Origin of the sequence: Zhengella mangrovi, assembly GCF_002727065.1 — a bacterium.
In the GTDB taxonomy this organism is placed as follows: Bacteria; Pseudomonadota; Alphaproteobacteria; order Rhizobiales; family Rhizobiaceae; genus Zhengella; species Zhengella mangrovi.
In genome coordinates this window covers 111,687-562,613 of sequence record NZ_PDVP01000001.1, presented here as the reverse complement: position 1 = coordinate 562,613, position 450,927 = coordinate 111,687, and the positions used below count along the sequence as shown (strand labels likewise).

Below are 450,927 nucleotides of genomic sequence, written 5' to 3'. Positions count from 1 at the left end.
GCGATGACGATGATGACGAAGAGCGCGAACAGCGAGAGCGTGGCGCCGTAGCCCCACTTGATGAAGCTGAAGGTCTGCTGCCAGGAATAGAGCGAAAGCGTGTAGGTGGACGTTCCCGGGCCGCCGCTCGTCATCACGAAGACGTAGTCGAACATGCGGAAGATATCGATGCCGCGGATCAGCACGGCGACGGCGATGACCTTGCTCATCAGCGGCAAAGTGATGCGGCGGAAGGTCATCCAGGCCGACGCGCCGTCGAGCATGGCCGCCTCGTAGGGCTCCGGCGGCAGCGAGCGCAGGCCGGCGAGGAAGATCAGGACCATGAACGGCGTCCATTGCCAGACATCGGCCAGCATGACGCCCCACAGGGCCGTCGAGGCGGTGGCGAGGATCGGGGTCGACTTGTCGAGGATGCCGAACAGCGAGAGGACATAGGTCAGGACGCCGAACTCGGGATCCTCGATCAGCAGGTACATCATGCCGACGATGGCCGGCGGGACGACCAGGGTCAGCGTCAGGACCGAACGCAGCAGGCCGAAGCCGAACTCGTCCTCGTCCAGCAGCATGGCGATCGCCATGCCCAGCACCAGTTCGATCGACAGGACGACGACGAAATAGAACATGGTGATGCCGAAAGACTCCCACATGCGGGAGTCCCCGAACATGGCCTTCCAGTTTTCCATGCCGACGTAGACGAGCTGGCGCTTGAACGGCGCGTACTCATGGAAGCTGAGCCAGATGTTGTAGAACAGCGGCACGATCGTGAATGCGACCAGCATGAGGATCAGCGGCAACATCCACACCAGGGGTCGATCAGCCGACAGAACGCCGAGCTTCACTGGCTCCTCCCATCATCCAGTTTCTGCTTTTTTCAATTTGTTGCACTCTTCCTACATTTGTGCAACAAATTTTTCAGAGACGAACAAATGTGCAATTCGCTCCCGCCTCCTTCAAGCGGGCAAGACATGACCAGCCGTTCATGGCACAAGGAGGCCACCAGAGAGGGGTCGGGGACATGAACACGCCTTGGAACAGAAGCGCGTTGCGCACCAGTGCCGCCAGCGAAACCATCGCGCGGGTGGCGCATCTCTATTACATTCTCGGCCTGACGCAGAACGAGATCGCCAAGCAGCTCAACATCACGCGGTTCAAGGTGCATCGCATGCTCGCGCAGGCGCGCGAACAGGGCATGGTGCGCATAGCCATCGACGTTCCCTTCGCCGAACGGCTCGACCTGGAAAGCCAGCTGGTACGCCGCTTCGGCCTCGACGCCGCCTTCGTCTGCCCGTCGGACACCAGCGAAGACGTGTCGCTATCCGACGTCATCGGCCATTACGCGGGGTCGATGATCTCGGCGCTGCTGGAGAGCGGCATGACGGTGGCCACGTCCTGGGGATCGACCCTGCGGGCGCTGGCCATGGCCATCGAGCCCAATGCAGCCGATCACCTGTCCGTCGTGTCGATGATCGGTACGCTGGCGACTCGGACCACGCAGGACAAGTACGAGGCTGCCGCGGTGCTGGCCGAGCGCCTGGGGGCGGAGTGCTTCTTCATCCCGGCGCCGATCCTATGCGACACGGAGGAAGCAACCATCGCGATCAATTCGCAGCAGGCCGCGCAGGACGCCATGGAGCGTGCCAGGTCCGCGGACCTCGCGCTGCTGAGCATCGGCGGGCTGGGCATGAGCAGCCTTCGCGAGGCGTCCATGCTGAGCGACGCCGACTACCAGCTGGCGCGCGACGCCGGCGCGATCGGCAATTTCATCGGCCGCTTCATCGGCGCCGACGGCATGCCGCTCGACCACCCGCTCAACGCCCGCTGCGTCGGAATCGGGCCGGAAGGCATCATCGACGTGCCGCGCCGTGTGCTGGCGGCGGGCGGGAAGCAGAAGGTGGAGGCGATGCGGGCGATCCTCGACCGCGGCTTCGCCACCATCCTCGTGACCGACGAACAGACGGCCGGCGCCCTGCTGAAACCCTCCGCCGCGCGCGCGGCATAGCCCAATAGCCAAGAGGTCGGACTGACAGAACCATGACCAGCGAGCAGAAGCGTATCTACGACCTCTTCATCGTCGGCGGCGGGATCAACGGGTGCGGAATTGCACGCGATGCCCAGGGACGCGGCTACTCGGTGGCCCTCGCCGAACGCGACGATCTTGCCTCGGCAACCTCCTCGGCATCCACCAAGCTTTTCCACGGCGGCTTGCGCTACCTCGAATATTTCGAGTTCCGGCTCGTGCGCGAGGCGCTAGTCGAACGCGAGGTCCTGCTGACGAACATGCCGCACATCTCGTGGCCGATGCGGTTCGTCCTGCCGCTTCATTCGGCGATGCGCTTCGAGAGCACGACGCCGACGTCGCGCCTGCTGACCGCCATCATGCCCTGGATGAAAGGACGCCGCCCGGCCTGGCTGATCCGTCTCGGCCTGTTTCTCTACGACCATCTCGGCGGACGCAGGATCCTGCCGGGCACGCGCCGTATCGACCTCGACAAGGACCCCGCCGGACTACCTCTCGATTCGCGCTTCACCCGGGCGTTCGAATATTCCGACTGCTGGGTGGAGGATTCCCGCCTGGTGGTGCTGAATGCACGGGATGCGGCGGCACGCGGCGCGTCCATCATGACCCGCAGCACGGTCGTCTCGGCAGAACCGGAAGACGGCCTGTGGCGCGTCACGGTCGATACGCCGGAGGGCCGCCGGAGCATGCGTGCGCGGATGCTCGTCAACGCGGCCGGTCCGTGGGTGGAAGACGTCGCCCGCGGGCGGCTTCACCTGAACCTGACGGAAAAGGTGCGCCTGGTGCGCGGCAGCCACATCGTCACGCGCAAGCTTTACGATCATGACCGCGCCTATTTCTTCCAGGGTACGGACGGGCGGATCATCTTCGCCATTCCCTACGAGGAAGACTTCACCCTGATCGGCACCACGGACGCGGAACACGACGGCGCGGCCGTGAAACCGGTCTGCTCGGACTCCGAGGCCGATTACCTCTGCGCCTTCGCGTCGCGCTATTTCCGCCAGCCGGTGACGCGCGCCGATATCCTCTGGTCCTATTCCGGCGTGCGTCCGCTTTACGATGACGGCGCCAGTTCCGCGACCGCGGCAACGCGGGACTACGTCCTGAAGAGCGACCGGCTGAACGGCACGCCCTATCTCAATGTCTTCGGCGGCAAGATCACGACCTACCGCAAGCTCGCCGAAAGCGCGCTGGAGAAGATCGACCAGGGGCTGAGCCGCGCCACCCGGCCATGGACCCATGCCGCGCCACTCGCCGGCGGCGACTTCGCGGTCGCGGAGCGGGGCGCGCTGGTGGCGGAGCTCGAAGCCATGCTGCCCTTCATGGATGCGCAGACGGTGCGCCGGCTGTTCCGCCAGTACGGCACCCAGTGCCAGGCCGTTTTCGGCGGCGCGGCGTCGTGGGCGGACCTTGGTGGCGAGATCGCGCCCGGTGTGAGCGCACGGGAACTGGACTGGGCCGCGGAGAACGAATGGGTCCGGACAGCGCAGGATTTCGTCTGGCGGCGCTCGAAGCTGGGGCTGCGGCTGTCAGCGGCGGACGTGGCCGCGATCGACCGCCACCTGGCATCGCGCACGGTCGCGCTCGAAAGCGCCTGACGACGAAAATGCGGTGCGCCCTCCGGCGGACCGGCCCCGCCTATTGCAGCAACGGCAGGTTCGCGCAGATGATCTCGCCGGTCGCCGCATCGAGCGCCAGATAGCCGTCGATGACGCCGTTGTTGAAATTGTCCTTGTTGTCGGTGACCACGACGACATGGAACTCCCAGGTCGGCTTCCTGACATCCTCGCAGACACCGGCAGGGCCTTCGGGATGGAAGGCCTGCTCCCTGATGTTGCCGGCCACCTCGCCTTCCGTCTGGCCGTAGGGATCGCCGATCAGGATGGCGACCGCCTTGGCGAAGGCGTCCGTACGGGACATGAACCCCGACCCTTCGGCGGGCTGCCCCATGCCGGTTGTCCCTGGCGCGTCTCCGGCCTGCGTCATCTTCTGGTAGGTCAGCACGACGAAGCCACGGTCGCCGGCCGCCTTGTTGGTCGCCCATGTTGCCGGATCGGAATCGACGATCTCGTATTTTCCGGGGGGCAGCAGCGCGCCCGGTTCGACGAGCCAGTAGGCATCGCGGACATTGCCCTGCCCGGGCAGGCCGGTCGCCGGCCAGGGGCCGAAAACCTTGCCATCCGCATTCCTGAGCGCGATGGTTCCGGGCTTGCGCCCACGGCCATTGTTCCAGTGATAGGTCCGGATGGAGTGGACGAGGAGGGGGTCGTTCGAGTTGATCGTCACGGCCTTTGTCGGTCCGTTGCGCACTGCGCCGGCATTGTCGATCGCCGCCGTCTGGACGTCGCCGACGGGCGCGTAGTCCGGCGCCGCTGCGTCCTTTGCCGGGGTTTGCGGTGCACCGGGCGGCGGGGCGGGAGCCGGAACGGCCGCGGCCGGGGGCGGCGCTTTCGGCGTCAGGTCGCCGGTGTCGATGTCCTTGAACGGGTCGTATTTCTGCACCAGCCCTTCGACCAGCGCGAGGCGAACAGGCGTATCGGCGCCAGCGGAACCCGTCGCCACGACGGCGAGGCACAGGGCACAGGCTGCGGCGCAAACAGGATTTGCGATGGTCATGATCCTCGACTTCACCCGGAACGATCTCCAGCACGAACCTTGGCCGATCGCCGGGAAAGCACATTGATGTCCGTCAACGGCACCGGCGCGGCGCGATGTTAATCCTTGTCCCCGCCGGCCTGTCTGACAGGCGGCAAGGGCGAGGGGTGACGGTGATGACGATCCGCGTGAGAAGGCAATCACATGCTGCTGCCAGGCCGAGCCTGGCGGGCGGTCTTCTTGCCATCGCGCTTGCCATGGCGGCACCCGGCCCGGCCCAGGCAGCAACAGCGAGCATCAGCCCGCTGCCCGTCACCGCAGCCGGCCTTGCCGACAGGGCGCTGGACGTGCTGAGCGGCGCTTCGCGGAACCGGGAAGACCGGGAGCGCATCCTGTCGATCCTCGCGGAACGGCGCGTGATCGCCTATGACGACCGCGGAATCCTGCGGATCATCGACCGGCCCGCGCTCGACACCTATTTCGAAGCGCTGAAGAGGCAGGGAGCGCTCAGGACCCTGGCCGAGTGTGCCGACGAGAGCCACACGGAAGCCTTCAAGAAATGCAATTCCGGGACCTTCTGGCGCAGCTTCTTCGATGAAAAGAATCACATGGCCAGGGATGATCCGCGGATCGATCCCTTCAGCAATCCCAGGAAGGGCCTGTCCTCGGCCATGCACAAGGCGTTGCTGGGCGACTACGATTCCGCGCAGACCTATGGCGTGACGGCCGGTGAACTCGGGAAACGCGGGATCGACGTCCTTAACGCCGAGGCCCGCAAGGCGCTGGCGGCCGGCGCCGACGCGATGATCCAGTCGTTGAACGCGATGACGGGTGGAACATCGGGGCAGGCCGTGGCCTGGATGGAAGCGGCAGCCGAAATCGCCGACAAGGCCTCGAAGGACCCGGCGGGGGCGGCGAAGACCTACCTCGAATCCCGCGTCCATGCCGAGCTGCAGGCCCAGTTCGAGGACAAGCTCAAGGCGGCGATGGGCGAGAAGACCTACAAGTCCATGATGGACAAGTACAAGGATTACGGCAGCAAGCAGCAGCGCTTCGAGGCCATGATGCGCGACCTCTACACCAAGACCGGCGACAGCCGCTACAAGGCGGTCGCCGAGCTGGCGAAGAAGGCTTCGCCCCAGGCGATCGCGGCCACGCTGGCCGAGAAGACGAAAGCCTCCATGGCCGGCAAGAAGGCAGATGCCAAGGGCGAGACGTCGACAGACGGAAAGGCGGCGGACGAAGCCGGGGCCGAAACAGGGACCGACGAGGACGTGGAGGACGACCGCAACGTCCGTGAAGCGGCGATCATCCTCGATCAGCTGGAAAAGGTGACCGGCGGGCAGCATCCGCAATCGACCGAATGGGAACTGCGGTTCGCCAACCTGGTTCGCCAGAAGCTGCAGGACGACGGCGTTCTGGACCCGCACGACGACCAGCACCTGGCAGCCTTCGCGCGGCTGCTTGCCCTTGCCGTCCGGCATGGCCAGGATTCCGGGATCTACCAGAAGGCTCTCGACGATCTCGTCAAGCTGCGCCGCGACGTGATCACGCAGGCGGAAGACGCGGCCTGCCAACCGGGCACCGATACGGAACGGCTGGCCGCCCAACTCGGCGAGCAAGGCTTTCTGCTCCTCAAGCAGGGCAACCGGGCAGACGCGGTGCGCTACCTGCAACAGAGTTTCGACCTGTGCCAGTCGGTGGAAGTCGCGCAGGCCCTGAAAGCCCTTCGCGAGGTAATCCTCGTCCTCAAGGGCAGCCTGGTCTGGAACCAGTCCGGCCGGACGCGGAACTGGACCGGGTCGATTACACTGAACATCGCCAACGGCCGCGTCTCCGGCTCGCTGTCCGTGCCAAGCGAGGTCGAATCCCGCGATGCCGAGATCACCGGGGAAATCGACGAGAAGGGCAGCATCACCGCGCGCATCAAGGGGGTTTCCAAGCCCCTTCCGGCCCGGAACACCTCGTCAGGGGGCGACGAATGGATGGGCACTGTCTCCTCGCTCATGATCAAGATCGTTGCCGATTTCCCCTTCGAGGGAACGCTGAGCGGCACCGCGTCGGCGGACGGCGGGAGCGGATCGTTCCAGGCGCATTCGACCGACAGCCGAAAAGAGAGCCCGGTGACGATTTCCGGGACGTGGACGGTACACCGCTAACCGTGTTCGTTGAACGGGCCGGGATCAGCCTGTTCCGGAGCCGATTTCGGCCGTGGCCTCGATCTCGACCAGGGCTTCGTCCTCGATCAGGCCGGCGACGACCAGCACCGACATGGCGGGGAAATGACGGCCCATGACACGCCGGTAGGATTCGCCGATTTCCTTCTGGCGGGCGACATATTCGCCCTTGTCGGTGATGAACCAGGTCAGCCGGACGATATCGCCGACCGAGCCACCCGCGGCCTCGACGATGGCGGCGATGTTCCGCAGCGTCTGTTCGAACTGGCCGACGAAATCCCGGGTCTCGAAGACCTGCTCCGCGTTCCAGCCGATCTGGCCGCCGGTGTAGAGGCGCTTTCCATCGACGAGCACGCCGTTCGCATAGCCTTTCGGGCGGGCCCAGCCCGGCGGATTGATCTGGCTCATCATGACGGCTTTCCCCCTGCGCAATGCATGTCAGTTGTCCCCGCGCAGCCGGAAGCGCTGGATCTTTCCGGTCTGCGTCTTGGGCAAGGCGCCGGTGAAGACGACCGAACGCGGATACTTGTAGGGCGCGATTTCCGCCTTGACGTGGTCCTGCAGCGCCTTGACCGTTTCCGGGCCGGCAGCCGCGCCTTCGACGAGAACGACGTGGGCCTCGACGATCTGGCCACGGTCGCTGTCCGGCGCGCCGATGACCGCGCATTCCAGCACGTCCGGGTGCGACAGGAGGGCCGCCTCGACCTCTGGACCGGCGATGTTGTAGCCGGCGGAAATGATCATGTCGTCGCTGCGCGCGGCGAAGTGGAAATAGCCGTCCTCATCCTGCACGAAGGAATCGCCGGTCAGGTTCCAGCCATCGCGGACGTAATCTGCCTGGCGGGCATCGGCAAGATAGCGGCAGCCGGTCGGACCACGGACGGCCAGGCGGCCGATCGTGCCGCGCGGCACCTCGTTCATGTCCCCGTCGACGATCTTCGCCTCGTATCCGGCCACCGGCCTCCCGGTGCAGGCCGGCCGGGAATCGCCGAAGCGGTTGGAGATGAAGATATGCAGCATCTCGGTGGAGCCGATGCCGTCGAGCATCGGCTTGCCGGTCTTCTGCATCCACTGCTCGTAGACAGGCGCCGGAAGGGTTTCACCGGCCGACACGGCCGCGCGCAACGACGACAGGTCCGCGCCTTCCTCCATGACCGCGAGCATGGCGCGGTAGGCCGTCGGCGCCGTGAAGCAGACGGTCGCCTTGTAGGTCTGGATGATCTCGACCATGTTTGGCGGCGTTGCCTGCTCCAGAAGGGTCGCCGTGGCCCCGAAGCGCAGGGGAAACACCGCCAGTCCGCCGAGGCCGAAGGTGAAGGCCAGTGGCGGGGAACCGACGAAGACATCGTCGGGTGTCACGCCGAGAACCTCGCGCGCATAGCCGTCGGCGATGATCATCAGGTCGCGATGAAAATGCATCGTCGCCTTCGGGTCGCCGGTGGTGCCGGACGTGAAGCCGAGCAACGCGACATCGTCGCGCCCGGTCCGGACGCACTCGAAGCGAACCGGCTTGGACAGCGCCGCCCGGTCCAGTTCGGCGTCATGGTTGGCTGTGCCGTCAAAGCCGATGACGCGCTTCAGGTAGCGGCTGGTCTTGGCGCAGGCGACGAGATCGTCCATCAGCCGCGTGTCGCACAGCGCCAGCGCAACCTCGGCCTTGTCGACGATCTTCGCCAGTTCGCCGGCCCGCAGCATGGGCATGGTGTTGACGACGACCGCGCCGGCCTTCGTGGCGGCCAGCCAGGCGGCGACCATGGCCGGATTGTTGGCCGAGCGGATCAGCACCCGGTTGCCGGGCTCCAGCCCGTAATCCTCGACAAGCACATGGGCGATGCGGTTGGTCCAGTCAGCCAGTTCCTTGTAGGTGCGGATACGCCCGTTGCCGATCAGCGCGACATGATCGCCGAAGCCCTTCCCGACCATGGCGTCGGTCAGTTCGTGGCCGACGTTGAGCCAGTCGGGATAGGCGAATTCATCGAGCAGGAAATCGGGCCAGAGGTCCGGCGCCGGCAGGTTGTCGCGGGCGAAACTGTCGGTGTGGCCGCTCGGGCCGAGGGTGTGTGAAGGCATGTTATCCTCCCGCTTCCGCGGCCATGGCCTGGCGCGCGATGATGACCTTCTGGACGTCCGATGCCCCCTCGTAGATGCGCAGCGCCCGGATCTCGCGATAGAGCCGCTCGGTGATGCCGCCCTTGCGCACACCGTCGCCGCCGTGGAGTTGCACCGCCCGGTCGATCACGTCCTGGGCCCGGTCGGTGGCGAACAGCTTCGCCATGGCCGCCTCGCGGCTGACGCGCCTGGCACCGCTGTCCTTGGCCCAGGCCGCGCGGTAGACGAGAAGCGCGGCGGCATCGATGTCGAGCGCCATGCCGGCGACGTGGCCCTGCACCATCTGGAGGTCGACGAGCGGCGCCCCGAACAGTTCCCGCTTCGCCACGCGGACGATGGTCTCGTCCAGCGCGCGGCGGGCAAAACCGAGCGCGGCTGCCGCGACGGTGGAGCGGAAGACATCGAGCACGGACATGGCAATGCGAAAGCCTTCACCGGGTGCGCCGATCATGGCCGCCGCGGGAACGCGGCACTCCTCGAAGGCAAGACGGGCAAGCGGATGCGGCGCAACGACCTCGATGCGCTCGGCGACGGTGAGGCCCGGCGTATCGGCCGGCACGATGAAGGCCGAGAGCCCTTTTGCGCCGGGCGCTTCCCCGGTTCGGGCAAAGACCGTGTAGACGTCGGCAATCCCGCCGTTGGAGATCCACGTCTTCTCGCCGTTCAGAATGTACTCGCTGCCGTCACGGCGTGCCGTCATGGCCAGGTTGGCAACATCGGAACCGGAAGCCGGCTCGCTGAGCGCGAAAGCGGAAACCGCGTTGCCGGACCGCGTGAGCGGCAACCAGTCCCGCTTCTGGCGGTCGGTGCCGAAGAGCGAGATGGCGCCCGTGCCCAGGCCCTGCATGGCGAAGGCGAAATCGGCGAGGCCGTCGTGGCGCGCCAGGGTCTCGCGCATCAGGCAGAGGCTGCGCACGTCCAGACCTGACTGCGGATCCTCCGGGTCGATGGCCGTCAGCTTCAGCCAGCCATCGCGGCCAAGCGCGGCGACGAGCCGGCGGCAGGCGGCGTCGGTGTCACCATGGTCGACGGACTGCAGGTTTGCGGCTGACCAGGCGTCGATGGCCGCGGCCAGATCGCGATGCTTCTGGTCGAGAAACGGCCATTCGAGGAAGCTGCGGTCGCTCATCAGTTGCCCTCGAAAACCGGTTTCGTCTTGCTGGCGAAAGCGTCGTAGGCGCGGCGGAAATCCTGCGTCTGCATGCAGAGGGCCTGGGCCTGGGCTTCGGCCTCGATGGCCTGGTCCAGGCTCATGGTCCATTCCTGGGCCAGCATGGTCTTGGTCATCATGTTGGCGAAGGTGGGGCCTTCGGCGATGCGCGTGGCCAGCGCCCTGGCCTCGGCCTCCAGGCTGCCGGCCTCGACCAGCCGGCTGAAGAAGCCCCAGCGTTCGCCTTCCTCCGCGCTCATGGCGCGGCCGGTGTAAAGCAGTTCGGCGGCCCGGCTCTGGCCGATGATGCGCGGCAGCATGGCGCAGGCGCCCATGTCGCAGCCGGCCAGGCCGACCCGGTTGAACAGGAAGGCCGTTTTCGCCTGCGGCGTGGCGATGCGGATATCGCTTGCCATGGCAATGATGGCGCCTGCCCCGGCCGCGATGCCGTCGACGGCGGCAATCACCGGCTTGCCACAGGCGAGCATGGCCTTGACGAGGTCGCCGGTCATGCGGGTGAATTCCAGCAAACCCTTCATGTCCTTGTCGAGCAGCGGTCCGATGATCTCGAAGACATCGCCACCGGAGCAGAAATTGCCGCCGTTGGGAGCGATGATCACCGCGGCGATGTCATCGCGGTCGCGCAGCGCACGGAACCAGTCGCGCAACTCGGCGTAGGAATCGAAGGTCAGCGGGTTCTTGCGCTCCGGCCGGTTCAGAGACACGCGCGCGACGGCCCCGTCGATCGTCGCCAGGAAATGCCGTGGACTGTCTTCTGCCATCACCGATCCTTCCCTTCCTTGCCAATGGTCTCCATGTGCGCCGCGGCCTCGGCCGAAATCCGGTCGAGCGTGCGTCCAAGGTCGCGTGCCTCCTCCGCGCCGACCGCCCCGAGCAGACCGTCGACCCAGCCTTCATGGACCGCAGCCAGCATGTCGAAGGTCTCGCGGCCCTTGCCGGTCAGGCGGACCGTCATCGCACGGCGGTCGTTGTCGACAGGGACACGGACGACAAGCCCCTCGCCCACCAGCCGGTCGACGATACCGGTCACATTGCCGTTGGACACCTTGAGTTCCATGGACAGCTCGCTCATCCGAAGCCCGTCACGCGACCGGCTGAGCGCGGCCATCACGTCGAAACGGGGCAGCGTCGTGGCATAGCCGGCGCGGAAGCGCTCGCGCAGGTCCGCCTCCACCAGGCGCGCGGCCTTGAGCAGCTTGAGCCACAGGCGCAGGCGCTCCTTCGATGCGGCCGGGTCCTGGCCGCCCTCCAGAGCCGGGAGGGTATCCGGGTCGTGACCGGTCGCGCTCATGCATCTCCTCCGGAAAGAACGAGGCCATGGCCGTTGACCATGGCGGCCCCCGGCGAGGCAAGGTAGAGCACCGCGTCGGCCACTTCTTCCGGCGCGACGATCCGTCCCGCCGGCGTGTTGCCGAAAACCCGGCGTTCCGCCTCCGCGCGATCGATGCCGAAGCGCTTCATCGCGCCTGCCACGGCCCCCTCGGCCATGGGCGTCTGCACCCAGCCGGGACAGACGGCGTTGCAGGTGATGCCGGATTTCGCCACTTCCAGTGCCAGCGAGCGGACGAGGCCCATGACGCCGTGCTTGGCCGCGCTGTAGGCGGCCACGTTTGCCTCGCCGTGCAGCCCGGAAACAGAGGATATCGCGATCAGGCGGCCGCCGGCCGTCATGCCGGCAAGTGCCTCGCGGAAGGTCAGGAACACACCGGTCAGCGTTACAGCCAGCGTCCGGTTCCAGAGATCCAGGCTGGTGCCGGCGACCTTCGCCGCCTCGCCCATGCCGGCATTGGCGACCACCACGTCGAAAGGCCGGTCGAACAGTGCGCGGACCGATGCCTCGTCGGTGACGTCGGCGGTCCGGCATTCCATCCCGAGGCCACCGTCGGTCTCCTGCAGCGCGTCGAGCCGGCGCCCGGCGATCGTCACCGCATTGCCCGCTTTGGCGAAGGCGCGTGCCGTTGCCCTTCCGATGCCCGAGCCGCCACCGGTGACGAGAACGCGCCTCATGCCCGCAGCTCCATTTCCGCGGCGCGCTCGGCAAGCCGCCAGAGCTGGTCGCGGCCCGGCATATACGGATCGGGCCATTTTTCCTCGCGGTCGCCAAGCTGGCTGGCCGCGTGCAGCGTCCAGTAGGGATCAGCGAGATGCGGACGCGCCAGGCAGACGAGGTCGGCACGCCCGGCCATGAGGATGGAATTGACGTGGTCCGGTTCGTAGATGTTGCCGACGGCCATGGTCGCCATCTGCGCCTCGTTGCGGATCCGGTCGGAAAAGGGCGTCTGGAACATCCGTCCGTAAACCGGCCGGGCACGCGGCGTGGTCTGGCCGGCCGAGACGTCGCAGATGTCGACGCCGGCTTGTTTCAGCATCGCCGCGACCGCCACGGCATCCTGCGGCGTCACGCCATCCTCGCCGACCCAGTCATTGGCCGAAATGCGCACCGAGACCGGCTTGTGAGCCGGCCAGGCTTCGCGAACCGCATGGAAGACTTCCAGCGGCCAGCGCATCCGGTTTTCCAGGCTGCCGCCATAGTCATCGGTTCGCCGGTTGGTCAGCGGCGTGATGAAGGACGACAGCAGATAGCCATGGGCCATGTGCAGTTCGATCATGTCGAAGCCCGCCCGTTCGGCCATCGTGGCCGCGGCAACGAACTGGTCGCGCACCCGGTCCATGTCGGCGCGGGTCATGGCCTTCGGTGTCGCGTTGCGGTCCGACCACGGCACGCCGGAAGGCGAGAGCAGGTCCCAGTTGCCGCTCTTCAGCGGCGCGTCCATTTCCTCCCAGCCGCGCTGCGTCGAGCCCTTGGCACCGGAATGGCCGATCTGCAGGCAGATTTTCGCCCCGGTCTCGGCGTGGACGAAATCGACAATGCGTGTCCACGCGGCCTCGTGTTCGGGCGCATAGGTGCCGGGGCAGCCGGGCGTGATCCGCCCTTCCGGCGAGACGCAGGTCATCTCCGTGAAGACGAGACCGGCGCCGCCCTTGGCCCGTTCGCCGTAATGAACCAGGTGCCAGTCCGTCGGGCAGCCATCGACGGCCTTGTACTGCGCCATGGGCGAGACGACGATCCGGTTCTTCAGTTCCATGTCGCGCAGGCGATAGGGCGCGAACATCGGCCGGCGTACCGGCGTATTGTCGGCAACGCCGGCCCTGTGCTGGAACCAGGCCTCGGCGCTTTCCAGCCAGCCTGGATCACGCAGGCGCAGGTTCTCGTGGCTGATGCGCTGGGACCTCGTCAGCAGGGAATAGTTGAACTGGACCGGATCGAGATCGAGATACCGCTCGACCTCCTCGAACCATTCCAGCGAATTGCGCGCCGCCGACTGGAGCCGCAGGACCTCGAGACGCCGCTCGGCCTGGTAGCGCTCGAAGGCACCCTTGAGCGTCGGCTCGGAATGCAGGTAGCCGGCCAGCGCAATGGCGCTGTCGAAGGCGAGCCTCGTACCGGAGCCGATGGAGAAGTGGCCGGTTGCCGCGGCGTCGCCCATCAGCACCACATTGCCGTGATGCCAGCGCTCGCAGATGACGCGCGGGAAATTCATCCACACGGCGGATCCGCGCAGATGGCTGGCATTGGAGATGAGCGGGTGTCCGCCGAGATGCTTGGCGAACACCTTTTCGCAGACGGCGATGCCCTCTTCCTTCGACATGCCTTCGAAGCCCCAGTTGTCCCAGGTCTCCTGCGAGCATTCGACGATCACCGTCGCCATGTCGGCGTCGAACTGGTAGGCGTGAATCCACATCCAGCCATGCTCGGATTTCTCGAAGATGAAGGTGAATGCGTCGTCGAACTTCTGGCGGGTGCCGAGCCAGATGAACTTGCACAGGCGCATGTCGATGTCGGGGCGAAAGACGTCGGCATATTCGCGCCGCACCGCCGAGTTGATGCCATCGCATGCGACAACGAGATCATAGTCCCGGCGATAGTCTTCCGCCGACCGGAACTCGGTCGAGAACCGCATGTCGACACCGAGCTCGCGGGCGCGCGCCTGCAGGATGGTCAGCAGCTTCATGCGGCCGATGCCGGCAAAGCCGTGGCCGCCCGAGACGGTGCGCACGCCGCGGTGGATGACGGCAATGTCATCCCAGTAGGCGAAGTTCCGCTGGATCTCTTCGGCGCTGTCCGGATCGTTGACGCGCAGCTTTCCCATCGCGTCGTCGGAGAGCACCACGCCCCAGCCGAAGGTGTCGTCGGCGCGGTTGCGCTCGAGAACGACGACTTCGTGTGACGGGTCGCGCAGCTTCATCGAGATGGCGAAGTAGAGGCCGGCGGGACCGCCGCCCAGGCACAACACGCGCATTGCTGTCCTCCCTTTCCGACCGTGACGTGGAAAGCAGGATAACGCGCCGTCGATTTATTTCAAGCTTAAAATATTCATGCTTGAAGCATCAAGTTCATCCGCGCCGACGGGGCTCGCCCATCCCCGGGCCGCGATCAATTGATGGAACTTGCCGAAGGAAGGCGTGCCGGTCAGACCAGCCGTGCAGCCGCGTCACCGGCCAGCCAGCCGAAGCCGATGGCGGTCAGGAGGCCATTGCCAGAGAGATAGCCCGAGACATCGGGACCCGAAACGCCGCATGCGGCGCCACCGCCGGCAAACAGGTTTTCGAAGACCCGGCCGTCCGGGCGCAGGACCCGGGCGTATGCGTCGATGACCAGCCCGCCCTGGGTATGGAACAGGGCGCCGGTGACCTTGACCGCGTAAAACGGCGCCGCCAGGGCCGGCTTGCCGGTAAAGTCCCGGCCGAAAGGATCGGCGCCTCCGCCAGCCTGCAGCGAAGCGACCGTCTGCAGGGTTTCATCCAGGGCCTCTCGCGGCAATCCCGTCGCCCCGGCAAGCGCCGCAACGGTTTCGCCCTGCCGGATGGCACCCGCCTCGACGGCTTCGCGGTAGTCCGGGAAGGACAGGGCAAAGTCATGGATGCGCCGGTCATAGATCGCCCAGGCGATACCGTCCGGCTGTGCCAGCACGTGGACTGCCTGTTCCGAATAGCCGCCATGCTCGTTGGAGAAGCGCTGCCCGTCGCGGTTGACCTGGATCCCGCCCTCCATCATCAGCGCCCAGGTGATCAGGATGCCATGCGGATGGGCCAGCGATCCGTGTCCCTGGTAGCCGGACAGGTGATCCAGCGCCGCGCCAAGCTCCTGCCCCCACAGCACGGCGTCGCCGGTGTTGCCGGCATGGCCGTAGTAGAGGCCCGAGGCGATCTGCGGGATGTGGCGGGCGACCAGGTCGCGGTTGCCGCCGTATCCGTTGCAGGCCAGGACGAGGGCGCCGCAGCCGACCACCTCGCTTGCGCCATCGGGCCGTCCGATTTCCACGGCAACCACCCGGCCGTCATCGACGAAAAGCCGGTCGGCGCGCGCACTGGTGACCACGGGGATGTCCGCCGCATCCGCCGCTGCCAGCAGGCGCGCCTCCAGCGCCGCGCCGGTCTTTTCCGGCACGGCATGCATGCGGTGCCTCGAATGGCCCGGATAGAGGAAATCATCGAGCACGATCCACTCGATGCCGGCGTGATCGGCCAGCCACTCCACCGCCGGCCCGATGCTTTTCGACGCCAGCCGTGCGAGGTCTTCGCGCGACTTGCCCTTCGACTTGGCCATGATGTCTGTGAAAAACAGGTCCGGCGTATCGACCGCGATGCCGGCAGCGCGCTGGAACCGCGTCGCCGGCGCCGGCACGAAACCAGACGACATCGAGGTCGAGCCGCTGGGCGAGGCATCGCGCTCCAGGACCAGGACCTCGGCACCGGCCGCCCGTGCGCGCAGCGCCGCTGTCAGGCCGCAGGCGCCGCCGCCGATGACCAGCACGCCGGTTTCGACGTCGATGCGTTCCGGACGCCCGATGACGACACGGCCTGCCATGTCAGTTTCCCCGCACCATGGCCTCGGCCCCGGCACAGGTCATGGGCGTGGCGATCGTCGAGAGGTCGGCAATGGCCGTGTCATGCACCTCCTGCCGGAAGGCCGCGCAGCCATCGGTCAGAAGGATCGTGCGGAAATCGCGGACATGCGCATCGCGCAGCGTCGAGGCGACGCCGCCATTGGTGACGATGCCGCAGATCATCAGCGTGTCGATGCCCGCCTTGCGGAGCACGAACTCCATGCGCGTCATGTAGAAGGCGGAATAGGCGACCTTTTCCACCGTCAGGTCGGCGGGCTGCAACGTGTCGACCAGTTGGTGGCCCCAGGCGCCCGGCGCGAAGTCGCCCTTGCCGAGAAATGGCCGCAGCGCCTTCAGGTGCGGCGAGATGAAGGGTTCACCCCCCTTGCCCGGCACCAGCGTGAACTGGGTGGAGATCACCCAGCCGCCCGCCGCCCGCAGTGCATCGGCCACCGGCTTCACCCGCTCCGGAAGAGCGGCGATGGCCGCGCTTGTCTGCCCGCCGCGTCCGTACGCGCCATCGGAATGTATGAAGTCGTTCTGCAGGTCGACGATCAGCAGGCCCGTGCGGGCCAGGTCAAGCGGCCCGTCAGCCATGGCTCACCTCCATGCGACGGATCACCAGGTTGCCGAAGGCATCGACCACCGCTTCCAGGCCCGGATCGACGAAGATGGTCGTGTCCGCCTGCTCCATCAGTGCCGGTCCCGCGATCCGCTCACCGGCGGCGAGGTCAAGGCGCTCGTAGACGCCGGCCTCATGTGCCGCGCCATCGCACCAGACCGTCCGCGTTCCGGTGCGGCAGGCCTCGGCCGGCTTGCCGTTTTCCGGCGCGAAGACCGCCATGTCGAGGTCCGGACGGCGACCGATGACCGCGACGCGGTAGTTCATCACCCGCATCGCGATACCGTCCAGCAGGCGGCCGTAGGCAGCGCGATAGGCGCGCTCGAAGGCCGTGCGGATGTCGGCTGCCGTCAGGTCCGGTCCCGCACCGTCCAGCGTCACTGACACGGTGTGCGTCTGGCCGAGGTAGAGCATGTCCAGTTCATAGACGGTGTCGATGGCCGCAAAGGCGATGCCGGAGGCTTCGAGTACGCCACGAATGGCGCCGGCTTCCGCTTCCATCTCACGGCCAAGCGCGGCCGTGTCGACCTGGTCCACAAGCCGGTTGACCGTCTGCACGCGGTCATGGCGCATGTCGGCGACCACGCAGCCCAGCGCCGAGGTCACGCCCGGGAAGCGCGGCACAAGGGCTGAGCCGAGGCCCACTTCCTTGATCAGCGCGCCCGTGTGCAGGGCGCCGCCGCCGCCGAAGGGCATGGCCGCGAAACGTGCCGGGTCATGGCCCTTCTCGATGGAGACCAGACGGATCGCGCCGGCCATCTTGGCATTGGCGAGCTTCAGGATCGCTTCCGCGGCATCCTCGACGGAAAGGCCCAGAGGCCCTGCCACCACGCGAGCAATGGCCGCGCGCGCAGCCTCCACATCCAGCCGGTCCAGCTTGCCGCCGATGGGCCGCGCGGCATTGATGCGGCCGAGCACAAGGTTCGCGTCGGTCACCGTCGGGCGATCGTTGCCGAGCCCGTAACAGACCGGCCCCGGATCGGACCCGGCCGATTCCGGCCCCACCTGGAGAAGCCCGCTTTTGTCAACCGACGCGATGGAGCCGCCGCCCGCGCCGATGGTGGTGATCTCGATCATCGGCGTGCGCACGACCATGCCGAAATCGATGGCCGTCTGCGCCGCCAATGCCGCTTCGCCGCCAGCCACCAGCGACACGTCGAAGGACGTGCCGCCCATGTCGCAGGTGATGATGTTGTCGAAGCCGGCGGCGCTGGCGATGGCCGTCGCCGCGATCACGCCGGCCGCCGGCCCGGACAGCGCGGTACGGACCGGATAGCGCTTGGCCGTTTCCACCGACATGACGCCGCCGTTGGACTGTACGATCAGCACGTCGCCGCCGAAGCCGCGACCCTTCAGACCCGTTTCGAGCCGGTCGAGATAGGACGAGACCACCGGTTGCAGGTAGGCGTTCAGCGTCGCCGTCGACAGCCGCTCGAACTCGCGGATTTCCGGCAGGATCTCGGTCGCCGCCGTCACGTGGGCATTCGGCCAGACCGAGCGCACGGCCTCCACCGCCACACGTTCGTTGGTATCATTGGCATAGCCGTTGATGAAGAACACGCAAGCCGCCTCGCAGCCTGCCTCGCGCAGGGCCATCGCCTGTGCCCTGACGGATTCGGGATCGACGGCCAGCCGCACGGTGCCATCGGCCAGCACGCGCTCGTCCACCTCCACGCGGTCCGGGCGCTCCACCACCGGCTCGAAGGATCCTGCCAGGCCCCAGGTCGTCGGGCGGTCGCGGCGGCGCATTTCCAGCACGTCGCGGAAGCCGGCAGTGGTGATGATGCCCGTGCGCGCGCCCTTTCGTTCGAGCAGCGCGTTGGTGCCGACCGTCGTGCCGTGCACCACCGTGCCGATGGCGGAAAAGTCCGGCACCAACCCGCCGATCCCCTCGACGAAGCCCTTCGACTGGTCGCCGCGCGTCGACGGCACCTTACCGGTCTTCACGGTGCCGGCGGCCTCGTCGAGCACGAAAATGTCGGTGAAGGTGCCGCCAACGTCGACACCGATCACGATCCGCCCGCTCATTGGCCGGCCTCCCCGTTGCCGGCTTCAAAGCCGTAATCGCGTTCCGCCGCCTCCGGGCTGACATAGCCCAGCCGCACGTCGCGCGCGATCGCCGCGGCCGGGCGCTTGCCCGGATCGCCGTGGCCGCCGCCGCCGGGCGTTTCGAGGCGCACTTTCTGGCCCTGTTTCAGCTTGATGCCGATCATCTTGGAGACCATGGGCGGCTGGTGTTCGCCGTCGTTCTGCTGGAAGGTGAAGCGGTTGACGGCCGCGTCACCACCGCCGGCCACGCCGCGCGGGGCGAACTTGCCGCGCTCGCCAAAGAGGAACACGTCGGCGGATTTCTCCATCAGTTCGATCTCGTATATCGCGCCGAGGCCGCCGCGATGTTCGCCCGCCCCGCCGGAATCCGGCCGCAGGGCCCATTGCGTGAAGCAGACGGGATAGGCGGCCTCGAGGATTTCCAGCGGCGGAATCGTCGCGGTGGAGATCGGCGCATTGCCGTGGTTCAGCCCGTCGCCGTGGCCATGGGCGCCATGCCCGCCGCCGAAGAAGGAGAACATCACCCAGCGCTGGCCGTTCGCGCGGTGACCGGCCAGCGACAGCGCGTTGATCGTGCCGTAAGCGCAGGCCATGGCATCGTCGGGCGCGATCCGGGCCACGGCCTCGAAGACGACGTCGATCAGGCGCAGGATGGTCTCTGTGTAGCCGCCGACGGGTTTCGGCGCCTTCACCGAGAGCAGCGACTCCTCCGGGATGCGGAAGTCGACGGGTTCCAGCACGCCGGCATTGGCCGGGACGTCGCCGAAGACATGTTTCAGCGCGACGTAGCAGGCGGCGATCGTCGTCGACCGCGAAATATTGACGGGCCCGGCACAGGCCGGTGACGAGCGCGAGAAATCGAGCACCATGCGGTCGCCGTCGATGGTCATGTCGAGCGCGATCTTCAGCGGTTCGTCGACGATGCCGTCGTTGTCGAGGAAATCCTCCGCCGACACCGTGCCGTCCGGCAGCGAGGCGATCTGCGCGCGCATCATCTGCGCCGCCCTCTCCTTCAACTCGCCCAGGCAGTCCGCAACCGTGCCGTCGCCGTAGTCGTCGATCAGCGCGTGGATGCGCCTTTCGCCAAGATCGAGCGCGTTGATCTGGCCGTTGAGGTCGCCGTAGAGCGACAGTGGCAGGCGCGAGTTGGCCGACAGGATGTCGACGATGTCCTGGCGCCACTCGCCCTTGTCGTAGAGCTTGACCGGCGGAATCAGCATGCCCTCCTGGAAGCTCTCGGTGGCGACGGGATTGTAATTGCCCGGCACGTTGCCGCCGACATCGTGCCAGTGGCCGACCGACGCCAGGAAGCAGAACAGGCTGCCATCGCGGAAGACCGGCTTGACCAGCCGGAAATCGGACAGGTGCGTGCCGCCGTCATAGGGATCGTTGAAGATCCAGACGTCGCCCTCGTGGACGCCGCCCGAGGCCGCGGCCTTGTCGATCACGGCCTTGACCGCGAAGGCCATGACGCCGACGAAGATCGGCAGGCCCGACTTGCCCTGCACCAGCGTCTCGCCGGTGACCGCATCGTAGATGCCATGGGAGGCATCGTGGGCCTCGGCGATGATCGGATTGAAGGCCGAACGGAACAGGGTGGCGTCCATCTCGTCGGCGATCTGTTCCAGCCGCCCCTTCAGGATCGCCAGCGTCACGGCGTCGATGCTCATTGCCCCTTGTCTCCATCGTAGCGCTTGCCGGTCGCCAGCATGGCGGGCGTCTCGATCAGGTCGTTCAGGCCGGCGAAGTCGAACATGCGGTTGCGGAAACCGGCATTCGATCCATGGGCCAGCAGGTTGGCGTAGTAGTCGCGCGCAGTGGCCGCGATGGAGCGCACGATGCCGCCGGGAAAGATGACGAAAGATAAGCCGGTCGCTTCCAGTTCGCCGGCGTCGAGCGCCGGCGTCTTGCCGCCTTCCACCATGTTGGCCATCAACGGCACGCGATCCCTGAAACGGTCCACGATGCGGCCGATCTGGTCGAGCGACTGCGGCGCCTCGACAAACAGCATGTCGGCGCCGGCCTCCAGGTATTGCTCCGCCCGCTCGAGCGCGGCATCGAAGCCTTCCACGGCAATGGCGTCGGTCCGCCCGATGATCAGCGTCTCGTCGCTGCTGCGCGCATCGCAGGCGGCGCGGATCTTCCCCGCCATCTCGGAGGCGCTGACCAGCGTCTTGCCGTCAAGGTGGCCGCAGCGCTTTGGCAGCGTCTGGTCTTCCAGCTGGATGGCATTGGCGCCCATGCGCTCGAACACGCGCACCGTGCGCTGGACGTTGAGCGCGTTGCCGAAGCCGTTGTCGCCATCCACGACGATGGGCAGGGCGACGCGGTCGCGCAGGACGGCGATCGTGTCGGCGACCTCGCTCATGGAGACCAGGCCGATGTCCGGGCGCCCGAAGCGGGTGTAGGCAATGGATGCACCCGACAGGTAAATGGCTTCCGCGCCGGCCTGTTCGGCAATCAGCCCGGTCAGCGCGTCATAGACGCCCGGGGCCAGCAGGATCCGGCTTTCGGCAAGCCGTTGTCGCAGGCTCATGGTCATGACCGATTGTCCTCCTTCTCGGCCGCAAAGCGCTTCTTGAGGTGCGGCACCAGCCCGCCATCGGCGAGCAGGGTCTTGAGATTGTCCGGCAGCGGATCGAGCGGAACTGCCCGCGCACGGTCGGGCAGGCGCAGAACACCGGCGTCCACGTCAAGGGTGGCGGCCTCGCCATCCTCGATCCCGGCGAGATCGGGCGCCGTCATCACCGGCAGGCCGAGGTTGATGGCATTGCGGTAGAAGATACCGGCGAAAGAGACCGCCACGACGCCAGCGACGCCCAAGTGTTTCAGCGCTTCCGCCGCCTGCTCGCGCGAGGAGCCCATGCCGAAGTTGCGGCCGGCCACGACCACGTCGCCGGGTTTCACGGAGACCGGGAAATCGGCACGCGCGCCTTCCAGGCAATGGGCGGCCAGCGCCTCGATGCCGCCGCTCATGTATTGCCCCGGCGCCAGCTGGTCGGTGTCGATATCGTCGCCAAACAGAAAGACACGACCGGTCATGCGCCTGTCTCCGCCAGCATGTCACGCGGGTCGGCGAGGTGGCCGGCGACGGCGGATGCCGCCACCGTGTAGGGCGAGGCCAGCCATACCTTCGACGAGGCAGCGCCCATGCGGCCCTTGAAATTGCGGGCCGTCGACGAGATGCAGGTGACATCCTCGCCTAGGCGGTGGGCGCCGTAGCCGGCGCAGATGCCGCAGGCATTCGGCAGAACGCGGGCGCCGGCCGCTTCCAGCACCGCCATGATCCCCTCCGCTTCCGCCCGGTCCTGGTCGGTTTTCGAGGCGGGCGCGACCAGCAGTTCGACGCCGGGCGCCGCCGTCCGGCCCTTCAGGATGGCGGCCGCCGCGCGGAGATCCTCATGCTTGGCGCCGGTACAGGCACCGATGTAGGCCACGTCCACGGCAACCCGTCCCGCATCGCCCACGGGCGCGGCATTGGCCGGCGAATGCGGCGCGGCGGCCTGCGGCTGCAACGCGGACGCATCGAACACGTGCTGCGCCAACAGCGGTGCGTCCCGGTCGGTGACAAGCCCGCGCCAGTCGCCGGCATCGCCGCCGACGCCCGCCAGCCACTGCGCGGTGGTTTCATCGGGCGCGATCAGCCCGGCCTGCGCGCCCAGTTCCGCGGCCATGTTGGAGAGCGTCATGCGTTCCTGCATGGAGAGTGCGCGTACCGCTTCGCCGGCATACTCGACCGCCTGGTACTGGCCGCCATCCATGCCGAGGCGGGCGCAGGTGGCCAGCATCATATCCTTGGCCGTCACGCCGGCGCCGAGCCGCCCGGTCCATTCCAGCAGGATCGTCCCGGGGACGCGGATCCAGATTTCGCCGGTGGCCAGAACGCCCGCCATCTCGGTGGCGCCGACGCCGAACATGTAGGCACCGAAGGCCCCGCCGGTCGGCGAATGACTGTCGCCGCCGACGACGAACATGCCCGGCTTCAGGTGGCCCTTCTCCGGCAGCACGACGTGGCAGATGCCCTGTCCGTCATGGAAGGCGACGCCGCGATCCTTCGCCCATTGCCGGGTCAGCGCCAGGATGCGGGCACCCTCGTCGGTATCGCCCGGCACGTAGTGATCGGAGATCAGCACCACCTTGTCGCGGTCGAACAGCCCGGCGCCGAGGTCTTTCAGGATCGGCTCGACGCGGCGCGGCCCGCCGGAATCATGGATCATGGCCAGGTCGACGGCGGCCGTCACCACCTCGCCCGGCTTGACGGTTTCGCGGCCGGCGGCGCGTGCGATGATCTTCTGTGCTAGTGTCGTTGCCATCATGCCAGCCCCAGGTAGGCGCGCTGCAGGTCCGGGTCATCCATCAGCTCGGACGGTTTTCCCGACAGGCGGATCTGGCCGTTTTCCATCACGAAGGCCCGGTCCGCGATCTCCAGCGACTGCAGCACGTTCTGTTCCACCAGGAGGATCGTCAGTCCTTCCGCCTTGAGCTTTCCGATCAGGTCGAACATTTCCTCCACCAGCAGAGGCGACAGGCCGATGGAAGGTTCGTCGAGGATCAGCAGGTCCGGCTCGGCCATCATGCCGCGGCCGATGGCCAGCATCTGCTGCTCACCGCCGGAAAGGGTTCCGGCCTTCTGGCCGAAGCGCTCCTTCAGGCGCGGAAACACGCCGGCGACATGGTCGATGTTGCGCGCCCGATTGCCTCGTCCGCGGCGATAGGCGCCCAGTTCAAGGTTCTCGCGCACAGTCAGGTTCGGGAAGATGTGACGGCCTTCCGGAACGTGAATCAGGCCGCGGTCGACAATCCGGCCGGCACCGAGACGGGTGATGTCTTCTTCGTTGAAGCGGGTGGTGCCCGACCAGGCCGGCACGAGGCCGGACAGGACGCCGGCAAACGTCGTCTTGCCGACACCGTTCGACCCGAGCAGGGCAACGATCTCGCCCTTCGCGATGTCCAGATCGATGCCGCGCAGCACTTCCACCGCGCCGTAGCCGGCATGCAGGTTCCTGACGTCAAGCATGCGACACCTGCCTTTCGGCCATGCGCCTTGCCATGCCCTTGCCGAGGTAGGCCTCGATCACGTTCGGATCCTTCACGACGTCGGCCGGGGCGCCCTCGGCGATGATCTCGCCCTGGTTCAACACCCAGGTGTGTTCCGACAGGCTCATCACCGCCTGCATGACATGCTCGATCATGAAAATCGTGATGCCGGAATCGCGGATGGCGCGGATGACCGGAATGACGTCGCGGATCTCGGAGGGGTTGAGACCGGCCAGCACCTCGTCGAACAGGATCAGCTTCGGGTCGGTCGCAAGGGCTCGGGCCACTTCGAGGCGCTTGCGCCCGGCCACGGTCAGGGAGCCGGCGTCCATGTCGAGCCGGTCGCCGAGCCCGACGCGGTCCGCCACCGCCTCCGCGTGGGCCAGCGCGGCGCTGCGCGAGGCGCGGTGCAGGTGCGCGCCGACTGCGATGTTCTCGCGTACGGTCTGGCCGGCAAAGGGCTGCACGATCTGGAAGGTCCGCACCATGCCGGCCCGGGCGATGGTCTCCGGCGCGACGCCTGTCACGTCCCGCCCGAGAAAGGCGATGCGCCCGGTATCCGGTTTCAGGAAGCCGGTGATCTGGGCAAACAGCGTCGTCTTGCCGGAACCGTTCGGCCCGATCAGCGAGGTGATGCGCCCTTCCGGCACGGTCAGTGACACGTGATTGGAGGCCTGGAGCCCGCCGAATGCCTTGCAGACGTCCTTCACCTCAAGCATGGCGCGTCTCCGTGCCGGCCGGCTTGTTGCGGCGGGTGAAGCGTGCGGCGATCCCGGCCAGGCCGCGCGGCAGGAACAGCACCATGCCGACCAGCAGGGCGCCGTAGATGGCCAGGCTGATGCCCGGCACGTCGCCGATCAGTTCGCGCGTCAGCTCGGAAACCGTGTGCAGGGCCACGGCGCCAAGCAGCGGGCCGAACAGGGTTCCCATGCCGCCGATGATCGGGACCAGCAGGCTTTCGACAGAGATGGCGGGGCCATAGGCGATGTAGGGATCGAGGTAGAGGAAATACTGCGCGTAGAAGACGCCGGCCAAGCCGCCGAACAGGCCGGACAGGATGATCGCGCCCATCTTGACGCGGAAGGCATTGACGCCCAGCGCGCGCGCCGCTTCCTCGTTGTCGCGCACGGCGGCGAGCGAGGCGCCGAAGCGGGAATGACCGATCCACCAGACGGCCAGGAAGGCAGCCAGCGTGAAGCTCCAGATCAGGAAGAAGAATCCGGTCTTGGTTTCAAACTGCAGGTTCCCCGGTCCGGGCGCGAGCGGGATCAGGATGCCGACGCCGGCGCCGGTGAAATCGACCGAGTTCGACAGGATGCGCAGCACTTCCGCGAAGGCGAGCGTGACCAGTGCGAAATAGGAGCCACGCAGGCCGGTGCGGAAGGTGGCGAAGCCGATGAAGGCCGCCACCGCCATGGCCAGCAAGGCGCCGGCGACCATTCCGATCCACGGGTTGATGCCGAGTTGCACCTGGAGCACGGCGACGGCGTAGGCGCCGGTGCCGAAATAGGCGGCGTGCCCGAAGGAGAACTGGCCGCCGTAGCCGCCGAGGATGTTCCAGGCCTGCCCGAGCAGCGCGGCATAGAGCATCATGATGACGATGTTCAGGCTGAACTCGGAGGTGATGACCGCGGGCAGGACCGCGATGGCGGAAAAGACGGCGAGAAGGACGAGAAGCTGGCGCATCGGGATCACACCTTGTGGCCGAGCAGGCCCTGCGGCCTGAACATCAGCACCAGGATGAAGATGACGAAGATGCCGATCTGGCCGAGGCTCTCGCCGAGGAACAGGCCGCCCATCGCCTCGACGACGCCGATGATCAGCCCGCCGATCAATGCCCCGACGAAGGAGCCCATGCCGCCGAGGACAACAATGGTGAAGGCGATCAGCACGAAGCCGTGGCCGACCTGCGGCGTCACGTAATAACTCGGCAGGAGCAGGCAGGCGGCGACGCCGAGACAGGCGATGCCGAGGCCGAAGCTCATGGCGTAGACATGCTCGGTATTGATGCCGACGAGCTCGGCGCCCTTGCGCTCCTTGGCCAGCGCGCGGATGGCCCGGCCGAGATCGGTGCGCGCCATGAGAAGCCACAGCACGGTGGCGGTGACGAGCGCACCGAAGAAGGCGATGACCTTGGGCAGCGGCAGGAAGGCCCCGAGGAACTCGACCGTTTCGAAGGAATAGGGTGTGTCGACGATCCGCGTGTCGGAACGGAAGACGTAGAGCGCGAGGTTCTCGATGACGATCGACAGGCCGAGCGTGACAAGGAGGATGTTCTCGTCGCGGCCGTGGGACGCCTTGCCGATGATGCCGCGCTGCAGGGCGTAGCCGAGCGCGAACATGGCCGGAGGCACGATCAGCAGCGCCCAGTAGGGGTCGATGCCCAGTTGCACGTTCAGGAACCAGACGGCGTAGAGCCCGACCATCAGCAGCGCGCCGTGTGCGAAGTTGATGATGTGCAGCACGCCGTAGATCAGCGTCAGGCCCAGCGCGATCAGCGCGTAGAGCGAGCCGGTCGTGATCCCGTTGAGAACCGACGGAATGATGATGGCAAGATCGGGCATGGCCGTGTCCAGCGGATGTGACGGAAGGAGGCCGGACGGCATGAACCGTCCGGCCCGGATGTTCCGGCTGGCGTCAGAGCGCCATCGGGAAGATCGGCTTGGCCGAGGCAAACTTGTCCGGATAGATCACCTCGATCGACCCCTTCTGGACCTGCGTATTGACCGGCTGCGCGCCCTCGTTCTGGCCGTTGACCATCTTGGTCGGGCCGTAGGGCATGCCGTGCTTGTCGAAGGTCGAGGACCCCATGGCCGCGATGACGGCTTCCTTGTCCGTCGATCCTGCCCGCTCGATGGCATCGGCCAGGAAGGCCACGGCGTTGTAGGCCAGGAAGACCTCGTAGGTATAGGTCAGGCCCTTGGCCTCGGCCGCCGCCTTGCGCTGCAGCGCCAGGTCGGAGGTCGGGTCGTACCAGTGGTTGCAGTCCATGATCTGCTCGGCCGCCTCGGGGAACTCGGCGACGAATTTCGGGCTGGACGCCGCGCCACCGAGGACCGAGTAGATGCCCTTGGCCTCGACCTTCTGCTGGCGCATGGTGCGGGCCAGCAGCACGTATTCATTGTAGTAGTTGGCCGGGATGATCAGGTCCGGCTTCTTGGACTTGATCTGCAGCACGATGTTGGTGAAATCGCGCGTCGGGTTGGCGTGCTTGATGACATCGATCACCTCGATGCCCTTTTCCGGCAGCGCCTTGGAGAGCAGTTCGGCGGTACCCGTTCCGAACAGCGATTCCTCGTGAATGATCATCGCGGTCTTGGCCGGGGATCCGGCGGCCTTGTTGATCGTGTCGAGGTTGCTGACGGCGAATTCCGCGATCTTGCCGTAGCCGGGCGAGAAGCGGAACGTGTTGGCCAGGCCGCGGTTGACGATCTGGTCGGACACGCCGACATCGACGACGTGCGGCGTGTTCGTCTTTGCCGCCTCCTGCGAGGTCGCCAGCGAGATGGACGAGGCGTAGCCGGCAACGATGCCGTGGATGCCGCCCTCGACCATCTTGGTCACTTCCGCCGCGCCGATCTCCGGCTTGCCCTGGCTGTCTGCCAGCACCGCTTCCAGCTTGGCCCCGCCGAGCGACTTGATGCCGCCGGCAGCATTGATGTCGGCGATCGCCATCAGCGCGCCCTCGCGGCACTGCGTGCCCGAAAACGCGATGAAACCTGTCACCGGGTGGATCAACCCGATCTTGACCGTTTGCTCCTGCGCACGGAGCACGGCCGGAAATCCTGTCACGCTTGCGCCCAGCACCGCGGCGCCCGTGGCCAGGAACTGGCGGCGATCCACGCCTTTCTTCATTGACTGTCCGGTCATCTGAACCTCCTGTCTAACCGTTGTTCTGCCGTTTCCCCGAGTGTTCCCGTTTTTCATGCGCTCCGTTGGGGGCCGGAGACGAAAGCGTGGTCGTCCAGCGCGCGCCGTCCTTTTCGCGCACGCGCCGCATCGACATTTCATAGCGGTAGAGATCGGGGCGGTAGAGCACGCGGATGTACTCCACGGCCCGCCCCGCGGAATCGCGGACGATGCGCCGCACGTCGATCAGCGGGGCGCCCGGATTGATGTTCAGCGTGCTGGCGACATAGTCGTCGGCGAGCGCGGCCGAAATCGTCTGGCGGGCGGAGGCGGCATCGAAGCCGGCGCGCTCCAGCAGGTGCAGAAGCGGCGTCGTCTCCAGGTCCTCCCGCTCGAAATGGCGCCCGACATCCGCCGGCACATAGGTGAGGAGATAAGACATCGGCTCGCCGTCGAGGATGCGGACGCGCTCGGCCCGCTGAACCATGTCGCCGGCGTCCATGTCCAGCGCAGCAGCGATTTCGCCGTTCGCCGGAACATAGGCGAAATCCAGCACGCGGGCTTCCGTCGACAGGCCCATCAGCGAGATGTTCTCGAGCCAGCCCTCGATGGAGGCCGTCACCGCCGGTGTCGGCGGCCGTTGGACGACACGGGTGCCGCGACCGCGCTCGCGCACGACCAGCCCGGCATCGGCCAGTTCGTTCAGCGCCCGCTTGGCGGTGATGCGGGAGACGGCGAATTCACCGCAGAGGTCCTGCTCGCCCGGCACGCGCTCGCCGGGAGCAAGCGCCCCGCTGTAGATGCGGCTTCTGAGGGTCAGGAAGATCTGGTGGTAGAGCGGCACACGGGCATGGGGATCAAGGCGGGCCGGCGCGTTGTCCGCGCGCTCCTTCCTCTGCCCGTTCTCGGTACCGGGAATGTCCATGCCATCTCCCTCTGGATTAAATCTAATGGTATGTCATTATACCATTATGTCAACCAGCTTCCGGGAGAGACCGCCATGCCCGTTGTCCGCACCACCCTGATCGAAGGTTATGACGACGAGACGCGGCAGCGCCTGGCGCAGAGGCTGACCGACGCGGTGCGGGCGACAATCGCCGCGCCACTGGACGGCATCACCGTGGTCCTGGAAGAAGTGAAACCCACAAGCTACATGCGCGGCGGGCAATCGCGGACGCCGGGCAAGCCGGCGCTTTCCGGCACGGCGCTGGTGCGCGAATTCCTGGCGGCCATGGAGGCCCGCAACCTGAACCGCGCCAGGGGCTTCCTCGCTGACAGCTTCACGATGACCTTCCCCGGCGGTGCGCGATTCACGCGGCTGGAAGACCTGGTCGAATGGGGCCGTAGCCGCTACCGCTTCGTGCGCAAGACCTATGACACGTTCGACGAGGCCTTCGACGCCAAGGGCGCGGTCGTCTACTGCTTCGGCACGCTGGCCGGCGAATGGCCTGACGGCACGCCCTTCGAGGGCATCCGCTTCATCGACCGGTTCAGTATCGCCGACGGCAAGCTGGCCGACCAGAAGGTCTGGAACGACCTGGCGGAGACCCGCGCTGCGGGCTGATCGCAGATGCTCATGCGGCCGGGCCTGGCGGGGCGAACCATGGCTGCCTTCCGTTGACGGCTGCCCAGAGTGACCGCCAGAGCGCGTCCATGAACTGCAGGTCCGCAGCCGGCGGTTCCTGTCCGGCACCGAGCGCAGCCAGGGTGATGCGGGCGACCTCGGGGCGACAGTACTCACAGCCGGAAAGAGAACCAGGACGGCTTTCGGCGAAACGGCGGGTTCACCGGAAAAGCGGCGGCGCCAGACCTCGTGACAGGCGCACTGCATCATCGACGGCAGATCGCGCGCTTCCGCGATGATTTCTTCGTCCATGGCGGTCATGCCGGAACCCCGGACAAGAAGCCCGATCGGGCCGCAAGGGCGAAAGCACCAGACGACGCGGCGGATTCCCACATGCAGGACACGGTCCCACTCAGGCCGACGCGAAGCCGGAACGATCGCCGCCGAGAACCGATAATGTCAAGATGTGAAGGAAGTTTGGTGGAGCCAAGCGGGATCGAACCGCTGACCTCCTGCATGCCATGCAGGCGCTCTCCCAGCTGAGCTATGGCCCCACGTGGAACCGTCTGCCGGCTCCGGGACGAAGGCAGAGCTTGGCGCTCCGCTTCGGTGACGGGCTTCTATCCAAGCCCCGGGACAAGATCAAGTGCCTTTCGACACCTGCGCATGTTTTTTTCCGGTCGCGAAAGCCAGGCGCTGCCGCGACCGGTACAGATCAGTCTTCGTCTTCGCTGTTCACGCCGCCGATGATGCCGGAGACGTCTTCGTCATCATCCTCGTCCTCGTCGTCGCCAAGGAACGGATCGTCCTCATCGTCGCCGAGATCGATGTCCTCATCGTCGTCGTCATCGGCGTCGACGTTGTCGGAGGCCGGACCCTTCTTGCTGCCGGTCGAATCATCGTCCTCGGCTTCCTCGAGCGAAACCATTTCGGTCTCGCCTTCTTCCTCGTCCAGTTCCGTCTCGTCGGCCGCTTCTTCCTCCTCTTCCTTGATGGAAGAGACATTGTCCTGGAAGTAGCTCAGCGGATAGGAAACGCCGGTATAGGGGGAGACCACCGGATCCTTGTTCAGGTCGTAGAATTTGCGGCCTGTCTCGGGACAGACCCGCTTGGTGCCAAGTTCAGGTTTCGCCACGGCTTGTCCTCGTCTGTTTGGGCGGGGTGCGCCACCTGCGCCTCAATCGCGTCCGGCCAAGCCGGCGCCTTGCCAACAGGGTTCTTGAAATCGCGGTCCCCATATCGTCTGACGCCTCTCCTGTCAAAAGCTATTTCGGCCCTCTCCGGGTGACAGCAAGGGATGACCCGGTGGCAGCGAAGTGCTAGACAGCCCGCGTTCCGCCGGACAGCCCAGCGCCGGCGTCCCGTCATGCCAATCTACACGGACAGGTCCCATGTCGCATTCCGGCACCGCCCGCCCCGCCCTTTCCCGCAAGAGCAACGCCCTTTCGGGCACGGCCCGCGTGCCGGGCGACAAGTCGATTTCGCACCGTTCCTTCATGTTCGGCGGACTGGCATCCGGCGAGACACGGATCACCGGCCTGCTGGAAGGCGAGGACGTGCTGGCCACGGGCCGGGCGATGAGCGCGATGGGCGCCCGGATTTCGAAGGTCGGGGACACCTGGATCATCCAGGGCGCGGGCAACGGCGCCCTGCTGGAACCGGAAGGCCCGCTCGATTTCGGGAATGCCGGCACCGGCTGCCGCCTGACGATGGGCCTTGCCGGCGTTTACGACATGCAGACGGTTTTCACCGGGGATGCGTCGCTGTCACGCCGGCCGATGGGCCGCGTGCTCGATCCGCTGCGCCTGATGGGCGTGCAGGTCCAGGCGCAGGACGGCGACCGGCTGCCGGTCACGCTGCACGGCCCGAAGACGCCGACGCCGATCACCTACCGGGTGCCGATGGCCTCCGCGCAGGTGAAATCGGCCGTCCTGCTGGCCGGGCTGAACACGCCGGGTGTCACGACGGTCGTCGAACCGGTGATGACGCGCGACCATACCGAGAAAATGCTGGCCGGTTTCGGCGCGCACCTGGAGGTCGAGGAAGACGCGGACGGCGTGCGCACCATCCGCCTCCAGGGCCGGCCGACGCTCACCGGCCGGGTGATCGACGTGCCAGGCGATCCCTCGTCGGCCGCCTTTCCGCTGGTCGCGGCGCTGATCGTGCCCGGATCAGACGTCGTCATCGAGAACGTGCTGATGAACCCGACGCGCAACGGCATCGTCACCACCCTTCAGGAAATGGGCGGACAGATCGACATCATCAACTGGCGCGACGCGGGCGGCGAGGACGTGGCCGACCTGCGCGTACGCGCCTCGGACCTGAAGGGCGTGACCGTTCCGCCCGAGCGGGCACCGTCGATGATCGATGAATACCCGGCGCTGGCCATGGCCGCGGCATTGGCCGACGGCGAGACGGTGATGGAGGGCCTGGACGAGTTGCGGGTCAAGGAAAGCGACCGCCTGTCCGCGGTGACCGACGGCCTGAAGGCCAACGGCGTGGACTGCACCGAGGGCGAGGCCTCGCTCAGCGTGCGTGGCCGGCCGGACGGCAAGGGCCTTGGCGGCGGCACGGTAGCGACCCATCTCGACCACCGCATCGCGATGAGCTTCCTGGTGCTGGGACTGGCAACGGAGAAACCCGTCACGGTGGACGACGCGACGATGATCGCCACGTCCTTCCCGGAATTCTTCGGCCTGATGGGTGGGCTGGGTGCCGCCATCGAGGAGACCGGCGGCGACTGAAGGGACTGCGAGGCATCATGTATCTTCCCGATCATTTCGCCGAAACCGATCCGGATCGCCTGCACGGTCTGATTTGGGCAAACCCGCTCGGGTTGCTCATTTCCGCCTCCGGCGGGGAACCGGTCGCCAATCCCGTGCCGTTCCTGCTGGACACCGAGGGGGCACGGCCGCGACTGCTGGCCCACGTGGCCCGGGCCAATCCGCAGTGGAAGTCCATTCGCGACGGGGCCCATGTCCTCGTCGTCTTCCAGGGCGTCGACAGCTATATCTCGCCGTCGTGGTATGCCTCCAAGCGCGAGCACGGCAAGGTCGTCCCGACGTGGAACTACGCGATGGTCCAGGTCCGCGGCGTGGCGACCGTCCATGACGATCCGGCCTGGCTGCGGCGGCAGGTGGGGCAATTGACCGATCTTCACGAGACGGGACGCCCGGATCCGTGGGCGGTTTCCGATGCGCCCGAGCGGTTCGTCGACGTGCAGATGCGCGGCATTGTCGGGCTGGACATCTCGATCACGGAAATGACCGGCAAGTGGAAGGCCAGCCAGAACCGCAGCGCGGAAGACCGCGCCGGCGTCGTGGACGGCCTGACGGCCGACGGTCGGCACGCCATGGCCGGGCTCGTTTCGGCAAGCGGCGCAAACAAAACGGAGGAGAACCATGACTGACAGCAAGGTAGCCCTTATCGTCGGCGGCGGCTCCGGCATGGGCGCGGCGGCCGCCCGCAAGCTGGCGGCGGACGGATTTTCGATCGCCGTCATGTCGTCTTCCGGCAAGGGCGAAGCGCTTGGCCGGGAGCTTGGCGGACTTGGCTTCACCGGCTCGAACCTCGAACCGGACGACCTGAAGCGTTTCGTCGACCTCTCCATGGAGCGGTTCGGCCGCATCGACGCGGTGGTCAATTCCACCGGACACGGCCCGAAGGGACCGGTACTGGAGATTTCCGACGAGGACTGGTCGAAGGGCATGGACTACTACCTGCTCAACGTCATCCGTATGACGCGTCTGGTGACGCCCGTCATGCAGGCGCAGGGGGCGGGCTCTATCGTCAACATTTCCACCTATGCCGTGTTCGAACCGGAAGAGATGTTCCCGACCTCCGGTGTCTTCCGGGCCGGGCTGGCCGCCTTTACCAAGCTCTTCTGCGACAAGTACGCGGCGGACAACCTGCGCATGAACAATGTCATGCCGGGGTTCATCGACTCGCTGCCGGAAAAGGACGAGCGGCGCGTGCGCATCCCGATGGGGCGCTACGGCACGGCCGCGGAAGTGGCCGAGCTGATCGCCTTCCTTGCGGCCGACACGTCGTCCTACATCACCGGCCAGAACATCCGCATCGACGGCGGGATCACGCGCAGTGTCTGAGGGCATGCCGCTGATCATCGCCATCGACGGCCCGGCAGCATCCGGCAAGGGGACGCTGGCACGGATGCTGGCGGCCCACTACGGGCTTCGCCACCTCGATACCGGCCTGACCTACCGCGCCGTGGCCAAGGCCCTTCTGGACGCCGGCGAACCGCTGGACGACGAGGGCAAGGCCGAAGCGGCGGCAAACCGGCTCGACCTTGGCGCAATGAACCGCGCCGTCCTGTCCGACCACGCGGTCGGCGAGGCGGCGTCCAGGGTGGCCGTGATACCGGCCGTCCGGAGGGCGCTGGTGGACAAGCAGCGGGCATTCGCCTCGCAGCCGCCGGGCGCGGTCCTGGACGGTCGCGACATCGGCACGGTGGTCTGCCGCGATGCCCCAGTGAAGCTCTACGTGACGGCCTCGGCGCCGGTGCGCGCGCGCCGGCGGTTTCACGAGATCCTGTCGAAAGGCGGGGACGCCGACGAGGCACGGATCCTGGCCGATATCGAACAGCGCGACGCGCGTGATATGGGCCGGGCGGACAGCCCGCTGAAGCCGGCGGACGACGCCTACTTGCTAGATACGTCCAACATGGATATAGAGACCGCGTTCGCGCGTGCCCGGGAGCTGATCGACAGCGCCCGCAACGGCGGACATCACTGAACTCGCCTGCCGGCATTCTCCGACGCGCCGGTCCGGCATTTCGCGTTGAAACGACGCGCGGTGCCATGAGGGTCCGCCAAGGGCGGCCCGGGATGCTCGACGCAGGCAAACGCAACGCAAACCCCCGGCGCATAGCAGCCCGCTTTCCCATTTCATGAACCATTGTGCGGGCTCCCAGGAGAAAACATGTCAGAATTCAATCCGTCGCGCGACGATTTCGCGGCAATGCTCGATGAATCCCTGCACGACAGCCCGCTCGCGGAAGGCTCCGTCGTCAAGGGCAAAATCACGGCCATCGAGAAGGACATGGCCATCATCGACGTCGGCCTGAAGGTCGAAGGCCGTGTCGCGCTCAAGGAATTTGGCGCAAGGGCCAAGGACGGCTCGCTCAAGGTCGGCGACGAAGTCGAGGTCTATGTCGAGCGCGTTGAAAATGCGCTGGGCGAAGCCATGCTCAGCCGCGAGAAGGCCCGCCGCGAAGAGGCCTGGGTCAAGCTGGAAGAGAAGTTCAACAACGGCGAAAAGGTCGAAGGCGTGATCTTCAACCAGGTCAAGGGCGGCTTCACGGTCGACCTCGACGGCGCCGTGGCCTTCCTGCCGCGCAGCCAGGTGGACATCCGCCCGATCCGCGACGTCACGCCGCTGATGCACAACCCGCAGCCGTTTGAAATCCTCAAGATGGACAAGCGTCGCGGCAACATCGTCGTGTCGCGCCGCACGGTCCTGGAAGAGAGCCGCGCCGAGCAGCGCTCCGAGATCGTCCAGAACCTCGAAGAGGGCCAGGTGGTCGAAGGCGTGGTCAAGAACATCACCGATTACGGTGCGTTCGTGGACCTCGGCGGCATCGACGGCCTGCTGCACGTCACCGACATGGCATGGCGCCGTGTCAACCATCCGACCGAGATCCTCAACATCGGCCAGACGGTCAAGGTGCAGATCATCCGCATCAACCAGGAAACCCACCGCATCTCGCTGGGCATGAAGCAGCTCGAGGCCGATCCGTGGGACGGCATCGGCGGCCGCTACCCGCTGGGCAAGAAGGTCACCGGCACGGTCACCAACATCACCGACTACGGCGCCTTCGTGGAGCTGGAGCCGGGCATCGAGGGCCTGATCCACGTGTCGGAAATGTCCTGGACGAAGAAGAACGTCCATCCGGGCAAGATCCTTTCGACCACGCAGGAAGTCGACGTCGTCATCCTGGAAGTCGATCCGGTCAAGCGCCGCATCTCGCTGGGCCTCAAGCAGACGCTGGAGAACCCGTGGGAAGCCTTCGCGCGCAACCACCCGGTCGGCTCGATGGTCGAGGGCGAGGTCAAGAACAAGACCGAGTTCGGCCTGTTCATCGGCCTCGACGGCGACGTGGACGGCATGGTCCACCTGTCCGACCTCGACTGGAACCGTCCGGGCGAGCAGGTCATCGAGGAATACGAGAAGGGCATGGTCGTCCAGGCCCAGGTCCTCGACGTGGACATCGAGAAGGAGCGTATCTCGCTCGGCATCAAGCAGCTGTCGCGTGATGCCATCGGCGAGGCCGCCGCTTCCGGCGAACTGCGCAAGAACGCGATCGTCACCTGCGAAGTCACCGACGTGAAGGACGGCGGCATCGAGGTGAAGCTCGTCGATCACGACATCGACGCCTTCATCCGCCGCTCGGACCTGTCGCGCGACCGCGACGAGCAGCGTCCGGAGCGCTTCCAGGTCGGCCAGAAGGTGGACGCCCGCGTCACCCAGTTCGACAAGAAGACCCGCCGCATCCAGGTCTCCATCAAGGCGCTGGAAATCGCCGAGGAGAAGGAAGCCGTGGCTCAGTACGGTTCGTCGGACTCCGGCGCTTCGCTGGGCGACATCCTGGGCGCCGCGCTGAAGAAGCAGGGCGACTGATCGCCCTCGCCCCTCCGGGGTACCTGACAAGCAAAAGGCCCGGCGGATCCCTCCGCCGGGCCTTTTCTCGTTTCGGGGTCCGGATCGTCAGAGCGTGATGCGGAACCGGGCGAAGCCGTTCTCGCCGTCGCCGGCCGGCGCGATGGTCACGCCCTTCACGTCGCCGGCATACTGCTTGCCCTTCGGACCGGTGTCGAAGACGACCGTGGCGCCCTTGACCGGCGCCAGCGACCAGTTGGCATCGGCCGACGGGTTGATCGTGCCCTGGTCGACGATGTAGCGCACGATGACGTCGCGGTTGGTGTCGGGCGCGACGAGGATCACCACGTTCTCGTTGATACCCGGGAAATTGCCGCCGCCGCCGGCACGGTAGTTGTTCGTCGCGACGACGAACTTCTGCGCCGGGTCGACGGGCTTGCCGTCGAACATCAGGTCGGTGATGCGGCTGGCGCCCGGATTGGCGACATCGCCCTTGGAGGTGTATTTCGCCGGCTGCGTGAGGTCGATCTTGTAGGTGACCCCGTCGATCACGTCGAAATTGTAGGACGGGAAGTCGGGGTTGATCAGCGGCTGGTCGGCCTTGCCCGGTTCCACCTGGTTGAAGATGCCGGCCGACATCTCCAGCCATTCCTTCACGGTCGCGCCGTCGACCAGCACGGCCCGCACGGTGTTGGGATAGAGGTAGAGGTCGGCGACATTCTTGATGGCAATCGAGCCGGCCGGAACATCGGTATAGTAGTCCGGGCCGCCACGGCCGCCGGCCTTGAAGGGCGCGGCCGCCGAGAGAACCGGGATATCCTTGTACTCGCCGTCCTTGAGCAGGTCCTTCACGTACCAGGTCTGCGCCTGCGAGACGATCTGCACCGACGGATCGTCAGCCACGAGCGCGAAATAGGAATAGAGCGGCGCGGAGGTCTTGCCGACCGGCGTGCGAACATAGGCCAGCGTCGCATCGTGCTCGGCCTTGACGGCCTCCTCGACAGCCGGCGTGCTTTCGACCAGGGCATTGACCTTGCGCTCGACCCGTTCGTAGATCGGGCGGGTTTCGACCGAGGAATCGATGACCTTCCAGGTGTTGCCGTCGCGCTCGAGAAGCAGGTCGATGAGACCCATGTGCGAGCCCCAGAAACCGGCCTGCACGGCCGGCTTGCCGAAGAGGCGGCCCTTGTCGGCGTCAACGCCTTCCAGACCGGCAAACGCCTTGCCAGGGAAGACCAGGTGCTGGTGGCCGGTGAAGATCGCGTCGATCCCCTCGATCTGGCCGAGGAAGAGCGAGGCGTTTTCCATGCCTTCTGTCCGCTTGGCATCGATGCCCGAGTGCGACAGGGCGATGACGATGTCGGCGCCCTCTTCCTTCATCTGCGGTACCCAGGCCGCGGCGGCCTCGACGATGTCGCGGGTCATCACGTTGCCCGTCAGGTGGCGGGAATCCCAGACCATGATCTGCGGCGGGACGAAGCCGATGAACCCGACACGGATCCGGTGTTCCTTGCCGTCACCGTCAGCGACCATGCGGTCGAGAATGACGTAGGGCTTGAGGTAGAGATCGTCGTCGCGCGGGTTGGGCGCCAGTTGCGTGCCGCGCACGAGATTGGCGCAGACCAGCGGATAGGTGGCGCCGGCGTTGACCTTGTCCATGAAGGAGAGGCCGTAGTTGAACTCGTGGTTGCCCAGCGTGCCGCAGTCGTAGCCGAGGAGGTTCATCGCCTGGATGACGGGGTGCATGTCGCCTTCCTTCATGCCCCGCTCATAGGCGATCCAGTCGCCCATGGGGTTGCCCTGAAGGTAGTCGCCGTTGTCGATCAGCATGGAATTGCCGGCTTCCTTGCGGAACCCGCCGATGATGCTGGCCGTGCGGGCCAGGCCCATCGTGTCGTTCGGCTTGTCGGCATAGTAGTCGTAGGGCATGACCGCGACATGGATGTCGGTCGTTTCCATGATGCGCAGATGCGCCTGGTTGGCGCTCGCGCGGGCGGCGAACGGATGGAGCGCGATCATGGCGGTCGTCGCGGCGGCGCCCGCCATCAAAGACCGTCGGTTCAAGGTAAATGCTGGACCCTGCATGCGGAAAACTCCCTGCTTCGAAGATGATTGCCTACGGCGCACCCCACCTTTTGCCGGCGAACGAGTGTGAAGCCGAAAACCGTCCGAGTCCAGCAGGGCCGTGCGACAACCGCGTGACAAGCGAAAAGGCTGCCCGCGATCACTCGCAGGCAGCCTTTCGGGGCAGGGATTGCCGGGCCTTGAGAGGCCCTCGACCTGAACCGCGCGTCAGTCCAGGATGTCGCGCTTGTCAACGTTCGCGCTGTAGTTCAGTTCCGGGTCCATCCGGTCGTCCGCCATGTTTTTCGCACGGTCATCGCGATCGACCGAAGCGGTCGGCATGCGGTCGAGCATCATCGGGGCCACGTAGGTGCCGCTCTCGGCCGGACCCATGTTGTAGCGCTGCTGCACGTCGCTGGAGTAGTTGCCGTTGATCTGCGGCGGTTCCTCGGCGAAAGCAGCGGTGGAAAGGGCGGTGGCGGCGGCAAAGGCAGCAAGTACGATCTTCTTCATGACGAAACTCCTGTTTTCCTGTCAAAATCCGTATTCAGATCCGGCTTGTCGGCGCCGGTCAGAGCAGAAACGGGAGAGGTCGCCCGGATGTTTCAGGCCGAACGATAAACAGTCGGTCACGAAATGTTTGACGACGGACCGGTGAACCGGAGGCGACCCGGTTCGTAGTGCGCGCCTGCGCGACCGCGGAAAAACCGCTTGTCATTCGACATCAACGCGCCTATTTGTTCGATAATTCTGGAACTATCGAATCATGGACAAGACAGCCGCGCTCACAGCCCTTTCCGCCCTTTCGCAGGACATGCGACTGGACGTGTTCCGCCTTCTCGTGCGCCGCGGCGGCGATGGCATGAGCGCGGGCGAGATCGGGCGCCGTCTCGGCGCGCTACCGAACACGCTGTCGGCCAACCTCAAGATCCTTTCCCAGGCCGGCCTGGTTCGCGCGGAACGGCAAGGGCGGTCCATCGTGTACCATGCCAACTTCACCGGCATGCGCGATCTGCTCGCCTTCCTGATGGAAGATTGCTGCAACGGCGCACCGGAGCTGTGCGCCCCTGTCATCGAAGCCGTGACCTGCGGCTGCCCGGAGTGACCGTCGTGACTGCCACACCCGTCAACATCCTCATCCTCTGCACCGCCAACTCGGCCCGCTCGATCCTGGGCGAGGCCCTGATCCAGCGGATCGGCCAGGGCCGCTTCCAGGCCTATTCGGCCGGCTCCCACCCGCGTGGGGTTCCGAACCCGATCGGCCTCAAGCTGCTCGAAAGCCTCGGTTACGATCCAGCGGCGTTCCGGTCGAAAAGCTGGGACGAGTTCGCCGGGCCGGACGCGCCGCAGATGGACATCGTGATCACGGTCTGCGATTCGGCGGCCGGCGGGTCCTGCCCGTTGTGGCCCGGCGCGCCGGTCAAGGCGCACTGGGGCATTCCGGACCCCGCCGGGAAAGGCGAGACCGAGGACGAGCAACTGGCCGCCTTCCGGCAGGCCTACGACCGTCTCGAAGCCCGGGTGACCGCCCTTGCCGCGCTGCCGGTCGAAGCCATGACGAGCGCAGATCTCAAGGCGGCGCTGGCTGCGATCGGTACGCTGGAAGGCGCGACCGACATGGCGCTTGGCGCCGTCTGAGCCCTCTCTCCATCATTGAATTCCCTGTCGAGGACACATCTTCATGACGCTCTCACGCCCAGCCGCAACCTCGCCCCGCATGCCCTTCTTCGAGCGAAACCTCTCGCTCTGGATCGCACTTGCGATCGGCGCCGGCGTCGCGCTCGGCAAGCTCGTCCCGGATGTCTTCCAGTTTCTGGCCGGACTGGAATATGCCCATATCAACCTGCCGGTCGCGGTGCTGATATGGGCAATGATCTACCCGATGATGATCGGCGTCGAGCCCGCCAGCATCCTGCGCGTGGCAGAGCAGCCCAAGGGCCTGGTGATCACGCTCCTCGTCAACTGGCTCATCAAGCCGTTCACGATGGCTTTTCTCGGCATTGCCTTCTTCAAGGGAATTTATGCAGGGCTGATCGAGCCCGCTTCCGCCGACCAGTACATCGCCGGCCTCATCCTGCTCGGTGCAGCGCCCTGCACGGCCATGGTCTTCGTCTGGTCGAAGCTCACGAACGGCGATCCCAATTACACCCTGGTGCAAGTGACGGTGAACGACATCATCATGATCTTCGCCTATGCGCCTATCGTCGCCTTTCTGCTCGGCGTGACAGCGATCCCCATTCCCTGGGATACGTTGGTCCTCTCGGTTGTCCTTTACGTCGTCATTCCCCTGGCAGTCGGCATTTTCACCCGGCGCCGGCTGCTGAAATCCGGGCCCGCAGCGCTTGAGTCCTTCGTCGGCCACCTCAAGCCCTGGTCGGTCATCGGCCTGCTCGCGACGGTGGTCCTCCTGTTCGGTTTCCAGGGCACGGTGATCCTCGATCAACCCGTCCTTATCCTGCTCATCGCAATCCCGCTGATGCTTCAGTCCTATGCCATTTTCGCCATCGCCTATGCAGCGGCCTATCTCTGGAAGGTTCCGTTCCGCATCGCTGCTCCCTGCGCACTGATCGGCACCTCGAACTTCTTCGAGCTCGCCGTGGCTGTGGCGATCGCGATTTTCGGCCTCTCGTCCGGCGCTGCACTGGCAACCGTCGTCGGGGTGCTTGTCGAGGTTCCCGTCATGCTTTCATTGGTCGCCGTGGCAAACCGGACGGTCCACTGGTTTCCCGCAAACGAAGGGAGCGCGTGCTGAAAGGGCGGCCGGGCCACCGGTTTCCGGCCGAGCGCGGCACGGCAGCGGCCCCGAACCGGGCGTAACATGCCGCAAGGCAGCGCCTGCGCCCAATTGCGGCTTTGACTGGGCGGCAAAAAGGTCTAAACAGCGGTCAATGAGCGCGGTCGGTCGCGGCCGCCTTGCCTAGCGTTTCGAGCCAGACGGACAGGTCATGACCCAGATCACCCCCACCCCGAAACTCGTCACCATCTTCGGCGGATCCGGCTTCGTGGGCCGGCACACGGTGCGGGCGCTCGCCAAGCGCGGCTACCGCATCCGAGTCGCCTGCCGCAGGCCCAACCTGGCCGGCCACCTGCAGCCGCTGGGCAACGTGGGGCAGATCCAGGCCGTGCAGGCCAACCTGCGCAACCGCGCCTCGATCGACCGGGTGATCCAGGGCTCCGATCACGTCATCAACCTCGTCGGCATCCTGCACGAGGGCGGCAAGCAGACCTTCCAGTCCGTGCAGGCCTTCGGCGCGCGCGCCGTGGCGGAATCGGCCCGTGCCGTCGGCGCCAGCCTGACGCATGTCTCGGCCATCGGCGCGGACGAAAATTCGCCCGCCGCCTACGGCCGGACCAAGGCTACCGGCGAAAAGGCCGTCTTCGAGACGCTGCCCGACGCGGTGGTGCTGCGGCCCTCCATCGTGTTCGGCCCGGAAGACGATTTCTTCAACCGCTTCGCCGAAATGGCCCGCTTCTCGCCGGTCCTGCCGCTGATCGGCGGCGGCGAGACGAAGTTCCAGCCGGTCTTCGTCGGCGACCTGGCGGAAGCCATCGCGCAGACCGTCGACGGCAAGGTCGAGGGCGGTCGCATCTACGAGATCGGCGGCCCGGAAGTGCTGACCTTCCGCGAATGCATGGAAGAAATGCTCGCGGCCATCGACCGCAAGCGCGCCCTCGTCTCGGTGCCGTGGTTCATGGCCCGGCTGCAGGGCAAGATCCTCGGCATGCTGCCGAACCCGATGCTGACCGTTGACCAGGTGGAAATGCTGAAGGCCGACAATGTCGTCTCCGAGGCGGCAAAGGCCGAGGGGCGGACGCTGGCTGCCTTCGGTATCGCGCCGCATTCGGTGGACGCCATCGTTCCCGGCTACCTGTGGCGTTACCGGCCGGCCGGACAGTTCACCCGCAAGGGCGCGGCATAAGGGCCGCGCTTGGATCTCGTCGCATCCCTGCTACCTGACACGCTCGGCACCGGCGGCGCCCTGCTGCTGGTGGTGGCCAGCTTCTTCACCTCCGCCCTGACAGCCGCCTTCGGCGTCGGCGGCGGGCTGTTCATGCTGGCGCTGATGGGCGTGATGATCCCGGTGGCCGCCCTCATCCCGGTGCATGGCGCGGTCCAGCTCGGCTCCAACACCGGGCGCGCCTGGCGCCAGCGGGCGCATGTGAACACGACGATCCTGCTGCCCTTCCTGGCCGGCGCCATCGTCGGCTCCATGGCCGGCGGCTATTTCGTCACCGGCATTCCCGACGCCGCGCTGAAGCTGGTGCTCGGCATCTTCATCATCGTGGTGACCTGGGCGCGGATCCCCGGCTTTGAAAGCCTCTCCCGCGCAGGGCTGGCGGCCGGTGGCGGCATCCTCGGTTTCGTGACCATGCTGGTGGGCGCGACCGGGCCGATGATGGCCGCCTTCCTGTCGAAGATCCTGCCATCGGACCGCAAGGCGCTCGTCGCCACCCACGCGTTGCTGATGATGGTGCTGCACGCCCTCAAGATCGCCGTCTTCGGCGTTCTCGGCTTTGCCTTCGCCGACTGGCTGCCGCTGGTCGCGGCCATGATCGCCGTCGGCTACGCAGGCACGCTGTGGGGGACGACGCTGCTGGAGAAAATGCCGGAGGCCCTGTTCCGCAAGGCCTTCCGCATCCTGCTGACGCTCTTGGCGCTCGATCTCGTCCGGCGCGGCCTTCTCGCCTGGGCCGGCTGAGGTCTCAGCCCCAGACCAGCAGCGCGATCATGCCAAGGCCGCCGACCACCAGGCGCCACCAGCCGAACAGGCTGTAGCCGTGCTTCGACACGTAATCGAGCAGGTATCGCACCACGACCACAGCGACGAAAAAGGCGGTGACGAAACCGACCGTGATGATCGGCAGGTCGGAAAAGGTCAGGACGTCGCGGTTCTTGTAGAGGTCGTAGGCAAAGGCGCCGACCATGGTCGGCATGGCCAGGAAGAAGGAGAATTCCGCTGCCGAGCGCTTGTCGGCGCCAAGAAGGAGCGCGCCGACGATGGTCGATCCCGAGCGCGAGGTGCCGGGAATCATGGCCAGGCACTGGAACAGGCCGATGCCGAGGCAGACGTGAACGGGATATTGCATCACGTCGTGGTATTTCGGCTTCAGGTCCCAACGATCGACCCAGAGCAGGATCACGCCGCCGATGATGAGCGTGGAGCAGATCAGCATGGGCGATTCGAACAGGACGGTCTTGATGAAGTCATGCGCCAGCGCACCGATGACGGCGGCGGGCATGAAGGCGACGAGGATGCCGAGAACGAAGCGCTGGGTGGTCCGGTCGCGCGGCAGGTCGAGGAGCATCTTCCACAGCCGGGCGAAATAGACCGAGAGGATGGCCAGGATGGCGCCGAGCTGGATCAGCACCTCGAAGGCCTTGCCGGTCGACTTGAAGCCGAGGAAATGGCCGGCCAACAGGATATGACCTGTGGAAGACACCGGAATGAACTCGGTCAGACCTTCCAGCAAGCCGAGCGCAAAGGCGTCGGCAATCGATTGTTGGGCCATGTAGTGGAACTCCCGTTCGGTTTCAGGCTCCGGACCGCGCCTCGCTTGTCAGCCGCACGCGCAGCCCCTATACCCGGAAACGGTTCACAGATCGTATCGCGAATCGCCCGGCGGAGAGAGCTTTAGCGCCGTGCTGCGTGCAAGACCAGAGCCCGGCGGAGCCCCATGCTGACCCTATTTCACCACCCGATGATCACCGGATGCCGCTACGTGCGACTCATCCTGGGCGAATATGGCGAGGAGATCTCTCTCATCGAGGAAAAGCCGTGGATGCGGCGCAAGGAGTTCCTGCAGATCAACCCGGGCGCCACGCTGCCGCTGCTGCTGGCCGAACACGATGCGCCGATTCCCGGCGCGATGGTCATCTCGGAATATCTCGACGAGACGCGCGGCGCCCTGCTGCGCAACAAGCGGCTGTTTGCCGACGATCCGTTCGAGCGGGCTGAGATCCGCCGGCTGTGCGACTGGTACCTGACCAAGTGCGAGAGCGAAGTGACGCGGCACATGGTGCGGGAACGGGTCTTCAAGCCGATCATGCCGGCCCACCTGGGCGGCGGATCGCCCGAAGCCGCGGCACTGCGGGCGGCGCGGGCCAACGTGCGCCAGCACATGAAATACACCAACTGGCTGGCCGGAAACCGCAACTGGCTGGCGGGAACCAAGATCACCTATGCCGACATGGCCGCCGGCGCAGCCATCTCGATCCTCGACTATCTGGGCGAGATCGAATGGAACGACTACCCGGCAGCGCGTGACTGGTACGCCCGGCTGAAATCGCGGCCGGCCTTCCGTCCGCTGCTCAGCGAGCGCGTCCAGGGACTGCCGCCGGTGTCGCACTACGCCGACCCGGATTTCTGATGGCCGGACGAGGGGCTAACGCGGCCGCGCGGCTTCGTGCCTTCATCCGCGACGAGGCCCGGGCGGCCGGATTCGACGCTGTTGCCATCACGACGCCCGATGCCATTCCGGAGGCATCCGACCGGCTTCAAGGCTTCCTCGACGCCGGTTGGCACGGGACCATGGCGTGGATGGCGGAAACGGCTGACCGGCGCGCCGCCCCGGCCGCGCTCTGGCCGGACGTCCGCTCCGTGATCATGCTGGCCATGAACTACGGGCCGCGGCACGATCCGCTGACCATTCTCGAGCGCCGCGACCGGGCCGCGATCTCCGTCTATGCGCAGCACCGTGACTACCACGACATCATCAAGGGCCGGCTCAAGACCATCGCCGGCAAGCTGGCGGCGCGGACCGGCGCGGACGTCAAGGTGTTCGTGGACACCGCGCCGGTGATGGAAAAGCCGCTGGCGCAGGCCGCCGGGCTTGGCTGGCAGGGCAAGCACACCAACCTCGTCAGCCGGACCTTCGGCTCGTGGATCTTTCTCGGGTCCATCTTCACCACGGCTGTGCTGGAGCCGGACGCGGCTGAGACGGATCATTGCGGCTCCTGCCGGGCCTGCCTCGACATCTGCCCGACCGACGCCTTCCCGGCGCCCTACCGGCTCGATGCACGGCGCTGCATCTCGTACCTGACCATCGAGCACAAGGGCATGATCGACCGCGGCCTGCGCGAGGCCATGGGCAACCGCATCTACGGCTGCGACGATTGCCTGGCCGTGTGTCCGTGGAACAAGTTCGCGCAATCGGCGCGCGAGGCGAAGCTGGTCGCCCGCGACGACCTCACCGCGCCACGGATCGCTGACCTGCTGGTGCTTGACGACGCCGCCTTCCGGGCCATGTTCTCCGGGTCGCCGGTCAAGCGGATCGGCCGCGACCGCTTCGTGCGCAATGTCCTGATCGCGGCGGGCAACAGCGGAGACGGATCGCTGGTTCCGATCGTGACGGGCCTGCTCGATGACGGGTCCGCGACCGTGCGAGCGACGGCGATCTGGGCGCTATCGCGGCTCGGTGCGTCGGACGTGTTGCGCGCCCGGGCTCCGGTCCTGGCGGCGGATGACGATGACGGCGTGCAGGCCGAGTGGGCGCACGCCATGGAGGGCGAGAACTGATGCGGGTTTTCCTGTTCGGCGCCGGCTATTCCGGCAAGGCGATTGCACGGGCATTCGCGCCCGGCTCTCGCTGGATCGTGGGGACGACCCGCTCGGCCGACCATTTCCCGGCGCTGGAAGCGGCGCACATCGAGCCCTTCGTTTTCACCGGCGAAGCCGACGAGGTGGCGCTGCTGCCGCTGGAATACATGACGCAGATGGCCGTGACCATTCCTCCGGACGAGGACGGCTGCCCGGTGCTGCGCGCCGCGGGAAAACTGCTGGAAGAGCACATGCCGGCGCTGTCGTGGGTTGGCTACCTCTCCACCGTCGGCGTTTACGGTAACCACGACGGCGCCTGGATCGACGAGACGGCGGACTGCCGGCCGACATCGGCCCGCTCGACGCGGCGGCTCACGGCGGAAGAACAGTGGCAGGCCTTCGGCGAAAGGACCGGCATCCCGGTCGCCATCCTGCGCCTGCCGGGGATCTACGGCCCCGGCCGCAACGCGCTTGTGAACGTGGCGGAAGGCAAGGCCCGGCGGCTCATCAAGCCGGGACAGGTCTTCAACCGGGTTCACGTCGACGATATCGGCCGGGCCGCCTATTTCCTGGCCCGCCATCGCGCCGGCGGGATCTTCAACGTGACCGACGACGAACCCTGCCCGCCACAGGACGTGGTCGTCCACGCCTGCCATCTCATGGGGGTCGAACCGCCACCGGAGCAGGATTTCGAAACCGCCGACCTGTCGCCCATGGCGCGGTCCTTCTACGGCGAGAACAAGCGCGTCTCCAATGCGAAGCTGAAAGACCTCGGCTTCGAGCTTCAATACCCGGACTACCGGACGGCACTGGACGCGATGTGGGCGGACGGCACGTGGCGCGGGTGACGACCGGAGACCCGGGGGCACGCCTGTTCGCCGGCCCTGCAAATCATGCTAGTGTTCCGATCACATTCCGCTTCGCGTTAACCGCCCGCTAACCATGACGGCCCAGCCTTGCGGATGTTTGCCGGATCACATGCGGAACTGCGACTCATGATCAAGACCCTATTCAGACTAGCCGCGAGCCTGGCCGTGGCCCTCGCGATTTCCCACGGCGCCAGTGCCGAACCGCTGGCCAAGAACCTTTTCGGCCACAAGCGCCTGCCCGCGGCAACGGCGCCGGCCTCCTACGGCTTTTATTCCAAGGGCTGTTTTTCCGGCGGGCTGGCACTGGCGGCCGACGGCGAGTACTGGCAGGCGATGCGGCTTTCGCGCAACCGGCGCTGGGGTCACCCGGCGATGATCGCGCTGCTGGAAAAGCTGTCGCGCGACGGGCACAGGGACGGGTGGAACGGGCTGCTGGTCGGCGACATCTCGCAGCCGCGCGGCGGCCCCATGCTGACCGGCCATGCCTCGCACCAGATCGGGCTCGACGCCGACATCTGGTTCACCCCCATGCCGGACCGTCGATTCAGCAAGGAGGAGCGCGAAAAGGTGAGCGCGGTTTCCATGCTGAAGGGCGATTCGCTGCTGGTGGATGACAGCAAGTGGACCAGGGCACATGAAGCAATCCTCCACCAGGCAGCCAGCTATCCGGAGGTGGAGCGCATCCTCGTTCATCCGGGTATCAAGAAGAAACTCTGCGACACGGTGACGGGCGACCGGTCTTGGCTTTCGAAGATCCGTCCGTTCTGGGGCCACTACTATCACTTCCATGTCCGCATCGGGTGTCCGGCCGGATCGCCCGGCTGCAAGGGTCAGGCAGCGCCGCCGCGTTCCGACGGCTGCGGCAAGCAGCTGGCCTGGTGGTTCACGGACGAACCCTGGCGCCCGGCCAAGCCCGGCGCAAAGAAGAAGCCCAAGGCGCGCGACGTCATGACGATGGCCAACCTGCCGGCGGCATGCCGCGCCGTGCTCAACGCGCCTTCGCCGGTCTCGGAGGCGGCCGTGACGGTCACGGATCGCCGCGGCGTGGCCATGGCAGGCGCGAGCAGCGGCGTTGCCGCGATCATCAACAGCTATGCCCCCCTGCCCGCCGGCCCTTCGGTGCCGGTGCCATCGCCACGACCGGGGCACTGAGCGGGACTGGCCATGGCGGCCGCTTGCGGTTATGAAGGCGCGCCGGCGCACGGGCCGGAAGCTTGAAAAGGTCGCGCGGCACGCATGGCGAAGCAGGACAAACCGCAGAGGCGGCTTCGAGCCGATGACGTGATCGCGGTCATGCGCCGGGTCATCGGCGAGAACGGCCGCGCCTACCTGCGATCCTATATCGTCGCCGTGATCTGCCTGCTTCTCGTGGCGGGCGCGACGGCCTACCTGGCGTGGATCATCCGCGATGTCGTGGACAAGATCTTCTACCAGAACCGCAAGGACATGATCGTGCTGCTGGCGAGCTCGATCTTCGCCGCCTTCCTCGTGCGCGGCCTGTCTTCCTATGCCGCTGCCGTGCTGCTGGCGCGGGTCGGCAACAACATCATCGCCCGCTACCAGGAACGCATCTTCGACAAGCTGATGGCGCTCGGCATGGGCTTCTACGCCAACCAGCGCTCCGGCCAGCTCATCGCGCAGATCAACCAGAACACGACCGGCGTGCGCGACCTGATGACGATCACGCTGACCTCGCTGGCGCGCGACGCCATGACGCTGGTCGGCCTGGTGGCCGTCATGTTCTACCAGGATGTTCTGCTGGCCTCGGCCATTTTCGTCATCGGCCCGCCGCTCGGCCTGGGCGTCAACTACCTGATGAAGAAGCTGAGGCGGGTGACGCGCCAGTCGGTGGAATACAACGCGCGGCTGCTGGGTGCCATGCAGGAGGCCGTGCAGGGCATTTCCATCGTCAAGGCCTTCACCATGGAGGCCCAGCTCCGCGACAAGCTTTCGGACCTGATCTACCAGTCGGAGCGGCGCGCCAACCGCATTGCGGAAGTCTCCGAACGGGTGTCGCCGATCGCGGAAATCCTGGCTGGCGTGCTGGTATCGCTGGCGATTGCCTATACCGGGTTCCGGACGCTGGAAACGGGCGAACTGCCGGGGTCCATGGTCGCCTTCGTCACCGCGATGATGCTGGCCTACGATCCGGCGCGGCGGCTGGCGCGGGTGCAGGTCGGACTCGAGAGAGCCCTGGTGAACGCACGCATGATCTACGAGATCATTGACCTCGACACGCAGCAGCCGGACCGCGATCACGCCGCCCCCCTTTCGGTCGGCCAGGGCGAGATCCGGTTCGAGGACGTGACCTTCGCCTACGGGCCGGACACGCCGGTCATCCGCGACGTCTCGCTGACGGCGGAAGCCGGGCGGACGACGGCCATCGTGGGCAGTTCCGGAGCCGGGAAAACGACCCTGATCGCCCTCATCCAGCGGTTCTGGGACCCGGAGGCCGGTCGTATTCTCATCGACGGGCAGGACATTGCCGGGGTGACCAAGTCGTCGCTGCGCGCCGCCATCGCCTACGTTTCGCAGCAGCCCTACCTTTTCGAAGGCACGATCCGCGACAACATCCGCTACGGCCGGGCCGACGCGACGAACGAGGAAATCGAGGCGGCGGCGCGGGCGGCCCATGCGGAAGAATTCATCCTTGCCCAGCCGGAAGGCTACGACACGCCGGTGGGCGAAAGCGGCTCGACGCTTTCCGGCGGCCAGCGGCAGCGGCTGTCCATCGCGCGCGCCATCGTGCGCAACGCGCCGATCCTGCTGCTTGACGAAGCCACGTCAGCGCTGGACAACCAGTCGGAAAAGAAGGTCCAGCTGGCGCTGGAGGAGGTGATGAAGGGGCGCACGACCATCGTCATCGCCCATCGCCTCTCGACCGTCATCAACGCCGACCGGATCATCGTCATGGACGAGGGCCAGGTGGTCGAGAGCGGCACCCACGCAACGCTGCTGCGGCGCAAGGACGGCGTCTACCGGCGCTTCCACGACGCGCAGATGGCCAAGCCGGTGGATCTCGACCTCAACGAGGCGGAAGCGATGCAGAGCGAAGGAGACATCCGATGAAGGACATGAAACTGGTTGTCGCCGGCGCCGGCGGACGCATGGGCCAGGCGCTGGTCCGCGCCATCGCGGAAATGCCGGGCGCGGTGCTCCACGGCGCCATTGAACGCGACGGCTCACCGGTCATCGGCCGCGACGCCGGCGAACTGGCGGGCGCGGGCCATGCCGATGTCGCCATTACCACCGATCCGCTGGCCGCGATCGCCCACGCCGACGGCCTGCTCGATTTCACGACACCGGCGGTTTCCGCAGACCTGGCCGGCTATGCCGCGCAGGCGCGCATCGCCCACGTGATCGGCACGACCGGTTGCGGCGCGGACGAGGATGCGAAGATCGCGGCAGCCGCGCGCCATGCCACGATCGTCAAGTCGGGCAACATGAGCCTCGGCGTCAACCTGCTGGCCGTGCTGGTGCGCCAGGCGGCCAGGGCGCTGGATGCCGCCGATTTCGACATCGAGGTGCTGGAAATGCACCACCGGCACAAGGTCGACGCGCCGTCGGGTACTGCCCTCCTGCTGGGCGAAGCGGCGGCGGCGGGACGCGAGATCGCACTCGCGGACCATTCCGTGCGGGTGCGCGACGGCCACACCGGTCCGCGCGAAGCCGGCTCGATCGGTTTCGCCACGCTTCGCGGCGGCTCGGTCGTGGGCGACCATTCGGTGATCCTCGCCGGCCAGGGAGAGCGAATCACCCTGTCGCACCACGCCGAGGACCGCTCGATCTTCGCCCGTGGCGCGGTGAAGGCCGCGCTATGGGCGCACGGGCGCAAGCCCGGCCTCTATTCCATGCTCGACGTTCTCGGCCTCTCTGACCGCTGAACGCAGCGCCAACGCAACAGGAGACAAGCAGACATGGCTGGCACGCTGGTTCTCGTCCGTCACGGACAGAGCGAATGGAACCTGAAGAACCTCTTTACCGGCTGGAAGGACCCGGGCCTGACGGAAAAGGGCATCGAGGAGGCCAAGTGGGCCGGCAAGGCGCTCAAGGAGCGCGGCATGACCTTCGATCTCGCCTTCACCTCGGACCTGACGCGGGCGCAGAACACGCTGAAACTGATGCTCGCGGAACTGGGCCAGGAGGGCCTGGAGACGCGGCAAGACCTCGCCCTGAACGAGCGCGATTACGGCGATCTGTCCGGCCTCAACAAGGACGACGCCCGGGAAAAGTGGGGCGAGGAGCAGGTGCATATCTGGCGCCGGTCCTACGACGTGCCCCCGCCCGGCGGCGAAAGCCTGAAGGACACGCTGGCGCGAACCCTGCCCTATTTCGTGACCGACATCCTGCCGGCGGTCATGCAGGGCAAGACCGTTCTGGTGGCCGCGCACGGCAATTCGCTGCGTTCCATCTGCATGGTCCTGGAGCGGCTGAACAAGGACCAGATCGTGGGTTTCGAGATCGCCACCGGCGAGCCGATGATCTACGAACTGGGGCCGGATACACTGGTCACGGAAAAAACAGTGCTGGCGAAATAATTTCCTGACAAACCGCGTTGACACGGGCGGGCAATCCGCCTACATCGGCGCGGCACCTGCCCAGGTGGCGGAATTGGTAGACGCGCACGGTTCAGGTCCGTGTGCCGCGAGGCGTGGAGGTTCGAGTCCTCTCCTGGGCACCAAATTCCCCGGACATGTCCGGACACAAGAGCCCGCGCAAGCGGGCTTTTTTGTTGCCTGCAGGTCCTTTCACGGGGTGACCCGACGTCGTGCATGCGCCTGTGCACCGGCAAGGCTTGCGCAAACGCCGTTACCGGCTTAGCCATGGTCGCTGAAATTTGCCGAAGGGTACGGAATGCAGCGGCTTGCCGATCTGAAGCTGGAAACGATCACGATCGACGTGGGCCTTGCGCAATATCCCGTCGAGGACAGCGAGGCGCGCGCCTTCGGCACCGCCCGGCCGGCCGCTTGGAACCCGCCGCTGTCCAATTTCGCCATTTGCCCGGCCATCCCGCACATGCAGAACATGTCGCCGCTGGATGCCTCCTACGCCGAACCGGTGGTCGCCGGTGTCGTGGGCACGCAGCCGGCCTCCAGGGAACGCCTCGAGGCCTTCGCCGACAAGACCGGTCCGCGGGTGAAGCCGCAATGAGGTACCCATGACGACGGCCGCGGTGAGCCCGCATCAGCAGGGATCCATGACGAAAGCCGCCCTGTGGATGGGCGGCTGGCTGTCCCTGATGGTGACCATGGCGGTGGCCGGGCGCGAGACGGCCAGCCGCCTCGATGTCTTCCAGGTCATGGAACTGCGCGCGTTCATCGGCTTTGTCCTGCTGCAGCCGCTGGTAATGAAGGCCGGCGGATGGGGCGCGATGCGGTCGGCCCGTCCGATGCGCCACCTGACCCGCAACGTGGTGCACTACGCGGCACAATATGCATGGCTGCTCGCGGTGACGCTGATCCCACTGGCGCAGGTGATCTCGATCGAGTTCACCATGCCGCTGTGGACCGCCGTGCTGGCCTATTTCTTCCTCGGCGAGAGCATGAACCGTTTCAAGGCCGCCGCGATCGCGCTCGGCCTCGTCGGCGTCGTGATGATCGTGCGTCCCGTCACCACCGACGTCAGCGCCGGGCAGCTCGTCTCGATGGCGGCGGCGGTCGGTTTCGCCATCTCGGTCGTGCTGGTTAAATCGCTGACGCGCACCGACAGCCCGGTGCGGATCATCTTCTGGATGCTGATCATCCAGGCGGCGATCGGCCTCGTCCCCTCGTTCATGGTCTGGCAGCCGGTGCCTGCGGACCTGTGGCCATGGATCGCGGTCGTCGGCTTCTGCGGAACGTTCTCGCATTTCTGCATGGCCAAGGCCATGACCCATGCCGACGCCACCGTGGTGGTGCCGATGGATTTCCTGCGGGTGCCGCTCACGGCGCTTGCGGGATGGCTAATTTACAAAGAACTGATCGATGTCTGGACCGTTGCCGGAGCGGCGCTGATCCTGACCGGGAACCTGCTGAACCTGAAGAAACCGGCCTCGCGTGGCTGATTTCCCCGGCGAGACGCCCGAGCGGCGGTTGCATCGCCGGGTCTGAAATGCAAGGTTCCGACGAACACCTTGCGCCAAGGCGGCGTTGATAAACCCCCGCGCATTGCTGACTGGTCGTTCCCTCGCGTTCTGGCTTGCAGTTTTGCCAGATTTCTAAGGAGACACATCCGTGAGCACGGCGAAGAACGGCGATACCGTCAAGATCCACTACACCGGCACCCTTTCCGACGGCACCCAGTTCGACAGTTCGGCCGGGCGCGATCCGCTGAGCTTCCAGCTCGGCGCCGGCCAGATCATCCCGGGCCTGGAAAAGGAAATCGCCGGCATGGCGGTCGGCGACCAGAAAACCGTGACCGTGCCGGCGGAGGAGGCCTACGGGCCGCGTGATCCGCAGCAGGTCCAACAGGTGCCACGCAATGCCCTGCCGCCGGAACTGGACCCGCAGGTGGGCATGCAGTTGCAGGCGCAGACGCCCAATGGCACGCCGGTGCAGCTGATCGTGATCGAGGTGACCGACGAGACGATCACCGTCGACGCCAACCACCCGCTCGCCGGGCAGGACCTGATCTTCGCCGTGGAGATGATCGAAATCAGCTGAGCAGGACAGGCCGCGCACCAGCGCTGGCCGGGACGGGTATAACCCGGCCGTTCAGGCCGGGACACGCCTCCAGGCAAACCGCGCGGCCGGACCGGCCGCGTCGACGGCAGGCTGGTAGTGGGCCGCGAAGGCATCCACCGCGCCGGCCTGGAGCCGCGCGATGGCAACGCCGTGCGACACTTCCAGTTCATCGAAGCCGGTCCGCAGCATGTGCGCGACCTGGTCCGGCAACACGTCGCCGGATGCCCGCACAGCGCCGGCAAAACCGTATCTGGATCGCAGCAGCGTCGCCTTCGAATAGGAACGCCCATCGTTGAAGGCCGGGAAGGCCAGGACGATCAGCGGCAGCGCACCCAGGAACGGCAGCAACGGCTCGAGGCTTTCGCCCGGCTGGATTTCGACCGCCAGATAGCCGGCCCTCGCGGTCCGCTCCTCTTCATCGAGCGCCAGGAAGCCGTCCAGCGGCAGGACGAGGTTCTCACCCCGTTCGCGATCCTCGATGCCGCCGGCGCGGATCCAGGTGTCTTCGACGAAGCCGCCGGCCCGGGTCCACAGCCGCGGCGCCGTGTTGTCATTGGTATCGGCCATGATCCTGCTCACAGTTCGGACGACGACAGGGACTGGTCCAGCCCGTCGAGATGGATGCCGCATTCGGTCTTGGCCTGGCCTGCCCAGCGTCCGGCGCGGGCATCCTCGCCGGGCTGAACCGGGCGCGTGCAGGGGAAGCAGCCGATCGACAGGTAGCCGAAGGCCACCAGCGGGTTTTCGCGCAGCTTGTGGCAGACCGCGTAGGCCTTGACCGCATCCGCGTCCAGGTGCGCCAGCGGATTGACGCGAATACGATGGCCGACCGCCTCGAACACCGGCAATGCGGCGCGGGTCGACGCCTGGAAACGCTTGCGCCCGGTAAACCAGGCGTCATAGGGCTCCACGGCGCGCGCCATCGGCTCGACCTTGCGGATGGCACAGCAGCCGTCGGTATCGCTCTTGTGCAGGTCATTGGCCGGATCGCGCAGCGCAAGCTGGCTGGCGTTGGGATGGATGACCTGGAGATTGGCCAGGCCGAGGTCTTCGACCAGGGCATCGCGATAGCCGATCGTTTCCTCGAAATGGTGACCCGTGTCGAGGAAGGCCACCGGCAGATCCGGCGCGGCCGCGGCGATCATGTGAAGCAGAACGGCGGAATCGGCACCGAAGGACGAGACCGCGGTGATCGTTCCCGGGAACAGGGTGCGCGCCGCGATCTCCACGATCAGGGCCGGTGGCAGGTCGGCAAAGCGGGCTTCGTAGTCCGCGGCAAGCAGGGCGGCTTGCGCCGCCGCGTCAGGCTGCCTTTGCGTCGTCGGCATAGAGGGCCTCCTTGAAGGGTGCGGGACCGAGGCGGCGATAGGCGGCAAGGAAGGTTTCCCCGCTGCCGGCGCGCAAGGCCAGGTAAGTATCGATGATGGTTTCAACGGCGCCGGCGATCCGCCCGGGCTCGAAGCCGCGGCCGATGATCTCGCCGATCGACGCATCCTCGGCGCCGGACCCGCCGAGCGTGACCTGATAGAGTTCGGCGCCCTTCTTCTCGACACCGAGGATGCCGATGTGGCCGACATGGTGATGGCCGCAGGCATTGATGCAGCCGGATATCTTGATCTTCAGGTCGCCGATTTCCTCCTGCCGGCTTTCCAGGCGCGTCGCGATCTCCTGGGCAACCGGAATGGAGCGGGCATTGGCCAGGGCGCAATAATCAAGGCCCGGGCAAGCGATGATGTCGGTGACAAGGCCGGCGTTGGCCGTGGCCAGTTCCGCCTCGACCAGGCGGTCATAGACCGCCTTCAGGTCGGCGCGTGCCACGTGGGGCAGGACGAGGTTCTGTTCGTGGCTGACGCGGATCTCGTCAAAGGCAAACTTCTCCGCGATGGCGGCGACGGCCTCCATCTGGGAGGCGGAGGCATCGCCCGGTACCTCGCCGATCCCCTTTAGCGAGATGGTGGCCACCGCGTAGTCGGGGTGACGATGCGCGGTGACATTGCGGCGCAGCCAGGCGGCGAAACCCGGATCGGCCTGCTTCGCGGCGATCTCGGCGACGACGCCCTCGGAGCGGTCAGCCAGCGGCGGCGGCGCGAAATAGGCCGCGATGGCGTCGGTATCGGCCTTCGGCAGCGTCAGGTCGCCATCCTTCAGCGCGGCCCATTCGGTCTCCACCTGGCGGGTGAATTCCTCCGTGCCGGTCTCGTGGACGAGGATCTTGATGCGCGCCTTGTACTTGTTGTCGCGGCGGCCGTGCAGGTTGTAGACGCGCAGGATGGCCGTAACGTAGGAGAGCAGGTGCTCCTCGGGCAGGAAGTCGCGAATCTTCTTGGCGAGGATCGGGGTCCGACCCTGTCCCCCGCCGACCCAGACGGCAAAGCCCGGACGGCCGCTTTCATCCGTCTTCAGGTGCAGACCGATGTCGTGGGTCTGGATCGCGGCCCTGTCGGCCTCTGCTCCGGTCACGGCGATCTTGAATTTGCGCGGAAGGTAGGAAAACTCCGGGTGTACCGTCGACCACTGCCGCAGGATCTCGGCATAGGGGCGCGGGTCGGCCAGCTCGTCGGCGGCAGCGCCGGCGAAGTGGTCCGCCGTGACGTTGCGGATGCAATTGCCGGAGGTCTGGATGGCGTGCATCTCCACCTCGGCCAGTTCCTCCAGGATCTTCGGCGTATCGGCAAGTGCCGGCCAGTTGAACTGGATGTTCTGGCGCGTCGTGAAGTGACCATAGCCCCGGTCATAGGTGCGGGCGACATGCGCCAGCTTGCGCATCTGCCGCGACGACAGCGTGCCGTAGGGGATGGCAATGCGCAGCATGTAGGCGTGCAGCTGCAGATAGACGCCATTCATCAGCCGCAGCGGCTTGAACTGGTCCTCCGTGATCTCGCCATCGAGGCGGCGGCGGACCTGATCGGCATATTCGGCGACCCGCGCCTTCACGAAGGCATGGTCGAATTCGTCGTAGCGGTACATGGCTCTGGTCCAGTGCTTTCGATTGCGGCGCGGCTCAGGCGGCGCGGCGTGCCGGGGCGTCCGGTGCATCGGCGCGAACGGCAATGGTCGGACCGCCGGCGCGGATGCGTTCGCGCAGGCGGCGCGGCACGATCTCGCCGTCGACGAGATCGACATCGATGAGGTTGACGTCGACCACCTCGTTCTTGAGGAAGGCCGCATGGCCGGCGTGGCTCAGCTTTTCCTCGCAGGCGGCATCCGCAGCCACGTCGGCCTCGTCGATGGCGGCTGCCCAGGAGTGATCGGCACGCAGCCAGACGGCGATACCATCGGACAGGCGGTTAGCGGTCAGAATCTTCATGCGGACACTTCCTCGCGGGCTTGCGTTTCTGTCTGGGCGGTCCGGGTCAGCGGCACGGAGCGGGAAAAATCCGCCCCGGCGACCGCCTCGCCGATGATGGTCATGACGGGACCGGTGAGTTCGTCGCGGGCTTCCAGCGCCGGCAGGTCGGCCAGCGTGCCGTGAAACAGGCGGGCATCCGGATAGCTTGCGTTCTCGACCACGGCGACGGGCGTTTCCGCCGGGAGACCGGCCTCGGCCAGCCGCGTGGCAACGGATGCGGCGATGGAGCGGCCCATGTAGACGGCAACGGTTGCGCCGGCCACGGCAAGGCGCGCCCAGTCCGGCAGGGCCTTGCCCTTCAGGTCGTGACCGGTGGTGAAGACCATGGAGGAGGCGACGCCACGCAGGGTAAGCGGCAGCGCGAAATCGGCGGCGGCAGCAAAGGCGGCCGTCACGCCCGGCACCACCTCGTGCGCAATGCCGGCCTCACGCAGGGCCGCCAGCTCCTCGCCGGCGCGGCCGAAAATCAGCGGATCGCCGCATTTCAGGCGCACGACCCGCTGGCCGGCCCGGCCAAGGCGCACCAGCAGCGCGTTGATCTCGTCCTGCGTCCGGGAGTGGCAGCCCTTGCGCTTGCCAGCCGCGACGCGGGCAATGCCGCGGGGCACGAGGTCCAGCACGGCCTGCGGCACGAGGGCATCGTGAACGACGACATCGGCGGCGGCGATAAGGCGCATGGCACGAAGCGTCAGCAGGTCTTCTGCGCCCGGTCCGGCGCCGACAAGCGCGACGTGGCCCGTGGCGGGAACTTCCGGCGATGCAATGGTGTTGGCGTTCATGGGCACGGTCCTTCTAATCGGCCGCAATTGTCGATCAAAGAAGGTCCGCCATGAAGGAACGGCGCAATCGCGCCACATCACCGGGGAAAATCGCTTTTGCGTCGCAATCGCGTGCGACAGAAAATCATTCCCGCACGTGCTGGCGAAGCCCCCTAAAACATGCGAAATTTCTAATACAAAGTCTCATTCGCGATCAGACCAGGAGGACAAGATGACTGCACCGAAACTGGGCCACGGCGATCTGGTGGTGGTGGCCGACGGCGAAAAGGCGCTCTTTCTCTTCAATGACGGCGACGAGGAGTTCCCGTTCCTTAAGCTGGAACGGGAAATCCAGCAGGACAATCCCTCGACCCGCGAGCAGGGGACCAACCGGCCGGGGCGGCTGAGCGATGCCGGTACGCACCACCGCAGCGCCGTCGAGGATACCGACTGGCACCGGCTCGGCAAGGAACGGTTCGCCAAGGAGATCGCGGACCGGCTGTACCGCATGGCGCACCGCGGCGACATCAGGCAACTGGCCGTCATTGCCGCGCCCATGGTGCTGGGCGAGATGCGCAAGGAGTATCACAAGGAAGTGCGGGACAAGCTGATTGCCGAGATCGACAAGGACCTGACCAATCACCCGGTGGATGCCATCGAGAAGCACTTCCATCACCGGGGGTAAACGGCACCCGAATTCCTCGACAAGACCATCAGGTGGCAACCATGATCCGACAGATTCTGATTGCAACCCTCGTGCTGTGCATCGCAGGTCCTCCGGCGCTGGCCGGGGACCTGTCGCTGCTCAGGCAATCAGGCGTGGTCGCGCTGATGCGCCATGCCACGGCGCCCGGTACGGGCGACCCCTACGAGTTCAAGATCGGCGACTGCTCGACCCAGCGCAATCTCTCCGACGCGGGACGGGATGAAGCCCGGCAGGCGGGGCAACGGCTTCGCAAGGCCGGCATCAGCTTTTCCATCGTTGGCAGTTCGCAATGGTGCCGGACACGGGAAACAGCCAGGCTATTGAATGTCGGCGCGGTGAAGGACATGCCGGAGCTTAATTCCTTCTTTGCCGACCCGTCGAACGCCGAAGAGCAGACCCGGCTGACACTGGCCCGGATCGCCGACATGCCGCTCGACGCGCCGGCCATGCTGGTGACGCACCAGGTCAACATCACCGCACTGACCGGGGTGATCCCGCAGCAGGGCGAAATCGTCGTGGCCAGGCCGAACGATCACGGCACGCTGGACGTGGTGGGCAAGATCCCGCCGCCGTGACCGGAGATCAGCCGGCAAGGAAATCCGAGAGAAGGCCGACCTCGCCGTCGCTGGCGAGCGTCGGCGCATGGCCCACATTGGCGAATTCCACCAGTTCAGGCCGGGGACCGCGCCGGGTCATCTCGCCGGCCACCTCGCGGGGGAGCACGTCGGATGTTTCACCGCGCAGCAGCAGCGTTTTCGCCGTCACGGCATCATAGGCCGGCCAGCAATCCAGGTCGCCCTTGTGCAAGGTGAACTGGGTGACGATACGCGGATCGTAATGAACCGTTATGCGGCCGTCGTCAGTGCGGCGGCACGAGGTGTCCGCCATGCGGCGCCAGAAGGCGGCCGTATTCTCGCCAAACGGCGCGTAGTTGGTTCTCAGCCAGACTTCCAGTTCCGCAACCGTATCGAAGACCGGCGGCGCGCCGACATAATCGGCAATGCGCTTCGACGCCGCCTCCGGGATGGCCGGACCGATGTCGTTGACGACCAGGTGAGTGATGCGCCCCTTCAAGCGGCCTCCGGCCAGGGTGACGCCGATCAGGCCGCCCATGGAGGTGCCGATCCAGCGGGTTTCGCCGATACCGTAGTTGTCGAGGATGGCCAGCGCGTGATCGCCAAAGGCAGCATAGGAATAATCGACCGCCTCGTCACGGGCCCAGGAGGAAAGACCGCGGCCCAGCGTGTCGGGGCAAAGGACGAAATAGCGGTCCGACAGGGCAGCGGCGGCCTCGTCGAAATCGCGGCCGGTGCGGGCCAGGCCATGCCACATGACGAGGGGCGGGCGGGCCGGATCACCCCACTCGGTGACATGCAGCTCATGGGTGCCGCACCGGACATAGGACGAGCGGGGCATGGGAGCGTGCGGCATCAGTGGCCTCCCTTTTTCATGAGCGTGCCGGCGATCCCGGCGGGGAAGAAATAGACGAGCAGGATGAAGAGAATGCCGAGCCAGAGCAGCCAACGGTCCGGATCCACCAGGTGGGGAACCAGCGGCAGGCCGGAGGTGGCCTCGGCGGCGGCGGCCATGACATCCTTCAGGTAGAATTGCGCCAGCGTCATGATGACGACGCCGAGCACCGCGCCGACCATGGTGCCCATGCCGCCGATGACCACCATGAGCAGGATGTCGATCATGATGGCGAAGGAGAGCGTTGATTCCGGCCCGGTGTATTTGAGCCAGACCGCCCAGATGACGCCCGCGATGGCCGCAATGATCGCCGCGATCACGAAGACCGCCGTGCGATAGGCGACGACCCGGTAGCCGATGGCCTCGGCACGCAATTCGTTCTCGCGAATGGCTTCCAGAACCGTGCCGAGCGGGGAACGGACGATGCGCACCAGCGCGTAGAAAAGAAGCAGGCAGGAGAGGAAGACGAAGTAATAGGCGGCGACCTTGCCGTTCATCGAGACGCCAAGGATCTTCAGCACCTTGCCATTGTCGTCGGTGAGCAGCTTCGTGGCCGGCGAGAACAGCTTCGGCGCGGAATAGACGATGCCGTCCTCGCCGCCGGTGAAGTCCGACAATTGCGATGCCAGGACCATCATCACCGAGGCTGCGGCCAGGGTGACCATGGCAAAGAAGATCGCCTTGACGCGCAGGCTGAGCACGCCGATGGCGACAGCCAGCAGGGCGGCCAGCGCCACGCCAGCGGCGCCGCCGAGAAAGATGGCGTCGAAGCCTGCCCCCATGGATTTCAGCGCCATGGCGGCGCCATAGGCACCGAAGCCGAAGAACATGGTGTGGGCGAAGGAAACGATGCCGGTGTAGCCGATCAGCAGGTCGTAGCTGGCGGCCAGGACGATGAAGACGCAGATGCGCGCGGCGACCTGCTGGGCGCGGACGTCGGGGAACAGAAAGGGCGCGAACATCAGGCAGAAGGCGATGATGGCGGCCGCCGACCAGACGATGATCCGGCCTGTCCGCACCGCCCGGACATGGGATGCGGCGGCCGGGTTGGCTTGCGTTGTGGCGGTCATGGTTCGCGCTTCCTCACAACTTGACCGCGGGGCGAAGGCCCCAGGGACGCCAGAGCAGGACGGCCATCATCAACAGCATGTTGGAGGCCAGCGAGAGCTTGGGGAACAGGAAGGCGACATAGTTGCCGAGCAGGCCGACCAGCAGCGCGCCAAGCAGGGAACCCTCGATGGAGCCAAGCCCGCCAATGATGACGACGATGAAGACCAGGATCATCATCTCGCCGCCGAGCGCACCGGATATCAGGCCCTGGTAGCCGGCCCACATGGCACCGCCCATGGCTGCCAGTGCCGACCCGGCCATGAAGACGCCGACGAAGATGCGGTCGATGCGAAAGCCCAGCGCCTCGACCATCTCGCGGTTTTCCACGCCGGCACGAATGAGCAGGCCGATGCGGGTGCGGTTGAGCACCAGCGACAGGGCGACGAAAACGGCGAGGCCCAGAAGGCATGCAAAGATGCGGTAGGTCTCGATGGCGACGTCGCCGATGATCACCGATCCCTCCAGGAAGCTCGGCCGCGCCACCGCGATGGGCGCTCCGCCCCAGATGGCGAGGATGAGCTGTTCGGCGACGATCAGCGCGCCGATGGTGATCAGGATCTGGCGCAGGTGATCGCGGTAGACGGGCTGGACGATGACGCGCTCGAAGAACCAGCCGGCGAGCAGGCCGAACAGCGATGCAGCGGCGATGGCGGCGAAGAGGGCCAGCGCGTTGAGGATAACGGAATCGGCGCTCACCCAGGCGGCCAGCGCGGCCAGCACGCTGGCGGCGATGAAGGCGCCGAAGGAGATGAAGGCCGAATGGCCGAAGTTGAGCACATCCATGAGGCCGAAGACGAGGCTGAGGCCCGAGGCCATGAGGAAGATCATCATTCCCATGGCGAGGCCGGCCACGGTCAGCGTCACCCAGGACGAGACCGAACCGATGAGCGGCAGGGCGAGGATCATGAGAATGACCGGCAGGAGATTGACGCCGCCGAACCGGTTGAAGACATCCGATGCAGTCATTGCCCCCTCCCTATTGATGCGCATCGAGCGACAGGCTGAGCAGCTTCGTCTGCAGCGCCTTGTCGGCCACGAGATCGGCCATGGTGCCGCTGTGCACGATCCGGCCATCGTCGATCACTGAAACACCGCGCCCGAGCGCCGAGGCGAACATGAAATTCTGCTCCACAAGCAGGATCGTGGTATCCGCGGCCACCTCGCGGAAGGCGTCGATCATGGCGCGGATGATCGCCGGGGCGAGCCCCTTGGTCGGCTCGTCGATGAGAATAAGCTGGCGCGGCTCGATGATGGCGCGGGAAATGGCCAGCATCTGCTTCTGCCCGCCCGACAGCGCCCAGGCCGGCTTGTCCCAGAAGGTCTTCATGGCTGGGAAAAGGTCCTGGATCCAGGCGAGGCGCCGGGCGTCGAACGTCCCGTCCTTCGAGGCCAGGCGCATGTTCTCCTCGACCGTCAGGCCGCCAAATATGCCCATGTTCTCCGGCACGAAGGCGACGCCGAGGCGAGCGATATCGGATGTGTGGAGGCCGGTGATGTCCCGGCCACGGAACCGGACGGCGCCGGCGCGCGCTTTCCACAGTCCCATGACGGTTCGCAGCGTCGTCGTCTTGCCGGCGCCGTTGCGCCCGAGCAGGACATAGACCCCACCCTCGGGCACCTCCAGGTCGATGCCGTGCAGGATCTGGTACTGGGCGATGTCGGTGCAGACGCCCTGGAGCGAGAGAACCGGCGCGCTCATGCGGCATCCTCCGCCGGGATGCCGAGGTAGATCTCGCGCACGATGGGCAGGGCGATCACCTCGTCGGGCGGGCCATCGGCGACGAGTTCGCCGTTGTGCAGGACGACGATGCGATCGGCGAGCGCGCGCACCACGTCCATCTTGTGCTCGACCAGAAGGATGGTCTTGGACGTGTCCTGCTTGATGGCGGCGATCAGTTCGAGGATGACGGGCGCCTCGTCCACGCTCATGCCGGCAGTCGGCTCGTCGAACATGAAGATGTCCGGTTCCATGGCGAGCAGCAGGGCGACTTCCAGCTTGCGCTGGTCGCCATGCGGCAGGGCAGCGGCGGGCATGTGGGCCACCTTCTCCAGCCGCGCGGCGGCAAGATGCTCCTCCGCCTTGCGCACCAGTTGCGGAAAGGCCGAAACCGGTCGAAACAGCCGCGGGCCGAGTTGTCTGCGCGCCTGAACGGCCAGGCGGATGTTCTCGAGCACCGAGAGCTTGGGAAACAGGTTGGTGAGCTGAAAGGCGCGGCCCATGCCGGCCTTGGCGCGGGCCGAGGGCGCGAGCGCGGTGACGTCGCGGCCGTTCTTGAGGATCGCGCCGCCCGACGGGCGCAACTGCCCGGACATGAGGTTGAACCAGGTCGTCTTGCCGGCCCCGTTGGGGCCGACGATGACCGTCAGCTCTCCCGGATGGAAGGCGCAGGTCACTGCGTTGACCGCGACGTGGCCGCCAAAGCGGATCGTCAGGTCACGGGACTCGAGCGATGGCGTTGTCATGATGGCGGTCTTCGTCGGGTTTCACGCAGGGGGAGACGCCGGCCGGCCAGCGGCCGGCGTCCGGTGGCAGGCTTATTGGTTGTTGCGGCCGACAGGGATGTCCATCTCGTCGGGCGTGATCTCGCGAACCAGTTCCGGGATGGCCCACTTCACATTGTCGTCCACCTTGATCTTGAAGTGATACATGGACTGGAGCGCCTGGTGGTCCTCGGGGCGGAAGGTCATCGAGCCCTTGGGCGTATCCCAGGTCATGCCTTCCATGGTGGAGATCAACGTCTCGGTGTTCCATTCGTCAGCGGTTTCCAGCGCCTTGACGATGGCGAGCGCCGCGGCCATGCCACCGGCGGTGAAGAAGTCCGGCGGCGAGCCGAAACGCTTCTGGTGCTCGGCGACGAGCCACTCGTTGACCGGGTTCTTGGGGATCTCGTAGTAGTAGTAGATCGCCCCTTCCATGCCCGGCACCTGCTTGTAGGCGGCCATGGCCGGCAGGATGTTGCCGCCGGTGGAGATCTCGATGCCGTAGCGGCCCGGATCGGCGGCGACGATCGGCGTCAGGGCATCGATGCCGGCGACGTAGATCACGATGACCTTGCGCCCGTCCTTGTCCTTCAGCGCGTTGAACATGCGCTCGATGGTGGCGGTGAAGTCGGTCGTCTTGATCGGCACGTATTCCTCGGCAACCACGTGGGCGCCGGTGCCGTCGAGGGCCTTCTTGAAGGCAGCGATGCCGTCCTTGCCGAAGGCATAGTCCTGGGCGAGCGTGGCCACGTAAAGCTTGTCGTCCGGCTTCAGCGCCTTGGCCTGGGCCTGCATGTCCATGGACGAGTTGCGCGAGGTCTTGAAGACGAAGCGGTTGGAATCCGGGCCGGTAAGAGAATCCGCGACGGCGGGTTCAACAACCAGGATCTTCTCGTATTCGGCGGCCACCGGCAGCATGGCCGTGGTGACGCCGGAGGATGTGCCGCCGACAGCGATCAGCGCGTCGTCATCGCCATAGGCCTCGGCAAGCGCGGAGCGGGCAACGTCCGGCTTGAACTGGGTGTCCTTCTCGATCACCTCGATCTTGTGGCCCTTGATTTCCATGGAGCCGTTGGTGGCGTATTCCAGTCCGAGCTGGAAGCCGGTCGTGGTCTGCTTGGAAAAGGCCTCCAGCGGCGAGCCGGACAGGCCGTGCACCAGGGCGATCTTTACCGGATCGCCGTCCTGGGCGGAAGCGGTGCCAAATGCGCCGGCAGCGAGCGCCGAGGCCATGGCCAATGCAGTCATCCATTTCTTCATGCGATGTCTCCTCCTGTCAGAAGCGGTTCTTGTGGGCCGGAACACCGGCTCACGATCATTGCGCGGTCCATCCCCCGTCGACGGGGAAGGATGCGCCGGTGATGTTGTGGGCCTGGCGATGGCAGAGCCATGCCGCCAGCGCGCCGATCTCGGCGGGATCGGAGGTGCGCAGGCTCGGCTGTTTTTCCGCCAGCAGGCTGGCGATCCCCGCGGCCCTGTCGCCGCCATGGCCGGCGGCACGCGCAGCCACCTGCGGCTCGATGATGGCCGTCTCCGTCCAGCCCGGGCAGATGCAGTTCACGGTCACGCCGCCGGTCTCGCGGTTGCCGCAGGCGGCATATTCGAGGGCGGCGACCTTGCTCATGCCGACCAGGCCGAATTTCGAGGCGACGTAGGGCGTCTTGTCCTTCGAGGCGACCAGGCCATGAACCGAGGCGATGTTGATGACACGGCCGAAGCCGCGCTCGCCCATGGCCGGAAGGGCATGGCGCATGGTGTGGAAGGCGCCCGACAGGTTGACCGCGATGATGGCGTTCCAGATTTCCGGCGTTACGTCGGCCAGCGACGCCGTCTTCTGGATGCCCGCATTGTTGACCAGGATGTCGACCGGCCCCCAGGCGGCGGCAGCGGCCATCATCGCATCGATGGCAGCCACGTCACGCATGTCGGAGTCGAAGAACCGCGCTTCCGGCGCACCGGCAGCACGGCAAGCCTGCTCGGCGGCCCTCGCCTCGTCCTGCGACGCCAGGCCGTGGACCGCGACCCGCGCGCCCTCGCCTGCCAGCGCCTTGGCGATGGCAAGGCCGATGCCCTGCACCGAGCCCGTCACCAGTGCCGTTTTCCCCGAAAGATATCCCATGGTCAGGCGCCCTCCCGTTCTTCGGCCAGGCGCGTGCGCAACTCGGTCTTGAGCACCTTGCCGTAGTTGTTCTTCGGAAGCGCCTCGATGAACCAGTACCGCTTGGGACGCTTGAAGCGGGCGATCTGGTCGAGGCAGTGGGCGTCCAGCGCCTTCTCGTCGGCTGCCCCGCCCTCGGCCAGCACCACGAAGGCGACGACTTCCTCGCCCCATTCGGGATGCGGCGCCCCGACGACCGACACCTCGGAGACCGACGGATGCGTCAGCAGCGCTTCCTCGACCTCGCGGGGGTAGATATTGGTACCGCCGGAAATGATCAGGTCCTTGGACCGGTCTTTCAGCGTAAGGAACCCGTCTCCGTCCATGGCGCCCATGTCGCCGGTCCAAAGCCAGCCGTCGCGCAGGGTCTTCGCATTGGCGTCGGGGTTGTTCCAGTAGCCCTTCATGACAGAGGCGCCGCGCACCAGCACCTCGCCGGTCTCGCCAAGCGGGAGTTCGGTGCCGTCCTCGCCGGCGATCCGCACCTCGACGCAGGCCTGGGCGATGCCGGTGGATGCCAGCCGTTCGCGCCAGCGCGGGTGGGTGCGGTCGGCGACCATGGCCCGGGTCATGCCGGTGATGCACATCGGGCTTTCACCCTGGCCGTAAAGCTGGGCGAAACGCGGACCCAGGACGTCGACGGCCTCGATGATGTCGGCGAGGTACATCGGGCCGCCCCCGTAGACGATGGTGCGGATCCCCTCGCCCGTGGCGCCGGCCGCCTTCGCATGGGTGACGAGCCGCTTGACCATGGTGGGCGCGGCGAACATGTGGACATCGCCCAGACGGCGGGAGAGATCGAGGATCTCGGCCGGCTCGAACCCGCCCGATGGCGGCACAGCGTGGCGCGCGGCCTTCAGGACATGCTGGACGTTGTAGAGGCCGGCGCCATGGCTGATCGGCGCGGCGTAGAGCGCGCAATCGGACGCGTAGACCTCGTCGATATTGGCGAAATAACCCAGCACCATGGCCTGGATGTTGGCGTGGGTGATCATCACGCCCTTGGGTTTTCCCGTGGTGCCGGAGGTGTAGAACAGCCAGGCGGTCTCGTCCGGCGCACGCTCGGCCGGGGCAGGCATCGGCGCATGGGCGCGCATGGCGGCAAAGCCATCGCCGAGCAGGTCAACCATGGTCTCGAGGCCGTCCGGGCGCACGGTGTCCAGGTTCTCACCGAGGGTGGCCGTCACGAGCGCGAGACGGGCGCCGGAATCCGCGATGATCCAGGCCGCTTCCTTCGGGTGCAGCTTGGCGTTGACCGGCACCACTGCCGCGCCGGCGAACCAGACGCCCCACATGGCTTCGAGGTACTCGGTGCAGTTCCTGGCAAAAATGGCAACGTGGTCGCCCGGCTTCACGCCGTGGGTTTCGACGAGCGCGCCGGCGATGCCGGCCGCGGACCGCGCGAAGGACGCGTAGTCGGCGACAACCGTGTCTCCCTTGAGCAGGGCCGGGTTGCCTGCGGACACGCAAGCGCTTCTGACCAGCCAATGGGCCAGGTTCATGCCGAATTTCCTCCCTGACGGCGTCCAGACGGGCCAGCGCCCGCATTTCTTCTTTGCCGTTCACCGTATAAGCATACTATCAGATGGAGCAGGGCAAACGCGCAAGACCGTAGAAACACGCATGACCGAGGCGCAGAACCACGCAGAACTGGACCGTATCGCCTATGAAATGGCGCCGATCGGGATCGTGATGACCGAAAACCGGATCATCCGCGCCTGCAACCCGGCTTTCGCCGACATGTTCGGCCATTGCCGCGAAACGCTGATCGACCAGTCCTTCGCCATTCTCTATCCCTCCTTCGAGGAGTTCGTGGCGATCCGTGACGTGGGCGTCCAGCCGCTGCGCGAGCGCAACCGCTATTCCGACGAGCGGATCATGGCACGCACCGATGGATCGCTCTTCTGGTGCCGGGTGCGCGGGCGCACGCTCACCGACGACGGCGACCCGCTGGCCAAGGCCGTATGGAGCTTCGCCGACCTGTCGCACGAGCGGCCGGTGGTGCGGCTGACGACACGGGAACGGCAGATCATCATGCATCTCGGCGAAGGCCGCACGTCGAAGGAGATCGCGCGGCTGATCGAGATTTCGCCGCGCACCGTGGAGACCTACCGGGCCAAGCTGCTGAAGAAATTCCAGGCGGCCAACGTGGCCGAATTGCTGTCCCATGTCGGCGGCATGCCGGAAGGGTAAGCCACCGGTCTTTGGCCCTTTTTTCCGATCGAATCCGCAAGGACCGGCGCTGATCTCCGTGACGAGCCGGTTCCCGCGGCTAACTCACGGAATGGAATGCAGCTTTCAGTGGCGCGGAAATCACGGTGTTCCAAGGAAAATCGCGGTGACAAACTGGCGGTAGAGCCCGATCTGCCGTGGCAGGGCTTCCTTCCTGCGAACGGTCTTGGACAGGATGATCGCACCATCGGTCAGCGCGGTCAGCATGTCGGCGAGGGCTTCCAGATCGACGTCGATCCGGGGCGGATAGCGCCCGGCGATCAATCGGAACCGATCATGAAAGCGCTCCCGCCAGCGCAGCAGGTTGCCGGCGGCGATATCGTGGATATCCCGTTCAAACAGGCGCTCCTGGAAACAGCAGGCCGCGATCAGGCAACCCGGATGAACATCCGGAAGCCGTTCCATCTCCTCGCGCAGGATATCCAGGAAGCCGAGGAATTCCTGCAGCGGATCGTCCGACCTCGCCCGCGCGAAGAGGTCCTCGAACCATCCCTCCTCGACTTCGACATGGCGTTCGAGGATCGCCCTGACCAGCGCGCTCTTGTCGGGAAAATGATAGAAGAAGCCGCCCTTGGTGATGCCGACCTCGGCGACGATCTCCTCGATCGACGTGGCAGCGAAGCCTTTCTCCAGGATCGCCATTTCCGCGACGCTCATCAGCCGGTCGCGGTTCGTCTCCATGCTGCGCGGTTTCAGGAATGACATCACGACCTCCGGATTCATGTGCAAGGGCGCTGCACGCCATCGCCCATCCACCAGCAACGGGCGGATGATTGTGGCGCGACACCAACCGTTTTTCAATTTGATCCGAAACACAACGCCGGCGCCACTGTACTGCCGGTACACTAGCCCCGACCTGCCATCTCGGGAACACTGACACCTACACGAACTGATGCTTCCCGATACTTGAATATTGTCGGAGGAACCGATCATGGCAGGCCGTTTTACGCATGAAACCGACAAAACCATCTTCCTGACGGAGGGCGGGACCGAAACGGAGATCATGTTCCGGCACGGCCATGACTTTCCGCACTTCGCGATGTTCGAACTGCTCAAGAACAGGCAGGCCATGGATGACCTTCGCGACATGTACCGGCGATACCTCGATGTCGTCGCCGAGACGGCCTTCGGTGCCTTGATGAGCGGCCTCGACTACCGGGCGAGCCCGGATTGGGGACAGTTGCTCGGATATTCGCCGGAAGGGCTGGCGGACGTGCAGGCGCAGTGCATCACGTTTCTCCGCGAGGTGGCGGCCCCCTATTCCGGGCAGATCAGGGATATTCGGTTTGCAGGCATTATCGGGCCGCGCGGCGATGCCTATTCCCTGAACCGGACGATCACCGCCGACGAGGCCGAGGATTATCACAGCACGCAACTGGAAACGCTCAAGGCACTGGACATCGACCTCGCCTGGGCCGCGACCTTCAACAACGTGCCGGAAGCGGTGGGCGTGGCGCGTGCCGCAGCCAGGATCGGCGTGCCTGTCTGCGTCTCGTTCACCCTGACCGGCGAGCACCGGCTACGGTCCGGCCCCTCGCTGCGCGAGGCGGTGGAGGCGGTCGACAGGGAGACGGGCGACCAGCGCCCGATCGGCTACGGGATCAATTGCTCCCATCCGCTCGAATACGCTCCGGCGCTCGAGCCCGGCGACTGGTTCCGCCGCGTACGCTGCATCCGGCCGAACGCGGCCATGATGGACAAGATCGCGCTGTGCAAGCTGAACCACCTGGAAGATGGCGACCCGGTGGAACTGGGCCAGCAGCTGGGCGACCTGGCGCGCAAGAACCCCCAGATCGACATGTGGGGCGGATGCTGCGGGACATGGGATACGCACCTGCGCGAACTGGCGCGAAACCTCACCGCGGCGAGGACGAACGGATAGCGCCAGGCCCCGGGACGCTGACCACGCCCACTGCGTGACCCTGCCCTGGGCCATTCCCGCACCCGCCTGCATTTGCTATCCTGTCATTAAGGCCCCGACCGATCCCGAGCGGCGTCAGGGCCCTCGTTGCATGGCACAGCTGGGACCGGACATCCCGAGACGATGTCCGTCAGGGGAGGTGTGATGAGCACAGCGGTCGAAAATCACTACAGTGGCCAGGGGCAGCTCGCAGACACGATTGCAGCGGCCTTCGAGCGGGCCGGCAAGAGCCTTTCCGACCTGACGACCGCGGACCTGGCGCCCGTCGACGAGTTCCATGTCCGCGGGCGAAAGGCCACCCTGGAACTCGGAGAGCAGCTCCATCTCGGCTCCGGTACAAGCCTGCTCGATCTTGGCAGTGGCCTGGGCGGCCCAGCCCGGACCATGGCGGAAACCTACGGATGCCGCGTCACCGGGGTGGATCTGACCGAGGAATTCTGCACCGCGGCGAATGCCATATCTTCGTGGCTCGGCCTGCAGGACAAAGTCCACTGCCAGCAGGGTGACGCCACGAACCTGCCCTATCCAGACCGGCATTTCGACGCGGCGATGACCATTCATGTCGCGATGAACATCCCGGCCAAGGACCGTCTCTACGCCGAAGCCCGGCGTGTGCTCAAACCGGGAGGGCGTTTCGCGGTCTACGACATCATCCAGGGCGACGGCGGTGACGTGCACTTCCCGGTTCCATGGGCCCTCGATCCCTCGATCAGTCATCTGGCGACCAGGGATGAGATGACGTTGCTCCTCGGCGGCGCCGGGTTCCGGATCCTGACGACCGACGATTCGAGCGCCGAGAGCCTTCGATGGTTCGAGGCGATGACCGAGCGCATGGCGCGATCAGGGCCGCCTTCGGTGTCGTTCCGTGCCTTTCTCGGCGACGATTTTCCGGCGATGGCGAAGAACCAGGTCCGCAATCTCGCCGAGGACCGGATCAGGACCGTGACCTACATCTGCGAAGGCTAGAACCCTCCCTGCACCGTTCAGGGAAAACGTTTTCCGGCAGGCGTTGCGCGGGTTGGCCGAGGCCAGGCCGCGATCCCTACCGCCCCAGGATCACGTCGAGGATGGAGACGTGACGACCGCGCTGCGTGTCCTCGCCGACACCAACGCTTGGCACCGGGCGCGACACGGATGCCGTCCGGTCGCCATCGCCGCGCGGGCGGGCGGCAGGACGCGGAACGTCATTGCCGCCGACAGACGCCACCGGTCGCGGCGCGGGCGCATCGCCACCGGCCATCGGCAGGTCCCCGCGCGTGCCGACGGGTGCCATCGGCGTGTTGTCATTGCCGGCGCCGGGTCCCCACATGCCGCGCAGGGGCGCCTTCGGCAGGCCCTCGTGGGCCGCTTCCATGAAGGTCTTCCAGGCCTCGGCGGGCAGCGAGCCGCCGGTCACGCCCTTCATGGGCGTGCCGTCGTCATTGCCGAACCAGACGCCGGTGACGAGATTGGCGGTATAGCCAACGAACCAGGCATCCCGCGAGTTCTGCGTCGTGCCGGTCTTGCCGGCTGCCGGCCAGCCGAAGTCGGCACGGCGGGCGGTGCCATCCTCGACGGTGCCCGCCATCATGTAGTTCATCATGGCGACATAGTCCGGCCGCACGACGCGCGGTGCCGCGGCCTTGTGCTCGTACAGGACCTTGCCGCCCGTGGTGGTGACGCGGCGGATGAAATAGACATCGGGACGGTAGCCGCCGTTGGCAAAGGGCACATAGGCCGCCGTCAGTTCGAGCGGCGTGACCTCGGACGTGCCGAGCGCGATGGAGGCATTGACCGAGAGGTCGGATTCGATACCCATGCGATGGGCCACCTCGGCCACGGTCTTCGGGCCCACCTCCTGGGCGAGCTGCGCCGCGACGGAATTGAGCGACTTCTTCAGCGCCGTGGCCAGCGTGACCTTGCCGAAATACTTGCCGTGGTAATTCTCCGGCGTCCACTTGCCGATCCTGACCGGCGCATCGGTGCGCACGCTGTCCGGGCGGCGCCCGGCTTCCAGCGCCGCGAGGTAAACGAAGGGCTTGAAGGTGGAGCCCGGCTGGCGGCGGGCCTCGGAGGCCCGGTCGAACTGGGAATTGGCATAGTCGTAGCCACCGACCATGGCGCGGACCGCGCCGGAGCCGTCGATGGACACGAGTGCACCCTGGCCGACACGCTTGCCCTTGCCGTTCTTCGCGATGAGCTGACGGATGGATTCCTCGCCCAGTTTCTGCAGCGTCAGGTCCACCGTGGTATCGACGATGACATCCTGTTTCACGTCGCCGATGAGGCCGGGAAGCTCCTCCATGATCCGGTCGGCGACATAGTTTTCCGAACCGGTCCAGTAGGCCGCGGCGCGGGTGGCGGGCGCCTTCATGGCATGGGCATACTCGGTGTCGCCGATCATGCCCTGTTCGCGCATGGCAGCGATGACCAGTTTCGCCCGTGCCTCCGCAGCCTTGGGATCGCGCGCCGGCGACAGGCGCGAGGGCGCCTTGAGGAGGCCGGCCAGCAGTGCCGCCTCGGCCAGCGTCACGTCGCGCGCGGACTTGTTGAAGTAGCGCCGGGACGCCGCCTCGACACCATAGGCGCCGGAACCGAAATAGACCCGGTTGAGATACATGGTCAGGATCTGGTCCTTGGTGTGTTCATGCTCCAGCCAGAGGGCGAGCAGCACTTCCTGGACCTTGCGCTCGATGGTGCGGTCCATCGACAGGAACATGTTCTTGGCCAGCTGCTGGGTGAGTGTCGAACCACCTTCGCGCAGATGGCCGCGCATCACGTTCGACGCCATGGCGCGCGCGAGGCCGAGCGGATCGATGCCGAAATGGGAGTAGAAGCGCCTGTCCTCGATGGCGATCACCGCCTGGGGTATGTAGGGCGACATCTCGTGCAGTCCGATGGCCTCGCCACCGGTCATGCCGCGATTGGCCACGAGCTTGCCATCGACGGAAACAATCTTGACGTTCGGCGGACGCGCGGGGACTTCCCAGGTGGTCGCAGAGGGCAGCTTTGCGCCATACCAGGCGACGAGGCCTGCCACGGCGATGCCGCCCCAGATGCCCAGGATCAGCGACCAGTACATGAGGCCGCGCAGAAGCCCGAAAAAGCCGCGGCGCTTGCGGGTGTTCGCCGTCTTGCGGGCCGATCCGGCCTTCTTGCGCTTCGCGGCCGGGGCTTTCGCCTTGCGGCCGGGAACGACGCGGTCGTCGTCGGACACGGAGAGCCCGCGCTTGCGCGTGCCTGCGCCCTCGAAGGTCGGTTCGATCCGCTTGCCCGTCTTGCGTCTTGCCATGAATTCCCGCCTTGCCCTGCCCGTTCCGGTCGCGCCACCGTCTCGACCCTAAATCCGGCGATTTAAGGTGCGGTTAAGCGCATGGTTGATGCGGGGTCAGGAAAATGCGGAAAATCCGCAGGATCGCGGCGCAAACATGGCGCCGCGCGCCGCGAGACAGTGCGCTGCCTCAGCTATGGGCGAAAATGTCGGTCTCGTCCCAGCCGGCAAGATCGAGCTTCGCGCGCATGGGCAGGAAATCGAAGCACTGGCGGGCCATGTCCATGCGGTCCTCCCGCTCGAGGCGCGCCGAAATGGCATCGCGAAGGCGATGGAGATGGAGCACGTCGGAGGCGGCATATTCGAGCTGTGCCTGGCTCAGCGTCGCGGCCGCCCAGTCGGAGGATTGCTGCTGCTTGGAGATCTGCACGTCGAGCAGTTCCGAACACAGGTCCTTCAGGCCGTGACGATCCGTGTAGGTGCGGGTCAGCCGCGAGGCGATCTTGGTGCAGAAGACCGGGTTGGCCCGCACGCCGAAGGCATGTTCGAGCACGGCGATGTCGAAGCGGCCGAAATGAAAGATCTTCTCGATCTTCGGGTCCGCAAGGAGCTTCTCGATGTTGGGCGCACTGGTTTGTCCCCTGGCGATCTGCACCACGTCGGCCGTGCCGTCGCCCGGTGACAGCTGGACGACGCAGAGGCGGTCGCGATGCGGCTTGAGGCCCAGCGTCTCGGTGTCGATCGCCACAGCGTCCACCTGGTAGTTGGAAAGATCGGGCAGGTCGCCCCGGTGCGCGCGGATGGTCATGGCAATCGGTTCCTCGTTCCCGGCCGCCGCCTGCCGGACAGGGCCGACGGTTCCTGGCTTCGTCTGGCGGTATGGCGGAAACCGGCGCACAGGTAAAGGCCCCGCGCGCCGGTCAAGGACCGTCAGCCGTCAGCCGCCAGGGCCGCGAGGATGCGGGCCCAGGAGCGCTGGCCCTTGTGGAAGGAGGTCAGCTCGTATTTCTCGTTGGGCGAATGGATCTGGTCATCGCCGAGGCCGAAGCCGACGAGGAGCGATTCCATGCCGAGCATGCGCTGGAAATCGCCGACGATGGGAATGGAGCCGCCCATGGCGATCATCAGCGCATCGGTGTTCCATTCCTCCGACAGGGCCGAGCGGGCGGTCTGGAGCAGGGGCGAATCGTAGGGAAGCTGGATGGCCGGCGAGCCGCCGTGCTCCTCGAATTCGACCGAACAGTCCGCGGGGATGCGGGCGCGGACAAAATCGCGGAAGGCCGTGCGGATCGCCGCCGGATCCTGGTCATGAACGAGGCGGAAGGAAACCTTGGCGGAGGCCTCGGCGGGGATGACCGTCTTGAACCCCTCGCCGGTGTAGCCGCCCCAGATGCCATTGACCTCTGCCGTCGGCCGCGCCCAGATCATCTCCAGCAGCGTGCGGCCGGTTTCGCCGGCAGGCTCCGACAGGCCGACCTCGCCGAGGAAGGAGGCAGGCGTGCGGTTCAGCCCGTTCCACATCTCCAGGATTTCCGGCGGGGTCTCGTGAACGCCGTCGTAGAAACCGGGGATGTTCACCCGGCCGGCCAGGTCGTGCAGATCGGACAGCACCCGGGTGAGGATGTGGATCGGATTGGCCGCCGCGCCGCCATAGTAGCCCGAATGCAGGTCGCGGCTGGCCGCCTTGACGGTGACCTGCTCGCCGACGAGGCCGCGCAGGCCGGCGGAGATGGCCGGCGTTGCCGGATCCCACATGTTGGTATCGCAGACGAGGGCGAAGTCGGCCTTCAGTTCTTCGGCATTGGCCTGGAGAAAGGGCTTGAGCGACGGCGAGCCGGATTCTTCCTCGCCCTCGAAGAGAATGGTGACCCGACAGGGCAGGCCGCCCTGAACGGCCTTGTAGGCGCGGCATGCCTCGACGAAGGTCATCAACTGGCCCTTGTCGTCTGCCGAACCGCGGCCGGTGATGACCTTGCGGTCATTGCGCAGGGCCACGGAGGGTTCGAACGGGCCGCTGTTCCAGAGCTCGATCGGGTCCACCGGCTGGACATCGTAGTGACCGTAGAACAGGACATGCGGGGCATCCGGCGATGCGCCCTCGTGGTGGGCGACAACCATGGGATGGCCGGTGGTATCGCGCACGGAGGCATCGAAACCGATGGAGCGCAGATCCTCGGCCAGCCAGCCGGCGGCGCGGCGGCACTCGTCCCTGTAGGCAGGGTCGGTCGAAATGGACGGAATGCGGATCAGGTCGAAGAGGTGTTCGACTGACGCATCCAGCCGGGAATCGATCTCGTCAAGAACAGGGGCGATGTCACTCATCAGGGCCTCGCAAATCAATTGGGTTTGCGCGGACGTTAGACCGTGAGAATGGCATTCGGAAGATGCGACCGGGAAATGTCGCCCGGAAATAAACAGGCCGCCGTGGTGGAGGGGGGGACCACGGCGGCCATTTAAAAACAGTGGCAGCCCGGAGAGGGGGATTTGGAGCTGCCACTCTTCATCCGGATCAGGCGGGGGACGGGCCTTTTGTGTCCGGACGCGGCATTATTGATTGCCGATGCCCTGCATTTGGGAAGATGAAAGAGGCAAAACAAGGGCACGAAGATTAAAGGTTTGTAACGTTGGCGTGATCTGCTTGGCTGTACGCGATGTCTACAGGGCGCGTTGCATGTCAAGATCCTGACCCGACTCGAGTTGCCCGGTTCCCTTGCCGGCCAAAGATGCGCGTTCGGCACGGATTGCGCGCGGCTGTGCGATGAGGCGCCAATCATTCAAAAGAAAAAGCCTTGCACAGGCCGCCACCATGGCCTGGCAAGGCTTCTATCCGGACCGGCCCCGTACAAGCCGATCCGGCGGGAGAGAGCGTTCGCTACTGCGCGGCGTGGGCGACGTTGACGCCCAGGGTGTAGACCAGCTGTCCGCCATAGTAGGCGGTCGCAACGACCAGGCCGGCTCCAGCGACTTCAAGCGCGGCGAAACCCCAGCCGGCACCGCCGGAGAAGCGCTTGTCGCGCCACCACACGAAGAGCCGGATTACCGCCCAGACGGCAAGGACGGCGGCCGTGGTTTCACCGAGACCTTCGTGGATCTCGGCGATCTCGCTGGAAAAGCCGTTCGCCTCGGCAAAGCTCAGCGCTGCATCGCCGAACATGGCAGCGAGAACCGCGAAGGCGCCGGCGGCGACGGCAAGGCCCGTCGCCACGTTTCCGGTCGCGGACCGGCCGGTCACCGAGTAGCCCATCGCGACGGCGACGATGTCAAAGACGGCCAGCGACAGGAAGAAGACAATGGGAAAATGGACGACGATGGGATGGATGTGCTGGATCGGAATCATGGAACCCCCTTGGTTCAGTTCGGGCCGGGCCGGCGGAATGGTCGCAAGGACCGCGCGGACAGGGCCAGCGGAAGGACAGGGCAGCAACCTGCTCCCGCCCGGATGACAAAAGGCTGAAAGGCGGCGGCGCTAAAATGTTCGCCGCAACGCGCACCCGGTCCTCTCCTGCCCGAAGGGCGGCTGGCGACGGCGGCTCCTTGCAGCGGGGCTGTTCGAAACCGGTCTTGCCGATAGACCTTTTCCGCGTTTGCGCTTAAGCCTGTTGGCCATGAAAAACGGTGATCATCTCTTCCTCGTCGACGGCTCGGCCTACATCTTCCGGGCCTACCATGCGCTGCCGCCCCTGACCCGCAAATCGGACGGCCTGCCGGTCGGCGCGGTTGCCGGTTTCTGCAACATGCTCTGGAAGCTGCTGAAGCAGGCGCGCGACACCGACGTCGGCGTCACGCCGACGCATTTCGCCGTCATCTTCGACTATTCGTCGAAGACGTTCCGGAACGAGCTCTACGACGACTACAAGGCCAACCGGTCCGCACCGCCGGAAGACCTGGTGCCCCAGTTCGGGCTGATCCGGCAGGCGACACAGGCCTTCGGCCTGCCCTGCATCGAGATGGAAGGCTACGAGGCGGACGACATCATCGCCACCTATGCGCGGCTTGCCGCCGAGGCCGGCGGCGACGCGACGATCATCTCGTCGGACAAGGATTTGATGCAGCTCGTCACCGACCGGGTGTCGATGTACGACCCGATGAAGGACCGGCAGATCGGCGTGGCCGAGGTGGTCGGGAAATGGGGCGTCGCGCCGGACAAGATGATCGACCTGCAGGCCCTGACGGGCGATTCGGTGGACAACATCCCCGGCGTGCCCGGCATCGGCCCTAAAACCGCCGCGCAGTTGCTGGACGAATACGGCGACCTCGACACGCTGCTGGAGCGCGCCGCGGAAATCAAGCAGACCAAGCGGCGCGAGAACATCATCGCCAATGCCGACATGGCGCGGCTTTCACGCGAACTGGTGCGGTTGAAGATCGACGTGCCGGACCTCGACGCGCTGGACTCCCTGGCGCTGGAGGACCCTGACGGGCCGAAACTCATTGCCTTCCTGAAAGCCATGGAATTCACCACGCTGACGCGGCGGGTGGCCGAGGAAACCGGTGCCGATGCCTCGGCCGTGGACCCGGCCCACGTGGAGGTGGAATGGGGCGACTCGGCGCACGGGCCCGACCTCGATGACAAGGTCAGCGCGCCGGAGGCCGGCGAAACGCCTGCCGCCTCGACTGCCGGGGACGATCTGCCGGAAGCTTCCGGAACGCCTGCCGCCCTTGCGGCGGCCCGCGCGAACGATGCGGTGGCCGGCACGATCGACACGGCTGCCTACGAGACCATCCGCGACCTCGACACGCTCATGCAATGGATCGAGACAGCGCGGGAACAGGGGCTGGTGGCGATCGATACCGAGACCACCTCGCTGGACCCGATGCAGGCGGACCTCGTCGGCTTCTCGCTGGCACTGGCGCCGGGCAAGGCAGCCTATGTTCCGCTGAAACATCGCACCGGACAGGATGACCTGCTCGGCGGCGGACTGGCGGACGGGCAGATCGACGAAGCCGCCGCCCTGAAGGCGCTCAAGGATCTGCTTGAGGATGCGTCGGTTCTCAAGATCGCTCAGAATCTCAAATACGACCTCGTCGTGCTGCACCGCCACGGCATGGAGGTTGTCAGCCATGACGACACGATGCTGATCTCCTACGTGCTGGATGCCGGCAAGGGCGGCCACGGCATGGACACGCTGTCGGAGCGCTGGCTCGGGCACACGCCGATCGCCTACAAGGATGTCGCCGGTTCCGGAAAATCCGCCGTCACCTTCGATCACGTGCCCATCGACAAGGCGACGGCCTATGCCGCCGAGGATGCGGACGTGACACTGCGGCTGTGGGGGGTGCTGAAGCCCCGGCTCGCTGCCGAGGGCATGGCCGCGGTCTACGAGCGGCTGGAGCGCCCGCTGGTGCACGTGCTCGCGCGCATGGAAGAGCGGGGCGTCTCGGTCGACCGACAGATCCTGTCGCGGCTGTCCGGCGAACTGGCGCAATCGGCCGCCGCGCTGGAGGACGAGATCCGCGGCATCGCGGGAGAGGATTTCAACCCCGGCTCGCCGAAACAGCTCGGCGAGATCCTGTTTGGCAAGATGGGCCTGCCGGGCGGCAAGAAGACCAAGTCCGGCCAGTGGTCGACCACGGCGCAGGTGCTCGAAGACCTGGCCGCGGAAGGTCACGAACTGCCGCGCAAGATCGTCGACTGGCGCCAGCTGACCAAGCTGAAATCGACTTACACGGATGCGCTGCCGGGTTATATCCACCCCGAGACGAAGCGCGTGCACACGTCCTATGCGCTGGCCTCCACCACGACCGGCCGGCTGTCGTCGTCGGAACCGAACCTGCAGAACATCCCGGTTCGCACCGCCGAGGGCCGCAAGATCCGCACGGCGTTCATCCCGGAAAAGGGCAACGTGCTGGTCTCGGCCGACTACAGCCAGATCGAGCTGCGCGTGCTGGCGCACGTAGCCGACATTCCGCAACTGAAGAAGGCCTTTGACGAGGGCATGGACATCCATGCCATGACGGCCTCGGAGATGTTCGGCGTACCGGTGGAAGGCATGCCGCCGGAAGTCCGCCGGCGGGCGAAGGCGATCAATTTCGGCATCATCTACGGCATTTCCGCCTTCGGCCTTGCCAACCAGCTGGGCATCGAGCGCGGGGAGGCGTCGGACTACATCAGGACCTATTTCGCCCGTTTCCCCGGCATCAAGGACTACATGGACGCGACCAAGGCCTTTGCCCGCGAGCATGGCTACGTGGAAACGATCTTCGGGCGCCGGGCGCATTACCCGGACATCACGGCCTCGAACCCGTCAGTGCGCGCCTTCAACGAACGCGCCGCGATCAACGCTCCGATCCAGGGATCGGCAGCCGACATCATACGGCGCGCCATGGTCCGCATGGAGCCGGCACTGGACAAGGCCAGGTGCCCGGCCCGCATGCTGCTGCAGGTTCATGACGAACTGATCTTCGAAGTGGAGGAAGCCGCCGCCGGCGACACGATCGCCATCGTGAGCGAGGTGATGGAGAGCGCGGCCTTCCCGGCAGTCGACCTGTCCGTGCCCCTGCAAGTGGATGCGCGCGCGGCGAAGAACTGGGACGAGGCCCACTGATCGGCGCCCGATCCCCCGGTCGGGGGATTTCAGGCGCGCGCGCGAATTTCTATTCCTGTCCCCTGCCGCAACGGCAAGCTTGAGGGGACAGATCCATGACGTATCGAATTCTGCTGGCACTCGCGGGTGCCGTGACACTGACAGCCTGCCAGTCGGGGACAACCGGCCAGGCCGGCCTCATGGCGGCATCGACGCCTGCCACAACGGAACGCGAAAAGCCGGCGAAGGCCGAAGCGACCACCGCCACGGCCTATGCGGCGGCACCAAGGGCTTCGGCCGGGCAATGCGCCATCAAGGTCGCGGGCGGACCGCCGCCGAAGCCGGACAAGGGATCGGACTTCGCCAAGAACGCGGTTGGCAAGAACCTGGCCCGCAACGTCGGCCGGAACGCGATTTCCAACATCGCGGGCAGCATCGCCGGGCCGCTCGGCGGCGCCATTGGCAGCGCCGTCGCGGTACAGGCGATCCGCACCGAGCAAGATCTGCACGGCACCTGGACCCTGACGGACGGATCGCCGACCTGCGGCTGCGAGATCGAGATCACAACGGGCGCGGGCCTCGTCCCGGCCGGCTATTTCCGCAGCAGCGGCTACCGTCTGAAGGATGCCAAAGGCGGGCGGGTAAGCAATGTCTCTTGCTCGAACCCGCTTCTCGCCTCCGCCCGGAGCTTCGCGCTCGGCTATTCATTCACCGGCTACGACGCCAAGCTGGCCTTGCAGACCAGCGGCGGATCCGGCGTCGGCCTGCTGAACCGCGACGGGATGAACTATTTCTCGGGGACGCTGGCCGACGGCACCCCGGTCACCATGTGGCGCCGCGAGTGACACCCGGCAGCGCGGCCGGTCAGGACCGGTCGCGCAGGGCTTCGATCAGGCCGGACTTGTTCATGCCGGAGCGGCCCTTGATGCCGAGTTCCTGCGCGCGATCGTAGAGCTGCTCGCGCGTCCAGTCCTCGTAGGGCGGCGCCTTGCCGCCTTTCTTCGAGGGATGCATGGAGGGATTGGCCTGCGCATTGGCAATGGCCGCGGCTTTTGACTTCGAATAGCCGTCATCCCGGAGCGCCTCGTAGGTGTTCTCGTCCTTGATGGAGTGACCTTTCGATCCGGGCATCGATCACTCTTCCCCGCGCTCGGAGCGCAGAAAATCCAGGGCTTCGTCCGCTGCCATGGAGTCGGTGCGGCCGGACGGGTCCATGCCGATGCTTCCGTCGCCCTCGACCGGCGTATCCGCCGACATCAGCTCATCCTCCATCCGCCTGACTTCTTCCAGCAGCGGATCGAACTCATGGCCGCGGTCGGCGTGTTCCCTGGTTTCCAGCGTGCGGCGCACGGCGCCGAGTTCCTCGCGCCTTTCCTCGACGGGGCGGCTCGACAGCGCGATCGCCTGAATGTCATCCAGCGTGATGTCCTGGGTGATCCCCGGCGCATCGCCGTCACCACCGGTCGCGGCGTTTTCGGCCAGGACGGGACCCTTGTCATGAAGCGGCATGGCCTGAACCTCCTTGAATGGCAAAGCCTGTCCGGGTCCAACGTCCGGGGCTTCGATTGGTTCAGGCAAGAAAAAGCCGGCGGAACACGATGGTCCCGCCGGCCGGATGGTTGTTTTCGTGCCCGCGTATCAGGCGATGGCGCGAACCGCGCGGGCCGTCATCACGGCGACGAGATTGGCGCGGTAGTCGGCCGACGCATGGATATCGCTCATCAGGCCGGAGGCATCCGCCTTCAGGCCGGACACGGCGTCGGCAGAGAAGCTGGACGACAGGGCCTGTTCGGCCTCGGTCCAGCGGAACACGCCGTCGGAGCCGGCACCGGTGACCGCCACGCGCACGCCGTTGCTGCCCCTGGCCACGAACACGCCCGTCATGGCGTAGCGCGAGGCCGGGTTCGGGAACTTGGCATAACCGGAGGCGGCACAGGCCGGAACCTTGATGGCGGTGACCAGTTCGCCGTCCTCAAGTGCGGTCTCGAACAGGCCGGTGAAGAAGTCGTCGGCCGCGATCTCGCGCTGGTTGGTGACGATGGTGGCGCCGAGCGCCAGCATGGCGGAGGGGTAATCGGCCGCCGGGTCGTTGTTGGAGATCGAGCCACCGATCGTGCCCATGTGGCGCACGTGCGGATCGCCGATGTGCGAGGCCAGGCTTGCCAGGCCCGGGCAGGCCTTCCTGACCGTGTCGGAACCGGCAACCTCGGCATGGGTGGTCGTGGCGCCGATGGTGAGCATGTCGCCGTCGAGCGAGATGCCCGACATGCCGGCATGCCGCAGGTCGATGAGGTTTTCCGGGGCTGCAAGGCGCGTTTTCATCGCCGGGATGAGCGTCTGGCCGCCGGCCACGAACTTGGCCTCGGAGGCCGATCCGGCAAGCTTCGCCGCATCGTCGGCGGAAGACGCGCGGTGGTAGGTGGTGTTGTACATGGATCTCTTGTCCTTCTGACTTCATCAAGCGGGCGGGCGGTCTCCGCGGTCCGGATCACCGGCGCGGAGACCTGACCTTCACCCGGTCACCCGGCGTTGATCGCGGACCAGACCTTCTGCGGCGTCGCCGGCATGGTCACGTTGTTGTTGCCGATCGCATTGGTGATCGCGTTGATGATCGCCGGCGGCGAACCGATGGCACCTGCCTCGCCACATCCCTTGATGCCGAGCGGGTTGCCCGGGCACGGGGTGATGTGGTGCGACACCTCGTAGGAGGGCACGTCGTCGGCGCGCGGCATGCAGTAGTCCTGGTAGGACGCGGTGAGCAGCTGGCCGCTCTCGTCGTAGACGACGCCTTCCAGGAGTGCCTGGCCGATGCCCTGGGTGAGGCCGCCATGGACCTGGCCCTCGACGATCATCGGGTTGATGATGTTGCCGAAATCGTCGGCGGCCACGAAGCGCAGCACCTCGGTCTTGCCGGTTTCCGGATCGACCTCGACCTCGGCGATATAGCAGCCGCCGGGGAAGGTGAAGTTGGTCGGATCGTAGAAAGCGGTTTCCTTCAGGCCCGGCTCCATGCCTTCCGGCAGGTTGTGCGCGGTGTAGGCGGCCAGCGCCATCTGGAACCACGGAACCGACTTGTCGGTGCCGGCAACCTTCAGTTCGCCGTTCTCGATGACGATATCGCCCTCGTCGGCTTCCAGAAGGTGCGCGGCGATCTTCTTGGCCTTGTTCTCGACCTTGTCGAGGGCCTTGACGATGGCCGACATGCCGACCGCGCCGGAACGCGACCCGTAGGTTCCCATGCCCATCTGCACCTTGTCGGTGTCGCCATGGACGATGGAGACGCTGTCGAGCGGAACGCCGAGGCGCTCGTTGACGAGCTGGGCGAAGGTCGTTTCGTGGCCCTGGCCGTGGCTGTGCGAGCCGGTGAGGACCTCGATGGTGCCGACCGCGTTGACACGCACCTCGGCCGATTCCCAAAGGCCGACGCCGGCGCCGAGCGAACCCACCGCCGCCGACGGCGCGATGCCGCAGGCCTCGATGTAGCAGCTCATGCCGATGCCGCGCAGCTTGCCGTTCTTCGCGCTTTCCGCCTTGCGTGCCTCGAAGCCCTTGTAGTCGATGGCTTCCATGGCCGCGTTGAGCGTCGCCTCGAAGTCGCCGGTGTCATAGTTCATGATGACCGGCGTCTGGTGCGGGAATTCGCGGATGAAGTTGATGCGGCGCAGCTCGGCCGGATCGACGCCCAGTTCGCGTGCCGCCGTTTCCACGGTGCGCTCTAGCAGGTAGGTGGCTTCCGGACGGCCGGCACCGCGATAGGCGTCCACCGGCACGGTGTTGGAATAGGCCGTCTTGACGTTGCAGTGGATGGCAGCGATGTCGTACTGGCCCGACAGCAGCGTGGCGTAGAGATAGGTCGGGACCGAGGACGAGAAGAGCGACATGTAGGCGCCCAGGTTGGCCAGGGTCTCGACCTTCAGGCCGGTGATCCGGTTGTCCTTGTCGAACGCCATCTTGACCTTGGAGACATGGTCGCGGCCATGCGCGTCGGTCATGAAGGCCTCGGTGCGGTCAGCGGTCCACTTGACCGGAACGCCGGTGCGCTTGGACGCCCAGAGGCAGATGATCTCTTCGGGATAGATGTAGATCTTGGCGCCGAAACCGCCGCCGACATCCGGAGCGATGACGCGCAGCTTGTTTTCCGGCGCGACGTTGTAGAAGGCGCTCATCACCAGGCGGGCGACGTGCGGGTTCTGCGAGGTCGTCCAGCAGGTGTAGTGGTCCTCGGCCTTGTCATAGACGCCGAGCGTGGCGCGCGGCTCCATCGGGTTGGGCGACAGGCGGTTGTTGAGAATCTCGATCTCGGTCACGTGGGCCGCCTCGGCAATCGCCTTGTCGGCCGCGCTCTCGTCGCCGATCTCCCAGTCGTAGATCAGGTTGCCCTCGGCTTCCGGGTGGATCTGCGGCGCGCCCGGCTTGAGGGCGTCGACCGCGGTGATGACGGCCGGCAGTTCCTCGTACTCGACGTTCACGGCCTCGGCCGCGTCGCGGGCCTGGCCGCGAGTCTCGGCAACCACGATGGCGACCGCGTCACCGACGTAGCGCACCGTCGAGGTGGCCATCGGTTCCCAGGCGCCCATCTTCATGGGCGTACCGTCCTTCGAATGGATCATCCAGCCGCAGATCAGGTTGCCGATGCCGTCGGCCTTGAGCTGCTTGCCGGTGAGAACGCCGATCACACCCGGCATGCCTTCGGCTGCCGACGAGTCGATCGACGTGATCTTCGCATGGGCGTGCGGGCTGCGGACGAAGGCCGCGTACTTCATGCCCGGAACGCTCATGTCGTCGGTGTAGCGGCCCGCACCCGTGATGAACCGCTTGTCTTCCTTGCGCGCAACGCGTGCGCCGATGCCTTCCATACCCATTATCAAGCTCCTCCGCTTGTCAGAGCGACCAGTGCGTGGCGACGGATGATCCGTGTTGGCTTCCGGCCCGTCGCGCCCTGCCTGCCTCAGTCCGGCAGACCCTGCCCGCTTCCCGCTGTTTCGCTGTGTCGAAAATTATCAGGCCGCTGCCGCGCCCTTGGCCATATCGTCGGAAGCCGCCAGGATGGCCTTGACGATGTTGTGATAGCCGGTGCAGCGGCAGATATTGCCCTCCAGCTCGGCACGAACGGTCTTCTCGTCGAGATTGCCGGCGCCATACCGGTTGATCATGTCGGTGGCGGCCATGATCATGCCGGGCGTGCAGAAACCGCACTGCAGGCCGTGGTGCTCCTTGAAGGCCGCCTGGACCGGGGTCAGATCGCCCTCGGCAGCAAGACCCTCGATCGTGACGACGTCCGAGCCGGACGCCTGGGCCGCAAGCATGGTGCAGGACTTCACGGCCTTGCCATCGACATGAACGACGCAGGCGCCGCACTGCGACGTGTCGCAGCCGACGTGGGTGCCCGTGAGGCCCAGGTTGTCACGCAGAAAATGCACCAGCAGCGTGCGGTCCTCGCACTGGCCGGACACCTTCCGGCCATTCACGGTCATCGTAACTTCAGACATAAAGTCCTCCTCCCAAAGGAACCATGCTTTGAACATGGCCACAATTTACGGAAAACGACAGGCTTTCAAGCCCGCGTCATCGATTCAGGTGGATGGTTGCCGCCCCGGTCCGCAACCCGGCTCGGGCACGAACTCGTCTGCCGGGCCCTCCAAACCCTTCGCAAAAACAATGCCGTCCCGGTCCGCCACGAGCTATTGTACTTTCGGTCGCAATGACATGCGGGAACCCGGGTGCCGGCCTGGCAACGCGGGCTGTTGCCTTGCCGCAGTGCAGACCGCATAATATGAGAAAATGCCGCGTCGAGGCAGAGGACGGCGCCGGCACGGGAGGAAAAGGCCCTGACGCTGACACGCAGCCCCTATTCGTGCGGGATGGTCGCGCTGACCGAAACCGGCGGAAGCGCAGCCGATTTCTGCAAGGCGGTCGCCGGCGAAGCCGCCGCGATGGACGGCGCCTTCGTTTTCATTTTCCATTCTCCGCGGCTCTATTCCGCCCGTGACCTGGCCGCCGCGCTGAGGCGCCATGCTCCCGGGGTGGCGCATGCATGCTGCACCACGGCGGGCGAGATCACGCCGGAAGGCCTGCAGGACGGCCAGGCCATCGCGATGATCCTGCCGGCGAGCCGGTTCACCGTGGTGACAACCCTCATCGAAGACGTGACCAACGCGGGCATGGAGAGCATCACCGGCCGCGTCGAGCTGGCCCGCCACGCGCTGCAACAGGCCGACAAGCCGGCCGGTGCGCGGACCTTCGCCGTGCTGCTGATCGACGGCATGTGCTATGCCGAGGAAGCGGTGACATCGGCGATCCACTGGGGACTGGACGATATCCCGCTGATCGGCGGTTCGGCCGGGGACGATCTCGATTTCAAGGAAACGACGATCATCCATGACGGCCGCGTCCACAATCGCGCCGCGGTGATCGCGCTGGTTTCCACCGATGTGCCCTTCCACATCTTCAAGACCGACAATTTCGTGCCGACGGCCAAGAAGCTCGTCGTCACCGCCTCGGATCCCGATCACCGGATCGTCCACGAGCTGAATGCCGCCCCGGCTGCACTGGAATATGCCGACGCGATCGGCATGGACCCGGCCTCGCTGTCTCCGCTCTCCTTCGCGACGCACCCGGTGGTGGTGCGGGTCGGCGGCGAATACTATTGCCGCTCGATCCAGAAGGTGAACGAGGACGGGTCGCTTTCCTTCTTCTGCGCCATCGACGACGGCGTGGTGCTGACGGTGGCGGAGCCGACCGGCATGGTGGAAACCACGCGCCAGGCCCTGACCGACGTCGCCACGCAGCTCAAGGGGATCGACGTGATCCTCGGCTTCGAATGCACACACCGTCGGCTCGATGCGCAGAACCGGCAGATCATCCGCGACGTCTCGGAACTTTACCGGACCAACAACGTGATCGGGTTTGCCACCTACGGCGAGCAGTTCCGCTCCATGCACCTGAACCAGACCTTCACGGGCGTGGCTTTCGGGCGCGTGCAGGAAGCCGCGGAATAGGATCCCGGCCGGCATGAACATCAGCGAAATCGACGATATCGAACGGCTGCGACGCATCAACCAGGCGCTGATGTCACGCGTCGAGCAGTCGATGGACCAGCAGGGCAACGCGTTTTCGCTGTTCCAGACCGCCATCAACCTGGAAGGGCGGATCCGCGCACGCACCGAGGAACTGCGGTCGACGCTGCGCCGGCTGGAAAAGACCAACCAGGACCTGGTGCAGGCCAAGGAAGCAGCCGAGATCGCCAACCTGTCGAAGACGCGCTTCCTCGCGGCTGCCAGCCACGACGTCCTTCAGCCGCTCAACGCGGCCCGCCTGTCGATCTCGGCGCTTTCCGACCTGCAGACCACGCAGGACGGCCGGACCATGGCACAGCAGGTGGAACGGTCGCTGGAAACGATGGAGGAATTGCTGCGCACGCTGCTCGACATTTCCAAGCTCGATGCGGGAGTGGTGCGGCCGGAAATCACAACGGTTCAACTCGACACGCTGTTCCAGTCGCTGCAATCGGACTTCGCCCCACTCGCCGAGCGCAAGGGGCTGCGATTGCGGTTCCGGCCAACGCGGCTGGCGGTTCTCTCGGACCAGGGCATGTACCGGCGGGTGGTCCAGAACATCGTTTCCAACGCGATCCGCTACACGCGCAGCGGTGGCGTCTTCGTGGCCGCGCGCGCCCGGGGCGACCAGGTACGCGTCGATGTCATCGATACCGGCACCGGGATCCCGGAAGACGAGTTCGACGCGGTGTTCGAGGAGTTCCATCGCGGGCCGGACCTGTCCGACGACGGATCGGGCGGGCTCGGCCTCGGCCTCTCCATCGTCAAGCGCATGGTCGCCGCACTGGACCATCCGCTCAACTTCACCTCCGTCGTCGGCAAGGGCACGGTGTTCCGGCTCAATGCACCGATGGCCGCGCGTCCGCTGGTCGAAGCCGCCAGCATCGGCACGAGCGAGCCGGAACGGCCGCGAACCTACGGCCTCGACGGGGCAAGGGTGCTTCTGGTCGAGAACGACGCGGCCGTGCGCCGCGCCATGTCGATCCTGCTGCAGCGCTGGGGGTGCGACGTGCGCGACGGGGCCTGCCTGGCGGAGACGCTGGCGCATATCGAGGATGGCGGTTTCGAGCCGGACATCATCATCGCCGACCAGCACCTCGACCACGGGGACCTCGGCACGGAAGTCATCACCGAGACCCGCCGCCTGTCACGCAAGGCGATCCCGGCCCTCATCACCACGGCCGATTTCTCCGAGGACCTGGCCCAGGTGGCGCGCAGCGCCCACATGGAAGTGATGCGCAAGCCGGTCAAGCCGGCGCAATTGCGCGCGCTGATGGCGCACATGCTGGCGTGATCCAGAACAGGTCCGGTCAGTAGCCGGGGCGGAAGTCCGTCGGCGCCGGGGCCACGACGTGGGCCTTGCCTTCGCGAATCTCGTAGACGGCATAGCCACGCTCGTTGCGGCCGTCGGAACGCAGGCGGAAGAGGCCCGCATAGCCGTTGAACCCGCCCGGCGATTCCAGTTTCGCGGCATTGAGAGCGGCCGCCCCGCCATTGCGCGCGAGACCGGCCACCAGAGCCAGCGTATCGTAGCCAAGCGCCATGTTGGGAACCGGCTTCTCGCCGTATTTTTGCTGATAGCGTGTGGCGAACTGGCCGAGCCTTGTCTGGTCGACATCGGCATACCAGGCGCCATTGAAGGCCGCATCGCCCAGTTCCGCACCGGACCACTGGCCGGAACCGAGGAAGCGCTTGCCCTGCAGTTCGGCGCCCGCTTCCCGCAACTGGCGGGCAAAGACGCCGGGCGTGTTGCCGCCGTCGGGGAGAAGGATGGCGTCGGCCCGGGCGATCAGCGGCAGGGAGTCGGCGACCGCCTTGGCGACGGAGGAATCGTCATAGGTGTAACGGACGACGCCGACCAGTTCGCCGCCGGAACGGGACAGGGTTTCGCGCGCCGTGCGCTCGACCAGGATGCCGAAGGCGCCATCCGGGACGATGGCCATGATCCGGCGGACTCCCTGCGCGGCGGCATGATCGAGCGTACGCCGGATGATATCGCCGGGCAGGAACGAATTCAGGTAGACGCCGCGGCGCGCGACGCTGGCATCGGACGAAAAGGCGATCATCATGCGGCCGCGCGGTTCCAGGACCCCGCTCACGGCGGAGACGTTGCCGGAAAACAGCGGCCCCAGGACGATCGCCGCACCCTCGTTGAAGGCCTCGCCGGCGGCGTCGGTGGCTGTGTTCGGAACACCGGCCGTATCCTTGACGACCAATTCGACGCTGCCCGCGAAATCATCCACGGCGAGCGCTGCGGCATTGCGAAAGCCCTTGGCGACGACGCCGGCGTTGCCCGGCGCCGTGAGCGGCAGCAGCATGGCCACGCGCACCGGTCCGTTGCCGATGATCTCGCCCTTGGCAGGCGGCAGCGTGGCGGGAACGGGGGTCGGCTGCTCGACCGGCAGGCCGTTGATGCCCGGGGCCGGCAATCCCATCGGCACACCCTGGCAACCGGCCAGCAGGGCGAGGCCTGCAGCCATGGCCCAGCGGCGGGCGTTTCCGAAAATTGCTGCGATCATGCCTGCCCCACCCTGCCCTTGCATGTTACAAGCGCGAAAGCGCCATTGTCGCAATGTCGCAATCCGGGCAGGCTGTTGGCAAGCATTCGTTAAGGTTAGTAACAGGTTATGAGCAAGGCCAGGAGCCAGGATCGCGACGACACAGCCCCGGAGGGAGAAACATCCGGGCACAAGGGCGGCTTCATGATCGGCCAGGCCGCCTTCCCGGCACGGCCGCTGCCAGCCGGGCTTCACCTGGTCGCCACGCCAATCGGCAATCTCTCGGACATCACGGTCCGGGCCCTGGAGGTTCTCGCCGGGGCCGACACCGTGGCCTGCGAGGATACGCGCACGACGCGTGTGCTCCTGAACCGCTACGGCATCCGCGCGCGCACCACGGCCTACCACGAGCACAACGCCGCGTCGGCCGGCCCGAAACTGGTCGGCGCCATGGCGCAGGGCCAGTCCGTGGCACTGGTCAGCGATGCGGGCACGCCTCTGCTTTCCGATCCCGGCTACAGGCTGGTGGAGGAGGTGCTGGCTGCCGGTCTGCCGGTGGTCCCGATCCCGGGCGCCTCGGCCCTGCTGGCCGCATTGACGGCGTCCGGCCTGCCGACCGACGCGTTTTTCTTTGCCGGCTTCCTTCCGGTGAAGGATGGCCAGCGGCGAACGCGGCTGGATGCGCTCAAGGCCATTCCCGGAACGCTGGTCTTCTACGAATCCCCGCGCCGGCTGGCCGCCAGCCTGTCGGCCATGGCGGACGTGTTCGGCGACCGGCCTGCTGCTGTCGCGCGCGAGCTCACCAAGGCTTTCGAGGAGGTGCGCCGGGATACGCTCGACACCCTCCGCGACCACTACGCGGATGCCGGCGCGCCGAAAGGCGAGATCGTCGTCTGCGTTGCACCGCCGTCGGCCGCGGCGGTTCCGGCCGAAGCCGATGTCGACGCGCTGCTGCGGGAACTGGCCGAAACCCTTCCGGCGTCACGCGCGGCAGCCCAGGCGGCCAGGCAGACGGGCCTGGCGAAATCCGACCTGTTCGCGCGCATCGTTGCCCTCAAGGGCAAGGGCGGCAATGGCTGAGCGGTCTGACCGCAAGCAGGCGGCGCTGAAGCGCGGCCGGCGCGGCGAATGGCTGGCGTCCGTGGCACTGCGGCTCAAGGGCTACCGGATCGTCGCGCGCAACTACCGAACGAAGCTCGGCGAGATCGACCTGATCGCCAGACGCGGGACGACCGTCGCCATCGTGGAGGTCAAGGCGCGGGCCAGCGAAGCCGCTGCCCACGACGCCGTCGGCGGGCAGGCCCGCCAGCGCATTGCCAGTGCCGCCGACCTGTGGCTCTCGCGCCAGCCCGATGCCGCCACGCTCTCATTGCGTTTCGACATCGTCGCCGTGGTTCCGGGACGATGGCCCCGTCACGTCGAGAACGCCTGGCAGGGGTGATCCGGCGCGTCAGGCGACGTCGAGTACGATCTTGCCGATGTGGCTGCCTTCCTCCATCCGCTCGTGAGCACGCCAGGCCTCGGCGAGCGGGAAGATCATGTCCATCACCGGGGCAATGTCACGCCTGGCCAGGAGCGGCCAGACCCTGGTCTCGAGCTCGGCGGCAATGGTGGCCTTGAAGTGGACGGAACGCGGGCGCAGCGTCGAGCCGGTATGAACCAGGCGCTTGCGCATCAGCAGCGAGACATCGGCCGTTGCCTTGGCGCCGCCCAGGACCGCGATCTGGACGATGCGCCCCTCTTCCGCGGCGGCACGGTAATTCCGGTCGACGTAATCGCCGCCCACCATGTCGAGAATGACGTTCGCGCCCTTGCCGTCGGTGGCCTCGCGGACGGCGGCGACGAAATCCTCCTCGCGGTAGTTGATGGCCCGGTCGGCACCGAGCGACAGGCAGGCGTCGCATTTCTCCTTCGATCCGGCGGTGGCGATGACATAGGCGCCGATGCTGGAGGCAAGCTGGATCGCGGTTGTGCCGATCCCCGACGTGCCGCCGTGGACGAGCAGCGTCTCGCCTTCGCGCAGGCCGCCGCGCTGGAACACATTGTGCCAGACGGTGAAATAGGTCTCCGGGATCGCGCCGGCCTCGGTGAACGTGTAGCCCGAAGGCAACGGCAGGCAATTGGAGGCAGGCGCAAGGCAGTACTCGGCGTAGCCGCCGCCGGGCGTCAGCGCGCAGACCGAATCACCTTCGCGCCAGCGGGTCACGCCCTCGCCCAACGCGGCAATCTCGCCGGCCACTTCCAGTCCCGGAAGATCGGAGGCGCCGGGCGGCGGCGGGTAGACACCCATGCGCTGAAGGACATCGGGCCGGTTGACGCCGGCAGCGCGGACGCGGATCAGCACCTCTCCCGGGCCGGGTTCCGGAACGGGCCGGCTTTCCGGTTTCAGGACCATCGGGCCGCCGGGAGCGGTGATGGCAATGGCGGTCATCGTAGCGGGCAATTTCATCGGAGCCTCGTTTCTTCCGTGGCATTTGCCTGTTCGGCATGGAACCATGTATTGTCATGGCCCTGATCGCCAAGGCAAGGGAGGTTTGTGATGGCTGTTTTCGACGACGACCCTGTCCGCAAGCCCGTCACCCATGCCATCGGCCAGGACCTGGCCGATCTTTCCGTCGACGAACTGACCCATCGCATCGGCCTGCTGGAGAGCGAGATCAAGCGGCTGAGGGCCGAGGTGGACGCAAAGTCATCGACCCGCAACGCGGCCGAGGCCCTGTTCCGCGGCTGACGCGAAGGCCACCGCCGGCGTCATGAACGCACCATGATTGGCATGGCAAAGCACCACCCGCCAATCCGCCGACCGATTCGAGAGTGTCCGCATGTCCGCCCGCCTCCTTCCCGTTGCCGCCCTGCTTCTCGGAACAGCATTCCTGCTCGCCGGAAGCGGCCTGCATGGGCTGCTGCTTCCGCTGCGCGGCCAGGCGGAAGGATTTTCCGCCTTTTCGCTCGGCCTGCTGGGGACCGGCTGGGCCTCTGGCTTCGTGGCCGGATGCCTCTATGCGCCAAGGCTGGTGCGCAGCGTCGGCCACGTGCGCGCCTTCGCCGCCTTTTCGGCCAGCGGGGCCGTGATCGCCCTGATGACCGGCATTTTCGTCGAGCCGCTGACGTGGATCGTCCTGCGGGTCTGCACCGGCTTCATCATGGCCGGCGCCTTCATGGTCATCGAGAGCTGGCTCAATGAAAAGGCCACCAATGAAACGCGCGGCTCGATCTTCGGGCTTTACATGATGGTCACCTATGCCTCCATCATGGCCGGGCAGATGAGCCTTGCGGCCGCCAACGTGCGCGGCGAGATCCCGTTCATGGCCGCCGGCGCGCTGTTCTGCCTGGCGCTGATCCCGATCGCCATGTCGACGGTTGCCAGTCCACGGCCGCCGGCCGGGGTGTCGCTGGAACTGAAGTCGCTCTACCGCACCTCGCCGGTGGCTTTTTCCGCCTGTTTCCTCATCGGCATCGCCAACGGGGCGTGGGGCACGCTCGGGGCGGTCTATGGCGCCAAGGCGGGGGTCAGCACGGCGGGCATCGCGCTGATGATGAGCGTGACGGTCATTGCCGGGGCGTTGATGCAATTGCCGGCCGGGCGGCTTTCTGACCGCATGGACCGGCGCATCGTGCTGCTGGCCATGGCGGGTATCGCCAGCTTCGTGGCGGTCTGCGGCTTCTTCCTGCAATTGCGGGGGACGACCTCGGTCATCATGCTGACCGGCTGCTATGGCGCCATGGCCTACACGCTCTATTCCATCGCCGTGGCCCATGCCAACGACCATGCCGGGCCGGAGGATTTCGTGAAGGTCTCCGGCGGGCTGCTGCTGATCTACGGCGCCGGCACGATGGCCGGACCGCTGCTCGGCGCAACGCTGATGGAAAGCCTGCGCCCGGAGGGCATCTTCCTGGCCACCGCGGCTGCGCACGGCCTGATCGTGCCCTACACGGCATGGCGCATGCGTCAGCGGGCACCCGTCGCGCAGGAGGAGAAGGACGTGTTCCAGACCCTTCCGGTGGAGCGGGCAACCACGCCGGAAGCCTTCAACCTCGACCCGCGCGGCGAGGAAAACCCGTCCGGCGAGTGACCGGTTTCAGCCGGAGATGTAGGGCGTTCCGACCACCAGCGCTTCGCGCCCTCCAAGCCTGGCGCTGCAATCGGCGGCCATGGATGAATTGCCTGTCATCGTGACCGTATCGGCGATGATGCGAAGGCATTCGGAATAGGTGGAACTGTTGCCCTGGTAGATGACGTCGCCGGCGGGAAAATAGACGAACCCGTCGATGTCGATGGTCCCGTTGCCGGTGAACTTCTGCGTGTTGAGATTCGCCGGATCGCCAAAAAAGGAAATCCCGGCATAGGTTCCGGCCGTCGGCGGGCGAATGCGCAGGTTGGCGCCGCCATTGAGCGTCACCGCCCCGTCCTTCAGGAAGAAGGTCACGCCATCGCCGGTGATGTCGCCCTTGATCGTCAGGCTGCCGTCGACATAGTAGAGACCGGGCTGCAACGTCTTCGTCCCGTCCAGGGTGAGGTTGTTGTAGCGCCCGGGCTGGACCGTCAGATCGGCCTTGGCGGGATCGGGAAACACGACGCCCGGCAATGGCGGGGGCAGGTCCTTCAACGGATCGGGCGAAGGCATGTAGTTCGTGCGGTTCCAGTCGCAATCCGTGGTCAGTCCGCCGTTATCGTCGATGCCGCCAGAGGAGATTGCGCATTCCGCGCTGAGGGCGCCCGATCCACCCACGTAGAGGGCATCGCCGGCCTGCGAATTGGAAGCCACCACGCAGCCCTTCACATCAACCAGGGCGGAACCACTGACGTCAACGGCCCGGCCCTCTGTGCGCGACAGGGCAAAGAGACAGGCCGGCATGCCGGGCGGGACCGTGACCCGGGTCTCAACCGTGATCGCGACGTCATTGCCCGACCCGCCCTGTGGCCCGAACGGCAGGAGCCGGGAATAGGCGAAGGTCGCCTTGCCGCTGACCGTGGGGTTCCCGTCCGCGTCGGCGGACTGGCCAAGGTAGCTGAAGGCCGGCAGGCTCTCCTGCAGACCATAGGCCGTACTGCGGATGTTGGCCTGGAAAGTGTCGCCGGCCAGGGTGGCAACACTCGCGCTTCCGGCATTCAGGGCGGCGCTCATGACGGCGGCATCTGCGGCATCCTGCATCTGCGCGCGGATTCGCCCGATGGAGTAGATGTCCAGAGCCATGGACGCGGCAACGGCGAGCGGGAGGCCCAGAAGGCCCATGCCGATAGCAAAATTGCCGCCGCGCGTGGAGAGGAAGGCGCGGCTCTTCTTCCAGAGCGCGCTCATGCCGGCCGTCCTTTTGCGGAAGGCCGGACCCGTTTTGTCAGCGGCGTGGTTCTATTGCCGATTTCATGGTGCAGCATGGCTTTCACCCGATCGCCAGGGACCGCGCTTCACGGCACGGCCAGACAGGGCATGTTCTCACACCAGCCTTACCAGAGCGTCCTGTAAATGCTTTCAATTTTAGCGATGCCTGAAGGGTCGCCACGGTCCTCCGTAAAACGAAAAACCCGCGCCGGAGAGACGCGGGTTTCAGCAGCCTTTCGAGATGCGCCTGAACGGCGACAGGTCAATGGCGTGTGTCTGACGCCAGTTTGTTGATCTCGTCCTTGATCTTCAGCTTGCGACGCTTGAGTTCCACGAGTTCCAGATCATCGACAGACGGGTGAAGAGCCATTTCATCGATTCTGCGTTCCAACTCGCCGTGCTTGCGCTGCAACTCCGCAAGATGGGATTCAAGGGTCATGGCCAACTCTCCTTCCGATGTGTTTGACACGGTTTCCGAGCGCTGCTCCGCCGCAGGCGAGTGGCCCGGAGACATGACAGTACGATGACACTGTGCCAGAGACATGGCAGGCTGTCGAATGGGTTCTGGTAGAATTCCGTTCCGCCCGAAGATGTGATATGGGCCAGCCATCGGAGCAGCCAGCCGTCGCCTTGCGGCCGGCCGGAACCCAAATGGAAACAGACGCATGAACGGCATGTCCGAACAGGAACAGGCGGATATCCGCCTTGAATTCGCACGACTCAAACAGGACCATGCCGACTTCGACGCTGCCATCGAGGCGATGATCGCGACGGGTGCCGATCCGCTGCGAATCCAGCGGATGAAGAAGAAGAAACTGGCCATCAAGGACCGGCTGCAGGTGCTGGAAGATTCGATCATCCCGGACATCATCGCCTGAGGCCACGACCGCCCGACCGATCCGAGCAGAAGGGACCCGACGCCATGCCCGAAACCGCTGACGTTGCCATCATCATGGGCAGCCAGTCGGACTGGCCAACCATGAAACATGCCGCCGCCGTGCTGGACGAGCTTGGTGTTGCCTACTGCGCGCGAATCGTCTCGGCCCACCGGACGCCCGAGCGGATGTACGACTTTGCCCGCTCGGCCAAGGCCAACGGCTTCAAGGTCATCATCGCCGGGGCCGGCGGCGCGGCCCACCTGCCGGGCATGGTGGCTTCCCTGACCCCGCTGCCGGTCTTCGGCGTCCCGGTCCAGTCAGCGGCGCTTTCCGGGCAGGATTCGCTCCTGTCCATCGTGCAGATGCCGGGCGGCATCCCGGTCGGCACACTGGCCATCGGCAAGGCGGGCGCGACCAACGCGGGCCTGCTCGCTGCCGCCGTGCTGGCGCTTTCGGACGTGGCGCTGGCCGGACGGCTCGACGCCCTGCGCGCCGCGCGCAGCGCCGCCGTGGCCGACGAACCGGTGGACGAGGCATGAGTGCACTTCCGCCCAACGCGACGATCGGCATCATCGGCGGCGGCCAGCTGGGCCGGATGCTGGCCATGGCGGCCGCCCGTCTCGGTTACCGGACGCTGATCCTGGAGCCGCAGCCGGACTGCCCGGCCGCGCAGGTCGCCAACGGACAAATCGTCGCAGCATACGACGATGCCGACGGGCTGGAGGAACTGGCTGCCGCCTGCGATGTCGTGACCTATGAATTCGAGAACGTACCGGTGCTGGCGGCCCGCTCCCTGCTGCCACGCATTGCCGTTCATCCGCAGCCGGGCGCGCTGGAAGCGGCGCAGGACCGGCTGACCGAGAAGACGTTTCTCAACGGGGCCGGGATCGCCACCGCGCCGTTCCGGGCCATCGACAGCGACGCCGACCTCGCCGCCGGACTGACGGCCTTCGGTGGCAACGGCGTGCTGAAGACCCGCCGGATGGGCTACGATGGCAAGGGGCAGCGGATGTTCCGCCAGGCCAAGGCCGCCGATTGCGACGGCGTGTTCGAGGCGATGGGGTCGGTGCCGCTGATCCTGGAGGGTTTCGTTGCGTTCGAGCGCGAGATCTCGGTGATCGCCGCGCGCGGCATGGACGGCACGGTCCGCGCCTATGCGCCGGCCGAGAACGTGCACCGGGACGGGATCCTTCATACTTCGACGGTTCCGGCCGCCATCGGCGCCCAAACCGCCACCGAGGCGATGGCGGCAGCCTCCGCCATCCTGGAGGCGCTCGACTATGTCGGCGTGATCGGCGTGGAATTCTTCGTCATGGCCGACGGCAGCCTGGTGGCCAACGAAATGGCGCCGCGCGTCCACAATTCCGGCCACTGGACAGAGGCGGCCTGCGCCGTTTCGCAGTTCGAACAGCATATCCGGGCCGTAGCCGGGCTGCCGCTCGGATTCGCCGACCGGCACTCCGACTGCGTCATGGAAAACCTGATCGGGAATGACATCGACCGGGTGCCGGAACTGGCGCTCGAGCCGGACACCGTGATCCATCTCTACGGCAAGGCCGAAGCGCGGCCCGGCCGCAAGATGGGCCATGTCACGCGCCTCGTCCGGCACTGACGCCCATCCCGGCCAATCGCCGGCGCGCATCCCCGTCAATCGCTGGCGCGCATCCCCGTCAATCGCTGGCGCTCAGGGTTCAGGGCAGCCGCAGGAGAACCGGTAGCGTGTCCGTTCTTTGCAGGTAGTCGATGACCTCGAACAGCGGCACGGCGGCGAAGAACACCAGGCCATCCATGAGCGTGGTGTAGAGGCGGCGCGGAACGATGGTGAGTTCCTTTTCATCCTTGTAGATGAACGGATTGGGCAGGAACCGCGGCACGCTGGCGAGATAGTCCTGGTAGGCCTGCCCGAGCGTGCTGGCGAGGAACTGCTCCTCCTTGAGGATCAGGATGTGGAAGGCCAGCCAGCAGCCGAAGAAGAAGAGCAGGGCAATGGTGAGGGTGCCGGTCTGGGCGCCGACACCGGCGGCCGCGACGGCGGAAAAGACGTAGAGCGGATTGCGCGTGATCGAATAGGGGCCGGATTGAACCAGCATCGCGGCCTTTCGGCCGCCGATGTACAGGGTCGACCACAGGCGGCCGGTGATGCCGGCGATGATCAGGCCGATACCGGTCGCCTCGATGATCTCGTGCGGCTCGCCATCGTAGATCGAGGAGATGAAGGCGAGTGCGGTGAAGGTGACGATCAGGACCGCGAACAGGGCCAGACGCCGGACACTCTGGATGCGGGCCAGTTTCGCCTTGCTGAATTCCTCGGCCATGTTTGCTCCATTCCGAAATCTTGCCTGTTGAACCGACCTGGCGGGATAGGGGCGAGGCCTGGCGGATCCACTTGCGTGGACGCGCGGCGACACTTAACGTCTGCGCCCGTCCCATGCAATTCCCGTGACCGGTCGCATATCGCCGGAGACATGACAACATGCTGAAAACCAATGACGAGATGGCCACGACCGGTGGCCTGTTCACGCCCAAGCTGCTCACAGTGATTCGGGAAGGCTACACGGTGCCGGCGTTCCGTGCCGATGTCCTCTCGGGACTCACCGTCGCGATCGTGGCGCTGCCGCTGTCCATGGCCATCGCCATCGCCTCCGGTGTCGGGCCGGAACGCGGCCTCTACACGGCCATCGTCGGTGGTTTCCTGGTGTCCATGCTCGGCGGCAGCCGCTTCCAGATCGGCGGACCGGCCGGTGCCTTCATCGTGCTCGTGGCCGCCACGGTCGCGGCCCACGGCGTGGACGGGCTGATCCTGGCAACCTTCCTGTCGGGCATCATGATGGCGCTGACCGGCTGGCTGCGCCTCGGGTCCTACATCAAGTTCATACCCTATCCGGTGACGGTCGGCTTTACCGCGGGCATCGGCGTGATCATCCTGGCCAGCCAGTTGCACGACCTGTTCGGACTGACGCTGGCCGGCAAGGAGCCCGGGCCGCTGATTGCCAAGCTGGAGGCGCTCGGCGCCGCTGCGGGCACGGCCAGCCCGGCCGCCATCGCCATCGCCTTCGGAACGATCGTCTTCATCCTCGGCCTCAAGCGCCTGCGCCCGGGCTGGCCCGGCATGATCCTGGCCATCGCGGCGGCCGCAGTGATTGCCTGGGCGCTGGCGCTGCCCGTCGAAACCATCGGAACGCGCTTCGGCGGCATTCCGCGCACGCTGCCGGCGCCTGCCCTGCCGGTGCTGACGCCCGAGCGGATCATGGAAATGCTGCCGGCGGCGCTGTCCTTCACCCTGCTCGGCGCCATCGAATCGCTGCTTTCGGCCGTGGTGGCCGACGGCATGACCGGGCGCCGCCACCGATCCAACTGCGAGCTGGTGGGCCAGGGATTCGCCAACATGGGCTCGGCGCTGTTCGGCGGAATCTGCGTCACCGGCACGATCGCGCGCACGGCTACCAACGTCCGTTCCGGCGCGCGCAGCCCGGTCTCGGGCATGCTGCATTCGCTTTTCCTCCTGACCTTCATGGCGGTCGCCGCACCGCTGGCCTCCTACATCCCGCTGGCGGCGCTCGCCGGCGTGCTGGCCATCGTGGCGTGGAACATGATCGAGAAGCACGCCATCGCTTCGCTGTTCCGGGCGTCGCGCGGGGATGCGCTCGTCTTCGTCGTGACCCTTCTGCTGGTGATCTTCCGCGACCTCACCGAGGGCATCGTGGTCGGTTTCGCGCTCGGCGCGATCCTGTTCATCGACCGCATGGGCAAGAACATCGCGGTGGAAGCGCACAAGCCCTTCGCCGTCCCTGACGAAGCGGACCGGCTGATTTCGCCCGAGGAAGCCAACGAAGGCGCCGATCCCGGTGTCGTGGTCTACCGCATTTCCGGTGCGTTCTTCTTCGGTGCCGCCTCGACGGTGGGCTCGGTCCTCGACCGTATCGCCGACAAGTACCGGGTTTTCATCCTGGATTGCTCGGCCGTGCCGTTCCTCGATTCAACCGCGGCCAACGTAATCGAGGGCAGCCTGCGCAAGGCCGAGCGCGCGGGGGTGTCAATGATCATCTCCGGCGCGTCGGACACGGTGCGCCACATGCTGGCGAGCCAGGGCGTGGCACCGCCGCGGGTGCGCTTTGCCTCCAGCATCGCGGACGCGCAGGCCATGGCCCACAAGGGCGCTTCAGCCTGACGGCACGGTGGCTTGCGGGCGTTCCTCGCCCCAGACCACCTTGCGGTAATCGAAACCGTTTTCCAGCGTCGGCTTGATCACCGCGAAATAGGGCGACAGGTCGAAATCGCGCGGCGTGAACAGGCTGTGGTGCCGGATGTGCAGGATCTCTGCGCGGGAATAGTCCGATACCGCGGCCGTCCGGCCCGGCGCCCGCGTGACCTCGGGCAGGATGGGATAGGGGATGGACTGGAACGCCTGGGCGATGAGCGAGGAGCAGATGGCCCGGGTGGGATCGCCGGACCCGAAGGCGATCATCCGCCGGCGCAGGCGCACGGGAACCGGCGGAAACGGCAGGAAATAGCGCAGCAGGTCGAAGATGTGCCGCATGTCGTACTGCAGGCCGATGCTGTGGACCATGAAGGCCACGACCCGGGCACGATCCGCCCTCGACAGGCCATGGGCACGGCAGATTCGGGTGTTGTAGGTCCTGTATTTCGACAGGGGCACGCTGATGCAACCGTCTCCGAGATTGACCTCGACGAGGCGATGGCGCTCGCTGCCGTCCGGCGGCAGGTCGAGCGCATCGCCGACATAGACGGCGGCATGGCTCCACGTCGACTGGGTGAGATACTTGATGGCCGCAGAGATCTGCTGGTTGCCCTCGACGAGCAGGATGTCGCCGGGCTCGAGGATCGCTTCCAGCGTGTCCGGATCGGACGGTGTGTAGGGCTTGTAGCCGGAGGACTCGGCCTGAAGCCAGTCGGCGAGGCGCCGGCCGATGCGATCGGCAATGGTGTCCATGTCTGCACCTCCCTTTGACCCGCGCCATTGCATCAAATCCCGGCCGGTTCCGGCAAGCCGGCCCCGCAGAACGTGATCGACCGTGATTGCGACGTGAGCGAGGCGCGCCCGGACCACGCTGCCTTCTATGGCCGCGAAACCGGCAGCCACTTTCGCTGGAATCGGGTCTTCCGCTGCGCAATTCCGGACGCGAAACCGGCAGCCACTTTCGCTGGAATCGGGTCTTCCGCTGCGCAATTCCGGACGCGAAACCGGCAGCCACTTCCGCTGGAATCGGGTCTTACACAGCGCAATTCCGGACGCGAAACCGGCAGCCACTTTCGCTAGAATTGCTTAGTCGCGTGCTGCGGCCTGCGCCTTCTTCCAGAGCATGGCGGCCACCCGCGCGAGATCGGCGGGATCGTCGCGGAAAAGGTAGCGTGCGCCTTTCGCCGCATCGGCCCTGAGCCGGACGGACCGGTCCTGGACCAGGGCGGTCAGGCGGGCGATGCCATCGGGCCAACCGGCAAGCGAGGGCTCCTGTTCTGCCAGCGCCTGAAGCAGCCAGATGTCATGGTCCTCGCCGAGGTCGGCCTGGATCAGGCGGGCGACATCGGCACGCAACCGGAATCCCCCAGGCCACGCCGGTTTCAGCAGGCGCATGTGCATGCGGTGGTGCTTCACGTGCTTGCGGAAGTCATGCCACGCCTCGGCCGTATCAACGTCCAGGGCCGTTTCGAGCGCGAGCACCGCCTTGCGCTGGCCATGAACCAGTCCGGATCCGAGGACGGCTCGTTCCTCCTTCCGGCCGAGTTCCCTGCCGACCCCTCCCAGCGCGGCCACCGCGCGATCCAGCGTTCCCGCGAGACCGCCGTGGCAGCGCGGCCAGGACGGCTGAAAGGCCGCGCGGGCATCGCGACGGCAATGCAGGCGTCCGGTCAACGAGGCAAGCAGGCGCAGGCCGTCCTCGTCGCCCGTATCGTGGCAGTGCTCGGCGAGCCTTGCCGCGGCCTCGAGATGTGCCTCGGCCTCGCGGTCCGGCGCCAGGGCAGCCTGGACGGAGCGCAGGTGCTCATCGCAGGCCGAGCAGGCCTTCCGGTCAGCGGTGCGCACCAGGCGCAGGGCAGACCGGGCGCGCTTGATGGCCTTGCGTGCGGCATAGGCTGCACCAGGCTCGTCATGCGCGAGGGCAAGGGCGGCCATCGCCGCTCCGGTCGCTTCGCCGACAATGCGGCGGATCTCGTCTCCCAGCGGCCTGGCCGGATCGAGCCGGTAGCTCAACGGGCACCCTCCGGCAGACCGTTGAACGCAAGGGCGGAGTTCGACCAATCCGGATCGTCCGTCAACTCCCGCCCGCACCAGTCCGGCAGCGGCGGGGCCTCGTCCTCGCGGGACAGTTCCACCTCGCAGACGACCGCGCCTTCAAGCGCGCCGTGAAAGACATCGATCTCCCAGACGTAGCCTTCATGCGCAACGAGGTAGCGGGTCTTCTCGATGATGTTGCCGATACAGCGGTTGAGCAGGCGGCGAGCGTGGGCGATCGGGATCGGATATTCGTATTCCTCGCGCACGAGACCGCTGCCGGCCTTGACGGTCAGCCAGGCGGAGCCGTCGCCCTTGATGCGGACACGGACGGAATTGCTGTTGGAAACGGCGACATAGCCCTGGAGCACGAGCGTCCCCGGATCGGCGTCATCGCGCCATGACGTCCCGGTGACCAGGAACTTGCGTTCGATCTCGATCATGGCCCGGTGTCCCGTTGCGCGCTGTCGGTGCGGAATTTCATCCCATGGTGGCGGTCCGCGTCAACCCCCGGACAGCGAACAGGGTAAAGGCGGCAAGGGCTTGCAGGCGCGGCGTCTTGGCGCTTGACCGGCGGAGAGACCCACCCTAGTTTGGAATCATTCTAAATTCGGAGTTTTCCCCCAAATGATTTCGCGGTTCTTCGGCGCGTCGAAGCGCTCATTCGACAGTTTGAGCGAACAGGAAATCCTGGCCCTCGCCATTTCATCCGAAGAGGACGACGGGCGGATCTACCGCGCCTATGCCGACGGGTTGCGCAAGGACTACCCGTCATCGGCCAAGGTCTTCGACGAGATGGCGGACGAGGAGGACCAGCACCGGCGGCGCCTGATCGAGATGCATCGCAAGCGTTTCGGCGAGACGATCCCGCTGATCCGGCGCGAACACGTGCGCGGCTATTACGAGCGCAAGCCGGACTGGCTGGTGCGGCCGCTCGGGCTCGAGGCCGTACGCGACATGGCGGAGCAGATGGAAGCGCAGGCGCACCGCTTTTACCTGGAAGCCGCCAAGCGCACGACCGATGCCTCGACCCGCAAGCTGCTCGGCGACCTGGCGGCCGCGGAAAAGGCCCATGAAAACCTCGCCCAGCGGCTGGGCATGAAGCACCTGACGGAGGATGCCAAGGAGGAAGAGGCGGAGACCGCGCGGCGGCAGTTCATCCTGACCTATGTCCAGCCCGGTCTGGCGGGCCTGATGGACGGGTCGGTCTCAACGCTCGCGCCGATCTTCGCCACCGCCTTCGCGACGCAGGACACCTGGACGACCTTTCTCGTCGGCCTGTCGGCCTCGGTCGGCGCCGGCATTTCCATGGGCTTCACCGAAGCGGCGCATGACGACGGCAAGATCTCCGGCCGCGGTTCGCCGGTGAAGCGCGGCCTCGCGTCGGGCATCATGACGGCCATCGGGGGTCTTGGCCACGCTCTCCCCTACCTCATCCCGGAATTCTGGACGGCCACGATCACCGCCACGGTCATCGTCTTCATCGAGTTGTGGGCGATCGCCTGGATCCAGAACCACTGGATGGACACGCCCTGGAGCCGGGCGATCTTCCAGGTCGTGCTCGGCGGCGCGCTGGTGTTCGCGGCCGGCATGCTGATCGGAAACGCATGAGGACTGCCCATGCCTGTCATCCCGCGAACAGAAACTCTCGTGGATGACACGGCCGGGCCGATCATGGTCTTCGACGGTGTCTGCGTGTTCTGCAGCAGCGGCGCGCGCCTGGTCCGTCGCCACGACCGGCGCGGGGTCGTCCGGTTCGCCCATGCGCAGAGCGGGCTTGGCGGCAGGCTCTACCGCCACTACGGCTGGGATCCGGACCGGTTCGAGACAAACCTGTTGCTGTGGGACGGGCGGGTGCACAGCAAGTGGGCGACCCTGGCCGCGATGGGCCGGATCATGGGCGGCCCGTGGGGGCTGCTGCGTTGCTGCGCCCTCGTTCCGGATATCATCGGCGACCGTGTCTACGACTTCATCGCGCGGAACCGGTACCGTGTGTTCGGGCGCACGGCGAATTGCGCCATCCCCGACGCGGCCATGAAAAGCCGGATGATCGACATGGGATAAGCCGGCTTCCGGCTGCAACGCGAAGCGGGCAGAGCATCTCGGCTCTTCGCCGGACCGCTCCCAGGCTCCGTCTCCCTGGCAATTTGCAAACCCGCTCTTCGTTGGATGCCTCCAATTCCCTGCCGTTTTCGGTCCGCAATTCCGGACGCGAAACCGGTTCCCACTTTCGCTGGAATCCATTCTTGACCTGCGCAATTCCGGACGCGAAACCGGTTCCCACTTTCGCTGAAATTGCTTTAGACTTGACGGTGAACCTGCCAGCGGGGACCACACTTGACGACGACGGATACGACGCAGTCGGACGCGGGCCCGGTTTTCAGCCCGAGCGCCGTCAGCAACCCACTCGCCAATACCGCACTGGCAACGACCTGCGTGCTCGCCTGCCTCGAGACGATCCATCCGGGTAGCGGTTTCGGGCCGGCCTCGGCGCTGGCTCTGCTCCTTTTCATCGTCACCGGGCACAGGATCCTGCGGCTCCGGGAACGCTATCTCGCCGTGCTTGCCACCGGCACGGCCCTGCTGGCCATCACGGTTCTGCCGGAGCCCGGCGCGGTGCTTCTCGCCGCGGCCATCCGGTCCGCCTACCTGTTCGCCTTCATCACGCTCCTCGCGACCCTGAAGGCCGGAGCCTCGGTCTCGCAGTCCGTGCTTTCGGTCGGAACATGGCTGACGCTGCAACCGCCCGGGCGACGCTATCTCGCCATCGCGTCCGGTGGCCACATGATGGGCGTGATCATGAATTTCGGCGCACTCAGCCTGCTCGGACCGCTCGTGCAGCGCGGGGCGCGCGCCGGAAGCAAGGGCGTGGACCCGTCCATCGTCGCGATCCGGGAACGGCGGCAGCTATCGGCCCTGTCGCGTGGCTTTTCACTGTTCATCCTTTGGTCGCCAACGGCGATCTCGCAATATGTCTGCGTGTCGGTGGTGCCGGGCGCGACCTCGCTTCACCTGGCGGGATGGGGCGCTGCGCTGGCGGCCGTCCTGGCCGCCGCCGGCTGGCTGGAGGACCGGGCCACGGGCCTGCGGGCCCGCAAGGCACTCGCCCTGGCGCCGGCCGCGACGCCGGTGCCGCCGCTGCCCAAGGCAGATGTCCGGAGGCTCGCCGGGATCTACGTCGCGCTCGCCGTGCTTGCCGGTGGCGCGGCCATGGCGCTGCACGTCCCCGTGGTCACGGCCATCATGATCACCGCGCTGCCGGCGACGGCGGGATGGCTGGCGATGCAGACGGCCAGCGGGCGGGGCGATGGCAGGCCGCTTTCGACCTCGCTGCGCAACCTGTTCACGCAGGCGATGCCAGACGGCAGCCCGGAAGCCGTGACGCTGGCCTTCGCAGGCTTCGTCGGGCTCGTCATGGCCCATATCCTGCCCACGGACTGGCTGGCCGGAACGACGGGACTTTCCGGCCTGCCGCCGATCGTCATCCAGGCCATCGTCCTGGCGCTGGTTCCGCTGGCCTCCATCGCGGCGCTGCCGCCGATGCTGACGGTGACCTTCCTCGGCGCGTTCCTGTCGAAAGCGCTCGACGGCGTCATTTCGCCCGACCTGCTGGCGCTGACGTTGGTGATGGGCTGGTGCCTCAATCTCACCTCTTCGCCCTTCGGGGCCACGAACCTGATCCTGTCGCGCATCACCGATCTGCCCGCCACGCGCCTCGCTTTCACGTGGAACGGACGCTACGGCCTGATCGCTTTTGCCGTCTGCCTTTGCGCGCTCGCTTTGCTGTCGTTGCGCTGACGGGACAATTGAGGCTTGCCCTTTCGGTTCTGGTGGTTACCCTTGCCCGTCCAAAAAGCTGACAAACGGGAGGAGATCAGCATGAGGAAAGTCTTCGCTACCGCGATGATGGCATCGGTGGCACTCGGCTTCGTGGCCGAGGCATCGGCAACGGAATGGAACGTTTCGGTCTGGGGCAAACGCCGCGCCTTCACCGAACACATCCACAAGATTGCTGACCTGGTTTCGCAGAAAACCAATGGCGGCTTCACGATGAGCATTTCCTACGGCGGTCTGTCGAAAAACCGGGAAAACCTGGACGGCATTTCGGTGGGTGCTTTCGAGATGGCCCAGTTCTGCGCCGCCTATCACCCGGACAAGAACCCGACGCTGATGGTGCTCGACCTGCCGTTTCTCGGCGTTCACAGCCTGCGCCAGGAAGGGGCACTGGACGAGGCGCTCTACAGGCATCCGGCAGTCGTCAAGGACCTGGCCCGCTGGAACGCGACCATCCTGATGGCGTCGCCGCTGCCGCAGTACAACCTCGCCGGCGTCGGCAAGCCGCCCAAGACGCTAGAGGATTTCAACGGACTGCGCGTGCGCGCCACGGGCGGCATCGGCAATGCCTTCGAGAAGATCGGCGCCGTGCCGACGTCGGTGACGTCGTCGGAGGCCTACAATGCGCTGGAATCGGGTGTCGTGGATGCGGTGGCCTTCGCGCCGCATGCCCACATGTCGTTCCGCACGACCGACATCGCCAAGTGGTGGACGACGAACCTCAACCCCGGCTCGGTGAACTGCCCGGTCGTCGTCAACAACGATGCGCTGGCCGGTCTTTCCGACGAGGAGCGCGATGCGCTGATGTCGTCGATCCCGGAAGCGATGGAGACCTACTACTCGGCCTATGACGAGGTCTACCGGAAGTGGGGTCCGCTGCTGAAGGAAAAGGGCATCGAGGAGATCACCCTGTCCGACGACGTGATCAACGCGATCAAGGAAGCCGCCGCGCCGGTGCGTGACGAGTGGATCAAGGCCAATGCGGATGCCGGCCTGCCGGCGCAGGACCTTTACGACTTCGTCAAGAAGACCATCGGCGATACGAAGGACATGTAAGGGCCGGCAGACCCTGCGACATGCCGCGGCGCATCCGGGCGCCGCGGTCATCCTTGCCACCGGGAGAGCACCCATGTCATCGCACAACGTGCGCGAGGACGGATCCGCGGCAAGCCGCGCGGACCGGGCCCTGTTCAAACTCGAAAGCGGCCTCAACCTGGTGGCGGGACTGACCATCCTGGGGGTCATGCTGCTGTCGGTGGCCAATATCCTGATGCGGAAGTTCTTCAACTGGCCGGTACCGGGCTACATCGACTGGATGATCTCGGCGGTGCCGCTGATGGCCTTCTTCGGGGTATCGTTCACCCAGCGCCTGGGCGGTCATATCCGCATGGACCTGCTGGTGTCGAAGTTCAGCGGCCGGTCGCTCTGGATCGCCGAGTTCATCGGCGTCCTCGGCATCCTGCTGATCACGCTGATCCTGATCTACGGATCATGGGACCATGCCATGCGGGCGCTCAACTTCGGCGATTCCACCGGCGATATCCGGCTGCCAACCTGGCCGGTGAAGATCGTGGTGCCGATCTGCCTGTCGATCCTGGCGCTGCGGCTGGTGCTGCAATTGTGGGCATATGGCCGGGCGATCGGCAGCGGCGAAGCAGAGCCGGTCGCCGTGCCGCTGATCGAGGACGCGGCCACGCAGGCCGCCCATGAGGCCGAGACCGTCTCGGGCCTGGACGACGAGGCCACGCGATGACCACGACCATCGAAGTTTCCATCGCGCTCTCGGGCGTTCTCATCATCCTGGTGCTGATCGGCATGCGGGTGGCCTTCGCCACCGCCCTGATCGGCTTCCTGGGCCTTTTCATCATCTTCGCCATCGACAAGAACCAGGGGTTTGCCCGCGGCTTCGTCACGGCGGTCAAGATCACCGGCCAGATCCCGCATTCGAAGACGGCAAGCCATGTGCTGGCGCTGATCCCGACCTTCATCCTGATCGGCTACCTGGCCTATTACGCCGGCCTGACGCGGGCGCTGTTCGAGGCTGCGAAACGCTGGGTCGGATGGCTGCCCGGCGGGCTCGGCGTGGCCACCGTGTTCGCCACGGCCGGTTTCGCCGCAGTCTCCGGCGCTTCGGTCGCGACCTCGGCCGTGTTCGCCCGCATCGCCATCCCGGAAATGCTGAAGCTGAACTACGACCGGCGTTTCGCCGCCGGCGTGGTGGCGGCCGGTGGTACGCTGGCGTCGCTGATCCCGCCGTCGGCGATCCTCGTCATCTACGCGATCATCACCGAATCCAGCGTCGGGCAATTGCTGATGGCCGGCTTCCTGCCCGGCCTGGTCTCGGCGGTCATCTATGCCGCCCTGATCATCGGGCTGGCGAAATGGCGCAAGGACCTGGGGCCACCGGTGACGGGCTACAGCTGGAAGGAGCGCTTCGAGACCGTGCCGGGCGCCCTGCCGATCTTCGCGGTCGTCGCGATCATCATCTACTGCATCTATTTCGGCTGGGGCACGCCCACCGAAGCCGGCGCGCTGGGCGCCTTCATCGTGCTGTTGATGGCGATCTACAAGGGCATGCGCTGGGGCAACCTGAAAAGCGCCCTGGCGGAGACCGCCAAGCTGACGGCGATGATCTTCACCATGATCTGGGGCGTTCTGATCTATGTCCGCTACCTCGGATTCGCGCACCTGCCCGATGCCTTCGCCGAGTGGATCGGCTCGCTGCACCAGCCGCCGATGATGACGCTGCTCTTCATCCTGCTCGCCTACGTGATCCTGGGGATGTTCATGGATGCCATCGGCATGCTGATCCTGACCCTGCCGGTCACGTTCCCGGCGGTGATGGCGCTGAACGGCGGCGAGAACGTCACGGCGGCGGCCTCGGCGCTCGGCATGAGCGGCACGGAATGCGCGATCTGGTTCGGCATCATCGTGGTGAAGATGGCCGAGCTGTGCCTGATCACGCCTCCCATCGGGCTCAACTGTTTCGTCGTGGCGGGGGTGCGCCCCGACATCTCGGTGCAGGACGTGTTCCGGGGAGCCTCGCCTTTCTTCATCGCCGACGTGGTGACGGTGGGCGTGCTGATCGCCTTTCCGCAGATCGTGCTCTGGCTACCGCGACTCGTGCTGGGATAGTTCGTTTCCCAATTCTTGACGGGGCGTTCAGCAAGGATTCATTTCTTTGTGCCATCCTGCGCGCCATCAAGAAAGCCATGAGCGCGGCGCCTGGACGTCGCGTCCCATCCGGAGACGAGACGATGGACCTGCCCCGTGCCGTCCGCCGCAGCACCGCGGCGTTGTTTGAGTTTGTCTGGCCGAGCTATCACCCGGAACGCCACTACATGCGCGGGCCCGGTCCGGCCTGCGCCAAGCGCCAGCAGAAGACCGGCGAGCTGCATTCCTTCCAGCTGTGACGGAGCCTGCGGCGGGAGCGGTTCCCGCGGCCGCCAAGATGACCAGGCCCGCTGATGCAGCGGGCCTTTTTGCATTGCGACCCCGTCAGCCGAGACCGTCGAACAGCGCTGTCGACAGGTACCGCTCGGCAAAGGAGGGGATGATGACGACCATCTGCTTGCCCTCGTTCTCCGGCCGCGAGCCGACCTTCACCGCCGCCGTCAGCGCGGCGCCGGACGAGATGCCGACCGGAACGCCTTCGAGGCGCGCGACGAGGCGGGCATTCTCGAAGGCCTCGTCATTGGAGACGGTGACGACCTCGTCGTAGATCTCCCGGTCGAGGACGGCCGGCGCGAAGCCGGCTCCGATGCCCTGGATCTTGTGCGGACCGGGATCGCCACCCGACAGGACAGGCGAATCGGAAGGCTCGACGGCCACGACCCGGACGCCGGGCTTGCGCTCCTTCAGCACCTGGCCGGTGCCGGTGATCGTGCCGCCGGTGCCGATGCCGGAAATGAAGATGTCGACGCCACCGGCGGTATCGTTCCAGATTTCCTCGGCCGTCGTGCGGCGGTGAATATCCGGGTTGGCCGGGTTTTCGAACTGCTGCGGAATGACCGCGCCAGGCAGCGACTGCGCAAGTTCTTCTGCCTTGGCGATGGCCCCCTTCATGCCCTTCGGCCCTTCGGTGAGGACGAGCTCGGCGCCGAGCAGGGCGAGCATCTTGCGCCGTTCCACGCTCATGGTCTCGGGCATGGTCAGGATCAGGCGATAGCCCTTGGCGGCCGCGGCGAAAGCCAGGGCGATACCGGTATTGCCCGAGGTCGGCTCCACGAGAACCGTCTTGCCGGGGGCGATGCGGCCGTCGGCCTCCATGGCCTCGATCATCGCCACGCCGATACGGTCCTTCACCGAGGCAATCGGGTTGAAGAACTCCAGCTTGGCGACGAGATCGGCCTTGATGCCCGTCTCGGCGGCGAATTTCGGCAGGCGGACGAGCGGCGTGTTGCCGATCGTCTGGGTGATTGAATCATAGATCCGGCCCCGGCCTTGCGTCTTTTCAGTCATGGACAGTCCTCCACATGATTTTCGGCCAGCCTAGGCGTCCGGCGCGAAAAAGGCGAGTGCCGCATGCGGCTTTCCATCCTCACGAATAGAATTCCATTCCAGTTCAACCGTGTATTCAGGTTGTCTTTTCTACCCAACGAGGAAGCCGCCGGCCAGCGGATCGTCGGGCTCCACGACGAACTGCGCCCGGCCGGCGTAGTAAGACCGGCCCGAGACGCGGGCGATGATCGTCTCGCCGGCAGCGGTCCGGTCCACGGCAGAGATTTTCCCGGTAAAGACCGAGCCCACGACGCTCTCGAACTGCCGCGCCTGTCCTTGCGCGATCTGCCCGCGCGCCTGCATGAGCGCCAGCCGCGCGGTGACGCCGGACCCGGTCGGCGAGCGGTCCACCTGGCGTTCGGCGAAAACGCAGATGTTGCGCGTCGCTTCGGGCGACCACGCATCCTTTCCATCAGTCAGGATCGTGCCATAGAGGAAGCCCAGGCGCGGATCGTCCGGATGGCTGATGGTGGCCGTGGCCCGCAGCGTGTCGGTGACCGCAGCGGCGGCCTCGATGAAGGCGCGGGCCGGATCGCGGCCGAAGACCAGGCCGAATTGCGCCGCGTCGGCGACGGCATAGAAGGCGCCGCCGTAGGCCAAGTCGTAATCGACGGAAAAATTGCCCTGCCCCTGCCAGGGCACCTGTACCGTCTGGTCGAAAGCCGCCGCGAAGGCCGGAACGCTGTCAAAGGACACCGTTGCAGGCTTGCCGTTCTCGATCTCCACCGACACGGCGACGGGCCCGCACGGGCATTCGATGACGAAGCGGGTCACCGGTTCGGTGACCGGCACCAGTCCTTCGTCGATGCACCAGCGGCCGAGCGCAATGGTCGCGTGGCCGCACATGGTCGACCAGCCGGCGTTGTGCATGAACAGCACGCCCAGCACCGCACCGGGGACGGACGGGGCGACGGGCAGGACCCCGTACATGTCGAAATGGCCGCGCGGCTCCCACATGAGCCACTTGCGCAGATGGTCGTGGTTGGCCATGGCGAAGGCGCGCTTGTCGAGGATCGTATCGCCCGGGACCTCGGGCCAGCCCCCGGTGACGATGCGGACCGGTTCGCCGCCGGTATGCATGTCGGTGACGCTCAGCGCTTCGTCCATGTCACTTCGTTCCCGTCGAACCGAAGCCGCCGGCGCCGCGCGCCGTTTCGCCGAGGTGGGTCCGTTCCTCCACGGACGCCCGGGTGACGGGTGCCACCACCATCTGGGCAATGCGCATGGCACGGTCGACCGTGAAGGCTTGCTGGCCGAGATTGACCAGCAGGACCTTGACCTCGCCCCGATAGTCGCTGTCGATGGTGCCGGGCGTGTTGAGGCAGGTGACGCCATGCTTGAAGGCGAGCCCCGAGCGCGGGCGGATCTGGGCCTCGAATCCGGGCGGGATCTCGAAGACCAGCCCGGTCGGCACCAGCGCCCGTTCACCGGGGGCGATGACGAGCGGATCGTCCGCCGGGACGGCGGCGCGCAGGTCCATGCCGGCGGCACCGACGGTCTCATAAGCCGGCAAATCGATTTCATGGCCATGGTCGAGGCGAACGACGCCGATCACGGGTTGGGTCATGGATTTCAAACCTCGACCTTGTGGGCGACGCGCTCCGCGCCGCCGAATATGCGCAGGTAGTCGTTGATCACGGCGCGGTCGCCGGTCGCCTTTTCCGGATTGTCCGAGAGCTTGACAGCGGGGCGCCCGTTGGCCTCCGTGATCTTGCAGACCAGCGAAATCGCCTTCAGCTGCTCGTTCTTCTGCGGGGCGCAGTCCTTGAAATCGTTGGTCAGGTTGGTGCCCCAGCCGAAGGCCATGCGGACGCGGCCCTGGAAGTGGCGATAGGTGTCGATGATCGTCTCGGTATCGAGGCCATCGGAGAAAATCAGGATCTTTTCCCGCGGGTCGCGGCCATGGGCCTGCCACCACTCGATGATCCGCTCACCGCCCTCGATCGGCGGGGCGCTGTCCGGGCGGAAGCCGGTCCAGTCGGCGACCCAGTCCGGCGCATCCCGCAGGAAAGACGCCGTCCCGAAGGCGTCGGGCAGGACGATGAGCAGGTTGCCGCCGTAAAGCTTGTTCCAGTCTTCCAGAACTCGGTAGGGCGCGGCCCGCTTCTCGGCATCGGTGTCGGCCAGCGCGGCATAGACCATGGGCAGTTCGTGGGCGTTGGTGCCGACAGCTTCCAGATCGGTGTCCATGGCGAGCAGAACGTTGGATGTTCCGGTAAAGGCATCGCCGATGCCTTCCTTCAGCGCTTCCACGCACCAGCGCTGCCAGAGGAAGGAGTGGCGGCGCCGAGAGCCGAAATCGGAGATGCGCAGATCCGGCAGGCGCTTCAACTGCTCGGTCTTCTCCCACATCTTTGCCTTGGCCCGGGCGTAGAGCACGTCCAGCGCGAAGGGTCCGAGGCCGCGCATGGCGGCACGCGAGCGCAGTTCGTTGATGATGGCGAGCGCCGGGATTTCCCACATGGTGGCCTCGGCCCAGGTGCCGAGGAATTCCAGCTCGAACTGGCCGTCGCGCACGGACAGTTCGTAGGGCGGAAGGCGGAAATTCTCGAACCAGGAAAGGAACTCCGGCTCGAAGATCTGCTTGCGGCCGTAGAAGCTGTTACCGGCCAGCCAGATCATTTCCTTCTTCGTCAGAGTCAGGGACCGGGCATGGTCAAGCTGGTCGCGCAGTTCATGCACGTCGATCTCGTCGGCGAGACGAACGCTCTGCTTGCGGTTGATCAGCGAAAAACGCACCTGCACATCGCGATGCATCTTCCAGATCATCTGGAGCATCAGCAACTTGTAGAAGTCCGTGTCCAGCAGGGAGCGGACGATCGGGTCCAGCTTCCACGTATGGTCATAGACGCGCTTGGCGATGTCGGTCGTCGTCGAAGTCATGGCGCCCCTTCCTCCGTGCCAAGCGAGAAGTCTTAGGCGACGGAACGATGCAAGCCAAGGGGGATGCGGTCAATCCGCCAGCTTGAGCAGCAGATCGGTCTCCCAGCGGGCCGGCTCCCCGGTATCGGCCGGCGAAACCCGGTAGATTTCCACCTGGCAGGCCGGAAAGCGCCCGTCCGGACCGTTGATCTCGTCGGCGATCAGGCCGCGGCCGCACAACCAGCCGGAGAGCATGCAGAACGCATCGTAGAGCCGGTCATAGGGGCCGGTATAGGTGGCCATGACATAGCGGCCGGCCGGCAGTTCGCCCGCGATCACCTCGCCCTCGCCGGCGGCCGGCGCGGTCAGCAGCGTCGCCACCTCGAGGTCGACGTCTCCACTGGAGTGAAAGCCACGGTAGCGGAACAGGCCGGCCGTTCCTTCCAGGCCCTTTTCCGCCATCCATGCATGAAGACGGGGAAACAGCGGTGGCGCGAATCGCGGCAGGTCCACCATCGGCCCCGATGCCGCGATGGCGACGCAGGGCGTGGCCTCACGCACGACCACCTGCGGAACGGAAAGGCCGGCGCCGGGGAAAGCGGTCTCGGTGACGGGCAGCATGCGGGTTCTCCTCAATCGGCGACGGCGGCATCAAGGGCGGCGATATCGATCCTCGTCATCGTCATCATCGCTTCCATGGCCCGCCTTGCCTTGTCGCGATCCGGGCTGGTCGTCAGTTCGATGAGCCGCCTCGGCGTGATCTGCCAGGAGAAGCCCCAACGGTCCTTGCACCAGCCGCAGGCGCTTTCGGCGCCACCGTTTTCGATGATCGCGTTCCAGTACCGGTCGGTCTCGGCCTGATCATCGGTCAGGACGACGAAACTGACCGATTCGTTGGGCTTGAACACCGGCCCTCCGTTCAAGCCAAGGAACGGCCTTCCGAGAACGGTGAACTCGACCGTCAGCTCATCCCCTTCCTTTCCGCCGGGATAGTCGGACGCGGCGGCATTCACCCTGCCGACACGGCTGTCGGGGAAGGTGCCGGCATAGAAGGCCGCCGCCTTGCTCGCTTCGCCGAAATCGAACCATACACATGTCACCAGTTCAGGCATCGTCCCGTCCTTTCAAGATCCGGTCAAAGCGATTGCGCCAGCGCTTCGAGCTGGTCGGCGGCCGCGTTCCAGCCGGCATGGAACCCCATGTCCTCGTGCTGCTTCATGGCCTGCGACGTCCAGTGGCGGGCGACCGCGCGATACTGCGTTGCGCCAGCGGCGGTGTCGGAGAATTCAACGATGGCAACCATGAATGGGTCCGCCTTGGGCTTCCAGTCCGGCGTGAAGGCGTCCGTCATGACGAGGCGCTTGCCGTCGATCACCTCCAGCCAGACACCGGGGTTGTCGATGCTCTCGCCGTTCGGCCCGTTCATCCGGGTGAAGAATTCGCCCCCGGGCCGCAGATCGGAACGAACGTCGGATACGAACCAGGGTTTCGGGCAGAACCACTGCTTGAGAAGATCGGTGTCGGTCCAGCAGCGCCAGACGGCCATGCGGGGGGCGGCGAGGGTCCGTTCGAGAACCAGTTCGTGGGTGTCGGTCATCGTGGTTTCCTCACGCCTTGAGAACCATGTCGAAGCCGCCGAAGATCATGCGGCTGCCATCGAAAGGCATCGGGTTGGTTTCCGGTGTCATGCGGGGATCTTCCATCATGCGGGACATGCCCGCATCGGCAACCTCCCTGGAGGGCCATACGATCCATGAAAGGACGACCGTCTCGTCTTCCCGCTTCTCGACGGCCATGGGCATCGAGGTCCGCTTGCCGTCGGGAATATCGACCCCCCAGCACTCGACGACCTCGACCGCGCCATACTCCCTGAAGACATCGGCGGCGGCCCGCGCGTGATCGATGAAGGCCTGCTTGCTGGCAACAGGCACGGCGGCCAGCATTCCGGTGACAAATGACATGCTCTCTCTCCCTTGATCGCGATGCCGGCGCCTCAGCCCGGCATCCTGCTACCGGCGAAATTCAGCATCCACGGCGTGCCGTAGCGGTCCGTGAACATGGCAAAGCGTTCGGCCCAGAACGTTTCTGCCGGGGCCATGGAAACAGCCTGCGCATCCTCGGACAGGGCGGCGTAGATCCGATCGAACTCCTGCAGCGACGCGGGCGCGATGGAGACCGAAAATCCCTGAGGCTTGACGTACCAGGTTTCGGGCACGTCGGAGGCCATGACATTGGCGGAACCCAACCGCATGTTCATGTTCATCACCATGCTGTCGCCCCCCGGCATGCGGGTCGCCGGATCCGGCGCATCGGCATTGGTGAAGACACCGGTGATCTCGCCACCGAGAACCGCGGCGTAGTGTTTCATGGCTTCGAGGCAATTGCCCCGGAAATTCAGATAGATCGTCGGTTCCATGGCCTGCTTCCCTCCTGTGGCGGCATTGCCGCACTGGTTGTTGTCAAAACGCGCCGACTGCGTCCCATCCGGCAGATCCGGTCATGGCTGCAGGCCGCCGGTGCCATGCGGCACGTCGAAGAGCAGTTCGACGTAGCGGCGCAGGTGATCGACCATGTCGCGCGCGGTCTCCGGCCCGCCCTGCGCCTTGGCCAGGATGAAAGCCCCCTGAAGGGCAGCCTGGGTAAAACGGGCAAGGCTTTCCGGCGTCCAGTCGGCATCCGGGCAGCGGGCCGCCTTCGCTTCGGCGATATCGCTCTCCAGGGTGGCGGCATGACCGAAGATGGCCGCCGCGGCAGCGTCCCTGATCTCCGGGCTCTGAAGGTGGATCTCCTGGGTCAGCGTGCCGGCCACGCAGGTGAATTCGGCGACCGGCCCCTCGAGGATCGCCTTGCGGAAATCGACATAGGCTAGGACACGGTCGAGGGCATCGGACGGCTGATGGTAGGGCGCATCTTGGAACAATCCGGAGGTGACCTCGCCCCAGTGTTCGGCCACGGCGCCCCCCCATTCCTCCTTGGAACGGAAGTGATGGAAAAACCCGCCCTTGGTGACGCCGGCTGCCGCGCAGATGTCATCGACCCGGGTGGCCGCGTAGCCCTTCTCACGGATGAGGGTGAAGCCGGTGTCCAGCAATTTGCGCCTCGTTTCCTCGCGTGCCGCAGCCTTCGCGTGTTTCTTCATGTGCCCTTGCCCCTTATCGCAATTTACAATACCGACCAGTTGGTATGTGTGTCAAGAGAGACATGCAGGCATGCTGAAACGCGCAAAGCGGCGTCGCGGTTCCGGAAAGTCCAGATCCGGCGCTTCCGCGGCTGACAGACCCTTCAGCGGCAATCGCGATTGGCGAGTGGAAGACAGTTCGGCCGCACAAAGGCCGCCCCCAAAGCCCGCTTCCGGCACCTTGCCGCGAACATGTGCTGCCTCAAGGGTGAGGCCATGCGGACGGCCCGGCGCCCAGCGGCAACGCCCAACGCCGCTTTCGCCGAAGACTGGAAGGCTGACGGCTCGGCCACATGACGGCCGAACGCACCAGGCGAAGCTCCGTTGCCATGCACAGCCTGCGCCCCAGGTCGACCAACCGGCAGGCTTGCCGACCCTTCATCACCGACACGAGATGACAGCCGCCAATGCCGTCGGTCCCGACAATCCGCGGTCCATCGGGCCGGAAGAATTCGGCAGCCCGTTGCAGCCGTTCGTCCGTCATCCCGTCTTGCCGTCATTGACCAGTGCCAGTCGTGACGTGACGTCGTTCACGGGCAAGCCCCACCTTGGCGCGGCAGGGCAATCGCGCCGCCACGGCCGCCGCACTGGGCTAAACGCGGGTCCGATGCAGGGCCTACAGGCCAGCCCCCATGCCACCGATCATCTTGAGGACCATGGGCGCCATTTTCGTGATCAAGTCCATGCCGGCCGCGGCCGCATCGCCGCCCTTCCCGCCGCCACCGGCACCGACACCGCCGATCATCTGCATCATCTGCTGCACCATGCCCGCGAGGTCGGCCCCGCCCGCGTCCTTCCCGCCGCCCTTGGCAGCTTCGCCACCCTTTCCGGCCTCGCCACCCTTGCCGCCCAGTGCCTTCAGGAGCTGTTCGAGAAGTGTCTTGATCTGTTCCAGCAATTTCGCGACATCATCGGCGGGCGCAGCCGCCTTGTCCTTGGCGGCGCCTTCGGTCTTCCCGGCACCCTCCAGCAGCTTCATCAGTTGTTCCAGCAGTTTCTGGACCTGCTCGAGCAGCTTGCCGGCGTCCCCGCCGCCCTCGGCCTTGTCCCCGCCTTTTGCCTTCTCTCCACCGCCGGCCTTCTCTCCACCGCCGGCCTTCTTGTCACCGCCACCCTTGGCCGCGGGCGCATCCTTGGCTTTCCCGCCTGCGGCTTCGGCACCGCCGCCTTTCGCAGCCGGCGCTTCCTGCATCGGGAAAGTGGTTCGGGCAGGCTTGTTCGCATTCGCTGCGGCCATAGTCCCGGTCGCAAGCCCGGTCGTGTTCTTGAGCGAGCCCTGCGTCCTGGCCTTTCTCACTTCCCGGCTGAACTGCGTCTGCGCCGGCGTGACCTGGTTGCGACCACCCGCCGTTGGCGCCATGCCCGCATTTCTGGTCGATACCGCCTTGCCGCCGCCCGCGGCCATCGCCTTGCCACCCATGTTCCTGCCCCCCTTTGGCGTCACCAAACAACCGGGGCGGCCGCCAAACGCCGACCCCGCATCATAGTTAATCCATCGGTTGCATTTTAACCATTCGTAGCAACTACCGACCGGTACCTAGGTAGTCGCGGATACGGTCGTGTCAGGCAGGGATGCAGGCCAATCGATGCTTCATGAGCGCGAGTGACCGGGGTCATTCACGGCGGCCACGTCCCTACCTCGTCACTTGGAAGACCGGGAGACCAGTTCAGAACGCAATCGCTTCACCGGCCGGCTGCACCCCGCCGAGACCGAGTAAAACGGCAACCGTCGGCCAGGATGGGAAGAACGGAACGGCTGGTATTAACGGTTTGGCATCGCGGCCATGACTTGCTACAAGCCCGGCCAGTCACGAGACCGGATTTTCTCCCATGGCCGAAACGAACGAACAGGCGGTGGCCCGCCGCCGCACCTTCGCGATCATCGCGCACCCGGATGCGGGCAAGACGACCCTGACCGAAAAGCTGCTGCTCTTCGGCGGCGCGATCCAGCTTGCCGGCGAGGTGAAAGCCAAGAAGAACCGGGTCCAGAGCCGGTCCGACTGGATGAAGATCGAGCGCGAGCGCGGCATTTCGGTCGTCACCTCGGTGATGACCTTCGAATACAAGGACTGCGTTTTCAACCTGCTCGACACGCCGGGCCACGAAGACTTCGCCGACGATACCTATCGCACGCTTTCGGCGGTCGACTCCGCCGTCATGGTGATCGACGCCGCCAAGGGTATCGAGCCGCGCACGCTCAAGCTGTTCGAGGTCTGCCGCCTGCGCGACATCCCGATCGTCACCTTCATCAACAAGATGGACCGGGAAAGCCGCGATCCGTTCGAGATCCTGGACGAAGTGGAGGAAAAGCTGGCGCTGGATACCGCACCGGTCAACTGGCCGATCGGCCGCTCCAAGACCTTCTGCGGCACCTACGAACTGGCCAGCAACACGGTGCGCGGTTCCGACGACGAGGTGGCGCGCACGCCGGTCAACGGACCGCAGGCGGATGCAGCAGCCGGAAAACTGCCGGAAAACGAGCGCGAAGCCTTCATCGAGGAAGTGGACCTGGCGCGCGAAGCCTGCCGCCCCTTCGACCGGCAGGCCTTCCGCGAGGGGCACATGACGCCGGTCTATTTCGGCTCGGCGCTGAAGAACTTCGGCGTGCGCGACCTGATCGACGCCCTTGTCGACTACGGGCCCGCCCCGCGGGCGCAGGATGCCGACATCCGCCGGGTCGAGGCGACAGAAGACGGGATGACCGCCTTCGTCTTCAAGATCCAGGCGAACATGGACCCCAACCACCGCGACCGCATTGCCTTTGCACGCGTCTGCTCCGGCACGCTGTCGCGCGGCATGAAGGCCAAGCTCGTGCGTACCGGCAAGTCCATCACCCTGTCGGCGCCGCAGTTCTTCTTCGCGTCGCAGCGCCAGCTTGCCGACGAGGCCCGGGCCGGCGATGTCGTCGGCATCCCGAACCACGGTACGCTCAGGATTGGCGACACGCTGACCGAGGGCGAGGACCTGCTGTTCCACGGGGTGCCGAACTTCGCGCCGGAAATCCTCCGCCGCGTGCGCCTGATGGATGCCATGAAGGGCAAGAAGCTGACCGAGGCGCTGCAGCAGATGGCCGAGGAAGGCGTGGTGCAGCTCTTCAACCCGGAAGACGGGTCACCGGCCATCATCGGCGTGGTCGGCGCGCTGCAGATCGACGTGCTGAAGGAACGCCTCAAGCAGGAGTACCAGTTGCCGGTCGATTTCGAGCCGGCGCGGTTCTCGGTCTGCCGCTGGATGGAAGCCGACAAGGCGGAGTTGCAGCGCTTCATGGACGCGCACCGCGCCGACATTGCGCGCGACCTCGACGGCGACCCCGTCTTCATGGCGCAGAACGGGTTTTCGCTGAACTACGAGGCGGAGCGCTGGAAGGCCGTGACGTTCAAGGCGATCAAGGACTACCAGGTGCGCGCGGCCGCCTGAGCGGCTCAGAAAACCAGGCATGCAATAGAGGGCCGCGCGTCATACCCCCGACACGCGACCCTCTTGCTCGAGCTGGGTATTGCACCCCCCTCCTGCCGCATCAGGAGTAAGGAAAACTTATATAATTTAGGAAATCTTTTCCAATATGGGGATTTCCCTCATCTCCACGTTTCTGCTAGCTTTTTGGCAGCAATTGGGGGCATTACAATTCATACTTTCTTTGGCGAGTTCCCGCCCGACGGGGACGGCGATGCCTTGGATCCGGATGCAGCCTGGCACATGCTGGAATCCTGGCTCGGCCAGAGGTTCGAGATCGACGGCATCTTCTATGGCGTCTACCCGGTCGGCGCTTTCACCACGGATTTTCCGCTCGTCATGGAGCGGGGCATCATAAAGATGACCTATGCCGAGGATTTTCTCGCGGCCCTGAACGGCAACCCGCTTGTCGATGACCGGGTATCCGAACTGGTCCTGTCGACCGCGCGCCCCTGTTTCTGGCACCACGACGACATCTTGGCGGGCGCGACCGAGAAGCAGCTCAAGCGTGCTGAACTGGACGCCCGATACGGCATGGACGTGGGTGTCAGCGTCCCGTTGCTGACGCCGTCCGGCCGCGTCTGCGGCGGCTTCGGCCTGCGGCACCGGGGGCAGGATGCCGCGGTTTTCGACAGGATGATGGATGCCGGCATTTCGGATCTCGTGCGCCTGCTGCACGCGTTCGAATCGCTGTTCCGCGGGCCCTATGCGCGCCAGTGCTTCGGCCTGTCGACCCAGGAAGTGCGGGTCCTGACCTATATCGCGGGCGGGATGGCCATCGCGCAGACCGGGTGGGAGATTCAACTCTCACCGAAGACCGTCGAGGCCTACCTCGCCTCGGTCCGGCGCAAGACACGCTCGCGCAGCACGGCCGAGGCTGTCGCCAAGGCCATCTTCTTCCAGATCATCTGAGCGGCGGGCCAATCCTCCTTGTGGGGCCGGTCCGTGATTGCTACAGGTGCCTATCTGCGGCGGTCCGCCGCAGCGGGTGCCCTACCCGCGCACAGAATACATGCATATATCCAGACCTGATGATCCATTTCTGACAAACCAGGAGACAGGCTTCCATGGCGCTTCGCATCAATGACACCGTGCCGAACATCACCGTCGAGACCGACCACGGCACGTTCGCCCTGCATGACTTCATCGGCGACAGCTACGCCATTCTCTTCTCCCATCCCAAGGACTTCACCCCGGTCTGCACGACCGAGTTCGGTGCCGTTGCCCAGCTCAAGGACGAATGGGAAAAGCGCGGCGTGAAGGTGCTCGGCATTTCCGTCGACAACGTCGAGGAACACAAGAAGTGGAAGGGCGACATCGAGCAGGTCTCGAAGGCTTCGGCCTTCTTCCCGATCGTTGCCGATACCAGCCTGGAGCTGTCCAAGGCATTCGACATGCTGCCGGCAGAGGCCTACCTGCCGGATGGCCGCACGCCGGCCGACACCGCCACCGTGCGCTCGGTGTTCATCATCGGTCCGGACAAGAAGGTGCGCCTGATGATGACCTACCCGATGTCGGTGGGCCGCAACTTCGCCGAAGTGCTGCGTGCGCTCGACGCCGTGATGGCGACCGACGGCGTGCCGATCGCCACGCCGGCCAACTGGCGCCCGGGCGAAGACGTGATCGTGGCCCTGTCGCTGACCACGGACCAGGCGAAGGAGAAGTTCGGCGACGTCAAGGTGGTGCTGCCCTACCTGCGCACCATCAAGGATCCGACGGCCTGACCGTCCGATCGAGCGCCAAAACGGAAACCCGGCGGGCAAACCGCCGGGTTTTTTCTTGACCGCCCGCCGTTCCCGCGGCCATGCGGGCCTGCGCCGGCCAATGTTGCCCCCATGCATTACTTTCAATATTTCCGTTCTGACTGATACACGGACTGCTTATTCTCCTAATACGGGAATTTTACCGTATTGATGTTGCTTCTATTCAATGAAAAGTAGCACTCATCATGCAGGGGGAAGACAGTGTCACGTGGCGGAACGGCGGATCGAACGGTTCTCGCCAGGGTATTCGAGGTTGCCTGGGAGGGGCTGGCCTCCGATCTCCTGGAATTCCGGATCGGCGCCATGTTCTATGGCATCAGCCATGTCCAGTCGCAATTGAACGGCACGGACGGACATGCGCGGTTCGCCATCTGGAAAACAACGCCGCCGGATGCGTGCCTGGATGCGGTGACCGTGCGCGGCATTGCCGAGGGCGACTTCTCGGTCCTCCGGGTGTTCGAATCCGACGAGCCGACGCTCTGGTCCGCCATGCCGACACTGCGCGGCCGGGGCAAGATCCAGGCGGATGCGGCGCCCACGGAATCCGGCAGCCTCACGCCCGTCGGCGTCACCATTCCCGTTTTCGCGCACGACACCTCCCTATGCGGCGGCTTCGGCCTGTGTGCCTGCGACAGTCCGGCCAGGGAATTCGAGGCCACCTGGCACGACAACGCCCGGCAGATCATCACGCGCGTGCAGGATTTCGACGCGGATTTCCGCGCCACGTTCGCGCGGCTGACTTTCGCACTGTCCGAGCGGGAGCGGTCGGTGCTGTCCCACGCGGCAGCCGGCCTGACCAGCGACCAGATCGCCTATCGCATGAACCTGTCGCGCAAGACGGTGGAGGCCTATCTCGTTTCCGCGCGCAAGAAGATGCGGTCCAACAACACCACGGAGGCGGCGGCCAAGGCGATATTCTTCAACCTGCTCTAGCGTGCAGCCATCGAGCGCGGGACCCGCTCTCGAACCCGGATTGCAGCCCGTTCCGGCGAGACCGCCATTCAGAGCTTGCTCTGCCGGCAACGCGATGGGCGGAGCCCGCAGCAACACGAGCGAACCGGGAATTTACGGGATTTCATCACCTAAACATCTTTGACTGAAAATAAAATTGCCAAATCCGCGTTGCTTGTCCCGAACGCGGCATTTCGCCCGGCGGACGGTGTCCGCCGGGCCTTTTTCGGTCACTCGAACCGGGCGCCTTCGCGGATGAAGGAGCCGTTGTGCAATTCCCGGAAGGCCTGCGCGAGTTCTTCCTGGGTGTTCATGACGATCGGGCCATGCCAGGCGACCGGCTCGCGGATCGGCTTGCCGGAAACCAGCAGGAAGCGGACGCCCTTTTCGCCCGCCTGAACCGTCACTTCGTCACCGGTGTCGAAGATAACGAGCGTGCGGTTGCCGGACATGTCGCGAACATGGACCTCCTCGCCGGCAACTTCCTTTTCCACCAGCACGCCGAAGGGACGGGAGGCATCGCGGAAAGTCGCCGAGCCTTCGAAAATGTAGGCGAAGGCATTGCGGTAGGTATCGACCTTGAAGGTCTTTCGCTTGCCGGCCGGCACGGTGATATCGAGATACTGCGGGTCGGCGGCGATGCCGTCCACGGGGCCGGTCTTGCCCCAGAACTCGCCGACAACCACGCGGACCTTCGTGCCGTCGTCATCAATGACCTCGGGAATTTCCTTGGCCTGGATGTCCTGGTAGCGCGGGCTGGTCATCTTGCGGTCGGCGGGCAGGTTGGCCCAGAGCTGGAAGCCATGCATGCGGCCGAAGGCATCACCCTTCGGCATTTCCTGGTGCAGGATGCCGGACCCGGCCGTCATCCATTGCACGGAACCGGCGCCAAGCGTGCCGGCATTGCCCAGGCTGTCGGCGTGATCCACCGTGCCGGCCAGCACATAGGTGATGGTCTCGATGCCGCGGTGCGGATGCCATGGGAACCCGGCCGCGTATTCCTCCGGGCGGTCGTTGCGGAAATCGTCCATCATCAGAAACGGGTCGGTCAGCGAGGGGTCGCCGAAGCCGAAGACGCGGTGAAGATGAACGCCTGCCCCTTCGAGCGTGGGACGGGTGCCGGAAATCTGCCTGATCGGTCGAATGGACATGGTCATGCCCTCCTTGAAAGGTTTTCCTGAAAATAGGCAGCCGCGCCCCCGGCGCAATGCATCCGATCGCAACGGATTGTTCAACAGATCGGTGCAGGCTTGCAAGCCGTCCCGGGAACGCACGTGCCTAGAACTCGTTCAAATACAAGACGTCACAAGACGGCCACGATCTGTCTTCCTTCTTCCCGGCCGCAACCGGACAGGCAGATGGTCCTGCCGCCAGCCATGGAGACGACCATGAAGCTTCTTGCCCTGCTTGCCGGCCTTTCGGCCGCCCTCGCCACCCCTGCCCTTGCCGACGACCACCGGCATCATCGCGATGACGGGCGGGCGTGGATGGCTGAACGTGTCTTCGTTTACCGCGACTCATCCGGACAGTTGCAACAGGGAAGCTGGCGCGTGGTCGAAGGCTCGCAATCGCGCTGCCAGTCAGCAGCGGCACGGGCAGACAACCAGATTCAGCAAAGTTACGGGGGCGGCCTGCTCGAAAACAAGCGCTACACGCCCTGCCACCAGATCGTGACCCGCTCTTCGCCGAACTGACTCAGCGGCGCCGCCTCATACGGTGATGGTTTCGAGCCGCTCGGCAATCATCGCCGCCAGCCGCTCAGCCACCTGATCCTTGCCCATTTCGGGCCACGTCTCCTCGCCGGAGGCGGACACGATGACGACCCGGTTGCGGTCGGCGCCCATCACGCCCGTTTCGCCAATGCCGGTTCCCGCCGATACGTCGTTGGCGACGATCAGGTCGGCACCCTTGCGTGCCAGCTTGCCGCGGGCATGCTCGACCACACCGTGGGTTTCGGCAGCAAAGCCGATAACAAGGCGCGGACGGTTCTCGTGATGGCCGACCGTCTTCAGGATGTCCGGGTTCTCGGTCAGCCGCAGTTCCGGCGCACCGGCAGACCCTTCCTTCTTGATCTTCTGCGCCGCGGCGTTCTCCACGCGGTAATCGGCAACGGCGGCGACGAACACGCCGGCTTCAGCCGGCAGCAGGGTTTCGACGGCCTGCATCATCTCGCGCGCGCTTTCCACGTGGGTCACCGCCACGCCGGCGGGGTCGGGTATCGATACGGGACCGGAGACGAGACGCACGTCGGCCCCGAGCCTGGCGAGCGCCGCGGCAATGGCATGCCCCTGCTTGCCCGACGAACGGTTGGCGATGTAGCGCACCGGGTCGATCGGCTCGTGGGTCGGTCCCGAGGTCACGATGACGCGCTTGCCCTTGAGCGGCTTCGGGGCGCGGTCGAGCATGGTTTCCACGGCGGCGACGATCTGCATGGGTTCCGCCATGCGCCCTTCGCCGGCCTCGCCGCTCTCGGCCATTTCGCCCCGGCCCGGGCCAACGAAGGCGATGCCGTCGCCGGCCAGCGTGGCACGGTTGCGCCGCGTCGCGGCATGGGTCCACATGGCGGGGTTCATGGCGGGGGCGACAAGGACCGGGCGGTTGGTGGCCAGCAGCACGGCGGATGCCAGGTCATTGGCCAGGCCATTGGCCATCTTTGCCATCAGGTCCGCGGTGGCAGGGGCAACGACGATGAGGTCGGCTTCCCGCGCCAGGCGGATATGGCCGACATCCTGTTCGTCCTCACGCGAGAAGAGATCGGTGAAGACCCGGTCCGCCGTGAGCGCGCCGACCGCTAATTCGGTGATGAACTCGCGGGCCGCGGCTGTCATGATGCAGCGAACGCCTGCCCCGCGCTCACGCAGCCGGCGGATCAGGTCAAGGCACTTGTAGGCGGCAATCCCGCCCCCGATGACCAGCAGGACGCGGCGGCCGGCCAGCGTCTGGCGGATGCCCGACGCCGTCTCGACCGGCGCGGATGCCGGCGTGACGGCCGGAGGAAGGTCCGTCGCGGCCGCGAGTTCGGCGAGGTAGATCCGTGCCTCTTCCTCCATCGACCGGCCATTGGCCGCCGCCCGCAGGCGCAGCGCGTCCTTGATTGCCGGGTCGAGATTGCGAATGGTGATCGAAGCCATGATTGCACTCCGCAAGCAAGATGATTGCGATGCAATCACATTGTCCACGCAAAGGCAATCGGCGTTCAGCTGACCTGCCAGGCAATCCAGATGGCGCAGGCGGCGATGACCCACAGGGCGATCCGGCCCGACCGGGTGTGACGGGCCTCGGCCTTGCCGATCGCGCGAGCCGTTTCCTCGTCGAAGCGCAGGCCGTTCTCGGCCATGGCATCGATCTCGCGCGAGAGGCGTTCGGCGCGACGGGAAAATTCCGGGGCCTGGCGGGCAAGGCTGACGAGGGCGCCGATCCCCTCGCGGGCGTCCTCGGCCATGCCGCGGGGGCCAAGATTGGCGCGGATCCAGTCACCGACCACCGGTTCGGCGGTCTTCCACATGTTGAAGGCGGGATCGAGCTCGCGGGCGACGCCCTCCACGACAACCATGGTCTTCTGCAACAGGAGCAGTTCGGGCCGCGTCTCCATGTCGAAGAGTTCCGTCACTTCGAAAAGCAGGGTGAGCAGCTTCGCCATGGAAATGGTCTCGGCCGACTGGCCATGGATCGGTTCACCAATGGCCCGGATGGCCTGGGCGAAGCTGGCGACATCATGGCGCTCGGGCACATAGCCGGCCTCGAAATGCACCTCGGCGACGCGGCGATAGTCGCGGGTGATGAAGCCGTAGAGAATTTCGGCCAGGAAGCGGCGTTCCTTCTTGCCGATACGCCCGGCAATGCCAAGGTCGACGGCAACGATGTGTCCGGCATCGTCGACGAAAAGGTTGCCGGGGTGCATGTCGGCGTGGAAGAAGCCGTCGCGCAGGGCGTGGCGCAGGAAGGACTGGATAATGGTGGCGGCCAGTTTTTCCAGGTCGTGACCGGAGGCACGCAAGGCCTCGATGTTCGACATCTTGATGCCGTCGATCCATTCCATCGTCAGCACATCGCGGCCGGTCCGTTCCCAGTCGACCAGTGGCAGGCGGAACCCCGGATCCTCGGCTGTGTTGGCGGCCATTTCCGACAGGGCGGCAGCCTCCAGGCGCAGATCCATCTCGATCCGCGTGGAGCGCTCCAGCGTCCGCGTCACCTCGACAGGGCGCAGGCGGCGCGTGGCCGGGATAAAGCGCTCCTGGAGTTGCGACAGCAGCAGAAAGGCCTCGTTGTCATGGGCGAAACGCTCGCGGACGCCGGGACGGATGACCTTGACCGCAACCTTGCGCCAGCCGTTGATGTCGTCCACCTCGCCGGGATGGACCTGGGCGATGGAGGCAGCGGCAATCGGCGGATCGAAACGGGAAAAAACGTCCTCGACGGGACGGCCGAGCGAGGTTTCCACCGCCTTGCGGGCCGCGGTCTCGGGGAAGAAGTCCATCCGGTCCTGCAGGTGGGCGAGATCGAGGGCGATCTCGCGTCCGACGACATCCGGCCGGGTGGCCATGAACTGGCCGAGCTTCACGTAGGACGGTCCGAGGCGGTTCAGCGCCCGGGACATGCGCTCGGACCGGTCGCGCTCCCGCACGCGGCGGCGCGCGAGCAGCCTGGCGGCCTGCCAGCCGAGGCGCGGCAGGCCTTCGAGGTGCTCGCCCGGTGCGGCGGCGATGACGCCTTCGCGGACCATGATCCAGCCCGCGCGGGCCAGCCGGAAATATGCGCCGATCGTGCTCATCGTATGGTTACAGTTTCCAGCCGGAATGAAGCGCGCAGATGCCGCCGGAATAGTCGCGCCAGGTGACGCGTTCGAAACCGGCGCGCCCGATCATGGTGGCGAAATCGCGCTGGTTGGGGAACTTGCGGATGGATTCGACGAGGTACCGGTAAGGCTCGCCATCGCCGGTGACCGCCTGCCCGATGCGCGGAATGGCATTGAAGGACCAGGCTTCGTAGATGCGATCGAGGAAGGGCATGTCGACGTCGGAAAATTCGAGCACCATGATCCGGCCGCCAGTCTTGAGCACCCGGTAGGCTTCCGCCAGTGCCACCTCGATACGCGGCACGTTGCGGATGCCGAAGGCGATCGTGTAGGCGTCGAAGGTCTCGTCGGCGAAGGGCAGTTCCTCCGCGTTGGCCTCGACGAAGGTGACCAGCCCGTCCAGCCCGCGCTTCGCAGCACGGTCCTGGCCCACGGCCAGCATGGAGCCGTTGATATCCAGGACCGTTGCCTCGGCGTTGCGGCCGGAGGCTTCGAGGATGCGGAAGGCGATGTCGCCGGTGCCGCCGGCAACGTCGAGCACACGCCAGCCCGGCCGCTTCGGCGGGTTGAGCCATGCGACCATGGCATCCTTCCAGGCCCGGTGCAGGCCGGCCGACATCAGGTCGTTCATGATGTCGTAACGCTCGGCGACCTTGTGGAAGACCTCGTTGACGAGCCCCTGTTTCTGGCCGCTGTCCACCGTGCGGAAGCCGTAGCTCGTCTCCATGCCGCCGGCGGCGGTTGTCCGGTTGCCTGACATTGATATCCACCTTCAAATTCGCGCGGGACCATAGAAGATAAATCCCGGCCGCGCTATCGTGAAAACCGCGATGAAGCGGCGCATGCAAGGACGCCGCGCGCATCAGGCGCGACCGACGGAGGGGAAATGCCGGTGTCCATGCTGCCCAAGGCCGAAATCCATTGCCATATCGAGGGCGCGGCCGCCCCGGCCCTCGTGCTCAGGCAAGCCAAAAAATACGGCGCCGACATGTCGGCTTTCATCCGCGACGGCGCATATGTCTGGCAGGATTTCACCAGTTTCCTTGCAGCCTATGACGCAGCCGCGGCCCTGTTCCGCACCGCCGACGACTACGCCCTGCTGGCCGAGGACTACCTGACGGGAATAGCGGCGGAAGGCGCCATTTACGCGGAGTTCTTCACCTCGCCGGACCATGCCCGGCACGCTGGCCTTTCCCCCGAAGCCTACACGGAGGGCCTGGCGGAAGGCATGGCGCGGGCGAAGGCCCGAACCGGCATCGAATCGCGCCAGATCGTCACCGGCGTCCGGCATTTCGGCGTGGATTCGGTGATGGATGCCGCCCGTTTCGCCACCACCTGCGACCGGTCCGTCGTTTCCGGATTCGGCATGGCGGGTGACGAACGCCTGGGCAACCTTGCCGATTTCGTGCCGGCCTTCGACCTTGCCCGCGATGCCGGGCTCGGCATCACCGTGCATGCCGGCGAATTGTGCGGCTGGGAAAGCGTGGCCAGCGCGCTGGACCACATCCATCCCTCGCGCATCGGGCACGGGGTGCGCGCCATCGAGAACCCGGACCTGGTGCGGCGGATCGCGGACGAGGGCGTCGTGCTGGAATGCTGCCCAGGCTCCAACATCGCGCTGGATGTCTTCCCCTCCTTCGCCGACCATCCGTTCCCGGCCCTGATGCAGGCCGGCTGCCGCGTAACGCTGAATTCCGACGACCCGCCCCATTTCCATTCCACGATCGGGCGCGAATACGCCATCGCGCAGGAGCATTTCGGCCTTGACGACCAGGCGCTGCTCGAGATCACGCGCACGGCGCTGGAGGCCGCGTTCGTCGACGATGCGACGCGGGCAGCCCTCATGGCGCGGCTGGACAATCGCGGATAGGCACACCCGGGGCCGTTGCCGCTGCGCGGACGGCCATTTCCAAGAAACGTCGGTTGGCCCGGCCAAGCTTGCGGCGGATGTCGCGGGAGAGGCCGGCCTCCAGCGCCAGCGCGGTCGGATCACCGCGCCCTGCGAGCGCGCGCAGCCGTTCGGCATCCATCATCCATACGCGCGCCGGCGTGACTGCCACGACCGTGGCGGTGGCAGGGTCACCGCTCATGGCGGAGAATTCGCCGATGATCTCGCCCTTGCCGCAATGGCCGATGTGCCGCCGATCGATCATCACGCCAACCTCGCCGGCGGCGATCCAGGCCAGGCTGGCGACCGGTTCGCCCTGCCTTACCAGGATCGTGCCCTGCGCCAGGTCCGTCCATGCTCCCTGGCGGATGAAGCGGAGACTTGCCGCCGGCGGGAGACCCGGCAGGAGGTTGTCGGCGAGCGCCCGTTCCTCGTTCGAGAACACCGTGCGGCGATCGGCCAGCCAGGTCCAGCCGAGTTGCACCAGGTTGGTGGTGATCAGCAGGCTTTCCCAGAAGGTCGAGACCGGGTCGTTCAGGATCGCGGCCGCGTAGGTGATGCCGACGACGGCCGAGGCGACCACAAGCAGCCGCAGGAGGACCATGCGGCGCATGGCCATGGAAAGCACGAGGAGCAGGTAGGAGGCATGGCCGAGCATGCCGCCGGCCGAGAAGGCCGATTCGAAGGTCAGGTCCATAGCTTGTCACCGGCGCGGGAAATGCGCGACGACCCCACGGGACCTTTCATACAAAAACTGTGGCAGGCGGGCAGTGACCGGTGGCACAGGCGCGCCCATGCCGCTACTCTTGCCGGCAAGAAACGTCCTACCGGAGAAGAACATGGCGAACGTCACCGTCGTCGACCACCCGCTTGTGCAGCACAAGCTGACCATCATGCGCGACAAGGGAACCTCGACAGCCGGGTTCCGCCGCCTGCTCAAGGAAATCTCGCACCTGCTCTGCTACGAGGTGACGCGCAACCTGGAACTGACGACCAAGCGCATCGAGACGCCGCTGATGGAAATGGATGCGCCGACGCTGGAAGGCAAGAAGCTGGTCTTCGCCTCGGTGCTGCGCGCCGGCAACGGTCTGCTCGAAGGGATGCTGGACCTGGTACCGGCCGCCCGGGTGGCGCATATCGGCCTCTACCGCGACCATGAGACGCTGGAGGCAGTGGAATATTACTTCAAGGCGCCAGGCGAACTCGACAACCGTCTCGTGATCGTGGTCGACCCGATGCTCGCCACGGCAAACTCGGCCATCGCGGCGGTGGAGAAGCTGAAGGAACGCGGCGCCAACAACCTGCGTTTCGTCTGCCTGCTGGCGGCACCCGAAGGCATCGAGAACTTCGGCAGGGCCCATCCGGACGTGCCGGTCTACACCGCGGCCATCGACAGCCACCTCAATGAGAAAGGCTACATCGTTCCGGGTCTCGGCGATGCCGGCGACCGCATGTACGGCACGAAATAGCCGCGACCCGCCGAGGGGTCGCGCCCGGACGGAAGGACGGCGCACCCGGCAACCGGTCATTAACGATGCCCGCGGAAAGCGCACGGGCGCTGTCCGGGATTAACCGGGGAGCGACGCAAACCGGCTAAACAGGCACGCGAGAGGAAAACCCCGCGTGCCATGATGAAGAAACTTGTTCTGCTCAGCACATTCGTCGGCCTGTCGGCATCCGTTCCGATGCTGATCCAGTCCAATCCCGATCTGGTGGCCTCGGTTGCGGCCAAGAGAGAAGCTCCGCAACAGACGCAGCTTGCCACGGTCGGGCCGATCAGGAAGCGCACCGTGCAAGGACCGTTGTCCGGGCGGAGCCACGCGGTCCGGATCGACGAACTAGGGCATTTCCGGGACGAGTTCCGCCTGAATGGACGCCGCGTCAAGGCCCTGATCGATACGGGCGCGACGCTGGTTGCCATCAACTCGTCAACGGCCCGGCGGATCGGGATCAAGCTCCAGCCATCGGACTATACCTACGAGGTCAACACGGCGAACGGAAAGGCGAAAGCCGCCGCGGCGATGATCGATCTCATGCAGATCGGCCGGATCGAGGTGCGCAAGGTCAAGGCGGTCATCCTGGACGACAAGGCGCTTTCGGGTACGCTGGTCGGGATGAGCTTCCTGAAGCGCCTGGACAGCTTCGCCGTCCAGGGCAATACCCTTCAGCTGGAGCAGTAGGCGCCGCTGACCATCAGGCGGTGATCCGGCGGGATATGGCCCGTGCCGGCCGCTGCTTTTCGCGCGACACCGCCATCGCTGCTTCGATCGTGGCGATCGCCCTCTCCGCCTCGTCGCGATTGCGCGCATGGACACGGGCGAGCGGATCGCCCTTCGCCACCTTGCTGCCGACCGGCAGGACCGACGACAGTCCGACCAGCGGGTCGACCGGGTCGGCGGCGACCTGCCGTCCGCCGCCAAGTGCGACGACGGCCACGCCGATGGCGCGGGTATCGACGGCAGCAATGTAGCCGCCCGACGGCGCCGGGACATCCAGCTGAACCGGGGCGGCGCCGAGGTAATCTGCCGCCTTGTCGACGAAATCGGCAGGACCGCCGAGGCGGGCCACCATCCGGGCGAAGACCTCGGCCGCACGGCCGCTGTCCAGCGCGTCGATCGCGCGCGCGGCGCCTTCGTGGTTGGAGGCGGCGATGCCGCAGAGCTGGAGCATCTCGGCGGCCAGCGCCATGACCACACGCTCCAGTCGCTTGTCGCGGTGCTTTCCTGTCAGGAAGTCCACCGCGTTCTGCACCTCCAGCGCGTTGCCGACCGCGGAGGCCAGCGGTTCGTTCATGTCTGTCACCAGCGCATGAGTCTTCAGGCCCGCCCCGTTGGCCACATCGACCAGGCGGCGGGCCAGTTTCCCGGCCTCCCGCCCGGTCGCCATGAAGGCGCCGTTGCCCGACTTGACGTCGAGGACGAGAGATTGAAGGCCGGCGGCCAGTTTCTTCGACAGGATCGACGCCGTGATGAGCGGGATGGATTCGACCGTCGCCGTGACATCGCGAATGGCATAGAAGCGCTTGTCGGCCGGGGCGAGGTCGGCGGTCTGGCCGATGATGGCACAGCCGGTCTCCTTCACGCAGGCCCTGAAGAGCGCGTTGTCCGGCTGGCTCGTGTAGCCCGGGATCGAATCCATCTTGTCGAGCGTGCCGCCGGTATGGCCAAGCCCGCGGCCGGAAATCATCGGCACGAAGGCGCCGCAGGCGGCGACGATCGGCGCCAGCATGAGCGAGACATTGTCGCCGACGCCACCGGTCGAATGCTTGTCGGTGACGGGTCCGGGCAGATCGGACCAATCGAGCACCGTGCCGGAATCCCGCATGGCGAGCGTCAGTGCCACGCCCTCGTCCGGATTCATGCCGCGGAAATAGACAGCCATGGCAAAGGCCGCGACCTGGCCTTCGGATACATCGCCCGAAGCCAGGCCCGAGACGAGGTGGTTGATCTCCTCAAGCGTCAGGGCCTGGCCATCGCGCTTCTTGCGGATGATCTCGCGGGTCAGCATCAATAGCCGCCGTCAGCGGTCGGCTCGCCGGTTCCGACACCGAGATGGGCCAGGAGATCGCTCATGATCCCGGACGCGCCGATGCGGAAGGTCTGCGGCGTCGCCCAGCCGGCGCCCATGATCTCGTCGGCGAGGTCGAGGTAAGCCTTGCCATCGGCCAGCGTGCGCACGCCGCCGGACGGTTTCAGGCCGACCGGCTTTCCGGATGCGCGGATCTCCTCCAGCATGACACGGGCGGCTTCCAGCGAGGCGCCGTGAGCGGTCTTTCCGGTGGAAGTCTTGATGAACCCGGCGCCGCCGGCAATCGCGGCGCGCGCGGCGATGCGCACGTCATCCGGCCCGGCCATCTCGCCGCTTTCCAGGATGGCCTTGACCACCTGCCCGCCGGCTGCCTCGACGAAGGCCGCGACCTGGGCCGTCACGAAATCCGGGTCGGAGGGAATTTTCGCGCGGGTGATCACCATGTCGATCTCGTCCGCGCCCTGGCGGACAGCGCGGCGCGCCTCGTCGAGTGCTCCCTCGTACTGGTCCTTGCCGTCCGGGAAGTTGACCACCGTTGCGATACGGACGCCCGTTCCTTCCAGCCGTTCCCGGCACTGGGAGACGAACCGCGGCCAGACACAGACGGCGGCGACCGGGCCGGCGGGCGTCATCGCTCCGTCCAGCAGACGGTCGACATTGCCTTCGGTGCACTCGTTGCCGAGTTCGGTGTAGTCGAGGCAGGCTATGAGCCTGGCGGCCACGGCCGCTTCAGCCGATTCAGCCATTCAGTCCTCCTTCGGCCAGGGCCCTTCTCAGGATGGCGGCCAGCTTGCGGCCGCCCTGGGGAGCCATGTTCTTGGTTTCCTGGTGTGACAGTTCCGCACCCGTCATTCCGGCCGCGAAATTGGTGATCACCGAACAGGCCGCCACCCGCAGCCCGAGGAAGCGGGCCAGGATGACCTCCGGAACGGTGGACATGCCGACAGCCGTGGCACCCATGATGCGCGCCATGCGGATTTCCGCCGGTGTCTCGAAAGACGGTCCGGAGAACCACATGTACACGCCCTTGCCAAGGTCAAGACCCTCCGCCGCGGCGGCGCCTTCGATGGCAGCGCGCATGGCCGGATCATAGGCCTCCGTCAGGCCGACGAAACGGCGGTCCGTCGGTTCATGAAAGAGCGGGTTGGAGCCTGAAAAATTGATGTGGTCCTCGATCAGCATGACCCAGCCGGGCGGTATGGATTCGTCGAGAGAGCCGGCGGCATTGGTCAGCACGATCCGGTCGATCCCCAGCCCCTTGAGCACTTCCAGCGCCGGCCGCATCGCGGCGGCGTTGGCATGTTCATAGTAGTGGCTGCGGCCGGACAGCATGAGCACCGGCACACCGCCGAGGTGCCCGGCCACCACTTCGGCGGCGTGGCCCGTGACGCCGCTTTTCGGAAAGCCGTGCAGGTCGGCGTAGGGAATGCGCACCGCATCCTCGACGTCATTCACCAGGGTGCCGAGGCCGGAGCCGAGAACGAAGGCAATGCGTGGCGCGAGGCCATTGAGGCGCTCCACGAGGATATCAACGGACTGGTTCATCGGACGGCCTCTGTCTGGAAGGCAAGCGGGAGCATGTCGGCCATGGTCATCTCGTCAACGATGCCGGCCTGGTCGCACAGGTAGAGACGGGTCTGCGCCCCGGCGAACTCGGCCAGCCGCTGGCGGCAGCCGCCGCAGGGCGTGATACGGTCCATCTTCGCGGCCACCACGCAGATCTCGGCGATGTCGCCACCGCCATCCATGACGTAGTGCGCGAGCATGGTCGTTTCGGCGCACCAGCCCTCGGGAAACGACACGTTCTCGATGTTGGCACCAGCGTAGACGCGCCCGTCTGCGGTTCGCAGCGCGGCACCGACAGGGAACTTCGAATAGGGTACATGGGCCTTGCCCATCGCCAACCTTGCGGCGGCGAACAGATCGTCGGCCATGTCAGCGTTCCTTGACATAAGGCACGCCACCGGCACGCGGCGGAATGGCCTTGCCGATGAAACCGGCGAGCAGGATCACGGTGAGGATGTAGGGCAGCGCCTGCATGAACTGGACGGGCACGGTGCCGATGACCGGCAGCGGCTTGCCCTGGAGCGAAATGCCAAGCGCCTCGAGGTAACCGAACAGGAGGCAGGCGAACATGGCATTGACCGGGCGCCACTTGGCGAAGATCAGCGCGGCCAGCGCGATAAACCCTTTTCCTGCCGTCATATCCTTCACGAATCCGGCGTTCTGGGCGACGGACAGGTAAGCGCCCGAGAACCCGCACAATATCCCCGTTATCATGACCGCGCGGTAGCGCAGGAACGTGACGGAGATGCCGGCCGTATCCACCGCGGCCGGGTTCTCGCCGACGGCGCGCAGGCGAAGGCCGAAGCGGGTGCGGAAAAGGACCCACCAGGTGACCGGCACCATGAGGAAGGCGAAATAGACCAGGATGTAATGGCCGGAGACCAGTTCCCGGTAGACGGGACCCAGAAGGGGCACGCCACCGAGACTGTCGGCAAAGGGAAGCGTGACGACGGAGAAGCGCTCGTCGCCGACCAGCGAAGGCGTGCGCCCGCCCTGCTTGAACCAGGCCTGGCCCAGGATGACGGCGCCGCCGGCGGCGATGAAGTTGATCGCGACGCCGGAGACGATCTGGTTGCCGCGCGCGGTGATCGAGGCAAAGCCGTGAACCAGCGCGAAACCGACCGAAACGAGGATGGCGAAGAACAGGCCGATCCAGGCCGAACCGAAGCTGGAGGCCGCCGCCGCGCCGGCAAAGGCACCGGCGAGCATCTTGCCCTCCAGGCCGATGTCGAACACGCCGGAGCGCTCCGAGTAGAGACCGGCGAGGCAGGCCAGCAGCAGCGGGACCGAGATGCGGATCGTGGAGTCGAGGACGTTGAGGCCGAGATAGAGGTGCCAATCCATCAGTGCGACTCCCCGCTGGCAATGGGTGCGGCGCGCACGTCTTCATGCAGGACACTGCCGAAGAAGGCCTGCACCGCCGGCCGGAAGAGGTTTTCCAGCGCACCGGCGAAAAGGATGACCAGGCCCTGGATGATGACGATCATGTCGCGGCTGATGTTGGGCATCTCGAAGGCAAGTTCCGCTCCGCCCTGGTAGAGCATGCCGAACAGGATGGATGCCGGGATGATGCCGGCCGGATGGGAGCGGCCCATCAGCGCGACGGCGATGCCGACGAAGCCCGCGCCGGTGACGAAATCAAGCTGCAGGCGGTGCTGGTCGCCCATGACCGGGTTCAGGGCCATCATGCCGGCGAGCGCGCCGGAAATCATCATGGTGATGACGATGATCCGCGTTTCGGAAATGCCGGCATAACGCGAGGCACGCGGGGAAAAGCCCTGGGTGCGGATCTCGTAGCCAAGCTTCGTGCGCCAGATCAGCAGCCAGACGAGGAAGCTCACCACCAGCGCGAGAACGAAGGAGAGGTTGAGCGGTGTGGACCGCAGCTTGAAGCCGAACATGGTGATCAGCCAGTCGAGCTTGGGCAGATGGGCCGCCGCCTCGAAGGTGCGGGTCTGCGGCGCCATGGAACCCAGCGGTTTCAGCGCGCCGACCAGCAGGTAGACCATCACCGAGGCGGCGATGAAGTTGAACATGATGGTGGTGATGACGATGTGGCTGCCGCGCCGGGCCTGGAGGATGGCCGGGATGAAGGCCCAGGCGCCGCCCAGCGCCGCGGAAGCGAGAATGGCCAGCGGAAAGTTGAGCCACCAGGGGAAGACGGTGTCGAAGGCGAGGCAGACGAGCGCCACGCCGAGACCGCCGATATAGGCCTGGCCCTCGCCGCCGATGTTGAACAGGCCACAGTGGAAGGCCACCGCCACCGACAGGCCGGTGAAGATGAAGTTGGTGGCGTAGAACAGCGTGTATCCGATGCCCGAGCCGGAGCCGAAGGCGCCGGAGACAAGGATTCCGGCGGCCTTGACCGGGTTCTCGCCGGCCAGCAGCACAACCAGACCCGAGACGAGGAAGGCGACCGTGAGGTTGATCAGCGGGATCAGCCCGTAATCGGCCCACGCGGGCAGTTTCGCATAGGGTGTCGCCATCTAGCGGCTCTCCTCCAGATACCCCTGTTCGGTCAGGAACTGCCTCAAGGCGGTGGGAAAATCGACGCGTTCGACCAGCCCTGCGGGGCAGTCGTTCTCGCGGGCGGGATCCTTGCAGCGGGTCATGCCCCAGTCGGGACCGGGATCGTAGGCGCTGCCGGCGAACTCGAGCGGACCGGCCTCGCCCAGGCGCACCAGGGTGGCGGCATAGGCCGCCAGCCAGGAATTGCGGGCTTCGCCGTTTTCCGGCAATTCGCCCATGTCATCGAGCCGCCGGCGCAACAATGGCGCATAGGCCGGTTCCGCGGTGACATCCTCCAGGTGGCCGTTGCGGATCGCCAGCACCTTCGGCGGTGCATAGGACATGGCGTAGGCGGCAAAACGATAGAGGAAAGCGTTGTCGTAGGTGACGATCTCGGCAAGGCCGTCGCCATCGACGTCCTGCGGATAGAGTGCTTCGGGATCGCCATCGAAGGCGCCGCCGTCCAGTGCGGTCCAGCCGCCAGCGGCCTTGTCATGCACGGTCACGGCGACGCAGCAATGCGCCCCGCCGGTCCACTGCGCGATGAAAACCTCCGGCGTGTCGTTGGCCTTGTCCATCTCCGCGAAGCGCACCTCGGGCAGTCCGATCGGGGAGAAAATGTCGCCATGCTCGCTCGAGGACACCTTCCGCGCGCCCTCGAACACGGTGACGCGCGCCGTATAGCCATTCTCGGGCGAGCCCGAGACGTTGGTCACGGCCGATATCCCGCCCTGGCGGACAAGGGTCGTCATGCCGTCAAGGTTGCCCTCCTGCGCGGAGCCGGGAATCGTGGCCAGTGCGTTCACCATGGCGGCGAGGACCAGGACTTGCCTCATTCGGCCGCCTCCTGGCCATCGGTGATGCCGGCCATGAGCAGGCCGAGTTCACCCTCGGTGGCATCGGGCCCGCGCTCGCCGGCAACCTGGCCAGCGAACATCACCAGGATGCGGTCCGACAGCGAGCGGATCTCGTCCAGCTCGACGGAGACGAGCAGCACGGCCTTGCCGGCATCGCGCATCTCGATGATGCGCTTGTGGATGAACTCGATGGCACCGACGTCGACGCCGCGGGTGGGCTGGGCGACGACGAGAACGGTCGGGTCCTGCTCCATCTCGCGGGCAAGGACGATCTTCTGCTGGTTGCCGCCGGAAAAATTCGCCGACTTCAGCCGGCAATTGGGCGGACGGATATCGTAGGCCTCGATCTTTGCGGCCGCATCCTTGCGGATGGCGTCGATATCGAGGAACGGGCCCTTCAGGTACTTCGCCTGGCCGTGATAGCCGAGGATGGAGTTCTCGGCCTCCTCGAAGGGCAGGACGAGGCCGGTGTAGTGACGGTCTTCCGGCACGTGGGCGAGGCCTCGGCGGCGCAGTTCCGCCGGGTCGGCGGAGCCGGTCACGTGGATCGGCAGTCCGTCGAGGAGCACACGTCCGGAAACCGCCTGGCGCATGCCGGCGATGGCCTCGATCAGCTCCGACTGGCCATTGCCCGCGACGCCGGCGATGCCGACGATCTCGCCCGCTCGGACCTCGAAGGAGACGTTGTTGACCATGGTCACGCCGCGCCGGTCGCGCACCGTCAGGTTCTCGACGGCCAGCTTGACGTCGCCGGGATGGGCCGGGCCCTTCTCGACGCGCAGCAGGACGTGGCGGCCGACCATCAGCTCGGCGAGTTCCTCGACGCTGGTTTCCGAGGTCTTGCGCGTGGCGACCATGGTGCCCTGGCGCATGACCGACACGTTGTCGGTGATCGCCATGATCTCGCGCAGCTTGTGGGTGATGAGGACGATGGTCTTGCCCTGTTCCTTCAACTGGGCGAGAACCCGGAACAGGTGATCGGCCTCGGCCGGCGTCAGCACGCCGGTCGGCTCGTCGAGGATGAGAATCTCGGCGCCGCGATAGAGCGCCTTGAGGATTTCCACGCGTTGCTGCAGGCCGACCGGCAGTTCCTCGATCACCGCCTCGGTATCGACCTCCAGCGCATAGGCCTCTTCCAGCTTGTGGAGTTCGGCGCGCGCGTCGGCGATGCTGCCGGTCAGCAACTGCCCGCCTTCGGCGCCCAGCATGACGTTTTCCAGGACGGTGAAGTTCTGCACCAGCATGAAGTGCTGGTGGACCATGCCGATGCCGATGGCGATGGCATCGTTGGGCGTGTGGATGGTGACCGGCTTGCCGCCGACACTGATGGAGCCGGAATCGGCCTGGTAGAAGCCATAGAGAATCGACATCAGGGTGGATTTCCCGGCGCCGTTCTCGCCGATGATGCCGTGGATGGTGCCCTGCTCCACCGTCAGGTTGATGTCTCGGTTGGCCTGGACGGGGCCGAAGCTCTTGTTGATGCCCGTCAGTTCGATGGCTGGCGCCGGCATGTGGCTGTCTTCCCCTTCTTACCGCCGGCTTTCTCCCATGTGAAACGTCGGGAAGGCGAACCGGTCTGTTGGCTTTAGTCTCGACTTTTCCGCCACGCCTTGTCAATTTCCGTTACGCGAGGAGGATCACATGAATCCATTTGTTTTCAACACCACCAAGAGCATCGTTTTCCGTGATGGCGCGGCGGCGGACCTGGCCGGCACGGCAGGCGGCCTGCTCGGACCGCGAATCCTGCTGGTCACCGACCCGGGCCTGCGCTCGCTGGGCCTGTGCGATCAGGCCATCGACTCGCTGACGAAGGCCGGCCATGCAGTCACGATCTACGACAAGGTGGAGGCCGATCCCTCGCGTGCCACGCTGATGGCGGCGACGGAAACGGCGCGCGACGCGGGCGTGACCGGCGTCGTCGGCTTCGGTGGCGGATCCTCGCTCGACATCGCCAAGCTCACCGCCCTGCTGGCCGGCTCCGGCGAGGATATCGACGCGGCGTGGGGCGTCGGCAACGCCAAGGGGCCGCGCCTGCCGCTGGTGCTCGTTCCGACGACCGCGGGAACCGGTTCAGAGGTGACGCCGGTGTCCATCATCACGGTGGAAGGCGACGAGAAACGCGGCGTCTCCTCGCCCGTCATCCTGCCCGACATCGCCGTCCTCGACGCCTCGCTGACACTCGGCCTGCCGGCCCACATCACCGCGGCGACCGGCGTCGACGCCATGGTTCACGCGATCGAGGCCTATGCCTCAAAAAGCGCCAACAACAATCCGCTGTCGCGGATGATCGCGAAACAGGCGCTGGAATTGCTCGGCGCGAACATCGAGGAAGCCGTGTTCAACGGGTCCAACCGCGAGGCCCGGGCCGCCATGCTGCTCGGCTCGATGCTGGCGGGCCAGGCCTTCGCGAATTCCCCCGTGGCAGCCGTGCATGCGCTGGCCTACCCGATCGGCGGCATCTTCCACGTGCCGCATGGCCTCTCCAACGCGCTCGTGCTGCCGCACGTCCTGCGCTTCAACGCCGCGGAGACGACCAACGGCTCCGAACGGCTCTACGCGGAGCTGGCGCCGCACGCCTTCCCGGACCTCGGGCAGGAAGGCGGGTCGCAGGCCACCTGCGCCGCCTTCATCGAGCGGCTGGCCGGACTTTCGGAAAAGCTGGGGCTGGAAACGCGGTTGCGGCAGGTCGGCATCGGCGAGGAGCATCTCGAGCAGATGGCGTCGGACGCGATGAAACAGACACGGCTGCTGGTCAACAATCCGCGCGAGGTCAGCGAAAGCGATGCGCTGGCCATCTACCGGGCGGCCTGGTGACATGAGCCGGCCCGTTCCCGCAAGCCGCGACGCCTACTTGGTGTTCCGCAGCATCACGACCCGCTGGTCGGACAACGATGTCTACGGGCACATGAACAATGTCGTGCACTATTCGCTGTTTGACACGGCGGTCAACGCCTGGCTGATCGAGGCCGGCGTGCTGGACATCCACGGTGGCGAACAGGTGGGCCTGGTCGTCGAGACGGGGTGCCGCTATTTCGCGGAAATGGCCTTCCCGGACGTGGTGACGGCGGGCATCCGGGTCGCCAAGCTCGGCACCTCGGCGGTGACCTACGAGATCGGCCTGTTCCGCAACGACGATGCCACGGCGGCGGCGGAAGGGCGGTTCGTCCATGTCTATGTCGACAAGGCGAGCCGCAAGCCGATGCCGCTCAATGCGCCGCTTCGCGCCCTTCTCGAAACCGCGCTCGCGGAACCCGCGTCATGATCGAGCACGAAAACCGCATCGCGGAGCTGGAAATGCGGGTCGCCGAACTGGAGCGCGCCAACGAGGAGCTTTCCACGCAACTGGCCGACCAGTGGAAGGTCGTGGAAGCGCAACGGGCGAAGATGGACGAGCTGATCCGGCGGTTCCTCACCGTGGAGCACGCCGTGCAACCGGAGATCCCGGTCGACAAGCCGCCGCACTGGTGAGCGTGGCCCCTCTACCGGCAACGGGAAAGCGGGCGTATCATCATGCCTTGCGAAACCGGGCAGGGATGACGGCGATGGCAGCGGCACGGAAGGCAGGCTTTGCTCTCCTGGGGGCGATCCTGGGCGCGGTCCTTGGCGGCTTCGTTGGTTTCGGCGCCGGGTTCGCCTATGTCGAACTGGCCAATGTCACCGATTTCGAGGGTGCTTCCGGGTATGCGGTGGTGTTCTGGAGCCTGCTGGGCGTGGTTGTCGGCCTTGTCACCGGGATCATTGTCGGCGTCCGCCGCGGCTGAGATCAACGGCTTCCTGGCGTGACCCGTCAGCCGAACAGGCCGAGCTGACGGCCCGGCTTCTGTGCCACCCGGTCCTCCAGGTCGAGAAGATACCGCTTGATGGCAAGCCCGCCGCCAAACCCGGTCAGCGAGCCGTCGGCGCCGATCACCCGGTGACACGGCACGACGATCGGCAGCGGATTGTCGCCGTTGGCTGCTCCTACGGCGCGGCTGGCGGAAACCGGTTCGCCAAGGCGCCGGGCGATGTCGCCGTAGGACGCGGTCTCGCCGTAGGGAATGCGGGTCAGTTCCCGCCACACCGCGAGCTGGAACGGCGAGCCCACCGGCTGAAGCGGCAGATCGAAGGCGGTCAGCCTGCCGGCGAAGTAGGCGTCGATCTGGCGGCGGTGCTCCGGCAGGATCGCGTCATCGCGCTGCCATTCAGCACGGGGCGAACGCTTCCCGTTGCCGGCGGGGAAGGACAGGACGTGCAGGACGTCACCGCGGCCGGCCATCAGCAGCGGACCGACGGGGCTTTCGTGCCATGTGTAGAGCAGAGCCGTGTTTTCCATGGACGGATCATGGCGCCGCCTGCCAACGCGGTCCACCCGATTCCCGCGCGTCTTGAAAAAGAAATCGCCCGGCGCAATGGCCGGGCGATCGGGTTTCGCGGGTCGGAGCATTTCCGCGATCCGTTGAACCGCATCAATGCTCCACGTCGTTGTTTCCGAGCAATTCCGGACGCGAAACCGGTACCCACTTTCGCTGGAATTGCTCTTGCCTTCCCGCAATTCCGGACGCGAAACCGGTACCCACTTTCGCTGGAATTGCTCTTGCCCGCCGATCAGTAGGGGCAGCTCTCATCCGACATGTAGTCATGAACCTGGATGTCGCCGGCGATGATCTTGGCCTTGGCGTCTTCCACGGCCTTCATCATGTCGTCGGTGACGAGGTCCTTGTTGTTGTCGTCCATGGCATAGTCGACGCCGCCTTCCTTGAGGCCGAGAACGTTGATGCCATTGGAGAACTTGCCTTCCTTTGAGTCCATGAAGGCATTGTAGACGGCGACGTCGACGCGCTTCAGCATGGAGGTGAGCACGTGACCCGGCTGCAGGCCGTTCTGGTTGGAATCGACGCCGATGCCGTACTTGCCCTCGTCGGCGGCAGCCTGCAGAACACCGATGCCGGTACCGCCGGCGGCGGCGTAGATCACGTCGGCGCCCTGGGCGATCTGGCTCTTGGCGATCTCGCCGCCCTTGGTCGGATCGTTCCATGCGGCCGGCGTGTCACCGGTCATGTTCTGGATGACCTCGGTGGCACCGGCGGACTTGGCGCCGCCGACATAGCCACAGCCGAACTTGCGGATCAGCGGAATGTCCATGCCACCGACGAAGCCGACCTTCTTGGAGTCCGACTTCATGGCCGCCATGATGCCGACGAGATAGGATCCCTCGTGCTCCTTGTAGACCACCGAGCGCACGTTCGGCGCGTCAACGACCATGTCGATGATGGCGAAATGGGTGTCCGGGAACTCGGCGGCGACCTTTTCCAGCGCAGCGGCCCAGGAGAAGCCGGCCATGACGATCGGATCATTGCCGTCCTCGGCGAACTTGCGCAGCGCCTGCTCGCGCTGGGCATCGTTCTGGATCTCGAACTCGCGGTAGGAAATGCCGGTTTCCTGCTTGAACTTCTCGGCACCGTTGAACGCCGATTCATTGAAGGACTTGTCGAATTTCCCGCCCAAATCGTAGATGATCGCCGGATTGATATCGGCGGCATATGCCGATGCAGTCATCGCGGAGGCGGCCAGCAGGCCCATAATCAAACGCTTCATGTGTTCGCACCCTGTCGGTTTGTTCTCTTCTCAGCCCGGCCGCGCGCAGCACGCCTGCCCGGTTCGGCCGGAGGGCAATCTCCCGCGGGAGCCATGCCTCTGGCGCGTATCCTTGCATTAAAACAGCCCGTTGACACCCAGATTCTTGACCGCCCGGTAGAAAAAATCGTCCGCCATCCGGGCTGCCGCAGGGTCAATCGCCGCCCGGAAGCGGGTAGACGGCGCCCGTGCCGCGCAAGGTGCCGGAACCACCCGGATTGCGGGCCAGGTACTGCTGATGCTCCTCGCCGGCGAAATAGAACGCGGGAGCTTCGCGGATCTCGGTGGTGATCCTGCCGGTGCGCACCGCGGCCAGCGCCTGCTGGAAGACATCGCGCGATGCGAGCGCCTGCTCCAGCTGGGATGCCGTCGTGGTGAAGATCGCCGAGCGGTAGAGCGTGCCGATGTCATTGCCCTGGCGATTGCCCTGGGCCGGATCATGGTTCTCCCAGAAAAGCTTGAGCAGCGCGGCGAAGGAGATTTGCGCCGGATCGTAGACCACCTTCACGGTCTGGGCATGGCCGGTCATGCCGGTGGCCACTTCCTGCGACGTGGGATTGGGCGTGTAGCCGCCCATGAAGCCGGCGGCCGTGACCCAGACTCCCGGCGTCTTCCAGAACAGGCGCTCGGCCGGCCAGTAGTTGCCCAGGGCGAAATAGACCGTTTCGAAACCGTCGGGCGCGGGCGCCTGGAGATCGCGGCAGTTGACGGCGTGGGTCGACGCGGTCGCGACCGGTTCTGCCCGGCCTTTCAGCGCGTCGGCGGGCGCGGGCATGTGAAGCTTCTTGTCGAGCATGGTGCCAAGGAAATGCATGGTCGCACGGTCTCCGAATCGAGGCGCCGGTCAGGATACCCGGGCAAAGCGGTTGCGGCCGCGGGCCGCCGGGCGGTGGCCGAGCAGGTAGAACAGCAGGGCGAGGCCAGCGAAGACAGCGAAGCCCGGCAGGCCGAGTACGGTCGTCACGCCGGGATCCCAGACGGGCGGGAGCGTGTAGGTCTCGACGGCGTCCTTCAGCATGGCGAGCGACTTCGGCGCGACCTGTCCCCAACTGGTGGCGAGAGGCGTGAAAACCGGGGCGTTTGCCGCGAGCGAGCGGGCCAGGTCGAGCACGCCCATGATGCAGGCGACCGACAGGCAGACAAGCGCGATGAAGCGGACAACGAAACGAAGCATGGCCATGTCTTCCCGACTTCCCGGCCGGAAACCAACGTGGCCCCCGGCGTTCCGGACCTAGCCATAGGCCAAGGTGCCGCCGGGGGCAATTGCCGTCAAGTCGAAGGTGCCGGGAGGGCATGGCGGCAGGCTTGCCCGCCAGCACGCGCGGCCGCCTTGAAAATTCGTCGCCGTGCCGTCATTTAACGGTTGAACCGGCGCGCTTTCTGGCTATAGTCCGCGCCGTTCCAAGGGGTGGCCTGCCACCCGGCCCGGGCCAACCGCCGGGAGACGATCTGGATCAGGTGAGGTGGCCGAGTGGTTGAAGGCGCACGCCTGGAACGCGTGTATACGGGAAACCGTATCGAGGGTTCGAATCCCTCTCTCACCGCCATCCTCCGTGTAAAGCAGGTCTGACAGGCAGCGATCGCTGCACATGCGGTCGCGTCCGGCATGCCGCCGGCCTGGGTCCCCAACCGGTCATGCCAGGGATGTCCATGAGTCCGCAGCGCTCGGCAGTCCTGGTTCGAGGCGCCAATCCACGGCAGGACAATCCTCCGACAGCGAACAGTTAGCCAATCATCGAAGTTTTTCGTTGCGCGCCATCGGTGGCGATGATAGTTAGTAATATGTCTAAGCATGACACCGACCTTTCGCTGCTCTTCCACGCGCTGGCCGATCCGACCCGCCGGTCGATCCTGACCCGGCTCGCCCGCGAGCCGGCGCGGGTCACCGACCTGGCAGAGCCCACGGGACTGCGCCTGCCGACGGTGATGCGGCATCTCGCGGTGCTGGAGCAAGCCGGACTGATTTCCACAGTCAAGGACGGCCGGATCCGCACCTGCGCCATCGTTCCGGACGCTTTCGACCCGGTCCGGGCATGGCTGGACGAGCAACGGGCGATCTGGGAAGCGCGTCTGGACCGGCTGGAAGCCTTTGTCATGACCGTCATGAAGGAGCGCGACGAATGACGCCAACCGACGAAACGCAGCCTGCAATCCCTGGTGGACACGAGGCCCTGCGACACCGCTTTGAAACCCTGAACCTCGCGCGGAATATCGCCGCGCCGCCGGCGGTCCTGTGGGAGGTCTGGACCACGCCGGCCGCACGGGCGGTCTGGGCAATGACCCGCGAAGACCAGCCCGCCGCCGGCTGGCTTCACCTCGACGCGCCGCTCTTCAGCGTCCACGCCGAGATGATTTCGCCGGTGCCGGGGACAGCATCGGCCGCGCTGGTGACGGCCGACCTGTCCGGCTCGACCGAGGGCAGCCGGATTGCGTTGACGGTCCAACTTTCCCGGCTGGCGGAGGGCAATCCGGCGGATGTCGGGCAGGGGCTCGCGGACGGCCTCGACCGCCTCGCAGAAGCGGCCGAGCGCACCATGGTGCTGGACCGCGTGATCCGGGCACCGCGATGCCTGGTCTGGGGCGCCTGGATGAATGCCGAGACGCTGCCGCAATGGTGGGGGCCGGACGGGTTTTCCTGCCGGACGAGCCGGATCGACCTGCGCGCCGGCGGCGAATGGGTGTTCGACATGATCGCGCCGGATGGCCAGGTGTTCCCGAACCACCATCGCTATGGCGAGGTTCTGCCCGAAGAACGGATCGCCTATACGCTGCATTGGGGCGAGAACGGCCCGAAGCATGCCGATGCCTGGGCCCGGTTCGAGGACGCGGAGGATGGCACGAGGGTGACCCTTTGCATGATCTTCAACACGGCGGAGGAATTCCGGGAGGCGAAGGGGTTCGGCGCCGTGGAACTGGGATTGCAGACGCTCGGCAAACTCGAGCGCTTCGTCCTGGCGCGGTAGGCCGCCTTGGGCTAGGGCGCCCGGGCGGGCAGGCCCAGCCTGGGGCATTTCCGCCTTTCATCGAAAAGCACCAATGCTCTTGCTGCCTGATTCGCAATTCCGGACGCGAAAACGGTACCCGCTTTCGCTGCAATCAAGTGCCTTTTCCACGCAATTCCGGACGCGAAACCGGTACCCACTTTCGCTGGAATCGAATGCCTTTTCCACGCAATTCCGGACGCGAAACCGGTACCCGCTTTCGCTGGAATCGAGCGCCTTTTCCACGCAATTCCGGACGCGAAACCGGTACCCGCTTTCGCTGGAATCGAGCGCCTTTTCCACGCAATTCCGGACGCGAAACCGGTACCCACTTTCGCTGGAATTGCTTGTATCAGGACGGCGGAACAAGCACGATCTTGCCGGCATGGCGCTTCTGCTGGAAGTCGCGCTGGGCATCGGCAATGCGCTCCAGCGGATAGGTGGCGGCGAGCACCGGACGGATTTCGCCGCGCTCGATACAGGCGACGACATTCGGAAACACCGGGGCGTCCCAGGCGGTACAGCCGATCAACGTGATGTCCTTGAGATACATGTCACGCATGTCCAGCTCGACCACCGGGCCGGCAATGGCACCGGAAGACACGTAGCGGCCGCCTCGCTTCAGGACCTTCAGCATGGCACCGAAACCCGGGCCGGCAACGTTGTCGATCACGACGTCCATGGTCTCCGCACCGAGCAATCCCACCGGGTCGCCGGTCCTGTCGATGACCCGGCTCGCACCGAGCGACCTGACGGCGTCGTGCTTGCCGGCGCCGGCAATGGCGATCACCTCGGCGCCGCGCCGCAGGGCAAGCTGGACCACGGCGGAACCGACGCCTCCCGAAGCGCCGGGAACCAGGACCCGCATGCCCGCTTCGACACCGGCCCGGTGGACCATGTTCTCGGCCGTCCCATAGGCGCAGGGGATGGTGGCAAGTTCCGCGTCGCTCCAATCGCAGTCGACCCTGAAGATCTCCTGTTCCGGCACCTTGACGTACTGGGCGAAGGCGCCGTCGAAATCGGAACCGAGCCAGACCGTTTCCATCGAGTTGAAACCGGCCTTCCGCATGCAGGAGCGGACCAGAACCCGGTCGCCGATCCGGCTTTCATCGCCACCGGGGCCGACGGACACCACCTGGCCGCAGCAGTCCGTGCCCTGGACCAGGGGAAACGGCGTCGCCGCATTCCAGCCGCCATCGGGCCGGACGCCGTCATCGCCCGTCACGTCCGTGCCGTCCCTGACGCCGGACGAATACCAGCCAAGCCGGGTGTTGATATCCGTGTTGTTGACGCCGGCAGCCAGCACCTTCAGCAGGACTTCCCCCTCACCGGGAGAGGGACACGGGACCTCTTTCCAGACCAGCTTGTCGAATCCGCCGGTTCCGGTCGTGACAATCGCCATCATGGTCCGGCCGTCCGCCGCATCTTGCCGTGCCACCGCCTGTCTCCCTTCCTTGCCATCGCCAACCACGGAACAATGCACCGCGATGACGGGGAACGGTCAAGGATGTACCGGCAAATTGACCATGACGCGCCGTGCGCGGGCCGACGATTGGGCAGTCGCGATCCTTGAGACTCGTACAATCTTCCCCTTTCAGGTAAGCTTTTATTGGAGGTCGGTGCGGAATGCGGTCGGTCCTGCTTGTCGATGATCACCTGGAGGCGCAGCAACGGATGCGCGCCGTTCTGGAAGAGGTGTTTCCGTCTTCCAGCCTGGCGCTCGCCTCCACGGTCGCGACCGCCCGTGCGCTGATCGGCAGGCGTGCCTTTGATCTCGCCGTTCTCGACCTGTCGTTGCCGGACGGCAGGGGCGAAAGCCTCATCGAGCCCCTGCGCGCGGTCAACCCGGACTGCCTTGTCGTGGTGTGGTCGATGCACGACCAGACATCGCGCCTGATCGACGTGCTGGCGAAAGGCGCCAACGGCTATCTCCTGAAAGACCAGACGGTCGAGGCCCTGCGCCAAGCCTTCCTGCGGCTTCCCTTCGGCGAACCGCCGCTTTCATCCTCTGTGACCCGCCGGATGATCGAATATATCCAGGAGTCCGGAGGCGGTGCCGGGACCGGCCGGCACGACCCGAACCGGGTTTCGAACGGAGACCTCCCGGCCATCGCCGAAGCGCTCACAGAACGGGAGAAGGAAATCCTCGTTCTGCTTTCGAAGGGCTTCAACCGTCCGGACATCGCCGGGATCCTGAGCATTTCGAAGAGCACGGTCGCAACCCATGTCGCGCACATCTATGCAAAGCTGAATGTTTCCTCGCGGATCGACGCCGTCGAAATGACAAGGCGGTTGGGGCTGTTGCAGGCACGGTAGCCCACACCGACCCATCTCCGCCTGCCCCGCGATCGCTCAAAGGCTCTGCTGCTCTTCTTCCCACATTTCCGGACGCGAAACCGGGGCCCACTTTCGCTGGACCCGTCTCTTCCCCAACGCATTTCCGGACGCGAAACCGGGGCCCACTTTCGCTGGACCCGTCTCTTCCCCAACGCATTTCCGGACGCGAAACCGGGGCCCACTTTCGCTGGACCCGTCTCTTCCCCAACGCAATTCCGGACGCGAAACCGGTGCCCACTTTCGCTGGAATTGCTTTAGCCCGCCATGGGGAAAACCAGTCCGACGGCGAACAGCTGCCGGTCATCGGACGCCTCGACGTTCACCGACGCGCCGATCTCCCTCGCGCGGGCGATGATGTTCGGCATGCCGCGACCACCCGACGGCCCGGCGTCTTCCGCCCGGGCCGCGGGCGACAAAGGCGCGAAGCGGTTGGAAATGCTGAGCCGGAACGTTCCATCTGCGTGCGTTCCATAGTCGCATGCGACCGGCACTTTGCAGTCGCCGTATTTCATGATGTTCGAGACCAGTTCCTCGCAGATGTACTTGATGTTGACGAAGGCGCGGCTGTCGATGATCCGCGCGCACTCGAAGCGTTGCGTGCATGCGGTCGTGAATCCCAGGGATACGAGACGGGCGTCCAGGTCCAGCCAGATGTCCTTCATGCAGGCCTCCAGGTCCATTTCCTCCGCGTCCTCGAGAACCATGATGGACTCCTTCAGGGCGCTGATCGCCGATGACGCGGCACGCCGCATCCCGCTTTCTTCCGAGGTCATGAACAGCACGTTGAGAAGCTTTGCGCCAACGTGGTCGTGAAGGTCGCGGGCGATTCGATTGCGGTCCTGCATACGCTGCAAGTCCTGCTGGCCCCGCTGATGATAGATCCTCTGCGCCATCCGGTGCAGCAGCCGGACAATCCGCCTGTCCCGGGTGGAGAACAGGCGCCGGCCCTGGTTGCGCCCACGCATGACGACGGAATCCTCGCGCGTGATCGCCGGAAAGCGCATGACCAGTCCGCGATCCTCGATCGACACGTCGCGGGCCGGAGCGTTCGGCTCGATCTCCATCCCGTGGGCGTCGAAAAGCCCGGCGACGAAGCGGAGGAAACGCCCGTCCATTTCGGCCAGGTCCTTCATCGCGCCCATGTCATCGATAAAGCGCAGGGTCACGTCTTCCCACGGGACCGCGTTGCGGCGGATGAAGTGGTCGAGCAGGAGGCTTTTCAGCGGGAAGAGGGACCAACTGGCGACCGCAATGGCGATCGACGCGGACGGAAGGCCGCCCAGTCCGAAGACCGCGAGCAGCAGCACATCGACTGCTACGAAAACGGCAACCATGGACAGCCAGACCATGGTACCGAACCAAACCGTCTGGATCGCGAAAAGCCTGTATCGCAAGGTCCCGAACACGAAGCCGGCCCAGGTCAACGTAAGGGTGATCGCGCCGGCCTCGACGGGAATCACGGGCGGTTGGTTGAAGACCCGGGGGATGAGGACCAGGAACAGGTAGGGCAGCCCACCCCCGAGCAGGGAAATGGCGAACCAGGACACGGCGGCGCGGTCGACCGGATCGGCGCGGGAAACGACGATCTGCACCACGAGCAGGGCAAGGCCGACGATGTCCGCCGCGAACAGCGGAAAGATGAAGGGATTGAGCGGAAACGTCACCAGCGCGAAGTGCTGTGCCAGGAAGGCGGCGACGGCGACCAGCATGGACAGCGTGGCGAAGGGTATTCCGGGGAGCAGCGCCCTTGGCGTATGCCATATCATGGCGACGATTGCATAGGTGTAGAACACGCCGCCGGCCGCGCCGAGGTAGTACAGCATCTCGAACAGGAGCGGTGGTGCCGCGAGGTAGAGCGCGGACTTCAGCGCGTGGTAGAGCAGGACACCGGACAGGAAGACGCCGGACAGTCCCGCGAGCAGGACGTTGACGGCAACGGGGGCAAAGACGAGAAGGCCCGTGCTCGTTGCCAGCGTGGCAAAGCTCAGGCCCAGCATGAACGCATAGCGCAGGGGCAGATCGCGGATTGTGAACGGCACGTCGGCGCGAAGAAGAAAGCGCCGGCCGTCGTCCGTCACCAGCCAGACATCCCGGCGCTGGAATTCCCACAACCGCTTCTTGGCTGCCGCGATCTCCCCCCAGCGCGCATAGGACGTCACCTGGGCGCGAAACACCATCAGGACGCCGTCATTCAGATCGTACCGTGTGCCATCGTCCACGGCGACGAGCGCGACGATGCGGTCGCCCGGGCTGATGCCGGCCGCCTCAGCGGCGCCCTGTCCCGCCACCCTGGACACCACGATTCCCGTTGGCATGCCGGTGGTCTCGAACCGGAGGCCCCAGTTCGGCATCCGGAAGAGTTCGGACGTGCCGAGCATGACGACCAGCAACCAAAGGAGGAAGGCGAGGAAAAGCAGGAGCACCGGGAAGCGGGTGCGCAGCCGCTGCAGGACATGAGCAGGAAAGGAGGTGGCCGGAGCGGGCAACGGAGCGGCAACCGAAGCGCCTTTCGCATCCGCTTCGCCAGACCTGCCCGGCACTGCCATCCCGTTCCGGCACAAGCTTACTTACCTCCTCCCAGCCAGAAAAAGCCGCAAAAAAACTAGCAGAAATACAGAACAGCGAGAATGGTCTGACAGGACTAGTCCACCTGGCCGATATCCATCCAGGTCTCGCGTGCTCTAGGATTTCCGGGATTTGGGGCCAAGCTTTCCCGGAGTTCGGGAGGGAGCCGTTATGTTCGATCTCGACCGGCCTGCCGTTCTTCTTTCCACTGTTTTTCTTGCCGAACCACAGGTCCGCAGCTTCGGGTGCTGCGGACGTCGTGCAGATGCCGGGGGCGATGGTTTGACAACGCGCCGTGAGGCGCGGCTGTCATGACCGCCTCGTCCGTTCATTGCGTGTCGCGGTCGCCAGCGCTGCCGCTTCTGGTGCTTGCGCCAGTCCTGTGGGGCGGCAATTTCGTCGTCGGCCGGTTCATCAGCCCGGATATCCCGGCCTTCTGGCTGAATTTCTCGAGATGGATCGTCGCGGCCGTCGTGCTGCTGCCCATCGGGCTCGCCGGTCTGGTGCGCGAACGCCATGCGCTGAAGGCAGACTTCTGGAAACTCTGCCTGTTGTCCATGCTCGGTGTCGTCACGTTCAACACGCTGATCTATTCGGCACTGAAGGTCGTCGGCGTGACCGAGGTCATCATCGGCTTCGCCATGTCGCCGCTCGTCATCCTGTCCGTGCTGGCAATCGTGGAGCGGCGGATGCCGTCGCCGCGGGTGCTCAGCGCGGTCGTCCTGTCGATGGCCGGCGTTCTCGTCGCGGAAGGTGAATCGGTCGATCTGGCCGCCTACTCGAGTGAAGCCGGAGCGCTTGCACTGGTGCTGGCCGCCACGCTGGTCTGGAGCTTCTACTGCCTTTCGCTGTCGAAGCTTCCGTTGGCGGCATCGCCGCTGTCCGCCTTCCTGTCGCAGATCCTCATCGGACTGACCGTGCAGGCCATCTTCGCCCTGACGGTCGTCCCCGCATTCGACCCCGGGACCATCAGCAGGGCGGGCTGGGCGTCGATCCTCTACCTGGGCGTCTTCGCCTCGGCGGTGGCCTTCCTGGCCTGGCAGGCGGGACTGCGTGCTGCCGGCCCGCAGCGGAGCAGCGTGTTTCTGAACCTCGTACCCCTGTCGGGGCTGGTGCTCGCGAGTTTCTTCCTTGGCGAGCGGGTCTCTTTAATGGAGACTTTCGGCCTGGTCCTGATCTTCACGGGTGTCGGGATCGTCTGCCTGCAGGGAAGCCCGGGCGTCCTGCGGCAGGATCGGCTGGAAACGGCCTTGAAGCGCGGATCCTGAAGCCGGAGGCCCGGCGGGACGTTTCGCCCCGCCGGGAGACGGGCTGGACTATTCCACCGGCACGGCGGCGAGCCTCGGCTCGTCGTGGTGATGGTGCTCGCGGACCGGCTTCATGAAGAGGTTCGCGAAGAAGGCAATCACCAGCAGCGCGGCCATGCAGTACATGGTCGTGTTGTACAGGCTCGGGGTCGGATCGATCGTCCCGGCCGGGGCGATTTCCATCAGCTTGGCCACCGTCACCGTCTTGGCCTGGACCAGCGCGTCGAGCTGATCGATCGGCGCGCCGAACTTCTCGGCGAAGGCGGCCGGGTCGACCTTGGCCGCCAGGTCGTTGAGCGCGCCGGCCAGCGACATCTCACGCAGCGACGTGATCGCCAGCGGACCGAGGACGCCGGCGGTCGACCATGCCGTCAGGAGACGGCCATGGATGCCGCCCACGTGCATCGTTCCGAACATGTCGGCGAGATAGGCCGGGACCGTGGCGAAGCCGCCCCCGTACATGGAGAAGATGATCATCGTGGCCGCATAGAAGCCGATGAGATAGATCACCGACGGGTGCTCGGATCCCGCCGTCGCGAAATAGGGGATCGACAGGTAGAGGATCGTGCCGAGGACGAAGAACCACATGTAGGTCGCCTTGCGGCCGATGAAGTCCGACGTGGAGGCCCAGAAGAAACGGCCGACCATGTTGAAAACCGAGATCATCAGCACGTAGGTGGAGGCGAAGGCCGCCGTGACAATGAGCGGCATGGTGGTGCCGAAAATCTCGGACATCATGGTCTTGGCGACACCGATCACGCCGATGCCGGCGGTCACGTTGAAGCAGAGCATGATCCACAGCTGCCAGAACTGCGGCGTCTTCAGCGCCTGGTCGATATGGACGTTGTTGCTGGTCACCAGGCCCGAGGCAACCGGCCTGGGCTGCCAGCCCTCCGGCTTCCAGTCCGGCGCGGGCACCCGGTACATGAAGGCGGCGATCATCATGACGATGAAGTAGCCGATCCCGAGCGCGATGAAGGTCGACGATGCGCCCGTGTCACCGGTGCCGATGACGTAGACCCCGGCATCGCCACCATAGGCCGCGGCCTGCTTGGCCGACGCGATGACGACCTCGGTCTTGCCTGCCGCCGTCTGCGCGAAGACGCGGCCGTTCTCGACGACCGTCTGAACCGCGCCCTCGGCGCCGAGATACTCGGGCAGCCGGGAGAAGGTGGAGAGCAGCCAGCCCTTCAGCGGGGCCGCGATCATGGCGCCGCCGCCGAAGCCCATGATGGCCATGCCGGTGGCCATGCCGCGCCGGTCCGGGAACCAGCGGATCAGGGTGGACACCGGTGAAACATAGCCGAGGCCGAGACCACAGCCCCCGAGCACGCCATAGCCAAGGTAGATCAGCCAGAGCTGGTGGCTGGCGATGCCGAAGGACCCGATGATGAAACCGCCTCCCCACAGGAAGGCCGCCACGACGCCCACCATCCGCGGGCCGACGTCTTCCAGCCACTTGCCGGCGAAGGCGGCGGCGAGGCCGAGGAACACGATGGCGACCGAGAAGATCCAGACGACAGAGCTGAGGCTCCAGTCATCGGCCGCCGGCGCGACGACGCCAAGCTGGCGGGTCAGCGGCGGGTTGAAGACGGACCAGGCGTAGACCGATCCGATGCAAAGATGAATGGCGATCGAGGCCGGCGGAACCAGCCACCGGTTGAAGCCGGGCCTCGCCACGATATGCTCTTTCTTGAGACTGTCGAACATCAGTGTCCTCCCAAAGGCGCTTGCGCGCGTTGATCCGCGCAACCCGGCTCGGCGGCCGGGCCTGGCGGTCGCGGCGTCCTCCCTGCCGCGTGCGATGGAGGAAAATGCAACGGCCGTGCCAAACGCCCCCTGGCGGCCAGATGCCAGCAGTTTCAGGGGCCGGTACCGCCGGACATGCCGATGCCGGGCCGCGCGCCAGACAAAAAGACCCAATGCTTGGACAAAATGTCTCAGCCGGCCGCCGGTTGTTCGGGCAGCCAGACCAGGAAGCCGGTTCCCTGCCCGGGCGCGGTATCGACCTCGATGACGCCCCCGGCCCCGCTGACCAGCATGTGGGTGATCGACAGGCCGAGCCCGGTTCCCGATCCGCGCTTGGTGGTGAAGAAGGGATCGAAGATGCGTGCCGCGACATCCGGCGCCATGCCCGTTCCCGTGTCTCGAACCGTCATCAGCACGCCGGGTACGCCGTCGCGGTCGGCGTCCTCGCAGGCGAGCGTCAGCGTGCCGCCGTCAGGCATGGCATGGATGGCGTTCACCATGAGATTGACCAGAACCTGCTGAAGCTCGGTCCGGCTGATGCGCGCGGAGCGGGTCGAATCGGACTGCCGGACGACCTCGATCCCGTTCTTGCGGATCATGTGGCGGATCAGCGGCAGGCAGTCGGAAAAGACGGCGGCCGGCGCGCTGGCCTCGTCGGAACCGGAATACTCGTCTGGCCGGGCAAACTGCAGCAGCCGGGTCACGATCTGGCGCATGCGCTCGGTCTGTTCGTCGATCAGGTGGAACTCGGTCTTCGCCAGGTCCGCCTTCTCGCCAACCAGGTCGCGCAGCACTTCGAGGTTGCCCTGGATGACGGCAATCGGGTTGTTGATCTCGTGGGCGACGCCGGCGGTGATCTCGCCGATGGCGGCCAGCTTTTCCGACATGACGAGCTGCTTGGTCGCGCTTTCGAGCTGGCGGTTCGCCTCACGCAGTTCCGCCGTGCGCTCCTCGACGCGCTGGTTGAGCCGCCCGTTCCATTCGCGAAGCTGCCGGTCCCGCTCGTCCAGGCGGTCGAGAAGCTCGTCGAGGTGACTCGCGACCTGCGAGATCTCGTCACCGCGGTCGGGGATGCCGGTGCGGGCGGTCAGGTTGCCGGTCTCGACCCGGTCGATCGTCTCGGCCATGCGCTCCAGCGGCAGGAAAATGCCGCCGGCCCAGCGCAGGAACAGCGGAACGGTCAGTGCCGCCACCGCGACGAAGCCGATCACGACCAGGGCGATGGTGACGTATTTCGTCTGCTGGAACGGGGCTTCGAGAAAGCCGACATACAGCATGCCGACCCGCTTGCCGCGACTGTCGACGATGGGCTCGTAGGCGGAAATGTACCAGTCGTTGACGACGAAAGCGCGGTCCAGCCAGACCTGGCCTTCGTCAAGAACCTTCCGCCGCACGATCGCCGAGACGCGCGTGCCGAGGGCGCGGCGGCCCTCGAACAGGCGTACGTTGGTCGATACGCGGACGTCGCCGAGGAACAGGGTGGCGGTTCCCTGGCTGCCTTCCGGCAGGCTGCGTGGCTGGTAGACGAGGTCGTTGATGGTATCGATGAAATCGAGGTTGCGGTTGAGCAGGATGCCGCCGACCAGGACGAGGTGGCGGCCGTCGACCTCAACCGGCGTCGCCGCGTGGACGACCATACCGTCGGATGCCGTCTGCAGGGACGAGGGGGCGGCATTCGGCGTGGCCACGATCGGCAGGCTGGCGCGTTCCGCGAGCGCCGGGGAGATGTCGGCGAGTTCGGCTGCGGTGAGGATGTCGATGGCGACGGCACCGGACCCGGCGGCGGCGCTGGCCAGAACCGGGCTGGCCATGTCGGTCCGCCGCGGCGCCATGCCGCCGGCCGCGGCAACGACGTCGCCGGGAATGGTCACGATATAGAGGAAGTCGAGGTTGAGCCGGCCACGGCGGTCTTCCAGCAACGCCGCCATGGCGTCGGGCGAACCACCGGAAACGGCATCGCGGAAGGTGACGGATTCACCCAGCGCCTTCATCCGGTCGCCTGTGTTCTCCAGGATACGGCTGAAATACTGGTGCGCGACGGTGAGATCGCTGCGCACCTTGGAAATGAGCACGCTGTCGAACTTGGTGTTCCAGCGCAGCATGGTGGCGCCGAGCAGGATGGGGATGATGACCAGCATGGGCAACAGGGCAATGGCCAGGAGCCGGTAGCGGACCGGCGTCCCCTTGCCCGGCTTCTGGCCGGCCTGCGACGGAGCCTTGCCGCCCTTCATCGAACCGCCCCGGCGCCCAATTGCCTCATCCCCTCAGAGCCCGGACGCGAAACCGGGGGCCACTTTCGCTGGAATTGTCGAACCCACAAACGCAATTCCGGACGCGAAACCGGGGCCCACTTTCGCTGGAATTGTCGAATCCGCAAACGCAATTCCGGACGCGAAACCGGGGCCCACTTTCGCTGGAATTGTCGAACCCACAAACGCAATTCCGGACGCGAAACCGGGGCCCACTTTCGCTGGAATTGTCGAACCCACAAACGCAATTCCGGACGCGAAACCGGGGTCCACTTTCGCTGGAATTGTCGAATCCACAAACGCAATTCCGGACGCGAAACCGGGGTCCACTTTCGCTGGAATTGCTTTAGCCCCCCCATTGGCCCAGCTTGCGTTCGATGGTCTTGCGGGACAGGCCAAGACGGCGGGCTGCCTCCGACCGGTTGCCGCCGCATTCGTCGAGAATGCGCAGGATATGCTCGCGTTCGACGGCCTCCATGGTTTCGCCCTCCGGGCTGCCAGGGGCACGGGACGGAGCACCGATGTCCGGCACGCGGCCGAGAATGAGCGACCGTTCGATCATGTTGCGCAGTTCCCGGACATTGCCGGGCCAGTCATAGGCGCGAAAGGCCGCGCGGGTTGCCTCGGTCAGGTCGATGGCGGGCATGCCGAGCTGCTGCGACAGCTTGGCCATGAACAGGCCGGCCAGTTCGTTGACATCGTCGCCACGCTCCCGCAGCGGCGGCATGTCCAGGCGCATGACGTTGATGCGGTAGTAGAGATCGGAGCGGAACTCGCCGGCGGCGACGCGCTCTTCGAGGTCGGCATTGGTGGCGAAGATGAAGCGCAGGTCGAGCGAGATCTCCCGCTCGGCGCCGACGGGGCGGACCTTGCGGTCCTCGAGAGCGCGCAGGAGCTTGCTCTGCATGGCGAGCGGAAGTTCCGCGATCTCGTCGAGGAACAACGTGCCGCCGTGGGCGTGCAGGAACAGGCCCTCGCGAGCCTCGGCTGCGCCGGTGAACGCACCGCGGACATGACCGAACAGTTCGGCCTCGATCATCTCCGCGGGAATGGCGGCGCAGTTGACCGGAACGAAGGGCTTGGCGGCGCGATCCGACAGGGCGTGCAGCGACCGCGCGGCCACTTCCTTGCCCGAGCCGGAGGGCCCGCTGATGAGCACCGACGTCGGCAGGGGCGCGACCCGCGCGATGGCCTGGCGCACGGCCTCGATGCCCTCGGAATGGCCGATCAGCCGGTCGCGCAACAGCAGGTGATCAGAGGCGGCCATGAGTTCGTGCCGCAGGACGAAGTTCTCGCGCTGGAGATTGCGCCGCTCCAGGCAGCGCGAGATGGCGTTGAGGATCTGGTTCGACCGGAACGGCTTGAGGACGAAATCCATCGCACCGGCGCGCAAGGCCTGGATCGCGGTTTCCAGGTCGGCATAGGCGGTCATCAGGATGACGTCGGAAAAGAGTCCCGCTTCCTGCTGCCCGGCGAGCCAGTCCAGCCCGTTGCGGCCCGGCATGACATTGTCGAGGATGATGACGTCGTAGCTGCACTCGTCGACCATGGCCGCCGCCGTCGCTACGTCCTGTGCCTCGTCGACACGGGCGCAGCGGGGCGAAAGCGTGCGCATGAGGAAGTTGCGCATGCCGGGTTCGTCGTCGACGATGAGGATGGAGGCGCGCGCCAGCTGCGGGCCGAAATCGACGGTCCTGGCCTGTCTTTCGGACGGCCCGTCTGCCTGGGCGCTTTTCGGCATGAGCACGGACCTCCCTTCCGCGGGGAGATCGTGACCACGCAATGCGTCATGAAGTCAAGGGAGATGGCGCCACCGGGCTGGCCTCATCGCGACCCCGGCCGGCCCCGGGGCAAAGAGTGGCCGGCCGGGATCCGCGGGTCAGCTTCCGGCCATTGCCCGGATATCAGCCGCAGACGGGGTCTTGCCGCCAATCCCCCACTGTCCGCTGCGGACTTCCTTGACGCGGACCCAGGTCACGCCGCGCATTCCCTCGCCTTCGACCTCGACCATGGCGTTGGTGACCTTCTCGATCATCCGCGCCTTCTGGGCATCGTCGAAAACGCCCTCGATCACCTCGATATCGACCAGTGGCATGACTTACCTCCGTGTTTGCTGGACTGGTGGATCGAGACTGGCAGCGGCGCCTTCCAGCAGCCAGTTCAGGAAATGCAGCAAACCTGCTACAGTTTCTGAAGTAGACACCGGGACAGCCGGAGTGCCAGGCTCATCGTGGAGGTGCCGCGATGCCAGAGTCAAATTACCCGCGGTTTTGCCCGGTCGCCATGGCAGCAAGCCTGCTCGAGCCGCGCTGGACCATGCTGATGCTTTGCGAGATGTGGTCCGGGTCCACCCGGTTCAACGAGATCCAGCGCGGCGTGCCGGGCATGTCGCCGGGGCTGCTGTCCAAGCGGCTGAAAGAAATGGAAATGAACGGCCTCGTCGTCCGCCGGGGTTCGGGATCGGGCGCCCACGCGGAATACCTGACGACGCCGATGGCCGACGAACTGGAACCGCTGGTCCGGGGTCTTGGCGAATGGGCGCACCGCAACATCGATTGCGGCGTGTCGCTGCAGGACCTCGATGCGCGCTTGCTGATGTGGAACATCCGCAGGAAAATCGACCTGCTGCAGCTTCCACGGCGCAAGTGCGTCATCCAGTTCATCCTGCACGATTCGCCCAACGAGACCGCGAACTACTGGCTGGTGGCCAAGCCCGGCGAGGAAACCGACCTGTGCTATGCCGACCCCAAGTTCGACGTCGATCTCTACGTCGTCTGCGAGTTGCGCGCCCTCACCTCGGCCTGGATGGGACACACGACGTTCGAGGCAGAAATCGCGGACGGCGGCATTTCGCTCAGCGGCCAGGAAATGATGGCGCGCACGATGACCCGGTGGCTCGTGCGCAGCAGTTTTGCCGAAGTGCAAAAGGCGGGCGTGGACCGGGACCGGCCCTTGCGCGCCCAACCGTCGGCGTGATGCGGATGCCGTCCGGAAGTCGGCGCCCCTTGCCGGGTCAACGAGGCTGGCCCAATCCGCCCATCCGCATTCCCGCCACCGCAGAGCGTTGCGAACCGGGCCGGAAAAACCTCGCCATCCGGACCATCGCCGCCTCGACCGCCGTGGCCGCCGAAGCGATCCCGAAGTTGCGCTCGACGCGCGCCTTCTGCCTGTAGAAGTCCATGTCGATCGAACCGTCTTCGTTGCGGCGGGTGCTGAATGAATCGCTGGTCATGACCTTTTTCCTTCCATGGCGTGTTGCATGGAAAGACGGTGCCAGAGCACCGCGCATGACGCTTGAGGAAAACCTTGCCAGTTTCTTGTGATCTTCTTGTATTGTCGCTGCCGGCGCCGGGTGCGGCATGAAGAACAAGGAAGCAGGGGGTCCGTGATGCGCTACCGGTTTGGTTCTTGCGAACTGCGCCCCGAGAGCCGCGAACTTCTCGTCGATGGCCAGGTCCGGCCGGTCGAACCGCAGGTCTTCGACCTTTTATGCCTGTTTGCCAGCGAGCCCGGGCGGCTGATTTCCCACGACGAACTGATCGAGCGGATCTGGGGCGGACGCATCGTGTCGGATTCCGCCGTCAGTGCCCGTATCAGCGCAGCGCGCAGCGCCATCGGCGACAATGGCACCGACCAGGCCTGTATCCGCACCGTACCGCGCCGCGGTTTCCGCTTCGTTGCCGAGGTCGCCGGTCCCGATACGGCAGACCGGCCCGGTCCGCCTTCCCCTCCGGCCGAGATCCAGCAGCGGGTCCGGTTCTGCCAATCGGCCGACGGAACCACGATCGCCTTTGCCGAGACCGGGGCCGGGCCTCCCCTCGTCAAGGTGGGCCACTGGCTGACCAATCTCGACTACGACTGGCACAGCCCGATCTGGCGGCCGTTTCTCGACCGCATGAGCCAGGACTTCCGGGTCGTGCGCTACGACCAGCGCGGCAACGGCCTGTCGGACTGGAAGGTGAAGGAATTCTCGTTCGACCGGTTCGTCGATGACCTCGAGGCCGTCATCGACGCCGCAGGCGTCGACCGGTTCGTCCTCTACGGCACGTCGCAAGGCGCGGCGATCGCCATCGCCTACGCCTGCCGGCACCCGGAGCGGGTGAGCCATCTCATCCTGCACGGCGGCTACCAGGCCGGGCGCTCGGTGCGCCTCGACGAGAGCGAGCGCGAGGAGGGCGAGGCCCTGCTGACCCTGGTCCGGCATGGGTGGGGACGGCCGGAGAGCGCTTTCTTCCGCATGTTTTCCTCGCTTTTCATTCCCGACAGCAGCAGCGAGGAGATCGGCTCGCTGGCCGAACTGCAACGGCGCACGACGTCGCCGGAAAACGCAGCCCTGATCCGGGCCTCCTGCGACCGGTTCGACGTTCGAAACATGCTTGGCGAATGCCGCGTGCCGACACTGGTGCTGCATGCGCGCAACGACAGCGTTCATCCGCTCGACCAGGGCCGGAAGCTGGCAGCAGGCATTCCAGGCGCGCGGTTCGTGTTGCTGGAGAGCGCCAACCACGTCATCCTGCCGCACGAGGCGGCCTGGTCCACGCTGTTCGCCTCCATCGCCGATTTCACCGGCCAAGGCCAGCAGCGGCAATAACGGCGGCCGGATGGCTCCGGCCGTCGCCTTGCATCCTGACCTTACCGGCCCTGGTCAGCCCGGTGCGGCACAGCGCATTTCCACTGTTCATTGAATCGCCGGAACCGCGTCAGGCGGCACTCTTTCCGGCCGCCAGGTCGCGGACCGCCTGCGTGGTCAGCGGCTGACCGCCGATGGCCCAGTCACCGCTGGCCACTTCATGTATCTTTACCCAGGTCACGCCGCGCATGGCCTCACCCTCGACAGCCACCATGGCGTCGGTGAGCCTCCCGATGATTTCGGTCTTCTGCGCGGGGGTGAAAACGTCCTTGATAACGTGAACTTCGATCATTGGCATTGCCGTCTCCTCTCGTGTCAGTCTGGTTGCATGACGGTCACCATGCTAGCCATTTCGCCGGGAGACGCTTTGCGGATACCTTGTGATTTCGTTGCGGAACCCCTGATTTGTCAGCGGCCGCCGCGTCCAGTCCCTACGGACACCACACGCCAGCTCTCCGATGGACCGCCCGTCGCGGCCGCGTATCCGGCCGCCTGATCTTTGGCACGCTTGCGGCTTGCGGCCTCGCCGCAGGCGCCGAGGTGGAACGAGCGGATCATGGCGCTGACCGTGCCGACCTCGTTCTTGAGCGAATGGCTGGCCGCGGTGAGTTCTTCCGCCATGGCGGCGTTCTGCTGGGTGCCCTGATCGATCGTCGAGATGACCTCGTTCATCTCCTCCATACGCATGGCCTGGTCCTGCGTTTCGGCGATGATGGCATTCATGTTCGCGGCGACCTGGCTGACCTCGGCGGCGATCTCGTTGAGCGTCGAACCGGTCCGGTTGACGAGGGTGACGCCGTTTTTCACTTCCTTTTCGGACGCGGTGATCAGGGTCTTGATCTCCTTGGCCGCCCGTGCCGAGCGCTGGGCCAGTTCGCGCACTTCCGCGGCCACCACCGCGAAGCCCTTGCCCGCCTCGCCGGCCCGCGCCGCCTCGACGCCAGCGTTGAGGGCCAGAAGGTTGGTCTGGAAGGCGATCTCGTCGATGACGCCGATGATCTTCGAGATCTCGGTCGAGGAACGGTCGATGCGCTCCATCGCCGTCACCGCCTCGCGCACGACCTCCTGCGAGAGTTCGCCGTGTGCCTGCGCCTGGCTTACGAGGCGGCCGGATTCGCCAGCGCGAGCGGCCATCGTGCGGACGGCTTCCGTGACCGCCGCGAGCGTCGCCGCGGCTTCCTCGACGGATGCGGCGTGGCGTTCGGCGCGGCGCGACAGGTCGTCGGCAGCGATGCTGATCTCGCCGGATCCCGATGCAATCAGGTCCGACGAGGTGCCGATCTCGCGGATAGCCCGGCCCATCTGGCGGATGGCATGGTTGAAGTTGTCGCGCAGTCCCCGGTAAGCGTCCGGGACGTCGCCATCGATGGTGCAATTGAGTTCGCGCTCGGCGAGCTGGCCGATCACCGTACCGAAGCGCTCGCTGACCATGTCGCGCTCCTGGGCAATCGCCTGGGTCTGCGCGGCTTCCTTGGCCTCCTCGGCCTTGTCGATGTAGACCGAAATCGACAGGTCCATGTCGAGAAAGATCGCCCGCATCAGGCTCGACAGCACGTCGGCAAGCTCGTCCGGGCTGCCACCCTTGCGCGCAAACATGCCCTGCTTCGGCCAGTACTCCCGAACCACGGCGTGGAGGAGATGGTCGGTCAGGCTCGCATAGCCGCCGATATACCAGCGCGGAAGCAGGCCGATCTCGGCATGAACCGTGCCGATGCGATTGACCTGCGCGGCATAGGCCGCGTCGAAGCGCGCCGCGGAGATCGCGTCCCAGTGGGACACCTGCGCCCGCTTTGCACGGTCCATCCGGCCGGTGCCGGAAAAGAAGGCAGCGGTTGCCGGCGTTTCCTTCACCTTGGCATAGAAGCGGTCGAGGGCGATCGGGATTTCCCGCTGCAGGACCGGACGGATCCGATCCAGGGCTTCGCGCGTCGCTTCATCGATCTCCAGGAATGCCAGACGGCCGTCCAGATCGCTGTTTTCCGTGGTCGTATCCGATGCAATGGTCATTTGTCACCTGCCGGAAGACCGCCTTTTCCAGGCAAGCCTCCCCCCCTTCCAAGACGACCTGCGGCCGCCGGACCATAGAGTTCAAATTTGTCGCAAGAAAACGCGGATATCATTTCCGCCCATGCGCATGCCGACCGAGCGGACCTTCATTGCGCAGTGCGAGATATCACCCAATTCATTTAAGCTATTGTTAAAACTTCCCGGTGAATTGCAAATTTTTGCCATTTGCTCAAAAATCGCGACCGCTCGGCGGATCTTACCGCCATGGATCGTTGGAGCACGCAGACATGAGGGTTGACCGGAAGACGCACTGGGACGGCGTCTATGGCGGGAAGTCCGAGGCCCAACTGAGTTGGCACCAGAACGATCCGGCGGTCTCACTCGAACTGATCGAACTGGCCAGCGTGACCGCGAGTTCATCGGTCATCGATATCGGCGGCGGGACTTCCCGCCTCGCGGGCACCCTGCTCGGAACGGGACTTCACGACGTAACCGTCCTCGATCTGTCACAGGTCGCGCTTGACGCTGCCCGGGACCGGCTCGGGAAGGGCGGTGAAACCGTGACATGGATTTGCGCGGACATCACGTGCTGGACGCCTGATCGCCAGTACGACCTGTGGCATGACCGGGCGGTATTCCACTTCCTCGTCGATCCGCCGGAACGCGCGGCCTATCTGCAGAGCCTCGACAGGGCGGTGCGGATCGGCGGACATGCGATCATCGCGACCTTCGCGCCCGATGGACCGGAGACGTGCAGCGGGCTGCCGGTAGCGCGGTACAGTCCGGTCGAACTCGCATCGCTCCTCGATGAAAGCTTCGCGCTCGAGGCGGATCGCCATCATCTGCATCAGACCCCCTGGGGCAAAAGCCAGTCCTTCCAGTACAGCCTATTCCGCCGGTTCCGCTGAGCCGGCGACCGGCGCCTTTCGATGACCGTCAAGCCTGGCGGATGCGGCGGTCAGGCCGGAAGCCGGACCACGCCGTAGCGGGCGTAGTCGCGGAAGAGCGACCGCCATTCGGCGGTCCCGCCCGCGGCGACGGCGGCCTTTTCCAGGGCTGCGCCGAGATCGGCACGCGGTGTCACGTGGAAGCGGGCAAGCCAGGCGTGCAGCGCGGATCTGAACCAGCCGGGCAAGCCGTCCTGCTGGCCGAAATCCACGATGTGCAGGCTGCCGCCGGGCCTGAGAACCGAAATCGCCTCGGCGATGGCCGCTTCCCAGTCCGGGATCATCGAGACAGCGTAGGAAATGAAGACCCGATCGAACCGGGCCACGGCGAACTGGCGGCCGGTATCCAGCGCGGTGGCATCGCCCACGGCCAGGCGCGTCCGATTTCCGGCGCCGGCCCGGTCGAGCGTGCGGCCTGCCGACTTCAGCATCTCGGCGGAAATGTCGATGCCGTAAAGTTGCGCCGAAGGATAGCGCGCGGCGACCGCCGCGAGATTGCGGCCGGTGCCGCAGCCAACCTCGAGCACGGTCCCGCCTGCAGGGGGCTGCAACTCGTCAATGAGGTGGTCGCGGCCGAGCAGATAGAACTTGCGCGTGGCGTCGTAGATGTGGCGCTGGTGGCGGTAGATCCCGTCCATGAGGGCGGCATGGCCCTGAACCGCCTTTTCCATGTCAGGCCGCCTTCTCGTAGAGATGGAAACCGCCGTAGATGGCAGAGCGATCGCGGGTATTGAGCGCCTTCGAGCGGTCCGCGTGATAGGTCCATTGCGACAGGATCGAACCGTCGACACGGCCCGGCAACAGCGTCGGTTCGGCCGCCGTGCGGAAGATGACGCGGGCGCCCGGAGCCGCCGTGCGGGTGATCTCGCTCCACAGGTCGTTGAGCTGACGATCCGTCATCCAGTCCTGGGCGTCGAGCAGGACATAGGCATGGCGGGAACCGGCGGGCAGCGTGCGCAGGTGGTCGGTCACGCTCTCGTTGAGCACGCGGACGCGTCTCGCATTGGCCCGCACCGTGCGGAAGTTCGCACTCTGGAGGTATGGCGGAAGCGAAGCCTCCGGCGTGCGCTCGTAGCCGCGACCGAAGGCCTGCCAGGCAAAATAGTTGTCCGACAGCGGGTGACCGCAGGCGAGCTTCCGGGTGCGCTCGCGGAGCACCTCGGCCATGTCGCCATCTGGACCTGCCAGCGCTTCGTACTGGGCCGGCGGAATCCCAAGACCGAACAGGGAGGCGCGGCGGGACGTCAGGAAGCGGACCAGCTTGCGATCGAAGAGCGGAGACAGCTTTTCGGCAAAGAAGCGCTCCTGCTCTTCCTGCGTGGCACAGTCGGTGAGCTCGCGGGGATCGACGCCATGCAGGCGGGCCATCATGTGCCCGGCGAAGATGAAGCGCCCGAGCAGGCCCTGGCGGTAAAAGCCGCGCGTGAACATGGAGATCCGGCGGCGGCCGTCAAGGCCGCGCTTCTCCCACCAGTCGCGGGTCTCCCGGTCGAGGTGATCGGCGACGAAACGCTCGTAGGCGATCACGTTCACCGGTTCGTCGCCGTGGCCGAAGAAGCGCATGAAATCGCCCGGGCCCGGCAGGTGGCGAGCGGCGGCGAGCTTCAGCCGGCCAAGCGCGACATGGGCCGGCGACAGGTCGACAGCCGTTATGGAGCGCGGGCTCGCGGTCAGGTAGGAAAGGACATTGCAGGAGCCGGACGCGATGCAGACCATTTCATGGTGGGGCTGGATCTCCAGCGCTTCCATGTCGATGACGGGGTCTTCCCAAATCTGCGGATAGACCAGGCCGCGAAAGGCGCGGGAAAAGATCCGCTCCAGGATTCCGTCGACGGAGAGCGCGGAATTCTGGTGAACGGCTTCGCCGAGACGTTCTCCGACGGTCAGCGTGGTGCCCTGTGTCATGGTCTGGTCCTCTCCGGATGCGTCTTCAGGCGGCCCGCTGCACGGCAGCCGTCGCGTCGGTGCCGTCCGCGGGAGCCACAGCTCCCGTGGTCCTGGCTCGGGCAGCAACGATGCGCGCCCAATCGATGATTTCCATGCGGCCGTCGTGGTGCTCCACGATCGCCGTGCAGCTTTCCACCCAGTCGCCTGTGTTCAGGTAGCGGACGTCGGCGATCATCTCGTCGGCGGCATGATGGATATGGCCGCAGACGATACCGTCCGCGCCTTCCTTGCGCGCTTCCTCGGCCAGGACGGTCTCGAAATCGCCGATGTAATTGACCGCGCGCTTGACCTTTAGCTTGGCCCATTTCGAGATCGACCAGTATTCCATCCCGAGCAGCCGGCGGCCGCGGTTGAGCCACTTGTTGGCCCACATGGCCATGGCATAGGCCCAGTCGCCGAGGTGGGCGAGCCACTTGTGGTTCATCACCACCATGTCGAACTGGTCGCCGTGGATGATCAGCAGGCGCTTGCCGTCGGCGGTTTCGTGGATATCGCGGTCGCGCACCTCGATGCCGCCGAAATGCAGGCCCTGGTATTCGCGAAGGACCTCGTCGTGATTGCCGGGAACATAGATGATGCGGGCACCGGCGCGTCCCTTGCGCAGGAGCTTCTGGACCACGTCATTGTGGGTCTGCGGCCAGTAGAAGCCCTTCCGCTTCATGCGCCAGCAATCGACGATGTCGCCGACGAGGTACACGGTCTCAGCATCATGCTCGCGCAGGAAATCGAGCAGCATCGGCGCCTGGCAATCCGGGGTTCCGAGATGTATGTCGGAGAGGAACAGCGTACGATACTTAGCCGGCTTTTTCATTGCATCGGGTCCGGTGCTTGGCGTCGTTTGCCGCCTTAGACCCGATTTGCGTTGCAGCAATATGACGGCCCTGTGCGCTGGCGCATACCGGCTGGCGTCAGGCGCGGCCGATCAGGTCGAGCACCTTGCGGCCGGCCCGTTCGACCGGGTCGCTGTTGTCGATCTCGACGAGATCGCCGTCGGCCGCGACCTCAAGGCGGGCCCGGTCGAGACGGTCGCGGATCTCCTGCGCGGTTTCCCGTCCCCGCGAGGAGAGACGGCGAGCGAGTTCCCCGGGTTCGACCGTAAGCAGAACGACAATCGTGTTGTCAAAAGTCTCGCGGATCTGCCGCAACGCCTTCCTGGACCCGTTGAGGATCGCCAATCCGCCGGCGCGAACATGATCGAGCGTGTCGGCCGGGATGCCATAGGACAGGCCATGCGCCTGCCAGGACACGCAGAAGGCGCCGCGGCGTTCCATCTGGCGGAATTCATCGGGAGTGACGGCGTGGTGCGGTTCTCCACCCGCTTCGGCTGGCCGGGTGATGACGCGGCGGACAAAGCGGACATCGGCCTGCGCCCCGATGGCGCCGCGCAGCCAGTCGATCAGCGTGTCCTTGCCGACGCCGCTTGGCCCGACGATGACGAGGAGCACGCCCTTCCCGCGCATGGGTCAGGCCACCCGGCGGCCTTCGCGCCAGACCGTGCGGACGACCGGCACGCCCGCGTCGCGATGCACCCGCACGAGATCGGCGCGCAGGCCCGGCGCGATGCGGCCGCGATCGGCAAGCCCGACCTGGCGGGCGGGGTTGGCTGTCACCATGGCGATTGCCCTCGGCAGCGTCATTCCCTCGATCTCATCGGCCAGGGTGAAAGGCGCGTGGATGAGGCTGAAGGGTACGTAGTCCGAGGACAGGATATCGAGAACGCCGTGCCTTGCCAGATCCCGGGCGGAAATATTTCCCGAATGCGACTTGCCGCGCACAACGTTGGGCGCACCCATCAGTACGCCCATATCAGCATCGTGGCTGGCGCGGGCCGCCTCCAGGCTGGTCGGGAATTCCGCCACCTTCACGCCGGCTTCCGCCGCCTCGGTGACATGCTCCAGAGTGGCATCATCATGGCTTGCCAGCGCGATGCCGCGCTCGCGGCAGGCCTGGGCAATCGCCAAGCGGTGCGGACCGGAATAGCGGGCCGACTGTTCCTGGCGGGTAGCAACGAAATGGGCGAAGGCCTCGTCGGACAGGCCGCGCTTGGTCTTGTAGTAAAGTTCGTACTGATCCATCGTCTGGAACTGGCGCTGCCCGGGCGCGTGGTCCATGAGCGAAGCGAGCGCGACATGGGGCACGTCATCGAACTGGACGAAGTGTTCCATGACATCGGGCGACGACACTTCGCAGCGCAGGTGAATGCGGTGCTCGGCCCGCAGGCGTCCTTCGGACTGGGCGGCGAGCAGCGCATCGGCGAGACCGCGCATCTCGTCGGTCTCGAAACGGTCGGTGGAATCCGAACCCATGCGCAGGCAATCGAACACGGTGGTAATGCCCGAGGCCGCCACCTGGGCGTCGTGGGCCTGGATGGCCGAGGTGACGTTCCAGCGCACGCCCGGGCGCGGCGAGTAATGCGCTTCGAGATGGTCGGTGTGGAGTTCGACGAGACCGGGGATCAGGTAATCGCCTTCCATGTCCTCGCCGGCCGCCCCACCCGTTCCGGACACATCGGCGATCATGCCGTCGCGGACCAGCACGGAACCGTGCAGGATCTCGTCTTCCATGACGATGCGCGCATTGGAAAGGATGGTCTCTCTTGCCATGTCAGGCTGTCTTTCTCGATTTGGTTGTCCCGAAGGATTGCAGTCTCAGAACCTCGAAGGGCGCCCCGGCCTCCGGTTCGATGAAGAGGGCGAGATTGGCCACGTCCACGGGTTCGTTGAGGACGGGACCGAAGAAATCGGCCAGCGTCCGGCGAACGCGATCGGCTTCTCCGGCGGGAACGCGCCCGGTCAGCGTCATGTGGAAACGGAAAGCCTCGAAAACATAGGGATAGCCCCACTGGTGCAGGTAGCGCAGTTCCCGGGGCTGCATTCTCGCCGTCTGGCGGCGAAGGATTTCCTCTTCGCTCAGCGGTGCGCGAAACCGGTCGAAGGCGCGGACGCAATCGGCGGCCAGCGTGTCGAGCCCGACACTAGGTTCGGTCGGCGTCAGAGCGAAGAAGCCGTCGATCTGGCTGACCTGGAACCGCGGCACGAGGAAGGGCTCGCGCGTTTCGCAGAACGCGTCGAAGGCGGCTACGAGGGCGGTTTCCGTCGTGTTCTCGGCCAGGCGGAAGGGCGGCTTCAGCGTGGCATGGAACCCGTAACGCCGCGGGGCGGCGGTATGGAAAGCCACCTCGGCGCGTTCCATGGCGCCGATGGCTGGCGCGGCAACGGTCTGTCCCGTGAAGGCATCCCGGCCAAGCCAGTTGACGGCGACGCGGGTCAGTCCATCCTCGGGCGGCGGCGTGAAATAGATTGCGTAGCGCATGGTCAGGCTTCCTCCGGTGTTGGCACCGGATAGGTGATTTGCATGACAGCTTGACGAAGCGTCAGCTTCATCGTGCGCTCTCCCCGATCAGCCGCGAGCGCAGGAAATTGGATATGCCGTCGAAGGCATAGACGACGCCGAGGATCAGGATGACCATGTAGGCGACGTTTTCCCAGTCCTGGTTGGTCCGCATGGCTTCCCAGAGTTTCAGGCCGATGCCGCCGGCGCCGACAGCACCGATGATCGTGGCCGAACGCGTATTGGACTCCCAGAAATAGAGCGACTGCGACAGGAAGACCGGCAGGACCTGCGGCATGACGCCGAAGCGCTGGACGAGCAGAGGCGCGGCGCCGACCGAGCGGACGCCCTCGCGCTGCTTGTCATCGATGTTTTCAAGCGCCTCGGAGTAGAGCTTGCCGAGCGTCCCGGTGTCGGTGAAGAAGATCGCCAAGATGCCGGCAAGCGGTCCGGGGCCGAAGGCGCGGGTGAAGAACAGCGCCCAGATCAGCATGTCGACCGAGCGCTGGAAATCGAAGAAGCGCTTGGCAAGCTGGTTGACGAGGCGGTTGGGCGTGATGTTGCGGGCGGCAATGAAAGCCAGCGGGAAAGCGACCACGGTGGCGAACAGCGTGCCGACGAAAGCCATGATGATGGTCTGGAGCAGCTTGGTCCAGACATCGAGGTGCTGCCATTCGGCATTGTAGAGGATGTCGTACCAGGCCTGGCCGAGGTTGGAGCGGGCCGGGTTGACGCGCTCGCCACTGACGATCATGGACATCACCTCGCCGAATGACTTGCCCCAGAAGGCGGAGTTGGTGTCGAAGACGAAGTTCTCCCAGCCGAGGAAGCGCTTGTAGACCTTGACGCCGTCGTGGTCGATCTCGGCGCGGCCGGCGAAACCGAAGCGCGCGATCACCTTGCGGCCCTCGTATTTCTGCTCGGCCCATTCCGGCAACGGGCCGTCGACCGACACGTTTTCGCCGGGTCCGAGCCGGATGACGAGGGTTTCGTCGCCCCGGGTCACGGTCGCCTGGTCGGGCAGGATTTCGACACGGTCGGCGGAATCGAAGGTAACGACAGCACGCGACACGACTTCCTCGCGGACCGTCTCGGTGACGGTCGCTGTCTCACCCGCGGCATTGCCGCCGGTCGGGGCGCCGGGCGCCATGAAGCTGGTCGCACCGCCGTTCTCCGGCTTGGTGCCCTTCGCATCCGGCACCATGAAACTGTTGGAAATCTTGTCATTCAGCGCCTTGGTCTCCACGGCCGGCGCGTCCCTGGTGATGGTGCGGGTGCGCATTTCGCGATCCGCCTCCAGCCAGTCGGGACGGGGATCGGAACCGAGCGGCGAGAAACGCGGGAAGGTGATCGTCATGGCGCCATCGCTCTCGATGTCGATGACCGGGCGGGCTTCCCAGGAAATCCAGTCGGCGAGATAGGCGCCGGCGATATCGGTGTTGGCCTTGCGCAGTGCGTCGCCGATGGAGAAGAACCACCAGCAATAAAAGCTGTAGCCGATGACGGCCAGGATCAGCATGAGCGGTCCGTAGCGTTTCCACGGCCGGGACCGGAAAACGTCCGGATGGCGCTTGGACACGGCGGAAAGATCGGTGGCTTCGAGCGAGGTCATGGCATCAGCGTCCAAAATCGAAGGCCTGGTCGCCGACCAGGCGACGGCGCAGCCAGGCGGAGAACTGGTCGACGGCAACGATCGTGGTGAAGAGCAGGAAGATGATGGCGATGGTCTTGGCTTCATGGCCGCGGCTGATCGACAGGCGCAGGGCCTCGCCGATGCCGCCGCCACCGACGGCGCCGATGATGGTGGAGGCGCGCACGTTGATTTCAAGGCGCAGCAGGAAATAGCTCATGAAGTTCGGCATGACCTGCGGGACGATCGCGTAGCCGACGCGTTCGACCCATGAGGCGCCGACGGCCCGCAGGCCCTCCTCGGCCTTCATGTCGGCGTTCTCGACCACCTCGAAGAACATCTTGCCGAGCGCGCCGACGGTATGGATCGACACGGCGATGATGGCCGGGATCGGCCCGATGGACAGGATGGCGACGAAGAAGCCGGCGATGACGATTTCCGGAAAGGCGCGCAGGAACTCCATGATCCGGCGCACGGTGCCGCGCAGCCAGCGATTGGAGTTGAGGTTTTTCGCGGCCAGGAAGCAGAGCAGGAAACCGAAGGTGAAGCCGATGAGCGTGGAGAGCAGCGCTATGTTCAGCGTCTCCAGCATCTTGTAGAAATATTCCGGCACGTAGAGCCAGCTGGTCAGCACGACCCGGCCTTCCGGGTAATTGTACTTGAAGCTGCCATCGTCATAGGGCGAGGGAAGATCGAACAGAGCGCGGAACGGCTCAAGGGCGTCGCGTGGCGCGAGGTCGATGAAGAAATCGAAGAAATAGGGCAGCCGGTCGAAGAACTTGCCGGCATTGGTCTCGTTGGCGAACCACAGCGAACCCGAGAGCGCCAGCAACACGACGGCAAGCCCGCCCCAGGTGTAGAGGCGGCGTCGGGACGTCATCTCGCGCCAGTGGGTCTCGATGACCCGTCCGGCCTCGGACAGGGGTGTCGTGTTGTCAACGGTTGCCATGGGAGATCCGGCTTTCTGGCGGCAATGCGCCGCGGGCCTTGAAGCCCGCGGCGCGACAGCGCGATGCAGAGGTGATTACGAGCCGATCTTGGCCTTGCGGGCCGCGATGATGGCCTTGTAGAAGTCGGCGTTGACTTCCGTGAAGCCCTTGTAATCGCCGCCCTGGATGGCGGAGAAGCAGGCCGGGTCACTTTCCGGCAGCTTCATCATGAAGTCCTTGAACCTGGTCTTCATGTCGTCGGCCATGGAGGCGCGGACCACGATCGGACCGTTCGGGATCAGCGGCGACTGCCAGAGCTGGACGAGGTCGTCCATGTTCAGGATGCCCTTCTCGACCATCTTGCGCAGGTTGCCGGAGGTGTAGCCGTCCTTGAATTCGCCAACGCCCGACGCCCAGGTGGTGCCGGCATCGAAGGTGCCCTTGACGACTTCGAGGACCAGGTTCTCATGGCCGCCGCCGAAGCCGGTCTCGGAGAAATACTCCTTGATGGACGAGCCGATGGCTTCCGGGAGGGTCACGGAGGGGACGAGGAAGCCGGAGGTGGAGTCCGGATCGGCGAAGCCGAGCTTCTTGCCCTTCATGTCTTCCAGCTTGGTCATGCCGGAGTCCTTGCGGGCGACCATGACGGAGTAGTAGCCGGTGGATCCGTCGGTCTGCACCGTGGTCAGGATCGGCTCGACGGCCTTCGGATCGGACAGGTAGACCTTGGCATAGCCGGACGCGCCGAGCTCGGCGTAGTCGAGCGTGCCGCCCAGCAGGCCCTGGATCACGCCGTCATAGTCGGCGGCCGGGAAGAGCGAGACCTTTTCGACGCCGAGGACTTCCGGCAGCTTGTCGACCATGCACTGGAAATTGCGCAGGCGGTCGGCCTCGTTTTCACCGCCGAGAATGCCGATGCGGAATTCCTTAAGGTCTTCGGCGCCGGCCGGAGCGGCGGACAGGAGAGCGGCAACGGAGGCCGCGGCGAGAAGGACTTTCTTGAACATGATCGTTCTCCAGGTTTCGACCGGGCCACCCGGTCTGCTTGACTGCCAGAAAGGGCCCGTTACGCGGGCGAGGCGACCCCGGACGTCTCGAGCTGCCGGGCTTCGGCAGCCGGGACACCGGCGGATGGGTTGGCCGTCTTGGCGGCCTTCTTGGTGCCGAGCGATGTGGAGGTGACTTCCTCCGACAGCTCGCCTTCCGACACGCCGTAAATCATCTTGACGGCGTCCGGCGTCAGTTCGCCGGCCGGGCCGTCGAACACCACCTTGCCCGCGGCCATGCCGATGACGCGCTCGCAATAGCTGCGCGCGGTATCGAGCGTGTGCAGGTTGGTGATGACGGTGATGCCCTCGCGACGATTGATGTCGGCCAGCGAGTCCATCACGATCTGGGCGTTGAGGGGGTCGAGCGAGGCGATCGGCTCGTCGGCCAGGATCATCTTCGGCGACTGCATCAGGGCGCGGGCGATGGCGACGCGCTGCTGCTGGCCGCCGGAGAGCGTGCCGGCGCGCTGCAGCGCCGTCTGCGCGATGCCGAGGCGTTCCAGCGCCACCAGTGCCTGGGCGCGTTCCTCGTCGGTGAAGATGTTGAGCAGGTTCAGCACGGTCGAGCGGTGGTTGAGCCGGCCGAGCAGGACATTGGTCAGCACGTCCAGGCGCGGCACCAGGTTGAACTGCTGGAAGATCATGGCGCAGTCGCGCTGCCAGTTGCGCAGCGCGCGGCCCTGCAGCGCCGACACTTCGGCGCCCTCGAATCGAATGGCACCATCCGACACGCCGATCAGGCGGTTGATCATGCGCAGCAGCGTCGACTTGCCGGCTCCGGAGCGGCCGATGACGCCGACCATCTGACCCTGCGGGATGGAAAGGGTCACGGTATCGACTGCCGTATTGGCTCCGAAACGGCGTGTCACGTTGGTCAGTTCCAGCATCGCTCTTTCCTGTCTGTCAACGACCTCGCCCCCGATGGTCCGCGTACCCGCTACCCGGCTCATGTGAAGGGTGCATGTCGCGGAGGTGACAGTTCCGTGACAGTTCACAGCGCCGCTCCGGCCATGGCTGGCGTTTCGTGTTTTGCCAGGAACGCGGCGGCATCAAGCGCGCGGAAATCGTCCAGCGCGGCGCGCAGGCGGGCATGGTCCCAGTCCCACCAGGCGAGGCGGTCCATGCGTTCGCCGATGTCGCCGTCGAAACGCTTGCGGATGGTCCGGGCCGGCACGCCGCCGACGATCGTGTAGGGCGCCACATCCTTCGAGACGACGGCGCCGGCGCCGATCACCGCGCCATTGCCGATGCTGACGCCGGGGAGAATGGTGGCGCCGTGGCCGATCCAGACGTCGTGCCCGACGGTCACCGTGTTGGACCGGCGCCAGTCGAAGAATTCGCTCTCGTGGGCGGCATCGGCGAAATAGTCGCCGGCGCGATAGGTGAAATGGTGCAGGGTCGCCCGCCAGACCGGGTGATTGGTGGCGTTGATGCGCACATGGCTGGCGATGTTGACGAACTTACCGATCCGCGCCGACCAGACTTCGCACTCGCGCATCATGTAGGAATAGTCGCCCAGGGAGCTTTCGGAGACGTGGCAGCGTTCGGCCACCTCGGTGTAGCGGCCGAGGGTGGTGTCGGTGACCAGCGCCGTCCCGTGGACGAGCGGGGTTTCGGACAGGCGCGTCATGCCGTCGCGCTCCGCGGCGTGAAGGCGGTGACGTCGATCACCGTGTCGGCCACGGCCTCGCGCACGTCGGCATCGTGAAAGATGCCGAGCAGGGCGACGCCCTGTTCCTTCTTCTCCGCGATCATGGCGATGACGACGTCGCGGTTGGCCGCGTCGAGCGAGGCGGTCGGCTCGTCGAGGAGAAGGACCGGGTGATCGGTAATGAAGCCGCGGGCAATGTTCACGCGCTGCTGTTCGCCGCCCGAAAACGTTGCCGGCGGCAGGTGCCACAAGCGTTCCGGCAGGTTGAGCCGGTCGAGCAGTCCGGCGGCGCGCTGGCGGGCCCGCTCGACATCGAGCCCGCGGGCGACGAGCGGTTCGGCAGCGACATCGATGGCCGGCACGCGCGGCACGGCGCGCAGGAACTGGCTGACATAGCCGATGGTCTCGCGGCGGATGGCCAGCATGCCGCGCGGGGTGGCCCTGGTGATGTCGATCAGCCGGCCCCGGTGATTGACGATGATCTGGCCGGTATCGGCGCCATAGTTGCCGTAGAGCATCTTCAGGATCGAGCTCTTGCCCGAGCCCGACGGGCCGCCGAGCACGGCACAGGAACCGGCTTTCAGCGAGAAGGATACATGCTCGACGACGTTCAGGCGGATGCCGTCGCGCAGGTGCATGGTGAAGGTCTTGGCGACATCGGAGACTACGAGCGGCGTCGGCATGGTCACACCTGCAGGATCGAGGAAACGAGAAGCTGGGTGTAGGGTGCCTGCGGATCGTCCAGCACCCGGTCGGTCAGGCCGGTCTCCACCACCCTGCCCTCCTTCATCACCATCATGCGATGGGACAGCAGGCGGGCGACGGCGAGGTCGTGGGTGACGACGATGGCGGCCAGTCCAAGGTCGGCGACGAGGCCACGCAGCAGATCGAGCAGGCGGGCCTGCACCGAGACGTCCAGCCCCCCGGTCGGCTCGTCCATGAAGACAAGGCGCGGACCGGTGACCAGGTTGCGGGCAATCTGCAGGCGCTGGCGCATGCCGCCGGAGAAGGCACGCGGCTGGTCGTCGACGCGGTCCTCACCGATCTCGACCCGCCCGAGCCAGTCGATGGCGGTGTCGCGGATGTGGCCGTAGTGACGGTCCCCGACCGCCATCAGGCGTTCGCCGACATTGGCCCCGGCCGACACCGTCATGCGCAGGCCGTCAGCCGGATTCTGGTGGACGAAGCCCCAGTCGGTGCGCATCAGCAGGCGGCGCTCTGCCTCGCTCATGCGGTAGAGTTCGCGCATCTCGCCGGTGCGGACGCGATAGTTCACGGTTCCGGCGGAGGGTGGCAGTCGGGTGGAAATGCAGTTGAGCAACGTGGTCTTGCCGGAGCCGGATTCACCGACAATGGCCAGCACCTCGCCCGGCCAGAGGTCGAAGGTGACCTCCTGGCAGCCGATGCGCGTTCCGTAGAATTTCGAAACGGAGCGGACAGACAGCAGCGGCGCTTCCCCAGTTCCGTCCTGTCCGTGCCCGGCGGGCTTGTCGATCGCGTTCATTGAGCGGCCTCCCCGGCCAGCATTTCGCCGGCGTGGCCGGCTTCCCGGCGTTCCTCGCAGTGGTCGGTATCGGAGCAGATGAACATCCTGCCGCCGGCATCATCGAGGATGACCTCATCGAGATAGACGTGCTCTGCGCCGCACAGCGCGCAGGGCCGGCCGAAATCCTGCACCGTGAACGGGTGGTCCTCGAAGTCGAGACTCACGACCCGGGTGAAGGGCGGAATGGCGTAGATGCGCTTCTCGCGACCGGCGCCGAAAAGCTGCAGCGCCGGGCTCATGTGCATCTTCGGATTGTCGAACTTCGGCGTCGGCGAAGGATCCATGACATAGCGGCCCTCGACCTTCACCGGATAGGCATAGGTGGTGGCGATATGGCCGTTGCGCGCGATGTCCTCGTAGAGCTTGACGTGCATGAGGCCGTATTCCTCCAGAGCGTGCATCTTGCGCGTCTCGGTCTCGCGCGGTTCGAGGAAACGCAGCGGCTCGGGGATCGGCACCTGGTAGACCAGCACCTGGCCGGATTTCAGCGGCGTCTCGGGAATGCGGTGGCGGGTCTGGATGACCGTCGCGTCACCGGTGCGGGTGGTCGTCGCGACACCGGCAGTCTTCTGGAAGAACTTGCGGATGGAAATGGCGTTGGTGGTGTCGTCGGCGCCCTGGTCGATCACCTTGAGCGTATCGTCGGGGCCGAGGATGGACGCCGTGACCTGCACGCCGCCGGTGCCCCAGCCGTAGGGCATGGGCATTTCGCGCGAGGCAAAGGGCACCTGGTAGCCGGGGATGGCGATCCCCTTGAGGATGGCGCGGCGGATCATCCGCTTTGTCTGCTCGTCCAGGTAGGCAAAGTTGTAGGTGGCGATGGCGCCGGCGGTCGCGTTCATTCCGCTGCCTCCAGTTCGTCCCCGGCGCCGGTTACGCGGGCGGCATCATGCTCGGCGCGCATGCGGCGCACGAGATCGAGCTCGGCCTGGAAGTCGACGTAGTGGGGCAGTTTCAGGTGTTCCACGAAGCCGGTGGCCTGGACGTTGTCGGAATGCGAAATGACGAATTCCTCGTCCTGGGCGGGCGCGGTCATGTCTTCGCCAAGCTCGGAAGCGCGCAGCGCACGGTCGACCAGCGCCATGGCCATGGCCTTGCGCTCCGACTGGCCGAACACGAGGCCGTAGCCGCGGGTGAACTGCGGCGGCGCCTTGGCCGAGCCCTTGAACTGGTTGACCATCTGGCACTCGGTGACCTGCACCCGGCCGAGCGACACGGCGAAACCGAGTTCGGGAATGTCAACGGAGACTTCCACTTCGCCGATCCTTATTTCGCCGGCAAAGGGATGGGACCGGGCATAGCCGCGCTGGGTGGAATAGCCGAGCGCCAGCAGGAAACCCTCGTCGCCGCGCGAGAGCGCCTGGAGGCGGGTATCGCGATCCATGGGAAACTCCATCGGGGTGCGGGTAATATCGCCGACCCCTTTTTCCTGGGCGACCGCACCGTCGCCCTCGATAAGGCCTTCGCCAGCGAGGATCTCGGAGACGCGCATGACCGGTTCGGTCTCGCCCTCGCGGCGCACCGGCTGATCGGTCCCGGCATCCTCGGCCAGTGCCGGGTCGAGCAGGCGGTGGGTGTAGTCGAAAGTGGGGCCGAGCACCTGGCCGCCGGGCAGATCCTTGTAGCAGGCGGAAATGCGCCGTTCGACCAGCATGGCGGCGGTATCGACCGGGCGCGAATAGCCGAAGCGCGGCAGCGTGGTGCGATAGGCACGCAGCAGGAAGATGGCCTCGATCAGGTCTCCGCGGGCCTGCTTGACGGCCAGCGCGCCGAGTTCCCGGTCGTAGAGGGACCCCTCCGCCATGACCCGGTCCACCGCCAGCGCGAGCTGGCCGGCGATCTGGTCGAGCGTGAGGGCGGGCACGGACCGATCACCGCGGCGGCGGTCATCCAGCAGGCGATGCGCGTTCTCGATGGCGGCCTCGCCACCCTTGACGGCGACATACATGGGCTCAATCCTCCGTTGGCACGAGGCGCGTGTACCGCGGCAGGCAGGCAACCGCGTCCGGGCCGGCGAGCACCAGGTCGACGCCACGCGGGAACCGGGCCTGGTTGGCGGCCCATTGCGTGGTGAAGTTGCGCGGCATGGGCGATGGCGCGAACGTACGGGTCGTCTCGATGCCGGGACCGGCAAGCGTCAGCGGTTCACCGCCATCGAAGCCCGCAACCTGGAGGACGATCGTCGTTGACCGGTCGGGGTATTCGTGGCTTCCCAGGCCGAAGCCGTCGAAGGCCGGCATGGCTGCAGGATCGGTGACGAAGGCGAAATGGGCCTCGACCGGGTTGGCGGTGACCGGTGACCCGGCATGGAACGCGATCCAGGCGGTCACGGCCTCGCTGGCAGCCAGGGCCGGATCCAGCCAGACCGGCGTGTCCGCATCGCAGAGCGTGGTCAGGATCGTGGCCGCGACGGCCGACAAGGGAGCCGGCGGGCCGGCGAGCCGGCCGGGGGCATGCACCGTGCCCGGCTCGGCCATGGCCGCCATGACGGCGCGGAAGGCCGACTGGGCGTCGAAAACGGGATCGGCGAGACCGCCGGCGAGGTGTTCGGCTTCGCTCATCAATCCTCTCCCCACACCATGGTGAAGAAATCGACCCGCGTGGCAGCGGTTTCAGCGCGCTTCGCATCGTCGGCGTCCGCGGCGCTGCGGGCCAGGGGCGCGATGAGCGATGCCTCGATGCTGCGTTCCATGGCGGGATCGGCGGCCAGCGCATCGATGACCGCGGCGAGCTTCGCCTTGGCGTGGTCTCGGCCGAGCATCCAGGCGTGGCCGACGGCGCCGTTGCCGAGCCGGACCGTCGCGCGGGTGACGGTCGCCTCGCCGAAATTGAACGGCGACCCGCCGCCGCCGATCCGGCCCCGGAGAGTCACGAGTCCGGTTTCGGGACCACGGACGAGCGAAAACGCCGGGTCGATGCCGAGATCGCGCCAAAGGCACGCGAGCTGGCGGGGATCGGCCTGCGCGAGAACCGCCATGCGGCGCGCGCGGCCTTGCTGCCCGGTGTCCGGCGCATTTTTGCTGTCATTCACCATTCGATCCTCGATTTGTCTATTGTTTTAGACAACCATACAAGTTATCTTGTTTTAGCTTCCTCCGATGACAGACCTGTGACAGGCGAGGCGAATGAACGGATCCCCTGAAGCAAACGTGGAACGACGCAGCGGGGTCACGCTCTGGCGCCAGATCGCCGACCGTATCCGCACCTCGATCGTGGCCACGGGCGAACCCGGCGACCGGCTTCCGCCCGAAAAGGAACTGGCCGCCCATTTCGGGGTGAACCGCCACACGGTCCGCGCCGCGATCGGGGCCCTGGTCCAGGAAGGCGTGCTGCAGAGCGAGCAGGGGCGCGGCACCTTCATCCGGCAGCGCCAGCGGGTCGCCTATCCGATCGGGCGGCGCACCCGGTTCTCCGAAGGCCTGGCCGGTCAGGCAGGGAACCGCCGCAGCATCGTCGTGAAAGACGGGCTGGAACCGGCCAGCGAGGACATCGCCCGCAAGATCGGGGTGACACAGGACAGCGCGGTGATCCGGCTCGACACGCTGTCGCTTGCCGACAACCTGCCGGTCTCGGTGGCGACGCACTGGTTTCCCGCCGACCGGTTCGCGGACCTGCCGGCGGCAGCCCGGCATTCAGGCTCGATCACGGCCGCGCTTGCGGCCTGCGGGGTTACGGACTACCTGCGCGCCGAAACCGTTATCGAAGCCGGGCACGGATCCGCCGCCGACCTGGACGCGCTCAACCTGGCGCCGGGCGCCGTCGTCCTGACGACCCGCGCGGTCAACGTCGACGTCCGGGGCCGGGCCATCCAGTTCTCGATCACGCGGTTCGCCGCCGACCGGGTGACGCTGACAGTCGATCACGCCCGCCAGGAAGGCTGAGCGTCTCGCGGCCTACCAGCGGGCGGTGGCCATGATCCGGGACCGGTCGCAGCGGTTGGCGTGGCGCATGGCCACGTCGAACACTTCCTGCATCAGGCCATCGGACAGGCGTGTCGGCTTCAGGCCGAGGTTGACGAGGGAATCGTCGGCGACCCGGAGATCGTTCTCAGGCGCTTCCTTGCGCGGATTTTCCATGCAGTGCACGGGAATGCCGGTCATGCCCGAGATCATCTGCGCCAGGTCGCGCACCCGGTGGGTCTCCGTCATCTGGTTCATGATCCGCACCCGTTCGCCACGCGCCGGCGGATTGAGCGCCGCCAGTTCGACACAGCGGACCGTGTCGCGGATGTGGATGAAGGCGCGGGTCTGGCCGCCCGTGCCGTGGACGGTGAGCGGGTGGCCGATGGCCGCCTGCATGAGGAAGCGGTTCAGCACCGTGCCGTAGTCGCCGTCGTAGTCAAACCGGTTGACCAGTTCGTCCACCCTGTCGGTTTCCGGCGTGTTCGTGCCCCAGACGATGCCCTGGTGCAGGTCGGTGATCGCCAGCCGGTCGTTCTTCGCGTAGAACTGAAACAGGATCTGATCCAGCGACTTGGTCATGTGATAGATGCTGCCGGGGTCGGTCGGATAGAGGATATCGACATCGGCCCGCTGGCCGCCCGAGCGCAGCGTCGCGTCGATATAGCCCTCCGGAATCTCCAGGCCCTTCGTCTTGCCGTAGCCATAGACGCCCATGGTTCCCAGGTGAACCAGGTGGGCATCGGGGGCCGCCTCGACCATGGCGCAGAGCACGCCGTGGGTGGCGGAGACATTGCTGTCGACCGTGTAGCGCTTGTGGCGCGGCGACTTCATGGAATAGGGCGCGGCGCGCTGTTCTGCGAAATGAACGATGACATCCGGGCGCATGCGCCGCAGCAGCGTAACAAGGCCGTCATAGTCGCGTGCCACATCGAGCCGGACATCGTTGATCGGGCGATTCCCCATCGCCTTCCAGGCAGAAAGACGTTCCTCGATGGCCGAAATCGGCGTCAGGCTTCCACACCCCAGTTCGCGGTCCGTTTCCCGGCGCACCAGGTTGTCGGCGATGGTCACCTCGTGGTCGCGGGCCGCGAAATGCAAGGCCGTTGGCCAGCCGCAAAACCCGTCACCGCCAAGTATGAGGATCTTCATGGTCGCGCTCTCCGTCATGCCCGTGCCGAATCGGCCAAGCGGCCGATCCCTCACGCGCAACAAACCGCAGACACATGTAATTCATGCGACAGCCGGAGCAGCCCGATGCGCATCCTGATTGCCAGCGACGCCTGGCAACCCCAGATCAACGGGGTCGTTCGCGTTTTCGAAACAACCAAGCGGCTGCTCGAAGCCGACGGTCACACGGTGGAGGTGGTGGGGCCGGACCGGTTCGCCGGCATCGGCGCACCGGGATATCCGGAAGTGAAACTGGCCCTGTTTCCCGGCCGCAAGCTGCGCAGGATCGTGGAGGAGTTCCGGCCGGACGCGATCCACATCCCGGTCGAAGGACCGATCGGCCTTTCCATGCGCCGCATCTGCCTGAAGGAAGGCTGGCCTTTCACAACGTCCTTCCATACCCGCTACGGCGACTATCTCCATCACCGGATCGGCATGAACCCCGAGCACGCCCACCTTTTCCAGCGCTGGTTCCACAACGCGGGCGAACGGATCATGGTACAGACGAAGAGCCTGGCCGACGAACTGGCAGCACGCGGCTACCGCAACATCGTGCAATGGGGCCGCGGCGTGGACACAGACCTGTTCCGGCCGTGGCGCGGCACGCCCGGCTTCGATCCGGATTTCCTCGGCCTGCCGCGGCCGATCTTCATGTATCTCGGGCGGGTGGCCAAGGAGAAAAGCCTGGAGGATTTCTTCCGGCTCGACCTTCCCGGCTCCAAGGTCGTCGTCGGCGACGGACCGAGCCTGAAGGCCTACAAGGCAGCCTGGCCGGACGTGCACTTCCTCGGCTACCGGACCGGCGAGGCCATCGCGCAGCACCTGTCGGCGGCCGACGTCTTCGTCATGCCGTCACGATTCGAAACCTTCGGCATGGTGGTGCTGGAAGCCCTTGCCTGCGGAACGCCCGTGGCCGCCTACCCGGTGCACGGGCCGGCGGACATCCTGGAAGGGGCCGACTGCGGCATCCTTTCGGACAACCTGGGCCAGGCCGCACTCGACGCGGCGGCCATCGACCGGCAGGCGTGCCGGGACTACGCGATGCAGTTCTCGTGGAAGGCCTGCACGGACCAGTTTTTCCGCAACCTGGCGCCGCTCCGGGGCCAATAGCCCCGGCGGGATCAAGCCTCGACGCGATTCCGCCCGTTGCTCTTGGCAAGGTAGAGCTGGCGGTCGGCACGCTCGATGAAGGAGATGTAGTCCTCGCCCGGAATCATTTCGGCAATGCCGAAGGATGATGTCACGGAACCGATCGGCACGTTGGTCTTGGTGACGACGAGTTTCGTCTTGGCGAGAAGTTCCCGGATCTGGTTGGCCTTCTGCCAGGCGACACCGGATTTCGCCCCGGGCAGCAGGATGGCGAATTCCTCGCCACCGTATCGGGACGCCACGTCGCAGTCATCGGTCTGCGTCTTCAGCAGGCGGCCGAAATAGCGCAGCACCTCGTCGCCGATCACGTGGCCGAAGGTATCGTTGATCTGCTTGAAGTGATCGATGTCGGCAAAGACCAGGCACAACGGCCGGCCGCTTTCAGCCGCATCCTCCATTTCGCGGGCAAGGCTGATCTGGAAGGCGCGCCGGTTGGCCAGGCCCGTCAGCGAGTCGGTCATCTCGTTACGCTGCGATTCCTGCAATGCGTCGTGAAGCTTCTCGATCTGCGCCCGCGACTGTTCCAGGCCGCGCGAGAGCGCCATGGTGTCGTCGCGCATCTTCTCATTCTCGTTGATCAGTCCCGCGATCACTTCGCGGATGACATCGAGACTGCTGTTTTCCTTGATGTGCGAGGATTTCTCCGACAGGTCGTCGCAATACCGGTCGCTGGTCAGCACATGCAGCCGGATCATGTTGAGGATGTCGTAGATCTCGGTGTCGAGCTGTTCCTTGGCCTTGTCGAGCTCTTCCTTCTTGCCGAGATCGGTAGCCAGGAGCTCGTTGTGGATCTGGAGCAGGTCGTAGGTGCTGACGGTCGTCCGCCCCTCGAGCAATTCGTCGACGCGCTTGCACACGTCCTCGTTGCTGCCCTCGACATAGGTGTACCAGACATCGTAGACGGGCGGGAACGGTGCCGTGAGATGGCTGGTGGCCAGGGCCAGCGCCCGGCCGCCGAGCATCTGAACCCGTTCGTATTCATTCATTGCCGAAGCCGGCCTGGCCGTCGCAGCAGGGGGCACGGCCGTGTCATTCTCGAGCTTGTTCGCGTTCGCCATCATCTCAGCAGTGTCCAGTCTCGCAAAAACTGTCTTCGGTGCGCCGCCACAGCACATTCTTCGGTCCGGCTGCCATGCCTGTCCTCGCGTACCGGCCGAACCGGTACCCAGTCACTGGCTGCCTCAATCAGAATACATCCGGGAACCCCGGCGAGCGGATGGCGTCATGCCGCAGAAACCTGCCTCACCCCAAGTTTTAGGTGCTGCTTATTAACAATTTATCTAAATTTAGTTCGCACCGATAACTTTCCTCTGCCGGGTTGATCCGGCGGGATGGCGATGCAAACCTCAATGGCTGGAGGTTTGCCATGGCACCGGCAGCACGCCACACGATCCACCGGTCGCAGCATCACTTCGGCTGGAACCGCGATTTCGCCCCCGCGCTCATTGCCGCACCGGGCGAGACGGTCTCCTTCGATTGCCTCGATGCCGGCTGCGGCCATTACCATCCGGGCAGTACGGCGGCCGACATCGCGACCATGCCGGCGGGCCGGGTCAATCCCGTCACCGGCCCCGTCTTCATCGACGGCGCCGAACCGGGCGACGCACTCAAGGTGACGATCGAGGCCTTCACACCGTCGGGCTTCGGATGGACGGCGATCATCCCGGGCTTCGGCCTGCTGGCGGACCAGTTCAGCGATCCGCGCCTGCACCTGTGGCGGTACGATGCGAGCGGGCGGGACGGCGCCCTGTTCAGCGATTTCGCCCGTGTCCCGGTCCGCCCTTTTGCCGGCACCATCGGCGTCGCCCCGCTCGAGGCCGGCCAGCATTCGATCATCCCGCCGCGACGCATGGGCGGCAACATGGACATCCGCCACCTGACCGCGGGCGCGGAACTCTACCTGCCGGTGGAGGTCGAGGGGGCCCTGTTCTCCATCGGCGACACCCATGCCGCACAGGGTGATGGCGAGGTCTGCGGCACGGCCATCGAAAGCGCAATGGGTGCCGTCGTGACGCTGGACGTGATCAAGGGCGCAGCGCCGGCCTCGCCGCATTTCCGGATGCCGGCGCCGATGGACGAAACGATTGGCCGCGCAGGTTACCGTGTGACGACCGGCATCGGCCCGGACCTGATGCAGGCGGCACGCGAGGCCGTGGCGCGCATGGTGGACCTGCTTGCCACCGAGCATGGCATGGCGCCGGACGAGGCCTACATGCTTTGCTCCGTCTGTGCCGACCTGCGGATCAGCGAGATCGTCGACGCCCCGAACTGGGTCGTCGGCTTCCACTTCCCGCTTTCGGTCCTCGAGTAAGAAAGAAGGGCGCGCGGCTGCCCGCACGCCCTTCCCGCTTCGCTGAAACCGCGCGTCGGGCGGTCAGAAGCACTTCTCGATCGTGTCGAGCGTCTCCATGGCGCCGAGCACCTGGCCAACTGCGCCATTCGGCTCGCGGCCCTCGCGGATAGCCGACACGAATTCGCGGTCGATCAGCTCGATGCCGTTGTTGGAGACGGCCACGCCAGACAGGTCGACCGGCTTGTCATAGCCGTCGAAGAGATCGTCGTAGCGGGCGATGTAGGTGCCGTTGTCGCAGATGTAGCGGAAGAAAGTGCCAAGCGGCCCGTTGTTGTTGAACGACAGCGACAGGGTGCAGATAGCCCCCGACGGCACCTTCATGCCGATGGACATGTCCATGGCGATGCCAAGGTCCGGATGGATCGGTCCCTGGAGGCCGAATGCCTGCGAGCAGGTTTCGCCGGTCTGGTACTGGAACAGGTCGACCGTATGGCAGGCATGGTGCCAGAGCAGGTGATCGGTCCAGGAGCGCGGCTCGCCCTTGGCGTTCATGTTGGAGCGGCGGAAGAAATAGGTCTGGACGTCCATCTGCTGGACCTTCAGTTCACCCGCCTTGATCTTGTTGTGAATCCACTGGTGGGACGGATTGAAACGGCGCACCTGGCCGGCCATGGCGACGAGGCCAGTTTCCTTCTGCTTGTTCACCACCGCGATGGAATCGGCGAGATTGTCGGCCATCGGGATCTCGACGAGAACATGCTTGCCGGCATCCATGCAGGCAATGGCCTGTTTCGCATGAAGCTGGGTCGGGGTGGACAGGATGACCGCGTCGACGTCGTCGCGGGCGATGCATTCCTCCAGCGTCGTGGCGGCATGGCCGATACCGCGCTCCTTCGCAAGGGCCTCGATCTTGTCCCTGGTCGGGCCCATGACCGACGTCACCTGGACGTCGTCGATGTTGGCCAATGCGTCGAGATGCTTGATGCCGAACGCGCCATAGGCGCCGGCGACACAGATCCGCATGAAACTGCTCCCTTAAACGTTTTCCAGAATAATGTGGCCGACAGCCGTGTTGGAGGCCGGCACATGGTAGTGGCGATGGACCTCGCGGACGTCGTCATTCAGCGCGCCGCGCATGACGTACCACATGACCATCTCGATGCCTTCCGAGCCGGATTCGCGCAGGTATTCGACGTGGCTGATGTTGGCGCCGGCCTCGGGGTCCTGGGTCAGCAGGTCGAGGAAACGCTTGTCGAAATCCGGGTTGATCAGGCCGGCGCGCTCGTGCTGCAACTGGTGGCTCATGCCGCCGGTGCCGAAGACCATGACGTTGAGGTCTTCCGGGTAGCTTTCGATGGCCTTGCGGATGGCCTTGCCGAGCGCGTAGCAGCGGCGGCCGAGCGGGGCCGGATACTGCACCACGTTGACGGCCAGCGGGATGACCTGGCAGGGCCATTCGTCGTCCGGGCCGTGCTCGCCGAACATGACCGACAGGGGCACGGTGAGGCCGTGGTCGACTTCCATCTCGTTCATGATGGTCAGGTCGAACTCGTCGAGGATGACGGACTGGGCGATGTGGCTGGCGAGCCTCTGGTGACCCTTGACGACGGGCACCGGGCGCGGTCCCCATCCCTCGTCGGCCGGCTGGAACTCCGCCGCGCAACCGAGCGCGAAGGTCGGGATGCAGGACGCATCGAAGGCCGTGCAATGGTCATTGTAGACCAGGAAAATGACGTCCGGCTTGTTCGCCTTCATCCACTCGCGAGAGAATTCGAAGCCCTTGAAGACCGGCTGCCAGTAAGGCTGTTCCGTGATGCCGGTGTCCATCGCCACGCCGATGGCGGGCACGTGGGAACAGCCCACGCCTGCGGTGATCTTGGCCATGTTACTTCTTCCCTTCCCACTCGGACTTGTAGCGGTTGCCCTCGATGGAGCGGCCGCCATGCAGCATCATGTCGCGATAGTCCTCGCGGCTCATGCCGGTCATCTTGGCAGCCAGGTCCTGGAAGGTGATGCCGTCGAAGGCCGCCAGCTTGGAGGTGTAATAAATGTTGCCGCCCAGTTCGAGCAGCCGGTTCCAGTCGCGGTCGCGGACAGCCTGTTTCTGGGCCTCGGTCATGGCGAACTTCGCCATGTAGGCTTCCGGGTCGTCGCGCAACTGCTGCCGGTTCTTCTCCAGCCTGAGCGAAATGCAGAACTGGTTCAGCCAGTAGCCCTCGCGGGACCGGTCGGCATCGAACACGAACGTGCCCGGAATGTCCTCATATTCCTTTGCCATGGGGCTCTTCCCTCGTTGTCGGCGCCCGTGTCAGGCGCGCTTTCTTTTCTCCGTGCCGGCAAGCCGCTCCAGGATGGCGTCAGCCAGCGTCCCGGCATCCTCGCCGATGGCCGCGGCATCGAGCTTCATCGCGCCCACCTCGTCCTGCCAGTCGGCCGTTGCACGCGCCATGCGACCCTGCAGGCCGGCCTCGTCGACGGTCAGGGCCACTTCGCGCATCTCGGCGGCGCGGCGGATGCCGTGGGTCATGACCCGTTCCATCATGTAGGCAGCCCGGGCACGCCAGTCGAACCCGGGGAAGGACGTGTCGAGCGAATCGAGCACCGCGTCCTCCACGCCGTTGGCACGGCCGGTCAGCACGCATTCCAGCACCAGCGCCTCGAGGCCCTTGATCATGACCGAGCGCGTCATCTTGATAGCGGAGGCGGCACCGACGCCGCCCTCGACCGGCTTCGCCTTCATGTCGAGCGCGGCAAGCAATGCCAGCGCGTCCGCGACATGGGCACCGGCGACCAGCAGCGGCGTGTGGTGCAGCTTCGGATGGACCGGGGCCATGACCGCGGTATCGACATAGCGCCCGCCGGCCGCTTCGATGACGGCCTGCGAACGGCGCTTGGCGCCCGGCGAACAGGAATTGCAGTCGAAGAAGAGCGCGTCCTTCCGCAGCCACGCGGCAGCCGCCTCGGCCGCGGCGTTCGCGCGATCGGCCGTCACCAGCGAAAAGACGGCATCGGCGCCATCGAGCGCCTCTTCCAGCGTCTCGCGCCCGTCGGCGCCGCAACGGGCATAGTCGGCCCGCTTGGCCTCGCAAAGGGCGGGGTCGACGGTCTTGATATCGAACGCGCGCGGCGAGAAACCGGCGTGCACCGATTGCCAGCCGGCAGTGAAGGCCTGCGCGGCCTCGCCGAAGCCGACAAGCGCAATGGCTCCCCGACGCGCGACATCCGGCAGGCCGGCGGTTTCACTCATGGCGTTCCCTCGACGTTTCTTTCATTCCGAGAACCATATCAGCAAGCCCGATCGGACGCACATAGGAAGACAAAGGGCGGTATTGATTTTCTGCATAGGGCAGCAGTTCAACGGGGCGCGGCCATGGCATCGCGCGCGGCATCGCGAACGAGGTCGAGGAACAGGGACTGTGCCGGAGTCGGGCGCCATCCTTCCCGGAATGTCAGACCGATGGCCCGGTGGCTGGCCTCGAGTTCGACGTCCAGGGGAACGAGCAGACCCTGCTCGATCTCGTGGCGGATCTGGTGGGTCGATATAATGGTGATGTAGTCGCCGCTGGTCAGCAGGCCGCGCAGGAGGGCCAGGGAGGACGACACGACACGCACCGGCGTCTGTTCGCGCTCGTGGATGCGCAGGGTATCGAAGAGGTAACTGCCGGCCGGCGTCGGTCGCGGCGGCGCGACCCATGGCCAGCGCAGGATTTCCGCGATCGAGATGCCGGTCTTGCCGGCCAGCGGGTGGTGGGCGCCGGCCACGATGGTCAGCGGATCGTCGAACAGCCGCTCCTGGATGACGTCGTCGACGGGCGGCGGATGGCGCAGGGCGCCGATGAGAAAATCGATCTCGCCGGACCGCAGGCGGGCCAGCAGGGTCTCGTAGACCCCGTCGATAACCCGGATCTGGACGCTCGGACGCGCCGCGACCATGGCATTGATCGCGTGCGGCATGATGAAGCTGCGCGCCAGCGGGAGCGAGCCTACGGTGATGACGGAGGAATCCCGCCCCAGGTGGTCGCCGATTTCCTCGAACCCCTGCTTCAGTTCGGCGAAGGCGAGCTTGGTGCGCTGGGCCAGCGCCTGGGCGGCATGGGTCAGGGACACGCCTTCCGGTGCGCTCTTGAACAGCTCGATGCCCGACACCTTTTCCAGGTTGCGCGCGGCGCGGTGAACGGACGGTTGCGACACCTGGAGGGCGCGCGCCGCCATGGAAAAATTCGACGAGTCGGAAAGGGCGGCAAGCGCGCGCAGCTGCGCCGAGGTAATCAGCCGGTCGAAGCGGGAAAAGCCACGACCGGCGTGGCGCAGGCCGACCCGGCTCGCTTCGCGCGCGCCGGCCTCGACATGGTCGAGCGCGGCCATCACGCGCTGCAGGAAAGCCGTGCCGATTGCGGTCAGGTACATGCCGTCGCTGCGGCGCTCGAACAGGGATGCGCCGAGTTCGGCCTCGAGCTTCGAGACCGCCTGGGTGACTGCTGGCTGGGACAGGTGGACCTGTTCGGCCGCGGCGCTGACGGACCGCAGGCGGGCCACTTCGCGGAAGACCCGCAGATGACGGAAATTGGGGAGCGTTTCGCTCATGCAACCATGCTCCAATCGTTGATCCGCATCATACCTTATAGCCAAAGCTTATGCCATGGCTTGCGTTCGGATTGGTGCGGGAGCCCCTTCGGGCCCTAGAATGATATGAAAGTGATCACAGCAGGCCGCCGCCTGCCGCTCGGGGAAGGAAACCATCCATGGCCGACAAGAAAACAGCGCTCGTCATCTCCGCCCATGCCGCCGACTTCGTCTGGCGCGCCGGCGGTGCCATCGCCCTCCACCAGGAGCTTGGCTACAACGTCACCGTCTGCTGCCTGTCCTACGGGGAGCGCGGCGAAAGCGCCAAGCTGTGGAAGCAGGACGGGATGACGCTGGACGTGGTGAAGGACGCGCGGCGCAAGGAAGCGGAGAATGCCGCGAAGGCGCTCGGCGTGCACGACATCCATTTCTTCGACCTCGGCGACTACCCGCTCGATTTCGGCCCGGAAGCCCGCGAGAAGACCGTCAACCTGATCCGCGCCGTGCAGCCGGCGTTCATGATGAGCCACTCGATGTGGGATCCCTACAACACCGATCACATGAACACGACCAAGTTCGTGCTGGAGTGCCGCATGATCGCCCAGGCCTGGGGCCACAACCCCGGCCAGAAGGTGCTGGGTGCGCCGCAGCTCTACCTGTTCGAGCCGCACCAGACCGAGCAGATGGGCTGGAAGCCGGATGTCTTCCTCGACATCACGTCCGTGTGGGAGAAGAAGAAGGCCGCCATCGAGTGCATGGAGGGCCAGGAGCATCTCTGGCACTTCTACACCAACGTGGCGGAGAACCGCGGCAACCATTTCCGCCGCAATTCCGGCGGACAGTCCGGCGGGCGCAACGCGCGCTTCGCCGAAGGCTTCCAGTCGGTCTTCCCGCGCACCGTCGACGAACTCTGATCGCTTATCCAGGAGGCAAGGCCATGGCCGGTTCCACCACGCAGGCGGGCGTCGTCGTCCAGACCATCGAACGCGCCGACCCGGAGGTCATCAAGGGCCTTGCCGAGGCCGGCGTCGCCACCGTGCACGAGGCGCAGGGCCGCAAGGGCCTGCTGGCCTCCTACATGCGGCCGATCTATTCCGGCGCGCAGGTTGCAGCCTCCGCCGTCACCATCTCCGCGCCTCCGGGCGACAACTGGATGGTCCACGTGGCCATCGAGCAGGTGCAGGCCGGCGACATCCTCGTGCTGGCGCCCACCAGCCCGTGCGAGGACGGCTATTTCGGCGACCTGCTGGCAACCTCGATGCAGGCGCGCGGCGGCGTCGGCCTGATCATCGATGCCGGCGTGCGCGATACGCGCGACCTGACGTCAATGAAATTCCCGGTCTGGTCCAAGGCGGTCTTCGCGCAGGGTACGGTCAAGGAGACCCTGGGGTCGGTCAACGTGCCGATCGTCTGCGCCGGCGAATACGTGCGGCCGGGCGACGTGATCGTGGCCGACGACGACGGCGTCTGCGTCGTGCGCCGCGAAGAGGCGGAAGACGTGCTGGCGAAGGCCCGCAAGCGGATGGACGCCGAGGAAGAGAAGCGCAAGCGCCTGGCCGCCGGAGAACTCGGCCTCGACATCTACAACATGCGCGACCGGCTCAAGGAAAAGGGCCTGAAATATGTCTGACACGCAGGCCAACGGCGTGCGCTGCATGTGGATGCGCGGCGGCACATCCAAGGGTGGCTATTTCCTTGCAGAAGACCTGCCGCAGGATGTGGCCGGGCGCGACGCCTTCCTGCTGTCGATGATGGGGTCGCCCGACGACCGCCAGATCGACGGCATGGGCGGGGCCGATCCGTTGACCTCCAAGGTCGCCGTGGTGCAGAAGTCGCGCCGCGCCGGCGTGGATGTCGATTACCTGTTCCTGCAGGTCTTCGTCGACCAGGCGATCGTCACGGATGCGCAGAACTGCGGCAACATCCTCGCGGGCATCGGCCCCTTCGCCATCGAGCGCGGGCTGGTCACGGCGAAGAGCGGCGAGACCGACGTCGTCATCTACATGGAAAACACCGGGCAGACGGCCGTCGCCAAGGTGCAGACACCGGGTGGCCAGGTCACCTATCGAGGCGAGGCGCGCATTGACGGCGTGCCTGGGTCGGCGGCCGCCATTCCGCTGGTTTTTCGCGATACCGCCGGGTCGTCCTGCGGCGCGCTGCTGCCGACCGGCAATGCCGTCGATACCGTCGAGGGCATCGCGGTCACCATGATCGACAACGGCATGCCCTGCGTGGTCATGCGGGCCGAGGACATGGGCATTGCCGGCACTGAAACGCGCGAGGAACTGGAAGCCAATGCCGACCTCCGCGCGAAGCTCGAAGCCATCCGGCTGAAATGCGGGCCGCTGATGAACCTGGGCGACGTGGAAAAGAAATCGGTGCCGAAGATGACCATGGTCAGCCCGGCGCGCAACGGCGGCGCGATCTCGACGCGGACCTTCATTCCACACCGCTGCCATGCCTCCATCGGCGTGCTTGGCGCGGTGTCGGTGGCCACGGCCTGCCTCCTGCCGGGATCGCCCGCGGCCGCCATGGCCTCCATCCCGGACGGCGACCGCAAGTCGCTCGCCATCGAGCATCCGACCGGCGAGATGACGGTGATCGCGGAAATGAACGACGACGGCACGATGGAGAGTGCCGGCATCCTGCGCACCGCGCGCAAGCTTTTTGACGGCGTCGTCTTCGGCGCCTGACATCGAGGGAACACGATGAGCAAATTCACGATGGACGCTGACTGGCTGCCGTTTCACCCGAACCCGTCGAAGCCGGTCTACACGCCGCCGCCGGGCGCGGTCGATGCGCATTGCCACGTCTTCGGGCCGGGCGACGTGTTTCCCTTCGCACCGGAGCGCAAGTACACGCCCTGTGACGCGCCGAAGGAAAAGCTGTTCGAACTGCGCGACTTTCTCGGTTTCTCCCGCAACGTGATCGTGCAGGCGACCTGCCACGGCAAGGACAACCGCGCCCTCGTGGACGCCTGCCGCGCGGCCGGTGACAAGGCGCGCGGCGTGGCTTCCGTCGGCCCGGACATCACGATGGACGAGCTCAAGGACATGGACGCGGCCGGCGTGCGCGGCGTGCGGTTCAACTTCGTCAAGCGGCTCGTGGATGCGACGCCGAAAGAGGTATTCCTCGGCATCGCGGAAAAGATCGCGACGCTCGGCTGGCACATCGTGGTCTATTTCGAGGCGCAGGACCTGGAAGAGCTGACGCCCTTCCTGAGGCAATTGCCGACCACCATCGTGGTCGACCACATGGGCCGGCCCGACATTGCCGCAGGCGTCGACAGCCCCGGTTTCCAGCGCTTCGTCGACCTCATGGCCGAGAACGAGAACGTCTGGTCGAAGGTCTCGTGCCCGGAACGCCTGTCGATCACCGGCCCGGACGGCTATGACGACGTGGTGCCATTCGCCAGGCGGATCGTGGAGAGTTTCCCGGACCGCGTGCTGTGGGGCACCGACTGGCCGCACCCGAACATGAAGTCGCACATGCCTGACGACGGCAAGCTGACCGACTTCATCCCGAAAATCGCGAATAACGAAAAACTCCAGAAGGCGCTGCTCGTGGACAACCCGATGCGCCTTTACTGGGGAGAATGACAGCGGGCCAAAAAGGCCTGGAGGGATAGGAGAAACGACGAGAAAGGAAGGGCCCATGGAACAGGCTCCATTCGACCATCACGTCTCCATCCCGGGGACGACGCTCTTCGACGGCCGCCAGGCCATGAAGGGCTACCAGCTCAACAAGATGTGCTACTCGTTCAACGATGGCGACAACCGGGCGGCCTTCAAGGCGGACCCGGAGGCCTACATGACGAAGTTCAAACTGACCGACCCCCAGAAGGAGGCGGTGCGCTCGCTCAACGTGCTCAAGATGATCGAGGCGGGCGGCAACATCTACTACCTCGCCAAGCTGGCGGGCATCTTCGGTCTCTCGGTGCAGGACGTCGGCGCGCAGCAGACCGGCATGACCACGGACGAGTTCAAGGAAAAGCTTCTGGCGGCGGGGAGGAAATAACCATGGCCACGATCATCGGCGGACTGACGACGTCCCACATACCCGCGGTCGGCAATGCCATCGCCAAGAAGCTCTACGACGATCCGTACTGGAAGCCGTTCTTCGACGGCTACCCGGCGGTTCACCAGTGGCTGGCCGATCACAAGCCCGACGTGGCGGTGGTCATCTACAACGACCATGGCCTGGCCTTCTTCCTCGACCAGATGCCGACGTTTGCCATCGGCGCGGCGCATGAATACCAGAACGCCGACGAGGGCTGGGGCATCCCGGTGATGGACCCTTACCCCGGCTATCCGGAGCTGTCCTGGCACATCATCGAACACATGGTGGAGCACGAGTTCGACGTGACCTCCTGCCAGGAACTGCCGGTCGATCACGGGTTCACCGTGCCGATGCAGCTGTTCTGGCCGGACCGCGGACCGGACATGCCGCGCGTGATCCCGGTCTCGGCGAACACCGTGCAGCACCCGATCCCGACGCTGAAGCGCGCCTATGATTTCGGCCGCGCCATGGGCGACGCGATCCGCGCCTGGCCGGAAGACATCAAGGTCGTGGTTCTCGGCACGGGCGGCCTGTCACACCAGCTCGACGGCGAGCGGGCGGGCTTCATCAACCGCGATTTCGACGAGATGTGCATGGAGAAGATCGTCGATGACCCGGTAGCGCTGACCAGGATCGGCCGTCATGAGCTGGTGGAGAAGGCCGGCGCGCAGGGCACCGAATTCCTGATGTGGATGATGATGCGCGGCGCGCTGGGCGACAAGGTGACCAAGGTGACCGAGAACTACCACATCCCGATCTCGAACACCGGCGCGGGAACCATGGTGCTGGAAAGCGCCGCCTGATCCCGGGTGCCGGGCGGAAACACGAAGGCCGGGGTCATCGGACCCCGGCCCTTTTCGTCCGCCATTCCGGTTCATGAAACCCCGTGGCAGGCGCGCGCGTTGTCTCCCGAAGACCAATCGCCAGTGAGAGAGACCATGTCCACCCGCCTTGCCATCGCCGCGCTCATCTACCTCGTGGTCAACGCCGTGCTGTTCGGCATCGGTGCGACGACCGTGCTGTCGGTTCCGGCACTGGACACGCATGCCATGAGCATCCTGCCGCCGGTCGCTCAGGCCTTGTACCAGGCCACCTGTGCGCCGGTGGCGAGCAATGTTCCGTCCGCCGCCCAGAGTTCCATGTGCTGATCGAAGAACTGCGCGTGCATGCGCTTGGAGACCGCCTGGCCGAGGAGCGGCCCATGGCCATGGCGGGCGATCTCGTCCGCCGTTGCATGGAAATAGGTGGTGAGCGAGACGGTGCCCATCGGCGCCCAGGTGCCGCGCACCTTGAGAAGCCGAAGCAGGAAGGCATCGGCGATGGCGGCCAGTGACAGGTGATCGAGCGCCCTGCGCGGGCGGTCGGCGATCCAGAGCAGCGACCGGGAATCGCGAAGCGGCTCGAACGGTTCCCGGGAAATCTCCGGGCGTCCCTCGATGAAGCGGAACTCGTAGGCGTTCAGCCACTTGAGCGGCCCCGGCATGGGCAGGGGCTCGACGGAATCCGGCGGCGGGGCGTCCGGCATGGCCGTATCGTGATGGGAAAAGACGTCGCCCCGAGCGCCGGTCACCACGGTGGCCGTGCCGCGGGTCTCGCCCTGCTGGGTCAGTTCGAGCATCCAGTGCTGGGTGTATTTGCCGCCGCGCACCAGTCGGCAGTCGATCTCGAAATGGCCGTCGGCGATGGCGCCGCAGAAATTGACGGTCTGTGACACCGGATCGCCAGCCTTGTCCGGATGCAGAAAAACGGCGTTGAGAAAGGTCGCGGCCGTCACACCGCCGAAGGGACCAGCCATGTTCGCGTAGACCGGCGAGGTCTTGCCGGCGAAACGACCGGGCGCCAGCTGTTCCAGCGCGATGGCCGCGTCGAAGGGATGCCTGGCGCCCGAACCGTGCAAGTCAGACGTCCAGGTTGGCGACGGACAGGGCGTTGTCCTGGATGAACTCGCGGCGCGGCTCCACCTCGTCGCCCATCAGGCGGGCAAAGAGGGAATCCGCGTCGGTCGCGTCGTTCACCTTGACCTGCAGCAGGGAGCGGGCCGAGGGATCGAGCGTCGTTTCCCAGAGCTGCTCGGCGTTCATCTCGCCGAGACCCTTGTAGCGCTGCATCTGGATGCCCTTGCGGCCGGTGGCGAACACGCCTTCGAGCAATTGCAGCGGACCGGCAATCGTCTCGGCCTTGTCCTTGCGGCGCAGCACCGGCAGCGTGCCATAGACCTCGTGCAGGCGACCGGCATAGCGATTGAGGGCGCGGGCATCGGCGGAGCCGACGAGTGCGGCATCGAGATGCACGGCCTCCTTGACGCCGCGCACGGTGCGTTCCAGCACGTAACCGCCGGAGCCCGGCGCATCGGGATCGTTGGCCGGGCTGACACGGCCTTCCCAACCCCGTTCGGTCTCCTCGGAAATCAGGTCGAGACGCTCCGCGATACGGGCCGCCATCTCGGCGGCACGGGCCGGATCAGCAAGAATGGCGGGGTCGAGCGCGCCGGCGATGGCCGCCTGTTCGACCGCCGCGCGGTCATAGCGCGAATGCAGGCCCTGGACCAGGGTGCGGACGGCGAGTGCATCGTCGATGACGGCCCGCAGGTCCTGGCCAGACCGCACCTCGCCGGTTCCCATCTCCAGCGAAGCCTCGTCGAGACCGCTCTCGATGAGGTAGTTCTCGAAGGCAGCCTCGTCTTTCAGGTAGACCGACGACTTGCCGCGCGTCACCTTGTAGAGCGGCGGCTGGGCGATGTAGAGGTGGCCGCGCTCGATCAGTTCCGGCATCTGGCGGAAGAAGAACGTCAGCAGCAGGGTGCGGATGTGGGCGCCGTCAACGTCGGCGTCCGTCATGATGATGATCTTGTGGTAGCGCAGCTTTTCCGGGTTGAACTCGTCCTTGCCGATGCCGGTGCCGAGCGCGGTGATCAGCGTGCCGATCTGGTCGGAGGAGATCATGCGGTCGAAGCGCGCGCGCTCGACGTTGAGTACCTTGCCGCGCAGCGGCAGGATCGCCTGGTTCTGGCGCGAGCGGCCCGACTTGGCCGAGCCGCCGGCGGAATCACCCTCGACGATGAAAATCTCCGACTTGGCCGGGTCCTTTTCCTGGCAGTCGGCCAGCTTGCCCGGCAGCGACGTGATGTCGAGCACGCCCTTGCGGCGCGTCAGTTCACGCGCCTTGCGGGCCGCCTCGCGTGCAGCAGCGGCCTCGACCACCTTGCCGACCAGCGATTTCGCCTCGGCCGGATGCTCCTCCAGCCATTCGGCAAGCTTCTCGTTCATCAGGCTTTCCACCACGGGACGGACCTCCGATGACACCAGCTTGTCCTTGGTCTGGGACGAGAACTTGGGATCGGGCACCTTGACCGACAGGACGGCGGTGAGGCCTTCGCGGCAATCATCGCCGGTCAGTGTCACCTTTTCCTTTTTCATCAGGCCCGACGAATCGGCATAGCCGGTGATCTGGCGCGTCAGCGCGCCACGGAAGCCGGCCAGATGGGTGCCACCGTCCCGCTGGGGAATGTTGTTGGTGAAGCAGAGCACGTTCTCGTGGTAGCTGTCGTTCCACCACAGCGCCACCTCCACGGTGATGCCGTCCTTCTCGCCGAGAATGGCGATGGGCGTCTCCACCAGCGGCTTCTTGGCGCGGTCGAGATATTTCACGAAGGCCTCGAGGCCACCCTCGTAGTGCAGTTCCACCTGCTTGACGTCGGCATGGCGGTTGTCGGTCAGCACGATGCGGACGCCGGAATTCAGGAAGGCCAGTTCGCGCAGCCGGTGTTCCAGCGTGGCATAGTCGAATTCGGTCTTGGTGAAGGTTTCCTGCGAGGGCAGGAAAGTAACCTCGGTGCCGGTGTAGCTGCCCGCATCGCCGGTGACGGCCAGCGGCGCGTCGGCGACGCCGTGGGTGAAGGTCATCTCGTGCCACTTGCCCTTGCGGGCGATCTTCAGCTTGAGCATGACGGAAAGCGCGTTGACCACCGAAACGCCGACGCCATGCAGACCGCCGGAGACCTTGTAGGAATTCTGGTCGAACTTTCCGCCGGCATGGAGCTGGGTCATGATGACCTCGGCCGCGGAGACGCCTTCGCCGGTGTGGATGTCGGTCGGAATGCCGCGGCCGTTGTCGGTCACGGTCACCGATCCGTCGGCGTTCAGCGTCACCGTCACGCGGTCGGCATGACCGGCGAGCGCCTCGTCGATGGCGTTGTCGACCACCTCGTAGACCATGTGGTGCAGGCCCGAGCCGTCATCGGTGTCGCCGATATACATGCCGGGGCGCTTGCGAACCGCGTCCAGGCCCTTGAGAACCTTGATGGATTCGGCACCGTACTCCGGGTTTGCGCCGGGTGTCGTCTCGGGCGTTTCGGTCATGGAGATCCGTTTCTTCCTGCCTGTTCACCGGATGCGCAAAGCCTGCCGCGAATCACGCATCCGCACATGGTCAAGATATAGGCGAATCAAGGCCCTTTTCCAAATGCAGCGACCCCATTGAGCTGGGGATTGCATGGCTGTCGGGCCCGGCTGCCCGGCCATTTTGAAGGTTCAGTCGCCGCTGTTCGCCTCGTCGGCGATCGGGCTTGCCGACCGCGGGCGCAGGTAGCGGCCAACCAGAAGCGGCGCAAGGAACCCGGCCACAGCCACCAGCCACAAGGCGATGGCCAGCGGCGAGTGGACCAGCGCCGTCCAGTCGCCGTTGGAAATGGTCAGTTCCCGGCGGAGGTTCACCTCCATCTGGTTGCCCAGCAGGATGCCGAGAATGACGGGAACCAGCGGCACGTCCATCTTGCGCAGGACCCAGCCGATAACACCGAAGACGATCATCACCATCAGGTCGAAGGTCGAGCCGGAAATGCCGTAGATCCCGACGAAGGAGACCATCGCGACCGTCGGCATGAGGTAGCGGGTCGGGACCATGAGAACGCGCACGAACAGCCCGACCAGCGGGATGTTCATCAGCAGGAGCATGACGTTGGCGATGAAGAGCGCGGCGATCAGGCCCCAGACGACGTCCGGGTTCTTGGCGAACAGCAGCGGGCCGGGCGTGATGTTGAGCGCCAGCAACATGGCGAGCAGGACGGCCGTGGTGCCGGACCCGGGCACGCCGAGCGCCAGCATGGGTACCAGCGCGCCGCCGGCGGCAGCATTGTTGCCGGCTTCCGGGGCCGCGACGCCGCGCGGATCGCCGGACCCGAAGGTTTCCGCATTGCCGGCGATCTTCTTCTCCAGGCCATAGGCGAGGAAAGAGCCGAGGGAGGCACCGGCACCCGGCAGAACCCCGGCAATGAAGCCGACGACCGTGCTGCGCGACATGGCGCCAAGACAGCTGCGGACCATGCCCGCGGGCGGGATGACCCGGCCGAGCGCGGGCCTTGGCGCGCCATCCTCGCCGGGTTTGCGGTGCTCGAGGAAGACGAAGACCTCGGACAGGGCGAAGAGCCCGACGATGGCAACGAGGAAGTCGATGCCGTCATAAAGATGGACCTCGCCAAAGGAGAGACGCGGCACGCCGGTCTGGCCGTCGACGCCGATCATGGCGATGGCCAGGCCGAATGTCGCCGCCAGCGCCGCCTTGGCCTGGTTGCGGCTTGCCAGGCCGCCCAGGGTGGCGAAGGCCAGGGCGAAGAGCGCGAAATATTCCGCCGGGCCGAAGAGAAGCGCCACCTTGACGAGCTGCGGCGCCAGGAAGACCAGCCCCCAGGTGGCGAAGAACGAGCCGACGAAGGACGCCAGGCCCGAGATGGCCAGGGCTTCTCCTGCCTGGCCCTTCAGCGCCATGGGGTGGCCATCCAGGGTCGTCATCATCGCGGGTTCATCGCCAGGGATGTTGAGCAGGATGGAGGAGATGCGGCCACCGTACATGGCGCCGTAGTAGACCGAGGTCAGCAGGATCAGCGCCGGCGTGGCGGGCAGGCCGAGGGTGAAGGCGAGCGGGATGAGGATGGCAACACCGTTCGACGGACCGAGCCCCGGCAGGGCGCCGATGATGGTGCCGAGGAAACAGCCGACAAAGGCGAGGCCAAGGTTTTGCCAGGTAATCGCGATCGTGAAGCCGTCACCGAGAGACGAGAGCACATCCATGGCCGGTCCTCCTCAGAAACCCCAGGGGCCACGGGCCAGCGACAGCCCGAGCACGAGATGAAACACAACATAGATGCCGACCGATATGGCCAGTCCGGCGAAGGCGGCCGCCGCCGGCCGCGCGCCGAGGCGCCATGACAGGAAGCCTGCCGTCACCGCCGTCGTGGCGACGAAACCGAAGCGCGGCAGAAGGCTGGCGTAGCCGGCGAGCAGGATCACCGCCGCGGCGATTTCCGCCAGCCGGCCGGCATTCGGCCAGGCGGGATCGGGGTCCGGGCGCAGCATGAGCACGAGCCCAGACAATCCGAACAGGATGCCGACGATGATCGGGAAGGTGCGGGGGCCGACCGGATCGGAGATGAAGCTCAGGCGGATCTGCGTCGCAGCCCAGACATAGAAAATGGCCAGGGCGACGCAGACGCCACCCAGTATCCGGTCACTCATCGACGACCTGCCTTCTCAATTTGTACGGAATGACGGTGACAGGCGGCCGCACCGCCGGGGACGCGGCCGCGAAAGCGCCTATTGGACGATGCCGATCTCGCGCGACAGGTCCTGGATCGACCGGATGCTCCCGGCGACAAAATCCTGGAACGCCTTGCCGCGCAGGTTGAGGCTGGCCAGTCCGTTGGATGCCATGACGGATTTCCATTCGGCGGAGTCATAGACCGCGCCGATCTTCTCCACCCAGGCGTCATAGGCAGCGTCGGACATGCCACCGGGCGCGTAGAACCCGCGCCAGTTGGCGCCGATCACGTCGATCCCCTGCTCCTTCGCCGTCGGAAAGGCCGCGAAATCGCCTTCAAGCCGTTCGGGCGCCAGGACGGCGATGACCCGGATGTCGCCGGAATCGACAAAGCCCTTGGCCTCCGAGGCATCGCCGGTGAAAGCCTGGACAGAGCCGGCAAGCAGCTGTGTCACGGCTTCGCCACCACCGTCGAAGGCGACATACTTGATCTTGCGGACATCGTCGACGCCGGCCTTCTTGGCCGCCAACAGGACCTTCAGGTGGTCCCAACCGCCAACGGCAGAGCCGCCGGCGACCGACACCGATGCCGGATCGGCCTTGATCCGGTCCATCAGTTCGGGAAGCGTCCGGATCGGGGAGTCCTTGGCCACGGCGATGACCCCGTAGTCCGCCCCGACCGATGCGAGCCAGCGGACCTGGTCCATCGTGTTGCCCGGATACGCGCCCTGGGCCAGGCGCGTGGCCGTCGCCGAGGACGCCGCCACGATCAGGTCGTTGTCGTCGTTTCGCTTGTTGACGACCTCGGCAAATGCGACGCCACCGCCGCCACCAGCCAGGTTGGTCACCTGCACCGTGCCGTCGACGAGCTTGAGATCCTGCATCGCCTTGCCGACCTGGCGGCAGGTGAAGTCCCAGCCGCCGCCCGGATTGGCCGGTGCAATGCACTCGGATGCGGCGGCCGAGCCGGCGAGGCCGGCAGCCAGAACGGCCGACGCGGCGATTTTCAGAAACACTGATTTCATGGTCATCCTCCCAGTCCCGGAACGGCGATTCAGGCCGTTCGACGGGCGCGATCGGAACAATCCAAGATAGAATTGTCAATCGACTACACCCTAATTTAGATATGCCTTCGGTCGTATCCCTCCCCGTCGCTGGATTACCGGGCCCGACGACCCTACATTCGGGGCAGACTGGAGCCCGATCATGGACAGCCGACCGCAACCCTTCGTCCCGCCCGCGCCGAAGCCGCGCACGACGCCGCCCTCCTTTCTCCAGATGGTGCGCATCGTCTACCGCAATCCGCTCGAGCTGTGGGGCGAGCCGTCCTACAACGAGCCGGTCATTCACGTGCGCGGCGGAATCGGCGGGCCCTTGCTGATCGCCAACGACCCCGCGCTGGTGCGCCATGTCCTGGTCGATGACGCGCGCAATTTCCGCATGGCGCGGGTGCGCCAGAAAATCCTCCGGCCGATCCTGCGCGACGGACTGCTGACGGCCGAAGGCGAAACCTGGAAGCGCGGGCGCAAGGCCATGGCGCCGGTGTTCACGCCGCGCCATATCCGCGGCTTTGCCGGACCGATGCTTGCCCGGGCGGAGCGGTTCGCTGCGATCTACGAGACCCGCGACGGGGCCTTCGACATGGCCCACGACATGACGCAACTGACCTATGAAATCCTCGCCGAGACGCTGTTTTCCAACGAGATCGCGGGTGATCCCGACCTGTTCGGCGACCGCGTCGAGAGGCTTCTGGAAACCATGGGGCGGGTCGACCCGCTCGATCTCCTGGCCGCGCCGGACTGGCTACCGCGGATCACGCGGCTGCGGGGACGAAAGGCGCTGGCCTTCTTCCGGCAGATCGTTCGCGAAACCATGGCCATGCGGCGCGCGAAGCTCGATCGCGGCGCGGACGTGCCGGAGGATTTCCTGACGCTGCTGCTGAAGGCCGAAGGACCGGACGGGCTGACCCGCGACGAGGTGGAGGACAACATCATCACCTTCATCGGCGCCGGCCACGAGACCACGGCCCGGGCGCTCGGCTGGACGCTCTACCTGCTGGCCCACGCGCCGGAGGAACGCCTCCGGGTGGAGGAGGAAGTGGACCGCGTAACGGCCGAGGTCAACGATCCCTACGATTGGCTCGACGCCATGCCGTATACCCGGGCCGCCTTCGAGGAAGCGCTGCGGCTCTATCCGCCTGCCCCGTCGATCAACCGCGAGGCGATCGCCGGTTTCGAGTGGAACGGCGAAACGATCGCGGCCGGCACGCAGGTGCTTGTCATGCCCTGGGTCCTGCATCGCCACCGGCTCTACTGGGACCGGCCGGACGCTTTCGTGCCCGAGCGGTTCTGGCCGGAAAACCGCGAGGCGGTGGGCCGCTTCCAGTACCTGCCGTTCGGCGCCGGGCCGCGCATCTGCATCGGTGCGTCGTTCGCGCTGCAGGAAGCCGTCATTGCGCTTGGCGTGCTGATGCGCCGCTGGCGTTTCGACATGGCGCCCGGAGCGCCCGAGCCCTGGCCGGTGCAGAAGCTGACTACCCAGCCGGAAGGCGGGTTGCAGATGACCGCCAGCGCGCGCTGACGGCGCGGATGGCCCGCCTGCACGGTTTCTGCGACAAAGGTGCGGGAAGGCTCGGCGTTCTGGCCGTTGCAAAGGGCCACCGGCTGAACTAGTTGATGCCCCAGACCAAGCTGCCGCCCGATTGCGGCAGACAGACAACCCGGAGGGCCAGCCCCGTGACCCAAGACAGGCCGCATACGCCATTGCTCGACCAGGTGGAAAGCCCGGCCGACCTGAAGCGCCTGTCGGATGGTGACCTGGCCCGGCTGGCCAATGAATTGCGCGCAGAAACGATTTCCGCCGTCTCCGTAACCGGCGGTCATCTCGGCGCGTCGCTCGGCGTCGTCGAAATGACGGTGGCGCTGCATGCGGTGTTCAACACACCGCGCGACAAGATCGTGTGGGATGTCGGCCACCAGGCCTACCCGCACAAGATCCTGACCGGGCGGCGCGACCGCATCCGCACGCTGCGGCAGGGCGGCGGCCTGTCCGGCTTCACCAAGCGCAGCGAAAGCGAGTACGACCCGTTCGGCACGGCCCATTCCTCGACGTCGATCTCCGCCGCCCTCGGTTTCGCCGCAGCGCGCGATTTCGGCATGGACACGGGCGACGCCATCGCGGTGATCGGCGACGGCGCGATGTCGGCCGGCATGGCCTACGAGGCGCTGAACAACGCCGGACATCTCGGCAAGCGCCTGTTCGTGATCCTCAATGACAACGAGATGTCGATCGCGCCGCCGGTCGGCGCCATGTCGCGCTACCTCTCGCGGCTGTACACGGAAAAGCCGCTGCAGGACTTCAAGACGATCGCCAAGAGCGCGCTGGAACTGCTGCCGCCGCCCTTCCGCGAAGGCGCGGAGCGGGCCAAGCACCTGGTCAAGGGCATGGTCGTCGGCGGCACGCTGTTCGAAGAACTGGGCTTTTCCTACGTCGGTCCCATCGACGGGCACGACATGGAGCAATTGCTCTCGGTCCTGCGCACGGTGAAGGCGCGGGCGACGGGGCCGGTGCTGATCCACGCGCTGACCAAGAAGGGTAAGGGCTACGGCCCGGCCGAACGGGCGGCGGACAAGTATCACGGCGTCGCCAAGTTCGACGTCATCACCGGCGAGCAGAAGAAGGCAACATCCAACGCGCCGTCCTACACGAAGGTGTTTGCCGAGAGCCTGATCCGGGAGGCGGAAGAGGATGAACGCGTCGTGGCGATCACGGCGGCCATGCCGTCCGGCACCGGGCTGGACCTGTTCGGCAAGCGCTTCCCGTCGCGGACCTTCGATGTCGGTATCGCCGAACAGCACGCGGTGACCTTTGCCGCCGGGCTGGCCGGCGCGGGCATGAAACCGGTCTGCGCGATCTATTCCACCTTCCTGCAGCGCGGCTATGACCAGGTGGTTCACGACGTGGCGATCCAGGGCCTGCCGGTGCGCTTCGCGATCGACCGGGCCGGACTCGTGGGTGCTGACGGGCCGACGCACGCCGGTTCCTTCGACATCGCCTACCTGGCCAACCTGCCCGGCTTCGTGGTGATGGCCGCCGCCGACGAGGCGGAACTGAAGCACATGGTGGCCACGTCGCTGGCCATCGACGACCGGCCCTCCTCGGTGCGCTTCCCGCGCGGCGAGGGCGTCGGCGTGGACATGCCGGAACGCGGGCAGGTGCTGGCGCTGGGCAAGGGCCGCGTCGTGCGCGAGGGCAGCAAGGTTGCACTTCTCTCTTTCGGCACGCGGCTGGCCGAATGCGTCAAGGCGGCGGAAGACCTCGAAACGCGCGGGCTTTCGACGACGGTGGCGGATGCCCGCTTCGCCAAGCCGCTGGACGAGGACCTGGTGGCGCGCCTGGCACGCGAGCACGAGGTGCTGATCACGATCGAGGAAGGCGCGGTCGGCGGCTTCGGCAGCCACGTGCTGCATTTCCTGGCCCTGAACGGCCATCTCGACCGCGGCCTGCGGATCCGCTCCATGGTGCTGCCGGACAGCTTCATCCAGCATGACAGCCCCTCGAAGATGTACGACGAGGCCGGGCTCAACGCGCCGCATATCGTGGCGCAAGTCCTGGCCGCGCTGGGCCGCGACGAGGCAGAGGCCGCCATCCCGCCATCTCGGGCCTGACTACCGGGCGAGGTCGGCGACCACGGCGTCGAGTACGATCATGCCGGCAGGCGTGACGCGCAGGCGCGAATTGCCGAGCGGCTCGACCAGCCCCTCGTCCTGCAGGACCGCGATACGTTCCGGCAGAAGCGGACGGCCCGCGGTTTCCTCGTAGCGGGCGAGATCGAGGCCTTCGCGCAGGCGCAGGCCCATCAGCAGCATTTCATCGGCTTCCTGCCCACGGGTGAGTACCTCGCCATCGGCAACGCCGTGGCCCCGGTCCTCGACGCGCGCCAGCCAGGCCTCGGGCACCCGTTCGGCCATGGTGACGATGCGTCGGCCGTTTTCCACGAAACGGCCGTGTGCGCCCGGACCAGCGCCGACATATTCGCCGTAGCGCCAATAGGTCAGGTTGTGGCGGCTTTCGGCCCCCGGCATGGCGTGGTTGGAAATCTCGTAGGCCGGGAGACCGTGCCTGCCCGTGATCTCCTGGGTCAACTCATAGAGCGCGGCGCCCGCGTCGGCGTCCGGCGTCGCGATCTTGCCGGCGGCATGGAGGGCGAAGAAGGGTGTGCCCTCCTCGATCGTCAGCTGGTAGAGCGACAGGTGGTCGGCGGCATGGGCAATGGCCTCCTCGAGTTCCGTCTTCCAGGCCTCCGGCGTCTGGCCCGGCCGGGCATAGATGAGGTCGAAGGACAGGCGCGGGAAGGTGCCGCGCGCCAGTTCGATGGCATCGAGCGCCTCGCGGGCATCGTGGAGGCGGCCGAGGAACTTCAGGTCGGCATCGTTGAGCGCCTGGACGCCCAGCGACAGGCGGTTGACGCCGGCGGCACGATAGCCGGCAAAGCGGCCGGCGTCGGCGCTCTGCGGGTTTGCCTCCATGGTGATCTCGATGCCGTCAGGAACGGTCCACAGCTCCGCTACGGTATCGAGGATCGCGGCCACGGTTTCCGGCTGCATCAGCGAGGGCGTTCCGCCGCCCATGAAGATGGAGGTGACCTCCTTCGGCCCGGTGCGCGCGTGCATCGTCTCCAGTTCGCGGCGGAAGGCAGCGGCGAAGCGCGGCTGGTCGACCGGCTGGTGGCGGACATGGGAATTGAAATCGCAATAGGGGCACTTGGCCGCGCAGAACGGCCAATGGACATAAACGCCGAAGCCCGGCGTGCCGTCGTCGCGGTTCACGCTCATTCGGCGCCCAGTTTCTCGCGCGCGAAAAGGGCGAAGGCGCGGGCGCGATGCGACAGGCCGAGGTCGCCGCGGCCGGCTTCCCAGCCATGTTTCTCTGTCGCCGGCATCTCGCCGAAGGTGCGCTCGTGCCCTTCCGGCCGGAAGACCGGGTCGTAGCCGAAGCCCCGTTCTCCGCGCGGCGGCCAGACAAGCGTGCCTTCCACCTCGCCGCGGAAGAACTCGGTGTGGCCATCGGGCCAGGCGAGGCAGAGCACGGCAACAAAGCGGCCCGTCCGGCGGTCATCGGTCAGCGCGCCCGCGGCCTGCAGGCGCTCCTCGACATTGCGCATCGCCATGGCGAAATCGCGGGTGCCGTCGGCCTTCTGCGCCCAGTCGGCGGTGTAGACGCCGGGCTGGCCGTCGAGCGCATCGACGCAGAGGCCGGAATCATCCGACAGGGCCGGCAGGCCGGTGGCCCTGGCAGCGGCCAGCGCCTTGATGGCGGCGTTCTCCTCGAAGGTGGTGCCGGTCTCCTCCGGTTCGGGCAGGTCCAGTTCGCCGGCGGATTTCGCGGCAAAGCCGAAGGGCCCGATCAGGTCACGGATCTCGGCCAGCTTGCCGGCATTGTGCGTGGCCACGACGATCTCGCGGCTGGCGAGCGGGCGGACGGTTTCAGTGCTCATTCAAGGCCCCAGATGGATGGTTCGGCGAATTCGACGGAATTGCCCGCCGGATCGCGGAAGTAGATGGAACGGGCGCCGTTCGGCCAGCGGAAATCCGCCTCGATGGCGATGTCATGGCCTTCCAGGTGCGTCCGCCAGGCGTCGATCTCGTCGCCCGATGCGCGAAAGCAGACATGGCCCGGTCCATGTGCCCCGTGCGGCGGCACCGGCATCGCCGGATCGGAGGGCGGACGGGCAGTGGCGGCCGGATTGAAGACGAGAAGCACGCCGTCGCCGCAGCGGAAAAAGACGTGGCGGCCGTCCACCCTGAGAATGCGCTCCAGGCCGATCACGTCCGCCCAGAAGGTTTCGGCGGCATCAAGGTCGCCGGCATAGATCGCCGTTTCCAGGATGCCCTTGGCTTGCATGGATCAGCCGATCGCCATCTTCTGCAGGTCGACGAGGCGGGTGATGCCCTTGCGGGCCAGGCCCATCAACTGGTTGAACTCGTCCTCGCTGAAGGCCTCGCCCTCCGCAGTTCCCTGGATCTCGACGATGCCGCCCTTGCCGGTCATGACGAAATTGGCATCGGCCTGGGCCGAGGAGTCCTCGATGTAGTCGAGGTCGAGCACCGGGGCACCGTTGTAGAGGCCGCAGGAAATGGCCGCGACATGATCCTTGAGCACGTCGGCGACGCGAACCATGGAACGGGCTTCCATCCAGGTCAGGCAATCGTGCAGTGCCACGAAGCCGCCGGTGATCGAGGCGGTTCGCGTGCCGCCGTCGGCCTGGATGACATCGCAGTCGACGGTGACCTGGCGCTCGCCCAGCGCATCGAGGTTGACGACGGCGCGCAGCGAACGGCCGATCAGGCGCTGGATTTCGAGCGTGCGGCCGCCCTGCTTGCCCGCCGAGGCCTCGCGGCGCATGCGGTCGCCGGTGGCGCGCGGCAGCATGCCGTACTCCGCCGTCACCCAGCCGCGGCCGGAGTTGCGCATCCAGCCGGGCACGCGTTCCTCGAGGCTGGCCGTGCAGAGCACGTGGGTGTCGCCGAACTTGACGAGGCAGGATCCCTCGGCATGCTTGGACACTCCGCGCTCGAACAGGACGGGGCGCATTTCATCATGCTGGCGTTTCGACGGACGCATCGGGAACCTCGGACTTGGGCTATGGATCAGACTGGCCTTCTAGCGTTCCGCCGATCCGCTGGCAAACATTGAGTTCGCCGCGCGGCCGATTATATATTGGAAGTCCATGCACTAGGTTGACCCATGACCCAGCACGTGACTGAATCGACGCTGCCATTGCTCGACACGAGAGCACGCGACATTTTCCGGGTGATCGTCGACAGCTACCTGAAGGACGGCGAGCCGCTCGGGTCGCGCAACCTATCGCGCCTGCTGCCGCAATCGCTTTCTCCGGCCACCATCCGCAACGTGATGTCGGACCTGGAGCATCTCGGCCTGATCTATTCTCCGCATGTCTCCGCCGGCCGGCTTCCGACACAGGCAGGGCTGCGCTTCTTCGTCGATGCGTTCATGGAAGTCGGCGCGCTGTCGGAAGACGAGCGCAACATGATCGATTCGCAGGTCGCGGCCTCGGGCGCAGGCCATAACCTGGAATACATGCTGACCGAGGCCAGCCAGATGCTCTCGGGCCTTACCCGCGGGGCCGGCATGGTGCTGGCCGCCAAGAGCGAAGCACCGCTCAAGCATATCGAGTTCATCCAGCTGGAACCCGGCAAGGCCCTGGCGGTGCTGGTATCGCAGTCGGGCGACGTGGAAAACCGCATCATCGAGGTTCCCGCCGGAGTGACGCAGAGCCAGCTCGTCGAGGCTTCCAACTTCCTCAACGCCAATATCCGCGGACGGACGCTGGCGGAGGCGCGCACCGAGATCGCCCGCGTGATGGAGCAAACCCGGCAGGCACTGGATTCGCTTTCGGCAGACCTCGTTCGAAAGGGCATCGCGGTGTGGTCCGGCGACGGCGCGTCGCTGCCGGCACGGCTGATCGTGCGCGGCCGCGCCAACCTGCTGGAGAATGTCACCGCCCAGGCGGAGCTGGACCTTCTGCGCCACCTGTTCGACGACCTGGAGACCAAGGAAGGCCTGGTCCAGCTGCTCGACATGGCCGAGGAAGGCTCAGGCGTTCGAATCTTCATCGGCTCGGAGAACAAGCTGTTCTCGCTGTCGGGCTCGTCTTTGGTGGTGGCCCCTTACCGCGATGCGGAATCGCGCGTGGTCGGGGCCCTCGGCGTGATCGGGCCGACCCGGCTGAACTATGCCCGGATCGTGCCCGTGGTCGACTACACGGCCCAGGTGATCAGCCGGATGATCCGCTGACCGCAACCGCGAGCCTTGATTTTTCCGGCCTGAAGTTCGATATGCGGCGCAACCCCAGACAAGGGCCAAGAGCCCTGCAAACGACACAGGACGAGCGACATGACCGAAGGCTCCAAGGAGACCCGCATGGCCAACGAGGCGGCCATGACCGAGGAAAATCCGGAAATGGAAACCCAGGCAAACGCCGCGGACGCCGGCCGGGACGATCCGGCTGCGGCACTGGAAGCGGAGAATGCCGATCTGAAAGACCGGCTGCTGCGTGCCGCCGCCGAGATGGAGAACCTGCGCAAGCGCACGCAGCGCGAGGTGGGTGATGCCCGCTCCTATGCCATCGCCAATTTCGCGCGCGACATGCTGGCCGTGGCCGACAACCTGTCACGCGCCATCGAGGCGTTGCCGGAACATGCGCGGCGCTCGGAAGAGGCCGGTTTCATCGCGCTGATCGAGGGCGTGGAAATGACCGCGCGGGACATGGCGGGCGCCCTCGAGCGCCATGGGGTAAGGAAAATCAACCCCGAGGGTGAGCGTTTCGACCCGAACTATCACCAGGCGATGTTCGAAGTGCCGAACCCCGAGGTTCCAAGCCAGACCGTGGTCCAGGTGGTGCAGACCGGCTACGTGATCGGCGACCGGGTGCTGCGCCCTGCCATGGTCGGCGTGGCGAGCGGCGGTCCGAAGGCCGCGCCCAAGGCGCCGGAACCCGGCCCGGTGAACCCGCAGGCCGAAGGCGACGCCTGAGCGTCCTGCCTGGAGTTCCCGAAGGCGGCCTCACCGGGCCGCCTTTTTCGTTGAGCGGGGGCGGCATGCGTGGCATGGCTTGTTGCCATGAACGTTCTGACGCTCCTCGACCTTGCCGGTGTCGCGGTCTTCGCCGCGACGGGGGCGCTTGCAGCCTCGCGCCGGCAGCTCGACATCATCGGCTTCCTGTTCTTCGCCGTCATCACGGGGATCGGCGGCGGCACGCTGCGTGACCTCATTCTCGGACAGGCGCCTGTGTTCTGGGTCCGCGATCCCTCCTACATCCTCACCTGCGCGGCCATCGCGGTGATCGTCTTCTTCACCGCCCACCTGGTGGAGAGCCGGTACCGCTGGCTGGTCTGGCTGGACGCGATCGGGCTCGCCGCCTATGGCGTGATGGGCGCGGCAAAGGGACTGGCGGCCACCGGATCGGCCACCATCGCCATCGTGACCGGCATGCTGACCGCGACCTTCGGCGGCGTTGCCCGCGATACACTGGCCGGCGAACCGTCCGTGCTGATGCGGCCGGAAATCTACGTCACCGCGGCCATGGTGGGCGCCGCGGTTTTCACGCTGGCCACCTTTGGCGGCGCGCCTGTCTGGCTTGCGGCGCCTGCGGGATTCGCGGCCGCCCTGGTGGTGCGCGGCGGGGCGCTGGCGTTTGGCTGGCGGATACCCGGTTACCGTCCGCGGCCCGGCCGCTCCGAGGCGGAACTGAAGCGCGAGGGCGTGCTTCGCAGCGATGACGGCGACAAGCGGTGAAGCCGGTCAGACCAGGCCGTGTTGCGCGGCCTTGTTGCGCAGGTTGACCTGCGGCCGGGGGCCGATCTGCTGGATGACGATGCCGGCGGCCAGCGATCCAAGCTCGCCGCAGGTCGCCAGCGGCAGGCCCGCCGTGTAACCGTAGAGAAAGCCGGCGGCATAGAGGTCGCCGGCACCGGTGGTGTCCACGATCTCGTCGACGGCGATGGCTTCCACGATCACCGTTTCCGTGCCCTTGAGAATGACCGATCCCTTTTCGGAGCGGGTCACGGCAATCAGCTTGCAATCCTCGCGGGCCGCGGCCAGGGCGGTGTCGAAATCCGCTGTCTGGTAGAGCGACTTCAGCTCGTGCTCGTTGGCGAAGACGATGTCGACCGTGCCGGAACGCATCAGGTCGAGGAATTCCTCGCGGTAGCGGTCGACGCAGAACGGGTCGGAGAGGGTCATGGACACTTCCCGGCCAGCGGCGTGGGCCAGGGCCGCGGTCTGGCGGATAGCTTCCTTGGCACGCGGCGGATCCCAGAGGTAACCCTCGAAATAGGTGACCTTCGCTGCCTTCGCCTTGTCTTCCTCGACGTCTTCCGGACCCAGCTCGACGCAGGCGCCGAGATAGGTGTTCATTGACCGTTCGCCGTCCGGCGTCACGAAGATCATCGAGCGGGCGGTGGGCGGGTTTCCGGTGAGCGGTCGGGTGTCGAAGGCGACGCCCTGGGCGCGGATGTCGTGGGAGAAGATGCGGCCGAGACTGTCATTGCTGACCTTGCCGAAATAGGCCGCCCTGCCGCCGAGCGAGGCGATACCGGCTGCCGTGTTGCCGGCGCTGCCACCCGACATCTCGACCGCCGGTCCCATGGCAGCATAGAGCGTCTCGGCCCGTTCGGCGTCGATCAGGTTCATGGCCCCCTTGTGAATGGCATTGGCGACGAGGAAATCATCCTCGCAGCGGGCAATGATGTCGACAATGGCATTGCCGATGCACAAGACGTCGTACTGGCTCATGGCTCTGGTCCCCTTGCCGCCTTGAACGGCGCAGCCTGCAATGCCTCCCTCTGTAGCGCAACAATGCTGCATTGCAAGAAAAACCGGGCTTGCAGGGAGCGGCTGCAATGCCCATGTGACATTCTGCCCGACCGGGGCGCCCGGCCATTGGCCGGACCGCACCGGTGCACTGCCGCCCTGCCTCTTGCGAAACAGGACGCGAAGCCGGTTCCCACGTTCGCCGGAATTGCTCCAGGAGTTGCCGATGATCCTCGATGCCGCCCGTCTTGCCGCCAGCCGCCTCTTCACGCCGCCGTTCCGGTCGGTGCTGTTCAAGTCGCTCGGCCTGACACTCCTGCTGCTGATCGTCGCCTGGTTCGGGCTGAAAGACGTCTTCGAATGGCTTGCCCTGCCCTGGCTCGACACGCTCGTGCCGGGCATGCCCTCCTGGCTTGGATGGCTCGGGTTCGTCGCGGCGATCTTCGCAGGGCTTGGCCTGGCGCTGGGCCTGGCACTGCTGATCGCCCCGGTGACCGCCGTCGTGGCAGGCGTTTTCCTCGACGACATCGCCGAGGTGGTGGAACACGAGGACTACCCGGGCGACCGGCCCGGCGAAGCGGTGCCGGTCATGCGCGGCCTCGTGCTGTCGCTGAAATTTCTCGGCGTCGTGGCGGCCGGGAACATCGTGGCACTGTTCCTGCTGCTCGTTCCGGGCGTCAACGTGATCGCCTTCTTCCTCGTCAACGGCTACCTGCTGGGACGGGAATTCTTCGAGTTCGCCGCCATGCGGTTCCGGCCCGAAGCCGAGGCCAGGATGTTCCGGCGCAAGCATTCGACGACCGTCTTCCTGGCCGGCCTGGTGATCGCCGGCTTCCTGGCCGTTCCGCTTCTCAACCTGATGACGCCGCTGTTTGCCGCGGCGATGATGGTCCACCTGCACAAGATGCTGTCGGCATCCGACCCGCAATTCGCCTCGCGCGAAGCGATGCGCGCGGCCTGATCCTCAGCCGATGACCTGGGGCGGCAGTTCCACCAGCGCGGCGGGAATGTCGCAGGTCTTCTCCGGCGACTTGCAGATGTCGGCGATGACGCAGCGCTCGCACTCCGGCTTGCGGGCCTTGCAACAGTAACGGCCGTGCAGGATCAGCCAGTGGTGGGCGTGGAAGAGATAGTCTTCCGGGATCACCCGCATGAGCCGGGCCTCGACCTCGTCGGGGGTCTTGCCCGGTGCCAGGCCGAGCCGGTTGGCAATGCGGAAGATATGGGTGTCGACGGCGATCGTCGGAATGCAGAAGGCCATGGACATGACCACGTTGGCGGTCTTGCGGCCGACGCCCGGCAGGGTGACGAGTTCCTCGCGCGTACGCGGGACCTCGCCGCCGAAATCGTCCACCAGCTTGCGCGACAGGGCAATGACGTTCCTGGCCTTGTTGCGCCAAAGGCCGATGGTGCGGATGTATTCCCCGACCCTGTCCTCGCCCAGCGCCAGCATTTTCTCCGGCGTGTCGGCGACCCTGAACAGTTCCTTCGTCGCCTTGTTGACCCCGGCATCGGTCGCCTGGGCCGACAGGGCGACCGCGACGACCAGCGTGAACGGGTTCACGTGCGCCAGTTCGCCCTTCGGCTCGGGGCGCTGGACGGAGAAGCGTCGGAAGATCTCGCGCACCTCTTCCTTCGTGTAACGCGAGCGCTTCGCGGCCGGCTTTCTTTTCCTTGCCGGCGAATTCGACGCGGTTTTTTTGACGTTTGGTTTTTCCATCTTTCCCCTATAATCATTCCCCATGAGCCAAGCTACCGCCGTTGACAGCGAAGAGCCGGTTTTCGATGCCCTCCTGACGCCCCATCGCTCGATGGGACGGACGGGATTCTACGTCGTCATGGGCATCTGCGCCTTCGTCTGGCTGGCGTCGGGACTGCTGTTCCTGATGAAGGGCGCCTGGCCGGTGTTCGGCTTCTTCGGCCTCGACGTCATCGCGCTCTACATCGCGTTCCGGATGAACTATCGCGCCGCACGTGCCCGCGAGGAGGTGCGGATCTGGCGGCACCACATGCTGATCCGCAAGATCGCGCCATCCGGCAAGGTGGCCGACCACCATTTCAACCCGTTCTGGGCGAAGTTCCAGGTGACCCGGCACGAGGAAATCGGCGTCACGGGCATGGCCGTGACCCAGCGCGGGCTGTCGGTTCCGGTCGGCTCGTTCCTCAATCCCGACGACCGCGAGACCTTCTCGCAGGCCTTCGGAGGCGCGCTGGCGCGGGTGAAGCGGGGCTGACCGGCAAACAACCCGAACAAGTGCAAGAATCGGGTGGCAAAGCCCCCGGCGCTGCTCCATTCTCAGGCCATGGAGACAGCAACCATGACCCAGCAGACTGCCATCCTGACCGAGGACATCACGCCGGAAGGCACGGACTACGAGACCGTGCGCCGGGTGATCGAGATCCTTTCACTCGACTATCGCGAACAGCCCTCGCTGGAAGTTCTCGCAGCGGAAGTGGGCGAAACGCCGACCGGCCTGCAGAAGCTGTTCACCCGCTGGGCGGGCCTGTCGCCGAAGGCGTTCCTGCAGGCGGTGACGCTCGACCATGCGCGGCGGCTGCTGGACGCCGGCGCGCCCATTCTCGACGCCTCGCTCGATCTCGGCCTGTCCGGTCCGGGCCGGTTGCACGATCTCTTCGTGACGCACGAGGCCATCACGCCCGGCGATTACAAGGCGCGGGGCGCGGGCCTGACCATCCGGTACGGGTTTCACCTTTCGCCCTTCGGCCGGGCGCTCGTGATGGTGACCGACCGCGGCCTTTGCGGGCTGGCCTTTGCCGACCCGGGCAGCGACGCGGAAACCTTCGCGGACATGGCACGGCGCTGGCCGAACGCCCGCTTCGTGGACGACCTTGCCGCGACCGCGCCCTACGCCGCACGGATCTTCGACCCGGCGCGGTGGCGGGCGGACCAGCCGCTGCGCGTCGTCATGATCGGGACCGATTTCCAGGTGCGTGTCTGGGAAGCGCTGATGCGCATTCCGATGAAGCGGGCGGTGACCTATTCCGACATCGCCTCGGCGATCGGCAAGCCGAAGGCCAGCCGCGCGGTGGGCGCGGCCGTGGGTGCCAACCCGGTCTCCTTCGTCATCCCCTGCCACCGGGCGCTGGGCAAATCCGGTGCGCTGACCGGCTATCACTGGGGGCTGACACGCAAGCGCGCCATGCTGGGCTGGGAGGCAGGCCACGGCTGACGCGATGGCGCACCGGACCCGCCTTGTGCATTGAGATCGCGCGGGCGGCAGGATAGCTTCGCCGGAGCAAACGCGAGGCCCGCCATGATCACCGTCATCGGTTCCATCAATCTCGACCTGATTGCCACTGTCGCACGCCTTCCCGGCCGCGGCGAAACCGTTCCGGGCAACGGGTTTTCCAGCGCGCCGGGCGGCAAGGGCGCAAACCAGGCGCTCGCGGCAGCGCGGGCCGGCGCTGCCACGCGCATGGTCGGGGCGGTGGGAACGGACGCCTTCGCGGACGAGGCGCTGGCCCTGCTCGCTGCCGGCGGCGTGAGCCTTTCCGGCCTGGCCCGTGCCGACGGCCCGACAGGCACGGCGCTGATCCTCGTCGGCGGCGACGGCGAGAACATGATCGCCGTGGTGCCAGGAGCCAACGACCTGGTGACGGAAGCCATGGCGCGGCAGGCCGCCTCGGCCGGCGGCCACGTGCTGCTGCAGCACGAGATCCCGCTCGGTACCGTGGCCACGGCGCTGGAAGCGGTGCGGGCAGCGGGCGGTACCAGCCTGCTCAACACGGCGCCCTATCGCGAGGAGGCTGCCGGTCTTCTCGGACAGGCCGACTACGTGATCGCCAACGAAACCGAGTTCGATCTCTACGCCGAAGCCCTCGGCCTGCTCGGCCAGACCCGCGAGGCACGGATGGCCAATTTCGTTCATTCGACCGGTCGCACGATCATCGTCACGCTGGGTGGCGAGGGCGCGGTGGCCATGACGCCGGAGGGCAGCATCGCCGTGCCGTCACTCACCATCACGCCGGTCGACACGGTGGGCGCCGGCGACACATTCTGCGGCTATCTCGCCGCCGGGCTGGACCGCGGCCTGGCGCTGGAAGACGCCTTGCGGCTGGCGTCGGCGGCCGGGGCTCTGGCCTGCCTCAGGCCCGGCGCGCAACCGGCCATCCCGCTGCGTGGCGATGTCGAGGCCGCGCTCGAAAAACAGGCTTCATAGGCGGGCGAGGCGCTCCGTCAACAGGGCAAAGAAACCGTCGGCATCGATATCGCGCATCACATGGGCGTTTTTCGGCCGGTCCGTGACGCCCCACCAGTCCACGACCGTGGAGCCCATCGTCAGCTCGGACATGGTTTCCACCGTGACATTGCAGTGGCGGCCGGAAAACAGTTCCGGCTGAAGCAGCCAGGCGATGACACAGGGGTCATGCAGTGGTCCGCCGTCCGTGCCGTATTTCGATTCATCGTAGCGTTCGAAGAAATCGAGCAGTTCCGCCGTCGCCTTTCCGACCGGCGTGGCGATGGCCCGGATCGCATCGACACGGGCGCGCGTGGTCAGCGCCTTGTGGGTCACATCGAGCGGCATCATGACGATGTCGATACCGGAGCGGAACACCACGTCGGCGGCATGGGGATCGACATAGATGTTGAACTCGGCCGACGGCGTGACATTGCCCTGTTCGAAATAGCCGCCGCCCATCATCACGATGCGCCGGATGCGCGGCGCGATGCGGGGTTCGCGGTTCAGCGCCAGGGCGACGTTGGTCAGCGGCCCCAGCGTGCAGAGCGTCACCGTGTCCGGTTCCTCGTGCATCAGCGTGTCGATGATGAAATCGACCGCGTGACCGGGCTGCAGGGCCATCGCCGGTTCCGGCAGTTCGGGGCCGTCGAGGCCGGTCTTGCCATGTACCTCCTCTGCCGTGACGAGCGTGCGCAACAGCGGGCGGACCGCGCCGCGATAGACCCTCGCTTCCGGCTTTCCCGCCAATTCGCAGATCTTGCGGGCATTCTTTTCCGTCAGATGCAGCGGCACGTTGCCGGCGACGGCGCATATGCCCAGCACGTCCAGTTCCGGACTGGCCAGCGCCAGCAGGATGGCAACGGCGTCGTCCTGACCGGGATCGGTGTCGATAATGATCTTTTGCGGCGCAGCCACGATGTATCCCTCTCTTGAATCATCTCGTTGGCCCGACCATATCAGTGACATGCGTTCGGGCGCCAGACGGGCCGGGACGCCTTGGGTCGCTCTCGGAGGACTTGGACCATGACGCGCATGACGCCCTTTTCGAGCCCGCTTCTGCTGGGGTTCGACGCGATGGAAAAGACCATCGAACGCATCGCCAAGAGCGGTGACGGCTATCCGCCCTACAACATCGAGCGGCTCCACGGTGCGGAGATCTCGAATGTCCGGCTACGGATCACGCTGGCGGTGGCCGGGTTCAGCGAGAGCGAACTCGACGTGTCCACCGAGGAAAACCAGCTCATCATCCGCGGCCGCCAGCAGGACGACGAGAACCGCGACTTCCTGCATCGCGGCATTGCCGCGCGGCAGTTCCAGAGGGCCTTCATGCTCGCCGATGGCATGAAAGTGCTCAGCGCCGAGCTCAAGAACGGCCTTCTCGCCATTGACCTGGAGCGCCCGGAACCGGAGCGGCTGGTCCGGAAAATCGATATCGCGGTCCGCGATTGACGGCAGGCAGCGGAACCGCTGCCTTCACGACTTGTTAACAGCTCTATGAGGGGATTGTCCCGTGGAGGAGATCCCTTCCTCATGAAGGAGGCTGATCCCATGACCGAAGATCGCACGACTTCGATCCTGTCCAACAGCGAACTGGCCCACCTGGGCGAGGGCCAGGTGGCCTATGTCCGCAAGATGAAAAGCGACGAGTTGCTGGCTGCCTACCCGGGCATCGCCGACATTGCGCCCGGGCTGGATATCTGGACGCTGTTCGCGGCGAACGGAAACCCGATCCTGCTGGCCAATGCGCGTGATGTCGCGGTTGCCGGTGCCTGGGAAAACGACCTGCAGGCCGTCAGCCTGCATTGACGATTGCCGGGCGGCGATACCACCGTCCGCGCCCATCCGCGCCGCGCCAGGCGATGACGCCTGACGGTGACAGGCTTCTTGCTGCCGCCCGGACGGGCCTTGCAGCCTCAGGCGGCGTTCGAAGCCGCCTCGCCGGCCAGAAGCGCATGGATGGCTTCCACGTTTCCAGCACCACGGATCTTGGCCACGGTCTCGGGATCGCGCATGACGCGCGCAATCCGCGACAGGGCCTTGAGGTGATCCGCGCCGGCTCCTTCCGGCGCCAGCAGGAGGAAGACGAGATCCACCGGCTGATCGTCGATCGCCTCGAAGTCGACGGGCGTTTCCAGACGCGCGAAGAGCCCGGTGATCTTGCCGATCGAGCGCAGCTTGCCATGCGGAATGGCCAGCCCGTTGCCCGCACCGGTGGACCCGAGACGCTCGCGCTGGAGAATCGTGTCAAAGATCTCCCGCTCGGGCAGCCCCGTCAGCGCCGCGGCCTTCTCGGCCAGGAGTTGCAGGAGCTGCTTCTTGGAATTGGCTTTCACCGCCGGGAATATGGCGTTGATGCTCACCAGATCGCCGAGAGCCATGATCAGCCTTTCTACCGGTTGCTCGTGCCGATGGGGATCGGCGGTGGCCCCGGAAGGGTGTTGGGTTTCTACTCAGCCGCCATCGACCCGGAGGAAGGGTCGATCCAGCCGATATTGCCATCAGCGCGACGGTAGACGATGTTCACCTGATCATTGGCGGAGTTGCGGAACACGAAGACGGGGCTGTCCTTCATGTCGAGCTCGATAACGGCGGACGCAACGCTCATCTGGCGAAGCGAAAGCGTCGATTCGGCGACAACGGTCGGCGCGAAATCCTCCGGCACCTCCTCGTCCTCGTCCGCCACCGGCGCCATCACGCGATAGGCGATGTCGAGCCCGGTATCGCTGTCACGGTGATGCGACTTCAGCCGGCGCTTGTAGCGGCGAAGGCGCTTCTCCAGCTTCTCGGCCGCTTCGTCAAACGCGGCCTGCGGGTCCATGGCACGTCCGGCCGACTGAAGCACGACCCCCGTGTCGATGTGGAGCGTGCAATCGGCGTCAAAACGGGAGGCGTTCTTTTCGACCGTCACCTTGCCGGAGAAACCTCCGTCGAAATACTTGTCGACAGCCTCGTTGATGCGATCCTCGATCCGCGTCCTGAACGCGTCGCCGATCTCCATCTGCTTTCCCGAAATGCGCAAACTCATATGGAAAGTCCTCTCTTCCAAATCAGAGGCTGATTCTACACCGGTGACAACGCCAGACAAGGGAAAGTGACCACGCGTCCCGGCCGGATTTTCCGCTTTCGATCATCCTGCGAAACCGCCCCCGTGGCGGGCGGATCCAAATCCGTCGATGGGGCGCGCTCTTAGTCCTGCCGCGACGGCTTGTCAATGAAGCAGGACCAAATCCGGGGACGGACGGACGTCCAAGGCACGAAACCCGCCCGCTCAGGCTCCGGCCTTCTCGATGGCGCGCTTCTCGCGGCGGCGCTGAACGGAGGAGGGAATGTTCATCCCCTCGCGATACTTGGCGACAGTGCGCCGCGCAACGTCGATGCCTGCCGCGTGCAGCTTGTCCACGATGGCATCGTCGGACAGCACGGAGGCGGCGGTTTCCTTGTCGATGAGCTGGCGGATGCGATGGCGCACCGATTCGGCGGAGTGAGCGTCGCCGCCTTCCGCCGAGGCAATGGCCGCCGTGAAGAAATAGCGCATCTCGATGACCCCGCGCGGCGTCATCATGTACTTGTTGGCGGTGACGCGGCTGACCGTCGATTCGTGCATGGCAATGGCGTCGGCAATGGTGCGCAGGTTGAGCGGCCGCAGGTGCGAGACGCCGTGAACGAGGAACCCGTCCTGCTGGCGGACGATCTCGGAGGCGACCTTCAGAATGGTGCGCGCCCGCTGGTCGAGGCTGCGCGTCAGCCAGCTGGCGTTCTGGAGGCAATCGGCCAGGAACTCCCGTTCCTCCCGGGTCCGGGCGCCGGCCTGGACCTTGTTGGCATAGGCCTGGTTCATCAGGACACGCGGCAGCGCATCCGGGTTGAGCTCGACCGCCCAGGACCCGTCGGCCGCCCGGGTGACGAAGACATCCGGGATGATGGGGTCGGCGACAGCGCTTTCAAAGGCGGTGCCGGGGCGCGGGTCGAGACTGCGGATTTCCGCCATCATGTCGACGAGATCCTCCTCGTCGACGCCGCAGATCCGCTTCAGCGACTGGAAATCGCGCCGGGCAAGCAGTTCCAGGTTGGCGACCATGGCCTCCATGGCCGGATCGAAGCGATCCCTGACCTTCAATTGCAGGGCGAGGCACTCGGCGAGGGAGCGGGCAAAAAGGCCGGGCGGATCGAAGCGCTGGCAGGTCTCAAGCACGGCTTCGACCCGGTCCAGTCCGACGCCGAGCCGCCCGGCGACTTCCGCCAGGTCGCCTCCATACCATCCACCGGGATCGAGTCCGTCGGCCAGTTCGGCCGCGATCAACCGTTCGCCGGGATCGCGGATGGTCAGGGCGATCTGCTCGCGCACGTGATCGGACAGGGTCACCGGAGCCGCGGTCACCTGGTCGAGGTCGAAGGCCTCGCCCGAACTACCGGACGACGGCGCCGATTTCCAGCTCGATTCCAGTTGCAGCGGCACCGCCTCGCGGGTTCCCGGATCATCCGGGAAGACATTCTCGAGCGACGTGTCCAGCTTGTCGGAAATGGCCGACGTGTCCCACTCCAGGTCCTTCTTCAGCCAGGAGTCATCGCCGGTCTCGGCCGGCGCGGCTTCCCGTTCCGGTTCCGGATCATCTGCGCGCTCATCGCGCTCGATGAGCGGATTGCGCTCGATTTCCTGCTCGACGAAGCGATCGAGTTCAATGGCCGTGAACTGCAGCAGCCGGATGGACTGCATCAGTTGCGGCGTCATGATCAGCGATTGTGTCTGCTTGACCTGCAGCTTGGCAGAAAGCGCCATTCCAGTCCCTTGCCCCGACCGACGTTCCGGTGTTGCGCCGCTGGATGCGGTGCACAAACTCGTTCATAGAACTTGGCCTGAACCTTGCTTGTCAAGCACTACTAAAAGGTATCCGGGACAAATTAATCCGCCTGGACACCCGAATCCGGTCGGGCGATGGTTATCAGAGGGTAAAGCTTTCGCCGAGATAAAGCCTGCGCACATCGGGGTTGGCGACGATATCGGCAGGCCGGCCATGGGTCAGCACGGCGCCGGCATGGATGATGTAGGCGCGGTCGATCAGGCCGAGGGTCTCGCGGACATTGTGATCGGTGATGAGGACGCCGATGCCGCGGGCCGTCAGGTGTCGAACGAGTTGCTGGATATCGGCGACGGCGATAGGATCGACCCCGGCGAAAGGCTCGTCCAGCAGCATGAAATTCGGCCGGCTGGCCAGGGCGCGAGCGATTTCCAGGCGCCTGCGCTCGCCGCCCGACAGGGCGATGGAGGGGGCCTTGCGCAGGTGCGCGATGTGGAATTCGTCGAGGAGCTGGTCGAGTTGCGCCTTGCGTTCCTTGCGGTCGCGTTCGACGACCTCGAGCACGGCCATGATGTTGTCTTCGACCGAAAGCCCGCGGAAGATCGAGGCTTCCTGCGGCAGGTAGCCGATTCCGAGCCTGGAACGGCGGTACATCGGCAGGTGGGTGACGTCGTGCCCGTCGATCTCGATGGAGCCGTTGTCGGCGGCGACGAGCCCGGTGACCATGTAGAAACAGGTGGTCTTGCCGGCGCCGTTCGGACCGAGCAGGCCGACCGCCTCGCCCGAGCGAACGCCCATGGACACGCCGGCCACCACCTGGCGGCCCTTGTAGCTCTTGGTCAGGCCACGGGCGATCAGCGTGCCCTTGTAGCGGTCATCCGGCGTCGCGGCCTGCACCGCACCGTCGGGTACCCCGGCGCCTTCCGGCTTGCGTCGTTGAAAAAAACCCACGCGTCCAATCCGTCTGTCAGTCCGGGCGGAAGCCCGGAGGGCGCTCAGTTTCCGGTCTTCTTGCGGGCTTCGCCCGGCGTCAGCAGCATCTTCACGCGCCCGCCGGTGCTTTTGCAAGGCTCAAGCTGGGCCAGCCCGGTGTCGGTCTTCACGGTCAGCCGGCAGCCGACGATGATGTTGGATCCCTCGGTCAGCACCACCTTGTCGCCCGACAGGACCAGCAACTGGCTCGTCATGTCATAGGTGCCCTTGTCGGCGGTGGCCTCCTGCTCCTCGGAGCGGACGTAGACCTTGCCGTCGACCTCGAGCCGGTCGATGTCGGCGGAGCCGGTCGTCGCCGAACCGCTGTCCTTCTTGTAGTAGACCTTCATCCGCCCGGCCTTGAGGACCGTCTTGTCCTGCTGCACGGCGACGTTGCCGGTGAAGATGGCGACGTTTTCCGCCTCGCGCACCTCCAGGTTGTTGCTCTCGATCTGGATCGGCTTGTTGGAATCGAGCTTGAGGCCCGTCGCCCGGTCCTGCGCCATGGCCGGCGACGCCAGCAGGGCGAATGTCAGCGCGGCCAAAGCGGGGCCAGCCAGGAATTTCATGCGATCAATCCTTTTTCGCGGTCTCTGCCTTGCGGCGCTCGCGCGCCTGCTGCGGCTCCAGCGTCAGCTTGACGTTCCGGTCGAAGACCAGAACCTTGCCATTGTCCTTCACCTGCATGGAATCGGCGGTAATGACCGATCCGTCAAGCCGGATGTCCACCGGCTTCTCGGTTTCGAGCGTGCCGGACCCGACGTCGATGCGGGCATCCTTGAGCTTCGCCTTCAGCCCGTCGCTGGTGGCGATGGAGATGGGGCTGTCGACGATCAGCTTCTGCGACTTGTTGTCATAGGAGCCGGTGGCGGCGGTCACGTCGGCGATCTGCTGGTCGGTCAGGGGCAGGCGCGCGACGATATCCTCCAGGTCGAACTGGTCCATGTTGCCCGGCTGCTGGATGGCGCGGCTGGCCGTCATGGAATAGGCGCGGTTTTCCTTCGTGTAGCCGTCCAGCTTGGGCGAGGCCATGATCAGCTTTCCATCGACGAAACCGCTGGAGGCGACGTCGATGGAGACCTTGCCGGGGGTCACGATCCAGGAATAGGCGCCGAAGACCACGGCAATGGCGCCGGCCAGGAAGGGCAGCAGCCGCTTGAGAAAACGGACGCGCCGGGTGTGGCGTCGCGCCTCGGCGAACGCGGATTCGGGCGTGAAGTCGCGGCGCGGCGCGGCGCCGGCCGACGTCGCCCCGAACCTGGCGGTGGCGGTCGTTGCTGTGACAGCGGCCGTCTGCAGCGGATTTCTCCTTCACGTCGTACCAATGGCGGGCATGGAGCGGCGATTGCATCCACCGATTGACCCAAGGGCGGCCTTATTGCAAGTCATTGTGGTTATTTTTCGATAAACACCGGGCGCGCGCGAGACCCCCGCGGCGAATGTCATGCTTTCGCGGACTTGCAAAACAGTCCTTCGCCGAAACGCCGCGAGGCCCTGTCGCCGCGTTTGCCGGTAATTCCAGCGAAACCGGTTTCCACTTTCGCTGGAATTGCTCTAGGACTCCCCGGACGGTTCCAGTTGATGGAGACAGGCGCATGAACCAGGAAGCGGATTCGATCATCGACAGGCGGCGGCTGAGGCGAAAGGTCACCTTCTGGCGCGTGGCCGCCTTCGTCGTTGCGGGCCTGGCCATCATCGTCGTGGCCGCCACTGGCATGCGGGACGAATTCAGCGGCAAGGGCAGCGACCACATTGCCCAGATCCGCATCGAGGGGACGATCACGGAAGACGAGGACCTCCTCAAGCGCATCAACGACGTACGCAAGGCCGACCGCGTGAAGGGTGTCGTGCTGACCATCGATTCGCCGGGCGGAACGACGGTGGGCGGCGAAGCGATCTTCGAGGCGGTCCGCAAGCTCGCCGAAAAGAAACCGGTCGTTGCACAGGTCGGCACGCTGGCGGCCTCCGCAGGCTACATGATCGCCAGCGCGAGCGACCACATCGTGGCGCGCAAGACATCGATCGTCGGCTCCATCGGCGTGCTCGCCCAGATTCCCAACGTCGCAAGCCTTCTCGACAAGATCGGGGTCCGAGTCGACACCATCAAGTCCGCGCCGCTGAAGGCCGAGCCCTCGCCGTTCAACGAAACCACCGAGGCCGAGCGGGCCATGATGCGCTCGATGATCATGGACAGTTTCGAGTGGTTCGTCGGCCTCGTGGCAGACCGGCGTCCGCTGAGCGAGGACGAGGTGCGGCGGCTGGCCGATGGGTCTGTCTTCACCGGCCGGCAGGCACTGGAGCGCAAGCTGGTGGACGAACTCGGCGGCATGGACGAGGCCAAGGCCTGGCTGGAAACCAAGGGCGTCGGGACCGATCTCAAGGTGATCGAGTGGAAGAAACCGGCCGATTCCACGCTCGGCGGGCTTCCGCTGGCGCTGGCATCGCAGCTCCTGGGACTGGAGACGGACAGTCTGGCCGCACTGAAGGCGCTCGCCGGCGAAGGGCTGTTCCTTGACGGCCTGCTTTCGCTCTGGCAACCTGTTGGCGCTATTCAGGAAAATTGATATTTTTACCGGTGCTCGGGCATCGTCGGCCACCGCTACTGGAAAGGGACTCCACGTGATCAAATCCGAACTCGTCCAGATCATTGCCAGCAAGAATCCCCACCTGTTCCAGCGTGACGTGGAAAACATCGTCAACGCGATTTTCGACGAGATCACAGACGCGCTGTCACAGGGAAACCGTGTCGAGCTGCGCGGCTTCGGCGCCTTTTCCGTCAAGAACCGCCCGGCGCGGGCGGGCCGTAATCCGCGTACCGGGGAATCGGTGCACGTGGAAGAAAAGTGGGTGCCCTTCTTCAAGACGGGCAAGGAATTGCGCGAGCGCCTGAACGCGGACTAGAGCATTTCCGCCATTCCCTGGATCGCTCGAATGTCCGGTCGCCCTCTTCACATGCAATTCCGGACACGAAACCGGTTCCCACTTTTGCCGGAATTGCTCTAGAAGGGGCATTGGCAGCCTGCTGCCGCTCAAAACGTTCAAACCGGATCCGATCGCCATGCTCAATCGTCTCGTCACCGTCCTGATCCTGGTTCCCGTTGCCGTCGTGCTGATCGCGCTGGCGGTCGCCAACCGCGGGGCCGTCCCGTTCACGCTGGATCCGTTCAACCCCGGCAATCCCGTGCTCACGGTGCAATGGCCGCTGTTTGCCTACCTCTTCCTCGCCCTCGTGCTCGGCATGGTCATCGGTTCGTTCGCGACCTGGTGGACCCAGGGGCGCTACCGCAAGCAGGCACGTCAGCGTGGCCGCGAAGTCAAGGAACTGCGCGCCGCCGAAACGGCCAAGGTCACCGGCACATCGACCGCGCTCGCCCCGTCGCACAACTGAACGGACGAATCGAATGAAGGTCATCGGTCCCGACGCCGTCGACGCCGCGCTCCCCTATCCGCGTCTTGTCGAAGCCCTGCGCACGGCCTTTCACGACGGCATGGTCCAGCCGGTCCGCCACCACCACACGATCGAACGTCCGGACGGCGCCGATTCGACCCTCCTGCTGATGCCGGCGTGGAGCGATTTCCAGAAGGCGGGCACGTCGGCAGGTGGCTATATCGGCATCAAGATCGTCACCGTCAGCCCGGACAACAACAGCCGCAGCCTGCCGGCCGTGATGGGACAGTATCTCCTGCTCGAGGGCGAGACCGGCGCACCTCTGGCCATCATCGACGGGCAAAGGCTGACTGCACGGCGCACGGCGGCCGCTTCCGCGCTGGCCGGGTCCTACCTCGCGAGGGCCGACGCCAGCCACCTGCTGGTCTGCGGCGCCGGTACGCTGGCGGGAGAACTGGTCGCGGCACATGCCAGCCAGCGGCCGATCCGCCGCGTGACGGTCTGGAACCGCTCGGCGGAAAACGGCGAAGCCATGGCCAGCCGCCTGTCGGCGGCCGGTTTCGAGGCCCGCTTCAGCGATGACCTCGACACCGCCCAGCAGGACGCCGACATCATTTCCTGCTGCACGCTGTCAACGGTGCCGCTGATCAAAGGCAGCATGGTGAAGCCTGGAACCCACGTCGATCTCGTCGGCGCCTTCACGCCGACGATGCGAGAGAGCGACGATGAACTGATGCGGCGCGGAGAGGTCTTTGTCGACACCCGCGCGGGCGCGCTCAAGGAGGGCGGCGACATCGTCCAGGCCCTTGCGTCCGGCGCACTGACGGAAGAGCGCGTGCGCGGCGACTTCTACGACCTGACCCGCGGCGGTTCGGAGGGCCGGTCCGACGATGCCTCCGTCACTGTGTTCAAGTCGGTCGGAGCCGCGCTCGAAGACCTGGCAGCCGGCATTGCCGTCTGGGAAGCCAACGACGGGGCGTGACCCGGCGGCTTCAGCCGATCACGTAAACGACGATGGCGAGGAACAGGCAGACCATCAGGCCCCAGAAGGTCACGGCGGCCGCGTTCTCGCGATAGGACTCGGGCATCGAATTCGTTTCCGGGTTGCAGAATGTCAGGTGTTCGCAGGTTGCCGCCTCGGGGCCCCCCGGTCAAGGCGACGCGATGGACAGGATGGCGGGCCTGTGGCAGAAGCGGCGCGAACAGCGATGACGAGGCGACAGCGTTGAAGGACAAGGGCAAACCGCCACGCGCCGGCGCAAGGAAGACCAGCCGCGGCAAACGGCCCGAGCGGGGCCATGCACAGGCTCCGGGCGACCGGCGCAACGACGTCCGCGGGCCGAAGCCTGACCGCGCTTCCGCGCCACGGCCGGAAGCCGTGCAGGCAGACAGGCCGGCGGCTGCGTCGGCCCGCATTCCGCGCCGTGACGGCGCTTTGCCGGACGAGCGGCTGCCGGTCATCCTGGAAGTGCCACCCGGCGAGGACTACGCGCTGATCGACAGCGGCGACGGGCGAAAGCTGGAGCGCTACGGTCCCTATCTCATCGAGCGGCCCGAGGGCCAGGCCATCTGGCGGCCTGCGCTGTCGGAAGCCGAGTGGGCCAGGGCGGACGCGGTCTTCACCGGCGATACCGACGAGGAAGGCATGGGCCGCTGGCGGTTCCCGCATGCCGCGCTGGGCGAAACCTGGCCGATGAAGCACGACGGCATCGACTACCTCGGCCGATTCACCTCGTTCCGCCATGTCGGCGTGTTCCCGGAGCAGGCGACCCACTGGCAGCACATGGAAAACCTGATCCGCGGCGCAGGACGGCCGGTCAAGGTGCTCAACCTGTTCGGCTACACGGGGCTGGCCTCGCTGGTAGCGGCGCGGGCCGGGGCGGAAGTCACCCACGTGGACGCGTCGAAGAAGGCCATCGGCTGGGCGCGCGAGAACCAGGAGATCGCACGCCTTTCCGACAAACCGATCCGCTGGATCTGCGAGGACGCGCTGAAATTCGTGGAGCGCGAGGCCCGGCGCGGCAATGGCCATGACATCATCCTGCTCGACCCGCCGGCCTATGGCCGTGGTCCGAAAGGCGAGGTCTGGCAACTGTTCGACAACCTGCCGCTGATGGCGGACCTGTGCCGCCAGATCCTCACGCCGAAGCCGCTGGCGGTGGTGCTGACCGCCTATTCCATCCGGGCCTCCTTTTTCGCCATCCACGCCCTGATGCGCGACACTTTCGCCGGCATGAGCGGGCGCGTGGAATCCGGAGAACTGGTGATCCGGGAAGCCTCCGCGGGCCGCGCGCTGTCGACCTCGCTGTTCAGCCGCTGGATCGCGCCATGACCGGACACAGAGACCTGGCCGCGCCCGGCCGCGTGAAGGAGATCACCAGCGTTTCCAACCCGCTGGTCAAGGACATCAAGGCGCTGGCGATCAAGAAGTACCGCGACCAGAGCCAGACGTTCCTGGCCGAGGGGCAGAAACTGGTGATCGATGCGCTCGATCTCGGCTGGCGCATCCGCATGCTGGTCTTCTCGAACGCGGTCAAGGACCGTACCGACATCCAGTCCCTGGCCGCGCGCACCATCGCGGCGGGCGGCGACGTGCTGGAAGTGAGCGAGAAAGTCCTGTCGGCCATCAGCCGCAAGGACAATCCGCAGATGGTGGCGGGGGTCTTCGACCAGCACTACGCGACGCTCTCCGGTATCCGGGCCAGTGGCGACGACGTCTGGATCGCGCTCGACCGGGTGCGCGACCCCGGCAATCTCGGCACGATCCTGCGCACCGCCGACGCGGTAGGCGCGAAGGGCATCATCCTTGTCGGCGAGACGACCGACCCGTTCTCCCAGGAGACGGTGCGGGCCACGATGGGCTCGGTCTTCGCGGTGCCAATCATCCGTGCCAGCCGGGAGCAGTTTCTCGCCTGGCGCCGGGGATGGACCGGCATGGTGGCCGGAACCCACCTGAAGGGGTCGGTCGACTACCGCACGGTGGATTTTTCCGGGCAACCGGTTCTGCTGCTGATGGGCAACGAAAGCCAGGGGCTGCCGGACGACCTGGCGGCCTGCTGCGACCGGCTGCTGCGGATCCCGCAAGCCGGGCGCGCCGATTCGCTCAACCTGGCAGTGGCCACTGGCGTGATGCTCTACGAAATCCGGCGTGCTGCGCTTTCGCTGGAGCCGCGGGCATGACGCAGTCGCGCACCGTTGTGATCCACAGCGTGCTGGCGGCAGGTTTCATCGCGCTCGACCAGTGGATCAAGCACCTGGTCGAAACCGGCATGGGCTATCACGAGCAGATCGACCTGCTGCCGTTCTTCGCGCTGTTCCGCACGCACAACACCGGGATCGCCTTCTCGCTGCTGGCTGATTTCGGTGCCGGCGGGCTGATCGTCCTGTCGCTGGTCATCGCCGCCTTCGTGCTCTGGCTGGCCTGGATCTCCGGGCCCGGTCAGCGCCTCGCCCACCTGGGCTTCACGCTGATCATCGCCGGGGCGATCGGCAACCTGATCGACCGGGTCCTGCTTGGCTACGTGGTCGACTATTTCCTGTTCCACACGCCCGCCTGGTCGTTCGCGGTCTTCAACCTGGCCGATGTCTGGATCACGCTGGGTGCCGGCCTCGTTCTGCTGGAGGAATTCGTGTCCTGGCGGCGTGCCGAAAAGGCCGGCAGCGATTGACGCGGGCGCGCTGACCGGGCCACATGAAACCCGCTGACATTCCCGGAGGATCCATCATGAGCTCGACCTTCAAGGCCATCCTGATCTCGCGCGACGAAAACAAGAAGCAATCGGTCACGACGACGGAGCTGTCCGACAGCGACCTGATGGAAGGCGACGTCACGGTGGCCGTCGAGGCAACCACGGTCAACTACAAGGACGGGCTGGCGATCACAGGCAAGGCACCGGTGGTGCGGCACTGGCCGATGGTGCCCGGCATCGACTTCGCCGGCACGGTCACCGCCTCGACCCATCCCGACTGGAAGGAAGGCGACAAGGTGGTGCTCAACGGCTGGGGTGTCGGCGAAACCCACTGGGGCGCCTATGCCGGCAAGGCACGCGTGAAGGGCGACTGGCTGGTGCCGCTGCCGGCGGGCATGACGCCGCTGCAGGCCATGGCCATCGGCACGGCGGGCTACACGGCCATGCTCTGCGTCATGGCGCTGGAGCGCTACGGCATCCGGCCGGAGGACGGCCCGGTGGTCGTCACCGGTGCGGCCGGCGGGGTCGGCACGGTGGCCATTTCGGTTCTCGCGAAGCTCGGTTTCACGGTCGTCGCCTCGACGGGCCGCCCGGACGAGGCCGGTTTCCTGAAGGACCTTGGCGCCAGCGAGATCATCGACCGGGCCGAGTTCTCCGAACCGGGCCGGCCGCTCGGCAAGGAACGCTTCGCCGCCGGGATCGACGTTGCGGGATCGCATACGCTGGCCAACGTGCTGTCGCAGATCAGTTACGGCGGCGCCGTCGCGGCCTGCGGCCTGGCGCAGGGCATGGACCTGCCGTCGACGGTGGCGCCGTTCATCCTGCGCGGGGTTGCCCTGCTCGGGGTGGATTCGGTGATGGCGCCGAAAGCACGGCGGATGGCGGCCTGGCAACGGCTGTCGCAGGATCTCGACATGGCCAAGCTCGAGCAGCTGTCGCGGACCATCGGGTTCGACGGCATCATCGACGCCGCCACGGCGATCGTGGACGGCAAGATCCGCGGCCGGGTGGCGGTGGACATGACCGCGTGATCGGCAAATCAACGCAAACCGTTCAACTTTTAACGATCGTTCACAGGCTTCCCTAAGCGTCCACGGGCTAGAGTACGGCCCATGGACCAGAGGACCCTGCCAGCACCGGAACCAGCCAAGCCGCCACGCTCCAAGCGGGCGGCCGGAATGGTCGCGCCGATCGCGGCAGAGCACCGGAGACTGCAGGCCCGCGAGACCGGGGCCGGGAAACTCCTGATGATCGCGGCCTTCGCAGCGATCATGCTCGCCGGGCTGACATCGCTCGACGGGTCGTCCGGCCTCGTGACGATGACACTGGCTGGCCTCGGGCTGGCGAGCGCGTTCGCCGGCGTCCTGCTCGACCGGCGCGAACGACGCCGCCTCGCCCGGTTCGCCTCGTCCGTGGAAGCCCAGGAAGCCGACTACGAGGCCCTGGCGGACCGGATGTGGGAGTTGCAGGAGAGCGAGGAACGTTTCCTCGACCTCATCGATGCCCTGGGCGACCTGGTGGTGCATCGCAACCGGAACGGCCGTATCACCTATGCCAATGCCCCCTTCGCGGCCCTGCTCGGCCTGGACCTGGACGCGATCCAGGGCCTGACCCTGGCCGACCTCGGCATCGTGCTCGACATGGCGCCCGATCCGGACCTGGCCGGCAGCGGCTGCCTGATGTCCTGCGACGTCGCCGTTCAGACAGAGGCTGGAACGCGGTGGTTCTCCTGGACGGAGCACTCCGTCCGCGACGGCGTGACCGGTGCGGTTTCGCATCGCGCGATCGCCCGCGACATCACGGCGCGCAAGAAGGCGGAGACCGACCTCATCGAAGCGCGGGAACGGGCCGAGGCGGCAAGCCAGGCAAAGTCGCGCTTCCTGGCCACGGTCAGCCACGAGATCCGGACGCCGATGAACGGGATCATCGGCATGAGCCGGCTGCTCGCCGACACCGGCCTGACACCGGAACAGAAGACCTATGTCGATTCGGTCTCGACTTCGGCTGACGCGCTGCTGCTGCTGATCGAAGACCTGCTCGACTTCTCCAAGATCGAGGCCGGCCGCATCGAGACCGAGCCGCAGGCAGTGCCGATCCGCGAGACGGTGGACAGCGTGGTCGAGCTGCTGGCGTCTCGGGCCTATGCCAAGGATATCGCGATTGCCGCGCATATCGACCCGCGCGTGCCGGAAACGGTCATCACCGACCCGGGCAAACTGCGCCAGGTGCTGTTGAACCTGGCAGGCAATGCGGTGAAGTTCACCGACGAGGGTGGCGTGTCCATCCATGTCGGCATCAAGGGCGGCGCGGCCGGACCCTCGCTTGCCATCCGGGTGCGCGATACCGGCCCCGGTCTCAAGCCCGAGGACCACGAACGGATCTTCGGCGATTTCGAGCAGGCCGACGGCACCTCGACACGCCGGCATGGCGGTGCCGGTCTCGGCCTTGCCATCTCGCGGCGCATTGTCACCGCCATGGGCGGCACGATCACGGTGGACAGCACGCCCGGGAAGGGATCGACCTTCCTTTTCACGGTGCCGTGCGACGCCTGCCCGAACGTGGCCAGGAACGTCATGGCCGGCAAGACGTTCCTGCTCCTTCTTTCCAACGCGATGGAAGCGGACATCCTTGCCGCGACGCTCCGCGCCGAAGGGGCATCGGTTCACATCCAGAATCCCCACGAACCGGCAGAAATGCCCAATGGCACGGCCTTTGACGCCATCCTGATCGATGCCGCGCTGGAAGACGGCCATCGCCTGGAGGCCCTGCGTGCGCAGGGGCTGGTCACCGGCAACCCGGTCATCCTGATCGCGCCGCGCGATCGCGGCCGGCTGGCCCAGCTTCGCGAGACCGGGTACCGGAATTTCCTTGCCCGCCCCGTGCGCGGGCGCACGCTGCTGCGCATCCTTTCCAGCCCCGACGGGGAACCGGACACCGCGAAGGCCGATGCGGCGCCATTCGAACCGGCGGCGCAATCGCGGCGCGGGCTGAACATCCTCCTGGCCGAGGACAACCCCGTCAACGCCATGCTGGCACGGGCGGCCCTGACGCGGGCGGGGCACCGGGTGACCGTGGCCTGCGACGGCGGCGCTGCCGTCGAGCTCTACATGGCCGCCTGCGACACGCCGTTCGACGTCGTGCTGATGGACCTGCACATGCCGGTGATGGACGGGCTCGACGCCCTGGCACGCATTCGCGCCGCCGAAGAGGCCGACAGGAGCGCGACCACGCCGGTGCTGGTGCTGACGGCGGACAGCCAGGAGGAAACCCGAACGCAGGCGCTGGCCCACGGCGCCAACGGCTTCCTGACCAAACCGCTCGACCCGGACCGCCTCGTCGCCGCCGTGCTGGACGCGGCCGCCTGACATCCGGCGAAGATAGCCGTCAAATGACCCGATTGCCGCCTTGGCACGGTCACCGCTCTGTCACCGGCCTGTTGCATTCCGTCTGTATCTGCTGTCGCGTCGATACCAGACTGGAGATTCGCCGTCATGGATGCCCGCTTGATTGCACGAGAGATTCAGCCTAACGCATCATTCGTGATGGAACATGCACTGGCAATCAGCGCGCTTGCGGAACCGAAGGGCGTCCTGGGCCGAATCGGATCGATGGAAGTCCGCCTGGCGCGAAACAGCGCGGAGATCGCCGCTGCCCAGGCTGTCCGTTTTCGCGTCTTCTATGAGGAACTCGGTGCCAAGCGGGCCGATATTCACGACCTCGAACAGCGGGACGCCGACCGCTTCGACATGATCTGCGATCATCTGCTGGTGATCGACACGTCCATCGACGGCTCCGAGCATGACCAGATCGTCGGCACCTACCGCCTGCTGCGCCAGGAGAGGGCACAACAGGGCGGCGGGTTCTACACCAGCGAAGAGTTCAATCTCGACAGCCTCATCCGCCGCCATCCGACCCGCAATTTCCTGGAACTCGGGCGCTCCTGCGTCCTGCCAAGCTACCGGCACAAGCGCACGGTCGAACTGCTCTGGCAGGGCATCTGGACCTATTGCAACCATCACAAGATCGACGTGATGACCGGCTGCGCATCGCTGCACGGCACGGTGCCGGCGGCCCACGCCGAAGCGCTGACCTTCCTGGCCTACAATTTCGCGGCCACCGGCGCCTGGCGGGCTTCCGCGCTGCCGGCGCACTACCACGCCATGGACCTGATGCCGGCGGAAGCGGTGAACCCCAAGGCCGCCATGTCCGCCCTGCCGCCGCTGGTCAAAGGCTACCTGCGCCTGGGCGCGATGATCGGCGACGGCTGCGTGGTCGACGCGGATTTCCGCACGGTGGACGTGCTCGTCATCCTGCCGATCGAGCGGATCGGCGAGCGCTACCTGCAGCACTACGCCCCGAAGCAGTAGCCGGCTCAGGACTGCTTCGGCACCAGTGCCTTGAGGCGATAGAGCGCGTCCAGCGCCTCGCGCGGCGTCATCTCGTCGGGGAGCAGGTCCGCCACCGCGCGCTCCAGCGCGTCATCCTTCTTCGGCGCGGGTTTCTCCACCCGGACAGCGGCGCTGAACAACGGCAGGTCATCGGCGAGACGCGCAGCGGGCGAGGCCGTTTCGCCGGCTTCCAGCTTGCCAAGCACCTCCCGCGCCCGCTCGACCACGGCTTCCGGCAGGCCGGCAAGGCGAGCGACCTGAACGCCGTAGGAACGGTCGGCGGCGCCGCGCGCGACCTCGTGCAGGAAAATCACCTCCCCGTTCCACTCGCGCACCTTCACCGTAACCGAGTGCAGGCGCGGCAGGCGCGCCGTCAGCGCGTTCATCTCGTGGAAATGGGTGGCGAAAATCGCCCGGCACCGGTTCTTGTCGTGCAGGAACTCGAGTGCGGCCCAGGCAATCGACAGGCCATCGAACGTGGCGGTGCCGCGCCCGATCTCGTCGAGGATGACCAGAGACCGCGGGCCGGCCTGGTTGAGGATGGCCGCGGTCTCGACCATTTCGACCATGAAGGTGGATCGGCCACGGGCCAGGTCGTCGGACGCTCCGACACGGCTGAACAGGCGGTCCACGACCCCGACATGTGCCGATGCCGCCGGCACCCAGGCCCCCATCTGCGCCAGGATGGCGATCAGCGCGTTCTGGCGCAGGAAGGTGGACTTGCCGCCCATGTTCGGGCCGGTCAGGAGCCAGATCGCCCCGTCTCCGCCGTCGGTCTCGGGCGAGAGATCACAGTCGTTTGCCACGAAGGGATCGGCCGCCTGGCGGCGCAACGCCTGCTCGACAACGGCATGGCGGCCGGCGGCTATGTCGAACGCCAGGCTGTCATCGACCTTCGGGCGGGTCCAGTTCTCGGCTTCGGCCAGAACGGCGAGCGCCGCGGAGACGTCGAGCACGGCGAGGGCTTCGGCCGCGGCGCGGATCGCTTCTGCGGCGGCAACCGTTTCCGCGACCAGCACCGCGAAGATCTCCAACTCGATCTCCAGCGCCCGTCCGGCGGCATTGGCGATCCGGCTTTCCAGTTCGGCCAGTTCCGTGGTGGTGAACCGCATGGCGCTGGCCATGGTCTGGCGATGGATGAAGCGCGCCTTGGCCTCCGGCGTACCGTTGAGGCTGCCCTGATGGTTGGCGGTGACCTCGATATAGTAGCCCAGCACGTTGTTGTGCCGGATCTTCAGGGAACGTATCCCGGTTTCCTCGATCAGATCGGCCTGCATGGCAGCGATCACCCGGCGCGACTGGTCGCGAAGCGCGCGCATCTCGTCCAGTTCGCCGTGGTAGCCCGAGGCCACGAAGCCGCCATCGCGCTTGAGCAGCGGCAAATCCTCTCCCAATGCGCGTGCGAGGTGGTCACCCAGGGCCTGCGGGAGGCTCCTCAGCGCGCCCCGGGCGGCTTCCAGTTCACCGGGCAGGATGGCCTCGTCGAGGAGGGCGGCTGCTTCCCCGGCCGCGACCAGGCCGGCGCGAATGGCGCCGAGATCGCGCGGGCCGCCGCGGTCCAGCGCGAGACGGGTCAAGGCGCGCGGCATGTCCGGTGCCGCCTTCAGCAAGGCCCGAAGCCGGCCGGAAAAATCCGGGTCATCGAGAAAAAAGGCCACGGAATCCTGACGCGCGGCGATGGCTCGCGGGTCGGTCAGCGGCGCCGTCAGCCGGTCCGCCAGCAGGCGCGCGCCGCCGCCGGTCACGGTACGGTCGATCGACTTGAGCAGCGAGCCGTCGCGGCTGCCGGACAGCGTGCGCAACAGCTCCAGGTTGGCTCGCGTGGCCGCGTCGATATACATGGCCGCGCCGTTTTCCTCGCGGCGCGGGCGCTCCAGCGGCGGACGGCCCTCGATCTGCGTCTTCTCGACATAGGCGATGACGCCGGCAATGGCCGACAGTTCGGCACGGGAGAACTGGCCGAACCCGTCCAGTGCGCCAACGCCGAAGAAGCGACCGATACGGTCGGCGGCTGCAGCGGAATCGAAGAGGCTGGCCGGCTGCGGGTTGACCACCCGGCCCAGCACATCGAACAGCGGGCGCAAGTCGGGATCATGGAACAGCGGGTCGGCGACAACCAGTTCGCGCGGATCGACGCGGGCGATTTCGGCTGCCAGCGCGCCTTCTCCGAGGGCGGCCACGCGGAAATCGCCGGTCGACATGTCCGCCCAGGCCAGCGCGTAACCCTCGCCCCTGACACGCCCCAGGGCCGCCAGGTGGTTGGAGGTCGCCGGGTCAAGCAGCTTTTCCTCGGTCAGCGTGCCGGGCGTGACCAGGCGGATGACATCGCGGCGGACGACCGATTTCGAGCCGCGCTTCCTGGCTTCGGCGGGATCCTCGACCTGCTCGCAGACGGCGACACGATGCCCGGCGGCAATCAGCTTCTGCAGGTAGTCGTCGGCGGCATGGACCGGCACGCCGCACATGGGAATGTCCTCGCCCATGTGCTTGCCGCGACGGGTCAGCGTGATGCCGAGTGTGCGGGCGGCGATCTCGGCATCGGCGAAGAACAATTCGTAGAAATCGCCCATCCGGTAGAACAGGAGCGAATCCGGATTGGCCATCTTGATCTCGATGAACTGCTCCATCATCGGCGTTGCCGACGACAGGCTCTCGGGCGACCCGAGCCGGTCAAGCTGATGGGGATGGGGTTCTGTGCTTGTGGCGTCCGGCGTCAAGGCGGAAAGCTCCCTGTTGCTGAGCCTAAATTCCCGTTTGGCGATTTACAGCGCAGATGTGTAGCCTTATCGAGACTGCTCCACAGCAAAAACTTCCGGAAACGCCCATGCCCATATCTCGCAAACCCCGACAGGCCGGTACGACAGTCACTCCACAGGAGGCACTCGACTTTCACGCACGCGGGCGTCCCGGCAAGCTGGAGATCACGCCATCCAAGCCGATGGCGACGCAGCGCGACCTGAGCCTGGCCTATTCGCCGGGTGTCGCGGTGCCGGTCAAGGCGATCGCGGAAGATCCGAGCCGCGCCTTCGACTACACCACGCGCGGCAACATGGTGGCCGTCATTTCGAACGGGACGGCGATCCTGGGGCTGGGCAACCTCGGTGCGCTGGCTTCCAAGCCGGTGATGGAAGGCAAGTCGGTGCTGTTCAAGCGTTTCGCCGACGTCGATTCCATCGACCTGGAAGTGGATACCCAGGATGTCGACGAGTTCGTCAACTGCGTGCGTTTCCTCGGCCCCTCCTTCGGCGGCATCAACCTGGAGGACATCAAGGCACCGGACTGCTTCATCATCGAGCAGCGGCTGCGGGAGATCATGGACATCCCGGTCTTCCACGACGACCAGCACGGGACAGCCATCATCGCGGCGGCGGGCCTCGTGAACGCGCTGCACCTGACGGGCCGCGACCTGAAGACCGCGAAGCTGGTCTGCAATGGCGCCGGTGCGGCAGCGATCGCCTGCATCGAACTGATCAAGGCAATGGGCATGCCGCCGGAAAACGTGATCCTCTGCGACACGAAGGGCGTCATCTTCCAGGGCCGCACGGACGGCATGAACCAGTGGAAATCGGCCCATGCCGTGAAAACGGATGCGCGCACGCTCGCCGACGCCATCCAGGGCGCGGATGTCTTCTTCGGCCTGTCGGCGAAGGGCGCGCTGACGCCCGACATGGTGTCCTCGATGGCCAAGGACCCGATCATCTTCGCCATGGCGAACCCCGATCCGGAGATCAGCCCCGAGGAAGTGGCGGAACTGCGTGACGACGCCATCATGGCGACGGGCCGGTCGGACTATCCCAACCAGGTCAACAACGTGCTCGGCTTCCCCTACATCTTCCGCGGCGCGCTGGACGTGCGGGCGACCACCATCAACGAGGAGATGAAGATCGCCGCCGTGCATGCGCTGGCGGAACTGGCGCGCGAGGACGTGCCCGACGACGTGGCAGCGGCCTATGGCGGCACGCGGCCGCAGTTCGGTCCGCAATACATCATCCCGGTGCCCTTCGACCCGCGGCTGATCTCGGCCATTCCGGTGGCCGTGGCCAAGGCGGCCATGGACAGCGGCGTGGCGCGGATGCCGATCCTCGACCTGGAAGCCTACGCGCAGCAACTGTCGGCGCGGCGCGACCCGATCGCATCGACGCTGCAGCGCATCTACGAGCGGGTCCGGCGCCAGCCCAAGCGCGTCGTCTTCGCCGAGGGCGAGGAGGAGCAGGTGATGCGCGCGGCCATCGCCTACGTGAACCAGCGGCTCGGAACGGCGATCCTGCTCGGACGCGAGGAGCAGATGCGCCAGACCGCTGCCGAAGCCGGCGTCGATCTCGACCGCCCGGGCATCGAGATCGTCAACGCGCGCCTTTCCAGCCGCAATTCCGATTACGCCGAATTCCTCTACAAGCGGCTGCAGCGCAAGGGCTACCTGTTCCGTGACTGCCAGCGGATGATCAACAACGACCGCAACCACTTCGGCGCGTCGATGGTGGCGCTCGGCGATGCCGACGCCATGGTGTCCGGCGTGACCCGCAACTACTCGACAGTGCTGGAAGACGTCTGCCGGGTCATCGACGCCCGGTCCGGCCATCGCATGATCGGCATTTCGCTGGCCCTGTGCCGCGGCCGCACGGTGCTGGTCGCCGACACGGCGGTGCATGACATGCCGTCGTCGGAACAGCTCGCCGACATTGCCGAGGAAGCCGCCGAAATGGCCCGGCGCATGGGCTATGAGCCGCGCGTGGCGATGCTCGCCTATTCGACCTTCGGCCATCCGCGCGGCGAGCGTTCCGACCGGGTGCGCGAGGCGGTGCAGATCCTCGACAAGCGGCGCGTCGACTTCGAGTACGATGGCGAGATGGCCGCCGACGTGGCGCTCAACGAGGCGCTGATGGAGCAATATCCGTTCATCCGCCTGTCGGGCCCGGCCAACGTGCTGGTCATGCCGGCCTTCCACTCGGCATCCATCGCCACGAAGATGCTGCAGGAGCTGGGCGGCTCGACCGTCATCGGGCCGCTGCTGGTGGGCCTGGACAAGTCGGTGCAGATCGTCCCGATGAACGCCAAGGATTCCGACATCGTCAACATGGCGGCGATCGCCGCCTACAACGCCGCCAACTGAGCGCGCCGCCCGCGCGCAAGACCGGACAAGGACCCGCATCCATGGCCCGAGTGGCACTGAAGCTGAACGAGATGATCGACGCCGATCAGCTGCGGGAAGCCCTGACCGCCCTGACGGGCACCGACGGCGACGGCTCGGACCTGGCCGTCCGGGCGCAGGTGCTTGCGCTGCTGAAGACCGCACTCCAAGACGGGCGGACGAGGGCCGAGGAGATGCTGCTGGCCGATGGCGGCGGCACGGCCTGCGCGATCCGGCTGTCGCATGTCATGGACGAGATCATCCGGGTTCTCTACGACTTCGCCGTCACCCACGTCTACCGGTCCAAGAACCCCAGCCAGGCCGAGCGCATGGCGGTGATCGCGGTCGGCGGCTACGGCCGCGGTACGCTGGCGCCCGGCTCCGATATCGATCTCCTCTTCCTGCTTCCCTACAAGCAGACGCCGTGGGGCGAGCAGGTGGTCGAATACATGCTCTACATGCTGTGGGACATGGGCCTGAAAGTGGGCCATGCGACCCGCAACATCGACGAGTGTATCCGCCTGTCGCGCACCGACATCACCATCCGCACCGCCATCCTGGAAGCCCGTTTCCTGTGGGGTGACGAGCCGCTCTGCGACGAAATGCTGGCCCGCTTCGACGAGGAGGTCGTCAAGGGGACGGGCGCGGAATACGTGCAGGCGAAGCTGGCGGAACGGGATGACCGGCACGCCAAGCAGGGCGAGAGCCGCTACAAGGTCGAGCCCAACGTGAAAGAGGGCAAGGGTGGCCTGCGCGACCTGCACACGCTGTTCTGGATCGGGAAGTATTTCTACCGTGTCCGCACCGCAGAAGAGCTGATCGAGAAGGGTGTCTTCACGCGAAAGGAATACAACATGTTCCGCCGCGCGGAGGATTTTCTCTGGGCGGTGCGCTGCCACATGCATTTCGTCACCGGCAAGCCGGAAGAACGGCTGCATTTCGAACTTCAGCGCGACGTCGCGGAACGGCTCACCTACCAGTCCAAGCCGGGTCTCTCGGCGGTCGAGCGCTTCATGAAGCACTATTTCCTCGTCGCCAAGGACGTAGGCGACCTCACCCGCATCTTCTGCGCCGAACTGGAAGAAGAGCAGGCCAAGAAGGCGCCCGGGTTCAACCGCTTTCTTTCCGGGTTCTCCCGGCGCAAGCGAAAGATTCCCGGCACGCAGGACTTCATCATCGACAACGACCGGATCAACATCGCCAGCGAGGACGTGTTCGAGACCGATCCGGTCAATCTCATCCGGCTGTTCTGGTTCGCTGACAAGCATGGCCTGGAATACCATCCGGACGCGATGCAGCTCGTGACGCGGTCGCTCAAGCTGGTCAACCGCGACCTTCGCCGCGACGAGGAAGGCAACCGGCTGTTCATGGACGTGCTGACGTCGGACCGCGACCCGGAAATGACGCTGCGGCGGATGAACGAGGCCGGCCTGCTGGGACGGCTCATCCCTGACTTCCGCAAGATCGTCGCGATGATGCAGTTCAACATGTATCACCACTACACGGTGGACGAGCACCTGCTGCGCTGCATCGGCGTGCTGTCGTCGATCGAGAAAGGCGAAGCCTCCGACATCCATCCGCTGGCCAGCCAGCTGATCCCGGAAATCAAGGCCAACCGCCGCATCCTCTACACGGCGCTGCTGCTGCACGACATCGCCAAGGGCCGGCCGGAAGACCACTCGGTGGCCGGCGCGCGCATTGCCAAGCGGCTTTGCCCGCACATGGGTCTCGACGCGACGGAGACGGACATGGTGGCCTGGCTGGTCCAGGAACACCTGACCATGTCGATGGTGGCACAATCGCGCGATCTCAACGACCGCAAGACGATCGAGGATTTCGCCGCAGTGGTGCAATCGGTCGAACGGCTGAAACTCCTCCTCGTGCTGACGGTATGCGACATCCGCGGTGTCGGCCCGGGCGTCTGGAACGGGTGGAAGGGGCAATTGCTGCGCACTCTGTTCTACGAGACGCTGCTGCTGCTGACCGGCGGCTTCTCGGAAGGCTCGCGGCACGAGCGCGCCGAGCGGGCCCGCCAGCGCCTCTCCGATGCCCTCAGCGATTGGGGACCAGAGGAAATCAAGGCCTATACCGATCTTCATTACTCGGCTTACTATCTCGTTACCGACCTGGAGGACCAGGTGCGCCACGCCCGGTTCATCCGCCGGACCCAGAAGGCCGGCAAGCCATTGGCAACGGAGGTTCGCACCCTGTCCTTCGAGGCGGTGACGGAAATCACCGTGCTGACGCCGGACCATCCGCGCCTGCTCTCGATCATCGCCGGGGCCTGCGCCGCGGCAGGGGCGAACATCGTCGACGCGCAGATCTTCACCACCTCCGACGGACGCGCGCTGGACACGATCCTGGTCAACAGGGAGTTCGACCAGGACGAGGACGAACTGCGGCGCGCCGCGCGGGTCGGCAAGCTGATCGAGGAGGCGCTCGCCGGAAAGACGCGGCTGCCGGACATGATCGAGAAGAAGACCAAGCCGAAGCGCAGGTCCAAGGCGTTCCGCATTCCGCCGGTCGCCGAGGTGCGCAACACGCTTTCGCACAAGTTTTCCGTGATCGAGGTGGAGGGCCTGGACCGCCCGGGCCTGCTCTCCGAACTGACCGGCGCGATCGCCGACCTGTCGCTCGACATCGCCTCGGCCCACATCACGACCTTCGGCGAGAAGGTGGTCGACACGTTCTATGTCACCGACCTCGTCGGTCACAAGATCGAGAACCCCACCCGCCAGGCCCGGATCAAGGCGGCGCTTACCGGCGTCCTGGAGGGCAATGCCGCCACAAACAAGCCGCGATCGGCAGCGATGACATGAGCCGTTCGGCTCTCCGGGGGGCTTCCAGGCCATGAGTCTCGTCAAGAAATTCGCCAGCGTCGGCGCCGCAACGATGGCGAGCCGTGTCCTGGGCTTTGCGCGCGAGGCGCTGATCGGCGCCGCGCTTGGCGCCGGGCCGGTCGCCGACGCCTTCTATGCCGCCTTTGGCTTTCCCAACCTGTTCCGGCGGCTGTTCGCGGAAGGCGCGTTCAACTCCGCCTTCGTGCCGCTGTTCGCCAAGGAGGTCGAGCGGGGCGGACTGGAGGGCGCGCGGCGGTTCGCCGAACAGGTGCTGGCAGCGCTCTCGGCCGTCCTGCTGCTGCTGTCCGGCCTTGCCATCCTCTTCATGCCCGGCCTTGTCGCCACGGTTGTCGCGCCGCTTTTCGCCGACACTCCCGACAAGTTCGCCATGACGGTGGACATGACACGGATCATGTTCCCGTACCTGTTCTGCATGTCGCTCGTGGCGATGTTCTCCGGCATCCTGAACTCGCTGCGCCGCTATTTCCTTGCTGCCATAGTGCCGGTGCTGCTCAACGTGATCCTCGTCGCTGTGGTGGCCGCGGCGCTCTGGCTCGGCGCCGCGCCGGCGGCGACCGGCTACTGGATGGCCTGGGGCGTCTTCGCATCGGGCTTCGCGCAGCTTGGCCTGCTGGCCACGGGCGTTGCGCGCGAGGGGCTGACGCTGCGTCTCATCCGGCCGTCGCTCACGCCGGAGGTCAAGCGGCTGCTGGCGCTGATGGGGCCAGCGATCATCACCGGCGGCGTGGTGCAGATCAACATCATGGTCGGCCGCATCATCGCCTCGGCGCAGGATGGCGCCATCGCGCTGCTGAACTACGCCGACCGAATCAACCAGTTGCCGCTCGGCGTGATCGGCATTGCCATCGGGGTCGTTCTGCTGCCCGAACTGGCCCGGGCGCTGGCGGCCAAGGACGACCGCGAGGCCCAGCACCTGCAGAACCGCAGCCTGGAATTCGCGCTCGGCCTGACGCTGCCGGCCGCCGTCGGCTTCATGGTCATGCCGGATCCGCTGGTCAACCTGCTCTACGAGCGCGGCGCCTTCACCGCCGAGACGACGCGGCTGACCTCGCAGGCACTGGCCGCCTTCGCCGCGGGCCTGCCGGCCTACGTGCTGATCAAGGTCTTCCAGCCGGCCTATTTTGCCCGCGAGGACATGAAGACGCCGCTCTGGTTCTCCATTGTCGCCGTGGCGGTCAACATCGGCTTTTCGCTTGTCTTCTTCACATCGCTCGGCCATGTCGCCATCGCTGCGGCGACCGCCATCTCGGCCTGGGTCAACTTCGTCCTCCTCGCCGGCACGCTCTGGCGCCGGAACGATTTCCGGCCGTCACCGACCACGCTGCGGCGGGTGATCATGATCGTCGTCTCAGCGGCCGTGATGGGGGCGATCGTCTACGCCATGCAACAGGCGCTGCCGGACTGGTTTGCCAGCCCCTCGCTCGGCGTCCGCCTCGCGGCAACGGCCGGAACCGTGCTGGTGGCCATGGTCGTCTATTTCGGCCTCGTCATCCTGACCGGCGGCCTCGACCGGCGGGAGCTGACGGGCGCGCTGCGGCGGCGGCGCAAGACGGCGGCAAAGTCCGAAGGCTGACGCTTTCCGGCAACATCCGGCAACACTTGGACAGGCATGCTTGCACAGGGCTTGATCCGGCCCGCCGGCTCGGCCATAAGCCGGGCCGAAACGCCTGCGGGGCATGGTGCCGCGCCGGAGCCCTCCACCAGCTTCACAGGACCTCACGCCCATGAGCAGCTTCAAGCCCCTCGTCTTTTCCGGCGTCCAGCCGACCGGCAATCTCACGCTCGGCAACTACCTCGGCGCCATCCGCAAGTTCGTCGCGCTGCAGGACAGCCACGAGTGCATCTACTGCGTCGTCGACATGCATGCCATTACCGTGTGGCAGGATCCGGCCGACCTGATGGCCGCCACGCGCTCGGTCGCCGCCGCCTATCTCGCTGCCGGCATCGACCCCAGCAAGCACATCGTCTTCAACCAGTCGCGCGTCGTCCAGCACGCCGAACTGGCCTGGGTGTTCAACTGCGTGGCGCGGATGGGCTGGCTCAACCGCATGACGCAGTTCAAGGAAAAGGCCGGCAAGGACCGCGAAAACGCCTCGGTCGGCCTGTTCGCCTATCCCAACCTGATGGCCGCCGATATCCTCGTCTACCGTGCGACGCACGTTCCGGTGGGCGATGACCAGAAGCAGCACCTGGAACTGACGCGCGATATCGCCCAGAAATTCAACAACGATTATTCCGACCGCATTGCGGACCTCGGGCTCGGGGTGGAGATGAAGGTCGGCGAGGAAGTGGTCAACGGCTATTTCCCGATCACCGAACCGATCATCGAGGGCCCGGCGGCGCGCGTGATGAGCCTGCGCGACGGTACGAAAAAGATGTCGAAGTCCGATCCGTCCGACCTGTCGCGCATCAACCTGACCGACGAGGCAGAGGCGATTGCGCGCAAGATCCGCAAGGCCAAGACCGATCCGGACGCGCTTCCCTCCGAGGTCCAGGGCCTCGAAGGGCGGCCGGAGGCAGCCAACCTTGTGGGCATCTATGCCGCGCTCAACGACATGAGCCGCGAGGATGTGCTGCGCGATTTCGGCGGCAAGCAGTTCTCCGAGTTCAAGCCGGCGCTCGCCGATCTCGCCGTCGCCAAGCTCGACCCGATCGCTGGCGAGATGCGCCGCCTGATGGCGGATCGCAGCCACATTGACCAGGTGCTGCGCGACGGCGGCGAGCGGGCATCGGCACTGGCCGAGCCGACGATGCGCGACGTGCGCAAGATCATGGGGCTGCTGACCAACTGATCGCCGGAGGTGGCCGGGACGGACCGCGGGGCCATGGCGTCCGGCGGTGGCAGCCCTGCTTGCCGCGGCGTGCCGGCAATGGCAATGTGCGTCCCGCGAGAGGGTAAGAACAGGACATTCAAGCATGGTCTCGAGACGGCTGAGCCACGAGGCGGGGCATCGTCGCAAGTTTCTTGCGGTCATTGACGGAACACCGGAATGCGAGCGCGCGGTCGCCTATGCCGGGCGGCGGGCGCTGAACACGAGCGGCGCGCTGGTGCTGGTCTACGTGATCGAGCCGGGGGATTTCCAGCACTGGCTCGGCGTCGAGCAGATCATGCGCGAAGAAAGCGAAGCCGCGGCCAACGAGGCCCTCAACTCGCAGGCGGAGCGGATTCGGGCCTCGCTCGGGATCGAGCCGGAACTGGTGATTCGCGAAGGCAAGAAGTCCGAGCAGATCCATGCGCTGATCGAAGAGGACCAGGACATTGCCATCCTCGTGCTGGCCGCCGGAACCTCGACGGAAGGTCCGGGCCCGTTAGTCGCGTCGGTCGCGGGCAAGGGTGCGCCCTTCCCGATCCCGGTAACGGTCGTGCCGGCCAGCGTGACCGACGAGGATATCGAAAGCCTGGCGTGAGGCGTACTTGCCGTTCGCCTCGCACCGCCTTACATTTGGAATGGTTCTAAACGAACCCCGATGATACGGTCTGCGGACCTTGACCCGCAGGACGCATGGAGGTTTTGACATGTTCATCCAGACGGAAGCGACGCCAAATCCGGCGACGCTCAAATTCCTGCCGGGACAGGTTGTCCTTGCGGATGGTACCGCGGATTTCCGCGACAGCGAGACCGCGGAGGCCCGTTCGCCGCTCGCCGCGCGCCTCTTCGGCGTGCCGGGCGTGACCGGCGTATTCTTCGGCTATGATTTCGTGACCGTGACCAAGGACGAGGGTCCGGACTGGCAGCACATCAAGCCGGCCGTTCTCGGCGCGATCATGGAGCATTTCATGACCGGCGCGCCGGTCATGGCCGCCGACGAAGGCGCCGGGGCGGATCTCGCTTCGGGCGAAGAGTTCTACGACAAGGCCGATGAGGACCTGGTGGTGACCATCAAGGAACTGCTCGACACGCGCGTGCGGCCGGCCGTCGCCCAGGACGGGGGTGACATCACTTTCCGCGGGTTCGAGAACGGTACTGTCTACCTGCACATGAAGGGCGCCTGCGCGGGCTGCCCGTCGTCGACGGCCACGCTCAAGCATGGCATCCAGAACCTGCTGCGCCATTTCGTACCGGAAGTGGAGCAGGTCGAGCAGGTGGCCTGATACCGGGCCACGGCTGCCTCGTCGCATGAAAAAGCCGGGCTCGAGGCCCGGCTTTTCCGTTTCCGCCCGGACCGGGCAGAGTTACATGACGATGACCTTGGCACCGACCTCGACGCGATTGTAGAGATCGATCACGTCCTGGTTCATCAGGCGGATGCAGCCCGACGAGACGTTGCCGCCGATGGAGTTCCATTCCGGCGATCCATGCAGGCGATAGCCCGTGTCACCCTTCTTGTTGAAGAGATACATGGCGCGGGCACCCAGCGGATTGCGAAGGCCGGGATCCATGCCGTCGCGATACTTGGCCAGCTTGGGCTCACGCTTGATCATCTCGGACGGCGGCGTCCAGGTCGGCCACTCCCGCTTCATGCCGACGCGCGCCGTGCCGGACCACTCGAAGCCCTCGCGGCCGACGCCGATGCCGTAGCGCATGGCCCGGCCATCATCCATGACATAGTAGAGGAACTTCGCATCGGTATCGACGATGACCGTGCCCGGCTTTTCCTTGGTCTCGTAGCGGATCATCTGGCGGTGATATTTCTGCGGAACCTTGGAAATCGGGATCCGCGGAAGCTGGTAGCCCGCGTCCTTCACGACGCCGTAGGACGTGGAATAGGTGCGGATGGCGGTTCCCGAACAGCCGGCCAGCGCAGCTGCCAGCGTGACGCCCATGGCGACGGCGATAGATTTGAACTTCATTGTGGATCCCGGTCCCTCAAACATGGCCAAGCTCGAATCGAGCCATAATTCAAACACAGAAATTAATATCGGAATTTTATGGTTGCCAAGTGGTTAATGGGCGCGCGAAACCGTTACCCGGCGAGTCCAGTGATGACCTATGGTTTTTCCGCCACAGAAAAACAAAGCTATTTCAATATTATGATCTTCGGAAAATATCGAAGGCAAGTTTTCTCATGAATATCGGCGTGCCCGCGCAAGAATCCGGCCCGCCAGGCGGACGGAACAGGCACCGTTTGCCTTGCCGCCCGCATATGATGCGTGGGATGCCCGCTGCGCGTTGATGCCTGCGGCGATCGGGCAGCGGCCTTTCCAAATCCGTCTGTTCATGGCATGTTCTCCCTATGGCCCTAGTCGCGACATCCTTTTCCAACCCGCTATCCGATGGCCGCCAGTCCGCGCGGGCGCTCTTGGTGCGGCGCGGAGTCCAGCGCCTGCTCAACGAGATGAAAGCGGTCATGCTGGCCGAGGTGACGCTGGCCACGGGGCGGCGTGCCGACCTCATGGTCATGACCGACAAGGGCGACTTCTGGATCGTCGAGATCAAGTCGTCAGTGGAAGATTTCCGCACGGACAAGAAATGGCCTGATTACCGGGACTGGTGCGACCGGTTCTATTTCGCGACCCATCCGGACGTCCCGGCCGACATCTTCCCCGACGATGCCGGGTTCTTCCTGTCGGACGGCTATGGCGCGGAACTGATGCGTGAAGCGCCGGAACACCGGTTGGCGCCCGCCCGGCGAAAGGCCATGACCGCGCGTTTCGCCCGGATCGGGGCGCAGCGGCTTCTGGCGGCCGAATGGGCCGGCATCACCATCGACACCGGGGACGCGGGCTAGAGCAATTCCCGCGAAAGCAGACACCGGTTTCGCGTCCGGAACTGCGTAAGAACGACAGCGAAGAGCCTTGGAGCGATGCAGCGAAAGCCGGAATTGCCCTGACGTCTATCCGCCATTTTCCAGACTGGCACGAACTCCCGCCGCCGCGCTTGTCAAGCAAACCCGGAAACAGCTTCCGGCCGGAACCTCTCCTCACGAAGGACCCGGCCCCCTGCTTGATGCTACCTCGGCGCGCGCTTGGCCAGGATCCGTTGCAGCGTCCGGCGGTGCATGTTGAGGCGGCGCGCGGTTTCCGAGACGTTGCGGTCGCAGGCCTCGTAGACGCGCTGGATGTGCTCCCATCGAACCCGGTCAGCCGACATGGGATTCTCGGGCACCTCGGCCTTGCCGTCCGGATCGCGGACGAGCGCGGCGAAGATCTCGTCGGCATCGGCCGGCTTGGCGAGATAGTCGATCGCCCCCAACTTGACCGCCGTGACCGCGGTAGCAATGTTGCCATAGCCGGTCAGGACGATGATCCGGGCATCGGGCTGGACCTTGCGGATCGCCTCGACCACGTCCAGTCCATTGCCGTCGCCAAGCCGCATGTCCACAACGGCATAGTCGGGAGCGCCCGCCTCGACATGCGCCAGGGCCTGGGCCACCGAATCGGCGGCGAGCACCTCGAAGCCGCGGCTTTCCATGGCCCGCACCACGCGCGTCTGAAACGGTTTGTCGTCCTCGACGATCAGAAGCCTTGCGCCTTCGACCGAAACCGGTCCAGCCTCGTCTTCCAGATCATTCATTCTGCACTCCTCGTTTGCGTTGCAGTGTCGCGCGCCAATCTGCCGCGGCCATAAGATGCAAGTCCTATGCAGGATTTATCAAGTCATTCCCTTGCGCCAGATCAACCGGCGCCTCGATGGTGTCGCGGCTCCACCGGGCACGCACACGCGCCCCCAGCCGGTCCCGCCAGGCATTGGAGAAGGAGAGCGTCGCCCCCGATCGTTCCAGAAGCGTCTTGGCGATGAACAGGCCGAGGCCCAGCCCGCCGCCGGACGACTGCTCGCTGCCCGCCCGGGACGTCGTGTAGGGCTCGCCGATGCGGGCGAGGATTTCCGGCGAATAGCCGCGCCCGTCATCGGTGATCTCGATCCAGATCTCGTCCACGGTCCAGCCCCAGGCGATCGACACCGAAGCGTTTGCGAAATCGACGCCGTTCTCCAGCAGGTTGCCCAATCCGTACATCATGCCCGGGTTACGCTTGAGCACCGGTTCCGGACCATCGCCCGGTTCGGGCAGAAGGCGGATTTCGATGCCAAACTCGCGATGCGGCGCCACCACCTCGTCGACCAGCGACGACAGCGGCAGGCGGCCGATGTGCATCTCGCCCTCGCTCGACAGGCTGGTTAGCCGGCGCAGGATGTCGCGGCATCGCTGCGACTGGGAACGCAGGAGGCCGACATCCTCGCGCAGCGGTGAATCGTCGGGCAGATCGCGTTCCATTTCGCGCGCCACGAGGGCAATGGTCGCCAGCGGCGTGCCGAGTTCGTGGGCGGCGGCGGCGGCCAGGCCATCGAGCGCGGACAGGTGCTGCTCGCGCTGCAGCACCAGTTCGGCCGATGCCAGCGCGGTGGCCAGCGTTCGCGCCTCGTCGGCAACGCGAAACGCGTAGATGCCGGTGAAGGCGAGGCTGGAAACCAGCGCCATCCACATGCCGGCCACGTAGAGGAAGGGCAGCGGCAGGTCGCGGCCATCGAGCCAGGGCAACGGCAGGTGCAGCACGGCCAGAAGCGAGGCGGCGGCCAGCACGAGCAGACCCAGCATGAGCGTGTGACGGACCGGCAGCGAGGCGGCGGAAATGATCACCGGTACCATGAGCAGCATGGAGAAGGGATTGGTCATCCCGCCGGTCATGTAGAGCAGGCCGGCCAGTTGCAGCGCATCGAAGGCAAGCACCCCGAGCGATGCCGACTCCGACAGGCGAAATGTCGGAGGGTAGCGAAATGCCAGGAAGATGTTGAGCCAGGCCGAACAGGCAATCAGCGCGAGACAGAGCAGGATCGGAAAGGGAAAGTCGAGCCAGAAATGCACCACGACGACGGCGATCGTCTGACCGGTGACCGCCAGCCAGCGCAGCCGGATCAGCGTGTTGAGACGCAGGCGGCGCGCGGTGACCGGATCGGGCGTGGCTACGGTTTCCATGGCGCCTATATGCACTGCCGATCGGTCATCGCCAAGCCTTGCCGTCACGTGCCGCGCGGCTTGGCACGGCTGGTCGCCTGCGCCTGCGCGGGATCTTCCGGCCAGACATGCTTGGGGTAGCGCCCGCGCATGTCGGAGCGGACATCCTTCCAGGAGCCGGACCAGAAGCCAGGCAGGTCGCGGGTCGTCTGGATCGGCCGGTGCGCCGGCGACAGGAGTTCCAGCGTCAGCGGCACGGAGCCACCGGCAATCGAGGGATGGTCGGTCAATCCGAACAGTTCCTGGACGCGGATGGCCAGCACCGGGCCATTGTCCTCGTAGCGGATCGGAAGCCGGCTGCCGGAGGGGGCATCGTAATGGGTCGGGGCAAGACGATCGAGCTGGCGTTGAAGGTCATGCGGGACGCGGGACATCAGGGCCGCGTGCAGGTGCGGCTTCAACGCGGCCAGCGAAGCATCACCCGTGACGAAGGGGGCCAGCCAGTCATCCAGAACGGCCAGCAGGGCGTCTTCGTCCATCGATGGCCAGGGGTCGCCAAGGCCGCGGTGGAGCCAGTCCAGGCGGGCGCGCAGCGTCCGCGTCTCCTTGCTCCAGGGCAGGATTTCCAGCCCGTGTTCGCGAATGGCGGACAACAGCGCCTGCACCGCCTCCTCGCCCGTCGGCGCGGCCAGCGGCTTGTGCGAGAGGACGAGCGCGCCGAGGGCCTCGACGGCCCGGGCCCTGACCGTGCCGGTGTTGCGGTCGAACTCGGCGCCCGTGCGCCGCTCGATGCGGCCGGCGAGCGCGGAGCGGATGGCGGCCTCGTTCGCCGCGGCAGCGGCCAGGATGCGCGCGTTCTGCGCGATCCCCGTCATGTCGGCGACGACGAGAAACCCTTCCCCGGCCAGCGGATCGGTTTCCTCCAGGCGCGCCCCGCGCCCGTTGGCCAGCAGGAAACGGCCACGGGCGCCACGCGCCATGGCGACGCGATCCGGCCATGCGTGCAGGAGCAATTCGCCCGCGCCCGGCGTCGCGTCCTGCCGCTCAGCGGCGCCGGCGGCCCGGACCGCCTGGCGTGCGATGCCGGCAGCCAGCTTTCGGGCCGACGTCGCGCGAGGCGAACGGTCACGGGCGAACCCGTCGAGGCGGCGGTCAAGATCGGTCGCCGTGCCGCCAAGCCCGCGCTCGGTGAGAAGCACGGCAAGGGCAGCGGCCTGCCCGGCCGCCCTGTCGGCCGTGGCCCCGATCACCATGTGGGCCAGGCGGACCGGCAGGGCGAGTGCGCGCATGGCCTTGCCGGTCTGAGTCAGTTGGCCGGCTGAATCGAGTGCGTCCAGCGACTGCAGCAGGCGGCGGGCCTCCGCGAGCGCGGGCGCCGGGGGCGGATCCAGAAAGGCAAGCATGGCGGGATCGGTGACGCCGAAGGCAGCGCAGTCGAGCAGCAGGCCGGAGAGATCGGCGGCAAGGATTTCCGGCGGTGCGAAGGCCGTCAGTGCGCCGGTCTGGCCCTCTTGCCACAGCCGGATGGCCATGCCCGGTTCCGTCCGGCCGGCACGGCCGGCGCGCTGATCGGCGGCAGCCCGCGAAACCTTGACCGTTTCCAGCCGCGTGATGCCGGTGGCCGGTTCGAAGACAGGCTGGCGCGACAGGCCGGAGTCGATGACGATCCGCACGCCGTCGATGGTGATCGACGTCTCGGCGATCGACGTGGCGAGCACGACCTTGCGGCGGCCCTGCGGCGCGGGGCGGATTGCCATGTCCTGCGCCTTGCCGTCCATGGCGCCGAACAGCGGCACGATATCGGTATTGGCGGGAACCGCTCCTTCCACCCGTTCGGCGGTGCGCATGATCTCGCGCTGGCCCGGAAGGAAGGCAAGCACGCTGCCGGTTTCGCCGGCCAGGGCGCGGCGGATGGCCGCTGCCATGGCATCCTCGACCGGAACACCGGGATCGCGCGGCTGATGACGCACATCGACGGGAAAAGCGCGGCCCTTGCTCTCGATGACCGGCGCCCCGTCCAGCAGGGCGGCGACGCGGGCGCCGTCCAGCGTGGCCGACATGACGAGAAGGCGCAGGTCATCACGCAATCCCGCGGCGATATCGAGCGCCAGGGCAAGGCCGAAATCGCCATCCAGCGAGCGTTCGTGGAACTCGTCGAACAGCACCGCAGAGACGCCGGCAAGTTCGGGATTGTCGAGCGCCATGCGGGCGAAGACGCCTTCCGTGACCACCAGGATGCGGGTCCTGGCGGACTGGCGGCTGTCCATGCGCATGGCATAGCCGACGGTTCCGCCGACCTCCTCGCCCAACAGTGTGGCCATGCGGCGGGCGGCGGCGCGGGCCGCCAGCCGGCGCGGCTCCAGCAAAATGATGCGGCCTGCGGCGGCCCAAGGCGCGTTCAGCAGGTGAAGCGGCACCAGCGTGGTCTTGCCGGCACCCGGCGGTGCCACGAGGACCGCGCTGCGCCCCCGGGCAAGGGCGGTATCCAGATCCGCCAGGACTCCGGTGACCGGCAGGACGGGCAGGTCAGGCATCGCCGCCGACCTCGACTACGCGGCCACCTGCAGCCTCTGCATCGGCGGCATCGTGCGTGACCATGATGACCGGCAGGCCGGACTGCCTGGCGGTGGAAAAGACGAGGCTGCGCATCTGGCCGCGCAGCGTGGCGTCGAGCTTGGAAAAGGGTTCGTCGAGCAAGAGCATGCGCGGATCGGACAGCAGCACGCGGGCAAGCGCAACACGGGCCTTCTGGCCGCCCGACAGCGTGTCGGGATGGCGCGGGCCGAAGCCTTCCAGGCCGATGTCGTCCAGTGTCCGGGCGGCGATTCGGCGGCGTTCCGCCCGGGCGGCAACGGTGGGCGGAATGGCAAACAGCAGGTTCTGCTCCACGCTCATGTGCGGAAACAGCAACGGGTCCTGGAACAGGATGCCGGCGTGGCGCTGTTCGGGCGGCAGCGCGGTGATGTCGAGGTCTCCCGACCGCACGCGGCCGGACGCGGCGAAGACAGGGTCGAGGAAGCCGGAGACATAGGCCAGCAAGCTCGACTTTCCCGACCCGGACGGACCCATGACAGTGAGCACCTCGCCCGGCAGGACGGTGGCCGACACCGACAGCAGCACCCGGCCGCGCAGGGCGATGGAAACGCTCTCCAGCGTGAGGGGGCAGGCTGCGGTCATCGGGTTCCGGCCATGGTCAACTGAGGCGCCTGCGCCATAGCAGTGCCGGAACGAGGCTGGCAATGGCAAAGCCGATGACCGGCAGCAGCATCTGCAGGAAGGCATAGACGCCGATGACGCGCCTGTTGCCGCCGGACGCGAGCGCCACGGCCTCGGTGGTGATGGTCGTCAACCGCCCTGCACCGACCAGAAGCGTGGGCAGGTACTGGCCGACGGACACCGCGAAGCCGACAGCGGCGGCGGCCAGGACCGCGCGCGCCATCATCGGCATGCGGATGCGCCAGAACGTCCTCAGGCGCGAGGCGCCGAGGCCGGCGGCAATGGTCTCGTAACGGCGGTCGTAGGCCCGCCAGGGATCGGACAGCGACAGGAAGACATAGGGCATGACGAAGACGAGATGGGCAAGGACGAGCGCCGACAGGCCCGGCTCGGCGCGGATGCCGATCAGCAGCAACTGCAGGCCGAAAAGAAAGGCCGCCTGGGGTACGATCAGCGGCAGGTAGACCAGCCACAGAAGGCGGCCGGGAGGCGCCATGGTCTCGTCCTCGCGGCGCAGGCAGAGAATGGCGAGGACCGTCGCGATGGCCGCCGCCAGGATGCCGACGGTGAAGGTGACCGTCAGCGGTCCGGCGAGTTGCGGCAGGGCGCGCTGCCAGCTGCGCATCGTAAATGCCTGCGGCAGGGCGTCCGGAAACTGCCAGAGCCCGGCCACCGACCAGATGGCGAGCAGGACCAGGCCGGCGCCGATCGTCAGCGCGGAGAGGCCCGGCAGGACAAGCGCGGCGGCCCGCAGCGCCCTGTCGCGCCGGCCGCGCCAGCCGCCATCGCGCAGCCAGGCGAGGAGGCCGCCGCCGACGCGTTCGAGCGCCAGCCAGAGCAGGCAGGCGAGTGCCGTGATGCCCAGTTGCAAGATGGCGCCGGCGGAGGCAAAGAAGCGCATCGCCAGGTCGGGATCGTTCATCCAGCCGACGAGCCTGACCGCCAGCGGCGCGGGGGCGACCGGCCCGAGGATAACCGCGACATCGACGACGGAGGTGGAAAAGGCGAGGACCGCGAGGACCGCAAGCCGGAGCTGGCGGTAGAGCGGCGGCCAGGCGAAGAAGAGGAAGCCGGCGATGCGGCCGTGACCGAGCGAGGCGGCCAGGCGGCGGGTTTCGGCCAGGCGGACCTGCGGCAGCGCAGCCAGCGCGATCAGCAGCAGGAAGGGGATTTCCTTGGCCACGAGTCCGGCGATCATGGCCAGTCCCATGGCATCGTGGACGAGAAGGACGTCGGGCGGCGCGGTCCAGCCGGTGAGGCCCGGCGATACGATGCGGGCCAGCCAGCCGGACGGCGCGACGAGGAAAGCGAGACCGAAGGCGGCCGCTGCATGGGGCACGGAGAGCAGCGGCGAGAGCAGGTGCTGGAGCCTTCCGAAGAGCGGCGTGCCGGCATGGGCGGCGACGAAGAGGGCGACGCCGGCCAGCGACACGACCGTGGCCGCCAGTCCGGCGAACAGGCTGACGAGGCAGGACTGGACAAGACCGGGCTGGGCGGAAAGGTGGCGGAACGGCTCAAGGCTGAAGCGGTCGCCACCGAGCGCCGGCAGATAGCCGAAAGCCGGAACCAGCGTTCCGGCGAGACCGGCAACGACCGGTCCGGCCAGCAGGGCGATCGCCAGCGGCGGTCCCAGGCGGGCGACCGGGAACCCGGTCAACGGCGGCAACCGGCGCGGACGAGGCCGGGCGGCGTCAATTGGCGACGCCGTAGCGGCGTGTCCATTCCTCCTCCAGCCGCGTCATCCAGCTTGCGTGGGGCTCGGGAATGGCGGGGCCGAGCCGGTCCGGCGGCAGGGTTGCGACGCCGAGGTCGAGTTCCTCGAATCGGGCCCGGTCCTCCTCGGACAAACGGTCCATGGCCAGAACCGTGGGATCCCCCCAGACATCGGGGTTCTGCTTGCGGACCTGGGCTTCCGGCGAGAGCAGGAAATTGGCGGTCACCAGCGCGCCGGCCTTGGCCTTCGCGTTGAACGGAACGGCGACGAAATGGGTGTTGGAGAGCGTGCCCTTGGGGAAGATGAAGGAACGCACCGTGTCGGGCAGTTCACCGGCGGCGATGGCATTGGACGCCTCGGCCGGATTGAAGGCGAAGATGATCTCGACCTCGCCGTCGGCGAGCATCTGCTTCATCGCAGGATAGTTCTTCGGAAAGGCCCGGCCCTGCCGCCACATCAGCGGATGAAGCTCGTCGAGATAATCGAAGAGCGGCTTGGCGACCGCGTCGAAATCGGCCTCGACGACCGGCTTCTGCAGCACCGCGGGGTCGGCAACGCGCTCGCTCAAGACCTGCTTGAGAAAGCTGGACCCGATGAAATCCGGCGGCTGCGGATAGGAGAAGCGGCCCGGGTGGGCCCTTGCCCATTCCAGGAGGCCGGCCGTGTCCTTCGGCATGGAGTCCGCATCGGTGCGGGCACTGTCGTGGAAGAAGACCAGCTTGGCCATGCCCCAGGGACTCTCCAGCCCGTCGGTCGGAATGGTGAAGTCGACCGTGATGGTCGGCTTGTTTTCGACGTCGACATATTTCCAGTTGGGCAGCTTGTCGGCCCAGCCGGGCGAGAACAGGAGACCCTGCTTCTTCATCGAGGCGAAGTTCTCTCCGTTGATCCAGACGAGATCGACGGTACCGTCCTTGGTCTTGCCAGCGGCCTTCTCCGCCACCACGGTGGCGACGGCGGTCGCGGTGTCCTCGAGCTTCACCTGCACCAGCGTGACGCCATAGCGGTTCTGCAGTTCCTCGCCCGCCCAGCCGATGTAGGCGTTGATGTTCTCCGACCCGCCCCAGGCGTTCCAGTAGACGGTCTGGCCGCGGGCCGCATCGAGGACGGCATCCCAGTCGGCCGGGTCGGGATCGGCGGCAAAGGCCGGCGTGGCGCCAAGCATGGCGGCGAAAAGCGGGGCAAAAAGGCGTTTCAAGCGACTACTCCGTCTGGAACGGGCCATGGGGCCCATTCAATTTCCGGCTGTTTTCGCGCCCTCTTGCGCGAAGGTCAATCACGGCCGGGTCACTTGCCCGTGACGGGGCGGGCGTAGAGCCAGCCAAGCAGCACCGGAGTCAGGTACATGGGGATCTGGTAGCAGCCGATGAAAAGCAGCAGCGGATCGGTCACCGCCGGCGGCAGCGCGACGAGAAAAAGGGCAATGTTGCGGTTGCCGGCGATGATGGCCAGCGGCACCCGCTCGCCCGCCAGGGCGGTGCGGCCGAGCAGGGCAAAGGCGGCGACCTGGAACCCGAGGTTGGCGGCACAGGCAACGCCCAGCCAGAGCACGAAGCCCCACGGGTCCGCGCGCAGGGCCGGACCGACCGCTGACATGAGCCCGACCACGACCACGGCCATGGCCAGCGCCGACAGGCCGTCGATGGCGGCTACGACGCGCGGCCCGGGATTGCGCAGCAGCCAGGCGCGAATGGCGAAGGCCACCACGGAGGCCACGAGGATGACCGCGAGCAGGCGCGCGGAGGCCGACGCCACGGCCAGCGCGCCGCCCAGTTCCGGCAGGAGCGCGAAGACCGGAAAGGCCGTCAACGGCAGGATGGCGGTGCCCAGAACCAGCAGGCGCAAGGCGGGGGCCGGGTCATGGCCGGTCAGCACGGCAAGGTTCGGACTGCCGGAAATGGAAGAGCCCGACAGCATGAGCATAAGGGACATGGCAAGGCCCGAGGCCTGCATGCCCGCGGCGGCGAACAGGGCATAGGCAGCAAGCGGCAGGACGAGCTGGTAGACAAGGGCAAGGCCCAGCGTGCGCGGAAAGGCGGCCAGCGACCCGAAGGCCTGGCGCGGCCCGATGCGCAGCGCCGCCAGAAACAGCAGGCCCGCGACCATTTCCTGCAGCCAGGGACGCATGGCGTGGGCGAGGTCCGGCAGCGCCATGCCACCGACGAGACCGGCGATCAGGATGAGCCGCCCGTGGCGGGCACAGAAGCCGAGCAAATCCAGCAGGCCTGCCATCACGCCAATCCGCGCAGGACGAGGATGACGGCGGCCACGGCGGCGACGGTCAGCAGCGCCGGGCGATAGCGCTTGTCAAAGCGGCCGGCCAGGAGGCGGGCGACCAGCCAGCCGGCCAGCATGCCGGGTACCATGATCAGTGCCAGGGCGAGATCGCGTGGTCCGGCCCAGCCGGACAGGTGCAGGCCGACGAGGGACAGCGCACAGCCGACGGCGAAAAAGGCCGCCAGCGTGGGGCGTGCCTGGCCGGCCGGGCGATCCTGGTAGACGATGGCCAGCGGTGGCGCGCCGACCGAGGTGATGGTACCCATGAGGCCCGAAACGGTGGCCATGGCGACCAGGCTCGGCCGGCTGAATTTCAGGCGCCAGCCGGCGACCGACAGCAGGACGGCCAGCCCGACCATCAGGCCGAAGACCAGCGAGAAGGCCTTGCGGTCGGAAATCCAGACCAGGACGGCGGTGGCCACGACCACGCCAATGAGGCGGCCGACCGCGGCGGTCCAGACCTCCGGCCAGACAACCGCGCCGCGCTCGTCAAACGCGGTCCACGCGGAGGTCGCCAGGCCGAGATAGAGCGTGGAAACCGGTACGAGCTGCGGATCGATCAGGGCCAGCAGGGGGGCGGCGGTCAGGCCGAACCCCATGCCGAGGCCGAACTGGACGACGGCGGCGACCATGGCAATGAAAACCACCGCGACGGCCACCCAGGGCGCGGCCGCAACATGGGCAAAGGCATCCTGCATGCGCGGCTCAGCCCGGCCGCTGGCGGATGTTGTCGGGCAGCCACGTCGCCAGGTCCGGGAAGGCGATGAGCACGAAGACCATCACGACCATGATCAGGAACATGGGCAGGGCGGCGCGCGCGATGAAGTTCATCTCGTGATGGGTCATGCCCTGCAGCACGAAGAGGTTGAAGCCGATCGGCGGGGTGATCTGGGCCATCTCCACCACGACGACAATGAAGATGCCGAACCAGATGAAATCGATGCCGGCCTGGCGGATCATCGGCTCGACCACCGCCATGGTGAGCACGACGGAGGAGATGCCATCCAGGAAGCAGCCGAGGATGATGTAGAAGACCAGCAGCGCCATGAGAAGCTGGAAGCGCGACAGCTCCAGCGAGGCAATGAAATCGGCGAGGCCGCGCGGCAGTCCGGTGAAGCCCATAGACAGGGAGAGGAAGGCGGCACCGGCGAGAATGAGGGCGATCATGGCGGAGGTGCGCACCGCGCCCATGAGGCTTTCGGAAAAGGTGGAGACCGTCAGCGAACCCTGCGACGCCGCAAGCATGAGCGCGCCGATGACGCCAAAGGCCGCGGCCTCCGTCGCCGTGGCATAGCCGAGGTACATCGAACCGATCACGACGAGGATGAGGCTGATGACCGGGATGAGGAACCGCGAGTTCTTCACCTTCTCCATGAAGGTCATCGCGGGTTCCTCGTCGGGCGTGAAATCCTTCGAGAACCGCGACATGATCGCCACGTAGGCCATGAACATGGCGGCCAGGACCAGGCCCGGGAAGACGCCGGCCATGAAGAGCTTGGTGATCGATTCATTGATCGTGACGCCATAGACGATGAGCGTCAGCGACGGCGGGATCATCAGGCCGAGCGTGGCCGCGCCGGCCAGCGTGCCGATGATCATGCGTTCGGGATAGCCGCGCTTGCGCAACTCGGGAATGGACATCTTGCCGACCGTCGTCAGTGTGGCGGCCGACGAGCCGGAGACCGCGGCAAAGACGGTGCAGCCGACGATGTTGGTGTGGACGAGGCCGCCTGGCAGCGGCGCCATCCAGGGCGACAGGCCCCTGAACATGTCCTCCGACAGGCGCGTCCGGTAAAGGATCTCGCCCATCCAGATGAAGAGCGGCAGGGCCGTCAGCGTCCACGACGAGGACGAGGTCCAGATCGTGGTGATCATGGCATCGCCGACCGGACGGCTGGTGAAGAGTTCCATGCCGACATAGGCGACGCCGAGCAGCGACAGGCCGACCCAGACGCCGGAGCCCAGCAGCAGGAACAGGACGAAGAGGAAAATCGCGATGGGAGCGAGCTGTTCCATGACGCGTCACTCCGCGTGGCTCTGGCTGACGGCATCGGTGGTGATGCCATGCGAGCCTGTGACAAGGAGGCGGACGAGATGATCCCAGAAGGCGATGGCCAGCAGTACCGTGCCGGCGACCATGGAGATCTGCGGAATCCAGATCGGCGTCGCATCGAGGCCCTGGCTGATGTCTTTCAGCTTCCAGGACCACCAGGCGCCGCGCACCGCGTACCAGGCGAAATAGGTGGAGGCGGCGGTGCCGATGACAAAGCACCAGACCTCGCCCCAGTACCGCTTTTCGCCAAGCGCCGAGAGGAACAGCGAGACGCGGATATGGGCGCCGTGATTGAGCGCGTAGGCAAAGGCGAAGAAGGAGGCGCCCGCCATGCAGTAGCCCGCATAGTCGGTGGCGCCGGGGAAGACGTGGCCGGTCCAGCGCGCCAGCATCTGCAGGACGATCAGCATGAGGATCGCCACGGTGAAAAAGGCTGCGATGATGCCACCTGCCAGGTACAGGGCATCGAGAATGCGGCGCAGCACGCGGCCAGCGGCAAGCATGGCTATCCCCCTTGCGCGGTCTAAACGACGGGAACGTGAATGGATGGTCGAGGGGCCGGCAGCGTGCTGGCCGCCGGCCCCTCGGAAGCCTTACTGGTTCTTGTAGGCGTCGACGATGGCCTTGCCGTCGTCACCGGCCTTCTCGAGCCATTCCTTGGTCATGGTCGCACCCACGGCCTTGAGGCCTTCCATCAGCTTGTCGCTGGCACGCTCGACGGTCATGCCGTTTTCCTTCAGGCCATTGAGCGTGAACTGGGTGTAGTCCTTGGACCGGGCGAGGCCTTCTTCCGAGGCCTTGGCGGCACAATCGTTCATGGCCGTCTTGGTGGCGTCGTCGAGGCCGTTCCAGGCGTCCATGTTGACGAAGACGGCGTTGCGCGGCAGCCAGGCGTCGACTTCGTAGAAGTTGGACAGCTGCTCCCAGACCTTGCGGTCATAGCCGGTTGCGCCCGACGAGATGAAGCTCTCCGCCACGCCCGTGGCCAGTGCCTGGCTCAGTTCCGCGGCCTCGACCTGGACCGGCAGCATGCCGGTCAGTTCCGCCATGCGGGCAGTGGCCGTCGAATAGGAGCGGAACTTCACGCCCTTGAGATCCTCGACGGAACTGATCGGCTTGTTGATGTAGAGGCCCTGCGGCGGCCACGGCACCGAGTAGAGGTAGTGCAGGTTGTCGTTGGCGAGCACCTTGCTGACATAGGGCTCGGCGATGGACCAGAGCTTCTCGTGCTCGTCGAAGGACGACACGAGGAAGGGAATGGAATCGACCTCGTAGAGCGGGTTCTCGTTGCCATGGGCCGAGAGCAGGCGCTCGCCGATGTTGGCCTGGCCGGTCTGCACGGCGCGCTTGATCTCGTTGCCCTTGAACAGCGAGCCGGACGGATGCGTGACGATCTCCAGCTTGCCGCCGGTGGCTTCGGTGACGCACTTGGCGAAACCGGCGCCGACCTCGGAGTGGAAATTGGTGGCCGCGTAGGCCATGGGCATGTCCCACTTCTCGGCCTGGGCCGCGGTGGCCGCTGCCGTCGAAATGGCCGTGGCGGCCAGAAGGCTTGCAAGTCTTTTCATGTCAGTCTCCCATTCTTGGTTGGTGGTTGGATGGTTGTTCTTGTTGTTGTTCCCGTGTCGCCCCCTATTCAAACCGCGACGGCGAATAGGGTGCAAGATCAATATTCGGTTTCCGGCCGGCAACGAGCTGGGCCAGGATGCGGCCGGTCTTCGGACCGCCGGTCATGCCGACGTGGTCGTGGCCGAAGCCGAGGAAGGCGCCGCGCACGCCCGGCGTCACGCCGATGACCGGGATGGAATCGGCGAGCGACGGGCGATGGCCCATCCACTCGACCGTCTCCTTCCAGCGAATTCCGGGGATGGCGGCGCGGATATTCTTCTCCAGTAGGGCGAAGGGCGCGCGCGAGGGCGGCGCGTCCAGCCCACCGAACTCGACGATGCCGGCGAGGCGCAGACGGCCGTCCATGGGCGTGGCGACGAACTTGCCCGACGCGACCATGACCGGCGAGCGCGGCATGACGGTCGGCTCCCAGAGTTCGAGGTGATAGCCGCGCTCGCTTTCCAGCGGCGCGCGGATGCCGAGCTTGCCGGCAAGAGGGCCTGACCAGACGCCGGTGGCCAGCACCGCCGCGTCGCAGGCGATCGTCTCGCCGTTGGCGCGAACGCCGGTCACGCGGCCGTTTTCGCGGACGATGTCGCTGACCTCGGCCTTCAGGATGCGCGCACCCTGGCGCCCGGCATGGGCGGCGAGGTCCTTCACGTAGCGGCCCGGATCGGCGATGCGGCCGTGACCGGTCAGGCGGGCGGCGAGGTCCAGCGCGGGGCCGAAGGCGGGGTCATAGTCCTTGAAGGCCCTGCCTTCGAGAATATCCCACCGGAAGCCGAGGTCCTTGCGAACCGACCAGCCGAAGGCATCGCCCTCGTAGTGGGCGCGATCGTTGTAGAGAAAGAGGTAGTCGGACGGGACGATCCATTGTTCCGCGCCGGTGCCCGCGGCCAGCGCCTGGTGATCGGCCAGGCTGTCGCCGATGATCGGAAGCAGAGCGGCGGCGCGGCGCCGGACCGCGTCGGCATTGGCGTGGCCGAGATAGCGGATGAGCCAGGGCAGGAGGCGCGGCAGATAGGACCACTTCAGGAACAGCGGCTGGTCCGGCGACAGCAGCATGCGCGGCGCCTTGGCGAGCAGGCCGGGCACAGTGACCGGGACAACCGAACAGGAGGCGAGCACGCCGCCGTTGCCGTGGCTGGCGCCCTCGCCCGGGTCCTTGCGGTCGATCAGGATGACGTCATGGCCGTCGCGCAGGAGCCAGACGGCGGTCGAGACGCCGACGATGCCCGCGCCGATGACCACGACTGTCCTGCCCGTTTGCGCTGCGGCGTCCATTTCCGACCGTCACTCCCCTGCCTCTGCGGTGATCGTGACACACGATCATAATTTGTCAATAATTTATCGATGTTCTGTCCCGGTTACCGTCCAGCGCCGCAGCCGGTCCATATCCGGGTCGATGCCGAGACCCGGCCCCGGCGGCAGGACGACATGGCCGTTCTCCAGCGGAAACGGCGCCTGCAGCAGGTCCTCGGCCAGGAAGTAGCGGGCCTGGTAGAATTCGCAGCCGAGCGTGATCTGCGGCGTCGCCGCGATCATGTGGGCGCCGGCGAGATGGGCAAGCCCGGTCTCGAACATGTCGCCGCCGTAGGCCGCAAGGCCGGCATCGGCGGCGATGCGGGCGACGGCCTGGGCGCGCCTCAGGCCACCGGTCTTCATGATCTTAACGGAAACGCCGTCACAGATGCCCCCGTCCACGGCGCGTTGCATGTCTTCCGGTCCGAAGACACTCTCGTCGGCGAGCAGCGGCACGTCGAGGCTCACACGCAGGTCGGCCATGGTCCGCCAGTCGCCGGCGGCGACGGGCTGCTCGATGAAATCGGGCGCGAAGCCGGCTACCACCGGCACCTGCGCCAGGGCCTCCTCGCGGGTCAGGCCCTGGTTGTAGTCGACGCGGATGCGCATCGAGGGATGGCGGGCGCGGATATGGTCGAGGCGCATCAGGTCGAAGGCATGGCCGGCAAAGCCGGTCTTCAGCTTGACGATGCCGACGCCATCGGCCGCAAGGCGTTCGAGCAGAACCTTGTCGGCCTCGAAATCGGGATTGGCGATGGAACAGGAGAGCGGGATGGGCGCCGGGTCGGCGCATCCGAGCATGTCGCAGACGCGGCGGCCCGAGAGCTTGCCGGCCAGGTCGTGCAGGGCGCTGTCGAGCGCGGCCTTGGCCTCGGTGCAATGGACGACGGCGCGGCTGGCCTCGGCGTGGATCGCTTCCATGTCCGTCACGCGCCGGCCGAGGACATGCGGGCGCATGTAGCGGGCGAGCGCAGCAAAGCTCGCCTCGGGCGAGCCGGTGAAGACGACCCAGGGCGAGGCCTCGCCGAAGCCTTGCGTGCCGTCCTCGGCGGTCAGGCGCAGGATGACGACCTCGACGCTGCCACCGACCGAGCCGATGCCGTGGTCGCGGCGGCTCGTGACCGGCAGGGCGCAGTGCCACACGTCGAAACCGGTGATCGCCTGGTCGAGATTTCCGGCCATGGTCAGGCCACCCATTCCGACACCGGCGCGGCGGCATCCTGAAGCGGCTGGGCAATCACGTCCACCAGCGTCGGTCCGTCATGGGCCAGCGCCTGCTTCAGCATGCCCTCGAGGTCTTCCGGGTTCTCGACCCGCCAGGATTTCACGCCGAAGGCACTTGCGACGGCGGCGTGGTCGGTGCGCGAGAAATCGACGTTGTGATAGCGTCCGCCGAAGCCGGATTTCTGCCCGGCCTTGATCCAGCCGAAAACGGCGTTGGAGAAGACGATCGACGTGATCGGCATGCGGTAACGGCAGATGGTTTCGAACTCGCCGCAGCAGAAGCCGAAGGAACCATCGCCCATGACCGCCACCGTCTTCGCCGACGGCCGGCCGACATGGGCGCCCATGGCCGCCGCAAGGGCATAGCCGAGGGCGCCGTGCGCCCGGTTGGTGATGAAATGGCGCCCGGCCTTCGGCCAGCGGTAGTGGGCGGAGAAATAGGGGCATGGCGTGCCCGGATCAGCGACAATGGTGGCGTCGTCGTCAAGCAGGCGCTGCAGCGTGGCAATGACGCGTTCGGGGCGGACGGGCGTCCCGGCGCTTTCGGCCAGCGGCTGGAACGCCGCGAGCTTGGCTTTCCAGGCACCGGCGGCCCTGGCCGTCCCATCCTGGCCGTTGCGGGCGGTCCGCGCCTCCACTGCCCGCACGAGCGCCACCAGCGCCAGGCGCGCATCGGCGGCGATGGCGACATCCGGCTGGTAATTGGCGCCGATGACCTCCGGGTCGCTGTCGATGTGGATGATGGCGACGCCCGGTTTCGGCGAGCGCCAGCGCTCGGTCGTCACCGACCCGGCGCGGCAACCGATGAAGAGGACGAGATCGGCCTCGTCGATGACGGCGCGCGTGGCCGGAACACCGCCATTGGAGCCGACCACGCCGACAGCATGGGGGTCCGTCTCGGCGATGACCCCCTGTCCGGAAACCGAGGTGGCGACCGGCAGGTCGAGCAGGTCCGCCAGGCGCTGGATGGCATCGAAGGCGCCGGCGATCACCGGCCCGCCACCGCAGACCGCCACGGCCTTGCGCGCACCGCAGAGGCGGTCCGCCGCCTCCTCGATGGCAGCCGGTTCCGGGGCGGCCGGCAAGGCGGGGAAACGGGCATGATGCGGGTCGGCCCAGATCTCGGCCGGATCGACCGCGCCCTTCTGGGTGTCGAAGGGAAGCGCCAGATGGGCCGCTCCGGGGCGTCCTGTCGTCATGGCCCGGAAGGCCGCGCGCACGAGCGCCGGAAGACGGGCGGAATCGTCCAGCGACGCGTTCCACTTGGTCAGCGGGCGGAACAGCGCCACCTGGTCCAGTTCGGTCAGCGGATAGCGTCCGCGCGAGGCGGTGGAGACATCGGTAGTGATGGCCAGCACGGGAACCGAACTCTCGTTGGCCTCGACAACACCGGGCAGGATGTAGGTCGCACCGCCGCCGGACGGGCCTTCGCAGACGCCGGGCATGCCGGTGACGCGGGCATAGGCATCGGCCATGTAGGCCGCGTGGCGTTCGTCCCGGGTGAGGATATGGGTCATGCCGTGATCGAGCGTCGCCATGGCATCGTAGAACGGCAGGGAGGTGTCGCCGCACAGGCCGAAGACATGACGGACGCCATGGGCCTGCAACATGCGCACCATGGCCTCGGCGCCTGTCATTGCATTCGATCCGTGGTGCATCTGGCGATCCTTCCTCTTCCTGCGCACATAACTGTATACAGGACTGTATCTTGCGAAGCCGGACGGCTTGTGTCAAGAAGGCGTTCAGGATGGAGGTCAGGCGGACCATGAGCGAAGGCCGGGTGGAGGCGCTATACCAGCGGCTCAAGGAAATGGCGGTCAATTTCGGCATCCGGCCCGGTGAGCGGATCAACGAGGTGCAGCTCGCCCGGGATCTCGACGCCAGCCGCACGCCGCTGCGCGAAGCGCTGAACCGGCTGGTCGCCGAACAGCTCATCGACTTCCAGCCCGGGAAGGGTTTCTTCTGCCGTGAACTCGACCCGCAGCGGGTCTTCGAACTCTACGAGATGCGCGAAGTGCTGGAATCCGCCGCCGTGCGGCTGGCTTGCCAGCGCGGCAGCGACGAGGACATCGCAGCGCTGAAGGACGCGCTCTTTGCCAACGGCCTGGCCTATGTCGGCAAGACCATCGGCGAGGTGGTGGAATTCGACGAGGCGTTCCACATGGGCATCGCGCAGCTCGCCGGCAATGCCGAGATCGCCCGGCAACTCGCCTCGGTCAACGAGCGCATCCGCTTCATCCGCTGGATCGACATGAGCAGCCGCGTGCTCAACACCAAGGGCGAGCACAAGCAGATCATGCATGCGCTTGAGGCGCGCGATGCCGATGCCGCCGAAGCGCTGATCCGCCGCCACATCGTCAAGCGCATGGACCAGATCGTCGCGGCGGTGAAGGAAGGCTATTCGAGCATCTATGTCAGCGGGCCGGAAGAGATCTTCGAGCGCCGCGTCGAAGCCGGAGGTCCATCATGACACGGGTCACAGGCGGCAAGTCGATCTACGGCGCCTCTGTCGGCATCCTGATGCTGGACGCGCGCTTCCCGCGCATTCCCGGCGACATGGGCAATGCGCTGACCTGGCCGTTTCCCGTGCACTACCGGGTGGTGCGCGACGCGACGCCGGACCTTGTCGTGCGGCGTGGCGCCACGGGCACGCTCGACGCTTTCATCCGGGCGGCGCGCGACCTGGTGGCCGATGGCGCCGACGGCATTACCACGAACTGCGGCTTTCTCTCGCTGTTCCAGGACGAACTGGCCGAGGCAACCGGCGTCCCCGTGGCGACGTCCTCGCTGATGCAGGTGGAGATGGTCAACCGCCTCCTGCCGGCGGGCAAGCGTGCCGGCATCCTGACGATTTCAGCCTCGACGCTGACGCCGCTGCACCTGGAAAAGGCGCGGGTACCGGCCGATACGCCCCTCGGGACGACGGAAGGCGGGCGCGAGTTCACCCGCGCGATCCTGAACAACGAGATGACCCTGGACGTCGATGCGGCCCGCGCCGACAACGTGGAAGCCGCCCTCGCGCTGGCCGCGCGCCACGACGACCTCGGCGCCATCGTGCTGGAATGCACCAACATGGTGCCCTATGCGGCCGATATCCGGGCCGCGACCGGGCTGCCGGTCTTCTCCGTCTACAACCTGGTCAGCTGGTTCCAGGCCAGCCTCACCCCGCCACGGTTCCCGACGCCACAGGCCGTCTGAACCGGCACGCGTCGGCCCACTCCCGCCCGGATTTCTTCAGCCTTTGCGAAAACGCATCGCTTTCATGCGGATGACGCATTGCAATACCGGTTTTATCTCTATATATGAACACATGTAGATATTAATCCATCCAGGAGATCCCCATGTCCCTCGACCGCAGCGTCCTCGCCTTTGCCGGCGTCATGATCCTTCTCTCCGTCGTCCTGACGGCTTATGTTTCGCCCCTGTTCATCTGGTTCACGGTGTTCATCGGCGTCAACATGCTGCAATCCGCCTTTACGGGCTTCTGCCCGGCCGCCATGATCTTCAAGAAGCTCGGCATCAAGCCCGGCTGCGCCTTCTGAAGGCCAGGCCACTTCAACGACACAAGGAAAGACCCCATGCGTGCACTCCTCCTGATTCCGGGGCTGCTGGCCACGACAACGGTCATGGCGGCCGAGTACAAGGCCGAGCCGGTTCCGGTTCCCGAACTGAAAGCCGTCTACGGGCGGGTCGAGGCACGCGACACGGTTCCGGCGCGTGCGCGCATCGGTGGCGTGGTGGTCGAACTGCTGGTCACCGAGGGCGACCTCGTCAAGGCCGGCCAGAAGATCGCCACGGTCCGTGACGACAAGCTGGACTTCCAGATCGCGGCGCAGGACGCGCAATTGCGCGCCCTCGCCTCGCAGCTCGACACGGCGGAATCGGAACTGAAGCGCGCCGAGGCGCTGGTCGCCAAGGGCGTGATCACAAAACAGCGGCTGGACCAGCTGCAGACCGCGGCCGACGTGGCGCGCAACCAGATTGCCGCCACCGAGGCGCAGCGCAAGGTGCTGGAACAGCAGGGCGCAGAAGGCGAAGTGCTCGCCCCGGCCGATGGCCGCGTCCTGACCGTTCCGGTGACCAAGGGTGCCGTCATCATGGCCGGCGAACCGGCTGCGACCATCGGCGGCGGCGGCTTCTTCCTGCGTCTCGCCATTCCCGAGCGCCACGCGCGCTCGCTGAAGTCCGGCGCGCAGATCCAGATCGTCACGCCGTCGGGCAAGAAGTCCGGCACGCTGGTCAAGATCTACCCGCAGATCACCAACGGCCGCGTAGTGGCCGACGTGGAAGTGGAAGACCTGTCGACGGAATTCGTCGACGCCCGCATCCTGGTGCAGGTGCCGGTCGGCACCCGCGAGGCGCTGATCGTGCCGCAGGAGGCACTGATCATCCGGTCCGGGCTGGAATTCGTCCCCGTCATGGAAGACGGGAAAACGGTGGAGCGCACGGTCGTCACCGGCGAGACCATCGACCAGGACGGCAAACCCTATGTCGAGATCCTGACCGGCCTGGAGGCCGGTGACACGGTGGTGACCCCATGAGCACCCACAAGACTCCGCTCGGCATTGCCGGCGGCCTGACGAAGACCTTCATCGTCTCGCCGCTGACGCCGCTGTTCCTCATTGCCGCCTTCGCCTTCGGCCTCATCGCGCTGGTCACCCTGCCGCGCGAGGAGGAGCCGCAGATCTCCGTGCCGATGGTCGACATCATGGTCGCTGCGCACGGGCTGAAGGCGCCGGACGCGGTCAAGCTGATCTCCGAACCGCTGGAAACCATCGTCAAGGGCATCGACGGGGTCGAGCACGTCTATTCGCAGACCGCCGACGACAAGGTGATGGTCACCGCGCGCTTCCTTACGGGCACGTCCTCGGACGCCGCCATCCTGCGCGTGCACGACAAGGTGCGCGCCAACCTGGACCGCATCCCGGTCGGTATCCCCGAGCCGATGATCGTCGGCCGCGGCATCGACGACGTGGCGATCGTGTCGCTGACGCTGTCGCCGAAGCCGGAAGCTGCGGGGCGCATCAACGCCAACGACCTGACCCGCGTGGCGCGTGAACTGCGCACGGAAGTGGCCAAGATCGACAATGTCGGCCTGACCTACCTGGTCGGCGAGACCGGCGAGCAGATCCGCATCGCGCCGGATCCGAAGCGGCTGGCCCTCTACGGCGTGACGCTGCAGCAGCTTGCCGGCAAGGTGCAGGGCGCCAACACGTCCTTCCCGGTCGGCAACGTGCGCAACAAGGGCGAGCAGATCACGGTCGTCGCCGGCGAGACGCTGCGGTCTCCCAACGAGATCGGCAACCTGCTGCTGACGACGCGCGACGACCGTCCGGTCTACGTGCGCGACGTCGCCGACGTCTCCTTCGCCACCGACACCGCGGACATGATGGTCTCGACCGTTTCCAAGGGTGAGGACGGCGTGACGCGGGTGCCGTCGATCACGCTGGCCGTCGCCAAGCGGGCCGGCTCGAATGCCGTTACCGTCGCCGAAGCGATCCTGCACCGGGTGGAGAGCCTGGAAGGCATGCTCATCCCGGAAGACATGACGGTGCAGGTGACCCGCGACTACGGCGAGACGGCCAACGAGAAGGCCAACGAGCTGCTCTACCACCTGGGCCTTGCCACGGTGTCGATCATCCTGCTCGTCTGGCTGGCGATCGGCCGACGTGAAGCGGCGGTCGTGGCCATCGTCATCCCGGTGACGATCCTGCTGACGCTGTTTGCCTCGCGGCTGATGGGATACACGCTCAACCGCGTGTCGCTGTTCGCGCTGATCTTCTCCATCGGCATCCTGGTGGACGATGCCATCGTCGTCATCGAGAACATCGCCCGCCACTGGGGGATGAAGGACGGGCGCGACCGCAAGCAGGCCGCCATCGAGGCAGTGGCGGAGGTCGGCAACCCGACCATCATCGCCACGCTGACCGTCGTGGCGGCGCTGCTGCCGATGCTCTTCGTCTCGGGCATGATGGGTCCCTACATGTCGCCGATCCCGGCGAACGCCTCGGCGGCGATGATCTTCTCGTTCTTCGTCGCGGTGATGGTGACACCCTGGCTGATGCTGAAGTTCGCCGGCAAGGCACCAGTGCACGGGCATGGCGACGGCCATGGCAGCCATGGCGGAGCGCTTGGCGCGATGTATTCTGCCGTGGCCCGGCCGATCCTGGCGAACAAGGCGACGAGCTGGCTGTTCCTGTTGCTCGTCGGCGCCCTGACGATCGGCTCGCTGATGCTGTTCTACACCAAGGACGTGACGGTGAAGCTGCTGCCCTTCGACAACAAGTCGGAGCTGTCGGTTGTCATCGACCTGCCGGAAGGCACGGCGGTCGAGAAGACCGACGCGGTGGCCCAGGCCGTGGCGCGCACCGTGCTGGACCTGCCGGAGGTCAAGTCCGTGCAGACCCATTCCGGCACCGCCGAGCCGTTCAACTTCAACGGCCTGGTGCGTCACTATTACCTGAGGGCCGAGCCGCAGATGGGCGACGTCGCGATCAACCTGACCAACAAGGGCGAACGCGAGCGGTCGAGCCACGAGATCGCGCTCGACATCCGTGCGCGGATCGCGAAGATCGCCGTTCCGGAAGGTTCCAGCCTGAAGGTGGTCGAGCCGCCGCCGGGGCCGCCGGTCATGGCGACGCTGCTGGCCGAGATCTACGGCCCGGATGCGCCGACGCGGCGCGCGGTGGCGGCCAAGGTGGAGGACGCGTTCAAGTCGGTGCCCTACATCGTCGACGTGGACAATTCCTATGGCCAGCAGGCCCGCCGCCTGCGCACGGCGATCTCGACCGACGATCTCGACTTCTTCAAGGTCCAGGACAGCGACGTGCTGCAGACGCTCTCGATCCTCAACTCGGGAACCACGGTCGGCTATTCGCACAAGGGCGAAGGCCGCCAGCCGATCCCGATCCGGGTCGAGCGGCCGAAGGGCGACCGGGTGATGGACGAGACCTTCCTGACCACGCCGATTCCGGCCAACGTGCTGCCGGGCTCGCGCGGCGTCGTGGAACTGGGCGACGTCATCAAGGTCGAGGAGGAAAAGACCTCCTTCCCGATCTTCCGTCACAATGGCCGTTTCGCGGAAATGGTGACGGCCGAGATGGCCGGGGATTACGAAGCCCCGCTCTATGGCATGCTCGCCGTGCAGCAGGCCATCGACGCGCAGGACTGGACCGGCCTGGAAAAGCCCGTCATCTCGCTGCATGGCCAGCCGGAAGACGAGAGCAAGCCGGTGCTGCTGTGGGATGGCGAGTGGGAAGTGACCTGGGTGACCTTCCGTGACATGGGCGCGGCCTTCATCGTGGCCATGCTCGGCATCTACATCCTGGTCGTCGGCCAGTTCGGCTCGTTCAAGGTGCCGCTGGTGATCCTGACGCCGATCCCGCTGACCTTCATCGGCATTCTCGGCGGCCACTGGCTGTTCGGCGCGCCGTTCTCGGCCACATCGATGATCGGCTTCATCGCGCTCGCCGGCATCATCGTGCGCAACTCGATCCTGCTGGTGGACTTCATCCGCCACGCGCCGCGCCTGGTGCCGGTAACTGGCGACGAGGACGTTCCGGTGACGGAGATGGCCATCGTCGCCGCCGAAGAGGACGAGCACGACGTGCCGGCCGGGACACCGATGCGCGAGCGCGGCCTGACGGAGATCCTGATCGAGGCCGGCGCGATCCGCTTCAAGCCGATCCTGCTGACCGCGCTGGCGGCGATGATCGGCGCGGCGGTTATCCTGACCGACCCGATCTTCCAGGGCCTGGCGATCTCGCTGCTGTTCGGCCTCGCGTCGTCGACGCTGCTGACGGTGCTGGTCATCCCGGCGATCTACCGGGTGCTGCGCACCTGACGGGCCTTCACAGGGCAAGACGATAAAGCCGCGGTTCCTTCCGGAGCCGCGGCTTTTTTCCTTTTCCGCCCGGATGCGTCAGCCGATCCGGCGGCCGGTTTCCGGATCGAACAGGTGGATGGCCGCCGGCGCGACGGCCAGGCGCAATACGGTTCCGGCCTCCATCCGGTGAACGCCGGGCAGGCTGGCCGTAAAGGCGACTTCCGTGCCGTAGAGCGTGCCATGCAGAAGCGTGGTGGCGCCCAGCGGCTCGGCGATATCGACCGCCATCTCCAGCGCGCCATCGGCGTCGGCATGGGTGTCTTCCGGCCTGATGCCAATGGCGGCCGGTCCCTCGTGGGCGGTGCAGCAGGCGATCCTGGCACCGCCGGGCAGGACGGCCTGCCCGCCTTCCAGCGTGCCGGACACGACGTTCATGGCCGGGCTGCCGATGAACTGCGCGGCAAACAGCGTCGCCGGCTTTTCATAGACCTCCAGCGGCGTGCCGATCTGTTCGGCACGGCCTTCATTCATGACGATCATGCGGTCGGCCATGGTCATGGCCTCGACCTGGTCGTGGGTCACGTAGAGGGCCGTCACGCCGAGCTTGGCCTGCAGTTGGCGGATCTCCAGGCGCATCTGCACGCGAAGCTTGGCATCGAGGTTCGACAGCGGTTCGTCGAACAGGAAGACGGAGGGTTCGCGCACGATGGCGCGGCCCATGGCCACGCGCTGGCGCTGGCCGCCGGACAATTGCTTCGGCTTGCGGTCCAGATAGGGCTCGAGCTGCAGAAGGCGTGCGGCCTCGCCCACCTTGCGGTCGATTTCGGATTTCGCCAAGCCGGCGATCTTCAGGCTGTAGGCCATGTTCTGGCGCACGCTCATGTGGGGGTAGAGCGCGTAGTTCTGGAACACCATGGCAATGTCGCGGTCCATGGGTTCCTTCTCGTTGACCCGTGCACCGTCGATCTCGACCACGCCCTCGCTCACCGTCTCCAGGCCGGCCACCATGCGCAGCAGCGTGGACTTGCCGCAGCCGGACGGGCCGACGATGACGATGAATTCGCCGTCGGCAATATCGGCGCTGACGCCATGGATGACCTCGGTGGATCCGAAGCGCTTCTTCACGTTTTTCAGGCTGACGGTCGCCATCGTCACTTCTCGCTTTCGACAAGGCCGCGAATGAACAGTTTCTGCATCGACACCACGACGATGACCGGCGGGATCATCGCGAGGATCGACGTCGCCATGATGACCGGCCAGTCGGCAATGTCGTCGCCCGAAGGGAACATCTGCCGGATGCCCATGACGATGGTGTTCATCGAGGGATCGGTGGTGATGAGCAGCGGCCAGAGATACTGGTTCCAGCCGTAGATGAAGAGGATGACGAAGAGCGCGGCGATGTTGGTGCGGCTCATCGGCACGACGATGTCGACGAAGAAGCGCATCGGGCGCGCGCCATCGACACGCGCCGCCTCGGCCAGTTCGTCGGGAATGGTGAGGAAGAACTGGCGGAACAGGAACGTGGCCGTCGCCGAGGCGATCAGCGGGAAGATGAGGCCGGAATAGGAATTGAGCATGCCAAACCCGGCGATCACCTCGTAGGTCGGCACGATGCGCACCTCCACCGGCAACATCAGCGTGATGAAGATCATCCAGAAAAAGGCCCCCCGGAAGGGGAAGCGGAAATAGACGATGGCAAAGGCCGACAGCAGCGAGATGATGATCTTGCCGATGGCGATGCCGACCGCCATGACCAGCGAATTGAGCATCATCGTCGCCACCGGCACGTTCACGCCCGCCAGCAGCGCGCGGCTGTAGTTCTCGAAGAAGTGGCTGCCGGGGAGCACAGGCATGGGCGGCGACACGATGTCGGGCTGGGTCACCGTGGAGGCGACGAAGGCCAGCCAGATCGGGAAGAAGATCACCAGCACGCCGAGGATCATCATGGCATGGGTGAGCCAGAGTGAGCGTCCGCGCTTCTCCACCATGCCGCCGGCATCGTTCATCGGTTGGTCGGCCATGTCAGTAGTGCACCCTGCGCTCGATGAAACGGAACTGGATGACGGTCAGGGCGCCGACGACGACCAGCAGGACGACCGACTGGGCCGCCGAGGAGCCGAGGTCCTGGCCGACGAAGCCATCGGCGTAGACCTTGTAGACAAGAATGGTGGTGGCCTGCTGCGGGCCGCCGGACGTGATGGTGTGAATGACGCCGAAGGTTTCGAAAAACGCGTAGACGATGTTGACCACGAGCAGGAAGAAGGTGGTCGGCGACAGCATCGGCAGGACGATGGTGAAGAAGCGGCGCCAGAAGCGCGCGCCGTCAATGGCCGCCGCCTCGATGAGCGAACGCGGTACCGCCTGCAGCGCGGCGTAGAAGAACAGGAAATTGTAGCTGATGCGGCCCCATGCCGAGGCCACGACCACGAGGCCCATGGCCTCGTTCGGGTCGAGCACGTGGTTCCAGGTGTAACCCAGCTGGCCGAGGTACCAGGACACGACACCGACCCGGGTATTGAACATGAACATCCACAGCACGCCGGCGACCGCCGGGGCGACGGCATAGGGCCAGATGAGCAGCGTGCGGTAGGTTCCCGCGCCCTTGACGAGCCGGTCCGCCAGAACGGCCAGGAACAGGGCAGGCACCATGGAAACCACGGTCACCAGCGTTGAAAAGACGGCGGTGGTGACAAAGGACGAGCGGTAATAGGGATCGGAAAACAGGTATTCGAAATTCCCAAGGCCGACGAATTGCGACGACAGGCCGAAGGGGTCGGGAATGAACATCGACTGCCAGACGGCCTGGCCCGCGGGATAGAAGAAGAAGACCGCGGAAATGAAGGCCTGCGGAAAGACCAGAGCCAGCGGCAGGAGCCAGCCCTTGAAGGTTACCCGTTTTTCCATGCCTACCCCTCGCCTTGCCAAGAAGACGCACCGGCGGCCCGAGGCCGCCGGTGCACTTGCAGTGCAAGCTTACTTGTTGGCCTGCTCGAAGCGGCGCAGCAGCTGGTTGCCGCGCTCGACGGCCGTGTTCAGCGCATCCTCGGCCGACTTGTTGCCGGACCAGACGCCTTCCAGTTCCTCGTCGATGATGCCGCGGATCTGGTCGAAGGAACCCAGGCGCAGGCCCTTGGAATTGGCCGTCGGCTCCTTGGCGGTCATCTGGATGACCGCAACATCGGTGCCCGGATTTTCCTTGTAGAACCCGTCGGCGCGGGTCTTCTCGCCGGCCGCCTTGGTGATCGGCAGGTAGCCGGTATCCTGGTGCCACTTGGCCTGGACGTCGGTCGAGGACAGGTAGTTCAGGAATTCAGCGACACCCTTGTAGTCTTCCGCCTTGTGGCCCGACAGGACCCAGAGCGAGGCACCACCGATGATGGTGTTCTGAGGCGCGCCTTCGACGCCTTCCCAGTAGGGCAGCGGACGGACGGCGAAGTCGAACTTGGCCTCCGACTTGATGCCGGCATAACCGGCCGAGCTCTCCGTGAAGAGGGCACATTCGCCGGCGCGGAAATTGGCGCCGCCCTCGTTGCGGCGGCCGGCATAGATGAACTTGCCGTCCTTCGCCCATTCACCCATGGTCTGGATGTGCTTGACCTGGACCGGGCCGTTGAAGGCGAGTTCGGTGTCGAGACCGCCGAAACCGTTGTCCTTCGTGGCAAACGGCACGTTGTGATAGGCGGACAGGTTTTCCAGGTGGATCCAGCTCTGCCAGGCGGTGGTCATCGGGCACTTGGACCCGGACGCCTTGAGCTTGTCGAGCACGTCGCCGACCTTCTGCCACGTCGACAGATCGACCTCGGGGTCGATGCCGGCGGCCTTCAGCGCATCCTTGTTGACCCAGAGAACCGGGGTGGAGGAATTGAATGGCAGCGACAGCATCTTGCCGTCGGCGCTGGTGTAATAGCCTTTCACCGAACCGATGTAGGCATCGGGATCGAAGGGAACACCGGCTTCGTCCATCACTTCGTAGACCGGCTTGACGGCACCCTTGGCGGCCATCATCGTCGCGGTCCCGACCTCGAAGACCATCAGGATATGCGGCTGTTCGCCGGCACGGAAAGCGGCGATGCCGGCATTGAGCGTCTCGGAATAATTGCCCTTGTGCGTGGCAACCACCTTGTACTCATCCTGGCTCTTGTTGAAATCTTCCACCTGCGCGGCAACCAGATCGCCGAGGCGTCCGGTGAAAGCGTGCCAGAACTGGATTTCGGTCTCGGCCATGGCCGTGGCCGGCGACAACAACATGGTGGCGGCCGCCAGCGCGCCCAGTACAACTCTTTTCATGAAACGTCTCCCTTTGTGTGAGCAAGTCTCCACGCGAAGCGCGGTCGCTCCTCCCATGCGCGAGAAATGCTACAGGGATATGATAACATCAGGGAATGTCGATCCAACCCGCAATCTTGCGCCGGCAAACCGGCGTGTGACGCGCTGGCGAATGCGGGATCAGGCGTCCCGTTGGCGCAGGCCGACATGGCGCAGGAATGCCGCAATGGCCGGCGGGCGCAATTCCTGCCGCGGCGCGACGACGCCGACGATCTGCACGCCGTCGGGGCCGATCAGCGGAATCGAGCGGATCGCATCGCGGGACGGGACCATGGCGATGAGCCGTTCGGGCAGGATGCCCGACCAGGGGCCGGCCGCGATGTGGGAGATCATCGCGATGACGGAATCGGTCTCCAGCACCGCGCGAGCTTCCACGCCCGCCATTTCGAGGTAGCGGTTGACGATGCGGCGGTTCTGCATGTCCGGGGTCAGCAGGCACAGCGGCATGGCGCCGGCTTCCGCCCAGGTGACGCTGTCCCGCCCGGGAAAGAGGTCGGGGTCGGCCGTGACGAAGCAATAGCGCTCCTCGTAGAGCGGGATCGCGGTGACATCGCCAAGCGGTTCGTTCTCCAGGTAGGTGATGCCGATGTCGGCCTCGAGGTGCGCGATCATGTGCAGGATCTCGGCCGAGGTCCGCGACAGGACGGAGAAGCCGACCGCCGGATGCTGGCGGCTGAAGCCCGTCGTCCATTCCGGCAGGGCCGCCAGCGCCGTGGGGATGACCGCCAGGCGGATGCGGCCCGAAATGCCGTTGCGGGCGGCCTTCATCTCCTCGGTCATGGCGCGGCAATCGCCGACGATCCGGCGGGCCCAGTCGAGCACCCGCTCGCCCTCCGGGGTCAGGCCCTCGTAGCGGGCGCCGCGATTGACCAGGGGAACCCCGAGCTGTCCCTCGAGCTGCTTGATGGCGGAGGAGAGCGTCGGCTGCGAAATGTTGCAGGCCGCGGCAGCGCGTCCAAAATGCCGCTCCCGGGCAAGGATCATGAACAGCTCAAGCTTGTCGATCACGCTGGCCTCCCGCAAGCCGGAGCAACATCATCATCGTGCTGTCAGTCCGCCCAGGGTCCGTGCTGCTCGCCGTCCTCGCCGAACAACTGGAAGCCATGGCGGCCGAAATAGTCGCGCTGGCCCTGGATGAGATTGGCGGTGGAGCGGCGCTGGCGCAACTGGTCAAACCAGCCGAGCCCGGCGTAAAGGCTGGGCACGGGGTGGCCGTTGGCGATGGCAGCGCCGACGATGGCGCGCAGGTCGGCGACGGTTTCCGACAGCAAGCCGGCAAAGCGGTCGGCGAAGACAAGGTTCTCGGGATCGCTCTCGAGCGCCGCCGCCATGTCGTCGAGCATGGCGGAGCGGATGATGCAGCCTGCGCGCCAGACCCGCGCGATCTCCGCCATGGGCAGGGCCCAGCCGTAGTCGGCTGCCGCCCGGCGCAGCATGGCGAAGCCCTGCGCGTAGCACAGGATCTTGCCGGCGATCAGCGCACGCTCGAGGCGGGCCGGATCTGCATCGCCGCCGATGGCCCGGGCCGCGCGGCCGAAGCGGGCTTCGCCGGCCTCGCGCAGGGCCATGCGGGCCGACATGTTGCGCGCGGCCACCGCGGCCTCGATCACCGGGACGGGCGTGCCGAGATGCTGGGCCTCGATGACGGTCCAGCGGCCGGTTCCCTTCTGGCCGGCCTGGTCGACGATCCGGTCGAGAAGCGGCTCGCCGGTGCGCGGATCGGCGGTGCGCGCGACCGCCGCCGTGATCTCGACGAGGTAGGATTTCAACTGACCCTCGTTCCACTGCGCGAAGAGTTCGCCGATGCGGCCGGCGTCCCAGCCGTGCCCGTCGCGCAGGAGACCGTAGATCTCGGCAATCATCTGCATGTCGGCGTATTCGATGCCGTTGTGAACCATCTTCACGAAATGGCCGGCGCCGCCCTCGCCCATCCAGGCCGCGCAGGGCGTGCCATCGGTGTGGCGGGCGGCAATGGCGGTGAAGATCCCGCGGGTCTCCTCCCAGATCGAGGGATCGCCCCCGGCCATCATCGACGGTCCGTGGCGCGCGCCTTCCTCGCCGCCGGAGACGCCGACGCCGAAGAACCGCCAGGGCTTTTGCTCCGCCTCGGCCGCCCGGCGGTTGGTGTCGGCGAAATTGGCATTGCCGCAATCGATGACGATGTCGCCGGGCTCCAGGTGCGGCTCCAGCGCCGCGATCTGGTCGTCGACCGGCTGGCCGGCGGGCACCATGAGGATGATCTTGCGCGGACGGGCCAGCGACCGGACGAAGGCGCCGAGGTCCGTGGACGGGAAGATCCGTTCGCCCAGCGGGCCGGCCGCTGCCACGAATTCGGTTGTCCGCGCGGCCGTCCGGTTGAAGACCGCGATCCGGTAGCCGTGATCGGCGATGTTCAGGGCGAGCGCGGCGCCCATGGTTCCGAGGCCGACCAGGCCGATGTCTGCAGTCTGTGTCATGAGGGGGTTCCGTGTCTTCCGGTTGGCGGCCGGCTGCCGCGCCTGCGATGATGATCCCTTATCACCGTCGCGGGAAAAACGGAAACCGTTGCGGCAGGGGCGGCCGCCCTTCCCGGCGCGGCGGCATTGACCATGTTATCGATAACATATAGTGGCGTGCGTAGGGCTGCGACGACTGGAAGGCGGATCACACCATGAAGAAAAAGATCGTGATCATGGGTGTAGCAGGCTGCGGCAAGACCACGGTCGGCGAGAAACTGGCGGAAGCGACGGGTTTCCGGTTCATCGACGGCGACGCCCTGCACCCGGCGGCCAACATCGACAAGATGACGCGCGGGATTCCGCTGGACGACGCGGATCGCTGGCCCTGGCTCGACCAAGTCGGCGGCGCGCTGGCGGCCAGCGAGGGATCGCTCATCATCGGCTGTTCCGCGCTGAAGCGGGCCTATCGCGACCGGATCCGTTCCCGCGCCGGCAAGGACACGACCTTCGTCCACCTGTCCGGGTCCCGCGCCCTGATCGGCGAAAGGATGCGCAGCCGGGAAGGCCATTTCATGCCCGAATCGCTGCTCGACAGCCAGTTCGCCGCGCTCGAGGTACCAGGGGCCGACGAGGACGCCGTCACCGTGGATATCGGCTCGCCGTTGCCCGAGACCGTGGCCATGCTTGCCCGGCGGTTCCTCGGCAATCCCGCCGTGCCGAAGCGGGGGGCCGGCTGAGCGCCCGGGAGCAGCACGTCATGCGCGGTGAAAGGAAATCGCCGACGATGGCCGATGTCGCCCGCGAGGCGGGCGTCTCGTCGATGACGGTCTCGCGGGCCTATCGCCCGGGCTCGCCGATCAATGCCGAAACGCGCGAGGCCATCATCGCCGCCGCCGAGCGGCTGGGCTACGTCTTCGACAGCACGGCGGCCGGCCTTTCGTCCCGGCGCACCGGTTTCGTTGCCGTCACCATTCCCTCGATCAACAACGCCAATTTCGCCGATACCGTGCGCGGCCTCACCGACGGGCTCGGCGACAGCCGGCTGCAGGTGTTGCTCGGCTACACCAACTACGACCTGGAGCAGGAGGAGCGGCTGGTGCGGCAATTGCTGACCCGGCGCCCGGAAGCGATCGTCCTGACCGGCGGACGCCATACGGATGCATGCCGGCGGCTGCTTGTTCATGCCGGCATCCCGGTGCTCGAAACCTGGGACGCGCCGGCGGATCCGGTCGGGTCCGTGGCCGGCTTTTCCAACGCGGAAGCCGGCGCCATGCTGGTGCGCCACCTGGTGGAAACCGGGCGGCGGCGCATCGGGTTCCTCGGCGGCGACGCCACCCGCGACACGCGGGGTCTCGACCGCCGCCGTGGCTACCTCGCCGCGATGGCTGCCCAGGGGCTGGGGGCGCACCGGCTCGTGGAAGCGGGACCGCCGCCGGTTTCCATGCGCGAAGGCGCGGAAGCGATGGCGGCCCTGGTCAGACGATGGCCGGACACGGACGCGGTGATCTGCGTTTCCGACCTGGCGGCCTTCGGCGCGGTGACGGAATGCCAGCGGCTCGGAATCGCCGTTCCGGAGCAGATCGCCATCTGCGGATTCGGTGCCTACGAACTCGCCGAGGTCTCGATCCCGGCCATTACCACGGTCGATCCGCATTGTTACGACCTCGGACGGATCGCGGCGAGCCACATCCTCGGCCTCCTGTCCGACCCCTCAGCCGCGCCATCGATCACCACGCTGCAGCCGACACTGATGATCCGGGCCTCGACGTCCGTCGCCTGAAGCCGGAGCACGCCCGCTCAGCGGATGAGGATCGCGCGGAAGTCATTGACATTGGTGCCCGTCGGTCCGGGAACGAACAGGTCGTCCAGGGCATCGAACACCGACCAGGCATCGTTGTCGTCGAGGCGCTCCTGCGGATCGAGGCCGAGGTCGCGCAGGCGGGCCATCGATCCGCCATCGCAGAAGGCACCGGCATTGTCTTCCGATCCGTCGATGCCATCGGTATCGGCGGCCAACGCGGTAATGCCGCTGACACCTTCGATCGCCATGGCGAAAGCGAGCAGGAATTCGCTGTTGCGTCCGCCCTTCCCCTTGCCACGCAGGGTCACCGTGGTTTCCCCACCCGACAGGATGACAACAGGCTTGTCGAACGGGCGGTCGCGCAGGGCAACCTCGCGGGAAAGGGCGGCGTGGAAGCCGCCGGCCTCGCGCGCTTCGCCCTCGATGGCATCGGACAGGATGACCGCCTCGAAGCCCTGCTCGTTGGCGCGCGCCGCGGCTGCTTCCAGCGAGACGGCGGCCGACGCGATGACACGAACCTCGTTGCCCCGGAATACCGGATCGCCCGGGGCCGGACAGGCCGAGGCCTCGCTGGCAATGAAATCCTTGACGCGCGGCGGCAGCGCCAGGCCATAGCGCTCGATCACCTTGAGAGCGGCCGTGCGGTCGCTTTCATCCGGAACCGTGGGTCCCGAAGCGACCTGCGCGGGGTCGTCCCCCGGGATATCGGAGACAACGAGCGAAACGACCCGGGCCGGTGCAGCGGCAGCCGCGAGCCGTCCGCCCTTGATGCGCGAAAAATGCTTGCGCACGGTGTTCATGGCGGTGATCGGGGCGCCGCACTCCAGCAGCGCCCTGTTGAGCGCGATCTCGTCGTCCAACGTGAAGCCCTCCGGCGGCGCCGGCAGGAGCGCCGATCCACCGCCGCAGACCAGCGCGATGACGAGATCATCGGGTCCCAGCCCGCTCACCTCGTCCATCAGGCGGCGCGCGGCATCGAGACCGGCGGCGTCGGGAACCGGATGACTGGCTTCCAGCACATCGATCTTGCGGCACGGCGCGGCATAGCCATAGCGGGTGACCACCGCGCCGGACAGCTCGCCCGGCCAGGCATCTTCCAGCGCGGCGGCAAGCTGGGCCGCCCCCTTGCCCGCGCCAACGACCACCGTGCGGCCCTTCGGCATGGCGGGCAGGTTTGCAGGGACGATCCGCGAAGGATCGGCAGCGGCCACGGCCGCATCGAACAGGGTTGTCAGGAAGGCTTTGGCGTTGTCCACGGCTTGAATCCGGTGTCCGTTGGCGATGGGTCCGCACCGCTCCCGGTGCGGCCCTGCCTGCACGGTAAGCGCCCGCTCCCGCTTCGTCCATGGCGGACGTACGCGAAACCGGGCCGGGCGGGTGCCTATGTGCCCATGCTTTCCAGGGCGGCGCTGGCACGCAGCGCATCCGCCAGGGCATGATGGACGGACCGGGCATAGGACCGGGGCGCCAGAATGTGCGCGCAGCGTCCCGGCTCGATGCACAGCAGGAAAACACCGACGTGATGGATCGGCGTCCGGCTGGCATGCCCGGCCTCCATGGCCCGCGTATCCAGCGGCGTCAGCCTTTCAAGGACGGTGTCGAGATCATGGCCCTCCATCGCCATGCAGGTCCAGCCATCGTCCTGGGGCACGACGGATGCCTTTCCGTCCGTGCTGTCGCGCAACATGGCCGCGAGGCCTGGCCACTCGGAAGCCCTGGCGATGGCCAGCCATTGCCCCGGACCTGTCCAAAGGATGCGCAGTGACGCGTCGCCGATGCAGCGCCCGGGTTCCGGCATCGGCGCGCCGGCCAGCACGGCGAGACGGTCCGCCACGGCCGCGTCTTCGGCGCTTCGCGCAGCGACCGAGACCATGGCAAGGCCGGCGACCTCCGACAACACCCGGCCGGCGACCGCGAGGGGACTCGTTTGGCCTGCGAGTGCAGACCGCGGCGCAAGGCGGTGGTCAACCATGGAGACGCGTTCCTTCCGGATCGATGAAGACAGGATGGACCACCGTTGCGCGCAGCGTCTGGCCTTGCAGCGGATTGGCGATCTCGATGGTTTCGCCCAGCCGGCTGTCGCCACGCGCCAGAAAGGCGAGCGCGATGGACCTGCCGAGATGCGGCGAATAGGCAGCCGAGGTGATCCAGCCCTCGTCATGACCGGGATCATGCGGCCGGCCCGGCGCGAACAGGTGGCTGCCCGCGGGAAGCGCGGTTTCGCCGTCCATGGCCTCCAGGCCGACGAGGCGGAGGCCGTCCGCTTCCGATAGGCCTTCGCGGCGCGACAGCACCGCACCGATGGAATCCTTCTTCGTGGAAACGAGCCTTGCCATGCTGAGGTGAGCCGGCGATGTCTGCCCGTTCAACTCGTTGCCCGCCGGATGACCCTTCTCGATGCGGAGCACACCCAGGGCTTCCGTACCATAGGGCGTGACGCCATGGGGGGCGCCGGCCTGCATCAGCACGCGGATGAGCGAATCGCCATAGCATGCCGGCACCGCGATCTCGTAGGCACGTTCGCCGGAAAAGGAGATACGGAACAGGCGCGCGGTCACGCCGCCGCAGACGGTCAGTTCCGCGCAGGCCATGTAGGGGAAGGCGTCATCGCCAAGGTCGAAGGGCGGATCGACGATCCCGGCCAGCAATGCCCGGGCGTGCGGACCGGCAACGGCATACTGGGCCCAGGCCTCGGTCGTGGAGACGAGTTGCACATCGAGGTCCGACCGCAGGCACTGGCGAACGAATTCCATGTGCCGGTAAACCAGGGCGGCATTGGCGGTGGTCGTGGTGACGACGAAATGATCGTCCGCCAGCCGCGCCGCGGTCCCGTCGTCCATGACCATGCCGTCCTCGCGCAGCATCAGGCCATAACGGACGCGGCTGACGGGAAGCTTCGAGAACCCGTTGCAGTAGATCATGTTCAGGAACGCGGCGGCATCAGAACCCTGGACGTCGACCTTGCCGAGCGTCGTGACATCGCAGACACCCACGGCCTGCCGCACGGCACGCACTTCCCGGTCGACCGTCTGGCGCCAGTGGGTTTCGCCCGGGCGCGGAAAATACTGTGCGCGCAGCCATAGCCCGGCCTCGACGAAGACCGCCCCCTGTTCCGCCGCCCAGTCGTGGCTCGGCGTCAGGCGGGCAGGGCGGAAATCCTTTCCTCTGGACCGGCCGGCAAAAGCCGCAATGGGGACGGGCGTCCAGGGCGGGCGGAACATGGTGGTGCCGGTTTCGCCCATGCCGCGCCCGGTCAAGTCAGCCAGGGCCGCGATGGCGCCGGTATTGGCGAGCTTGCCCTGGTCGGTCGCCATGCCAAGCGTGGTATAACGCTTGACGTGCTCGACGGAGCGGAAGCCCTCCTGCACGGCCAGACCCACATCCTTGACCGTCACGTCATTCTGGAAATCCAGCCAGGTCCGGCCCTTGCCGGAAGCAACATGCCAGAAGGCCTGGATACGGACCGGCGCATCCTCTGCCAGCGGCAGGGCAGCGGCCGGCGCCTCGAACCCGAGTTCGGCCAGCGCATGCGACGCAGCATCCGCACCGGACTGCAAGGCGGCATGGGTGGAGAAGCTGCCATTCGCCGCACCGGCGACAGCCATGCCCGGCGGAAGATCCGCTCCAGGGACGAAAGCGGCCAGCGACGCGTCCCAGGACGGGCGGCCACGCTGGTGGCAGGTCAGCGCGACGGCGGGGTTCCAGCCGCCCGAAACGCCGAGCGCGCCGCAGGGAACCGTCACCCGACTGCCATCGGCGCGGCGCACGTCCACCGACGTCAGCGCCTTGCGGCCACGGGTGTTTTCCACGATGGCGCCACGGTGCAATTCGTAGTTTCCCTGCGCGTGCGCATCGGGCCGCGCGTCGATGACCGCAGCGACCGACACGCCCCTGGCAAGAAGGTCGCTGGCGGTGCGATGGCCATCGTCGTTGTTGGTGAAGACGGCCACGGTGCGGTCCGCCGCGACGGCCCAGCGATTGGCATAGGCGCGCATGGCACCGGCCAGCATGATCCCCGGACGGTCGTTGTTGGCGAAGGCGATGGGGCGCTCGGTGGCGCCGGCACAAAGCACCGCACGGCGGGACCGGATGCGCCACAGGACCTGGCGCGGCAGGTGCGCCGGGGCAACGGCCAGGTGATCGGCGACCCGTTCCAGCGCTCCGTAGACGCCATGATCGTAGGCGCCGAAAACACTGGTACGGGGCATCAGGCGAACGTTGTGCGCGGCGTGCAACTCGTCCAGCGCGCGCCGCAGCCAGACGGCGGCCGGTTCGCCATCCAGCGTGACCGTTTCGGCATTGAGCCGGCCGCCAAGCACGAAGTCCTCGTCGGCCAGGATGACGCGCGCGCCGGAGCGGGCCGCGGTCATGGCGGCCGCGAGCCCTGCCGGACCGCCGCCGACGACCAGCAGATCGCAATGCAGGAAGCCCGTGTCGTAGCGGTCCGGGTCCGGTTCGCCGGACAGGGCGCCGAGGCCGGCGGCGCTGCGGATCGCCGGTTCGTAGAACTTCTCCCAGAAACGCTTCGGCCACATGAAGGTCTTGTAGTAGAAACCGGCGGTCAGAAAACGCGACAGGACATCGTTGACGGCCATCACATCGAAGGCGAGCGACGGCCAGCGGTTCTGGCTGACGGCGACCAGGCCGTCGTGCAGTTCGACCGTGGTGGCGCGTGCGTTCGGATCGTGCCGGGCGCCGCGGTGCAGTCCGACGAGGGCATTCGGCTCTTCGGATCCTGCCGTCAGGATGCCGCGCGGGCGATGGTACTTGAAGCTGCGGCCGACGAGCTTGACGTTGGCGGCGAGCAGCGCGGATGCCAGCGTGTCTCCCCTGTAGCCGGCAAAGGTCTTTCCGTCGAACGAGAAGGTCAGCGGCGATGCGCGATCGATCCGGCCACCGTCCAGGCGATTGGGTTCAGCCATTTGCACGCCTCTTGCGGGCCACGTCGCCGGCGAGTTCCGCCTTCAGGATGGCGTGGGTCACCGTATCGCGGGTGACGACCAGCCAGGACCGGTCGCCATGCTCGTGGAACCAGAGTTCGCGGTGGATGCCGGCCGGATTGTCGCGCAGGTATAGGTAATCGTGGAACAGCCGGTCGGCGTCCGCCGCCAGGCCATCGGGCCGGTCGAGCAGCGCTGCATCGCCGAGATAGACGAATTCCCGGGCATCGCGTGGGCCGAGCAGCGGGTGGGGAATGATCATCGCGGCCTCCGCCGTCAGTGCAGGTTGGGCTGGGCGCCGGCGCCCTTCTCGTCGATCATCCGCCCGGTCGAGAAGCGATCGAAACGGAAGGCGCGGGCCGTTGCGTGCGGTTCACCGGTGGCCAGCAGATGGGCGAAGGCCAGGCCGGAGGCCGGCGTCGCCTTGAAGCCGCCGTAGCACCAGCCGCCGTTGAAGAAGAGGCCGTCCACGGACGTGCGGTCGATGATCGGCGAACCGTCCATCGTCATGTCCATGACACCGCCCCACATGCGCAGAAGGCGGGCGCGGCCGATCATCGGCATCACCGCCATGCCGCCTTCGCAGACATCCTCGACGACCGGCAGGTTGCCGCGCTGGGCATAGGAATTGTAGCCGTCGATATCGCCGCCGAAGACCAGCCCGCCCTTGTCAGACTGGCTGACGTAAAAATGGCCGGCGCCGAAGGTGATGACGCCGGGCAGGACCGGCTTGAGGCCCTCGGTGACAAAGGCCTGCAGGACGTGGCTCTCGATCGGCAGACGCAGGCCGGCCAGCGCCATCACGCGGCTGGACGACCCGGCGACGGCCACGCCCACGGTTCCCGCGCCGATACGCCCGCGCGTGGTCTCCACCGCCCGAACGCGGCCATGGGCGATGTCGAACCCGGTCACCTCGCAATTCTGGATGATGTCGACGCCGTGGCGGTCGGCGGAACGGGCATAGCCCCATGCGACGGCATCATGGCGCGCGGTCCCTGCCCGGCGCTGGACCAGTGCGCCCCTGATCGGAAAACGGGCGTTGCCGAAATCGAGAAAAGGCGCCTCGCGGCGCACCTGGCCGGCGTCCAGCAGTTCCGCGTCGGCGCCATGCAGGATCATCGCGTTCCCGCGCCGGCGATAGGCATCGCGCTGGGCGTCGGAGTGGATGAGGTTCATGATGCCGCGCTGGCTGACCATGGCATTGTAGTTCAGTTCCTGCTCCAGCGATTCCCAGAGGGTCATCGACAGTTCGTAGAACGCCTCGTTGCCCGGCAGCAGGTAGTTGGAGCGGATGATCGTGGTGTTTCGGCCAACATTGCCGCCCCCGATCCAGCCCTTTTCCAGGACGGCGATCCGCGCCTTGCGATAGGTCCTGGCGAGGTAATGGGCCGTGGCAAGACCGTGGCCGCCGCCGCCGACGATCACGTAGTCATAGGATGCCCGGGGCGCCGCATCGCGCCAGGCCGGTTTCCAGCCCCTGTGACCCGTCAGCGCCTCCCGGATCAGCCGAAGTCCCGAATACGTCATCCCGGCCACTCTCCCGTCCGATGCTCCGTTTCAGGATGGCGTGAGGGAAAATGCCTGCTTTCCATTTCCAGCCATTTCCTGTCTTCTTCCTGCCAATGCCATGGAGACCATCGTGATCAAGGACATCGGCGCACCACGCGCAATCGGCTTCCTGTTCGTTCCCGGCTTCGCCCTGATGTCGGCGGCGGCGGCCGTGGAACCGCTGCGCGCGGCCAATCTCCTGTCCGGGCGGACGCTCTACGAGGTTCATCACTATTCGACCGGTGGCGGCCCGGTCCCGGCGTCCTGCGGCGCGGTGTTCGAGACCGAGGCATCAGGCACGGCCGGGGCGCGGACCGGCATCATGTTCGTGGTCGCCGGCGGCGACCCGATGACGCGCGACGACCCCGTTCTGTTCGGCCAGTTGCGCCGCCTGGCCGCGCGCGGCATCCCCCTCGGCGGCATTTCCGGCGGCGGCGTGCTGCTGGCGCGGGCAGGCCTGATGGAGAAGCGGCGCTTCACCGTGCACTGGGAGCATGTCGAGGCGTTGCGGGAGACTTCGCCGGACCTGCTGATGGAACGGCGGCTGTTCGTCATCGACCGGGATCGCGCGACCTGCGCCGGCGGCGTCGCGCCGCTGGACATGATGCATGCGATGATCCGCTCCGACCACGGTGCGGAACTGGCGCGGCGGGTCAGTGACTGGTTCATCCATACCGGTATCCGCCAGGCGGACGATCCGCAGCCCACCGGCCGCCGGGATGACGGCAAGGCGTATCACCGGAGCGTGGCCGCCGCCCTCGCGCTCATGGAAAACCATATCGCCGATCCGCTGAATGCGCGGCAGGTCGCGCGGCTCTGCGGAGCGAGCGAACGCCAGTTGCAACGCCGCTTCGGGGAGGAGACCGGCACGAGCCTGATGCGCGCCTATCTCGACCTGCGCCTGGCCAAGGCGGACGAACTGGTCTGCAAAACCCGTCTTTCCATGCTCGACATAGCGCTGGCGACCGGGTTCAACAACGCCGCCCATTTTGCGCACCGCTACCGGTCCCGGTTCGGCCTCTCGCCCAGCGAGCGGAGAAACGGCGCGCGAAGCGGAAACGCATCGTGACATGATCGCCAATTCGGCTAGCCTTGGAGACTGGGTGAACGAAACGGGCAGGCGATGAAGGACGGCGTGTTGCAACAGCCGAGCAGTGGTACGGAGGCAGGCCGGGCCGGATGGCCGGGCCTGCCATGCCGTGCGGATCATCCGGACCCGTTCCAGGTATCGTTTCATCTTGTCGACGGATTTTCCATGATGGCGCTCAGCGCCGCGATCGAGCCGCTGCGGGCCGCCAACCGGCTGCTCGGCCGAACCGGATATGCGTGGACGCTGGCCGCGGAACGCGCCGGTGCGGCAATGGCCAGTAACGGGCTGGAGATCAAGGCGGGTCCCGGTGCGGGAGATGGGCGGGACGCGGATCTCACGGTGGTCGTTGCCAGCCTGTTTCCCGGCGACCTCGACTGTCCCGGCCTCTTCGCCCGGTTGCGGCGCCTGAGATCACGGGGGCGGGCAATCGGCGCCATCAGCAACGGGACGATGCTGCTTGCCCGCGCCGGCGTGCTGCGGGACAGCCGGGTGACCATCCACTGGGAGATGGCGCGGCAGTTGCAGGAGGCTTATCCCGATCTCACCGTTTCGGACGACCTCTATTGCCAGGACAGCGGCGTGCTGACCGCTGCGGGCGGGACTGCGGCCATGGACATGATGCTTTCGTTGATCGCGCAGATCGACGGCGGTGACCTGGCCCTCGATGTTGCGCGGCAATTCCTGCACGGGCCGATCCGCCCCGCCTCGGACACGCAGATGGAGGATCTGCGCTGGCGTTTCCGAATCACCGACCGGCGCCTGCTCAACGCCGTCGAACTGATGCGGCGCAATCTCTCCTCGCCGGCCCGGATCGGCTGGATCGCCGAACAGGCCGGCGTTTCGGAACGGCAGCTGGAGCGGCTTTTTCTCGCAGAACTCGCCAGCCTGCCGTCGGACTTCTACATGGCCTTGCGGCTGCGCGCGGCACGCGAAATGCTGCTTGCTTCCTCCGATCCGCTGGAACTCATCGCCGAGCAATGCGGCTTTTCCAGCGCAGGCCATTTCAGCCGGTCCTACAAGATCCAGTTCGGCGAACCGCCGTCGCTGACACGGCGCCAGCGCATACGCCCCGATGGCGGAATCATGCAAGCCGATGGCGGCAAGCCGTAAGGCCCTCCGCCGCATTCCGTCCTAGCCTCTGTCCCTGAACGGGGTTAGCGCGGGTGCCGCGCGGGAGGCAGGAATGCGCAGTCCTTTGGGCAAGACTTGCAAAAGTGCTCTGGCGTCGCGGCCGGAAATGACATGAACTGACGGGATATTTCCCGGAAACGGCCAGGGCAGCAGGATCATGTCGACACCTCCAAGGATGAAAGTGGGCGCCGCCCAGTTTGCCAGTGTCATCGGCGACGTCGATGCCAATATCGACCGCCACCTGCACTGGATTGCCGAAGGCCGGGCGGCGGGCCTGGACCTGCTTGTCCTGCCGGAGCTGTCGCTGACCGGGCATTACGGTCCGGAACGGCTGCTCGACGTGGCGATCTCGCGCGACGATCCCCGGCTGATGCAACTGGCCGAGGCCGCGGGTCCGATGGCCGTGACGCTCGGCTTCATCGAGGAAGGTCCGGCAGCGCAGTTCTACAATGCCGCCGCGATCCTCAAGGATGGCCGGATGCTTCACCTGCACCGCAAGGTGAACGTGCCGACCTACGGCAAGCTGGAAGAAGGCAAGCACTACGCGACGGGCCGCTTTGTCGAGACCTGCGAACTGGCCGGTCACTGGATGGCGGGGCTGCTGATCTGCGCCGACGTCTGGAACCCCGCCCTGACGCATCTCGCTTTCCTGCACGGGGCGACCATGCTGATCTGCCCGGTCAGTTCGGGCACGGAAGCCGTGGGTGCCGGGTTCGACAATCCGGGCGGCTGGGCGCTTACCAGCCGGTTCTATGCCATGATGTACGGCGCCCCGGTGATCATGGTGAACCGGATCGGCCGGGAGCGCGACCTGACCTTCTGGGGCGGATCGCGCATCATCGATCCGTTCGGGCGCGAGCTGGCGGTGGCCGGCGAAGACGAAGGCATGATCACCGCCGACCTCGACTATCAGGCCGTCCGCGAGGCGCGCTACCTGCTGCCCACCGTGCGCGACAGCAACGTGGCGCTGATCCTGCGCGAAACGCAGCGACTGGTCGAAACGCTGGGCGTGCCGACCTTCATCCGTGATCCCAACCAGACCTGAGGCCAGATGGAACAGGACAGCCGCAACGCGAGGGAACACCGGGCGGGCCGGGGAAAACGGCAGGGCCGGCAAGGGCGGGGCGGGCGCGGTGGCGCGGGTATCCGGCAACTTCCGTTCCGCGATGTCATCAATCCGCATGCGCCGCTGGAGCTTGCCGATGCCGACCAGGTCGAGGCAATCCACCGGACATCAATGCGCATCCTGTCGGACCTTGGCGTCCGCGTGCTGAACGAGCGGGCGCGGGACCTGTTCCGGCAGGCCGGCGCGATCGTCGACGAGGAAACACAGGTCGTGCGGATCGACGAAAGCGTGGTCACGGAGGCGCTTCGAACCGCCCCGGCGCAATTCACGCTGACCGCGCGCAACCCGGCGCACCGCCTGACGTTCGGCGGCAAGCATGTCGTCTTCGGCCTGGTTGCAGGGCCGCCCAACGTGCATGACTGCATCAACGGGCGGCGCAGCGGCAACATGGCCGACTACGAGAACTTCATTCGTCTCGCCCAGACGTTCAACGCCATCCACATCATCGGGAACCAGGTGACGGCGCCGCAGGAACTTCCGGCAAACAGCCGCCACCTCGACACTTACCGCGCCAACCTGACGCTCTCAGACATGCCTTATCACTGCACGGCCATCGGGCGCGGCCGGGCGATGGACGGCATGCGCATGATGGCGATCGCGCGCGGCATTTCACTGGAAGCGATGGCGGACAATCCGGGTGTTACGACCATCATCTCGGTGAATTCGCCACGGCTGCTCGACGGCGAAATGGCGGACGGGCTGATGGCGATGGCCGAGCACGGCCAGCCGGTGACGATCACGCCCTTCACGCTGATGGGTGCGATGACGCCGGTTTCGCTGCCGGCGGCGCTGGCACAGCAGAACGCCGAGGCGTTGTTCGGCGTGGTGCTGGCGCAACTCGTGAAGCCCGGCGCGCCCGTCATGTACGGCGCCTTCACCTCGAATGTCGACATGAAATCGGGCGCACCGGCCTTCGGTACGCCGGAGAACACCAAGGCCAATGCCATCGCCGGCCAGATGGCGCGGCGCTACGGCCTGCCCTACCGCACGTCGAATGCCAACGCCTCGAACGCGGTGGACCTGCAGGCCGGCTACGAGACGGCCATGGCGACCTGGGGCGCGATCATGGGCGGGGGCAACCTGATCTACCACGCGGCCGGCTGGCTGGAGGGCGGGCTGACCGCTTCCTACGAGAAGCTGATCCTCGACGTGGAAATCCTGCAGAACATGATGGAGATCCTGCGGCCGGTCGATTTTTCCGAGGACGAACTGGGGTTCGACGCCATTGCCGCGGTGCCGACCGGCGGGCATTTCTTCGGGACCGAGCACACGCTGGCGCGCTACGAAACGGCTTTCTACACGCCGCTCCTGTCAGACTGGCGCAACTACGGCGCCTGGGAAGCCGCCGGATCGAGGGACGCGCTGGCGCGGGCCACCGACCTCTGGCAGCAGGCGCTGGCCGATTACGAGGCGCCGGCGATGGATCCGGCCATCCGCGAGGAACTCGACGCCTATGTCGCGCGGCGCAAGGAAGAGATCGGCCATGGCGAACCCTGAGCCGATCCGCGCCGGCACCGTTTCCAGACTTCGAAAGGGACCCTGATGCGAACCCATGCCCAGGCTGTCGTCATCGGTGGCGGCGTCATCGGCTGCTCCATCCTCTACCACCTGGCCAAGCTGGGCTGGACCGACATCGTGCTTCTGGAGCGGGACGAACTGACCAGCGGGTCGACGTGGCACGCAGCAGCCAACATTCACGGCCTGCACGACAACAACAACATCACCCGTATCCAGAACTACACGATGGACCTCTACAAGGCGCTGGAGGCGGAAACCGGCCAGGGTTGCGGCGTCTTCCAGCCCGGCTCGCTCTACCTGGCACAAACCGAGGCGCGCGAACACCAGCTGCGGCTCCAGGCGGCCAAGGCGCGCTACTACGACCTGCAGTTCCACGAGGTAAGCCGCGACGAGGCGGAACGACTGCACCCGCTTGTCGACTTCGACGGCGTCCGCTGCATCATGTTCGAGCCATCGGGCGGCAATGTCGATCCGTCCGGGGTCACCAATGCCTACGCGCTGGGCGCCCGGCAGCGTGGCGCCGAGATCCACCGCTTCACGCCCGTCACGGCGACGGAGCCGCAACCGGACGGAAGCTGGATCGTGCGTACGCCGAAGGGCGATATCCGCACGCAATGGGTGGTGAACGCGGCCGGGCTCTGGGGACGGGAAGTGGCGGCCATGGCGGGGATCACGCTGCCGCTGATCCCCACCGAACACCAGTATTTCGTCACCGAAACGATCCCCGAGATCGCGGCACTCGACCGGCGGCTGCCGTCGGTGGCGGATCGCGACGGGGAATATTACCTGCGTCAGGAGGGCAAGGGCCTGCTGATCGGCGCCTATGAGCGCGACATGCGGTTCTGGGCCGAGGACGGAACGCCGCTCGATTTCGCCCACGATCTCTTTCCCGACGACCTGGAACGCATCGAGGACAACATGATGCGGGCCATTGCGCGAGTTCCCGCCGTCGGCGCAGCGGGCATCCGGCGGGTAATCAACGGGCCGATGATCTGGTCGCCCGATTCCAACGTCCTGTTCGGGCCGCACCCCGACCTTCGCAACTATTTCTGCTGCAATGGCATCATCCCCGGCTTTTCGCAGTCGGGCGGCATGGGCCTGATGGCGGCACAATGGATGATCGAGGGCGAAAGCCAGTACGACATGTTTGCCTGGGACGTGGCCCGCTTCGGCGACTGGGCCGACCAGGCCTTCACGCGGGCCCGGGTGCAGGACCAGTATGCCCACCGCTTCAAGATCCATTTCCCCAACGAGGAGCGCGCTGCCGGCCGGCCCGTGCGCACGCGCCCGGCCTACGCGATGCAGGCCGCCATGGGCGCCGTGTTCGGCCTGAATTACGGCTGGGAGCATCCGCTGTGGTTTGCCGATGCCCCCGGCGCCGAGGAGACCAACGGGTTCACGCGGCAGAACTGGTGGGAGCCGGTGGGTGCGGAATGCCGGATGCTGCGCGAAAGGGCCGGCATCATCGACATTTCCAACTTCGCCAAGTACCGGGTCAAAGGGCCGGGCGCGGAAGAGTGGCTGAACGCGGTGTTTGCCAACCGGATGCCCCGCACGGCCGGCCGGTCCTGCCTGACACCGCTGATCGGCCGGCGCGGCGGGATCGCGGGCGACGCCACCGTGACCCGTATCGGCGACGACGAATTCTGGATCATCAGTTCGGGCATGGCGGAACGCTACCAGAAGCGCTTCTACGACGCAGTGCCGCTTCCGGCGGAGACGACGTTCGAAAGCCTGACGGCCGGCTGGTGCGGCTTCAACGTGGCCGGGCCGAAGGCGCGCGACATCCTGCAACCGCTGACCCGGACATCGCTCGCCACGGCCGATTTCCCGTTCATGCACGCCTGCCGCATGGAGGTGGCCGGCGTGCCGGTGGTGGCCATTCGCGTATCGTTCACCGGCGATCTTGGCTGGGAACTGCACTGCCGCGCGGAAGACCAGCTGGCGCTCTACTCGGCGTTGCTGGAAGCCGGCAACGCTTTCGGTGCCGGCCCGGTTGGGTCACGTGCGCTGATGAGCCTGCGGATCGAGAAGGGATACGGCTCATGGGGACGGGAATACAGCCCGGAATACTGGCCGCAGGAGACCGGTCTCGCGCCGCTGATCAAGATGAAGAAAGACTTCCTAAACAAGGCGGCCTATGTCGGGCTGATGGACCGCCCGGCCCGGGAGACGCTGTCGATTGTCGAGGTGCTCGATGCCGGCGGGGCCGACGCCAACGGCGGGGAACCGGTCTTCCTGACCGATGGCACGCCGGCGGGGCGGGTGACGTCCGGCGCCTACGGGTACTCGGTCGGAAAGTCGCTGGCGCTCTGCTACCTGAACGGGGCAAAGCCTGGCGATCCGGTCGACGTGATGATCCTCGGGCGGCCGCACCGGGCCGTCGTCCTCAAGGAACCGCCATTCGATCCGGGAGGGGAAAGACTGCGCGCCTGAGCCCTGGCTCTTTCCGGCGCAGACCGGGTCCGCACGACGAGGCGATGCGGACCGCCGATCTGTCCGGCGCCGGTCAGCGGCCGCCGGGGCGCGCCTTGCGCTTGGGTCCGGGCAGAAGGCCTTCGCGCTGGGCAAGCTTGCGTGCGGCCTTGCGGTTGCGGCGCACGGCTTCGCCCTTCTCGCGGGCGCGCTTCTCGGACGGCTTCTCGTAGGAGCGCCGTGCCTTCATCTCGCGGAAGACGCCTTCGCGCTGCATTTTCTTCTTCAGGACGCGAAGCGCCTGGTCCACGTTGTTGTCTCTGACGATAACCTGCATTTTCTCTCCTTTGCTGGCGGCCTGAAACAGCCGGAAACGGACTTTTGGCCCCGCGGGGGGCCGGATACTGCCGGATCGATGATGCGAAAGAAAACGATGCCGGAACGAGGCTGACCGGTGTGACCGGTACCGCCACGACACGAGGCAATCGAGACCTTGAAGATCGCTTGGCGCCCATACTGGCCGGGCGCAATCTAATCCTGTACGCCACGAAGGGCGCGACGCCAAGCATAAGCATCCGGACCCGCCGACACAAGGGCAAGCGGGAATTGCCATCCTGCCAAATCGGGCAAAGGGTCTTGCATTTGCCGCAATCCGATGCCATGTGAGCCTCGTTGCAAGCCGCGCGTAGATGATCCATGCCGATCAGCGGCTCCACGCAACCCTGCAATTATCCCCCAAAGATCGTTGCCTGCACGCCGCGCAATTCCTGCGCCCAACACGATGGCGGCCGATCTACGCTGGTTTCCAAAACCGAAGACAATAAGCAAGCCGCGCCTGCCGGTCGGACCGACCGCGCGCGGCCAGGAAAACCGATTTGACAACTTTCAAAGACCTCGGCCTCGCCGAGACCATTCTCAACGCCCTCGCGCATGAGGGCTATGATTCCCCCACCCCCATCCAGGCCAAGGCTATTCCCGTCGTCCGCAGCGGCCGCGACGTGCTGGGCATCGCCCAGACCGGGACCGGCAAGACGGCGGCCTTCGTGCTGCCGCAGCTCGACCGGATGGCCGGCGATCGCAAGACGGCCGCGGCGAAAACCGCCACCGTGCTGATCCTGGCGCCGACGCGGGAACTGGCCAACCAGATCGCCGACGCAATCACGACCTATGGACGGGCACTCAAGCCGTCCGTCGCGGTCGTCATCGGAGGCGCCAAGCCCGGTCCGCAGGTGCGGGCAATGGCTCGGGGTGTCGACTTCCTCGTCGCCACGCCGGGCCGCCTGCTCGACCACATGGAAACGGGCGCGATCACGCTTTCCGGCGTGCGCACCGTGATCCTCGACGAAGCCGACCAGATGCTCGATCTCGGCTTCCTGCCGGCCATCCGCCGCATCCTCGAGAAAGCGCCGAAGCAGCGCCAGACGCTGCTGTTCTCGGCCACCATGCCGAAGCTGATCCGCAAGCTGGCCTCGGACTTCCTGCACAATCCGGAAGAAATCGCCGTGACGCCTGCGTCGCGCCCGATCGAGCGGATCGACCAGCGCGTCGTCTTCATCGAGAAGCCGGCCAAGCCGCGCCTTCTTGCCTCGCTGCTGAAGGACAAGGCGGTGGAACGCGCCGTGGTGTTCACCCGCACGAAACACGGCGCCAACCGGCTTTGCCAGCAGCTCGGACGGTCCGGCCTCGAGGCCCAGCCGATCCACGGCAACAAGTCGCAGAACCAGCGCGAAAAGACGCTGGCGGCTTTCCGCGACGGATCGATGCGCATCCTGGTGGCGACCGACATCGCCGCGCGCGGGATCGACATCGACGACGTCACGCATGTCTACAACTACGAACTGCCCAACGTGCCGGAGGTCTATGTGCACCGCATCGGCCGGACGGCGCGCGCCGGCAAGAGCGGTCACGCGATCGCCTTCTGCGATACGTCCGAACGCCCGCTGCTGCGCGACATCGAGAAGCTGACCGGCATCCGGATCCCGGTCATGGAGGGCGCGTTGCCCGACGCCGGTGAGGATCTGCGCGACAACCTCCCGGAAAAGCCGCGCCAGCCTGTCACCGCCGGCGTTCGCCGGGCGGACGGAAGCGAGGCCGAAAAGCGGGGCAACGGGCGGCGTCGCCGACGGGGTGGTGGCAAACCGGCAGGCGGAGCCAAGGCTCCGGCCGCGTCTCGGGCCAGCGATCCCGCCAAGAGCGATCGCCCGCGGCGGCGCAGGCGCCGGAAGGCCGGAGCCGTGGCAGCACCGGCCGCCTGACCCGCGGCCGATCCGCAGCTTTTCCGACGTCCTGGAAAAAACGGGGGAACAATGTTTCCGTTTCCCCGTTGATGTCCGTCGGGAAGGATTGCGACGGTGCAACGCGGGTTTGAAACAAACAGTCACCCGGTTTGCCCGGCAAGCGGGCAAGCCATCTTCTGGTCGATGCCAGCGCACGCCCGGGCTTTCCATGAAGCGGGCGCGGCGTGAAAACGCGGCTGCGGCCGTGGCGCGTGCTGGCAGCATGCACCGTGCTGCTGGCCGGTTGCGGCCCTGTTCACCCACCGTTCGGGGTATTCGGGGCCAGCGGCCCCATAGCGGATGCCCAAAGACACCACCTGATCTTCGTTACCGGCTGGATGATGGTCGTCGTCCTGCCGGTTTTCATTGGCCTGCCGCTGGTCGTGCGCCGCTACCGGCATGGACAGACCGCCGATGACTTCAGGCCCGGCTGGACCTTTTCCTGGCCGCTCGAACTGCTGGTCTGGGGCGTGCCTGCCATCGTTGCCGGAGTGCTCGGATGGCAGTTGTGGCAGGAGACCGTCCGCCTCGACCCGTACAAGCCGCTTGCCACCCGCAGCGCATCCATCGAGGTCGATGTTGTCGGGCTCGACTGGAAATGGCTCTTCATCTACCCCAGGCTCGGGATCGCGAGCGCCGACCGGCTGGTCATTCCAGCCGGTGCACCGGTCCGCTTCCGGATCACGAGTGGGACCGTGCTGCAATCCTTCATGATCCCGCGGCTGGGCGGACAGATCTACGCCATGCCCGGCATGGTGAGCGCGTTGAGCCTGTCGGCCGATCGGCCGGGCACTTTCACCGGCCTGAACACGCAGTACAATGGCAGCGGCTTCTCGGAACAGCGTTTCGAGGTCGATGCGCTGCCACGGGCGGATTTCGATCAGTGGGTAGCCAAAACCCGGCGCGAGGCGCCGCCCCTCGACCGCAAGGTCATGGCACGCCTCGGCCGCCGGGATGTCCTGGCCTCTCCCGAAGCTTTCGGGCGGCTGAAGGGCGATCCCTTCGCGCAGGTGGTGAAAACCGCGAAGCACGAGGGCCATGCCGTCGCAACCGCCCCCAAGGGACAGTCGCGATGAGCCCGGGCGCCGTCGATCCGCTGACCGGCCTGATGAACTGGCGTGCGCTGGTCTTCGTGACACGCGGTGATCCGCTGTCGGTCAACCATCTCGTCGCCGATGGCGCGGCCGGCCTGATGCTGGTCGGCGGGGCTATTGCGGCCGGTCTCATGACCGTGAAAGGCTGGTGGCGACCGCTGTGGCGCGACTGGCTTACCAGCCTCGACCACAAGCGGATCGGCGTTATGTATGTCGCGCTCGCGCTGGTGATGATGGCGCGCGCGATTGCCGAAGCGGTCGTTATGCGGACCCAGCAGGCGGCGGCCGTCGGCAGTCCCGGCTTCCTCGACGCGCATCATTTCGGCGAACTGTTTTCCACCCATGGCACGATCATGATCTTCTTCGTCGCCATGCCGTTCCTGACAGGGCTGATGAATTTCGTCATGCCGCTCCAGATCGGCGCCCGCGACGTAAGCTTCCCGCTGCTCAATGCAATCAGCCTGGCCCTGACAGCGGCCGGCGCGGCGCTGGTCATGGTCTCGCTCGTCTACGGCGGCTTTTCGACCGGCGGATGGACGGGTTATCCGCCCTTCACGGGCATCCGCTACAGTCCCGGAACCGGCGTGGATACCTGGATCTGGTCGGTAAGCTTGAGTTCCATAGGCTCGACGCTGACCGGGCTGAATTTCGCGGTCACGCTCTACAAGAACCGCGCCCCGGGCATGACGTTCTTCCGGATGCCGCTGTTCTCCTGGGTCACGCTGTGCGTCTCCATCCTGATGATCTTCGCCATGGCGCCGCTGACCGTGGCGACGGTCATGCTGGCGCTCGACCGATACGCCGGCTTCCATTTCTTCACGGCCGACGCCGGCGGCAACATGATGAACTATGCCAACCTGTTCTGGCTGTTCGGCCACCCGGAGGTGTACATCCTGATCCTGCCCGCTTTCGGCGTCTGGTCGGAGGTGATCTCGACGTTCTCCGCCAAGCAGCTCTACGGTTATCATTCGCTGGTCGCGGCCACGATGGTGATCTCCGTGCTTTCCTTCACGGTCTGGCTGCATCACTTCTTCACCATGGGCCAATCGGCCAATGTCAACGCGATCTTCGGCATCGCGACCATGCTGATCGGCATCCCGACCGGCGTGAAGATCTATGACTGGCTGCTGACCATGGTGCGCGGGCGCATCCGCCTGACGGTTCCGATGCTCTTCGCCATCGTGTTCATGATCACCTTCCTGATCGGCGGGCTGACGGGCGTGATCCTGGCCAATCCGACGATCGACTTCGTCTTTCACAATTCGCTGTTCCTGGTGGCCCATTTCCACAACATGCTGATCCCCGGGTTCCTGTTCGCGATGATCGCGGCGGTGCAGTTCTGGTTTCCCAAGGTTTTCGGATTCCGGCTCGACGAACGTCTCGGACGGATCTCCTTCTGGCTCTGGGCCGTCGGGTTCTACCTCGCCTTCATGCCGCTTTACGTGCTGGGCCTGATGGGTGCGATGCGGCGGACCATGGAATGGCAGCGTCCGGAATACCTGCCCTGGCTGGCGATCGCCCTTGTCGGCGCGCTTTGCCTGCTGGCGGCGTTCATGACCTTCGTGGCGCAGATCGCCGTCTCGGTTCGGCGTCGCGATGCCCTGGCGGTGCCGGGCGGCGACCCGTGGGACGGACTGAGCCTGGAATGGTCCCTGCCGGCACCGGTACCGGAATACAATTTCGCGGTCCTGCCGCGCGTCGGCGCGCGCGACCCGTTCATGGCGATGAAAAGGGAAGGCCGGGCCCATCTCCGCCCCGAGGCGTATGAGGATATCCGCCTTCCGAAGAACAGCCCGGCGGCGCCGATCATCCTGGCAGCCACGTTCCTGACCGGTTTCGCGCTGACCTGGCATATCTGGTGGCTGGCGATTGCCGGCCTGGTCGCCTGCTGGATCCCGATCACGCTGCGCAGTTTCCGTGAGGATCACGAACGCGTCATACCCGCCAGTGAGGTCCGCCGCCAGCACGAAGCGTGGCTGGACCGCGTTGCCGCGCTGCCGGCGATCCGCCGGGAGGACGAGACCGGACCCCGCAACCGCGGGCGGGCTTCCAGCCAGTTTGCAGGAGGCCAGCCATGAGCGATCATGCTTCGGCCATGGCCGACCGCGAGCACCGCCATCCCGGCCTCAACCTGGATCACACCGATCCGGAGGGACATGCCAGCGCCGAACCGGTGATCTTCGGCTTCTGGATCTTCCTGATGTCGGACCTGATCGTCTTCGCGCTGTTGTTCGCGACCTATGCGGCGATGAGCACCCAGGGCACCGGCGACGGACCGGCACCGGCGCAGCTCTTCGATCTCCGGATTCCACTTCTCGAAACCCTTGTGCTGCTGACGAGCTCGTTCACACTCGGCTTTGTTTCGCTGGCAAACAAGTACGAGGGGCATCCGCGCCAGGCGATCGGCTGGCTGGTCGTGACGCTCGTGCTCGGCGCCGGCTTCCTGGCGCTGGAGTACCACGACTTTTCCACGCTCATCCATGAAAAGCATGCCGGGCCGCAGGTCAGCGGGTTCCTGTCCTCCTATTTCCTGCTCACCGGAACGCATTTCGTCCATGTCGCGGCGGGGATCGCCTGGGGGATGGTCCTGATCGTCCAGCAGGCGGTTCTGGGGCCGACCCTGCCCGTGAAGTTGAGGGTCATGCGCCTGGCGCTGTTCTGGCACATGCTCGATATCGTCTGGATCGGCATCTTCACCTTCGTCTACCTGTCCGGAGTCCTGGCATGAGCGACCAGCACGTCACCGCCCGGCGGCCGATTCCCGACAGCGAGCGCATCGGCAGGCGGCGCGAATTGCGCCGCTACATCGCCGGTTTCGCGCTTTCGCTGCTGCTCACCCTGCCGGCCTTCAGCCTGGCGGCCGCCGGTGTCCTGCCTCCCGCGCAGACCCGGCTTGCCGTCGCCGGTCTGGCGCTGCTGCAAATCGTCGTCCACTTCCGCTTCTTCCTGCATATCGACCTGCAGAAGTCTCACCGGGACGACCTGATGCTGATCCTGTTCACCGGACTCATCATCGGGCTGATGGTGCTCGGCACGCTGTGGATCCTGTTCGATCTGGAGGGCCGGATGCTGAGCCCGTAAGAAAAGCCGGGCGCACGCGGCGCCCGGCTTCCCCGCCCGATCGTTATGCGGTCAGGCCCGGATCTCCTGGCGCTGGAAGACCACGTAGGCGCCGGTGAACAGCAGCACCATGGCGGCAAACAGGCCGGCGATCTGCGGCCAGATGATCAGGATCGACTGCAAGGTCGGCAGCGGCGAACCGATCAGCGCACCCTCCAGCTGGGACATGAAGACGGGACCGACCGACCGGGACGCCGGGTCGAGGAGCATCTGCGCGATCTCGCCATAGAGCGTGACCGGCGACAGCCGGGCGAGCGCCTGCTGGACGTGCACCTGGCCCAGCACCGTCATCGGGTCGAGCGGGTTGACCGGCGCGATGGCCCCGGCGGCCAACGGCGTGATCATCGACCAGAAGACCGAGAAGATCAGCCAGGCCGACAGCGCCGCCAGTGCCGATGTGGCCGGCGCCCGGATGACCGTGGAGAAGGCCAGCGCGAGCGCCAGCCAGACCCCGGTATAGACGAGCGTCGCGGCGAAATAGGCGAAGCCACGGGCCATGTCGCCGCCGGATGGCGGCAGGCCGAGCAGCAGGATGCCCAGCCCGATCATCAGCAGCCAGAGCGTCAGCAGCGCGATGGCGATGACGATCATGCCGCCGATGAACTTCCCGAACAGGACGGCATCGCGATAGATCGGCTGGGCGAGGATGCGGCTCATGGTGCGCTTGCCGAATTCGCCGTTGACCGCATCGAACCCGAGCGCGATGGCCAGCAAGGGCAGCAGGAAAGCCATGAACGAGGAGAACGACGGCAGCGGTGCACGGGCGACCGTGAACAGCTTCAGGAAGAGGTAGGGATCCTCCGCCGTGGTCTGCCGTATTTCGCCGATGGCGGCATAGACCGCGCCGACCGCGGTGAGCAGGACGAGCAGCATGATGAGATGCATGCGCGCGCTGGTCATGTGATCGGCGGCTTCCTTGAATGCCACCGTCATGACGCCCGTGAACGGTGAACCTTCACGCCTCATGGCCTGCCTCCCTGAAAAACCGGTTGTAGGCCTCGCCAAGCGAGATGCGGCGGGCATCGAGACCGGTCAGGGCCCCGCCGCGCGCGACGATCCGCCTGGCAAGGTCGGATCGCACGTCGCGGGCGGCCGTGATCTGCCAGTGGCCGTCGCCCATGTCGGCGCATGCGGTCACCCCTTTCACCTCCGGTGCGAGGGTGCCGATGTCGATCCCGCTCGCGCCAACGTCGATGTGGAAGGCGCCGTCGGCCACCTCGCGGACGAGATCGTCGACGGTGCCGAGAAAGCCGATGCGCCCGGCATTGAACAGGGCAACGCGCGAACAGATCGACTGCACGACATCCAGCAGGTGGGAGGACAGAAGAACGGTCATCCGTTCGGCCGCGAACTCGCGGATCAGGCTGAGCAGTTCGCTGGTGGACCGGGGATCGAGACCGGAGGTCGGCTCGTCGAGGATGACGACACGCACGTCGCGCATCAGCAGTTCGGCCAGGCCGAGGCGCTGGCGCATGCCGCGCGAATAGGTCGCGACACGCCGGTCGCCGACGCCGGACAGGCCGACACGCTCGAGGGCCGTCGCGATGCCGCGTTGCGCGGCGGTCTCGTCCAGCCCGGCGAGGCGAGCGGAGTAACGCAGGTTCTCGCGTCCGCTCAGCGTGTCGTAGAAGCCGACGGCATCCGGCAGGTAGCCGACATGCCGCTTGACGGCGAGGGGTTCGCGCAGCGGGTCCCGGCCCAGAACCCGCACCGAACCCTCCGTCGGCTCGGTCAGGCCGAGCAGCATCAGGATGGTGGTGGTCTTGCCGGCACCATTGGGTCCGAGGAGGCCGAGAATCTCGCCCTCCTCGACGGTCAGGTCGATGTGGTCGACGGCGGCGGTGCCGCCATAGCGCTTGGTGAGGCCGCTGGCCTCGATGACGGGCGTGCTCATCTGCGGCCATACCTCAGAACGGCCATGGCCAGGACCAGCAGCGCGGTGCCGATGACACCGATGCCGGCCATGCCCCAGACCGTGGACGTGTTGACGGTGACGCGGAACTTCGCGTCCTGGGAAGCGCCGGGCGCGTCGGCACGGATGTTCAGCATGTAGTCACCGGCGATAGCCTGAGCCCCCGGCGTGACCGAGACGTTGACGGTTTCCTTCTGCCCGGGATCGAGCGCCGGCAATTGCGCCGGGTCGAACGCGACTTTCCAGTCATGCGGCGGCGTCGCGTCCATCCTGATCGCCTGGGCTGGCGCGCTGCCGCGGTTGACGACCGTGAAGGGGAAGCTGGTTTCCTGTCCCGCCACCGCGGAGCCGGAGAGGCGCTCCTGCGGGCCGTTCAGGGCAAGCTCCGGCGAGCCGGTGATACGCAGGCCGAGATCGGCCTCGGCGGTCTTGCCGCCCGCGGTCGCGGTCACTTTCACGGGGTAGTCGCCCGCCGAAACGGAGCCGTTCGGCTTGACATGCAGGGTCACCGTTTCCGTGCCGCCGGCCTTGACCGGCACACCGGTGATCTCGTCAGAGCCATAGCCCTTCTTGAAGGAAACCTCGAAGCCGGCGGGCACCGCCGCATCGAGCGTGAAGAGCTGTTCCTCCAGGCCCGGGTTCTCCAGGGTCAGCTTGTACTGGAAATCGGTCTTCGCGCCGCCACGCAGGGCCGGCAGCTCGGGCTTCAACGTGGGATTGGCAGCGGGGAGATCGGCCAGCGTGACGGAAAGCGGCAGATCCGTGGTTCCCTGATCATAGGCTGCCTTCAGGTCGAGCGCGTAGGTGCCGGACTTGGCATCGGCGGGCGCCTTGAGGTCAAGCGTCAGCGCCTCTGTCGCGTCGGGGTTCACCATGGTGGCCTCGACTTCCATCGCGCCATGCTTGAGCGTCCAGGTCCACCCCTTGGGCAAGCCGTCCAGGGCAAGGCTGGCGCGGCGCGGAGAAAGGGTGTCATTGATGACGGAGAGCGGAATGGAGATCTGCTTTCCGGGCGCCGCCTTGAATTCCGGCGCGGGGGTCGTGATCCAGAAGCCGTGGGGCCTGGCATCGGTCGTCATGGTGTCACTTGTCGCCTGGGCCAGCGCGGGCGAACAGGCAAGGAGGGCGCAGGCAGAGAGCGCGCCCCGGAACAGTTTCCGGTTGGACATGGTTTCATCCTCTTCGTCGATTCGGTTCGTGCGCGAGCGCACGGGGTTCCGTTCAGAGAAGAAGGAGGACGGGAGGGCCGCGCGCCATGCGGCGGCCGGTACGGGGGTGAAGCGCCGGGAACGATGCAGGAAATGCCACGGCGGCATGACCGGGCAATCGTGCCGGTTGCATGCCGGCCGCCGGGACAAGGGCGGCCCGGGGCGAGCCGTCCGGCGTGTCGGCGGGATCCTCCTCGCCGGGCATCGTGGCGAGCACGGGCGTTGCCGCGACCAGGCGATCATGGGTGGAGACATAGTGTCCGGCACCGACCGGTTGCCCGGCGAGCGCGGAGAGCGGCAGAAGCACACAGGCCAGTTGCAGGATCACCGGAACGGCGCGACAGTGCGACAGCCGCAGCAGGCGCCTGATCATCCAAGCAATGTGACGTGCGATTGGCATGGCCGCCCCGCCGGTCGAAGCATCCCGTTGCCGGGACCTCATGGGAACCGGTTTGCAGCCGAACTTGGGCGAGAGTTTGGCTCAACCGTGAAGCGGCTGCAATTCGCGCCCGCGCATGCCCGGTCGCGAATCCGGCTTGCGGTTCCGGCATCGCGGTGATTGGCTGCACGCCCGATCCGAACGGAGAAACGCATGCCGGCGACCGGAGCCAGCCCATCCTCGCAGACGACCGCCGGCATCGCGCTGATGTGCGCCGGCGTCGTCTGTCTGTGCGTCAACGACGCCATCGCCAAGACCCTGACCGCGGGCTATTCGCCGCTGCAGATCCTGTTCCTCCGCAACCTGATCGCGCTTCCGATCGCCGCGGCCATTGCGATGGCCATGGGCGGACGCGCAGCGCTGAAATCCCACCGGCCAGGCGCCCACCTGCTTCGCGGCCTGTTCTGGCTGTGCGCGGCCACCCTCTTCTTCACCGGACTGAGCTACCTCGACCTGGCCGAAGCGACGACCCTGATCTTCATCGCGCCGGTCTTCGTGACGGCGCTTTCGGCCCTGGTGCTGAAAGAGCGGGTGGGGTGGCGCCGGTGGTCGGCGGTGCTGCTGGGGTTTGCCGGCGTGCTGGTGGTCGTGCGGCCGGGACTGTCGGCCTTCCAGCCGGCCTCGCTGTTTCCGCTGGCGACCGCCTTCTTCTATGCCGTTCTGATGGTCAGCGCACGCTGGGTCGATGCGCGCGAAAGCGTCTGGACGCTGATGCTCTACCTGGTCGGCGCAGGCGCACTGTGGAGCGCGCTCGCTGCTCCCTTCGTCTGGGTCCCGCTGCGCAGCGAAGATCTCTGGCTGTTCGCCGCCATCGCCGTTTTCGGCACGGCCGGCCTGACGCTGATCACGCAGGCGTTCCGGTTCGCCCCGGCGGCCGTCGTCGCACCGTTCGACTACACCGCGCTCCTCTGGGCGACGCTGCTCGGGTGGCTGATCTGGGACGAGATCCCGGATCTCGCCACCTACCTGGGAGCGGTCATCATCATTGCCAGCGGGTTCGTCATCATCCTGCGGGAGCGCCGCTCACCTCCCGGCTGAGGCGCGCTGCCTACCCGGCTTCGCCGGCCGGTGCCGCGTTGAGCTGGCCGTATTTCTCCGCGCCGAGCTTTTCCAGCAGGTCGAGCTGGGTTTCAAGGAAATCGATATGGCCTTCCTCGTCGGCCAGCAATTCCTCGAACAGCTTCATGGAGACATAGTCGCCGGCATCATGGCAGACGTCGCGGGATGCCTTGTAGGAGTCGCGCGCCTCGTGTTCGCCGGCGAGATCGGCCTCGAGGACCTCCTTGACGGACTGGCCGATGCGCAGCGGCGCCACGGACTGCAGATTGGGGTGCCCTTCCAGGAAGATGATGCGCTGGACCAGCCGGTCGGCATGATGCATTTCCTCGATGGATTCCTCGCGTTCCTTCCTGGCCAGGTGCGTATAGCCCCAGTCATCGAGCAGGCGGTAATGCAGCCAGTACTGGTTGACCGCGCCCAGTTCGAGGAACAGGGCCTCGTTCAGCCGCTCGATCACCTTCTTGTCGCCCTTCATCAGCCTTCTCCTGTCTGCTGTCGCGGCGCTGCCGCATGGCATCGGCAGGCCCGGCCCGCCATCCTCCGGTCAAATGCCGCGACACGCAAGCCGGCGAGGCCCGCAGATCAGGCGGCGCGGCGCTCCAGGCGAGCGGCCTTGCGTGCGGCTTCGGCCATCTCGTGCTCCTCCTTTAACCGCGCAACCAGGTCCACCAGGGCATCCTCCGGCGTCGCATGATCGCGGTGCCAGGCCTCGACCGTCGCGACGATCACGGCTACCGCATTGGGAAAACAACCACAGCAGCGCCCCTGCCTTTCCAGGGCGTGATAAACCCGAAGCGGCGTGATCACCGCCCACGCGTCGTCTTCGAGAAAGGTCCGGACGACCGTCTCGATCTCGGATCGGGTTATGACATTGCAGTGGCAGACGAGCATCGGTCTCACCTGTTTTCTCGTTTCCCATCGAGATGCTGAACCTGACGGGCGAAGTCAAGAAAACAGGCCGGAAATCCGGTCAGACTGGAATTTTTCTAAACTGGAAACGCGCCGGTCCGTCTCAGGATGCCTTCGGAAGGCCGAGTTCCTCCACCATGGCATCGCGCATCACGAACTTCTGGGCCTTGCCGGTGACCGTCATGGGCAGCGCCTCGCGGAAGCGGACATGGCGTGGCACCTTGTAGTGCGCGATCTGACCCTGGCAGTAGGCCTTGAGTTCCTCATCCGTCATCGTCTCGCCGTGATGGAGCACGATCCAGGCGCAGACTTCCTCACCGTATTTCGGATCGGGAATGCCGAACACCTGGACCTCGGCAACCTTGGGATGCCGGTAGAGGAATTCCTCGATCTCGCGCGGATAGATGTTTTCGCCGCCGCGAATGATCATGTCCTTCACCCGGCCGACGATACGACAGTAGCCCTGCGTGTCGAGGGTGGCGAGATCGCCGGTGTGCATCCAGCCGCTCGGGTCGATGGATTCGCGGGTCTTGTCGTCGTCGTTCCAATAGCCGCGCATGACGGAATAGCCGCGGGTGCATAATTCCCCCTGGACGCCGACGTCCACCGTACGGCCATCGGCATCGACAATCTTGACCTCGACGTGGGGGTGGATACGGCCGACCGTCGACACCCGCTCTTCCAGCCCGTCGGTGGTGCTGCTCTGGAAGGAGATCGGACTTGTCTCGGTCATGCCGTAGCCGATCGTGACCTCCGGCATGTGCATGGTGCCGACGACCTTGCGCATGACCTCGATGGGACAGGGCGCACCGGCCATCACGCCGGTGCGAAGACAGGCCAGGTCGAAGGAGGCAATCTCCGGGTGGTCGAGCATGGCCACGAACATGGTCGGCACACCATAGAGCGCGGTGCAGCGCTCGGCCGAAACCGCGTCGAGGGTCGTGGCCGGTTCGAAGGCCTCGCCGGGAAAGACCATGGACGACCCGGTGGTGACGCAGCCGAGCGTGCCGAGCACCATGCCGAAGCAATGGTAGAGCGGCACCGGGATGCAGAGCCGGTCGGCCTCGGTGAAGCCCATCGTGCGGACCGTGAACCAGGCGTTGTTGACGATGTTGTAGTGCGTCAGCGTCGCGCCCTTCGGCGCACCGGTGGTTCCGCTGGTGAACTGGATGTTGATCGGGTCATCCGGGTCGAGCTGGCGGGTGATCGCGTCGAGGCGCAACTGCTGGGCCGGCCCGCCGATCCGGCCGACGTCGTCGAAGTTGAGCATGCCGGGCGATCTTTCCCGCCCCATGCGGATGACCGTCCTGAGATGCGGCAGCCGCTCCGATGCCAGTGCGCCCGGCCTGCTCGTGGCCAGTTCGGGCGCCAGTTCGCCGATCATCTTCAGGTAGTCGGACGACTTGAACCTGGCCGCGGTGACCAGCGCCTTGCAGCCCACCTTGTTGAGCGCATATTCCAGCTCGGACAGGCGGTAGGCGGGGTTGATGGTGACAAGGACGAGGCCGACGCGGGCGGTGGCGAACTGGGTGATCAGCCATTCCGGCCGGTTCGGCGACCAGATGCCGACCCGGTCGCCCGGCTTCAGGCCGAGCGCAAGCAGCCCGCTGGCAAAGGAATCCACCTCCCGGTCGAGATCGTAGTAGGAATAGCGCTTCCCTGCCTGGGGGAAGACGGCCGCCTCGCGGGGGCCGAAGCGCGCCACCGTTTCGGCAAAGACCTGCGGAATGGTGGCGCGGCGCAGCGGAATGGAGCGATCGCCGGAGACATAGGATTTTCCATCGACCGGGCGGATCGTCGCGCCCACCGGCGCCGGCATGCCGGGCGCCTGAAACAGGCTAACGGACAACCGGTCAGCCATCGATTCCGACAGTATGGTCATCGCGATTCTCCTCCTTCCCGGGACAAGGCGGCGGGGCCTACATGGCGCGCCAGTCTCCCAGCGATTCGAATGCCCCGGCGGCCCGGTAGATGGTGCTTTCCGCATAGTGCTTGCCGATCAGCATCATGCCGACGGGCAGGCCCTGGCTGAGGCCGCAAGGGATGCTCATCGCCGGATGGCCGCTGGTGTCGAAGGGACAGGTGTTGCCGACCATCTCGAAAGCGCGCTGGATCTGCATCGCCAGCGGATCGTCGGGGGCGGGCAGCGGCTGCGCCTTCATCGGTGTCGTCGGCATGAGCAGGATGTCGTAGCGCGACAGGGCGTCGTCATATGCCTTGCGCAGAAGCCGGCTCAGGTTCTGCGCCTTGGCATAGTAGTGGCCGCGATAGTGCTTCTGCATGTATTCGCCGACGAACATCGAGATCTTGAGGCTTTTCGACAGCTCGTCTGCCCGGCTGCGCCAGTTGGAATGATAGTCGAGCAGGCTGGTGACGTAGAGCCCTTCCCAGCCGGTGGCAAACCCGTTGCCATGCATCATGATGTCGGTCAGCCCTTCCAGGGCAATCGGGGTCCAGATCGCGGCGCCGGTGAGGTGCATGGGGATAGAGACCTCTTCCACCATGGCGCCCAACTGGCGGAACTTCTCCGCGCCGGCGCGTACCTTGTCGTCGACGTCGGCTTCCGATTCCGGCCGGCCGAACCCTTCCGAGACGATGCCGATGCGCATGCCGGAGACGCCCATGCCGACGGCCTGGGTATAGCGGTCGACGCGGGGGCAGTACTGGCGTGGATCGAGGCCGTCCTCGCCGGCGATGACTTCCAGCAGCAGCGCATTGTCCCTGACGTTGGCCGTGATCGGGCCGGCATGGTCGATGGTCGGTTCGATGGGCATGATGCCGGTGTAGGGCACGAGGCCGTGCGTGGCCTTCATGCCGTAGGCGCCGCAATAGGAGGCCGGCATGCGGATCGAGCCGCCCTGGTCGCCGCCGATGGCCATTTCCACTTCGCCGGCGCCGACCAGCGCACCGCAACCGGACGAGGACCCGGAGGAGGAATAGCCCATCCGGTAGGGGTTGTGCACCGGGCCGGTCGCGTTGGTATGGCTGCCGCCGGACAGGCAGAAGTATTCGCAATGGGCCTTGCCGACAATGGTGCCGCCGGCATCGAGGATGCGGGTGACGATCGTGGCGTCGACGTCGGGCGTGTAGCCTTCGAGTGTCGAGGCGCCGTTCATCATCGGCACGCCGGCAAGACAGACATTGTCCTTCAGCACGATCTTGCGGCCTTCCAGCGGGCCGCTGGCCGCGCCCCTCACCTCGGTCTTGTAGTACCAGGCGTTCATCGGGTTTTCGGCCCCGCTGGGACGATAACCGGGCGTGCGCGGATATTTCACCTTGGGAAGGTTGTCCGGCATGGAGTCGATGACATCGTAGGCCTTGAAGCTGTCCTCCATGAGCGTGAGATAGTCGAGCATCTCGCGCTCGCCCATCGACATGCCGAGCCCGCTCACGAGGTTGCGCATCTGGTCAAGGGTCGGTCGTCTGATGCTCATGCGAGCCTCCATTGCACCAGCGGCGGGCCGGGCTGCTTCACGATGTTGGATGGTCTGTACGGGTGCCGCGCGCGCCGGTTCGGCCACGGCGGGACGGGAAAAGGGTTCAGGGCGGGCGGCGGCAGCAGCCGGCGGCGCGCCGGGACGCGCCGAGGCGCCCCGGGTTCGCCGCACACCGCCAAAACCGAGGAATTCCTCGACCTGGCGCGGATCGGCAAGCGATGCCCCGTCGAACTCGGCGATGATCTTGCCGCGTTCGAGGATGAGGACACGATCGGCGAGTGCCGTGATGAAGTCGAAGTTCTGCTCGACGAGGAGGATGGTGAGACCGCGGCTCTTGCGAAGGCGCAGCAGCGTTTCCTCCATTTCCTCGATGATGCTGGGCTGGATGCCCTCGGTGGGCTCGTCGAGCAGGAGCAGCCAGGGGTCGGCCATCAGCCCGCGTGCCAGCGCCAGCAGCTGCTGCTCGCCGCCGGACAGGGCGCCGCCCTCGCGATCCAGCAGCCGGGTTATGCGCGGGAAATCGGACAGGACCGATTCCAGCGCCTCGTCCTCGCCGGTATCGCCATCATGCTGCCAGGCCAGGCGCAGGTTCTCGCGAACCGTCAGTTTCGGAAAGATGCCGCGGCCCTGCGGGATGTAGCCCAGGCCGCGCAGGGAACGCTGGTGCGGCTTGAGCCGCGTGACCTGTTCGCCGTCGAGGCTGACGCTGCCGGAGCGGGCCGGCAGGAAGCCCATGATGGTCTTGAGGAGCGTCGACTTGCCCATGCCGTTGTGGCCGAGAATGCCGACGATCTCGCCATGGCGGACCTCGAGGTCGATCCCGTGCAGAACCGGGATGCGGCCGTAGCCGGCGGCGAGGGACCTGATTTCGAGTGCCGTTTCGCTGGCCATCGCGCCCTACGCCTTCTTGCCCAGGTAGACATCGCGAACCCGCTGGTCGCGCATGATCGCGTCGACATCGCCCTCCGCCAGGATGCGGCCCTGGCTGAAGACAGTAACCTTGCGGGCGATGGAGCGGATGAACTGCATGTCGTGTTCCACGATGATGATCGCCGCCTCCTTGTTCAGCTCGGCGATGATGTCGGCCATGCGACCGACTTCCTCCGCCGTCATGCCCGCGGCCGGTTCGTCGAGAAGGATCAGCCAGGGTTCGGCGGCGATGACGATCCCCAGTTCCACGCGCTGGCGTTCGCCGTGCGACAGGCGGCCGACCAGCGAGCGGGCGATGGTGCCGAGGTCGAGCCGCTCGATCGCGTCGTCGGCAAGATGGCGTGCCTTCTCGCGGCCGTGGGTGCGATAGGCCGAAAGCCAGATGTTCTCGCGCACTGTCAGCCCGTCCATGACGCTCGGGACCTGCGTTTTCACGCCAACGCCGAGCCGGGCGACCCAGTGCGGATCCCAACCGGTGGTTTCCTCGCCCTCGATGGTGATCTGGCCGCCGGTCGGCTTGAGCTGACCGGTGAGGCACTTGAAAAAGGTGCTCTTGCCGGCGCCGTTGGGGCCGATCAGGCAGCGCAGTTCCTTGCGCTCGAGCCGGAAGTCGACGTTGTCGACAGCCGTAACGCCACCGAACTGCATCGTCAGGCCGCGGGTTTCCAGGACGCTAGACATCGGCCGAAGCCCTCATGCGGCGCCGGGCCGTGGCACGGGTCGACGGCCGCCGCCTGCCCTGGCCGATGCGCGAATAGAGAAGCGCGAGGGTGGGCACAACGCCGCGCGGCAGGAAGAGAACCGACAGGACCAGGATCAGGCCTAGCAGGAGCGTGCTGTCGAAGAGCGTCTGCTGGCCGAGCAGGAATTTCAGGTACGCGAGGATCATGGCACCGATGATCGGTCCGGTCAGGGTGCCAAGGCCGCCGACGATGCACCAGACGATGATCTCGGCCGACTGGGAGAGCGAGAACATGCCCGGCGTCACGATTTCCGCCCAGGACGCGAAGAGCGTGCCGGCGAGACCGGCGATGGCGCCGCCGATCGCGAACAGGACCGTCTTCCTGAAGCGGACGTCGTAGCCCATCAGTTCGACGCGCTGCTCGTTCTCGCGGATGGCGACCGCGATGCGACCGAAAGGGCTGGCCAGGAGCCAGCGGACCAGCGCATAGACCACGAGAAGCGCGATGGCGCAGAAATAATAGAAGCTGCGATCGTAGATGTACCACGACGGATCGCCCGGCACGTTCAGCGTCTGGAACCCCGGAATGCCGTTGAAGCCGCCAAGGCGCGCCTTGCCGATGACATATTCTGGACCGGCGGTCGAATTGATGAACTTGAACAGGATCAGCGTGACCACGAGCGTGATGACGCCGAGATAGACGTCGGACAGGCGGCCGTAGAACATCATCGCGCCGAGTACGAAGGCGAAGGCGAAGGGCACGGCAATGCCGACCAGGAAGGGTACCGTGCTTTCGCCGATGTTGATGGCGGCGATGGCATAGGCATAGGCGCCGAGGCCGAAGAACGCGGCCTGGCCAAAGCAGAGGATGCCGCCGAAACCCCAGATCAGCCCCAAGCTCAGGGCGAGCATGCCGTAGATGATCAGGACGGTCAGGGTGTAGGTGTCGATGAGCGACGGGGCGACCAGCATGGCGATGACCGCGATGACGAGGACGATGGCCGTCTGCCTGACTTGCGAACCGGCCATCACATGCTGCCCCTGAAGAAGCGCCCGGTTATGCCCTGAGGCAGGAGGCGGAGGAGGATGACGGCCGCGACCAGGAGCGCGATCTCGCCGACCATCGGGTTGATGGAGAATGTGAAGAGCTGCGACACGAGACCGAAGAGGGTCGCGCTGGACAGGAGGCCGGCGATCACCGAAGCGCCACCGGAGATGACGGTGATGAAGGCCTTGGCGATGAACTGCGTGCCGGATGTCGGCACGAGGCCGACCAGCGGTGCCAGCACGCCGCCGGCCAGGCCGGTCAATGCCGAGCCGGCGAAGAAGGTGATCATGTAGACCCGGTCCGGGCTGTAGCCGAGCGCCGAGGCCATGTCGGACCGCTGCATGGTGCCGCGGGCGATCAGGCCCCAGCGCGTACCGGAAAGCACGGCCCAGATCGCCAGCACCATGACGATGGTGATGACGATGACGAAGAGGTTGTAGCCGTTGACCTGGTAGGCACCGATCGGAAAACCCTCGATGGGCGGGGAAATCCCGGTCGTTGTGTTACCGAAGATCAGGGTGACCAGGCCGATCAGGAGCAGGCTCAGGCCCCAGGTGGCAAGCATGGTATCGACGAGCCGGCCGTAGAGGAAACGGATCACCAGGCGCTCGATCAGCAGGCCGAGGATACCGACGGCCAGCGGCGCCACGATCAACATGGCGATGTAGATGTTCACGCCGGCATTCACCGCGACGATGGTCGCGTATCCGCCGACCATCATGAATTCGCCATGGGCCAGGTTGATGACACGCATCATGCCGAAAACGATCGCGAGACCGGCACTGATCAGGACCAGCAGGGCGATGGAGTAGATGACCTGGATTGCAACGACGATGGCGAGATCCACGTTCTGACCCTGATTGCCCGGCATGGGAGGCCGGGCCCCTTTCCTTCGATGCGTCGTTCCCCGTTCCGTCACCGGCTGTGCCGGTGACGGTCAGGCGTTTCGGTTCGCTGGAGACGATCCGGCGGCAGTCGCTAGATCTTGATCTCGTACTGCTGGTTGTCGTCCGGGTTTGCCGCGAGGTCGCAGACAGCCTGCGTGTCGACGGGCTGGCGCTGCGAGAAGCTCTCGATGACCTTGAGCTTCTGCCCGGAGAATTCCATCAGGTGCACGTCGAGAACGGCGTGATGGGTCTTGGGATCGATGCTGACCTTTCCGGCCGGCCCGTCGATCGCCAGTCCTCCCTCGATGGCCTCGATCATCTTCATGTAATCGATCGAACCGGCGTTGCGGACCGCCTGCGCCCAGAGCTGGATGCCCTGGTAGTGCGAAACCGCGATTTCGTGGATGAGGCTGGTGTCGCCGTACTTGTCCGCCCAGGCCTTGAGGAAAGCCTCGTTGGCCGGCGTCTGCAATTCCGGCGAATAGTTGTAGGCGACCAGGATGCCGTCGCCCTCTTCGGGCGTGAGCACCTTGTGCTCGTTGCCGACGCCGAGCGTGGTGGACGCCATCGGGATCTTGGATTTCATGCCCGCTGCCGCCCACTGGCGATAGAAGGAGAGGTGCGCGCCGCCGACGAGCGCGGAAACAATCATGTCCGGCGCGGCGCTCTGGATCTTGGCGATGGTCGAGCCGAAGTCCGACACGTCGAGCGGGAAGAAGTCGGTCGAGACGATCTCGCCGCCGGCCTCCTCGGCGTATTTCTTCATCCAGCGCGCGGTGATCTGTCCGTAGTTGTAGTCGGCGGCAAGGATGTAGATCTTCTTGCCCCATTTCTTGACCGCCGCCGGCATGAGGACCTCGACCTGCTGGGCCGGCGTGACACCGTCGACGACGATGTTGCGGTCGCAGACGCCGCCTTCGTAGAGCACGTTGTAGAAGTAGAGCGTCTTCGACTTGTGCAGTGTCGGCCGGATCGCTTCGCGCGACGCGGAGAGAATGCCGCCGTGCACGACATCGACCTTGTCCTTGCGGACGAGTTGCTGTGCGTACTGGGTGTAGAGCGCCATGTCGGACTGGGTATCGTAGGCGACGATGTCGACTTCGCGGCCGGCAAGGCCTCCGCCGGCGTTGATCTGGTCGACCGCCAGGCGCAGGGCCATGTCCATCGGCTTGCCATAGGCATCGAACAGGCCCGACGTGTCGAGCAGGGAGCCAAGCTTGATCTTTTCGGCGGCCAGGGCCTTGCCGATGATCGACGGCGCGGCGAGCGCGCCGAGGGTCAGGGCCGAACCGGTCGAAAGAAACGTGCGTCTGCTGATCGTCATTTTCTCGTTCCCCTTTGTTGTCTGATCCTGCGGATCAGGAATCCTTCCTGCTGCGGGTGGCAGAGGCTGCCCGGCCTGCCGCGTCGGCGGTCCTGCCGGCAAGCTGGGCATCGAAATCGAGGCCGATCTCGTCGCCGAGCTTCTTCATCATCGGCAGCTGAACCGACATGCCGAGGATGGACTCCAGCGCCTGGTTGAACGGCGAGGTATCGCCGCCAGCGCCACCGTTGCCGTTGCCGCCGCCCCCGAGGCCGGCGATCTGGTTGATGCGGATCGATTCGATCTTCTCGACCGGCTTCATCATCTGGGTGACGATCTCCGGCAGGCGGTCGACCTTCTGCATCTCTATGCGGGAGCGCAGCAATGCCTCGCTCTGCCCGTTCTCGGCCTCGATCTGGGCGCGCTTGCCGTCCGCTTCGGCAACGAGGCGCTCCCGCTCGGCCTTGCCCTTGAGTTCCGTTGCCTGGCCCTCGGCCTTGGCGAGGGCGAGGATCGAGCTGACCTGCGATTTCACCCTGGTGTCGTCGACGTCGGCCTCCTCCTCGGCGCGAAGACGCGCCAGCTTGCGCGCCCGCTCGGCGACCGCGAGGTCCTTCTGCGTCTGGACGTTCTCCTGCGCCTCGATGATCTGCAGGCGCGCCGCCTCGGTCTTCGCCTGTTCCGCCGTTTCCTCGGCGCGGCGCTGCGCAATCAGGATGGCATTGCCGATCTTCTGCTGCTCCACCTCGGTCAGTGCCTCCATCTCGCGCTTGCGCAAGTGAAGGTCGCGCTCGATCTCGGCCTGCTTGATCTCGCGTTCGCGCTCGATTCGCGCTTCCTCGGCGAGGATCCCGGACCGGGTGCGGGCGGTCTCGATCTCGGTGTCGGCCTTGATCCGTTGCTGCTCGATGTCGAGCCGCTTGGCGATCTCGGTTTCTTCCTGCTCGCGCTCGATCTTCAGGCGCTGCTTGACCTGTTCGAGCTGGCGCTGGCGAATGGCAATGTCGGTATCCGCCTCGACGGTGATGCGTGCCTTGCGGTTTTCCGAGATCAGCTCGGCAAGCCGGCGCATGCCGACAGCATTGAAGGCATTCGTATCGTCAAGGGACGAGAAAGGCGTCTGGTCGAGACGGACGAGCGAGACGGAATCGACCATGAGCCCGGACTTGGCGATGTTTTCCGCCAGGCGCGCGGCGACGGCGGAGACGAAACCGGTCCGGTCCTCGTGCAGCGCGTCCATCGTGCGCAGCGCCGCCTCCCCCTGCACGGCGTCGATCAGCTTGCCGGACAGGAGCACCTGCATCTCGTCCTCGCGAAAGGCCCGCGAGCCAAAGGTCTGCGCGGCCGTGGCGATGCCCTCGGGCGTCGGCATGACCCGGACATGAACCTCCATCGCGACATCGACGCGAAGGCGGTCGGAGGAAATCAGCGCGTTGTTGCCCGACCGGTTCACCTCGAGGCGCAGCGCGCGCATGTTCATGCGGTCGATCTTGTGCAGGAAGGGAAGCGCCAGGGCACCACCGTCGATGACGATCTTCTGGCCGCCGGCGCCGGTGCGGATCAGCGCCGTGTCACGCGTCGATTTCGCATAGAAGCGATTGAGGATGACGATCGCGATGATGGCCAGGACGATGAGGGCGAGAACGACAACGGTCCAGAACAAGTCGACCTCCTCTGGCGGCGCTTCGTGGCCGCATATTACTTGAATTGGAAAATTCTTAGCAGCGGTAATTTTCCATTTCAAGCTTTTATTTGAACTGGAAAGCTTTTCCGCCTTCGGGCACCCGGCGGCGACCGGCCCGGTCCTTGTCAGGACAGCTTGTCGATGATGCTGAAGTCGTGACCGTCGGCACGCGACAGGTAGATCGTCATGCTCTTGCGGTCGTTGGACAGGTAGGCGCCGCTGCGGGCGCTGCGGTAGCGGACCGGCCCGTCGACTCCGAGGCGCCTCTGCTCGCGAAGGGCGGCGTAGAAGTGCACCCCCTCGTAGATCGACTGGCCGAGTGCGTTGAGCACCGGCGGGAAGCCGGCGTGGATGCCGCGATAGCGCTCCTTGAAACTCTCGTTCTGCGGGGTGGCCAGCGACGAGAAATAGGAAGACGCGGCGTAGAGGCGCTTGGTATTCTCGGCGCCGGTAGCCAGCAGGATGTTTTCTTCCATGGCCGTCGAGAACCGGACGATGCGCCGGTCCATGTTCATCTGGCCGAATGCCCGGTTGAAGGCGACCGCGTCCTGTCCGACGAGGGACAGCAGCACGATGTCCGGCCCGGTGCGGGCGATCTGCTCGACGAGCCATTCGGCATCCTCGAGGCCGAAGGGCACGTAGCCGTCAAAGGTGACGGTGCCGCCGCACTCGGCAATGCTCTGGCGGGCCACCGCGTGCGATGTCCGGGGCCAGACATAGTCGTTTCCGACCAGTGCCCAGCGCCGCACCCGGAGACGGCTGGAGAGATCGCGGATCGCGGGCTGCAACTGGTCGGCCGGCGTCTCGCCGATGGTGAAGACATTCGGGCTGCGCTCGTTGCCCTCGTAGAGCGGCGTATAGACATAGGGCACCCGCCCGCGGACGATCTTGTTGAGCCGCTGGCGGACCGAACTGACGTTCATGCCGACGATGGCGTCGATGCCGCCTTCCTCGATCAGGGCAGCGATCTCGCGCTCCAGCACATCGACGGCCGAGTCGTCGGAATTCAAAAACAACGGCGCCAATGGGCGTCCGTCTATTCCCTGGTGGCTGTTGATCTCGTGGACGGCAAGCTGGGCGGAGGAAATGCAGGACGGTCCCCAGATTCCGGCCGATCCCCCCATCGGCACGAGAACTGCCACGTTGTGTTCGCGGTAGCGCAAATAGGATCGGTTACCGGGCCGTTCATCCGGCCGGGAGCGGTCACGCTCGTCAAGTGCTGGCACTTGTCCCAGAAGCTACCCCACGACGTTTGCGGTTGCCAAATCCGGAAAAAGGTCTAAATAGCTTTCCAATTCAAGTATACTATGCCTATTTTAGGCGACAGCGCAACTGCCCCGATTCGACGGCGGCTTGCGTCAGTCCGGGAGAACCGATGTGCCAGCTCACAGGCAGACAGACAGGCTTGCCTATCTGATCGCGAAACTCCACCGTTTCGTTCACAGCGACCTCGAAGGCAGGCTCCAGGCGAGCGGCCTCAGCGTGGAACAATGGCGCGTGCTGGAATGTCTCGGCGACCGCACCGGGCTGGCCATGGGCGAACTTGCCAGCGCGGTGCTGATGAACCACCCGGCGCTGACCAAGATGATCGACCGCATGGTGGCCAATGGCCTCGTCCACCGCGCACCCGACCCGGCGGACCAGCGCCGGGTTCTGGTTCATGCCACCGACCGGGGTGCCTTCCTCGTCGAGAAGCTGCGGCCGCTCGTCCGCGAGCATGAAAAGGACGTCGCGGCGATCCTCGACCTGCCTGGAAAGGCGGAGATCGAAGCCGCGCTCGAAAGCGCCGGCGAGGCGCTCGCCGACAAGACACCGGCCTGACGCCCGCGACCGTTTCGCAGCTCCAGAGAGACAGGTTCAATGGGTCTCGCGCGGATCCATCATGCCTTCCTTGACGCCGAAGCGGATCAACAGGACGTTGACCGGATAGGCGGCGATCAGCCCGCATGTCAGCGAAAGCACCAGCGCCGACCAGAACAGGGGATCGCCGATGCCCGTATTGCCGCCGATCAACCGGTTGACGCCAATGGCGGTGAATTCCATGACCGCGATGCTCGGCGTTTCGGAAAGGACCGCATCCCACATCGCCGTATGGAAAGCGACGCCGCCCTGGACCAGCGGGCCAACCGTCAGGGCATAGCCGGCCACATAGGCGAGGATGAAGGTCGTGACCGATATGCCGATATTGCCGAGCGACAGCAGACCCGCGGCGATGATGACCCCGACAATCTCGCCCATGCCGCAACCGGAATAGCAGTGCGCGACGGAGCGGAAGGACCTGCGCCAGAGCCGGTCGTCGGGAATTTCCTTGCGCCCGCAGGTCCAGTAGATGGCCAGTCCCAGGGGGCCGGAATATGCAACTGTCAGGCCCCAGACCATTTTCATGAGCGGCATGAGATGGGAATTGCGTGTCCGCAGATCGCGGACGAGGATGCCAAGACTGGCAATGGCAAGCAGCGCCCAGACGACAAGAAACGCGGGGCTGGAAAAGATCATGTGCAGCATATCCATGGAAATCGAACGGCTGGCCGGGCCAACGGTTCCCTGCGGCCGCCCCAGGACCCGGCATCGCCGCACAGCCACGCGGTGAGCATGCCCCTGGATTGCCGAAACAGGGTTTCCATATGGCAAAACCGAACTAGACTTTCCGGAGAAAGCGAACCCTGCCGGAAAGGACTATTGCCATGAATATCTCACGCGTCGGCTCCCGGGCTTCCATGCCCGGTCCGGAGGACTGGTTCACCGGTCGTGTCCGGATCGATCCGCTGTTCCAGCCGGAATCCCCGGCCCGCGCCGCCGGTGCGGCGGTCACCTTCGAACCGGGCGCAAGAACGGCCTGGCACACGCACCCGTACGGCCAGACGCTGATCGTCACCCAAGGCGTGGGCCGGGTGCAGCGCGAAGGCGGCCCGGTCGAGGAAATCCATCCCGGTGACGTGATCTGGTTTCCCGCCGGCGAAAAGCACTGGCACGGGGCCGCGCCCGATGTGGCCATGACCCATATTGCCATCCAGGAAGCCAAAGACGGCTCGGCGGTCACCTGGATGGAAAAGGTGAGCGACGAAGACTACGCCGGCTGACCGGGAGCGGCCGGTCGTGCGTCAGGCCCACATCAACCGGCAAGGAAGGGGATCGGCACGCCAAACGTATCGGCGAGCAGGATGAAGTTCAGGCCCAGGACCACAGCGGCGCCGATCCCGGCCAGGATGCGTGCCACAGGACCGGTCGCATAAGCGCCCATGACGTCGCGCCGCGAGGTGAAGATGATCAGCGCGATCATCGGCACCGGCAGGGCGATGGAGAGCACGACCTGGCTGAGCACGAGGGCATCGGTCGCATCGTAACCGATGGCCACGACGGCGAAGGCCGGAACCATGGTCACCAGGCGGCGGATCCAGACCGGGACCTGGAAATGCAGGAAGCCCTGCATGATCATCTGGCCGGCCATGGTGCCCACCACCGAGCTCGACACGCCCGAGGTGATGAGCGAAACGAGGAAGACCGAGGCGGCCGCCGATCCCAGCAGCGGCGTCAGCATGTGATAGGCGGTCTCGATCTCCGCCACTTCGCTGTGGCCGCGGTGAAAGGCGCTGGCGGCCATCATCACCATCGCCATGTTGACCATTCCCGCAACGGCCAGGGCCACCACCACCTCAAAATCGGAGAACCGGACGACCTTGCGCCGTTCCTCCTCGGTGCGGATCACGGCGCGCGTCTGCGTCAGGCCGGAATGCAGGTAGATCGCGTGCGGCATGACCGTGGCGCCGATGATCCCGACGGCAATCGTCAGGGCCGTCGCATCCGGCAGCCCCGGCGTGACCAGACCCGTTGCTGCCTCGCTCCAGTTCACCGGGGCGATCAGGAGTTCGATGAGGTAGCAGAGGCCGATGATGGCGACCATCGTCCCGATGATCAGTTCCATCGTCCGGAAGCCGCGGCGCTCGAAGATCAGGATGCCATAGGTGACGATGGCTGTGACCACCATGCCCCAGAAGAGCGGCAGATTGAACAGTAGCGCCAGGCCGATGGCGCCGCCCAGGAACTCGGCCAGATCGGTGGCCATGGCGGCCACCTCGCTGACCGCCCACATGGCCCAGACAACGGGCCTGGGGAAGTGGTCGCGCGACATTTCGGCCAGGTTCCTGCCTGTGACGATGCCAAGGCGCGCGGACAGGGCCTGGAACAGCATTGCGATGAGATTGGCGAGCAGGACCACCCAGAGGAGCATATAGCCGTAACCGGCGCCGGCCTGGATGTTCGTGGCGTAGTTGCCCGGGTCCATGTAGGCGATGGACGCGATGACCGCAGGCCCCACGAACAGGAATTTCCCAAAGACGCCGCGACGCTCGCCGGCAAGGACGGCCGTCATTCCGCTGCGGGTTCTTTCGCTGGAGATCATGGAGCGCCTTCCGTTACCGCCATGGCCAAGGAATATAGCCAAGGCTACACTTGGTGCAAGAGGGAAGATTCTCCAGACCTGACGCGATGGTTTGTGCGGCTTCCGGCGCTGCGCCGGTGATGGGACTTGCGGAGGGCCGCCAGGTCCACCGCCACATAAGACGCCGAATCACTCCGCGGTCGCGGCCGGCTCGCTGCGGTGACGGTCAGACCCGGTGGCAATGTCCGGATCATAGGAATAGTGCCAGGGCTCGTCCGGGGAGGTCAGCGGACCGGAGAAGGACGGACCGGCGGCATCCATGGCCTGCTTGAGCTTGCGATCCCATCCATCGGCACGCCAGACGGTTTCGACCTGGCCGGAATCCGCACCGGCGATAATGGTGCCATCCTTCATCACCTGGAAATCGATCGCATGACCCTGGCCGTGAGCGGTCAGCCCGGGCGCCGCCACATGCGCGCGTTCCGGTGGCCGGTAGCTCTTCAGCCAAGCCGCGCTTGCCTCGAAATCCGGCATGGGGCCATCACCATCAAGGCCGAACGCGTCGGTCCACGCCGCGTAGATATCCCCGGCGGCCTGCTCAACAGAGCCGTTTTCGTTCCAGCGCCCGATCTGCACATCCAGGCTCCGGATCCGGGTGTTCACGTATAGCTCGTAGCCGGGATTGTCTTCGGCAAACCGGGCCTTCACCGCCGCGACAGCGGCGAGCATCGCCTTCTGTTCGGGCGAGCCCTGAAAAGCGCGGATTTCCGCCTCGGTCCAGCTCCAGCGGCCGGCGAGGCCTGGACCGGCCCGCAGGTAGCTGCGCAATGCCAGCAGCTTTCGCCCCGGTCCATCGATCGCTTCCAGCGCCCTGGCGGCCGGCGGCGGGGCGAGGTCGGACAGGTAGGCCGAGACGTCATCGGACTGCGCACGGCCATGGCCGGTCACTGCAAGCAGCAGCACGGCTGGCAGGGTCAAAGACCGGACGGAAAGAGCCATTTTGCCGGGTCCTCTCAACAGTGCCGGATTCCGGCACGACGTCTTCCCTGCGAACCAGGGACGCGACCGGTTTCGCCGGGCATCAGTCTGCGCCGTCAGACGGCCGCCCGGCAAGCCTGTTGATGCTGGTATCGAACGACAGGGAGCCGACGATCTTGTGATAGTCCGCCTGCGACCCATGATAGGCGAGGGTTGCCGAGAGCGAGTCATTGATCCTGTAGCGCATCCCGGCCATCCAGAACGTCGCCGTGTCCTCGCCGAACTCCCGGCCGACACCGGCAAGCAGATAGGTCTTTTCAAATGCCTTGAAGGCCAGCCCCGCCCTGATTTCCCATTCCTGCTGCTCGACCTTGTGCTCGACCTCGGCTTCCACTTCCAGCCGTTCGGAGAGTTCGGCCTCGGCTTCCAATTCGAGGCTCGTCGCGTTCTCCGACGGGAGGCCGGCATAGATCGTCCGGCCGACCGTCAGCTTGAGCTGGAGCGGTTCCAGCCTGTAGCGCAGGCCACCGTAGATTTTCGTTTCCAGTCGCGCACGGTCGGGCGGATCCCGGAGATCGACATTGGCCATCGCCACGCCGGCGAAAAAAGGGCCGAAGCGCGGTTCCACGTAGACCCGGACAACCGGCTTTCCGCCGCTCTTGCTCCCGGCGCCATCGACATAGTCGGAAGCCACCATAATCCCGAAAGCGAGATCGAAGCGGCGATCGATGCCGGCTGCCTCGGGATCATCGTCCGCCAGCGCCGCAGCGGCCGGCATGGCCAGTACCAGGGCGCCGCAGATGCCGCGGCCGAACCGCGCCGTTGCACGCCGTCCCCACCTTTCCATGCATTCCTCCCGTGCCCGGCTTTCAGCGTTTCGTCTTTCGATGCGGGCCGGAACACGATAAGGGGGGAGTACGCGATGCCAATTGCCAAAAGGTCCATGGCGCGCCGACAACCTCGTCGAATCAGACAGGGGTCAGTTTGCGAAACGGACGATGCCCGGCGCGCCGGCGATCAGCATGACAGCGAGCGCCGCGCCAACACCTGCAGCGCCGGATGCGGCAGTGAAGGCGGTCACGATCTTCACGGCCCTGATCCCGGGCCGTGGTACGGAAGACCGGATCATGTAGACTGCCAGCAACCCGAGACACACGCCCAGCGCGAGGCTGGTGGCGACCAGGAATGCCGACAGGTCGAACGAGTAGATGTCACCGTTTCCACTTGGAAGCGGGCCGGTATGCTGCAGGGCAAAGAAGCCGCCGCTTGCGAATGCTGCCAGCCAGATGCCGCCCGCGATCATCACCGTCGTCCTGGCGCCGGGCGTGTCCGCGCCGTCGACCAGCCGGACAGCCAGGCCGGACATGGCGCCCGCCACCAGGCCCGCCGCGCCGTAAAGCGATGCCATAAGGGCGATGAAGCTGCCGGCCGAGGACACTCGGCCAAGGATGGCGAAGGTGCCGCCGACCTGCTGGAAGGCGATGAAGCAGGCCAAGGCCACGCCGATGGCCCAGGCGCCCGCCCAGCAGAAAGCCCAAAGGAGAACGGATGCGGCCCCGGCGGCGGCCTGTGCCGCGACCGGAACCCGCCGATCACCTTCATCCGACGCAACTGGCGCGCCGCATTGCCAGCAGAACGTCTCGCCGTCCGAGAGCGGATTGCCGCAACGGGGGCAAAACCTGGCCGCTTCCTGGTTCATCGTCCTGTCTCCCTCTCAAGGCCTGATCTCGATCGGCGTGCCGTTGGGCGTGACCGCCCAGATTTCCTCGATCTGCTCGTCGGTCACCGCGATGCAACCGTTCGTCCAGTCGACGAGAGCGTGAAGGCGGCCTATCCAGCCGAGGCCGTTCCTGATGCCGTGGACCATGATATCGCCCCCTGGCGAAACACCGGCCGCGCGAGCCCGGGCCCTGTCGGCAGCGGAAGGATAGGAGACATGCAGGGCGAGGTGAAAGCGGCTTGCCCTGTTACGGCTGTCGATCAGGTACCGGCCCTCCGGGGTCCGGCCGTCGCCCTGGCGCGCCTTTGGCCCGACCGGGTTCGAACCGAGCGCAACGCGATAGCGCTTCAGGATGGTGTCGCCCTGGCGCACTTCAAGCATCCGCTCGTGCTTGGACACGACAATCAGGTCGGCGCGCGCTGCCGCCGGCAGCGGCGCTTCGGGCCAGAACCAGCCCGCCCCCAGGAGGGCGATGACCATCGCCGTTCCCAATCCGAAGAGCAGAGCCGGTTTTGCCATCGCCGCCCCCAGCCATCAAAGCCCTGACGACTGCAGGAGCGCGTAGCGAATGACACCCGCAGCGGCGCCGAAGATCAGCGCGGCCAGGAGCACGCGAAAGACCATGCCGCCTTTCTTGCGTCCCGCCAGGGTGATCGCGTTGACCAGGCCGATGATGACCCCACAGGCCGCGATATAGCCGACGATGTGTTCAACGGTGTAGAAATTGAACCGGATCGCGGCGTAGACGGACAGGCTCATCGCCAGCGCCCAGCCGCCGGCGACAAGCAGGAACCGGCCCGGTCCGGCGACCATGACGCCGGCAAACGGAAATACCATCAGCAGGCCAGCGGCCGCGCCGGCCACCAGTCCCGCCGCGGCGGCCTCGGTCGCGAAATTGATGTCGCTGGCCGTGAAGCCGGACTGCAGGATCTGGTTGAGAGTGAGCTGCGGGTCACCTGGAATGTGAAAGACGAGCAGGGCGCCGACGCCCCAGCCGACAGCCCAGGCAACCGCCATGGCAACGACATTGACGATCAGGGCACCGAGCACGCGGCCGGCAGAAAGGCTGCTCCCACCCTGTCGAGCGGAAGCGGCGGGCTCCGCGTCGACCGGCTGGCGGCCATAGACTGCATGCGATGCGGCGGCCGGGGCGGGGCGGGCGGGCGGCGCATTTCGCTGGGGCGGTTCTGACCGGCGTCTCGGCGCAGCCGGGGCCGGTGATGGCGCGGCTTCGATCCGTGCTCCGCAATTGCCGCAGAACGCGGTTCCCGGCTCCAGGCGCGCCCCGCAGTCGGGGCAAAAACTCGCTGCTTCCGTCATGCAACTTTCCTCGCGGACATCTTCCGGGAACACCCCTGCCCGTGAACCGGTGCCGCAGAAACCGGGAACCGGCCCACCAGGAATGTTCCGTCGGTGTGCCTTTGCAGCATCGCATCAGCCACCACTGAAATGATTGACGGATATCAACGGTCAAAGTCGCGCGCTGTGAAAATATGAACGTCAAGCAGTTCCGGTTCCGCCGTGCCAGACCGGTCGGCAGGACGCCGGGACTGACGGGTTCGTCAGCTTTGTCGAGGTCGGTTGATGGCATTGCACTGCGCACAATGCGGCGGAAAACTTGAACCGGGCGATCAGTTCTGCCCGACCTGCGGGGCGAGGGCCGATCAGGAGGCCGGGGCGCCGCCGCCCGGCGCCGGACCGACCGAAACCGGCAGGACCGCGTCATCGGGCTCCCGTTTCGCGGAAATCCTGCGCCGGATCGTACCGCTGGCGTCGCTGGTGCTCCTGTATGTTTCGCTCGCGCTCGGCGACTACCTCTGGGCCGGGATCGCCGCCGCCGCCGCGATCCTTTCCTACATCCTGCCGCCTCGCGTGAAGCCGCCGGAAGGCGCCTACAGCTATGAACGGATACCAGCCGTGATCGGGCCGGACATTCTCGGCTTTTTCCTGACATCGTTCTTCATCGGCCTCCCGCTTGTCGCGCGGGCCATCGAAGGCGGTCACTGGGACGACCTGCTGGAAGAGATCCATCCCTCCGCGGTTCTCGTCTGGCCCATGGCGCTGATCAGCGTGATCATTCTCGTCATTGCCTACCGAAACGCGAATTTCTGGCTGAAGATCGAGGAGGACGGCCTCCGGGTGCGGCGGTCATCGGGCGAGCGTTTCGCGGCCTATTCCGCCATCCGGCAGGTGGACCTGCACCGGCGCGGGCTGCCGCGCTGGATCAAGGCGCTGACACCCTTCCTGATCCTGAGCGGGAAATACGGCGCGGCCGGCTCGATCATGCTGGCGCGCGACGAGACCGGGATCCGGCTGGACATGCGCGATGGCACGTCGATCACGATCGCGGCCGACGCGCTGGAAAAAGCCTTCCCGAAAATCCTGGCCGCGCTGAAAACCCACCGGGTCGAGATGACGCCTGACCTGAAGGAGGCACTGGCATGACATTGGCACACCCTGGTCCGGGCCGGCAGGAGTGATCGACATGCGCATCAAGCTGCTTGCCCTCCTCTCGGCTGCGGTCCTCGTCACCGCCTGTTCGCAGGACGACCCGTCGAAAGGGTCGGTCGTGGTCTATGTCTCGATCGACCAGACAATCGCCGAGCCGGTGCTGGAGACCTTCGCCCGGGAAACCGGCATCGAGGTCAAGCCCGTCTACGACGTGGAAGCCGCCAAGACCAGCGGCCTCGCGAAACGCCTTGCCGAGGAGGCCGACACCCCGCGGGCGGACGTCTTCTGGAGCGGGGAGCCGGTCCAGACGGAAGTCATGGCGCAGGCCGGCCTGTTCAGTCCCTATCTTCCCGACAAGCTGCGCCCGGGACCGCAGCCGGGACCGGAAAACCGCTGGGTCGCTTTCGGCGGGCGGGCCAGGGTCTTCATCATCAACACCGCCCGGCTGAACAAAGCTGATTGGCCGACCTCGATCTACGACCTGGTCGCAGACGGACGGGACACCAGCCGGGCCGTCATCGCCTATCCGCTGTTCGGCACGTCCGCGACCCATGCAAGCGCCCTCTTCACCACGCTGGGGCCTGAGCGTGCGGGCGCTTTCTTCGACAGGATCGTGGCGCACAAGGTCCGCATCGTCGATGGCAACTCGGTCGTTCGCGACCTCGTCGCTGACGGGACTGCCGACTTCGGCCTGACCGATACCGACGATGCCTGTTCGGCTTTCGAAAGGAAGCCGGACGAAGTCGGCGTCGTATTCCCGGACCAGGCGGCCGACGGGATGGGGACGCTGGTCATTCCGAATTCGGTTGCGCTGGTGAAGGGCGGCCCCAACCCGCAAGCCGGCAAGCGGCTCATCGATCATCTCCTTTCGGAGGCGGTGGCGGACCAGCTCGCCGACGCCGGATGGTTTCGCATCGACGGGACCCGTGTCTTCTCGCCCGAGACCTGCGGTCTTCCTGCCAAGGTGAAGCCGATGGCGGTCGATTACGCGGCCCTCGCCCGGACGATGGGCGACGTGATCCGCGAGTTGCGCGACCGGATCGTGAGGTAACGCGATGGCAACAGCCGCGGCCCGTCAGTCATCGAGCAGGGAGATCGCGCAGCGCGCAAGGGCCGTCCCTGGCGCCCTGCTCTGGCTGATCGTGGGCCTCGGGCCGATCCTTGCCCTGCTCGCCGCGATACCGGCAAGCGAGGGCATGGCCGATGCGCTGATGCCCAGCCTGCGCCGCGCCAGCCTGTTCATGACATCGATCGCGCTCGCCTTCTCGGTCGCGGTTTTCACGGTGACCGTTTCGGCCCTGGCCGCGCGGAGCCTGCGCCGGCGGTCCGGCCGGGCTTCCGCCCTGCTCTACTGGGCGCCGCTCGCCATGATCGCGGTGCCGCCCTATGTCCATGCCAATGCCTGGATGAGCGCAGGGGCCGGCATCGACGCCCTGCTCGGGCGCACGGCAGCAACGGGCCTGAGTGCGCCGGATGCCGTCGCGGCCTTCTGGGTGCAATCCATGGCCTTCCTTCCCGCGGCCTACGGCTTCGTGCTGCTGGGCATGGCGCGCATGGACCCCATGCTTGTGGATGCCGGCCGCATCCATGCCGACGACTGGCGGGTCTTCCGGCGGATCGAACTGCCCATGATGGCACCGTCGGTCATCGTCGGCGGCGGCCTGGCCGCGATCCTGTCGCTGACCGATTTCAGCACGCCGGCCCTGTTCCAGCTGCCCTCCTACGCGATGGACGTGTTCGTGACCTACGGATCGGGGGCGGACTCCGGTGCCGTCTTCCTGCTGGCGCTTCCCATGGTCTTGACCGGCATCGCGATCATCGCGGCCCTGCTCGGCCGGATCGAGACCGGCACGCGGCTTCCCGACACCCCGCCCTACACGGCGATTGCCTGCAACACGCCGCCAGCGTGGTTCAGGTCGCTCGAAACCGTTGCGCTCTTCGTGCTGGCGATGCAATCGGCCATTCCCGTTGTGGCCCTCCTCCAAGCGACAGGCTCGCCGGCGGTGTTCGCGCAGACCGTCGCGGCTGCATCGCGCGACATCGTCAGCAGCATGGGGTCGGCCGGGATCTCGGCGCTCTTCGCGATCCTGCTCGGCCTGCTGCTGTTCCGGCACCTGGAGAACCGGTTCGTGATGCTGCTTTGCCTGCTTCCGCTCGCCATGCCGGGGACGCTGACGGGCATCGGCCTCATCCACCTCTGGAACAACGATGCGACGTCCGCCGTGTACGGCGGTCCGGCCATGCCGGTCCTTGCCTCGCTGGCGCGTTTCGCGCCGATCGGCATCCTCTTGTTCCATGCCCATCACCGGACGATCTCGCGGGACCTGATCGACGCGGCGCAGATGTTCCGGGGAAACGGCGCGGCGACATGGTGGTGGATCTACCTGCCGCTCTACTGGCGCGCGGCGGCAGGCGTGTTCCTGATCGTCTTCGCGCTTTCGCTTGGCGAGCTCGCGGCGACCATCCTCATCGCGCCGCCCGGCCAGGGCGCGCTCAGCATCCGGATCTTCAATCTCCTGCATTATGGCAGCACCGCCGCCGTCGCCAGCCTCAGCCTGCTGATGCTGCTCCTGGCGATGGCCGCGGCCATCGTCCTGCTGGCCCTTTTCAACACGCGCGGCGCGGCGCGCCTGGCAGGGAGGACCGCATGATCGCGGCGGAACACCTGGTCAGGTCGCATGGCGGCAGAGCGGTTCTCGACGGTGTTTCGCTTCAGCTTGGCGACGGCTCGATGACGGTCCTGACGGGCCCATCGGGGTCCGGCAAATCCACGCTCCTGCGCATTCTCGCCGGGCTGGACCGGGCTGACGCCGGCACCGTCACCATTGACGGAATGGTCGCGAGCGCGCCGGACGTCTGCCTTGCGCCGCATCTTCGCGGCATCGGCTTCGTATTCCAGTCGCCGACGCTCTGGCCGCACATGACGGTCGCGGCAAATGTCGGTTTCGCTTTTCCCCACGGCACGAAACGGGACCGGGACGAGCGGGCGCTCGGCCTGCTCGCCAGCGTCGGCGTGGCCGATCTCGCAAGGCGCTACCCCGGCGAGATCTCGCAGGGACAGGCTCACCGCGTGGCGCTGGCGCGGGCCCTGGCGCCGGACCCGCGCCATCTCTTCCTCGACGAGCCGCTCGCCAATCTCGACGCCCCGACCCGGGCGGTCCTCCTCGACCTGATCAGGCAGCAGGTCTCCAGCGGCGATGTCGCCGTGCTTTTCGTCACGCACGACCGGGAGGAAATGCGCCGGCTGGGCGGAAACCTGCTGCGGCTCCAGGACGGCCGGCTGACGGCCATGATGACGGAGGACGCGGGCTGATGGGCAAGCCGCTCGCCATGTCGCCGCGTCCGGGCCTGCGGGATTCCGGATTGTTCTGGACCACCGCCTGGCTTGCCGTGGTCCTGGCCGGCGCAGCCTGGGTGTTCCGTCCCGCACCGTCCTACGTGGCACCGGCAGGCTGGACCCATGTGGCGGAAACCGGACCCGTTCTCGATGCGGTCCCGGATGGACACGACCTCGCCGTCGCCGGGCGCAATGGCCTGACAATCCTGCACGACGGCGGGAGAGCCGAGGCCGTCGCACTGCCAGGCTTCACCGCGCAACCGATCGCCTTTTCCATCGCCCGCGATTCCGGCGGAAAGCTGTGGATCGGCCACGAGACGGGGCTTTCGATACGGACTGCGGGCGGATGGATCACCGTGAACCAACTGGCGGGAACACGGCTCAACGAAGTTCGCGGCCTTACCATCGATCCCGCGGGGGGCGTCTGGGCCGGCGATGCGAACGGCGTCTGGACGATCGATGACGCACCCGCCGACGGCCGTGTCAGCGGCCGGTCCATCCTCGCCAATGTCCGGGTGCTTTGCCTGCTTGCCGACCGGGACGGCGGCCTGTGGGTGGGCACCGAGGACGGGCTCTACCATCGCGACGCGGCGTCGCAAGACTGGCAGAGCTGGACGGTCCAGACCGGCCTGCCCAACCGCCAGGTTGCCGCGATGATGCAGGACCGGCAAGGCCGCATCTGGGTCGGCACCGGCTTCCACGACCAGGGCGGCACGCTTCTCTTCGTCCGCCATCCGGCCGGCTGGGCTATCGAGCGGGACATCCCGCGATCGCTGCTCGCGGCGGCGAAGACGCGAAGCCTTTTCCAGGACGACGCCGGACATGTCTGGCTGGGTACCGAGACCGACGGATTCAGCGTCGTCGGCGCGGATCTGACCGCATCCGCCATCACCCGCGGCGCGGTCCTGCCGAGCGGCGAGGTTACCACCATCGGGCGGGCGCCGGATAGACGGACCTGGCTCGGAACCCTGAACGGACTGCTGCTGCTCACTCCGGAGGCCGTTGCCAACGGCCTGTTGCCAACGGGGGAAAGTGCGACCGTGAGCGGGCGCGACGGGAATACATCGCAGGCCGGCCGGCAAGCCGGATCCGGGTCTTGAAAAGGGAGCATGGAAAGCCATGGCGTTTTGTACCCATTGTGGAGCCAAGCTGAAGGACAACAGCCGTTTCTGCCCGGCCTGCGGCGCGGAGACCATCGCAGCCGGGGCATCGGGCCAGAAACCGGGCGGCAAACGCCCGAAAGCGGGAAGATCCGCGCCGGGAGCCCGCAAGGCATCCGCCGCCATGGCCGCACCGCCTGACCTTCCCGGCGCAAGTCCGGAGGTGCCTGACAAGCTTGTGCCCCTGATCGGCTACATCATCAGCCGGACGATCAGCGCCTTCTTCCGCCAGCTTCCGACGACGATCGCCTTCGGGCTCGCCGCATGGGTGTTCCACACCTATCTCCTGGTCGTCGTCAACGAAGGCTTCAACATGGGAAGCCTGACGGGCCGGTTCCTCGCGCTGCAAGGACAGACCATCTCGGGCAGCCTGCTCTGGATGGTCGGCACGATGATCCTGACAGGCCTGTGGCGGCGCATGCGCGGCAAGGGGCCACGGGTCAGCCTCAGCGACCGGATCGCCGCGATGCGCGCCTACCTGACCGAAGCGCCGATGGATGCCTATTCGGTGATCGCCGGCGGCGTGGGGATCGCGCTGTCGATTGCCACGTTCACCAATTCCTCGTCCAGCCTCGTGCTTGCGGTGGGCTTCGGCGCCCTGATCGCCTCCAAGGCGGGATCAGTCTTCTCGCTTCTGTTCAAGACGGCCTGGAATACGCTGTTCTCGACCGTTCGCCGTTCCCAGGTTCGCAAGTATGGCATGGCCGCCGGCTACATGGCGGTGGCAGCTTCTTCGCTCGGCATGCTCGCCAATTCGATGGTGCCGATCGGCGGCGTCATTCCCGGCGTGGCCCTGCTCGGCGCAGCGGTCTTCCTCGGCATGCGCTCGCGCAGCGAGGAAATGGCCGGGCTTTTCCTTCTCGCCGGGCTTGGCACCTGGTGGGCGCTGTTCGGACCGGCGGACCTGGTTTTCGCCGACGACGGCGGCTGGCAGGAATCAGGCGGGACGCTGACCGGCTGGATCAACAGCCAGGGCGCCATTCCTGCCATAATCTACGGGGTCGGTCCCGCGATCGGCACCGGGCTGGGCGTGGTGCTCGGCGGCGTGCTCAGCGACATCGGCGGACAGATCCCGGAATTCGACGACGGAAACGGGGGAGACGACGACGAAGGGTCGCAAGGCGAAGGCGTTCCGCCGACGATCCACGATCCCGATCTCGTCGATCCGGAAACCGGTGAACGGCTGATCGTCCATGACGGCCAGAGCTACGAAGGCGGCAAGGCCGGGCAGGTCTGGTACGACGGAAAATGGGTGGACCGCGACGATGCCATCAGCCGCATCGGCCAGTACGAGAAGGATCACCCTCTCTACGATCCCCGAACAGGCGATTCCCTGATCGTCAACGACGGCAAGACCTACGAGGGCGGGAAGCCCGGGCAGGTCTGGTTCGACGGCAAATGGATGGACCGTTCGGAAGCGCAGCACCATCTCGACAAGGTCAACGCGGAACTGGAACGCGAAAGCCAGCGGATCCGCGAGGAGCAGCGCCAGTGGAGCGACGAGCAACGGCGCATCCGCGAGGACAAGCTGAGAAGCGACGGCTATGTCTTCGACAAGGAGCAGAACGCGTGGGTGCAGGGACCGGGATACAAGCCGACGCCCAGCGCATCGGACCTGTTGCGCAAGGCGGAAGAAGATCGTGAACAGCGGATTCTCAAGTCGGCCGACAAGGTATCCGACCGCGTGAGCGGCGAGTTGCGTGAGCACATCGAGGAACTTCGCAACGGCGGGAAATACGAGGAACTGGCCGAAGTCTGCCGCGACTACTGGCGCGGCCAGGTCCGCGAAGGCCAGGAAGAATCGACCAGCCAGCAGCGCTGGGCGACGGCCTATGGCATCGGCGAAATGGGCGCGAAAGCCACCGTGGCGGCGTCACGCGGTGCGCTGATGGTCCTCGGCGGCCCGGCCGGCGCAGCGGCAACGGCAATCAGCGTCGGCGCGGTCTCCGCCGCCGGCGAAGGCGCGGAGAAATGGGTTGAAGGCGGCAGCGCGCTCGACGTCGCCAAGTCGACGGCCGCCGGCTTCCTGAGCGGCGCCAAGGATGGTGCCATCGGCCATTTCACCAACCTTCCGGGGACCAGCGGCGCAGTGAAGGTGCTGGTTCCGGCTGCCGCCGACACCGCGGAGACCTTCATCCGCACCGGCGACATCAAGCGCTCGCTGGCGACCGGAGCCGTCTCGGCCGCCGGCGACATGATCGGGCTGGGAACAGACGCCCTGCCCGGCGGTCTCAAGAAGGAACTGATCGGCGCCGCGACGTCGGCGGCGTCCGGCGGAACGCTCAGTGTCATCAATGGCGGCGACTTCGGCGAGGGCGCCATCGACGGGCTGGTCAACCATGTCGGCGGCAAGGTGGGCAGCAGCGTCGGGACCAGCGCGGTCAACCGCTACGACGCCCAGGCCGAAAGCACGGTCCAACAGGCCCAGGCCGAGGTATCCGGCCAGAGGCGCCAGACGGTTCTCACAGACGACCAGGCCGAGAACGTGCTGGCCGGGCTGCGCGCCGACCGCGACGATCCCAACACCTCGCCTGCCGACCGGCAGATGATCGACGAGCATATTGCCTCGATCGAGAACGGGCCGCGCCAGTCGGAACGGATCAACGAGCTGGACCGTTCGCGCATCCAGCGGGACCAGAACGGCGATCCGATCGTCGATTCGGACGGCCACCCGGTCAAATCGGACAAGGTGGACACCCGCGGTGCGCTCGACCAGTTGCAGGACACGCGCTCCAGCCGGACCGCCAAACAGGCCGACCCGGAATTGCGCGATGCCATCGTCAAGACCCGGACCGAGGAGATCTACGCGCCGGCCGACCAGAGGACGATCAACCGCGCCGGCGACAACCCGGAGGTCCAGAAGATGATGCAGCCGGGCGACAAGCTGGCCATGGACACGTTCTCCACGCCGGGCAAGCCGCCTTCGCTGGGTGCCGACCGCGATGCCCGGCTGGTCATCGAGCGGGATACCGGGCGCGTCGATTCGAAGGGCAACCCGATCATCGACAAGATCGAGGTTCCGAGGAAGCACTGGGAAAGCGACGCCTACAAGGACTTCTACGATCATTCGATGGACATCGTGGGCGGCCGCGAAAACGTGACTCCGGACAGCCACCCGGAGTTCTTCCGGCGCCGCGAGGAACTGGACTACATGAAGGGTTCGGGCATGTCGCAGGCCGAGATCGACGCGCGGGCCTGGGGCGAGGCGCACAACCAGCTCTTCACCGACAAGTACCACGTCGAGGCGAGCGCGGCGAATTCCGATCAGGCGCTGCGCAATGCAGAGGGGCGGATGACCTCGAATGTCCAGGAGGTCCAGGCCGGACGGGGCGGGCAGTTGACCGACCAAGAAGGCTATGCCCGGATGTGGGGCGAAAAATCGCGCTTCTACGAGCACAACACCCCGGAAGCGGTGGCGCAGTCGCAGAAGGGCATCGAGGCGCAGCTGCAGGTTCGCGAGGGATTGCGCGCCCAGGGCTACCGGGTGCCGGAACTGCCGCCCGATACCACCAGGGCGATGGAACTGATTTCCCGGGCGCCGGTCGGGGTCGATGCGACCCCGGAGGCGATGGCGCGTCTCAACAGCGACCTCCAGGGACTCGGCTATCGCGACACCAACGACGCGATGCAGAAGATCGCCTCGCAGACGGAGGCCCTCAAGTGGAGCCAGAAACAGGGGCTGACCACCGGTGGCGTGATCAGCACCGCCCGTGGCGCGCTCGGACCCCAGGAGCCCAACGATGAGTGAGCCGATGGAAAGAAGGCGCGCATCAAGCGGCGCGTTGACGATGACGGCAGAGGATCCGGCCGGCGCAGAAAGGAATGCGACATGACCCTGACGAGCTTTTCGGAGATTCCCCGGGGCGTCCTGGCGAGCCTGCTCGACCTGTGTGGCAAGGCCGGGGACATGTCGCCGCGCCATCTCATGGGCGAGGCCGAGCCCGTGAACCCGCTGCAGATCGCCCAGCTCTACGCCGGCGGCTACCTGGACAAGGCGTCTTTCGCCCGGGACGCGGTCACGCCGCCGTTCCGGCGGGCGGCCCGGGTGCTGCTCGACCCGCGGACGAACCTGACCTTCCGCATCTGGGGATCGGAAGACCTCTGCGCGGAAAGCAATGTCCAGTTCCCCGGGGACCTGGTGGACGGCGGTGGCGTCATGCTGCTGCCGGTTTCCGGCAACTATCGCATCTCCGCCTTCGTCGAGCCGGAGGACATCGTCGGCGACCTGGCGCAGGGTCTTCCGCCCGGCAGCAACCGGCTGGTGAACCCCTTCCTCTTCGAAGGCCAGTTCGATGCCGCCGTGGCCGCCGTGCTGTTCGCTCTCGTCGATCTCCAGCGGGCATCGATTGACCGCCGGCAGGGATTTTCGAGCCAGGACATCTTCGGCTACCTCGATGGCCAATGGGGCATGACCGGCTTCGGCCAGCTCCTTACCTACGTGCAGACCGCCGGCATGCAATCGCGTCCGCCACAGCCTGTCGAGGTCGACGCCGCGCTGACGCAGCTTGAAGCGGCCGGCACCCTCCGGCGATCCCGCTCCGACCATTTCCAGGTGTCCGACGACCTGCGACCGCTGATCGACCTGACCCGTTCGCTCGTTGCCGGCCTGCAATGGCAGCGTGTCACCCGGCAGGCCGACGGCGATCGCCTCGTCAACAGCCGCATCTATGCCTATGGCGACGGCGGACTGACGCTGTGCTTCATCCCCACGGTCAAGGGGCGCCTCTACGTGGGGACCGTCGACTACAAGAGCGTGCTCGATTTCGTCATCGAAGAGGTGGGCGGGCTGATGCCGGATGCCGGCGAGAATGCCGCCACGGCCGCCGGGGCACGGGAGCCCGCGCCGAAACCGGCCTCAGCCCCGGCTTCCAGGCGCCGGACGCCACCGGTTCCGCCGCCAGCGCCGGACCGCGCACCACCCAAACGTGCCGCCAAGGCACCCCCGGCCCCACCACCGGTCCGCGATTCCACCCCGGCGAGACCCAAGGCAGCACCGCCGCCGCTACCGCCGGCGTCCCGCAAGAAAAGCCCGGTTTCACGCACGGCGGAACCGGCCGGAGGTCCGGGGTTCACGTGCCATGCCTGCGGCGCGCCCTTGAAGGAGGGCCAGAAGTTCTGCCCCAACTGCGGTGCGGAGGCCTTGCAGGAACCGGCGGCTCCGATATGCCCGTCCTGCGGCCACCCGGTGAAACCCGGCGCAAAATTCTGCACCCATTGCGGCCACAAGTTCGAGGGGTCGAAGCCCGATCCCGTCTGCCCGGCGTGCGGGAAGCCCGTGAAACCGGGTGCAAAGTTCTGTACCGGTTGCGGGGCCAAGCTTTGAGGGTCTGGCCCGGCGGCAGCGACAACACCCTGTTGCGTGCACCGGGCAGAGCCTGGCATTGCGGTCGCCACCCGGGCATAGTCAGGGAAATCCGGGTCAGGGAGGCCGGCCGATGCCCACGATGACGACGTTCCGCTCCGTGGTCGATCCAACGGATTGCGACTTCCTCGGCCACATGAACGTGTCGAAGTATTTCGCCGCCTGTTCCGATGGCGTCTTCGCCTTCCAGTCGGCGATCGGCCTGACGGCCAGCGACATGCGGACGGGGCGACGGCTGTCGTTCGCCGTGGTGCATGCCGAGAGCGATTTCCGCGCCGAGCTGTCGGCTGGCGATGTGATCCGGCTGGAGACATCCGTTGTCGAGATCGGCTCGAAGTCGCTGACCTTTCGCCACCGCCTCCTGCGGATGGAGGACGAGGCCGTGGCCTTCGAGACCCTGTTCAAATGCGTGATGTTCGATCTCGCCAACCGGCGGGCGGCGGCCATTCCCGACGACATCCGCGCGAAGGCATCCGCCTGGCTCGAAACGGGGCCATGACGCCAGGCCATCGCCCCGGGGCCACCCGGGTGCCAGAACAGTCCGCTCTCCGCTGGATCGCTCCACAGCGCCATGTGTTGTTTTTCCAGGCAATTCCAGATGCGAAACCGGTGCCCGCTTTCGCCGGAACTGCTCTATGCCTGCCTGCGCCAGGCGCCTGGCGTCATGTCATGATGCGCTTGGAAACAGCGATAGAAGTGCGAGAGATCGGAAAAGCCGCAGGTGTAGGCGATATCGCCGATGGAGCGCAGCGCGTTGCTCGGATCGCGAAGTGCCCGGGCGGCGCGTGAGATCCGTTCGCGCCAGAGGAAGCCGGAGAACGTATCGTTTTCCGCCTGGAAAAGCTTATGCGCGTAGCGCACCGAGATCCCGGCCTCCGCAGCGCATTCGGCAATCGACAGGCCCGGGCGCCGGCACTGCTGGCGGATGATCGCCTTGAGACCGGCCAGCCTGGCGCCAGCAATCCCTTCGCCTGCACCGTCGTCACCCTTGCGATCTCCTGCCGCCATACGGGCGAGGCGGATCACCAGGTCCTGCATCTGGGAAATGTCCGTGTCGCTGGCGCGAAACACCGTTTGCACGTGCTGCGAAAAGGCATCGGCCAGCAGCTTGCCGTAAAGCGACGAAAGCGTGAGTTTTTCCGGCCGGCGCAGCGGCTCACCGCGGTCATCGTGGAAAACGGCGTGGGGCACCATCAGGGACGCGACGCCGAGGTCGGCACATTGGCCATGGTCGAGCACGAAAGTCTCGTCGCTGGAGAAGATCCCCACATCGCCGACGCCGAGATCGATAAAGGCACCACCCTGGATGATCCGGCAGTGTCCCTTGAGCTGGAGATTGACGTAGTAGCAGGGCATGGGCGACTGCGCGATCTCGTGACGCCCGCGAATGACCTCGTGCGCCCGTGCCGACACCACGTTGAGCGTTGCATCCCGCCCGGCGACGGAACTCACCCGTGCCGAGAATCCTTGCCTCGCATCCCGGCCGAGTTCGGGGCGCAAGGGCATGAAGGACCGGCAGATCGCCTCCCGGTAGTAATCGAAGCGTTCGCCGGCCACGACATCCGCCGTGTTCCAGTAGGACGCTGCCCTGTCCGGTGCACCCGTGGCCATATCCCGTGCGTTCCCAGCCATATTGTCGAAATCGTCCCACACCTATTCTGGAGAGGCAAGCCATCGGCGACCCCCGGGTTGGGCCGGGCTGCGGAGGAGCATTCAGAGGAGGAAAGACAATGAGCACCTATGTTCTGGTTCACGGCGCCTGGCACACGGGCGAACTGCTTGAAGACGTGGCACGGCCGATCCGAGCGGCCGGCCACGAGGTTCACTGCCCGACGCTTGCCGGCAACCGGCCCGGCGACGCCAAGACCTCGGGCCTCTCGGACGCGATCGGGTCGCTGGTCGCCTACCTGGAGGAGGCATCGCTGAGCGATGTCGTGCTGGTCGGCCACAGCTACGGCGGCATGGTGATCACCGGGGCCGCGGACCGGGTGCCGGACCGGATCCGCCGCCTGGTCTACTGGAACGCCTTCGTGCCAAACAACGGCGAATGCCTGAACGACATGGTTCCGCCGCATTACGTTGCCCTGTTCGACCAGGTCAGCGCCCAAAGCGGCGACAACAGCGTGGTTCTGCCCTACCCGATCTGGCGCGAGGCCTTCATCAACGATGCACCGGCGGACCTCGCACAATCGGCCTACGACCGGCTGAACCCGCACCCCTACGCGACATTCACGGATGCGATCTCGCTGGGCAAGGACCCGGCGGAGATGGAAATCGGCAAATCCTACATCAATTGCACCGAGGACACCGCGCTGCCCAACAGCCTGCCCTGGCATCCGCGCCTGTCGGAAAAGCTCGGCCTGTTCCGCCTGGTGCAGATTCCGGGAAGCCACGAATCCTGCTTCACCGCGCCTGACCGGCTGGCGGATGCCATCATGATGGCCGGGCGGGACTGAGGCTCTTTCGGGGCCCAAGCTGCCACCACCCGAAATCCAGGGCGCTTCGACCACAGCAGCCGGTCAAGGCGCCCGGGGATGATCGGCCTGCGCCCGCCACCAGCCGGCGGGCGCAGGTCTTCCCGGTCCACGTATCCGCCGTGCTTCTCATCCATCCCTGCTTTTCAGCCGGGATTGACGATCTTCGCATTTTTTGGAATACTGAATTCAGAATGCGGAATTCAGGAAGCGCCGATGAAACTCCTGCCTGCCCAGCCGAGCCTTACCGACCAGGTCTATTCGGTCATCGTCGACGAGATCTGCAGCGGCCGCCTGCCCGAAGGCGCCCATCTCGTGCAGGAACAGCTGGCTGCCCGGCTCGGTGTTTCCCGCCAGCCGGTGCAACAGGCCATGGCATTGCTGAAATCCGACGGCCTTGTGGAAGAAATCGGCAGGCGCGGTCTCTACGTCACCCCGTTGGACATCGACCTGATGCGCCAGCACTACGAGGTCCGCGCCGTTCTCGACGGGATGGCCACCCGCATGGCCGCCGAGCAGGTCCGGCGATCGCCCGGCACAGCCACGACCCTGGCGGAGCGCGGAAAGACCATCCTGGCGCAGGGGCAGTCCGCGGTCGCCAACGGCGATCTGGCCGAACAGGTGCGCCACGACGAGGCCTTCCACACGCTGATCTACGATCACTCCGGCAATGCGCTGGTGGCACGGACGGCGGAACCGCACTGGCGTTTCCTGCGGCGCGCGATGGGCGAAGTGCTGCGCAGCGCCAAGCTGCCGGCCGACATCTGGCGCCAGCACGCCGACATTCTCGATGCCGTCCTGGCCGGAGACGCCGAAAAGGCGGAACGGCTTGCCGTCGATCATGACCTGAACGCATCGGAAACACTCTACGACGCGCTCGCGAGGAGGCAGGCGCTGACCGCTTGAGAGGAGGGCGGTGACCATGGGAGGACTGCAGACCATCGGCCAGATGCTGGCCGCGCATGCCCGCACGCAACCCGACCACCCCGGCGCCCGCGACCTGGACCGCCAGATGACCTACCGGGAGTGGAACGACCGGTCCTGCCAGCTGGCCAACGGGCTTCTGGCCCTCGGTCTCACCAAGGGCGACCGTATCGCGGTCTTCGCCTACAACCGGGTGGAATGGGCGGAGATCTATGCCGCCGTCGCCAAGGCCGGCCTGGTCGCGGTGCCGGTGAACTTCCGCCTCACCGGACCCGAGGCCGCTTTCATCGCCAGGGACTGCGGCGTCGCGGCTTTGATCGCGGAGGCCGCGCTCGGCGACCTGGTGGACGGGATCCGCAGCGAACTCGCCGTGCCCGGCGACCGCTATATCCGCATCGGTGCCGAGGCCGAAGGCTGGTGCAGCTACGAAGGGCTGATCGCGAGTTCCGCCAGCGTCGAACCGGACATTTCCGTATCGCCTGACGATTGCTGGTGCCTGATGTACACCTCCGGCACGACGGGCAATCCGAAAGGGGCAATCCGCAGCCATCGCGGCATGTCGATGCTTGCGCTGATGACGCAGGTGGAACTGAGCCTCAAGCGCAAGGACAATGCCTTGCTCGTCATGCCGATGTGCCATGCGAATTCCCTGAACTTCTTTACCGCCTTCCTGTCCATCGGCGCGACCGTGACAGTGTTCAACCGGGCCAATTTCGACGCGGCGCTGTGCCTGCGGACGATCGGCACCATGGGCATTTCCTTCACGTCGCTCACGCCGACGCATTTCATGATGCTGCTCGACGTGCCGGAGGCCGAGCGTGGTGCGGCCGGCTTCGACCGGGTGGAAAAGCTGATGATCTCGTCCGCCCCGGCAAGACCGGAGACCAAGCGCGCCGTCATGGCGATGTTTCCCAACTCCGGCCTGTTCGAACTCTACGGATCGACAGAGGCGGGCTGGGTCACCATGCTGCACCCGGACGAGCAGTTCGATCATCTCGGCACGGTCGGCCGCGAAGTCGTCGGATCGATGCCAATCCGCATCCTCGACGACGACGGCAACGAGGTCGAGGACGGGCAGCCCGGCGAGCTATTCTCCTGCGGCCCCTATTGCTTCGAAGGTTACTGGAACCTGCCGGAGAAGACTGCGGAAGCCTTCCGCGGCGACTACCTGACCGTCGGCGACATGGCGATCCGCGATGCGGACGGTTACATCAGGCTGATCGACCGCAAGAAGAACCTGATCATCACCGGTGGCGAGAACGTCTACCCCACCGAGGTGGAAGTCGTGCTCGGGCAGCATCCGGACGTCAAGGACGTTGCCGTCGTCGGCCAACCCGACGACCGCTGGGGCGAGCGCGTGGCCGCCGCCGTGGTTCTGCGCGAGGGATCGACGCTCACCGGCGAGGACCTGATCGCCTGGTCGCGCGAGCGGCTGGCCGGGTACAAGCGGCCAAGGGCGGTCGTGTTCCTTTCAACCGAGGAGATGCCGCGCAACACGACCGGCAAGATCCTTCACCGCGTTCTGCGCGACATGCTCGCCGACCGCACGGCCTGACCGCTGCAGGAAAAACCGTACAGGGAGAGACACCATGACCGAAGCGCAGGACCTGAACCGCGACGAGGACAGCGTCGCCGCATGGATCGCCAAGGCCCTGAAGGAGCGCGGCATCGACCGCATCTTCGGGCTCCAGGGCGGGCATATCCAGCCGATCTGGGATCACCTGGCGCGGCGCGGCATCCGGATTATCGACGTGCGCGACGAGGGCGCTGCGGTGCACATGGCCCATGCCCATGGCGAACTGACCGGAGGACTGGGCGTCGCCATGGTGACCGCCGGCCCCGGCGTCACCAATTGCGTGACCGGGATCGCCAACGCCTCGCTGGCCCGCGTTCCGCTGCTGCTGATCGGCGGCTGCACGTCACGTCCGCAGGCCAACATGGCGCCGCTGCAGGACATTCCGCATGTCGACATCCTCAAGCCGGTGACACGTTATTGCCGGACCGCGCGGGTCGCCGAGCAGGTCATTCGCGAGATGGATGAAGCCATTGCCTGCGCCTTCGGCGACATGGGCGAACCCGGGCCGGCCTACATCGAGGTTCCGACCGACGTGCTGCGCACACGCGTCGCGGCTCACCTGATCCCGCAGGACTGGCTTGCGCCCAAGCCGCGGCACAGGCCGGTGCCGGAGCCTGACCGCATCGCGGATGCCGTGGCCGCCATAAGGGCCGCAAAACGGCCGCTGGTCGTCAGTGGGCGCGGCGCCCGGAGCGCCTCGGCCCAGATCGTCCGTTTCCTCGACGCGACCGGCGCGCTCTACCTCGACACGCAGGAAAGCCGCGGCCTCGTGCCGCCCGACCATCCCGGCGTCGTCGGCGCGGTGCGGGCGGCGGCCATGGCCCAGGCCGACCTCGTCATCACGCTGGGCCGGAAGCTCGACTACCAGCTCGGCTACGGATCGCCGGCGGTCTTTCCCGACGCGCGCTTCCTGCGCATAGCCGACACGGCCGGGGAACTGATCGACAACCGGCGCGGCGCGCCGGAGATCCTGGCAGCCGTAGACCTGGCACTCGACGCCCTGTGCGATGCACTTGGCAACGATGGCGGCAACCGCGACAAAGGCTGGGCGGATGGCCTGCGCGCCAAGCACGGCGAACGCATTGCCAAGGGCCGGGCCACGGCGGCACCACTGCGCGGACCGGACGGCAAGGTACATCCGCTGGCGATCTTCGAGGCGCTGCGCGCGGTCGCCGCGCCCGACTACATCGCCGTCGCCGATGGCGGCGACCTGTTGAGCTTTGCCCGGGTCGGGCTGGAGGCGCGCACCTACATGGATGCCGGGGCCTTCGGTTGCCTCGGCGTCGGCGTTCCGTTCGCGGTGGCTGCCGCGCTTGCCTTTCCCGGCCGGCAGGTGATTTCGGTCAATGGCGACGGTGCCTACGGCATCAACGCGATGGAGATCGACACGGCCGTCCGGCACGGTGCGAAGGCCGTGTTCATCGTGTCCAACAACGCCGCCTGGAACATCGAGCGCTATGACCAGGAGGCCAATTACGGCGGCCGGGTCGTCGGGACGACGCTGCGCCACTCCGACTATGCCGGCATGGCCCGCGCGCTCGGCGCCCACGGCGAGCGGGTGGAGGATCCGGCCGACCTCGAAGGCGCGATCAAACGGGCGCTGGCCCATGCGCCGGCCGTCGTCGATGTCGTCACCTCGCAGGGCGCGGTCTCCTCCGACGCGATGAAGGGCCTCGGCTTCGTGCCCGACTACCAGGCGCTGACGGCCTGGGACGACGCGGAACGCAAGCGGCGTGAACAAGATTGAGGAGCAGGGTCATGATCGGACACCAGGTTCCCGACGCTGTCTTCCACACGCGGCTCCGCAACGAGGCTCTCGGCGGCGCGAATCCCTACAAGTGGAAACAACTGACCAGCCGCGACGTCTTCGGGGGGCGCAACATCGTGCTTTTCGCGCTTCCAGGCGCGTTCACGCCGGCCTGCTCGGAGTCTCACCTGCCGGGGTACGAGGCGCACTACGACGACTTCATGGCGCGTGGCATCGATGAGGTCGTCTGCCTTTCTGTCAACGATGCCTTCACCATGTTCCAGTGGGCGCGGGCGCAATCGATTTCCCGCGTGTTCATGCTGCCGGACGGCAACGCCGACTTCACCCGGCTGATGGGCATGCTGGTCAGCCGGCGCAACACCGGCATGGGCCAGCGCAGCTGGCGTTATTCCATGCATGCCGTCGATGGGGAGATCCGCCGCATCTTCGCCGAACCCGGCTTTCGCGACGAGCCGGAAGGCGTTCCGGTCAACGTCTCGGCTGCCGGCGTCATGCTGGACTATCTGACGACAGCGGCCCGCTGAACGGGCCGGCCGCCAGCGCACAGAAACTGGCTTGGCGCCGAAGGAAAAGATGGCGCGCCTGGGCGAAGAAAGTTCGAACGGCTCTCATCGTTTGTTCCAAACGATTGCCGCCGAAAACCCTGAGGAAAATGTCATCCATATTTCGCTTCGCGAATTATGTGAAATGGCGCACCCGACAGGATTCGAACCTGTGACCTCTGCCTTCGGAGGGCAGCACTCTATCCAGCTGAGCTACGGGTGCCCGGCAGGCCAAGGGCCCACAAAGCGCTTTGCAAAACGACGCGAAGCACGTCCTTCTAACCCAAGGGCGGGCCCGCATCAATCATGAAAACGCAGCCGCCAGCGTGTTCGGGCGGCCATGGGCCGCGATGACGGCGCATGGCGGCCGGCCAGCGAAACGGTCAGAGCTTGCGCAGGGCAACTTCCTGGATCAGGTGGTCGGCGCCCTTGCGCAGGATCAGGTCGGCGCGGGGACGGGTCGGCAGGATGTTCTCGCGCAGGTTCTTGGCGTTGATGTTGGCCCACAGGCCCTCGGCGATCGCGCGGGCGGCATCGGCGGGCAATTGCGAATAGCGGTGGAAGAAGGACTGCGGATTGGTGAAGGCCGTCTTCCGGAGCCGCATGAAGCGATCGACATACCAGGAGTGGATCAGGTCCTCGTCGGCGTCGATGTAGATCGAGAAATCGAAGAAATCCGACACGAAAGGCACCGCCTTGCCATCGCCGGGCAGGTCACGCACCTGCAGCACGTTGATGCCCTCGAAGATGAGGATGTCCGGGCGATCGACGATCTGTTCCTCGCCCTGCAGCACGTCGTAGGTCAGGTGCGAATAGAGCGGCGCCTTGACGTTGGAACGGCCGGACTTGATGTCGGACAGGAACCGCAGCAGCGCGCCGACATCATAGCTGTCGGGGAAGCCCTTGCGATCCATCAGGTTCTGACGCCGCAATTCGGCATTGGGCAGCAGGAAACCATCGGTGGTGACCAGATCGACCTTCGGGCTCGACGGCCAGCGGCGCAGAAGCTCCTTCAGGATGCGCGCGGTCGTCGACTTGCCGACGGCCACCGACCCGGCAATGCCGATGATGAAGGGTGTCTTGACGGCATCGTCGACGTTGAGAAACTGCTTGCGCTGGCGAAACAGAAGCTGGCTCGCCTCGACATGCGCCGACAGGAGGCGCGACAGGGCCAGGTAGATCCGCCGCACTTCCTCCAGGTCCACCGGATCGTTCATCGAGCGCAGGCGTTCGACCTCGTCGGCGGTCAGCGTCAACGGCGTATCCGCCCGGAACCCCGCCCATCGGTCGGCGGCGAAAAATCGGTAAGGGGAGTAGATCTCGGAAGCGTTGAGCTGGTCCATGGATCGGTCAGTCCCTTGTCCAAAACGTCCTGGCGCCGTCACGATCCCTCGCGGGACGCCTTTTCATCGATCCCGGAGCGTCCCGTCCGGCCTTCCAGCTCAGCCATGACCTCATCCAGGGAAATGCCGGCCAGCGCCAGCACGACAAGCCAATGATAAAGGAGATCGGCGCTTTCGGAAATCAGACCTTCGCGGTCTCCCGCGACGGCCGCGATGACGGATTCGACCGCCTCCTCGCCGAGCTTCTGAGCGGCCTTCGGCATGCCCCTGGCGAAAAGCTTCGCCGTCCAGGAATTGGCATCGCCGGATTGCGCGCGTTCGGAAACGATGCGCTCGAGGTCGGCCAGGGTGAAATCGGTCATCGCGCGTCCTCGCGGTCAGTCATGCGGATCTAGGCGCATCGGCAGGCCGGCGGCGGCCATGTAGTCCTTGGCCTCGCCGATCGTGTAGGTGCCGAAATGGAAAATGGAAGCGGCCAGCACGGCGGTGGCATGACCGTCGCGGATGCCGTCCACCATATGATCGAGATTGCCGACGCCGCCCGACGCGATCACCGGGACGTGCACCGCATCCGCGATGGTGCGGGTCAGCGGAATGTCGTAGCCGGCCTTGGTGCCGTCGCGGTCCATGGAGGTCAGCAGGATTTCGCCGGCGCCCCTGTCCACGACAAGGCGGGCGAACTCCACGGCGTCGATGCCGGTCGGCGTGCGGCCGCCATGGGTGAAGATCTCCCAGCGATCCGCCTCCCCGTCCGTCGAGACCTTCTTGGCATCGATGGCGACGACGATGCACTGATCGCCGAACTTGTCGGCTGCCTCGGCCACGAAATCCGGGTTCTTCACCGCCGCGGTATTGATCGACACCTTGTCGGCGCCGGCCAGAAGCAGCTTGCGGATGTCTGACGTGGCACGCACCCCGCCACCGACGGTCAACGGCATGAAACACTGTTCTGCCGTGCGGGCCACGACATCGAAAATCGTGTCGCGGTTCTCGTGGCTGGCCGTGATGTCGAGGAAGGTGAGCTCGTCGGCACCGGCCGCATCATAGGCCTTGGCGGCCTCCACCGGATCGCCGGCGTCGATCAGGTCGACGAAGTTGACGCCCTTGACCACGCGGCCATCCTTGACGTCGAGGCAAGGAATAACGCGGGCTTTCAGCATGGGATGGCCGCCTTTCCGGTTCTGCCCGTCCTCGGGATCCTGCCCCTGCGGGCGTGCGGCCAATCCTTGACGTCGAGGCAAGGAATAACGCGGGCTTTCAGCATGGGATGGCCGCCTTTCCGGTTCTGTCCGTCCTCGGGGCTCTGCCCCTGCGGGCGTGCGGCCAGTCCTTCACATCGAGGCAGCGAATGGCACCCGTCTTCAGGGTCATGACCGCTCCTCCTCCTCGAACATGGCCGCATCCACGCTGATCGTCCCCTTCAGCACGCCAAGCGCCTCGGCCGGATCGATGCGGCCATCGTACAGCGCGCGGCCCGAGATGGCGCCTTCCAGGCGGGATGCATCCGGCATTGTCATGCGCACGATGTCGGCGATCGAGGCGAGGCCACCCGACGCGATGACGGGAATGGACACGGCATTGGCCAGATCGATGGTCGATTCCCAGTTGATGCCGGTCAGCACGCCGTCCCGGTCAATGTCGGTGTAGATGATCGCCGCCACGCCCGCGCCTTCGAACTTCTTTGCCAGTTCGACGACACCGAGCGAAGACGCTTCCGCCCAGCCCTCGACCGCGACCTTGCCGCCCTTGGCGTCGATGCCGACAGCGACCTTTCCGGGAAAGAGGCGGCAGGCCTCCTTGACCAGGTCGGGATCGCGGACGGCAACGGTGCCGAGGATGACACGGGTCAGGCCCTTGTCGAGCCAGGCCTCGATATGCGCAAGCGTGCGGATGCCACCTCCAAGCTGAACCGGGTTTTTCGTCGAGGCCAGGATGCGCTCTACCGCGGCGCCATTGACGCTCTCGCCGGCAAAGGCACCATTCAGGTCAACGACGTGCAGCCACTCGAAGCCGGCATCCTCGAAGGCTTTCGCCTGCGCGCCGGGATCCTCGTTGTAGACCGTCGCGGTGTCCATCTCGCCGAGTTTGAGGCGCACGCACTGGCCGTCTTTCAAATCGATGGCGGGGAAGAGGATCTTAGACACGGCCAGTGCCCTTTCCGGTTTGCGCGTCCTCGCGGCCTTGGCGCTGCGGGCGGTGCGGGTGGCCGTCTTTCAGGCCGATGGCGGGGAAGAGGATCTCAGACATGTGTTCACGCAGCCCTTCAGGGCTTCCACTTCAGGAAATTGGCGATGAGGGCGAGGCCCAGCTTCTGGCTTTTCTCGGGGTGGAACTGGGTTCCGGCCCTGTTTTCATGGGCGACGGCTGCGGTTACCTCGCCGCCATAGTCGGTCACCGCGAGAACATCTTCCGGGTTTTCCGCGTCAAGAAAATAGGAATGGACGAAATAGGCATGCAGGCCATCGTCGCCGGTCGGGATGCCGTCGAACAGCGGATGGGAATGTTTCACGTGAATCGTGTTCCAGCCGATCTGCGGAATCTTCAGTGTCGGGTCGGTCGGGGTCATCAGGCGCACGTCGCCCCTGATCCAGCCGAAGCCGTCCGTGACCGTCTTCTCGAGGCCCCGCGTGGACATGAGTTGCATGCCCACGCAAATGCCAAGGAACGGCCGGCCCGCGCCGACGACGGCTTCGTCGATGGCCGCATGCATGCCAGGCACCGCGTCGAGGCCCGCCTTGCAATCGGCATAGGCGCCGACGCCCGGGAGTACCACACGGTCTGCGGTGCGAACCCGGTCAGCGTCGGCCGTCAGGTCGATCTCGGCATTGATGCCGGCTTCGCGGGCCGCGCGTTCGAAGGCCTTGGTGGCCGAGCGCAGATTGCCCGACCCGTAGTCGATGATGGCGACGCGCATCAGCGTGCTCCCGGATAGTCGATCAGGCCGAGCCCCTCGGCCGGGGCAGCGGAACGGATGGCGGGGTGCCGTCGAGGCAAGGGCGGCGGGGCTGTCTCGCGAGGCAGCGAAGCGGACGGATCATGGTACCAGCGCAGCTCGGCCTCGGCAGGGCTGGCTGCTTCCACGACACCGGCTTCCCGCCAACCGCGCCGCGACAGACCGGCGATGCGAAGGCCATTGGCTTCCAGGCCGGCATAGAGCGAAACGAGCAAGGACAGCAGCGACGAGGCCATGGCGAAGCCCTGCAGCTCGACCAGCGCCCCGGCCGCCACGAGCAGGGCCAGGCTGACAATCGCCTCGACCCAGAGACGATGCCAGGCGAACCAGAGCGGAGGAACGATGAAAGCAAGGACCGCGAACCCGTCGCGGATAAACCGTGTCTCGCGCCGCGCATCGCCTGCAGGCGGTTCCATGACAACAAAAGACGCCATAGCCTCAGCCTTTCAGCGATCCCTTTGTCGACGGTACCGCATTGGCCTGGCGCGGGTCGATTTCCAGTGCCGTGCGCAACACGCGGGCCACGGCCTTGAAACACGTTTCGGCGATGTGGTGATTGTTGACCCCGTAGTCGTTTCGGACATGCAGCGTGATGCCGGCATGCTGGGACAGGGCCTGGAAGAATTCGCGCACCAGCTCGGTATCGAAGGTGCCGATCTTCGGGGCGGAAAAATCGACGTTCCAGACGAGGAAGGGCCGGCCGGACACGTCAACGCCCGCGGTCGTCATGGTTTCGTCCATGACGAGATTAAGCGAGGCATACCGCGTGATGCCGCGCCGCTCGCCTAGAGCCTCGGCCAGGGCCTGCCCGAGCGCGATGCCGGTATCCTCCACCGTGTGGTGATCGTCGATGTGCAGGTCACCGTCCGCGCGCACCGTCATGTCGATCAGCGAGTGGCGCGACAGCTGCTCCAGCATATGGTCGAAGAAGCCGACACCGGTCCTGATGTCGTGCTTGCCGGTGCCGTCGATGCTGATGGAGACCTCGATCGCGGTTTCGTTGGTCTTGCGCGAAACGCTGGCGGTGCGGGCGGTCATGACGCTGGTTCCCGTTGAATTCGAAATCGCCTTCTAACAGCAGGCGAAGCGGTTGGAAAGTTGCTTGCCGCCCATCCGGTCGCGGTGACGGGCGGACAGGCTGTTTGCAATCGCTGCCCGCATGCATACATAGACGCTGCAGACGACACGCTCCGCGGTCCGCGGGCAAACAGACGGAGTTCCAGGCGCATGGGCGAAAAAAGCATGCACGCCACAACCATCGTGACGGTCCGGAAGGGCGGGAAGGTGGTGATCGCCGGCGACGGACAGGTCTCGCTTGGGCAGACCGTGATGAAGGGCAATGCCCGCAAGGTGCGCCGCATCGGCAAGGATCGCGACGTCATCGCGGGTTTCGCGGGTGCGACGGCCGATGCCTTCACCCTGCTGGAACGGCTGGAAGCCAAGCTGGAGCAATATCCGGGTCAGCTGATGCGGGCCTGCGTGGAACTGGCCAAGGACTGGCGCACCGACAAGTACCTGCGCCAGCTCGAGGCGATGATGCTGGTCGCCAATGCCGAAGTCAGCCTCGCGGTGACCGGCAATGGCGACGTGCTGGAGCCGGAACTTGGCGTCATGGCGATCGGGTCGGGCGGGAATTATGCCCTGGCGGCTGCACGGGCGCTCTACGACGTGGAAGCGGACCCGGAAGTCATCGCCCGCAAGGCCATGCAGATCGCCGCCGACATCTGCGTCTATACCAATCACAACATCGTCGTCGAGACGCTGGGCGAAGACCAGGGCTAGTGCGCTACCCGCTGGTTCGTCCCATCGGCTTGTCGGTTCGCAATTTCCGGCGCGAGACCGGTTTTCACTTTCGCCGGACTTGCTTCCAGGCCACATCGCAAGAAGGAAGACGGTCCTGATATCCCGCGAGACACTCAATCATGCGGTCGAACGCGGCATCATCTCCGCGTCGCAGCGCGATGCGGTGATCGCGCTGGATACCATGCCCGACCTCCCGGCAACCGCCAGCATCAGCGACGAGAACCTGCGTCTCATCGGCGGCGGCAACGACCTTTTCGTCACTGTCGGGATCGGCATGCTGTTCGCCGGCATCCTGTTTTCGCTGCAGGCGCTCCCTGCCATCGACCGGACGATCGGTGCCGTGATCGTCGCCGTGCTGATCTGGGCGGTCGCCGAATTCGTCACGCGCCAGAAGCGGATGCGGCTTGCCAGCACGGTGCTCGGCATCGGTTTCGTCGCCGGCATCGGCGTCCTGCTGGGCGATCACGTCTCCTCGCAGGCCGGGCTGGAGCAGTTGAACGGCAATCTCGTGACCCTGTTCGCGCTGCGCTCGAAAGCGGGCTGGCTCGGGTCCCTTGCCGCCGGCGGCGTGGCCGGCGCCGCTGCCCTCTACTTCTGGCGGTTTCGCGTTCCCATCATGGCCGCCATCATTGCGCTTGCCATGACCGCCATGGCCTTTCTCTGGGTCGCGCTGCTGCTCTATGACGGGGTGACGAGCGGCCAGGTGGCCCTGCCGACCAGCGAGCAATTGCCAATGGTGATGGAGCGTGCGCTGCTCGTGCCGCTCGCCTGCGGCGTCATCGTGTTTCTCGTCGCCGTCGCACTCGACCTGCATGATCGGGAACGGTTCACGATCTGGTCGGATTGCGCTTTCTGGCTCCACGTCGTCTCGGCGCCCATGCTGGTGCATCCGCTGTTCATCCTGGCGACAGGCCAGGCGACGGCCGTCGGCACGATCGAGCCCGGAGCCGGGGCGGCGATTTCGCTCGGCCTGCTGATTGCCGGCTTCGTCTACGTCGCGCTGGCCATCGACCGGCGCTCGCTGCTGGTGCCGACCTTCGCCTATTTCGGCTCCATCGGTGTCTACTATCTCTTCGATCACACGGCGAACGCGACCGGCATTCCGCCCTTCGCACTGATCCTGCTGATGATCGGTGCACTCGTGATCATGTTCGGTGCCGGCTGGCAGCGCATCCGCGGCTTGACCGTGGGGTCCACGCTGCCCACATCCGTGCTGGCAAAACTTCCTCCCATCAAGGTGTAGGCCATGACCAATTATTCGCCCCGCGAGATCGTCTCGGAACTCGACCGTTTCATCATCGGCCAGAAGGAAGCCAAGCGCGCCGTCGCGATCGCGCTGAGAAACCGCTGGCGCCGGCAGCAGCTGGAGAGCCCGATGCGCGAGGAGGTCAATCCGAAGAACATCCTGATGATCGGACCGACCGGCGTCGGCAAGACCGAGATTTCGCGCCGCCTCGCCCGGCTGGCCGGAGCGCCCTTCATCAAGGTGGAGGCGACCAAGTTCACCGAGGTCGGCTACGTGGGCCGCGATGTCGAACAGATCATCCGCGACCTGGTCGAAGCGGCCATCGCGCTGGTGCGCGACCGCAAGCGGGCCGAGGTGAAGGCCAAGGCCGAGCTGAATGCCGAGGAACGCGTGCTCGACGCCCTGGTTGGCAAGACCGCCAGCCCGGCGACGCGCGATTCCTTCCGTCGCAAGCTGCGCAACAACGAACTGAACGACAAGGAGATCGAGGTCGAAGTGGCCGATAACGGCATGCCCGGCGGGTTCGAGATCCCCGGCATGCCGGGCGGCAATGTCGGTGTCCTCAACATCAACGACCTGCTCGGCAAGGCGATGGGCGGGCGCACCAAGACGCGCCGGACCACGGTCGAGGAGAGCTATTCTTTCCTCATCAACGACGAGTCCGACAAGCTGCTCGACATGGACCAGGTCACCCAGGAAGCCATGTCCTCGGCAGAAAACGACGGCATCGTCTTCATCGACGAGATCGACAAGATCGCTGCGCGCGAGGGCGGGCACGGGGCTGGCGTCTCCCGCGAGGGGGTTCAGCGCGACCTGCTGCCGCTGATCGAGGGGACCACGGTGGCGACCAAGTACGGCCCGGTGAAAACCGACCATATCCTGTTCATTGCGTCCGGCGCCTTCCACGTGTCCAAGCCGTCCGACCTGCTGCCCGAACTGCAGGGCCGCCTGCCGATCCGCGTCGAGCTTCGCGCACTGGAGAAGGAGGATTTCCGGCGGATCCTGACGGAAACCGAGGCCAGCCTGATCAAGCAGTACACCGCGCTGATGGGCACCGAGGGCGTCTCGCTTTCCTTCAGCGAAGATGCCATCGATGCACTGGCAGGCATTGCAGTCGATCTCAACGCCACGGTGGAAAACATCGGTGCACGCCGGTTGCAGACCGTCATGGAGCGGGTTCTCGACGAGATCTCTTTCAATGCCCCGGACAAGGGCGGCGACGAGATCGTCATCGACGCGGACTACGTTCATGCGCATGTGGGCGACCTTGCGAAGAACACCGATCTTTCGCGCTATATCCTGTAGGCGAAGGGAGGATGTGACCCCGCCTTAACCTGTTACGCGGCGTCATGCGTATCGACTTGGAGCGCCGGAAAGACTATGCAATGCGCCTGTCCGTTTTCCACCACGCCAACCGTTTCAGCGCTGCCATGTTCCGCCGGTCCGCATTTGCCCTCTGTCTCGCCCTCGCTTTTTCCGGTCCCCTGAGGGCCCAGGACGTGACGGCGGTTCCGCCCGGAAACCGGCATGCGGAACAACCGGCGATCCCCGGCGCCTCGGCCAAGCGGACCCAGGCGCTGAAGACAACATTCGACCGGAAGTACCAGAAGGTCTTCGACCTGCTGAAGTCGGACACGGACCTGCGCGGCAAGATCAGTGCGGAAGCCAAGGCCTATGGTATCGACCCGATGCATATCGTCGGAGCCATCGTGGGCGAGCACACCTATAACGTCGATGCCTACGACCGGCTGCAAAGCTATTACATCAAGGCCCTGTCCTACGTGAACTCGCGGTTCCAGTTCGAGTATGACGGAGAGGATGTTTCCGAGTTCATCGCCCGGCCGGAGTTCTCCCGATGCACCGCGCTGACGGGCAGCTACGACCAGTGGACGTGCCGTGAAACGGTCTGGAACACGACCTTCCGCGGCAAGACGGTGAGCGGCAAGGCCTGGCCGAACGATCGTTTCTCGGCCGTATTCTTCCAGCCATTCTACGCGGGTCAGACATTCGGTCTTGGACAGCTCAACCCGTTGACGGCGCTGGAGATGAGCGATCTTGTCCACGATGTGTCCGGCTATCCGCGCCTCGATCACCGCAATCCGCAAGCCGTCTACCGGACGATCATGGATCCCGACATGTCGCTAGCCTATGTCGCGGCGGTGATCCGGAAGTCCATCGACGCCTACCGGACGATCGCGGGATACGACATTTCGAACAATCCCGGGGTCACCGCGACGCTGTACAATCTCGGCAACCCGGAAGAGCGGGCCATGGCGCTGAAGGACGAGAATGCCAAGCTCGTCGCGGAGGGAAAGCCGCCACGGATGCCGGAAGAGAATTATTACGGGTGGCTCGTGAACGACAAGCTCGCCGAACTCAAGGCCCTGTTCTGATCCCGGTCTGTCAGCGATTCGGCCTGGCAGCGTGCGGGTGAACCAGCGCATCAAGCATGCGATCCAGCGCTTCCAGCGCCTCATCGTCAAGCTTCCCGATATCGCGGGAAAGGCGGTTGGCAAAGGCCGTCGCGGACGGTGACAGGCCGGCGGTGTCGATCGTTACACGCGGGTCAGAAATCTCCGCCAGATCGGCAAATTCGTCGGCCTCGTCCCATATGACGTTGAAATATCCGATGATCCTTTGAAGCAAGGCCCAGGTGGGCTGCCCGCGGCGGCCGTGTTCCAGCGCCGACAGATAGGCAGGCGACACGCCGATGGCTGCCGCCATTTCCTTCTGCGTCACGCCCCGGGCGGTTCGCATCTCCCGCATTTTCCGGCCGAAGGGCGTCATGACACCCTGCCCGCGTGACGGCGCAGGCGGATGTAGAGCGCGCCCTCCCCGCCATGCCGGCGCGACGCGACATCATGCCCGCTGACCATGGCGCGGAAGGGCGGTGTCGCCAGCCAGGCGGGAACGGAGCGCGCCAGGACGCCCTCGGATCCATGCGACGCACCCTTGCCGGTGATGACGAGCACATGGCGCATGCCCCGGCCATGGGCATGGGCCAGAAAGGACAGCAGCATGGAATAGGCCTCGGCCTGGAAGAGCCCATGCAGATCGATCCTGGCCTCGATGGGAATGCGGCCCTTTTCCAGCTTGCGGCGCTGCGGCCGGTCAAAGGGCGGCGGCGGAGATACAGTCTTGCCTTCCCGCGGCGCGGCGGGCTGGCGAAAGGCATCGGCCTGCTTGACGATACGCGGCTCCTCGTCCGGAACCGCCGGTACCGGTTCAAGCCACTTTTCCAGATCGTCGCGGCGATTCTTCATCGGCGTCGTGCTGCGGGCGACCTTTCCCCACAGGATGCGCTCGTCGGCGCTCAGCTTGCGATCGCGTCCGCTCATGAGACCGCGGCCTCCGGCGGGACCATGCCTGCAGGCAAGAGAAACCAGAAGCCCGCGGGCGACTTGACCGCACCCGCCATCCTGCCAGCGTCCGGTCCGGTCCCGGCGAAAAGGTCGGCGCGGGCCGCGCCAACGATGGCCGAGCCGGTGTCCTGACCGATCATCAGCCGGAAGAACGGACCGCCGAAATCGGTCATGCCCGGCGCGTCGATCCAGACGGGCGTGCCGAAACAGTGCAGCTTGCGATCCAGGGCGACGGACCTGCCGGGTGTCAACTGCACGTAGCCGGCTGCAAACGGCCCGAGTTCCGGATCGCCCAGCGGCGTTTCACGGAAGAAGATGAAGGACCGGTTTCTCCACACCAGATCGTCGCGGCGATGGGGATGGCGGTGCAGCCAGTCACGGATCGACTGCATGGAAACAACCGCCGGATCGATCTCCCCGGCATCGACCAGGATGCGCCCGATCGAGGTGAACGGATGACCGGATTTCGCGGCAAAGCCGACGCGCAGGATGCGTCCGTCGGTCATCCGCAGGCGCGCGGATCCCTGCACATGGATGAAGAAGACCTCGTCGCGGTCCTCCAGCCAGGCCAGCTCCAGGCGGCGCCCTTCCAGCGCACCGCTCTCGATCGCGCGACGGTCCGGGTGTTCGACGAGATCATCGCCCGCCCGCCGCGCCCATTCGAACGACGTGTGCAGGCCAGCGGGATTGGACCCGGCCGGGATTTTCACCAGGTCGGCGGGCTGACGGTAGAGGGGATAGCGGAACCGGCTCGTTCGGACCGGCGAGGCTTCCGCCTCGGGTTCATAGTAGGCGGTGACAAGCCCCCCGCCGCCATCCTCGCCAGGACAGCGCCAGGGACTGAAACGGGTTTCGAAGAAACGGCGGGCCCCGGCGGGATCCGGCGCAGGCAAATTGCACGCGGCTTCGAACGCAGGCTTCAGCGTTTCGAAGCGCACGCCAAGCGCGCCGTCTTTCCAGGATCTCTCCCGTGACAGGATGGCCGAGCGGCGAAACGCATGGAAGGCGGTCACATGGTCGTCTTCGGCCCATCCGGGTATGTCGGCGAAGCCGGCCGGCAGGAAAGCTGGCGTTTTCCCCATCCCGCTTCCCCTTCCGGCCGGGCCTATTCCTCTTCCGTCGCGACGAGCTTCCAATTGGGATCGCGGGAGCGGAGATCACGCGAGAACGTCCAGATATCGGTTCCCTCGGTGACCGATTCCGGATCGCCGTCGACCACCTCGCCATTGGCGTCCATGGTGGCGGAAATCATTTCCGAGACAATGCGCAGGGTGACCATGGCGTCGCTTCCGCGCAGATCGGCATTGATGATCTCGGCCCGGGAAATGCCGACGAAGGAGGACCGCATGCTCTCGCCCGCCTTCTCGCGGGCAGCAATCGCTCGGTCGAACCCTTCGAACACATCGCGTGACAGGAGGTTGCGCAGGGCCTTGCGATCGCCTTCCGCGTAGGCGGTCACGATCATCTCGTAGGCGAGCTTGGCGCCCTCGACAAAGCCCTTCGGATCGAAGTTCGGATCGGCATCGCGGATTTCCCGCAGGCTCTTGTTCAGCGGTGTGCCCTTTTCCGCGACCACGTCGACCGGCGCGTAGAATTCATCGGCCTCGTCGCCGTCGCCCTTCTTCTTGCGGCGCGGCAGCGCGACGACATTGTCGTCCTGGGCAGGCTGGTTCTCGAGGCGGCCTTCGGTATAGGGATCGAACGGCTGGCGTTCGTTGCCGGTCCGGCGACCAAGAACGGAACGGAGCTGGTAGATGATCACCACCGCCGTGATAAGAAAAAAGATCGTTCCGAAATCGAGATATTGCATCTTGCCTGCCACCAGAAGGACCGAACCATCACGGCGGCCCCTTTTTACCCAACGCGATAAGGCTCATATAGAACGCCAATGTCGCTCATTCAAATGTGTTCTGAGCGTTCCTATATGGAAGTGAACGTTTCGTTCCAAAACCCAAAAGGCGCTTCCGCCCTATGCCCTTCAGTCTCGTCCCCTTTTTCCTGCTGGCAATCCCCTTCGCCGAAATCGCCGCCTTCGTGATCATCGGCGGCCAGATCGGCGTCATGGCGACCCTTGCCATGGTGGTCGTCACAGCGGTCATCGGCTCCATTCTCCTGCGCATCCAGGGGTTCTCCCTGCTCAACCGGATCCAGGCAGAAATGAATGCCGGCCGCGTTCCGGGACGCGAACTGGTTCACGGCGTGATGATCATGATCGCCGGTATCCTGCTGCTGACGCCCGGCTTCATCACCGACACCCTCGGTTTCCTGCTTTTCATTCCCGCCTTCCGCGATCTCGGCTGGCGCTTGGTCAAGGACCGCATCACGGTCGTCAGCGCAGGCGGTTTCGCCGGCCAGCAGGGCTCCCGGCGCGACGACGGGCGCACGATCGACCTCGGACAGGACGAATACAGGGCGGGCGAGAACAAGCCCCGCGAGCACTGATTGCACGGCGGTCAACCGTCGTGCTTGTCAGACACAGGCGGTCATGTTAGCCAGCCACCGTATTTTCAGAGGGCAACGACCGCCGACCCGGCGCGCCGGCCCGGTCTCTAGAAGGAAAATCAACAGATGACCGACACTCAAGCCACCGAGGCGGGCAACGGCGGGAACCAGCAGCCTGTTCTCAACGTGCTGGCACAGTACATCAAGGATCTCTCGTTCGAGAATCCGAACGCGCCGCAGTCGCTGCAGGGACAGGGCAACAAGAGCCCGGGCATCAACATCAATGTCAACGTCAACGCCAACCCGCTCTCGGAGCAGGAATTCGACGTCGTCCTGACCCTGAACACCAAGGCCGAGATGGACGGCAAGACGCTGTTCAACGTCGAGCTGGTCTACGGCGGCATTTTCCGGGTTGCCGGTTTCCCGCAGGAACACATGCTGCCGATCCTCTTCATCGAGTGCCCGCGGCTGCTGTTCCCCTTCGCGCGACAGATCATTTCCGACGCCACCCGCAATGGCGGCTACCCGCCGCTGATGCTGGAGCCGATCGACTTCGGCGCCATGTTCCAGCAGCGCATGGCCGAAGAGCAGGCCCGCGCCGAAAAGAAGAACTGACGTCAGGCACGTCGCACGGTTTCACGTGAATCATCGACTACGAACGCCCCTGCCCGATCCGGACGGGGGCGTTTTTGATTCAGGCCCGGGCACATCCCGTTCCCTAGTCCAAATACGCGAGATCAGGAATCGGCCCCGCCAAAGCCGAGGCGGGCCCAGATCGACTTTTCGCCAAGCTTCGCGATCAGCGCCTGATGCGCCTCGATCTCCTGTGAAGACAGGCGCGGCGGAAGACTGTCCGGTCTTTCCGGAAGTGCCACATGCTCGGTCAGTCCGCCGTCGTCATCGTCGGACCCCGTGGTTTCGACCAGCCGCAAGGCCGCCTGCTTGCCGCCGGCCAGTTCGATATAGACCTCTGCCAGCAACTCCGAATCGAGCAGCGCGCCGTGCTTGGTGCGGTGGGAATTGTCGATGCCGTACCGCCGGCACAGCGCATCGAGCGAATTCGGACCCATCGGGTGCTTGCGCCGGGCGATCGCCAGCGTATCGATCACCAGCCCGGGATCGATCGACGGGTGGCCCAGGCGCGCCAGTTCGGCATTGATGAAGCCCATGTCGAAGGACGCATTGTGAGCGATCAACCGGGCGCCGCCGAAGAACTCCAGGAATTCCTCCACGATTGCCGAGAAGACCGGCTTGTCGGCAAGATCATCATTGGAAATGCCATGGACCGCGAGCGCCTCGGGATGAACCTCGCGACCTTCGGGATTGATGTAGACATGGTAAGTGCGGCCGGTCGGAAACCGGTCTACCAGTTCGACGCCGCCGATCTCGATCACGCGATCGGCCTTGTTGTCGAGCCCGGTGGTTTCGGTATCGAAAACGATCTCGCGCATCGGTCCTGTCCTTCGTCGTGATTCGCCGGTCCGCTTCCATTGTTTTGGATCGGGCTTTCAACGCAAGGGCCGAACCGGCCCGTTGTGCGTCAATCCACCGCCGGTTCGCTCAGGGCGGCAATGACATCGGCCACCTGGGCGCGGGCATGGTCCAGGCCATGGCCGGTATCGATGACGAAATCGGCCCGGGCCCGCTTCTCGGCATCGGGAACCTGCCGGGCCAGGATCGCCTCGAACTTTTCTTCCGTCATGCCCGGGCGCGCCAGCACGCGCTCGCGCTGAAGCGCCGCATCGGCAGAGACGACGATGATGGCGTCGACGCGCCTGTCGCCACCGGTTTCGAAAAGCAGCGGGATATCGAGGATCCCAAAGGGTGCGCCGGCGGACCTGGCAGACTCCAGGAAGGCCTGTTCCTCTTCCCTGACCAGCGGATGCACGATTGCTTCCAGCCGTTTCATCGCATCGGCCTTGCCGACAACGGCTGCGCTGAGCCGATTGCGATCCACCGCGCCATCGACGACCGTTCCGGGAAACGCCGCTTCAACCAGCGGAGCCGCGCGTCCGGCATAAAGACGATGAACCGTCGCATCGGCATCATGAACCGGGATGCCGGCATCGGCAAACATGGCCGCCGTGGTCGATTTCCCCATGCCGATGGAACCGGTCAGCCCGACGATCCTCATGCTTCCTCCACGACGCCCATGGTTGCCAGAACGAGGGCGCGCAGTTCTCCCGACACCTTCGGCCGGGCGCCGAACCAGCGCTCGAAACCGGGAACCGCCTGGTGCAGCAACATGCCCAGTCCGTCGGCCGTGCGCAGGCCGCGCTCCTTCGCTGCAGCAAGCAGCGGCGTGACGAGCGGTGTGTAGACAATGTCGGAAACGAGTGCGTCTTCCGGAACGGACGACAGGTCAAAGGTGTAGCTGTCCTTGCCTTCCATCCCGAGCGTGGTGGTGTTGACCACGAGCGTCGCATCGTTCATTTCCGCGGACAAGGCATCGAACGGATGCGCGCTGATACGCGGGCCGAAGTGATTTGCCAGTTGCTCCGCACGTCCCAGGGTCCGGTTGACGATGGCGACTCGGTCGAATCCCCTTTCCAGCAAGGCGTAGACGATTGCGCGCGCGGCACCGCCGGCGCCAATCACCGTCGCCTTTCCACCCCGGTCCCAACCGGGGGCGCGCTGATCGAGATTGGCGGCATAGCCATAGCTGTCGGTGTTGTCGCCGATCAGCTTTCCGCCTTCCGCCCACACGGTGTTGACCGCACCGATGCTGCGAGCGGTGTCGGTCAGTTCATCCATGACCGCAAGCGCGGCTTCCTTGTGCGGGACCGTGACGTTGCATCCGGCGAGACCCGATTCGATCATGCTCGAAAAGAAGGCCGGGGCGGTTCCCGCAGGAACGTGGATGGTGTCGTAGCGCCCGGCAATGGACAATTGCCGCAGCCAGTAGCCGTGGATGATGGGCGAGCGCGAATGCTTGATCGGGTCGCCGATGACCCCGGCGCGGATGATGTCGTCAGCCATCGATAACCTCCATGGCGCGCAATTGGTGAAGAAGCGGAAGCAGCGGCAGGCCCATGATCGTGAACGTATCGCCTTCGATCGCTTCGAAAAGCTGAATGCCGACGCCTTCGATCTGGTAGGCCCCGACGCTGGACAGGACCCCCTGCCCGGCGAGCGACAGATGCCGGCCGACATAGCCGGGGTCAAGATCGCGCATGGTCAACGATGCGACCGACACGTGCCGCCAGACTGTTTCGCCGTCGCGGACCAGAACGACGGCGGAATTCAGATGGTGGATTCGACCGGAGAGCTGGAGGAGACGCTTGCGCGCTTCCTCCATGGAGCCGACCTTGTGCAGCACCTCGTCACCCAGCGACAGCGTCTGGTCCGAGCCGATGACGAGGGCACCGGGATGTTTCCCCGATACGTCCTGCGCCTTGGCTTCGGCGAGCACCAGGGCAATGTCCTCCGGCGAAGCACCCGCCTCGACGAGTGGCGCTTCCACCGCCCGCTCGTCGATATCGGCGGCGAAGGCGCGGAACGCGACACCGGCATTCTCGAGCAACTGGCGGCGGAAGGGGCTGGCGGAGGCTAGAATCAGGTCTGTCGGCATGGCTCGGCGTGTCCTTTCGAGGTCCTGCGTTTCAGGCGGGCTGTCTTGGCTTGTTGTACAACGCAAGAATAGCCGCCGCCGTTTCCTCGATGGATCGCCGAGTGACGTCGATCATCGGCCAGCCATGCCGGTTCAGCAGCTGCCGGGCGTAGGTCAGCTCGGAGGCAATGGATGCCCGGTCCGCGTAGTCTCCCTGGTTATAGGCCATGGACGATCCGAGCACGCGGTTTTCGCGAACCTGGGATATGCGCTCCGCCGAGGCAACAAGGCCGACGATCAGCGGGTGTTTCGCGAGCAGGAGGCTTTCCGGCAACGGAACGCCATGAACGATCGGGATGTTGGCCGTCTTGATGCCGCGGTTGGCAAGATAGATCGAGGTCGGCGTCTTGGATGTCCGCGAAATGCCGAGCAACACGACATCGGCTTCATCGAGATCATGCGTCAGCTGGCCGTCGTCATGCTCCATGGTAAAATTGAGAGCGTCGATCCGGCGGAAATATTCGGCGTCGAGAACGTGCTGGGCCCCGACGCGCCGGGCCGATGGCGCACCGAGATAGGACTGGAAAACGGTCAGCACCGGCTCAAGGACCGAAACGCAGGGCAGGCCCATGGCCGCGCAGCCCTTGTCGATCAGGTCGGCGAGTTCCTTGTCGACCACCGTGTAGAGCACGATGCCCGGCTCCGCGTCGATCTCTTCCAGTACCCGTTCGATCTGGCGGGCCGTTCGGATCAGGGGATAGATGTGCTCGATGGCGCGCGCGTTCTTGTATTGCGCGGACGCCGCGCGACCGGCTGCCAAGAGCGTTTCGCCGGTCGCATCGGAGATCAGGTGGAGATGAAAATAGCTTTGAGGTTTGTTCACCGTTTTTCCCGCTGCCTGTCAGTTGCTGTGGACAAATGTGCAAACCGGACCGGTGCCGGTCGAAGGCTGGTGAAAACCAACATCTTTTTCCACAATTCCAGCCGTTGTGTGATCCCCTCGAACCATCTTGATAATCGTGTGACACAAAGCAGCAGTGCTTGAAAGCTCCACAGACACGATTTGACAGCGGCGTGAGGGATGCTATTGGGAAACCGCAGGTTTTCCGGTTTGTCCCCGGTGTTTTCCACATGGCGGACAAACGGTGCCCACGATCCCAGACACGTCAGGACGTGGCGATGCCCTGTGGACGGTCGAGAATTCACGATTCTGACAGAGTCATAGAAACAAAAGACTCTTAAATAGAATCTATATGATTAGAGAGGCGGGCTCCCGAGCCCGGATACGGAGCGGCTAGATGACACGAATCGTCCTCGAGGTCCTGAAAGGCGCAACGCGCTTTCCACCCCCTGTCTGGATGATGCGCCAGGCGGGCCGCTACCTGCCGGAGTACAAGGAAACGCGCAGGCAGGCCGGGAGCTTTCTCGATCTCTGCTACACGCCCGACATGGCCGTGGAAGTGACGCTGCAACCGATCCGCCGGTTCGGCTTTGATGCCTCGATCCTGTTCTCGGACATCCTTGTCGTTCCCCATGCCCTTGGCCGTGACCTGACCTTCGTTGAAGGGCGTGGTCCCGTGATGACCCCCATCACCGCCGCCGAGGTGGCCAGGCTCGACGACAAGGGCTTTCACGATCACCTGGCGCCCGTCTACGAAACGGTTTCCCGCCTGCGCAGCGAATTGCCTGACGAGACGACCCTGCTGGGCTTCTGCGGAGCGCCCTGGACGGTGGCGACCTACATGATTGCCGGTCACGGCACACCCGACCAGGCGCCAGGACGCCTGTTTGCCTTCCAAGAACCGGCCGCGATGAATTCGCTGGTGATGATGCTGGCAGATGTCTCGGCGCAGTACCTGATCCGGCAGATCGAGGCCGGTGCGGACGCGGTGCAGATTTTCGATTCATGGTCGGGGGTTCTTGACGAGGCCACTTTCACCGCGCTCTGTGTCGAACCGGTTGCGCGCATGGTCGCGACAATCCGGGAACGCTTTCCCGATGTGCCGGTCATCGGCTTTCCCAAGGGTGCCGGTGCGCTTTACGACGGCTACCGGGCGAAGACGGGCGTTACGGCGCTCGGTCTCGACTGGTCGGTGCCATTGTCCCAGGCGAAACGGCTACAGGCGGATGGCGCCGTGCAGGGCAATCTCGATCCGATGCGGCTGGTTGCCGGTGGCCAGGCACTGGACGATGGCATCGACGCCATCCTGCACGGTCTCGGCCAGGGACCGCTGATCTTCAACCTTGGCCATGGAATCACCCCGGATACGCCGATTGCCCATGTCGAGCGCATGGTGTCGCGGGTTCGCGAAGCCGGGCTCCGGGGCCAATGACGCAAACGCGGGAGGAGATGCAGGCGAGCGGCCGGAAGGCCGCCAGGCGGGCCGGCATCGCGATCGCGATCTTCCTGGCGCTTACGGCCGGGCTATTCTGGCTGGACCCACAGGGGTTCTATCTCTGGGCCAAGGCGATCCATGTCATCGCTGTCATCGCCTGGATGGCCGGGATGTTCTACCTGCCGCGCCTGTTCATCTATCACTGCGAGGCCGAGCCCGGATCGGTCCAGTCCGAGACCTTCAAGGTCATGGAGCGCCGTCTGCTCCGCGTGATCATGAACCCGGCCATGACAATCGCCTGGGTTTTCGGACTCTGGCTGGCTTGGGATGCGGGATTCTACACCGACGGGTGGTTTCATGTGAAATTCGCCGCCGTACTGGCCATGTCAGCGGCCCACGGAGACCTGTCGAAGAGCGTACGCGAGTTTGCCGAGGACCGAAACAAGCGCAGCCAGCGGCAATGGCGCATGATCAACGAGATTCCGACGCTGCTGATGATGCTCATCGTGGTCATGGTGATCGTCAAGCCGCAGCTGTGGTAGACCCGGTACAAGCGGTGGCAGCGGAACAGCGGCCGGCCGTCTTTCCGGGCGGGCTTGCAAAACGGCATCGCGCGGTTTATTGAGAACGTCCTTCCTTCCTACCGGTTTTTCGGGCCAACAGGCCTACGTACCATGTTTCTCATGAATGGTGCCGGTTACCTTCCCTCCTTCTCCCCTATCGCGAGACCACCATGCAGGAAATGAAACTTCAGGAGCTGAAAAGCAAAAATCCGACCGATCTCATCGCATTCGCCGAATCACTTGAAGTAGAAAATGCAAGTGTTCTTCGCAAACAGGAACTGATGTTCGCGATTCTGAAGAAACTCGCGACACAGGATGTGGAGATTATTGGCGAAGGTGTTGTCGAAGTATTGCAGGACGGGTTCGGATTTCTTCGCTCCGCCAATGCCAACTATCTGCCCGGTCCGGATGACATCTACATTTCGCCGTCGCAGATCCGGCGGTTCTCGCTCAAGACCGGCGATACGGTCGAAGGGCCGATCCGCAGCCCCAAGGAAGGCGAACGCTATTTCGCCTTGCTCAAGGTCAACACGATCAATTTCGAAGATCCCGAAAAGATCCGTCACAAGATCCACTTCGACAACCTGACTCCGCTCTATCCGAATGAACGGCTGCGGATGGAAACGGACAATCCGACCGGCAAGGATCTTTCCTCGCGCGTCATCGACCTGGTATCGCCACTCGGCAAGGGCCAGCGCGGGCTGATCGTAGCGCCGCCGCGTACGGGCAAGACCGTCCTTCTCCAGAACATTGCCCATTCGATCACGGCCAATCATCCCGAGTGCTATCTCATCGTGTTGCTGATCGATGAACGCCCGGAAGAAGTCACCGACATGCAGCGTTCCGTGAAGGGCGAAGTCGTTTCGTCGACCTTCGACGAACCGGCGACACGCCACGTCCAGGTCGCCGAGATGGTGATCGAAAAGGCAAAGCGGCTTGTCGAGCACGGCCGCGACGTGGTCATTCTTCTCGATTCGATCACGCGCCTCGGGCGCGCCTACAACACGGTGGTTCCGTCCTCCGGCAAGGTCCTGACCGGCGGTGTTGATGCCAATGCGCTTCAGCGCCCGAAGCGCTTCTTCGGCGCGGCGCGCAATATCGAGGAAGGTGGATCGCTGACAATCATTGCCACCGCGCTGATCGATACCGGCAGCCGCATGGATGAAGTGATCTTCGAAGAGTTCAAGGGCACCGGCAACTCCGAAATCGTCCTCGATCGCAAGGTTGCCGACAAGCGGATCTTCCCGGCGATGGATATCCTCAAGTCGGGTACCCGCAAGGAAGACCTGCTTGTTGCGCGACAGGATCTGCAGAAGATCTTCGTCCTGCGGCGCATCCTGGCGCCGATGGGAACGACGGATGCGATCGAGTTCCTGATCGACAAGTTGAAGCAGACGAAGACGAACTCGGACTTCTTCGATTCAATGAACACCTGATCGATTCGGATCCGGAACCTGATTTGTCGATTCGGTTCCGGTCCGATCAAATCCTCCTGCGGGCCCATGGCCGATAGCGATACCATCTATGCCCTGAGCAGCGGCGGCCTCCCGGCCGGGGTTGCCGTGGTTCGCGTGTCAGGTCGCAAGGCGCATGAGACCGCCAGGTTGATGGCCGGCGATCTGCCCGCCAACCGGTTGGCGTCGCTTCGCCAGTTGCGGGAGGAACGCCGCGGTCCAATCGATCGAGCGCTTATCCTGCGTATGGATGGACCAAACTCGTTCACCGGAGAAAATACGATCGAATTCCACCTGCATGGCGGAAAGGCGGTCGTATCGGCATTCCTGGATGTCTTGTCAGAAATACCGGACTACCGCCAGGCAGAACCGGGGGAGTTTACGAGGCGCGCTTTTCTCAACGGCAGGATCGATCTTTACGAAGCTGAGAGCCTGGGCGATCTGATCGAGGCCGAAACCGAGATGCAAAGACGTTTCGCTGTCGATGGCAGTATGAGTTCCAATGCCGGTCTTTTTACCGATTGGGCAGCGCAATTGACCGAATGCCGTGCCTTGATCGAGGCGGAACTCGACTTCGCCGACGAAGAAGATATCCCGGGGAGCCTCAGGAATCAGGTTCGGGAACGCCTGGATGGCATAACGAAGAAGATTGAAACAGAGTTGGACCGGGTGCATGCAAGCGAGATTGTCCGGAACGGCTACAAGGTTGTTCTTACGGGTGCGCCGAACGTCGGCAAATCCAGTCTTCTGAATGCGCTGGCTGAGCGTGATGTCGCCATTGTTTCTTCCGAACCGGGGACGACGCGAGATCTCGTCGAAGTCGCACTGGACCTGGGCGGCTACAAGATCCGCCTGATCGATACCGCGGGTATCCGGGAAACCACCGGAGAGGTGGAGCAGATCGGCATCTCGAGGGCACTCGAGATGGTCCGGACCGCGGACCTTGTTCTTGAGCTGGTTTCACCCGGCGATGGTGCCCCGGGGGTTAAGTCCGAATCCCGAAGCAAGCCGCATTTGGTCATCGGAACCAAGGCCGATATGGGAACGGCATGGCCTGTCCCGGTCGATTTTACTATCTCCGTTACCACTGGCGCAGGCTTGGACCGGTTGATCGCCGCAATCGGGGATCATGTCGCGGTTGAGGGATTAGGTTCCGGAGCGATGCCATTGTTGCGGCGGGAACGGCATGTATCCCTTTGCCGAACAGCGCTCCACGGTCTTCGCGATGCTGCGCAGTTCCTCGATACGGCTCCCGAACTCTCCGCGGAAAGTTTGAGGATTGCGGCGAATGCACTCGGCAGGATCACGGGTCACGTGGACGTCGAGGATTTGCTTGACGTCATCTTTTCGCGGTTCTGTATCGGAAAATGATTCACGTGAAACAGATGAACTGGTAAACAGATCCAGATTCACGGATCGTTGTTTCACGTGAAACGATCCATGCTTGCAATTCGTTGAGCAAGAGAATGGTCATGTATGATGTTATCGTGATCGGTGGAGGTCATGCCGGCTGCGAAGCCGCCTCGGCCGCTGCGCGTTCCGGTGCAAGAACCGCTTTGATCAGCATGGCGCTGGACAAGATCGGCGTCATGTCGTGTAACCCCGCGATTGGCGGTCTCGGCAAGGGTCATCTCGTCCGGGAGGTGGATGCATTAGACGGCTTGATGGGACGGATTGCCGATGCAGCCGGTATCCAGTTCCGTTTGCTGAACCGCCGCAAGGGGGCCGCCGTTCGTGGACCGCGGACCCAGGCGGATCGAAAGCTGTATCGCAACGCCATGCAGCAGGCGTTGCGTGAGATCGAAAACCTTACACTGGTCGAAGGTGAAGTTGCGAGACTGAAGAGGCGCAACGACAAAATCACCGGTGTCACGCTTGCATCCGGCGACGAGTTGGAATGTTTGGCGGTCGTCATGACGACTGGCACCTTCCTGTCAGGACTGATTCATATTGGCGATCAGCAGTTCACCGCTGGCCGTATGGGCGATCCCGCATCGGTATCACTGGCAGATGATTTCCGATCATTGGGCCTCCCGATGGGCCGGTTGAAAACAGGAACACCTCCGCGGCTGGATGGACGAACGATTGACTGGAGCCATGTCGGCCTCCAGGACGCGGATGCAGACCCCGTGCCCTTCTCGCTGTTGACAGAGTCGATTCCGAACCGGCAGATCCAATGCGGCATCACACGGACGAGTCAGCGGACCCACGACGTCATTCGGGAGAATCTCGGTCGTTCCGCAATGTACTCCGGACGGATCGAAGGTATTGGTCCGCGATACTGCCCTTCCATCGAAGACAAGATCGTCCGATTCGGGGATCGCGACGGTCATCAGATTTTTCTGGAGCCCGAAGGACTGGATGATCACACGGTCTATCCAAACGGGATATCGACTTCGTTGCCTGCGGATGCGCAGGAACAAATGCTGGCGACGATCCCGGGCCTAGAAGCCGTGAAGATTCTACAGCCTGGCTATGCTATCGAGTATGACCATGTCGATCCGAGGGCACTCGATGCGACGCTTAGTGTGAAAAGCCTGAGCGGGCTTTATCTGGCCGGGCAGATCAATGGTACCACCGGATATGAAGAGGCAGCCGGTCAAGGTCTGGTCGCGGGTTTGAATGCGGCGCGATATGCACTGAGCCTGGATCCGGTCATCTTTTCGCGCAGCGAGAGTTACATTGGCGTGATGATTGATGACCTCGTCACCAAGGGTATCACCGAACCCTACAGGATGTTTACGTCCCGGTCCGAGTTCCGGCTCAGCCTTCGGGCAGACAACGCGGATCTCAGGCTGACACCAAGGGCCATTGCCCTAGGGATCGCGAGTCGTGAGCGTCAGGACGGTTTCGGACGCCTGCAGGCAGAGTATGACAGAGGCTATCGCGTGCTGGAGGAGCTTGCCATTTCCCCAGATGAGGCAGGGCAAGCGGGAATACGGTTGCGTCGCGATGGCGTTCGGCGCAATGGGCTTGACCTCCTTTCCCTAGAGGATGTCGTCTTCAAAGACGTCGTAAAGCTTGCTCCTGAACTCGGTAATCTCGGACAGACTGTGCAGGCCTTGCTTGAAACCGAGGCGTCCTATTCGGTTTATCTTGAACGCCAGCAAGCGGACATCGAAGCGCTCGCGAAGGAGGAGGCGACTGCCATCCCCGATGATTTCGATTATTCAGAAATTGTCGGGCTTTCCAATGAATTGAAGGGAAAGTTGATGGATCGTCGTCCGGGGACCATGGCTGCCGCGAACAAGATCGACGGAATGACACCCGCGGCGATGGCGTTGTTGCTTGCGCAGATTCGGAAAACAAGACGAGTGTCGGTCGTAGCGGCGTGATGCAACAGGACCTACATTCTGAACTATCGGTTGTTTGCGGTGACGTTTCACGTGAAACATACGCATTCCTTTTGGAATATCAGTCGATGTTTCTGCAATGGAACCAGCGCATCAACCTGATTGCGCCCTCTACCGAGAAATCGTTCTGGTCCAGGCATATCCTGGATTCCGCGCAGCTGATGCGGTTCGATCCGCAGAGACGCTCGTCCTGGGTCGATTTGGGTTCCGGCGGTGGACTACCGGGGATGGTGATCGGAATCCTGCTGCGTGACGGTACCGGACATGTGACCCTCGTCGAGAGCAATCGGAAAAAGACAGCGTTTCTTCATGCGGTTCGTGCGGCGACAGGGGCCAAGGTGTCCGTCTTGTCCGAACGAATCGAAGATGCCGTGATTCACGTGAAACAGCCAGATCTGGTGACGGCAAGGGCACTTGCACCGCTTGACCGGCTTCTTGACCTTTCGTTTCCGCTGTTTGGTCCGGATACAAGGGCGCTGTTTCCAAAAGGCCGTGGATACAAACGGGAAATCGAAGAAAGCGGAAGAAACTGGGACTACGATCTGGTAGAACATGCAAGTGCGGTCGATGACGACAGCGTTGTTCTCGAAATCTCGCGGCCAGTCCGGCGTTGACGACAGTTTTTGAAGCAAGCCCTGGCATCATGGATACGGTATCATGACCAAAGAAACCCGGATCATCACGCTGGCCAATCAAAAGGGTGGCGTTGGCAAAACGACGACGGCGATCAACCTGGGCACGGCGCTGGCGGCTATTGGCGAGCGCGTCCTGATCGTGGATCTCGATCCGCAGGGGAACGCGAGCACAGGCCTTGGTATCGAACGGTCGGAGCGCGTCGTGTCGGCCTATGACGTGCTTGTCGGGGATAAACAACTGACTGAAACGGTGGTTCATACCGCGGTCCCCGATCTCGACGTGGTCCCCTCGACCATGGATCTCCTCGGTGTCGAGATGGAAATAGCCGGTTCGGCCGACCGCGTGCTTCGCCTTCGGAACGCGATCCGGGACGGAAACCACGGGTATGATTACATCCTGATCGATTGCCCACCCTCGTTGAACCTGCTGACCCTGAATGCGATGGCCGCGGCCGACTCCGTGCTTGTTCCGCTGCAGTGTGAATTCTTTGCCCTGGAGGGCTTGAGCCAGTTGCTGCAAACGGTTGAGCAGGTCCGGTCGAGCATCAACCCCCGGCTTGAAATCCAGGGAATCGTCCTGACGATGTTCGACGGGCGGAACAACCTGGCGAACCAGGTGGTTGCCGACGTTCGCGCACATATGGGCGACAAGGTCTACAAGACGATCATCCCCCGAAATGTACGGATTTCCGAAGCGCCGTCGCATGGAAAGCCGGCTATCCTTTACGATCTGAAGTGTTCCGGCAGCCAGGCCTACCTGCAGCTTGCGTCCGAAGTCATTCGCCGCGAGCGGCAACTCAAGGCTGCCTGATCGTTAAGCCCCCCACCTGTCTGGACTTGAAACGCATGAATGAAGATCCTTCGAAACGCCGCCTTGGACGCGGTCTGGCCGCCTTGATCGGTGAAATGGACAAGCCGGATGCAGAGGTCGAGAAGCCGAAGGCGGCAGCGGATGGCAAGGCACCGATCGAGCTGATCGACCGCAACCCGCGCAATCCGCGCCGGCATTTCTCAGAGGATGATCTGCGGGATCTTGCACAATCCATCCGGGAACACGGGGTCGTCCAGCCGGTGGTTGTGCGGCCAAGTGCAGCACAGGACGGTCATTTCGAGATCATCGCCGGTGAACGGCGCTGGCGGGCAGCGCAGCTTGCCGGCCTGTCGGATGTTCCGATTCTCGTTCGCGACGTTGATGACAGGGTCGCGCTTGAACTCGCCATCGTCGAGAACGTTCAGCGCTCGGATCTCAATCCGGTCGAGGAAGCGCTGGGTTATCAGCAGCTGATCGAGGATCACAACTATACGCAGGCTGATCTCGCCCAGGTGATCGGAAAGAGTCGGAGCCATGTCGCCAACACGCTGCGGCTTCTCAAGCTGCCCGACGATGTCCGGTCCATGCTGGTGGACGGATCGCTGTCCGCGGGCCATGCCCGGACGCTCGTCACAGCTGACGATCCCATGGGGCTGGCACAGCGGATCGTGAGAGACGGGTTGTCGGTACGGCAGGCAGAAGCCTTGCAGCAGGATGGGTCGGGAAAGACCACGGGGTCGAAATCGGCCAATCCGAAGGCGCCGAAAGATGCCGATACGCTTGCTCTGGAAAAGCTCGTCGGCGATGCGCTTGGCATGAAGGTGGTCATCGACCATGACAACCAGGGTGGATTGGTCAAGATTTCCTACAAGAACCTTGAGCAACTAGACGAGGTTTGTCGAAGGCTTCAGCGTTAGGCGGCGGGTCTGATCTCCGGTCGCGGAGGGAAGCCGGATCCGCGATCCTGTTTCTACCGCCGTCCGGTGGCTCCGAATGCCGTTCGATGGGTCATTGGGCTGCATTTAGATTATTCTTTTCAATGCTTTAGAGACGTCTCGCGCGAATGCTTTCGACGGCGATTGCCAGCATTGCCTGCCGTGTCATCTCGGCTTCCAGAGACGGGGTGCGGCGTATGTCGAGAATGGCCTGCTGAAGTCGATCGAGAATCCGCCCAATTGCGCTACCGGTCCAGGCGCCGAGCGCGGCCTCCATCGCCGGGCGCCTGGCGAAAAACACGGGCGGTCGCGCCGAGGCAACGGCTGCCTGGACCGTCTTTCCCGCTGTCTCCACTGCCAGTCGCAACTCCTGCAACTGCGCGAAACGGCGCATGGCCGCGGACAGAAGGAGGAACGGCGGGCTGCCGCCGGCAAGCAGGCGCTGGACGGCAATATCGAGATCTTCGATCCGACCGGTGATGGCTGCATCCACCGCATCGTCCGCAGACGAGGCAGCGACATCGCCGATGGATTCCGCCACATCCTCGACCGTTATCTGCGGTTTTCCCATGGCGTAAAGCACGAGCTTGGCAATTTCGCCGCGACTTGCGAGGCGATCGCCACCCAGTCCGGACTTGAGCAGTTCACGGGCTTCAAGCGTGATCGTCATCCGGGCAGCGGCCAGTTCCTCATTGATGATCTGGTCGAGCTTGCGCGCATCATCGGCGTAGCAGGGCAGGGCCATGGCCGAGGAGGCGGATTCGACGATGCCGCGAAGGGTTGTCGCGCCCTTCTTCAGGTCGCCCGCTTCGATCAGGATGACGCAATCGGTCGGCGGTTCTTCAACAAGCACCTTGACCGCCGAGACGAGTCCCTTCTGGGTTCCGCCGCCGGTCACCCAGATGAGCCTCTGGCCGCCAAACATGGAGACCATGCGGGCTTCATCGATCAGGTTCCCGGGCTCCGATGCCAGGGCGTCGGCGTCCATCCGGATAGTTGCAAACGGGTCATCCAGAGGAATGCCCGTCGCGGCGGCAAACTTTCTCGCGCGCTCGGACACAACGCCGCGGTCCGTACCGTAAATCAGGACAATCCGCGCGCCCGGCTCCGGCCGGGAAATCCATGCATCCGCTTCATGTGCTTTCTTCTGGGCCATTCATCGAGTGAAAAAGCGGTCCTGCCGGCGGATATCATCAGCGAAGATGCCTTAACTCCTTGTTTTTTCGCAGTGTAGCGAAGACTGCCATGCCCTGTTTGTCCCCGAACCGCTCTACCACGGCCTGGCTGGACGGGAAAGTGTCAGATCGAAGGACGCGTTGGAGCGCAGGATTCCGGGCACAAAAAAACCCGGCTTGCGCCGGGTCTTTTTGAAATTTGGAGCGGGCGATGGGATTCGAACCCACGACCCCAACCTTGGCAAGGTTGTGCTCTACCCCTGAGCTACACCCGCTCACCTGCGAGTTGTCCTCGCGAGCGGCGCCTATATGGCTGAAGCCGCAGAGGAATGCAACAGGGAAAAGCACGATTCCTCGATAGCGGTGCGATTTTTTTCAAAGCGCCCAGTCGGCGTAGCAGGACTGTCGGATGGCTGACGGTTCCGGTGGCTTGTGTCACGGGTCCCGATCGGGAAGAACGCGGAAAAACAAGCTGTCGCAAACACTACAGGTGGTCATGATGATCGGTCCGGACGGGCTTTATGCCTTCCTTGAAAAGCACGATATCCCGGTGACCACGGTCGAACACGATCCGCTGTTCACCGTGGCGCAATCGCAGGCGTTGCGCGGGCAGATCCCGGGCGGGCACACGAAGAACCTGTTTCTCAAGGACAAGAAAGACAATTACTTCCTGCTGACCGTCGAGGAAGAGGCCGTGGTGGATCTGAAACGGATCCACCAGCAGATCGGTGCGGCAAGCCGGGTGTCCTTCGGCAAGCCGGAAGCCATGGAGGCCCTTCTCGGGGTCACGCCTGGCGCCGTTACCGCGTTCGGCGTCATCAACGATGCGGCAGGCAAGGTCTCCATCTTCATCGACTCGACCCTGATGGACCACGACGTGGTGAACTGCCATCCGCTGGTCAACACCGCCACATCCTCGATCGCGCCCGCGGACCTGGTCCGTTTCATTGAAGCCACCGGTCATCGGGCAAACATCTTGAATCTTGGCGAGCAAATCGCAAACTAAGCAGCAACGGGCCGGATCGATCGGTCTCTTGCGGGAGCAATTTTCATGACGAATGGCAACAACCCCTACCAGACGGGTGCGGGCGGGTACGATACGACCGTTTCCTTCGGGCAGAATCCGGGCAGCGGCGCTGCCGCTTCGGGCACAAAGGACCTGATCAAGGACACGACGACCGCGGCTTTCCGCGCCGACGTGATCGAGGAATCGAAAAACCAGCCTGTGCTGGTCGATTTCTGGGCACCCTGGTGCGGTCCGTGCCGGCAGCTGGGCCCGGCGATCGAAAAGGTCGTTCGTGAAGCTGGCGGCAAGGTCAAGCTGGTGAAGATGAACATCGATGAGCACCCGCAGATTGCGGGTCAGCTGGGCGTGCAGTCGATCCCTGCGGTGTTCGCCTTCGTCAATGGCCAGCCGGTGGACGGGTTCATGGGCGCCCTGCCCGAAACGCAGATCCGGCAATTCATCGAGAAGCTCGGTGGCGGGGGTGGCGACGCGGTCAAGGAAGCGCTTGACGCGGCAAACCAGGCGCGCGACGCGGGCGACAACCAGGCGGCCCTCCAGATCTACGGCGCGATCCTGCAGCAGGACCCCGAAAATGCGGATGTGCTGGGGCAGGCGGCGACGGTTCTCTATGACATGGGTGACAAGGATCAGGCCGAGCAGCTGCTCGAACGGATTCCTGCCGACAAGCAGGAGACCGAATCGGTCAAGGGATTGAAGGCCAGGATGGCGCTTGACGGCGAGGTTGCCTCGCTCGGCGACCCGATGGAACTGGCGCGCCGGCTGGCGGACGACCCGGCGGATCACGGCGCCCGGATGGATCTTGCCAAGATCGAGAACGCGAAGGGCAATCGCGAGAAGGCGGCCGATCACCTGCTCGCCGTCATCAAGGCGGACCGCGAGTGGAACAACGGCGCGGCCCGCGCACAGCTTCTGCAGTTCTTCGAGGCCTGGGGCATGGGCGACCCGGTCACGCTGGCCGCGCGGCGCAAGCTTTCCTCGCTGCTGTTCTCGTGATCGTGCGCCTCGCCGGAAAGAAGCCTTGAGTTTCTTTCCGGGCGGCCCATCTTTCGGTCGAGATGCAGAAGAATGAGGTGTCCGCATGCAGGTTGGCAATGCCCGTTACCGGGGTGAACACGACCTTGCTGCCGTAATCCCGGTGTTTCCGCTGTCCGGCGCGCTGCTGCTGCCGGGTGGTCGGATGCCATTGAACATCTTCGAGCCGCGTTACCTGCAAATGGTCGATGACGCATTGGCCGGCGGCCGCCATATCGGGATGATCCAGCCGTCGCTCGACGGCGCCAAACGTGCCGACGGGGAGCCCGGTCTTTGCCATGTCGGCTGCATGGGGCGCATCACCTCTTTCGCCGAGACAGGCGATGGCCGCTACATCATCTCGCTCGACGGCGTGACGCGGTTCCGCGTGATCGAGGAACTGACCGTGCGCACGCCGTACCGTCAGGCAAAGGTTTCCCATTTCATCGCGGACCTGAAACAGGACGAGCAGGAAAGCGCGATCGATCGCGAGGCGCTGCTGACGGCTTTCCGCGCCTATCTCGACGCCAATGACATGGAAGCCGACTGGGAAAGCGTGACGCGCGCGGCCAACGTGACGCTCGTCAATGCGCTGTCGATGATGGCGCCCTACGGTGCGGCCGAGAAACAGGCGCTGCTCGAGGCGGGCGACCTGAAATCGCGGGCGGAAACACTGGTTGCGATCACGGAAATGGCCCTGCGCGACCAGGAAGATTCGCCGATCAACCTGCAATAGGAGAGGCGCGATGGGTTCGGAGCCGGAACGGCGCATGCGCATCGATCCCCGCATGCTGGAACTGCTGGTCTGTCCGCTGACCAAGTCGAGCCTTGTCTTCGACGCGGAGCGCAACGAACTGGTGTCGAAGTCGGCGCGGCTGGCCTATCCTGTCCAGGGCGGAATTCCCATTCTGCTGCCCTCCGAAGCGCGGCAAATCGAGGACTGAGCGTTTGCGTCAATGCGCCCGGAGCGGGCGTCTTGCGTTTGCTGAGTCAGTCGGGCAACTTATCACCGACGTTGTTTTCCCGGAGAAGGCTGGACCACCGGAGCTTTTGCTGTGGTCTGCGCTCCGGAATTCCCGGGATCAGCGATACGGAGAAACGAATTGCCCAGCAGAGCATTTACGCTGTCCGCCTGCCCGCACGACTGCTCCATCCTGCACATTTTTAATGAATTCCGGACACGATCCGCGGGGGTCATGACACGGTGACGAGGCGCGGCAACAGCAAGCGGCAGGCGCTTGCGGCTTCGGCGGCGGAACTGTTCTGGATCCGCGGATTCGCGGCGACCTCCATTGCCGACATCGCGGACAAGGCCCAGGTGCCGCTCGGCAATGTCTACTACTATTACAAGTCCAAGGCGGACCTGGCCCAGGCCGTGGCCGATATCTTTGTCGGCGAGACCGAAGCGATGATCGATGCGATCACGGCGGAGACCAGCGATCCGCGCCAGCGTCTTTCCGGGCTGGTCGACCGTCTCTCCCGCTCGATGCGGTCGCGTGTCGATCACGGCTGCCCGATCGCGCTGTGCGCGCGCGATTTCCGGCGCGATCAGCGTCCGGCATCGGAGCGGGCGGCCGAGAGCTTCGCCTTGCTGATCGGGTTTGCGGCGCGGGAACTGGGCCGGCTGGGCATCCGCCCGTCTGTGGCGCTGGGCATGGCGCGGTCGGCGATCTCGGAATGGCAGGGCGGCATCGCGCTCGCCCACGCGCTTGGCGACGCGACGATCCTGTCGGAGAGCTTCCGACGCATGGAACACATCCTGCTGACGCCGCCGCGCGGATGACCGGTTCCCGGCTGCGCGGGATCAATGAAAATTGCGTCCCTTCGGCATGACGGACCGGGCCTGGCGGGACAGCGTGGCGAGATCGCCTGCCAGCGCCGGTTCTTCCTTCAGCAAGCGGCCGAGCCGCGAGGCCGGCTTGACCTTCGCGCGCATGTCCTCGATCGGGCGGCGCACCTCGTCGGCATTGGCCAGGCTTTCGATCAGCAGCGATTCCTCTGACAGGCCCGCCAGAAGAGGAGTCGCATCCTCGAGGCGCTGGGCAACCACGTGGATGACGCCGCTTTCATTTTGCAGCCGGCCTGCCACGCGGACGAGCCGTGCTCCCAGGACCACCGGGCGGAAGCGTTCCAGCACCTTGGGCCAGACGATGATATTGGCCACGCCTGTCTCGTCCTCCAGCGTCATGAAGACCACGCCCTTGGCCGAGCCCGGCCGCTGGCGTACCAGCACCAGGCCGCAAACATCGACGAACCGTCCGGACGGGATGGAATCCAGGCGTCCTGCAGGCTCGATGCGTGCCGCGCTCAGCCGGGCGCGCAGGAAGGACAGCGGATGGGCCTTCAGGGAAAGCGACAGGCTGTGGTAATCGTGGATCACCTGCTCGCCCGGTGGCATGGGGGGCAGGTGGGCATCGGGCTCCCGGTCCCGCAGCGCGGTGCCTGGCCGGTCGAACAGGGGCAGGTGTTCCGCTGCCTGGCCTCCGTCCAGGGCCTGGGCGGCCCAGAGCGCGGCCCGGCGGTCCAGCCCCAGCGAGCCGAAGGCATCGGCCTCGGCCAGCTTCTCGATGACAGAAGGCCCGAGCCCGGAGCGCAGCCAGAGGTCGCGCACCGAATCATAGCCCGGTCCACGGGCGGCGACGAGCTTCGCCATGTCGGCCTCGCCGAGACCCTTGATCTGCCGGAAGCCGAGGCGCACGGCCTTGCCGGCCCGGATCACGCCGGCCATGCTACGGTGGCGCGGGGCAATGCGTGCCGGATCGAAACCGTCCTCTTCCAGCGTGGAATCCCAGCCGGAATGGTTGATGTCGGGCGGGCGCACCTCGACGCCATGCTCGCGGGCATCGCGCACCAGCTGGGCCGGTGCATAGAAGCCCATGGGCTGGGAATTGAGGATGGCGGCGCAGAAGACGTCCGGGTAGCGCGCCTTCAGCCAGCAGGAGGCATAGACCAGCAGGGCGAAGGAGGCGGCGTGACTTTCGGGGAAACCGTATTCGCCGAAACCCTCGATCTGGCGGAAACAGCGCTCGGCGAACTCCCGGTCGTAGCCGTTCGCGGCCATGCCCTCGATCATCTTCGCCTGGAAGGTGTGGATGGTGCCGACGCGGCGGAAGGTGGCCATGGCGCGGCGCAGACGGTCGGCCTCGCCCGGGGAGAAGCCGGCGGCAACGATGGCGATCTTCATGGCCTGTTCCTGGAACAGCGGAACGCCCAGCGTCTTGCCCAGCACCTGCTCGAGTTCCCGGCTGGGATAGGTGACCGCCTCCTTGCCCTGGCGGCGGCGCAGGTAGGGGTGCACCATGTCGCCCTGGATGGGACCGGGACGCACGATGGCGACCTCGATGACGAGATCGTAGAATTCCCGGGGCCGCAGGCGCGGCAGCATGGTCATCTGCGCCCGGCTCTCGATCTGGAAGACGCCAAGCGTGTCGGCCCGGCAGATCATGGCGTAGATTTCCTCCTCCTCCTTGGGAATGGTGGCCAGGGTCAAGGCCTCGCCATAGTGCGCCTGCAGCAGTTTCAAGCCCCGTGACAGGCAGGTGAGCATGCCAAGCGCCAGGACGTCGATCTTGAGGATCCCGAGCGCATCGAGATCGTCCTTGTCCCATTCCACCATGGTGCGCCCGTCCATCGCCGAGCGGGTGACCGGTACGACCTCGTCGAGGCGGTCCTTGGTGATGACGAAGCCGCCGACATGCTGCGACAGGTGGCGGGGAAAGCCGAGGATCTCCGTGGCCAGCCGCAGGACATGGGCGGTTTCGGGGCTCTGCGTGTCGAGCCCGCCTGCCCTCGCCTCGCGTTCGCCGAGATCGGCCGAGGACCAGCCCCAGACCGAGCCGGACATGGCGGAAATCGCATCGGCCGACAGGCCCAGCACCTTGCCGACCTCGCGCAGGGCAGAGCGGGCGCGATAGGTGATGACGGTCGCGGCAAGGCCGGCGCGGTCGCGGCCGTATTTCGCGTAAATGTACTGGATCACCTCCTCGCGCCGTTCATGCTCGAAATCGACATCGATGTCGGGCGGTTCGCGCCGTTCCGGCGAGATAAAGCGTTCGAACAGAAGGTCGGTCAGTGCAGGATCGACCTCGGTGATGCCGATGCAGAAGCAGACGGTCGAATTGGCCGCCGAGCCGCGCCCCTGGCACAGGATGCCTTGCGAACGGGCAAAACGGACGATGTCATGGACGGTCAGGAAGTAGCGGGCATAATCGAGACCGGCGATCAGGTTCAGTTCGTGCCTGATCTGCGCCTTGACCCTGTCCGGCACGCCATCCGGATAGCGCCGGTCCGCGCCTTCCCATGCCAACCGTGCCAGCTCTTCCTGCGGCGTCGCGCTTCGGCCGCAGGGCTCGTCCGGGTATTCATGGCGCAACTCGTCGAGCGAGAAGGTCAGTTCGCCGGCAAAGCGCAGGGTTTCCCGGATCGCCCCGGGGCAGGTCTGGAACAGGCGTGCCATGTCCTGCGGACCGCGCAGGTGGGCCTCGCCATTGGCCGCCAGGCCATAGCCGGCCTTCTCGACGGGCTGACCGAGGCGGATGGCGGCGAGAACGTCGGCGAGATCGCGCCGGCCGACCGCGTGAAAGCGGGCATCGGCCAAGGCCATGAGGGGAACGCCGGCCTTGCCGGCCAATAGCCGGGCGGCGGCCAGCCGGCGGTCGTGAGTTCCGTCGAAACACGGCGCCAGGCCGAGGCGCAGGCTGGTGCCGAACCGGTCCTTCAGGGCAATGAGCCGCGCCAGGCGGTCGTCGTCGGTCCGATGGGGCTCATCGAGGCAGGCGAGCGCCATTTCCTCGCCCCATTCCATCAGGTCGCCGGTCTCAAGGACAGGCGCTCCCTTCTCGCCCCGCATGTTGGCTGCTGTCAGCATGCGGCAGAGATTGCCCCAGCCGCGGCGGTTCCTCGGGTAGGCCAGTACCGGCCCCGCGCCATCGGCGAAAACCAGGCGCGCGCCGGGATGGAAAGCAAGGCCGGCCTCGCGGGCGGCCTGGTGCAGGCGAACGACACCGGCCACGGTGTTGCGGTCGGCCAGGCCAAGGGCGGACAGGCCCAGCCGTTTTGCCGTGACGGCGAGTTCCTCGGGATGGGATGCGCCCTCGAGGAAGGAGAAGCTGGAGCGGCATGCGAATTCCGCGTAGGCCTGCATGGTCGGTGCGCTCCCTCAGGCAAAGAGGCCATGCAGGAACCAGCGGGCGGGCGCGGATCCCTCGTGAAACCCGGCGCGGTAAAGCCAGAAGCGGCGACCTGTCTCGTCCTCCACCCGCCAGTAATCGCGAACCGGCGTTGCGGCAGGCTCTCGCCACCATTCCGGGGCAATGCGTTCCGGCCCTTCGGCGCGGGCGACACGGTAATGCACACGGCGCCAGCGGAAAGAGGCCGGGGGACCGTCCGGAATGCCCGAAATGGCATCGACGGGTTCGGGATGGCCGAAAAGGCGGATGGGGCGCGGCGCTGCCGGGCCATGCCGGGCAGACGCCAGGCTGCCGGACGCCATGCGGGACGATGCCGGCTCATGGTCCACGAAGGGAACAAGCGCGGCGGCCCGTTCCGGGCAATGGGTCTGGTGCAGGGCCGGTGCCAGGAGCGCTTGCGGACCGAGGCGCGCCATGGCCCGCTCGGCAAAGGCGGCCACGGCTTCCGAGCCTTCGCGCGGGTCCCCCGCGAGGTCGCGCTGGCTTTCCTCGAAGGCTGCGGATGCCAGGACCGAGAGACGCAGGATCTCGAAGCCGCAGCCGGTCTCCAGCGTGCCGTCGAGGGCGGCCAGGCGCTCGCGAAACAGGTTGCGGATCGCTTGCGGATCGCGCAGCGGCCGGGCGGTTCCGACGGACAGGCGCCTGACCGCGCCATCGGTGCGCCAGAGCGCCAGTTCCAGCCGCCGGGCGCCCCGGCCACGGGCCTCCAGCGCCGGCTTCAGCGCGCGGGCCAGGCCAAGGGTGATTTCCTCGATCTGCTCGGTCAGCACGGCAGGTTCGGCCAGGCGGCGCTCGGCCGACAGGTCCGCAACGGGCATGAGCGGGGAAACCGTCTCGCCGGCCCGGCCAAGGGCGGAATCGAGGCGGGCGATGACGGCGCTGCCGAAACGCCGGGCAATGGCGGCACGCGGCTGGGCGGCCAGGCGCCCGACAGTGGAGAGGCCCACGGCGCGCAGCCCGGCCTCCGCCTTTCCTTCCAGACGCAGGGCCGACAGGGGGAGAGGCGCCAGGAATGCCTCTTCCGTGCCCGGCCCCACCATGGCCCCGGGGCGCAGCCGGGCGGCAGCGAACGCGGTCCCGACCGTCGAGGCAAGGCCGGCCTGAACGGCGAGGCCAAGCGCTCCGGCGCGTGTCACGGCCTCGGTCATCAGGCCCTGCTCCCCGCCGAAGAGATGGGCGCAGCCGGCGATGTCGAGAAAAAGCCCGTCCGGCCCGTCGAGACCGACCAGCGGGGTGAAGCGGGTCGCCCAATGGGCGAGATGCCGGAGGAAGCGGCTGTCGCTTTCCGGTTCGGCTGGCAGGACCTCGATTCCCGGATGCATGGCACGGGCCGCGGCCAGGCCGAGACCGGGGGCAAGGCCGAGCCGGCCGGCGCGTTCGCAACAGGCCGACAGCCGCTGCGTGTTCGCGATGGTCCCGGCGAGGACCAGCGGCGGCCGGTCAGCCACGGTTGCGGGCGGGCGGCTGCGCCAGGCCGGGCCATGACGGGCGACCAGGATCCGGTCGGTAGGAAGAAAGGGAAACCACAGCGCCAGGATGCGGCGACCGGCTGGCAGGTTGCCGGATGTCCGGTTTTCCGGGGCGCAGGACACATCGCTGGTCATCACGATTCCACTCCAGGATCAGGTCGGCGCGCTCGGGCGCACCCTTGTCGACAGTCAGGTGAAAGGCGGGATTGCCGATCGTGCCGTCGACCGGCACGCCGAAGGCGGTGACGGCCGCCGAGGGAGCCGCGCGCACGAGAAGGCGAAGCAGGGCGGCACTGGCTTCCGGCCGGGCGGCCTGGCGCAGCAGGATGACGGGCCGCCCGGCCTGGCGGGCCCGCATGTGCAGGCGGCGCGTCGTCGCCAGGTCGCAGGCTGCCGGATTGCCGCGCAATTCCAGGATGACCGCGCAGAGCCCGGCGAGCGGCGCTGCCTCGCCGGCGATCCAGAGCAGGTCGGCCAGGCGCGGTACGGCGGCGACCAGAAGGCGCTGCGAATCCAGGCCGAGAAGGTCAGCCAGGCCAGGCGCCCAGGGCATGCCGGCCTCGGAGAATGCCTGCCGGGTCGTGGCCCAGAGCAGCGGTGCGTGGGACCTGGATGGCCCGCCCGGCGGCCCTGCCCTGAGGGCGAGAGCCATGGCCAGCGCCATGGCGGCGCCGGTATCGCGGGTTTCCGGCGCGATCACCTCGCTCAGGGCCGCTCGCGGCAAACCGCCTCCCATGAGACGGTCGGCCTCCTCGTCGCCGGTCGAGACGCGTTGCGCGCGGGTAAAGCGCAAGCCTTCGATCGCACGGCCCCCTTCACGCAAAAGCGTGGCGGAGTCCGTGGGCGCGTTTCCGCCATCGCCGATGTCACTGCCCGGCTGAAGGCGGGGCGTGTCATCCTCGATGGCGGCAATCTGGCGGCGCAGATCGCGCAAAAGCTCCTTCGACACGGCACGGCTGGCCATGGCGCTCGTCCTTCTCATCAGGCAATGACGACCCCTCCTCCGGGCAGCGTGCTGCCGAGGATGGTTCGCCGCGTTTATGTTCCTGTTATGTTCTTATGGATTCCAGAGCCCGCGTGGGGAGTCAAGCGGGAGAGGAAAAGATTCTTGTTCCCTGCCTTCGGGTTTCAGGGCGAATCGATTCCCCGTTCTTCAAACGCGCGGCAAAAGGCCCTATATGGGCGCGACAGGAAAACACCATGGCCCGCATCTATTCGACCCGAAACTGGCAGACCGCTTTCGCCCCCACGCTCGACGAGCTCGAGCTGATGGCGCGGGAGGCCTATGCCCATCTGCCCGGGCAGTTTCGCGCGCTGACCGGCGACATCGTCATCCAGGTCTCCGATTTTCCGGAAGAGGAAATTCTCGACGGCCTGGCGCTGGAAACCCCGTTCGACCTGCTCGGCCTGTTCGAGGGACGCGGCATCGCGGACCGCTGGAACCCGCAAACCGGCGAAGGGCCCAACCGGATCACGCTCTACCGCCGGGCCATCCTCGACTACTGGGCGGAAAGCGACGAGACGCTGGGCGATATCGTCGTGCATGTGCTGATCCACGAGATCGGCCACCATTTCGGCCTGTCGGACGATGACATGACGCGGATCGAGGAAGAAGCCGGCTGAGCCTTTCCGGCCTGTCATGAACCCTTCGTTAACCATGTTGCCGGAGCATCTCAGGGCAGGGAAACTCCTTGTCCGCTTTCGCGTTGAAGCTCCGGGAGACAAGGAATACGGGACGAAAGGGACTGCCATGCACAAGCCGACCCTGCTTATCGTGGAAGACGATGCCTGGCTTGCCATGGATGCCGCCACACAGGCCGAAACGGCCGGCTACGCGGTGATCCTGGCACAGAGCGTTGCCGAGGCACAACGCATCCTCCTGCTGGAGGATGTCGATGGTGCCATTCTCGACTTCAACCTGCCGGACGGGGTGGTCACACCCGTTGCCCATGCCCTGCGCGCGGCCGGCCTGCCCTTCTTTCTGGTGTCAGGGGCGAGCCTCGAAGCCATCGAGCAGACCGGCCTCGACAATCCGCCGCTGCTGAACAAGCCGGTGGACTATCTCAAGGCCATGGCCCTGCTGATGCGCGACTCGGAAGCGCCCGCCCGCCAAAGCCGGATGGCCGGATGACATCCTCCGCGTCTGCCTGTTACGGGCAGACGCCCTGAGCGTCGATGTATCGGGCCGAAACCCAGCCGCGCGGGCTCGGCCTTCCCCAATAGGGCTCGGTGCAGTCGCCCGCCATGCAGGCCACCTCGTACCAGCCGTTCTCGAAGTTCCAGACGGACACCTCGTCACCGGCATAAAGCTCGCCGATCTGGCGGTAGCGCGTTCCCGGCCCCGTCCGCACGGCCAGAAAGCCGTTGCCGCGATCGTGGTCGTACTGGGAAATCGGGCGTACGCCGACGACATAGCCGGTGCAATCCCCCGCCGATGCCGGCGCAGCCGCCAGACCGGCAAACGCCGCCACGGCCACTGTCATCACCATCCTGCGTATCATGCTCATCTCCTTTGCCTTCAGCCTATCGGCTCAATCCCGAGGATCATCTTCCCGGGCCGTCCGCGCGTTGACAGGAGTCAATCGCCGCCGCAAAGGTCGCGCAGAACGCGTTCGAAGACAGCCATCCCGGGCGCGATGATGCCGTCGGGGAAATCGTAATCGGGCGCGTGCAGCGGCGGCTGGTCCTCGCCGGCCCCCAGGACGAACATGGCCGTCGGGCAGGCCAGGCCGAAGCGGCCGAAATCCTCCGACCAGCGGAAGGGCCGGTCCAGGGCAACGGTTTCCAGCGCCAGCTCCGTGAAGGCCCTTTCCAGGCAGGCCACGGCTTCCGCGTCGTTGACGTTGGCGGCAAAGCCGTCGGCGGTTTCCAGCGCCAGTTCCAGCCAGTGACGGGACGCGATTTCGGCGGCCAGGTCGCGGGCCGTTCGCATCAGCGCATTCTGCTTGCCGTTGTCGATGGCGCGCAGGGTGGCCATGACATGGGCCTCGCCAGGCGCGATGCCGAAGGCCTCCTTGCCGAGACGGGCATGCACCAGGGTGACGAGCGATTCGCTCGCCGGATGGCCGAGCCTTTCGGGCAGGCACGGCAGGGCGGATACCAGTTCGCACATGGCTGCCGCCGGACTGAGGCCCGTCTCCGGCTGGCTGGCATGGGCCGTGCGGCCGGTGAGGCGGATCGACAGGCCTTCGGACGCGTAGCACATCGGCCCGGTGCGCACGGCAACCGCGCCCGTGGCCATGCCGGGGAGGTTGTGAAGCGCGAAGGCCATGTCCGGTTTCACGACGGAAAACCGCGGGTCGGCGAGCATGGCCGCAGCCCCGGCGCCGTTTTCCTCGGCGGGCTGGAACAGCAGGATGGCGCGTCCGCGGGTGATCGGGTGCTCATGCAGGCGACGCGCGAGACCGAGCAGGATGACCATGTGGCCGTCGTGGCCGCACAGGTGGCCGCGCCCCTCGATTGCCGAGCGCCAGGCGACGTCGGCCTTGTCGAGGATCGGCAGGCCGTCGAGTTCGCTGCGGATCATGACCGAGGGGCCGGGCCGGCCGGAATCCCAGACGGCGACGACGCCGTGACCGCCAAGGCCGGTGATCATCGTGCCGGGCGCGCATTGCGCCAGTTCGGCCTCGACGCGGGCCGCTGTCCAGCTCTCGTCGCCGGACACTTCCGGATGACGGTGCAATTGCCGGCGCAGATCCGTCAGGGCGTCGATGAGCGCGGGATTTACCATTCGCCGAGCTTCATGCCGGGGTCGTAGTCGATGCCGTCGACCTCCTTCACCACGGCCTGCCCGCATTGCATGGCGCCTGTTTCCGCGTTGAAGGCGTAGGACGGCGAGCCGTGCAGCATCCAGCCCTTGTTGAGCGCCAGCGTCACCTTGTGACAGAAGCTGGAATCATCGGGTCCGGTGAGGAAGCGATAGAGTTTCATTCCTGCGGGGTCTCCGTTGCATGACCGGCGCGCGCCAGGAGGCGTTCTGCCTGGTCGAGATGAAGCCGTTCCACCATGCGCCCGTCCATCGAGATCACGCCCTTGCCAGCGTTGGCCGGTTCGGCGAAGGCGGCGCGGATGGCGAGCGCCTCCTCGACGGCCTCGATCGAGGGTGAAAAGGCGGAGCGGGCGGGGTCTATCTGGGCCGGGTGGATCAGCGTCTTGCCGTCAAAGCCGAGGCGGGCACCCTGCGCACATTCGGCGGCGAAGGCGTCGAGATCGCGGAACTGGTTGGACACGCCATCCAGCACGGTGACGCCGCCAGCGCGGGCGGCCAGGACCATCTGCAGCAGGAGCGGGCGCAGGAATTCGCGGTCCGGCGACATGGCGATGCCGGTGTCCTTGACGAGGTCGTTGGTGCCGGCAACGAAACAGTCGAGCCGCGCGGTGGGCTGGCGGGCGAGGTCTGCCAGCGCGGGCAGGTTCAACAGGCTCCTCGGCGTCTCGATCATGATCCACAGGCGGATCGCATCGGGGGCGTCGGTTTCGGTCAGGGCGTCGGCGGCGTCGAGAACGCCTTCCGGGCCATCGATCTTGGGCAGGAGGATGGCGTCCGGACGGCAGGCACGCGCCGCCAGCAGATCCTCCGCACCCCATTCGCCGGACAGCGCGTTGATGCGGATGATCCGCTCCTGCGCCGCCTGGCGGTGTTCGCGGAAATGCTGGCGCAAGGCTTCCCGGGCCGCTTCCTTTTCGCCGGGGGCAACGGCATCTTCCAGGTCGAAGATCACAGCATCGGCGGCAAGCGCCGGCGCCTTGGCCAGGGCCTTGGCATTGGAGGCCGGGACGTAGAGCACGGTGCGGCGGGGTCGATGGATGCTTGTCGTCATGGCCTGATCTAGCCGTGCCTTCCGATCCACGGCAAGCCCGGCTGCAGAAAATCTGCACATGGCCTGCGGAACAAGTCCGCCTTCGTGCCCCGGCATCTGCAAGCCTGCCGGTCAGGATGGCGGCATGAAAACGACACCCGACCTCTCGATCCTCCGCCGCCACCTGCCCGACCGTCTTCTCGCTGACGGCTGGTGGCTTTCCGCTTTCCCCGCCGCTGACCCGTGCGATGCGGTCCGGCCCGCGCGTCTGCGCGTCCCGCGCCCGGCAGATCCGCGTCCATCGAAGCGTTCCGCATGACCGGCACTCCCGGATCTTGCGCTTGCGCTCGCTTTCACCCCAATTGCGCGATAAGCCTGGTTTCAGCCTCCTCGCTGCCAGCACCGCAATCCGAAGAAGGACAACAGACCGGTGAGCGCAATGATTCTCGTCGCTGATGACGACCCGCAAATCCGCGATGTCATCCGGTTCACGCTTGAAAAGGCCGGCATGACCGTGGCGGAAGCCGGGGACGGGGCGCAGGCACTGGTCCGTTTCGCCGAAACCACCCCCGACCTGGTGGTGCTGGATGTCGGCATGCCGGAACTGGACGGTCTCGACGTCTGCCGCGAAATCCGCCGGCATTCGGAAACGCCCGTCCTGTTCCTTTCGGCCCGCGATGAAGAGGTCGACCGCATTCTCGGGCTGGAAATGGGCGGTGACGATTACGTCACCAAGCCGTTTTCGCCGCGCGAGCTGGTGGCGCGGGTCAAGGCGATCCTCAAGCGCGCCCGGGGCGTGTCGCCCGTCCCTGCCGACACCGTTCTGGCCCATGGCCGGCTGGCGCTCGATCCTGAATCGCGCGAAGCGCTCTTCGACGGGCGGGTGCTGGACCTGACAGCGCTGGAGTTCAACATGCTCCTGCTGTTCCTGAAACGGTCGCGGCGCGTCTTCACCCGCGAGCAGATCATGCAGGCGGCCTACGACGGGAACATCCATGTGTCGGACCGAACCATCGACAGCCACATCCGCAACATCCGGGCAAAGCTGGCGTCCGCGGGTTGCCCCGGCGTGATCGAGACCGTTCACGGCGTCGGCTTTCGCCTGGGCGCCTGCGTTCCGGCATGAGCGACGTGCCGCGCAAATGGCGGCCGCCGGTCCGCCTGGTCATCGCCGCGATCCTGATTGCCGCGACGGCGCTTCCGCTGACCGGCCTGTTCTTTTTCCGCGTCTACGAGAACCAGCTGATTCACCAGACCGAGGGCGAACTCATCGGCCAGTCGGCGGCGATTGCCGCGATCTACCGGCTGATGCTGGAAGAGGCGGACATCCCGGCCGATACGCCGGGTAAACCGGCGCCGGCCGGTGGCGGCGACGATTTTCCCTATCATCCGGTTTCGCCCGTTCTTGATCTGGCCACCGACCACATCCTGGGCCGGCGCGAGGATGGACGACCGGCCGACAGTCCCCCATCGCCTGCCTACCAGCGTATCGGCACGCGCCTGGATGCCGTTCTCGGGTGGACCCAGGACAAGACGCTCGCCGGGTTCCGGATTCTCGATCCGCGCGGGGTTGTCATTGCCGGGCGCGATGAAAAGGGCCTTTCCCTTGCCCACGTGGCGGAAGTGAAGCGGGCGCTGGCGGGCGTGCCGGCCAGCGCGATGCGGATGCGGGTGTCCGACAGTCCAGACCCGCCGCTCTACTCGGTTTCGCGGGGAACGAAGGTCCGCGTCTTCGTGGCCATGCCGGTCGTCTTCGGCGATCATGTCGCCGGGGTCGTCTATGCCTCGCGAACGCCCAGCAACATCGTCAAGCATTTCTACCAGGAGCGCGGCAAGCTGTTGCTCGCGGGGGTCGTCGTGGTGCTGGCCGTGACGGGACTGGGTTTCGTGGCTGCGCGCACGCTGACGCGGCCGCTGATCGAGCTGACCGGACGGACCCGCGCGATTGCCGCGGGCGACCGCACGGCAATGCAGCCGCTGGCCCACCACGGCACGGCGGAAATGGCCGAGCTGTCGGACAGCTTCCTGGCGATGGCGCGGCAGTTGCAGGCGCGTTCCGATCACGTCGCCAATTTTGCCAGCCATGTGACGCATGAACTCAAGTCGCCGCTGACCTCGATCCAGGGGGCCGCGGAACTGCTGCGCGATGGCGGGGATGACATGACCGGCGAGGAGCGGCGCCGGTTCCTCGATACGATCGTCAGCGGAACCGAACGCCTGGCCCTGCTGACCGGCAAGCTGCGCGACCTGGCGCGGGCTGAAACGGCGATCACCGGCGACGAGAGCACGCGGCTGGACAAGCGGATCGTGCGGGCGCTCGATGGTCATGGTCTCGTTCTGCACATCGACGATCCGGAGCGCCTCGGCCTGCGGATTTCCGCCGACAACCTGGCGGCAATGCTGGGCAACCTGGCTGACAACGCGGCGCGGCATGGCGCAGCCAGGCTTTCGATCGCCGTGAAGCGTGCCGGCGCGATGGCCGAGATGACCATCGCCGATGACGGGACGGGGATCTCGGAGAAGAACCGCGAACGCGTCTTCGATCCGTTCTTTACCACCCGCCGGGCGGAAGGCGGGACCGGAATGGGGCTCGGCATCGTGCGCGCGATGGCGGAGGCGCACGGTGGATCGATTTCGCTTGCCCCCTCTTCCAAAGGCGCCTGCTTTCTGCTGACACTACCGCTCGGCCGAAGCGCCTGATTTGGGCCGGCCTCACGTGGAGACTGCGGAATGCCATCATATGACGTCGTCATCGCCGGAGGCGCGATCGTGGGATCCTCGATCGCCTGGTTCCTGCGCGAACACGGCTTTGGCGGGTCCATCGCGCTGGTGGAGCGCGATCCGGGATTTTCCCGTGCGGCGACGACGCTGTCCTGCGCCTCGATCCGGCAGCAGTTCTCGATTGCCGAGAACATCGCGCTGTCGCGCTTCACGCTCGATTTCTTCCGTGACCTGACCCGGCATTTCGGCGCCGATGCCGACATCGCGTTCCGGGAAAAAGGCTATCTCATCCTGGCCAGCGACGACGGGCTGCCGATCCTGCAGGCCAACCACGCGACGCAGGTAGCGGCCGGCGCGCCGATCCTGCTCGAAGACGGTCCGGCGCTTTCTCGCCGCTTTTCCTGGCTCAATCCGGACGGCCTCGCGGCCGGTGCCTACGGGGTCAGCGGGGAGGGATGGTTCGATGCGCACAACCTGCTGTCGCTGTTCCGCCGCTCGCTGCGCGACCGCACCGTGGACCTCATCACCGCGACCGTCACCGGCCTGGAGATAACCGGCGGAAAGGTCGCTTCGGTCACGCTTGACGACGGCAACCGCTACGACTGCGGCCTGTTCATCAACGCGGCGGGGCCGCAGGCCGGCGATCTTGCCGCCATGGCGGGCATCGACCTGCCTGTGGAGCCACGCAAGCGTTCTGTCTTCGTCTTCGAATGCCGCGAGCGGTTCGATGACATGCCGCTGATGGTCGACCCTTCCGGTGTCTATGTCCGGCCGGAGGGCGCGGTCTACATCGCCGGCGGGGCGGAAGACACAACAGACGACCCGCGGCCCGCCGCGGACGATTTCGATCCGGACTGGGAGCTGTTCGACAGCGTGATCTGGCCGACACTGGCGCATCGCGTTCCCGCCTTCGAGGCGATCAAGCCGGGTCGCGCCTGGGCGGGCCATTACGACTTCAACCGTCTGGACCAGAACGCGGTGATCGGGCCTCATGCGGAGATTTCGAACTTCTGGTTCTGCAACGGGTTCTCCGGGCACGGGCTGCAGCAGGCGCCGGCAGCGGGCAATGCCATCGCCGAACTGCTCATGCACGGGGCCTATCGCAGCATCGACCTGTCCCGCTTTTCGCACGACAGGGTCGGCGCGAAGCGGCCGTTGCGCGAACTCAACGTCATCTGAGCTCCTGCCCGCTTGCGATTCACGTGAAACGCGGGGCGGTGTGCCGAGCCCCTTTGAAATTTGCCCGGCCTTTGCTAAAGGCACTGCATTCAGTTTTCAGGGAACCCGACATGGACAAGTTCACCAAGCTCACCGGCGTTGCCGCACCGATGCCGATCGTCAACATCGACACGGACATGATCATTCCGAAGGACTACCTGAAGACGATCAAGCGCACCGGGCTTGGCAAGGGCCTGTTCTCGGAGATGCGCTACAACGAGGACGGGACGGAAAACCCGGATTTCGTGCTCAACAAGCCGGCCTATCGCAAGGCGCAGATCCTGGTGGCGGGCGACAACTTCGGCTGCGGCTCGTCGCGCGAACATGCACCCTGGGCGCTGCTCGATTTCGGCATCCGTTGCGTGATTTCGACGTCGTTCGCCGACATCTTCTACAACAACTGCTTCAAGAACGGCATCCTGCCGATCAAGGTGAGCCAGGACGAGCTGGACAAGCTGATGGACGATGCCGAGCGCGGCGCCAATGCCACGCTGACCGTCGATCTCGAAGCGATGGAGATCCGCGGCCCGGACGGCGGCGTGATCACCTTCGACCTTGACGAGTTCAAGCGGCACTGCCTGCTCAACGGCCTCGACGACATCGGCCTGACGCTGGAAAAGTCGTCCGCGATCGACAATTTCGAGAAGAAGACGGCCGAGACCCGCCCCTGGGCCTGAGCCTGGCGCCGGTTCCTGCCCGGGGACGCCCTGCCCCGTCTCCAACCGCCTATCCTGCCAGCCCGGGGTCTGCCCGGGCTGTGGACCGGGGCTTGCCCGCCCTCCCCGCCGATTGCCTTTCCCAAGTTTCTGGTGATCAATCCGCTGGTCCGGCGCGTCGTGGCTGCCATCGTCACGGCGCAATGACGCAAGCAACAGGACCCCAGCTTTGCCGAGAGAGTCAAGGGAACCACGCCATGCGCACACGCATCTCCACCGGGTCACCATTCGAGAAACAGGCCGGCTATTCGCGGGCCGTCGTCGATGACGATTTCTGTTTCGTGTCCGGAACGACAGGGTACGACTATTCCACGATGACCATGCCGGAGAGCGTGGACGAGCAGGCCCGCAATGCCTTCGCGACGATCGGCGCGGCACTGGGCGAAGCCGGTTTCTCGCTGGAGGACGTGGTGCGGGCTGTCTATTACGTGACGGACGCGGCCCATGCGGAAGCGGTGTTCAAGGTGACAGGCGAGCATTTCGGTGACATCCGGCCCGCTGCCACCATGGTCATCGCGGGCTTGATCAAGCCGGAAATGAAGGTTGAAATCGAGGTGACCGCCAGGAAGCGCCGATAGGGATTGCCGCATGACCGAACAACCGAACGATACCAGGCATTTCTGTCCGGGTTGCGGCGCGCCGCAGCGCCATTTCGCCCGCTATCCCTGGTATTTCTGCTCGTCATGCCTGGAAACCGCGACCGATGCCGAGGGCAAGGTGCTGGTCTTCGGCAATGCTTCGGTGTCGGGCGGCCTTTCATGGGGCTACCGGGACCGGCCGGGTGAAAGGGACAGCCGCGCGCTGGAGGTTGTCTGCCTGATCGGCGGGCGCCCGGTCCTGGTGCACGAAGCACGCTTCGGTGGCGTCGTGGCCGAGCCGATCCCGGACAGGCCGTTGCTTGATGACAAGCATGTTGTCATCTTGAACCGGACTCACCGTCTCGAGGATGCCAGGGCGCGTCTGGAACCCGTCGGCTGAACCCATACCATCATCGGGGGAGAACACATGAACCTTCATCGCCTGGCCCTTGAGCGGGCCGAATCCGGCAAGCCCGTTCGCGCCGGCCTGATCGGTGCCGGCAAGTTCGGCTCCATGTTCCTGTCGCAGGTCCCGACCATGGCCGGCCTCAAGATCGCGGCCATCGCGGATCTCGATCCGGACCGGGCGCGCGCGGCATGCCGCGCCGTCGGCTGGGACGAGGACCGGATCGGCACGACGCTTTTCCTGGACAGCGGGACGGCGCTCGCGCAGCTGGAGGCGCTCGATGTCGTCATCGAGGCGACGGGCCATCCCGCGGCCGGGGCCGCCCACGCCGTCGCGGCGATCGACGCAGGCAAGCACGTGGTGATGGTCAACGTGGAAGCGGACGTGCTCTGCGGTCCGGCGCTGGCGAAACGGGCGCGGCAGCGCGGTGTCGTCTATTCCATGGCCTATGGCGACCAGCCGGCCCTGGTGGCCGAGATGGTGGACTGGGCGCGCGCGGCCGGGTTCACGGTGCAGGCTGCAGGCAAGGGCACGAAATACCTGCCGAGCTACCATCACGTGACGCCGGACGAGGTGTGGAGCCACTACGGGCTGACGCCGGAAGAAGCGAAGGCGGCCGGGATGAACAGCCAGATGTTCAACTCGTTTCTCGACGGGACCAAGTCGGCCATCGAGATGGCGGCCATCGCCAATGCCTGCGGGCTCTCCGCCCCCGACGACGGGCTGGCCTTCCCGCCCTGCGGCGTCGATGATCTCGCCCACGTTCTGCGGCCGTCCCGCCAGGGTGGCCAGGTCGGGGGCGAAGGCGTGGTGGAAGTGGTCTCGTCGCTCGAACGGGATGGCCGGCCGGTGTTCCGCAACCTGCGCTGGGGTGTCTACGTCGTGCTGAAGGCGCCGAATGCCTATTCCGCCGCCTGCTTCCGCCAGTACGGGCTGCCGACGGATTCGACCGGTCTCTACGCGGCCATGTACAAGCCGTTTCACCTGATCGGCATGGAACTGGGCATTTCCGTTCTTTCGGCGGCGCTGCGAGGCGAACCGACCGGGCAATCACTGGCGTTCCGGGCCGATGCGGTCGCGGTGGCCAAGCGCGACCTGAAGCCCGGCGACATGCTGGACGGGGAAGGCGGATACACGGTTTACGGAAAATGCCTGCCCGCGGCCCGCTCGGTGGCGCTTGGCGCCCTTCCCATCGGGCTGGCGCACGGCTTGCGGATGACACGGGCGGTCGCGCGGGGCACCGTCGTGACCCGTGGCGATGTCGAAGCGCCCGCCCCCGGCCTCACGGGCGATCTCAGGGCCGAAACAGAAGCCATGGCCGCGGTTTGAACCTGCCGCGGACCGAAAGCGCCGGAAACCGGGGCCAATGCGGACCCTTTGCGCGCCGCAATGGCCTATTGCGGCTTGCCTTGCGTCATTTCCATGGATAGCAAGGCGCAATATCCTTTCACGACTTCGGAGGTCTTCACGCCCATGGCATCGCGCAAGCTTCTTCTTCTCCCCGGCGACGGTATCGGCCCCGAGGCCATGGCCGAGGTGCGCAAGCTCATCGCCTACATGAACGCCGAGCTCGGCGCCGGCTTCGAGACCGAGGAAGGCCTCGTCGGCGGATCGGCCTACGACGCCTGCGGCCAGGCGATCTCGGAAGAGGACATGGCCAAGGCGATGGCCGCCGATGCGGTGCTGTTCGGCGCCGTCGGCGGACCCAAGTGGGATGGCGTTCCCTACGAGGTGCGCCCCGAGGCCGGCCTGCTGCGCCTGCGCAAGGAAATGGAACTGTTCGCCAACCTGCGCCCGGCGATCTGCTACCCGGCGCTGGCGTCGTCCTCGTCGCTCAAGCCGGAGGTGGTCGAGGGCCTCGACATCCTGATCGTGCGCGAACTGACCGGCGGCGTCTATTTCGGCGAGCCGAAGGAAATCATCGATCTCGGCAACGGCCAGAAGCGCGGCATCGACACCCAGGTCTACGACACGTTCGAGATCGAGCGGATCTCGGGCGTTGCCTTCGAGCTGGCGCGGACGCGGTCCAACAAGGTCTGCTCGATGGAAAAGCACAACGTGATGAAGTCCGGCGTGCTGTGGAAGGAAGTGGTCGCCCAGACCCACAAGGCGAAGTATTCCGACGTCGAGCTGACCCACATGCTGGCGGACGCCGGCGGCATGCAGCTGGTGCGCTGGCCCAAGCAGTTCGACGTCATCGTCACCGACAACCTGTTCGGCGACATGCTGTCGGACGTAGCCGCCATGCTGACGGGATCGCTGGGCATGCTGCCGTCCGCCTCGCTCGGCGCGCCGGACCCGAAGACGGGCAGCCGCAAGGCGCTGTACGAGCCGGTTCACGGTTCGGCGCCCGACATCGCGGGCAAGGGCATTGCCAACCCGATCGCCATGATCGCCTCGTTCGCCATGTGCCTGCGCTATTCCTTCAACATGGTCGACCATGCCGACCGGCTGGAGAAGGCGATCGCCGACGTGCTCGACCAGGGCCTGCGCACGGGTGACATCATGTCTGAAGGGTGCACGCAGGTCTCGACCTCGGACATGGGCGATGCCATTCTGGCCCAGTTCAAGGCACTGGCAGCCTGACGGAGGCGCATGGCGGAGCTTTTCACACCAAATGTCCTGATTGCCCTCGCGATCACGGTCGGTGCCGGCCTCGCGACGGTGATCGGCTCGTTCCTGGTCGTCTTTGCCCGCCATACCAACACCCGTCTCCTGGCCTTCGGCCTCGCGTTCGCGGCCGGGGCCATGGTCTACGTCTCGCTGGTCGAGATCTTCGTGAAGTCGCAACACGCGTTCATGGCCGCCATGGGCAGTGACAAGGCGGCCTATGCGCTTGCAACCGCCTGGTTCTTTGCCGGCGTTGCGCTGCTCCTGGCCATCGACCGGCTGGTTCCCAATCCGCATGCGTCGATGGACAGCGAAGCCGTTGAAAGCGCGGTGCAGGATCCCGACCGGCCGGTGGCGAACGTCACCATGGTGCACCATCACAACGAACGCGTCCTGAAGCGGGTCGGGCTGATGGCTGCGCTGGCCATCACCGCGCACAACCTGCCGGAAGGCCTGGCGACCTTCTTCGCCACGCTGGAAAATCCGACCGTCGGCCTGCCGCTCGCCGCGGCAATCGCGATCCACAACATTCCAGAAGGGGTCTCGATCGCCGTGCCCGTCTTCTACGCCACGCGGTCAAAGTGGAAGGCGATCCTCGCCTCGGCCGGTTCCGGGCTGGCGGAGCCAGTGGGTGCCCTGGCGGGTTACCTGCTCCTGGCGCCGTTCCTGTCGGATGCCGTGTTCGGGGCCGTCTTCGGCGTGATCGCCGGTGCGATGGTGTTCCTGTCGCTGGACGAACTGCTGCCGGCGGCCCGGCGCTACGCCCACGGGCACGAGACGGTCTACGGCATGGTGGCCGGCATGGCGATCATCGCGACCAGCCTGGTGCTGTTCCGCTGAGAGGATCGGCTCCACCATCGGCGCAATTGACTCTTTCGCGAAAGCCCGTAAAAGCGCGGGTGGAAAAACGGGAACGGAACCGATGCGCGGATTCCTCATTGCATTCATGACCAGCGGGACGGTGACGGCACCGGCCGACGTCATGCGTGCGCCCCGCTTCACCAAAACCACGGCCAAAAAAACGACCGCCATCACGGTCTGACCCTTCTTGGCCTGATCCCTGACGCTTCCCGGGACAGACCGGGAAGGCGAAAGGCCCGCGGCGGACATGCCGGGGCCGGACGCGAAAAGGGAAGCGACACCCGATCCAAGGACGGACAAAAAACATGGGTTTCAAGATTGCAGTCGTCGGCGCCACGGGCAACGTGGGCCGTGAAATGCTGAACATCCTGGAAGAACGCGGCTTTCCCGCCGATGAAGTGGTGCCGCTGGCATCGCGCCGCTCGGTCGGCCAGGAAGTGTCCTACGGCGACAAGACGCTGAAGGTGAAGGCGCTCGATTCCTACGACTTTTCCGATACCGACATCTGCCTGATGTCGGCGGGCGGATCGATCTCCAAGGAATGGTCGCCGAAGATCGGCGCGCAGGGCTGCGTCGTGATCGACAATTCCTCGGCCTGGCGTTACGACGCCGACGTTCCGCTGGTGGTCCCGGAAGTGAACCCGGACGCGGTGGAAGGCTTCCGCAGGAAGAACATCATCGCCAACCCGAACTGCTCGACCGCCCAGCTCGTCGTCGCTCTGAAGCCGCTGCACGATGCCGCCACGATCAAGCGCATCGTCGTTTCGACCTACCAGTCGGTGTCCGGCGCCGGCAAGGAAGGCATGGACGAGCTGTTCAACCAGACGCGCGCGGTGTTCGTCTCCGACCCGGTGGAATCCAAGAAGTTCACCAAGCGGATCGCCTTCAACGTCATCCCGCATATCGATGTCTTCATGGAAGACGGCTACACCAAGGAAGAATGGAAGGTGCTGGCCGAGACCAAGAAGATGCTGGACCCGAAGATCAAGGTGACCTGCACCGCGGTGCGCGTGCCGGTCTTCATCGGTCACTCGGAAAGCGTGAACCTGGAATTCGAAAAGCCGATCACGGCCGACGAGGCGCGCGACATCCTGCGCGAGGCTCCGGGCTGCCAGGTGATCGACAAGCACGAGGACGGCGGCTACATCACGCCGCACGAATCGGCTGGCGAAGACGCCACCTATATCTCGCGCATCCGCGAGGACGCGACGATCGAGAACGGGCTCAACATGTGGGTGGTCTCCGACAACCTGCGCAAGGGCGCGGCGCTCAACACCGTGCAGATCGCGGAACTGCTGGTCGCGCGCGGCCTGATCCAGCCGAAGAAGCAGGCCGCCTGAGCCGTTTCACTTCCGGTCCAATCCAGACAAAAGCCCGGGCGTCACCGTCCGGGCTTTTTCTTTGGCCCCGTCTGCGGCGGACCGACAGGTGCTACATCTCGCGTTCGGAATGCACGGCCAGGCCGCGGCCCTTCAGCATGGCGTCGACCGAGGGCATCTTGCCGCGGAAGGCGGTGTAAAGCGCTTCCGGATCGGCGGAACCGCCGGCCGCGTAGATGTGCGTCTTCAGCTTTTCCGCCAGGTCGGGGTTGAAGGGATCGCCGGTTTCCTCGAAGGCCGCGAAGGCGTCGGCGTCGAGAACTTCCGACCAGAGATAGGAATAGTAGCCGGCTGAATAGCCGTCGCCGGCAAACACGTGGGCGAAATGCGGCGTGCGGTGACGCATGGCAATGGCGTCCGGCTTGCCGAGGCGCTCCATCGTTTCCGCCTCGAAGGCAATCGCATCGGCGGGCGCATCCTTGCGCTGGTGGAAGGCCATGTCCATCAGCGCGGAAGCGGTGAACTCCACGGTGGCAAACCCCTGGTCGAAGGCCTGTGCGGCGGTGAGCTTGTCGATCAGCGCGCGCGGCATGGGTTCGGCCGTCCGGACGTGGCGGGCATGCTTTTCGAGTACTTCCGGCACGGTCAGCCAGTGCTCGTAAAGCTGGGACGGCAGTTCGACGAAATCGCGCGAGACGGATGTCCCGGAAATCGACGGCCAGGTGACCTCCGTCAGCATGCCGTGCAGGGCGTGGCCGAATTCATGGAACAGGGTGCGGGCCTCGTCCATGGACAGCAGCGCCTTTTCACCAGGCGCCGGCTTGGCGAAGTTCATCACGTTGTAGATGATCGGCCGCTGGCCGCCGCCCAGCTTGTGGGCCGACTGCAGCGCGCTCATCCAGGCGCCCGAGCGCTTCGACGGCCGGTTGAAGTAATCGGCGATGAAGACGCCGCGCGGCGTGCCGTCGCCGTTGAGGATCTCGAAAACGCGGGTGTCATCGTGCCATGCCTTCAACTCCGGCTTTTTCTCGAAGGAAAGGCCGAAGAGGCGGCCGGCAACGTCGAAACAGGCGGCGATGATGCTGTCGAGCTGGAGGTAGGGCTTCAGCTCCGTCTCGTCGAAGGCGTATTTCTCGGCCCGCAGCTTGTCGGCGAAGTAACGCCAGTCCCAACCGGCGATCTCGTGGTTATGGCCGGAGGCGGCGGCCAGGCGGCGAAGCTCCACCTCGTCCTCGCCGGCCTTGGACCTGGCCTTTTCCCAGACGGGTTCGAGCAGGTCCATGACAGCCCCGGGCGTCTTGGCCATTGTGTTGTCGAGCTTGAGCGCCGCATAGGTGTCGTAGCCGAGCAGCGCGGCCTTCTCGGTGCGGAGGGCGAGGGTCTCGGCGACGATGGCCGCATTGTCGTGCTCGCCACCGTTCTGGCCGCGCATGGTGAAGGCATGAAAGGCCTTCTCGCGCAGGTCGCGGCGCGGCGACAGCGTCATGAAGGGTTCGTAGATCGAGCGGGACAGCGTGACGGCATAGCGCCCCTTTTCGCCCCTGCTCTCCGCGGCCTCGGCCATGGCGGTCGCGAGGAACTCCGGCAGGCCCTCGATATCGGCGTGGTCCAGAAAGAGGGCCCAGCCGGCCTCGTCGGCCAGGACATTCTGCCCGAAGGCGGCACCGAGGCCCGCCAGGCGTTCGCCGATTTCCGCCAGCCGTGCCTTGCCGGTCTCGTCGAGCTTTGCGCCGGAGCGGACAAAGCCCTTCCAGGTCAGTTCCAGGACGCGAGCCGTTTCAGCGTCAAGCTCCAGGTCTGCACGGCGGTTCCATAGGTCGTCGATGCGGGCGAACAGCTCGGCATTCATGGAAATGGCCGAGAAATGCCGCGACATTTTCGGCGCCAGTTCGCGTTCCAGCTTCTGGATCTCGGGGTTCGTGTGGGCGCCGGCCAATCCCCAGAAAATGGAGGCTACGCGGCCGAGCGGCTCGCCAGCGAGTTCCAGCGCGGCAAGCGTGTTGGTGATCGTCGGTTGTGCCGGATTCGCGATGATGGTGGCGATCTCGTCGTTGTGGGCCGCGAAGGCCGCCTCGAAGACCGGGGCAAAGTCGCCGGTGCGGATGGCGCCGTAGTCGGGCAGCCCGATGGGGCCATTCCAGGCGGTCAGCGGATGGGAAGCGAGATCGATCGACACGGCCGGATTCTCCGAAGCGGGATGAGGACGCTCCCGATGTAGGGACGGAAGCGGGTTCTGGCAACGCTTGACTTCGTTGCACCAAATACTAAAACATCCTTATTATAAGGACCCCTTACTATTGGAGCTGCTCATGCCGGGCATCGATCCCGACGCGCTGGGTTTCCTGGTGAACGATATCTCGCGCCTTATCCGCGCCTCGATGGACCGCACGCATTCGCAATCCGGGATCGGCGTGACCCCGGGCGAAGCGCGCGTCCTGGCCTTCGCGGCGCGTATCGGCCCGGTGCGGCAGAACCGCCTGGCCGAGCAGATCGGGATCGAGGCGATGACGCTTTCCGGCCATCTCGACGGGCTGGAGTCCAAGGGGCTGATCGAGCGCAGTGCCGACCCCTGCGATCGAAGGGCCAAGATCGTCACGCTGCTGCCGGCTGCCGACGCCGTGCTCGATGCCATCGGGGCGACGGGGCGGGCGATCCGCGCCCAGGCCAGCGCCGGCTTCGACGACAAGGAATGGGAATGGCTGAAGGATGCGTTGAAACGGGTCCGGTCCAACCTCGGCGATCGCGCGGCGGAGGCCAGCGATGCGGCATGAAGCGACGGCGACCGGGGCCGGTTCCATTCCGGTGATGAGCGAACGCAAGGTCTCCCTGCTGGGTGCCCTGTTCGTGGTCGTTGGACCGGTGTCCATGGCGCTTTACACGCCGGCCATGACGGAGATCGTCCACGCCTTCGGGACGACCGAATCGGCGGTCAAAATGACGCTGGCGCTTTATTTCGCCGGCTTCGCCTTTGCCCAGCTGATCGGCGGCCCGCTGTCGGACGCGCTGGGGCGTCGGCCGGTGATGATGATCTTCATGGCGATCTACGTCTCGGCCAGCCTGCTGGCTGTCTGGGCACCCGGCATCGAGATCCTGCTGGCGGCGCGGTTCCTGCAGGGGATCGGCGCGTCGGCAGGCGTAGCGATCTCGCGGGCCATCGTGCGTGACCTGTTCGACCATGAGCAATCATCGCGCATCATGAACCTCATCGGGATCATGCTGGCGCTCGGGCCGGCCATCGCGCCGACGATCGGCGGTTTCACCATGCAGGCGGCGGGCTGGCATGCGATCTTCCTTCTGATGGCGCTGCTCGGCATTGTCGTCTTCGCTGCCGTCATCTTCTCGATGCGCGAAACGGTCGTCCCGGACATGAGCCGGCTGAGACCGCGCTCGCTGGCCTCGGCCTATCTCCTGCTGCTCGGCAACAGCCATTTCATGACGACCGCTCTGGTGATGGCCTTCACCTCCGGTGCGCTCTATGCGCAGGCGACGTTCCTGCCCTTCATCCTGATGGAGCGCGTGGGGCTGACGGCGGCACAGTTCGGCCTGTCGATGGTGCTTCAATCAGGCAGTTTCTTCATCGGTGCGCTGGTCGTGCGGGCGTTGATGGCCCGCATTCCGGCCGAACGCCTGGTCGTGCCCGGCCTCGTGCTCGTGGCGCTCGGCGGACTGGGGCAACTGGCCATGCACGTGGTTGAGCCGAGCCTGTGGCGCGTCATGGGGCCGGTCGCGCTCTACGCCATCGGCATCGCCTTCGTGATGCCGGCCGTGACGACGATCTGCCTTCACCCGTTCCGCCAGATGGCCGGCGCGGCCTCGGCGATGATGGGCTTCCTGCAGATGGGCATGGGTCTGGCGATGGGCTCGATCGGCGCGCTTATGGGCGACCCGGTCAAGGCGATGGCAACTCTGATCCCGTTCATGGGGCTGTCGGCCTGCGTCTGCTACGCGCTGTACCGGTTCCGCATCGCCGGTCAGGCCGACGCCTGAGCAGCCTCCAGGTCCGCCCGGCGTTCGCGAAGCGTATCGCGGACGCTCTCCCACAGCAGCGAAAAGGACTGGAATCCCTCGTCGGTCACTTCGTCGGTGTCCAGCGCCACGACAACGGTTTCCAGGATGGCATCGAGCTCGTCGCGCAAGGTTGCCAGCTCGTCGCGGGACGTGGCGGTGCGTGCCCGCGTGTTGAGATCGAGCAGGCGGTAGTTGTAGACGTCGGCGCGGTTCTTCTGCTTGTTCGTCATCAGCCGCCGCAGGCCAAGAAGGCCGGAAAAGGCCATGGCCAGGAGGGTCACGCCGAGCGCCAGGGGTTCAGCGTTCTGCTGGATGAAGCTCGGCTCGTCACGGTCGTAGAAGGCAGCCGCGCCATCGTGCAGCGGCACGTTGAGGCCGCGCTGCAGGTCCGGCTTGCTGATGGCGGAGGCAAGGGAGAAACGCATCGTCAGGTCGAGGCGATGCTCGAACAGGATCGACGTCAGTTCACGGATGGCCTCGGCGGGAATGTCGGCGCGGCTGACGAGGATGCGTTCAACGGCGGCGGTCGGCGTCTGGCCTTCTGGCACCGGTGCCGCGCCGGTGAACGCGCCGACCGGCATGATCTCGGGACGCAGGAAGGGGCGCTTTAGCGCGATGGCCGCTGCCTGTTCGACGGGGATATACCGCAGCCGGATGGATTTCAGCTGGGCGTCGCCGAACATGCGCAGCAGGGTCTCGTCACGAAGCGAGCGGACCGTGAACAGCGCATCGTAGCGGCCGGAGAGCAGGCCGGCGGTCGCCTGGCCGAAAGGAACCGAGCGCCAGTAGTCGTTGGTGACAGGAAGATCGTAGTGATCGGCCAGCACCCAGAACGAGCGGAAGGCATCGGTGCCGAATTCGGGAATGGCGACCCGCAGCCTGGGAAGATCCGCCACTTTCCGCGCGGGGGCGGAATCGCGCACCACGATCTGGAAATAGTCGGGAAACAGGTCGGCGATCATCCGGACGTCGGAGACCACCGGCGTGTCGGCCCGGATCACCGCGAGATCGATCTGGCGCGTGTTGAGCCTGGCGATGTTTTCCGACGGATCGCGCGTCGAGCGGACGGCGAGGCGCAGCGTATGGCTATGGCGCTCCACCACTTCGGCGATGTGACGCATCAGGACGTTGGAATCCGAGCCGTAGGGCCCGGACCCCACCGTGAGGACGACAGGCGCATGATCGCGGTTGATCCACCACCAGCCGGCGACACCGGAAACCCCGAGCGCCAGGGTGAGCACGAGGAGGCCGGCAGAAACCGCGCGCCGCCCCGCCGAGGTCCGGTTGGCCTCCAGCCGGGGGCGGCGGCTTCCCTTGAAGTTGCGTTCCGGCGCGTTCAGCGTCCCATCCCCCGCTGGTTATGACAGAACATCACTATATACAGGTGATACGGGACGGGAAGATCGCCGGTTCGCGTCCGGCATGCCATTTCGGGTGGCCGTTACCAGATTCCGGGAATGATCCGCCGGGTCTGCGCGACATAGGCGCGCCATTCGTCGCCGAAGGCCTCTTCCATCATGCGTTCTTCCGGGCCGACGCGGGCAAAGAAAAGGAATCCGAAGGCGAAGATCCCGGTGAACCCGGCAATCCAGTTCGGCAGGAGCAATGCCTGGGCAATCGCCATGAGCCAGAAGGCCGAATACATCGGATGGCGGACCCGGGCGTAGACACCCTCGGTCACCAGCTTGTGGTCTTCCTTCAGCTGCAGTGAAACGCTCCACATGCGGCCGAGCGCCTTGTGGGTGAGATGAAACATGACCAGCGCGGCGACGGCGACGATCGTGCCGAGCCAGAAGGTGAGCGGCCAGGCGGGGCGGTCGGCGAAGGCGGGAAAGCCGGTGACGGCATAGATGACCGGGATGACGCCGATGCCCGTGATCGACAGCGCGAGCCTGCGCCTTTCGGCGCCGGGCTTCCTGTCGACGGACAGCTTCATCTTCTTGACCCTGCGCTCGTGGGGGTAGCGCAGGATGTACCAGCCAACAGCCAGGATGCCCCAGACAATGCGGCCAAGGATGTAGAAATTCACGGCTATGCCTCTCTCCCGGGGAAGGACCAGGTTTCGGACAGTCCGCCATGTTCCACGACGTCCGTGAAATCTTCCGGTCCGGCCGTGATCATGTGGAACGAGTAGGGCGAGCGTTTCTCGACACCGTACACGAACTGGCGGTGCACCCGGTAGATGTCGCGGCGGATCGCCTTGTAGGTTTCCGGCGACAACTGGCTGCGGAACCGGATCCTGGCGGTGCGCTGCCGTTCCCCCGCCCCGGACGAGAACATGCGCGCGGGATCGGATCCGAAGCAATGCAGCGGATCGGTCAGCGACTGGACGTCCAGCCAGGGCGTGTCATTGGCAACGATGGCGGCGACCGCTTCGCGGAACCGCTTGCCGGCCGGATGAAGGGCGAATTTCAGCAGGCTGGATCCAGCCGTCAGCAACCGGGCGGAGCGCGCGCGCGGCACGTTGGCGATCAGGTCGGACAGGGCGAGGACTGCCGTCGGCACGCCGAAACTGTGCGCGGCGACGAGTATTTCGTCAGCTTCACTTGCGCCGACCCTGCGCCGGGCATCGGCGAAGACATGAGCAAGCTTGGCCTCGACGCCGGGATTGCGCTGGCGCACGAAATCGCGGGAAAAGGCCCAGTCATCGATGAACAGCATGAGATGCAGCCGTTTCCCGGCGCGCCAGAAGACGGCAATCACCGCCGCTAGGACGACCAGCCACCCGAAGGCGGCCGGCATTCCGCTCCAGAAAAGGCTGACGAGGCCGGCGACAAGGCCTCCGGCCAGAACGGCCAGGGCCAGCAGGATCAGCGGATAGATGACGAAAACGAAATAGCGCCAGGCCACGCGTGCATAGCGGACGAAGGCGCCTGACAGGATGTAATCGGCATAGCCTTGAAGCCCGGTCAGAAGCCGGGTCGCAAAGGGGCGTTCGTCGTACATGGCGTTGAGGCCCGCGAGACCATAGACGACCATTGTCGTCTCGGTCCGCCAGCCGTCACCTTCAGCGGTCACGCCGAAAACGCCGACGTCGACCGGGCCGCGCTCGATCTCCGCCTCGCCGACATGCACCGTAGCGCCGTAATGCGGCGCCGCCTTGGCGCTTTCGCGCTCGAAGCGGCGCCGATGCGCTTCGACGGGGACCGGTTCGAAGCCGGGGAAGCACAGCACCAGACGTGTTCTGACCTGTTCCGGCATCGAATCAGTTCCTCTCCCGTCGCGGTCGGACGGATCCAATCAGCTCCGGCGGCGCTTGGCCAGCGTGCGCAGCCGCAGCGCGTTCAGGCGGATGAAGCCCGCCGCATCCTTCTGGTCGTAGGCGCCGTGGTCGTCCTCGAAGGTGACCAGTTCATCCGAATAGAGCGACTTCGGCGACTGGCGGCCGGTGACGATGACGTTGCCCTTGTAGAGCTTCAGGCGAACCTCGCCTTCCACGTCCTCCTGGCTCTTGTCGATGAGCGCCTGGAGCATCTCGCGCTCCGGCGAGAACCAGAAGCCGTTGTAGATCAGCTCGGCATAACGCGGCATAAGCTCGTCCTTGAGGTGAGCGGCACCCCGGTCGAGCGTGATGGATTCGATGGCGCGATGCGCGGCCAGCAGGATCGTGCCGCCGGGCGTTTCGTAGACGCCGCGCGACTTCATGCCGACGAAACGGTTCTCGACCAGGTCGATGCGGCCGATGCCGTTGTCGCGGGCGAGGTCATTGAGCGCGGCGAGCAGGGTGGCCGGGCTCATGTCCTTGCCATTCAGCGCGACGGCGTCACCGCGCTTGAAGGTGACGGTGATCTCGGTCGGCTGGTCGGGGGCGTCCATCGGCGACACGGTGCGCATGTGGACATATTCGGGCGCCTCGACCCAGGGATCCTCCAGCACCTTGCCTTCCGACGAGGAGTGCAGAAGGTTGGCGTCTACGGAGAAAGGCGCCTCGCCGTGCTTGTCCTTGGGGACCGGGATCTGGTGCAGCTGGGCGAAGTTGATCAGGTCGGTGCGCGACTTGAACGACCAGTCGCGCCAGGGCGCGATGACCTTGATATCGGGATTGAGCGCATAGGCGGACAGTTCGAAGCGGACCTGGTCATTGCCCTTGCCGGTGGCGCCGTGGGCGATCGCGTCGGCGCCCGTTTCCTCGGCAATCTCGACAAGGCGCTTGGAGATCAGCGGCCGTGCAATGGAGGTGCCGAGCAGGTAGACGCCTTCGTACTGGGCGTTGGCGCGGAACATCGGGAAGACGAAATCGCGAACGAAGTCCTCGCGCAGGTCCTCAATGTAGATATCCTTGATGCCAAGCATCTCGGCCTTGCGGCGCGCGGGTTCCAGCTCCTCGCCCTGCCCGAGGTCGGCGGTGAAGGTGACCACCTCTGCCCCGATCTCGGTCTGCAGCCACTTCAGGATGATGGAGGTGTCCAGGCCACCGGAATAGGCCAGCACCACTTTCTTCACGTCTTTCCACTTTTCCATGTCGCAGACTTCTTCAATTTGCCTCAATTGCGCGGTCCCTGCCGGACTGCAGCGGATCCATCTGATCGCGCCTTTTAGCGGAGAAAACACCAGTGCGTAAGACCCACGGATGGCCGACGGTCACCCGGACCCGAAGGACCGGAAACGGAATAAACGAAAGATTGCATCTGGCAAGCGCGACAATCCTGGCTACACTCATTGCGTGTTTGAATGATTCGAATCGACGTCCTGGCCGGCACCGGAGGGTGTGTCGCGGCGCGGCTTGGGCGAATGCAATGTTGACTGGGCGGACAACATGACAAGCGAACCTGAAGACCTCCGTTTCGTGACGGAGAAATCGATCACCGACGGACTTCTCCTTCTGATGCGGCGAGGCATCGAGCGCGACAAGCTGGAGGAGACGCTGGTCTCCTGCGGGCCCGTCGATCTCGATCTGCTGGCAAAGATCATGCGGCACTTCGACCATGCATCCGATGGCGAGGACCGGCTGGCCGGCGCGGCCTGAAGCAAGACGGGCTACGGGGGACTTGCCAAGCGGGTCCCGTTTGGCCCATCACTCTGCCGAGCGGCAGGCCTGACGCCATCCTGGCGCCTGCCGGACCGGAGTGCTGCCTGCCATGGATTTCATACCGTCGATCCCCGTGCTTGCCTCGTTTGCCGTCGCCTGCGTCGTGCTGGCGATCACGCCGGGGCCGGACATGTCGCTGTTCCTGTCGCGCGCCATCTCGCAGGGGCGCGGTGCCGGGCTTGCCTGCATGTTCGGCGCGCTGACCGGCGTGCTGGTGCATACGGCGATGGTGGCGCTCGGCCTGTCGGCGCTGATCGTGGCCGCGCCGGTCGCCTTTAATGCGCTGAAGCTGGGCGGTGCGGGCTACCTTGCCTGGCTGGCATTCGACGCGATCCGCAACGGATCCTCGCTGAACCTGAAGACCGGCCCGGCGAAGGCCCGGTCGCTGAAGGCGAACTTTCTGACCGGCATCGGGGTCAACCTGCTCAACCCGAAGATCATCCTGTTCTTCATGACCTTCCTGCCACAGTTTGTTTCGGTGGGCGACCCGCACGCGGTGGGCAAGTTCTTCTTCCTTGGCCTGATGTTCAACGTCATCTCGCTGCCGATCACCGTGCCGATGATCCTGGCTGCGCATTCCATGGCCGATTTCCTGAAACGGAAGCCGGTGGTGACACGGGTGATCGACTGGGTGTTTGCCGGCGTCTTCTCGGCGTTTGCCGTCAGGATCCTGATGACGCCCGGCCGTTGACGATCCGGGAGAAGGTCTTGCCGGCATTGCGACCGGCAAAAAGCCAGTAGACGAAACCGGCCACGGTGCCGGCGGCGGCGCCGGCGGCAAAGGCTCTGGGCGAAGGGTCGGCGGCCTGCTGGTTGTACATCCAGACCGCGACGCTGCCGACGACCGTTCCCGCGGCGAGGTGAAAGACGAAGCCGCGCAGCGAGAAATACTCGCTGACCAGCGCGACGATGAAGAACGGCACCAGGGCCAGCGATCCGGCCGTTGCGGTGACGACCAAGGCGAGCGGGACGATCGTTACCCAGTATTGCGCGAACGTTTCCGTGCCGCCGGGTTCGAGGACACCGGTCAGGGCAAGGGTGAAGAACAGGCCTGCCGCCATGAGCGCGAGCACGAATGACAGCGTGATCCCTGCAAGGCGGAGCACCAGGGCAGCCACGTCGGACACGGTCGCGCTGCCCTACTCGCCGCCGTGGCCGGCGATCATCATGGCTTCTAGCGCCAGGCGCTCGGCCTTGCGCAGGCGTTCCGATTCGCTCTTCAGCTGGCCGCAGGCCGCCAGGATGTCGCGGCCGCGCGGGGTGCGGATGGGCGAGGCGTAGCCATTGGCGTTGATGAAATCGGCAAATTTCTCGATCTGCTCCCAGTCGGAACATTCGTATTGCGACCCCGGCCAGGGATTGAAGGGGATGAGATTGATCTTGGCGGGGATTCCCTTGAGAAGCTGCACGAGGCGCTTGGCGTCCTCGAAACTGTCGTTGACGCCCTTCAGCATGACGTATTCGAAGGTGATGCGCCGGGCGTTCGAAAGGCCCGGGTAATCGCGGCAGGCCTGCATCAGCTTGTCCAGCGGATATTTCTTGTTGATCGGCACCAGCACGTCGCGCAGTTCATCGGTGGTCGCGTGAAGGGAGATGGCGAGCATGACGCCGATCTCCTCGCCGGTGCGGTAGATTTCCGGCACGACGCCCGAGGTCGACAGGGTGATGCGGCGCTTCGAAAGGGAAAGGCCGTCGCCATCGGAGGCAATGAGAAGGGCCTTCTTGACCTCCTCGAAATTGTAGAGCGGCTCGCCCATTCCCATCATCACGATGTTGGTGACCTTGCGCTCGGTCACCGGAACGATGGCGCCGGCCGGCGTGTCGCGGCCCGGAAAATCGCCCAGCCTGTCGCGCGCGACGAGCAATTGCGCCAGGATTTCGCCCGCTGTCAGGTTGCGGACCAGCTTCTGGGTGCCGGTGTGGCAAAAGGAACAGGTAAGCGTGCAGCCGACCTGGCTGGAAATGCACAACGTGCCGCGGCCTTCCTCGGGAATGTAGACGGTTTCCACTTCCACCGGCTTGCCGGCACCGCGCGGCGGAAAGCGCAGCAGCCATTTCCGGGTGCCGTCCGACGAGATCTGCTCCTCGACGATCTCCGGACGCCCGATACTGAAATGTTCGGCGAGCCTGGCGCGCAGGTCCTTGGAAATGTTGAACATGTCGGCGAAATCGGCAACGCCGCGGACATAGAGCCAGTGCCAGAGCTGGCTGACGCGCATGCGGACCTGGCGTTCCGGGATCCCCGTCTCGGCCAGGGCCGAGGCCATCTCGTCGCGGCTCATCCCGATCAGCGACGGTTTTTCCTCTCCGCGAACCCGCTGGGAAAGCGCGGCACGGGTCTGCTGGCTGGTCAGGTCGATGGACAGCGTCATGGTGATCAGGATCCGGGGTTCAGGCTCGCAGGAGCCAGGGGCGGCTTGCGGCCGGCCATTCGTCATTCTTCGAAGGGAAGCACCGGAACTGCCTTGCCAAGGCGGCGTGGTCCAGATGCCCGTTCTTACTTGCCGCATCGCTGCGGATGCCAAGCGATCGCCCGCCTGGTACAGCGGTGCCATAGCATACTGCGGCACCGACTTCCAGAAGCGGGTTGTACAACGCCAAAAGGCCGGGTTCCGGCCCGGCCTGGCGTCTCATGCCTGGCTGCTGCCTACTTGCAGCTGGAAATCGAATCGAGCGCGGCCGTGATGCCCGACAGGGAGAAAAGGTAGTGCGTGTCGTTGCCACGGCCGGACACGGCATCCACCTTCATTTTCGTTCCCGCCTTCATCGCCGCGACGAGCTGCGGCTCCTCGGCGGCGTTCTCCAGCCAGCCCGACTTGCCGCGGACGAACATGGAGAAGGGCTTTCCGTCGATGCTCACCGTGACCTTCGATCCTTCTTTCATCGCATAGGAGGTGATGAACTGGGGTTCGTAGGACACGTTCTCGCCCGGCTTCATGGAGACGAAGAAATAGATATCGCCATGATCCAGCGATGCGGGCTCCTTCGTTTCCGGTACCGAGAGGACGTAGCAAACCTTGCCCTGCTTGGTATCGTAAGCGTAGGTGCCCCACGCGGTATGCTGCGACAGCTTGACCGGGCTTTGCGCGAGTGCCGCCGGCATCGCTGCCGCCAGAATCGTCAAGGTCGCGAGGGTCGTTTTCAATCCGTGCATTGCCGCCATTTCCGTTTTCTCAGTTGCCGACCTGCGTGCGGCCGCTTGTCTGCTCTGTTTGCCTACAATTTGAATCAAACGGGGTTACGAAACTGTAAAGACCGGCTCGATCATCGCCAAATCCGGCGAATTCGCCTGTCCCGCCAGCCCCTGGTCACCCGCGTCTCGAGGAAAGGATAAGAAACTGCAGAAAAAGGCAAGAGTTTGGCCCGGTTCCGGCGGAGGTGCCCCCGTCCGGGCCGATTGGTGCGTCTCCGTCGAATTTGCGACTTGCCGCGCGCTGCGAAGCCGTTAGGTTTGGCTCATGCGGACGCTTGGCGAAACCGTCTGCACGAAGGACGGAAAACCGGTCGCATCAACGTGAGTAACGCAGAAGAATTTGCCCGGCTTGCCGGACGTGTCGCGAACGGTCGCGATAAGGCCGCCTTCGCGCGGCTTTTCAGCCATTTCGCTCCCCGTATCAATGCCTACCTGCAGAAACTCGGTCTTCCGGCCAGCCAGGCCGAAGAGATGACGCAGGACGTCATGGCCGTGCTCTGGCACAAGGCAGACCTGTTCGATCCGGCCAAGTCCTCGCTGTCGACCTGGCTGTTCCGGATCGCGAGGAACCGGCGAATCGATGCCATCCGCCGCGACCGGTCCCATCTTCTCGATCCGGAAGACCCGATGCTGCAGCCGGAAGCGCCCGAACAGGCCGACGAGCAGCTCGATGCGGCCGAGCGGGACGAACGCGTCCGGCGCGCGCTTACCGTGCTTCCCGCCGAACAGGCGAAGCTGATCGAGATGGCGTTCTTCCTCGGCATGACCCACACGCAGATCTCCGAGCAGGAGAACCTGCCGATGGGCACGGTGAAGTCACGGATACGGCTGGCGTTCAACCGGCTGAGAAAAGCCCTCGAGGAAGAGGGGCCGCTCTGATCGCCTCTGCTGCGGGCAGGCGATTCCTGTTCAGCCGTCGATCTCGATGTCGGGCTTTTTGTTGCTCTGCACGTCGGGATGGTCGGACAGGGCGCGCAGCGCCGCCTCGCGGTGGGCAGGCTTGATGTGGGAGCGGACCATGGCGATGGCCGCGGTGAGAACCGCCACGTCGTCGGAGAAGCCGACCACGGCCAGGAAATCCGGGATCGCGTCCATCGGGAAGACGAAATAGGCGAGCGCAGCCAGAAGCGTGCCGCGCACCTTCATGGGCGTCTTCGGGTCCATGGCGCAGAAATAGGCAGCCACCAGCTCGTCCATGAACGGGACCTGCCGGGCGGCCTTGCGCGCCGTGGCCCAGAACTTCGCACGCACCCGCTGCGCACGATCGGCCTGATCCCGCTCGTCGCCGGGCTCCAGAATTTCTCCTATGCGAATGTCATCCATCGGGCTGCTCCCGTGTCCTTGCACACCCCTTCATGTGGGGTTCAGGCCCGGCAGGCGCAAGGTTGCCCGCCTGCCAAGGGGTGTCTCAGAAACTGTTCATCAGCCGCGCCAGCTCGATGTCGAGGGCGGTGACGCCACCGGAGTCGTGGGTTGTCAAGCGCACGTCAACGCGGTTGTAGACATTGGTCCATTCGGGATGGTGGTCGAGCTTTTCCGCGGCCAGCGCCGAACGCGCCATGAAACCGAAGGCCTGCGAGAAGCCGGAAAAGCGGAAGCTGCGCCTGATCGCCTTGCCATCCTTCTCGAGCGACCATCCCTGCAGGTCGATCAGCGCCAGCTCGAGTTCGCCCGTCTCCAGAAGAGGTCTTGCCATTGCCTTGCGCTCCTTGTCCCTTTAACCGGTCCACGCAAGAGCATTTGCGTCATTCGATGCAACGCGCCAATGCTCCATCCCGTTCCCGCAGGCGATACCCGGCTCAAGACCGGCTTTCGCTTTCGCTGGAACTGACCTGACAAGTTAGCGGGAAAAACCGTGCCTTCAATCGTTCCTCTCCGCATTCTCTTCGTGTGCCTTGGCAACATCTGCCGGTCGCCGCTGGCCGAAGGGGTGTTCCGGTCACTTGCGAGAGAACGCGGTCTCGGCGCGGCGCTGACGGCCGATTCGGCCGGAACGGGGGCCTGGCATCTCGGCGAGCCGCCGGACCCGCGCTCCGTCTCCGTCGCGGCGCACGATGGCATCGACATTTCCCGGCAGCGCTGCCGCCAGGTCGATGACGCCGACTTCCACAGGTTCGACCTGATCCTGGCGATGGACCGGTCCAATCTCAAGGCGCTGAAACGGATGGCGCCCGCCGGCTCGCCGGCCAGGGTGGCGCTTTTCCTGCAAGAGGCGACCGGCGACATGGCCGATGTGCCGGACCCCTATTACGGCGGCGCGGCCGGGTTCGACCAGGTCTACCGGCTGGTCCAGCTTGCCTCGGGCAGGCTCATCGACAGGTTCGAATGACGCAGCGGGTGCGACGCGGCACCGGCCAGCGGCCAGGTTTCCTCAATGACATAGGGGCCGCCGCCGACCGAATCGCGCGATGACATCAGCACGAAACGTCCGATCTTGAAGGGCGCGACCGCGAAATTGCCGCGCGCCGACAGCCAGGCGGCAACCTCGGCCGGCTTGACGTTCTTGAGCCGGGCCAGGGTGACATGCGGAACGAACTTGCGGGCATCGGAAGGGAGGCCGAGGCGCTGGCAACGCCGCTCGATCTCGGCCTGCAAGGCGGCCAGATCCGGCGAGGCGGCGACGTTGGCGTGAATGGAATGCGGCTTTTTCGACCCGAAGGCACCAACGCCCGTCAGCGCCAGCTGGAAGGAGGGTCGGCGGATGCGGTCCAGCTCGTTGACGATCATGTCGGCCACGTGATGCTCGACATCGCCAAAGAAGCGCAGGGTGATGTGGTAATTCTCGACATCGATCCACCGGGCGCCGGGAAGCCCTCCACGCAGGAGCGACAGCGACATGGCCGCATCGCGTGGAATTTCGAGGGCGGTGAAAAGTCGCGGCATGGCTCCCTCCCCGATTCGGTCTCGTAAACCCAGCGAATCATCGAACCGCGTCAAGGGCAAGCGCTTATTTCGCGGCCCTGATATTGCGTTGCAAAATATTCATGTTGCACTGCCATATTGTTGCTCATATCAAGGAATAGACGTGCCTTGGGAGATTCGGGAGGCCATTGAACCCTCGGGTGCCAGCATGACCATTGTCTCTCCAACCGTTCCCTCGCCATCCGTCATCCGCCAGTTGTGGCCGCACGAGGCCGATCTCCTGGCTGACCATTTCCGCCGCCTGCACCCCGAAGACCGGCGCAGGCGCTTCGGCTTCTCGCTTTCCGACGAGCGTGTTCGCGAACACGCCGCCAAGGCACTGTCGACACGCGGTGTCGTCGTGAAGGGGCTTTTCATCGACGGTGCCCTGGCAGGGGCCGCCGAACTGTGGATCGACGCGGCGAGCGGCGACGCCGAAGCAGCTTTCTCGGTCGAGCGGGCGCACCAGCAAAAGGGCCACGGTCGCCGTCTTTTCAACCGAATCATCCGAACGGCGCGCAACCGGGGCGTGGGAAGCATGACGATCATCTGCATGCCGGACAATCCGGCCATGATCGCCCTGGCACGCTCGCAGGGCGCCACGATCCGCCTGGACGCCGACGGCATGACCGGGCGCCTCGATGGCGGGCTCTATTCGCCTTTCGCCATCGGCTCGGAGTTCATGACAGAAAGCTTCGCCTACTGGCTGACCATGCAGTTGTGGTCGTTGCCAAGGGGCGAGGCCAGAGCGGCTTGAGAGGCCCCGCCATGACCCGTCATCATCCGCCTTTCATCGGCCCGATGCTGCCGCAAGCGCCTTGCCCGCACCGGGCAGGCCAGACGCGTAAACCGCATCCGGCCCGGGGTCGCCCGGATCCCTGGCTGTGTCCTTCAGGCGTTTTCGCAGGCGCCCGGCCCTGAGGTCGGGCCGGTCGGATGGCGTTCCCTACTTCTCCGCCTGGATGGCCTCGATCATTGGCCGGATCAGTGGCCGGATGCCTTCGACCATCCGCTTCACCCCTTCCGGGTTGGGGTGCATGCCGTCGCCGAGCTGCAGCACCGGATGGGCCGCCACGCCTTCGAGAAAGAAGGGGTAGAGCGGCAGTTCGTATTTCTTCGCCAGGTCCGGATAGATCGGGTTGAAGTCTGCGGCATAGTTGTCGCCCATGTTGGGCGGCGCCAGCATGCCGGCCAGCAGCACGGGTATCCCGCGATCCTTCAGGCGGACGATCATTTCCTCGAGGTTCTTGCGGGTGATCGCGGGTTGAATCCCACGCAGGGCATCGTTGGCACCGAGCTCCAGGATCACCAGGTCCGTGTCGTCCGGCACCGACCAGTCCAGCCGCGACAGGCCGCCGCTGGTGGTGTCGCCGGACACGCCGGCATTGACGACCACGACATCGAGATCATCGTTGCGCAGCGCGTGCTGCAATTGCGCGGTAAAGCCCTCGTCGGGGGCGAGCTCGTAGCCGGCCATGAGGCTGTCGCCAAAACCGACGATCTTCACGGGTTCGGCGATCGCCGGCGACATTGCCGCGGCGAGCAGCAAACCGAAAAGCGCGACAATGCGTAACCAGCCTTTGAAGACCATCGTTCAAACCCCATATCCGGTGAGCAGTCAGAATCAGTGAGCAATATAGGATCGATTCGCCGTGACCCAACCCGCCATCGCGCTTTCCGGCGTTTCCCTCACCCTTGGAAGCGGCGCTTCCCGGGTTCATGTCCTCAAGAACATCGACCTTTCCATCGCGGCGGGTGAAACCGTCGGCATCGTCGGGCCTTCGGGATCGGGCAAATCGACCCTGCTGATGGTCATCGGCGGGCTGGAACGGATCGACGAAGGCGCCGTCCATGTCGCCGGCACGTCGATCCACGACAAGAGCGAGGACGCGGTGGCCGCCTTTCGCGGCAAGAACATCGGCATCGTGTTCCAGTCGTTTCACCTGATCCCGAACATGACGGCGCTGGAGAACGTGGCCGTGCCGCTGGAACTGGCGGGACGGGCGGATGCCTTCGAGGTGGCCCGGCGCGAACTGGCCGCCGTCGGTCTTGCCGAACGACTGACCCACTATCCCGGCGAACTGTCGGGTGGTGAACAGCAGCGGGTGGCGATTGCCCGTGCGCTGGCGCCGGCGCCGGCCATCGTGATCGCGGACGAGCCGACCGGGAACCTCGACGAGAAGACCGGGCGGGCGGTGGCCGACCTGCTGTTTTCCACGGCCGAGGAACGGGGCATGACACTTGCGCTCGTGACCCACGATCCGGCTCTCGCGGAGCGCTGTTCGCGCCAGGTGGCCATGCATTCGGGCCGGATCGAGGCCCTGGCCGGCGGGTCCGTCTCGCCCGCGATCGCGTAAGGACCGGCTGATGTCATGGCGGACCCTCCTCCTGGCCTGGCGTTTCTCGCTGCGCGAAATGCGCGGCGGCCTGGCCGGCTTTGCCATTTTTCTCGCCTGTATCGCGCTCGGTGCCGGCGCCATTGGCGGCGTCAATTCCGTGGCGCGGTCGATCACGGCCGGCGTGGCCTCGGAAGGCCGCACGCTGCTTGGCGGGGACATGCGTTTCCAGCTCAACCAGCGCGAGGCCAGCCCCGACGAGATGGCGTTCCTGACGGGTTTCGGACGCCTCTCCCATAGCGCGGAGATGCGCTCCATGGTGCGCAAGGCGGATGGTTCGGACCAGACGCTGGCGGAGGTCAAGGCGGTGGACGCGGCCTACCCGCTGACCGGAACGCTGGTCACCGACCCCCCGCTGTCGCATGACGCCCTGTTCGAGGAACGGAACGGCGTCTACGGCGCAGCGGTGGCCGACCTGCTGCTGGAACGGCTTGGCCTCCGCCTCGGCGACCGCGTGAACCTCGGCAATGCGACCTTCGAACTGCGTGCCCTGATCGTCACCGAACCGGACATGATTTCCGGCGGTTTCGGATTCGCGCCGCGCTTCCTCGTATCGATCGACGGGCTTCGTGCCTCGGGCCTGATCCAGCCCGGCAGCCTGGTGGAACACAATTACAAGATCGATCTCGGCGCCGACCGTTCCGCCGCCCGCATCGGTTCCATCCGCGACGCGGCGGCGAGCCGGTTCCCGGAAGCGGGCTGGTCGATCCGCGACAGCGCGAATGCGGCACCCGCCCTTTCCGCCAATATCGAGCGGTTCTCGCAATTCCTGACGCTCGTCGGCCTGACCGCGCTGGTCGTCGGCGGCGTGGGGGTCGGCAATGCCGTGCGTGCCTACCTCGATTCCAAGCGGGGGGTGATCGCCACCTTCAAGTGCCTGGGCGGATCGGGCGGTTTCGTCTTTACGGTCTACCTCGTGCAGATCCTGCTGATCGCCACGCTCGGCATTGCCATCGGCCTGGTCATCGCGGCGGCCATGCCGGTCCTGGCGGGATATCTCCTCGGCACGATCATCCCCGTGCCTGTGACCGGGGGCTTCTTCCCTGACGCGCTGGGAATGGCCGCGCTGTTCGGTTTCCTCGTCACGGTCGCCTTTGCCCTGCTGCCGCTAGGCCGGGCGCGCGACGTTCCGGCCACTGCGCTGTTCCGCGAAATGGGCCTGGACGGCCGCGGCTGGCCCCGCACGGGCTATGTTGCTGCCGCCGGCGTGGCGCTCGCGATCCTGGCCGGGCTTTCCATCTGGTTTGCCGAAAGCCGGGTGCTGGCGGCCTCGTTCCTCGGGTCCGTGGCCGTGGCCTTTCTCGTGCTGCGCCTCGTGGCCAACGGCGTGCAGGCGCTTGCGCGCAAGGCGCCCGTGGTGCGCTCGACGCCGCTGCGTCTCGCCATCGGCAACATCCACCGGCCGGGGGCGCTGACGCCCTCGGTCGTGCTCTCGCTTGGCCTTGGCCTGACGCTGCTGGTGTCGCTGTCGCTGATCGACGGCAACCTGCGCAACCAGATCACGGGTGCGCTCCCCGAACGGGCGCCGAACTTCTTTTTCGTCGATATCCAGAGCAACCAGGTCGATGATTTCGCCAAGCTCGTGCAGGGCGAGTCCAAGGGGAAACTGGTTCGTGTACCCATGCTCCGGGGGCGGATCATCGCGCTCAATGGCGTCGACGTGACGAAGATGAACGTGCCGCCGGAAGGGGCCTGGGTGCTGCGCGGCGACCGGGGTCTGACCTATTCCGACCGGGTCCCGGAAAATTCACGCCTCGTAGCCGGGGACTGGTGGCCGGCTGATTATTCCGGTGAGCCGCTCGTTTCGTTCTCGGCGGAGGAAGCCGGCGAGCTTGGCCTGAAAGTGGGTGATTCCGTCACGGTCAACGTGCTTGGCCGCAACGTCACGGCGCGCATCGCCAACCTGCGCGAGGTCGCCTGGGAATCGCTCGGCATCAACTTCGTGATGGTCTTCTCCCCGAACACGCTGGCCGGGGCGCCGCATGCCTGGCTGGCGACGCTGACCGATGCCGCCGCGACGCCGGACGACGAAGCCCGCCTGCTCAATGCCGTAACACGGGCCTTCCCCGCGGTGACGACGGTGCGGGTGAAGGATGCGCTCGACGTCGTCAACCGCGTCGTCGGCCAGCTGGCCATGGCGATCCGGGCGGCCGCCGCCGTGGCGCTGATTGCATCCATCCTGGTGCTTTCCGGCGCTTTGGCCGCTTCCAACCGCGCCCGCGTGCACGATGCCGTCGTGCTCAAGATGCTGGGCGCGACGCGGCGCGACCTGATCGGCGCCTTCAGCCTCGAATACGCGATGATCGGACTCGCCACAGCCGCCTTCGCGCTTGCGGCGGGGAGCGTGGCTGCCTGGGCGGTGATTTCGCAGGTGATGAAGCTGCAATCGGTTTTCCTGCCCCAGGTGGCCCTGACAACCGTCATCGCCGCCCTGGTTCTCACGGTGGGTTTCGGACTGATCGGGACATGGCGCGTGCTGGGTCACAAGGCCGCACCAGTGCTCAGAACCCTCTGATTCGAGGCGATTCGTTAAGGATAGGGCGCCGTTTGCGCCATACCGGGCATCAATCACGCGAGTTTGTTCGCCATGGGGTGGCGCAAGGTCTTGTTCAAGGCCGCACGACATCACATATTTCGTTCAGGCATGCTGGAGTTCCGCCAGCGGCGCCTGGGTTCTTGATCCCGACTCCCGACGGAACAGAAGCAAAGAGGACTTACATGGCTGAACTTCGCAATTACCAGATGCGATCCGGCGCCCAAACCCATGCCGACGCCTCCATCGACCAGGGGCTGCGGTCTTACATGCTGAAGGTTTACAACCTGATGGCGCTCGGTCTCGCGATCACCGGCCTTGCCGCGTGGGGCGGTTTCAACTTCGCCGTCCAGGACGGCCAGCTGACCCAGTTCGGGCAGGTGCTGTTTGCCAGCCCGCTCCGCTGGGTGCTCATCCTGGCGCCGCTTGGCCTGGTGTTCTTCCTGTCGTTCCGCATTCACAAGATGAGCGTTGCGGCGGCACAGACCACGTTCTGGATCTACGCCGCGCTGGTCGGGCTGTCGCTGTCGACCATCTTCCTGGTCTACACGCAGACCTCGATCGTGCGGACGTTCTTCATCACCGCGTCCGCTTTCGGCGCCCTGTCGCTCTATGGCTACACGACCAAGCGTGACCTGTCGGGCATGGGCTCGTTCCTGATCATGGGCCTGTTCGGCATCATCATCGCCTCGCTCGTCAACATCTTCCTCGGTTCGACCGCGCTGCAGTTCGCGATCTCCGTGATCGGCGTGCTCGTGTTTGCCGGCCTGACGGCCTACGACACGCAGCAGATCAAGGAAATGTACTACGAGGGCGACGGATCGCTGGTGGCCGGCCGCAAGGCGATCATGGGTGCCCTGCGCCTCTACCTCGACTTCATCAACCTTTTCATGTTCCTGCTGCAGTTCCTGGGCAACCGCAACTGATCGCAATCACGGACATGACACGAACGGGGGCGGCCGAGAGGCCGCCCTTTTCTTTTCGTGTTTCCGATGGCACAGATCCGTGGTCCTTCCCGCCCTCCGGATGTCGAACCATGACCACCCTGCTTCGTGACGCCACGCTGGCCGACCTGCCATCCTTCCAGGCCATCTATGCCGATGCGGTGCTGCATGGCACCGCCTCCTACGAGATCGAACCGCCGGACCTTGCCGAAATGACCAGGCGCTTCCACGCCGTCCGCGATGGCGGGTTTCCCTGGCTGACGGCCGAAGGCGAGGGCGGGGCGGTGATGGGCTATGCCTATGCAGGGCCTTTCCGGACGCGGCCGGCCTACCGCTGGATGGTCGAGGATTCGATTTACGTGGCTCCGGAAGCCAAGGGCCGCGGCGTCGGCCGGGCCCTCCTGGCAGCGCTCATCGAACAGTGCCGCGCGCGCGGTTACCGGCAGGTTCTCGCCGTCATCGGCGATGCGGAGCGAAACAGGGCCTCGATCGGCCTGCACGAGGTCCTGGGCTTTTCCCACAGCGGCTGCATTTCCGGATCCGGCTTCAAGCACGGGCGATGGCTCGACACCGCGCTGATGCAGCTGGCCATCAACGGGGGCGCAGCGACGCCTCCGGCCTGATCCGGGAGCTGTTGGCGGGCATGCCTGGTCAGCCCTTGACCAGCTTGAGCGGCTTGTCGAAAACGGCCAGGACCCGATCAAGGTCGTGGCCGCGTTTCAGCGTGACCCCGGAAGCATTGACCACCGACCAGGCACCCTGGCGGGCTGCCCGTTTCGGTTCCTTGACGATCTGGAAGAGCGGGGCTTCGCTGTGCCGCTTGTAGACGGAGAACACCGCGCGATCGGGCAGGTGATCGATGGCGTAGTCGCGCCATTCGTTTGCCGCGACCATGAAACTGTAGATGTTGAGAATCCGGGCCAGTTCGGTGCGGTGAAAGGTGACCGTTTGCGGGTGGCGCTGCCGCCGGACTTCATGCAGCGCCACCAGATTGGATGCTTCGGAGGACCCTCCGGACATGCCGTGATCGTCCATGTTCGCTCCTTTGTATCACTTTCATGACAGCCTGCCGTTTCATCCAGGCAAATGCAAGCGATACCGAGAAGGACGCGCCGGACGCTACATGATGAACTTCTGAAACAAAGCGACCGACATTCGTGAAAGCCAGCCACCTTTTCGCCGTTTTCTGGACAAGCTGAGGCCGCAAATCGGCACGACGCTGCACTCGTTGCCTGAGACGGTCCGGTCGGGTGGTGGCCGTAACCCCCAAGCCCCCCGCCCATGGTCGCCGCCAGACCGGACCATTCTCGGCAACATCCATTCCGGGCTACCGCCTGCCGGGCGGGATGCCCTTTTTTTTACGGCCGGGTCAGCGCGCCCGTGGTGTCGAAGGTCAGCGATGCGGCGCCGAGCACGCGGCCGGGCATGCCCTTGGCGACCATGTCCTGAACGAGGACGGCGCATCCGCCGCCGGCGCTGACGTGCAGCGAGGACAGCGGCAGTTCGATGGTCGAAGCCGATCCGTGCCACATGCCGGCGGTCTGTGCGCTCGTCACCGCGTTCCAGTAGGTGATCTTGCGGCCGCTGTTTTCGCCCCTCGCCACGGATACCGTGCGCGGTGGCTCGTAGCAGACCAGCATGACGTTGGCATCGGCCGGCGTTCCCGCGCCGATATCGATCATGAGCGCGCCGTCATGGTTCTTCATGCTGACCGGCACGGGAAGAGCGTCCGGCAGCGCGGCGATCCGCTTCTCGACCTCGGTGCGATGGGAGCCGGCGACGTCACTGCGGCCGTTGATGATCATCTGTGGCGTGTACTTGGACGAGTTGCCGAGCGCGCGCCGATAGGCTTCCTGGCGCTCGGTGCTGGCCGGTGCGCCGAGCGTGTCGCGCCAGCCGAGATAATCCCAGTAATCGACATGCCAGGCGAGCGCCACGACGCCATCGCGGCGGGCAAGCTCGCCGAGATACTTGTCCGCGACCGGGCAGGACGAGCAGCCCTGGCTGGTGAACAGTTCGACGACTGCCGCGGTCCTGCTTCCGGCCATGGCGGGCATGCCGGCAAGGATTGCGAACAGGATCGAAAGGACGAGCCGTTTCACGGACAGGGTGCCTCCCTCAAGTTTCTTGACGCCGCCCGGGAACCGCGGCTGCTCCTCCGACATAATTCTCCAGCATATCAATGAAAACTCACTTTCACGCGAGCTTTCATCAGGACACGAAAAAACCGCCGGGGCTGGGTGCCCCGGCGGTCGTTTTCAAAGGCATCTTTTCAGCGTCGTGGCTCAGGCAGCCAGGTCGCGCAGCACATACTGCAGGATGCCGCCGTTCTTGTAGTAGTCCAGCTCGTCCAGCGTATCGATGCGGCAGAGCAGCTCGATCGTCTTCGTCGAGCCGTCGGCGAATGTGATCGTGGCCGGCACCGTCTGGCGCGGCTTGATGCCTTCCAGCCCGTCGATGGTCACGGTCTCGTCGCCCTTGAGGCCCAGCGACTTCCAGGTGTCGCCACCGGTGAAGACGAAGGGGATGACGCCCATGCCGACCAGGTTGGAGCGGTGGATGCGCTCGTAGCTCTCGGCGATGACGGCGCGGACGCCCAGCAGGTTGGTGCCCTTGGCCGCCCAGTCACGCGACGAGCCATTGCCGTATTCGCCGCCGGCGAAGACGACCAGCGGCACGCCTTCCTCGCGGTAGCGCATGGCGGCATCGTAGATCGACAGCTCTTCCTTGGACGGGTAGTGGATCGTGTATCCGCCTTCCCGGCCGTTCTCGCCGAGCATGAAGTTGCGGATGCGGATGTTGGCGAAGGTGCCGCGCATCATCACTTCATGGTTGCCCCGGCGGGTGCCGTACTGGTTGAAGTCGGCAACGTTGACGTCGTGGTCGAGCAGGTACTTGCCGGCCGGCGACTGCGCCTTGATCGAACCGGCCGGAGAAATGTGGTCGGTGGTGATCTTGTCGCCGAAGAGGCCGAGAACGCGCGCACCCTTGATGTCGGAGACCTGTCCGGCCGCCTTGGCCATGCCGGCGAAATAGGGCGGGTTCTGGACGTAGGTCGAATCGTCGTCCCAGGCATAGGTCTCGCCGGCCGGAGCCTGGACGGCCTGCCAGTTCTCGTCGCCCTTGAATACGTCGGCATACTTGGATGCGAAAAGCTCACGGGTGACGTTCTTCTGGATGAAGTCCTGGATCTCCTTGTTGGAGGGCCAGATGTCCTTCAGGAAGACGTCCTTGCCGTCCTTGTCCTGGCCGATCGGCTCGGACGTCAGGTCGATGTTGACCGTCCCGGCGAGCGCGTAGGCGACCACGAGCGGCGGCGAGGCGAGGTAGTTGGCCTGGACGTCGGGCGAAATGCGGCCCTCGAAGTTGCGGTTGCCGGAGAGCACGCCGGCCGCGATCAGGCCCTTGTCGTTGATCGTCTTGGAGATCGGGCCCGGCAGCGGGCCGGAATTGCCGATGCAGGTGGTGCAGCCGAAGCCGACCAGGTTGAAGCCGATCTTGTCGAGTTCGGCCTGGAGGCCGGACTTCGCCAGATACTCGCCGACGACCTGCGAACCGGGCGCCAGCGAGGTCTTGACCCAGGGCTTCTGCCTGAGGCCGAGCCGGTTGGCGTTGCGTGCCAGCAGGCCGGCGCCGATCAGCACCGAGGGATTGGACGTGTTGGTGCACGAGGTGATGGCCGCGATGGCGACGTCGCCGTGACCGAGGTCATAGTCCTCGCCCTCGACGTCGTAGCGCCTGTCGATCTCGCCGGCGTCCTTCTTGTACTCGGCGGTGAACGCCTGGCGGAAGCCTTCGCCGATCTTCTCCAGCGGGATGCGGCCCTCGGGGCGCTTCGGGCCGGCCATGGAGGGGACAACGTCGCCGAGGTCCAGTTCCAGGGTGTCGGTGAAGACGGGGTCCGGCGACCCCGTTTCGCGGAACATGCCCTGGGCCTTGGAGTAAGCCTCGACGAGCGCGATGCGGTCCTCCGCGCGGCCGGTCATGGTGAGGTAGTTCAGCGTCTCGGAATCGACCGGGAAGAAGCCGCATGTCGCGCCGTATTCCGGGCCCATGTTGGCGATGGTCGCCGCGTCGGCCAGGGTCAGGTGGTCAAGGCCGTCGCCGAAGAACTCGACGAACTTGCCGACCACGCCCTTCTTGCGCAGCATCTGGACGACGGTGAGCACGAGGTCGGTGGCGGTGATGCCTTCCTTCAGGCGGCCGGTCAGCTTGAAGCCGATGACCTCCGGAAGCAGCATGGACACCGGCTGGCCGAGCATGGCGGCCTCGGCCTCGATGCCGCCCACGCCCCAGCCCAGGACACCCAGGCCGTTGATCATGGTGGTGTGGGAATCGGTGCCGACGCAGGTGTCGGGATAGGCCACCGTGGCGCCGTCCTCGTCCTTCGTCCAGACGGTCTGGCCGAGGTATTCGAGGTTGACCTGGTGGCAGATGCCGGTGCCGGGCGGCACGACGCGGAAGTTCTTGAATGCCTGCTGGCCCCACTTGAGGAAGCGGTAGCGCTCGCCGTTGCGCTGGTATTCCAGCTCGACGTTGCGGGCAAAGGCATTGGGGTTGCCGAACTCGTCGACGATGACGGAATGGTCGATGACGAGATCGACGGGCACGAGCGGGTTGATCTTCTGCGGATCACCGCCGAGCGCCTTGATGCCGTCGCGCATGGCGGCCAGGTCGACGACGGCGGGAACGCCGGTAAAGTCCTGCATCAGCACGCGGGCCGGGCGATAGGCGATCTCGTGACCGGCAGTGCCCTTGTCGTTCAGCCAGGCGGCAACGGCCTCGACGTCGGCCTTGGTGACGGAGCGGCCGTCCTCGTTGCGCAGCAGGTTTTCCAGCAGCACCTTCATGGAGAAGGGCAGGCGGGAAATGCCTTCAAGGCCGTTCTTCTCGGCCTCCTTCAGATCGTAGTAGACGTATTCCTTGCCGGCAGCGGTCAGCGTGCGGCGGCAATTGAAACTGTCGAGTGACTTGGACACGTGCGACCTCGTTCTCAATCATTCTGCCGAACGGGGCGGACGCCTCTTGGCCGCGCGGACGCGGTGGGGAAGGTGCGGGTGCGGCCATTTCCGCTGTCCGGCCCCGCGAAAACCATGTTGGGCATCAATGGCTTCCGGGTACGGCGCAAAAAGGGTTGCCACGCCGGCCGCTGGCATGGTTGCCGGGCTTATAGGGAATTTTGTAGAAGGATGCCAGACCAACCAAAGGCATATTTTCGGGCGCTGCAGCATCCGTCGCAGGACGAGCCCGCTGGCCCGCACAGAAAAGGGACGAGGATGCGGCTTGTGGCAAGAGGCCTCGCCGGCGAACGCGGCGGCGAGATCATCTTCTCGGATGTCGAGATTTCGCTCGGCGAAGGCGAGGGACTGGTGGTGACGGGACCGAACGGATCGGGCAAGTCGACCATGCTGCGCGTGATCGCGGGCCTGCTGGAACCGGCCGAGGGCGAGGTGCTGCTGGAGGCGCCGACCGACGAATTCCCGACGCTGGAGGCGGCCCAGCATTACCTCGGGCACCAGAACGCCATGAAACCGGCCCTGACGGTGCGCGAGAACCTCGATTTCTGGCAATCGTTCCAAGGGCACGAGCACATGCCCGTCGCCGAAGCGCTGGAGATGGTCGGGCTGGAGACCATCGGGCACCTGCCGTTCGGCTACCTGTCGACCGGCCAGCGGCGCCGGATCGCGATCGCCAAGCTGCTGGTCTCCTACCGGCCGATCTGGCTGCTCGACGAGCCGACGGCGGGTCTCGACAAGGCCTCCGAACGCCAGTTCGCAGCCCTGATGGAAGCGCACATGGAGGACGGCGGCATGATCATCGCCGCCACGCATATCCCGCTCGGACTGGACAAGGTCCGCTCCTTCGACATGGGGGAGCATACGACGCGATGCTAGCTCTTTTCATCCGCGACCTGAAACTGGGCGTTCGCGCCGGGGGTGGTGCGCTGGTCGGCCTGCTTTTCTATCTCGCGGTCGTCGCCGTGATCCCCTTCGGCGTCGGGCCGGACCTCAACCTGCTGGCGCGGATCGGGCCGGCCATCCTGTGGATCGGCGCCCTGCTGGCGGCGCTGCTCGGGCTCGACCGGCTTTTCCAGGCGGACCGGGAGGACGGCGCGCTGGACCTGGTCATCATCGCGCGCGACCGGCACATGCTGGCGCTCACCGTGTTCGTGAAATGCCTGGCGCACTGGACGGCCAGCGTGCTGCCGCTGGTCATCGCGGCGCCGCTGCTCGGCCTGTTCATGAACATGACGCCCGTGGGTATCGGCGCAGCGACGCTGACGCTCGCCGCCGGCACCCCGGCCATCACCTTCATCGGCGCGGTGGGCGCTGCGGTGGCCGTGGCGCTGCCGCGCGGCGGGCTGCTCGTCTCCGTGCTGATCCTGCCCTTCGTGATCCCGGTGCTGATCTTCGGCGTGTCCGCGGCCTACGGCGCCGTCAACGACCCGGACCCGTTCTGGCCGCCGTTCCTGATCCTGTCGGCCCTGACGCTGTTCTTCGCGGTGCTCGGACCGGTGGCCGCCGGCGCGGCACTGAAGGGCGGGACGGATTGACGCGGGCTTTCCCGCCACACGATGATCGCAATCAATTGCCCATATGGTGCGAAACCGATATGTAGGCGTCATGAGCGAAACACAGACATTGCCCGATGCCAAGGCGGGCTGGTTCACGCGGCTGGCCAATCCCACACGCTTCATCGCGCTGGCGGATCGCCTGATCCCGTGGCTGCTGGGACTTGCCGGCGTGCTTCTCGCGACCGGCCTCTACATGTCGTTCACGGCACCTGAGGACTACCAGCAGGGCATCACCGTGCAGATCATGTACATCCACGTGCCTTTCGCCTGGCTGTCGATGATGTGTTACACGGTGATGGCGATCTCCTCGATCGGCACGCTGGTCTGGCGGCATCCGCTGGCCGATGTCTCGGCCAAGGCGGCGGCGCCGATCGGCGCGGTGTTCACCTTCCTGGCGCTGTTCACCGGCTCGGTCTGGGGCAAGCCTATGTGGGGCACCTGGTGGGTCTGGGACGCGCGGCTGACCTCGGTTTTCGTGCTGTTCCTGATGTATCTCGGCATCATCGCGCTGACGCGGGCCATGGATGATCCGGCCAAGGCCGCCCGCGCGGCGGCGATCGTGACGCTGGTCGGCTTCATCAACATCCCGATCATCAAGTTCTCGGTCGACTGGTGGAACACGCTGCACCAGCCTGCCGCGGTGTTCAGGATGGGCGGACCGACGATCGACCCGTCGATGCTGTGGCCGCTGATGATCATGGCGGTGGCGTTCACGGTGCTGTTCTTCGCGCTGCACTTCATGGCCATGCGCACCGAGATCTGGCGGCGCAGGGTGATCGCGATGCGCCGGATCGCGGCGCGCCGCGCCGACGCCTGAGGAGCGGACACGATGGGACATCATGCCGCCTATGTCTTCGCTGCCTATGCCATGACCGTGGTTGCCCTTGGCGGGCTGGCCGCGTGGATCATTCTCGACATGCGCGCGCGGCGCCGCGAACTGGCCGAACTGGAAGCGCGCGGCGTTCGCCGGCGCTCCGACAAGGGATGACCGTGCAATGAGCGACGAAACCGGGGCGCAGAACGAGGCCGGCGGCGCGCGCCGCTGGCTGGTGATCCTTCCGCTCGTCCTGTTCGTGGCCCTCTCGGGTGTCTTCCTGATGCAGCTCCTTTCGGGCGAGGACGCTTCCATCGTGCCCTCCGTGCTGATCGGAACCGAGGCGCCGGAAACGGACCTGCCGCCGCTGGAGGGAGTCGATCTTCCCGGGTTCTCGACGCAAGCGCTGAAAGGCAAGGTCTCGCTGGTCAACGTCTGGGCATCGTGGTGCGTGCCGTGCCGGCAGGAACATCCGCTGCTGATGGAATTGCAGAAGGACGGCCGCTTCGAACTCGTCGGGCTGAACTACAAGGACAAGCCGGCGCAAGCGCGCTCTTTCCTGAGCGACCTCGGCAATCCCTTCACCATGCTCGGCGTCGACCAGACGGGCCGCGCGGCGATCAACTGGGGCGTCTACGGCGTGCCCGAGACCTATCTCGTCGGCCGGAACGGCACGATCCTGTGGAAGCAGACCGGACCGTTCACGCCGGAGGTCATCCGCGACCGGCTGATGCCGGAAATCGAAAAGGCCCTGGCGGCGCAGTGACGCCCCAGAGCCGGTGCTGCCACTACTGCACCTGCATATCGGTCGGCGCGATTTCCCAGAACTGGCCGGAATAGTTCGCGCAACCGGTCAGGTGCGGCATGTTGTTGTCGGGTCCGCCATTGAAGATGTCGAGGCACATGTCGGGGGCCCCTGAACTGGGTCGTGAGGCGGAAATAGCCGCTGTCGTCGCCGGAGATCAGCCAGAACTGGCCTGAATAGTTGCCGCACTGGGTCAGATGAACCTGGTTGTTGCGGTCGCCGCCGTTGAACACATCGAGGCACATGTCCTCGCCGCGAAACATGGTCGTCAGGCGGTAGTAGCCATTGCCCTCGTCGATGAAGTGCCAGTACTGGCCTGAAACGTCCTCGGCCGGGACGAGGTGGGTCAGGTTGTCCAGCGGGCCGCCGTTGACCACGTCGAGGCGCATGTCCGGGCCGCGGAACTCGGTCGAGAGCGTGTAATAGATCCCGTCGACGACGGGCTGCGCCTGAACGGCCGTCATCATTGCAAGCAGGCCCGCCGCAGCGGTGGCAATCATCCTCATGGAAAGGCTCCTGGATCGAAACGCGGCGGGGCGTGCCGCTTCGATGACGCTACGCCGACTGGCGTTTTCGTCAAGCGTTCGGTGCTGGCGCGCCGCACGTCACCGCCCTATAAACGGTGCATGACAGACGATCTTCCGGTGCGGTTTCATTTCAGCGTTCCCGATGGCGATTCCCTGGAACGTCGGGTCTGCGGCCATTGCGGCTTCGTCGACTACCAGAACCCGAAGATCGTGGTCGGTTCCGTGGTCCGGCACGAGGGCAAGATCCTGATGTGCCGGCGCGCCATCGAGCCGCGCTCGGGTTTCTGGACAGTGCCGGCCGGCTACATGGAACTGGGCGAGACGCCGCAGGCCGGCGCGGCGCGCGAAGCGCTGGAGGAAGCCTGCGCGGCGATCCGCATCGAGAGCCTGCTGGCGGTTTATTCCGTCCCGCGCATCAGCCAGGTGCAACTCATCTACCGGGCCACGCTGGACGACCCCGCGATCGCCGCCGGGCCGGAAAGCGCGGAAGTCGCGCTCTATGGCTGGGACGAGATCCCCTATGACGAGATCGCCTTTCCGACCGTCCACTGGATGCTCGCGGCCGAACGCGCAATCCAGAACGGCGAGGGCGGCGCGCCCTTCTCCAATCCGCCCGGAGAAAGTGCCAACCTGAGACGCTGACCCGCGTCCCGGCCTGGTACAGCGTTCGCAATCCGGATCGCGAAACGCCAATCGCCCGCCATCATTGCCCGCTTCCAGCGGTGAATTCCGGGCATCCTGCCATGGCATGCCGCTTGCAACGCCTTTCCCGACGAGGCAGGTTAACAGCGCGTTAACCATGATGCGGGAAGCGGTGATGGCGTTCATGCGGGCCAGGAAAACGGGAATGGTGGCGGCACTGGGTCTTGCCATCGCTGCCGGGCCGGCGATGGCGGGCTCCGCCTCGGTCTCCTTTTCCGGCCAGGTTCCCGAGCGGGGCCGGACCGCGCTGACCGTCGTTTCGGCCAGCAGCGTCAGCTTTTCCGATGAATCCGGTCTCCAGTTCATCAGCCGCAATGCGGGCGCCGCGCCGGTACGGCGTGTTTTCTCCGTCGTTTCGGCCGATGGAAAGCCGCTCGCGGCCGAGGTAAGGCCGATCGAAGCGGTGCTGCAGCCGGGCGCCTTTCGCAAGGTGACGGTGTTCGTGCCTTTCGGCGATGCACCGTCGCATCGCTACCGGGTCTGCGTGCAATCGTTCAGCCTGTCAGGGCCGGCGCTCGGTACGGTCTGCCAGGCCCATGCCGCGCGGCGCGTGAACTGATCACTCGCCGGGCGTTTCCGGTTCCTCGAGCGAATGCTTCATGATCAACGGCATCTGACTCATGGTGAAAACCAGCGTGATCGGCATGATGCCCCAGACCTTGAAGGCCACCCAGGTGTCGGTGGAGAACAGCCGCCAGACCACTTCGTTGGCAATGGCCAGGAACAGGAAGAACAGCCCCCAGCGCAGGGTCAGCTTGCGCCAGCCGTCGGCGTCGAGCCGGAAGGCGCTGTCGAAGACGTAGCCGAGCAGGGATTTCCCGAAGACCAGCCCGCCGAGCAGGACCAGGCCGAACAGGGTGTTGATGATGGTCGGCTTCATCTTGATGAAGGTTTCATCGTGCAGCCACAGGGTCAGCCCGCCGAAGACGAAGACGATGACGCCGGAGATCAGCGGCATGATGGGCAGCGTGCGGACCAGTGCCCAGGACGTGGCAAGGGCGATGGCGGTCGCCGCCATGAACAGGCCGGTAGCGATGAACAGCGGACCGCCAAGGTCGGAGAGCACGGGGAAGCGGGCGGCCAGCCATTCGCCGCGCGCGTTGGCGAAGAAGAAGACCATCAGCGGGCCCACTTCCAGTGCCAGCTTGAGCAGAGGGTTCATTTCCTTGCGCTTGGGATCGCCGGGATCGCGCTCGAATACCGGTTCGGACATGATTGCCTTCCAGTTCGTTTCCATCATGCGGCGGCACGCCGGGCGGCCATCCGCTTCACCTAGTCGTTCGACCCGGCAATTGCCAGTGCCGGAAGCGCGGCCAATCAGCCGGTGCCGGCTATCGCCCTGGCGAAGTCGGCGGCCGCGAAGGGTTCCAGGTCGTCGATGCCTTCGCCGACGCCGATGAAGTAGACCGGCAGCCTGTACTTGGCGGCAATGGCGACCAGGATGCCGCCGCGCGCCGTGCCATCGAGCTTGGTCATGACAAGGCCGTTGACGCCGGCGACGTTGCGGAAGATCTCGACCTGGTTCATGGCGTTCTGGCCGGTCGTGGCATCCAGCGTCTGCAGCACGGTGTGGGGAGCCTCCGGGTCATGCTTCTGCAGCACGCGGACGACCTTGGCCAGTTCCTCCATCAGTTCGGCCTTGTTCTGCAGCCGGCCTGCGGTGTCGATGATCAGCACGTCCGAACCGGCCTCCTTCGCCTTGACGAAGGCATCGTAGGCTAGGCCGGCAGCGTCGGCACCGAGCTTCGAGGAAACGACCGGTGCTCCGGTCCGCTCACCCCAGATGTGAAGCTGCTCGATGGCGGCGGCACGGAACGTGTCGCCGGCCGCCAGCATGACGTCCAGCCCGCCGTCGGTCAGCTTGGCGGCCAGCTTGCCGATGGTCGTTGTCTTGCCGGTTCCGTTGACCCCGACGACGAGGATGACATGCGGCTTGTGCGACAGGTCCAGTTCCAGCGGCTGGGCGACGGGAGCGAGCACCTTTTCCACCTCGCCGGCCATGACGGAGCGGACTTCCTCGCCACTCACCTCGCGGCCGTAACGCCCGGAGGCCAGCGTGTCGGTGATGCGCATGGCGGTCTCGATTCCGAGATCGGCCTGGATCAGCACGTCCTCGAGATCCTGCAGCGTATCTTCGTCCAGCTTGCGCTTGGTGAAGACACCGGCAATGCCCGAGGTGAGGTTCTGCGACGAGCGCGACAGGCCGGCACGAAGACGCTGGAACCAGCCCTGGCGGGGAGCCGCGGCTTCCGGCTGCGGTTCGGGTTCGCCCTTGCGCTCGACCGAGCGGGAAACCGTGACCGTGCCCGAGGATGATTCGGGCTTGACGGCCGGTGCCGGTGGCGAGACCGCTTTCTCAGGCTCAGGCTCAGGCTCAGGCTCAGGCTCAGGCTCAGGCTCAGGCTCAGGCTCAGGCTCAGGCTCAGGCTCAGGCTCAGGCTCAGGCTCAGGCTCAGGCTCAGGCTCAGGCTCAGGCGCAGGCTCAGGCTCAGGCTCAGGCTCAGGCTCAGGCTCAGGCTCAGGCTCAGGCTCAGGCTCAGGCTCAGGCTCAGGCTCAGGCTCAGGCTCAGGCTCAGGCTCAGGCTCAGGCTCAGGCTTCAACGCTTCGGGAGCAAGTTCTGGTTCGGGCTCGGCAACGGAGGCCGTTTCGGCCAGTGGTGCCGGGGATGCTTCCGGTTCGGCATCCGCGGCCTGTTCGGGTACGGCGACGGTTGCGCTTTCGTCGTCGGCCGGACGCTCTTCCACTTCCTTCTTGCCGAAGGAGAAGACTTTCTTGATGAAGCCGAACGCCATGCCTGTTCCTGTCGCTGGTTGGCCTATGCCGCGCCGGCCAGCGCCGGGCGGGTCAGAAGTTTCTCACCGTCATGACCGGTCACGGCGACGGTGCGGATGGTGCCGGGCTCGCCTTCGGCTGCAGCCAGGGTGAAGTCCGCCGTGCGTCCGATCCCCGGCTTCTCGACGAGGACCGACTGGGACGTGCCGGCCAGGCGGGCCAGGTGCGCGGCGTAGGCGCTGTCGCCGGCAGCGCGCAGGCGGGCGGCGCGTTCCTTGCGCAAGGCCTTTTCGACCTGCGGCATGCGGGCGGCCGGTGTGCCCTTGCGGGCGGAAAACGGGAAGACGTGGAGATGCGTCAGGCCGCAATCGGCCACGAGTTTCAGCGTGTTCTCGAACATGGCGTCGGTCTCGGTCGGGAACCCGGCGATCAGGTCGGCGCCGAATACGATGTCCGGGCGCAGGCGGCGCACCTCCTCGCAGAACCGGATGGAGTCGTCGCGCAGGTGGCGGCGCTTCATGCGCTTGAGGATCATGTCGTCGCCGGCCTGGAGCGACAGGTGCAGGTGCGGCATCAGGCGCGGCTCGGTCGCGATGGCGTCCAGCAGGGCATCGTCCGCCTCGATGGAATCGATGGACGACAGGCGCAGCCGGTCGAGGTCCGGCACCTGGGCGAGGATCGCCCTGACCAGGCGGCCAAGCTTCGGCTCTCCGGGCAGGTCGGCACCCCAGGAGGTGAGGTCCACGCCGGTCAGCACCACCTCGCGGTAACCGTTGCCGACAAGGCGCCGGACCTGGTCGACCACGCCGCCGGCCGGCACGGAGCGGGAATGGCCGCGGCCATAGGGGATGATGCAGAAGGTGCAGCGGTGGTCGCAGCCGTTCTGCACCTGGACGAAAGCGCGGGCACGGCCCTCGATGGCATCGACCATGTGGGACGCCGTCTCGCGCACCTCGAAGATGTCGTTGACCCGCACCTTCTCGAAGTCGTTGACGCCGAACTCGGGCAGGGCGCGATAGCTTTGCGCCTTCAGCTTGTCGTCGTTGCCGATGACGAGATCGACCTCGTCCATGCCGCCGAAGGTCTCCGCCTCGGTCTGGGCGGCGCAGCCGGTGACGATGATGCGGGCCTGCGGATTGTCGCGGCGGGCCTTGCGAATCGTCTGGCGGGCCTGGCGGACGGCCTCCGCCGTGACCGCGCAGGTGTTGATGACCACCGCCCCGCCTTCCAGCGCACCGAGACCGGCGGCCTCGGCCTCGCGCTTCATGACCTCGGACTCGTAGGCATTGAGCCGGCAGCCGAAGGTGACGATCTCGACACCCATCAAGCCACGCCTTCCGTGTCGCGGGTCCAGGCACCGGTCGCCGGATCCAGCGTCCCGGAGAATTCCCATTCTGCCGGGCCAGTCATGACAACGTGATTGTCATCCCGCCATTCGATGCCCAGCGGACCGCCCGGAACATGCACGGTCACCTGCCGGTCCATGCGGCGCAGGCGAATGGCCGCCACGGCCGTGGCGCAGGCCGCCGAGCCGCAGGCGCGCGTCAGCCCGGCGCCGCGCTCCCAGGTTCGGATCGTCACCTCGGACCGGGACCGGATCTGCGCGATGGAGATGTTGGCGCGCTCGGGAAAGATCGGGTGGTTTTCCAACAGCGGGCCGAACCGGTCGAGATCATAGCTCCAGACGTCGCGGTCGACCCAGAAGATAGCGTGGGGATTGCCCATCGACACGACGGAGGGAGAATGCAGGACGGGCGCGTCGATCGGGCCGATCTGCAGTTCGATCATCCGGGTGTCATGAAATTCCTCGGCGAGCGGGATGTCCTGCCAGCCGAAACGAGGCTCGCCCATGTCGACCGATATCAGGCCGTCTGCATGCTCCTGGGCCGTCAGGATTCCGGCAAGCGTCTGGAAGGTGAAGGCGGACCGGCCGGTCTCGGCGGCGAGCGCCTGGACCACGCAACGCGTGCCGTTGCCGCAGGCCTGTGCCTGGGTGCCGTCGCAATTTATGATCTCGATGTAGTTGTCCGTGCCCTGCACGCGCGGATCGTGGATCGCCATGATCTGGTCGAAGGCCGTTGCCGGGTCGCCGGCCAGGGCAATCGCCGCGGCGGGCGCAATTCGATCGGCGCGGCCGCGCATGTCGGCGACGATGATCTGGTTTCCCAGTCCGTTCATCTTTGCAAAGGGCGCTGGCGCCGCCATGGCATTCTGGCTCCGTTCCTTGCGCCTATATGGCCGAAGAGCGGTTGAAATTCCAGTCATTGCCGGTTGCCGCGGCGCGGCGGCCGGTGAGCACGGTGTCAGGTGGCTGCCAGGCCTGCTGCCGTTGCCGGCACGTCGAAGACCTCGCCGGGCAGCATGGGGCGGAACCGGTCACGCGAGACGCCGGCGCCGTCAAGCGCAGCCCGGAGACGATGACGCGGTTCCTCGATGGCCTCGTCGGTGAGTTGGAAGGTCGCCCAGTGGTGGCCGGCGGCATAGGCGGCATTGGCCAGGCGGAACCCCTCGACCGCCTCGTCGGGGTTCTGGTGCTGGCCCTTCATGAACCAGCGCGGCTCGTAGGCGCCGAAGGGGAGGATGGCCAGGCGGAAATCACCGTGTTTCTCTGCGGCAGCGCGATAATTCCGGCCTTCGTGGAAGCCGGTATCGCCAACGTGGTAGATGCGGCCGGCCGGGGTGTCGATGACGAAGGCCGCCCACAGCGCCATGCGCCGGTCGTTCATGCCGCGTGCCGACCAGTGATGGCAGGGCTCGAAGTGAAGGGATACGGGGCCGGCGCGAACGACATCGCCCCAGTCGCCGGTGGTGATGCGCATGTCCCGAACCGCCGAGCGGACGATGGCGTCATTTCCGAGCGGCGTGACGACGAGCGGATCATGCGCGCTATGCAGGCGGGCCAGCGTGTCGACGTCGAGATGGTCGTAGTGATTGTGCGTGAGCAGCACGACATCGACCGGCGGCAGGTCGTCGAACTGAATGCCGGGTTCGTTGACGCGCTTCGGACCGGCAAAAGACACGGGCGAGGCGCGGTCGGACCAGACCGGGTCGGTGAGGATGTTCATGCCGGCAACCTGGATCAGCAGGGTCGCGTGACCCACCATGGTCAGGCGCAGGCCATCGCCGGTGATGCGGGGTTCGGGTCTCGCCGGCGGATGGGGCGAGGCGAACTGCGCCGGCCAGTCCTTCCGCTCGCCGTTGAACTGCCAGCGAAGCAGGTCGGCAAAACCGCGCGGCTCGATTCCGTCAGGATTGAAAAAGGCGCGGCCGTCGAAATGATCCGAAACGGGTCCGGAATAGTAGGGATTGGCCCGCGCAAGGCGGACCCAGGAAAAGATGCCAGCCATGGCCGCAAGACCCCCCGTTGCCGTCAAGGCCAGAAAGTGCCGTCTGTTCATGGTGCAGAGATAGGGACTGCCGCGACAGGCGTCCAGCCTGTCACGGCCAATGAAGGCCGCCGTGCCGGGGCCGCCAGGCGGCCGGCACGGCCGTTCTCATATCGTTCCGGGCCGGCCTGGCCTATGCGACGACCACGATGCCGAGGATGACCAGCAGAAACAGCACCAGCAGGATGCCGATCAGCAGCTTTGCGCCGGTCAGGGCAGCGCCGGACAGCGTGTTGAAACCGAGCAGGGACGCGACGGCTGCAACGATGAGGAGAATGACGATCCATTTGATCATGGAAAAAGCTCCGGTTGATTTGTGCCGGACCACCCGGCTCAGACTTTCAATGCGGAACAATCCGGGAGGTTCCGGACGAACAGGGAACCGACCACGGCAAGTCGTCATTCTGCACGTAACAGGGCCGTTGTGAAACGGTTTCACAACGCAATATTAACCCTGATCGGTTGATATTGCCGCCAAAGCGCCGTTTTCTAAAGGCATTCGAATAGCGATGCCGTGGCGCAACCGCGATGGAAGAGAGGGTTTGACGATGGGGATGAAGCACTGGGCGTTGGCAGCGGCGTGCGTTTCGGCGCTTGGCCTGACAGCCTGCCAGAGTGAGCGCATGGGCCGCCTGAACACGCAGCCCGCCCCCCTGACGCCGGCTCCGGTCGCCCCGGTCGAGCAGGAACAGTTGCCGCCGCCGTCGCAGCCCGATCCACAGCCCTCCGGCTTTCCGGCCGCGCCCGGCGAAGAGGTCAGCGACCAGCCGGAAGTGGCATCCACCGATCCGACGGCACCGCTCACTCCCCCGCCCGGCAGCGCGCCGGTGACGAAGAATTCGCTGGTGGGAAGCTGGAAGACGCGCAGCGGCGGGTCGACCTGCCAGATGTTCCTCACCCTGACCAAGTACGGCAACGGTTCGCGCGGCGGAACGCGCGGCTGCGCGGGCGACATGGCCAACGTGCGCGGCTGGGACGTGAAGGGCGCCCAGGTGGTGCTCTACAACGAGAATGGCGACACGGTTGCCCGGCTCTACAAGTCCGGCAACGAAAAGCTCGACGGGACGACCAGTTCGGGCCAGTCGGTCTCGATCTTCCGCTGACGCAACGCCGGCGCGGGTCCGGGTGTCCGGCGCCGGGTCTGCTCCATCCGACAGGCTTGCCCCCGCATGGCTCCTTCCGAACCAGCGCCGACGCATCCGACCGTCCTCGACCGATACGATCACCTTGCCCGGACCGGCAGCCTGCAGGCCGATGACGAGCAGCGGCGCATCGCGCGGCGTCTTGACCGGTTGATCGACGAGATTTCCGAGAAACGCCTGCAGCGCAAGTCCTCGGCGCTGGGGTGGATGTTCGCGCGGCGCAAGGCGAGGCCGGAAGCGGTGCGCGGCCTTTACCTGCATGGCGGTGTCGGCCGCGGCAAGACCATGTTGATGGACCTGTTCTTCGACCTTGCGCCCGCACGGCGCAAGCGGCGGGCCCATTTCAACGACTTCATGGCCGACGTGCACGACCGCATCACCCGGCACCGGGCCGCGGTGAAAGCGGGAACCGCCAAGGGCGATGACCCGATCCCGCCGGTCGCCGCCGACATTGCCTCTGAAAGCTGGCTGATCTGCTTCGACGAGTTCACGGTGACGGATATCGCGGACGCGATGATCCTCAGCCGGCTGTTCTCGGCGCTGTTCGCCGAAGGCGTAGTATTGGTGGCGACATCAAACGTGGCGCCACGCAACCTCTACAAGGACGGGCTCAACCGCTCGCTGTTCACGCCCTTCATCGACGTGCTGGAAAAGCATACCGACGTGATCAGCGTCGATATCGACACCGACTACCGGCTGCGGGAACTCGACCGCATCGATGTCTACGTCACGCCGCTGGGTCCGCAAGCGGATGCGGCCATGGACGCCTCGTGGACAAAGATCTGCGACGGCCATGGCGAGCAGCCGGTGACGCTGGACCTCATGGGCCGGTCGATCCACGCGGAACGGACCTGCGGACGGGCGGCGCGGTTCTCCTTCCAGGATCTTTGCGTCAAGCCGATGGGCGCGCGCGACTTCCTGGCCCTCGCCAACCGGTTCGACGCGATCATGCTCGACCACGTGCCGGTGATGTTCAACGAGAACCGGAACGAGGCCAAGCGCTTCATCCTGCTGGTGGATACGCTCTACGACCGGCGCGTGCGGCTGATCCTGTCGGCCGAGGCCGGTCCGACCGGTCTTTACAAGGGGACATCGGGTACCGAGCTGTTCGAATTCGACCGCACCGCTTCGCGGCTCATCGAAATGCAGAGCGCGGACTGGATTGCCCACACGCGGGACCACGATGCGGGCTGACAGGGGGCGCGGATGCAGGGGTGGACGACCGGCGAACAGCGTGAAATGGTTGCATCCACGGGTTCCGAAGCCACCCCGTGGGAGGGCCGGAATGACAAGCGCTGGCCTTGTCCTGAGCAAATTTCTTACTTTTACGTAAGAAATAGAGATTTCAAACGATTGATTTTGCTGGGAACTAAAGAATCGGTTGAAAAAAATGCCGTCCGAGTCTATGCGACCCCCGGCGAACCGGGTGCTCGAGGCATGTCCGGCGGCTCCACCATTCCTGCCCGCTTAGCAGGCTCCGACGGGCCTCACTTCCGGGCGCAGCAGAAGGGAAGACTAGCACATGGCACGCAACAAGATTGCGCTGATCGGTTCGGGCATGATCGGCGGCACGCTGGCCCACATGATCGGTCTGAAGGAACTGGGCGACGTCGTCCTGTTCGACATCGCCGAAGGCGTCCCGCAGGGCAAGGGCCTCGATATTGCCGAATCCGCCCCGGTCGAGGGCTTCGACGCGAAGTTCACCGGCGCGAACGACTATGCCGCGATCGAGGGTGCTGACGTCTGCATCGTCACCGCCGGCGTGCCGCGCAAGCCGGGCATGAGCCGCGACGACCTGCTCGGCATCAACCTCAAGGTCATGGAACAGGTCGGCGCCGGCATCAAGAAATACGCTCCGAACGCCTTCGTGATCTGCATCACCAACCCGCTCGACGCGATGGTCTGGGCGCTGCAGAAGTTCTCCGGCCTGCCGAAGAACAAGGTCGTCGGCATGGCCGGCGTGCTCGACTCGGCGCGCTTCCGCTACTTCCTCGCCGAGGAGTTCGGCGTTTCCGTCGAGGACGTGTCGGCGATGACGCTGGGCGGCCACGGCGACGACATGGTGCCGATGACCCGCTATTCGACGGTCGCCGGCATCCCGCTGCCGGACCTGATCAAGATGGGCTGGACCTCCAAGGAGAAGCTGGATGCCATCGTCGAGCGCACCCGCAAGGGCGGCGGCGAGATCGTCGCGTTGCTGAAGACGGGCTCGGCCTATTACGCACCCGCGACGTCGGCTATCGCCATGGCGGAAGCCTACCTGAAGGACAAGAAGCGCGTGCTGCCCTGCGCGGCCTACCTGAACGGCGAGTACGGCGTGAAGAACATGTATGTCGGCGTGCCGACCGTGATCGGCGCCGATGGTGTGGAGCGGATCGTCGAACTGGAGTTCAGCAAGAGCGAACAGAAGATGTTCGAGACGTCTGTCAGCGCGGTCGCCGGCCTTTGCGAGGCCTGCCAGAACATCGCGCCGCAGCTGAAGGACTGAGGAGAGGATTTCCATGAACATTCATGAGTATCAGGCCAAGCAGGTCCTGAAGGGTTACGGCGCGCCCGTCGCCGACGGCGTCGCCATCTTCGAGGCCTCCGAGGCCGAGGCCGCGGCCAAGTCGCTGCCGGGACCGCTCTACGTGGTCAAGTCGCAGATCCACGCCGGAGGCCGCGGCAAGGGCAAGTTCAAGGAACTTCCCGCCGACGCCAAGGGCGGTGTGCGCCTGGCCAAGAGCATCGAAGAGGTGGTGACCAACGCCAACGAGATGCTCGGCAACACGCTGGTGACCAAGCAGACAGGGCCGGCCGGCAAGCAGGTCAACCGCCTCTACATCGAGGACGGTGCCGACATCGACCGCGAGCTGTATCTCTCCATCCTCGTCGACCGCACGGTCGGCCGCAACGCCTTCGTGGTCTCCACCGAGGGCGGCATGGACATCGAGGCGGTGGCCGAGGAAACGCCGGAGAAGATCGTCACCGTGGCGATCGACCCGGATGCCGGGGTGACGGATGCCGACAGCGCCGCGCTTTGCGATGCGCTGAAGCTCGAGGGCGCGGCCCGCGAGGACGGCATGGCCCTGTTCCCGATCCTCTACAAGGCCTATGTCGAGAAGGACATGAGCCTTCTGGAGATCAACCCGCTGATCGTGATGACCAACGGCCGCCTGCGCGTGCTCGACGCCAAGGTCTCCTTCGACAACAACGCCCTGTTCCGCCACGACGACATCATGGCCCTTCGTGACAAGACGGAAGAGGACGAGAAGGAAATCGAAGCCTCCAAGTACGACCTCGCCTACGTGGCGCTGGACGGCAACATCGGCTGCATGGTCAACGGCGCCGGCCTTGCCATGGCTACGATGGACATCATCAAGCTCTACGGCGCCGAGCCGGCGAACTTCCTCGATGTCGGCGGCGGCGCGTCCAAGGAGAAGGTGACGGCGGCGTTCAAGATCATCACGGCGGACCCGAACGTGACCGGCATCCTGGTCAACATCTTCGGCGGCATCATGAAGTGCGACGTCATCGCCGAGGGCGTGGTCGCGGCCGTCAAGGAAGTGGGCCTGAAGGTGCCGCTGGTCGTGCGCCTGGAAGGCACCAACGTCGACCTGGGCAAGAAGATCATCAACGAATCCGGCCTCAACGTGATCGCGGCCGACGATCTGGACGACGCGGCGAAGAAGATCGTCGCCGCTGTGAAGGGAGCCTGATACCGATGTCGATCCTCATCAACAAGGACACGAAGGTTCTGGTCCAGGGCCTGACCGGCAAGACCGGCACGTTCCACACCGAGCAGGCGCTCGCCTACCATGGCACCAAGATGGTTGGCGGCATTCACCCGAAGAAGGGTGGCGAGACCTGGGAAGGAGCGGGCGGCGACAAGCTGCCGATCTTCGCCTCGGTCGCCGAGGGCAAGGCCGCAACCGGTGCCGACGCCTCCGTGGTCTACGTGCCGCCGGCCGGTGCGGCGGCTGCCATCATCGAGGCCATCGAGGCCGAGATTCCGCTCATCGTCTGCATCACCGAGGGCATCCCGGTGCAGGACATGGTCAAGGTGAAGGCGCTGCTCGACACGTCGGCCTCGCGCCTCATCGGCCCGAACTGCCCGGGCGTGCTGACGCCGGACGAGTGCAAGATCGGTATCATGCCTGGCAACATCTTCAAGAAGGGCTCGGTGGGCATCCTGTCGCGCTCCGGCACGCTGACCTACGAGGCGGTGTTCCAGACGACGAACGCCGGGCTCGGCCAGTCGACAGCCGTGGGCATCGGCGGCGACCCGGTGAAGGGCACCGAGTTCATCGACGTGCTCGACCTGTTCCTCGACGACCCCGAGACGGAATCGATCATCATGATCGGCGAGATCGGCGGTTCGGCCGAGGAGGAAGCCTCCGAGTGGCTGACCGAGCAGGCGAAAAAGGGCCGCAAGAAGCCGATGGCCGGTTTCATCGCGGGCCGCACGGCGCCTCCCGGGCGCACGATGGGCCATGCCGGCGCGGTCATTTCCGGCGGCAAGGGCGGCGCGGAAGACAAGATCGCGGCCATGGAAGCCGCGGGAATCCGCGTGTCGCCGTCGCCGGCGCAGCTCGGCAGCACGCTGGTGAAAGTGCTCAAGGGCGAGTGAGGCCCTGATACGACACGGCTTCGAGGCCGGGCAGGCGCCCGGCCTCGGCCACCCCCGGAGGGAAACCCGCGGGCAGACAGGCGCCATCGAGGGCGCAGGCCGCGATCACCAAGGAGCCGGACAGACGATCCGGAAGCGCTGATGGCACGAAACGACCAGGCCAACGACATTTTCGAACAGACCTCGTTCCTTTACGGTGGCAATGCCGCCTACATCGACGAGCTCTATGCCCGCTACCAGGAGAACCCCGGCTCGGTCGACGAGCAGTGGCGCGCGTTCTTCTCGCAGCTCCACGATGACGCGGAAGACGTGAAGAAGAACGCCCGCGGCGCCTCGTGGAAGCGCGACAACTGGCCGATCGCGGCGAATGGCGAGCTGGTCTCGGCGCTGGACGGCGACTGGGGCCAGGTCGAGGCCCACATGACCGCCAAGCTGTCCGACAAAACGGAACGGCGCCAGGTCGGCCCCGGCATGACCGCCGAGGAAGTGGCCAAGGCGGCGCGCGACTCGGTGCGGGCGATCATGATGATCCGTGCCTACCGCATGCGCGGCCATCTGCATGCCAACCTCGACCCGCTGGGCATTGCCGGGCTGAAGGAGGACTACAACGAGCTGTCGCCGGAGGCCTATGGCTTCTCCCCGGACGATTACGACCGGCCGATCTTCATCGACCACGTGCTGGGCCTCGAGTTCGCGACCATCAACGAGATGCTCGACATCCTCAAGCGCACCTACTGCTCGACGATGGGCGTGGAGTTCATGCACATCTCCAACCCGGAGGAGAAGGCCTGGATCCAGGAGCGTATCGAGGGACCGGACAAGGGCGTGGCCTTCACCGACATGGGCAAGAAGGCGATCCTGCAAAAGCTGATCGAGGCGGAAGGCTTCGAACAGTTCATCGACGTCAAGTACAAGGGCACGAAGCGCTTCGGCCTGGACGGCGGCGAAAGCCTGATCCCGGCGCTGGAGCAGATCATCAAGCGCGGCGGCAACATGGGCATGAAGGAAATCGTGCTCGGCATGGCCCACCGCGGCCGCCTCAACGTTCTGACCCAGGTGATGGGCAAGCCCCACCGCGCCGTCTTCCACGAGTTCAAGGGCGGCTCCTTCGCCCCTGACGAGGTGGAGGGGTCGGGCGACGTGAAGTATCACCTCGGCGCCTCCTCGGACCGCGAGTTCGACGGCAACAAGGTGCACCTTTCGCTGACGGCCAACCCGTCCCACCTGGAAATCGTCAACCCGGTCGTCATGGGCAAGGCGCGCGCCAAGCAGGACCAGAATTTCGGGCGCAAGCGCGAGGAAGTGCTGCCGCTGGAAGCCCGCGCGGCCGTGCTGCCGCTGCTGCTGCACGGCGATGCCGCCTTCGCCGGCCAGGGCGTGGTGCCGGAGTGCCTCGGCCTTTCGGCGCTGCGCGGCCATCGCGTGGCCGGCACGATCCACTTCATCATCAACAACCAGATCGGCTTCACGACCAATCCGCGCTTCTCGCGTTCCTCGCCCTATCCGTCGGACGTGGCGAAGATGATCGAGGCGCCGATCTTCCATGTGAACGGCGACGATCCGGAAGCGGTGACCTATGCCGCCAAGGTGGCGACGGAATTCCGGATGATCTTCCACAAGCCGGTGGTCATCGACATGTTCTGCTACCGCCGCTTCGGCCACAACGAGGGTGACGAACCGGCGTTCACGCAGCCGCTGATGTACAAGAAGATCCGCGCGCACAAGACCACGGTGCAGCTCTATGCCGAGAAGCTGATCGGCGAGGGTCTCCTCACCGAGGGCGAAGTGGAGAAGATGAAGGCCGACTGGCGCGCGCACCTGGAGACCGAGTTCGACGCCGGCAATTCCTTCAAGCCCAACAAGGCCGACTGGCTCGACGGCGCCTGGTCGGGCTTCCGGACGGCGGACACGGCCGACGAGCAGCGCCGCGGCAAGACGGCCATGCCGATCAAGACGCTCAAGGAAATCGGCAAGAAGCTGGCCGAAGTGCCGGAAGGCTTCGAAGCGCACCGGACCATCAAGCGGTTCATGGACAACCGCGCGGCGATGATCGAATCCGGCGAGGGAATCGACTGGGCGACCGGCGAGGCACTTGCCTTCGGATCGATCCTGCTGGAAGGCCACCCGGTGCGCCTGTCTGGCCAGGACTGCGAGCGCGGCACGTTCTCGCAGCGCCATTCCGTGCTCTACGACCAGCGCGACGAGACCCGCTACATCCCGCTCAACAACCTGGGTTCCAACCAGGCCAATTACGAGGTCATCAACTCGATGCTCTCGGAAGAGGCGGTGCTCGGGTTCGAATACGGCTATTCGCTGGCCGAGCCGAACGCGCTGACGCTCTGGGAAGCCCAGTTCGGCGATTTCGCCAACGGTGCCCAGGTCGTCTTCGACCAGTTCATCTCGTCGGGCGAACGCAAGTGGCTGCGCATGTCCGGCCTGGTATGCCTGCTGCCGCATGGCTACGAAGGCCAGGGGCCGGAGCACTCGTCGGCCCGCCTGGAGCGCTGGCTGCAGCTTTGTGCCGAGGACAACATGCAGGTGGCCAACTGCACCACGCCGGCCAACTATTTCCACATCCTGCGGCGCCAGCTGAAGCGCGACTTCCGCAAGCCGCTGATCCTGATGACGCCGAAGTCGCTGCTGCGCCACAAGCGGGCGGTGTCGACGCTGTCGGAAATGAGCGGCGAAAGCTCCTTCCATCGCCTGCTGTGGGACGATGCCCAGCAGCAGAAGGACGGGCCGATCAAGCTGGTCAAGGATTCCAAGATCCGCCGCGTCGTCATGTGTACCGGCAAGGTCTACTTCGATCTCCTGGAAGAGCGCGAGAAGCGGGGGATCGACGACATCTACCTGCTGCGCGTGGAGCAGCTCTACCCGTTCCCCGCCAAGGCGCTGATCAACGAGCTTTCGCGCTTCCGCAACGCCGAGATGGTGTGGTGCCAGGAAGAGCCGAAGAACATGGGGGCCTGGTCGTTCATCGATCCGTACCTTGAGTGGGTGCTGGCGCATATCGACGCCAAGCACCAGCGGGTGCGCTACACCGGCCGCCCGGCCTCGGCGTCGCCGGCCACCGGCCTGATGTCGAAGCATATGGAACAGCTTGGCGCCTTCCTCGAAGACGCACTCGGCGAATAAGACAACCGTTCAGGAACAGGACAGAAACCATGGCAACCGAAATTCGAGTCCCGACGCTGGGCGAATCCGTGACCGAGGCCACGATCGGCCAATGGTTCAAAAAGGTGGGCGATGCCATCGCCGCCGATGAGCCGCTGGTGGAACTGGAGACCGACAAGGTCACCGTCGAGGTTCCGGCGCCGGCTGCCGGCACGCTGAGCGAGATCACCGCCCAGGAAGGCGAAACGGTGGAGCTGAACGCGCTGCTTGGCATGATCGCCGAGGGCGCAGGCGCTGCGGCCGCGGCGCCGAAGAAGGAAGAGGCCAAGCCGGCGGCGGAAGCGCCAGCCAAGGCGGCTTCCGAGCCGAAGGGCGGCGACATGCCGCCGGCCCCGTCGGCCGCCAAGATGATGGCCGACAAGGGCGTGGACGCGTCGCAGGTCTCGGGCTCCGGCAAGCGCGGACAGGTGCTGAAGGGCGACGTGATCGATGCGCTCAACAAGGGCAGCGGCTCTGCCCCGGCGGCGGCTCCCGCGGCTGCGCGTCCGCCGTCCAGCGAGGCGGATGCGCCGCGCGAGGAACGGGTGAAGATGACACGGCTGCGCCAGACCATCGCGCGCCGCCTGAAGGATGCGCAGAACACCGCAGCCATGCTGACCACCTTCAACGAGGTGGACATGACGGCAACCATGGAGCTGCGCAAGAAGTACAAGGACGTCTTCGAGAAGAAGCATGGCGTGAAGCTGGGTTTCATGGGCTTCTTCACCAAGGCGGTGACCCACGCGCTCAAGGAAATCCCGGCGGTCAACGCCGAGATCGACGGAAACGACATCATTTACAAGAACTTCTGCCATGTCGGCGTGGCCGTCGGCACGGACAAGGGCCTCGTGGTGCCGGTGGTCCGCGATGCCGACCAGATGTCCATCGCGGAGATCGAGAAGGAAATCGGCCGCCTGGGCAAGGCCGGCCGTGACGGCACGCTGACGATGGCCGACATGCAGGGCGGCACGTTCACCATCTCGAACGGCGGTGTCTACGGGTCGCTGATGTCGACGCCGATTCTCAACGCGCCGCAGTCGGGCATTCTCGGCATGCACAAGATCCAGGAGCGGCCGATGGTCGTCAACGGCCAGATCGTCATCCGACCGATGATGTACCTGGCACTTTCCTACGATCACCGCATCGTCGACGGCAAGGAAGCCGTCACCTTCCTGGTGCGCGTCAAGGAGAGCCTCGAGGATCCGGAACGTCTCGTTCTCGATCTCTGATTGAACCGGGAGGCGGCAAGAAAAGAGGGTATCGCGGAACGCGTTTCTGGTGTGTAATGGCCTCGCAAAGGGGCAATTCGAAACAGGGATGCAAAGCCATGACCCGATTTCTTCTTGCCGTCTCCGCATTTGTCCTGATGACGACCGGTGCGGTCCATGCCCAGAGCTTCAACTGCCGCTATGCCAAGCTTCCGGTCGAAGTCGCCATTTGTGAAGATCCTGAACTTCGCGACATGGACAGCCGCATGTCACGGCTTTTCTACGAGCTTTCGCCCTTTGATCGCGACGGAGAGGCCGGCCCGCAACGGCGCTGGATCGCGCGGCGCAACGACTGCGGCTACAACTCCGACTGCATCTACCGGGCCTATCGCCGGCGGATCGATCAGCTGGGCAGCTATTTCTGAGCGCGGCAAACGCGGGTCGTGGCCGGTCCTGATGGCGCTTGCCGGCCTGGCGTTCGCGCAACCGGTTCTTGCCGCCTGCCCGCAAGCGCTCGCCACCTATGAAACCGAGGACGGGAGCGCCGCGCTGACCTTCGTGGCGTCCGGCCAGGCGGTGGCGATGAGCCACGAAATCCGCATCCTGCTGGCCGATGTTCCGCCGGTGACGGCCTACGTGCAACCGTCCGAGCGGCTTGGACAGCCGGAAATGGTGCTGCCCGTCAATTGCCCGGAAGGGGATGTCACCGGCGCGGAACTCGACGCCTGCATCGTCTACCGTTCGGTGGTCTATGCGCGTGCCGATGACGGCGCCCTCATGGAATTGCCGGCTGCCGGGGAACCGGCGGCGGCCGACATTCTCCTGCCGAACTTCGCCGCGGCGGTGTGGCAGCATCCGGCCTTCGGCGCCGATGGCCCAAGGACGCGGCCCGCGGAAATCTTCAAGCTCTTGGGGTGCCAGGAATGAGCGAAGCCAGGGTTCTTCTCGTCACGGGCGGGTCTCGCGGCATCGGTGCCGCCGTCGCGCTGGGCGCGGCGCGCGAAGGCTGGCGCGTGGCGGTCAACTACGTTTCCAATGCCAGGGCCGCGGACCTGGTGGTCGAGCAAATCCTGCAGGCGGGCGGCGAGGCCATCGCGGTGCCTGGCGACGTCGGCAAGGAAGCCGACATCCTGAGCATGTTCGAAACGGTCGACCGCCGCTGGGGCCGTCTCGACGGTCTCGTCAACAATGCCGGTGTCGTGGACCGCAAGGCACGCGTGGACCAGATGAGTGCGACCCGCCTGGAGCGCATGTTCCGCATCAACGTCACCGGTTCCATGCTGTGCGCCCGCGAGGCGGTCAAGCGGATGTCCACCGAGCACGGCGGACGCGGCGGGGCGATCGTCAATCTCTCGTCCGCCGCCGCGCGCCTGGGATCGCCCGGGTGGTACGTGGACTATGCCGCGTCCAAGGGCGCGATCGACACGTTCACGACCGGCCTGGCGCTGGAAGTCGCCGGGGAAGGCATCCGGGTCAACGCGGTGCGGCCCGGCATCATCGCCACCGACATCCATGCTTCCGGCGGCGAGCCGGACCGGGTGGCGCAGACGCGCGGGATGCTGCCGATGAAGCGCGAGGGCCAGGCGAGCGAGATCGCCGACGGAATTCTCTATCTTCTCTCCGACCGGGCGTCCTACGTAACGGGCGCCATCCTTGATATTACCGGTGGGCGCTGACACAGCGCGCGCGAAACCAGGAAGGACATGATCCATGGCTTATGACGTTGTCGTTATCGGAACCGGCCCGGGAGGCTATGTCTGCGCGATCAAGGCGGCGCAGCTCGGCCTGAAGGTGGCCGTGGTGGAAAAGCGCGCGACCTATGGCGGCACCTGCCTCAACGTCGGCTGCATTCCCTCCAAGGCACTGCTGCATGCATCCGAGATGTTCGCCGAGGCAGGCCATTCCTTCGATGCGCTGGGCATCGAGGTCCCTGCCCCGACGCTCAATCTCGACAAGATGATGAGCCACAAGGACGCGGTGGTGAAGGCCAACGTGGACGGTGTCGCCTTCCTGCTGAAGAAGAACAAGATCGATGCCTTCCGGGGAACCGGAAAGGTCCTGGGCGCAGGCAGGGTGTCCGTCACCGGTGACGACGGAAAGGCCGAGGAAATCGAGACGAAGAACATCGTGATTGCCACCGGGTCGGACGTTGCCGGCATTCCCGGCGTGAAGGTCGACATCGACGAGGAGACCATCATCTCGTCGACCGGCGCGATCGCGTTGAACAAGGTTCCCGAAAGCCTGACCGTGGTCGGCGGCGGCGTCATCGGGCTGGAGCTCGGTTCGGTCTGGGCCCGGCTCGGCGCCAAGGTCACGGTGGTGGAATACCTCGACACGATCCTGGGCGGCATGGATGGCGAGGTCGCCAAGCAGTTCCAGCGCCTCCTGACCAAGCAGGGCATGACCTTCAAGCTGTCGGCCAAGGTGACCAAGGTGGAAAAGGGCGAGAGCGGCGCCAACGTCACCTTCGAACCGGTCAAGGGTGGGGATGCCGAAACGATCTCGTCCGACATCGTGCTGGTGGCGACGGGGCGCAAGCCCTTCACCCAGGGCCTGGGGCTGGAAGAGGCCGGCGTGGTGCTCGACGAGCGCGGCCGCGTCGATGTCAACGCCCACTTCCAGACGTCGCTTCCCGGTGTCTATGCCATCGGCGACGTGATCCGCGGACCGATGCTGGCGCACAAGGCCGAGGACGAGGGCGTCGCGGTTGCCGAGATCATCGCGGGCCAGCACGGCCACGTGAACTACGATGTCATCCCCGGGGTGGTCTACACGCAGCCGGAAGTCGCCTCCGTCGGCAAGACGGAAGACGAGCTGAAGAAGGCCGGCGTGGAATACAAGGCCGGCAAGTTCAACTTCTCGGCCAACGGCCGGGCGCGCGCCATGCAGCAGACGGACGGATTCGTGAAGGTTCTGGCCGACAAGCAGACAGACCGCGTTCTCGGCGTGCACATCCTCGGTTTCGGTGCAGGCGAGATGATCCACGAGGCGGCAGTGCTGATGGAATTCGGCGGGTCGTCGGAGGACCTGGGCCGCACCTGCCACGCCCATCCGACCATGTCGGAAGCGGTCAAGGAAGCGGCCCTGGCGACCTTTGCCAAGGCGATCCATTCCTAGATCGCCACCGCCCCTTTCCGGATTGCACCGGAAACAGCGGCACGAGAAAACCCTGGCCGGTCGGACCGGCCAGGTTCCAGGGAGGGATCATGGCCGGTTTCAGTCGGCCTTTTCTTCCTTGATCACCGGTTCGACCGCCTTTGCGGCGTCGTCTTCGGTGGTCTCCACGGCATCCGTGCGCGTGGACATCGGCGCCTTGTCGGACGCGATGCTGGCGGTGGTCATCGTGTCATGAGCCTCGGCGCTATGCATGCCGCAAGCCTGGGCCGCCGAGAGGCCGAAGCCAAGCGCGGCAAGCGTTGCAAGAACAGTCTTCATGGCGTGCTCCCTTGCTATGCCCCATTAAAAGGTAGCGCGGAACCGGCGGAGCGGCAATCGCCCACCAGAGCAAGCGCGGGTGAAAGCGGAACGGGATTTTCCCCGAGACGGTGCCAATGGGCCGCGCCGCGAAGTGTCCGGACCATTTCCGGATGAGGAACCCGGGTTCCATTTCCCGTGATGGATTTCAGTCCGCCCGCGTCACCGTGTAGCCGGCCTTGCGAAGCAGTTCGATCACGCCTTCCTTGCCGGGAAGGTGCAGGGCGCCGACGGCAATGAAGGCATTGCCCGCGTCAATGATGGGCTCGGCGCTGGCGACCATTCCATGGTTTCGCGCGGTCACCATGACCTTTTCGAAGGTCGCGTAACTCTCGTCCGCCGCGGACTGTTCCGGAGTCATGGCTTCCAGCATCGGCCAGACCATGCCCGTCTGGCCCTTCTGGTAAAGAACGATCATGGTCTCGATCATGTCATCGATGCGGTCGCCCAAGGCCAGGGTCGAGATCAACCCGTCGAGATGAACCTTCAGCGGCATCGAATCCATGGCTTCCATCTGCGAAATCATGGTCTCAAGGCCCTTCAAAGCCTTGCCTTGCGCCCGGGCATCCTCGGCGAGCCTGGCATCGAGAAAGGGAGCGCCGGATTTCTTGCGGGCCATTTCACAGGCCGGCAGGGCAAGTGCCGACGACACGACCCACGGCTTCATGCGCTCGACGGCCACGAGCGGCATGCCGCGGGTGGCGAGTTCCTTTTCCACCAGGGCGCGGTCCTCGGGATCGAGCAGATCGGTCAGCTTGCGCCCGTCGGTGAACATCATCAGGTCGGGGCGTTGCATCACGGCCGCCGCGGCTGCCTTGGGATCGAGCGCATCGACCGCCTCGACCACAACGGTGCCTGCGGCGTCGAAGGCCTTCCGCGCCGGCGGGGTCAGCGTAACAACGCGCGGATCCGTCAGGTGCATGGTCCCGAACAGGTATGACGGTACCACGCCCGGCTTCTCGATTTTCCAGAGAAGGCCCTCGCCATTGACGACCGCCGCGGCCTTTTCCTCCACGTCAACCAGGCGGGCGGGGTCCTCTGCCGCAAGCTCCTGCAGAAGGTTCTGCCCGGTGCAGCTGACCTGATCGTCTGCGCGAACCTGCGGCGCCAGCAGCAACAGCGTGGCGAGAAAGGCCAGGAAAAGCAGCCCGTGCAGAGCGGCGAGCAGGCGCGCGCCGTTCAGGCAGAGCGAATCAGCGATATGATCGACATGTCTCATGGCCACGATCATGGCGGGGAAAGCGGAAAAAAGCCGTTAATCGATCGCTGCAAAACGCTGTTGTCAGGCGCGGGGGTGGAAAGTGTCGTAGATGTCGAGCAGGCGCTCGGTATCGACGCCGGTATAGACCTGGGTCGTGGACAGGCTGGCGTGGCCCAGAAGCTCCTGGATGGCCCGCAGGTCGCCGCCGCGGCCGAGCAGGTGCGTTGCGAAGGAATGCCGCAGCGCGTGGGGTGTCGCCGTTTCGGGCAGATCGAGCGCGGAGCGCAGGCGGGCCATGTCGCGTTGCAGGACCGCCGGGTTGAGCGGGCCGCCGCGGGCGCCGCGGAACAGCGTCGTTCCCGGTTCCAGTGCCCAGGGACAGAGGCACCGGTAGGCAGCCACGGCTTGCCGGACCGCCGGCAGGAGCGGGACGAGCCGCGTCTTGCCGCCCTTGCCGGTAACGCGCAGACTGGCCTGGTCATTGTCCGAAAGCTCGCCGCCGTCCAGGCCAAGCGCTTCGGATATGCGCAGGCCGCAGCCATAGAGGAGGGCGAGGACGGCGGCATTGCGCGCCGCGATCCACGGTTCCTCGTTCAGCTGTTCGCTTGCATCCACGACACGGCGCGCGTCGCTGGCCGTCAGCGGCCGGGGCAGGGATTTCGGCTGGCGCGGCGCGCGGACCGCCTTGGCGCCGGCCGCATTGGCCAGGCCGCGTTTCTCGAGGAAGCGGAGAAGGGAGCGAAGGCCGGCCAGGTTGCGCCCGGTGGACCGGGCTCCCGCGCCGGACGCGCGGCGGGCGGCCAGGAAGCCGCGCAAGTCCATGGGCTTCAGGGTCTCGATGTCTTTCAGGGTCGCGGGCCTTGCAAGGTGACCGGTCAGGAAGGTGAGGAACTGGCGCGTATCCCGCTCGTACGCCTCGACGGTCAACGCGGAGAGCCGGCGCGTGGCGGCCAGTTCGGCCAGCCATTTACGGCGCCAATCGACGAGTTCCTGCGTTGCTATGACGAGAAATTGCGGTTCAGCCATGCACGGAGAATGCCTGTGACCGGTTAGCGAATGCTTGATTTGGCGGCGGAAGGGCGTAATCAGGCGCCATGAACGAGACAAAGATACAAGTGCGCATGGCAACCATCGGCGCGCCGCATGGCGTGCGCGGCGAAGTGCGCGTGAAAAGCTTTACCGACGACCCGCTGGCGCTGGGCGACTATGGCCCGCTGCACGACGCGCAGGGGCGCCTGTTCGAGGTGCTGGATGCGCGGCCGGCAAAGACCGTCGTGGTGGTCCGGTTCAAGGGCGTGACAACGCGCGAACAGGCCGAGGCGCTGAACGGTGTCGAACTGTTCGTCGACCGCGATGCCCTGCCGGACGAGGTGCTGGAGGAGGACGAGTTCTTCCATGCCGATCTCGTCGGTCTGGAGGTGCGGGACATGGACGGCAAACGCCTCGGCCGTGTCTCGGCCCTGCACGATTTCGGCGGCGGCGACCTGATGGAACTGGCGCTGCAGGGCAAGCGGTCGGTGCTCATTCCGTTCACGCGTGCCGCCGTGCCGGAGGTCGATGTGCGCGGCGGGTTCGTGACGATCGACCCGGTCGCGGCGGGCCTTGTCGAAGGCGACGAGGACGACGGCGCGGAAGGCGACGAGGGGCAAGAGGCAAGCGAATGAGTTTTCGCGCCACGGTTCTCACGCTCTATCCCGACATGTTTCCCGGGACGCTGGGTCTCGCGCTGGCCGGCAGGGCGCTGGAAACGGGAGCCTGGTCGCTGGAGACGGTCCAGATCCGCGATTTCGCGCTCGACCGGCATCGCTCGGTCGATGACACGCCGGCGGGCGGCGGCGCGGGGATGGTGCTGAAGCCCGACGTGCTTGGCCGCGCCATTGATTCAGCCTCACCGGATGGTGATCCGCGGCCCCGGCTGCTGATGAGCCCGCGTGGTCGGCCCCTGACCCAGGCCCGCGTGCGTGACCTGGCGAGCGGACCCGGAGCCGTGATCGTGTGCGGGCGTTTCGAAGGCATCGACCAGCGGGTGATCGATGCGCGCGGCCTGGAGGAGGTTTCCATCGGCGACTACATCCTGTCCGGTGGAGAAATTGCGGCCCAGGTGGCTCTTGACGCGGTGGTCCGCCTGCTGCCGGGCGTGATGGGCAATGCGCTGTCAGGCGAGACGGAGAGTTTCGAGACGGGACTGCTGGAGCATCCGCACTACACCCGGCCGGCCGAATGGGAAGGCATGACTATCCCGGATGTCCTGACCTCCGGCAACCACGCCCGGATCGAGGCGTGGCGGCGGGAGCAGGCCGAGGCGCTGACCGCCGCGCGGCGGCCGGATCTGCTTCAGCCGGTGAAGAAGTAGTAGCCGGCCAGGAAGACGCCGATCGCGATCACCAGCCAGCGCAGGACGGCCTGCGGCACCCGTTTGGCGAGCCAGACGCCGAGCCAGCCGCCAAGTCCGGCGCCGGGCAGCATGACGATGCCGTGAAGCCAGGAAATCGCCCCGCCAGCGGTGAAGACGAGGATGGCGATGGCGGCAATGACGATGGACAGCGCGTTCTTGATGGCGTTGAGCCGATGGTAGTCGCCGCCGGTGGCAAGGCTGAGCGAGGCCAGCATCATCACCCCCATTCCGGCGCCGAAAAACCCGCCATAAATGGACGTGACGAACTGCAGTGCGTTGCCGCGCGGGGAATTGGGGGGATGCTCGCCCGATGCCTTCGGCTTGAGGTAAGGTCCGGCGGCGAAAAGCGCGGTTGCTGCGAGCAGAAGCCAGGGCACGATGCTGCGGAAGGAGGGATTCGATAGCGAGAGCAGCCAGAGCGCCCCGCCGAAGGCACCGACGAGCGAAATGAGCGACAGGACTGCGACGGCCTTCCATTCACGCAGGATTTCGGACCGGTAGGCGAGCGCGGAGGTAATGTAGCCGGGAAACTGGACAATCGACGAGGTCGCATTGGCCGAAATCGGCGGAACGCCGGCGAAGGTCATGGCGCCGAAGGTCAGGAAGGTGCCGCCACCGGCGACAGCGTTGATCATGCCCGAGACAAGCCCGGCGAGGAACAGCAGGAGGGCGGAGACGATGGTCATGTCCGCTTCCTAGCGGCAAGCAGCCCGGTTGGCATCACAAAAGCGCGTTGATGCACTTTTTTCCGTCCGGAGCGTGACAAAGGCGCCGATAGCGTGTATGAGCGCGCCCGAAGTCCGGGCTGCATCCGGCTTCCTCGTAAAGCAACATCCATGTGAATCCGCCATGCCGGGCGGACCCCTGCCCGGCCCTTCATCGCGGTCAGTGACTTCGGAAGGCGGCGCTCTGACGTGCCCAAGAACAAGAGGACAGGACGATGGATCTCATTCGTCAGCTCGAGGCCGAGCAGGCCGCCAAGATCGAAGGTCAGCGCAAGCTGCCCGAATTCTCCCCCGGTGACACGCTGCGCGTCCAGGTCCGCGTGACGGAAGGCAAGCGCACCCGTCTGCAGGCCTATGAAGGCGTGTGCATCGCCCGTTCCGGCTCCGGCCTGCACGAGAACTTCACGGTTCGCAAGATTTCCTACGGTGAAGGCGTCGAGCGCGTGTTCCCGGTCTACTCGCCGCTCGTCGAGGCGGTGGAAGTGGTCCGCCGCGGCAAGGTCCGCCGCGCCAAGCTGTATTACATGCGTGATCGCCGCGGCAAGTCGGCCCGCATCACCGAGAATACCAATGCCCGTTCGCGCAAGCTGAACGACGCCGAGCGCCAGGCCCAGGCCGAAGAGCGCGCCCGCGTCGAGGCCGAGAAGGTTGCCGCCGCCGAGGCGCTGGCCGCCGAGAAGGCCGCAGCCGAGGCTGCAGAGGCTGCTGCCGCCGAGCAGAACGCAGAGGCCCAGGGCGAGTAAGCCCGGCGCTTCCAGCGTTCTCCTGAATTGAAAAGGCGCGGGTCTTCGGGACCCGCGCCTTTTTTCATGCCTTGCGCCGGGCGGCGGTTCCGGCGGCCGGTTCGGCCGGCCCGTGAACGAGGCGGCGCAGCAGGCGTTCGAGCAGACCCTGGCCGAAGGCCTTGACCCAAAGCGGTGCTGCGAAGAACTGCACAAGTGTCATGGCCAGCGCGATGCCGGCGACCTGGATGTGCTCGAGCCGGCCGAAGAGGCCGAAGCCGAACCCGTAGAACAGGATGATGCAGGTCACCGTCTGGCCGATGTAGAGGGTCAGCGCGAGGCGCCCGCAGGCTTCCAGCCGGTCGGTCAGCCATCGGGCACGGCCCGCGGCCAGCAACAGCGCGATGACCGAGAAGAAGCCCAGCGCAAAGCCCATGCGGCGGATATCGTAAATGTAGGGCAGCAGGCTGTCCGACAGCCAGGCGGCCGTCGATCCGTCGGCAAACCGCGTTGCCGTGAACCATCCGACTGCACTGCCCGTGGCCAGGCCGACGACGGCGACGCGGCGATAGGCGGCGAGACTCCAGCCGCCGGTCAGGAAGCCGCTTTTCAGCAGCGCCATGCCGAGCAGCATGATGGTGTAGACATCGAGGATATGGTGGACGATGACTTCCGACGTCTGCTCCTGGAAGGAGGTCGGTGCCAGCGACACCAGGTTGGAGATGTAGCCCTGCTGGCGATCGATGATCTCGCTTTCGATGCTGTCCATCATCGCCTGGATCGGGTCTTCGGCCTGGGCCGCCTCGTCGCCCGGCGCCTGCGTCTCCTCGCTGCCGGCCGCCTGGCCGGCGTCGGGGGCCTGGGGCCGCGTGATGCCCTGCGTGGTTTCGGGATCCGTGCCGGAGGGGTCGATCTGCTGGCGCAGCGGTTCGCCCTGGCGGTTCTCCTGCAATTGCTGCTGGCTCAACGTATCGCGGACTTCCAGGCGCTGCGACATGAGGGGAGAGATTTCCTCGCCGCCCTGAATGGCCGACATGACCATCATGACGAGCGCGACGACGGTCAGGCGCCTGGGCGACCAGTTGCGCACCGGGAAGAGGAAAAGGCCGAAGAGCCCGTAGAGGTAGAGAATGTCATAGGGCCAGAGCAGCAGGTAGGCGTGGATCACGCCAAAGCCGATCAGCGCCATCTGGCGGCGATACCAGGGATCGAGGGCGGCCAGGCCGCCGCCGGCGCGCTCGGCGCGGGTCAGCAGGATGAGCGCGGTGGCGCCGAAGAGCATGGAGATCATGCCGCGCATGACGCCATCGACCGCGACGCCGATGATGCGCCAGACCTCCACGTTGGGATCGATCGGTCCCCACATGGTCTCGCCCCAGATGCCGGGCACGCCCATAGCGTCGAGGGGCAGGGCGAAAATGAAGATGTTGAGCCAGAGAATGCCGAGAATGGCAAAGCCGCGGCCGGCGTCCATGAGGGCATGCCGGCCGGAAGCAAAGGGGGTCGTGTTCATGCACGTGATCCGAAAGCCCGAGACGGGGCCGCGCGGCCGAAAGAGCCGGAAGCGCGGTTACTCCTGACGGGGCGACATTGCAATTGGAATTTATCGCCGGGGGCTGCGGCACATCCGCTTGATCCTTGACGCTCCGGGCCGTCAAGGTACATATGGCGTCCAAACTGTCTGGGCGTTTCCCTGCGCCCTCGCGACCGATGAGGACTTTGGACATGACCGCACCGCGTACCCTCTATGACAAGATCTTCGACGATCACGTTGTCGACCGCCAGGATGACGGAACCTGCCTGCTCTACATCGATCGCCATCTCGTTCACGAGGTGACCAGCCCGCAGGCTTTCGAAGGCCTGCGCATGACCGGGCGCGCGGTACGCCACCCGGAAAAGACGCTGGCGGTCGTCGACCACAACGTTCCGACCACGCCGGACCGCAAGATCGGCATCAAGAACGAGGAAAGCCGCATCCAGGTGGAAGCGCTGGCCAAGAACGCCGCCGACTTCCACATCGACTATTACAACGAATCCGACATCCGCCAGGGGATCGTGCACATCGTCGGCCCGGAGCAGGGATTCACGCTGCCCGGCATGACGATCGTGTGCGGCGACAGCCACACCTCCACCCATGGTGCCTTCGGCGCGCTGGCCCATGGCATCGGCACGTCGGAAGTGGAGCACGTGCTGGCCACGCAGACGCTGATCCAGTCGAAGGCCAAGAACATGCTGGTACGCGTTGACGGGCAGATCCCCGAAGGCGTGACGGCCAAGGACATCATCCTGGCAATCATCGGCGAGATCGGCACGGCGGGCGGCACCGGCCACGTGATCGAGTTTGCCGGCGAAGCGATCCGCTCGCTGTCGATGGAAGGCCGCATGACGGTCTGCAACATGACCATCGAGGGCGGCGCGCGCGCCGGCCTGATCGCGCCGGACGAAAAGACCTTCGCCTATATCAAGGACAAGCCCCGGGCGCCGACCGGCAAGGCCTGGGACATGGCGCTGGACTACTGGAAGACGCTGCACACGGACGAAGGCGCGCATTTCGACAAGGTGGTGGTGCTGGATGCCGCCAACCTGCCGCCGATCGTGTCCTGGGGGTCGTCGCCGGAAGACGTGGTCTCGATCACCGGCGTGGTGCCGAACCCGGCCGACATCGCCGACGAGACCAAGCGTGCTTCCAAGAAGCGGGCGCTGGAATACATGGGCCTCACGCCCGGCACCAGGATGACCGATATCGCCATCGACCGGGTGTTCATCGGTTCGTGCACCAATGGCCGCATCGAGGACCTGCGCGCCGCCGCGAAAATCGTGGACGGCAAGACGGTCGCCGCGGGTGTCAATGCCATGGTGGTTCCGGGCTCCGGCCTGGTGAAGGAGCAGGCGGAAGCCGAAGGCCTGGACAAGATCTTCCTGGCGGCCGGCTTCGAATGGCGCGAGCCGGGTTGCTCCATGTGCCTGGCCATGAACGACGACCGGCTGAAGCCGGGCGAGCGCTGCGCCTCGACCTCGAACCGCAATTTCGAGGGCCGCCAGGGCTTCAAGGGCCGGACGCATCTCGTGTCGCCGACCATGGCGGCCGCTGCCGCCATTGCGGGCCATTTCGTGGACGTACGCGACTGGAAATGATGCCTTGCGCGGGCGCGCGAGCCCCCAGGCCAGACAGGACGGAGCCCGCGCCATGACCGGCGCGGGCTTTTTTCATGGCCGGCGACCGGCGGTCAGTTGAACCAGACGGCGTAGCTGGTCAGGTTGCGGCCGGCCGTCTGTTCGAGGGCGTCGAGGAGCGTCCCGTCGAGGACGTCGCCAGGCTCGACGAAGTCGATGACGTTCTGGCCGGTCAGGAAAAGAACGAGGTCGAAACGGTCCGTCTCCTCGATGTAGCGGGCGACGTTCATGCCCTGGCCAAAGCGGAACGTGGGGATGAGCAAGGCGCCGGCGAGCGCCTTGCGGGCCAGCGCGGTTACCTCCAGCCAGCCGTCGATCAGCTCGTCGGTCACCGGCAGGCCTGCAAAACGGTTGGCCTGGTGCGGACCGGGCAGCCATTCGCGTTCATCGTCGGTTTCGACGCGGACGAGGCGCCATGTCGTTTCATTCTGCTTGAGCATGGTGTCGAAGCTGTCGCGCGCAGCGCGCAGCCGGTTCCGGTCGGTCACTTCCCAGTTGATGGTGTGAATGAACGCGATGACGTCTTCCCAGCCATCGAGCATGCCGCCTCGGCCCTCACTGGCCTGTATACGGCGGCGCAACTGGTTGCTCGTCCGAGTGAGCACCCTCGCTTCCGCGTCCTGTTTTTCCAGTCCGGCAATGGTGGCTAGGATCTGGTCGAGGTCCTTCTGGAGGGCGGCCTTTTCCGTCTCCCCGGCTGTCCTGAGCTGCGCGCGAAGCCCTTCGCGGCGAGGCCGCAGTTCCCAAAGCCGTGCCTGGTCTTCCGGCGTGATAACGGACCGGGCGCGTTCATCGAGCTCCATGATCCGGCCTTGAAGCGCCGCGATCTCCTCGTCCGACAGGCGCGTGCCGGCAAGCCGGCGGCCAAAACGGTTGGCCTCCGGGCCAAACACGTTGTGAAACACGGCATCGTAGGTCGGTTGATAATCAAAGGCGAGAAAGACATCGGCCATGCCCGAGAGCAGGGCAGCATAGCCGCGCAGCCAGCTTGCATCAGCCGTATCGAAGCGGAAGGCAAGGCCGTCCCCGGGCCCGCGCGCCAGGCGCATCGCCTGCAGAAGCGCCGCAAGGCTCTCGTCGTCGCCGGGTTGGCCGTCGCCGTTGATGTCGAAGCGGATCTTCATCAGATCGAGGTCGAGGGCGACCGGGCGGTCGCCGACCTTCTCGAGCACGGTACCGGCCTGCGTCATGCCGGCGGAGAATCGCTCCAGCATGGCGCGGGTCTTCGCGTAGGATGCGGTTTCCGGGCTGGCGTTGGGAGGAACTGGCA

440 protein-coding genes, 5 tRNA genes and 3 pseudogenes (2 of these 448 running past the window's edge) are annotated in these 450,927 nt (G+C 65.8%); 206 read left to right on the top strand and 242 right to left on the bottom strand.

The genetic code is table 11. The features are described 5' to 3' along the window. A protein-coding gene (locus CSC94_RS02750) for a carbohydrate ABC transporter permease (protein WP_245408229.1) crosses the window boundary here: on the bottom strand, positions 1-839 show its 5' portion. It extends 37 nt beyond the left edge of the window; only the first 839 of its 876 coding nucleotides appear in the window; its start codon is at positions 837-839; its stop codon lies beyond the left edge, outside the window. Between the two features lie 176 nt (positions 840-1,015). Between CSC94_RS02750 and CSC94_RS02745 the strand changes: the two genes are divergently transcribed. Together CSC94_RS02745 and glpD are read left to right on the top strand one after the other, a co-directional pair. Next, the gene (locus CSC94_RS02745; protein ID WP_165784296.1) at positions 1,016-1,999 is read left to right on the top strand and encodes a sugar-binding transcriptional regulator; all 984 of its coding nucleotides are present in this window, start codon (positions 1,016-1,018) and stop codon (positions 1,997-1,999) included. Between the two features lie 32 nt (positions 2,000-2,031). Then, entirely contained in the window at positions 2,032-3,615 is a 1,584-nt protein-coding gene (gene glpD, locus CSC94_RS02740; RefSeq protein WP_099303466.1) for a glycerol-3-phosphate dehydrogenase, read from the top strand. A 40-nt stretch (positions 3,616-3,655) separates the two neighbouring features. Here the strand turns inward: glpD and CSC94_RS02735 are convergent, their stop codons facing one another. After that, entirely contained in the window at positions 3,656-4,633 is a 978-nt protein-coding gene (locus CSC94_RS02735; RefSeq protein WP_099303464.1) for a hypothetical protein, read from the bottom strand. A 167-nt stretch (positions 4,634-4,800) separates the two neighbouring features. Between CSC94_RS02735 and CSC94_RS02730 the strand changes: the two genes are divergently transcribed. Then, positions 4,801-6,771 carry a hypothetical protein gene (locus CSC94_RS02730; protein WP_133122810.1) on the top strand — a complete coding sequence of 657 codons (1,971 nt, stop codon included), beginning with the start codon at positions 4,801-4,803 and terminating at the stop codon, positions 6,769-6,771. Positions 6,772-6,795: 24 nt separating this feature from the next. Here CSC94_RS02730 and CSC94_RS02725 read toward each other — a convergent pair whose 3' ends face one another. From CSC94_RS02725 to CSC94_RS02630, 20 genes are all read right to left on the bottom strand, one after another. After that, the gene (locus tag CSC94_RS02725) at positions 6,796-7,200 is read right to left on the bottom strand and encodes a RidA family protein (RefSeq protein ID WP_099303460.1); all 405 of its coding nucleotides are present in this window, start codon (positions 7,198-7,200) and stop codon (positions 6,796-6,798) included. A 27-nt stretch (positions 7,201-7,227) separates the two neighbouring features. After that, the gene (locus CSC94_RS02720) at positions 7,228-8,859 is read right to left on the bottom strand and encodes an AMP-binding protein (RefSeq protein WP_099303458.1); all 1,632 of its coding nucleotides are present in this window, start codon (positions 8,857-8,859) and stop codon (positions 7,228-7,230) included. Position 8,860: 1 nt separating this feature from the next. Then, the gene (locus CSC94_RS02715) at positions 8,861-10,027 is read right to left on the bottom strand and encodes an acyl-CoA dehydrogenase family protein (protein WP_099303456.1); all 1,167 of its coding nucleotides are present in this window, start codon (positions 10,025-10,027) and stop codon (positions 8,861-8,863) included. Next, positions 10,027-10,830, bottom strand: coding sequence for an enoyl-CoA hydratase family protein (locus CSC94_RS02710; protein WP_099303454.1), 804 nt, complete (start codon positions 10,828-10,830; stop codon positions 10,027-10,029). The genes CSC94_RS02715 and CSC94_RS02710 overlap by 1 nt, the downstream gene beginning before the upstream one ends. Further along, positions 10,830-11,321 (bottom strand): MarR family winged helix-turn-helix transcriptional regulator, encoded by a 492-nt coding sequence (locus CSC94_RS02705; protein WP_425356501.1) that lies wholly within the window; start codon positions 11,319-11,321, stop codon positions 10,830-10,832. Before CSC94_RS02705 ends, CSC94_RS02710 begins: the two co-directional genes overlap by 1 nt. 35 nt (positions 11,322-11,356) lie before the next feature. Then, positions 11,357-12,076 (bottom strand): SDR family NAD(P)-dependent oxidoreductase, encoded by a 720-nt coding sequence (locus CSC94_RS02700; protein ID WP_099303450.1) that lies wholly within the window; start codon positions 12,074-12,076, stop codon positions 11,357-11,359. Further along, positions 12,073-14,370 (bottom strand): bifunctional salicylyl-CoA 5-hydroxylase/oxidoreductase, encoded by a 2,298-nt coding sequence (locus CSC94_RS02695; protein WP_099303448.1) that lies wholly within the window; start codon positions 14,368-14,370, stop codon positions 12,073-12,075. The genes CSC94_RS02700 and CSC94_RS02695 overlap by 4 nt, the downstream gene beginning before the upstream one ends. A 170-nt stretch (positions 14,371-14,540) precedes the next feature. Further along, complete coding sequence (locus CSC94_RS02690) at positions 14,541-15,938, bottom strand: FAD-dependent oxidoreductase (protein ID WP_099303446.1); 1,398 nt, start codon at positions 15,936-15,938, stop codon at positions 14,541-14,543. A gap of 1 nt (position 15,939) precedes the next feature. After that, complete coding sequence (locus CSC94_RS02685) at positions 15,940-16,554, bottom strand: cysteine hydrolase family protein (RefSeq protein WP_099303444.1); 615 nt, start codon at positions 16,552-16,554, stop codon at positions 15,940-15,942. Continuing rightward, entirely contained in the window at positions 16,547-18,607 is a 2,061-nt protein-coding gene (locus CSC94_RS02680) for a hydantoinase/oxoprolinase family protein (RefSeq protein ID WP_099303442.1), read from the bottom strand. Before CSC94_RS02680 ends, CSC94_RS02685 begins: the two co-directional genes overlap by 8 nt. Continuing rightward, positions 18,604-20,298 (bottom strand): hydantoinase B/oxoprolinase family protein, encoded by a 1,695-nt coding sequence (locus CSC94_RS02675; protein WP_099303440.1) that lies wholly within the window; start codon positions 20,296-20,298, stop codon positions 18,604-18,606. Before CSC94_RS02675 ends, CSC94_RS02680 begins: the two co-directional genes overlap by 4 nt. After that, positions 20,295-21,164, bottom strand: a complete 870-nt coding sequence (locus tag CSC94_RS02670; protein ID WP_099303980.1) for an isocitrate lyase/PEP mutase family protein — start codon at positions 21,162-21,164, stop codon at positions 20,295-20,297. The genes CSC94_RS02675 and CSC94_RS02670 overlap by 4 nt, the downstream gene beginning before the upstream one ends. A 2-nt stretch (positions 21,165-21,166) precedes the next feature. Then, positions 21,167-21,670, bottom strand: a complete 504-nt coding sequence (locus CSC94_RS02665) for a LeuD/DmdB family oxidoreductase small subunit (RefSeq protein WP_099303438.1) — start codon at positions 21,668-21,670, stop codon at positions 21,167-21,169. Further along, the gene (locus CSC94_RS02660) at positions 21,667-22,941 is read right to left on the bottom strand and encodes a 3-isopropylmalate dehydratase large subunit (protein WP_205853209.1); all 1,275 of its coding nucleotides are present in this window, start codon (positions 22,939-22,941) and stop codon (positions 21,667-21,669) included. Before CSC94_RS02660 ends, CSC94_RS02665 begins: the two co-directional genes overlap by 4 nt. Further along, positions 22,941-23,645, bottom strand: a complete 705-nt coding sequence (locus tag CSC94_RS02655; protein WP_099303434.1) for an ABC transporter ATP-binding protein — start codon at positions 23,643-23,645, stop codon at positions 22,941-22,943. Before CSC94_RS02655 ends, CSC94_RS02660 begins: the two co-directional genes overlap by 1 nt. Further along, entirely contained in the window at positions 23,638-24,384 is a 747-nt protein-coding gene (locus CSC94_RS02650) for an ABC transporter ATP-binding protein (RefSeq protein WP_099303432.1), read from the bottom strand. Before CSC94_RS02650 ends, CSC94_RS02655 begins: the two co-directional genes overlap by 8 nt. After that, positions 24,377-25,351 carry a branched-chain amino acid ABC transporter permease gene (locus CSC94_RS02645; protein ID WP_099303978.1) on the bottom strand — a complete coding sequence of 325 codons (975 nt, stop codon included), beginning with the start codon at positions 25,349-25,351 and terminating at the stop codon, positions 24,377-24,379. Before CSC94_RS02645 ends, CSC94_RS02650 begins: the two co-directional genes overlap by 8 nt. 5 nt (positions 25,352-25,356) lie before the next feature. Next, positions 25,357-26,229: a branched-chain amino acid ABC transporter permease gene (locus tag CSC94_RS02640; protein WP_099303976.1), complete on the bottom strand. Its 873-nt coding sequence runs from the start codon at positions 26,227-26,229 to the stop codon at positions 25,357-25,359. 73 nt (positions 26,230-26,302) lie between these two features. Then, positions 26,303-27,535: an ABC transporter substrate-binding protein gene (locus tag CSC94_RS02635; protein ID WP_099303430.1), complete on the bottom strand. Its 1,233-nt coding sequence runs from the start codon at positions 27,533-27,535 to the stop codon at positions 26,303-26,305. Positions 27,536-27,548: 13 nt separating this feature from the next. Further along, positions 27,549-28,439: a GntR family transcriptional regulator gene (locus CSC94_RS02630; protein WP_099303428.1), complete on the bottom strand. Its 891-nt coding sequence runs from the start codon at positions 28,437-28,439 to the stop codon at positions 27,549-27,551. A gap of 75 nt (positions 28,440-28,514) precedes the next feature. Between CSC94_RS02630 and CSC94_RS02625 the strand changes: the two genes are divergently transcribed. Beyond that, complete coding sequence (locus tag CSC94_RS02625) at positions 28,515-29,078, top strand: tautomerase family protein (protein WP_099303426.1); 564 nt, start codon at positions 28,515-28,517, stop codon at positions 29,076-29,078. 478 nt (positions 29,079-29,556) lie between these two features. On the opposite strand, the gene CSC94_RS02620 is transcribed toward CSC94_RS02625, so the two are convergent. Then, positions 29,557-29,632 (bottom strand) — tRNA-Ala (locus CSC94_RS02620). Positions 29,633-29,793: 161 nt separating this feature from the next. Next, complete coding sequence (locus tag CSC94_RS02615; RefSeq protein ID WP_099303424.1) at positions 29,794-30,213, bottom strand: TIGR02300 family protein; 420 nt, start codon at positions 30,211-30,213, stop codon at positions 29,794-29,796. A 256-nt stretch (positions 30,214-30,469) separates the two neighbouring features. Here CSC94_RS02615 and aroA point away from each other — a divergent pair, with 256 nt between their 5' ends. The 5 genes from aroA to rpsA all read left to right on the top strand — a co-directional run bounded on the left by aroA (position 30,470) and on the right by rpsA (position 35,714). Then, on the top strand, positions 30,470-31,822 hold the full coding sequence (aroA, locus tag CSC94_RS02610) for a 3-phosphoshikimate 1-carboxyvinyltransferase (protein WP_099303422.1): 1,353 nt from the start codon (positions 30,470-30,472) through the stop codon (positions 31,820-31,822). Positions 31,823-31,839: 17 nt separating this feature from the next. Next, positions 31,840-32,487, top strand: a complete 648-nt coding sequence (locus CSC94_RS02605; protein ID WP_099303420.1) for an FMN-binding negative transcriptional regulator — start codon at positions 31,840-31,842, stop codon at positions 32,485-32,487. Beyond that, positions 32,480-33,184 (top strand): SDR family oxidoreductase, encoded by a 705-nt coding sequence (locus tag CSC94_RS02600; RefSeq protein ID WP_099303418.1) that lies wholly within the window; start codon positions 32,480-32,482, stop codon positions 33,182-33,184. The genes CSC94_RS02605 and CSC94_RS02600 overlap by 8 nt, the downstream gene beginning before the upstream one ends. A gap of 4 nt (positions 33,185-33,188) precedes the next feature. Continuing rightward, complete coding sequence (gene cmk / locus CSC94_RS02595; protein WP_099303416.1) at positions 33,189-33,830, top strand: (d)CMP kinase; 642 nt, start codon at positions 33,189-33,191, stop codon at positions 33,828-33,830. A 186-nt stretch (positions 33,831-34,016) separates the two neighbouring features. After that, positions 34,017-35,714, top strand: a complete 1,698-nt coding sequence (rpsA, locus tag CSC94_RS02590; protein ID WP_099303414.1) for a 30S ribosomal protein S1 — start codon at positions 34,017-34,019, stop codon at positions 35,712-35,714. An 87-nt stretch (positions 35,715-35,801) separates the two neighbouring features. Here the strand turns inward: rpsA and CSC94_RS02585 are convergent, their stop codons facing one another. Then, positions 35,802-37,778, bottom strand: a complete 1,977-nt coding sequence (locus CSC94_RS02585; RefSeq protein ID WP_099303412.1) for a bifunctional 2',3'-cyclic-nucleotide 2'-phosphodiesterase/3'-nucleotidase — start codon at positions 37,776-37,778, stop codon at positions 35,802-35,804. Positions 37,779-37,985: 207 nt separating this feature from the next. Further along, entirely contained in the window at positions 37,986-38,270 is a 285-nt protein-coding gene (locus CSC94_RS02580) for a hypothetical protein (RefSeq protein ID WP_099303410.1), read from the bottom strand. 253 nt (positions 38,271-38,523) lie between these two features. Here CSC94_RS02580 and CSC94_RS02575 point away from each other — a divergent pair, with 253 nt between their 5' ends. From CSC94_RS02575 to CSC94_RS02555, 5 genes are all read left to right on the top strand, one after another. After that, positions 38,524-38,862, top strand: a complete 339-nt coding sequence (locus CSC94_RS02575) for an ArsR/SmtB family transcription factor (RefSeq protein ID WP_099303408.1) — start codon at positions 38,524-38,526, stop codon at positions 38,860-38,862. Positions 38,863-38,867: 5 nt separating this feature from the next. After that, positions 38,868-39,395, top strand: a complete 528-nt coding sequence (locus tag CSC94_RS02570) for an arsenate reductase ArsC (RefSeq protein WP_099303974.1) — start codon at positions 38,868-38,870, stop codon at positions 39,393-39,395. A gap of 43 nt (positions 39,396-39,438) precedes the next feature. Continuing rightward, the gene (gene arsB, locus CSC94_RS02565; protein ID WP_099303406.1) at positions 39,439-40,509 is read left to right on the top strand and encodes an ACR3 family arsenite efflux transporter; all 1,071 of its coding nucleotides are present in this window, start codon (positions 39,439-39,441) and stop codon (positions 40,507-40,509) included. Between the two features lie 193 nt (positions 40,510-40,702). Continuing rightward, on the top strand, positions 40,703-41,677 hold the full coding sequence (locus CSC94_RS02560) for a complex I NDUFA9 subunit family protein (protein ID WP_099303404.1): 975 nt from the start codon (positions 40,703-40,705) through the stop codon (positions 41,675-41,677). 9 nt (positions 41,678-41,686) lie between these two features. Beyond that, a complete protein-coding gene (locus CSC94_RS02555) occupies positions 41,687-42,457 on the top strand; it encodes a sulfite exporter TauE/SafE family protein (protein WP_099303402.1) in 771 nt (256 codons plus the stop codon). A gap of 4 nt (positions 42,458-42,461) precedes the next feature. Here the strand turns inward: CSC94_RS02555 and CSC94_RS02550 are convergent, their stop codons facing one another. After that, the gene (locus CSC94_RS02550) at positions 42,462-43,268 is read right to left on the bottom strand and encodes an undecaprenyl-diphosphate phosphatase (RefSeq protein WP_099303400.1); all 807 of its coding nucleotides are present in this window, start codon (positions 43,266-43,268) and stop codon (positions 42,462-42,464) included. Between the two features lie 165 nt (positions 43,269-43,433). On the opposite strand from CSC94_RS02550, the gene CSC94_RS02545 reads away from it, so the two are divergent. The 11 genes from CSC94_RS02545 to CSC94_RS02495 all read left to right on the top strand — a co-directional run bounded on the left by CSC94_RS02545 (position 43,434) and on the right by CSC94_RS02495 (position 52,805). Next, positions 43,434-44,126: a glutathione S-transferase family protein gene (locus CSC94_RS02545; protein WP_099303399.1), complete on the top strand. Its 693-nt coding sequence runs from the start codon at positions 43,434-43,436 to the stop codon at positions 44,124-44,126. Further along, positions 44,126-45,274, top strand: coding sequence for a tRNA epoxyqueuosine(34) reductase QueG (queG, locus tag CSC94_RS02540; protein WP_099303397.1), 1,149 nt, complete (start codon positions 44,126-44,128; stop codon positions 45,272-45,274). The genes CSC94_RS02545 and queG overlap by 1 nt, the downstream gene beginning before the upstream one ends. Beyond that, complete coding sequence (locus tag CSC94_RS02535) at positions 45,274-46,143, top strand: SDR family oxidoreductase (RefSeq protein WP_099303395.1); 870 nt, start codon at positions 45,274-45,276, stop codon at positions 46,141-46,143. The genes queG and CSC94_RS02535 overlap by 1 nt, the downstream gene beginning before the upstream one ends. Before the next feature lie 147 nt (positions 46,144-46,290). Beyond that, positions 46,291-47,316, top strand: coding sequence for a penicillin-insensitive murein endopeptidase (gene mepA, locus CSC94_RS02530; RefSeq protein WP_099303972.1), 1,026 nt, complete (start codon positions 46,291-46,293; stop codon positions 47,314-47,316). Between the two features lie 84 nt (positions 47,317-47,400). Further along, the gene (locus CSC94_RS02525) at positions 47,401-49,233 is read left to right on the top strand and encodes an ABC transporter ATP-binding protein (RefSeq protein ID WP_099303393.1); all 1,833 of its coding nucleotides are present in this window, start codon (positions 47,401-47,403) and stop codon (positions 49,231-49,233) included. Further along, on the top strand, positions 49,230-50,048 hold the full coding sequence (dapB, locus tag CSC94_RS02520) for a 4-hydroxy-tetrahydrodipicolinate reductase (RefSeq protein ID WP_099303391.1): 819 nt from the start codon (positions 49,230-49,232) through the stop codon (positions 50,046-50,048). The genes CSC94_RS02525 and dapB overlap by 4 nt, the downstream gene beginning before the upstream one ends. Before the next feature lie 33 nt (positions 50,049-50,081). Further along, entirely contained in the window at positions 50,082-50,702 is a 621-nt protein-coding gene (locus CSC94_RS02515; protein ID WP_099303389.1) for a 2,3-bisphosphoglycerate-dependent phosphoglycerate mutase, read from the top strand. 58 nt (positions 50,703-50,760) lie between these two features. Next, positions 50,761-50,845 (top strand) — tRNA-Leu (locus CSC94_RS02510). A gap of 173 nt (positions 50,846-51,018) precedes the next feature. Further along, entirely contained in the window at positions 51,019-51,315 is a 297-nt protein-coding gene (locus tag CSC94_RS02505) for a Clp protease/crotonase-like domain-containing protein (protein ID WP_099303387.1), read from the top strand. A gap of 46 nt (positions 51,316-51,361) precedes the next feature. Then, entirely contained in the window at positions 51,362-52,207 is an 846-nt protein-coding gene (locus CSC94_RS02500) for a DMT family transporter (RefSeq protein ID WP_245408228.1), read from the top strand. 169 nt (positions 52,208-52,376) lie between these two features. After that, entirely contained in the window at positions 52,377-52,805 is a 429-nt protein-coding gene (locus CSC94_RS02495) for an FKBP-type peptidyl-prolyl cis-trans isomerase (RefSeq protein ID WP_099303383.1), read from the top strand. Positions 52,806-52,856: 51 nt separating this feature from the next. Here the strand turns inward: CSC94_RS02495 and CSC94_RS02490 are convergent, their stop codons facing one another. The 5 genes and pseudogenes from CSC94_RS02490 to cobA form a co-directional block, all read right to left on the bottom strand. Further along, the gene (locus CSC94_RS02490) at positions 52,857-53,393 is read right to left on the bottom strand and encodes a DUF934 domain-containing protein (protein ID WP_099303381.1); all 537 of its coding nucleotides are present in this window, start codon (positions 53,391-53,393) and stop codon (positions 52,857-52,859) included. A gap of 8 nt (positions 53,394-53,401) precedes the next feature. Further along, entirely contained in the window at positions 53,402-54,154 is a 753-nt protein-coding gene (locus CSC94_RS02485; protein ID WP_099303379.1) for a phosphoadenylyl-sulfate reductase, read from the bottom strand. Further along, complete coding sequence (locus CSC94_RS02480) at positions 54,129-55,793, bottom strand: nitrite/sulfite reductase (RefSeq protein ID WP_099303377.1); 1,665 nt, start codon at positions 55,791-55,793, stop codon at positions 54,129-54,131. The genes CSC94_RS02485 and CSC94_RS02480 overlap by 26 nt, the downstream gene beginning before the upstream one ends. 34 nt (positions 55,794-55,827) lie before the next feature. Then, positions 55,828-56,133, bottom strand: a complete 306-nt coding sequence (locus tag CSC94_RS02475; RefSeq protein ID WP_099303375.1) for a DUF2849 domain-containing protein — start codon at positions 56,131-56,133, stop codon at positions 55,828-55,830. Beyond that, positions 56,130-57,005 (bottom strand): annotated as a pseudogene (cobA, locus tag CSC94_RS02470) (uroporphyrinogen-III C-methyltransferase); the annotation flags it as partial. The pseudogene cobA and the gene CSC94_RS02475, both read right to left, overlap by 4 nt. Positions 57,006-57,165: 160 nt before the next feature. Here cobA and CSC94_RS02465 point away from each other — a divergent pair. Beyond that, on the top strand, positions 57,166-57,618 hold the full coding sequence (locus CSC94_RS02465; protein ID WP_099303371.1) for a host attachment family protein: 453 nt from the start codon (positions 57,166-57,168) through the stop codon (positions 57,616-57,618). A gap of 41 nt (positions 57,619-57,659) precedes the next feature. Next, complete coding sequence (locus tag CSC94_RS02460) at positions 57,660-58,214, top strand: histidine phosphatase family protein (RefSeq protein WP_099303369.1); 555 nt, start codon at positions 57,660-57,662, stop codon at positions 58,212-58,214. Positions 58,215-58,221: 7 nt separating this feature from the next. On the opposite strand, the gene CSC94_RS02455 is transcribed toward CSC94_RS02460, so the two are convergent. The 8 genes from CSC94_RS02455 to CSC94_RS02420 all read right to left on the bottom strand — a co-directional run bounded on the left by CSC94_RS02455 (position 58,222) and on the right by CSC94_RS02420 (position 66,360). After that, the gene (locus CSC94_RS02455) at positions 58,222-59,070 is read right to left on the bottom strand and encodes an alpha/beta fold hydrolase (RefSeq protein ID WP_099303367.1); all 849 of its coding nucleotides are present in this window, start codon (positions 59,068-59,070) and stop codon (positions 58,222-58,224) included. Further along, positions 59,070-60,179, bottom strand: coding sequence for a branched-chain amino acid ABC transporter permease (locus CSC94_RS02450; protein ID WP_099303365.1), 1,110 nt, complete (start codon positions 60,177-60,179; stop codon positions 59,070-59,072). Before CSC94_RS02450 ends, CSC94_RS02455 begins: the two co-directional genes overlap by 1 nt. 13 nt (positions 60,180-60,192) lie before the next feature. Beyond that, positions 60,193-61,185, bottom strand: coding sequence for a branched-chain amino acid ABC transporter permease (locus CSC94_RS02445; RefSeq protein WP_099303363.1), 993 nt, complete (start codon positions 61,183-61,185; stop codon positions 60,193-60,195). Between the two features lie 10 nt (positions 61,186-61,195). Then, a complete protein-coding gene (locus tag CSC94_RS02440) occupies positions 61,196-61,918 on the bottom strand; it encodes an ABC transporter ATP-binding protein (RefSeq protein WP_099303361.1) in 723 nt (240 codons plus the stop codon). After that, positions 61,915-62,682 (bottom strand): ABC transporter ATP-binding protein, encoded by a 768-nt coding sequence (locus CSC94_RS02435; protein ID WP_099303359.1) that lies wholly within the window; start codon positions 62,680-62,682, stop codon positions 61,915-61,917. Before CSC94_RS02435 ends, CSC94_RS02440 begins: the two co-directional genes overlap by 4 nt. 72 nt (positions 62,683-62,754) lie before the next feature. Continuing rightward, positions 62,755-63,960 carry a substrate-binding domain-containing protein gene (locus tag CSC94_RS02430; RefSeq protein WP_099303357.1) on the bottom strand — a complete coding sequence of 402 codons (1,206 nt, stop codon included), beginning with the start codon at positions 63,958-63,960 and terminating at the stop codon, positions 62,755-62,757. 55 nt (positions 63,961-64,015) lie between these two features. Next, complete coding sequence (locus CSC94_RS02425) at positions 64,016-64,819, bottom strand: 3-hydroxybutyrate dehydrogenase (protein WP_099303355.1); 804 nt, start codon at positions 64,817-64,819, stop codon at positions 64,016-64,018. Between the two features lie 2 nt (positions 64,820-64,821). Beyond that, positions 64,822-66,360 carry a class I adenylate-forming enzyme family protein gene (locus tag CSC94_RS02420; RefSeq protein WP_099303353.1) on the bottom strand — a complete coding sequence of 513 codons (1,539 nt, stop codon included), beginning with the start codon at positions 66,358-66,360 and terminating at the stop codon, positions 64,822-64,824. A 121-nt stretch (positions 66,361-66,481) separates the two neighbouring features. Between CSC94_RS02420 and CSC94_RS24975 the strand changes: the two genes are divergently transcribed. Continuing rightward, positions 66,482-67,051 carry a PAS and helix-turn-helix domain-containing protein gene (locus tag CSC94_RS24975; protein ID WP_099303351.1) on the top strand — a complete coding sequence of 190 codons (570 nt, stop codon included), beginning with the start codon at positions 66,482-66,484 and terminating at the stop codon, positions 67,049-67,051. A 120-nt stretch (positions 67,052-67,171) separates the two neighbouring features. Here the strand turns inward: CSC94_RS24975 and CSC94_RS02410 are convergent, their stop codons facing one another. Next, a complete protein-coding gene (locus tag CSC94_RS02410) occupies positions 67,172-67,795 on the bottom strand; it encodes a TetR/AcrR family transcriptional regulator (protein ID WP_099303970.1) in 624 nt (207 codons plus the stop codon). Positions 67,796-68,021: 226 nt separating this feature from the next. Between CSC94_RS02410 and CSC94_RS02405 the strand changes: the two genes are divergently transcribed. Together CSC94_RS02405 and CSC94_RS02400 are read left to right on the top strand one after the other, a co-directional pair. Beyond that, positions 68,022-68,972, top strand: a complete 951-nt coding sequence (locus CSC94_RS02405; RefSeq protein WP_099303349.1) for a homocysteine S-methyltransferase family protein — start codon at positions 68,022-68,024, stop codon at positions 68,970-68,972. A gap of 183 nt (positions 68,973-69,155) precedes the next feature. After that, a complete protein-coding gene (locus tag CSC94_RS02400; protein ID WP_099303347.1) occupies positions 69,156-69,977 on the top strand; it encodes a class I SAM-dependent methyltransferase in 822 nt (273 codons plus the stop codon). A 76-nt stretch (positions 69,978-70,053) separates the two neighbouring features. On the opposite strand, the gene CSC94_RS02395 is transcribed toward CSC94_RS02400, so the two are convergent. The 4 genes from CSC94_RS02395 to CSC94_RS02380 form a co-directional block, all read right to left on the bottom strand. Further along, positions 70,054-72,282, bottom strand: coding sequence for a transglycosylase domain-containing protein (locus CSC94_RS02395; RefSeq protein WP_099303345.1), 2,229 nt, complete (start codon positions 72,280-72,282; stop codon positions 70,054-70,056). Positions 72,283-72,451: 169 nt separating this feature from the next. After that, on the bottom strand, positions 72,452-73,069 hold the full coding sequence (locus CSC94_RS02390) for a ribonuclease D (RefSeq protein WP_099303968.1): 618 nt from the start codon (positions 73,067-73,069) through the stop codon (positions 72,452-72,454). Positions 73,070-73,191: 122 nt separating this feature from the next. Continuing rightward, positions 73,192-74,583 (bottom strand): dipeptidase, encoded by a 1,392-nt coding sequence (locus tag CSC94_RS02385; RefSeq protein ID WP_099303343.1) that lies wholly within the window; start codon positions 74,581-74,583, stop codon positions 73,192-73,194. Between the two features lie 550 nt (positions 74,584-75,133). Then, entirely contained in the window at positions 75,134-75,598 is a 465-nt protein-coding gene (locus tag CSC94_RS02380) for a DUF2231 domain-containing protein (RefSeq protein WP_099303341.1), read from the bottom strand. Positions 75,599-75,866: 268 nt separating this feature from the next. On the opposite strand from CSC94_RS02380, the gene polA reads away from it, so the two are divergent. Both polA and CSC94_RS02370 read left to right on the top strand, forming a co-directional pair. Then, positions 75,867-78,806 carry a DNA polymerase I gene (gene polA, locus CSC94_RS02375; protein ID WP_099303339.1) on the top strand — a complete coding sequence of 980 codons (2,940 nt, stop codon included), beginning with the start codon at positions 75,867-75,869 and terminating at the stop codon, positions 78,804-78,806. 95 nt (positions 78,807-78,901) lie between these two features. Further along, complete coding sequence (locus CSC94_RS02370) at positions 78,902-79,630, top strand: hypothetical protein (RefSeq protein WP_099303337.1); 729 nt, start codon at positions 78,902-78,904, stop codon at positions 79,628-79,630. Positions 79,631-79,649: 19 nt separating this feature from the next. Here the strand turns inward: CSC94_RS02370 and CSC94_RS02365 are convergent, their stop codons facing one another. From CSC94_RS02365 to CSC94_RS02345, 5 genes are all read right to left on the bottom strand, one after another. Further along, positions 79,650-79,916 (bottom strand): DUF7218 family protein, encoded by a 267-nt coding sequence (locus tag CSC94_RS02365; RefSeq protein ID WP_099303335.1) that lies wholly within the window; start codon positions 79,914-79,916, stop codon positions 79,650-79,652. A 3-nt stretch (positions 79,917-79,919) separates the two neighbouring features. Continuing rightward, the gene (locus CSC94_RS02360) at positions 79,920-80,294 is read right to left on the bottom strand and encodes a hypothetical protein (RefSeq protein WP_133122809.1); all 375 of its coding nucleotides are present in this window, start codon (positions 80,292-80,294) and stop codon (positions 79,920-79,922) included. 129 nt (positions 80,295-80,423) lie between these two features. Beyond that, entirely contained in the window at positions 80,424-81,218 is a 795-nt protein-coding gene (locus tag CSC94_RS02355; protein WP_099303331.1) for an FAD binding domain-containing protein, read from the bottom strand. Positions 81,219-81,304: 86 nt separating this feature from the next. After that, positions 81,305-83,647, bottom strand: a complete 2,343-nt coding sequence (locus CSC94_RS02350) for a xanthine dehydrogenase family protein molybdopterin-binding subunit (RefSeq protein ID WP_099303329.1) — start codon at positions 83,645-83,647, stop codon at positions 81,305-81,307. A gap of 138 nt (positions 83,648-83,785) precedes the next feature. Then, entirely contained in the window at positions 83,786-84,274 is a 489-nt protein-coding gene (locus CSC94_RS02345; protein WP_099303965.1) for a (2Fe-2S)-binding protein, read from the bottom strand. Between the two features lie 372 nt (positions 84,275-84,646). Here CSC94_RS02345 and CSC94_RS02340 point away from each other — a divergent pair, with 372 nt between their 5' ends. Next, positions 84,647-85,783 (top strand): FIST N-terminal domain-containing protein, encoded by a 1,137-nt coding sequence (locus tag CSC94_RS02340; RefSeq protein ID WP_099303327.1) that lies wholly within the window; start codon positions 84,647-84,649, stop codon positions 85,781-85,783. A 13-nt stretch (positions 85,784-85,796) separates the two neighbouring features. Further along, entirely contained in the window at positions 85,797-87,134 is a 1,338-nt protein-coding gene (locus CSC94_RS02335; protein ID WP_099303325.1) for an ATP-binding response regulator, read from the top strand. Positions 87,135-87,150: 16 nt separating this feature from the next. Here CSC94_RS02335 and CSC94_RS02330 read toward each other — a convergent pair whose 3' ends face one another. Further along, a complete protein-coding gene (locus CSC94_RS02330) occupies positions 87,151-88,359 on the bottom strand; it encodes a penicillin-binding protein activator (protein ID WP_099303323.1) in 1,209 nt (402 codons plus the stop codon). A 108-nt stretch (positions 88,360-88,467) separates the two neighbouring features. On the opposite strand from CSC94_RS02330, the gene rsmI reads away from it, so the two are divergent. Beyond that, complete coding sequence (gene rsmI, locus CSC94_RS02325; protein ID WP_425356495.1) at positions 88,468-89,418, top strand: 16S rRNA (cytidine(1402)-2'-O)-methyltransferase; 951 nt, start codon at positions 88,468-88,470, stop codon at positions 89,416-89,418. After that, positions 89,411-89,779, top strand: a complete 369-nt coding sequence (locus CSC94_RS02320) for a YraN family protein (protein ID WP_099303321.1) — start codon at positions 89,411-89,413, stop codon at positions 89,777-89,779. The genes rsmI and CSC94_RS02320 overlap by 8 nt, the downstream gene beginning before the upstream one ends. A 9-nt stretch (positions 89,780-89,788) precedes the next feature. On the opposite strand, the gene CSC94_RS02315 is transcribed toward CSC94_RS02320, so the two are convergent. Further along, the gene (locus CSC94_RS02315) at positions 89,789-90,787 is read right to left on the bottom strand and encodes an NAD(P)H-quinone oxidoreductase (protein ID WP_245408227.1); all 999 of its coding nucleotides are present in this window, start codon (positions 90,785-90,787) and stop codon (positions 89,789-89,791) included. 90 nt (positions 90,788-90,877) lie between these two features. Between CSC94_RS02315 and CSC94_RS02310 the strand changes: the two genes are divergently transcribed. Continuing rightward, entirely contained in the window at positions 90,878-91,069 is a 192-nt protein-coding gene (locus tag CSC94_RS02310) for a DUF1192 domain-containing protein (protein ID WP_099303317.1), read from the top strand. Positions 91,070-91,160: 91 nt separating this feature from the next. Continuing rightward, positions 91,161-92,411, top strand: a complete 1,251-nt coding sequence (locus tag CSC94_RS02305) for an MFS transporter (RefSeq protein WP_099303315.1) — start codon at positions 91,161-91,163, stop codon at positions 92,409-92,411. Positions 92,412-92,417: 6 nt separating this feature from the next. On the opposite strand, the gene CSC94_RS02300 is transcribed toward CSC94_RS02305, so the two are convergent. Together CSC94_RS02300 and CSC94_RS02295 are read right to left on the bottom strand one after the other, a co-directional pair. Beyond that, positions 92,418-93,638 (bottom strand): hypothetical protein, encoded by a 1,221-nt coding sequence (locus CSC94_RS02300; RefSeq protein WP_099303313.1) that lies wholly within the window; start codon positions 93,636-93,638, stop codon positions 92,418-92,420. 283 nt (positions 93,639-93,921) lie between these two features. Further along, positions 93,922-94,098, bottom strand: a complete 177-nt coding sequence (locus CSC94_RS02295) for a YdcH family protein (RefSeq protein ID WP_099303310.1) — start codon at positions 94,096-94,098, stop codon at positions 93,922-93,924. A 235-nt stretch (positions 94,099-94,333) separates the two neighbouring features. Here CSC94_RS02295 and CSC94_RS02290 point away from each other — a divergent pair, with 235 nt between their 5' ends. Genes CSC94_RS02290 through CSC94_RS02280 form a run of 3 tightly spaced genes read left to right on the top strand, consistent with a single transcriptional unit; the run spans position 94,334 to position 96,149 of the window. After that, complete coding sequence (locus tag CSC94_RS02290) at positions 94,334-94,537, top strand: YdcH family protein (RefSeq protein ID WP_099303961.1); 204 nt, start codon at positions 94,334-94,336, stop codon at positions 94,535-94,537. Between the two features lie 44 nt (positions 94,538-94,581). Beyond that, positions 94,582-95,076: a 5-(carboxyamino)imidazole ribonucleotide mutase gene (gene purE / locus CSC94_RS02285; RefSeq protein WP_099303308.1), complete on the top strand. Its 495-nt coding sequence runs from the start codon at positions 94,582-94,584 to the stop codon at positions 95,074-95,076. Continuing rightward, a complete protein-coding gene (locus CSC94_RS02280; protein WP_099303306.1) occupies positions 95,073-96,149 on the top strand; it encodes a 5-(carboxyamino)imidazole ribonucleotide synthase in 1,077 nt (358 codons plus the stop codon). Before purE ends, CSC94_RS02280 begins: the two co-directional genes overlap by 4 nt. A gap of 79 nt (positions 96,150-96,228) precedes the next feature. Here CSC94_RS02280 and CSC94_RS02275 read toward each other — a convergent pair whose 3' ends face one another. Then, positions 96,229-96,852 (bottom strand): methyltransferase family protein, encoded by a 624-nt coding sequence (locus CSC94_RS02275; RefSeq protein WP_099303304.1) that lies wholly within the window; start codon positions 96,850-96,852, stop codon positions 96,229-96,231. Positions 96,853-97,010: 158 nt separating this feature from the next. Between CSC94_RS02275 and CSC94_RS02270 the strand changes: the two genes are divergently transcribed. Further along, positions 97,011-98,705 carry a SulP family inorganic anion transporter gene (locus CSC94_RS02270; protein WP_099303302.1) on the top strand — a complete coding sequence of 565 codons (1,695 nt, stop codon included), beginning with the start codon at positions 97,011-97,013 and terminating at the stop codon, positions 98,703-98,705. Here the strand turns inward: CSC94_RS02270 and CSC94_RS02265 are convergent. From CSC94_RS02265 to CSC94_RS02255, 3 genes are all read right to left on the bottom strand, one after another. Continuing rightward, the gene (locus tag CSC94_RS02265; protein ID WP_099303300.1) at positions 98,697-99,488 is read right to left on the bottom strand and encodes a YiiX/YebB-like N1pC/P60 family cysteine hydrolase; all 792 of its coding nucleotides are present in this window, start codon (positions 99,486-99,488) and stop codon (positions 98,697-98,699) included. The two genes, CSC94_RS02270 and CSC94_RS02265, sit on opposite strands and share 9 nt — an antisense overlap. 333 nt (positions 99,489-99,821) lie before the next feature. Continuing rightward, positions 99,822-100,748 (bottom strand): CHAD domain-containing protein, encoded by a 927-nt coding sequence (locus CSC94_RS02260; protein ID WP_099303298.1) that lies wholly within the window; start codon positions 100,746-100,748, stop codon positions 99,822-99,824. Beyond that, a complete protein-coding gene (locus CSC94_RS02255) occupies positions 100,745-101,212 on the bottom strand; it encodes a CYTH domain-containing protein (RefSeq protein WP_099303296.1) in 468 nt (155 codons plus the stop codon). The genes CSC94_RS02260 and CSC94_RS02255 overlap by 4 nt, the downstream gene beginning before the upstream one ends. A gap of 184 nt (positions 101,213-101,396) precedes the next feature. Between CSC94_RS02255 and mbfA the strand changes: the two genes are divergently transcribed. The 7 genes from mbfA to CSC94_RS24470 all read left to right on the top strand — a co-directional run bounded on the left by mbfA (position 101,397) and on the right by CSC94_RS24470 (position 108,016). After that, complete coding sequence (mbfA, locus tag CSC94_RS02250; protein WP_099303294.1) at positions 101,397-102,380, top strand: iron exporter MbfA; 984 nt, start codon at positions 101,397-101,399, stop codon at positions 102,378-102,380. A gap of 39 nt (positions 102,381-102,419) precedes the next feature. After that, positions 102,420-102,833 (top strand): thiol-disulfide oxidoreductase DCC family protein, encoded by a 414-nt coding sequence (locus CSC94_RS02245; RefSeq protein ID WP_165784295.1) that lies wholly within the window; start codon positions 102,420-102,422, stop codon positions 102,831-102,833. A 273-nt stretch (positions 102,834-103,106) separates the two neighbouring features. Then, positions 103,107-104,567 carry a hypothetical protein gene (locus CSC94_RS02240; protein WP_099303290.1) on the top strand — a complete coding sequence of 487 codons (1,461 nt, stop codon included), beginning with the start codon at positions 103,107-103,109 and terminating at the stop codon, positions 104,565-104,567. Positions 104,568-104,648: 81 nt separating this feature from the next. Next, positions 104,649-105,659 carry a C4-dicarboxylate TRAP transporter substrate-binding protein gene (locus tag CSC94_RS02235; protein ID WP_099303288.1) on the top strand — a complete coding sequence of 337 codons (1,011 nt, stop codon included), beginning with the start codon at positions 104,649-104,651 and terminating at the stop codon, positions 105,657-105,659. A gap of 73 nt (positions 105,660-105,732) precedes the next feature. Beyond that, positions 105,733-106,356 carry a TRAP transporter small permease subunit gene (locus CSC94_RS02230; RefSeq protein WP_099303286.1) on the top strand — a complete coding sequence of 208 codons (624 nt, stop codon included), beginning with the start codon at positions 105,733-105,735 and terminating at the stop codon, positions 106,354-106,356. Continuing rightward, positions 106,353-107,738 (top strand): TRAP transporter large permease, encoded by a 1,386-nt coding sequence (locus tag CSC94_RS02225; protein WP_099303284.1) that lies wholly within the window; start codon positions 106,353-106,355, stop codon positions 107,736-107,738. The genes CSC94_RS02230 and CSC94_RS02225 overlap by 4 nt, the downstream gene beginning before the upstream one ends. Before the next feature lie 122 nt (positions 107,739-107,860). Beyond that, on the top strand, positions 107,861-108,016 hold the full coding sequence (locus CSC94_RS24470) for a hypothetical protein (protein ID WP_099303282.1): 156 nt from the start codon (positions 107,861-107,863) through the stop codon (positions 108,014-108,016). 85 nt (positions 108,017-108,101) lie between these two features. Here CSC94_RS24470 and cysK read toward each other — a convergent pair whose 3' ends face one another. The 11 genes from cysK to CSC94_RS02165 all read right to left on the bottom strand — a co-directional run bounded on the left by cysK (position 108,102) and on the right by CSC94_RS02165 (position 116,563). Next, positions 108,102-109,064, bottom strand: coding sequence for a cysteine synthase A (cysK, locus tag CSC94_RS02215; protein WP_099303280.1), 963 nt, complete (start codon positions 109,062-109,064; stop codon positions 108,102-108,104). Positions 109,065-109,193: 129 nt separating this feature from the next. After that, on the bottom strand, positions 109,194-110,210 hold the full coding sequence (locus CSC94_RS02210; RefSeq protein ID WP_099303278.1) for a proline racemase family protein: 1,017 nt from the start codon (positions 110,208-110,210) through the stop codon (positions 109,194-109,196). A 1-nt stretch (position 110,211) separates the two neighbouring features. Next, on the bottom strand, positions 110,212-110,670 hold the full coding sequence (dut, locus tag CSC94_RS02205) for a dUTP diphosphatase (protein ID WP_099303276.1): 459 nt from the start codon (positions 110,668-110,670) through the stop codon (positions 110,212-110,214). 5 nt (positions 110,671-110,675) lie between these two features. Further along, positions 110,676-111,986, bottom strand: a complete 1,311-nt coding sequence (gene pncB / locus CSC94_RS02200; RefSeq protein ID WP_099303274.1) for a nicotinate phosphoribosyltransferase — start codon at positions 111,984-111,986, stop codon at positions 110,676-110,678. A gap of 69 nt (positions 111,987-112,055) precedes the next feature. Then, positions 112,056-112,586 (bottom strand): GyrI-like domain-containing protein, encoded by a 531-nt coding sequence (locus CSC94_RS02195; protein ID WP_099303272.1) that lies wholly within the window; start codon positions 112,584-112,586, stop codon positions 112,056-112,058. An 11-nt stretch (positions 112,587-112,597) separates the two neighbouring features. Further along, positions 112,598-113,077, bottom strand: a complete 480-nt coding sequence (locus tag CSC94_RS02190) for a VOC family protein (protein ID WP_099303270.1) — start codon at positions 113,075-113,077, stop codon at positions 112,598-112,600. 23 nt (positions 113,078-113,100) lie between these two features. Next, positions 113,101-113,562, bottom strand: a complete 462-nt coding sequence (locus tag CSC94_RS02185; protein WP_099303269.1) for an SRPBCC family protein — start codon at positions 113,560-113,562, stop codon at positions 113,101-113,103. Between the two features lie 10 nt (positions 113,563-113,572). Then, complete coding sequence (locus CSC94_RS02180) at positions 113,573-113,926, bottom strand: DUF1428 domain-containing protein (protein ID WP_099303267.1); 354 nt, start codon at positions 113,924-113,926, stop codon at positions 113,573-113,575. A gap of 32 nt (positions 113,927-113,958) precedes the next feature. Continuing rightward, on the bottom strand, positions 113,959-114,381 hold the full coding sequence (locus tag CSC94_RS02175; protein ID WP_099303265.1) for a VOC family protein: 423 nt from the start codon (positions 114,379-114,381) through the stop codon (positions 113,959-113,961). A gap of 81 nt (positions 114,382-114,462) precedes the next feature. Further along, a complete protein-coding gene (locus CSC94_RS02170; RefSeq protein ID WP_099303263.1) occupies positions 114,463-115,104 on the bottom strand; it encodes a TetR/AcrR family transcriptional regulator in 642 nt (213 codons plus the stop codon). 655 nt (positions 115,105-115,759) lie between these two features. Further along, on the bottom strand, positions 115,760-116,563 hold the full coding sequence (locus CSC94_RS02165) for a hypothetical protein (RefSeq protein WP_099303261.1): 804 nt from the start codon (positions 116,561-116,563) through the stop codon (positions 115,760-115,762). Between the two features lie 410 nt (positions 116,564-116,973). Between CSC94_RS02165 and CSC94_RS02160 the strand changes: the two genes are divergently transcribed. The 4 genes from CSC94_RS02160 (at position 116,974) to CSC94_RS24970 (ending at position 121,292) form a co-directional block, all read left to right on the top strand. Then, entirely contained in the window at positions 116,974-118,560 is a 1,587-nt protein-coding gene (locus CSC94_RS02160) for a peptide chain release factor 3 (protein WP_099303259.1), read from the top strand. Between the two features lie 255 nt (positions 118,561-118,815). Further along, positions 118,816-119,508, top strand: coding sequence for a helix-turn-helix transcriptional regulator (locus CSC94_RS02155; RefSeq protein WP_099303257.1), 693 nt, complete (start codon positions 118,816-118,818; stop codon positions 119,506-119,508). A 155-nt stretch (positions 119,509-119,663) separates the two neighbouring features. Beyond that, entirely contained in the window at positions 119,664-120,320 is a 657-nt protein-coding gene (locus CSC94_RS02150; protein ID WP_099303255.1) for a peroxiredoxin, read from the top strand. Between the two features lie 240 nt (positions 120,321-120,560). Continuing rightward, entirely contained in the window at positions 120,561-121,292 is a 732-nt protein-coding gene (locus CSC94_RS24970) for a helix-turn-helix transcriptional regulator (RefSeq protein WP_245408226.1), read from the top strand. Positions 121,293-121,540: 248 nt separating this feature from the next. Here the strand turns inward: CSC94_RS24970 and CSC94_RS02140 are convergent, their stop codons facing one another. Then, positions 121,541-122,461 (bottom strand): pirin family protein, encoded by a 921-nt coding sequence (locus CSC94_RS02140; protein WP_099303957.1) that lies wholly within the window; start codon positions 122,459-122,461, stop codon positions 121,541-121,543. 237 nt (positions 122,462-122,698) lie between these two features. On the opposite strand from CSC94_RS02140, the gene CSC94_RS02135 reads away from it, so the two are divergent. Then, positions 122,699-123,004, top strand: a complete 306-nt coding sequence (locus CSC94_RS02135; protein WP_133122808.1) for a hypothetical protein — start codon at positions 122,699-122,701, stop codon at positions 123,002-123,004. 15 nt (positions 123,005-123,019) lie between these two features. On the opposite strand, the gene coaBC is transcribed toward CSC94_RS02135, so the two are convergent. The 3 genes from coaBC to ubiE form a co-directional block, all read right to left on the bottom strand. Beyond that, positions 123,020-124,441 (bottom strand): bifunctional phosphopantothenoylcysteine decarboxylase/phosphopantothenate--cysteine ligase CoaBC, encoded by a 1,422-nt coding sequence (coaBC, locus tag CSC94_RS02130; RefSeq protein WP_099303251.1) that lies wholly within the window; start codon positions 124,439-124,441, stop codon positions 123,020-123,022. Between the two features lie 65 nt (positions 124,442-124,506). Further along, the gene (gene ubiB / locus CSC94_RS02125) at positions 124,507-126,081 is read right to left on the bottom strand and encodes a 2-polyprenylphenol 6-hydroxylase (protein ID WP_099303249.1); all 1,575 of its coding nucleotides are present in this window, start codon (positions 126,079-126,081) and stop codon (positions 124,507-124,509) included. 7 nt (positions 126,082-126,088) lie between these two features. Continuing rightward, complete coding sequence (ubiE, locus tag CSC94_RS02120) at positions 126,089-126,865, bottom strand: bifunctional demethylmenaquinone methyltransferase/2-methoxy-6-polyprenyl-1,4-benzoquinol methylase UbiE (RefSeq protein WP_099303247.1); 777 nt, start codon at positions 126,863-126,865, stop codon at positions 126,089-126,091. Positions 126,866-127,003: 138 nt separating this feature from the next. Between ubiE and CSC94_RS02115 the strand changes: the two genes are divergently transcribed. Further along, positions 127,004-127,975 carry an adenosine deaminase gene (locus CSC94_RS02115; protein ID WP_099303955.1) on the top strand — a complete coding sequence of 324 codons (972 nt, stop codon included), beginning with the start codon at positions 127,004-127,006 and terminating at the stop codon, positions 127,973-127,975. Here CSC94_RS02115 and CSC94_RS02110 read toward each other — a convergent pair. Beyond that, the gene (locus CSC94_RS02110) at positions 127,947-128,690 is read right to left on the bottom strand and encodes a Crp/Fnr family transcriptional regulator (protein ID WP_099303245.1); all 744 of its coding nucleotides are present in this window, start codon (positions 128,688-128,690) and stop codon (positions 127,947-127,949) included. The two genes, CSC94_RS02115 and CSC94_RS02110, sit on opposite strands and share 29 nt — an antisense overlap. 142 nt (positions 128,691-128,832) lie before the next feature. Between CSC94_RS02110 and upp the strand changes: the two genes are divergently transcribed. Next, entirely contained in the window at positions 128,833-129,462 is a 630-nt protein-coding gene (gene upp, locus CSC94_RS02105; RefSeq protein WP_099303243.1) for a uracil phosphoribosyltransferase, read from the top strand. Positions 129,463-129,621: 159 nt separating this feature from the next. Next, on the top strand, positions 129,622-130,173 hold the full coding sequence (locus tag CSC94_RS02100) for a TIGR02281 family clan AA aspartic protease (protein ID WP_099303241.1): 552 nt from the start codon (positions 129,622-129,624) through the stop codon (positions 130,171-130,173). 13 nt (positions 130,174-130,186) lie between these two features. On the opposite strand, the gene deoA is transcribed toward CSC94_RS02100, so the two are convergent. Genes deoA through CSC94_RS02060 form a run of 8 tightly spaced genes read right to left on the bottom strand, consistent with a single transcriptional unit; the run spans position 130,187 to position 137,963 of the window. Continuing rightward, positions 130,187-131,500: a thymidine phosphorylase gene (gene deoA / locus CSC94_RS02095; RefSeq protein WP_099303239.1), complete on the bottom strand. Its 1,314-nt coding sequence runs from the start codon at positions 131,498-131,500 to the stop codon at positions 130,187-130,189. Next, positions 131,500-132,267 (bottom strand): deoxyribose-phosphate aldolase, encoded by a 768-nt coding sequence (gene deoC, locus CSC94_RS02090; protein WP_099303237.1) that lies wholly within the window; start codon positions 132,265-132,267, stop codon positions 131,500-131,502. Before deoC ends, deoA begins: the two co-directional genes overlap by 1 nt. After that, positions 132,260-133,066: a purine-nucleoside phosphorylase gene (locus tag CSC94_RS02085; protein ID WP_099303235.1), complete on the bottom strand. Its 807-nt coding sequence runs from the start codon at positions 133,064-133,066 to the stop codon at positions 132,260-132,262. The genes deoC and CSC94_RS02085 overlap by 8 nt, the downstream gene beginning before the upstream one ends. Next, entirely contained in the window at positions 133,063-133,455 is a 393-nt protein-coding gene (locus CSC94_RS02080) for a cytidine deaminase (RefSeq protein WP_099303233.1), read from the bottom strand. Before CSC94_RS02080 ends, CSC94_RS02085 begins: the two co-directional genes overlap by 4 nt. Before the next feature lies 1 nt (position 133,456). Continuing rightward, a complete protein-coding gene (locus CSC94_RS02075) occupies positions 133,457-134,431 on the bottom strand; it encodes an ABC transporter permease (RefSeq protein ID WP_099303231.1) in 975 nt (324 codons plus the stop codon). Beyond that, positions 134,431-135,573 (bottom strand): ABC transporter permease, encoded by a 1,143-nt coding sequence (locus CSC94_RS02070; protein ID WP_099303229.1) that lies wholly within the window; start codon positions 135,571-135,573, stop codon positions 134,431-134,433. Before CSC94_RS02070 ends, CSC94_RS02075 begins: the two co-directional genes overlap by 1 nt. Further along, on the bottom strand, positions 135,574-136,431 hold the full coding sequence (locus tag CSC94_RS02065) for a hypothetical protein (protein WP_099303227.1): 858 nt from the start codon (positions 136,429-136,431) through the stop codon (positions 135,574-135,576). Continuing rightward, a complete protein-coding gene (locus CSC94_RS02060) occupies positions 136,428-137,963 on the bottom strand; it encodes an ABC transporter ATP-binding protein (RefSeq protein WP_099303226.1) in 1,536 nt (511 codons plus the stop codon). The genes CSC94_RS02065 and CSC94_RS02060 overlap by 4 nt, the downstream gene beginning before the upstream one ends. Before the next feature lie 130 nt (positions 137,964-138,093). Between CSC94_RS02060 and CSC94_RS02055 the strand changes: the two genes are divergently transcribed. The 4 genes from CSC94_RS02055 to CSC94_RS02040 all read left to right on the top strand — a co-directional run bounded on the left by CSC94_RS02055 (position 138,094) and on the right by CSC94_RS02040 (position 140,213). Further along, positions 138,094-139,266 (top strand): iron-containing alcohol dehydrogenase, encoded by a 1,173-nt coding sequence (locus tag CSC94_RS02055; RefSeq protein WP_099303224.1) that lies wholly within the window; start codon positions 138,094-138,096, stop codon positions 139,264-139,266. Position 139,267: 1 nt separating this feature from the next. Next, a complete protein-coding gene (locus CSC94_RS02050) occupies positions 139,268-139,714 on the top strand; it encodes an acyl-CoA thioesterase (protein ID WP_099303222.1) in 447 nt (148 codons plus the stop codon). Next, complete coding sequence (locus CSC94_RS02045) at positions 139,711-139,920, top strand: SlyX family protein (RefSeq protein WP_099303220.1); 210 nt, start codon at positions 139,711-139,713, stop codon at positions 139,918-139,920. Before CSC94_RS02050 ends, CSC94_RS02045 begins: the two co-directional genes overlap by 4 nt. 74 nt (positions 139,921-139,994) lie before the next feature. Beyond that, positions 139,995-140,213 (top strand): hypothetical protein, encoded by a 219-nt coding sequence (locus CSC94_RS02040; protein WP_133122807.1) that lies wholly within the window; start codon positions 139,995-139,997, stop codon positions 140,211-140,213. 26 nt (positions 140,214-140,239) lie between these two features. Here CSC94_RS02040 and CSC94_RS02035 read toward each other — a convergent pair whose 3' ends face one another. Beyond that, positions 140,240-140,764: a methylated-DNA--[protein]-cysteine S-methyltransferase gene (locus CSC94_RS02035; RefSeq protein WP_099303953.1), complete on the bottom strand. Its 525-nt coding sequence runs from the start codon at positions 140,762-140,764 to the stop codon at positions 140,240-140,242. A 9-nt stretch (positions 140,765-140,773) separates the two neighbouring features. Here CSC94_RS02035 and CSC94_RS24465 point away from each other — a divergent pair, with 9 nt between their 5' ends. Next, complete coding sequence (locus CSC94_RS24465) at positions 140,774-141,043, top strand: hypothetical protein (RefSeq protein ID WP_165784294.1); 270 nt, start codon at positions 140,774-140,776, stop codon at positions 141,041-141,043. Here CSC94_RS24465 and CSC94_RS02025 read toward each other — a convergent pair. The 3 genes from CSC94_RS02025 to CSC94_RS02015 form a co-directional block, all read right to left on the bottom strand. Further along, positions 141,037-142,026 carry a BMP family lipoprotein gene (locus tag CSC94_RS02025; protein ID WP_099303214.1) on the bottom strand — a complete coding sequence of 330 codons (990 nt, stop codon included), beginning with the start codon at positions 142,024-142,026 and terminating at the stop codon, positions 141,037-141,039. The two genes, CSC94_RS24465 and CSC94_RS02025, sit on opposite strands and share 7 nt — an antisense overlap. A gap of 193 nt (positions 142,027-142,219) precedes the next feature. Further along, positions 142,220-142,879: a peptide-methionine (S)-S-oxide reductase MsrA gene (gene msrA / locus CSC94_RS02020; RefSeq protein WP_099303212.1), complete on the bottom strand. Its 660-nt coding sequence runs from the start codon at positions 142,877-142,879 to the stop codon at positions 142,220-142,222. Positions 142,880-142,909: 30 nt separating this feature from the next. Beyond that, on the bottom strand, positions 142,910-143,239 hold the full coding sequence (locus CSC94_RS02015) for a hypothetical protein (RefSeq protein WP_099303951.1): 330 nt from the start codon (positions 143,237-143,239) through the stop codon (positions 142,910-142,912). Positions 143,240-143,522: 283 nt separating this feature from the next. Here CSC94_RS02015 and CSC94_RS02010 point away from each other — a divergent pair. The 3 genes from CSC94_RS02010 (at position 143,523) to CSC94_RS02000 (ending at position 145,028) form a co-directional block, all read left to right on the top strand. Further along, a tRNA-Ser gene (locus CSC94_RS02010) sits at positions 143,523-143,612 on the top strand. Between the two features lie 235 nt (positions 143,613-143,847). Further along, on the top strand, positions 143,848-144,189 hold the full coding sequence (locus tag CSC94_RS02005) for an ArsR/SmtB family transcription factor (RefSeq protein ID WP_205853208.1): 342 nt from the start codon (positions 143,848-143,850) through the stop codon (positions 144,187-144,189). Next, complete coding sequence (locus CSC94_RS02000; RefSeq protein ID WP_099303208.1) at positions 144,186-145,028, top strand: SRPBCC domain-containing protein; 843 nt, start codon at positions 144,186-144,188, stop codon at positions 145,026-145,028. The genes CSC94_RS02005 and CSC94_RS02000 overlap by 4 nt, the downstream gene beginning before the upstream one ends. Before the next feature lie 370 nt (positions 145,029-145,398). On the opposite strand, the gene CSC94_RS01995 is transcribed toward CSC94_RS02000, so the two are convergent. Continuing rightward, the gene (locus tag CSC94_RS01995; RefSeq protein WP_245408225.1) at positions 145,399-146,484 is read right to left on the bottom strand and encodes an alcohol dehydrogenase family protein; all 1,086 of its coding nucleotides are present in this window, start codon (positions 146,482-146,484) and stop codon (positions 145,399-145,401) included. Between the two features lie 188 nt (positions 146,485-146,672). Here CSC94_RS01995 and CSC94_RS01990 point away from each other — a divergent pair, with 188 nt between their 5' ends. Next, positions 146,673-147,362: a response regulator gene (locus tag CSC94_RS01990; RefSeq protein ID WP_099303206.1), complete on the top strand. Its 690-nt coding sequence runs from the start codon at positions 146,673-146,675 to the stop codon at positions 147,360-147,362. A gap of 275 nt (positions 147,363-147,637) precedes the next feature. On the opposite strand, the gene CSC94_RS01985 is transcribed toward CSC94_RS01990, so the two are convergent. Beyond that, positions 147,638-149,923, bottom strand: coding sequence for a sensor histidine kinase (locus tag CSC94_RS01985; RefSeq protein ID WP_133122806.1), 2,286 nt, complete (start codon positions 149,921-149,923; stop codon positions 147,638-147,640). A 196-nt stretch (positions 149,924-150,119) separates the two neighbouring features. Between CSC94_RS01985 and CSC94_RS24460 the strand changes: the two genes are divergently transcribed. Together CSC94_RS24460 and CSC94_RS01980 are read left to right on the top strand one after the other, a co-directional pair. Then, the gene (locus CSC94_RS24460; protein WP_165784293.1) at positions 150,120-150,263 is read left to right on the top strand and encodes a hypothetical protein; all 144 of its coding nucleotides are present in this window, start codon (positions 150,120-150,122) and stop codon (positions 150,261-150,263) included. Continuing rightward, positions 150,260-151,216, top strand: coding sequence for a DMT family transporter (locus CSC94_RS01980; RefSeq protein ID WP_099303202.1), 957 nt, complete (start codon positions 150,260-150,262; stop codon positions 151,214-151,216). Before CSC94_RS24460 ends, CSC94_RS01980 begins: the two co-directional genes overlap by 4 nt. Positions 151,217-151,264: 48 nt before the next feature. Here CSC94_RS01980 and CSC94_RS01975 read toward each other — a convergent pair whose 3' ends face one another. The 4 genes from CSC94_RS01975 to CSC94_RS01955 form a co-directional block, all read right to left on the bottom strand. After that, on the bottom strand, positions 151,265-152,965 hold the full coding sequence (locus tag CSC94_RS01975) for an OFA family MFS transporter (RefSeq protein WP_099303200.1): 1,701 nt from the start codon (positions 152,963-152,965) through the stop codon (positions 151,265-151,267). Positions 152,966-153,195: 230 nt separating this feature from the next. Next, positions 153,196-155,235, bottom strand: a complete 2,040-nt coding sequence (locus CSC94_RS01970; RefSeq protein ID WP_099303198.1) for a sensor histidine kinase — start codon at positions 155,233-155,235, stop codon at positions 153,196-153,198. 364 nt (positions 155,236-155,599) lie between these two features. Further along, a complete protein-coding gene (locus tag CSC94_RS01960) occupies positions 155,600-156,994 on the bottom strand; it encodes a sigma-54-dependent transcriptional regulator (RefSeq protein WP_099303196.1) in 1,395 nt (464 codons plus the stop codon). Positions 156,995-157,132: 138 nt separating this feature from the next. Then, on the bottom strand, positions 157,133-157,348 hold the full coding sequence (locus tag CSC94_RS01955) for a tautomerase family protein (protein WP_099303194.1): 216 nt from the start codon (positions 157,346-157,348) through the stop codon (positions 157,133-157,135). Positions 157,349-157,497: 149 nt separating this feature from the next. Here CSC94_RS01955 and CSC94_RS01950 point away from each other — a divergent pair, with 149 nt between their 5' ends. Further along, positions 157,498-158,229: a winged helix-turn-helix transcriptional regulator gene (locus tag CSC94_RS01950; protein ID WP_099303192.1), complete on the top strand. Its 732-nt coding sequence runs from the start codon at positions 157,498-157,500 to the stop codon at positions 158,227-158,229. Between the two features lie 37 nt (positions 158,230-158,266). Here the strand turns inward: CSC94_RS01950 and CSC94_RS01945 are convergent, their stop codons facing one another. Continuing rightward, a complete protein-coding gene (locus CSC94_RS01945) occupies positions 158,267-158,485 on the bottom strand; it encodes a hypothetical protein (protein ID WP_099303190.1) in 219 nt (72 codons plus the stop codon). A 156-nt stretch (positions 158,486-158,641) separates the two neighbouring features. Here CSC94_RS01945 and CSC94_RS01940 point away from each other — a divergent pair, with 156 nt between their 5' ends. Beyond that, positions 158,642-159,844, top strand: a complete 1,203-nt coding sequence (locus CSC94_RS01940; RefSeq protein WP_099303188.1) for an alpha/beta hydrolase — start codon at positions 158,642-158,644, stop codon at positions 159,842-159,844. A 109-nt stretch (positions 159,845-159,953) separates the two neighbouring features. Here CSC94_RS01940 and CSC94_RS01935 read toward each other — a convergent pair whose 3' ends face one another. Further along, on the bottom strand, positions 159,954-160,181 hold the full coding sequence (locus CSC94_RS01935) for a tautomerase family protein (RefSeq protein ID WP_099303186.1): 228 nt from the start codon (positions 160,179-160,181) through the stop codon (positions 159,954-159,956). Positions 160,182-160,291: 110 nt separating this feature from the next. After that, positions 160,292-161,890 carry a globin-coupled sensor protein gene (locus CSC94_RS01930; protein ID WP_099303184.1) on the bottom strand — a complete coding sequence of 533 codons (1,599 nt, stop codon included), beginning with the start codon at positions 161,888-161,890 and terminating at the stop codon, positions 160,292-160,294. 287 nt (positions 161,891-162,177) lie between these two features. Here CSC94_RS01930 and CSC94_RS01925 point away from each other — a divergent pair, with 287 nt between their 5' ends. Then, positions 162,178-162,798 carry a class I SAM-dependent methyltransferase gene (locus CSC94_RS01925; protein ID WP_099303182.1) on the top strand — a complete coding sequence of 207 codons (621 nt, stop codon included), beginning with the start codon at positions 162,178-162,180 and terminating at the stop codon, positions 162,796-162,798. A gap of 50 nt (positions 162,799-162,848) precedes the next feature. Here the strand turns inward: CSC94_RS01925 and CSC94_RS01920 are convergent, their stop codons facing one another. From CSC94_RS01920 to phnG, 17 genes are all read right to left on the bottom strand, one after another. Beyond that, positions 162,849-163,508: a class I SAM-dependent methyltransferase gene (locus tag CSC94_RS01920; protein ID WP_099303180.1), complete on the bottom strand. Its 660-nt coding sequence runs from the start codon at positions 163,506-163,508 to the stop codon at positions 162,849-162,851. A 1-nt stretch (position 163,509) separates the two neighbouring features. Then, the gene (locus tag CSC94_RS01915; protein WP_099303178.1) at positions 163,510-164,742 is read right to left on the bottom strand and encodes a BtaA family protein; all 1,233 of its coding nucleotides are present in this window, start codon (positions 164,740-164,742) and stop codon (positions 163,510-163,512) included. A gap of 25 nt (positions 164,743-164,767) precedes the next feature. Continuing rightward, positions 164,768-165,595 carry a UDP-2,3-diacylglucosamine diphosphatase gene (locus tag CSC94_RS01910; protein WP_099303176.1) on the bottom strand — a complete coding sequence of 276 codons (828 nt, stop codon included), beginning with the start codon at positions 165,593-165,595 and terminating at the stop codon, positions 164,768-164,770. 97 nt (positions 165,596-165,692) lie between these two features. Further along, entirely contained in the window at positions 165,693-166,244 is a 552-nt protein-coding gene (gene phnN / locus CSC94_RS01905; protein ID WP_099303174.1) for a phosphonate metabolism protein/1,5-bisphosphokinase (PRPP-forming) PhnN, read from the bottom strand. 3 nt (positions 166,245-166,247) lie between these two features. After that, positions 166,248-167,387 carry an alpha-D-ribose 1-methylphosphonate 5-triphosphate diphosphatase gene (locus CSC94_RS01900; protein ID WP_099303172.1) on the bottom strand — a complete coding sequence of 380 codons (1,140 nt, stop codon included), beginning with the start codon at positions 167,385-167,387 and terminating at the stop codon, positions 166,248-166,250. Position 167,388: 1 nt separating this feature from the next. Beyond that, a complete protein-coding gene (locus CSC94_RS01895; RefSeq protein ID WP_099303170.1) occupies positions 167,389-168,096 on the bottom strand; it encodes a DUF1045 domain-containing protein in 708 nt (235 codons plus the stop codon). 67 nt (positions 168,097-168,163) lie between these two features. After that, positions 168,164-169,726: a phosphonate ABC transporter, permease protein PhnE gene (gene phnE / locus CSC94_RS01890; protein ID WP_099303168.1), complete on the bottom strand. Its 1,563-nt coding sequence runs from the start codon at positions 169,724-169,726 to the stop codon at positions 168,164-168,166. 4 nt (positions 169,727-169,730) lie between these two features. Next, positions 169,731-170,693 carry a phosphonate ABC transporter, permease protein PhnE gene (gene phnE, locus CSC94_RS01885; protein WP_099303166.1) on the bottom strand — a complete coding sequence of 321 codons (963 nt, stop codon included), beginning with the start codon at positions 170,691-170,693 and terminating at the stop codon, positions 169,731-169,733. A 75-nt stretch (positions 170,694-170,768) separates the two neighbouring features. Then, positions 170,769-171,680: a phosphonate ABC transporter substrate-binding protein gene (gene phnD / locus CSC94_RS01880; RefSeq protein WP_099303164.1), complete on the bottom strand. Its 912-nt coding sequence runs from the start codon at positions 171,678-171,680 to the stop codon at positions 170,769-170,771. Positions 171,681-171,739: 59 nt separating this feature from the next. Then, positions 171,740-172,609 (bottom strand): phosphonate ABC transporter ATP-binding protein, encoded by an 870-nt coding sequence (gene phnC, locus CSC94_RS01875; RefSeq protein WP_099303162.1) that lies wholly within the window; start codon positions 172,607-172,609, stop codon positions 171,740-171,742. A gap of 104 nt (positions 172,610-172,713) precedes the next feature. Continuing rightward, the gene (locus tag CSC94_RS01870) at positions 172,714-173,352 is read right to left on the bottom strand and encodes a DapH/DapD/GlmU-related protein (protein ID WP_099303160.1); all 639 of its coding nucleotides are present in this window, start codon (positions 173,350-173,352) and stop codon (positions 172,714-172,716) included. Then, entirely contained in the window at positions 173,349-174,056 is a 708-nt protein-coding gene (gene phnL, locus CSC94_RS01865) for a phosphonate C-P lyase system protein PhnL (protein WP_099303158.1), read from the bottom strand. Before phnL ends, CSC94_RS01870 begins: the two co-directional genes overlap by 4 nt. A gap of 2 nt (positions 174,057-174,058) precedes the next feature. Then, positions 174,059-174,877 (bottom strand): phosphonate C-P lyase system protein PhnK, encoded by an 819-nt coding sequence (gene phnK / locus CSC94_RS01860; protein ID WP_099303156.1) that lies wholly within the window; start codon positions 174,875-174,877, stop codon positions 174,059-174,061. Next, entirely contained in the window at positions 174,874-175,761 is an 888-nt protein-coding gene (locus CSC94_RS01855; RefSeq protein WP_099303154.1) for an alpha-D-ribose 1-methylphosphonate 5-phosphate C-P-lyase PhnJ, read from the bottom strand. The genes phnK and CSC94_RS01855 overlap by 4 nt, the downstream gene beginning before the upstream one ends. Beyond that, a complete protein-coding gene (locus CSC94_RS01850; RefSeq protein WP_099303152.1) occupies positions 175,758-176,867 on the bottom strand; it encodes a carbon-phosphorus lyase complex subunit in 1,110 nt (369 codons plus the stop codon). The genes CSC94_RS01855 and CSC94_RS01850 overlap by 4 nt, the downstream gene beginning before the upstream one ends. Positions 176,868-176,871: 4 nt before the next feature. After that, positions 176,872-177,480, bottom strand: a complete 609-nt coding sequence (gene phnH / locus CSC94_RS01845; protein WP_099303150.1) for a phosphonate C-P lyase system protein PhnH — start codon at positions 177,478-177,480, stop codon at positions 176,872-176,874. After that, a complete protein-coding gene (gene phnG, locus CSC94_RS01840; RefSeq protein WP_099303148.1) occupies positions 177,480-177,953 on the bottom strand; it encodes a phosphonate C-P lyase system protein PhnG in 474 nt (157 codons plus the stop codon). Before phnG ends, phnH begins: the two co-directional genes overlap by 1 nt. Before the next feature lie 91 nt (positions 177,954-178,044). On the opposite strand from phnG, the gene phnF reads away from it, so the two are divergent. Continuing rightward, the gene (gene phnF / locus CSC94_RS01835) at positions 178,045-178,800 is read left to right on the top strand and encodes a phosphonate metabolism transcriptional regulator PhnF (protein WP_099303146.1); all 756 of its coding nucleotides are present in this window, start codon (positions 178,045-178,047) and stop codon (positions 178,798-178,800) included. A 12-nt stretch (positions 178,801-178,812) separates the two neighbouring features. On the opposite strand, the gene CSC94_RS01830 is transcribed toward phnF, so the two are convergent. After that, on the bottom strand, positions 178,813-179,970 hold the full coding sequence (locus CSC94_RS01830; protein ID WP_099303945.1) for an NAD-dependent epimerase/dehydratase family protein: 1,158 nt from the start codon (positions 179,968-179,970) through the stop codon (positions 178,813-178,815). A 105-nt stretch (positions 179,971-180,075) separates the two neighbouring features. Here CSC94_RS01830 and CSC94_RS01825 point away from each other — a divergent pair, with 105 nt between their 5' ends. Then, the gene (locus tag CSC94_RS01825) at positions 180,076-181,098 is read left to right on the top strand and encodes a glycosyltransferase family 4 protein (RefSeq protein WP_099303144.1); all 1,023 of its coding nucleotides are present in this window, start codon (positions 180,076-180,078) and stop codon (positions 181,096-181,098) included. 11 nt (positions 181,099-181,109) lie between these two features. Here CSC94_RS01825 and CSC94_RS01820 read toward each other — a convergent pair whose 3' ends face one another. Next, positions 181,110-182,198, bottom strand: coding sequence for a GGDEF domain-containing protein (locus CSC94_RS01820; protein ID WP_165784292.1), 1,089 nt, complete (start codon positions 182,196-182,198; stop codon positions 181,110-181,112). Between the two features lie 305 nt (positions 182,199-182,503). Between CSC94_RS01820 and CSC94_RS01815 the strand changes: the two genes are divergently transcribed. Further along, positions 182,504-183,448 (top strand): acetamidase/formamidase family protein, encoded by a 945-nt coding sequence (locus CSC94_RS01815; protein WP_099303140.1) that lies wholly within the window; start codon positions 182,504-182,506, stop codon positions 183,446-183,448. 63 nt (positions 183,449-183,511) lie between these two features. Here the strand turns inward: CSC94_RS01815 and CSC94_RS01810 are convergent, their stop codons facing one another. The 5 genes from CSC94_RS01810 to CSC94_RS01790 form a co-directional block, all read right to left on the bottom strand. Next, the gene (locus tag CSC94_RS01810) at positions 183,512-184,453 is read right to left on the bottom strand and encodes a Gfo/Idh/MocA family oxidoreductase (RefSeq protein ID WP_099303138.1); all 942 of its coding nucleotides are present in this window, start codon (positions 184,451-184,453) and stop codon (positions 183,512-183,514) included. Positions 184,454-184,465: 12 nt separating this feature from the next. Further along, positions 184,466-185,314 (bottom strand): class III extradiol dioxygenase subunit beta, encoded by an 849-nt coding sequence (locus CSC94_RS01805; RefSeq protein ID WP_099303136.1) that lies wholly within the window; start codon positions 185,312-185,314, stop codon positions 184,466-184,468. A gap of 1 nt (position 185,315) precedes the next feature. Then, on the bottom strand, positions 185,316-185,708 hold the full coding sequence (ligA, locus tag CSC94_RS01800) for a protocatechuate 4,5-dioxygenase subunit alpha (protein ID WP_099303134.1): 393 nt from the start codon (positions 185,706-185,708) through the stop codon (positions 185,316-185,318). A 30-nt stretch (positions 185,709-185,738) separates the two neighbouring features. Continuing rightward, positions 185,739-186,677 carry a DUF1932 domain-containing protein gene (locus CSC94_RS01795; protein WP_099303132.1) on the bottom strand — a complete coding sequence of 313 codons (939 nt, stop codon included), beginning with the start codon at positions 186,675-186,677 and terminating at the stop codon, positions 185,739-185,741. A gap of 107 nt (positions 186,678-186,784) precedes the next feature. Continuing rightward, a complete protein-coding gene (locus CSC94_RS01790; RefSeq protein WP_099303130.1) occupies positions 186,785-188,014 on the bottom strand; it encodes a LysR family transcriptional regulator in 1,230 nt (409 codons plus the stop codon). 158 nt (positions 188,015-188,172) lie between these two features. Here CSC94_RS01790 and CSC94_RS01785 point away from each other — a divergent pair, with 158 nt between their 5' ends. From CSC94_RS01785 to CSC94_RS24140, 7 genes are all read left to right on the top strand, one after another. Then, on the top strand, positions 188,173-188,907 hold the full coding sequence (locus CSC94_RS01785) for a PIG-L deacetylase family protein (protein ID WP_099303128.1): 735 nt from the start codon (positions 188,173-188,175) through the stop codon (positions 188,905-188,907). 23 nt (positions 188,908-188,930) lie between these two features. Further along, positions 188,931-189,623, top strand: a complete 693-nt coding sequence (locus CSC94_RS01780; protein ID WP_099303126.1) for a 4-carboxy-4-hydroxy-2-oxoadipate aldolase/oxaloacetate decarboxylase — start codon at positions 188,931-188,933, stop codon at positions 189,621-189,623. Then, entirely contained in the window at positions 189,616-190,686 is a 1,071-nt protein-coding gene (locus CSC94_RS01775) for a 4-oxalomesaconate tautomerase (RefSeq protein WP_099303124.1), read from the top strand. Before CSC94_RS01780 ends, CSC94_RS01775 begins: the two co-directional genes overlap by 8 nt. A gap of 15 nt (positions 190,687-190,701) precedes the next feature. After that, positions 190,702-191,592, top strand: coding sequence for an amidohydrolase family protein (locus CSC94_RS01770; protein ID WP_099303122.1), 891 nt, complete (start codon positions 190,702-190,704; stop codon positions 191,590-191,592). A 55-nt stretch (positions 191,593-191,647) separates the two neighbouring features. Further along, positions 191,648-192,010 (top strand): protocatechuate 4,5-dioxygenase subunit alpha, encoded by a 363-nt coding sequence (locus tag CSC94_RS01765; protein WP_099303120.1) that lies wholly within the window; start codon positions 191,648-191,650, stop codon positions 192,008-192,010. 2 nt (positions 192,011-192,012) lie between these two features. After that, a complete protein-coding gene (locus CSC94_RS01760) occupies positions 192,013-192,855 on the top strand; it encodes a class III extradiol dioxygenase family protein (protein WP_099303118.1) in 843 nt (280 codons plus the stop codon). A 135-nt stretch (positions 192,856-192,990) separates the two neighbouring features. Beyond that, positions 192,991-193,200 (top strand): hypothetical protein, encoded by a 210-nt coding sequence (locus CSC94_RS24140; RefSeq protein WP_133122805.1) that lies wholly within the window; start codon positions 192,991-192,993, stop codon positions 193,198-193,200. On the opposite strand, the gene CSC94_RS01755 is transcribed toward CSC94_RS24140, so the two are convergent. From CSC94_RS01755 to CSC94_RS01735, 5 genes are all read right to left on the bottom strand, one after another. Beyond that, complete coding sequence (locus tag CSC94_RS01755; protein ID WP_099303116.1) at positions 193,125-193,949, bottom strand: acyl-CoA thioesterase; 825 nt, start codon at positions 193,947-193,949, stop codon at positions 193,125-193,127. The two genes, CSC94_RS24140 and CSC94_RS01755, sit on opposite strands and share 76 nt — an antisense overlap. A 1-nt stretch (position 193,950) precedes the next feature. After that, a complete protein-coding gene (gene gyrB / locus CSC94_RS01750) occupies positions 193,951-196,410 on the bottom strand; it encodes a DNA topoisomerase (ATP-hydrolyzing) subunit B (RefSeq protein ID WP_099303114.1) in 2,460 nt (819 codons plus the stop codon). Positions 196,411-196,581: 171 nt separating this feature from the next. Continuing rightward, complete coding sequence (locus tag CSC94_RS01745; RefSeq protein WP_099303112.1) at positions 196,582-198,117, bottom strand: tripartite tricarboxylate transporter permease; 1,536 nt, start codon at positions 198,115-198,117, stop codon at positions 196,582-196,584. A 12-nt stretch (positions 198,118-198,129) separates the two neighbouring features. Continuing rightward, positions 198,130-198,561 carry a tripartite tricarboxylate transporter TctB family protein gene (locus tag CSC94_RS01740; RefSeq protein WP_099303110.1) on the bottom strand — a complete coding sequence of 144 codons (432 nt, stop codon included), beginning with the start codon at positions 198,559-198,561 and terminating at the stop codon, positions 198,130-198,132. Positions 198,562-198,639: 78 nt separating this feature from the next. After that, positions 198,640-199,608, bottom strand: a complete 969-nt coding sequence (locus CSC94_RS01735; protein ID WP_099303108.1) for a Bug family tripartite tricarboxylate transporter substrate binding protein — start codon at positions 199,606-199,608, stop codon at positions 198,640-198,642. Between the two features lie 181 nt (positions 199,609-199,789). Here CSC94_RS01735 and CSC94_RS01730 point away from each other — a divergent pair, with 181 nt between their 5' ends. After that, complete coding sequence (locus tag CSC94_RS01730) at positions 199,790-201,163, top strand: cytochrome P450 (protein ID WP_099303106.1); 1,374 nt, start codon at positions 199,790-199,792, stop codon at positions 201,161-201,163. A gap of 95 nt (positions 201,164-201,258) precedes the next feature. Next, the gene (gene dxs / locus CSC94_RS01725; protein WP_099303104.1) at positions 201,259-203,250 is read left to right on the top strand and encodes a 1-deoxy-D-xylulose-5-phosphate synthase; all 1,992 of its coding nucleotides are present in this window, start codon (positions 201,259-201,261) and stop codon (positions 203,248-203,250) included. Here the strand turns inward: dxs and hemW are convergent, their stop codons facing one another. Genes hemW through rph form a run of 4 tightly spaced genes read right to left on the bottom strand, consistent with a single transcriptional unit; the run spans position 203,251 to position 206,206 of the window. Then, entirely contained in the window at positions 203,251-204,417 is a 1,167-nt protein-coding gene (gene hemW / locus CSC94_RS01720; protein ID WP_099303102.1) for a radical SAM family heme chaperone HemW, read from the bottom strand. Next, positions 204,414-205,079 carry an RdgB/HAM1 family non-canonical purine NTP pyrophosphatase gene (gene rdgB / locus CSC94_RS01715; protein ID WP_099303100.1) on the bottom strand — a complete coding sequence of 222 codons (666 nt, stop codon included), beginning with the start codon at positions 205,077-205,079 and terminating at the stop codon, positions 204,414-204,416. Before rdgB ends, hemW begins: the two co-directional genes overlap by 4 nt. Continuing rightward, positions 205,076-205,486 carry a VOC family protein gene (locus CSC94_RS01710; protein WP_099303098.1) on the bottom strand — a complete coding sequence of 137 codons (411 nt, stop codon included), beginning with the start codon at positions 205,484-205,486 and terminating at the stop codon, positions 205,076-205,078. Before CSC94_RS01710 ends, rdgB begins: the two co-directional genes overlap by 4 nt. Before the next feature lie 3 nt (positions 205,487-205,489). After that, complete coding sequence (rph, locus tag CSC94_RS01705) at positions 205,490-206,206, bottom strand: ribonuclease PH (RefSeq protein WP_099303096.1); 717 nt, start codon at positions 206,204-206,206, stop codon at positions 205,490-205,492. 123 nt (positions 206,207-206,329) lie between these two features. On the opposite strand from rph, the gene hrcA reads away from it, so the two are divergent. From hrcA to CSC94_RS01690, 3 genes are all read left to right on the top strand, one after another. Then, positions 206,330-207,400 (top strand): heat-inducible transcriptional repressor HrcA, encoded by a 1,071-nt coding sequence (gene hrcA / locus CSC94_RS01700; RefSeq protein ID WP_099303094.1) that lies wholly within the window; start codon positions 206,330-206,332, stop codon positions 207,398-207,400. 99 nt (positions 207,401-207,499) lie between these two features. Beyond that, entirely contained in the window at positions 207,500-208,138 is a 639-nt protein-coding gene (gene grpE, locus CSC94_RS01695; RefSeq protein WP_099303092.1) for a nucleotide exchange factor GrpE, read from the top strand. Between the two features lie 87 nt (positions 208,139-208,225). Further along, a complete protein-coding gene (locus tag CSC94_RS01690; RefSeq protein WP_099303090.1) occupies positions 208,226-208,900 on the top strand; it encodes a trimeric intracellular cation channel family protein in 675 nt (224 codons plus the stop codon). A gap of 6 nt (positions 208,901-208,906) precedes the next feature. On the opposite strand, the gene CSC94_RS01685 is transcribed toward CSC94_RS01690, so the two are convergent. Then, positions 208,907-209,899, bottom strand: coding sequence for an adenosine kinase (locus CSC94_RS01685; protein ID WP_099303088.1), 993 nt, complete (start codon positions 209,897-209,899; stop codon positions 208,907-208,909). Between the two features lie 244 nt (positions 209,900-210,143). Here CSC94_RS01685 and CSC94_RS01680 point away from each other — a divergent pair, with 244 nt between their 5' ends. Further along, a complete protein-coding gene (locus tag CSC94_RS01680; RefSeq protein ID WP_099303086.1) occupies positions 210,144-210,878 on the top strand; it encodes a sulfate transporter family protein in 735 nt (244 codons plus the stop codon). Between the two features lie 3 nt (positions 210,879-210,881). Here CSC94_RS01680 and nth read toward each other — a convergent pair whose 3' ends face one another. Then, positions 210,882-211,637 (bottom strand): endonuclease III, encoded by a 756-nt coding sequence (nth, locus tag CSC94_RS01675; RefSeq protein WP_099303084.1) that lies wholly within the window; start codon positions 211,635-211,637, stop codon positions 210,882-210,884. 22 nt (positions 211,638-211,659) lie between these two features. Here nth and CSC94_RS01670 point away from each other — a divergent pair, with 22 nt between their 5' ends. The 3 genes from CSC94_RS01670 to CSC94_RS01660 all read left to right on the top strand — a co-directional run bounded on the left by CSC94_RS01670 (position 211,660) and on the right by CSC94_RS01660 (position 214,098). Continuing rightward, on the top strand, positions 211,660-212,151 hold the full coding sequence (locus tag CSC94_RS01670) for a DUF2244 domain-containing protein (protein WP_099303082.1): 492 nt from the start codon (positions 211,660-211,662) through the stop codon (positions 212,149-212,151). Between the two features lie 84 nt (positions 212,152-212,235). After that, positions 212,236-213,108, top strand: a complete 873-nt coding sequence (locus tag CSC94_RS01665; RefSeq protein WP_099303080.1) for a methylated-DNA--[protein]-cysteine S-methyltransferase — start codon at positions 212,236-212,238, stop codon at positions 213,106-213,108. 84 nt (positions 213,109-213,192) lie between these two features. Continuing rightward, complete coding sequence (locus CSC94_RS01660; RefSeq protein WP_099303078.1) at positions 213,193-214,098, top strand: ribokinase; 906 nt, start codon at positions 213,193-213,195, stop codon at positions 214,096-214,098. Here CSC94_RS01660 and CSC94_RS01655 read toward each other — a convergent pair. Further along, positions 214,093-215,034 carry a nucleoside hydrolase gene (locus tag CSC94_RS01655; protein WP_099303076.1) on the bottom strand — a complete coding sequence of 314 codons (942 nt, stop codon included), beginning with the start codon at positions 215,032-215,034 and terminating at the stop codon, positions 214,093-214,095. The genes CSC94_RS01660 and CSC94_RS01655 overlap by 6 nt on opposite strands. A 108-nt stretch (positions 215,035-215,142) precedes the next feature. Here CSC94_RS01655 and CSC94_RS01650 point away from each other — a divergent pair, with 108 nt between their 5' ends. Together CSC94_RS01650 and CSC94_RS01645 are read left to right on the top strand one after the other, a co-directional pair. After that, positions 215,143-215,568 (top strand): Hsp20 family protein, encoded by a 426-nt coding sequence (locus CSC94_RS01650; RefSeq protein WP_099303074.1) that lies wholly within the window; start codon positions 215,143-215,145, stop codon positions 215,566-215,568. A gap of 99 nt (positions 215,569-215,667) precedes the next feature. Beyond that, complete coding sequence (locus CSC94_RS01645; protein WP_099303943.1) at positions 215,668-215,925, top strand: BQ00720 family protein; 258 nt, start codon at positions 215,668-215,670, stop codon at positions 215,923-215,925. A 107-nt stretch (positions 215,926-216,032) separates the two neighbouring features. On the opposite strand, the gene ptsN is transcribed toward CSC94_RS01645, so the two are convergent. The 6 genes and pseudogenes from ptsN to lptC form a co-directional block, all read right to left on the bottom strand. Then, positions 216,033-216,497 carry a PTS IIA-like nitrogen regulatory protein PtsN gene (gene ptsN, locus CSC94_RS01640; protein WP_099303072.1) on the bottom strand — a complete coding sequence of 155 codons (465 nt, stop codon included), beginning with the start codon at positions 216,495-216,497 and terminating at the stop codon, positions 216,033-216,035. Positions 216,498-216,565: 68 nt separating this feature from the next. After that, positions 216,566-217,144 carry a ribosome hibernation-promoting factor, HPF/YfiA family gene (gene hpf / locus CSC94_RS01635; RefSeq protein ID WP_099303070.1) on the bottom strand — a complete coding sequence of 193 codons (579 nt, stop codon included), beginning with the start codon at positions 217,142-217,144 and terminating at the stop codon, positions 216,566-216,568. Between the two features lie 243 nt (positions 217,145-217,387). Further along, positions 217,388-218,896, bottom strand: coding sequence for an RNA polymerase factor sigma-54 (gene rpoN / locus CSC94_RS01630; RefSeq protein WP_099303068.1), 1,509 nt, complete (start codon positions 218,894-218,896; stop codon positions 217,388-217,390). Between the two features lie 163 nt (positions 218,897-219,059). Further along, a pseudogene (lptB, locus tag CSC94_RS01625) lies at positions 219,060-219,788 on the bottom strand (LPS export ABC transporter ATP-binding protein); the annotation flags it as partial. Positions 219,789-219,910: 122 nt separating this feature from the next. Further along, on the bottom strand, positions 219,911-220,456 hold the full coding sequence (locus CSC94_RS01620) for an LptA/OstA family protein (RefSeq protein WP_099303066.1): 546 nt from the start codon (positions 220,454-220,456) through the stop codon (positions 219,911-219,913). A gap of 4 nt (positions 220,457-220,460) precedes the next feature. Beyond that, positions 220,461-221,009 (bottom strand): LPS export ABC transporter periplasmic protein LptC, encoded by a 549-nt coding sequence (lptC, locus tag CSC94_RS01615; protein WP_099303064.1) that lies wholly within the window; start codon positions 221,007-221,009, stop codon positions 220,461-220,463. Between the two features lie 473 nt (positions 221,010-221,482). Between lptC and sppA the strand changes: the two genes are divergently transcribed. The 10 genes from sppA (at position 221,483) to olsB (ending at position 231,331) form a co-directional block, all read left to right on the top strand. Then, positions 221,483-222,451: a signal peptide peptidase SppA gene (sppA, locus tag CSC94_RS01610; protein WP_099303062.1), complete on the top strand. Its 969-nt coding sequence runs from the start codon at positions 221,483-221,485 to the stop codon at positions 222,449-222,451. A 55-nt stretch (positions 222,452-222,506) separates the two neighbouring features. Next, complete coding sequence (locus CSC94_RS01605) at positions 222,507-222,788, top strand: integration host factor subunit beta (protein ID WP_099303060.1); 282 nt, start codon at positions 222,507-222,509, stop codon at positions 222,786-222,788. A 157-nt stretch (positions 222,789-222,945) separates the two neighbouring features. Continuing rightward, the gene (locus CSC94_RS01600) at positions 222,946-223,275 is read left to right on the top strand and encodes a lipopolysaccharide assembly protein LapA domain-containing protein (RefSeq protein WP_099303058.1); all 330 of its coding nucleotides are present in this window, start codon (positions 222,946-222,948) and stop codon (positions 223,273-223,275) included. A gap of 13 nt (positions 223,276-223,288) precedes the next feature. Continuing rightward, positions 223,289-224,257 (top strand): bifunctional Delta(1)-pyrroline-2-carboxylate/Delta(1)-piperideine-2-carboxylate reductase, encoded by a 969-nt coding sequence (gene lhpI, locus CSC94_RS01595; RefSeq protein WP_099303056.1) that lies wholly within the window; start codon positions 223,289-223,291, stop codon positions 224,255-224,257. 243 nt (positions 224,258-224,500) lie between these two features. Further along, a complete protein-coding gene (locus tag CSC94_RS01590) occupies positions 224,501-225,607 on the top strand; it encodes an RsmD family RNA methyltransferase (RefSeq protein WP_099303054.1) in 1,107 nt (368 codons plus the stop codon). Continuing rightward, positions 225,604-226,455 carry a TrmH family RNA methyltransferase gene (locus CSC94_RS01585; RefSeq protein ID WP_099303052.1) on the top strand — a complete coding sequence of 284 codons (852 nt, stop codon included), beginning with the start codon at positions 225,604-225,606 and terminating at the stop codon, positions 226,453-226,455. The genes CSC94_RS01590 and CSC94_RS01585 overlap by 4 nt, the downstream gene beginning before the upstream one ends. Then, positions 226,452-226,943 (top strand): signal peptidase II, encoded by a 492-nt coding sequence (gene lspA / locus CSC94_RS01580; protein WP_099303050.1) that lies wholly within the window; start codon positions 226,452-226,454, stop codon positions 226,941-226,943. The genes CSC94_RS01585 and lspA overlap by 4 nt, the downstream gene beginning before the upstream one ends. A 56-nt stretch (positions 226,944-226,999) precedes the next feature. Further along, positions 227,000-227,995 (top strand): acrylyl-CoA reductase (NADPH), encoded by a 996-nt coding sequence (gene acuI / locus CSC94_RS01575; RefSeq protein WP_099303048.1) that lies wholly within the window; start codon positions 227,000-227,002, stop codon positions 227,993-227,995. Between the two features lie 81 nt (positions 227,996-228,076). Next, positions 228,077-230,329 carry a PAS domain-containing hybrid sensor histidine kinase/response regulator gene (locus CSC94_RS01570; RefSeq protein WP_099303046.1) on the top strand — a complete coding sequence of 751 codons (2,253 nt, stop codon included), beginning with the start codon at positions 228,077-228,079 and terminating at the stop codon, positions 230,327-230,329. 177 nt (positions 230,330-230,506) lie between these two features. Then, complete coding sequence (gene olsB / locus CSC94_RS01565; RefSeq protein WP_245408223.1) at positions 230,507-231,331, top strand: l-ornithine N(alpha)-acyltransferase; 825 nt, start codon at positions 230,507-230,509, stop codon at positions 231,329-231,331. Positions 231,332-231,336: 5 nt separating this feature from the next. Here olsB and mutS read toward each other — a convergent pair whose 3' ends face one another. Beyond that, positions 231,337-233,982: a DNA mismatch repair protein MutS gene (gene mutS / locus CSC94_RS01560; RefSeq protein ID WP_099303042.1), complete on the bottom strand. Its 2,646-nt coding sequence runs from the start codon at positions 233,980-233,982 to the stop codon at positions 231,337-231,339. A gap of 194 nt (positions 233,983-234,176) precedes the next feature. Between mutS and CSC94_RS01555 the strand changes: the two genes are divergently transcribed. The 6 genes from CSC94_RS01555 (at position 234,177) to CSC94_RS01530 (ending at position 243,434) form a co-directional block, all read left to right on the top strand. Beyond that, on the top strand, positions 234,177-236,462 hold the full coding sequence (locus CSC94_RS01555) for an NADP-dependent malic enzyme (protein ID WP_099303040.1): 2,286 nt from the start codon (positions 234,177-234,179) through the stop codon (positions 236,460-236,462). Between the two features lie 41 nt (positions 236,463-236,503). Continuing rightward, positions 236,504-239,299 carry a [protein-PII] uridylyltransferase gene (locus tag CSC94_RS01550; RefSeq protein WP_099303038.1) on the top strand — a complete coding sequence of 932 codons (2,796 nt, stop codon included), beginning with the start codon at positions 236,504-236,506 and terminating at the stop codon, positions 239,297-239,299. A 31-nt stretch (positions 239,300-239,330) separates the two neighbouring features. Then, positions 239,331-240,914: a murein biosynthesis integral membrane protein MurJ gene (gene murJ, locus CSC94_RS01545; RefSeq protein WP_099303036.1), complete on the top strand. Its 1,584-nt coding sequence runs from the start codon at positions 239,331-239,333 to the stop codon at positions 240,912-240,914. A gap of 151 nt (positions 240,915-241,065) precedes the next feature. Further along, positions 241,066-242,133: a tryptophan--tRNA ligase gene (gene trpS / locus CSC94_RS01540; RefSeq protein WP_099303034.1), complete on the top strand. Its 1,068-nt coding sequence runs from the start codon at positions 241,066-241,068 to the stop codon at positions 242,131-242,133. 124 nt (positions 242,134-242,257) lie between these two features. Continuing rightward, positions 242,258-242,749, top strand: coding sequence for a universal stress protein (locus CSC94_RS01535; protein WP_099303032.1), 492 nt, complete (start codon positions 242,258-242,260; stop codon positions 242,747-242,749). 109 nt (positions 242,750-242,858) lie between these two features. Beyond that, positions 242,859-243,434, top strand: coding sequence for a NifU family protein (locus tag CSC94_RS01530; protein WP_099303030.1), 576 nt, complete (start codon positions 242,859-242,861; stop codon positions 243,432-243,434). 81 nt (positions 243,435-243,515) lie between these two features. On the opposite strand, the gene CSC94_RS01525 is transcribed toward CSC94_RS01530, so the two are convergent. Further along, positions 243,516-244,133 (bottom strand): L,D-transpeptidase, encoded by a 618-nt coding sequence (locus tag CSC94_RS01525; RefSeq protein ID WP_099303028.1) that lies wholly within the window; start codon positions 244,131-244,133, stop codon positions 243,516-243,518. A 383-nt stretch (positions 244,134-244,516) separates the two neighbouring features. Between CSC94_RS01525 and CSC94_RS01520 the strand changes: the two genes are divergently transcribed. Further along, the gene (locus CSC94_RS01520) at positions 244,517-245,011 is read left to right on the top strand and encodes an MmcB family DNA repair protein (protein ID WP_099303026.1); all 495 of its coding nucleotides are present in this window, start codon (positions 244,517-244,519) and stop codon (positions 245,009-245,011) included. Positions 245,012-245,232: 221 nt separating this feature from the next. Here CSC94_RS01520 and CSC94_RS01515 read toward each other — a convergent pair whose 3' ends face one another. The 14 genes from CSC94_RS01515 to CSC94_RS01450 form a co-directional block, all read right to left on the bottom strand. After that, positions 245,233-245,796, bottom strand: coding sequence for an ActR/PrrA/RegA family redox response regulator transcription factor (locus CSC94_RS01515; RefSeq protein WP_099303024.1), 564 nt, complete (start codon positions 245,794-245,796; stop codon positions 245,233-245,235). Between the two features lie 64 nt (positions 245,797-245,860). Continuing rightward, the gene (locus CSC94_RS01510; RefSeq protein WP_099303022.1) at positions 245,861-247,195 is read right to left on the bottom strand and encodes an ActS/PrrB/RegB family redox-sensitive histidine kinase; all 1,335 of its coding nucleotides are present in this window, start codon (positions 247,193-247,195) and stop codon (positions 245,861-245,863) included. A gap of 44 nt (positions 247,196-247,239) precedes the next feature. Beyond that, positions 247,240-249,708, bottom strand: coding sequence for an ATP-dependent helicase HrpB (hrpB, locus tag CSC94_RS01505; protein ID WP_099303020.1), 2,469 nt, complete (start codon positions 249,706-249,708; stop codon positions 247,240-247,242). After that, the gene (locus tag CSC94_RS01500) at positions 249,701-250,351 is read right to left on the bottom strand and encodes an ATP-binding cassette domain-containing protein (protein ID WP_099303018.1); all 651 of its coding nucleotides are present in this window, start codon (positions 250,349-250,351) and stop codon (positions 249,701-249,703) included. Before CSC94_RS01500 ends, hrpB begins: the two co-directional genes overlap by 8 nt. Positions 250,352-250,367: 16 nt before the next feature. Then, positions 250,368-252,047 (bottom strand): ABC transporter permease, encoded by a 1,680-nt coding sequence (locus CSC94_RS01495; protein WP_099303016.1) that lies wholly within the window; start codon positions 252,045-252,047, stop codon positions 250,368-250,370. A 34-nt stretch (positions 252,048-252,081) separates the two neighbouring features. Continuing rightward, entirely contained in the window at positions 252,082-253,269 is a 1,188-nt protein-coding gene (locus CSC94_RS01490) for an ABC transporter substrate-binding protein (RefSeq protein WP_205853223.1), read from the bottom strand. Positions 253,270-253,391: 122 nt separating this feature from the next. Then, complete coding sequence (locus CSC94_RS01485; RefSeq protein WP_099303014.1) at positions 253,392-254,336, bottom strand: hypothetical protein; 945 nt, start codon at positions 254,334-254,336, stop codon at positions 253,392-253,394. Beyond that, positions 254,336-255,079, bottom strand: a complete 744-nt coding sequence (locus CSC94_RS01480) for a sulfite exporter TauE/SafE family protein (protein WP_099303012.1) — start codon at positions 255,077-255,079, stop codon at positions 254,336-254,338. The genes CSC94_RS01485 and CSC94_RS01480 overlap by 1 nt, the downstream gene beginning before the upstream one ends. Positions 255,080-255,086: 7 nt before the next feature. Next, the gene (locus CSC94_RS01475; RefSeq protein WP_099303010.1) at positions 255,087-256,397 is read right to left on the bottom strand and encodes a TRAP transporter large permease; all 1,311 of its coding nucleotides are present in this window, start codon (positions 256,395-256,397) and stop codon (positions 255,087-255,089) included. A gap of 6 nt (positions 256,398-256,403) precedes the next feature. Further along, on the bottom strand, positions 256,404-256,937 hold the full coding sequence (locus tag CSC94_RS01470) for a TRAP transporter small permease (protein ID WP_099303008.1): 534 nt from the start codon (positions 256,935-256,937) through the stop codon (positions 256,404-256,406). A gap of 90 nt (positions 256,938-257,027) precedes the next feature. Next, a complete protein-coding gene (locus CSC94_RS01465; protein ID WP_099303006.1) occupies positions 257,028-258,002 on the bottom strand; it encodes a TRAP transporter substrate-binding protein in 975 nt (324 codons plus the stop codon). Positions 258,003-258,066: 64 nt separating this feature from the next. Further along, entirely contained in the window at positions 258,067-259,326 is a 1,260-nt protein-coding gene (locus CSC94_RS01460) for an NAD(P)/FAD-dependent oxidoreductase (protein WP_099303004.1), read from the bottom strand. Between the two features lie 63 nt (positions 259,327-259,389). Continuing rightward, a complete protein-coding gene (locus CSC94_RS01455) occupies positions 259,390-260,541 on the bottom strand; it encodes an enolase C-terminal domain-like protein (protein ID WP_205853206.1) in 1,152 nt (383 codons plus the stop codon). After that, positions 260,529-262,205: a thiamine pyrophosphate-binding protein gene (locus CSC94_RS01450; RefSeq protein WP_205853205.1), complete on the bottom strand. Its 1,677-nt coding sequence runs from the start codon at positions 262,203-262,205 to the stop codon at positions 260,529-260,531. The genes CSC94_RS01455 and CSC94_RS01450 overlap by 13 nt, the downstream gene beginning before the upstream one ends. 128 nt (positions 262,206-262,333) lie before the next feature. Between CSC94_RS01450 and CSC94_RS01445 the strand changes: the two genes are divergently transcribed. The 5 genes from CSC94_RS01445 to CSC94_RS01425 all read left to right on the top strand — a co-directional run bounded on the left by CSC94_RS01445 (position 262,334) and on the right by CSC94_RS01425 (position 268,411). Continuing rightward, complete coding sequence (locus CSC94_RS01445) at positions 262,334-263,038, top strand: GntR family transcriptional regulator (RefSeq protein WP_099303935.1); 705 nt, start codon at positions 262,334-262,336, stop codon at positions 263,036-263,038. Continuing rightward, the gene (locus CSC94_RS01440) at positions 263,035-263,766 is read left to right on the top strand and encodes an aspartate/glutamate racemase family protein (RefSeq protein WP_099303000.1); all 732 of its coding nucleotides are present in this window, start codon (positions 263,035-263,037) and stop codon (positions 263,764-263,766) included. Before CSC94_RS01445 ends, CSC94_RS01440 begins: the two co-directional genes overlap by 4 nt. 143 nt (positions 263,767-263,909) lie before the next feature. Further along, positions 263,910-264,110, top strand: coding sequence for a YgaP family membrane protein (locus CSC94_RS01435; RefSeq protein WP_099302998.1), 201 nt, complete (start codon positions 263,910-263,912; stop codon positions 264,108-264,110). Between the two features lie 36 nt (positions 264,111-264,146). Next, on the top strand, positions 264,147-265,109 hold the full coding sequence (locus CSC94_RS01430) for an efflux RND transporter periplasmic adaptor subunit (protein WP_099302996.1): 963 nt from the start codon (positions 264,147-264,149) through the stop codon (positions 265,107-265,109). Then, positions 265,106-268,411, top strand: coding sequence for an efflux RND transporter permease subunit (locus tag CSC94_RS01425; RefSeq protein WP_099302994.1), 3,306 nt, complete (start codon positions 265,106-265,108; stop codon positions 268,409-268,411). The genes CSC94_RS01430 and CSC94_RS01425 overlap by 4 nt, the downstream gene beginning before the upstream one ends. 78 nt (positions 268,412-268,489) lie before the next feature. Here the strand turns inward: CSC94_RS01425 and ugpC are convergent, their stop codons facing one another. The 6 genes from ugpC to gndA form a co-directional block, all read right to left on the bottom strand. Beyond that, positions 268,490-269,542, bottom strand: a complete 1,053-nt coding sequence (gene ugpC / locus CSC94_RS01420; RefSeq protein ID WP_099302992.1) for a sn-glycerol-3-phosphate ABC transporter ATP-binding protein UgpC — start codon at positions 269,540-269,542, stop codon at positions 268,490-268,492. Positions 269,543-269,544: 2 nt separating this feature from the next. Next, positions 269,545-270,381: a sn-glycerol-3-phosphate ABC transporter permease UgpE gene (ugpE, locus tag CSC94_RS01415; protein WP_099303933.1), complete on the bottom strand. Its 837-nt coding sequence runs from the start codon at positions 270,379-270,381 to the stop codon at positions 269,545-269,547. Between the two features lie 34 nt (positions 270,382-270,415). Beyond that, a complete protein-coding gene (gene ugpA / locus CSC94_RS01410) occupies positions 270,416-271,297 on the bottom strand; it encodes a sn-glycerol-3-phosphate ABC transporter permease UgpA (protein WP_099302990.1) in 882 nt (293 codons plus the stop codon). A gap of 69 nt (positions 271,298-271,366) precedes the next feature. Beyond that, the gene (gene ugpB / locus CSC94_RS01405) at positions 271,367-272,680 is read right to left on the bottom strand and encodes a sn-glycerol-3-phosphate ABC transporter substrate-binding protein UgpB (RefSeq protein ID WP_099302988.1); all 1,314 of its coding nucleotides are present in this window, start codon (positions 272,678-272,680) and stop codon (positions 271,367-271,369) included. A 159-nt stretch (positions 272,681-272,839) separates the two neighbouring features. Beyond that, complete coding sequence (locus CSC94_RS01400) at positions 272,840-273,727, bottom strand: LysR family transcriptional regulator (RefSeq protein ID WP_099303931.1); 888 nt, start codon at positions 273,725-273,727, stop codon at positions 272,840-272,842. Between the two features lie 41 nt (positions 273,728-273,768). Further along, complete coding sequence (gene gndA, locus CSC94_RS01395; RefSeq protein WP_099302986.1) at positions 273,769-275,175, bottom strand: NADP-dependent phosphogluconate dehydrogenase; 1,407 nt, start codon at positions 275,173-275,175, stop codon at positions 273,769-273,771. Positions 275,176-275,369: 194 nt separating this feature from the next. Between gndA and CSC94_RS01390 the strand changes: the two genes are divergently transcribed. Then, the gene (locus CSC94_RS01390) at positions 275,370-275,894 is read left to right on the top strand and encodes a gluconokinase (protein ID WP_099302984.1); all 525 of its coding nucleotides are present in this window, start codon (positions 275,370-275,372) and stop codon (positions 275,892-275,894) included. Positions 275,895-275,941: 47 nt separating this feature from the next. Further along, positions 275,942-276,937: a LacI family DNA-binding transcriptional regulator gene (locus CSC94_RS01385; RefSeq protein WP_245408222.1), complete on the top strand. Its 996-nt coding sequence runs from the start codon at positions 275,942-275,944 to the stop codon at positions 276,935-276,937. A gap of 17 nt (positions 276,938-276,954) precedes the next feature. On the opposite strand, the gene CSC94_RS01380 is transcribed toward CSC94_RS01385, so the two are convergent. The 5 genes from CSC94_RS01380 to CSC94_RS01360 form a co-directional block, all read right to left on the bottom strand. Continuing rightward, a complete protein-coding gene (locus CSC94_RS01380) occupies positions 276,955-278,223 on the bottom strand; it encodes a glycerate kinase type-2 family protein (RefSeq protein WP_099303929.1) in 1,269 nt (422 codons plus the stop codon). Between the two features lie 116 nt (positions 278,224-278,339). Then, positions 278,340-278,930, bottom strand: coding sequence for a sarcosine oxidase subunit gamma (locus tag CSC94_RS01375; RefSeq protein WP_099302980.1), 591 nt, complete (start codon positions 278,928-278,930; stop codon positions 278,340-278,342). Then, positions 278,923-281,880, bottom strand: a complete 2,958-nt coding sequence (locus tag CSC94_RS01370) for a sarcosine oxidase subunit alpha family protein (protein ID WP_099302978.1) — start codon at positions 281,878-281,880, stop codon at positions 278,923-278,925. Before CSC94_RS01370 ends, CSC94_RS01375 begins: the two co-directional genes overlap by 8 nt. Further along, positions 281,873-282,160, bottom strand: a complete 288-nt coding sequence (locus CSC94_RS01365; protein WP_099302976.1) for a sarcosine oxidase subunit delta — start codon at positions 282,158-282,160, stop codon at positions 281,873-281,875. Before CSC94_RS01365 ends, CSC94_RS01370 begins: the two co-directional genes overlap by 8 nt. Positions 282,161-282,174: 14 nt before the next feature. Then, on the bottom strand, positions 282,175-283,425 hold the full coding sequence (locus CSC94_RS01360) for a sarcosine oxidase subunit beta family protein (protein WP_099302974.1): 1,251 nt from the start codon (positions 283,423-283,425) through the stop codon (positions 282,175-282,177). 112 nt (positions 283,426-283,537) lie between these two features. Here CSC94_RS01360 and CSC94_RS01355 point away from each other — a divergent pair, with 112 nt between their 5' ends. The 5 genes from CSC94_RS01355 to CSC94_RS01335 all read left to right on the top strand — a co-directional run bounded on the left by CSC94_RS01355 (position 283,538) and on the right by CSC94_RS01335 (position 290,747). Then, positions 283,538-284,515 (top strand): GlxA family transcriptional regulator, encoded by a 978-nt coding sequence (locus tag CSC94_RS01355; protein WP_245408221.1) that lies wholly within the window; start codon positions 283,538-283,540, stop codon positions 284,513-284,515. A gap of 186 nt (positions 284,516-284,701) precedes the next feature. Beyond that, positions 284,702-285,646 carry a helix-turn-helix domain-containing protein gene (locus CSC94_RS01350; protein WP_165784291.1) on the top strand — a complete coding sequence of 315 codons (945 nt, stop codon included), beginning with the start codon at positions 284,702-284,704 and terminating at the stop codon, positions 285,644-285,646. Between the two features lie 178 nt (positions 285,647-285,824). After that, positions 285,825-286,712, top strand: coding sequence for a nitrilase-related carbon-nitrogen hydrolase (locus tag CSC94_RS01345; protein ID WP_099302970.1), 888 nt, complete (start codon positions 285,825-285,827; stop codon positions 286,710-286,712). 6 nt (positions 286,713-286,718) lie between these two features. After that, positions 286,719-288,290 carry a trimethylamine methyltransferase family protein gene (locus CSC94_RS01340; protein ID WP_099302968.1) on the top strand — a complete coding sequence of 524 codons (1,572 nt, stop codon included), beginning with the start codon at positions 286,719-286,721 and terminating at the stop codon, positions 288,288-288,290. A 45-nt stretch (positions 288,291-288,335) separates the two neighbouring features. After that, complete coding sequence (locus CSC94_RS01335; protein ID WP_099302966.1) at positions 288,336-290,747, top strand: GcvT family protein; 2,412 nt, start codon at positions 288,336-288,338, stop codon at positions 290,745-290,747. 73 nt (positions 290,748-290,820) lie between these two features. Here CSC94_RS01335 and rpsU read toward each other — a convergent pair whose 3' ends face one another. After that, positions 290,821-291,063 carry a 30S ribosomal protein S21 gene (gene rpsU, locus CSC94_RS01330; RefSeq protein WP_099302964.1) on the bottom strand — a complete coding sequence of 81 codons (243 nt, stop codon included), beginning with the start codon at positions 291,061-291,063 and terminating at the stop codon, positions 290,821-290,823. Between the two features lie 538 nt (positions 291,064-291,601). Between rpsU and CSC94_RS01325 the strand changes: the two genes are divergently transcribed. The 5 genes from CSC94_RS01325 to cyoD all read left to right on the top strand — a co-directional run bounded on the left by CSC94_RS01325 (position 291,602) and on the right by cyoD (position 297,177). Then, a complete protein-coding gene (locus tag CSC94_RS01325) occupies positions 291,602-292,981 on the top strand; it encodes a DEAD/DEAH box helicase (protein ID WP_099302962.1) in 1,380 nt (459 codons plus the stop codon). Positions 292,982-293,187: 206 nt separating this feature from the next. After that, entirely contained in the window at positions 293,188-294,078 is an 891-nt protein-coding gene (locus CSC94_RS01320) for a cytochrome ubiquinol oxidase subunit II family protein (protein ID WP_133122804.1), read from the top strand. Then, positions 294,075-296,174, top strand: coding sequence for a cbb3-type cytochrome c oxidase subunit I (locus tag CSC94_RS01315; RefSeq protein ID WP_245408220.1), 2,100 nt, complete (start codon positions 294,075-294,077; stop codon positions 296,172-296,174). The genes CSC94_RS01320 and CSC94_RS01315 overlap by 4 nt, the downstream gene beginning before the upstream one ends. Then, complete coding sequence (locus tag CSC94_RS01310; RefSeq protein ID WP_245408219.1) at positions 296,171-296,824, top strand: cytochrome c oxidase subunit 3; 654 nt, start codon at positions 296,171-296,173, stop codon at positions 296,822-296,824. The genes CSC94_RS01315 and CSC94_RS01310 overlap by 4 nt, the downstream gene beginning before the upstream one ends. Further along, positions 296,821-297,177 (top strand): cytochrome o ubiquinol oxidase subunit IV, encoded by a 357-nt coding sequence (cyoD, locus tag CSC94_RS01305; protein ID WP_099302958.1) that lies wholly within the window; start codon positions 296,821-296,823, stop codon positions 297,175-297,177. The genes CSC94_RS01310 and cyoD overlap by 4 nt, the downstream gene beginning before the upstream one ends. A 51-nt stretch (positions 297,178-297,228) precedes the next feature. Here cyoD and CSC94_RS01300 read toward each other — a convergent pair whose 3' ends face one another. Genes CSC94_RS01300 through CSC94_RS24455 form a run of 4 tightly spaced genes read right to left on the bottom strand, consistent with a single transcriptional unit; the run spans position 297,229 to position 300,736 of the window. Continuing rightward, positions 297,229-298,182 carry an ABC transporter permease gene (locus CSC94_RS01300; protein WP_099302956.1) on the bottom strand — a complete coding sequence of 318 codons (954 nt, stop codon included), beginning with the start codon at positions 298,180-298,182 and terminating at the stop codon, positions 297,229-297,231. Continuing rightward, positions 298,172-299,110: an ABC transporter ATP-binding protein gene (locus CSC94_RS01295; RefSeq protein WP_099302954.1), complete on the bottom strand. Its 939-nt coding sequence runs from the start codon at positions 299,108-299,110 to the stop codon at positions 298,172-298,174. The genes CSC94_RS01300 and CSC94_RS01295 overlap by 11 nt, the downstream gene beginning before the upstream one ends. Next, entirely contained in the window at positions 299,107-300,297 is a 1,191-nt protein-coding gene (locus tag CSC94_RS01290) for an NEW3 domain-containing protein (protein WP_165784290.1), read from the bottom strand. The genes CSC94_RS01295 and CSC94_RS01290 overlap by 4 nt, the downstream gene beginning before the upstream one ends. 52 nt (positions 300,298-300,349) lie before the next feature. Continuing rightward, on the bottom strand, positions 300,350-300,736 hold the full coding sequence (locus CSC94_RS24455) for a hypothetical protein (RefSeq protein ID WP_165784289.1): 387 nt from the start codon (positions 300,734-300,736) through the stop codon (positions 300,350-300,352). Positions 300,737-300,928: 192 nt separating this feature from the next. Between CSC94_RS24455 and CSC94_RS01285 the strand changes: the two genes are divergently transcribed. Then, positions 300,929-301,813 (top strand): DMT family transporter, encoded by an 885-nt coding sequence (locus tag CSC94_RS01285; RefSeq protein WP_099302950.1) that lies wholly within the window; start codon positions 300,929-300,931, stop codon positions 301,811-301,813. Between the two features lie 10 nt (positions 301,814-301,823). Here the strand turns inward: CSC94_RS01285 and bfr are convergent, their stop codons facing one another. The 10 genes from bfr to CSC94_RS01235 form a co-directional block, all read right to left on the bottom strand. After that, positions 301,824-302,309, bottom strand: a complete 486-nt coding sequence (bfr, locus tag CSC94_RS01280; RefSeq protein WP_099302948.1) for a bacterioferritin — start codon at positions 302,307-302,309, stop codon at positions 301,824-301,826. Between the two features lie 107 nt (positions 302,310-302,416). After that, a complete protein-coding gene (locus CSC94_RS01275) occupies positions 302,417-302,725 on the bottom strand; it encodes a (2Fe-2S)-binding protein (protein ID WP_099302946.1) in 309 nt (102 codons plus the stop codon). A gap of 121 nt (positions 302,726-302,846) precedes the next feature. Next, on the bottom strand, positions 302,847-304,562 hold the full coding sequence (locus tag CSC94_RS01270) for an AMP-binding protein (RefSeq protein WP_245408244.1): 1,716 nt from the start codon (positions 304,560-304,562) through the stop codon (positions 302,847-302,849). Between the two features lie 100 nt (positions 304,563-304,662). Then, on the bottom strand, positions 304,663-307,071 hold the full coding sequence (locus tag CSC94_RS24965; RefSeq protein ID WP_099302942.1) for an amidase: 2,409 nt from the start codon (positions 307,069-307,071) through the stop codon (positions 304,663-304,665). Between the two features lie 6 nt (positions 307,072-307,077). Continuing rightward, positions 307,078-307,791 (bottom strand): ABC transporter ATP-binding protein, encoded by a 714-nt coding sequence (locus tag CSC94_RS01260; protein WP_099302940.1) that lies wholly within the window; start codon positions 307,789-307,791, stop codon positions 307,078-307,080. Continuing rightward, on the bottom strand, positions 307,784-308,821 hold the full coding sequence (locus tag CSC94_RS01255) for a branched-chain amino acid ABC transporter permease (RefSeq protein WP_099302938.1): 1,038 nt from the start codon (positions 308,819-308,821) through the stop codon (positions 307,784-307,786). Before CSC94_RS01255 ends, CSC94_RS01260 begins: the two co-directional genes overlap by 8 nt. Beyond that, on the bottom strand, positions 308,821-309,687 hold the full coding sequence (locus CSC94_RS01250; protein WP_099303921.1) for a branched-chain amino acid ABC transporter permease: 867 nt from the start codon (positions 309,685-309,687) through the stop codon (positions 308,821-308,823). Before CSC94_RS01250 ends, CSC94_RS01255 begins: the two co-directional genes overlap by 1 nt. Positions 309,688-309,818: 131 nt before the next feature. After that, positions 309,819-311,051 carry an urea ABC transporter substrate-binding protein gene (locus CSC94_RS01245; RefSeq protein WP_099302936.1) on the bottom strand — a complete coding sequence of 411 codons (1,233 nt, stop codon included), beginning with the start codon at positions 311,049-311,051 and terminating at the stop codon, positions 309,819-309,821. A 34-nt stretch (positions 311,052-311,085) separates the two neighbouring features. After that, positions 311,086-312,693, bottom strand: coding sequence for a flotillin family protein (locus tag CSC94_RS01240; RefSeq protein WP_099302934.1), 1,608 nt, complete (start codon positions 312,691-312,693; stop codon positions 311,086-311,088). Positions 312,694-312,839: 146 nt separating this feature from the next. Then, on the bottom strand, positions 312,840-313,940 hold the full coding sequence (locus tag CSC94_RS01235; RefSeq protein ID WP_205853203.1) for a substrate-binding domain-containing protein: 1,101 nt from the start codon (positions 313,938-313,940) through the stop codon (positions 312,840-312,842). Between the two features lie 151 nt (positions 313,941-314,091). On the opposite strand from CSC94_RS01235, the gene CSC94_RS01230 reads away from it, so the two are divergent. Next, on the top strand, positions 314,092-314,535 hold the full coding sequence (locus tag CSC94_RS01230; RefSeq protein ID WP_165784288.1) for a MarR family winged helix-turn-helix transcriptional regulator: 444 nt from the start codon (positions 314,092-314,094) through the stop codon (positions 314,533-314,535). 36 nt (positions 314,536-314,571) lie between these two features. Here the strand turns inward: CSC94_RS01230 and CSC94_RS01225 are convergent, their stop codons facing one another. After that, complete coding sequence (locus CSC94_RS01225; RefSeq protein WP_205853202.1) at positions 314,572-315,210, bottom strand: DUF4396 domain-containing protein; 639 nt, start codon at positions 315,208-315,210, stop codon at positions 314,572-314,574. A gap of 188 nt (positions 315,211-315,398) precedes the next feature. Between CSC94_RS01225 and CSC94_RS01220 the strand changes: the two genes are divergently transcribed. After that, positions 315,399-315,794 (top strand): (R)-mandelonitrile lyase, encoded by a 396-nt coding sequence (locus CSC94_RS01220; protein ID WP_099302928.1) that lies wholly within the window; start codon positions 315,399-315,401, stop codon positions 315,792-315,794. Positions 315,795-315,826: 32 nt separating this feature from the next. Here CSC94_RS01220 and CSC94_RS01215 read toward each other — a convergent pair whose 3' ends face one another. The 7 genes and pseudogenes from CSC94_RS01215 to CSC94_RS25235 all read right to left on the bottom strand — a co-directional run. Beyond that, positions 315,827-317,113, bottom strand: coding sequence for an Nramp family divalent metal transporter (locus CSC94_RS01215; protein ID WP_099302926.1), 1,287 nt, complete (start codon positions 317,111-317,113; stop codon positions 315,827-315,829). Positions 317,114-317,281: 168 nt separating this feature from the next. Continuing rightward, on the bottom strand, positions 317,282-318,091 hold the full coding sequence (locus tag CSC94_RS01210) for a hypothetical protein (RefSeq protein WP_133122803.1): 810 nt from the start codon (positions 318,089-318,091) through the stop codon (positions 317,282-317,284). 82 nt (positions 318,092-318,173) lie between these two features. After that, a complete protein-coding gene (locus CSC94_RS01205) occupies positions 318,174-318,917 on the bottom strand; it encodes a TorF family putative porin (protein ID WP_099302922.1) in 744 nt (247 codons plus the stop codon). 132 nt (positions 318,918-319,049) lie between these two features. Next, positions 319,050-319,769: a zinc ribbon domain-containing protein gene (locus tag CSC94_RS01200; RefSeq protein WP_099302920.1), complete on the bottom strand. Its 720-nt coding sequence runs from the start codon at positions 319,767-319,769 to the stop codon at positions 319,050-319,052. 15 nt (positions 319,770-319,784) lie between these two features. Next, positions 319,785-320,309 (bottom strand): L,D-transpeptidase family protein, encoded by a 525-nt coding sequence (locus CSC94_RS01195; protein WP_099302918.1) that lies wholly within the window; start codon positions 320,307-320,309, stop codon positions 319,785-319,787. 15 nt (positions 320,310-320,324) lie between these two features. Continuing rightward, on the bottom strand, positions 320,325-320,840 hold the full coding sequence (locus tag CSC94_RS01190) for a hypothetical protein (RefSeq protein WP_099302916.1): 516 nt from the start codon (positions 320,838-320,840) through the stop codon (positions 320,325-320,327). Between the two features lie 192 nt (positions 320,841-321,032). Beyond that, positions 321,033-321,110: pseudogene (locus CSC94_RS25235) on the bottom strand (zinc-ribbon domain-containing protein); the annotation flags it as partial. 264 nt (positions 321,111-321,374) lie between these two features. On the opposite strand from CSC94_RS25235, the gene CSC94_RS01185 reads away from it, so the two are divergent. The 8 genes from CSC94_RS01185 to CSC94_RS01155 all read left to right on the top strand — a co-directional run bounded on the left by CSC94_RS01185 (position 321,375) and on the right by CSC94_RS01155 (position 332,599). Further along, entirely contained in the window at positions 321,375-322,235 is an 861-nt protein-coding gene (locus tag CSC94_RS01185; RefSeq protein ID WP_099302914.1) for a zinc ribbon domain-containing protein, read from the top strand. Positions 322,236-322,275: 40 nt separating this feature from the next. Further along, entirely contained in the window at positions 322,276-323,292 is a 1,017-nt protein-coding gene (locus CSC94_RS01180) for an extracellular solute-binding protein (RefSeq protein ID WP_133122802.1), read from the top strand. Between the two features lie 4 nt (positions 323,293-323,296). Beyond that, on the top strand, positions 323,297-324,892 hold the full coding sequence (locus CSC94_RS24450; protein WP_165784287.1) for an ABC transporter permease: 1,596 nt from the start codon (positions 323,297-323,299) through the stop codon (positions 324,890-324,892). Next, entirely contained in the window at positions 324,889-325,554 is a 666-nt protein-coding gene (locus tag CSC94_RS01175) for an ABC transporter ATP-binding protein (protein ID WP_165784286.1), read from the top strand. The genes CSC94_RS24450 and CSC94_RS01175 overlap by 4 nt, the downstream gene beginning before the upstream one ends. Next, positions 325,554-326,678 (top strand): ligand-binding sensor domain-containing protein, encoded by a 1,125-nt coding sequence (locus CSC94_RS01170; RefSeq protein WP_099302908.1) that lies wholly within the window; start codon positions 325,554-325,556, stop codon positions 326,676-326,678. The genes CSC94_RS01175 and CSC94_RS01170 overlap by 1 nt, the downstream gene beginning before the upstream one ends. A gap of 19 nt (positions 326,679-326,697) precedes the next feature. Beyond that, on the top strand, positions 326,698-330,486 hold the full coding sequence (locus tag CSC94_RS01165; protein WP_099302906.1) for a zinc ribbon domain-containing protein: 3,789 nt from the start codon (positions 326,698-326,700) through the stop codon (positions 330,484-330,486). A gap of 81 nt (positions 330,487-330,567) precedes the next feature. Continuing rightward, positions 330,568-332,061 carry a zinc ribbon domain-containing protein gene (locus CSC94_RS01160; protein ID WP_099302904.1) on the top strand — a complete coding sequence of 498 codons (1,494 nt, stop codon included), beginning with the start codon at positions 330,568-330,570 and terminating at the stop codon, positions 332,059-332,061. Positions 332,062-332,173: 112 nt separating this feature from the next. Beyond that, the gene (locus CSC94_RS01155) at positions 332,174-332,599 is read left to right on the top strand and encodes an acyl-CoA thioesterase (RefSeq protein ID WP_099302902.1); all 426 of its coding nucleotides are present in this window, start codon (positions 332,174-332,176) and stop codon (positions 332,597-332,599) included. A gap of 134 nt (positions 332,600-332,733) precedes the next feature. On the opposite strand, the gene CSC94_RS01150 is transcribed toward CSC94_RS01155, so the two are convergent. Next, on the bottom strand, positions 332,734-333,711 hold the full coding sequence (locus CSC94_RS01150; RefSeq protein WP_165784285.1) for a helix-turn-helix domain-containing protein: 978 nt from the start codon (positions 333,709-333,711) through the stop codon (positions 332,734-332,736). Positions 333,712-333,830: 119 nt separating this feature from the next. Here CSC94_RS01150 and CSC94_RS01145 point away from each other — a divergent pair, with 119 nt between their 5' ends. From CSC94_RS01145 to CSC94_RS01125, 5 genes are all read left to right on the top strand, one after another. Beyond that, positions 333,831-334,556, top strand: coding sequence for an alpha/beta hydrolase (locus CSC94_RS01145; RefSeq protein ID WP_099302898.1), 726 nt, complete (start codon positions 333,831-333,833; stop codon positions 334,554-334,556). Between the two features lie 234 nt (positions 334,557-334,790). Continuing rightward, positions 334,791-335,480, top strand: coding sequence for a GntR family transcriptional regulator (locus tag CSC94_RS01140; RefSeq protein WP_165784284.1), 690 nt, complete (start codon positions 334,791-334,793; stop codon positions 335,478-335,480). A gap of 16 nt (positions 335,481-335,496) precedes the next feature. Beyond that, positions 335,497-337,053 carry a class I adenylate-forming enzyme family protein gene (locus tag CSC94_RS01135; protein ID WP_099302894.1) on the top strand — a complete coding sequence of 519 codons (1,557 nt, stop codon included), beginning with the start codon at positions 335,497-335,499 and terminating at the stop codon, positions 337,051-337,053. 34 nt (positions 337,054-337,087) lie between these two features. After that, complete coding sequence (locus CSC94_RS01130) at positions 337,088-338,821, top strand: thiamine pyrophosphate-binding protein (protein ID WP_099302892.1); 1,734 nt, start codon at positions 337,088-337,090, stop codon at positions 338,819-338,821. Positions 338,822-338,832: 11 nt separating this feature from the next. Then, positions 338,833-339,366, top strand: coding sequence for a peroxiredoxin (locus tag CSC94_RS01125; protein WP_099302890.1), 534 nt, complete (start codon positions 338,833-338,835; stop codon positions 339,364-339,366). A gap of 164 nt (positions 339,367-339,530) precedes the next feature. Here CSC94_RS01125 and CSC94_RS01120 read toward each other — a convergent pair. The 8 genes from CSC94_RS01120 to hisB form a co-directional block, all read right to left on the bottom strand. Continuing rightward, positions 339,531-339,607 (bottom strand) — tRNA-Arg (locus CSC94_RS01120). Between the two features lie 160 nt (positions 339,608-339,767). Next, positions 339,768-340,727 (bottom strand): type I pantothenate kinase, encoded by a 960-nt coding sequence (coaA, locus tag CSC94_RS01115; RefSeq protein ID WP_099302888.1) that lies wholly within the window; start codon positions 340,725-340,727, stop codon positions 339,768-339,770. A 38-nt stretch (positions 340,728-340,765) separates the two neighbouring features. Continuing rightward, positions 340,766-341,089, bottom strand: coding sequence for a phosphoribosyl-ATP diphosphatase (locus tag CSC94_RS01110; protein WP_099302886.1), 324 nt, complete (start codon positions 341,087-341,089; stop codon positions 340,766-340,768). Between the two features lie 15 nt (positions 341,090-341,104). Continuing rightward, the gene (gene hisF / locus CSC94_RS01105) at positions 341,105-341,887 is read right to left on the bottom strand and encodes an imidazole glycerol phosphate synthase subunit HisF (protein ID WP_099303917.1); all 783 of its coding nucleotides are present in this window, start codon (positions 341,885-341,887) and stop codon (positions 341,105-341,107) included. 207 nt (positions 341,888-342,094) lie between these two features. Next, positions 342,095-342,871, bottom strand: a complete 777-nt coding sequence (hisA, locus tag CSC94_RS01100; RefSeq protein WP_245408218.1) for a 1-(5-phosphoribosyl)-5-[(5-phosphoribosylamino)methylideneamino]imidazole-4-carboxamide isomerase — start codon at positions 342,869-342,871, stop codon at positions 342,095-342,097. 119 nt (positions 342,872-342,990) lie between these two features. After that, complete coding sequence (hisH, locus tag CSC94_RS01095; protein ID WP_099302884.1) at positions 342,991-343,641, bottom strand: imidazole glycerol phosphate synthase subunit HisH; 651 nt, start codon at positions 343,639-343,641, stop codon at positions 342,991-342,993. Then, positions 343,641-344,114, bottom strand: a complete 474-nt coding sequence (locus CSC94_RS01090; protein WP_099302882.1) for a DUF2628 domain-containing protein — start codon at positions 344,112-344,114, stop codon at positions 343,641-343,643. Before CSC94_RS01090 ends, hisH begins: the two co-directional genes overlap by 1 nt. Positions 344,115-344,118: 4 nt before the next feature. Next, positions 344,119-344,718, bottom strand: a complete 600-nt coding sequence (gene hisB, locus CSC94_RS01085) for an imidazoleglycerol-phosphate dehydratase HisB (protein ID WP_099302880.1) — start codon at positions 344,716-344,718, stop codon at positions 344,119-344,121. A gap of 189 nt (positions 344,719-344,907) precedes the next feature. On the opposite strand from hisB, the gene hslV reads away from it, so the two are divergent. The 4 genes from hslV (at position 344,908) to CSC94_RS01065 (ending at position 349,122) form a co-directional block, all read left to right on the top strand. Further along, positions 344,908-345,462, top strand: a complete 555-nt coding sequence (gene hslV / locus CSC94_RS01080; protein ID WP_099302878.1) for an ATP-dependent protease subunit HslV — start codon at positions 344,908-344,910, stop codon at positions 345,460-345,462. Between the two features lie 184 nt (positions 345,463-345,646). After that, a complete protein-coding gene (locus CSC94_RS01075; protein WP_245408217.1) occupies positions 345,647-346,726 on the top strand; it encodes a hypothetical protein in 1,080 nt (359 codons plus the stop codon). Between the two features lie 3 nt (positions 346,727-346,729). After that, positions 346,730-348,034, top strand: a complete 1,305-nt coding sequence (gene hslU / locus CSC94_RS01070; RefSeq protein ID WP_099302876.1) for an ATP-dependent protease ATPase subunit HslU — start codon at positions 346,730-346,732, stop codon at positions 348,032-348,034. Between the two features lie 125 nt (positions 348,035-348,159). Then, positions 348,160-349,122, top strand: coding sequence for a DUF1402 family protein (locus CSC94_RS01065; RefSeq protein WP_099303911.1), 963 nt, complete (start codon positions 348,160-348,162; stop codon positions 349,120-349,122). A gap of 10 nt (positions 349,123-349,132) precedes the next feature. On the opposite strand, the gene CSC94_RS01060 is transcribed toward CSC94_RS01065, so the two are convergent. The 4 genes from CSC94_RS01060 to CSC94_RS01045 are packed head-to-tail and all read right to left on the bottom strand — an operon-like array spanning position 349,133 to position 351,901. Further along, positions 349,133-349,516: a helix-turn-helix domain-containing protein gene (locus tag CSC94_RS01060; protein WP_099302874.1), complete on the bottom strand. Its 384-nt coding sequence runs from the start codon at positions 349,514-349,516 to the stop codon at positions 349,133-349,135. Beyond that, positions 349,513-350,067 (bottom strand): Smr/MutS family protein, encoded by a 555-nt coding sequence (locus CSC94_RS01055; RefSeq protein ID WP_099302872.1) that lies wholly within the window; start codon positions 350,065-350,067, stop codon positions 349,513-349,515. Before CSC94_RS01055 ends, CSC94_RS01060 begins: the two co-directional genes overlap by 4 nt. Then, positions 350,064-351,173 (bottom strand): murein transglycosylase A, encoded by a 1,110-nt coding sequence (mltA, locus tag CSC94_RS01050; protein WP_099302870.1) that lies wholly within the window; start codon positions 351,171-351,173, stop codon positions 350,064-350,066. Before mltA ends, CSC94_RS01055 begins: the two co-directional genes overlap by 4 nt. A gap of 23 nt (positions 351,174-351,196) precedes the next feature. Further along, positions 351,197-351,901 (bottom strand): Tim44/TimA family putative adaptor protein, encoded by a 705-nt coding sequence (locus CSC94_RS01045; protein ID WP_099302868.1) that lies wholly within the window; start codon positions 351,899-351,901, stop codon positions 351,197-351,199. 161 nt (positions 351,902-352,062) lie between these two features. Between CSC94_RS01045 and CSC94_RS01040 the strand changes: the two genes are divergently transcribed. Together CSC94_RS01040 and secB are read left to right on the top strand one after the other, a co-directional pair. Further along, positions 352,063-352,533 carry an FxsA family protein gene (locus CSC94_RS01040; RefSeq protein ID WP_099302866.1) on the top strand — a complete coding sequence of 157 codons (471 nt, stop codon included), beginning with the start codon at positions 352,063-352,065 and terminating at the stop codon, positions 352,531-352,533. Positions 352,534-352,659: 126 nt separating this feature from the next. Next, positions 352,660-353,148 carry a protein-export chaperone SecB gene (gene secB / locus CSC94_RS01035; RefSeq protein ID WP_099302864.1) on the top strand — a complete coding sequence of 163 codons (489 nt, stop codon included), beginning with the start codon at positions 352,660-352,662 and terminating at the stop codon, positions 353,146-353,148. Between the two features lie 122 nt (positions 353,149-353,270). On the opposite strand, the gene dnaQ is transcribed toward secB, so the two are convergent. The 5 genes from dnaQ to CSC94_RS01010 all read right to left on the bottom strand — a co-directional run bounded on the left by dnaQ (position 353,271) and on the right by CSC94_RS01010 (position 356,966). Further along, positions 353,271-353,984: a DNA polymerase III subunit epsilon gene (gene dnaQ / locus CSC94_RS01030; protein WP_099302862.1), complete on the bottom strand. Its 714-nt coding sequence runs from the start codon at positions 353,982-353,984 to the stop codon at positions 353,271-353,273. An 89-nt stretch (positions 353,985-354,073) separates the two neighbouring features. Further along, a complete protein-coding gene (gene coaE, locus CSC94_RS01025) occupies positions 354,074-354,667 on the bottom strand; it encodes a dephospho-CoA kinase (RefSeq protein WP_099302860.1) in 594 nt (197 codons plus the stop codon). Further along, positions 354,664-355,512: a shikimate dehydrogenase gene (locus tag CSC94_RS01020; RefSeq protein WP_099302858.1), complete on the bottom strand. Its 849-nt coding sequence runs from the start codon at positions 355,510-355,512 to the stop codon at positions 354,664-354,666. Before CSC94_RS01020 ends, coaE begins: the two co-directional genes overlap by 4 nt. Then, a complete protein-coding gene (locus CSC94_RS01015; protein ID WP_099302856.1) occupies positions 355,505-356,104 on the bottom strand; it encodes a Maf-like protein in 600 nt (199 codons plus the stop codon). The genes CSC94_RS01020 and CSC94_RS01015 overlap by 8 nt, the downstream gene beginning before the upstream one ends. A 31-nt stretch (positions 356,105-356,135) precedes the next feature. Continuing rightward, complete coding sequence (locus tag CSC94_RS01010) at positions 356,136-356,966, bottom strand: pyruvate, water dikinase regulatory protein (RefSeq protein WP_099302854.1); 831 nt, start codon at positions 356,964-356,966, stop codon at positions 356,136-356,138. A gap of 415 nt (positions 356,967-357,381) precedes the next feature. Between CSC94_RS01010 and hemE the strand changes: the two genes are divergently transcribed. The 8 genes from hemE to CSC94_RS00970 all read left to right on the top strand — a co-directional run bounded on the left by hemE (position 357,382) and on the right by CSC94_RS00970 (position 366,152). Continuing rightward, positions 357,382-358,416 carry a uroporphyrinogen decarboxylase gene (gene hemE, locus CSC94_RS01005; protein WP_099302852.1) on the top strand — a complete coding sequence of 345 codons (1,035 nt, stop codon included), beginning with the start codon at positions 357,382-357,384 and terminating at the stop codon, positions 358,414-358,416. Further along, positions 358,413-358,961, top strand: coding sequence for a protoporphyrinogen oxidase HemJ (gene hemJ, locus CSC94_RS01000; RefSeq protein WP_099302850.1), 549 nt, complete (start codon positions 358,413-358,415; stop codon positions 358,959-358,961). The genes hemE and hemJ overlap by 4 nt, the downstream gene beginning before the upstream one ends. Before the next feature lie 191 nt (positions 358,962-359,152). After that, on the top strand, positions 359,153-360,418 hold the full coding sequence (gene rho / locus CSC94_RS00995) for a transcription termination factor Rho (RefSeq protein ID WP_099302848.1): 1,266 nt from the start codon (positions 359,153-359,155) through the stop codon (positions 360,416-360,418). Positions 360,419-360,484: 66 nt separating this feature from the next. After that, positions 360,485-361,807, top strand: coding sequence for a tRNA uridine-5-carboxymethylaminomethyl(34) synthesis GTPase MnmE (gene mnmE / locus CSC94_RS00990; protein WP_099302846.1), 1,323 nt, complete (start codon positions 360,485-360,487; stop codon positions 361,805-361,807). 95 nt (positions 361,808-361,902) lie between these two features. Then, positions 361,903-363,771 (top strand): tRNA uridine-5-carboxymethylaminomethyl(34) synthesis enzyme MnmG, encoded by a 1,869-nt coding sequence (gene mnmG / locus CSC94_RS00985; RefSeq protein WP_099302844.1) that lies wholly within the window; start codon positions 361,903-361,905, stop codon positions 363,769-363,771. Further along, positions 363,771-364,403, top strand: a complete 633-nt coding sequence (gene rsmG / locus CSC94_RS00980; protein ID WP_099302842.1) for a 16S rRNA (guanine(527)-N(7))-methyltransferase RsmG — start codon at positions 363,771-363,773, stop codon at positions 364,401-364,403. Before mnmG ends, rsmG begins: the two co-directional genes overlap by 1 nt. Positions 364,404-364,446: 43 nt before the next feature. Next, complete coding sequence (locus CSC94_RS00975; protein ID WP_099302840.1) at positions 364,447-365,235, top strand: ParA family protein; 789 nt, start codon at positions 364,447-364,449, stop codon at positions 365,233-365,235. Between the two features lie 35 nt (positions 365,236-365,270). Continuing rightward, positions 365,271-366,152: a ParB/RepB/Spo0J family partition protein gene (locus tag CSC94_RS00970; protein WP_099302838.1), complete on the top strand. Its 882-nt coding sequence runs from the start codon at positions 365,271-365,273 to the stop codon at positions 366,150-366,152. 127 nt (positions 366,153-366,279) lie between these two features. On the opposite strand, the gene holA is transcribed toward CSC94_RS00970, so the two are convergent. After that, complete coding sequence (gene holA, locus CSC94_RS00965) at positions 366,280-367,326, bottom strand: DNA polymerase III subunit delta (protein ID WP_099302836.1); 1,047 nt, start codon at positions 367,324-367,326, stop codon at positions 366,280-366,282. A 219-nt stretch (positions 367,327-367,545) separates the two neighbouring features. Continuing rightward, positions 367,546-367,620 (bottom strand) — tRNA-Gly (locus tag CSC94_RS00960). Positions 367,621-367,841: 221 nt separating this feature from the next. Between CSC94_RS00960 and CSC94_RS00955 the strand changes: the two genes are divergently transcribed. From CSC94_RS00955 to CSC94_RS00935, 5 genes are all read left to right on the top strand, one after another. Next, the gene (locus CSC94_RS00955) at positions 367,842-368,351 is read left to right on the top strand and encodes a prolyl-tRNA synthetase associated domain-containing protein (protein WP_099302834.1); all 510 of its coding nucleotides are present in this window, start codon (positions 367,842-367,844) and stop codon (positions 368,349-368,351) included. Between the two features lie 45 nt (positions 368,352-368,396). Beyond that, positions 368,397-369,365 (top strand): thioredoxin, encoded by a 969-nt coding sequence (trxA, locus tag CSC94_RS00950; protein ID WP_099302832.1) that lies wholly within the window; start codon positions 368,397-368,399, stop codon positions 369,363-369,365. Positions 369,366-369,450: 85 nt separating this feature from the next. Further along, the gene (locus tag CSC94_RS00945; protein ID WP_099302830.1) at positions 369,451-370,119 is read left to right on the top strand and encodes an LON peptidase substrate-binding domain-containing protein; all 669 of its coding nucleotides are present in this window, start codon (positions 369,451-369,453) and stop codon (positions 370,117-370,119) included. A gap of 10 nt (positions 370,120-370,129) precedes the next feature. Then, positions 370,130-370,327 (top strand): Trm112 family protein, encoded by a 198-nt coding sequence (locus tag CSC94_RS00940; protein ID WP_099302827.1) that lies wholly within the window; start codon positions 370,130-370,132, stop codon positions 370,325-370,327. 260 nt (positions 370,328-370,587) lie between these two features. After that, complete coding sequence (locus tag CSC94_RS00935; protein ID WP_099302825.1) at positions 370,588-371,166, top strand: TetR/AcrR family transcriptional regulator; 579 nt, start codon at positions 370,588-370,590, stop codon at positions 371,164-371,166. Between the two features lie 21 nt (positions 371,167-371,187). Here CSC94_RS00935 and CSC94_RS00930 read toward each other — a convergent pair whose 3' ends face one another. Genes CSC94_RS00930 through CSC94_RS24445 form a run of 3 tightly spaced genes read right to left on the bottom strand, consistent with a single transcriptional unit; the run spans position 371,188 to position 377,005 of the window. Beyond that, entirely contained in the window at positions 371,188-374,526 is a 3,339-nt protein-coding gene (locus CSC94_RS00930; RefSeq protein WP_099302823.1) for an error-prone DNA polymerase, read from the bottom strand. 15 nt (positions 374,527-374,541) lie between these two features. After that, the gene (locus CSC94_RS00925) at positions 374,542-376,020 is read right to left on the bottom strand and encodes a DUF6504 family protein (protein ID WP_342585942.1); all 1,479 of its coding nucleotides are present in this window, start codon (positions 376,018-376,020) and stop codon (positions 374,542-374,544) included. Further along, entirely contained in the window at positions 376,013-377,005 is a 993-nt protein-coding gene (locus CSC94_RS24445; protein WP_099302821.1) for an ImuA family protein, read from the bottom strand. Before CSC94_RS24445 ends, CSC94_RS00925 begins: the two co-directional genes overlap by 8 nt. Positions 377,006-377,241: 236 nt before the next feature. Between CSC94_RS24445 and CSC94_RS00915 the strand changes: the two genes are divergently transcribed. Further along, complete coding sequence (locus CSC94_RS00915) at positions 377,242-377,664, top strand: metallopeptidase family protein (protein ID WP_099302819.1); 423 nt, start codon at positions 377,242-377,244, stop codon at positions 377,662-377,664. Between the two features lie 127 nt (positions 377,665-377,791). Next, positions 377,792-378,172, top strand: coding sequence for a response regulator (locus tag CSC94_RS00910; protein WP_099302817.1), 381 nt, complete (start codon positions 377,792-377,794; stop codon positions 378,170-378,172). 19 nt (positions 378,173-378,191) lie between these two features. On the opposite strand, the gene CSC94_RS00905 is transcribed toward CSC94_RS00910, so the two are convergent. The 4 genes from CSC94_RS00905 to CSC94_RS00890 form a co-directional block, all read right to left on the bottom strand. Next, positions 378,192-378,542, bottom strand: a complete 351-nt coding sequence (locus CSC94_RS00905) for an SH3 domain-containing protein (RefSeq protein ID WP_205853201.1) — start codon at positions 378,540-378,542, stop codon at positions 378,192-378,194. 77 nt (positions 378,543-378,619) lie between these two features. After that, the gene (locus CSC94_RS00900) at positions 378,620-379,771 is read right to left on the bottom strand and encodes an amidohydrolase (RefSeq protein WP_099302812.1); all 1,152 of its coding nucleotides are present in this window, start codon (positions 379,769-379,771) and stop codon (positions 378,620-378,622) included. Then, positions 379,765-379,971, bottom strand: coding sequence for a DUF1737 domain-containing protein (locus CSC94_RS00895; protein ID WP_099302810.1), 207 nt, complete (start codon positions 379,969-379,971; stop codon positions 379,765-379,767). Before CSC94_RS00895 ends, CSC94_RS00900 begins: the two co-directional genes overlap by 7 nt. Next, positions 379,968-380,957 (bottom strand): HpcH/HpaI aldolase/citrate lyase family protein, encoded by a 990-nt coding sequence (locus CSC94_RS00890; protein WP_425356494.1) that lies wholly within the window; start codon positions 380,955-380,957, stop codon positions 379,968-379,970. Before CSC94_RS00890 ends, CSC94_RS00895 begins: the two co-directional genes overlap by 4 nt. 322 nt (positions 380,958-381,279) lie before the next feature. On the opposite strand from CSC94_RS00890, the gene CSC94_RS00885 reads away from it, so the two are divergent. The 10 genes from CSC94_RS00885 to CSC94_RS00840 all read left to right on the top strand — a co-directional run bounded on the left by CSC94_RS00885 (position 381,280) and on the right by CSC94_RS00840 (position 391,290). Continuing rightward, positions 381,280-381,966 carry a response regulator transcription factor gene (locus CSC94_RS00885; RefSeq protein WP_425356500.1) on the top strand — a complete coding sequence of 229 codons (687 nt, stop codon included), beginning with the start codon at positions 381,280-381,282 and terminating at the stop codon, positions 381,964-381,966. Next, the gene (locus CSC94_RS00880) at positions 381,963-383,540 is read left to right on the top strand and encodes a sensor histidine kinase (RefSeq protein ID WP_099302804.1); all 1,578 of its coding nucleotides are present in this window, start codon (positions 381,963-381,965) and stop codon (positions 383,538-383,540) included. The genes CSC94_RS00885 and CSC94_RS00880 overlap by 4 nt, the downstream gene beginning before the upstream one ends. A 30-nt stretch (positions 383,541-383,570) precedes the next feature. Beyond that, entirely contained in the window at positions 383,571-384,740 is a 1,170-nt protein-coding gene (locus CSC94_RS00875; RefSeq protein WP_099302802.1) for an NAD(P)/FAD-dependent oxidoreductase, read from the top strand. A gap of 110 nt (positions 384,741-384,850) precedes the next feature. Then, positions 384,851-385,456, top strand: a complete 606-nt coding sequence (gene leuD / locus CSC94_RS00870) for a 3-isopropylmalate dehydratase small subunit (RefSeq protein WP_099302800.1) — start codon at positions 384,851-384,853, stop codon at positions 385,454-385,456. 236 nt (positions 385,457-385,692) lie between these two features. Next, positions 385,693-386,073, top strand: coding sequence for a RidA family protein (locus tag CSC94_RS00865; protein ID WP_099302798.1), 381 nt, complete (start codon positions 385,693-385,695; stop codon positions 386,071-386,073). Between the two features lie 10 nt (positions 386,074-386,083). Further along, positions 386,084-386,473: a hypothetical protein gene (locus tag CSC94_RS00860; protein WP_099302796.1), complete on the top strand. Its 390-nt coding sequence runs from the start codon at positions 386,084-386,086 to the stop codon at positions 386,471-386,473. 27 nt (positions 386,474-386,500) lie between these two features. Next, positions 386,501-387,808 (top strand): NAD(P)H-dependent oxidoreductase, encoded by a 1,308-nt coding sequence (locus CSC94_RS00855; RefSeq protein ID WP_099302794.1) that lies wholly within the window; start codon positions 386,501-386,503, stop codon positions 387,806-387,808. Positions 387,809-387,952: 144 nt separating this feature from the next. Beyond that, entirely contained in the window at positions 387,953-389,065 is a 1,113-nt protein-coding gene (gene leuB / locus CSC94_RS00850) for a 3-isopropylmalate dehydrogenase (RefSeq protein WP_099303907.1), read from the top strand. A 9-nt stretch (positions 389,066-389,074) separates the two neighbouring features. Next, positions 389,075-389,929 (top strand): zinc transporter ZupT, encoded by an 855-nt coding sequence (zupT, locus tag CSC94_RS00845; RefSeq protein WP_099302792.1) that lies wholly within the window; start codon positions 389,075-389,077, stop codon positions 389,927-389,929. Between the two features lie 326 nt (positions 389,930-390,255). Continuing rightward, positions 390,256-391,290, top strand: coding sequence for an aspartate-semialdehyde dehydrogenase (locus CSC94_RS00840; protein ID WP_099302790.1), 1,035 nt, complete (start codon positions 390,256-390,258; stop codon positions 391,288-391,290). A 91-nt stretch (positions 391,291-391,381) separates the two neighbouring features. On the opposite strand, the gene CSC94_RS00835 is transcribed toward CSC94_RS00840, so the two are convergent. After that, entirely contained in the window at positions 391,382-393,445 is a 2,064-nt protein-coding gene (locus CSC94_RS00835) for a M3 family metallopeptidase (RefSeq protein WP_165784283.1), read from the bottom strand. Positions 393,446-393,578: 133 nt separating this feature from the next. On the opposite strand from CSC94_RS00835, the gene CSC94_RS00830 reads away from it, so the two are divergent. Together CSC94_RS00830 and CSC94_RS00825 are read left to right on the top strand one after the other, a co-directional pair. After that, the gene (locus tag CSC94_RS00830; protein WP_099303905.1) at positions 393,579-394,040 is read left to right on the top strand and encodes a MarR family winged helix-turn-helix transcriptional regulator; all 462 of its coding nucleotides are present in this window, start codon (positions 393,579-393,581) and stop codon (positions 394,038-394,040) included. Further along, complete coding sequence (locus CSC94_RS00825; protein WP_205853200.1) at positions 394,030-395,256, top strand: multidrug effflux MFS transporter; 1,227 nt, start codon at positions 394,030-394,032, stop codon at positions 395,254-395,256. Before CSC94_RS00830 ends, CSC94_RS00825 begins: the two co-directional genes overlap by 11 nt. Here the strand turns inward: CSC94_RS00825 and CSC94_RS00820 are convergent. From CSC94_RS00820 to CSC94_RS00805, 4 genes are all read right to left on the bottom strand, one after another. Then, on the bottom strand, positions 395,241-396,518 hold the full coding sequence (locus CSC94_RS00820; protein ID WP_165784282.1) for a TAXI family TRAP transporter solute-binding subunit: 1,278 nt from the start codon (positions 396,516-396,518) through the stop codon (positions 395,241-395,243). The two genes, CSC94_RS00825 and CSC94_RS00820, sit on opposite strands and share 16 nt — an antisense overlap. Positions 396,519-396,718: 200 nt before the next feature. After that, complete coding sequence (locus tag CSC94_RS00815; RefSeq protein ID WP_245408215.1) at positions 396,719-397,306, bottom strand: protein-S-isoprenylcysteine O-methyltransferase; 588 nt, start codon at positions 397,304-397,306, stop codon at positions 396,719-396,721. Positions 397,307-397,308: 2 nt separating this feature from the next. Next, the gene (locus CSC94_RS00810; RefSeq protein WP_099302784.1) at positions 397,309-398,478 is read right to left on the bottom strand and encodes a hypothetical protein; all 1,170 of its coding nucleotides are present in this window, start codon (positions 398,476-398,478) and stop codon (positions 397,309-397,311) included. 39 nt (positions 398,479-398,517) lie between these two features. Next, on the bottom strand, positions 398,518-399,738 hold the full coding sequence (locus CSC94_RS00805) for an argininosuccinate synthase (protein ID WP_099302782.1): 1,221 nt from the start codon (positions 399,736-399,738) through the stop codon (positions 398,518-398,520). Between the two features lie 295 nt (positions 399,739-400,033). Between CSC94_RS00805 and CSC94_RS00800 the strand changes: the two genes are divergently transcribed. Together CSC94_RS00800 and CSC94_RS00795 are read left to right on the top strand one after the other, a co-directional pair. Continuing rightward, the gene (locus CSC94_RS00800; RefSeq protein WP_133122801.1) at positions 400,034-400,243 is read left to right on the top strand and encodes a hypothetical protein; all 210 of its coding nucleotides are present in this window, start codon (positions 400,034-400,036) and stop codon (positions 400,241-400,243) included. Positions 400,244-400,355: 112 nt separating this feature from the next. Continuing rightward, positions 400,356-400,997, top strand: a complete 642-nt coding sequence (locus tag CSC94_RS00795) for a LysE family translocator (RefSeq protein WP_099302778.1) — start codon at positions 400,356-400,358, stop codon at positions 400,995-400,997. On the opposite strand, the gene CSC94_RS00790 is transcribed toward CSC94_RS00795, so the two are convergent. From CSC94_RS00790 to CSC94_RS00780, 3 genes are all read right to left on the bottom strand, one after another. Next, complete coding sequence (locus CSC94_RS00790) at positions 400,969-401,433, bottom strand: hypothetical protein (protein ID WP_099302776.1); 465 nt, start codon at positions 401,431-401,433, stop codon at positions 400,969-400,971. The genes CSC94_RS00795 and CSC94_RS00790 overlap by 29 nt on opposite strands. Before the next feature lie 12 nt (positions 401,434-401,445). Next, the gene (rlmN, locus tag CSC94_RS00785; protein ID WP_099303899.1) at positions 401,446-402,678 is read right to left on the bottom strand and encodes a dual-specificity RNA methyltransferase RlmN; all 1,233 of its coding nucleotides are present in this window, start codon (positions 402,676-402,678) and stop codon (positions 401,446-401,448) included. 275 nt (positions 402,679-402,953) lie between these two features. Continuing rightward, positions 402,954-403,460, bottom strand: a complete 507-nt coding sequence (locus CSC94_RS00780) for an invasion associated locus B family protein (protein ID WP_099303897.1) — start codon at positions 403,458-403,460, stop codon at positions 402,954-402,956. A gap of 360 nt (positions 403,461-403,820) precedes the next feature. Here CSC94_RS00780 and CSC94_RS00775 point away from each other — a divergent pair, with 360 nt between their 5' ends. Then, a complete protein-coding gene (locus tag CSC94_RS00775) occupies positions 403,821-404,378 on the top strand; it encodes a sigma-70 family RNA polymerase sigma factor (RefSeq protein ID WP_099302774.1) in 558 nt (185 codons plus the stop codon). A 30-nt stretch (positions 404,379-404,408) separates the two neighbouring features. Here the strand turns inward: CSC94_RS00775 and CSC94_RS00770 are convergent, their stop codons facing one another. Continuing rightward, entirely contained in the window at positions 404,409-404,822 is a 414-nt protein-coding gene (locus tag CSC94_RS00770; protein WP_099302772.1) for a YkvA family protein, read from the bottom strand. A gap of 85 nt (positions 404,823-404,907) precedes the next feature. Continuing rightward, positions 404,908-405,195 (bottom strand): 4a-hydroxytetrahydrobiopterin dehydratase, encoded by a 288-nt coding sequence (locus CSC94_RS00765; RefSeq protein ID WP_099302770.1) that lies wholly within the window; start codon positions 405,193-405,195, stop codon positions 404,908-404,910. Positions 405,196-405,354: 159 nt separating this feature from the next. Here CSC94_RS00765 and CSC94_RS00760 point away from each other — a divergent pair, with 159 nt between their 5' ends. Continuing rightward, positions 405,355-405,828 (top strand): low molecular weight protein-tyrosine-phosphatase, encoded by a 474-nt coding sequence (locus CSC94_RS00760; protein WP_425356493.1) that lies wholly within the window; start codon positions 405,355-405,357, stop codon positions 405,826-405,828. On the opposite strand, the gene thpR is transcribed toward CSC94_RS00760, so the two are convergent. Further along, positions 405,777-406,382: an RNA 2',3'-cyclic phosphodiesterase gene (thpR, locus tag CSC94_RS00755; RefSeq protein WP_099302768.1), complete on the bottom strand. Its 606-nt coding sequence runs from the start codon at positions 406,380-406,382 to the stop codon at positions 405,777-405,779. The two genes, CSC94_RS00760 and thpR, sit on opposite strands and share 52 nt — an antisense overlap. A gap of 187 nt (positions 406,383-406,569) precedes the next feature. Here thpR and CSC94_RS00750 point away from each other — a divergent pair, with 187 nt between their 5' ends. Continuing rightward, positions 406,570-407,157, top strand: coding sequence for a GNAT family N-acetyltransferase (locus tag CSC94_RS00750; RefSeq protein WP_165784281.1), 588 nt, complete (start codon positions 406,570-406,572; stop codon positions 407,155-407,157). A 189-nt stretch (positions 407,158-407,346) separates the two neighbouring features. Here CSC94_RS00750 and CSC94_RS00745 read toward each other — a convergent pair whose 3' ends face one another. Continuing rightward, positions 407,347-407,991, bottom strand: coding sequence for an arylesterase (locus CSC94_RS00745; protein WP_099302764.1), 645 nt, complete (start codon positions 407,989-407,991; stop codon positions 407,347-407,349). A 61-nt stretch (positions 407,992-408,052) separates the two neighbouring features. Here CSC94_RS00745 and CSC94_RS00740 point away from each other — a divergent pair, with 61 nt between their 5' ends. The 4 genes from CSC94_RS00740 to CSC94_RS00725 all read left to right on the top strand — a co-directional run bounded on the left by CSC94_RS00740 (position 408,053) and on the right by CSC94_RS00725 (position 412,896). Further along, complete coding sequence (locus tag CSC94_RS00740) at positions 408,053-408,757, top strand: ABC transporter ATP-binding protein (RefSeq protein WP_099302762.1); 705 nt, start codon at positions 408,053-408,055, stop codon at positions 408,755-408,757. A 10-nt stretch (positions 408,758-408,767) separates the two neighbouring features. After that, positions 408,768-411,311, top strand: a complete 2,544-nt coding sequence (locus tag CSC94_RS00735; RefSeq protein WP_099302760.1) for an ABC transporter permease — start codon at positions 408,768-408,770, stop codon at positions 411,309-411,311. Positions 411,312-411,514: 203 nt separating this feature from the next. Then, complete coding sequence (locus tag CSC94_RS00730; RefSeq protein ID WP_099302758.1) at positions 411,515-412,255, top strand: Bax inhibitor-1/YccA family protein; 741 nt, start codon at positions 411,515-411,517, stop codon at positions 412,253-412,255. A 110-nt stretch (positions 412,256-412,365) separates the two neighbouring features. Continuing rightward, entirely contained in the window at positions 412,366-412,896 is a 531-nt protein-coding gene (locus tag CSC94_RS00725; protein WP_099302756.1) for a GNAT family N-acetyltransferase, read from the top strand. Positions 412,897-412,924: 28 nt separating this feature from the next. On the opposite strand, the gene CSC94_RS00720 is transcribed toward CSC94_RS00725, so the two are convergent. The 3 genes from CSC94_RS00720 to acnA form a co-directional block, all read right to left on the bottom strand. Further along, positions 412,925-413,308, bottom strand: coding sequence for a DUF2794 domain-containing protein (locus CSC94_RS00720; RefSeq protein WP_099302754.1), 384 nt, complete (start codon positions 413,306-413,308; stop codon positions 412,925-412,927). Positions 413,309-413,631: 323 nt separating this feature from the next. After that, positions 413,632-414,375, bottom strand: a complete 744-nt coding sequence (locus tag CSC94_RS00715; protein WP_165784280.1) for a DUF1223 domain-containing protein — start codon at positions 414,373-414,375, stop codon at positions 413,632-413,634. 183 nt (positions 414,376-414,558) lie between these two features. Beyond that, the gene (acnA, locus tag CSC94_RS00710) at positions 414,559-417,252 is read right to left on the bottom strand and encodes an aconitate hydratase AcnA (protein ID WP_099302750.1); all 2,694 of its coding nucleotides are present in this window, start codon (positions 417,250-417,252) and stop codon (positions 414,559-414,561) included. Positions 417,253-417,549: 297 nt separating this feature from the next. Between acnA and ccmA the strand changes: the two genes are divergently transcribed. The 5 genes from ccmA to CSC94_RS00685 all read left to right on the top strand — a co-directional run bounded on the left by ccmA (position 417,550) and on the right by CSC94_RS00685 (position 420,427). Then, complete coding sequence (ccmA, locus tag CSC94_RS00705) at positions 417,550-418,167, top strand: heme ABC exporter ATP-binding protein CcmA (RefSeq protein ID WP_099302748.1); 618 nt, start codon at positions 417,550-417,552, stop codon at positions 418,165-418,167. Beyond that, complete coding sequence (ccmB, locus tag CSC94_RS00700; RefSeq protein WP_099302746.1) at positions 418,161-418,826, top strand: heme exporter protein CcmB; 666 nt, start codon at positions 418,161-418,163, stop codon at positions 418,824-418,826. The genes ccmA and ccmB overlap by 7 nt, the downstream gene beginning before the upstream one ends. A gap of 70 nt (positions 418,827-418,896) precedes the next feature. After that, positions 418,897-419,664 (top strand): heme ABC transporter permease, encoded by a 768-nt coding sequence (locus CSC94_RS00695; protein ID WP_099302744.1) that lies wholly within the window; start codon positions 418,897-418,899, stop codon positions 419,662-419,664. Between the two features lie 12 nt (positions 419,665-419,676). Then, positions 419,677-419,835 carry a heme exporter protein CcmD gene (gene ccmD, locus CSC94_RS00690; protein ID WP_099302742.1) on the top strand — a complete coding sequence of 53 codons (159 nt, stop codon included), beginning with the start codon at positions 419,677-419,679 and terminating at the stop codon, positions 419,833-419,835. A 7-nt stretch (positions 419,836-419,842) separates the two neighbouring features. Continuing rightward, complete coding sequence (locus tag CSC94_RS00685) at positions 419,843-420,427, top strand: DsbE family thiol:disulfide interchange protein (protein WP_099302740.1); 585 nt, start codon at positions 419,843-419,845, stop codon at positions 420,425-420,427. Here the strand turns inward: CSC94_RS00685 and CSC94_RS00680 are convergent. Continuing rightward, on the bottom strand, positions 420,313-420,972 hold the full coding sequence (locus CSC94_RS00680; RefSeq protein WP_099302738.1) for an RICIN domain-containing protein: 660 nt from the start codon (positions 420,970-420,972) through the stop codon (positions 420,313-420,315). The two genes, CSC94_RS00685 and CSC94_RS00680, sit on opposite strands and share 115 nt — an antisense overlap. 120 nt (positions 420,973-421,092) lie before the next feature. Here CSC94_RS00680 and CSC94_RS00675 point away from each other — a divergent pair, with 120 nt between their 5' ends. Together CSC94_RS00675 and CSC94_RS00670 are read left to right on the top strand one after the other, a co-directional pair. Next, positions 421,093-421,635 (top strand): NUDIX hydrolase, encoded by a 543-nt coding sequence (locus tag CSC94_RS00675; protein WP_099302736.1) that lies wholly within the window; start codon positions 421,093-421,095, stop codon positions 421,633-421,635. Between the two features lie 175 nt (positions 421,636-421,810). Continuing rightward, a complete protein-coding gene (locus CSC94_RS00670) occupies positions 421,811-422,254 on the top strand; it encodes a hypothetical protein (RefSeq protein WP_133122800.1) in 444 nt (147 codons plus the stop codon). Here CSC94_RS00670 and CSC94_RS00665 read toward each other — a convergent pair whose 3' ends face one another. The 6 genes from CSC94_RS00665 to CSC94_RS00640 form a co-directional block, all read right to left on the bottom strand. Then, entirely contained in the window at positions 422,255-422,908 is a 654-nt protein-coding gene (locus CSC94_RS00665; RefSeq protein ID WP_099303893.1) for a septation protein A, read from the bottom strand. Positions 422,909-423,012: 104 nt separating this feature from the next. After that, positions 423,013-424,488: a signal recognition particle-docking protein FtsY gene (gene ftsY, locus CSC94_RS00660; RefSeq protein WP_099302732.1), complete on the bottom strand. Its 1,476-nt coding sequence runs from the start codon at positions 424,486-424,488 to the stop codon at positions 423,013-423,015. A 23-nt stretch (positions 424,489-424,511) separates the two neighbouring features. Then, a complete protein-coding gene (gene mtaB / locus CSC94_RS00655; protein ID WP_099302730.1) occupies positions 424,512-425,792 on the bottom strand; it encodes a tRNA (N(6)-L-threonylcarbamoyladenosine(37)-C(2))-methylthiotransferase MtaB in 1,281 nt (426 codons plus the stop codon). Continuing rightward, a complete protein-coding gene (gene dapF, locus CSC94_RS00650) occupies positions 425,792-426,673 on the bottom strand; it encodes a diaminopimelate epimerase (RefSeq protein WP_099302728.1) in 882 nt (293 codons plus the stop codon). The genes mtaB and dapF overlap by 1 nt, the downstream gene beginning before the upstream one ends. 98 nt (positions 426,674-426,771) lie before the next feature. Then, positions 426,772-427,866, bottom strand: a complete 1,095-nt coding sequence (locus tag CSC94_RS00645; protein WP_099302726.1) for an MBL fold metallo-hydrolase — start codon at positions 427,864-427,866, stop codon at positions 426,772-426,774. Between the two features lie 121 nt (positions 427,867-427,987). Further along, positions 427,988-428,149: a DUF1328 family protein gene (locus CSC94_RS00640; RefSeq protein WP_099302724.1), complete on the bottom strand. Its 162-nt coding sequence runs from the start codon at positions 428,147-428,149 to the stop codon at positions 427,988-427,990. 328 nt (positions 428,150-428,477) lie between these two features. Here CSC94_RS00640 and CSC94_RS00635 point away from each other — a divergent pair, with 328 nt between their 5' ends. From CSC94_RS00635 to lpdA, 11 genes are all read left to right on the top strand, one after another. After that, positions 428,478-428,957: a protease inhibitor Inh/omp19 family protein gene (locus CSC94_RS00635; RefSeq protein ID WP_165784279.1), complete on the top strand. Its 480-nt coding sequence runs from the start codon at positions 428,478-428,480 to the stop codon at positions 428,955-428,957. 66 nt (positions 428,958-429,023) lie between these two features. Continuing rightward, positions 429,024-430,190, top strand: coding sequence for a cell division protein ZapE (gene zapE / locus CSC94_RS00630; protein WP_099302720.1), 1,167 nt, complete (start codon positions 429,024-429,026; stop codon positions 430,188-430,190). 328 nt (positions 430,191-430,518) lie between these two features. Then, entirely contained in the window at positions 430,519-431,484 is a 966-nt protein-coding gene (gene mdh, locus CSC94_RS00625) for a malate dehydrogenase (RefSeq protein ID WP_099302718.1), read from the top strand. A 13-nt stretch (positions 431,485-431,497) separates the two neighbouring features. Next, positions 431,498-432,694, top strand: coding sequence for an ADP-forming succinate--CoA ligase subunit beta (gene sucC / locus CSC94_RS00620; RefSeq protein WP_099302716.1), 1,197 nt, complete (start codon positions 431,498-431,500; stop codon positions 432,692-432,694). Positions 432,695-432,699: 5 nt separating this feature from the next. Beyond that, positions 432,700-433,605: a succinate--CoA ligase subunit alpha gene (sucD, locus tag CSC94_RS00615; RefSeq protein WP_099302714.1), complete on the top strand. Its 906-nt coding sequence runs from the start codon at positions 432,700-432,702 to the stop codon at positions 433,603-433,605. Positions 433,606-433,746: 141 nt separating this feature from the next. Next, positions 433,747-436,740, top strand: a complete 2,994-nt coding sequence (locus tag CSC94_RS00610) for a 2-oxoglutarate dehydrogenase E1 component (protein ID WP_099302712.1) — start codon at positions 433,747-433,749, stop codon at positions 436,738-436,740. A 29-nt stretch (positions 436,741-436,769) separates the two neighbouring features. Then, positions 436,770-437,987, top strand: a complete 1,218-nt coding sequence (gene odhB / locus CSC94_RS00605; RefSeq protein WP_099302710.1) for a 2-oxoglutarate dehydrogenase complex dihydrolipoyllysine-residue succinyltransferase — start codon at positions 436,770-436,772, stop codon at positions 437,985-437,987. 98 nt (positions 437,988-438,085) lie between these two features. Further along, positions 438,086-438,391, top strand: coding sequence for a lysozyme inhibitor LprI family protein (locus CSC94_RS00600; protein ID WP_099302708.1), 306 nt, complete (start codon positions 438,086-438,088; stop codon positions 438,389-438,391). Positions 438,392-438,422: 31 nt separating this feature from the next. Next, entirely contained in the window at positions 438,423-438,893 is a 471-nt protein-coding gene (locus CSC94_RS00595) for a hypothetical protein (protein WP_099302706.1), read from the top strand. Beyond that, a complete protein-coding gene (locus tag CSC94_RS00590) occupies positions 438,890-439,642 on the top strand; it encodes an SDR family oxidoreductase (protein WP_099302704.1) in 753 nt (250 codons plus the stop codon). The genes CSC94_RS00595 and CSC94_RS00590 overlap by 4 nt, the downstream gene beginning before the upstream one ends. A 34-nt stretch (positions 439,643-439,676) precedes the next feature. Then, the gene (lpdA, locus tag CSC94_RS00585; protein WP_099302702.1) at positions 439,677-441,083 is read left to right on the top strand and encodes a dihydrolipoyl dehydrogenase; all 1,407 of its coding nucleotides are present in this window, start codon (positions 439,677-439,679) and stop codon (positions 441,081-441,083) included. A gap of 99 nt (positions 441,084-441,182) precedes the next feature. On the opposite strand, the gene CSC94_RS00580 is transcribed toward lpdA, so the two are convergent. The 3 genes from CSC94_RS00580 to CSC94_RS00570 all read right to left on the bottom strand — a co-directional run bounded on the left by CSC94_RS00580 (position 441,183) and on the right by CSC94_RS00570 (position 443,667). Continuing rightward, a complete protein-coding gene (locus CSC94_RS00580) occupies positions 441,183-441,401 on the bottom strand; it encodes a hypothetical protein (protein ID WP_099302700.1) in 219 nt (72 codons plus the stop codon). 187 nt (positions 441,402-441,588) lie between these two features. Then, on the bottom strand, positions 441,589-442,659 hold the full coding sequence (locus tag CSC94_RS00575) for a TraB/GumN family protein (RefSeq protein ID WP_099303891.1): 1,071 nt from the start codon (positions 442,657-442,659) through the stop codon (positions 441,589-441,591). 63 nt (positions 442,660-442,722) lie between these two features. Continuing rightward, positions 442,723-443,667 carry a tyrosine recombinase XerC gene (locus CSC94_RS00570; RefSeq protein WP_099302698.1) on the bottom strand — a complete coding sequence of 315 codons (945 nt, stop codon included), beginning with the start codon at positions 443,665-443,667 and terminating at the stop codon, positions 442,723-442,725. A 68-nt stretch (positions 443,668-443,735) separates the two neighbouring features. Here CSC94_RS00570 and rimM point away from each other — a divergent pair, with 68 nt between their 5' ends. Together rimM and trmD are read left to right on the top strand one after the other, a co-directional pair. After that, the gene (gene rimM, locus CSC94_RS00565) at positions 443,736-444,305 is read left to right on the top strand and encodes a ribosome maturation factor RimM (protein ID WP_099302696.1); all 570 of its coding nucleotides are present in this window, start codon (positions 443,736-443,738) and stop codon (positions 444,303-444,305) included. Further along, entirely contained in the window at positions 444,302-444,994 is a 693-nt protein-coding gene (gene trmD / locus CSC94_RS00560) for a tRNA (guanosine(37)-N1)-methyltransferase TrmD (RefSeq protein ID WP_099302694.1), read from the top strand. The genes rimM and trmD overlap by 4 nt, the downstream gene beginning before the upstream one ends. Here the strand turns inward: trmD and CSC94_RS00555 are convergent. Beyond that, entirely contained in the window at positions 444,976-445,722 is a 747-nt protein-coding gene (locus CSC94_RS00555) for a sulfite exporter TauE/SafE family protein (protein ID WP_099302692.1), read from the bottom strand. The genes trmD and CSC94_RS00555 overlap by 19 nt on opposite strands. Before the next feature lie 254 nt (positions 445,723-445,976). On the opposite strand from CSC94_RS00555, the gene rplS reads away from it, so the two are divergent. Continuing rightward, complete coding sequence (gene rplS / locus CSC94_RS00550) at positions 445,977-446,504, top strand: 50S ribosomal protein L19 (protein ID WP_099302690.1); 528 nt, start codon at positions 445,977-445,979, stop codon at positions 446,502-446,504. A 64-nt stretch (positions 446,505-446,568) separates the two neighbouring features. On the opposite strand, the gene CSC94_RS00545 is transcribed toward rplS, so the two are convergent. Continuing rightward, positions 446,569-447,996 carry a DUF418 domain-containing protein gene (locus tag CSC94_RS00545; RefSeq protein ID WP_099302688.1) on the bottom strand — a complete coding sequence of 476 codons (1,428 nt, stop codon included), beginning with the start codon at positions 447,994-447,996 and terminating at the stop codon, positions 446,569-446,571. A gap of 212 nt (positions 447,997-448,208) precedes the next feature. Between CSC94_RS00545 and leuC the strand changes: the two genes are divergently transcribed. Continuing rightward, positions 448,209-449,618, top strand: a complete 1,410-nt coding sequence (gene leuC, locus CSC94_RS00540) for a 3-isopropylmalate dehydratase large subunit (protein WP_099302686.1) — start codon at positions 448,209-448,211, stop codon at positions 449,616-449,618. Positions 449,619-449,710: 92 nt separating this feature from the next. Here the strand turns inward: leuC and CSC94_RS00535 are convergent, their stop codons facing one another. After that, positions 449,711-450,927, bottom strand: partial view of a coiled-coil domain-containing protein gene (locus CSC94_RS00535; protein WP_133122799.1) — the 3' portion only. It continues 307 nt past the right edge of the window; the window shows 1,217 of its 1,524 coding nt (coding positions 308-1,524); its start codon lies beyond the right edge, outside the window — the gene reads right to left on this strand; it ends in the stop codon at positions 449,711-449,713.

Bases quoted from the DNA above. Each gene is read 5' to 3' on its own strand.
- CSC94_RS02745 (WP_165784296.1), top strand. From the start codon at position 1,016: ATGAACACGCCTTGGAACAGAAGCGCGTTGCGCACCAGTGCCGCCAGC.
- glpD (WP_099303466.1), top strand. From the start codon at position 2,032: ATGACCAGCGAGCAGAAGCGTATCTACGACCTCTTCATCGTCGGCGGC.
- CSC94_RS02735 (WP_099303464.1), bottom strand. From the start codon at position 4,633: ATGACCATCGCAAATCCTGTTTGCGCCGCAGCCTGTGCCCTGTGCCTC.
- CSC94_RS02725 (WP_099303460.1), bottom strand. From the start codon at position 7,200: ATGATGAGCCAGATCAATCCGCCGGGCTGGGCCCGCCCGAAAGGCTAT.
- CSC94_RS02720 (WP_099303458.1), bottom strand. From the start codon at position 8,859: ATGCCTTCACACACCCTCGGCCCGAGCGGCCACACCGACAGTTTCGCC.
- CSC94_RS02715 (WP_099303456.1), bottom strand. From the start codon at position 10,027: ATGAGCGACCGCAGCTTCCTCGAATGGCCGTTTCTCGACCAGAAGCAT.
- CSC94_RS02710 (WP_099303454.1), bottom strand. From the start codon at position 10,830: ATGGCAGAAGACAGTCCACGGCATTTCCTGGCGACGATCGACGGGGCC.
- CSC94_RS02700 (WP_099303450.1), bottom strand. From the start codon at position 12,076: ATGAGGCGCGTTCTCGTCACCGGTGGCGGCTCGGGCATCGGAAGGGCA.
- CSC94_RS02695 (WP_099303448.1), bottom strand. From the start codon at position 14,370: ATGCGCGTGTTGTGCCTGGGCGGCGGTCCCGCCGGCCTCTACTTCGCC.
- CSC94_RS02690 (WP_099303446.1), bottom strand. From the start codon at position 15,938: ATGGCAGGCCGTGTCGTCATCGGGCGTCCGGAACGCATCGACGTCGAA.
- CSC94_RS02685 (WP_099303444.1), bottom strand. From the start codon at position 16,554: ATGGCTGACGGGCCGCTTGACCTGGCCCGCACGGGCCTGCTGATCGTC.
- CSC94_RS02680 (WP_099303442.1), bottom strand. From the start codon at position 18,607: ATGAGCGGGCGGATCGTGATCGGTGTCGACGTTGGCGGCACCTTCACC.
- CSC94_RS02675 (WP_099303440.1), bottom strand. From the start codon at position 20,298: ATGAGCATCGACGCCGTGACGCTGGCGATCCTGAAGGGGCGGCTGGAA.
- CSC94_RS02670 (WP_099303980.1), bottom strand. From the start codon at position 21,164: ATGAGCCTGCGACAACGGCTTGCCGAAAGCCGGATCCTGCTGGCCCCG.
- CSC94_RS02665 (WP_099303438.1), bottom strand. From the start codon at position 21,670: ATGACCGGTCGTGTCTTTCTGTTTGGCGACGATATCGACACCGACCAG.
- CSC94_RS02660 (WP_205853209.1), bottom strand. From the start codon at position 22,941: ATGGCAACGACACTAGCACAGAAGATCATCGCACGCGCCGCCGGCCGC.
- CSC94_RS02655 (WP_099303434.1), bottom strand. From the start codon at position 23,645: ATGCTTGACGTCAGGAACCTGCATGCCGGCTACGGCGCGGTGGAAGTG.
- CSC94_RS02650 (WP_099303432.1), bottom strand. From the start codon at position 24,384: ATGCTTGAGGTGAAGGACGTCTGCAAGGCATTCGGCGGGCTCCAGGCC.
- CSC94_RS02645 (WP_099303978.1), bottom strand. From the start codon at position 25,351: ATGCGCCAGCTTCTCGTCCTTCTCGCCGTCTTTTCCGCCATCGCGGTC.
- CSC94_RS02640 (WP_099303976.1), bottom strand. From the start codon at position 26,229: ATGCCCGATCTTGCCATCATCATTCCGTCGGTTCTCAACGGGATCACG.
- CSC94_RS02635 (WP_099303430.1), bottom strand. From the start codon at position 27,535: ATGACCGGACAGTCAATGAAGAAAGGCGTGGATCGCCGCCAGTTCCTG.
- CSC94_RS02630 (WP_099303428.1), bottom strand. From the start codon at position 28,439: ATGGACATTCCCGGTACCGAGAACGGGCAGAGGAAGGAGCGCGCGGAC.
- CSC94_RS02625 (WP_099303426.1), top strand. From the start codon at position 28,515: ATGCCCGTTGTCCGCACCACCCTGATCGAAGGTTATGACGACGAGACG.
- aroA (WP_099303422.1), top strand. From the start codon at position 30,470: ATGTCGCATTCCGGCACCGCCCGCCCCGCCCTTTCCCGCAAGAGCAAC.
- CSC94_RS02605 (WP_099303420.1), top strand. From the start codon at position 31,840: ATGTATCTTCCCGATCATTTCGCCGAAACCGATCCGGATCGCCTGCAC.
- CSC94_RS02600 (WP_099303418.1), top strand. From the start codon at position 32,480: ATGACTGACAGCAAGGTAGCCCTTATCGTCGGCGGCGGCTCCGGCATG.
- cmk (WP_099303416.1), top strand. From the start codon at position 33,189: ATGCCGCTGATCATCGCCATCGACGGCCCGGCAGCATCCGGCAAGGGG.
- rpsA (WP_099303414.1), top strand. From the start codon at position 34,017: ATGTCAGAATTCAATCCGTCGCGCGACGATTTCGCGGCAATGCTCGAT.
- CSC94_RS02585 (WP_099303412.1), bottom strand. From the start codon at position 37,778: ATGCAGGGTCCAGCATTTACCTTGAACCGACGGTCTTTGATGGCGGGC.
- CSC94_RS02580 (WP_099303410.1), bottom strand. From the start codon at position 38,270: ATGAAGAAGATCGTACTTGCTGCCTTTGCCGCCGCCACCGCCCTTTCC.
- CSC94_RS02575 (WP_099303408.1), top strand. From the start codon at position 38,524: ATGGACAAGACAGCCGCGCTCACAGCCCTTTCCGCCCTTTCGCAGGAC.
- arsB (WP_099303406.1), top strand. From the start codon at position 39,439: ATGACGCTCTCACGCCCAGCCGCAACCTCGCCCCGCATGCCCTTCTTC.
- CSC94_RS02560 (WP_099303404.1), top strand. From the start codon at position 40,703: ATGACCCAGATCACCCCCACCCCGAAACTCGTCACCATCTTCGGCGGA.
- CSC94_RS02550 (WP_099303400.1), bottom strand. From the start codon at position 43,268: ATGGCCCAACAATCGATTGCCGACGCCTTTGCGCTCGGCTTGCTGGAA.
- CSC94_RS02545 (WP_099303399.1), top strand. From the start codon at position 43,434: ATGCTGACCCTATTTCACCACCCGATGATCACCGGATGCCGCTACGTG.
- queG (WP_099303397.1), top strand. From the start codon at position 44,126: ATGGCCGGACGAGGGGCTAACGCGGCCGCGCGGCTTCGTGCCTTCATC.
- CSC94_RS02535 (WP_099303395.1), top strand. From the start codon at position 45,274: ATGCGGGTTTTCCTGTTCGGCGCCGGCTATTCCGGCAAGGCGATTGCA.
- mepA (WP_099303972.1), top strand. From the start codon at position 46,291: ATGATCAAGACCCTATTCAGACTAGCCGCGAGCCTGGCCGTGGCCCTC.
- CSC94_RS02525 (WP_099303393.1), top strand. From the start codon at position 47,401: ATGGCGAAGCAGGACAAACCGCAGAGGCGGCTTCGAGCCGATGACGTG.
- dapB (WP_099303391.1), top strand. From the start codon at position 49,230: ATGAAGGACATGAAACTGGTTGTCGCCGGCGCCGGCGGACGCATGGGC.
- CSC94_RS02515 (WP_099303389.1), top strand. From the start codon at position 50,082: ATGGCTGGCACGCTGGTTCTCGTCCGTCACGGACAGAGCGAATGGAAC.
- CSC94_RS02505 (WP_099303387.1), top strand. From the start codon at position 51,019: ATGCAGCGGCTTGCCGATCTGAAGCTGGAAACGATCACGATCGACGTG.
- CSC94_RS02500 (WP_245408228.1), top strand. From the start codon at position 51,362: ATGACGAAAGCCGCCCTGTGGATGGGCGGCTGGCTGTCCCTGATGGTG.
- CSC94_RS02490 (WP_099303381.1), bottom strand. From the start codon at position 53,393: ATGGCCGATACCAATGACAACACGGCGCCGCGGCTGTGGACCCGGGCC.
- CSC94_RS02485 (WP_099303379.1), bottom strand. From the start codon at position 54,154: ATGCCGACGACGCAAAGGCAGCCTGACGCGGCGGCGCAAGCCGCCCTG.
- CSC94_RS02480 (WP_099303377.1), bottom strand. From the start codon at position 55,793: ATGTACCGCTACGACGAATTCGACCATGCCTTCGTGAAGGCGCGGGTC.
- CSC94_RS02475 (WP_099303375.1), bottom strand. From the start codon at position 56,133: ATGAAGATTCTGACCGCTAACCGCCTGTCCGATGGTATCGCCGTCTGG.
- CSC94_RS02465 (WP_099303371.1), top strand. From the start codon at position 57,166: ATGACTGCACCGAAACTGGGCCACGGCGATCTGGTGGTGGTGGCCGAC.
- CSC94_RS02460 (WP_099303369.1), top strand. From the start codon at position 57,660: ATGATCCGACAGATTCTGATTGCAACCCTCGTGCTGTGCATCGCAGGT.
- CSC94_RS02455 (WP_099303367.1), bottom strand. From the start codon at position 59,070: ATGCCGCACGCTCCCATGCCCCGCTCGTCCTATGTCCGGTGCGGCACC.
- CSC94_RS02450 (WP_099303365.1), bottom strand. From the start codon at position 60,179: ATGACCGCCACAACGCAAGCCAACCCGGCCGCCGCATCCCATGTCCGG.
- CSC94_RS02445 (WP_099303363.1), bottom strand. From the start codon at position 61,185: ATGACTGCATCGGATGTCTTCAACCGGTTCGGCGGCGTCAATCTCCTG.
- CSC94_RS02440 (WP_099303361.1), bottom strand. From the start codon at position 61,918: ATGAGCGCGCCGGTTCTCTCGCTCCAGGGCGTCTGCACCGACATCGCC.
- CSC94_RS02435 (WP_099303359.1), bottom strand. From the start codon at position 62,682: ATGACAACGCCATCGCTCGAGTCCCGTGACCTGACGATCCGCTTTGGC.
- CSC94_RS02430 (WP_099303357.1), bottom strand. From the start codon at position 63,960: ATGAAGAAATGGATGACTGCATTGGCCATGGCCTCGGCGCTCGCTGCC.
- CSC94_RS02425 (WP_099303355.1), bottom strand. From the start codon at position 64,819: ATGGGATATCTTTCGGGGAAAACGGCACTGGTGACGGGCTCGGTGCAG.
- CSC94_RS02420 (WP_099303353.1), bottom strand. From the start codon at position 66,360: ATGAACCTGGCCCATTGGCTGGTCAGAAGCGCTTGCGTGTCCGCAGGC.
- CSC94_RS24975 (WP_099303351.1), top strand. From the start codon at position 66,482: ATGACCGAGGCGCAGAACCACGCAGAACTGGACCGTATCGCCTATGAA.
- CSC94_RS02410 (WP_099303970.1), bottom strand. From the start codon at position 67,795: ATGTCATTCCTGAAACCGCGCAGCATGGAGACGAACCGCGACCGGCTG.
- CSC94_RS02405 (WP_099303349.1), top strand. From the start codon at position 68,022: ATGGCAGGCCGTTTTACGCATGAAACCGACAAAACCATCTTCCTGACG.
- CSC94_RS02400 (WP_099303347.1), top strand. From the start codon at position 69,156: ATGAGCACAGCGGTCGAAAATCACTACAGTGGCCAGGGGCAGCTCGCA.
- CSC94_RS02395 (WP_099303345.1), bottom strand. From the start codon at position 72,282: ATGGCAAGACGCAAGACGGGCAAGCGGATCGAACCGACCTTCGAGGGC.
- CSC94_RS02390 (WP_099303968.1), bottom strand. From the start codon at position 73,069: ATGACCATCCGCGCGCACCGGGGCGACCTGCCCGATCTTTCCAACTAC.
- CSC94_RS02385 (WP_099303343.1), bottom strand. From the start codon at position 74,583: ATGAGTGACATCGCCCCTGTTCTTGACGAGATCGATTCCCGGCTGGAT.
- CSC94_RS02380 (WP_099303341.1), bottom strand. From the start codon at position 75,598: ATGATTCCGATCCAGCACATCCATCCCATCGTCGTCCATTTTCCCATT.
- polA (WP_099303339.1), top strand. From the start codon at position 75,867: ATGAAAAACGGTGATCATCTCTTCCTCGTCGACGGCTCGGCCTACATC.
- CSC94_RS02370 (WP_099303337.1), top strand. From the start codon at position 78,902: ATGACGTATCGAATTCTGCTGGCACTCGCGGGTGCCGTGACACTGACA.
- CSC94_RS02365 (WP_099303335.1), bottom strand. From the start codon at position 79,916: ATGCCCGGATCGAAAGGTCACTCCATCAAGGACGAGAACACCTACGAG.
- CSC94_RS02360 (WP_133122809.1), bottom strand. From the start codon at position 80,294: ATGCCGCTTCATGACAAGGGTCCCGTCCTGGCCGAAAACGCCGCGACC.
- CSC94_RS02355 (WP_099303331.1), bottom strand. From the start codon at position 81,218: ATGTACAACACCACCTACCACCGCGCGTCTTCCGCCGACGATGCGGCG.
- CSC94_RS02350 (WP_099303329.1), bottom strand. From the start codon at position 83,647: ATGGGTATGGAAGGCATCGGCGCACGCGTTGCGCGCAAGGAAGACAAG.
- CSC94_RS02345 (WP_099303965.1), bottom strand. From the start codon at position 84,274: ATGTCTGAAGTTACGATGACCGTGAATGGCCGGAAGGTGTCCGGCCAG.
- CSC94_RS02340 (WP_099303327.1), top strand. From the start codon at position 84,647: ATGGTCGCGCTGACCGAAACCGGCGGAAGCGCAGCCGATTTCTGCAAG.
- CSC94_RS02335 (WP_099303325.1), top strand. From the start codon at position 85,797: ATGAACATCAGCGAAATCGACGATATCGAACGGCTGCGACGCATCAAC.
- CSC94_RS02330 (WP_099303323.1), bottom strand. From the start codon at position 88,359: ATGATCGCAGCAATTTTCGGAAACGCCCGCCGCTGGGCCATGGCTGCA.
- rsmI (WP_425356495.1), top strand. From the start codon at position 88,468: ATGAGCAAGGCCAGGAGCCAGGATCGCGACGACACAGCCCCGGAGGGA.
- CSC94_RS02320 (WP_099303321.1), top strand. From the start codon at position 89,411: ATGGCTGAGCGGTCTGACCGCAAGCAGGCGGCGCTGAAGCGCGGCCGG.
- CSC94_RS02315 (WP_245408227.1), bottom strand. From the start codon at position 90,787: ATGAAATTGCCCGCTACGATGACCGCCATTGCCATCACCGCTCCCGGC.
- CSC94_RS02310 (WP_099303317.1), top strand. From the start codon at position 90,878: ATGGCTGTTTTCGACGACGACCCTGTCCGCAAGCCCGTCACCCATGCC.
- CSC94_RS02305 (WP_099303315.1), top strand. From the start codon at position 91,161: ATGTCCGCCCGCCTCCTTCCCGTTGCCGCCCTGCTTCTCGGAACAGCA.
- CSC94_RS02300 (WP_099303313.1), bottom strand. From the start codon at position 93,638: ATGAGCGCGCTCTGGAAGAAGAGCCGCGCCTTCCTCTCCACGCGCGGC.
- CSC94_RS02295 (WP_099303310.1), bottom strand. From the start codon at position 94,098: ATGACCCTTGAATCCCATCTTGCGGAGTTGCAGCGCAAGCACGGCGAG.
- CSC94_RS02290 (WP_099303961.1), top strand. From the start codon at position 94,334: ATGTCCGAACAGGAACAGGCGGATATCCGCCTTGAATTCGCACGACTC.
- purE (WP_099303308.1), top strand. From the start codon at position 94,582: ATGCCCGAAACCGCTGACGTTGCCATCATCATGGGCAGCCAGTCGGAC.
- CSC94_RS02280 (WP_099303306.1), top strand. From the start codon at position 95,073: ATGAGTGCACTTCCGCCCAACGCGACGATCGGCATCATCGGCGGCGGC.
- CSC94_RS02275 (WP_099303304.1), bottom strand. From the start codon at position 96,852: ATGGCCGAGGAATTCAGCAAGGCGAAACTGGCCCGCATCCAGAGTGTC.
- CSC94_RS02270 (WP_099303302.1), top strand. From the start codon at position 97,011: ATGCTGAAAACCAATGACGAGATGGCCACGACCGGTGGCCTGTTCACG.
- CSC94_RS02265 (WP_099303300.1), bottom strand. From the start codon at position 99,488: ATGGACACCATTGCCGATCGCATCGGCCGGCGCCTCGCCGACTGGCTT.
- CSC94_RS02255 (WP_099303296.1), bottom strand. From the start codon at position 101,212: ATGATCGAGATCGAACGCAAGTTCCTGGTCACCGGGACGTCATGGCGC.
- mbfA (WP_099303294.1), top strand. From the start codon at position 101,397: ATGATTTCGCGGTTCTTCGGCGCGTCGAAGCGCTCATTCGACAGTTTG.
- CSC94_RS02235 (WP_099303288.1), top strand. From the start codon at position 104,649: ATGAGGAAAGTCTTCGCTACCGCGATGATGGCATCGGTGGCACTCGGC.
- CSC94_RS02230 (WP_099303286.1), top strand. From the start codon at position 105,733: ATGTCATCGCACAACGTGCGCGAGGACGGATCCGCGGCAAGCCGCGCG.
- CSC94_RS02225 (WP_099303284.1), top strand. From the start codon at position 106,353: ATGACCACGACCATCGAAGTTTCCATCGCGCTCTCGGGCGTTCTCATC.
- CSC94_RS24470 (WP_099303282.1), top strand. From the start codon at position 107,861: ATGGACCTGCCCCGTGCCGTCCGCCGCAGCACCGCGGCGTTGTTTGAG.
- cysK (WP_099303280.1), bottom strand. From the start codon at position 109,064: ATGACTGAAAAGACGCAAGGCCGGGGCCGGATCTATGATTCAATCACC.
- CSC94_RS02210 (WP_099303278.1), bottom strand. From the start codon at position 110,210: ATGGACGAAGCGCTGAGCGTCACCGACATGCATACCGGCGGCGAACCG.
- dut (WP_099303276.1), bottom strand. From the start codon at position 110,670: ATGACCCAACCCGTGATCGGCGTCGTTCGCCTCGACCATGGCCATGAA.
- pncB (WP_099303274.1), bottom strand. From the start codon at position 111,986: ATGACTTCGACGACGACCGACATCGCCAAGCGCGTCTATGACCATACG.
- CSC94_RS02195 (WP_099303272.1), bottom strand. From the start codon at position 112,586: ATGCTGCCCGTCACCGAGACCGCTTTCCCCGGCGCCGGCCTTTCCGTT.
- CSC94_RS02190 (WP_099303270.1), bottom strand. From the start codon at position 113,077: ATGCCTGAACTGGTGACATGTGTATGGTTCGATTTCGGCGAAGCGAGC.
- CSC94_RS02185 (WP_099303269.1), bottom strand. From the start codon at position 113,562: ATGACCGACACCCACGAACTGGTTCTCGAACGGACCCTCGCCGCCCCC.
- CSC94_RS02180 (WP_099303267.1), bottom strand. From the start codon at position 113,926: ATGTCATTTGTCACCGGAATGCTGGCCGCCGTGCCTGTTGCCAGCAAG.
- CSC94_RS02175 (WP_099303265.1), bottom strand. From the start codon at position 114,381: ATGGAACCGACGATCTATCTGAATTTCCGGGGCAATTGCCTCGAAGCC.
- CSC94_RS02170 (WP_099303263.1), bottom strand. From the start codon at position 115,104: ATGAAGAAACACGCGAAGGCTGCGGCACGCGAGGAAACGAGGCGCAAA.
- CSC94_RS02165 (WP_099303261.1), bottom strand. From the start codon at position 116,563: ATGGGTGGCAAGGCGATGGCCGCGGGCGGCGGCAAGGCGGTATCGACC.
- CSC94_RS02160 (WP_099303259.1), top strand. From the start codon at position 116,974: ATGGCCGAAACGAACGAACAGGCGGTGGCCCGCCGCCGCACCTTCGCG.
- CSC94_RS02150 (WP_099303255.1), top strand. From the start codon at position 119,664: ATGGCGCTTCGCATCAATGACACCGTGCCGAACATCACCGTCGAGACC.
- CSC94_RS02140 (WP_099303957.1), bottom strand. From the start codon at position 122,461: ATGTCCATTCGACCGATCAGGCAGATTTCCGGCACCCGTCCCACGCTC.
- CSC94_RS02135 (WP_133122808.1), top strand. From the start codon at position 122,699: ATGAAGCTTCTTGCCCTGCTTGCCGGCCTTTCGGCCGCCCTCGCCACC.
- coaBC (WP_099303251.1), bottom strand. From the start codon at position 124,441: ATGGCTTCGATCACCATTCGCAATCTCGACCCGGCAATCAAGGACGCG.
- ubiB (WP_099303249.1), bottom strand. From the start codon at position 126,081: ATGAGCACGATCGGCGCATATTTCCGGCTGGCCCGCGCGGGCTGGATC.
- ubiE (WP_099303247.1), bottom strand. From the start codon at position 126,865: ATGTCAGGCAACCGGACAACCGCCGCCGGCGGCATGGAGACGAGCTAC.
- CSC94_RS02115 (WP_099303955.1), top strand. From the start codon at position 127,004: ATGCTGCCCAAGGCCGAAATCCATTGCCATATCGAGGGCGCGGCCGCC.
- CSC94_RS02110 (WP_099303245.1), bottom strand. From the start codon at position 128,690: ATGGACCTGACCTTCGAATCGGCCTTCTCGGCCGGCGGCATGCTCGGC.
- upp (WP_099303243.1), top strand. From the start codon at position 128,833: ATGGCGAACGTCACCGTCGTCGACCACCCGCTTGTGCAGCACAAGCTG.
- CSC94_RS02100 (WP_099303241.1), top strand. From the start codon at position 129,622: ATGATGAAGAAACTTGTTCTGCTCAGCACATTCGTCGGCCTGTCGGCA.
- deoA (WP_099303239.1), bottom strand. From the start codon at position 131,500: ATGCTGACCCGCGAGATCATCCGCAAGAAGCGCGATGGCCAGGCCCTG.
- deoC (WP_099303237.1), bottom strand. From the start codon at position 132,267: ATGGCTGAATCGGCTGAAGCGGCCGTGGCCGCCAGGCTCATAGCCTGC.
- CSC94_RS02085 (WP_099303235.1), bottom strand. From the start codon at position 133,066: ATGAACCAGTCCGTTGATATCCTCGTGGAGCGCCTCAATGGCCTCGCG.
- CSC94_RS02080 (WP_099303233.1), bottom strand. From the start codon at position 133,455: ATGGCCGACGATCTGTTCGCCGCCGCAAGGTTGGCGATGGGCAAGGCC.
- CSC94_RS02075 (WP_099303231.1), bottom strand. From the start codon at position 134,431: ATGGATTGGCACCTCTATCTCGGCCTCAACGTCCTCGACTCCACGATC.
- CSC94_RS02070 (WP_099303229.1), bottom strand. From the start codon at position 135,573: ATGGCGACACCCTATGCGAAACTGCCCGCGTGGGCCGATTACGGGCTG.
- CSC94_RS02065 (WP_099303227.1), bottom strand. From the start codon at position 136,431: ATGAGGCAAGTCCTGGTCCTCGCCGCCATGGTGAACGCACTGGCCACG.
- CSC94_RS02060 (WP_099303226.1), bottom strand. From the start codon at position 137,963: ATGCCGGCGCCAGCCATCGAACTGACGGGCATCAACAAGAGCTTCGGC.
- CSC94_RS02055 (WP_099303224.1), top strand. From the start codon at position 138,094: ATGAATCCATTTGTTTTCAACACCACCAAGAGCATCGTTTTCCGTGAT.
- CSC94_RS02050 (WP_099303222.1), top strand. From the start codon at position 139,268: ATGAGCCGGCCCGTTCCCGCAAGCCGCGACGCCTACTTGGTGTTCCGC.
- CSC94_RS02045 (WP_099303220.1), top strand. From the start codon at position 139,711: ATGATCGAGCACGAAAACCGCATCGCGGAGCTGGAAATGCGGGTCGCC.
- CSC94_RS02040 (WP_133122807.1), top strand. From the start codon at position 139,995: ATGGCAGCGGCACGGAAGGCAGGCTTTGCTCTCCTGGGGGCGATCCTG.
- CSC94_RS02035 (WP_099303953.1), bottom strand. From the start codon at position 140,764: ATGGAAAACACGGCTCTGCTCTACACATGGCACGAAAGCCCCGTCGGT.
- CSC94_RS24465 (WP_165784294.1), top strand. From the start codon at position 140,774: ATGGCGCCGCCTGCCAACGCGGTCCACCCGATTCCCGCGCGTCTTGAA.
- CSC94_RS02025 (WP_099303214.1), bottom strand. From the start codon at position 142,026: ATGAAGCGTTTGATTATGGGCCTGCTGGCCGCCTCCGCGATGACTGCA.
- msrA (WP_099303212.1), bottom strand. From the start codon at position 142,879: ATGCATTTCCTTGGCACCATGCTCGACAAGAAGCTTCACATGCCCGCG.
- CSC94_RS02015 (WP_099303951.1), bottom strand. From the start codon at position 143,239: ATGCTTCGTTTCGTTGTCCGCTTCATCGCGCTTGTCTGCCTGTCGGTC.
- CSC94_RS02005 (WP_205853208.1), top strand. From the start codon at position 143,848: ATGTCTAAGCATGACACCGACCTTTCGCTGCTCTTCCACGCGCTGGCC.
- CSC94_RS02000 (WP_099303208.1), top strand. From the start codon at position 144,186: ATGACGCCAACCGACGAAACGCAGCCTGCAATCCCTGGTGGACACGAG.
- CSC94_RS01990 (WP_099303206.1), top strand. From the start codon at position 146,673: ATGCGGTCGGTCCTGCTTGTCGATGATCACCTGGAGGCGCAGCAACGG.
- CSC94_RS24460 (WP_165784293.1), top strand. From the start codon at position 150,120: ATGTTCGATCTCGACCGGCCTGCCGTTCTTCTTTCCACTGTTTTTCTT.
- CSC94_RS01980 (WP_099303202.1), top strand. From the start codon at position 150,260: ATGACCGCCTCGTCCGTTCATTGCGTGTCGCGGTCGCCAGCGCTGCCG.
- CSC94_RS01975 (WP_099303200.1), bottom strand. From the start codon at position 152,965: ATGTTCGACAGTCTCAAGAAAGAGCATATCGTGGCGAGGCCCGGCTTC.
- CSC94_RS01970 (WP_099303198.1), bottom strand. From the start codon at position 155,235: ATGAAGGGCGGCAAGGCTCCGTCGCAGGCCGGCCAGAAGCCGGGCAAG.
- CSC94_RS01960 (WP_099303196.1), bottom strand. From the start codon at position 156,994: ATGCCGAAAAGCGCCCAGGCAGACGGGCCGTCCGAAAGACAGGCCAGG.
- CSC94_RS01955 (WP_099303194.1), bottom strand. From the start codon at position 157,348: ATGCCACTGGTCGATATCGAGGTGATCGAGGGCGTTTTCGACGATGCC.
- CSC94_RS01950 (WP_099303192.1), top strand. From the start codon at position 157,498: ATGCCAGAGTCAAATTACCCGCGGTTTTGCCCGGTCGCCATGGCAGCA.
- CSC94_RS01945 (WP_099303190.1), bottom strand. From the start codon at position 158,485: ATGACCAGCGATTCATTCAGCACCCGCCGCAACGAAGACGGTTCGATC.
- CSC94_RS01940 (WP_099303188.1), top strand. From the start codon at position 158,642: ATGCGCTACCGGTTTGGTTCTTGCGAACTGCGCCCCGAGAGCCGCGAA.
- CSC94_RS01935 (WP_099303186.1), bottom strand. From the start codon at position 160,181: ATGCCAATGATCGAAGTTCACGTTATCAAGGACGTTTTCACCCCCGCG.
- CSC94_RS01930 (WP_099303184.1), bottom strand. From the start codon at position 161,890: ATGACCATTGCATCGGATACGACCACGGAAAACAGCGATCTGGACGGC.
- CSC94_RS01925 (WP_099303182.1), top strand. From the start codon at position 162,178: ATGAGGGTTGACCGGAAGACGCACTGGGACGGCGTCTATGGCGGGAAG.
- CSC94_RS01920 (WP_099303180.1), bottom strand. From the start codon at position 163,508: ATGGAAAAGGCGGTTCAGGGCCATGCCGCCCTCATGGACGGGATCTAC.
- CSC94_RS01915 (WP_099303178.1), bottom strand. From the start codon at position 164,742: ATGACACAGGGCACCACGCTGACCGTCGGAGAACGTCTCGGCGAAGCC.
- CSC94_RS01910 (WP_099303176.1), bottom strand. From the start codon at position 165,595: ATGAAAAAGCCGGCTAAGTATCGTACGCTGTTCCTCTCCGACATACAT.
- phnN (WP_099303174.1), bottom strand. From the start codon at position 166,244: ATGCGCGGGAAGGGCGTGCTCCTCGTCATCGTCGGGCCAAGCGGCGTC.
- CSC94_RS01900 (WP_099303172.1), bottom strand. From the start codon at position 167,387: ATGGCAAGAGAGACCATCCTTTCCAATGCGCGCATCGTCATGGAAGAC.
- CSC94_RS01895 (WP_099303170.1), bottom strand. From the start codon at position 168,096: ATGCGCTACGCAATCTATTTCACGCCGCCGCCCGAGGATGGACTGACC.
- phnE (WP_099303168.1), bottom strand. From the start codon at position 169,726: ATGACCTCGCTCGAAGCCACCGATCTTTCCGCCGTGTCCAAGCGCCAT.
- phnE (WP_099303166.1), bottom strand. From the start codon at position 170,693: ATGGCAACCGTTGACAACACGACACCCCTGTCCGAGGCCGGACGGGTC.
- phnD (WP_099303164.1), bottom strand. From the start codon at position 171,680: ATGTTCAAGAAAGTCCTTCTCGCCGCGGCCTCCGTTGCCGCTCTCCTG.
- phnC (WP_099303162.1), bottom strand. From the start codon at position 172,609: ATGCTGGAACTGACCAACGTGACACGCCGTTTCGGAGCCAATACGGCA.
- CSC94_RS01870 (WP_099303160.1), bottom strand. From the start codon at position 173,352: ATGACGCGCCTGTCCGAAACCCCGCTCGTCCACGGGACGGCGCTGGTC.
- phnL (WP_099303158.1), bottom strand. From the start codon at position 174,056: ATGCCGACGCCGCTCGTAGTCTCCGATGTCGCCAAGACCTTCACCATG.
- phnK (WP_099303156.1), bottom strand. From the start codon at position 174,877: ATGAACGCGATCGACAAGCCCGCCGGGCACGGACAGGACGGAACTGGG.
- CSC94_RS01855 (WP_099303154.1), bottom strand. From the start codon at position 175,761: ATGAACGCGACCGCCGGCGCCATCGCCACCTACAACTTTGCCTACCTG.
- CSC94_RS01850 (WP_099303152.1), bottom strand. From the start codon at position 176,867: ATGTATGTCGCCGTCAAGGGTGGCGAGGCCGCCATCGAGAACGCGCAT.
- phnH (WP_099303150.1), bottom strand. From the start codon at position 177,480: ATGAGCGAAGCCGAACACCTCGCCGGCGGTCTCGCCGATCCCGTTTTC.
- phnG (WP_099303148.1), bottom strand. From the start codon at position 177,953: ATGGTGAATGACAGCAAAAATGCGCCGGACACCGGGCAGCAAGGCCGC.
- phnF (WP_099303146.1), top strand. From the start codon at position 178,045: ATGAACGGATCCCCTGAAGCAAACGTGGAACGACGCAGCGGGGTCACG.
- CSC94_RS01830 (WP_099303945.1), bottom strand. From the start codon at position 179,970: ATGAAGATCCTCATACTTGGCGGTGACGGGTTTTGCGGCTGGCCAACG.
- CSC94_RS01825 (WP_099303144.1), top strand. From the start codon at position 180,076: ATGCGCATCCTGATTGCCAGCGACGCCTGGCAACCCCAGATCAACGGG.
- CSC94_RS01820 (WP_165784292.1), bottom strand. From the start codon at position 182,198: ATGATGGCGAACGCGAACAAGCTCGAGAATGACACGGCCGTGCCCCCT.
- CSC94_RS01815 (WP_099303140.1), top strand. From the start codon at position 182,504: ATGGCACCGGCAGCACGCCACACGATCCACCGGTCGCAGCATCACTTC.
- CSC94_RS01810 (WP_099303138.1), bottom strand. From the start codon at position 184,453: ATGCGGATCTGTGTCGCCGGCGCCTATGGCGCGTTCGGCATCAAGCAT.
- CSC94_RS01805 (WP_099303136.1), bottom strand. From the start codon at position 185,314: ATGGCCAAGATCACCGCAGGCGTGGGCTGTTCCCACGTGCCCGCCATC.
- ligA (WP_099303134.1), bottom strand. From the start codon at position 185,708: ATGGCAAAGGAATATGAGGACATTCCGGGCACGTTCGTGTTCGATGCC.
- CSC94_RS01795 (WP_099303132.1), bottom strand. From the start codon at position 186,677: ATGAGTGAAACCGCCGGCCTGCCGGATGTCGCGCGTCGGGGAGCCATT.
- CSC94_RS01790 (WP_099303130.1), bottom strand. From the start codon at position 188,014: ATGAGCGAAACGCTCCCCAATTTCCGTCATCTGCGGGTCTTCCGCGAA.
- CSC94_RS01785 (WP_099303128.1), top strand. From the start codon at position 188,173: ATGGCCGACAAGAAAACAGCGCTCGTCATCTCCGCCCATGCCGCCGAC.
- CSC94_RS01780 (WP_099303126.1), top strand. From the start codon at position 188,931: ATGGCCGGTTCCACCACGCAGGCGGGCGTCGTCGTCCAGACCATCGAA.
- CSC94_RS01775 (WP_099303124.1), top strand. From the start codon at position 189,616: ATGTCTGACACGCAGGCCAACGGCGTGCGCTGCATGTGGATGCGCGGC.
- CSC94_RS01770 (WP_099303122.1), top strand. From the start codon at position 190,702: ATGAGCAAATTCACGATGGACGCTGACTGGCTGCCGTTTCACCCGAAC.
- CSC94_RS01765 (WP_099303120.1), top strand. From the start codon at position 191,648: ATGGAACAGGCTCCATTCGACCATCACGTCTCCATCCCGGGGACGACG.
- CSC94_RS01760 (WP_099303118.1), top strand. From the start codon at position 192,013: ATGGCCACGATCATCGGCGGACTGACGACGTCCCACATACCCGCGGTC.
- CSC94_RS24140 (WP_133122805.1), top strand. From the start codon at position 192,991: ATGTCCACCCGCCTTGCCATCGCCGCGCTCATCTACCTCGTGGTCAAC.
- gyrB (WP_099303114.1), bottom strand. From the start codon at position 196,410: ATGACCGAAACGCCCGAGACGACACCCGGCGCAAACCCGGAGTACGGT.
- CSC94_RS01745 (WP_099303112.1), bottom strand. From the start codon at position 198,117: ATGGATGTGCTCTCGTCTCTCGGTGACGGCTTCACGATCGCGATTACC.
- CSC94_RS01740 (WP_099303110.1), bottom strand. From the start codon at position 198,561: ATGAGTGACCGGATACTGGGTGGCGTCTGCGTCGCCCTGGCCATTTTC.
- CSC94_RS01735 (WP_099303108.1), bottom strand. From the start codon at position 199,608: ATGAAATCAGTGTTTCTGAAAATCGCCGCGTCGGCCGTTCTGGCTGCC.
- CSC94_RS01730 (WP_099303106.1), top strand. From the start codon at position 199,790: ATGGACAGCCGACCGCAACCCTTCGTCCCGCCCGCGCCGAAGCCGCGC.
- dxs (WP_099303104.1), top strand. From the start codon at position 201,259: ATGCCCCAGACCAAGCTGCCGCCCGATTGCGGCAGACAGACAACCCGG.
- hemW (WP_099303102.1), bottom strand. From the start codon at position 204,417: ATGAGCGTGAACCGCGACGACGGCACGCCGGGCTTCGGCGTTTATGTC.
- rdgB (WP_099303100.1), bottom strand. From the start codon at position 205,079: ATGAGCACTGAAACCGTCCGCCCGCTCGCCAGCCGCGAGATCGTCGTG.
- CSC94_RS01710 (WP_099303098.1), bottom strand. From the start codon at position 205,486: ATGCAAGCCAAGGGCATCCTGGAAACGGCGATCTATGCCGGCGACCTT.
- rph (WP_099303096.1), bottom strand. From the start codon at position 206,206: ATGCGTCCGTCGAAACGCCAGCATGATGAAATGCGCCCCGTCCTGTTC.
- hrcA (WP_099303094.1), top strand. From the start codon at position 206,330: ATGACCCAGCACGTGACTGAATCGACGCTGCCATTGCTCGACACGAGA.
- grpE (WP_099303092.1), top strand. From the start codon at position 207,500: ATGACCGAAGGCTCCAAGGAGACCCGCATGGCCAACGAGGCGGCCATG.
- CSC94_RS01690 (WP_099303090.1), top strand. From the start codon at position 208,226: ATGAACGTTCTGACGCTCCTCGACCTTGCCGGTGTCGCGGTCTTCGCC.
- CSC94_RS01685 (WP_099303088.1), bottom strand. From the start codon at position 209,899: ATGAGCCAGTACGACGTCTTGTGCATCGGCAATGCCATTGTCGACATC.
- CSC94_RS01680 (WP_099303086.1), top strand. From the start codon at position 210,144: ATGATCCTCGATGCCGCCCGTCTTGCCGCCAGCCGCCTCTTCACGCCG.
- nth (WP_099303084.1), bottom strand. From the start codon at position 211,637: ATGGAAAAACCAAACGTCAAAAAAACCGCGTCGAATTCGCCGGCAAGG.
- CSC94_RS01670 (WP_099303082.1), top strand. From the start codon at position 211,660: ATGAGCCAAGCTACCGCCGTTGACAGCGAAGAGCCGGTTTTCGATGCC.
- CSC94_RS01665 (WP_099303080.1), top strand. From the start codon at position 212,236: ATGACCCAGCAGACTGCCATCCTGACCGAGGACATCACGCCGGAAGGC.
- CSC94_RS01660 (WP_099303078.1), top strand. From the start codon at position 213,193: ATGATCACCGTCATCGGTTCCATCAATCTCGACCTGATTGCCACTGTC.
- CSC94_RS01650 (WP_099303074.1), top strand. From the start codon at position 215,143: ATGACGCGCATGACGCCCTTTTCGAGCCCGCTTCTGCTGGGGTTCGAC.
- CSC94_RS01645 (WP_099303943.1), top strand. From the start codon at position 215,668: ATGACCGAAGATCGCACGACTTCGATCCTGTCCAACAGCGAACTGGCC.
- ptsN (WP_099303072.1), bottom strand. From the start codon at position 216,497: ATGGCTCTCGGCGATCTGGTGAGCATCAACGCCATATTCCCGGCGGTG.
- hpf (WP_099303070.1), bottom strand. From the start codon at position 217,144: ATGAGTTTGCGCATTTCGGGAAAGCAGATGGAGATCGGCGACGCGTTC.
- rpoN (WP_099303068.1), bottom strand. From the start codon at position 218,896: ATGGCGCTTTCTGCCAAGCTGCAGGTCAAGCAGACACAATCGCTGATC.
- CSC94_RS01620 (WP_099303066.1), bottom strand. From the start codon at position 220,456: ATGAAATTCCTGGCTGGCCCCGCTTTGGCCGCGCTGACATTCGCCCTG.
- sppA (WP_099303062.1), top strand. From the start codon at position 221,483: ATGAACCAGGAAGCGGATTCGATCATCGACAGGCGGCGGCTGAGGCGA.
- CSC94_RS01600 (WP_099303058.1), top strand. From the start codon at position 222,946: ATGCTCAATCGTCTCGTCACCGTCCTGATCCTGGTTCCCGTTGCCGTC.
- lhpI (WP_099303056.1), top strand. From the start codon at position 223,289: ATGAAGGTCATCGGTCCCGACGCCGTCGACGCCGCGCTCCCCTATCCG.
- CSC94_RS01585 (WP_099303052.1), top strand. From the start codon at position 225,604: ATGACCGGACACAGAGACCTGGCCGCGCCCGGCCGCGTGAAGGAGATC.
- lspA (WP_099303050.1), top strand. From the start codon at position 226,452: ATGACGCAGTCGCGCACCGTTGTGATCCACAGCGTGCTGGCGGCAGGT.
- acuI (WP_099303048.1), top strand. From the start codon at position 227,000: ATGAGCTCGACCTTCAAGGCCATCCTGATCTCGCGCGACGAAAACAAG.
- CSC94_RS01570 (WP_099303046.1), top strand. From the start codon at position 228,077: ATGGACCAGAGGACCCTGCCAGCACCGGAACCAGCCAAGCCGCCACGC.
- olsB (WP_245408223.1), top strand. From the start codon at position 230,507: ATGGAACATGCACTGGCAATCAGCGCGCTTGCGGAACCGAAGGGCGTC.
- mutS (WP_099303042.1), bottom strand. From the start codon at position 233,982: ATGATGGAGCAGTTCATCGAGATCAAGATGGCCAATCCGGATTCGCTC.
- CSC94_RS01555 (WP_099303040.1), top strand. From the start codon at position 234,177: ATGCCCATATCTCGCAAACCCCGACAGGCCGGTACGACAGTCACTCCA.
- CSC94_RS01550 (WP_099303038.1), top strand. From the start codon at position 236,504: ATGGCCCGAGTGGCACTGAAGCTGAACGAGATGATCGACGCCGATCAG.
- murJ (WP_099303036.1), top strand. From the start codon at position 239,331: ATGAGTCTCGTCAAGAAATTCGCCAGCGTCGGCGCCGCAACGATGGCG.
- trpS (WP_099303034.1), top strand. From the start codon at position 241,066: ATGAGCAGCTTCAAGCCCCTCGTCTTTTCCGGCGTCCAGCCGACCGGC.
- CSC94_RS01535 (WP_099303032.1), top strand. From the start codon at position 242,258: ATGGTCTCGAGACGGCTGAGCCACGAGGCGGGGCATCGTCGCAAGTTT.
- CSC94_RS01530 (WP_099303030.1), top strand. From the start codon at position 242,859: ATGTTCATCCAGACGGAAGCGACGCCAAATCCGGCGACGCTCAAATTC.
- CSC94_RS01525 (WP_099303028.1), bottom strand. From the start codon at position 244,133: ATGAAGTTCAAATCTATCGCCGTCGCCATGGGCGTCACGCTGGCAGCT.
- CSC94_RS01520 (WP_099303026.1), top strand. From the start codon at position 244,517: ATGGCCCTAGTCGCGACATCCTTTTCCAACCCGCTATCCGATGGCCGC.
- CSC94_RS01515 (WP_099303024.1), bottom strand. From the start codon at position 245,796: ATGAATGATCTGGAAGACGAGGCTGGACCGGTTTCGGTCGAAGGCGCA.
- CSC94_RS01510 (WP_099303022.1), bottom strand. From the start codon at position 247,195: ATGGAAACCGTAGCCACGCCCGATCCGGTCACCGCGCGCCGCCTGCGT.
- hrpB (WP_099303020.1), bottom strand. From the start codon at position 249,708: ATGCCTGACCTGCCCGTCCTGCCGGTCACCGGAGTCCTGGCGGATCTG.
- CSC94_RS01500 (WP_099303018.1), bottom strand. From the start codon at position 250,351: ATGACCGCAGCCTGCCCCCTCACGCTGGAGAGCGTTTCCATCGCCCTG.
- CSC94_RS01490 (WP_205853223.1), bottom strand. From the start codon at position 253,269: ATGCTTGGCGCCACGCCGGCCTTTGCCGCCGATCCCGACCCGGCCGAC.
- CSC94_RS01485 (WP_099303014.1), bottom strand. From the start codon at position 254,336: ATGGCAGGCCTGCTGGATTTGCTCGGCTTCTGTGCCCGCCACGGGCGG.
- CSC94_RS01480 (WP_099303012.1), bottom strand. From the start codon at position 255,079: ATGCAGGATGCCTTTGCCCATGTTGCGGCCGCGCCCTGGGTGGCCGTC.
- CSC94_RS01475 (WP_099303010.1), bottom strand. From the start codon at position 256,397: ATGGAACAGCTCGCTCCCATCGCGATTTTCCTCTTCGTCCTGTTCCTG.
- CSC94_RS01470 (WP_099303008.1), bottom strand. From the start codon at position 256,937: ATGCTTGCCGCTGGCCGCGTGCTGCGCCGCATTCTCGATGCCCTGTAC.
- CSC94_RS01465 (WP_099303006.1), bottom strand. From the start codon at position 258,002: ATGAAAAGACTTGCAAGCCTTCTGGCCGCCACGGCCATTTCGACGGCA.
- CSC94_RS01460 (WP_099303004.1), bottom strand. From the start codon at position 259,326: ATGGACGCCGCAGCGCAAACGGGCAGGACAGTCGTGGTCATCGGCGCG.
- CSC94_RS01455 (WP_205853206.1), bottom strand. From the start codon at position 260,541: ATGGGTGGCCTGACCATGGCCGGAAATCTCGACCAGGCGATCACCGGT.
- CSC94_RS01450 (WP_205853205.1), bottom strand. From the start codon at position 262,205: ATGACAGGCGCCGAGGCCATGGTGCGCATGTTGCAGGCCCATGGCGTC.
- CSC94_RS01445 (WP_099303935.1), top strand. From the start codon at position 262,334: ATGAGCGAAGGCCGGGTGGAGGCGCTATACCAGCGGCTCAAGGAAATG.
- CSC94_RS01440 (WP_099303000.1), top strand. From the start codon at position 263,035: ATGACACGGGTCACAGGCGGCAAGTCGATCTACGGCGCCTCTGTCGGC.
- CSC94_RS01435 (WP_099302998.1), top strand. From the start codon at position 263,910: ATGTCCCTCGACCGCAGCGTCCTCGCCTTTGCCGGCGTCATGATCCTT.
- CSC94_RS01430 (WP_099302996.1), top strand. From the start codon at position 264,147: ATGCGTGCACTCCTCCTGATTCCGGGGCTGCTGGCCACGACAACGGTC.
- CSC94_RS01425 (WP_099302994.1), top strand. From the start codon at position 265,106: ATGAGCACCCACAAGACTCCGCTCGGCATTGCCGGCGGCCTGACGAAG.
- ugpC (WP_099302992.1), bottom strand. From the start codon at position 269,542: ATGGCGACCGTCAGCCTGAAAAACGTGAAGAAGCGCTTCGGATCCACC.
- ugpE (WP_099303933.1), bottom strand. From the start codon at position 270,381: ATGGTGGAGAAGCGCGGACGCTCACTCTGGCTCACCCATGCCATGATG.
- ugpA (WP_099302990.1), bottom strand. From the start codon at position 271,297: ATGGAAAAACGGGTAACCTTCAAGGGCTGGCTCCTGCCGCTGGCTCTG.
- ugpB (WP_099302988.1), bottom strand. From the start codon at position 272,680: ATGAAAAGAGTTGTACTGGGCGCGCTGGCGGCCGCCACCATGTTGTTG.
- gndA (WP_099302986.1), bottom strand. From the start codon at position 275,175: ATGACACAGACTGCAGACATCGGCCTGGTCGGCCTCGGAACCATGGGC.
- CSC94_RS01390 (WP_099302984.1), top strand. From the start codon at position 275,370: ATGAAGAAAAAGATCGTGATCATGGGTGTAGCAGGCTGCGGCAAGACC.
- CSC94_RS01385 (WP_245408222.1), top strand. From the start codon at position 275,942: ATGGCCGATGTCGCCCGCGAGGCGGGCGTCTCGTCGATGACGGTCTCG.
- CSC94_RS01375 (WP_099302980.1), bottom strand. From the start codon at position 278,930: ATGGTTGACCACCGCCTTGCGCCGCGGTCTGCACTCGCAGGCCAAACG.
- CSC94_RS01370 (WP_099302978.1), bottom strand. From the start codon at position 281,880: ATGGCTGAACCCAATCGCCTGGACGGTGGCCGGATCGATCGCGCATCG.
- CSC94_RS01365 (WP_099302976.1), bottom strand. From the start codon at position 282,160: ATGATCATTCCCCACCCGCTGCTCGGCCCACGCGATGCCCGGGAATTC.
- CSC94_RS01360 (WP_099302974.1), bottom strand. From the start codon at position 283,425: ATGACGTATTCGGGACTTCGGCTGATCCGGGAGGCGCTGACGGGTCAC.
- CSC94_RS01350 (WP_165784291.1), top strand. From the start codon at position 284,702: ATGATGGCGCTCAGCGCCGCGATCGAGCCGCTGCGGGCCGCCAACCGG.
- CSC94_RS01345 (WP_099302970.1), top strand. From the start codon at position 285,825: ATGTCGACACCTCCAAGGATGAAAGTGGGCGCCGCCCAGTTTGCCAGT.
- CSC94_RS01340 (WP_099302968.1), top strand. From the start codon at position 286,719: ATGGAACAGGACAGCCGCAACGCGAGGGAACACCGGGCGGGCCGGGGA.
- CSC94_RS01335 (WP_099302966.1), top strand. From the start codon at position 288,336: ATGCGAACCCATGCCCAGGCTGTCGTCATCGGTGGCGGCGTCATCGGC.
- rpsU (WP_099302964.1), bottom strand. From the start codon at position 291,063: ATGCAGGTTATCGTCAGAGACAACAACGTGGACCAGGCGCTTCGCGTC.
- CSC94_RS01315 (WP_245408220.1), top strand. From the start codon at position 294,075: ATGAGCCCGGGCGCCGTCGATCCGCTGACCGGCCTGATGAACTGGCGT.
- CSC94_RS01310 (WP_245408219.1), top strand. From the start codon at position 296,171: ATGAGCGATCATGCTTCGGCCATGGCCGACCGCGAGCACCGCCATCCC.
- cyoD (WP_099302958.1), top strand. From the start codon at position 296,821: ATGAGCGACCAGCACGTCACCGCCCGGCGGCCGATTCCCGACAGCGAG.
- CSC94_RS01300 (WP_099302956.1), bottom strand. From the start codon at position 298,182: ATGAGGCGTGAAGGTTCACCGTTCACGGGCGTCATGACGGTGGCATTC.
- CSC94_RS01295 (WP_099302954.1), bottom strand. From the start codon at position 299,110: ATGAGCACGCCCGTCATCGAGGCCAGCGGCCTCACCAAGCGCTATGGC.
- CSC94_RS01290 (WP_165784290.1), bottom strand. From the start codon at position 300,297: ATGTCCAACCGGAAACTGTTCCGGGGCGCGCTCTCTGCCTGCGCCCTC.
- CSC94_RS24455 (WP_165784289.1), bottom strand. From the start codon at position 300,736: ATGCCAATCGCACGTCACATTGCTTGGATGATCAGGCGCCTGCTGCGG.
- CSC94_RS01285 (WP_099302950.1), top strand. From the start codon at position 300,929: ATGCCGGCGACCGGAGCCAGCCCATCCTCGCAGACGACCGCCGGCATC.
- bfr (WP_099302948.1), bottom strand. From the start codon at position 302,309: ATGAAGGGCGACAAGAAGGTGATCGAGCGGCTGAACGAGGCCCTGTTC.
- CSC94_RS01275 (WP_099302946.1), bottom strand. From the start codon at position 302,725: ATGCTCGTCTGCCACTGCAATGTCATAACCCGATCCGAGATCGAGACG.
- CSC94_RS01270 (WP_245408244.1), bottom strand. From the start codon at position 304,562: ATGCCGGCGCCGGTGGGCGCGACGATCCGCCCGGTCGATGGAAAATCC.
- CSC94_RS24965 (WP_099302942.1), bottom strand. From the start codon at position 307,071: ATGGCCAGCGAAACGGCACTCGAAATCAGGTCCCTCGCCGCCGGCTAC.
- CSC94_RS01260 (WP_099302940.1), bottom strand. From the start codon at position 307,791: ATGTCTAGCGTCCTGGAAACCCGCGGCCTGACGATGCAGTTCGGTGGC.
- CSC94_RS01255 (WP_099302938.1), bottom strand. From the start codon at position 308,821: ATGGCCGGTTCGCAAGTCAGGCAGACGGCCATCGTCCTCGTCATCGCG.
- CSC94_RS01245 (WP_099302936.1), bottom strand. From the start codon at position 311,051: ATGACGATCAGCAGACGCACGTTTCTTTCGACCGGTTCGGCCCTGACC.
- CSC94_RS01225 (WP_205853202.1), bottom strand. From the start codon at position 315,210: ATGATCTTTTCCAGCCCCGCGTTTCTTGTCGTCTGGGCGCTGCTTGCC.
- CSC94_RS01220 (WP_099302928.1), top strand. From the start codon at position 315,399: ATGAATATCTCACGCGTCGGCTCCCGGGCTTCCATGCCCGGTCCGGAG.
- CSC94_RS01215 (WP_099302926.1), bottom strand. From the start codon at position 317,113: ATGATCTCCAGCGAAAGAACCCGCAGCGGAATGACGGCCGTCCTTGCC.
- CSC94_RS01210 (WP_133122803.1), bottom strand. From the start codon at position 318,091: ATGGCTCTTTCCGTCCGGTCTTTGACCCTGCCAGCCGTGCTGCTGCTT.
- CSC94_RS01205 (WP_099302922.1), bottom strand. From the start codon at position 318,917: ATGGAAAGGTGGGGACGGCGTGCAACGGCGCGGTTCGGCCGCGGCATC.
- CSC94_RS01200 (WP_099302920.1), bottom strand. From the start codon at position 319,769: ATGAACCAGGAAGCGGCCAGGTTTTGCCCCCGTTGCGGCAATCCGCTC.
- CSC94_RS01195 (WP_099302918.1), bottom strand. From the start codon at position 320,309: ATGGCAAAACCGGCTCTGCTCTTCGGATTGGGAACGGCGATGGTCATC.
- CSC94_RS01185 (WP_099302914.1), top strand. From the start codon at position 321,375: ATGGCATTGCACTGCGCACAATGCGGCGGAAAACTTGAACCGGGCGAT.
- CSC94_RS01180 (WP_133122802.1), top strand. From the start codon at position 322,276: ATGCGCATCAAGCTGCTTGCCCTCCTCTCGGCTGCGGTCCTCGTCACC.
- CSC94_RS24450 (WP_165784287.1), top strand. From the start codon at position 323,297: ATGGCAACAGCCGCGGCCCGTCAGTCATCGAGCAGGGAGATCGCGCAG.
- CSC94_RS01175 (WP_165784286.1), top strand. From the start codon at position 324,889: ATGATCGCGGCGGAACACCTGGTCAGGTCGCATGGCGGCAGAGCGGTT.
- CSC94_RS01170 (WP_099302908.1), top strand. From the start codon at position 325,554: ATGGGCAAGCCGCTCGCCATGTCGCCGCGTCCGGGCCTGCGGGATTCC.
- CSC94_RS01165 (WP_099302906.1), top strand. From the start codon at position 326,698: ATGGCGTTTTGTACCCATTGTGGAGCCAAGCTGAAGGACAACAGCCGT.
- CSC94_RS01160 (WP_099302904.1), top strand. From the start codon at position 330,568: ATGACCCTGACGAGCTTTTCGGAGATTCCCCGGGGCGTCCTGGCGAGC.
- CSC94_RS01155 (WP_099302902.1), top strand. From the start codon at position 332,174: ATGCCCACGATGACGACGTTCCGCTCCGTGGTCGATCCAACGGATTGC.
- CSC94_RS01150 (WP_165784285.1), bottom strand. From the start codon at position 333,711: ATGGCCACGGGTGCACCGGACAGGGCAGCGTCCTACTGGAACACGGCG.
- CSC94_RS01145 (WP_099302898.1), top strand. From the start codon at position 333,831: ATGAGCACCTATGTTCTGGTTCACGGCGCCTGGCACACGGGCGAACTG.
- CSC94_RS01140 (WP_165784284.1), top strand. From the start codon at position 334,791: ATGAAACTCCTGCCTGCCCAGCCGAGCCTTACCGACCAGGTCTATTCG.
- CSC94_RS01135 (WP_099302894.1), top strand. From the start codon at position 335,497: ATGGGAGGACTGCAGACCATCGGCCAGATGCTGGCCGCGCATGCCCGC.
- CSC94_RS01130 (WP_099302892.1), top strand. From the start codon at position 337,088: ATGACCGAAGCGCAGGACCTGAACCGCGACGAGGACAGCGTCGCCGCA.
- CSC94_RS01125 (WP_099302890.1), top strand. From the start codon at position 338,833: ATGATCGGACACCAGGTTCCCGACGCTGTCTTCCACACGCGGCTCCGC.
- coaA (WP_099302888.1), bottom strand. From the start codon at position 340,727: ATGGACCAGCTCAACGCTTCCGAGATCTACTCCCCTTACCGATTTTTC.
- CSC94_RS01110 (WP_099302886.1), bottom strand. From the start codon at position 341,089: ATGACCGATTTCACCCTGGCCGACCTCGAGCGCATCGTTTCCGAACGC.
- hisF (WP_099303917.1), bottom strand. From the start codon at position 341,887: ATGCTGAAAGCCCGCGTTATTCCTTGCCTCGACGTCAAGGATGGCCGC.
- hisH (WP_099302884.1), bottom strand. From the start codon at position 343,641: ATGCGCGTCGCCATCATCGACTACGGGTCGGGCAATCTGCGCTCGGCC.
- CSC94_RS01090 (WP_099302882.1), bottom strand. From the start codon at position 344,114: ATGGCGTCTTTTGTTGTCATGGAACCGCCTGCAGGCGATGCGCGGCGC.
- hisB (WP_099302880.1), bottom strand. From the start codon at position 344,718: ATGACCGCCCGCACCGCCAGCGTTTCGCGCAAGACCAACGAAACCGCG.
- hslV (WP_099302878.1), top strand. From the start codon at position 344,908: ATGGGCGAAAAAAGCATGCACGCCACAACCATCGTGACGGTCCGGAAG.
- hslU (WP_099302876.1), top strand. From the start codon at position 346,730: ATGACCAATTATTCGCCCCGCGAGATCGTCTCGGAACTCGACCGTTTC.
- CSC94_RS01065 (WP_099303911.1), top strand. From the start codon at position 348,160: ATGTTCCGCCGGTCCGCATTTGCCCTCTGTCTCGCCCTCGCTTTTTCC.
- CSC94_RS01060 (WP_099302874.1), bottom strand. From the start codon at position 349,516: ATGACGCCCTTCGGCCGGAAAATGCGGGAGATGCGAACCGCCCGGGGC.
- CSC94_RS01055 (WP_099302872.1), bottom strand. From the start codon at position 350,067: ATGAGCGGACGCGATCGCAAGCTGAGCGCCGACGAGCGCATCCTGTGG.
- mltA (WP_099302870.1), bottom strand. From the start codon at position 351,173: ATGGGGAAAACGCCAGCTTTCCTGCCGGCCGGCTTCGCCGACATACCC.
- CSC94_RS01045 (WP_099302868.1), bottom strand. From the start codon at position 351,901: ATGCAATATCTCGATTTCGGAACGATCTTTTTTCTTATCACGGCGGTG.
- CSC94_RS01040 (WP_099302866.1), top strand. From the start codon at position 352,063: ATGCCCTTCAGTCTCGTCCCCTTTTTCCTGCTGGCAATCCCCTTCGCC.
- secB (WP_099302864.1), top strand. From the start codon at position 352,660: ATGACCGACACTCAAGCCACCGAGGCGGGCAACGGCGGGAACCAGCAG.
- dnaQ (WP_099302862.1), bottom strand. From the start codon at position 353,984: ATGCGCGAGATCGTTTTCGATACCGAAACCACCGGGCTCGACAACAAG.
- coaE (WP_099302860.1), bottom strand. From the start codon at position 354,667: ATGAGGATCGTCGGGCTGACCGGTTCCATCGGCATGGGGAAATCGACC.
- CSC94_RS01020 (WP_099302858.1), bottom strand. From the start codon at position 355,512: ATGGCTGACGACATCATCCGCGCCGGGGTCATCGGCGACCCGATCAAG.
- CSC94_RS01015 (WP_099302856.1), bottom strand. From the start codon at position 356,104: ATGCCGACAGACCTGATTCTAGCCTCCGCCAGCCCCTTCCGCCGCCAG.
- hemE (WP_099302852.1), top strand. From the start codon at position 357,382: ATGACACGAATCGTCCTCGAGGTCCTGAAAGGCGCAACGCGCTTTCCA.
- hemJ (WP_099302850.1), top strand. From the start codon at position 358,413: ATGACGCAAACGCGGGAGGAGATGCAGGCGAGCGGCCGGAAGGCCGCC.
- rho (WP_099302848.1), top strand. From the start codon at position 359,153: ATGCAGGAAATGAAACTTCAGGAGCTGAAAAGCAAAAATCCGACCGAT.
- mnmE (WP_099302846.1), top strand. From the start codon at position 360,485: ATGGCCGATAGCGATACCATCTATGCCCTGAGCAGCGGCGGCCTCCCG.
- mnmG (WP_099302844.1), top strand. From the start codon at position 361,903: ATGGTCATGTATGATGTTATCGTGATCGGTGGAGGTCATGCCGGCTGC.
- rsmG (WP_099302842.1), top strand. From the start codon at position 363,771: ATGCAACAGGACCTACATTCTGAACTATCGGTTGTTTGCGGTGACGTT.
- CSC94_RS00975 (WP_099302840.1), top strand. From the start codon at position 364,447: ATGACCAAAGAAACCCGGATCATCACGCTGGCCAATCAAAAGGGTGGC.
- CSC94_RS00970 (WP_099302838.1), top strand. From the start codon at position 365,271: ATGAATGAAGATCCTTCGAAACGCCGCCTTGGACGCGGTCTGGCCGCC.
- holA (WP_099302836.1), bottom strand. From the start codon at position 367,326: ATGGCCCAGAAGAAAGCACATGAAGCGGATGCATGGATTTCCCGGCCG.
- CSC94_RS00955 (WP_099302834.1), top strand. From the start codon at position 367,842: ATGATGATCGGTCCGGACGGGCTTTATGCCTTCCTTGAAAAGCACGAT.
- trxA (WP_099302832.1), top strand. From the start codon at position 368,397: ATGACGAATGGCAACAACCCCTACCAGACGGGTGCGGGCGGGTACGAT.
- CSC94_RS00945 (WP_099302830.1), top strand. From the start codon at position 369,451: ATGCAGGTTGGCAATGCCCGTTACCGGGGTGAACACGACCTTGCTGCC.
- CSC94_RS00940 (WP_099302827.1), top strand. From the start codon at position 370,130: ATGGGTTCGGAGCCGGAACGGCGCATGCGCATCGATCCCCGCATGCTG.
- CSC94_RS00930 (WP_099302823.1), bottom strand. From the start codon at position 374,526: ATGCAGGCCTACGCGGAATTCGCATGCCGCTCCAGCTTCTCCTTCCTC.
- CSC94_RS24445 (WP_099302821.1), bottom strand. From the start codon at position 377,005: ATGGCCAGCCGTGCCGTGTCGAAGGAGCTTTTGCGCGATCTGCGCCGC.
- CSC94_RS00915 (WP_099302819.1), top strand. From the start codon at position 377,242: ATGGCCCGCATCTATTCGACCCGAAACTGGCAGACCGCTTTCGCCCCC.
- CSC94_RS00910 (WP_099302817.1), top strand. From the start codon at position 377,792: ATGCACAAGCCGACCCTGCTTATCGTGGAAGACGATGCCTGGCTTGCC.
- CSC94_RS00905 (WP_205853201.1), bottom strand. From the start codon at position 378,542: ATGATACGCAGGATGGTGATGACAGTGGCCGTGGCGGCGTTTGCCGGT.
- CSC94_RS00900 (WP_099302812.1), bottom strand. From the start codon at position 379,771: ATGGTAAATCCCGCGCTCATCGACGCCCTGACGGATCTGCGCCGGCAA.
- CSC94_RS00895 (WP_099302810.1), bottom strand. From the start codon at position 379,971: ATGAAACTCTATCGCTTCCTCACCGGACCCGATGATTCCAGCTTCTGT.
- CSC94_RS00890 (WP_425356494.1), bottom strand. From the start codon at position 380,957: ATGCCGGGGCACGAAGGCGGACTTGTTCCGCAGGCCATGTGCAGATTT.
- CSC94_RS00885 (WP_425356500.1), top strand. From the start codon at position 381,280: ATGATTCTCGTCGCTGATGACGACCCGCAAATCCGCGATGTCATCCGG.
- CSC94_RS00880 (WP_099302804.1), top strand. From the start codon at position 381,963: ATGAGCGACGTGCCGCGCAAATGGCGGCCGCCGGTCCGCCTGGTCATC.
- CSC94_RS00875 (WP_099302802.1), top strand. From the start codon at position 383,571: ATGCCATCATATGACGTCGTCATCGCCGGAGGCGCGATCGTGGGATCC.
- leuD (WP_099302800.1), top strand. From the start codon at position 384,851: ATGGACAAGTTCACCAAGCTCACCGGCGTTGCCGCACCGATGCCGATC.
- CSC94_RS00865 (WP_099302798.1), top strand. From the start codon at position 385,693: ATGCGCACACGCATCTCCACCGGGTCACCATTCGAGAAACAGGCCGGC.
- CSC94_RS00860 (WP_099302796.1), top strand. From the start codon at position 386,084: ATGACCGAACAACCGAACGATACCAGGCATTTCTGTCCGGGTTGCGGC.
- CSC94_RS00855 (WP_099302794.1), top strand. From the start codon at position 386,501: ATGAACCTTCATCGCCTGGCCCTTGAGCGGGCCGAATCCGGCAAGCCC.
- leuB (WP_099303907.1), top strand. From the start codon at position 387,953: ATGGCATCGCGCAAGCTTCTTCTTCTCCCCGGCGACGGTATCGGCCCC.
- zupT (WP_099302792.1), top strand. From the start codon at position 389,075: ATGGCGGAGCTTTTCACACCAAATGTCCTGATTGCCCTCGCGATCACG.
- CSC94_RS00840 (WP_099302790.1), top strand. From the start codon at position 390,256: ATGGGTTTCAAGATTGCAGTCGTCGGCGCCACGGGCAACGTGGGCCGT.
- CSC94_RS00830 (WP_099303905.1), top strand. From the start codon at position 393,579: ATGCCGGGCATCGATCCCGACGCGCTGGGTTTCCTGGTGAACGATATC.
- CSC94_RS00825 (WP_205853200.1), top strand. From the start codon at position 394,030: ATGCGGCATGAAGCGACGGCGACCGGGGCCGGTTCCATTCCGGTGATG.
- CSC94_RS00810 (WP_099302784.1), bottom strand. From the start codon at position 398,478: ATGCCGGAACAGGTCAGAACACGTCTGGTGCTGTGCTTCCCCGGCTTC.
- CSC94_RS00805 (WP_099302782.1), bottom strand. From the start codon at position 399,738: ATGGAAAAGTGGAAAGACGTGAAGAAAGTGGTGCTGGCCTATTCCGGT.
- CSC94_RS00800 (WP_133122801.1), top strand. From the start codon at position 400,034: ATGACAAGCGAACCTGAAGACCTCCGTTTCGTGACGGAGAAATCGATC.
- CSC94_RS00795 (WP_099302778.1), top strand. From the start codon at position 400,356: ATGGATTTCATACCGTCGATCCCCGTGCTTGCCTCGTTTGCCGTCGCC.
- rlmN (WP_099303899.1), bottom strand. From the start codon at position 402,678: ATGACGCTGTCCATCGACCTGACCAGCCAGCAGACCCGTGCCGCGCTT.
- CSC94_RS00780 (WP_099303897.1), bottom strand. From the start codon at position 403,460: ATGCACGGATTGAAAACGACCCTCGCGACCTTGACGATTCTGGCGGCA.
- CSC94_RS00770 (WP_099302772.1), bottom strand. From the start codon at position 404,822: ATGGATGACATTCGCATAGGAGAAATTCTGGAGCCCGGCGACGAGCGG.
- CSC94_RS00765 (WP_099302770.1), bottom strand. From the start codon at position 405,195: ATGGCAAGACCTCTTCTGGAGACGGGCGAACTCGAGCTGGCGCTGATC.
- thpR (WP_099302768.1), bottom strand. From the start codon at position 406,382: ATGCCGCGACTTTTCACCGCCCTCGAAATTCCACGCGATGCGGCCATG.
- CSC94_RS00750 (WP_165784281.1), top strand. From the start codon at position 406,570: ATGACCATTGTCTCTCCAACCGTTCCCTCGCCATCCGTCATCCGCCAG.
- CSC94_RS00745 (WP_099302764.1), bottom strand. From the start codon at position 407,991: ATGGTCTTCAAAGGCTGGTTACGCATTGTCGCGCTTTTCGGTTTGCTG.
- CSC94_RS00735 (WP_099302760.1), top strand. From the start codon at position 408,768: ATGTCATGGCGGACCCTCCTCCTGGCCTGGCGTTTCTCGCTGCGCGAA.
- CSC94_RS00730 (WP_099302758.1), top strand. From the start codon at position 411,515: ATGGCTGAACTTCGCAATTACCAGATGCGATCCGGCGCCCAAACCCAT.
- CSC94_RS00725 (WP_099302756.1), top strand. From the start codon at position 412,366: ATGACCACCCTGCTTCGTGACGCCACGCTGGCCGACCTGCCATCCTTC.
- CSC94_RS00720 (WP_099302754.1), bottom strand. From the start codon at position 413,308: ATGGACGATCACGGCATGTCCGGAGGGTCCTCCGAAGCATCCAATCTG.
- ccmA (WP_099302748.1), top strand. From the start codon at position 417,550: ATGCGGCTTGTGGCAAGAGGCCTCGCCGGCGAACGCGGCGGCGAGATC.
- ccmB (WP_099302746.1), top strand. From the start codon at position 418,161: ATGCTAGCTCTTTTCATCCGCGACCTGAAACTGGGCGTTCGCGCCGGG.
- CSC94_RS00695 (WP_099302744.1), top strand. From the start codon at position 418,897: ATGAGCGAAACACAGACATTGCCCGATGCCAAGGCGGGCTGGTTCACG.
- ccmD (WP_099302742.1), top strand. From the start codon at position 419,677: ATGGGACATCATGCCGCCTATGTCTTCGCTGCCTATGCCATGACCGTG.
- CSC94_RS00685 (WP_099302740.1), top strand. From the start codon at position 419,843: ATGAGCGACGAAACCGGGGCGCAGAACGAGGCCGGCGGCGCGCGCCGC.
- CSC94_RS00680 (WP_099302738.1), bottom strand. From the start codon at position 420,972: ATGAGGATGATTGCCACCGCTGCGGCGGGCCTGCTTGCAATGATGACG.
- CSC94_RS00675 (WP_099302736.1), top strand. From the start codon at position 421,093: ATGACAGACGATCTTCCGGTGCGGTTTCATTTCAGCGTTCCCGATGGC.
- CSC94_RS00670 (WP_133122800.1), top strand. From the start codon at position 421,811: ATGGCGTTCATGCGGGCCAGGAAAACGGGAATGGTGGCGGCACTGGGT.
- CSC94_RS00665 (WP_099303893.1), bottom strand. From the start codon at position 422,908: ATGTCCGAACCGGTATTCGAGCGCGATCCCGGCGATCCCAAGCGCAAG.
- ftsY (WP_099302732.1), bottom strand. From the start codon at position 424,488: ATGGCGTTCGGCTTCATCAAGAAAGTCTTCTCCTTCGGCAAGAAGGAA.
- mtaB (WP_099302730.1), bottom strand. From the start codon at position 425,792: ATGGGTGTCGAGATCGTCACCTTCGGCTGCCGGCTCAATGCCTACGAG.
- dapF (WP_099302728.1), bottom strand. From the start codon at position 426,673: ATGGCGGCGCCAGCGCCCTTTGCAAAGATGAACGGACTGGGAAACCAG.
- CSC94_RS00645 (WP_099302726.1), bottom strand. From the start codon at position 427,866: ATGAACAGACGGCACTTTCTGGCCTTGACGGCAACGGGGGGTCTTGCG.
- CSC94_RS00640 (WP_099302724.1), bottom strand. From the start codon at position 428,149: ATGATCAAATGGATCGTCATTCTCCTCATCGTTGCAGCCGTCGCGTCC.
- CSC94_RS00635 (WP_165784279.1), top strand. From the start codon at position 428,478: ATGGGCCGCCTGAACACGCAGCCCGCCCCCCTGACGCCGGCTCCGGTC.
- zapE (WP_099302720.1), top strand. From the start codon at position 429,024: ATGGCTCCTTCCGAACCAGCGCCGACGCATCCGACCGTCCTCGACCGA.
- mdh (WP_099302718.1), top strand. From the start codon at position 430,519: ATGGCACGCAACAAGATTGCGCTGATCGGTTCGGGCATGATCGGCGGC.
- sucC (WP_099302716.1), top strand. From the start codon at position 431,498: ATGAACATTCATGAGTATCAGGCCAAGCAGGTCCTGAAGGGTTACGGC.
- sucD (WP_099302714.1), top strand. From the start codon at position 432,700: ATGTCGATCCTCATCAACAAGGACACGAAGGTTCTGGTCCAGGGCCTG.
- CSC94_RS00610 (WP_099302712.1), top strand. From the start codon at position 433,747: ATGGCACGAAACGACCAGGCCAACGACATTTTCGAACAGACCTCGTTC.
- odhB (WP_099302710.1), top strand. From the start codon at position 436,770: ATGGCAACCGAAATTCGAGTCCCGACGCTGGGCGAATCCGTGACCGAG.
- CSC94_RS00600 (WP_099302708.1), top strand. From the start codon at position 438,086: ATGACCCGATTTCTTCTTGCCGTCTCCGCATTTGTCCTGATGACGACC.
- CSC94_RS00595 (WP_099302706.1), top strand. From the start codon at position 438,423: ATGGCGCTTGCCGGCCTGGCGTTCGCGCAACCGGTTCTTGCCGCCTGC.
- CSC94_RS00590 (WP_099302704.1), top strand. From the start codon at position 438,890: ATGAGCGAAGCCAGGGTTCTTCTCGTCACGGGCGGGTCTCGCGGCATC.
- lpdA (WP_099302702.1), top strand. From the start codon at position 439,677: ATGGCTTATGACGTTGTCGTTATCGGAACCGGCCCGGGAGGCTATGTC.
- CSC94_RS00580 (WP_099302700.1), bottom strand. From the start codon at position 441,401: ATGAAGACTGTTCTTGCAACGCTTGCCGCGCTTGGCTTCGGCCTCTCG.
- CSC94_RS00575 (WP_099303891.1), bottom strand. From the start codon at position 442,659: ATGAGACATGTCGATCATATCGCTGATTCGCTCTGCCTGAACGGCGCG.
- CSC94_RS00570 (WP_099302698.1), bottom strand. From the start codon at position 443,667: ATGGCTGAACCGCAATTTCTCGTCATAGCAACGCAGGAACTCGTCGAT.
- rimM (WP_099302696.1), top strand. From the start codon at position 443,736: ATGAACGAGACAAAGATACAAGTGCGCATGGCAACCATCGGCGCGCCG.
- trmD (WP_099302694.1), top strand. From the start codon at position 444,302: ATGAGTTTTCGCGCCACGGTTCTCACGCTCTATCCCGACATGTTTCCC.
- CSC94_RS00555 (WP_099302692.1), bottom strand. From the start codon at position 445,722: ATGACCATCGTCTCCGCCCTCCTGCTGTTCCTCGCCGGGCTTGTCTCG.
- rplS (WP_099302690.1), top strand. From the start codon at position 445,977: ATGGATCTCATTCGTCAGCTCGAGGCCGAGCAGGCCGCCAAGATCGAA.
- CSC94_RS00545 (WP_099302688.1), bottom strand. From the start codon at position 447,996: ATGAACACGACCCCCTTTGCTTCCGGCCGGCATGCCCTCATGGACGCC.
- leuC (WP_099302686.1), top strand. From the start codon at position 448,209: ATGACCGCACCGCGTACCCTCTATGACAAGATCTTCGACGATCACGTT.